We start from the raw sequence: 461,373 nt of genomic DNA, 5'->3' as shown, positions 1-461,373 counted from the left end.
CTACACCTTTATAGTCTGAATCATATAAGCTGCGAGTTAATTTATATAAATCGACACCAACACGTACTCCATAACGATCAGTTTTTGCAGGAATGCTGTCTTTTTTAGCTTCCTGTGTAGCTGCTTTTTTAGGAGTAGTCTTTACTACAGGTTTTGTTTCAGTTTTGTTTGTTAGCGTAGTTTTGGTTGTAGGTGTTTCTTGGGCTTGAACCAAAAACAAAGACAACATAAGGCAAAAACTAAAAATATACTTTGATGTGTGTCTCATTTTCTAATTCAATATTAAACTTTTCTACATTAACAACCTGCATCCAAAATCCTTCTGCAATATCAGAATCAGTGCGAACAAATGGTATATTTCGATCTAATTCAAAAGTGGTTTTATAACCACATGCTCTTGAAACAAAAATATTTTGATGAGTATAATTAAATTTCAATCTATCTTCGTTTATCAAAGCCGTATTTGGATCATTGTAATTTAAAATAAAACGATACGTTGTGCTTTCGGCATTTGTTTTAAGCGGTATAGAAATAGTATTTCCATTAGTGATGTATTTGTCTGCCTCGATAAGAGCCTTTTCATTAAAGACAATACCTTCAGTCATCCCTTCGCCAATCACTTTTAGGTTTCTTACGGTTTTAGGAACTGTAGTATTATCACGGTCAAAAAAAGAAATTACCAATCGAGGTGTCGTAGGTGTATTAGCATCACAAATATCATCTTTCTCACATCCTGAAAAAGTGAAGGCAATTATGATTATTATAAAAAGTATTTTTTTCATTTATTGTTTGTGATTTATGCTTCACGCGTTTTTGTTAACTAGAACTTAGCGAAGTTCCAAAAGTACAACATTTTCTACGTGATGTGTCTGCGGGAACATATCTACTGGTCTTACGCGAGTTACTTTGTATTTTTCGTCCATTAATGCCAAATCACGTGCTTGTGTAGCCGAGTTACAGCTTACATAAACTACCTTTTCTGGAGCAATTTTCATAATTTGTTCAATTACATCTTTATGCATTCCGTCACGAGGTGGATCAGTAATAATAACATCTGGTTTACCATGTGTGGCAATAAAACTTTCGTTAAATACAACTTTCATGTCTCCAACAAAAAACTCACAATTGGTAATATTATTGCGTTCTGCATTTGCTTTAGCATCTAGAATTGCTTCTGGAACACTTTCTACACCAATTACTTTTTTAGCTTTTTTAGATACGAACTGTGCTATTGTTCCAGTCCCTGTGTAAAGGTCATAAACTGTTTCGTGACCAGAAAGACCTGCAAAATCACGAGTGATTTTGTATAACTCATATGCTTGATCAGAATTGGTTTGGTAAAAAGATTTTGCATTGATGCTAAATTTTAAACCTTCCATTTCTTCCAGAATGTAATTTCTACCTTTATATAGTTTTACATCCTGATCGTAAATTGTATCGTTAGCTTTTCCGTTTACAACATATTGTAGCGATGTTATTTCTGGAAATTTATCATAAAGATGATCTAAAAGTAATTCTCGGTTAGCCTTATCTTCTTCAAAAAACTGAATCAATACCATGATCTCTCCAGTTGAAGCAGTACGAATCATAAATGTTCTTAATAAACCAGAATGTTCTCTTGGATTAAAAAAAGCTAAGTTATGTTCATTAGCAAAAGCTCTGATTTCGTTTCTAATTGCATTTGATGGATCTTCTTGCAGATGACATTTATTAATGTCTAGAATTTTATCCCACATTTTAGGAATATGAAAACCTAATGCATTACGATTCCCTAAATCTTCGGTACTATCAATTTCTTTTTCGGTTAACCAACGGCTATTCGAAAATGAAAATTCCATTTTGTTTCTGTAAAAAAACTGTTTTTCTGAACCTAAAATATTTTCAAATTCTGGAAGTTCAATTTTTCCTATACGTTGTAAGTGATTTTTAACCTCATTTTGCTTGTAGTACAACTGTTGGCTGTACTTCATGTTTTGCCATTTACATCCTCCACAAACACCAAAATGCTCGCAAATTGGTTCTATGCGATGTTCTGATAATTCATGAAATTTCACGGCTTTTCCTTCATAATACGCTTTGCGTTTCTTAAAGGTTTGTACATCTACCACATCTCCCGGAACTACGTTCGGGATAAATATTACTTTTCCGTCGGGAGCTTTTGCTACCGATACGCCTTTTGCTCCAGCATCAAGGACTTGTATTTGATGAAAGACAACTTTGTCTGTATTTTTTCTTCCCATAGCGCAAAAATAAGGGTTTGTAAACTTTTATAAATTTAATTTCGGAAAAATTTTATCAATTTCTTTTATTTAACATTTATTTTGTGTTTAAAAGTTAACTTTGTTTTAATCTAGAACCCCAAATTCTATGGCTTATCAGGAACTTACACTATTTTTATGAAGTTGTATCACATCTTGTCGAAGATTAGTTTTTTGAAGAAAAGCTATGCGTTTAAATTTCTTTTTGTTGCTTTTATAGGCATTCATATTCCGTTAATCGGAATTTTGTTTTTTGTCCTTTATGGTAACAATACAATTTCGGCCAATTCTATTTTGATTTTTTCTTTAATCATGACCTTATTTGCAACTTTGGTTACATTGGTGGTAATAACTCAATTAATAAAACCAATTGTTGTTGCATCTAAAGCATTGGATAATTACAGAACAGCCCGAAAGTTATCAGTTTTGCCATCTCTATATGAGGATGAGGCAGGATTACTAATGCGTAATATTCAGGAATCTATTGATGAAGCGGAGAGTTTTATAAATGAAAAGCAAGATTTGATTTATATGATTTCTCATGATTTAAGAAATTTTGCAGGAAACCCTCAGGGACTAGCAAAGCTTATTATAGAAGAGAACCCGTCAGAATCGGTTAAAAATATGGCTGAATTAATTTGTGAATCGACAGATTTGCAGTTTCGATATATCGAAAATTTCATTAAATTATTAAAACAACAAGATGAAATTGCTAAATCGAGTTCGGTAATCAAAACAATTCAAATAGCGCCAATTCTTCCAGCTGTAAGAGAACAAGTATCACAGCTTTTGGCACAAAAAAATATTAAGTTGGTTTCGGATATTACAGTTGATGAAGCTGTACTTAAAATAGATGAAGGGTTGCTAATTCAGGTTCTTGTGAACTTGATTAGTAATGCCATAAAGTTTTCTTATTCTGGAAGCGAAATCTTATTGCGTATTTTTGAGGATAATGAGGAGTTGGTTTTTACTGTTTCGGATAATGGGACTGGTTTTGACCAGAGTCGAATCGAAGAGTTGTTTAAAAAATTTACGAAAATGAGTAAATTAGGAACTGCCAATGAAACTTCTACAGGAATTGGATTGTATTTATGTAAAAAGATAATCGATAAGAATGGAGGTAAACTAAGTGCAATGAGCCTTGGGAGAAATAAAGGAGCGACTTTTACAATTGTCTTTTCTTATAATGATTCTGAGAAACTTAGTTTTTAAGGTTCAAAGGTTCTGAGTAACAAAGGTTCAAAGTTTTTTTGTGTCAAGTCCAGAGTCTTTGCAATTTTGTATCTTTTTTTAAGGTTCTAAGAAAACAAAGTTGCAAAGATTTTTTTGTAGCAAGCTTTTAAAACCTTAGTACCTCAGAACCTTTGCAACTTTGAACCTTTTCTGTCAATCAAATAAATCTGAAGATAGATAACGATCACCACGATCACAGATTACAGCAACAATTACCCCAGATTCTAGTTGGTTAGCAATTTTTAGAGCTACAGCTACAGAGCCTCCGCTACTCATTCCTGCAAAGACACCTTCTTCTAGCGCTAATCTTTTTGTCATATCGCGTGCTTCTTGTTCGCTTACATCTACAATAGTATCTACTTTTTTAGCATCAAATATTTTTGGTAAATATTCTATTGGCCATTTTCTTATTCCTGGAATTTGAGAACCATCGCTTGGTTGTGCTCCAATAATTTGAATATTGGCATTCTTCTCTTTAAGATAAGTTGATGTGCCAATAATAGTTCCAGTGGTTCCCATTGCCGAAACAAAATGAGTTACTTTTCCATCGGTATCATTCCAGATTTCTGGACCAGTGGTTTTGTAATGTGCTTTCCAGTTATCATCGTTTGCAAACTGATTTAGCATAATATAACCACCTTCGGCAACTTTTCTTTCGGCATAATCTCTTGAGCCGATTATTCCTTCGCTAGCAGGCGTTAAAATAACTGTAGCGCCATAAGCACGCATAGTTTGTACGCGTTCTTTGGTAGAATCCTCAGGAAGTATCAATTCGATATCAATACCCATTAATTGTGCGATCATTGCAAGTGCAATTCCGGTATTACCACTTGTAGGTTCAATAAGTTTATCGCCTTTTTTAATATCGCCTCTCTCCATAGCTGAAAAGATCATATTATATGCTGCTCTATCTTTTACACTGCCGCCAGGATTATTTCCTTCAAGCTTTAATAAAAGTTTGACGTTTTTATTTTTGACTAAATTCACTGTTTCCATCAAGGGAGTATTTCCTATCAGGTTTACTAATGTATGAGTGTTCATAATTATCTTTTTTCTTTTACTTTAACTTCGGTTGTGGTGGTATTGGTTACGATAGATTTTTCTGGGATAGATTTAGTAATCCACGCATTTCCGCCAATAATACTGTCTTTGCCAATAGTGGTTTCTCCTCCTAATATTGTAGCATTAGCATAAATGCAAACATTTTCTTCGACAGTAGGGTGTCTTTTTGCATTTTTCATTTCTTTGGCTATGCTTAATGCTCCTAAAGTTACACCTTGGTATATTTTCACATGTTTTTTTATAATCGTCGTTTCACCTATTACAATTCCTGTTGCGTGATCGATAAAAAACGGAGAAGCAATTGTTGCACCTGCATGAATATCAGTTCCGGTAATTCGATGAGCATATTCACTCATTAATCTTGAAAACAGTAATAAGTCCAGTTTATATAATTCGTGACTTAATCTATATATTGCAATAGCATAAAAACCGGGATAAGCCAAGTATACTTCTTCGATGCTATTTGATGCAGGATCATTCTCTAAAATATATGTTGCGTCTTGAATTAATTTTTCCAAAACAGTAGGTAGTTTTTCTAGAAACTGTTCCCAAATCGATTCACAGGAATTTTCTGATTTTTTGCAAGCTATTATCGCAATTTCTTTAAAGCATTTTTCAAGTTCATTGATGCTTTTGTCTAAAGGAGCATTAGAGTCGAATAAAGTATAAAATAGCTTCTCTGTAAAATCTTCCGTCTTAGTTTTGATTCCGTAGTTTATAGTAGTGTGGCTCTTTAAAGCATTTATATTTTGGATAATCATATTTTTTGTCACAATTGTAAAATTGAATTGTTAGTTTGAAATGTTAAAAGTAATGTGTTTTTTGTAAATAGAGGTAGTAATTGGTTAAAGAAATTTATCCATTAACATTCTGTTTGCAATAATTAAAAAATTTTAAGCAGCGCTAAAGTTGTTAGTATAAAGCGAATTAAAAGAGTAAATTAGCTTATAAAATTATTAAAATGAAAACAAACGGAATGTTTAAAAGTACACTTTCACATATTTCTTATCCTGAGAGTGAAAAAGTATCAGGAAAATCCATTCAGAGCCCAATTTTCGCATTAATTGTTGCTGCTTATCCGTTATTTACCCGAGAAGGATATATTTCGATACATGAATTAAATGTATTTCGAGAAAAATATATTTCGAATTATTTATCTGAAGAGATTGGAGTACTTTCTAATCTTGAAAAGAATGTAATTGGATCTTTAACGGATGAAAAACTTTTAGTAAGTGCTGTTGAAGATGATATGGGGCCAAGAAGTTTTGGTCAAAAAATAGCAGACAAAGTTGCTGATTTTGGAGGAAGTTGGACTTTCATTATTCTGTTTGTAGTTTTTATAATGTTATGGATTTCCATTAATATTTATATTTTGACAAATAAAGGTTTTGATCCCTATCCGTTTATTTTACTTAATTTGATTTTGTCATGTGTTGCCGCTTTGCAAGCTCCAGTAATTATGATGAGCCAAAATCGTCAGGAGGAAAAAGATCGTGACAGGGCTAAAAAGGATTATATGATTAACCTAAAATCAGAATTAGAAATAAGAATGATGCATGAAAAATTAGACCATTTAATTTTGCATCAACAACAAGAATTAATCGAAATTCAGAAAGTACAAATTGAAATGATTAATGATATTTTGAATCAGATAAAAAAATAATTATTCTGATTTGTGAAGAATTAATTATAGTGTTTGTACGCATAACCTAATATCATTATCACGCTATTTGTGATGCCAAAAATCCAAAGAGGTTTTTTGTAATTTCGACTTTTATCAAAAAAATATAAAGTAATAATTATTAAGAATAATAGGCTTGTATAAAGCGCTGGATACATCTCAAAAGCTGCTTTAAAATTACTTTTAAAAAGTAGGAATAAAGCGCGCTGGAAACCGCATCCTAAACACTCTATCCCAAAGAGTGTTTTGCTTAAGCATGGCAACATATATTTTTCTAGATTCAAGAGATTTGGTTTTTACAATTTTACAAAAAATATTCGAATGCGTTTCAAGAATAATTAGATCGTATTTTAAAGTTGATTACTTTTGGATTCTGATAACGTATTAAAATGAAAAAACTAAGAATCCCAATAATGATAATTGCAATTTTAATTGCATTATATGAACAGTCATCTGCGGATAAAAATATTTATATTACAATTATTGCGATTGTAATTTTTATGATAGGGATGATGCAGTTAAGTGCAAAAACGCCAAGTAAAAATCAAGATAAAGAAGAGGAAGATGTTGAATAAAGGAGACAAGGTTTCGGTTCTGGACGAAGCTATAAATGGAGTAGTGTTATCGACTAAAAATAACGAGGTGACTATAGAAACTGAGGATGGATTTATGATGACATTTTTTGTCAACGAGTTAATTAAGATTCATGATTCCAGTAACTTAATGAATTCTATTAAAAGAATTGATATAAGTGAGGTTTCAAAAGAGAAAGAAGAGCCAAAAGCAAGGAGTTTTGTGAAAGAACGCAAGGATAAACGCGAAATTCCTGCCCCAGAATTTGATTTGCATATCGAAAAATTAGTGCCAAATAAACGCGGAATGTCTAACTATGATATTTTGACTTTGCAGACAGAAACGGCAAAGCGACACATTGAATTTGCAATTAGAAATCGTATTCCTAAAATTGTTTTTATTCATGGTGTTGGCGAAGGGATTTTAAAAGCCGAACTTGATTTTTTGTTAGGACGTTATGACGGAATCAATTTTCAGGACGCCAATTATCAAAAATATGGCTTAGGAGCAACTGAAGTTTATTTTGTACAAAATGCTAAATAAAGTATATTTTAAGGCATAAAATAAATTAGTATTAAGCATAAAAAAACGTCTGTTTTTAAAGAGAATTTCAGTTTGAAACTCAATTTAAAAACAGACGTTTTTGTAAGAAAATATTTTTGCTAAGTATGGGTGACAACATTCGAAAAAGGGATTTTTTGAATGTTGTTTTTTTTTTGTTTTATTTACTGGTTGTTATTTCGCCTAAGACAAAAGCATCACCTAGTTTGAACACATTGGTTCCTTTCTGTAAAGAAACTTTTTTAAGTGTTATTGTATGTAAAAAACCTGTGCTTCCTATACCTGTAGTCTTAACTTCTATAATACCACTTTGTTCAGCAATACCATTTATACCTGCCCAAATTTGAGTTACTGAAGGACTAGTTGGAGGGATGGCTTTACAGAAATAATCTTTTGTTAAAACACCTCCTTTATAAGTACGATATATTACTTTGTTTGTTGTGTCATTGATTAATCCAGTTCTAGGAGCATCAGGAGGAGTAACTTCGTTTACTATTAAACTAGGATCAATATTATCGATAGTAATTGATTCACTAGATCCAGCATTATAGTTGTATACTTGTTTTAACTCAGTGCATTGTCCTGCGTTTGACGCAAGAAAAGGTTGTGCTAAAGTAGCAGGTGTAACAGTAGTATTATAATCTCCGAATGAAAATGTTTGATAAGTTTGAGGCCCACTAGGTTTATCAAATGTAATATTATTGAAAACGATGTTATAGTTGTATCCTGTTATACGAGTACTATTATTGGTTTCATTGGTTACTATAATAGGAGATGTGAGAACTCTAATTAACCCTGAAGTTGCTATCCATTCTTCAATTACATTAGGAGTTGCGGGCGGGATAACAGCGCAAATATTATTTTCCTCAATTTTACCATTATAGGCGCGATAAATAACACGATGATCGGTAAGGTTGATGTCGTAAAATTTTGGTACTATATTTGGCTCTCCTCCAAAAATGGTTTTAGGTACGTAGAGTAATAATGATTCCTTCTCTTTTAGTTTAAAAAGTAGAGAGCTTAGAACTGTATCATCAGTAGGACAATTTAATGTTTTAGTATCTTCAAAATTAATGAGATCAACCGATAAATCTCCATCGTCACAACCGTTTAATAGAAAGGCAAATAATAGTATGCTTGCAATTTTTTTCATTATGTTTTTATTTGGGTCAAAAATAGTGAAAAAATTGATAATTGATATTTAAGAATAGACAATTGATATTTCATAACTTTGCCACAATGAAAAAAGTATACCTCGATAACGCCTCTACAACTGCCATACGTCCAGAAGTCATTCAGGAAATGACAAAAGTAATGACAGAAGATTATGGAAATGCATCATCGCCACACAGTTCTGGACGTAATGCTAAGACAATTTTAGAACTTTCAAGAAAAAGTATAGCTAAACAATTTAATTGTTCGGCACAAGAGATTATTTTTACCTCTGGTGGTACCGAAGCTAATAATTGGATACTTCGTTCGGCTGTAAAGGATTTAAAAGTTGAACGTATTATTACTACCAAAATCGAGCATCATGCCGTTTTGCATACTGTTTTGGTATTAGAATCAGAATATAATATTCAGGTTGATTATGTAAATATTAATTCTGATGGTTCTATAGATTTAACTCATTTGTCAAATTTACTTTCAGATGAGAAAAAAACATTGGTGAGTTTAATGCACGTTAATAACGAAACTGGGACTGTTTTAGACCTAGAAAGAGTAAGTGTTATATGTAAGCAATACGATGTGCTATTTCATTCGGATACGGTGCAATCTGTAGGTAAGGCAAAAATTGATTTACAAAGTAATTTGCTAGATTTTATTGTTGCAAGCGCTCATAAATTTCATGGACCAAAAGGAATTGGTTTTGCTTTTGTTCGAAAAAATTCGGGATTACAACCATTACTTTTTGGTGGAGAGCAAGAAAAAGGCTTGCGAGCAGGAACTGAAGCTGTACATCAGATTGCAGGTATGGCTAAAGCTTTGACACTTTCATATGAAAACTTAGAGGTTGAAAAAGAATATATTTTAGATTTAAAAACCTATTTAATTGCTCAATTAGAGAAAGAGTTGCCAGGTTTTAGAATTAACGGAACAAAAGATGATTTCTATACAATCCTGAATGTAATATTGTCTTTTTCGGCAGATAAAACATCGATGTTGTTGTTTAATCTGGATATGAAAGGAATTGCTGTTTCTAGAGGAAGTGCTTGTCAGTCTGGAAGTATTAGACCATCACATGTTTTAAAAGAAATGCTTTCGGAAGCTGATTTAAAACTTCCAAATTTGCGAATCTCTTTAAGTCATTATAATACCAAGGAAGATATCGATTGGTTAATAGAAAGTTTGAAACTAATTGATAATTAACAATTGTTAATTATCAATTAGTTCTAAATTACTTACGGATTACTTTTACTTGAGAATCACTTGTAAGTTTTATAATTGTAGATGGTTTTCCTGCTACTTTATCGTGATATAGGTTTACTACATAATCAACTCCCTTAATGATTTCAGGATTAATGTCTTTGAAAGCAATTGGAGTAGGTTGTCCAGAAATATTAGCTGAAGTTGATACTAGAGGCTTTTTCATTCGCTCTAAAAGCTTAAAACAAAAAGGCTCTTTTACTATTCTAATCCCTAGAGAATTATCTGGAGCAATAATATTTGGAGCTACATTTCGGGGTTTGTCTAAGATAATCGTTGTTGGTTTTTCAGACAAATCCATAATTTGCCAAGCTACTTCAGGAATATCTTTAAATACATTATACATCATTTTTTCGCCATTCATTAGGCAAATCATGCTTTGAGTTTCGGCTCTTTGTTTTAGTTTATATATTTTAGCAACAGCTTCAGGATTTGTTGCGTCACAGCCAATTCCCCAAACAGTATCGGTTGGGTAAAGTATAATTCCGCCATTTTTAATGACTTCGTATGCGTTGAGAATTTCGGTGTTTATGTCTTGACTCATAAAGTTTGGATATTAAATGAGAGATAAATTTTCATGATAGCAGCGTATAACTGATACTATGATATTTCTTTGTTTATAATTTGAACAATTTTTTCTAAATCTTCAGGAGTAAGTCCTACGTAAAGTGGTAAACAAACTATTCTTGATGCAATAGATTCAGATATTGGCATTGCATCGCCTTTTGTGTAATCAATGGTGTTTAGCGATGGGTAAAAATAACGTCTAGGAACTATATTTTCTTTTTGTAATTCTTCCTGAACTCTCAATAATGTTGTTTCAGAATCAAAAAGTAAAGGATAATAACTATGGTTCCATTCTGTGTTTTCTCTAATTTTTATGCTTTTTAAGTTGCTGAAATTTAGATTTTCATTATAAAAATCAGTTACTTTTTTTCTTTCGGTAATAATGTGTTCCATATATGGGAAAATCGCTAATCCCATAGCCGATTGTAATTCAGAAATTTTAGCATTAATCCCAAGGCCATGAAAAGCAAGAGGTCCATTATGACCAAAATTATGACTGTAAAATAATTGATGATGTATTTCTTTGTCATTACAGAACATCGCTCCACCTTCTCCTGTGTGAAATAATTTTGTTGCATGAAAACTACAAGTGCTTACATCTCCAAAATTAAAGAGAGATTGGTTGTTGTATTTAACGCCAAAACAATGTGCAGCATCATAAATAACCTTAAGGTTATGTTTTTTTGCAATAGATTCTATAGCAGTTACGTGACATGGATTTCCGAAGACATGAGTGGCTAATATTGCCGTAGTTCTTGGAGTTATTGCGGCTTCGATTTTGGTTTCATCTATAGTTAGATACTCAGGATGAATGTCTACAAAAACAGGTTTGCAATTTTCCCACACAATTGCAGCCGAAGTGGCAACATATGAAAAAGGAGTTGTTATTATTTCGCCTCCTTTGCCAAATAATTTTAATGCAATTTGTATCGGGATTGTACCGTTATTAGTAATTGTTAGGTTAGAAACACTAAGATAATCTTTAAGTTTTTGTTCTAATTCTAATGTCAGTTCACCACGGTTTGTGAGCCAAGCTTTATCCCACGCACGTTTTATATAAGAATTGTATTCTTCTTGTGGAGGTAAAAAAGTTTTGGTTACAGGAATCATTTAATTATGGATTTAGTGAGTTTAATTAACCGTTAAGGGTAAACTATTGTTATATTTGCGGGGTAAAAATAGGAAAAGAAACCTAATTTATTAGTATAAGTCAATATTATAAAAGAAGAAGAAATATTCTTAATGTCAGACTTGTTTGAAGAACAATATTTTAAGAGTAGTTTTTTTTGTTTTTTATATGATATTACCAGCTTTGTAATTTAGAGTAATACGAAAAAATGATATGTTGAGATTCATAAAATAGACTATAATTGCATTTAATTATTAAATGTGAATTTTTGGATATTATTTTAAAATCAATATCCTAATGCGAAAAATGTTATTTGAACATTTCTTTAATTTAGGGAGATTAATTAGTTGATTGATTTTTAAAAGAGGTATTGTGTGTTCTGACTATATTTAAAAGTGTCAAGAATATGTTTTGTAGATTTTAGGATAAAATAAACTCTATAAATGATATCATTTAGCGATTGTTTTTACGAAAGTATTGGTTTCTTCATAAAAAAAATAATTTTAAGCTTGATAGAAATAAGTAAATAAATAAATGATTTTTTTAATAGATATATTGATTAGGTCAATTACATTTTAGATAATAATTTTATGAAAAATCAACATGGTATTATTTCAAATTGGATAATGCAAGGGAATGAGCCATTAGTAAGTATTATATGTACGACTTTTAATCAAGAAAATTTTATCAGGGAGACCTTGGAAGGGTTTTTAATTCAAGAAACTAAATTCTCTTTTGAGATAATTGTGCATGATGACGCTTCTACAGATGATACGGTAAATATTGTAAAAGAATTTGTAGATAAATATCCTTTAATTATTAAACCAATTTATCAGAAAGAAAATCAATATTCTAAAAAGGAAATTAATATTTGGAGTGATTTTACTTTTCCAATGGCGCAAGGAAAATATATTGCTTTGTGTGAAGGAGATGATTATTGGATAGATGTATTGAAATTACAGAAACAAGTTGATTTTTTAGAAAGCAATGATGATTATGTAATAACATGGACTGATTTTTTTACTAAAAAAGGAACGGAATTAGTTCCAAATGATTTTAAGGATACTTTGCCTTCAGTTTATACTATTGATTTTGATAATCTTTTTGTTCCTTATTGTACTTATACTTTAACTTGTCTTTTTAGAAAATCAGCGGTTGATCCACTTGATTATAAAAAGTTTACTTACGGAAAGGATAATACACTTTATTCTTTGGCATTATGTCACGGAAAAGGTGCTTATATGAATTTTAAAAGTGCCGTTTATAGATGGCATCCAGGAGGAATATATTCTTTAAAATCTGCTTTCTTTCAGCGATATTCATCATATCTCAATCTAAAAGAAATATACGAATGTATTCCAGAAGCCAGAACAAAGAATGTGGCAAAAATTATGAATTCATTATTGAAATATTCAGCACAGGAAGCTTTGAAATTAGTTAAAGATAAAAATCAAGATAAAACAGAACCTAAAAAAGCAATCAAAGCATTTTTAGCGAATGCTGGTTTTTTAACTAAAATGAAATTTCTTTGGCGTTATATTAAAGCCTAATTATTTCTTCAGGTTAATTATAGATTTAAATAAAAGAACAATTTTGTCCAGCCCATTTATTTTCTGGAAAAGTTTATTCTCATTTTTTCTTAAATGATTATAATAGGAAATATTATAGTTGCTAGCATTACGAATTGTACGTATTAATGTCTTGTTTATGTGTTCTTCAAGTTGAGGATGATCAAAGTTTTTTAGTTTTTCATTTTGTGAAAGTAAAAATTTAGAAGCATTTATAACTTCAATTACTTCGTCAGTAACGAGTCCTCTTTTTACAGAAAGTGCATTTATGTAAAAATCTATTTTAGGATCAGCAGGATTTATACCAAATTCTGTCATTTGGTTTGCTTTTACCCTTTTTATAGATTTATTTACATTGTCAATTTTTGTCTTGCTAATGTTATTATTATGCTGTCTATAATTTAATAAAGATTCTTGGATATTGTGAAACTTAGTTTTAGGTAACAACCTACTCCATAAATCATAATCTTCAACAGGGACATAATCATTATTAAATTCTAAATTATTTAAAGCTTCTTTTTTCAGCATAACTGTTGGGTTTCCGATACCGCAACTATGTAAAAATGAAATTTTTATGTGGTCATGATCTTCACCATGTCTGATAACTTTATTTTGCTTTGATCCAAAAAAAGTAAACCACGTTCCGCATACTCCAATCTCGGGATTGTTTTTTAGAACTTCTACTTGTTTCTCAAAGCGATTTGGTAAAGCAATATCATCGGCATCCATAAGGGCAATAAAATCTCCTTTTGCAATCTGCATTCCTTCATTTCTAAGGTTTGCAGGGCCAACGTTTATTTTTTTGTCAATTATAATAATTCTTGAATCTTTCTGCTGGCATTGTTTAATTACTTCTAAACTATTATCGGTAGATTTATCATTCAGGATTAGTAATTCAAAGTCAGTATATGTTTGGTTCAGAATGCTTTCTATGCTTTCTTTTAAAAAAGGCTCTGCATTATATACGGGCATTATAACAGAGATTTTTGGAGTGTGCATGATATTTGTTATTAACAGAAAAACGCAAATATATAATATTACTTTTTCAATTGAGGTTAGCTCTAAAAATAATTTTAATTAATATTAGTACATTTGTACCTTTAAATATAGATAAATGAAAAAAATTCAAGTTGGCTTTTTGGTTTCTTATGATTATAGTTATCTTAAAACTGCTCTTCCTCAAGTATATAAAGAATCAGATTCAATTTTTTTAGCAATTGATAAAGAAAGAAAAACTTGGAAAGGGGAGTCTTTTATTATAGAAGACGAATTTTTTCAATGGATTAAAGCAGTAGACGTAGATTCGAAAATTCAGATTATAGAAGAGAATTTTTATTGCCCAGAACTAAACAGTATGGAATGTGAAGTTCGTGAACGTAAAATATTATCTGAAAAAATGGGTATTGGTAATTGGTTAATCCAATTAGATTGTGATGAGTATTTTTTAAAATTTAAAGAATTTGTTGCTTTTTTAAGAACTAAAGATCATTTTCTTGACAACCCTGAGAAAAATCAAGTTCAAATATCTCCTTATCTGATAAATCTTTATAAGAGAGTTGATAGTGGTATGTTGTATGTTGAAAAAACATCAAAAGTTATTGTAGCTACAAACTATCCGAGTTATAAGATTGGAAGAAGAACACGTAAGAGGGTAATTTATTATAAAGGATTGGTTCTTCACGAATGTGTATCGCGCTCAAAGGAAGAATTAGAGATGAAGTTCAGCAATTGGGGGCACGACTTTGAGATTAATAAAAAGGCGCTTATAGAAAAATGGGAAAGTGTAAATGAGAATAATTACAAAACTATATTCGATTTTTATTATTTAGAGCCAGAAAGATGGAAAAGACTAGAATTTGTTAAAGGAACTACGTTTGAAGAAATAAAAGAGAATCTGGATCTTGAAAAGATAATGCCTACCTCTTTTTTTATATGGAAAAAAAACTTTGGACAATGGTTTAAAGATTTCTTTGTATAATCGTACTATGTATAAAATTTAAAAAGTAGCAGCAAGTTTTTATTCAAGACTTGCTGTTTCTTTATACTTTATTTATGAAAACAGGATATTAATTTGAAGTGTTAACTTCTATGCGTATTTTTGTTTTTTTATAAAAATCTACTAAATGAATTTCAAAATAAATCCAGTTTTTGCTAACGAAACGACATCAATACTTGATAAAATTAAAGCATTTAATAGCTCAGGTACCCTTTTAGGGAATGGTCAGCGTAATGTTATTAAATTATTCGATTTAAATGATAAGGTAGTCAATATAAAGTCATTTAAAATCCCCAATTTAATAAATAAAATTGCTTACAATTACTTTCGAAAATCGAAAGCAAGGCGTTCTTTTGAGTATGCTACAATTTTATTAGAAAAAGGTATTGGAACTCCGTTACCAATTGCTTATTTAGAGAATTATAATTGGTTAGGACTTAGGGATAGTTATTATGCAAGTGAGCATTTAATAACCGAGCTTACTTTTAGAGAACTTGTAGAGATTCCGGATTATCCAGATCATGAAAATATACTAAGACAATTTACCAGATTTAGTTTTGGTTTACATGAAATAGGAATTGAGTTTTTAGATCATTCCCCAGGTAATACATTAATCAAAAAAAATGCAGATGGTAATTATAGTTTTTTCTTGGTAGATTTAAATAGAATGGAATTTCATAATTCTATGAGTTTTGAGATGCGAATGAAGAATTTATGTAGATTGACACCTGTTAAGGAAATGGTTGCTGTAATGAGTAATGAATATGCTAAGCAATATGGTGAATCTGAGCAAAAGATATTCGATACTTTATGGAAGTATACTTCAGACTTTCAAGAGCATTTTTATAGAAAAAAACGTTTAAAAAAGAAACTTAAATTCTGGAAGAAATAATTAATACAATTTATTTCGCTTATACTTCATAAAATTAATATTGGAAAACATTATCGATATTACTTTTTTTTTCTTAATCAAAATCGATTTTTACTAGACAAATAAGCTTTTTCTAAAAATAATTTACAAACTATTTTTAGAGAGACATAATTGTAACAAAAGATTAAGGATTGAGTAATCAAAAAAGTTATATTTTTGTGTTTCATATATTAAATTTTAAAATGAAAATTAGTGGATTGATTATTACTTTCAATGAAGAAAAAAATATAGGAAGATGTATTGATGCTTTATTTAGAATTTGCGATGAAGTAATTGTTGTAGATTCTTTTAGTAAAGATAAAACAGCTTCTATTGCAAAAGAAAAAGGAGCAATTGTTATTGAACAATCTTTTTTAGGAGATGGACCACAGCGTACATATGGTTTACCATATTGCAAGAATGATTGGGTTCTTAATCTTGATGCAGATGAATTTTTGGATAAAGACGCTGAAGACTTTATTTTAAAAGAAAAATATTTAGAAGGCGGTTATGATGCTTTTAGTTTTAGAGTAAAAAACTTTTTAGGAGATAAACTTATAGATTTCTCAGGTTGGTATCCAGATTATAAAGTTCGTTTTTTTAATAAAAAATCAGCCCATCCTTCTAACTCGATTGTGCATCAAAGCATAGTAACTCAAAGCGAGAAAAAAGTACCAGTGCATATTCTACATTATGGTTGGGAATCATTAGAGCAAATTATTTCAAAGAAAAACCAATATTCTACTTGGCATGCACAACAACTTTTTGACCAAGGAGTAAGAATTTGTTTTTTCAAACCTGTCCTTAACGGAACTGTCGCTTTTGTTCGCTGTTATTTTTTTAAGAAAGGTATTTTTAACGGAATAGACGGATTATCAATTGCAATGATTCAGAGTTTTTTTTCTTATATGAAATATGCTAAACTTTTAAAGCTTCAAAAACGAAAAATATAAAATTCATCAGATTTTTAAAGATTTCGTGTCATGAAAAAATCAATCTGACTCTTAAATAATTCAGGGTTTAAATCTTGATACAATATAGCCGAATTGTTTTTAATTTCCTTGTGAGGTAAGCTTTCATTAATTAATTCAGGTTTAAAGTCATTTAAATGTACCGAAATATTTTGCAATCCATCTTCGAAGGTTGCCCAGTCATTTTTCTTTACATAAGGTGAAAATATTGTAAAAGAAGGTTTGTTTAGTGCTTTTGCCATATTAATTGCTCCACCATCGTTTCCTATAATTATATCGCATTGATTCATTATACCAATGAATGATCTTAGATTACTTCCTAATAAATCAAAATGTATCTTCTCTTGTGTGCTTTTAGAGCAGAAATTAAATACTTTTTGAGCATCTTCAATTTGATTTGGAAAATAATTAAAAAGTATCGTTACGTCTTTATTTTCTGCAACATAGTCTACGACTTTCGCCATATATTCTAGAGGATACGTTTTTGATTTCTCACTTCCCAAAAGACTTATCATTACAATTTTGCGGTCCTTGCTTACTTTATGTTTGTTTAATAACGCAATTGCTTCTTGGTCCTCTTCTTTACTTACATGTAATTTCGGAAAAGGGTCTATTAAAGTATTGTCAATATTAAGAGGTTTAAGCAATAAAAGCCTATTGTCTATTGCAAATCCATATTTCGTTTCGTCATTATTGTCAAATCGTTTCATATTGTGATTATAAAACAAAGAAGAATACCATTTGTGGTATGATATTTTATAATCGGCACCAGAGAAAATAGTTATTAAATTAGTCTCTAATTTGCCATATACATCGATTAATATATCATACTTATTAGATCTCATTTTAAAAATAAATTTAAACAATGATAAGTATGATTTTCTTGTTTTTTCTTCTAATACAATTACAGAATCAATATTTGGATTACCTATTAAAACATCTGTGCAATTAGAATAACACATAAAATCGATGGTTGATTCTGGGTATTTCTTTTTTAGATTGTTACAAAGAATTGTACTAATAAGTACATCACCAATTCTTTTCTGTTGTATAACTAATATTTTCATTATTGAGGACAAGTTTAATAAAAAACTGTATTGTGTTTTTGTTGGATTCTAGATGTCAAAAATAGCTATTTAAAAGCTATTATTCCATTTTATTGTGAGTTAACCAAAGAATCAAATAGCGTTTTAATACTGCAAATGAGTTTATGTAAGCAAGAATGTAACCTTCTTTACCATCAAGAAATCCTAATCGAATAAAATATTGATTTATAAAACAAAAAAAAGGTTTCATTAAAAAATGATAGAAATTTGGTTTTACTTTTTTATCATACAATTCTTGAGCTTCTTTTTTACTTAATAGACTTAGCTGATAATTGTATTCATCGAAACTCTTATAAGCATAAGAGTCTATTCTATTTTTTAATATATTAGATTTTCCAAATAATGTAATAGATGGATTACTTTCTTCATTACCAGAATAAGAGTGTCTTTTTTTATCAAAAAGAAAAACTCTTTTTCGGTTATTAAATTCTCCATGCTTTATTTTCTTTTTAAAGAAAAACAGGGTTTGTTTAATGTAATAAAGAGCATTGCTTTTTGGATTGGAAATTTTGGTCAAAATTTCATCCTTAAGTTCGAGAGAAATATATTCGTTTATGTCCAACAACAAGATCCAATCATTTTGCGCCTGATTAATAGCTAGATTGTGTTGTAGTGTTTTATCAGCAGTAGTTTGTTCAATAATTGTTGCGCCAAGCTCTTTTGCAATAGCAACTGTTTTGTCTGTACTATTGTTGTCTATAATGATAATTTCATGAGCAAACGACACATTCTCAATAAGTTTCTTGATGTTGTTTTCTTCATTAAAACAAAATGCCAAAATACTAATTTTGGGAACTATTACATTTTGAGGCATAAAATCAATTTTGTGCAATATTAATAATTTTAGATTTATAACTTTGTAAAAAATCAAACAAAATGTCAAGACTCCCAATTTTAATGTATCATAATATTTGTCAATCTGAAAATGAAAGTAATAAGTTGACTATTTCAGTGCAAAAACTGGAGCAACAACTTCAGTATCTGAAAGATAATAATTATGAAACATTTCATTTTGCAGAATTAGAAAAAATGAAATCTATTCCTAAAAAGAGTATTGTTCTTACTTTTGATGATGTAACTGAAAATCAGCTTGTTTTTGCAGCACCGTTATTAGAAAAATTTAACTTAAAAGCTAGTTTTTTTATTCCTTTTTCATACATAGGAAAGACAGATTTATGGAATGGTAAGTCTGAATCCTTGGGAGAAAAAATAATGACAATTGAACAATTAAAGGGGTTAAACAATAAAATAGAATTAGGCTATCATTCCTATGAGCATAAAAAATATAGTTTATTATCAGCCTCAGAAATAGAAAATGATTTTCTAAAATGCGAGGAGCTGATTAAAAACACTGATTTAAGAGTATATCCGGCTTTGGCTTATCCATATGGGAATTATCCTAAAAAGGGTGATGAAAATGAGCAATTTAAACAAATAGTCGCTAAGAATAAAATAAAGTTTGGTTTAAAAATAGGGAATCGTCCAAATAATTTTCCTTTTAAAGATAACTACGAAATCAAACGAATAGACATTAAAGGTCAGGATAGCTTGATGACTTTTAGGTTAAAAATAAAATTCGGGAAATTAAAGCTATTCTAAATCTTTTTCGATTAGCATCATTTTTGCATATCTGGAGAATACTCCATAGGCATCTATGGCAGCTGCAGCAAGACCAGGAACTCCATCTAGGTAGACTCTTTTTACGATATATGTATGAAAAAATCGGTAAAATGGCTTAAAAAAGAGTAGGAACAGTGTTACTTTCTTTCCCTTATTGGCACACATCTTTGCTTGAAACCAAGCGTATTTGTCTTTTTTACCTATAAAGTGAAATAATCCTTTGTAGGTGTAGTGTACCATATAATTTTTTAATACACCAGGTTTTGATTTTATGATTAATTTTTCATGTACTTCATTTTCAAAAACTAACTTTTCATTTTTCATTAAACGAACAACTTTGTCGGTATAATGAAATAAAAAGCGATTCATGAAAAAATGAGGAAACCAGATTTTATAGGTATCAAATTCATCCCATTCGATGCTTTTTAAAATTTCAGCTTGAAGTTTATCTGTAACCCTTTCGTCTGCATCTAGAAACAATATCCAGTCACCAGTTGCAAAACTTATTGCATGGTTTCTCTGATTACAGTAATTGTCAAATTTTCTAGAAAAAAGTTTAACGCCTAAATCTGTAGCAATTTTTTGCGTAGCATCAGTACTATTAGAGTCTAAAACAATAATCTCATCAGCAAATGAAACAGATTTTATTGCATCGGCAATATAAAACTCTTCATTATAAGTAAGTATGATAACGGATAGTTTTTTCATTTCTTTACTTAACATACTTACTTATAATTATGGAGTTTAATAAAATAATATTATACTGCAACATCGTACTCCCGAAGTGCATTATTTAATGACGTTTTTAAATCTGTAGATGGTTTACGAGTACCAATAATTAAGGCACATGGAACTTGAAATTCTCCAGCAGCAAATTTTTTGGTATAACTTCCAGGAATAACTACTGAGCGAGCAGGAACATATCCTTTCATTTCTACAGGAGTTTCTCCAGTTACATCGATAATTTTTGTAGAAGCAGTTAAGCATACGTTTGCTCCTAAAACAGCTTCTTTCCCAACGTGTACACCTTCTACAACAATACAACGAGAACCTACAAATGCTCCGTCTTCTATAATTACTGGCGCTGCTTGTAAAGGTTCTAATACTCCACCAATACCTACACCACCGCTTAAGTGTACATTTTTACCAATTTGAGCACAGCTTCCTACAGTTGCCCATGTGTCTACCATAGTTCCTTCGTCTACATATGCACCAATATTTACATAACTAGGCATTAAGATAACTCCGCTAGAAATATAAGCTCCATAACGTGCTACAGCATTAGGTACTACACGGATTCCTTTTTCGGCATATCCTTTTTTTAGCAACATTTTGTCATGATACTCAAAAATACCAGATTCTAAAGTTTCCATTTTTTGAATAGGGAAATACATTACAACTGCTTTTTTTACCCATTCGTTTACTTGCCAAGCATCACCAACTGGTTCTGCAACACGTAATTTTCCTGTATCCAAAAGTTCAATAACTTCTCTGATAGCATCAGTTGTTGTAGTTTCTTGTAACAAAGCTCTGTTTTCCCAAGCTTGTTCTATAATAGTTTGTAAAGGATTCATAGTACTAAAGATTTTAGGCAAATATAATTCGATTTTTTTTTAAAACAACCCTCATTTCTTTATAGTAACATTTTTATAAAAAAATATTATTTTTTTATTGTTGTATAGGATTAAGTCTTTTTATTTTAAATAATTTTTCCTACATAAAATATTTTTTATCTTATTCCCTGATAAATATCAATTTTTAACTTTTCTTATAAAATTACTTTTGTAAGACAATTTAACAACAACATAAGGTGATTTTAAATTGTTTGAATTCAATAATTTAATTAGTATATTAACAATGAATCAAGAAAACGAGTCGTTTCACAGACCTACACCAATTGATAAAGAAGTTTCTTGGGATAAAACCCAAGTTATCATGAGTAAAACAAACCCATTTGGAATTATCGAATACGCCAATGAAATTTTTGTTGATGTTTGCGGATATGAAGATTATGAATTAATGGGGCAACCACACAGTATCATAAGACATCCTGATATGCCACGAGTGATATTTAAAGTATTATGGGAAAATCTTAAAAAGGGAAATAACTTTCATGCTGTTGTTAAAAATCTAGCTAAATCTGGAAGATATTATTGGGTTGTTACCGATTTTGAAATTGCAAAAGATTCAAATGGAGCAATAGTAAATTATTTTGGACGTAGACGTTCTGTGCCACAAGAAGTAATCGCGATGCATATTGAACCTTTGTACAAAAAGTTGCTTCAAATAGAATCTGCTAGTGGAATGGAATTTAGTGAGAAATATTTGATTGGATTTCTAGAAGAGAAAAAACGAACTTATGTTGAGTATATTAAAGAATTAATGTACGAGCATGAAAAAGCACAGTCTGCAAATCAACAAGTGGAGACTCATGTTGAGGAAGAGGAAGAAAGAGGTTTCTTTAGTCGTTTTTTTGGTAGATAGGATGTAAACTGGGCAATTAAAAGCCTTAAGTTTTAAAATAAATGGGGTTTAACTTTTTAATTAAGGTTAGACCCTTTTCTTGCGAATATAGGTTGGTAGTTATTGACTTTATTTCCTGATTCTAGATAGTTTTATGTGTGAATATTGATATGGTTATCTAGATCAGACTGTGCAGAATTATAATTAAACAAAAAAAGGAAAGAGATTTTAAAACCTCTTTCCTTTTTCGTATTATTAAATTGCTTTAGCTTTTTTAAATTAGTTAAATCGCTAATTTATTATTGACTACTCTTTCATTGAAAGATTGTATGTATGCTTTTAAGAATTTTTCAGACTCTTCAACTTTAGCTTTATCCTTTAACATCAAATTGTTTTTTAATAAAGGGTCTTTTTTCCAGTTATATAATCCAATTGTTTTATTATTTGCAAAAGCAAGATAATAATCATCTTTGATGTAATGATATGTTCCTTGGAGGTAATAAACCACATAGTTTTCTTTAGATTTATAACTTTTACCAAAACTAACCATGTCAGTTTTTATATTTAAGTAATCTAGAATACTAGGCATGATGTCAATTTGCTGAAAGTTTTTCTCGTTAACACCTGTTAATTCAGGATTAGATGGATCGAAAAACAAAATCGGAATGTGGAATTTTCCAATATTAGTCTTGTCAATGTCTTTATCTCCTCCAGACGAAGTATGGTCAGAAGAAATAACAAATAGTGTGTTTTTGTACCATCCTTGTTTTTTTGCTGTGTCAAAAAATCTTCGCAATGCAAAATCAGTGTATGCTATGCTTTCTTGAATTTCTGTAGTTCCCTTAGGGAATTTTCCTTTATATTTTTCTGGAATAGTATATGGGCTATGAGAAGAAATAGTAAATAACGAACTAAAGAAAGGTTGTTTAAACGAAGTTAATTTAGCAGCGTAAAATTGTAGAAAATCTTCATCAAAAATCCCCCATTTACCATCAAAAGATTCTTCTCCTGTATATTGGTCTTTTCCAAAATATTGGTCAAATCCTGCTACTTGAGCATATTGGTCAAAGTTCTGACTACCATTAAAGGCGCCATGAAAAAATGAAGTAGTATAGCCTTCTTTCTTGAAAATTTTAGGAAGACCATTTATTTTATTTAAAGAGTAACTAGATGTTATAAAAGAGTTATTCATTAAACTAGGAATACTTGAGAGAATAGATGGAACAGCATCAATTGAAACTTTTCCGTTTGCAAACCCATTCTTAAAATAGTATGATTTTGTTATTAGAGAATCTAAGAAAGGAGTTTGTCCTCGTCCAATGTTTTCATTACCGAAACTTTCCAAAATTAAAATGACTACATTCTTTTTAATAGTTGGTTCGCTTGATTTTAAAGAAATGACAGGGTTGTAAATTGAAACTAACTCTTTTTCATTAAAATAATTTACTTTCTCAATATCTTCTTTTTTAACAGCAGATTTTAAGATGCAAAAAGGAGTATTTAAGACTAATGCAGAATTATTTAATGCTCCATATTCTGCAGCATCTACAATTTTAATTGGTTTTTTTCGGAACCCACCACGTCCCATAAGTAAAATTATAACTATCGAAAGAACAAAATATGTGTATTGTTTATAGTAGTCTTTTTTAGTTGATTTTTCGTGTATTAAATGTGTTTTTAAATTCGGAATCAATTTCCAAAATATAATACTAACGATAAGAAATAGTACAAAGATGTACCAGAATTCTTTTAAGAAAGAAGGAATTAAACCTAAGGCTTCGTGTTCCATTCCTTTGGCAGTAATCATCCCAAAAGTACTTCTTCTACCAGTAAAACGATAGTAAATAATGTCTATGAAGTTGGTAGCAATAAAGATAAGGTTAACAGCATAAAAGGAAACTTTTAGGATGCTTTGATATCTTGGTTTGTATTTGAAATTTCCTGGAATCAAATGCGCTAATAAGAAAACAATATTTATATAAGCTATAGCTGCAAAATCAAAAAGAAGACCTCCTAAAAAAGTTTGAAATGTAAAAGGTTCGAATAATTTTGAGTTCATAAGATAGAATAGAACTCTAGAGAATTGATAAATTATGACAATTAAAAAGAATCTTTTTAGAAATAAAATAATGCTATTTTTATAATTATTCATTTGGTATTTAGTGAATTTGGGTATTTGTTTTTGAGTAATTTTCTATAATATGTGGGAAATTTGAAGCAAAAGAACTATTTTTTTTTCAAATTACGATTACTTGGTCAATCTAATTTTATAACAATATAACTCTGATTTAAAATATTTTAAACTTTAATTTTTTGTAATTATTTGGTTTTTAAATTGTTAATTGATTTATGTGTACTATTAAGTGTTGTGAATAAATATCTATAATACGTTAATTCTTTCTTTTGTTCGATGATAATTATCATGAATTAGGGATGTAATTAGGCCTACTTTTGAATTGAAATTATATGCAAGAATATTTTAAAGAGCAAAGTTCTATTTATGGATTGTTTAAAATCTGTGAATTAGTATAAATAGATGGTTAGTAGGTTTTTAAATTAATTTTTTTGATATCGTTTTAATTTTTTTTTGGAAAAAAGTTTAATTAATCCGTTCTGGAATATAGAACGGATTAATTTTTTTAAGGCACAAGGTTTTTACTTTATGTATCTTTGTTCCATTAATATTTAATAAGATGCCAAGAATTCTCGCTATAGATTACGGACAAAAAAGAACAGGAATTGCTGTTACTGATGAACTGCAAATTATTGCCTCGGGTTTAACTACAATTCCATCTAATACAACTATCGATTTTTTAAAAGATTATTTTGCTAAAGAAAAGGTGGAAGCGGTCTTAATAGGTGAGCCAAAACAAATGAATGGAGAGCCATCACAAAGTGCTTCAATTATAAAAGGTTTTGTAACTCATTTTTCGAATATTTTTCCGGATATGAAAGTGGTTCGGGTTGATGAAAGATTTACTTCTAAAATGGCATTTCAAACAATGATAGACAGTGGACTTAGCAAAAAACAACGTCAAAATAAAGGTTTGATCGATGAAATCTCAGCAACGATAATGCTTCAGGACTATTTGTCTCGTAAAATGTTTTAAAATATCAAAGGATTTAGCTCGCAAACGTTTTAGAAAACTATAACTTTTAAGGTGAAATTTATAGTTTTTTTTTGCAATTTTATGAAGTACCTTTGCACTTTAAAATTTTCTTGCTATGTCCGACAAAACCATACGTTCAAATACCGAAGTAGTACTTATTGGTGCTGGAATTATGAGTGCAACTCTTGGGTTAATCTTAAAAGAATTACAGCCAGATTTAAAAATTGAAATTTACGAAAGATTAGATGTTGCTGCAGCCGAAAGCTCTGATGCTTGGAATAACGCAGGAACAGGGCACTCAGCCTTTTGTGAATTAAATTATACACCAGAAAAAAATGGTAGTATAGATCCTAAAAAAGCAATTAGTATTGCTGAATCCTTTGAAGTTTCTCGTCAGTTTTGGTCTTACTTAGTACAGCAAAACAAAATTACATCTCCTGATAATTTTATAAAAAGTGTTCCTCACATGAGTTTTGTTTGGGGAGAAAAAAATGTGGATTATCTTAAGAAAAGATTTGAAGCACTACAAAAAAATCCAATCTTTAAAGAGATGGTTTTTAGTACTGATTTTGCTCAATTAAAAGAATGGATGCCATTGGTAATGGAAGGAAGAGATGCTACAGATAAGTTTGCAGCAACTTCTATGGCAATAGGAACCGATGTGAATTTTGGAGAATTAACACGAAGCATGTTTAACTATCTAGGAAAATTAGATGGTGTAACAATACATTTTAATCACGAAGTAAAAAAATTAAAGCAGCGTGAAGATAAATCGTGGAGAATTAAAATCACAGATTTAGCAACCGGACAAACTAGAAAAGTATATACTAAATTTGTTTTTATTGGTGCCGGAGGAGGTTCATTGCCTTTGTTAGAAAAAGCAAATGTTGCCGAAGGAAAAGGATTTGGAGGTTTTCCTGTGAGCGGACAATGGTTAAAATGTACTAATCCAGAAGTTATTCTTCAGCATCAAGCCAAAGTTTACGGAAAAGCTAGTGTTGGTGCACCACCAATGTCAGTTCCTCATATTGATACACGAATGATAAATGGAGAAAGAGCATTGCTTTTTGGACCATTTGCTGGTTTTTCGACTCGATTTTTAAAGAACGGATCTTATATGGATTTGCCTTTATCTATAAAAACAGACAATATAATGCCAATGTTGGCAGCTGGTTATCATAATATCCCACTTACTAAATACTTAATTGAGCAAGTAAGACAATCACCAAAAGATAGAATGAATGCTTTACGCGAATACTTGCCAAATGCAAAATCTAAAGATTGGAAATTAGAGCGAGCAGGACAACGTGTTCAGGTTATTAAAAAAGATGAAAAAGAAGGTGGAATTCTTGAATTTGGTACTGAGGTAATTAATACAGATGATGGTACATTGGCTGTTTTATTAGGAGCTTCACCAGGAGCTTCAACTGCAGTTTCTATCATGGTTGGATTAATAGGAAAATGTTTTAAGGATAAAATTAAAACACCAGAATGGGATGAAAAGCTTAAAGCAATGATTCCTTCTTATGGTCAGACTTTAAATGATAAACCAGAATTGTTATCTGAAATTAGAAAAAATACCGCTGCAACTTTAAAGTTAGATAACTAAGTAGAGCATACATAATAAGAATAAATACAAAATCCAGATTAATTTAATCTGGATTTTGTGCTATAAACTCTTTTGTAATCGTTACTATTTTTTCAGACAAATCAGTCATCCATATTAATTGTTCGATTACCAATTGGGCTTCCTGCATTTTGGTTTCTCTTGCGCTATCATCGAGTTCGTTATCATTTTCTAATCGACTGAAATTTTTTCTTTTTAATTCCTCAAAATGAAAAGTCAATTGTTCTTTATTAATGTCTTTGTTTTTATATTCAGCTGTGCTTTCATGTCTTAAGATAGCAATAGAATAATTTAAGTTATAAACAACAACGCCAATTACAAAATTAAAAGACTCAGATGCCGATGTCGTTTTGTGAGATTGTATATATGTGCCTAATGATGCCGCAGACGAAAGTAAGGAATGATTTAGTACAGCAAGCTTGTTTATTTGCGGAAGCTGTTTTTGCTTTGATTTAGGTTCTTGTACCATTCTCTGGAAAGATGTCATAAGATTTCCTATTTCTATAAAAGCATTTTTTCTTGCCAAACGATACGATGTAGGCAATGTTCCTTTTTTATTATAATATTCGGCAATTTCTCTTAAATAGTTTCTGTTGGCCTCAATAGATTTTTCTAAAAATGATGCAGCATTTAAGAACTCCCAAGCAGGCCATAAATAATAATTTGCCAAAAAGGCTAAGGTAGCCCCTACAAGTGAATCCAGAATTCTAAACTGAATTACCTCAAGAATATTAGGTGTTAATATTCCGTACACAAAAACCACGTACATGGTAACAAGTGTAGTGCTTATTTTGTAATTGCTTTGCGTAAAAGAAATACCGATAAGCATACAGACAATAGCAAATATGCTTATTGCTACATGATTATGTACCAGAGAGACAATCCCAAAGGCTATTAATCCGCCTAAAATAGTACCAAAAACACGATTATAAGAACGTTCTTTGGTTAAACCATAACCAGGACGCATAATTACTACGATTGTCAATAAAATCCAGTATACGTTTTGAAACGGAAGTAGCTTGCCAATTATAAAACCTGCCATAATAGTTATGGTAAGTCGCAGCGAATGCCTGAAAAATGTTGACGAAAAACTGAAATTTTCAATTAATGTACGTATCGGATAATATTGCGGAGTCAGGAATTTTTCAAGTTCTTTATCCTTGTCTTTAAAATCAAAAGATTTAATAGCTAATGAAAAAGCCATTTCTACGATTTTTATTTTTTCGACTTGCTTTTGAGCATATTTCAGCATATTAGTAAGCATCCAAACCCCTTCAGAAGCTTCTATTTTTCCTAAATTATTTTGATACGCATCAATAGCAGATTGTAATCCGTCAAGTTCCTTTTTTAAATCATTTATCGAGATATATTTAGAGGCTTTATGAACACTTTTAGATAGTTTTTTTAAAGTCGATGCAAGTTTATAAGCAAGGTTTTGATAAGAACGCAGAACTTCAGGATGATCACTAAATTTTTTGTGTAATTTATCATGGTCAAATGATGTCGATAAAGCCAATTCCTGTATTTCGACCAACGTTATAAAAACAATAAGCATTTTTCGGTTTTGGCTAGAGTCGCCAGAAGTAGCTCTGTTACCAATAAGTACTTGTCGTAAATTCTCGTGAATTTGGTTTAACTCAACCTGAAGATGCAACTGTTTTTCGATAATCTTTTTTCTATCAGCTTCAGGATTCCATAAATCACCCCTAAGTTTTAAGTATTTTGCAGTTAATCGAATTCCGTCGGCAGTTTGTAATTCTATATAACGATACGGTTTTATATAATGAAAGATAAGTGAAACTATTAAATAGAATAATCCACCAGCAAAAATATAGCTAGAATGTAATACAGCTTCCCAGCCTTCGTGTAAATGAGCAAATGATAAAGAGATCGAAAGTAGGGCAGAGAATGATGCCATAGTCGCTCTTTGTCCATAAACAGAAATCATAGAGGACAAGAAAAGTAATATTCCTAGAAACGGATAAAATAGCCAAGGATAAGGATAAACAAGATTAACTAGTAGGTTAACGCCAGAAACAATAAGAGCAGTAACTACAATTCCTTTTATTTTGTGTTTAAGATTACTCGGGATATCACTCGGATAAGTATAAAAAGCACCGAGAGCAATCGTAAAACCAATTTCAAAATAACCTAAAAAGTTAAAAAACAATACAGGAACTACTGATGCAATTGTAACTTTTGAAGCATTGGTAAAAGAAGTACTGTCTGTGAATTTAACGATGCGATCTAACATAGAAATAGGTTTACTAGCAAAGATAAGAATTGTAAGAGTTATTTAGTAATAATAGTGAGTTTGATTTAAATAGAAATCAAAAAGTAGATAATCTGGTTAATAGAATTATTCATTGACTATTTTTTACTATTTTTGCCAACCTAATTCAGAATAATGAAATTCTGGATTAATAGTCGTTAATACATAATACAACAAGAATGATTTTACCAATTATAGGATATGGTGATCCTGTTTTAAGAAAAGTTGGGGAGGCAGTATCGCCAGAACATCCAAATTTGAAAGAAACAATAGCTAACATGTACGAAACAATGTACAATGCTTATGGAGTGGGTCTTGCTGCGCCACAAGTTGGTTTGGCCTTGCGTTTATTTGTAATTGACACAACTCCTTTTAGTGATGATGAGGATTTACCAGCAGATGAACAAAAAGAATTAAAAGGATTTAAGAGAACTTTTATCAATGCCAAAATCTTAAAAGAAGATGGCGAAGAATGGAGTTTTAACGAAGGTTGCCTGAGTATTCCAGATGTTCGTGAGGATGTTTACAGACACGAAAGAATTACAATTGAATATTGTGAAGAAGATTTTGTCGTAAAAACCGAAGTATTTGATGGGTTAATTGCCAGAGTAATTCAGCATGAATATGATCACATTGAAGGAATTTTGTTTACAGATAAAATTTCATCATTAAAAAAACGTTTAATTCAAAAGAAATTAAAAAATATCACCGAAGGCAAAACTTTTCAAGAATACAGAATGAAATTTGCTGCTGCTAAAAAAGGAAGATAGTTTTTGAAGATCTTTAGATAAAAAATAAAATAACCGAATTCTTAATACTAATTATAATAAACATGAATTTAGAAAAAATATTAGCTATTTCTGGGAAACCAGGTTTATACGCATTAAAAGTACAAACGCGTACAGGATTTGTAGCTGAATCATTAATTGATGGAAAAAAAATCACTGTTAGCTTAAAGAGTAATGTAAGTTTATTGTCAGAAATTTCAATTTATACTTATGAAGGAGAAAAACCTTTGTCTGAAGTAATGCAATTAATTGCAGTAAAAGAAAACAAAGGACCAGCTATTTCTCATAAAGAAGATAATGCTACTTTAGGAGCTTATTTTAAAGAAATTTTACCTCAATACGACGAAGAGAGAGTTTATCCTTCGGATATTAAAAAAGTATTGAACTGGTACAATATGCTTCAGGCAAAAGGATTAGTTACAGATTTAGCACCTGCACCTGCAGCAGCTAAAGAAGAAACTCCAGTTCTTGAGGAAACAAAAAAAGCACCAGCAAAAAAAACTAAAGCAGCTGCTGAAAAAAAATAGTTTCATTTAATTGAACGATATTTAATCCTGTTGAGATGATTTCTTGACAGGATTTTTTACTTTTACATGAATTCGTTACCAACTTAAAATTACTTCAAAAATGAGTAAAGAACTGCAATTACAAGCCTTCGAGAGATTATTAAATATAATGGATGATTTGCGTGAAAAATGCCCTTGGGACATGAAGCAGACTCTACAAAGTTTACGCCATCTTACTATTGAAGAAACATATGAACTAGGTGATGCAATTCTGGATAATGACTTGAATGAAGTAAAAAAAGAATTAGGAGATTTGTTGTTGCACATTGTTTTTTATGCCAAAATAGGTAGCGAAACAAATGATTTTGATATGGCAGATGTGTGTAATGAAATTTGCGAAAAACTCATTCATCGTCATCCTCATATTTATAGCGATACAGTTGTAAAAGATGAAGAAGAAGTAAAACAAAACTGGGAAAAACTAAAACTAAAAGAAGGTAAAAAATCTGTTTTAGAAGGTGTTCCAAGGAGTTTACCAGCATTGGTAAAGGCAAGTAGAATACAAGATAAAGTAAAAGGAGTAGGTTTTGATTGGGAAGAACCGCACCAAGTTTGGGATAAAGTACAAGAAGAATTACAGGAGCTACAAGTAGAAGTAGAGGCTGGAAATCAAGATAAAATTGAAGCTGAGTTCGGAGATGTATTATTCTCTATGATTAATTATGCCCGATTTTTAAATGTAAATCCCGAAGATGCACTAGAACGCACCAATAAAAAATTTATAAAACGTTTTCAATACCTTGAAAGCAAAGCAGGAGAATTAGGAAAGCCATTAATGGACATGACTTTGGCAGAAATGGATGTTTTTTGGAACGAAGCAAAGAAGCTTTAGTTATTCGGCCATTTTCTTTAAGGCACTAATATTTTTAAGGACAATTTTCTTTCCAACTAATTCAATAACTTTTAGTTTATTAAAGTCAGATAATAGTCTGATGCAGCTTTCTGTAGCAGTACCAATCATACTTGCTAGTTCATCTCTGGAAAGTTGAATTTGTAACGTGTTGTCTTTGTTCTCGCCAAATGTGTCATGTAAGTATAATAACGTTTCGGCTAAACGAGATTTAACGGTTTTTTGGGCTAATGAAACAGTATGATTGTCTGATTCTTTTAAATCATCACAAATTGTTTTCATCACATTCATAGAAAACTGATTGTTTTGATTAAAGAAATTGATGATTTCTGTTTTAGGAATAAAACATACTTCCATGTCATCTAAGGCTTTAGCACTTAAATTAGCAGGTTCATTACTAATCATAGAGCGTTGTCCTAAAAGTTCTCCAGATTTTACAAGCTTTACAATTTGATCTTTACCATTGGCACTTAGCTTAGAAAGTTTACCTACACCATCTTTTACACAGAAAACACCATTAGTAACTTCGCCTTCTTCAAAAATAGAATCACCTTTCTTAATAGTATAAGTAGTTTTACTATTAGCTAATTTTATAACTTCATCTTTGTTTAAAGCTTTTAACGAAGTAAGTTGTCTTACGATACATTGGTCACATTTATTCATAGCAAAGTTATTTGTTTGCAAAATTAGGTATAATTATGTTTTTTTTATCTTATTTTTTATAATAATAACAGAAATATGATTTCTATAAGTTTATTCCCAATTTATTTTATTAAATTTAAAAATGTAATTTAGAGGCTATGATAATTGTCATGTTTTTTAACTAGGCTGTTTGTGACCTTTGCAAAAGCATAAAATGGTTAAATTATGAGTGTACAAAATTGTTTTCATTGCGGTTTGATTATTCCAAAAAATGAAGTAATTGTTTTTGATGAAAAAGAATTTTGTTGCAGCGGATGTAAGACAGTTTATGAGATTTTTAGTCTTAATGACCTAACTTGTTATTATGATTTCGAAAAATCTCCAGGAGCAACACCACAAGATATTCAGGGCAAATATGATTTTCTGGATAATGAAAGTATTCAGGTAAAGTTATTAGAATTCCAAGAGGATACAACAGCTATTGTCTCGCTAAATATTCCACATATTCATTGTAGTTCTTGTATTTGGATTTTAGAAAATTTAAATCGTCTAAAACCAGGAATTAGTACTTCTCAGGTTAATTTCCCTGAAAAGAAAGTTAGAATTACTTATAATCCAGAAAAAATTAGCCTTAAAGATATTGCTTATACCTTAAGTTCAATAGGATATGAGCCATATATAAGTTTAGAAAACTATGAAGCTGGAAAAAATAATGTAGACAGAAGTTTGACATATAAATTAGGTGTCGCTTTTTTCTGTTTTGGAAACATTATGTTACTTTCTTTCCCAGAATATTTTGAAGTAAAAGAGTTTTGGCTAGATAATTACAAACCCTTTTTTCGTTGGTTGATATTAATTCTGGCAATGCCAAGCTTTTTGTATTCGGCAAGTGGCTATTATGTTTCGGCTTATAAAAGTATCAAAAGTAAAATGCTGAATATCGATATTCCTATCGCTTTAGGAATTATTGTTATGTTTATTCGAAGCACTTTTGATATCATCATGGATTACGGAGGAGGTTTTTTTGATAGCTTAACAGGATTGATTTTCTTTATGTTGTTAGGGAAAATGTTTCAGATTAAAACCTATAGTTTTTTAAGCTTCGAAAGAGATTTTAAGTCTTATTTTCCTATTGCAGTAACCCGAATAAATCCTAATACTAAAGAAGAAAGTATTCCTATTTATGATATTGATAAAGGGGATCGATTATTAATTAGAAATCAAGAATTAATTCCTGTAGATGGAATCTTGATAAGTGACAAAGCCGAAATTGATTATAGTTTTGTAACTGGTGAAGCTGTTCCTATTACCAAAAAATCTGGTGATAAGGTTTTTGCTGGAGGAAAGCAAATAGGTAAAGTAATAGAGATGGAAGTATTGCATACTGTTTCTCAGAGTTACTTGACACAATTGTGGGGAAATGATATTTTCCAGAAAGATGTTCAGCAAAAACACAAGACGATAACCGATACTATAAGTCGTTATTTTACTCCAATTTTATTATTAATTGCTTTTGCAGGTTTTGGTTATTGGATATTTATAGACGCTAATACAGCTTTTAATGTTTTTACAGCGGTACTTATTGTAGCATGTCCATGTGCACTGGCATTGACGGCACCATTTACATTTGGTAATATCTTAAGGATTTTAGGAAAACAGAAATTTTATTTAAAAAATGCTTTAGTTATTGAACAGCTTGCTAAAGTCGATACATTGGTTTTTGATAAAACTGGAACTATTACAACTAATAAAAAATCGAATATTACATACGAAGGAGAAAAACTTTCTGATGTAAACCTTGTAATGCTTAAAAATGTACTTCGAGCTTCAAATCACCCTTTGAGTCGAATGTTATATGAGTTTCTGCCTGAATCAAGCCGAATAAAATTGGATGATTTTAAAGAAATAACAGGAAAAGGAATCTTGGCGGAAATCGAAAATCATCAATTTCAGATTGGATCATTTTCTTTTGTTGCAAATCAAGAAGAAAACTCAATTCAGCAAACATCACTTCATATTAAAATAGATGGAGTTTATTACGGTAAATATATTTTTAATAACCAATATCGAGAAGGGTTAGGGGACTTATTTAAAGAACTAAGTCTTAATTATAAAATCAAAGTATTATCGGGTGATAATGATGGGGAGCGAGAAACTTTAGAAAGTCTTTTACCTAAAGGAACAGAGCTTGTTTTTAATCAAAAACCGGAACAAAAACTAAACTTTATTAAAGAACTGCAAGACCAGGGGCATAATGTAATGATGGTTGGTGATGGGTTAAACGATGCGGGAGCATTAGCGCAAAGTAATGTAGGAATATCTATTTCTGAGAATGTGAATGTTTTTTCTCCTGCTTGTGATGCAATTCTGGACGCAACCGAATTCCAGCGTTTAAATTATTTTTTAAAACTCTCCAAGAACTCTATTAAAATCATCAAGATGAGTTTTGTTTTGTCGCTACTTTATAATGTTGTAGGACTTTCTTTCGCTATTACAGGTAACTTATTGCCTTTGGTGGCAGCTATTATAATGCCTTTGAGTACTATTACAATAGTGAGTTTTGTAACATTAGCCTCTAACTATTTTAGTAAGAGTAGTTTAAAATGATTATAAATAATTTAAAGGTTATTTTTTCATAAATTTAACATAACTAGCTAAGGTATGATAAATGTCATATTTTAAAAGAATGTATAAAAGTAATTTTGTTTAACAAATTTCATATGTTATGAGCGTAATTTACTTATTAATCTCAGTTAGTATCATCATTGCCATTGGTTTTTTTATAGCATTCGTAATAGCTGTAAAATCAGGACAGTATGATGATGATTACACTCCTTCCGTTCGAATGCTTTTTGATGATGAAATCAAAAAAACTCCCAATAATAAAATAAAAACAACCACAGAAAAACAAATCTAGATTATGGAAATGCAACAATTTTATTACGACAACAAAATTGTAAAGAAATTCATTTATGCTACCATTCTTTTTGGTGTAGTAGGGATGCTGGTCGGTCTTACATTGGCCGTTATGTACCTCTTTCCTAATATTACCGACGGAATCTCATGGTTAAGCTATGGACGATTAAGACCTTTACACACCAACGCAGTTATTTTTGCCTTTGTAGGGAACGCGTTTTTTGCAGGAATGTATTATTCTTTGCAGCGACTCTTAAAAGCCAGAATGTTCAGTGACTTTTTAAGTAATGTACATTTTTGGGGATGGCAATTAATTATTGTAGCGGCAGCAATTTCATTGCCTTTAGGTTATACATCATCTAAAGAATATGCCGAATTAGAATGGCCAATAGATATTGCTATTACTTTAATTTGGGTTGTAATGGGTATCAACATGATTGGTACAATTTTACGTCGTAGAGAGCGCCATTTATATGTTGCAATTTGGTTCTATCTAGCCACGTTTGTTACTGTTGCAGTATTACATATTTTTAATAATATAGAGATACCAGTTTCTGCAATGAAAAGTTATTCTGTTTACGCAGGAGTTCAGGATGCTTTGGTACAGTGGTGGTATGGTCATAATGCAGTTGCATTCTTCTTAACAACTCCGTTCTTAGGTTTAATGTATTACTTTGTACCTAAAATAGCTAACCGTCCAGTGTATTCTTATAGACTATCGATTATACATTTCTGGTCATTAATTTTTATATACATCTGGGCTGGTCCTCACCACTTATTATATTCAGCGTTACCAAACTGGGCGCAAAATTTAGGAGTTGCTTTCTCTATTATGTTGCTTGCTCCATCTTGGGGAGGTATGATAAACGGACTTTTAACACTTAGAGGTGCATGGGACAAAGTTCGTGAAGAACCAGTTTTAAAATTCTTTGTTGTTGCAATTACAGGTTATGGTATGGCAACTTTTGAAGGACCAATGCTTTCTTTTAAAAACGTAAATGCTATAGCGCATTATACAGACTGGATTATTGCTCACGTACATGTTGGAGCATTAGCATGGAATGGATTTATGACCTTTGGTATGATTTATTGGTTAATACCAAGAATGACAAAAAGTACTTTATTTTCTAAAAAATTGGCAAACTTCCATTTTTGGATTGGTACGTTAGGAATTATATTATATACATTACCGATGTACGTTGCTGGTTTTCAACAAGCGTCGATGTGGAAACAGTTTAATCCAGATGGTACTTTAACTTACGGAAACTTCCTGGAAACAGTTACAGCGATTATGCCATTATATTGGATGAGAGCTATTGGAGGTACTTTATATCTTGTAGGGATGTTTGTATTGGTTTACAATATAATTCAAACAATACGTGTAGGTAACCCAATTGAAGATGAATTGGCAGAAGCACCAGCATTAGAAAGAATTAGCAGTAGTAGAGTTCGTGGAGAAAAATTCCACTCATGGTTAGAAAGAAAACCTATCCAGTTAACAATTTTGGCTACAATTGCTATTTTAATTGGAGGAATTATTCAAATTGTACCTACGATTATGGTAAAATCAAATATTCCGACTATTACAAGTGTAAAACCATATTCACCGTTAGAATTAGAAGGTCGTGATATATACATTCGTGAAGGATGTGTTGGGTGTCACTCACAATCAGTACGTCCGTTCAGAAGTGAAGTAGAACGTTATGGACCACAATCTAAAGCAGGAGAGTTTGTATATGATCATCCATTCTTATGGGGGTCTAAACGTACAGGACCAGATTTATTAAGAGTAGGTGGTAAGTATAATGATAACTGGCACTTTAATCACTTCTGGAATCCACAAAGTATATCGGCAGGTTCAATCATGCCAGGATACAAATGGTTGTTTGATAATAAGCCAATGGATATTTCATTGACACAGAAGAAAATGGAAGTAATGGTTCAACTAGGAGTTCCGTATTCTGCTGAAGAAGTAGCAAATGCACAAAAATTATTAAGAGCACAAGCTTTAAAAATCGAAAAGAATTTAGAAAACGATCCAGACTATGTTGCTAGTTATGCAGATAGTAAGAAAAAAGCTGAGGCAAAAGGAGAGAAATTCATTCCGATGAATGAAAGAGAAATCGTAGCGCTTATTGCTTACATGCAAAGATTAGGAACTGATATCAAAGTAAAAGAGACTTCAAAATAGAGAAATTATGTTTGAACAAGTAAAACACAACTTAGAAACTATTGCGGGTGTGCAAATCTTCCCAATACTTTCCTTACTAATATTTTTTATCTTTTTTGTTTGCCTGGGAATTTGGGTGTTTTCATACAAGAAAGAAAAGATCGAAGAAATGAGTCATATACCATTAGACGAAAATTAAATTGTAGAATTAAAAATAATATATAAAATGAAAAAATTAATTCCAGTATATGTACGATTACCACTAATTTTCTTCATCGTTTTTGGTGCAATGGAATATTTTATAGACTCAGGTGATAGGCCGGCATTTATAAAATACCCAATGGTTTCTGTCTTCTTGTTTGTATTTCTTTTCCTTTTAATAGCAATAGAAATTACTGTAAGTGCAATAGATAGCATAACATATAGTTTGCTAACAGATGAACAAAAGGCTAAGCTTGAAATTGATAGTAATTTGAGTTTAAAAGAAAGAGCCTGGTATAAAAATTTGATGCAAAAATTAACAAAGACAGAACCGATGGAAACGGAAGGAACTTTGTTATTGAATCACGATTATGATGGTATCAAAGAGTTAGATAATAACTTACCGCCATGGTGGATTTATTTATTCTACATTACTATTGTTTTTGCCGTAGTTTATATGGCACGTTACGAGTTGTTTGGTGCAGATAACCAAGAAATGGAGTTGCAAAAGGAAATGGCTCAAGCTAAGATAGATGTTGATGAGTATCTTAAAACTGCTCCGGATTTAATGGATGAGAAAACGGTTACCTTGCTAACAGATGCTGCTGATATTGCTGCAGGAAAAGAAATATTCACAACCAATTGTGCTGCTTGTCACAGAGCTGATGGAGGAGGGCAAATTGGACCAAACTTAACCGATGATCATTGGATCTTAGGGGGAGGAATAAAAGAAATTTTCCATACAGTAACTAATGGAGGTCGTGACGGAAAAGGGATGATAGCATGGAAAGGAACGTTAAAGCCGAAAGAGATACAAAAAGTATCGAGTTACATCTTATCATTAAAAGGTAGTAATCCTAAAGATCCGAAAGAACCAGAAGGAGATATTTGGATAGATAAAGATGCACCCAAAACAGACGCAGCAGTAGTTGCAACACAAACAGACACTACACAAGTTAAAAAATAATACAATGTCAAATTTACCAGACGAAGCTTTTAGAGATACCATTGGAACGATTGATGAAGGAGGTAACAGAAAATTTATTTTTCCTAAAAAACCGTCTGGTAAGTTTTACGAATACAGGAAATGGGTTAGTTATGTTTTACTAGCTATTTTAGTTGCAAATCCATTTATAAAAGTAAATGGAAATCAATTTATGATGTTCAATATATTAGAACGTCGTTTTAATATATTTGGATTCCCTTTTTGGCCTCAGGATTTTTACCTTTTTGTAATTTCGATGCTGGTAGGTATCGTATTTATACTATTGTTCACGGTCGTATTCGGTCGTATTTTCTGCGGATGGATTTGCCCACAAACTATTTTTCTAGAACTCGTTTTCCGTCGAATCGAATATTGGATTGATGGAGATAGAGGAGCTCAAACCAGATTAGCAAAACAAGAGTGGAATGGAGAGAAAATTAGAAAACGCTTAACAAAATGGTTCATCTTTTTTGTAATTTCTTTTTTAATAGCCAATGTTTTCTTAGCTTATTTGGTAGGAAGTGATCAATTATTTTTAATGATTGAGGAAGGACCAATTAAACAGTCCAGTAACTTTATTGCATTATTGATATTTACAGCAGTTTTCTATTTTGTATTTGTATGGTTTCGTGAGCAAGTATGTATTATAGCTTGTCCATACGGAAGATTACAAGGTGTACTTTTGGATAATAAATCCATCAATGTTGCTTATGATTTTGTACGAGGAGAAAAAGAATTAGGTAGAGCTAAATATAATAAACAAGAAGATAGAGCGGTAACAGGAAAAGGAGATTGTATCGACTGTAAGCAATGTGTGCATGTTTGCCCAATGGGAATCGATATAAGAAACGGAACTCAATTAGAATGTACTAATTGTACGGCTTGTATTGATGAGTGTGATACTATAATGGAAAATGTTGGTTTACCAAAAGGACTTATTCGATATGCATCTGAAGATGAAATAGAGAAAAAAGAACCTTTTAAGTTTACTGCAAGAATGAAAGGTTATACGGCCGTATTGATTATCTTGCTTGGAATTTTTGTTGGAATGCTATTTTTAAGAAATGATGTTCAAGCTATAGTTTTACGTTTACCAGGACAACTTTTTCAACATAAAGGAGATAAGATAAGTAATATTTATACGTACAAAATAGTCAATAAAACAATGAATGATTTTACAGACATTCATTTTGGTTTAATTGATCAAAAGGGAACTATAAAAAACGTTGGAAATCAAAAATTTAAAGTTCCAAAACAAGGAATATCACAAGGAACTCTCTTTATAGAAATTGATAAAGCACTTTTAGAGGGCGACAAAACCAAGGTTCAAATTGGAGTTTATAATGGAGATAAGTTAATCGAAACAACATCAACAAACTTTTTAGGACCGCGAAGTTTTAATTAAAAAAAACAATATTATGAAAATTAACTGGGGAACAGCAATTGTAATTGCATTCGGATTGTTTATGACTTTCATTTTATACTTTGTTTTTAAAGTACAATCAGATAGTAAATATGATAATGATTTGGTTGTAGAAGAGTATTATAAGCATGATTCACATTTTGGAGAAGAAATGGAGCGTGTTCAAAATGCGCATGATTTAAAACAAAAACCAACAATTATTACGATGAAAGATGGGGTTAAAATTGTTTTTCCAAATACTTTTGAAAGTAAAAATATTAAAGGGGAAGTATTAATGTACCGCCCATCAAATAAAAAACTAGATTTTAATACAGCAATAGCCTTAACAAATTCTGAATTATTGATTCCTCAAAAGAAATTGATAAAAGGACGTTGGGATGTTAATATGGAATGGCAATATAATGGTAAACAGTATTTAACCAAAGAAGTTGTTTATATTAACTAAAAAGATTTTTGCATAATTATCTAAATATAGAAAACAATGCTCTATTCTGCTTTTATATTCGGTTTAATCAGTAGTTTTCATTGTATTGGTATGTGTGGTCCTATTGCCATGATGTTACCAGTAGATAAGCATAATCAAGCAAAAAAAGCACTACAGGTTACAGTTTACCACTTAGGAAGATTAACTGCATATGGAACGATAGGATTAGTTTTTGGATTATTAGGAAAAGGTTTTTTCCTGGCAGGAATCCAGCAAAAACTATCTATTCTTATTGGTGTGATTATGATAATAGTGGTTTTAACACCCGAAAACGTGTTTGCAAGATATAATTTTTCAAAACCTGTTTACAGACTTATCTCAAGAATAAAGTCGAACCTAGGAAAACATTTTAGAAACAAAAGTTACAAGTCTCTTTTTATTATAGGAATGCTCAATGGTTTTTTACCATGCGGAATGGTATATGTGGCTTTATTTGGTGCGATTGCAATGCAAAGTGCCGAGTTTGGTGTTCTATATATGGTTTTGTTTGGACTAGGAACAGTTCCTTTAATGACCAGTGTAGTATATTTTAATTCCTTTTTAACGCAATCTACTCGAAATAAATTTCAAAAAGTAATTCCTTATGTTGCTATTTTTATTGGGGTATTGTTTATTTTGAGAGGATTAGGATTGGGGATTCCATATCTTTCTCCATCTAATATGAGCTTATTTATACAAGAAACTCCTAATTGTCATTAGGAGTTTTTTTTATTAAATAGTCATTGAGAATAAACTTGTTTCAGGAGCTTTTCTTTTTAAATGTAAATCAAAAGCCATACAGATATTGCGTACAAAAGGTTTACCAGCTTCGGTAACCTTTATTGTTTCATTTGTAATAGTAAGTAATCCATCATTCTCCATTTCTTTTAACTGAATTAGAATTTCAGGTATTTCTTTAAAGTAATTACTTTCTTCGCTCCATGTTGTTTCAAAATTGCACATCAAGTTTAAGATGTGTTTTCTAATAATAAGATCCTCTTCGGTTAGTATATGGCCTTTTACAACAGGAAGTTTGTCCCATTCTAATAATTGATAGTAGTCTTCTATGCTTTTTACATTTTGAGCAAAACTATACCAGCTATCGCTTATAGATGAAACTCCCAAGCCAATCATTAATTGCGTTTTAGATGCACTATATCCCATAAAATTACGATGTAATTTACCGTCTTTAAAAGCAGTATATAAATGGTCAGATTTTAGGGCAAAATGATCCATACCAATTTCATGATATTCGTTTTTATATAATAATTGTTTTCCAATTTCATATAATTTTCTTTTTTCGGCATCTTTAGGAACGTTTTCATCACTAAATCCTCTTTGTCCGTTACCTTTAATCCAAGGAACATGGGCATAGCTATAAAAAGCAAGACGGTCTGGTTGTAATGAATTTGTTTTTTCTATTGTGTCAATTATGTCTTCAACTTTCTGAAAAGGTAAACCAAAAATTAAATCATGACTTATTGAGGTATAACCAATTTCTTTAGCCCAAAAAGTTACTTTGGCTACATTATGAAAAGACTGCTCGCGATGAATTGCTTTTTGTACTTTTTGAGAATAGTCCTGAACACCATAGCTAACTCTTCGGAAACCTAAATTATAAAGCTTTTGTAAATGCTCATAAGTTGTATTGTTAGGATGACCTTCAAAGCTAAATTCGTGTTCTTTGGCTTTATCAGCATAAGAAAAAATACCGTTTATTAAATCTTCAAGATTCTTAGGGGAGAAGAAAGTAGGTGTTCCGCCCCCCAGATGAATCTCTTTTATTATTGGTCTTTCGTTAAGAAGTTTGCAGTATATACTCCATTCTTTAATTACTGCTTCTATATATGGATTCTCTACATCATGATTTTTTGTAATTCGCTTATTGCAACCGCAAAAAGTACACATGCTTTCGCAAAAAGGCAAATGAATATATAGACTAATTCCGTCTTTTTGATTACTTTCGGCAAATGATCTCTGTAGAGATTCAATCCAAAGTTGATAAGTAAAATCATTTTCATTCCAATATGGAACCGTTGGATAGCTAGTGTATCTTGGTCCTGGAACATTATATTTTTGTATCAACGAATTTTTCATAGCACATTATTTAAGCGAAATCAAAATTAATTAGAATACAAAGAGATTAAAATGATAATTATCATAATGTAATCCAAAAAAAAGAGGCTCATGACGAACCTCTTTAGTGAATTAAGAACTAACTAGAAATACAATCTTGGATGATTTGCACCCATTTTTTACCTAATTGTTGATCTTCATGCAAGCAAACTTGCCTTATTTGATCGTCTTCAATGTTGTAAAATGGAATTACAATTTTTTGTCCTGATATCTTGTCTTGAAACTCAAAATCAACTTTTACGATAGTATCGTCTACTTCGGTAGTAGGAACTAATCGACAAGATTTTACATGATTTAAATCTATAAATGAAGCTTCTTCTTTTCCTTTATTAAAGTTCATTACTAAAAAGCCTTTGTTTTTTTTATCTATAGTTAGAATTCTTTTGTTTTGTGATTCTGTTAAATCAAACTCAAAAGCTCCATTTAGGCTATGCTTTTCTTTTATTGCTTTGATTTTTGCTTTGTTTAGCGAATTAGAACGTAAAGAAAAATAAAGAGGTAATAGTGTGATTATGGCAAGTGCGATGCCTATTATAGTTACAGATGTATCCATTATTGTTTGTATTTAAGATTTAATTATATAACATGAAATAATAAACCGAATGCAGATTGCAAACCGGTTTTAGTAGAAGAAACTAATCTTCTATAGCTAGAATCATGTGATTAAATCACCAGAAATAATGGAAAGGGTAGAGCAATATTGAAATCTTTTTGCTCTGATTTAAAGTTTGATTTGCAAAATTGGATATACTTCTTTGAATTTTGCAATCTGGGATTACAATTAAAAAAGTATCAAACCATTTGTTAAGAGTAGGACTCGGATAGTTTGTTTTTACATCGGCTACAACATGAAATCCTGCTTGAGGTTGTATAAAAGCTGAAGTATGGATGCTATCGTGAGTAAAGTTTGAATCTGTTTTTTGAGGTTGAATTACATCAATAGCAACTTTGTCTGCATTATAAGCAGATAAAAAGAGCATTAAAAGCCCAACAAATACGATGGTCTTACGAATCCAATTCATGCTGCAAACTTAATTCATAAAAGGCAATTTATATGCCCTTTTAAGAAAAAAAATGAATAACATAAGACAAATGTTGTTGTTTTAATGTGTTATTGTTGCATTTTAAAATAATAATCGGCAGAATGTTTTCCACTGCCGTAAAAAAAGAAAAATAAACAAACTATAAAGACACAAATTGCTAATAGTAAATTTTGAGAATGCATTTCGCCCATAAAATTTACTAAAATTGCTCCTAATAAGATTGGTAATTGTGCACCAATTGCCCATCGGGTAAGCAATCCAAAAACAATCATGATACCTCCAATCATGTGTGCTGGTGCTATGTAATGTAAAAGGAACATTCCGCCACCAAATTTATCAATTGGAGATATTAAATCATGTAAGTATTGGATGTTTGTTACGAAGAAAACACCTTTCATAAATAAAAATACACCCAAAGCAATACGTAATAAATCTACAGGTAAATAAGTGTGCGCATTTGCCCATTTATTTAAATTTTTTACATTTTCCATGATATTATGTTATTTAAAATAATAGTACTAAGTTACTAATTTTTAACGACATAGTTATTTCTTGGACTATAAAATTGATTTGGGTAATTTTATCTTTTCTAAGGATTTAGGTATGTTTATACCTGAATAACGCCTAGATTAAATGGTTTTAAAATAGGAGCGTGGTTCGCTGCTTCAATCCCCATAGAAATCCATGTTCGGGTATCTAGAGGGTCGATAATAGCATCTGTCCATAATCGGGAAGCTGCATAATATGGAGAAACTTGTTCATCGTAACGCGCTTTTATTTTTGCAAATAATTCAGCTTCTTTGGCTTCGTCTACAATTTCTCCTTTTGATTTTAAAGAAGAAGCTTCGATTTGTGCCAATACTTTTGCTGCTTGAGTTCCGCCCATTACTGCCAGTTCCGCACTTGGCCATGCAAATATTAGTCTTGGATCGTAGGCTTTACCACACATAGCATAGTTTCCTGCACCATATGAATTACCAACGATAACGGTAAATTTTGGTACTACCGAATTACTTACGGCATTTACCATTTTGGCACCATCTTTTATAATTCCTCCATGTTCAGATTTAGATCCTACCATGAAACCAGTAACATCTTGTACAAAAACTAGTGGAATTTTTTTCTGATTACAATTAGCAATAAAACGAGTTGCTTTATCTGCGCTATCTGAGTAAATAACTCCACCAAATTGCATTTCGCCTTTGGCTGTTTTTACTACTTTTCTTTGATTGGCTACAATTCCTACTGCCCAACCATCTATTCGGGCATAACCTGTAATTAATGATTGACCATAACCTTCTTTATAGGCTTCAAATTCCGAATTATCAACCATACGCTTGATGATTTCCATCATATCGTATTGCTCATTTCGGGCTTTTGGTAAAATACCATAAATTTCTTTTGGATCTAAAGTTGGTTTTTCTGCTTTAATGCGGTTGTAACCTGCTTTATCATAATCACCAATTTTATCTACAATATTTTTTATTTTATCTAATGCGTCTTTATCATCTTTGGCTTTATAATCCGTAACACCCGAAATTTCGCAATGTGTTGTTGCACCTCCTAAAGTTTCGTTGTCTATAGTTTCTCCAATAGCTGCTTTTACCAAATAGCTTCCTGCAAGAAATATGCTTCCAGTTTTATCTACAATCAATGCTTCATCGCTCATGATTGGCAAATAAGCTCCACCAGCTACACAACTACCCATTACAGCAGCGATTTGAGTTATACCCATGCTACTCATTATGGCATTGTTCCTAAAAATACGTCCGAAATGTTCTTTGTCTGGAAAGATTTCATCTTGCAACGGCAAATAAACTCCAGCACTATCTACAAGATATATGATAGGTAATCTGTTTTCCATTGCTATTTCTTGTGCGCGTAGATTTTTTTTGGCAGTAATAGGAAACCAGGCACCAGCTTTTACAGTAGCATCATTGGCAACAACTACACATTGTTTTCCTCGTACATAACCTATTTTTACAACAACACCGCCAGAAGGGCAACCGCCATGTTCAGCATACATTCCTTCTCCAACAAAACCTCCAATTTCTATATTTTTTGAATTTTCATCAAGTAAATAATTAATTCGCTCTCTTGCTGTCATTTTACCTTCGGCATGAAGTTTTTCGATGCGTTTTTCGCCACCACCTAATTTTACTTTGGCAAATTTTTGTTTTAGTTCAGAAAGTAAGAGTTTATTGTGATCTTCGTTTTTATTGAAGTTTAAATCCATAATAATATAGTTTTTTAACAAAATAGTGTGTGCTAATTTACGAAATCGATCGAAATAAACAGTATAATTAATTTGTTTTAAAAAATGTAACTGTAAAGTGTTCATAAACAGTTATAAACAAAAAAAAACAGAAGCGAACTTCTGTTTTTCTTATATATGAGGAATATTGTTTTATTTTTTAGAATCGCAAACTAATCGTTTTAAGATTGCCCATTGTTTTAAAGCATCACGAGCTTCTACAGCAGGATATCCTAACATAGTTTTACCAGCAGGGATATCTCCGGTAACTCCAGATCCTGCACCAACAATAGCGCCATCTCCAATAGTTGTATGGTCTTTTATCGAAGCACTACCACCAATGATAACTCCGTTTCCTAGTGTTACAGATCCGGCTAAACCACTATTTCCAGCCATGATACAAAACTTACCTAGTTTACTATTATGACCAATTTGAACTAAATTATCAATTTTACAGCCATCTCCAAGAACTGTAGAACTAAATTTACCACGGTCAACACATGAATTTGCTCCAATCTCAACTCCGTTTCCTATAATTACATTTCCGATTTGCGGAATTTTAACTAATCCTTTTTCACTACATGGACGAAATCCGAAACCGTCGGCTCCAATAGTTGCATTAGGATGTATGATACAGTCATTACCAATATGACAACGCTCACGAATTACTGTTCCTGACCAAATAATAGTATTTTTTCCGATAGTAGATTCATCAAGAATAGTCACATTTGGGTAAATAGTTACATTGTCTGCTAGTTTTACTTTTGGGCCTATATAGCATCCTGCACCAATACGAACGCCTTCGCCAATAATTGCAGACTCATCTACAACTGCTCTAACATGGATGTTATTATGGAATATAGGTGTAGGTGGGGCAAAAAGAGCTAAGATTTGAGACATTGCCAAATCTGCGTTCTTTACTTTTATAAATGCACGGTTTTCTCCTGGTTCTATTGAAATATCTTCATTAACAACAGCTACACTTGCTTTGGAGTCTTGCCAGTGTTTTTCGTATTTTTTATTTCCAATGAACGAAATTTCGGTATTGGTGGCTTTGTCTAATTGTTCAGTTGCGGTAATGTTCTGTGAAGTATTACCATAAATAACACCATTAATTACTTCATTCAGCTCTTGGATAGAATAGGATTTCATTTATTGTTATATAGTTTTAGGGGGTTAGCGGTATTTTTTGCCAAATAAAATCAATTAGTATTTAATTACCTAATTATATTTTGATGTATTTTAATAAAAAGATATAATAACAATTCTATTATTATAAAAACGTTATTAAATCTATTAAATTGTTAACAGTTTTTTGATTTGCTAACTTTAATAGTTATTTTTTGTTTATCTAGCGATTAGTACTGATATATGGGAAATGGTAGATAAATAAGAGCACAAATAATATAAGATTTTAATGTAAAAATATAAGAGTAACGGCTTTTTAAGCAGTATTTTTATGATAAAATTTAACCAAACATTCATGAAATTATTTTCTAATAAAAACATACTTTTTTTCCTATTATTTAATTCCTTATTTGCTTATTCTCAGGTTAAAGACTTATTTAGTAAGCCTAATAAACTTCATACAATATCTGAGAGATGGGAGTTAACTCCTGAGTCATCTAACGGAACATTTTTGATAACACCATATAAGTCTATTTATATTTTGCCTGCTAATTGGTATAGTTCGCCAAATGAGCAACCATACTCAGGAAATGGTAAGCCCGAATATGTTGCACCACCAGGAACGAACTATAATAATATTGAAACCAAATTTCAGCTTAGTTTTAAAACAAAAATATTTCACAATCTGCTTTTTGGAAAAGGCGATTTATGGGTTGGATATACGCAAGCATCGCAATGGCAGATTTATAACGAGAGTTTGTCAAGGCCATTTAGAGAAATTAATTATGAGCCAGAAGTTATTTTTAATTACCCACTTAACTTTAATATTTTAGGGTTTAATATGCGAATGGCTGGTGTTGCATTTAATCATGAATCAAATGGTAAAGGTTTGCCTTTTTCCAGAAGTTGGAACAGGATTATATTTCATTTAGGATTTGACCGTGATAATTGGAGTGTTTATGTGAGGCCTTGGCTAAGGCTTCGTTCAGAAAAAGATGATAACCCGGATATTGCTCAATATATAGGTCGTGGAGATATAAATATTATTTATACTAACAATAAGAGTATCTTTACTTTTACAGGAAGTAATAATTTAAATTTTGATAGAAATAGGGGGAATGCGGCATTCTCGTGGTCATATCCAATTGCTGGAAATTTAAAAGGATTTCTTTTGGTTTCGCATGGATATGGAGAAACTCTAATTGATTATAATAATTTGCAAACTACAGTAGGCGTTGGTGTTTCTTTAGTTGGGCCACTATAGTAAAATAAAAACCCAGCAAAAAAATGCTGGGTTAACTATTTGTTTGAGATTAAGATTCTTCTTCTTTTTGTCCCATCATCATTAAGAATGCTTTAAGGAAAGGGTCGATTTCACCATTCATTACACCATCGACATCGCTGGTTTCATAACCTGTACGAACATCTTTGACTAATTTATAAGGTTGCATCACATAGTTTCTAATTTGTGATCCCCATTCTATCTTCATTTTTCCAGCTTCGATATCGGCACGTTGTGCTTGCTGTTTCTTTAATTCGATTTCGTATAACTGAGATCGTAACATTTGCATGGCACGTTGTCTGTTGTCTTGTTGAGATCTTGTTTCAGAACATTGAATTTGAATTCCTGTTGGTTTGTGGACCAATTGTACTTTGGTTTCAACCTTATTTACGTTTTGCCCTCCTGCGCCACTAGAACGAGAAGTTGTAATTTCAATATCGGCAGGATTAATATCAATTTCGATACTATCATCGACAAGCGGATAAACATAAACGGATGCAAATGAGGTATGGCGCTTAGCATTACTATCAAAAGGGGAAATTCGAACTAAACGATGTACACCGTTTTCTCCTTTTAAATAACCAAAAGAATAATCTCCTTCAAACTCTAGAGTAACGGTTTTGATACCTGCAACCTCACCAGCCTGAAAGTTAAGTTCTTTTATTTTGTAGCCATAACTTTCGCCCCACATCATATACATACGCATAAGCATTCCTGCCCAATCGCAACTTTCGGTTCCTCCGGCGCCAGCAGTAATTTGTACTACGGCACTTAAGCTATCACCTTCGTCTGAAAGCATGTTTTTAAACTCGATATTTTCGATATGTAATTGCGCAGCTTTATAATGCTCGTCTAATTCTTCAGCCGAAAGACCTCCTTCTCTGTAAAAATCATAGGCAATTTGCAACTCATCAGTAAGTTCGATGGCTTTGTTATAATCTTCGATCCATTTTTTCTTGTTTCTTAGATTTTTTACAATAATCTCGGCTTCTTTTGCATTGTTCCAGAAATCAGGTGCAAAAGTCTTTTCTTCTTCGTTGGCGATTTCAATTAATTTGGCATCAACGTCAAAGATACCTCCTCAACGCACCAAGGCGCTCCACAATACCTTTTATTTGTTCGGTAGTTGTCATAAATTAATAGTAGTTTTATATTTTATAAATAGTACGCTAATTCGGTTTTATGTTACTTATAGATTAGATTTTACAGAAAAGTGTTTTAAAAAAAAACTATTAGTAAATACGTAATTATGCTGGACAAAAATAAGATATAGTTTTTAGAATATGGAAATAAATTTCATTGGAGAAAAAAGAATACTAAAAGTTTATATTATAGCGTAATAGCACAAATAATAATGGAAAATATAACTTACGTGAATATGTTTTTTAAAATTAGTTAGCCGATTTTAAAATTTATTTAAAACTATTAATGTGTGTTTATATGTTTTTTATAAATAATACGTTAATTTGGTTCTGATGTTATTTACAAGTTAAATTTTACTAAAACTTGCTTAAAATAACTATTAGTAATACGTAATTTTGTTGTGTAAAATTAAGATACAGTTTTTAGAATATGGAAATAAATTTAATTAGCGATACCATTACCAAACCTAGTATTGAAATGTTGCAATACATGTTCAATGCTAAAGTAGGAGATGATGTTTACAAGCAAGACCCGACGGTTATTGAACTTGAAGCTGGAGTAGCAGAAATGTTCGGTATGGAAGCAGGGTTATTTTTTCCATCTGGAACCATGGCAAATCAAACCGCAATAAAATTACATACACAACCAGGAGAGCAATTAATTGCCGATAAATATGCACACGTTTTTCATTATGAAGGAGGAGGAGCTTCGTTTAATAGCGGTGTTTCTTGTTGTTTATTAGATGGACATCGTGGTATGATTACTGCCGAGCAGGTTGCAGCAGCAATTAATGACCCTGAGTTTTATCATAGTCCATTAACAAGTTTAGTATGTGTAGAGAATACTACTAATAAAGGTGGAGGGGCATGTTATGAACTTGAAGATTTAAGGAAGATAAAACAAGTTTGTGATGCTAATAATTTGAAATTCCACTTAGATGGAGCCAGAATTTGGAATGCTTTAGTTGCAAAAAGACAAGATCCGAAAGAATTTGGAAAAATATTCGATACCATTTCGGTTTGTTTCTCAAAAGGATTGGGTGCTCCAATTGGTTCTATGTTATTAGGAACTAAAGCCGATATAAAAAGAGCATTAAGAATCCGAAAAATGTTGGGAGGAGGAATGCGTCAGGTTGGTTATTTGGCGGCAGCTGCAATTTTTTCCTTAGAAAATAACTTAGAAAGATTAGCAGAAGATCATAGAAGAGCCAAAGAAATCGAAGCGGTTTTGTTAACAAAACATTGGGTTGCTTCAGTAGAACCTGTAGAGACGAATATTTTAATTTTCTCATTGCAGCCGAACTTCAGTGATCAGCTTTTGATAGAAAAATTAAAACAAAAAAATATTTCGATAAGTTCAATGGGTAACGGAAAACTTAGGATTGTAACACATCTTGATTATAGACAAGTAATGCATACATATGTTTTAGAAACGCTTCAGAAGTTTTAGAAAAAAAAGGTTTAAGAAAGGTACAGAGAAACAAAGGTTCAGAGGTTCAAAGTTTACTAATTAGTGTAAATATTTGAGTCTTTGAGCTTTTTTTATTTATTTAAAAGATTATCTATTTTGCAATAGCATAAATTTTTAAAAGTCTTATTAAATAACAAAGGTTCAAAGTTTACTTATGTCGTAAAACCTTTGAACCTTTGTTTCTTTTCTTTAACCTCTGAGTCTTTGTACCTTTTTTATTTAAAAAGGTCATCCATTCCAGGAATCATTGGCATATCCATTTTTGCGACAGCATCAAGCTCGGTTTGGTTAACATCTGTAGCTTTTTCTATTGCTTTATTTAATGTTACAATCAGGTAATCTTCTAATTGCTCTTTATCTTCTAATAAAGAATCAGCAATTGTAATTGATTTTATTTTTCGGTTAGCTGTCAAAGTAACTTTTAATAATCCATCAGCACTTTGTTCATCTATTAAAACCGTATCTAATCGTTTCTTTGTATCTTCAATTTTTTGTTGGGTTTCTTTAAGTTTTCCCATCATTCCCATTAAATCCATTTTCGGTTGTTTTTAAATTATGGAACGAAATTACTAATTCAAATTTAAATTCAAGTGTTAATTAGATAAAAAAGCATTTAGTTACCCGTTCGTTTATGTTATTTTTGTACTTTCATTTTAAAATTAAAATCCAAAAAATGCCAAATAAAATTGCTGCCCCCATAGCTAAAGAAATTCCTAAGTCATTAAAGAAACATAAAGAAGTTAGAATTGATAATTATTTTTGGCTGAATGATAGAGAAAATCCTGAAGTTATTGACTATCTAAATCAAGAGAATGCTTACTACGAAAGTATGACAGCGCATACTAAAGATCTACAGAAAGCATTATATGAGGAGATGAAAGCCAGGATTAAGGAAGATGATGAGTCGGTTCCTTATTTTTATAATGGATATTTTTATATTACTCGTTTTGAAACGGGCAAAGATTACCCAATTTATTCTCGTAAAAAAGGAAGTTTAACTGCCGATGAAGAAATCTTATTTAATTGTAATGAGTTATCGGTAGGACATAATTACTTTAAATTAGGTGGATTGAGTATAAGTCCTGATAATAAATTTGTGTCTTTTGCACAAGATTTAGTCGGAAGAAGAATCTATACCATTCAGATAAAAAATTTAGAAACTGGCGAAATTCTTTCGGATAAAATCGAAAATGCAACAGGAAGTTCAGTTTGGGCAAATGATAACAAGACTATGTTTTATACAAAACAAGATGAGGTTACATTGCGTGCTGATAAAGTTTTTAAGCATAAATTAAATACAGATTCTATAAATGATGTTTTGGTTTTTGAAGAAACTGATGATACTTTTAATGTTTCTGTAGGTAAAGAGAAATCCCGTAAATATATTGTAATTAGTTCAGGAAGTACACTTACTACCGAATATAGAACACTAAATTCTGATAATCCAGATGGAGAGTTTGTTGTTTTTCAGTCTCGTGTTCGTGGTTTAGAATACAGTATTTCGCATTTTGAAGACCATTTTTATATTCTGACCAATAAAGACAAGGCGACGAACTTTAAGTTGATGAAAACGCCTGAAAATGCTACTGGAAAGAAAAACTGGAAAGATCTTATTCCGCATAGAGAAGATGTTTTATTAGAAGACATTGAAATTTTCAAAAATTATTTAGTTGTAGAGGAGCGTTCGAATGGGTTAAACCACATCCGAATCATGCCTTGGAATGGGGAACCAGATTATTATTTGCCTTTTGGCAGTGAGACCTATAGTGCTTATACCACAACAAATATCGATTTTGACACGGATATTTTACGTTATGGTTACCAATCGTTAGCAACACCATCTTCGGTTATCGATTTTAATATGAAAACGAAAACCAAAGAAATCCTAAAAGAACAACAAGTTCTAGGAGGGAAGTTTGATAAGGATAACTATATCGAAGAACGTATTTGGGCAACAGCTACAGATGGAGTAAAAGTGCCAATTTCTATGGTTTACCGTAAAGGATTGGAGAAAAACGGTAAAAACCCGTTATTACTTTATGCATACGGATCATACGGAATTACAATGGATACTTATTTTTCTTCAACACGATTATCATTACTAGATAGAGGTTTTGTTTTTGCAATAGCACATATTCGTGGAGGAGAAGATTTAGGAAGACAATGGTATGAAGATGGGAAATTATTGAAAAAGAAGAATACTTTTACAGATTTTATAGATTGCTCTAAACACGTAATTGAGCAAAAATATACTTCACCAGAACATTTATATGCCGAAGGAGGCTCTGCTGGCGGGCTTTTAATGGGTGTTATTGTAAATTGGGCACCCGAATTATATAACGGTGTAATTGCTCAAGTACCATTTGTAGATGTCATGACCACAATGTTAGATAGTAGTATTCCGTTAACTACTGGAGAGTATGATGAGTGGGGAAATCCCAATACAAAGAAATATTATGACTATATGTTGTCTTATTCACCATATGATAACATAAGTGCTCAAAAATACCCTAATATGTACATTTCTACTGGTTTACATGATTCTCAGGTACAATATTGGGAACCTGCTAAATGGGTAGCTAAATTAAGAAATAAAAAAACTAATGATAATTTATTATTCCTTCATACAAACATGGATGCGGGTCATGGCGGTGCTTCCGGGCGTTTTGAAGCCCTAAAGGAACTTGCCAAAGAGTTTAGTTTTTTATTAGATTTAGAGAAAATTAAAAGGTAATTAGAATTTTTTTGTTAAATTTGCAACCTGTCGAGGTTAATTTAAAAATACCCTTGATTAACTATTTTTTTATGAAAGAAGAAATAACTGCTTACAACAACGTTTTAGAATTAATAGGCAATACACCGCTTATTAAACTAAATAAAATCACTGAAGAGTTAGAAGGCAATTTCTACGCAAAGGTAGAAGCTTTTAATCCGGGACATTCCTCAAAAGATAGAATCGCATTATATATTATTGAAGAGGCCGAAAAGAAAGGAATTTTATCTCCAGGAGATACAATTATAGAAACGACTTCGGGCAATACAGGTTTTAGCTTAGCAATGGTAAGCATTATAAAAGGATATAATTGCATTCTGGCTGTTAGCTCAAAATCATCCAAAGACAAAATCGATATGTTACGAAGTCTAGGAGCCAAAGTATACGTTTGCCCAGCGCACGTTTCTGCAGATGATGAGCGTTCTTATTATAATGTTGCCAAGAGACTACATGAAGAGACCAAAGGTTCGGTTTATATTAATCAATATTTTAATCAATTAAATGTTGATGCGCATTATAACACTACAGGACCCGAAATTTGGGAACAAACCAAAGGTCAGATTACACACCTTGTAGCCTGTAGCGGAACTGGAGGAACAATCTCGGGAACTGCAAAATACTTAAAGGAACAAAACCCAAACATTCGAATTCTAGGAGTTGATGCTTTTGGATCGGTATTAAAGAAATACCACGAAACAAGAGAATTCGATAACAAAGAAATTTATCCATACCGCATAGAAGGTTTAGGTAAAAATCTTATCCCATCGGCTACAGACTTTGATATCATCGATAAATTTATAAAAGTTACTGATGAAGAAAGTGCTCACTCAGCCAGAGAAATTACCCGAAAAGAAGGTTTATTTGTAGGATATACATCTGGAGCGGTAATGCAAGCGATTAAACAATATGCAGAAGAAGGTGAGTTTACTAAAGATAGCAATATAATAGCAATATTCCCTGATCACGGATCACGTTACATGAGTAAAGTATTTAGCGATGATTGGATGAACGAACAAGGTTTCTTTGACAGTGTCAATGAAGAAGAAGTTCAAAAAATTGAATTTGTAAAGTAGATAAAATATTATTTTATATATAGAAAAGCCTCAGATACTTCTGAGGCTTTTTTTGTTTTTAGGATATCGTTAATTGATTAGAGTATATATAACATGCATTTTTTTGATGCATTTTTGTTTAAGAGTTGATTACTTATTTTTTAAAAGAGAATTTACCAAATGATCAGCTTGTCTGGTTGTTTCAGGAAGCCTATAATCAGGTGTTAATTTTAATACCCAATCTATAGCCGTTTCAAGAGAGATTTTATGTCCTATTGATATATACATAGGATTTGTGTTATCCTGTGTTCGGAGTGCTTTACCAACCAAGACATTATTGTAAATTAGTTCTTGAGTATCTCCTCTTTTTTGTCCTAATAAAGTTTTATCATAGCTACCAACCAATCTTTTCTTAGCACATCCGATTGTTGGTATATTTAATTCTATTCCTAGATGTGTTGCCATACCAACTCCTTTTGGATGAGCAATACCTTGTGCGTCACAAACTATTAGATCTGGCTTGATTGTAAGTTTTTTAAAAGCTTCAATTAGAGGAGGGATTTCTCTAAAAGAAAATAAACCTGGAATATAAGGGAAAGTAATTTCCATTTCATGAAAAGCCTGCTCAATTACTTCACGAGTCTGTGCATTTAAAACGACTATGGCACCAATCATTTTATCTGAGCCATCATTGTATGCAACATCTACTCCAGCAATATATTTAATTATCTCTGGTAATTGATCTTGTTTAATTACTTTATCACGCAGATTATTCTGTAAATCGTAATATTGCTTAAACTCCTGTTGTTCTTCAAATAATTTATTCTTCATAATTTATTTAATAAGGTAGATCTACTCGACAACCTACTAATGTAGTATTCAAAAAATCAACAAAATAAAATGTATATGGAGCATAACATTCTACATAATCAGAATGGAATAGTTGGTAACACAATGAATAATTAAAGCCAATTTTATTATAAAGCGTATTAAAAGATCTCCCCGGTTCTTTATAATATATTGTGTTAAACTCAAATCTAAATTTATCTAAATGATTAGAATATTCTGAATCAATTATTTGATTAAATGGAATCAATATTTTTTTTGCAATAACATCTAATTGATCACTTAAATTTTCTTCTAGAAATGATAAAAATTCTGGAATTTGAGTTTCATTAAATTGCTTGTTTACAAATTCTTTTAATTGTATTTCTATTCGAAATTTAAATAAATAATTTTTACTTTTTAAAGTAATTAATTCTTTACTTATCCAAGAATCTTCACTAGTATGATAAAAAAACTCAAAATCCTTATTATTAAATGTAACTGTCATATTATAATTTATTTACCTTCTAAAACTTTTACACCAAAAGAAATATGAAAACAGCATGGACATCTTTGCATTACATTATCTCCATTACTTCTTATAAACATGTCAAACTCAGATAATGATTGCTCAGTAGCTTTGTTCCCTAGTTTATATAAAGCAGTACTTAAAGCTCTTATTTCTCCATGAAAACCAGCACGTCCTGCTCTTGTAAGTTTGTCTAATTTATCAATATCTAAAAGTCTATTTGCAAGTTCTGGATTTGTAACATTGCCTGTTAAACCAATAACACTATTTCTAATAAAATTCATATACTTTATTCGATCTCTCAATAATGGATGACATCCAGTTGAAAGAAATAAATCTTCTTCTGATTTTTCTGATTTTTTGAAATTATATCCTAACAAAACTTCACCTCCAAAACTTTGATGTGTTACTCCAACAACTACTTGTTCTTGGTTTGATGGAGGATTGGCTTCCATTACTTTTTTAACTAAATTTCCTAGGTATCCCGACGGATGTTTATCAGCAACATTTTTACAAGATTGAAATTGACCTTCATCTGTAATATACTTTCTGCCTTTGAATTCAATATTGAATCTTTTCCACAAATCTAGGGAACTTAATTCAAAGTTTTTAATTACTTCTTGGCTGGCATATACAAAATCTTCTAAAAAGGTTTTTTGAATATTTTTATCATATGTCAAGAGCTTATTTACGATAGTAAGGGAAATTCCCTTAGAGCATATATTTTTTACTCCTGTAGAATTGTTAGTATTGTTTGCAAGTAATGTTAGCCTTTTACATAATTCAGAGTCTAAAGTATTTATTTCAGGACAATAATCACATTTCGGGTTTTGTTCAGAGCTGCTATTTTTGGTTGATTGATAAAAATGAGGTGTTGCTCCAGTTAAATTAAAAACATTATAGATGACCTGATTGTTTATTTGCGTTGCTATAATAAAACTATCATTATTAATATTTGCTAACGCCATTTTACCTTCTTGGGCAATAGCATCTGGAGCATTTTTGATGCTTATAAATGCCGCATTGTTTAAATCTTCAGCTAGCTGTGGGGTTTTATTAGATATTTGTAAAAGTACTTCAGCAGTCGAAATTTCAGCTTTAGTAGCATTAATAGTTAATTCTATCGTATTGCTTACTTTATTTATAGCTGCAACATCTGTAGTAGCAATTTGTATTGCCATTGCGCTATAAATAGTAGTTTTCTTTACGAAATTTTTAAAAGGACTAACAAGATTGTCAAAATTATTAAAAATTTTAATTGAGTTCAGAAGTTTAGCATCTGCTGTTCCACCTGCTACAACAGTTTTTATCTCATTAAGACCATTTAGAACTGCTCCAGGTTTAATAGCATTTGAAGTATTAATAATTCCTTCAAAGTTTTTAAAATTATTTATAAAACCAACTGTAGATAAAGCTCTATAGGAATTAAAAGCAATATTGCTAACTCCTGCACCTGCATCTAGCACACTATAAGCTATATATGTATTATCCCAAGCTTTGTAGATACTACTGTTAGGGTCTAATCTTCCATTTTTTATTTCTGCTTGCATATAATTGTCGACTAGTCCTACCGCAACCCCAGCTGTTGAAATACTTGCTGCTACAGCAACTAGGGATCCACCACCTGAAAAAGGAGCTGCAAGTGTACCTGATACGATCATTACGGAGTTACTAAGTTGTCTTAGATTCTCTGCTGCAAAATTTTCTTTTAAAACTCCCTGATAAGCAAGAGCTACTATTGCGGGTACTACATATTCTTGACCGACTTTTAAATCAAATTTGTTTGGTGTTCCTGCTATAATTGTAATCGGCTCAAAAGGATTATAATCTTCCTTGTATTCAATTACTCCATCTCTTTTGGGACTAGGAGATCCAGCAGCACTTATGTAGGTTCTTAGATCAATTAAGTTGTATTTATTATAGAAGCCAATTCGGCCATTATTTACATCTAATGAAGTTGAAATAATTTTAGATTCAGTATCCTTCCCACTATTTATATTTATTTTATAATCACCTATTCCTAAAAGAAATGGTTGCTGACCAGGATAATAATTTGTTGATGTATTATAGCTAAATTGTTTTTTAGTAGGATCTATTTTTAAGGAATCATAATTTTCCATACTCCACTTTCCTAAACTTAAAAATATTTCTGCTACCTGATTATAATTTACATCATTGCCGAATCCTTTAATAGTCTTTCCTTGATCATATAATTTAGTAACCCATTTATAATTATCATTTTTAATTTGTTGAACCAACATTTTTTGTTGATCTTTTGGAGTGGTTAAAATTACATCTTTAATAAAAAAATGATCTCCAGTTGATAATGTACTGTAACTTATTTCCCAATCGGCATCATCTGTTACTGTATAATATCGGTTTAAAATTTTATTTCTTAGATCGAAGGGTAGTTTCTCAAGAACACAAGTTGAGATGTTGTTTTTAAAAATTAATTCGAGTGCTTTAAAATCTTTTGTTTGATCATCAATAGCTTTAGTTATATTATCTATGTTTACTTTTACTACAGCATCATCAATTCCCGAACAATTTATTGGGACATTATTTTCTTTGGACCAACTAGGGTTTTGATTTTTCTCACCACTAGATAAATTATTTGTAAATGAGTAACATTTTATTGTTGAGGCTTTTGATTTATTGGCATCAATAAAGGTTAATAGTGCTTTTTCGGATTTATAATCATTGCCTATTTCAGATTTTTTGGTAATTAGTAATCCAGCAGGACAATCTGTTAAATTGTAAAACAAATTAATAATTGCTTTATCATTTGTTGTACTGATACCAGTAATAGGTTCTGAATTTGTTATAACATCGAATTTACTATTAGTTTGATTCCAACTATAACTCTCAGTGTTTTTATAATTTTTATTTGGGGCATCCCATAAATAATATTTCTTTTTTGTAATTGTAGCTTTATCAGTACTCTGTTCATAAACAATAAAACCTGGTAATGTTCCAGGTGGTACTGTTATTCCTCCACTATGAATAGTGTTACTTTGAGTAATTGAAACGATATCATAATTTGGAGTCATGACATAATTTGAAAATTCCCCAGCTTCATCCCCTTGAAACAAATACAGTTGTAATCCTGGTGCATGAAGAACCTGCCAGTCGTTATGGCTAAACTCTGTACCAGTACCATAATCCATTAATAAATTGGTAGGAGAGGTAGTCTTGTATTCTGTAAATGGGTGTTGTAATCCAAAAACTCCATGACCTAATTCGTGTGCCATGGTTTTTACGGTACTACCTTTGTCTTCTTCTTTATCAGTAGCTTTACTAAATACGAATCCAAATTGACGTTTTAATGGCATAAAACCGGCTAAACCTTTAGATGAAGGAATATTGGTAACTAAGACATAGTACGAATCCTTTTCGTAGGTTATTTGTGTTTTTATGTAAGCTATTATGGCTTGTTGTTCTGCGGTATATTGTGCTAGCCAACCACTATCTCCACATTCAATAGTGTTTTTAGGGTAGTAACTAGTTGGTAAGTTTACATTTTGAGTTGCTACATTAAACTTAATTCCCGCTTTGTTGTATATGGCGTTAAGGTCGCTTTCGACATTAGTAATAGGAGCATTATTTATGCTTATTACTTTTAGATTAATGCTTTTTTGCGTTAAATGCCACATATCCATTGTTCCGGCAATGTCATATTTACCTACAACTGCTTTCGGGTCTTTTGGATCTTTTGGTGCAGCTGGTTTTACAGTTGCAATTATGCTCTCTTTTGCAAAATCTAAAGTACGTTTTAATCCAAGACTAGCTACATTATCAGACCAGGTTGGTTTTATTTCGGTACCATTTTGGGTTTTAAAAACGATATCATCTTTGGTTTTTCCGTTTTTGAAAGTAGCAGTTGCAATTACTACATCTGTACTATTTGGACTGTCGGAAATAGCCTTGTAATTTACGTTATATGGGTTTCCATTTTTTTGCGGAATTGTTACGTAGGTTTTGCTTAAGCTTCCGTTATCTGTTGTTGGAGCAACATCAAAAGCATAGAATCCATCACCTTTAGAAAAGACAACTGTAACATCCTCAGATGAAATTTGTGTTACATCTCCACCAGAGCCCATTCCGTTTGTATTCTTGGAGGTAGGGATTCCTCCTGGAGCTAGTTTCCCTGTTTGAGCAATATCTCCTGTCGGAGCATCTGCAGGTACAGCAAATTGTTTTCCGTCTTTGTCTGTAATTACAATATCATTAACAGTTTTTTCAATTATTGCTGTTACTCCATCAGGACTTGTAATAGTAATGCTGCCATCAGGATTTTTTGTTACTTTATCGATAACAAATTGTACATCATGTTGTACAACATTACCTGCGTCTCCAAATACGTCATTTACTAATGGATCTAAATCGCCTACACCTTTCCATGTAGGATCATAACTAGCAATAATCTCTCCTGAAATTAATTTGAAATCGGTGTTAACACCAATATTATTAAAAGTAATTCGGATACGGGAGAATTTACCAATATCTATTTTTTCGCCACCCAAAGCATCGGCGGCATCAATTAATTTTCTGAATTTTTCCAGAAATGGTAATGTTACATAACCATCTCCGGTGAATGTACCGTTACTACCGGATGAGTGTAAAACTACTATAGGAAAATCTCCTGCTGTTACAACATCATTAGGGAAAAGATTAGGTAAAGGATTTTTATTAACTAAATCATTTGGATCTGGTTTAATTCCACAACCTGCAAAAGCAATTTCATCACTAGCCATAGTGGTGAATTCTTTAATCGTACTGTGGGTATATTTGCCTAAATCGCAAGATGCGCCTACAGTATATTCGTAGGTAGTATTTGGTTTTAAATTGGCTATGGTTGCATATTCTCTCGGGCTAACTAATTTATACCATTCGGAGTTGGCATTCTTTTCACGGTAATTTACCTGATAATCATAATTATCAATATTTCCGCTCCAGCTAATTTTTGCCTGATCCTGACTTACTGCTGTTGTTGTTATAGCAAGTGGAGCTGTACAAAATACTTCGTAGGTAAAGGAGTAGATTTCGCTATATCCATTGTTTTTAAAAACACCTACTTCTTCGGCATTAGCCAATGCTTTTGCTTTTATTCTCCAGGCATATCTTTTACCGGGAATTAGTTGAGGTTCGGATAGACTATATTGTAATGTTGTAGCTCTTGTAGTGGTTGTATAAAGAGGAGGGGAGTAGGCAAAGGCATTTTGTACCGGAGTATATTTATCCCAAATTTCTACTAAAGCAAACTCATATTCTACATTACTGACATTGATTTGTCGTGGTGTCCAGCTAAAAATGATATTTTGTATGTTCTGCTGCATGATCGAAGCATTGTTCAATGGCAGGTTTAAGAACGGAGGATCATTTTGGAAAATGATTGTAGTAACACTTGTTTTGCGTGATAATTTTTTGCCGGTAGCAAAATCATATACTTCTACCGAAAAGGTGTAAATACCTTCGGGAAGTGCTTGTGCATATTGATTTGGATTAATTCCTTGTATGTTCTGAAACTGAAAATAAGGAGCTAAATCAACATTGGTAAGTTGTAAAGGGAATCCTCCCTCAAGGTAAAGCGCTCTGGCTCCAACTACAAAATCATTGGTAAGAAAAGAAACTCCATTACCCTGAAAATAGCATTTAAGTCTTACCTGACGATTAGAAATACTTAAGTCATTAAGTATTAATTGTACTTTTATCGGACTATTTATAGTTGTTGCATCAGCATAATTATTTAAATATATTGGTGATGGTTGCGTAAGTTGTGTACTTATCGTAACAGGATATGTTTGTGCTACACCAGTAAACGCCAAAAGCAAGAAGCCAAGGGTTAAGAATAGTTGTAATTTTAGTTTTTTTAGCATTTTGGGTAATTTATTTATAACTATTATACTTTTAGATTTTAGTCTTTTTAATATTTTAATTCAATTTCATCATTGGCAGCTTTTTTGACTGCTAATTGATGGTAAAATGGAATTATTTTTTCTTCTAAACCTTCGATAATTTCAATGTCTGGTTTTTTATTTGCTATCATATCAAAAATTGTATCAACTTCTTGTTTACTGAAATCTGCTATTTTTTCGTTTGTTTGTAATTGAGTTGCAGGTATTTTGGCAAGGTTTGAAAACTCACGAAGCATCCATCTGTGATTTACAAGTTGCTGCTGGTTTTTGTTACTTCTTTCTACAAGTTTTAAGTAAGCATTGTAGCTTATTTTATCTGTAATCTCATTACTATTTACTCCATGCATTTTATGGTTGTTTACTTTACCTATTGCATCTGTGTATGATCTTTCGATGTTTTCATCTTTTCGAATCATTTCCTGATAGAGTTTTTTGCAAACATCCGATAATAAAGAATTGTACTTATTAATAGTTTCTTTATCGAATGTATATTGATCTAAATAATCTAATACTTTCTCCTTGAATTCTGCATCATCCAACGTCATTCTGGCAACAGTTAATAAATGATCCAGATTGGTTGTTTCAGAAACTGGTACAGGATTAAGTTGAAGTTGTAATTCTTCTAATTGTTTTACAATCTCAGCTTTGGTTCCATCTAAAGTAATGTTCTTGAACTTGATTTTCAGAACATTGTCATGAACCAGATTATCTTTATTATCGATTTTGTCTTCTTTTTTTATAGTACGAAGTTTTATTTTATCAAAAGAATAAGAATAGCTAAAAGTTGCCGTTATATCATTATTTTTTGTAGTCTTGGAATTGCTAAAAAGTGTAATTGCATTTAAACCGAAATTATGTTTTTCCATATAAATGTAAGTACCGTTAAGACGTACATTAAAAATATCATTTTGTTTATCTCCATTATTATAACTTGTATTATAACTAGTAGAAAAGGATGTATTTACTTTTCTTTCAAAAAAGAGTTTTGTTACGCCAATAGTAGGGCCGATGATTAAGTTTTTGCCTGTATCCATTTTTCCAACAGTACTATTTAATGAAGCTGTTAGGTTAAGTGATCTTTCGGGATAGCCTAGTATATATGAAAGCCCTGAATTATAGAATGTAGTTGCACCACCCGCAATAGTTTTACCTTCTTGTTGGTTTAATGCATCTTGAAGACTAAAATTAGCATTGATAGCCTGTTTTATTTTTTTATCGCTTTTAAGTAGATAATTAATAGTAATTGCAGCATTTTGATTGACTTGTCTGAAATTTAAAGTGTCCAGGTATTGATATTCAGAGGTTTGATTGATATAATCAAATTGATTGCGACTGTTGGTATAAGATTGAAAATTAGAATAATTAAAATTAAAATTCAATTTCTCATTTGCTCTAAAATCTGCAGTTATGGCAGAAACTAAACGTTTCATTTGGCTTTGTTTCTGTTTATCCAGATTGTCTTTTTGGAGACCTAAATTTAAGTTTAAACTTAGTTTATCTTTATACAACGTTTGGGATGCATTTATTGTAATGTTTTCTAAATCATTATTAAAATAATAACCACCAAATGTTCTGTAATTAGGATCTATACGCTCGTATCCTAATCCTAACGTTCCTTTTCCTGCAGGATATACTAATTGACCTTTAAAGGCCTTATAGCTTGTCGTGGTGGCATTTGAGTTTAAGAAGAGTGCTGAAACACTTCTTGCCTTAGTACTTGATGTTACTCTGGAATCTTCGGTGATGCTGCTATTTGCAAATTCAGTAACAATTTGTAATTTCTTAAAAAGCTTAAAAGAAGTCTCAAAACTTATTGCTGCATTTTCTTGTGGGGTTACACCTAGTTCAAACGGAATTGGAATCGATAAAGAACTCATTTGGTCTTTGGCTCTAAAAAATGTAAGCCCAAGGTTTACTTTTTCCAGTTGGTATTGTGTTTTAAAACCATAACCATATCTTTTGTAGGTAGGTACTAATTCGGTATTGATGACATCATATTCGCTACTTCGAACTAATCGTCCATACATGGCACTAACTTTAAATTTGCCTTGAGGTGTTAAGTCGATTCCGAAACCTGTAAACTGATGTCCGCTTAAAGTGTAAGGTGAGAAATTCATGCTTACATCACCAATATGTGCCGTAATCCATTTATAAGAAGGATGTATACTTAATCGGTTCATTAATACGGGTTTGTTATAACCAAATTTCTGACTTGTATAAGAAAATGAAAATGGCAAATTGTATAGGTTCGCGATATTTATATTTATATTTCCGTTAAGGAAATAAGTAAAGGGATCTCGTGAAGCATTACCAGAATATAGGACTGCATTTGCAGATGCTCCTCCGGTAACATTTACTAATTTGGATTTGGCTACCTCTTCGACATTGAAGTTTTGGGAATATCCCAATATACTTGTAAGTAGTATGATGAAAAATAATATTCTTTTTAAACTCATTATTATGTTTGCTAAGAAAATAAATAGGGAAGGGTTATTTCTCTATTTGTTTCTGACTATATGATTCAAATTTTCGTTTTTGGAAGCTATCTTTTATTGTATAATTATTTTTCTTAACTTATTTCCTTGTTGAGATTCAAATAAGACGAAATATATTCCAGAAGGTAGTCCGCTTAGGCTAAAATTGAAAGAGTAAGCATCTTTCCCGTTTTCAGATTTAGAATCAATTACCATATTATTACTTAGATTATATACTTTGACGTGTCCAGTCATTATTTTGTCCAAAGTCACATCTACAGTAAAAATTCCGTTTGATGGATTTGGATAAATCTTCATATCAAATTTCTTTTGCAGATCGGTTGTGTCGGGATCTTTATATTCTCCTTCTATTACCAATACTTTCTTGGTTTGAAAAGCGGTACAATCTCCTTTTTGGGTAACCATTGTAATTTCGTATTCACCAGCTTTGGAGAAACTCATTTCGGCATAGTCTTTATCTTTCGATTTTACTGTTGCGTCGGCAGGTAATATCCATTCAATACTATCGGCTTCTGGGTTACTGATATCTACAATAATGAATTTTTCGTTTACAAAAACTTGTGATGAGATGGCAAATTCTGCACTAATCGCTGTTTGTTGGGCAGATATTTTGATAGTATCTGTTGCTTCACAGCCTAGCTTATTTGTAACAACGACTGTGTAGTTTGCAGGTTGAGATACCGTAATCATTGGTTTGTTACTTGTAAAACCTTTATCAGATGTCCATGCATAGGTTGCTTTATCATCATCGATAGTTGCATTAATAGTCAAGCTCTGATCGAAACATAATGTTACATCTTCTCCTAGATTTATAATATCTTTTGGAGGATTTACGATTGTGTAGGTATGATCTATGATACAGCCTTTACTATCGGTTACAGTAATAGTATAATTACCAGCTGAGACATTACTTAAGACATTCGATTTTTCGCCTGTGTTCCATAAATAATAATAAGGTGCTTTTCCTCCAGAGGCTGTTACTGTAATTGTAGCATCTCCACCAGCATAACATGTTGGGATCTTTATTACTTCGGCTGCTGCCAAATGAATAGGAGCAACAATATTTATATTTTTAATGATTGTACAACCATTATTATCTGTAACTAATAATGAATAATTTCCAGGAGGAGTATTTACTAAATCAGGAGTTCTTACTCCAGTATTCCATAAATAGGAGTAAGGTGCTGTGCCTCCAGATGCTGCCGAAGTAATTGTCCAGTCATTTCCATCACCACAACGAGTATATTGGGATGAAAGAGAATTATCTAAAGCGCTAGGTTCTGTAATTGTGATGTTTTCACTTTGAATCGATTTACCAAAATAATCTGTTGCGATAACGTAATATGTTCCAACTTTGGCATTTATTAATGTTTCGGCTTCGCTAATAACCAGGTTTGGATTGGTTACATCGTACCATTTATAATAATAATCAGGTAATCCTCCAGAAGTAATTGCCTTTATGCTTGCTGTTGCATCGCCATGACATTTTACAATGTTAATTTGAGCCAATTTGATAAACAAAGGATCAACTTTATCTAAGTCTCTTTTTTCAATTAAACAACCATTTGCATCGGTTATGGTAATAAAATATTGACCTACATAGATATTGTAAATACTATTAGATTCTTTGTTGTCATCGGTATAAATCAAAGTATCATTTTTATCATACCATTTAAAATTATAATTTGGAGTTCCGCCAACTACTGTAACTTTAATACTTGCATCATCTACACCAAAAGCCGATGGAGGAGTTTTAACTACTATTATTCCCATAGCCTTAGGCTCTGTAATGATAATTTCCTGTTTTGTTTCGCATAGATTGGCATCGGTTACAGTAACATTATATGTTGAAGCTATAAGGTTGTCCAATGTATTTTTGTTTGCGTTATTTCCTGTACTCCATACAATTTTATAAGGCCCTGTACCTCCAGTAATAGCAATTGTAATTGCGGCATCACTACCACCATTACATGAAACATTTTTTTGAGTATAATTAATTTTTAAAAGATCAGGTTGAATTACTGTTACTGGAGTTGAGGTGAAACTATTCCCAAAACCATCTGAAACTTCTAAAATATAATCACCCGCAAGCAATGTTTCTGAAGGATTGGTTGTAGAAGCAACAACAGCTGGAGTTAATTTATTATACCATTTGTAGATATAATTTTTATCTGCATCTGGAACACCAATTGGTGCACCTCCTGTGATAGTAGCTTTTAAAATAGCTTGTTTGTTCTCAAAACATTTTATGGCTTGAGTTTGAGAAATATTTGTGATTAATAATTCATCTGGCTGATAAATGGTATAGGTTGCTTCGGTTGTACATAGATTTTTATCCGTAACAACTACAGTGTAGGTTCCTTCTCCAATTCCGTTTAGTAAAGCATTCTTTTTACCTGCCATTACTGTTTTACCAGCACCTTGATACCATTGATAAGTATATGGAGCTGTTCCATCGGCTGCTACGATATCGATACTACCATTTTTTAAACTGTAGCCACTAGCTTCTATTTTATTGTAAGAAGCTATAATTAATGGTTTTAAAGGTTGTGTGATTTTAACCGCAACTGGTGTTGTCGAATAAGAACATCCATTATCATCTGTAATAGTAAAAGAATAATCACCAAAAGGAATTCCTGTTCTATCTTTTGTAGTTACGCCATCGTTCCAGGTGACATGGTAATCTCCTGTTCCTCCCTGAATAGTCAGGGTAATAGTTGCATCGCTACCATTAAAACAGCTTACATTCGTTTTAACAAAAGTGCATGTTATAGCAGGTCTCTCTATTAATTCTGCAATTATGAGTTCTCTCGAAATATTTACATTGTCGGTTACTACAACTTTATAGAAGCCTGCGTATAAATTTTGCGCTCTATTTGTTATTTCGCCAGCAAGTTCTGTATAATTAATATCGGTTGCATTTTGCTTGTAATACCATTTGTAACTGTATTGTGGTTTTCCACCGCTTACAAGCACTTCTATGCTACCTGTATTTGCTCCATTACAGGTTACATCAATTTTATTTACAAAAGCTATAGCCAACGCCTTTAGAGTTACTGTTTCGCTGCTAGAGGTACAGTTGTTACCATCTCTAACTGTAACATCGTAAACACCATCTCCTAAACCTGTAATTACATTAGTTGTATATTCTGTACTAGTATCATTTTTCTTTAAGATATAAGTGTACTTTTTTGTACCTCCATCTGCATTAATAGTTATTACTCCATCATTTGCAGTAACTATAGTTGGCTGTGTTTGCGTGATGCTTGTTATAGCTACTTGGGCATTCTGGGAGATTGTGATATTAGCTGGACTATTGTAGGTACAATTATTAGCATCTGTAATGATATAAGAATATGTTCCAGCGATTAATTTAGTTGCATCTATTGTTTTAGCAGGATTCTTAATGTCTGTGTAAACAACTGTGTAACCCGCTGTTCCTCCTTTAATATCCAGTGTAATAGTTCCATTATTACCACCATAACAACTTACATCTGTATAAGAGTGAGTTGCTTCAAGTGGATTTAAAGGTTGTGTAATATTATAATCGGTATAAATTTCTTTAAATTTATCCTTTAGTTTAATTCTATATTTACCTGCGACAAGACCAGTAAGGCTAGAATTTGTTTGTAAGGGAATTACTGTTTCTACACCCTCAACAATATTAAACCAACTATAAGTATATGGTGTTGTACCACCTACAGCCTCAATGGTTAGAGCTCCTGTTTTTTCTCCAAAACATTTAATATCAACTTGTTTAACAAGATTAATAGCTAATGCTTTTAGTGTAAATCGTTCTGAAGTTGTAGTACAACCATTGCCATCTTTTACATAAATATCATAGATCCCATCCCCTAAACCAGTAATTATGTTTGTAGAGTATGTAGTAGTGGTACCATTAACTTTAGTTACAATATAAGTATAACCATTTTCTCCACCAATTGCGTTTATAGTGATTTCTCCATCATTACTTGTTGATGTTGAAGGTTGTTTTTGAGAAGCCGTATTGGTTGATAGTTTTACCGTTGGTTCTTTTATGGTTACTAATGTAGAATACTTAGAAAAGATACAACCTTGAGAATCTGTAATCTTATAATAGTAATCACCAGCTTTTAACCCAGTTCTTTTTGATCCTGTAGCATTATTATCTTCCCAGACTACATTATATGGACCAGTTCCTCCAGAAATATTTAAGTCAATTTCTCCAGTTAATTCATTTTTACAGAGTACATGTTTTATTATGGATGTTGTTGGGTTAACTGTAAGAATATCTCTTTGGCTAACTTTTTGAGAAATAACAAATTTATTTACAGGCTTAGCATTATCATATACAGTAAGCGTATAGAGACCAGCTTTTCCTGTTACAACATTCCCTGTGGAAGATGTTGATGTACCATCTTCGTATGCAATATCCCAGGAGTAAGTGTAAATTGCATTTGTATTAGGAAAGCCTCCACTTGGATTAGCCGTTAATGTAGTAGTTCCTCCATTACAAACAATGTCGATATTCCCTGATATAGTAGCTACAAGTTCTTTATCTGGTTCACCAATTCTAAAATCTTTATATACCGTACATTTGCCATTTTCTGTGATAGCAACAATATAGTAACCGGCATATAAATTATTAAAACTGGTAACATCCGTTACAAATGCTTTATTATCTTTTGTCCATGAATAGGTATAAGGACCATTTCCATTTGTGATACCTCCGGCAGGAGGATTTAAGATAATCGTTCCGTTGTTTAATCCTTTGGCTGTTGCATCTGTAGAAGATCCTGTAATTAAAATTGCTTTAGGATTGTCAATAGGAACTGTTCTAGCACCTCCACTCAGTTCGCCAACACCAGTTTTTTGTTGTGAATAACCCAATAAACTAACAAAGAATAATAGTAGTAGGTAGTATTTTTTCATAATTATAGTAGAATAATTTGAGGTGTATTTTTTAGATTTTTTCAATGCAACCTTTTGTATCGGTAACCATGATATTATATGTCTTTGCTCCTAGGCCCGTGATGAAATATTTACCATTTTGTAGTGTAGGGGCGGGAGTAATTTCAACTCCATCTTTATAAAAATAATAAGGAGAGGTACCACTAAGTACTTTTATTTCGATTACGCCATCGCTACCTCCCTTGCAAGAAGGTTCTGTGTAATTGGTTATTTCAAACTGCATTTTAGTAGGATTGGTATAGGTAAAATTAAAATTCTGCGGAGATTGTAAAGATCCAGCAGGACTCTCATTTCTATTTGCTTGGTATTCTATTCGATAAGTTTCTTTCTCTTCAAGTATTCCTGGACTTAAAAAAGTATATTTATAAAAACCTGTTTCAGCATCTTTAGTTAGAGATTTTAAAGGTTCAACAAGTTGGAAATGAGGAGAATTTTTTAAAGGGTTAATATTAATAATGTAAAATGGATATAAAGTTTCATTATACTTTAAATCCCTGTCAAAGAAAACTTCAATTTTTTTAATATAATCGTTATTGCATTCTGGGGGCGAGTATGTTACGTTTTTTAGTATAGGTGCACAAGCTGAGTATTTAATAGCCAAAGGAGTTGTAAATGGTCTATCTTGTCCATAGCCTAATCTGAAATAAATTAATTTATCTAAATAATTGATATGATTGATACCATTGGCGCTTAAGATTTCCTCGATTGAGAATTTAGCTATAGCGTTATTATTTTTAGAGGCAAGAACATCTGTCCAACTTACATTATCTAGAGAATATTGCCAATGGTAAGCTTCATCGGGAAATTTCCCAGTACCATTAGTCGGATATCCAGATAAGCCCAGTTGAAATCCAGCACATATCTCATTTGAATTCGCAGTATCTAAGTTTTGTATGGTTACATTTGGTTTAAATAATGTTATGCTGACTCCACCGTTACAAGCTCCAAATCCAAGGTAATCGCCTTGAATCATTTTCACATTGGTGCTCGACTTGGAGTTGGTTGAAGTACAATTTGGGGATGAATCCAAAGGTCTACAATTACTGCCAGATGATAATTTAAATGTGGTAAAATTTGCAACATTAGGATATATTTTAATATCATCAACGTCCATGCTATTTCCCCCATCACTAAATGAATCTATTGTAGATGAATCCCCTTTTAAATCCCATCTAAATCCAGCTGCATGACATCCAGCGCTTGATGCATCATATGATACTTTTATAGTATAGGTTTGCCCATAACTTTTAAAAGATAAAATAATTAAAAATAGAAAGTAAAGTTTTTTCATAAGCCTAGTTATTTTAAGTTTTTTCAATACAACCTTTTGCATCGGTAACCATAATATTATATTCTTTTGCTTCTAATCCAGTGATATAATATTTCCCATTTTGTAATGTAGGAGCGGGAGAAATTTCGACTCCATCTTTATAAAAATGATAAGGTTCCGCACCACTCAGTACTTTTATTTCTATTATACCATCACTACCTCCGTGGCAAGAAGGTTTTATGTAATCGGTTATTTCAAACTTCATTTTGGCTGGATCGGTATAGAGAAAATCACTAGGTGTTATCATTAGTCCTTTTGGAGTTGGTCCCATAAAAGCTAAATATTTTACTGTATACTTAGCTCCACTCTCTAATCCTACAACATTATTATATGTAAATTGTGATGGATTTCCAATGTCAAAAGAAATAATAGATGGGATTTGATTTGGTGTTAGTTGTCCATCTATTTTAGTAATTTGGAATTCGGTTAGTCTTTCATTTTGATATAAACCTCTATCAAAAGTCACTATTACATTTACTGGTTCTCCATTGCATGTTGCTCCAGATGGAGTAATACTTGTTATTATTGGAGCACAAGGGGAATATTTTATTTTTAATGAATTACTAAAAGCTCTGTTTTGGCTGTATCCTAACCTAAAATAAAGGTCTTTATTGTAGTATTTTTCATGATCCTTTCCTAAGAGTTCGTAAATAGTAGATCTTAAGAGTTTGTTATTGTTATAACTTGTAGGTACATCAATCCAGGTAAGTTGATTATCTAATGAATATTGCCAATGATAGACTTCGTTAGGAAAACCAGAAGTATTACTTGGTACTAACTCGGTTGGAAAGGCTGCTAATTCCAGTTGAGTTCCAGCACATATTTCGTTTGGGCTGGTATTGTCTTGATTTTTAATAGTTGCATTAGCTACAAAACCATCAATTGCAAATCTTTGGTAGTATTTACAATCCCATACGGTAGTAGCTCCGGCTTTAATTAATTCAGGAAGGGTAAAAGTTTGTTGTTTTATTTTGGCATCACAACTTGTTGATGAAGTACAATCATATGCTATGATTTCAAAATTAAACATGGTTGGATTTGCTTTTAAAGTATATTGGCGACTATAGAAATTTTCAGGATATAGCGAATTATTTTCCTGTTTTGTTATATTTTCTATGGGAACAGTAGGAGTAAGAATCTGTAATTTCCATCCATGCCATCCATCAGTACATCCAGTAAGTTGCTTAGTATATGAATAATAAAATGTATAGGTTTGTCCGTATCCTTTTGATGCGGTAATAATAAAAAGTAAAATAAATAATTTTTTCATGCTCTTAAAACTTTACAGTATAAAAAACCATTTTAGACATTCTTCCGTCTTTAAATTGTGCTCTTATTCCGTATTTGTATGTGGTATTTATTGTAAGTGTAGGATCAGATAATTTTCGTGATTCTCCTTTTAGGATTTGTATCAATTGTAGCGGTTCTTGATTTGTAGCTTTGTAAATTTCAAAACTATCAACATCACTTTCTTTATAATCCCAAGATAAATCTATGCTTTTTGTAGCTGTATTTGCTTGAGCATAAAATCCTTTTACAGCTGGTTTAACGGTATATTTTGGTATAAATAATGCAATTTCTGGTGTAGGGTTTGATACTAGGCCACTTTCATCTTTAGCGAAAATGGCATATCTGTAAGTTGAGCCCTCGTTTGTTTTTTTATCTTGAAAGGATTCTAGTTTTGTTACATCGTTTAAAATCAGTTCCCATTTTTCTTGTTCATTTTCTTTACGATATAATTGGTGAGAAGCCACATCTTCACTTTGGCTATTAACCCATTCTAGAAAAACGGCGCCATCTTTTATTTCATATTTAGTAAATACAGGTGAGGTAGGAGGGATTACGTCTGGTTTTTTAATAATTAATGTTTCCGAAAATGGGGACATATTATAATGATAATCAACAGCAATTACTCTATAATATACTTTGCTGTTCAAACTCTTGATAATCACTTTATCTTCGTAAGTATTAGGCTCACTTGGGCTCACTGTTAACTGACTAAATTCTTCCTCAGCAGTATTACCTCTATAAATACGATACCCCATTAGATCTTTTTCTTTATTAGGAGCCCATGTGATTTTAACGATACCCAGACTATCAATTACACCTTTTAAGCCAATAGGTTTAGATGGTGGAATTGAATCTACAGGTTGTACTAGCATAGGAAATGAAGTTCTGCTATTTCCTTGTTTTCCAATTGCTGTAATAGTGAAATAATTTGTAGATAAAAGTTTATTATAGGTTACTGAACGGTTTTTTGCAGGGATGTTTTTTAATACTGTAGTATATTTTTCATCATCTTTATCCGAACGATTTAGTTCAAACCCTGAAATCTCTTCATTTCCTTCTTCTGGGAACTCCCAAGACAGAGTAACTGTAGTATCATCTTTGAAGTCTTTAACAGTAAGATGAGGTACAAATTTTAATAGAGATTTACCTTTTCCAGTAATAATTTCAGAATATGGACCTAATTCTCCAAACGAGGATATTCCTTGAATTCTGTAGCTGTATGGTTTATTATTGGCAATAGAATCTACATAAAAAATGCGATTATTATTTGTGTTCTCTTGATTTAAACTTGTGTATGGCTTATCTGTAATTCTTTCATAAGTTTTTTTATCTGTAGAACGTTCCACATAATAACTACCGTATGCATGAGATAGGATTTTAAAGTTCCAACTTAACATTGTACTGTTATCACTAAAGTGCGCAGTAAAATCCATTGGTTTTGGTAGAGATTCATATTCTTTTAGCCCTACAAAAATACCTCCATAATCAATGCTCATTTCAGTTTCGGGTATGTTTGATGATATTCTGTATGCGTATTTTTCGTTTTCTTTGGCTGTTTTGTCTTCAAATCCTAAACCAGCTTTTTTTGCAATCTCAAAATCTTTATCGGCAGTGAATAATGCAAACGTAAATCTTTGTTCTGTTTCTTCGGCAAGATTAATGATGTTCTCCATTTTATCGGTTCCAGAAACTGCAAAATCTTCTCCATAGATAGCCTGAGCAATAATCGCTGCATTATCATTATCCTGAATTAACTTTTCCCAGTTTTCTAGTGGTTCTGGTTTCATAATTTGAGATAAAACCACTCTTTCAGGGTTAGATAATGTTTTGTTATCTCTTGTAACAGTATATCTTTCTATTAGGTATCCATAAGTGTTTAGTTTTTTCCAAGCAATAGGATTTGTCACCGCCCAACGTAATAAAATCCTGTCTTTTTGTACTCTTGCTATAACTTGAATTCCAGGTTTTTTTTCAATCGATGCTATTTCTTCTTTTTTATTTTGAGCAAAAACATTACTAATTATTATAAAAAAAAGTATAATTAAAATTTTAAACTTCATGCTAATTTGATTTATTGAATGTAAAAATTGAACTAGAGCCTAATTGCCCTCCTGGTAGTGTATAATTCAATTTAATGTTATATGAACCTTGTTTTATGTACGGGAATTTACCGTTAATGATATAGTCGTATTTGTTAATCATTGCTTGATTTCTGGTATTTACAAAGTAGTTGACTATTTTATAACGTACATCTAGAAAATCATTTTTATAATAAAATGGTTGATTATATCGGAAAGGCAAATATTCTTTCAGCATAAAACTATTAGGATTATTTATGATGTAATCCTGATACCATGCCAAGGTTTCAACTCCTTTAGTAGGAGGGATTCCCAATATTTTGGTATCTCTATCGAAAGTTATGATTCCTTCTAACGGATATCCTTTATAGACCAAAGGATAGATTTCGTTTTTGTAATAACTATCATCTAGTATTGCTTCAACGTTTATCAATGGCACATTTAGTGTTTTTTCATTACCAATTATTTCTATTTCATCAAATGGTTCTGTTGAATTATTAAGAGATTGTAATGCATGGATATCTGAATAAATGATTTCTACCAATGTTTGTTTAGGCTTTTTTGCTGCCATTTTTTCTTGGAAAGTATTGTATTGGCTTGTATTAAAATTATATTGTAAAAGTTCAATACCTTGCCCACCTGTAATAGTTTCTGTTAATTTATTGCTTTTAACTTCTAAGCTAGAATCTGATCCTAAATCCTGTTTATCAAAACTTTCGGTCATATTTCCATTTGCATCTGTTTTTGTTTCTAGTGTCATTAATGAAACATTATATTGTTTTGATGTTTGTAAAGAGGGTAAATCGACGACAACTTTTTTAAGAGAACTGTTGTAACTTATAGATCCAGATCCAAGAGCTATTTTATTTCCTGTTTTATAAAATGCTTTTTGCGATTGACCAGTTTTTAAATCAAATAAATAGGGTTGACCTTGTTTTAAGACAACATAAGCTTGCTTCGTTTCATTTTGGTACACATATTTCTGATCAATTACAGGATAACAATACGCTATATTATTTACAGGGATATTATTTGGAGCAACACCAGTTGTAAAATTTCTTGTTTCGGTCTCGGTTGCTATTTGCCCATTTTCATATATCGTTTTCCAAGTTCCATTTACATTTTCTTGGAAACTTACTTTTGCTGTTATACTTAAACTCGAATTTTGTGGTAATATATCAAAAGCAGTAAATGTTAATAAATCTTTGGTTTTATTCCAAGCTAATTCCCCTACAATAGGAACACCATCTTTTTTAACGGTACATTCTTCAAGTTTTAACATGTAAGTTTTTACTCCTCCATCATCTTCAATAGTAAAGTTTTTATCTATAGGCATATTAAATCCGACTTGAGGAATGGTAAAAACATCTACATCTTTTGTTCCTTCGGCAGGAGTTATGTCTGCGATTGTCTTAAGACCTCCTAATGGACTATCTGTAATGAATTCACATTGCTTACCAAATTCTAATTTAAATCGGAAGCTACCTTTTACCGCTCCACCTAATAAATTAAAATAACCTCCTAAATATCCTCTTATCCATACAGGATTAGGTAATTTTGCTTGTAAAAGAACAGCTCCACCACCTTTTATGATTGATATTTTCTTTCTAATCATGAATAATTTAATCTTCAAACCTAGTTCGCCCTGCAAATAAGCATAGGATTGTCCATTGGCATACCAACCATTTATACCAATTTGCCCTGAACCTTTACATGCAGCTTCGCCATAATCTTTTACCATTATATCGAATCCAAATCCTGCTTGAAAATTTGCATAGAATATAAGGAAGGTTAGGTCACCAGTTTTTAGACTAAAATCTGACCCAAAGGCAAAACCTTTTCCTGACGAAATGCTATTTTCGTCTCGCATATAATCTAATTTTGCAACTTCCAACCCTAAAATTTGTGCTACTATAGCAGGTGGTGGTGGACTTGCAGGAATGTCGTCTCCTAACATGAAGTAACCTCCAGCTTCTACTTCTATAGGTCCAATTGCTAGTTTTATTCCTAAACGATCAGTAGGAGTCCCCATGCGTATATACCATTTGTCTGGTCCAAAATGTAATACTGCCCAACCAGCCCTATTACCCGAAGCACGACCTTTTATAAAACCTCCAGGCGTATCTATATATAAATCGAATGTACCATGCAAGGTCTTTGCTCTAAAGTCATATTCTATGGCTGCAAATGCATTGATACCCATAGATTGTTTTACCGTATTAGGATATAGCTGTTCAGCAGCTTTAGATAAGTTTGAGGTTTTTAGAGCCTCTAATGCAACTTTAGATAATAATGATTCGTTTTCGGCAACGGCTTTTAAAGCACCTGTTAACTCTTCTGCTCCAGGTATTTCAAAAGGTTGCATTACGTGACCTTCTCCATAAATACTAATTCTATTTATACCAGAGTTACTATTAAAAGCAATTTCAAAACCAGCACCACCCCAAAAAGCATCGGCGGTTGCAGTTCCTGCAAATTTTATCATCGCTTTAACTCCAAGACTAGAATCGATATCTGGAACATAATTAGAACCCGATGCTACAAATGAAGAACTAAAGCCGTCCTTTCTCATCTTATAATAGGCGCCTCCACCAAAACCTTTGAAAGTGATTGCTCCTGCAGGTATATTAAGGTTATCTACCATAGCGTCTACATACCAATATCTAAATGTAGTAGAACCAAAAATAGCATTTGCCTCTACAGCTATTCCGCCAGTAAAATCAGCTCCTACCATTCCTTTAAAGCCATTGCCATAAACAGGGTCGTTATCCATTATGGTAATACTTCCTTTAAATTTCACTCCTCCTAAATCGGCAGAAACCTTAATCTCTTCAAATTTTAAATGATCAAATTTCCATTTTTGAATGCCTTCATTTTTTGCAAATTTTCCAACAACATAAAATTTTGTTTGTCCTTTAAATTGATCTTTCATCAAGTTAACGGCCAAATCTATTTTTAAACTCGCCGATTCGTCATCTGCAATTAAGGCAATTTCATTTATTGTTATAGGGAAATTACTAACTTTTGCATCATCTTCAGCAGCATTCTTATACCCAAAATAATCTGCTTTTATATAAGGAACTACAGTTTGTAATTGTAAATTCTGAAATGTAACTCCTTTAAAATTTACTGTTTCTTTTGTATCGTTTTCAGACTCGGGAGTGTTACTTCCTTTTATAGCTAAGCTTCCATAAAGAACAGCTTTGGGCAGGAAAACACCTTCTTTTACTTTTAGTTCTACATACGAGTTTTTTTCTATTTTTGCATTTGCCTTAAATAATTGAAAACAAATATCACTTTTTACTTCTGCTTTTAAAAGATATTCATTATCTATAGGATTAATGATTGCTTTATAGCCAAGTTCGCTCCTTACACCTGGCTTGCATTGCTTGGATGGGTCAGTAACTGGTAAAACGATGTCTCCATCAAACGAGGCATATGTTAATGAATTTGCTCTAAACCCTAATTCAATATGATTAACGGAAAATTGCCAGCCTGAAGCACTTCCTTTACCTAAATCCAAAACATTTTCGGCAGAGAAATTCCCCGAAACACCCATTCGGTCAATTAATAAATCAGTAGCTTTAAAAACAATTCGCTGATTTGTTTCTTTATTCTTAAACTGTGCAGGTAAAACTACTTTTAAGGATTTTACATATAAACCCCTCCATAAATTTTCATTACCAGGAACTAGATAGTCTTTTTCATAATCCTTTGGCCAAACTACATCACTAGAATTTCGAATATCACTAAAATCGATTACCGCTTTGTTTAATTCAAAGGAGGTACCTTTATAACTAGTCAACTGAAAACTTGGTAAAGAGATTTCTACCAAAATATCATTCCAGTTAGATACTATTGTTTTAAATTTTGCTTCCACTCTTTGTGGAGATGCTATAACATTGTAATTAGCATCAACAGGTTCTAGCAATGTTCTCGAGAAAACTACATCCGCAGTTATTCCTAATTCTTTAAATCCATTACAATCTATAGTTACGTATGTTTTATTCTCGACTTGCCCAGTGGCCATAGTCATGCCACCTTTTAAAATCAATAATAAATTCTCACCATTAATTTTTATTGGAACATCACCAAGTAAAACCAAATTAGTATCACCTACTAATCCCCCTTTATGAGAGAGTTTAATGTTATTAGCTCCAAAAAAGAGCTCTTTAGGATTACCAGATGCATCATGCTGAGGGAGGATTATTTTTACAAATGCAGTTAACTCAGTATATTCGGGAGTGAATTTTGCATTACTAACGCCTAAAATATATTGTATACCACCAATTGTCTTTTTAATACCCAAAGGTAGCATTGACAAACTTTTAGGTTCTAATAGATCAGTTAAATTACTGTTTTTATCAATTTCTTTAAAAACTCCAATTGCCTTATTCAAATCCTCATTAGTTGGATCAGCAATTGGATAGTTTTCTTTTATAAAAGTATTGGTAAATTCACTTTGTGAAGCTGGAGAAAAAAGAGATAAAGTGTTTGTTTCTTTTTTGGAAAGTATATTTATAATCGGATTGTTCTTTTTTAGATTACTAATCGTATCTCGATTTGTATTTGAAAAACAATTAATACTTATGATAAATAAAACGAAACTTAATAAGAAAGAGGATAACCTAGGAGTAGTTTTTTTCAATGTTTTGTAGGTTTGATTTGGTATTAGGCATTAAATTAACGAATTAACTTAGCTTATTGTAGTGATTTAATGGCGGCCAAATATAAATAATTTTTAATAGGAAAAAAATGGTTTACAAAAAGTTATAATAACTTTCTTAACCGTTAAATTATATGGCAATGGAATTGTTTTATAGGTTGTTGATTTTACATTGTTTATTTTGATAAATACTCGAAAGCAAATTAGTTTTATTTGTTTCGGAGTATTATAAATTAGGTTTAGCAAAATGTATTCTTCAATACTTTGTTTTAAATTATTAGATTTTTTCTTGTGTATAAGAATAGCACGAAAGTAGCAGACTTTTGATGGATGCACAATACCCAGTTTTAGTGATATTCTAATAAAAATGAGGTAAAGAAATAGTATTAAAAATTGTAATAATATTTCTTCTTTAAAACAAAAAAACTCCAGATTTCTCTGGAGTTTAGTATATAGTATAAAAGTAAAAATTACTCTTCTTTCATCGTATGATATACGTTCATAACGTCATCATCTTCTTCGATCTTTTCGATAAGTTTTTCTACATCAGCAATTTGAACTTCAGTAAGTTCTTTCGTTATTTGTGGGATACGTTCAAAACCAGAAGACAAGATTTCAAGACCTCTATTTTCTAGTTCTTTTTGGATAGTTCCAAAACTTCCAAAAGGAGCATAGATTAAAATTCCGTCTTCATCTTCAAAAACCTCTTCAGCACCAAAATCGATTAATTCTAGTTCTAATTCCTCAGGATCAAGATTACCTTTAGGGATTCGGAAATTACAAGTATGGTCAAACATAAATTCAACCGAACCTTGTGTTCCCATAGTTCCGTTACATTTGTTAAAGTAACTACGAATATTGGCTACAGTACGATTATTGTTATCAGATGCAGTTTCTATTAATATTGCAATTCCGTGAGGAGCATAACCTTCAAATAAAATTTCTTTATAGTTGGCAGTATCTTTATTGCTGGCATTTTTTATAGCGCGCTCAACGTTGTCTTTAGGCATGTTGGCTGCTTTGGCATTTTGTATAACCGCTCTTAGTCTAGAGTTGGCATCCGGATTAGGACCACCTTCTTTAACGGCCATTACGATATCTTTACCAATACGGGTAAATGTTTTGGCCATTGCCGACCAACGTTTCATTTTTCTACCTTTTCTAAATTCAAACGCTCTTCCCATTGCTAATTTTTTATTTTGAGTTGCAAAAATACAGTTATTAGTTATTTTACAAAAACAAACACTATGTTTTTTTTGGTGAAATGTAAACTGGTGGCAGTAAAATGTAAATTGAGAATATATACTACATTGGAAGTAGTCAATAATCTCAGTATTCAGTTTTAAACTGGTATCAAATACTGAGACTAAACACTGCCACTGAATACTGTAAACGGAGACCGAATACTAATTAGCTGCATTAAAATCATTAATAATATTTACAGCCTCATTTAAGTACGGATTAGTTTTAAGATTATTAATTTGATATTGATTCATGACTTTTTCGGTAGGATAAATACCTAGCAGAAATTGGTTAACGGTCGAGTTATAAATCTCAAGTGGACTATTCTTGCTATTAAAAGCGTTTATTTCTTCCCACAAAATACTTCTTGATTTTTTCTGATTAAAAACAGCATCCAAAGTCATCGGAATTTCAGTTTGAGGGATATTAATAAGCTGGTCTATTTTTTGATTTATCTGGATAATGTTATTAAAATAATCACTTGCAGCAACCCTAATACTACTATCATCTGCTAAGCTATTTATAAGACTTCTTTTTACATAAGGTCTAAATTTTAAAACAGGAACAATACTATCGTTTTTAATTGCCGTGGGGAAATTTTTCTCCTTCTGGATAATGTTTTCGTAAAACTCAGGAAGAACCACATCGGGAGTTATACCTATATATTGATGACTCTTTCCTGTTATTCTGTAAAATTTATTGATAGTTATTTTCAGGAAGTCGGTGTTTTTTTTCTCATCCAGAGATTGTATAGTTTGCATTGTAGCTTTTCCTAGCGTAGTACTACCCAATAATAAAGCCCGGTTGTAATCCTGCATAATTGCAGCAAAGAACTCACTAGCCGAAGCCGTGTTGCCATTTACCAATACCACAACAATACCTTTATAAAGCATACCTTTATAAGGATCATTTATAACCGATTGCTCCTTTTTATTATCAACCACAATCGAGATAGGGCCGCTATCTATAAACATTCCGGCTAGTTTTATGGCTTCTTCCATAGAGCCACCACCATTATCTATTAAATCGATAACCAGACCTTTAATATTATCTTTTTGTAGTTTAATAATTTCTTTAGCAGTATCATCTGCACAACCTTTTCCGCTATTTCCTTCTAAATCGGCATAAAAACTAGGGATTTTTATATAACCAATTTTACTTTCTTTACCAATTATAAAGCTAAAAACAGAGTTCTCCTCATCCTTCATAATTTGTTTCTCTATGCTCACTTCAAAACTTTTTCCAGAATTCCTTTTAAGAGTAAGAATGATAGTTTTATTCAGCTCAGATAATATCATGGTCGAAATAGATTCAAGTGTGGCACACGAAACCTTTAAAGTTTCTTTTTGGTTAGAGATAGAGATAATTTGATCTCCCTTTTTTATCTGACCAGTTTTAAAAGCAGGACCATTAGGGTCTAATTCATCTACAATAATCTCATTTTTTTCATTCAAATTCACATTTAAACCCAGAGATAAATGCTCTTTGGATAAAGAAGCTACAAAACTAGATTTTGAATCATCGCTAAAATAGGCAGTATGAGGATCAAAATACGTACAGAAATAGTTATATAGTTTTTCTTGAGGATTTTTTCCCGTTTGCAAAAGCGTATTAATTCGGCATATTTCGTTATCAAGAACAGTTTTTTTATGAATCGGTTCAAGAGAAGCGAAATTCGTTTTAAGCGAGTCCAGATTAGAACTTACTTCAGAGATTTCATCCAGAATTTCGTAGCGCATTTTTTTACGCCAAACCTTCTCGATTTCAGTTTCCTTCATATATACAGGAAAAGATTTTTTGTAAAACCGAATCGTATCTTTCGCAGAATAATCAATAGGCAGAGTCAGGATTTTTTCTAAGGCAGCTTTGTTTCTTATAAGACCATTACGATATTTAGTAACAATATCATTCAGGAAACTACAATCTTTATTCAAAATAAGATTGTCAATATTCAAGCGGTATTTTTTGGCAAGCGCCTCGTATTCCGATTTCAGGAATATATTTCGGGAAGGGTCAAGGTCATCGATAAAGTTATCAAAAACAAAAACCGATAGACTATCATCTACCGGTTTTGGCTGAATATGCTCGCTTTGAATAAGCGCATTTATTTTAGTTAATATTTCACATGTAGAGTCACTATTTTGACCAAACAGAGAGAAACCAACAAGCAGAAATACTAATGAAAATTTTTTCATAAATCGGGTATCAACATTTAAACTAAAATTACGCTAATTTTTTTTATAAAAAGAGTATAATCTCACTAAAATATTGATGCCAGAAAGTATTATTTCTTATAGAAAGGTAATTTTACCACTTTCGCAGGAACATCATTTTTTCTAATTCTAATAAAGATATCGCTATCTACAGCACTGTTTGAGATAGTTACGTATCCTAACCCAATACCAATACCCATAGATGGAGACATAGTTCCAGATGTTACCACCCCGATTACATTTCCTGAACCATCAACAATTTCATAATCTTGTCTAGGTACAGCACGTTCCTGCATCTCAAAACCAACAAGTTTTTTAGTAACACCAGCTTCTTTTTGTTTTTTCAGGTTCTCAGAGTTCGTAAAATCTTTAGTAAACTTTGTAATCCAACCCAATCCAGCTTCAAGAGGCGAAGTAGTATCGTTAATATCATTTCCGTATAAACAGAAACCCATTTCTAGACGTAACGTATCACGAGCTGCCAGTCCTATTGGTTTAATACCAAAAGCAGCACCAGCTTCAAATACTTTATTCCAGATAAGTTCAACCTCATCATTTTTGCAATAAATCTCAAAACCACCAGAACCAGTATAACCAGTAGCCGAAATAATTACATTATCGATTCCTGCAAAAGTACCAATCTCAAAATGGTAATAAGGAATAGCCGATAAATCAACCGAAGTCAAACTTTGCATAGCCTCAACAGCTTTAGGCCCTTGTATTGCTAACAAAGAATAATCATCCGATAGGTTTTTCATATCCACACCCAAATCATTGTGCGAAGAAATCCAATTCCAGTCCTTATCAATATTCGAAGCATTTACAACAAGTAAATACTCTTCATCTTTCATTTTATAAATAATCAAATCATCTACAATTCCGCCATCATTATTAGGTAAGCAAGAATATTGAGCTCTACCAATAGTAAGCGTTGATGCATCATTCGAAGTTACTTTCTGAATCAAAGCCAAAGCATTTGGACCAGATAATAAAAATTCTCCCATATGCGAAACGTCAAAAACGCCCACACTAGTACGAACCGTCTCGTGTTCAGCATTTACACCCTCGTATAAAATAGGCATATTATAACCAGCAAAAGGTAGCATTTTCGCTCCCAAACCCTCATGTATGTGCGTTAGCGCAGTATTTTTCATTGTGTGTGTTTATAAAAGTTAATCGCAAATTTATTCAAAAAATGTTGTAAACAAGTACTCAAAATTATAAAAATCGCAAAAATTAGTAGCTGTTTCCTGCTATTCGCTATATCTTTATGTCCGCCGCGGCGGAACATAAAGGATGCCGCTATTATCAGGGCTAGAGCTTATCAGGTAATATTAATGATTTTTGAATCATGGTTTTTTGTAATTTTAATAAAAATACCCATTTCATGAAAATACCCATTCTCATAACCCAAGCCGAGATTCAACAGATTTACAAGCCTATAAATCCCAAAACACACAAAGGAATACAAGGACATGCAGCAATAATTTCAGGAAGTTATGGCAAGATAGGAGCAGCCGTTTTAGCATCCAAAGCCTGTATAAAATCAGGCTGCGGACTCGTAACGACACACATTCCAAAATGTGGCTACGAAATCCTCCAATCTACAATTCCCGAAGTTATGGTGGTAACCACAACACATGAAAAATACATATCCGAAATCATATTCGATATAAAACCACAAGCCATAGGAATAGGCCCAGGAATAGGGCAGGAGCCCAACACACAAAAAGCATTTTTTGAGTTTTTAAAAACAAATAAAACTCCACTAGTTATCGATGCCGATGCACTAAATATCCTATCACAGAATAAAGCATGGTATGATTTGCTACAACCAGATACCATACTAACACCACATCCGAAAGAATTAGAACGCTTAATAGGAAATTGGACTTCAGACAGCGAAAAATTTGAAAAAACCATAGAATTCTCCAAACTATATAAAGTAATCATAGTCATAAAAGGTGCTCCAACACATATAGTAAATGGCGAATCGATTTATCAAAATACCACAGGAAATGCAGCATTGGCAACCGCAGGAAGCGGAGATGTCCTAACCGGAATAATCACAAGTTTACTGGCGCAAGGATATTTACCAATTCAAGCTGCTCAATTAGGAGTTTACATACATGGTTTAACCGCCGATATTGCCTTACCCGAAACAGGATATCAGTCATTTATAGCATCCGATATTATTGCAAATCTTGGGAAAGCATTTTTGACATTAGATTAGTAAGATTTTTAGACTTCTTAGAGGCAAGACTTAAAGAATCAAGATTTTAAGATTTATTGTATGTTACTCAGTTTGTCCTTCTGAGCGTCCCGAAACTTCGGGAGAAGAACCACAATATAATTCCGAAAAGATAAACACACGCAATGCAAAGACGCATCGCAGTGCGTCTCCCGTGATATATTCCACAAACTATGCCTTAAAACCAAACCAGAGAAAAATCCGCTGAATCTGCCAAATCTGCGTGAAATAAAATTAGCGCAACGGTATCGCATCTTTACGGATTCATATTGTGGGAGACGCTGCGGTGCGTCTCTACAGCCATGACGTGAAAAATGTTGACTCAGCATGATAAATCGATAAAAAATCCGCTGAATCCGCGTGAAACAAAATTAGCGCAATGGCCATCTTTACAGAATACATTGCGGGAGACGCACTACGGTGTGCCTCTACAGCCATGACGTGATTAACTTCAGATGTAATCTAAAAATCTAACTAATCTAAGAAGACTAACAAATCTAAATTAGTAAGTTTGTATTCCAGTAAAAGCTGACTATGAAAAACAAACTAGATCTAAGAACGGTAAACGTAACGCGATATATAAGTCCGTTGCGCGAAGGCGGTTCGTTACCCGCTTTAGCCGAAGCAGATGACGATTTTAAATACGTCCTAAAATTTAAAGGAGCAGGACATGGTGTAAAAGCCCTAATTGCCGAATTAATAGGAGGCGAAATTGCCAATGTCTTAAAACTTCAAATCCCCGAATTAGTATTTGCTAATCTCGACGAAGCTTTTGGCAGAAGCGAAGGCGATGAAGAAATTCAGGATTTACTACAAGGAAGTCAAGGACTTAATTTGGCTTTACATTTTTTATCGGGAGCAATTACTTTCGACCCAGTTGTAACAGTAGTTGATCCTAAACTAGCGTCGCAAATTGTATGGTTAGATGCTTTTATTACCAATGTCGATCGTACGTTTAGGAATACCAATATGCTTATATGGCATAAAGAACTATGGTTAATAGATCACGGAGCATGTTTGTATTTTCATCATTCATGGAACAATTGGGAACAACATGCAAAAAGTCCTTTTGCATTAATAAAAGACCATGTATTGTTACCACAGGCATCACTTATAAAAGAAGTCGATTCAGAATATAAAGCAGTTTTAACTCCCGAATTATTACAGGAAATTGTAGCGCTTATTCCAGACGAATGGCTCAATTGGGAAGATACCGATGAAACGCCTGAAGCATTGCGAAATGTATATTTGCAATTTTTGCAAACACGATTAAACCATTCTGAAATTTTTGTAAAAGAAGCCGAAAATGCAAGATAATCACTTATATGAATATGCCGTAATTCGTGTTGTGCCAAGAGTAGAACGTGAAGAATTCCTAAATATAGGTATCATATTATTTTGTAAAAGAGCCAAATTTATAAAAGTATTGTATCATATAAATGATACGAGAATTCAAGCACTTTCAGCCGATTTTGATATCGAACAATTACATTGCAATTTAACCTCGCTAGAAAAAATAGCCAATGGAGCCAAAGACGGCGGACCAATTGGACAAATGGAAATACCGGAACGTTTTCGTTGGTTAACGGCGATTCGTAGTTCGGCAATTCAAACCTCACGACCGCATCCGGGTTTATGTCAGGATTTAGATAAAACGATTCAAAGATTGTTTGAGGAGTTAGTTCTCTAAATTTAAGGGACAAAGGTGCAGAGGTTCAAAGTGACAAAGGTTCAAAGTGACAAAGGTTCAAAGGTACAGAGGTTGAAAAGGTACAGAGGTTGAAAAGGTACAGAGGTTGAAAAAGTAAATAAACCTATAGCTTTTTCTTTGCGACTTAGCGTCTTCACGAGAAAAACTTTTGCGTTCTTTGTGTAAACCTTTGCGAACTTTGCGGTTAAATCCTTAGTTTATATAAAAAAAAGAAACATATAAGTCATATAAGAAAATCTAAATGCTCTTACATAACTTATATGGTTTAAAAAATAATTCAGTTTTTAATTAAAAAGAACCACAAGTATTACCTGTAAATGTAGCACCAGCTCCAGCAGTAACATCAGCTTTAACCGCAGATGCAGCAAGAGTCACAATAGAATATGGTGGCGTAAAAGCAGTATTACTTCCTGCAGTATTTCCAGTTGTACTTGTAAAAATATTTCCAACAGCAGTTACAGCTGTATAGCCAGTCATTAAGTCAATAGGAGTTTTTACACCTTCGAATACGTTGTTTTCTACACGAATATTAGCTTCGAAACCTGCTGCAACACATTTATTGCTAACCGTACTATTAAAGTAGCTATTTATGATATGCACTTGACCAAAACGAACTCTTGGCATTCTTTCCTTACATCCTGGAGCCCACCAACAACGAGCAAAAGTAATTTTCAGATTTCCACGGTCAGCCGTAGCACCATCGCTAGAACCAATTAAGTTAGAGTATCTATGATCGTCAGATCCTCCAGAACCACCAGCTTTAGGAGGTTTTAAGTACCCAAATTTTGTGTAAGAAACAGTAACGTAATTCGACTTGTTTTTTATATCAAGATTACCATCTACACCATCTCTAAACTCACAATGATCTACCCAAACATTTCGGCAGTCATCTATAATAGCATTATCCCAACCATCAGTATCATAAGCACCGGGACCTTCAAAAATTAAATTTCTGATAATAATATTGGTACATCTTTTAATATTAATAATACCAGAATTTGCCTGAGTTTGATCTGTAGAGACCAATTTAGCTCCGCTAGCGCCATAAATTGTTTTGCCAGATTGATCCTGAAATGATAACCTTGTTGTAATTGTAATAGTACCAGTAATCTTTACCACTTTTACAGCACTGTTTTCAATAGCGGCTTTTAGTTGTGCGTAGGTAGTTACAACAGTTTCTGCTGCGCTTCCGCCTCCTGTAGTTCCTCCGTTTTGAGATGCCCATCCAGGAACCTCAGCACAATTACCCACTTTGGCAGTCAGATTTTGACTTGTTGATAAAGTTGTACTTGCATTGCTGTCACCATTTTGTGTAGCAGTAATTTCTTCGTTGTTGCAACTTGCAAAGCCGAAAATCAGAGTTAATAATAACGCTGATAATGTAGATTTAATCTTCATAATAGATATTTTGGGGTTAATTAATACGCCAAAAGTCTTTATAAAATATTTTAAAAAAATTGAACTAGTTCTATCTTTTTTATTAATTTAGTAATCGATTACATTTATTTTTTATTATCTATAAATATATTGTAAATTAAATAGTTATAATGTTTTTGCTAAAAATGAAAAATAACCATATGTATAAACTATTAAGGGATAATATTGAGCGCAAAATTGCCCTTACAGATACTGAATGGGATATAATTATAGAAAAAACAGAATTTATTAAACTGAAGAAAAACGAGTTTCTACAAATTCAGGATTCTAATAGTGTATATGAAGGTTTTATTTTAAAAGGAGCATTTAAAATCTATATCCTAAACGAAAGCGGAAGTGAAAGTGTTCTCTTTTTTGCTTTCGAAAATGACTGGATGTGTGATATTGAAAGTTTCTATCACCAGAAACCAACCAAATACAATATTAAGGCAATAGAAGACAGCGAAATATTGGTAATTAATAAATCGAATAAAACATTATTATTTAAAGAAGTGCCAAAGCTAATTCAGTTTCATATAGCAATGGTAGAAAGAGCCAATATCCTTATACAAAACAGACTTCTTGATGTTTTAAACAAAACATCCAAACAACGATATCTTGAATTTATAAAGACTCATCCAGACAAAACACAGAAAATAAATAACAAAAATTTATCCTCATACCTTGGAGTTTCACATGAGTTTTTATCGAAGATTAAGAGAAATGTTTAGGTTTTTGAGAGGTTCAGAGGCTTTTTTTAGGGTTCAAAGTGGCAAAGGCTCTAAGGTTCGAACGGCATAATGTTAATGATTCTCAAAGCTTTTTTTTCTTTGCGACTTAGCGTCTTAGCGAGATAACATCTTAGCGAACTTCGCGGTTAAATTTTAAAATCTAATATTCCAAAGAGACATTCATTTGAAAAGGCAAGCATTATATGTTCCTTTTTTTGATTTTCAATGACTAATAAATGTTTAGTTCTTTTTTTAGGTTCAAAGTGGCAAAGGCTCTAAGGTTCTAAGGTTTTTTCTTTGCGCCTTTGCAAGATATTATCTTAGCGAACTTAGCGTAAATCTTAGCGGACTTTGCGGTTAAATTTTATGCATAATTAAAGGATTAACTGTGGATTAAAAATCCAATATTCCAAAGAGGCATTCATCAGAAAAATGAAGCATTATATGTTCCTTTTCTTGATTTTCAATGACTAATAAATCATAAGGATTTAGATTATATGGCTTCTCATTAATTTTAATAATTGTTGTATGTAAAGAATATAAAATTATTATTTGGGCATTACAATTCTGGTTGCTATTCGTTATTTTTAGTTTGTGATGGGGAATTTTTTCAGAAACCATCCAATTAAAATCAATACCTTTTGTATAAGAAGTTACTTCATCATCCGAATTAAATTCCATGATTTCATATTTCTCATATACTTTTTTTTCTTTGTTTATCTCAATCTGCAAGCCGTTATCAAGCATAACTAAGTATCGGTAATAACCCTTAAATTTGGTAAACTCCGAAGGCTCTTTTTCTATTGTGGCACTGCTTATCCTGAATATAAAATCCCTATCGGTATAGTTTGCTGTTTTCGGATATATCAGATATTCATATGTCAATCCACCACTCCAAATAGAGGCTGTACAATCTTTTTTAGGCAAAAGGTGTATGTTCATTATTTATTTTTAATAAGAAATCATTATTTTTTTTAGGTTCAAAGGTTTTCTGTAGAGACGCACCGCAGTGCGTCTAAAGGTTCAAAGGTTCAAAGGTTTAAAGGTTTGAAAGGCACAAAGTTACTGATAACCAAAGCTTTTTTTCTTTGCGACTTAGTGTGTTAGCGAGATAACGCTAATATCTTAGCTAACTTCGCGTATCTCTTTGCGACCTTTGCGGTTAATTTTTTCGGGTGACTTATAAACTTTGTGGTTAAACAATTAAACCTTTTTCTCTAATAGAACAAACTCCAAAGGTTCTTCAGCAACAGTAACATGAACATCACTTTCAGGGAAAGGTTCTCTTACGCCCGTATCTACATAACCATTACGTTTGTACCAAGCAACGAGCTCTTCTCTAACAGATATCACTGTCATTATGATTTTAGGTAAACCTAATTCTTTAGCGTGAATTTCGGCCCGATGTAATAGTTTTTTACCAATACCGCTATTTTGTAACTCAGGCGAAACCGTAAGCATTCCTAAATAGAGTTTATCCTCTTTTTCTACTAACAAAACACAACCAATAATCAGGTCATTCTCAGTAAATTTTAAGATAGTATTTTTCGAATCTAGGATAGTTTCACTTAATTCTTCCTCAGTAGTTCTTTTTCCTTCTAATAAATTAGCCTCGGTAGTCCATCCTTTTTTAGATGATTCTCCGCGATAAGCAGAGTTTATTAATGTATTTAATGCTGGAATATCTTGTAATGTTGCTTTTGTAATCATGAGGTTTTTATTCTTGAGATTGGTTTTCAAAGATAAAAAAAAGCTACAAAATTATAGTTGTAGCTTTTAGTTTAATCTTATGGAAATCGGTTATAAATTCAAACAGTTATTGAAATTACTCGTAAGTGTATAGCGTTTTCATAACTAAAGGACGATCAGGCTGCGATGCTCGAGTTGTCGTTTGTTTAGACTCTTTTAAGTATCCATTTGAGTCATACACATATTCATAATCATATCTCAATTCATATTCTGTCACACCTTCAGATACCGCCTTAACTTTCCAATCTAATATATGCATCCAATTATAAATGTAACATCTAAAGATAGGTTCACTAGAATATATACCAGCCTTCGCGTAATCTATGGTAAGTTCGTATGTAATCTCAGTAATTTTATCTTTAACAACATATTCAATTCCATTAGGAGTTTCTTTAGCTGTAGAGTAATTTTTTTCAGTCAAGAGGATATTAACAAATACTTTATTATCAACATAGTTGTATAGATAAGTAGCGGTTTTAGGATTGGTAACAGTTTCGTATGTATAATTACCATCAGGTTCTTGATGTTCAATCTCCTGCTCATAAGTTCCTGTTTCAACTTCTTTTGCAAGACGCCCGATTTCGTCGTAATAGATGTCCATTATTCCTCCATCGTTGCCAGTTGTTTTTGTGATATATCCACCACTATTAATTTCAACAGGATTATTACCATGATAGGCTTTTGTAACTTTATCTGCAGCATCAAACTCATATTTAGAAATTATTCCAATGAATTTGTCTTTGATGTATCTGTCTATTGAATACAATCGACCTTTTGAGTCATATAAATATCTGTTTTCTTTCAACTCATTTTGAACCTCATTCCCAAGTTGATCTTTGGTAACTCTAAAAATTAATTCTTTGACGATACGCTGTTTTGTTGCGGTTGATTTTCCAGTAACTTTTCCAGTAAGGGATTTAGGAACCAATTGTATTGCGGGTTTAAATACTTCTTGATTGGGTAATCTTGGATCTGGTGTTTGGGCAGTTTGAGGTGGAGTAACTATACTACTTTCGTCCTTAGAGCAATTAATAAATAACATTGGTAAAGCGATAAGTAGTATTCCTAAAGTAGTTTTCTTCATTTTTAATATTGGGTTAGTTAATTATAAGTGGTTTCTAAAATAGATAATTTAAGAGAAAAGACAGGTTATTATTATTTTATCTAAGTGAATAAGCTGCTATGGTTTTTTTGAAGAGGGAAGGGACATAGACTATTTTTTTTCCATTGTCGAGCCCTATATCCGCCGAGTAATATTCTTCTTTTCTGGTATCCGAAAGAATTTCTTTTGAGCCATCTTTATTTACATAATAAATAACTCCAGTCCAGCAACTCACAACAAACTCTCCTTTTGCTATTTGCTCAATTCCATCTGTATTTTCATCCATACCGTCTGTCAAAAGGTGCTTGTTCTTTTTATTATCCATTTTGTATAATGAGCCATTGTCTAAAAAATACAAATCATTATCGATGAATTTTAGACCATTTGGTTTGTTTAAGTTTTCTAAATAAACAGTTGCTATATCATTTTCTAATTTGAAAATTTTACCAACTTTTGGATCAGACACATAAACAACTCCTTTTTTATCAACAGTTACATCGTTTAATATTTTGGAATCATTAACGGTTATTTTTTTTAGTATTTTTTGTTGTTTTATATCAATAATTACAATTTCTGTAAGGTCGGCTACAAATAATTTATCTTTGAATTTTGCCATTCCTTTTGGAGCATTTAAGCCTGATATCCAATTTAAATTAATGATTTTACCATCGGTAGTTAATTTTCCTATACTTCCTTTTCCGTCACGTTCAGCTGGTGAACCATCCATTAAAGAGGTATATAATACCCGATCTGTTTTATCATAAAATACCGATTCTGGAATTGGTAAAATACTATCTGTTACCCAAATTCTTTTTAAAGAATGTTGAGCAATACTTGAAAAACTTATTATAAATAGCAATAAAACATAAAAAGCATTTTTTTTCATTTTGATTGGTTTTTGGTTCGTTTTTAGCAATGCTGGTCAATTCGATAAATTAAATAGCTATCGAAACTTCATATAATCTAAATGTTTTTATATTGATAATATCTCACAGTTATTGAATTCTTATGCCTGATTAATTCAGTAACCCACTATTCAACACAATCTTCCTAATTTCAGCTTCAAAATAATAAGCGATATCAAAATTATCAAAGGTTTGATTTTCTAGAACAATGATGCTAGTTTTAGTTTCAGGATAATATAAATTTACCGATGTAAAACCTTGTTCAGGTACAATTCCGGTATGACCAAATTCTTTAATTTTAGCTTCATCGTTTACACGAATGCCATAGCCATATCCAATTTCTTTATCGCCAAAAACAGGATGTTGGTTTGTAATGCTATAAGTGGTCATTCGGGCGTAGGTAGCTTCTTTTAAAAGTTTACCATTATGCAGAAAATCATTCCAAATAGCCAGATCTTTAACTGTGCTAACAAGCCCTGCAGCAGGAACTCGATCTTTAGGAATAATAATACCCTGGATTACTTTGGTTGTATTGTCTTTAAGATATTGACGACCGTTTACAACTTCATCTTGGTTATCTGAGTTAGGAAAAAAACTATCATTCATTTTGTTCACTTTGAACAATTCGTTTACGACAGTTTCATAGGTTTTATTAGTTACCCTTTCGATAATCTGTCCTAGCAAAATATAATTTAAATCGGTATATTTAAATTCAGTTCCAACAGCAAAGGCGGTTGGTTTTTCTAAATCTACAATTCCTGAGGTATGATTTAGTAAATTCTCTACAGTAACAGTACTAGTCCAGGGCTGTTTTAGGTTTGGTAAATATTTTTTTATAGGAGTATTTAAAACAATCTTTCCTTTTTCAACTTCCTGAAGAATTAAAACAGCTGTTATTTGCTTACTATTTGACAAAATAACAAAATGGTCATCTAGTTTTAGAGGTGTTTTTTTTGTAAAATCAGAATAGCCGTAAGCTTTAGAGTATTTGATTTTTCCGTTTTGAGAGATTAGTATAGTCCCATTAAACGGACGTACTGAAGTTGTTTGAATCAAACTATCAATTCTGGTTGTGTAATTGTCTTTGGTTTGAGCAAAAAAACTTTGTTTAAAAGCGAAAAGTAATAATAGAATTAGGAAAAACGTAGGTTTGATTTTCATGAAATTAGAATAGTTTTTTTTGGTTTATAGTTAAAAAAAGCAAAACAAAAATACTATTATATTTGTTAAAATTTTATTTGATAAGGAATAAAATTATCTTAGGTTTTACTTCGTGTTTCATCTGATTTTGGTTTGAGGACTCCGATACAAATCAATTTTTTAATTAATATTTTTCTTTACTTCTTTGTAGATTTAACTAGCGTAGATAATTTTTTAATTGTAAGATTAATGTCTTAATATTGTCACAAAAATTTAAGACTTAATATAATCAATTACCTATTTTATGAAATTTCCAAAACTACTATTTTTTTTACCTCTAATGAGTGTGGTAATAACATCATGCTCCTCTGATGATTCTAAATCTGATCCAGTTGTAGCACCACCAGTTATTGATTTAGCAAATCAAAAACTGATTTCTTTTTCTTATCCTTATGATCCGTATATCGGAATTAGACGTGATGACGAATCCTATGAATATGATAACACAAATAAAATTGTTAAAGTAAAAGAAGGTGGATATGTTTATGGAATTACTTATGTGAGCCCAGATTTAATTGAGGTTAATCAATTAGAAGATAATCTTACTGGTTTTAAAATAATTTCTAAAAGATCAATTCATTTAAAAGCTGGAAGTGTTGAATCAATAATAAATAACGAAATTTTTGTATCTGAAACTAATAGTGAAATTTCTAGTGTTAGTTCAGATTCAACAGTTTTTACATATAAAAATCAATACATTTCTAAAGTTGAATCATATAGAAAAAGCAAATATTATCCTACTTATAGATTAGGTCAACAAGTGGATTTTGAAGAACAGAATGGAAATATTACCAAAGCCGTAATCAAATCAGTTCTGGCAGGAACTAGCTATACGATTAATTATACTTATGATTCTGATGCTTATGTAAAAGGTAGTGATTATACGTATGAAACTCCACTGCTTTATAGCTACTATACGCTTTTTTCTGTACTACATAACAAATTTGGAAAAAAGAGCACTAATAATATTGTAAAAATAGATCATGAGTATACTGATTCAAAGCCATCTCCGAGGTCCTTTAAAACAATGACTCTGAGAAGAATTTTGGATAGTGAAAAAAGATTAAAAGAAATTGTAGTATCAGGAACTACTTTTGATGATCTTAAGAATTATGTAGGTTTAGATTTTAAAGATGCTAAAGGTACTTTTACTTATAAATAATTGTAGAAAATAGATTGTTTTCCTAAAAGAAAACCACAAATTGTACTAGTCATTTTTAGTGTAATTTGTGGTTTTTTTTTAGGTTTTATAATCAGAAGTGTATTACCCTAAAAATGATTTCAATTCCTCATAAGTAGCAATCTTTACACTTACTTTTTCCTCATTAATAACACTCTCAATTTGAGTAGGAATAGGAAGTGTAATCCCCAAAGCAGGTTCAACAACATCAAGAAATTTAATAGGATGAGCAGTTTCTAAGAAAATCCCAATTGCATTGTCATGCTTTTGTAATTCTTTTTTCAAACCAAGGTAGCCAACTGCACCGTGTGGTTCAGCAATATAACCGTTAGCTTTATAAATCTGTTTCATTGCTTCCAGTGTTTCTTCATCAGTATAACTATAAGAAGAAAAGTCTTTTTCGAACGCTTTTAAATCATTTTGGTACATTTCCTGAATACGGATAAAGTTACTTGGATTCCCAACATCCATTGCATTTGAGATAGTAGCTTTAGATGGTTTTGGATCGTAATTTCCGTTTTCTAAGAACCTTGGTACAGTATCGTTTACGTTTGTAGAGGCCACAAAATGTTCAATTGGTAAACCTAATTTCTTAGCTATTATTCCGGCGCAAATATTTCCGAAATTTCCGCTTGGGCAAGAGAAAATTAACGGTTTGTTTTGTTTTTTTAACGCTTTATAAGCAAAAAAGAAATAGAACATTTGCGGTAACCAACGCGCAATATTGATAGAATTTGCTGAGGTAAGGTTTTTATGTTTTAGAGTTTCATCTAGAAAGGCTTTTTTTACCATATCCTGACAATCATCAAAAACACCATCTACTTCTAGAGCTTTGATATTTTGTCCTAAAGTTGTCAGTTGCTTTTCCTGAATATCGCTTACTTTTCCTGATGGATATAAAATCACAACTTCTACACCCGCAACACCAAGAAATCCGCTTGCAACTGCTCCACCAGTATCACCTGATGTAGCCACAAGAACCGTGTTTTTACTTTCTGCTTTATCTTTGTTAAAATAGGCCAGACAGCGTGACATAAATCGCGCTCCAACATCTTTAAAAGCCATTGTAGGTCCGTGAAATAATTCAAGCGAATAAATTCCTTTTTCTACCTCAACAACTGGGAAATCAAAGCATAACGTTTCGGCAATAATTTCTTTTAAAGTCTGCTCAGGAATTTCATCTCCAACAAATTGTTTGATGGCTTCAAAAGCAATTTCTTCGTTACTCAGATTTTCGATTGCATCAAAAAAAGAAGAATTTAATGGTGTGATAGTTTCTGGAAAATATAATCCTTTATCACTTGCTAATCCTTGTATTACAGCTTCCTGAAAAGAAACCTTTGGGGTATTATGGTTTAAACTATAGTATTTCATTTTTTTATTGCTTTGCGCAGTAAGCTTTAGGCTAAAGGCTTTAAGCTTTTTTGCTAAATGTTTAATTATTTTTATGCTTCAAACGGTAGGCTTAAAGCTAAATTACGCGTACTCCATCGGGATTAATTTTCGAAACGTGAATTTCATATGGTAAATTCATCTCTTCGTAAACATCACTCATGGCTTTGGCTATTTTCTCGGCAGTTTCTTTTCCTCTGCTTAAAGCAAAAATAGAAGGACCCGAACCTGAGATTCCTGAGCCCAACGCACCATTTTCAAGAGCCGTTTGTTTGATTAAATCAAAACCAGGAATCAAGACACTTCGTAAAGGTTCTACAATTTCGTCATGAAGAGATCTTCCAATTAAATCGTAATCTTTAGTATATAAACCCGCGATTAAACCACCTACATTTCCCCATTGCATAATGGCACTTTTTAGGGAAACATTTTGTTTTAATACCGAACGTGCATCAGATGTTTTTAATTCGATTTGAGGATGAACCACTGTAGCGTATAATTCTTCTGGACTATCTATTTTTATAATATCCAGCGGATTGTAACTTCTAACCAAAGTGAATCCTCCCAAAAGGGCAGGAGCAACATTATCAGCATGAGCATTTCCGCTAGCTAATTTTTCGCCTTGCATCGCAAATTGTACCAATTCTTTTCTAGAAAAAGGACGACCTAATAACTCGTTTATACCAAATACAGCACCAGCAGAACTTGCGGCACTACTGCCGATTCCGCTTCCAGCTTTGATGTTTTTATAAATTTCAATTTCAAATCCGATAGTTATCGGATCAAAATCTCTTCGATATGCTTCAAGCATTGCTAATGCTGCAACTCCTGCTACATTTTTTTCTGTTTCTAAAGGTAAATCAGCACCAACAATTTTTGTGATACGAACACCTTTCTGATCTGATTTACGAACAATCATTTCATCGCCCGCAGTCTCTAAACATAGTCCGAGAACATCAAATCCACACGAGAGATTGGCAATTGTTGCCGGACAAAATAGTTTTATTTCTTTCATTTTTTTTTAAGTTTCTGAGGTTCTAAGTCGCTAAGTTTCTAAGCTTTTACTTTGCGTATAGGTCTCTTTATATCTTTTATTTAAAGTCTAAGAAGTAAATTTCTAATATTTTTCACTTAGTATCTCAGTCACTTAACAACTTAGAACCTTTTAAAAAACTCAGAACCTTAGCGTCTTAGTATCTTAGCATCTTAAAATTAATTATTTCCTATTCTAATTACATCTGCAAAAATTCCCGAAGCTGTAACTGCAGCACCAGCACCAGCACCTTTTATAAGTAGCGGCTGATCTACATAACGATCGGTGTAAAATAATACAATATTATCTTTTCCTTCCAGATTATAGAACGGATGGTCTTTTGGGATAAATTGCAATCCTACGCTTGCTTTTCCGTTTTCGAATTGAGCTACATATTTTAACCTTGAATCTTTACTTAAAGCTTCATCATAAATAGATTCAAAATGTGCTGAATGTTTCTTTAATGATTCAAAGAAAGCTTCATTTGTAGTTGTAGCAAGAGATTCTGCAGGCATGAAAGATTCATTTGCAATAGCATCGATATCCATTTCATAACCACTTTCTCTAATTAAGATTAAAATTTTTCTGGCAACATCAATTCCGCTTAAGTCAATTTTAGGGTCAGGCTCAGTAAATCCTTGTACTCCGGCTTCTTTTACTACATCGAGGAACGAATTGTCTTTATCAAAATTATTAAAGATAAAATTCAAACTTCCAGATAAAACAGCCTGAATTTTATGTACTTTATCACCCGATGCAATTAAGTTTTTTACTGTATCTATAATTGGTAATCCTGCGCCAACATTGGTTTCGAATAAAAACGGAGCGTTAAACTGGCGTGATAAATTTTTTAGTTTTTTATAATTAGCATATTCAGATGAACAAGCAATTTTATTACAAGTTACTACTGCAATACTTTGTTTTAAGAACTCTTCGTAAGTTTCAGAAACAGTTGCATTTGCTGTGATATCAACAAAAATACTATTACGTAAATTCAGTTCTTTTGCACGTTCTATAAAAGTATCTTTATTGGCAGTTTTTCCATTTTCAAGAGCTGATTGCCATTCTTTAAGTGAAATGCCATCTTCGTCGAAAATCATTTTTCTCGAATTGGATAAAGCAATAACACGAACATTTATCTTTAGGTTTTCTTTCAAGAACTTTCTTTGGTTGTGAATTTGCTCAATGAATTTTTCTCCCACGTTTCCAACTCCCATTACAAATAAGTTGAGTTGTTTAGTATTCTCTTCAAAAAAGTTTTCGTGCAAAGTATTCAATGCCTTTTTTACATCACGCTCATTAATTACAACCGAGATATTTCTTTCGGATGCACCTTGTGCGATAGCGCGAATATTCACGTTATTTTTACCCAGAGTGCTAAACATTCTTCCGCTTAAACCTTGGTGGTTTTTCATGTTTTCACCAACCAATGCAATGATGCAAAGGTTTTTCTCAACAATACAAGGATCCACTTTATTTTGAGTAATTTCTACTTCAAAAGCACCATTAATTGCTTGTTCAGCATTTTCGGCATCGGCATTTAAAATACCGATACAAATAGAATGTTCAGATGATGCCTGAGTAATAAAAATGACATTGATACTTTCGTTAGACAAAACTTCAAAAAGACGTTTTGAAGAACCCGAAACACCAATCATACCTGAACCTTCAAGCGTTATTAGCGAAATGTTATCGATATGACTAATTCCTTTTACAATGGTATCTTTTGATGAAACCTGATTCGATATATAAGTTCCTTCCGATTCTGGTTCAAAAGTATTCTTGATTACAATAGGAATGTTTTTTCTTAAAACGGGTTGGATTGTAGGCGGATATAACACCTTGGCACCAAAATGCGATAATTCCATCGCTTCCTGATAAGAAATAGTTGCAATAGGGTGTGCTTGTTTTACAATTTTAGGATTGGCAGTGTACATTCCATTTACGTCAGTCCATATTTCCAGTCCTTTAGCATTCAGTGCGCCTGCCAGAATTGCAGCAGTATAATCAGACCCGCCACGACCTAATGTTGTAATGATTCCATCTAGTGACGAAGCTATAAAACCAGGCATGATAACAACTTGAGATTCATTTGTAGAAAAGTAATCACGAATTAATTGATTTGTAACTTCAAAGTTTACAGCGGCTTTTCCAAAATGGTTATTGGTTTTTATAAGTTCGCGGCTGTCTTTGTAACCGCTATTTTTATTAGTTTGTTTTAAAGCTTCGGCAATAATATAAGACGAAAGCAATTCTCCAAAACTTAAGATAGTATCAGATGTTCTATTGGATAATTCTCCTAATAAGAAACATCCGTCAAGTAAAGTTTCAAGATGGTTTATAATTCTTTTTACGTGGCTTAATAAGCTACTTTGTTCGCTAACAGGAATTAGAGCTTTTAACGTATCTAAATGCTTTTTCTCTATTTCTGCAACTATATCTTTAAAACTTTCGTCATTAGAAGCTGCTTTTGTAGCAGCAGCCTGAAGTAAATCGGTTACTTTACTTAAAGCTGAAACAACAACTACTAATTGATCTTGTTCTGATTTTTGGTTTACAATTTCTAAAACTCTTTTTATATTTTCGGCATTGGCGACCGAAGTTCCACCAAATTTTAATATTCTCATTTTGTGTTTTTTATTTTATAAATACAAGTGTTTATACGTATTCAATGCTTTTCTTCTTTCAAGAAAAAAAGTATGGATAACCGGATTATATGTAAAAATGTATACCCCTAAGGGGTAGTAGTAATTGTAGAAGTTGTTGTAGCAGTAATTGCAACCCAGTTTTGAGTTGTTATCGAAGAGTGATATTTTATACTTTTATCTTTCATTTTTGATTTTTCAAATGTACAGGTTTTTCTAAAGAGCAAAAAATCAAATTGAGTTTTTGCGAATATTTTAATAATCAGGAGGGTAAAATTGCAATACTGACTATTTGTTAAAATTTAAAGCTTCAAAATAGGGTATTCATATATTTATCTCAGATTAAGAGGGGTGTTTTCTTTTGTCTGAGCAACAATATGAGTTTAAATCGCTTACAAATCGAACTTCAATAGTTAAATACAGATATGTAGTATAATTTCATTTTTTAATATTTGCTGTCTTATTATTTGGCTTTATACTTCTGAAAATAGACGTATTTAATTTCAAGGAAAATTATTATCAATTGTTTTAATTTTAACATGTTTAATCTTATTATATGTGTTTGTTTTGACTATTTTAGCCTAAATAATTTAAAAAAAAGAAAAATGAAGAAAAAAATTACTCTGTTATTTATATCTTTTTTCATACTTGCATCTTGTAGTAATGATGAAGATAGTTCGATCATTCCAGTTGCTCCAGTAGCTCCTACTGCTATTCATGCAGTATTAAATGAAGGTAGTGTAGATATTACCTGGACTGGTGTAGAAGGTGCTGGTATTACATATAATGTTTACAGAAACGCAGTAAAAATTAATACAGCTTCGCTTAAGGAAGCAAAATTTACTGATGTTCTTAAAAATACAGGTTCTTTTGTATATACTGTTACGGCTAATTTAGATGGTGCGGAGAGTACAAAAGGAGTGGTTTCTGAAAAAGTAATATTAGAACTTCCTAAAACAAAAACTATGCAATCAATTGATATATATTATGACACGAAATATGAATATGCATATACTTATGACACATCTAATATTACTAAATTAGTGAGTCAAACTAGTAAAGTAACGGATGTAGATTTAACAACAAAAAAGGTAACTGTAACGAATACAGTAATTAAGTTTACCTATACCGGAAATTTAATTACAAAAATAAGCTACTATAGTGTTGATGATATTCCTAGGTCCTTTGTTGAGTATGTGTATAATGCGCAAAAGAAAATGATAGGTAGGATAGTAAAAAGATCGGATGGAAGTATTAATTATACTGTTACTTATAAATACAATGAGGATGGAACAATTACTGAAACAAATGACGCACGTGATTCGGGTGTAGGGATATATACTTTTGGAAAAGGGAATTTGGTAAAATATAGTATTACAACTCCAATGCGTGAAGATGAATATCTTGCGGTAAGTAATTATGTATTTGATACAAAGAATGAACCTACTTTAAATATTTTAGGAATTAATTTTTTTGTAAATAATAGTAAAAATAATGAGATTAGCTCCTCAACTGTTATTACTCTTAATGGAGAACTTTCGAGTACGAAATCGTCTAAAAGTGATAATACGTATAATGAAAATGGTTATGTTTTAACAACAATGAAAACTCTTAAGGTATCTTCTGGTGAAACATTACAAACTGAAAAAACAGTTATTACTTATTATTAATTTATGAAGTTTTTTAGCTTACCTAAAATTATAACAAAAGCAACCCATTTAGAGTTGCTTTTGTTGTTTTGGCACGTTCCTTTATTTACTATTAAGATTAAATAATCCTAAATAAACATTACTTTTTAATATTTGGCATTATAAACGGTCAAATTATAGTGGTTTATATTTTTGAGAATTGATATAATTTTATAATTAATCCTAAAAAAAAGATTATTATTCATTTAATTATGTGTTTAACATGTAGAACCTTTGGTTATTTTAGCTATTTTCGCCGAAATAATTATAAAAATAAAAATGAAGAAAAAAATTACTCTGTTATTTATATCTTTTTTCATACTTGCATCTTGTAGTAGTGATGAAGATAGTTCAGCTACTCCAGTAGCTCCTATGGCTCCTGTGACTATAAAAGCAGCATTAAATGGGGGTGGAGTAGATGTAAGCTGGTCTGTTGTGGGAGGTACTGGTATTACGTACAATGTTTACAGAAACGATAATCCTGTAAAAATTAATGCCGCCCCACTTACAGAAACAAAATTTAAAGATGTACTTACATCTACTGGTTCTTTTACATATACTGTTACTGCTAATTCAGGAGGTATGGAAAGTGCAAAAGGAATAGTTTCTGAAAAAGTAATATTAGAACTTCCTAAAACAAGAACTGTAGAATCAATTAGTACTAGAGAAAACACAAAATCTGAATATACGTATACTTATGATGCGACCAATATTACTAAAATAATAAGTCAAACGATCAAAAGTACTACGACTAGATTAAGTGATCAAACCGTAACTGTATATGATGTAATAGCAAAGTATACGTATAACGATGATTTAATCACAAAAGTGACCTACTATAATGTTGATAATACTGTTAAGTCATCTTATGAATATGTATATAATACAAAAAGAGATTTGACATCTATGATAAGAAAGGGATTTGATGGAACTATTGATTATACAATTAATTATGCTTACGGTACGGATGGTTTAATCACCGAGACGAGCGATTACCCTGATTGGGGCACCTGGGTTTATACTTATGAAAAAGGTAATATGATTAAATATGTTCATTCAACTTCATACGTTGATATGACTAACTATGTTGAAACATCAGATTTTGTTTATGACACAAAAAATATGTCTACAAAAAATATTTTAGGATTTAATACTACTCTTATAGGTGTTAATAGTGCTAATAATGAAGCTAGCTCTTCGGTTATTGTAACTGAAGATGGAAATGTAGTCAATACCAGATTATCGAGAAGTGAATATACCTATAATGAAAATGGTTATGTTTTAACAAAAATGAGATTTCATGGAAAACCTTCACCAACAGTGCTAAATGAAAAAACAGCTATAACTTATTATTAGTTTAAGAAGTTTTCAATTACTTAAAATTATAACAAAAGCAACTCTAAATGGGTTGCTTTTGTTATTTAGGCTCGTTCCTCTATAAACATTGCTTTTTAATATTTGGCATTATAAATGGTCAAATTACTAGGGGGTATATTTCAGGAGATAGATACATTTAGTTTTAAGGAAAAATATTATTAATGATTTATGTTTTTAATATGTGAAATATTTGATTGTTTGCGTTGTTTTTAACTATTTTAGCCGAAATAATTAAAAAAAAATACAAAAATGAAGAGAAAAATTACTCTGTTATTTATATCTTTTTTCATACTTGCATCTTGTAGTAGTGATGAAGATAGTTCAGCTACTCCAGTAGCTCCAGTGACTCCTCTGACTATAAAAGCAGCATTAAATGGGAGTGGAGTAGATGTAAGCTGGTCTGTTGTGGGAGGTACTGGTATTACGTACAATGTTTACAGAAACGATAATCCTGTAAAAATTAATGCCGCCCCACTTACAGAAGCAAAATTTAAAGATGTACTTACATCTACTGGTTCTTTTACATATACTGTTACTGCTAATTCAGGAGGTATGGAAAGTGCAAAAGGGGTAGTTTCTGAAAAAGTAATATTAGAACTTCCTAAAACAAGAACTGTAGAATCAATTAGTAATGTAGATAATACAAAAACGGAATATACATTTACTTATGATGCGACCAATATTACAAAATTAGTTAGTATAACGATTAAATGGACTATGATAAAATTAAGTGATCAAACAGTAACTGAAGGAAATAGTACAATTATGTACACTTATAATGGAGATTTAATTACTAAAGTAAATAACTATAAAGCTGCTACACCTTCTACAGAATATGTATATAATGAAAGGAATAAAGAAACAGCTATGATACGTACAAAATCAGATGGAAGTATCGATTATACAGTGAATTTTGCACATAATGATGATGGTACAATTACTGAGACGAGTGATTTACCTGATTGGGGTACTTGGGTTTATGCTTATGAAAAAAGAAATACAGTAAAATATACTTATTCAGCTTTGAAATATGGTTCTACTAATTATGTTGAAACATGTAATTCTATTTTTGATACAAAGAATTCTTATTCAAAAAACATTCTAGGATTTAATAACCTTATTACAGAAGGGGGAGGAGTTAATAATCAAATTAGCTCATCAATTATTGGAACCAATGATGGGAGGGTAGTTACTACCAGATCATATAAAAGTGAATATACTTATAATGAAAATGGATATATTTTAACAAAAATGAAATACATTATGACACTTTCAGCACCAGTACTAACTGAAAAAACAGTTATTACTTACTATTAATTTAAGAGATTTTTAAAGTTTATATAAATTACAATAAAAGCAACTTATTTAGAGTTGCTTTTGTCGTTTTTAGTACTGCTTTTTGTCTTTCTAATTTTTTATTTGAGAAGAAGTATTAAATAATCCTCAATAAACATTGCTTTTTAATATTGATTTGCTGAATTTTGACATTCAAATACAATATAAAATGAGCAACATTCATTATATCAGTACGGAGCTACTGAATTTAGAGCAATTACAAGAGATAATCGTAGAGCAAAAAACATTAGAACTATCTGATGAAGCTAAAATCAATGTTCAAAAATGCAGAGATTATTTAGATAAAAAAATGGCTTCACATTCTGAGCCTATTTATGGTATCAATACAGGATTTGGATCACTTTGTAATGTGAAGATATCTAATGAAAATTTATCTAAACTTCAAGAAAACCTTGTAAAATCTCATGCTTGTGGAACAGGCGAGGAGGTGCCACAAGAAATTGTAAAATTAATGTTATTGCTTAAGATACAATCATTAAGCTACGGACATTCGGCTATACAATTACAAACATTAGAACGCTTAGTTTCTTTCTACAACAATGATATTTTACCAGTTGTTTATACGCAAGGATCACTTGGAGCATCTGGAGATTTAGCTCCATTAGCACATTTATCATTGCCGTTGTTAGGTGAAGGTGAAGTATATTTTGAAGGGAAGAAGGTACACTCAAGTGAAGTTTTAAAACACTTTAACTGGGAGCCAATAGTATTAAAATCTAAAGAAGGATTAGCATTATTAAACGGTACACAGTTTATGAGTGCTTACGGAGCTCATATTTTAATGAAAGCTTATAAGTTCTCTTATCTAGCCGATTTAATTGGAACAATTTCTTTGGAAGGTTTCGACGGAAGAATCGAACCGTTTCATGAATTGATTCATTTTATCCGCCCTCATAAAGGACAAATTGTTACCGCACAACGTGTCAAGGAATTTTTAGAAGGAAGCGAAATCATATCTCAGGTAAAAACGCATGTTCAGGATCCATATTCGTTCCGTTGTATTCCGCAAGTTCATGGAGCTTCAAAAGATGCGATTGATTATGTGAGAAAGGTTTTTAAAACAGAGATAAATTCGGTTACTGACAATCCTAACATATTTGTAGAAAGCGATGAGATTATTTCTGGAGGAAATTTCCACGGGCAACCTTTGGCTTTGGCTTTAGATTTTATGGCAATTGCCTTGGCAGAATTAGGAAGTATTTCTGAAAGAAGAACGTATCAATTAATTTCGGGATTACGTAATCTTCCTGCATTTTTGGTAGATAATCCAGGATTAAATTCAGGATTAATGATTCCGCAATATACAGCAGCAAGTATTGCTAGTCAGAACAAGCAATTAGCAACACCATCTAGTGTAGATAGTATAGTTTCTAGCAACGGACAAGAGGATCACGTGAGCATGGGTGCAAATGGTGCTACAAAAGCATTGCGTGTTATGGACAATTTGGAGCGTATTCTTGCTATTGAATTATTAAATGCTTCGCAAGCAATTGCTTATAGAAATCCGTTGAAATCAAGCGACTTTATCGAGATGTTTTTAAGCAGCTATCGCGAAGTTGTACCGTTGGTTACTGAGGATAGAATCCTACATTATGATATCGAAAAGACAATTTCATTTTTGAATAGTTTCCAAATTGAAAATGATTTGTTAACAATGGCTTAACATAGCGAAAGAATAATGAAGTAATTTTGCAGTATTAAAAATATAAAAATGTCAATAAACAGTATTTTCCAATTTTTAGTGCCGAAAGACAAGAAATTCTTTCCACTTTTTGAAGAAGCATCAAGCAATTTAATTGAGTTAGCTTCTAACTTACACGAAGCAGTAAATCTTCCTTTGAAAGAAAGAGAAGTACTTTTTCAAAAGATTGATGAATTGGAACAAAAAGGCGAGGATATTACTCGTCAGACAAATCTAGAATTAAGCAGAAACTTCATTACTCCATTTGATAGAGAAGATATTCATACTTTGATTACTTCTATTGATAACGTAGCCGATTATTTACATGGTGCTGCAAGCAGAATGAAGTTGTATCAGGTTGATAAGATTACAAAATCTATCAGAAAAATGACTGAAATCAATCTTGAAGCATGTCAGAATATTGATAGTGCAGTAAAAGAATTGAGAAATTTAAAGAATTTCAAAGTCATTAAAGATGCGTGTGCCAGAATTAATAAACTGGAAAACAAGTCGGATAATGTTTATAACAAAGCAGTTTTTGAAATTTTTGAAAACGAAACAGACGCTAAAAATATTATTAAATATAAAGAAGTGTTATCTGTTTTAGAATCTGCAACAGATAAATGTAAGAGTGTTGCAAACATACTAGAATCTATTTCTGTAAAACATTCTTAAATTCAATTTATTTCAATTCTGAAGTTATAATTTTATGACGCTACTTATAATTATTATAGTATTAGCTTTAATCTTTGATTACATCAATGGTTTTCATGATGCGGCAAATGCTATAGCTACAGTTGTTGCTACAAAGGTATTAACGCCTTTTCAAGCCGTTCTTTGGGCAGCATTTTTTAACTTTTTGGCTTATTGGGTTTTCGGTTTTGGTGTAGCAGATACTGTTGCTAAAACGGCAAACACCATGGAAATCAATCTAGTTGTGATTTTGGCAGGGGTTATCGCTGCTATTTGTTGGAACTTATTAACTTGGTGGTTAGGAATTCCTTCAAGTTCATCTCATACCTTAATTGGAGGTTTTGCTGGTGCTGCAATTGCTCATGCAATCGCTGTACATGGTTTCTCTGGTTATGTAGGAGAAGATGGTACTACACAATATTGGTATCAAATTGTAAGCTGGTACAAAGCAGGAAAAGACGGAGGGATGCCCTCGGGAGTTCTCGTCATAGTTGCTTTTATCGTTTTAGCACCGTTGTTAGGAGCATTGGCTTCTTATTTAATTTCTATTTGGTTATTGAACTCTTCTAAAAAAAGTATTTTACCAAAGTTATTCACGATTGCTTTAATGATTTTTACAGCTGTTTTTATCTATTACCAAATGATTCCTTATGAAACAATCATAAAGGATGGAGGAAAACCTCGTTTTGCGTCTTCAGAATTTTGGAGCGTTGTATTAGAGGCACATAATATAAAATGGTTTTTGGTAGGATTTATTATCTATTCAATTTCAGCATTTGCTTTGATATTTAGTAGTTTAAATCTTCATCAGGCAGATGGAGCACTGAAAAAAATGCAATTACTATCTTCGGCTGCTTTTAGTTTAGGTCACGGTGGTAACGATTCTCAAAAAGTAATGGGTATTATTGCAGCAGCAGTTGCGGTTTATATTCATACAAATCCAGGTGTACATATGGATGCTTGGTTAGATGTGGTACTTCCGTCAGATGATGGAGCATTCAAGATGCCATCTTGGATTCCTTTAGCTTGTTACTCTGCAATTGCAGCAGGAACATTAAGTGGTGGTTGGAAAATTGTAAAAACAATGGGTTCTAAAATCACTAAAGTAACTTCATTTGAAGGTGTAGCTGCAGAAACTGCAGGAGCATTAACATTATACTTTACAGAGCATTTTAAAGTACCAGTAAGTACAACACATACTATTACAGGATCAATCATCGGGGTTGGATTAACAAAACGTGTATCTGCCGTTCGTTGGGGTGTAACAGTAAGTTTATTATGGGCTTGGGTATTAACGATTCCTGTTTCGGCACTTTTAGCTGCGATAGTGTATTATATACTTAGTATTTTTATATAATAGAAAAAAAGTATTTGTGAAATGTGAGATTCAAAATCGCATTTTAAACCTATAAAAAAAAGCTAGTTTCTTTATTGAGACTAGCTTTTTTGTTTGTTGAATGTATTTTACTGCCTAAATTTTATTTTCTATTATTTAATATGTTGATTTAAAAAGATTAATCTTTCTGAAGCTTTAATAATGTAAAAGACAATTTAATGGTTATTGTCTTGTTTTTTAAAAACTAGTTTTTTTTTAGAAGTTTTCATTCGTGTTAATTGCAAGGATGGCATAAATTAAGGTAAAAATGGCATTTACGCCAAATCTGAAGTTTATACCTTTGAATTATGGAAAAAAAACTGATAGTTATTGTTGCAATACCCGATATGCTTATTCTGGATCTTGCAGGTCCTATGGATGCATTTCGCCTTGCAAAACATCTGATTGAAGAACAGGATAGGCAAATTAAATCTTTTAATTATGATGTTGTAATTGCATCACCTACGGACGAATTATATTTAGGTAATTTTAATGGTTTAAACTTTAGTTGTGATAAGAAAGTTGTTGACATTGTTGAGCCAATTGATACCCTTATTATTAGTGGATTTTCCTTTAAAACTCCACCACAGGATTATCTGATTTTTCAGGAATGGTTACAGAAAAATGCATACAAAATCCGTCGTGTTTGTTCCGTTTGTGTGGGAGCATTTTTATTAGCAGGATCAGGATTGCTGAATGGTAAACATGCAACTACACACTGGATGTATTGCGACTTACTAAAAAAGAAGTATCCCTTAATTCAGGTAGAATCGAAACCTATTTATATACAACAAAATTCAATATATACAGCTGCGGGTGCATCAACTGGTATTGATTTGTGTTTGGCTTTAATTGAAGAAGATTGTGGAAAGGAAATAAGTCTTTCTATAGCAAAAATATTAGTTATGTATTTACAAAGACATGGTAATCAGAGTCAGTATAGTAACTTTCTCTTACAGCCTGTGGTAGATAGTATGATTATTAAAAAACTTCATTTCTGGATATTAGAAAATTTAAATAAGCCGATAACTGTTCAAAATTTGGCTGAAAAAGCAGCTATGAGTCTGCGTAATTTTAATAGAGTCTTTACTGCCGAAACGGGAATTACTCCTGCTAAATACGTAGAAAAAGTACGATTAGAAACGGCGAAAAAATATTTAGAAGAAACAGATCATGAACTAAAAAATATAGCGCATCTAGTAGGATTTGTATCAATAGATACTATGAGAGGAGTATTTATGAAACATTATCAGATTTCTCCCGCTGTTTATCGTATACAGTTTCAGAAATCAGACTTTAATCTGCTATTATAAAACCGTAGCGTTAAAAATGTAGAATAATAATTAAAATTAAAATCATTTAAAATGGAATCAAAAAAATTTCCACAATTCAACGAAAAAAAAACAATAAAAGTTGCGTTTCTAGTATTTGATCAAGTTGAAGCACTTGATCTGAATGGTCCTATAGATGTATTTGCCAAAGCTAATTTTTTTGGTAACAGATTTGAGCTCTATAGTGTTTCCCCAAATGAAAATTTGGTGTATTCTGAAGGTAATATCCTTCAAATCAAAGCTACTTATAATTTTTCTAATGCTCCACAGGCAGACATTATAGTGATTCCCGGAGCAGAACCATCTTTAGCAAAGCAGATTGGGGATAGTAATATTGAGATTGCCGAATGGATTAAAAGTCAACATAAGGCGGCTGCATTGATATTCTCAGTTTGTACAGGCTCCGTGATTCTTGCTGCAACTGGAATATTGGATAATAAAAAAGCAACTACTCATTTTGGAGCAATGCAGTATTTAAAGATGCATGAAAGTATTGAGATTGTTGAAAATGTACGATATGTCTTAGATGATGAAGTACTCACCACTGCAGGAATCACTTCGGGTTTAGACGGAACATTATATGTAATTGAAGAAATATTGGGTAAGGAAATTGCTGATAATGTTTCGAAAATACTGGTTTACAATCGCGATGCGGTTTATGAATAATTAAATTTAAATTTATTAAATGAAAGCTACAGGAGTAAAAAATCTTGTAGCTTTTTTGTTTGTTGAAATAATTTGTGCAAAAACTAAAATAGAGTACATTTATTCTATTCTAAAAATTGAACGAAGGAATAAAGATTAAAATGGAAGAATCGAATAGTAAGTTCATAGCTGAACAAATAGAAAGGATTAAAAGTAAGTTAGTTGAAGCTAAACAGATAGATAAAGACTTAAAAGTATTTGGCGCTTCGAGCCATAAATATGCTTTGGGAGAAGTTGTAAGTAAAGAAGATATATTAAAATTTGAAACCGAATACAATGTAGAGCTTCCTAATTGTTATAAAGCATTTTTAATGAATATTGGTAATGGGGGAGAATCATTCTCGTCTTCGGCTGCAGGCCCTTTTTACGGAATATACCCACTAGGAAAGAATGTAAATGACTTAATCTATGAAAACACTAAGGAGTATTTAAAAGGAGATTGTATTCTGTATCCTAAAATGTCAGATGAGTATTGGGACGATTTAATCGAAAAAATAGAAGAAGATGCCATTTCAGATGACGATTATGAAAAGGAACTAGGCAAGATATATGGCGGAATATTGCCTATTGGTGAGCAAGGTTGTTCTTGTTATCATGCAATTGTTTTAAATGGAGAATTTAAAGGAAGAGTTGTAAATATTAATAGTGAAAGATATAATCCTCAGTTTACTTTCGAATTAAATTTCCTGGATTGGTATGAAAGATGGCTTGACGAAGTAATTTCGGGTGATTTAATGCAGGATAATGCAGGATGGTTTGGGTATAGAATAGGAGGTTCTTTACAAGATATTCTAAAAATGTACTTTTTGACTAATGATGATGAGGTGAAGAGCGATTGTTTGACAGGAATTTTAATCAAGCAAAAGCTAGATGCTGAGACATTAGATATAATCGAAGAAGAATATAAAATAAGCAAGGGCGAAAATCAAAAAGAGCTACTTCAGATACTCGCAAAATTTGATTATGAACGTGCGTATCCTTATTTAGTTGATTTTACTGATGTGAGCTTATTGCATGTTTTTCAATTTGTATTTTGGTATGCAAAAGATAAAAGTTCAGATTGGCTAGGAGTAATTGAGGCGAATATGGAAATGATAAAAGACGACGAAACTTTTAGTTTTTGTGCGTATTTATTAAAAGAAATGAATATCGATTATAGCTATCTTATAGTTCCTTTTACTGAAAGTGATAATGAGAGTATAAAAGTTACTACATATTATATGCTTGGACAATTAAGCAATAAAGAAAATTATATTGATGCTTTTATTGTTGGGTTAAATGATGAATCAAACAGGGTTGTTCATACGGCTTTGCAAGCTTTAAATGTTGTAGAAGACAAGAAACTTTTAAAGCATTATAAAAGTATCGCAGAAAGATTTCCTGTAGAGCAAGATTATATTTTGGTAAATCTAAACCACAGACTTAAGCCGTTCGGGCTATCCAATATTACAATTAAAGATTTGGTTCTAGACACTTAAAGTAATTTTAATTCTATAAAAAAGAGGATAATTTTCAATGAAATTATCCTCTTTTTTATGATTCATGTTTCCCTGCAAAGTCTTTTTTTGACCTTGTAGGTGTTTAAATGATTATTTCTATTTTAAACTTCAACTTTAAATCCTAAATCAACATCATATGCCGATTGTCCTCCCTGAACACCCCAACTTTCTTTCTGACTATCTCTAACAACAATTAAAACATGGTCTTTTGGGATGCCTAATTCAGATAAGTTTTTAGTCATTTCACTGAATAGGTTTCTTTTCGCATCAATAGAACGTCCCGAAAAGGCATCAACACTTATTAAAGTGTATAATTCAGGTTGAGTTTTAGTTGGTGAAACTGCAAATCTATGTGGCGGATGAACTAAAAGTCTGACGGTTTTATCTTCAGGTGGGATCTGGAAAGCTGTTACCATTGCAGAATGAACTGCATCGATAATTCTAGTACCTTCTTCTTCGTTATAGTCTTTTCTAACTTCTATTAAAATTGCCGGCATAATATTTTTGTGTTTGAGCTACTTGGTTTTAGTTGTTTTGACTGATGTTGATCCTTTTGACTTTATGACTTTTAAACTTTCGACTTACTTTTAACTACTTCTGAAAGTTTTTGTGATTGTGTTTTCGCTTGTATATTGTCTGCTTTAAATGATTTGTACTTTTTGAGATAATGCTTATTGTACCATCTATTTCTAGCATGGCTAATTTTACCTCTTTATAGTGTTCTACACCATGTTCCCGCATAGCTTCTTCAATTTCATCCGAAGATATATTTAATTTACTTAGCGATTTAAAATCGATATGTCCATTATGAATAAGAACTTCAGGTTTTTCTAGCAAAAGATTATGTAGTCCTTTGTATTTGTAGGTAAGTTTTTTTAGAATATAATTAATGATAAATAATACGGCTGCTGCGGCAATTCCTCCTAAAAGGCTTGTGTCGCTACCAACCATTGCGTTCTGGACAGCATTACTAATTAATAATATCAGGATTACATCGGCAGTATTGAGCTGAGATAATTCCTTTTTTCCAAAAACACGTAATGCGATTACCATAAAAAAGTAAACCGAAGCACTGCGGATGACAATATCGAGATATGGATTCATTTTTTTAGTATTCGGTTTTTTAGTAACAGTGTTTAGTAACAGTATTCAGTTGCAGTAACTGAGACTGTAAACTGCAACTGTTTACTAAAAATTTATCTAAGTTTAAAATTCTTTTCGATAGCTTTTATCATTTCACTGGCAACATCTTTATTAGTAGCTCCTTCAATTCCTTCTAAACCAGGAGAAGAGTTTACTTCTAGTAATAAAGGTCCTTTTGATGAACGTATAATATCTACACCAGCAACTTTTAAATCCATTGCTTTGGCAGCTTTTATAGCGATTCTTTTTTCTTCGCTAGTTATTTTTAATATCGATGCGGTTCCGCCTAAGTGAATATTTGCTCTAAATTCACCAGGCATAGCTTCACGCTGAATTGCAGCAACAACTTTTCCGTCGATTACAAAACAGCGTATATCTTTACCGTTTGCTTCTTTAATGAACTCTTGTACCAGAATATTAGCATTTAGGCTTTTAAAGGCATTTATAACACTTTCTGCAGCTTTTTTTGTTTCAGCTAATACAACACCTTTACCTTGAGTTCCTTCTAATAGTTTTACGATTAAAGGAGAGCCTCCAACCATTTTTATCAAATCGTCGGTATCTAAAGGAGAATTTGCAAAACCAGTTGTCGGAATATCAATTCCGCTATGCAATAATAATTGTAAAGAATATAGTTTATCGCGTGATTGGGTTATTGCTGAAGCAGAGTTTAAGCAAAAAACCTTCATGGCTTCAAACTGGCGTGTTAATGCACAGCCATAAAAAGTTATGCTTGGGCGAATACGCGGAATAATAGCATCAAATTCATTTAGAATTTTTCCGCCACGATAATGAATTTCGGGTGTTTTGGCATCGAGTTTCATGTAGCATTCTTTGATGTTCAAAAACTGCATATCATGACCTCGCATTTCGCCAGCTTCCATGATTCTTTTGTTGCTATATAATTCAGGATTACTGGCTAAAAGACCAATTCGTAAACCAGAACTTGCTTTTTCAGAATTTTGATATAATTCTTTTAGTGTATCAGATGACGGTTGCCCTAAAAGATATTTTTCCTCAGGATCAACAAGTACTCTGCCACTCATTGCTTCTCGACCTAAAAGCATTCTGAAACCCATCGAATCTCGATTGGTCAAAGTCATTTCTATAGGCCATTTGGTATCACCAATTTTTAGGCTGGTTTGTATAACATAGCGTTGCTCTCTAAAACCGCTAGAGCTTTTTACAACCCTTTTGTCTACTAGGGGAGCTTCGCAATGTATTATGGTTTTTGTATTGTTTTGTATCGGATTAATATCAAATTTAACCCAATTTGCATCATTTTTTATAAAAGGAGCTATGTTAATGGCATGCATCGCCGAGGTTTTTGCACCCGAATCTACACGTGCTTTAATTGTAGGGATTCCCAATTCAGGAAATGAGCACCATTCTTCGCTACCTAAGATGACTTTATTTTGAAGCATAATTTGATTTGTTTTACTTAATCAAAAGTAAATATTTGTTTTTAATAATTGACCGATTTCATATAAAGAATAAGCCCATTATGTTATAAAAAACGTAACGGGCTTATGATTTGTTATAAAAAATAAATTATATTATTGATTTGTTGGTTCTTCTGCTTTATGAACATCAACAGTAAGTTCTTGTGATTCTTCATTTAAATCAATTAAGATTTCATCGCCTGAAGTAATTTTAGAAGTAATTATTTCTTCTGCCAATATATCTTCAACGTATTTCTGAATCGCTCTTTTTAATGGTCTTGCTCCAAATTGCTTATCGAAACCTTTATCTGCGATGAAAGCTTTGGCTTTATCAGTAAGATTTAATTTGTAACCTAACTCTTCTACACGTAAGTATAGTTTTTTAAGTTCAATTTCGATAATCAAATCAATATCGCTTTTCTCTAAGCTATTGAATACAATAACATCATCAATTCTGTTCAAGAATTCTGGTGCAAATGTTTTCTTCAATGCATTTTCGATAATGCTTTTAGAATTATCATCGGCTTGAGCAATTTTTGCAGCAGTTCCAAATCCTACTCCTTGACCAAAATCTTTTAATTGTCTTGCTCCAACATTAGAAGTCATGATAATTATAGTGTTTTTAAAGTCAATTTTTCGACCTAAACTATCTGTTAAATATCCATCGTCTAGAACTTGAAGCATCATGTTAAATACATCTGGATGTGCTTTTTCAATCTCATCTAAAAGTACCACACAATACGGTTTTCTACGAACTTTTTCGGTTAATTGTCCGCCTTCTTCGTAGCCAACATATCCCGGAGGCGCTCCAACTAAACGAGAAATAGCAAATTTCTCCATGTATTCGCTCATATCGATACGTACTAAAGCATCTTCAGAATCGAATAATTCTTTTGCCAGAACCTTTGCTAGTTGTGTTTTACCAACACCAGTTTGTCCTAAGAAAATGAATGATCCAATAGGTCTGTTTGGGTCTTTAAGACCGGCTCTGTTACGTTGTATAGAACGAGCAATTTTTAAAACAGCTTCGTTTTGACCAATTACTTTGTCTTGAATTAATTCAGGAAGTTTAGCTAATTTGTTGCTTTCTGTTTGTGCAATTCTGTTTACAGGAATTCCTGTCATCATAGATACTACATCGGCAACATTATCTTCGGTTACAAGAATTCTATTATTTTTAGAGTCTTCTTCCCATTGTTCCTGAGCTATAGCTAGTTCTTTTTCGATGCGTTTTTCGTCATCGCGAAGTTTAGCAGCTTCCTCGTATTTTTGTTTTTTAACAACTACGTTTTTCAGTTCACGTACTTCTTCTAGTTGGCGTTCTAAATCCAGAATTTGTTTTGGAACATCAATATTAGTAATATGTACACGAGATCCAGCCTCGTCAAGAGCATCAATTGCTTTGTCTGGTAAGAAACGTTCCGACATGTATCGGTTTGTTAATTTCACACAAGCTTCTATTGCTTCTGGAGTATATGTTACGTTGTGGTGATCTTCGTATTTGTCTTTAATATTATTTAAAATCTCAATTGTTTCTGCAACAGAAGTTGGTTCTACAATTACTTTCTGGAAACGTCTTTCTAAAGCACCGTCTTTTTCTATATATTGTCTGTATTCATCAAGAGTAGTTGCTCCAATACATTGGATTTCTCCTCTTGACAAGGCAGGTTTAAACATATTCGAAGCGTCTAGAGATCCAGTTGCACCTCCAGCACCAACGATAGTATGAATTTCGTCGATAAAAAGGATGATATCATCATTTTTCTCTAACTCGTTCATTACAGCTTTCATTCGTTCTTCAAACTGACCACGATATTTGGTTCCTGCTACAAGGCTTGCTAAGTCTAGGGTAACTACACGTTTGTGAAATAAGATACGGGATACTTTTTTCTGAACAATACGCAAGGCTAGTCCTTCGGCAATAGCAGATTTTCCTACTCCAGGTTCACCGATTAATAAAGGGTTGTTCTTTTTTCTACGGCTTAAAATTTGCGAAACGCGTTCAATTTCTTTCTCACGCCCTACAACAGGATCTAGTTTTCCTTCTTCTGCCATTTCTGTTAAATCTCTCCCAAAATTATCTAGAACAGGTGTTTTTGATTTTTTGTTGGACTTATTGGCTGGATTATTAAAACTTCCTTCTTTAAGACTGTCATCTTGTCCTGAATCATCATTATATGATTCGTTTCTTGGCAAGTTTTCTAAAAATTCTTCTTCGCTTGGAGTCATATTTAAGTATTGTTCTTTAGCTATATCATAATCTATTTTTAGCTTATTCAATAGCTTGGTTGTTGGATCGTTTTCGTTTCGTAAGATGCATAAAAGCAAGTGTGCCGTACTAATAGATGAACTCTGGAATACTTTGGCTTCTAGAAATGTAGTCTTTAGCGCTCTCTCAGCTTGACGTGTGAGGTGCAGGTTTTTTTTCTCTACATTGACTTCGGCACTAAGATTGGCAGGGCTCAGTATTTCGACCTTCCTACGTAAATGCTCTAAATCGACTGCTAGGTTATTTAATATATGAATGGCTTTTCCGTTTCCATCCCTTAAAATGCCTAGCATCAAATGTTCAGTACCAATAAAGTCGTGACCCAATCTTAAGGCTTCTTCTTTACTGTAGGTAATAACATCTTTTACTCTTGGTGAAAAATTATCATCCATAATATATAATTAGTATTGTAAATTTAGTGAATTAGTGTATGAAAAACAAAAACCATACCCATTAGAAACTCATGTCAGCTAAGGGACGAAAAAAATAATAATAAAAGAGTTAAATAAGATTTAAATTATTAACTAAAATGTAAAATAAAGTTGTTAATAAATCATTGAAATAAGTAGGGGAAAATACCCTCAAAAATTTCAAAAAGGCGTATATTGGCACGTTTTGAAACTAATATAATTTTTTAATATAACAACTTATGTCTGAAGGAGAAAAGTTAATTCCTATTAACATAGAGGATGAAATGAAATCAGCTTACATCGATTATTCGATGTCAGTAATCGTATCAAGAGCACTTCCAGATGTTAGAGATGGCTTGAAACCAGTGCATCGAAGAGTTCTTTACGGAATGTATGACTTAGGAGTAACATCAAAATCTGCCCACAAAAAATCTGCGAGAATCGTAGGGGAGGTTTTAGGTAAGTATCACCCACACGGAGATACTTCAGTATATGATGCCATGGTGCGTATGGCTCAAGAATGGAGTTTACGTTATTTATTAGTGGATGGCCAAGGTAACTTTGGTTCTGTAGATGGAGATAGCCCGGCAGCAATGCGTTATACGGAGGCTAGAATGCGTAAGATTTCAGAAGAAATAATGGCTGATATCGAAAAAGAAACAGTTGATTTTCAATTGAACTTTGATGATACTTTATATGAGCCTAAAGTAATGCCTACCAGAGTCCCTACCTTATTGGTTAACGGAGCAACAGGTATTGCAGTTGGTATGGCTACAAATATGCCACCACACAACTTAACAGAAGTTATCAATGGTACATTAGCGTATCTTGACAATAACGATATTGAAATTGACGAATTAATTACTCATATTAAAGCTCCCGATTTTCCAACAGGAGGTATAATATATGGTTACGAAGGCGTTCGTGAAGCATTTAAAACAGGTAGAGGACGTATTGTAATGCGTGCCAAAGTAGGTTTTGAAGAGGTAGATGGTAGAGAATGTATCATCGTTACCGAAATTCCATACCAAGTTAATAAAGCAGAAATGATTAAACGTACTGCTGATTTGGTAAATGATAAAAAAATCGATGGAATTGCAAATATCCGTGATGAATCAGATAGAAACGGTATGCGTATCGTTTATATCCTAAAACGTGATGCAACTCCTAATGTAGTTTTAAATACATTATATAAATATACGTCATTACAATCTTCTTTTAGTGTAAATAATATTGCACTGGTAAAAGGTCGCCCACAAATGTTGAATCTAAAAGATATGATTCACTATTTTATTGAGCACCGTCATGATGTTGTAGTTCGTAGAACAAGATTTGAATTACGTAAAGCAGAAGAAAGAGCTCATATCTTAGAAGGTTTAATTATTGCATCTGATAATATTGATGAAGTAATTGCTTTAATAAGAGGTTCGAAAAACACCGAAGAAGCTCGTGAGAAATTAATCGAAAGATTTAAATTATCAGATATTCAGGCACGTGCAATCGTAGAGATGCGTTTACGTCAATTAACAGGTCTGGAACAAGACAAGTTAAGAGATGAGTATAATGAATTGATGAAATTAATCGATCATTTGAAAGCATTATTAGCAGATGTAGACTTAAGAACTAATTTGATTAAAGAAGAACTTATCGAAATCCGTGATAAATACGGAGATGCGCGTCGTTCATTAATTGAATATTCTGGTGGCGATGTAAGTATCGAAGATTTAATTGCCGATGAGAATGTTGTAATTACAATTTCGCATGCAGGTTATATCAAGCGTACAAACTTAACAGAATACAAGACACAAAATAGAGGAGGAGTTGGACAAAAAAGTGCAGGAACAAGAGATCAGGATTTCCTTGAGCATATGTTCGTAGCGACCAACCACCAATATATGATGTTCTTTACCCAAAAAGGAAAATGTTTCTGGATGCGTGTTTATGAAATTCCAGAAGGAAGCAAAACGGCAAAAGGTAGAGCAATCCAAAACTTAGTAAACATTGAGAGCGATGATAAAGTAAAAGCTTTCATTTGTACACAAGACTTAAAAGATAAAGATTATATCAATAGTCATAATCTTGTAATGGTAACTAAAAAAGGACAGGTTAAGAAAACTTCTTTAGAGAAATATTCTAAACCTAGAGTAAATGGTGTTGCTGCAATTACAATTAAAGATGGTGATGAATTACTTGAAGCTAAATTAACTAACGGAGAAAGCCAAATTATCTTAGCTGTTAAGTCAGGTAAATTGGTTCGTTTTGAGGAAACCAAAACGCGTCCGATGGGAAGAACGGCTTCTGGAGTTCGTGGAATTACCTTAAAAGATGATACTGATGAAGTAATTGGTATGGTTACTGTTGATAAAGACAACGTTAACGATTCACAAATCCTTGTTGTAACTGAAAACGGATACGGTAAACGTACTAAATTAGTTGATGATGATGGAGAAGATGTTTACAGAATTACTAACCGTGGAGGAAAAGGAGTGAAAACTCTTAATATTACCGAAAAAACAGGTAAACTTATCTCTATTAACGCAGTTACAGATGCTGATGATTTAATGATTATCAATAAATCTGGATTAACAATTAGAATGGCTATTGAAGATTTACGTGTAATGGGTCGTGCAACGCAAGGTGTTCGATTAATTAACCTTAAAGGTAAAGATTCTATTGCAGCTGTTACTAAAGTTATGAAAGATGATGTTGCAGAAGTTATTGTTGACGAAGATGGTAATGTTATCGAAAGTGTTATCGAAAGAGTAAAACCAGATTTAGAAGTTCTTGAAGACGATGGAGTTGTTGAAGACGATGAAGACGACGAAGATGATGTTGAGGACGAAGACGGAGATGATTCAGAAGAAGAGGAAGAGTCTGAAGAATAAATAATAAGAACCCAACAAACAATTTAAATAAATCAAAAATTAGAATTATGAAAAGTAAATATGTAATACTAGCGTCAGCATTATTGATATCGGTAGCTACTTTTGCTCAAAAAGATCAAATTAAAGACGCTGAAAAAGCATTGAAAAATGGCGATTCTAAATCGGCTATTACTATTCTGGATGCAGCAGATTACCTAATTGTAAATGCAAAAGATACTGAGCAAGCTCAATATTATTTCGTAAAAGGAAATGCTTATTTAGACATGGCAAAAAAAGGAGTAGAAGAAAGTAAATACCTTCTACTTGCTGCAGATGCATATAAAACATTAATTGATACTGAAAAAACATCAGGAAAAGTTAAGTATTCAACTCAGGCTGCTGCTTCAATTACTGATATCAAAGGAAGATTGATTAATGGAGCTATAGCAGATTCAAAAGCTAATAAAAATGCTGATGGTGCAAAAAAAATATATGATGCTTATTTGTTAGACAAAAAGGATACTATTAATTTGTATTATGCTGCTTCTACTTATGTAAATGCAGGAGACTATACAGCTGCTTTACCTTTGTATGAAGAATTAAAAAAACTGAACTATTCAGGAAAAGGAACAGCTTACTTAGCAACAAACAAAGCTTCAGGAGAAGAAAATGCATTTAATACTGCAAGTGAAAGAGATCTTGCTGTTAAGATTGGAACTCATGAAAAACCAAGAGTAGAAGTTTCTCCTTCTAAAAGAGGTGAGATTTATAAAAACATCACTCTTATTTTAGTTCAAAGTGGTAAAATTGAAGAAGCTAAAAAAGCAGTAGCTGAAGCTAGAGCTGCAAATCCAGAAGATTCTTCATTAATCTTGACTGAGGCAAATTTATACTTAGAAACTAAGGACTTTGAGACTTATAAAAAATTAATCGGTGAGGTTTTGAAAAACAATCCAAACGATCCTGATTTACTTTTTAATTTAGGTGTACTTAGCGGAAATGCTAAAAATGCTGCTGATGCTGAGAAATATTACACTAAAGTAATCGAAATCAAGCCTGATTATACTAATGCTTATATTAACCTGGCTGCATTAAAATTAGAGGACGAAAAGCCTATAATTGATGAAATGAACAAGCTTGGAACATCTGCAAAAGATATGAAACGTTATGATGAATTGAAGGCTAAAAGAAATAATCTTTTTAAAAGCACAATTCCTTATCTTAAAAAAGCTTCTGAGTTAGATCCTAAAAATGAGGATATTTCTAAAACACTTTTAAACGTTTACAGCGCACTTGAAATGACAGCTGAATACAAAGCATTGAAAGCAAAAATGTAAAATTATTTTGCAAGCATAAAAAAACCGAGATTTATATCTCGGTTTTTTTATGCTTTGTAAAGATGTACCGCAGTGCATCTTCTTTCTCTATTAATTTTTAAGAACTGAGATAATAATTGCAATGTGAGTTAATCAGACATTCATTGCATTTTGGTTTTGGACGACAAATTTCTCTTCCTAAAAATGATATTGCCATTCCTATTTCTCCCCAAATATCCTTTGGTAAAATCTGCATTAATTCTTTCTCTACTTTATTACCATCTTTAGATTCATTTGTTAATCCAATTCTTGGAGCAACACGTATAACGTGTAAATCAGCAATAATTCCTTCTGCAGGTTTTTTCGATTCTCTCAAAATTACATTTGCAGATTTTCGACCAATACCTTTTAAAGCAACCAGATCCTTCATTGTCATCGGGATGTTTTCATCTTTTTTAAGAGTATTTGCAATTTCTATTAACCATTCCGCTTTCGTTCTGTAGTTTCTAACTTTACTAATGTCAGCAAAAAGTTCTTCCAGATTTGTTGCAGCAAGACTTTGCATATTTGGATATTTAGCAAAGAATGTAGGCGCAATGGAGTTAATATTTGCATCAGAATCTTGTGCAGACAATATGACCATTACAAGCAGCTGATACGTGTTTTTATAATCCAAAGGATGTTTTCTTCCCTTATATTTAGCAAGAAGAGGCTCTAGATTTTCTTTCCAATTTGGCGAATCTCCAAATAAATCCATGACTATTTGTCTTTAAAATCTATCGATAAGGAATTTACACAATAGCGTTGTCCAGTTTCAGTCGGGCCATCGTTAAATACATGTCCCAAGTGACTTCCGCAATTGGCACATAAAATTTCAGTTCTTTTCATACCATGACTCACATCCGAGATATATTCTACTTTACCTGGAATCGATTCGTCAAATGAAGGCCATCCACAATGCGCATCAAATTTTGAGTTGCTCTCAAACAAAGGTTCATTACAAGCACCACAACAATAAACACCTTTTTCGAAATGAAGATTGTATTCTCCAGTATGTGGGCGTTCAGTTCCTTTTTGGCGAAGTACTTGATAACGGTCATTGCCAAGTTGTTCTCTCCATTCTTGTTCTGTTTTTTCGATTGGATATTTCATGTGTTTTATTTTAATTTATTTTTATCAAAAAGTAAGACTAACAAAATTAGTTACTTATGTTCGATAAATTGTACGGTTTTATTAATAACATTAGTATTGCCTAATATTTTTCGATGACCTAATCCTTCAGTTAATATTAGTGTACCATTTTGTAAATGTTCATTAATATGAATTCCAGCTTTTACGGCAACTTCAGGGTCATCTTTATCATGAATAACCAAGACAGGAATAGTTACAGCTGCAGCGGCTATATATGCCGAAAAATCATTCATTTTTATGTTGTGCTTTTCTTCAAAATAATCACGTAAACGAATGCCTATTTCTGGTTTTAATTCTAGTTTAGCAACAAAGTCATCAACAATATCCTGAACAATATCACCGCTACCAATAAGTACTGCTCGATTAATCTTTAGTCCCTGCTTAATAGCGTTTAATACAGACATACCACCTAATGAATGCCCGACTGCAGCTTCAAAAGGACCATATTGTTTTTCAATCTCTAAAATAGAGGCAATAAAATCTACCATATGAGTAGTTTTTCCAGGAGATTTTCCGTGAGCAGGAGCGTCAAAACTTATGGTTTCATAACCATGCTTAAGTAGTTCATCGGCAATCTTAAATAATTGCGTTCCGCGGCCCGACCAACCATGAACCAATAGAATCTTTTTTTGGCTTTGGCCAAACTTATAGACAACAACTTCTTTATTAATCGCAGGAACTTTTATTGTATTCTGGATGCTTTTATGATCCATTTCTAGTTCTCTTTTCGGAACTTTATGTTTTATTGGAGTTATAAAAAGTTTTATCGCATAGGAAGTAACCCACTTAAGTGAAATGAAATTAAGGAGTTTGCCTGTAAATATTATAAATTGAGGAACTTTTAATGATTCTGTAGGGCTAGGCTTTTTTTTAGACATTATAATACGTTTTAAGGAGCTTTTGTTGTAATCAAATTTTAAAAATATAAAAGTAACACAATTAATAAAATCTATTGATAAGTTATAATTTAATAAATGTGCGATGCATAGGATAATAATCTAATTATGATATTTTTTAAACGAATTGTATAAAAAATGAATTTAGAATAATCGTATTTTTGTATGTCATTAAATGTAAAAGTCATGAGAAATAAATTATTGTTGGGAATATTCACTATAGCTTCAGTGTATTCATGTGCAGTAAATCCTGTTACAGGAAAAAAGAGTCTTAATTTTGTTTCTAATAGTGAGTTATTTCCATCTTCGTTTCAGCAGTATAATACTTTTATTAAAGAAAATAAAGTAATTACAGGAACTGCCGATGCTAAGCGAGTTGAAGTTGTTGGGATGAAAATTAAAGCAGCGGCTGAAAAGTATCTAACTTACTTAGGACAATCTCAATATCTTAAAGATTATCGCTGGGAATATAAATTGGTAGATAATAAAGAGGTGAATGCCTGGTGTATGCCAGGAGGTAAAATTGTAGTTTATTCTGGTATTTTACCAGTAACTAAAGATGATGCTGGTTTAGCAACAGTTCTAGGACATGAGGTTTCGCATGCTTTGGCTAATCACGGTGCACAACGTATGAGTGCAGCTCAATTACAACAATTAGGTGCCGTAGGAGTTGCTGCGGTAACAGGTAGTCAGAGTGCTGACAAGCAAGAAATGTGGCAAAAATATTATGGAATTGGCTCACAAGTAGGAGTGATGCTCCCATTTAGCCGAAATAATGAAAGTGAAGCTGATAAGATAGGGTTAACGCTTATGGCAATTGCAGGATATAACGTAGATGAATCTATAGCTTTTTGGAAAAGAATGTCTGCTCAATCTTCGGGACAAACGCCAGAATTTCTTAGTACACACCCATCTGATGCTACTAGAATTGCTAATTTAAATGCGTTAATTCCAGAAGCAAAAGCTACAGCGCTTAAAGTTGGTATTATTAAGTAAAAAGAATTTATAGGTTTTGAAATATATAATTAAAAACCTTGGAATAAATTAAAACAAAAAAGATTGACCTTTTGCAGTCAATCTTTTTTTTGTTTAATAATTTGTCTGTGTATTATTTTGTAACAGTCATTTGTGGGTATACGCTATTTGTTGCTGGGTTAATAACTCCAGTAGCTAGGTAACCATTAGCATCTTTAATAGTAATATTTTTGATATTACTTGTTTTTGCTACACTAAGAATATTGATTTTTCTGAATGGAATACAAAGATTGAATTTAAAACTATTTGCTGTGATGTCCTTTGCAGCAACCGTTACTTTTTTGGCAGTTTCTAATACAGTTCCTGTATCTGAATATACATCATAAGTAATTTCTAAGTTACCAGAAGAAAGTACTTTACCAGTAATTGGGTATTTGTAATCTAAAGTAACATCAAAACCATAAGAATAAAGTCCACTACAAGGTAATGCAGAAGTTTTAACTGATCTGAAATTAGATACGGTCATGGTTTTTTTGTATTCTCCAACATTCCATAATACTTTGTTTTCTTTAAATAATTCTGTAGTATAAACAGTTAATCCTAAAGCTCCAAAAGAGAAAGTTCCTGAAGAATAGAAATTTCCTGTAGAAGCAAAAGCAGATGGTTGAGTTAAACTTCCGTTTCCAATAGTAAAGCTGTTTATTCCGAATACAATATTTCCTTTTACATCTAAAATATTAGAATCTAATAATTGAATTTTAGGTTTGATTGATATTTTCATATCCGTACTAACTTCTCCTGCTAAATCACCTTCAGTAATTTTTGAATTTGTGATAGTATTTTCATAGATAAAATGACTCTTTTTTCCAGGAATACCATTATAATAAGCAAATCCTATTTTGAATATTCCATTTGAATTAATGGCAAAATGAGAACTTTTTGATAAGTTAGCTTCAACTTCCATTGGGAAAGCAATTTCATCAATACTTATTTTTGCAGGAATATCTCCTAAAAGATCTCCAGCAGGAATAGTAACATCTATTTGTACTTTTTTAAGTAGGTCTAAAAGATTTGCAGGAACATTATCGATTAGGTTATAAGAGTATTTTTTATTTACAGCTCCAGCAAAGTTATAATATGGGTTGATAGCGCTGTTAATTTGATAATACACTTCAATTTCGTTAGGAAGTAATTTAGACTTTCCAAATCCTATTTTCATGCTAAGAACTGAATTTACAGAAGTATTTGGACTCATAGAGAAACCATCAGCCTTATATTCAGTGATGTTATTGAAAATGTCATAAGTAAAACTGTTGTCATAATTACCTCTTGCAGTAAGCAATGAAGTGTTTTTAGATCTTAAAGCTTTTTCATTTTCTTGTACATCCATCGATAGTTCAATAGAACCACCTTGGAATAAATCTCCTATATGAGCATCAGCTGTTTTCAGTGAGTAGCTATTATTGTTCTTAGTAACACTAGCTATTGTTCTGAAATATACTTTTCCTTCATCAGATGTTAAGTAAATTAAGTTTCCAGCAATAAGTTTTTCAACTACATCAGAAGTTGAAGTTTCAATTTCGAAATTACCACTTTTCATTTCTGCCTCTGAGCTAGTAATTATAGCATTTTCAGAAGAAATTTTTGTTAAATCTGGGTTTACAGTTAAGTTTTGGAGTTTATAAGTTACCCCATCTGCAGATCCAGATGCATTGATTACTCTGGTAGGATCAGTAACGGTTGCGGAAAGGTCTTTGCTCAAATCATTATCATTGGAACATGATGTAAGCGACATAAAACCAGCAATAAATAAGTAGAAGATTTTTTTCATGATTTATTTTTTTTAAATTCGAAACAAAATTACCCAGACATAAATCTTAAAATTACCTCAAAAGATTATTAAAATGTTTAAATAAGACTATATTTTGCCTTTGAATTAAGACGTATTTTGTTTTAAGAAAACATAACTATTTTTTAAGCTTTTTATCGAGTTGTAAAATGATGTGGTTGAGAAGGATAAATTTTTATTAACAACAGATTATTTAATGTATGTTTTTTCAGAAATCTATTTAATTACAAATAATAAATAGATAAATTCGCAGCCTATTAACGAAACTATTTTTATGAAAAACTTACCAAAAGGTGATAAGAAATTATTAAATGCGTGGGCATTTTATGATTGGGCAAACTCGGTTTATACTCTGACTATAGCATCGGCAGTATTTCCAATATTTTACGAAGCTTTGTTTGCAGAACGTGATCATTATATTCATGTTTTTGGGATGAATCTTAAAAATTCTGCTTTAATTAGTTTTATAACTGCGATGGCCTTTTTGGTTGTTTCTTTTATTTCCCCGTTATTATCAGGAATTGCTGATTATGTGGGAGACAAAAAAACATTTATGAAGTTCTTTTGCTATATGGGAGCCTTATCTTGTATGGGATTATATTGGTTTAACCTTGAGAATATATACGTAGGATTAGCATTTTATTTTCTGGGATTACTAGGATATTGGGGAAGTTTAGTTTTTTACAATTCGTATTTGCCAGATATAGCTTTTGTAGAGCAGCAGGATAAGATTAGTGCCAAAGGATATTCGTTAGGATATATTGGAAGCGTTATTTTATTAGTTCTCAATTTAGCTATGATAATGAAACCTAAGCTCTTTGGAATTACAGGAACAGATGGCGAGGCAGCTATGAAAGCCATGCGTTATTCGTTTTTAATGGTAGGAGTTTGGTGGATATTATTTAGTCAGTATACTTATTATTATTTACCAAAAGGAAGTAAAGACAAAGGAGAAAAATTAACTAGATCTGTAATTTTTAATGGCTTTAAAGAATTAAAAAAAGTCTGGGCATTATTGAAACAAAATATTCCTTTACGAAGATATTTGGGCGGATTTTTCGTTTCAAGTATGGCAGTTCAAACCGTTATGCTTGTTGCTACTTATTTTGGAGCTCAGGAAATTGAATGGTCGTCTAAAGAAGAAAGTACTGTTGGTTTAATCATTTGCATTCTGTTGATACAATTAGTGGCTGTTATTGGTGCTGTACTAACTTCGAGAGCTTCTGCAAAATTTGGAAATATCCCAACCTTAATTGTAATTAATATTATTTGGGCAATTTTTTGTGCACTTGCTTTTTTCATCACATTACCAATACATTTTTATGTGATGGCTACGGTTGCTGGATTTGTAATGGGAGGAATTCAAGCGCTGTCACGTTCTACGTATTCCAAGTTATTGCCAGAAACAGAAGATACTGCTTCATTTTTTAGTTTTTATGACGTGGCTGAAAAAGTCGGAATTGTTATCGGAATGTGTGTTTACGGTATAATTGATCAAATAACAGGAAGTCCGCGTGCTGCCATTGTAATTTTAGGAGTCTTTTTTGTAGGAGCTATTTTTCTATTAAGAAGAATACCTAAAAATGACATGGTAAATAAGTAAAATATAATTATAAGATAATTACTTCGCCACTATTAATATGTTGTGGCGAAGTAAAAATTATTTGTTTACAATTTCTTTTAACATCTCTTGAGCTAATTTATTAGTCGAATCTACTTCTAAGGCTTTTTTATAGAAAACTGTTGCCATTTTTTTGTTTTTACTTTTTAAATAACATTCACCAATTAAAGTATAGGTATTTGAATTTCTATTTAAATTAGAAAGGTCTATAGTAGTAGCACTTATCGTAAATATTTTGATAGCATCATCATATTTATCTCTTCTCATAAGGTATTTTCCAGTATTAACTAAATCTGAAACTTCATTCGAGAAATCGTATTTATCTTTTTCTTTTGATTTAATATGATTGTAAAATGCAATACCTGAATCGTAATTATCAAGTAATTTACCTCTAATATCTAAATAAATAGATTTTTTGGGTACAGAGAAAGGTTTGTTATCCAGGATATTAATGATTGATTCTGCAATTTCAGGAAGTTTAAAATTTTGATTATTAGTTATCATTGTTATAGTTAAATTATCTTTATTTCTATAAAAAATAAATGATTCATAATTATTTCCTGATCCTTGATGAGAATGTTCCAGAACCTTACCTTTTTTAATAACTACATTTCCTAAGTTAGATTCAGAGTTTATATCAAATTTTTGCGAAAGTATATGTAAAGAATTTTGATTTATTAATTTTCCATCATGCAGACCTTTAACCCAATAAAATAAATCACTAATGGTAAAATACATTTCGCCACCACCATGAATAAAGGTTGTTTCTTTATAATCATTATCAAATGAACCTGCCATGTTTAAAGAAAGTATGGAGTCTTTAGGGATTTCTCCACCTTCAATATCTAGTGGTTCAAAAAGATTTTCTTTTATAAAATCAGGATAAGAAAGGGATGTGATTTTCTTTATGATTTCCTGCTGAAGAAATATATTGGCATTGCTATAAATATATCCTTTGCCGGGAGTAAATTCTAGTTTTTTAATTTTATTTAATTCCGAAATATACTCAGCTTCGGTATTTTTTGATATTTTGGGTAAACCGCTGGTGTATTGTAAAAGATGTTGTATTTGAATTTCATTTGCCCATTCTGGTAAATAGGTTAAGTAATCAGAAACCTTATCTTCCAGTTTTAGCTTTCCTTTTTCTTTTAATAGTAGTATTGCAACACCATTAAATTCTTTACTAATAGAGCCAATAGACATAGAGGATTCGTAGCAGAGTCTTTTGCTCTTAGTGTAATCGGTATATCCTAATTGTGACACATAAATGATTTTACCTTCTTTAGCAACGATTATATTCCCATTGAATATCCCTGTTTCATTTGCTGATCTCATTAAAGAATCTAAATTTCTTTGCTTGTTTGGTTGTCCAATAATCATAGAACAACTTAAAAAAACAATGAGAAAAAGTAATTTTTGTTTCATGATTTCTATTTTTTTGATTAATAGCTAAAAAGAAGACGTTTGAAACACTAATTAATCTTTATAGCTAATGATTTATTTGTTCATTCTGTTTTCGATTTTAGGAAGCATTTGTTTGGTATTATCATTTTATAGTTTTCAAAAACTGCAACACTCAGTCCTTTATGATGGTACTTAGTCATTAAGGATGCTGTGCTAGCTTTTAGGCTATCTAGGGCGATGATTTTATTTGCTGGTTTTCACGTATATTCTCTTTTTTGCCCAAAAGATAGGGCACAAGAAAGCACCAGAAGGAAAATATAAATTATCCGTCTCATTTTATCGAGTTTTAAAGGGGGGGGTTAGGGATTATATCCCTTCGGCTTTATTTGCCAGAGTTTTTTAAATCGGTCAATAAACCTAGAGATGCAGCTTCAAGGTAAGTGCCTGAATTGTTATCGCTTTGATTCATAATAATTATAAAACCTAAATTATATTCAGGATATATTTTTAGCATATTTTGCGTGCCATTAGAGCCACCATCTTTGGCATAACTAAGCTTTTTGTTGCTATCTTCCTGAATTTCCCAAAAATAGCCCATATCACCATTTACATAGATTCTTCGATGCGATTCTATTACAACCTTATTGGTCGTATCCAATTCAAATTTTATGAATTTGATTAAATCACTCATCGTTGATTTTAGCATTTTTGAAGCTCCCCAAAGATTGCTTGATAAATTTGTCATTAACAATCCACTTCCGTTATAACCATTTGCAAGAACATCATTAGGAGCTAATTTTACCTTTGTGTTTTTCATTCCTGCTTTGTCAAAAATCACCTGACGCAATAGGTCTTCATAATTTTTTTTGTAAATATTTTCCAAAATATGTGCACATAATTCGGGACCTAAAGCTCCGTATTTAAACGCTGCGCTTGAGCCTGGTAAAGTATCAACTTTTACTTTTCTTAAAGCGTTAAAAAAATCAGTTTTGGTGTAAGATTTATCTAGCCTGTTTTTATGAACAAGAAAGCTATCAGGACTAAATTTTTGTCTTATTTCTTTGGTATCAGGAAAAGGAGTTAGAATTCCGCTTCGGTGTGTAATTAGATTTTTTATTTTGATAGGAGTTCCTTTAAATTCTAAATTTGGAAATCCTTCATTGAGATACTTTCGAATATCATCGTCTAATTTTAATTTTCCATCTAAAACTGCATTTGCAACAAGAGTTCCTGTAAATACTTTAGTAGTAGACGCTATTTCAAATAGTGTTTCGTTTGTGGCTTTATTCCCTTTTCCTTTATCTATTTCGCCATAATGTCTGGTATACGTTTTACCGTCTTTTATTACACCAATAGAAACCGAATAGGTTTTTGAATCCTTTAGTAATGCATTTGCATTTTTATCTATAGATGCGAAAATTTCTTTTTCGCTAAGAGTATTTATTTTTTGCTGACTTGAGCATGAAAAACCAATGCTTAATAAAAAAGCAATAATTATATTTTTCATAGTTAGTTTTTTGTTTAATAATTATTGCTTCTTTATGATCTTTATTTTTTAGGCTTTCGAGATACTTCCTGAGCCGCTTACTTTGGTATCTTTTGTTTTAGGATCTCCTTTATATTGAATATCACCTGAACCCGAAACTCTGGCTTTTAGGTTTTCGCTACAAAAAACTTTGCTGTCACCAGATCCAGAAATGGTAATATCTACATTTTTAGCTTTTAATGCATCTGAATCGATATCGCCAGAACCAGACAATTTTGTTGTGAAATTTCCAGTATTTCCTTTTAAAACAACATCTCCGGAACCACTTACAGCAAGGTTAAATGAAGTTGCATCAACATCTAGATCTAAATTTCCTGAGCCTGATAACGCTGCCGAAAAAGAATCAGATTTTATTGTACTCTTAGATCTTACATCTCCAGATCCTGAAAGTGTAAGACTAGATATTTTTTCGAAAGGAATAGTTAGTTGGATATTTTTTCCCATGCTCGAACTAATGTTTTTGTTTTTTTCGGTGTAAATTTTAAGGGCATTGCCTTCAACTTCAACTTTAATATACTGTTGTAAATTTTCTTCGGCTTTAACTATAATTGCACCTTCTTTTCCTGCAACTAAATCGACATCAAACGATCCCATTACTTTAATGTCATCATAAGAGCCAGTTGAGCGAGTATTGGTTACAACTTTTCCATTTCCTTTTATGCGTTCTTTAGACCATTGTGCATTGGCAACTGTACTTAAAAAGAATACGCTACAAACTAATAATTGAATTGATTTTTTCATTTTTTGATTGATTTTTAATGATTTATTGTTTTTTAACTAATGATATACTTCCATAACTTGAGATAAGAACGACTTTGTTTTGTCCTTTTTTCTTGTAAAATCCGTCGATTTTTTTTGCATTACTCTTTTCTTCACTGTTAGAAATCTGAAGAGAAGAATCGGTTTTTATGCCAGAATACCTTGCCGAAATATCAAAGTCGAAAGCATAGTTGCTATCATATCCCAGTGATATATCCGAATATCCAGAGGTAACATTTATATTATTGGCTTTTTCGTTTATGATTCCTACAGCCAGATTACCATAATTAAGATCTATGCTTAATGTATTTAAAATTTCACCAATATTAACAGTCAGATAATTTCCTGCTCCTGCAATAGAACCCATTTTCTGAAATTTAAATGTTCCGTAATTACAATCGTACCTAATATTCTGACCATCCCCCATAACAATATCAGTATAATTGGTGTCAAGATTAATTCTTCCAGCACTATTAATTTTAAGTCCTGAATATCTAGCTTCTAGATTTCCGTTTTTAATATATTGTATGCTAGAGTTTTGACAATATTCTATATGAATTGTATTTGCATTCCCATTTAATCTGCCCAGGTTTACTTTCCCATATTTACAAGAGATATCTGTAGTTGATGCTAAATCTCCTGTAGTGATATTTCCGTATTTATTATTAAGCTTTACAGTTCCATTTTTTGGGATTTTTAAGGTGTAATTAATCTCAAAACTATTATTACTCCCTTTGCTTTTGTATGTTGAGTTTCCTATGCTTGTGCTGGCAGTAAGCATTGATTTTAATGCTGTGATATTTACATTGATACTGTTTAATTTTTCGTTTACCCAGTTTTCATTGTTTCCAGATACTTTTATAATTACTTCAATATCGATTTTATCTTCATCCCAGGTTGTAACCGTGATATTTCCGTATTTACTGTCGATATCTATTCCGGCATCAGAGTTAACGATATAGGTTTTTTTGATAACTTTTTGCTTTGTCGAATAACCATCGTCATTTGCAAATCCTAAAAAGGGAATTATCAGTAATAAGATAAGGAAGTTATAGTGTTTTTTCATGAGTGCTGTTTTTAAATTTTTCATTTTCGTCAATACGGGTTAATACATTTTGCAAGAATGAAATACGGGTTTGTAAATTGCTAATCATAGCGTAAATAATCTGTTTGTTTTCGCCATTTTTTTGTAGTTCGGTAATGATTTTTGCATAATCATTATCCATAACTTTCATTTGTTTAAGCGCATCGCTAATTATTTGCTCGTTTTCGGGCGATTTCTTGTCATGAAGTTTTTCAAGTTCATTGGCAATTAGAGCTCCAAAAATCGAATCAGTTCTTTTGGTTTCCTGTGAGGCAAATTTTAATTCTTTTGGTTTTTGATTTACATTAAAAAACACAGAAATCCCTAGCATAAGTACTATCGAAGCTGCGATAGCATATGTAATTGTATAATTCTTTTTCGGTTTTGTTTTCTTTAATTTATTTAAAAAATCTGCTTCATGTTGGGGTTCCATCTCCTGAATATCCCACTGATTTTCAAATTTTTCAAATAATTGGTCTAGTTTGTCATTTTCCTTTTTCATATATCCAAATTTTTATTTTTTAGAGGTGATATATAGTATCGCCTTTTTGATAATTAGTTCTTTGTTCCCACAAAATTGTTTAAGTGGCGATTTCATATCTCCTCTAATTTTTTTCTTAAACTGTTTTTAGCTCTGTTTAATGTGGTCCGGCAGTTGGCATAGCTAATAGTAAGTATTTCACTTATTTCTTCTTGATCGTACCCTTCAATATAAAATAAGGTCAAAACCATTCGATAGTTATCCTTTAAACTTAAAATAGCTTCCATGACTTGTTTTACTTTCAGAGAATCCAGATCTAGATTTTCAGAAAAGAAACTATCATTTTCCTCTATTTTGTATAAAGTCTTACTAAGATCTTCTATTTGAAACTTATTGTTTTTTTTGTAAAAATCAATACTGTAATTAATTACGATTTTCTTGAGCCAGGCTCCAAAAGCGACTTCTTGTTTATAGTCATCAATTTTGGTGAATGCTTTAAGAAAAGCTTCTTGCATAACATCTTGAGCATAGTGTTCGTCTTTTACAATACGATACGCAACATTATACATGGCTTTACAGTATCTGTTGTATACTTCAAATTGTGCTTTTTGATTCTTTTGTTTGCACAATGTTATTAATTCTTCGATATTTTGGTTAGTTATATTCAAGTAGCGTCTAATGGTTTTTATTAATGACGGTGGTTTTTTTGGTTTGTTACACTTTTGATAAAATTAAATGTAAATTTTTTATAAAAGTTTTTTTGAGGCTTTAATTTAAAGCGAAACTTTCTATATTGCCGATTCTTAAAAATCAAAGTCGTTGTTTGCATTTGTTTGGCACAATGATTGTCTATTTTTATAGTTATGCAAATAAATTAAGCTCCTGTGGCGTTTTTATTTGAGATTAAGCAAGTTTATTCGATAATTTGCGATTTGAATTTATTTTTTTAATGACAAAACGACTTATATTATACTATGTCAAATCATAAAATACTTACTATTGACAATCTGTCACTTCAAGAATTTGATTCTGAAGCCGAATTAATACCGTTATTGACTCCTGAAGATGAGGAAGAAATGAATAACGAAGAATTACCTTTTTCGTTACCAATTTTACCTTTACGCAACACTGTTTTATTTCCAGGAGTTGTTATTCCTATTTCTGCAGGTAGAGATAAATCTATAAAACTTATAAATGATGCAAATGCGGGTGATAAAATCATCGGAGTTGTATCTCAGATAAATGAAGAAGACGAAGATCCATCCAAAGATGATATTCATAAGGTAGGAACAGTTGCGAGAATTCTTCGTGTTTTGAAAATGCCTGATGGAAACATCACGGTTATTTTACAAGGAAAAAAACGTTTTGAAATTGCTGAGGTAATTTCTGAAGAACCTTATATTACTGCAAATGTAAAAGAGGTTGAAGAAACGCGTCCAGATAAAAACGATACAGAGTTTAATGCTATTGTTGATTCTATAAAAGAATTAGCAATCCAGATTATTAAAGAAAGCCCAAGTATCCCTTCTGAAGCTACATTTGCAATTAAAAATATTGAAAGCCAATCGTTTTTAATCAATTTTGTTTCATCGAATATGAATTTATCGGTGAAAGAAAAACAAGGATTACTTTCGATAAATGGCTTAAAAGATCGTGCGCTTGAAACGTTACGTTACATGAATGTTGAGTTGCAAAAATTAGAACTGAAAAACGATATACAATCAAAGGTTCGTTTTGATTTAGATCAGCAACAACGCGAATATTTCTTACATCAGCAAATGAAAACCATTCAGGAAGAATTGGGTGGTGTTTCGCAAGAGGAAGAAATGGACGAGATGAGTCTGAAAGCCAAAGAAAAGATTTGGGATGAGAAAACGCAAAAACATTTCGAGAAAGAATTGTCTAAAATGCGAAGAATGAATCCGCAATCGCCAGATTTTGGTATCCAAAGAAACTACTTAGAGTTATTTCTAGAATTACCTTGGGGAACATTTTCTAAAGATAATTTTGACTTAAAACATGCTCAAAAAGTATTAGATAGAGATCATTTTGGTTTAGAAGAAGTAAAGAAAAGAATGATTGAGCATTTGGCAGTTTTAAAATTGCGAAATGACATGAAATCACCAATTATATGTTTAACAGGACCTCCGGGAGTTGGTAAAACATCGATAGGAAGATCTGTTGCCGAAGCTTTAGGTAGAGAATATGTACGTATTTCGCTTGGTGGATTACGTGACGAAGCCGAAATACGTGGACACAGAAAAACATATATTGGAGCAATGCCAGGTAGAATAATCCAGAGTTTGAAAAAAGCTGGAACTTCTAATCCAGTTTTTGTTTTAGACGAAATCGATAAATTATCAAATAGTAATAGCGGTGATCCATCATCAGCTTTACTAGAAGTTTTAGATCCAGAACAAAACAATGCTTTTTATGATAACTTCCTTGAAATGGGATATGATTTATCTAAAGTAATGTTTATTGCAACTTCTAATAATATGTCGGCTATTCAACCTGCGTTGAAAGACAGAATGGAAGTTATCAAAATGTCTGGATATACAATTGAGGAAAAAGTAGAAATTGCACGTAAGCACTTGTTCCCAAAACAACTTTTGGCTCATGGTTTAACTGCAAAAGATTTGACTATTGGTAAAAAACAATTAGAAAAAATCGTTGAAGGATATACCAGAGAATCAGGTGTTCGTAATCTTGAAAATAAAATGGCTCAAGTAATCCGTAATGCTGCTAAATCGGTAGCGATGGAGGAGGAGTACAATAAAAAAGTAACCGACGAAGATATCGTTAAGATATTAGGTGTACCAAGATTAGAGCGTGATAAATATGAAAGCAATGATGTTGCTGGTGTAGTAACAGGACTAGCTTGGACAAGCGTTGGTGGTGATATTCTTTTTATAGAATCATTGATCTCCGAAGGAAAAGGTTCTTTGAGTATTACAGGGAATTTAGGAACTGTAATGAAAGAATCGGCTACAATTGCATTAGAATATATTAAGGCAAATGCTAAGAAGCTAGGATTGAATCCAGAATTGTTCCAGAAATATAATATTCATATTCACGTACCAGAAGGAGCAACTCCTAAAGATGGTCCGAGTGCAGGTATTGCAATGTTAACTTCATTAGTGTCATTATTAACGCAAACTAAAGTGAAGAAAAACACTGCAATGACTGGAGAAATTACTTTGCGTGGAAAAGTATTGCCAGTAGGCGGAATCAAAGAAAAAATATTGGCTGCCAAAAGAGCTAACATTAAAGAGATTATTTTATGTCATGAAAACAAAAGTGATATTGATGAAATAAAACCAGAATATTTAGAAGGTTTAACTTTTCATTATGTGAAAGAAATGAGTGAAGTTTTAGCTCTTGCTTTAACAGATCAGAAAGTTAAAAATGCTAAAGATTTGAAATAAAAGACAATTCAAAATCTGAAATAAAATTCCAGATTCTAAACGATATAATAAAAAGTTTAGGGTTTGGAATTTTTTATTTGATACATAGAAGATTTAAGTAAATTTTCACCATTAAGTAATTAAGAAAAGTTAAGTATTCGGGACGAGAAGAAATCCGTGTTTATCCGTATTTTCGCTTTAGCGAATCCGTTTAATCCGTGTGTCATTTGCGCTGAATTTTCACCATTAAGTAATTAAGAAAAGTTAAGTATTCGGGACGAGAAGAAATCCGTGTTTGTCTGTGTTTTCGCTTTAGCGAATCCGTTTAATCCGTGTACCATTTGCGCTGAATTTTCACCATTAAGTAATTAAGAAAAGTTAAGTATTCGGGACGAGAAGAAATCCGTGTTTGTCCGTGTTTTCGCTTTAGCGAATCTGTGTTATCCGCGTGCCATTTTCGCTAAATTTTTTACCGTTGAGTAATTAATTAAGAAAAGTTAAGTAAGCCCCAAACTTGTCTTTCCTGTAAAAATGAATATTGTGTTTAATCTGCGTTACTTTGGCAAAGAGTTAAACCAGATAGAAGCTGCAATACATAATAAATTTAGGTTTTGGAATTTTTATTTTAAATTGAAATCGACAATTTGTAATTTGTCACATTATAATTTTATCTTCGCAGCTGCGTTTTAGTAAAAGGTAAAAGCAATATATAAAGCATGCTAAAAAAACTGGGATTCTTTTATTTATTTACTTTTTGTACTGTTTCCTACGGGCAAATAGGAGGTAAGTATACCTATCAGTTTTTAAATCTAATGCCTTCGCCTAGACAAGCCGCTTTAGGAGGTAAAGTAATCACCATTTATGACGACGATGTAAACCAGGTATTGTTTAATCCTGCGACTTTAAATCAGGATATGAGTAATCGTCTGGCATTAAATTATGGAAGTTATTATGGCGAAGTAACTTATGGTAGCGGTTCTTACGCATATACATATGATCAGCATTTGCAAACTTTTCAGGCAGGCGTAAGTTATGTCAATTACGGAAATTTTGACGGATATGATGAGAATGGTCAAGCAACTTCGGATTTTACAGGAAGTGAAGCTGCACTATCTTTTGGGTACGCCTATAATATTCCATATACAGACATTCATATTGGGGCAAATGCCAAGCTGATTTCTTCAACTCTCGAGAGTTATCATTCTTTTGGTGGAGCTCTGGATTTAGGAATGATTTATATCGACGAAAAAAATGATATAAACTGGGCTTTAGTCATCAGGAATATAGGAACTCAATTTAGTACCTATTCAGGAATTCACGAGAAATTGCCTTTGGAGGTAATTGCAGGGGTTTCGCAAGAATTAGAAAATGTGCCTATTCGATGGCATCTTACATTAGAGAATTTACAGCAATGGAATCTTGCTTTCTCTAATCCAGCACGAGCAGAAACCGGTATTGACGGAACTACAACCGAAGAAAATGTATCGTTTTTTAATAATGCATTACGCCACATGATTTTTGGGGTTGAACTTTTCCCTAAAAGAGCGTTTAATTTGCGACTGGGATACAATTTTAGGAGAGGCGAAGAATTGCGAATTCTAGAGCAGCGTAATTTCTCTGGAATGTCTCTAGGTTTCGGACTAAAATTAAATAAATTGAAATTTAATTATTCCTATTCTAGATATAGTTTAGGAGCAAACACAAATCTTTTTGGGTTAACAATTAATTTTCAGGACTAAAAATAAAAATAATTAGAATTACTATCTTTAAACATTAAAATCGATATTTTGAAAAAAATAACAATAGCTATCGACGGATTTTCGTCAACGGGAAAAAGTACTTTGGCAAAACAATTAGCAAAAGAGTTGGAATATGTATATGTAGATACTGGTGCAATGTACCGTGCAGTAGCGCTTTATGCTATGAAAAACGGATATATAAATGCAGATTCTTTTGATAAAGAAAAGCTTGTTGCTAGTTTACCTTCTATACAATTGGTTTTTCAATTTAATGCCGATTTGGGTTTTGGAGAAATGTTTTTGAATGGAGAAAATGTAGAAAAAGAGATTAGAACAATCGAGGTTTCTAGTTTTGTGAGTAAGGTTGCCGAAGTTTCTCAGGTGCGTTCTAAACTTGTAGAGCAGCAACAAGAAATGGGAAAAAATAAAGGTATCGTTATGGATGGCAGGGATATAGGAACTGTAGTTTTTCCAGATGCCGAACTTAAAGTATTTATGACAGCAAGCGCAAGTACACGTGCACAAAGACGTTTTGACGAATTGCAACAAAAAGGAGATGATGTATCTTATGAAGAAGTCTTGAAAAACGTTGAAGAACGTGATTATATCGATACACACCGTGAAGATTCGCCATTGGTAATTGCCGATGATGCTGTAGAGATAGATAATTCCTACCTAAATAAAGAAGAACAATTTGCAGCCGTTATGGAATTAGTGAATGATGTTGTAAAAACAGCTTAATTCTTTGCAGATTTCATTTTAAATAGTAGTTTTACCGCCTAATTTTATTTTAAAGACAATTCATCATATGGGAATTAAAAACAGATTGATTATAATGAGCTTTCTTCAGTTTTTTGTTTGGGGAGCGTGGCTTATTACAATCGGAAATTATTGGTTTGGAACAAAAAATTGGGAAGGAACTCAATTTGGTCTAGTTTTCGGAACCATGGGAATTGCTTCTTTATTTATGCCAACCCTTACAGGAATTATTGCTGACAGATGGGTAAACGCCGAAAAATTATATGGTGGTTTACATATAGCATATGCTTTAGTTTTGTTTGGAATAGCGCAAGTTACAACTCCAGATCTTTTTATATATGTTATGCTTGCTGCAATGTGCTGCTATATGCCTACAATTGCATTGAGTAACTCCATCTCATATACTTCGCTTAAATTAAATAATAAAAATATTGTAAAAGATTTTCCACCCATTCGTGTATGGGGAACAATAGGTTTTATTGTTGCAATGTGGATTACCAATCTTAGCGGAAATAAATCAACAGAATATCAATTTTATATTGCCGGAATTGCGGCATTGATATTAGGGGTATATTCGTTTACCTTACCTAAGTGTAAGCCACAACGTTTAACGAAAGAAAATGCTACATTAACAGAAACATTAGGATTAGAAGCGTTTAAGTTATTTGCTAATTATAAAATGGCTTTATTCTTCGTGTTCTCTATGTTTTTAGGAGGAGCTTTGCAACTTACAAATGCTTACGGAGATGTTTTCCTTGATGAATTTAAGCATTTTCCTAAATATGCCGATTCATTTGTAATCCAGTATTCTACAATTATCATGTCGATTTCTCAGGTTTCTGAAACCTTGTTTATCCTGGCAATTCCATTTTTCTTAAAGCGTTTTGGTATTAAACAAGTAATGCTTATTAGTATGCTAGCTTGGGTATTACGTTTCGGATTATTTGCTTTTGGAGATCCTGTAAACGGTTTATGGATGATTATTATGTCATGTGTGGTTTACGGAATGGCGTTTGACTTCTTTAATATCTCAGGTTCATTATTTGTAGAAAGTAATACGGATTCTAAGATACGTTCTTCGGCACAGGGATTATTTATGATGATGACTAATGGTGTTGGGGCAATTCTAGGAAGTTTAACTTCGGGATGGGCAATAGATAGATTCTTTACAAAATCATTTAAAAACTCATCTGAATTAGCTGGATTTCTGCAAACAGATGCTGCAAATCCTAAGATGTTAGAATTTGTAAAAAGCCATGGAAATACAGTTTCTTCTGATGGTATTTTTGGTAGTGAAATTTTAATGAAAGACTGGCATAACATCTGGTTGTCATTTGCAGCTTATGCCTTGGTTATTGCGATTGCTTTTGCTATTTTATTTAAGCATAAACATGATCCAAAAGAATTTGAAAATATGAGTCATTAAGTACTTATTGATATATTTTAAAATCCCGTTTTCTAGTTATAGAAAACGGGATTTTTGTTTATTTGTGTTATTCAAAATTATATATTTCACCCCAACGACGCAATCAGGTTTTCTACTTGCTTTTTTTGTTCAGCATATTTTTGTTGCAATTCTGAGCCTTCGCCCATTCGGTTGTAATATTCTAAGCCTTTGTTGGCGAAGAATTTTTTATGGAAGTTGGAGATTTCGGGTAGGTTCGGAAACAGAATATGAAAATTCATTTCGTAATAAGCCTGCCATTCTCGTTCGTTTTTGTCTAAGACATAGGGTTTTGTTGTCTTTTGGTTTACATGAACCATTTCGTGAGCAATAAGAATAAGCATTAATTCTAGAGGAAACTCGAAAGTGTTTTCTGGAATTCGGATAATTTGTGGTTTTCCAAAATCACCTTCGGTAGTCATTAGGATAAAACTAGGTTCTGCTTTTTCTCTAAATTCAAATCCTTTTAAGTTAGAATTCTTGAGGTTATATTTTTTTAAAAGCCAATAAACAGCATTGATAACTTGTCCCTTTTTATGGAAAGTATCAATTTTTAGTTTTATTTCTTCGAGTGTTAATGTCATGAGATAAAAATAAGAATTTTAAACTTTTATAGTGTTATTTAGAGTTTTAATTAAAACTTATTGTATAAATTCGCTTGATCAGTTTGGAGAATGAAGAAATATAAAAAAAAATATTTATGAGAGATTTGAAATTGTTTTTTCTAATTTTTTCGTTGCTCACTTTTGGTAGTATTTATGCTCATAAGGATAGAGGCGAGTATCCAAAAAGTATTAAATTTATTTTTATTGATAAAGAGGTTTTAGTATTGAGTTATGATGATTCAAGATTAAAAAATATTTGCGATGAAATAATTTCAGGAAAAAGGAAATTGACAGAAGTGTACGTGACGTATAAAACCGGTGAAGTAATAAGTGCAAAAATTAATGATAAAAATTGGACTTCAATTAGTATATTGTATAAAAATAAAAGAGTATTTGTTGACAAAAATATCTTAGAAAAAATTAAAGAAATTCATTTTTCAACACTGACTTTGTCTTGGTCATCAGATTACGATAAGGCTTTCTCATCATCTTATTTTACAATAAGTTTTGATATGGGATCTGAACTTTTTTATGATGAGTTTCCTAATGTACAATTGTTTTTTAATAAGCAAGTATTTTCAAAAGCTCAAGTTTGGAAACAAATTAGTAAAGATGGTAAACAGGGGAGTAATTTGTAACCTTAAATTTACCGCGAAGGAGTAAGTATATCTTCGAAAACTTTTTCTAACATTTCAATTTAATAACCCGACAGATTTAAAAAATCTGTCGGGTTTCGTTTTAGCGTTAGTAAAAAGTTCTTAAAAACTACAAAACCTCTAATCTAGCCCCGATAGAACGGATATCCTTTTTTTGTCCGACGCGGCGGACGGAAAAAGATAGGAGTGAAAGCGGGACTTTAGGCCTTGAAAACCCTTAAATTTGATGCTTCTGAACAATTGGCTGATAATCATTTGGAATTGTTTTGCTATTACAAATAAATGTATTAATTTTGCAGACCTTTTGGCAGAGAAGAGTTTCCATTAGGTATCAACTATTTATGTAAAACAACTTCTGTTTTTTCTATCGCTTTATGAAACTCAAGAAAAGCAGAATACAAATTTTTATCAGCATGTCTGAACAATTAAAATCACAAGAAGAGTTTTTAGCAAATTTTAACTGGCATAACTTCGAAGAAGGTATCGATGCAGTAGATGAGAAAAACTTACAAGAATTCGAAGACTTAGTATCAAAAACTTTCATCGCTACAGATCAAGAAGAAGTAGTAGAAGGTGTAGTTGTTAGAATTACAGATAGAGACGTTATCGTTGATATCAACGCAAAATCGGAAGGTGTTATTTCTTTAAACGAATTCCGTTACAACCCAAACTTAAAAGTTGGTGATAAAGTAGAAGTATTAATCGACATCCGTGAGGATAAAACAGGTCAATTAGTATTATCTCACAGAAAAGCTCGTACTATTAAATCATGGGATAGAGTTATTGCTGCAAACGAAACAGGTGAAATCGTTAATGGTTTTGTAAAATGCAGAACTAAAGGTGGTATGATCGTTGACGTTTTCGGTATTGAAGCTTTCTTACCTGGATCTCAAATTGACGTTAAGCCAATTAGAGACTACGATGTATATGTAAACAAAATGATGGAATTCAAAGTGGTAAAAATTAACCACGAATTCAAAAACGTTGTTGTATCTCATAAAGCGCTTATCGAAGCTGATATCGAAGTACAGAAAAAAGAAATCATCGGTCAATTACAAAAAGGACAAGTATTAGAAGGTGTTGTTAAAAACATTACTTCTTATGGTGTGTTCATTGACTTAGGTGGTGTTGACGGATTAATTCACATTACTGACCTTTCTTGGAGTAGAATCAACCACCCAAGTGAAGTTCTTGAATTAGACCAAAAATTAAACGTTGTAATCCTTGATTTCGATGATGAGAAAACAAGAATTCAATTAGGATTGAAACAATTAAACGCTCACCCATGGGATGCTTTAGATGCTAATTTAACTATTGGTGATAAAGTAAAAGGTAAAGTAGTTGTAATCGCTGATTACGGTGCATTTATCGAAGTTGCTGAAGGTGTTGAAGGTTTAATCCACGTTTCTGAAATGTCATGGTCTACTCATTTACGTTCTGCACAAGATTTCGTAAAAGTTGGAGATGTTGTTGAAGCTGTTATCTTAACTTTAGATAGAGATGACCGTAAAATGTCATTAGGTATCAAACAATTGACTCAAGATCCATGGACTGATATTACTTCTAAATACCCAGTAGGTTCTAAACATACAGGTATCGTTAGAAACTTTACAAACTTTGGTATTTTCGTAGAATTAGAAGAAGGAATTGATGGATTAATCTACATTTCTGACCTTTCTTGGACTAAGAAAATCAAACACCCATCTGAATTTGTAAATGTTGGTGAGAAACTTGATGTAGTTGTATTAGAATTAGATGTTGAAGGACGTAAATTATCTTTAGGTCATAAACAAACTACTGCTAATCCTTGGGATCAATACGAAGATTCTTTCGCTGTAGGAACTATCCACAATGGTGAAATTTCTGAAATCGTTGATAAAGGAGCTACTGTAGAATTCGGAGATGATATCGTTGCTTTCATTCCTACTCGTCACCTTGAAAAAGAAGACGGAAAGAAATTGAAAAAAGGTGATACTGCTGATTTCAAAGTAATCGAATTTAACAAAGAATTCAAAAGAGTAGTTGCTTCTCACACTGCTATCTTCCGTGAAGAAGAAGAGAAAAACGTGAAAGCTGCAACTGAAAATACTTCATCTAACTCATCATCTACAAATGCACCAGCTGCAACTTTAGGAGATAACAATGATGTATTAGCTGCATTGAAAGCTAAAATGGAAAAAACTGAGAAAAAATAATTCTTAAGTTTATCTAAATATAGAAAGTCCCACAGCAATGTGGGACTTTTTTTTGTGCTTTATATTTTTGTTTCAGGTTTTAAGTTTTTCTTTGTTTCAAGTTTTAGATTGTCACGCTGAGCGTCCCGAGGCTTCGAAAGAAGCGCATTTCTATTGAAAATTAATACTGTCAGTTTAAACGAAGTCGAGAGCATTAAATAATTGGAATTTGGAGTTTTTAAATTCGGAGTTTGAATTTTCAGGAGCTATTTCCTGCTATCCACTATATCTTTTTATTTTTAAAGAAAAAATAAAAAGGATGTCGTTACTATCAGGGCTATAAGAATCATTTTCATTAGAATATCATTACTTAAATAATAACGTGGACTATAACGTAAGATTCTTGGTTTTTAAGTGGCGATGTGGTTTATTTAGTTTATTTTAACAAAAAAAGTTGTGTTATTGTCTTAAAAAGTTATTTTTGTTCAAAAATAACTATATGAAGAAAATCTACTTTTTAATTCTGGTTTTATGCTTTTTTAATGGATTGAGTGCACAGGTTGTGAGTATTCCTGATGCAGTTTTAAAAAATATTTTGATTTCTACAAATTGTGTCGACACAGATAATGATGGTATAGCCGATAGTGATGTTGATACAAATAATAATAATGAGATTGATTATGATGAAGCTAGTGTAGTTAATAATTTATATTTGGATGGAAATATTAGCTCTTTAGAAGGTTTTAATTCTAATATTTTTTCAGGATTGAAAAACTTAAGTATTAAAAATACTTCTTTAACTAAAATAAGTCTTTCCTATTTTGGTTCGTTAAAGATCTTAAAAATAAATAATAATTCACAATTAAAATCTTTGCTTTTAACTTATCTGACTTCTTTATCAACTCTTGATTGTTCTAATAATCAATTGAATTTTATAAAAAGAGATAATACCAATAATATCGCTAACGTTAATTGTAGTTATAATAATTTGACTACACTATATTTTTCAGATATAAACGCATTAACTAATTTAAACTGCTCAAATAATAACATTTCAACTTTATTTTTAAATCGTCTATATAACGTTTTTAGTTCTCTAGAGTTTAATAATAATTTAAATTTAAACTCTATTTGTGCATATCAAAGTGATATTTCATTAATTCAAAATAAATTAGCAGAATATGGAATTGCTAATGTTGCAGTAGTAAATTCTTGTGCTTTACCTCCATGTGTGGAAGGAACCATATGTTTTGATGATGAAAATTTTAAAAATTCTATTTTAAATAATACAACTATTGATTTAAATTTTGATGGTGAAATTCAATTTTCTGAAGCATTACAAGTAACTACAATGAGTATAGCTCAAAATGTTAAGTCAATTAATACAATTAAGTATTTTACCAACTTAAAAAGTTTAACTATTGATAACACTCAAATTGGAGGAACAATAGATTTAACCAGTTTGGTTAATTTAGAAGATTTGACTGTACAATGGAACAGTATTTTTTCAACATTAAAAATTGATGATTTAACTAACTTAAAGACTTTAAATATTAATAATAATCATAATTTGGTCGGCTTGTATGCAAATGGACTTACAAATCTTAGCAATGTTAGATGTAATATTAATCAATACTTGTCTGTTTTTCAAATGAAAAACGCCCCTAGTTTATTAACTATTGATTGCTCAAACAATGCTATTACATCTTTAGATTTATTAAACGGTACAAACATAAAATCCATTAAATGCAGTAATAATAATATAACTTATTTAAACACTGGTTCTACAACAAATTTAATTGATTTAAATTTTTCCGGAAATAAAATTACCTCTTTTGTTTTTTTACCATTTGTAAATTTGCAAACGCTTAATTTTTCTGCAAATCCAATATCAATTTTTGATTTAACAGGGTTAAATAAGTTACAAAAGCTAGATTGTCAAAGTGGAAAGTTTTCAAAAATAGATGTTTCCTATTTACCTAATCTAAAAGAATTAAATTGTGGATATAATAATATTTTAACTGATATTTTTATTAAAAATAATAATCCTAATCAGGATTTGATAAAATTAGACATAAGTGGAAATTTAAATCTTAAACATATTTGTGCAGATATTATAGATTTTAATGTTATTCAAAAAAGCATAGATTTAAGTGGTTTAAATAATGTCTTATTAGATTCTAGTTGTAGCTGCGTAGGTGCTTGCAGTGATGCAATTATTAATTTTACAGATCCAATTTTTAAAGCAAAATTATTATCTGCAACTAATCAAAATTATGTGGCAAGGAATTTATATGGTTCTTATTTTAAAATTGATGCTAATAATGATAAAGAAATACAATTAAGCGAAGCGTTTAATGTTTATTCTTTGACTTTAAATGAAAGTAATATTTCTTCTTTACTTGGAATTGAATATTTTGTAAATCTTGGAGTATTAGATTGTTATATTAATAAAATTAAATTGCTTAATGTCAGCAATTTGTCAAAATTAACTTCCATTCAATGTCAGATTAATGGCTTAACTTCATTAAATATAAGTGGGTTAACAAAAATTCAACGACTTATTTGTTCTACAAATAGTTTAACATCTTTGGATCTTAGCAATTTAACCGAATTAACGCATCTTGACTGTTCAGCAAACCAATTGTCATCATTAATGATAAAAAATGGAATAGATGAAGACCGACTTTATTTTACTCAAAATCCCAATTTAAAATACATTTGTGCTGACGAATCTCAAATTCCAGCTATACAATCACAACTATTATCAGCAAATATGAAGGATTGTAATGTTAATTCGTATTGTACATTTAAACCAGGAGGTAAGTTTTATGCAATTAAAGGAAATAATAGATTAGATTTAGATAATAATGGATGTGATAATGGAGATATTAAATTTCAAAATATGAAAGTTAATATTGCAAATGAAGTTATAACAAACAGTTCCGCATCTGATGAAAATGGCGATTACAATTATTATGTTAAATCGGGGTCTTATAATGTTACTCCAATACTAGAAAACCCAGCGTATTTTAACGTTTATCCAACAACTACTAAAGTTACTTTTCCAACAGAATCCAGTCCATTTACTCAAGATTTTTGTATTACTGCAAACGGTGTTCATCCAGATTTAGAAGTTGTTTTATTACCATTAGAACCCGCAAGACCAGGTTTTAATGCTGTATATAAAATTGTCTATAAAAATAAAGGAAATACTATACAATCTGGTTCGGTAAGTTTAAATTTTGAGGATGCTGTTTTAGATTTCGTTATTGCAAAACCTACACCGGTGACTCATTCCTTTAATAATTTATCTTGGAATTTTGTTAATTTATTGCCATTTGAAACTCGCGAAATTAAATTCACGCTAAATGTAAATTCTCCAATAGAAAAACCAGCATTAAATATTGGTGATATATTAAAATTTAAAACAACAATAGCAGGTGCTGTAACAGACGAAACTCCAATTGATAATATATTTGCTTTTAATCAAACAGTTGTAGGATCGTTCGATCCAAATGATAAAACCTGCTTGGAAGGAACAGTTATTACACCAAGTCTAATAGGTGAGTATGTACATTATATGATTCGTTTTGAAAATACAGGAACCTATGCTGCGCAAAACATCGTTGTAAAAGATATGATTGATTTATCTAAATTTGATATTTCAACTTTAATTACAACGAGTTCAAGTCATTCTTTTGAAACAAAAATTACTGAAGGAAATAAAGTAGAATTCATTTTTGAGAATATCAATCTTCCTTTTGATGACGCTAATAATGATGGTTATGTTGCTTTCAAAATTAAAACAAAACCAACATTAGTAGTTGGGGATACATTTACAAACGAGGCAAATATTTATTTCGATTATAACTTTCCAATTTTAACCAATAAAGCAACTTCTACATTTCAAACAACATTAGGGACTGAGGATTTTGAGTTTTTAAATTATTTTACAGTATTTCCTAATCCTGCAAATGAGGTTTTAAATATAACTAATGCAAAGGATATCGAAATACAATCGATTGCTGTTTATGATGTTTTAGGGCAATTGGTTATTGCTATTCCAAATGCAAAATCAGTTTCTATAATAGATGTTTCGAATCTTAGAACAGGTAATTACTTTATAAAAATAAAATCGGATAAAGGAAATTCAAGTACTAAGTTTATTAAAAAATAATTCTTAGTTTTCCAGAATATAGAAAGTCCCACAGCAATGTGGGACTTTTTTTTATGCTTAATTTTTATCGCTCTGATAAAGTCGTAGAGTTTGAAAGTTTGTCTATATAGTAACGCGTGGATGATATGGATTTGCAAAAGCAAAGTCGTAGAGTATAACGGATTTTGGTTTATTCGCAAACTTGTCTTTCTGAGGAACGAAGAATCACTACAAGAATCACCGTTTGCTATATTAAGTTTTAGTTGACTGCCAACAATTCTGATTCCTCAGGTGTAAAATCATTTACAATTGCATAAGTTTCAATTTTAGCAATTGCCATTTCGTCCAAAATGTCCACTAAATTCTTATAATTGGATTTTTTACTTGGTTTTATAATTACAATTGGACCAATTTTAGGTTTTCCAATTGCTGCTGAATATTCCAAAATAGTTTTATTTCTATTAAAAAGTTCTTGACGGATTCCGTTCTTTCCATAATTTAGTTCTTTTGGACCAGTTATCGGAGTAAATAAAAGACCGGAATAACTAATAATTTTGTCATTATCATCCAGTAAAATGGTTATAATACGGCTCATATCTGCACCACAGCTGATAACGTGATGTTCTTCTTCATCGAAATCTTTCTCAGGTAAGCTTAAACTCATGATTTTCGGTTTGCCCAATTCAGTTGTAACCATAAAAAATACAATTAATAAAAAAGAAACACTTACCATGGCAGTTAAATCTACACGTGCTTTTAGTTTTTTGCTTCTTACTTTCTTATCTTTTTTGTAGATTTCCATAACTGATAGATTAAAATGAATGTATTATAAAATAAGTGAGATTGATTTATTTGTGTTCTTTATCTAGCTGCTAATAATTTTGATTCCTCAGGTGTAAATTCATTTTGAATAGCATAGGTTTCTATACCAGCAATTTTCATTTCATCAAGAATATTAACTAAGTTACCGTAGTTAGATTTATTACCAGGTTTTATAACTATAATAGCCCCATTTTTAGGTTTACCTATGCTGGCAGAATATTGGAGAATAGTTCTGTTTCTATTTGATATTTCTTTTCGGATGCCATTTTTACCATACTTAATTTCTTTAGGAGCTTCAATTGGATATGATAATAAACCTGAATAGGTGACTATTTTATCATTATCTCCTAATAATATTGTATAAAAGCGATTACTATCATAACATGCTATAGGTCCACAACCTTGCTCTTTATCAGGTAGACCAAAATCAAAATTTTTCGGTTTACCCAATTCGGTAGTAACCATAAAAAATACAATCAATAAAAAAGAAACACTTACCATGGCAGTTAAATCTACACGTGCTTTTAGTTTTTTGCTTCTTACTTTCTTGTCTTTTTTGTAGATTTCCATGATTGTGAGGTTTTAAATGATTTAAAAGTAAATCTGAGTTAGTTTAGGTATTTGTGTTATTTGGTTATCATAAATATAATAATTTTTGAATATGATTGAGAAATAAGTTGATTTGTTTTTTTATGTATTGCTATTTCAAAACAAGATATAAATATAAAAGTCCCACATTCCTGTGGGACTTTTATATTTAATTTTTATCACATTGAGCAGAGTGAAGAGTTAGAGAACTTATCTAAAATAGTAACGCGGATTAAACGGATTTGCTAAAGCAAAAACGCTGATAGAACGGATTTTTTTAAACAATGAAATAAAATCCGTTTTAATCTGTGTCTTCGCCTAAGCGAATCCGTTTAATCCGCGTACCTTTTTCAAGACAAACCAAGCCTTTGAACCTTTGTTACTTAGAATTTAAGAATCTTAGATTCTCTTTTTTTAAAGTAAATTCACCGTTAAAGTAATATTCGTTTTCAATAACTTTGATATCGGACAAATTTCTTTGGCTTTTAAAGCAGTTTTAGAAAACTCATCTTCGGTGATATTTGGAACTTTTCCCTTTAGATCCAAATTAATCTGAGTTATTGTGCCGTCTTCAAACGTAACAGTGGCTTCTGTATGCAAATCTTCGGGAACATAACCAGCTTCTGATAATAAGAAGCTTAATTGCATTGTAAAGCAGCCAGAATGAGCTGCAGCAATCAATTCTTCGGGATTGGTACCTACACCGTTTTCAAAACGAGTCTTGAATGATAGTTGTGCATTATCTAGAGTGGTACTTTGTGTACTAATAGTTCCTTTTCCTTCCATTCCGGTACCTTTCCAGTTGGCATGTGCTTTTCTAGTAAATTTCATCTTTTTTGAATTTAATGGGTTTATTAATAATTATGACAACTCAATTAATTGAATTTTATGTATTGTTTTGAATTTCAAATGATTGTATTCTCAAATATAATCAAATTTTGGTTGTAGAGACGCACAGCAGTGCGTCTTTTAGATGTTGTTAAGAAAAAAAACACGGTGAAGACGCATTACAGAGATACATTGCGAAGACACACTGCGGATCGTCTCTATTATTTCACAATCATTTTTTTGACAATTCCATCAGATGTTTTTACAAAATAAATCCCTGTAGAGAATTGTGATGTATTGATGGTTTGTGCATTTTTGGTAGTTAAAACATTTTTACCGTTTACATCAAATACCTGAACATCGGCAGTTCTGTTAAAATACACAATTCCTTTTTGCGACGGATTTGGGAATAGTGCAAAAGTAGGAGTGCTGTCCGAAATAAAATCGGGAGCTGATAAGCTTTTGGCATTAACTTCAAAGATGGTGATTGTACCACTTATTTCATTAGCTACAAGAATATATCCTTTTCCGGTAGGGCTATTTTCGGGAGCGATATAAGTAATACCTTCTGGCCCGTGATCTCCTGCATATGCCGATGTGCTTCGGCTATTTTTGTATTCTACAAATTTTGCATTATTAGGGTCGGTCACATTATATACCATAACTCCACCAACACGTTCTAATGATATGAAAGCAAAAGTTTCGCTTCCGATTTTTGCAGTTGTTATACCTTCAGGCTCCGGACCTTTGGCACGGCTTCTTGTTTTGGCAGTATTACTTTCGTGATCAGCATTAAAGAGTAATGGTAAATTTGAAGCTGTGTACATTTCGAAGTCGTCTCCGCTATCAAAAACAATTTGTTTGGTAGTTGTATTAAAAATAGAAAAAGAACGTGTTCCTACGCAATTGATTTCCTCAAATTCTGCATCACCATCTAAATTTCCATTTAGATTTGTTGTTCTAAAACGACCCAAATTATACGTTTGTTTTAAAACAGCTGCATTAGGAAAAATAGTTGCATCTAGATTGGTTGCTCCTACAGTTGTTCTTTCTACAAAACCAGTATATTCTTTTTCGTCACCTTCATTTGCTGTAACCAAATATGTATTTGCTCCAACAGTATAATTTGCAACTCCATCAGGAAGATAAAAGGCTTTTATAGGCCAATTGGCAATTAATACTTCGCCGTTGTTATCCGATACATCAAATCCATTTCCAGGAATGCTGATATCTTTTGTTCCTAATGCCCAGATATCGGTTATCGTATTATTGGTTAAATCAATCTCAGCAATAGCATTGTTTTCTTGGAAAGTTACCCATGCCTTTTTAGAGTCAGAATTTATAGTAACGTATTCTGGTTCTAAATCCTGAGATAGAGTACTCGTTAATTTCAGTTTTCGAACGCCTGACGCAATTAAAGTAGCTTCTTGAGCATTATAAGCTGTAAATAGTAATGTAGTAACATTTGATTGATTTAAAGCGGTAATTCCGCCAGAAATATCAATTATACTTACAGAACCTTCTGGATCTACAGTATAATCAAGATTTGGTTGTCCTTCATTGGCGGTCATAACCTTTTTTCCATCTGGTGAAAATGTAATCATATCGGGTAAAGCACCTACGATTACTTGTTTTTGAAACACACCATCGGTATCAAAAAATACTACTGAACCATTAAGGGCTTCATTTGTATTTGGAGAAGCAACAGCTACAATTCCGTTTTTTACCGCAACACTTGTTACGCCGCCATAAACATTCATATCTATAGATTTTATCACTTTTGGGGCTGTAGGGTCACTAAAGTTTATTACATCCAGGAATCCTGCAACTGCACTTGTAGTAAATAAGCGTTGAGAAGTTTTATCATGAACTACAATCTCGCAGGTACTCGTGTTACTTCCTGATGGATCAAAACTGCCTATATAATTTAGTTCGATTTCTTTATTAGGAACAGGAGCTAAACGATCATTATCTTTAATGTAAATTGTTGCTGTTGGTGTTCCTGTAATTGTATAACCAACAGGATTTTCTAAACTCAGTACAAAATATTCAGCTTGTTGTTCTTCTAAATTATCATCGATAATAGGAATTGTAATAGTTTGCGTTAAAGCGCTTGAATTGGTAAGATGCAAGGTTTGTGTACTTAAGGTAAAATCATTAGCATCAGCAGTACTAAAAGGCGCTCCTTTTACAACCAAATCGACAGAACCAGTTATCGGACTTCCTAAATTGATTACAAAATTCAGGTTTCCTGCATTTTCGTTTACAGTAACAAAGTTAGAAGCAAATGAAATAGTTGGACTAGCGGTTGTAAATAATGATGATTGTGTTGTAGTAATTGCATTGTTACTTAAATCTTCGATAGCATTTGGTAATAATGCCAGATAATAGGTTTGGTTATTTGCCAATGCTTGTGCTGGTACAATTGTAATTACCTTATCATTTACTGTTGCGGTAAATGGAATTAGGGTTCCAGTTGCATTATTTAAACGTAATTCTAGCAAAGATGCTACATTAGCGTTGTCTATAGTATTATCATTGATTAAACGGATACTTTCGTTAAAAGTAATCGTAGGATTAATTGTAGTGCTAATAGCTGTACTTGCGTTTGCAGGCAAAATAGTTGCGACAGGAGCGTTTGTATCTCCTCCACCATTAGGAGTTCCTTCGGTTGTGAAATTATCAAAACGATTATTTCCGCCAGTTCCGCCAGGACCTTGAACAAATTCGACCTTTAATTTAAAATTCGAATTGTTGTTTGCGCCTGTAATTGCTGTAAAATCTAAAGTAGCCAAACCTGGATCACCGTTATTTGGGGTGACTGGAATAAAGGAGATATATGTATTTCCGTCAAGAGAGTAGAACCAATTTTGTGTTCCTGCTCCTTGTGCAGAGCGGCGTGTAGTAAATTTTACAATTATATCTTTATAGCCTGTGGTTGGTAAAGCAAATACTAGTGCGCCACCTATAGGATTACTAAAGCGGAGGTGAGTTCCTGAAACTTCACTATTACGTGAGTTTAGATTTAAGAGATCAAAATTTTGTCCAGTTCCTCCATTAAATTCTATAAAACTAGTTCCTCCTGCAATGGCAGTTATAGTAGTTCCAGAAACCAGAGCAACACTTGGAGTTGTTATAGTTGCTACAGATGCAGGATTATTAAATGACCAGTAATTAATTAATGTTTGACTCCAGGAGTAAGAAGAGGTTAGGAGTAAGAAAAAATAAAGTAACCTTTTTGTGTAATGTTTTTTCATAGTTTGTAGTTTAGTAATAGACTACAAACATCACTTAAAACTGTTATAATAAGATTAATATAAAAACAAGGAATGATTAAATCAAAGACCTGAACGTTTACTAAAGGTTATTATTTGTGATTGTTATTCAGGTAATTATAAATTGATTAAATAAAAAAATGGTTTGAAAGTTTTACACTCTCAAACCATTTTATATGATATAACAGAAGTATTAAAGTGCAGTTACAATTGCAACAAAATCATCTGCTTTTAATGCAGCTCCACCAATAAGACCACCGTCTACATCTGGTTTAGAGAAAATTTCTTTTGCATTGTCAGGTTTTACACTTCCTCCGTATAAAATAGAAACTTCTTCAGCAATCTCTTTTCCAAAAGCTTTACGAACAGTTTCTCTAATAAATTCATGCATTTCTTGTGCTTGTTCTGGCGAAGCAGTTTCTCCAGTTCCGATAGCCCAAACTGGTTCGTAAGCAAGGATAACATTAGCCCAAGATTCTTTTTCTATTTGAAACAAACCATCAGTTAATTGGTTTTCAACCACATTAAAATGATTTCCTGTCTGACGGTCTTTTAATTCTTCTCCAAAACAGAAGATAACTGTTAACTCATGTTTTAATGCAGTATCTACTTTGTTAGCAATTAGAGCATCAGTTTCTTTAAAAATAGCTCTACGCTCAGAGTGTCCAAGAATAACGTAGTTTACACCAACGCTTTTAAGCATGTCTGCAGAAACTTCACCTGTAAAGGCACCGCTTTCAGCTTGGTGTACATTTTGTGCAGCAACCTCAATAGTTGTAAACTCTAAATGTGCAACTGCAGAAGCTAAGTTTACAAAAGTAGGAGCTACAATTACTTGAGCCTCACTTACAGTTGGTAATTTAGCAATTAATTCGTTTAATAAATCTTCAGTTTGCTCTGCGTTTTTATGCATTTTCCAGTTTCCTGCAACAATTTTCTTTCTCATCTCGGTTTGTTTTATTTTTTTATTTTTTGAAATTCTATACTTTTATTTTAAGCTTTGTAAAGTTTGATTGATTTTTTCAAAATCCTTTTCGATTGCACGATACAAAACAATTTTACCTTTTTTGTCCACAATGATATATCTCGGAATCCAATCTAAATCAATTGCTTTTCCAAAAACACCTTTCATACCATCATTCATCATAAAATGATCGCCTTTTATTTCGTGTTTTTCAATTCCAGCTTTCCATTTATCAGCAGTTTTATCTGCCGAAAGGAATAAGTAAGATACATCTGGATTGTTTGCTTGTAATTCTTTTACTTGTGGCATTGCTTTTACACAATCTCCACACCATGAAGCCCAAACTTCGATAACCAAAGTTTTTCCTTTATACTTTTTTAAGATGTCTTTAAAAGCAACCTGACTATTATCAGTCGCTAATAATTTTTCTGATAGCGCTTCTTTAGAAAAAGCAGTTTTTTGCGCATTTGTACAAGAAAACGTAACAAAAGCAATAAGCGATAGAACTATTTGTTTCATGGTTAATTATTTTTTACCAAAGTTAAACAAACAAATCGAAACAGAAATAGAGATTAACAAAATTTGAAGGCGTCCTTATTTTGTCACAAATTGAGAAGTTTTGGTTACAAAAAGGAAAATGAAATCGTAATAGTTACACCACAAAACGAGTTTTTGGAGTGTTTTTTATTCAAGAGATTTCATGAAGAGGGAAAAAAAGCTGTTTTTTTATTTAGTTAGATGATTTTTAAAAGTCAAAAAACGTCTGGGTAAGCTATAAAAAATGTCCAATAAATTCTCAGTCAGAATTATATTGAATATTATATTTTATTTTAATTCGTAATTGCCATTTGCCCATTTTTTACAAGGCACAATCCAATCATTTAAAGCTTTATATAAAAAGCCATGTTTCAAACCTGTATTCAATTCAATTTCCTTGAAATGATTGATCTTTAATTTTGAAGTTTCTTTTCGTTTTATGGCTGAAACTCCGTAGATATCTGATTTCTCATAGATTGTCAAGATATTTCCACAATAATTTATAACTGGAATATTTTGAATATCAGCTTCTGTAAAACAGCCGATAAATACAAAATTAACATTGGGATTTGCTAAATAAGTAGAAACGTATTGTGCAAGATACCCTCCCTTAGAAGTTCCTATTACTGTTATTTTATTTGGTTTAACACCTTTTTTAATTAAGCTTTTAATTTGCTTTACAACTTTTTTAGCATATCCATCAAAATCGGTATTCTTATTTCTTAGTTCACTAAAAACGATGAAGTTGTCATCTTTAAATGATTTAATGATTTCATTGTATTCTGCTCTTCCATATTCAGGATGTACAGCATTCAAATCATTTTCTTCAAGAAACTTATTATGTAAAAAAAAGATATAGGCTTGGGTTGTATCTTGTGCTTTGGCTTGACCAAAACTTAAAGAACTCAAAAGCATAAAAAATAAAATTAACAACAGATTATGTATTTTGCTCATTATGTTTTCGTTTTTTAAGTAAGAATGTTATTGACTTTGGTATTAAAAAATATAATAAGTGGTGTAAATATAAGCATGACTAATCAGCATAAAATTTACACCACTTATTATGGTTATTCTCTTTATTTTATAATTTCAAATCTTTAATGTCGTTATAATGTACTTTTTGAGTAATAGTTCCATCATTTAAGATTACGATACTAGGATTTGCTCTTTCGATTGTTTTCAGCGTTATAGCATCACAAAAGTAAAAATCGACATTTAGTTTATATTGTTTTTTTGCAGCAGCAATTTCATCTTGTCCCGAAGCTGTCATTGCAATTACTTTATATCCTTTTGCTTTAGCTTCTTGATTTAGTTTTTCTAATTTTTCCATTCCAGATGGCTCAGAACGAGTTAAATCATAAGTAACAAAAATCATAAGTTTAGGCTCTTTTAGTAATTGATCTTTATGGTCTTCACCATCTTTTTCCATGCTAAAATCATGAATTGGTGGTACGTAACCTTCAGTGATTACTTTGTCTTTTCTGTCAACAAAAGTAGCTCCCTCTGGAATTGCCATTAAATCTTTCTCAGTAAATTCTTTGTTCACACCATTTACGTTGTAAATAAAAATCATTTCTACAACAGATTGTGGTGCTCCTTCTGGGATTTCCATTCCTTTCTCGATGTTTGAACCTACTTTGTAAGGACGGAAATCTTTTATTGGTAAATGGTTCAATACCCAAACTCCCATAAAAATGCATAAAAATATAGTTACGTATGCAACAATATTTTGAACGCTATTACTAAATAAAGGTTTAATCAATTCTTTATTAATGAACAAAATCAAGATGAAGAATAATAAAACAATATCTTTTGTAAATGATTGCCAAGGTGTTAAATGTAAAGCATCACCAAAACAACCACAGTCTTTTACTACATCAAAATAAGCCGAATAAAAAGTAAGGAATGTAAAAAGTATAATCAGGATTAATAAACTCCAAATTGTAGCTTTAGATTTGTATCCAATAAGCAACATTACACCTAAAACGACTTCTAAGATTACTAAGAATAAAGCCAAAGCCAAAGTTATTGGCTCTAAAAAAGGCATATTAAATACAGGTTCGCTAAAATATTCTGCCAGTTTATATGAGAATCCTACAGGGTCGTTTAGTTTTATTAATCCGGAAATAATAAATAATACTCCAACAAAAAGTCTAGAGAATTGGGTAATTATATTTTTCATAAAAAGTTTTTTTTATTTACAAATTGCAATTTATTTTTTTGTATCCAAAGGGTTTAATATCAGTGCAAAAACAGCATAATTGATCATATCCTGATAATTAGCATCGATACCTTCGGATACTAAAGTTTTTCCTTTATTATCTTCGATTTGCTTAACGCGAAGTAGTTTTTGAAGAATGATATCGGTTAAAGAACTCACACGCATATCACGCCAAGCTTCACCGTAATCATGATTTTTGGCAAGCATTAGTTCTTTGGTAAGTTTTATTTTGGCATCGTATAATTCGGTAGCTTTTTCTACGTCTAAATCAGGCTGATCGACAACACCTAATTCTAATTGAATCAATGCCATTATGGAATAGTTGATGATTCCGATGAATTCTCCTTTTTCATCTTCGTCAACTTTACGAATTTCATTTTCTTGTAAACTTCTAATTCGTTGTGCTTTTATAAAAATTTGGTCGGTTAATGAAGGCAATCTTAATATGCGCCATGCACTACCATAGTCTTTCATTTTATTGATAAAAAGCGAACGACAAATCGCAATTACATTATCGTATTCTTGAGAAGTATTCTTCATTATTGATGTATATTTGTCTAAATTTCTTCAAAAATAGGGATAAATTTTTGAAAGAGTTTAAAGTTTCAGGTTTAAAGTTTTAAGTTGTTGAAATAGTTAATCTTGATTTCTAGGCCTCAAACTTTAAACCTGAAATAAAGAAAACATTAAACAAAATACAAAATGACAATTAACTGCAAAGGGCAACTTATTGATTTGTCAGTTCCTAAAGTAATGGGAATTTTAAATGTAACGCCAAACTCTTTTTTTGATGGTGGAAAATATGATAGCGACGAAGCTATAATAACTCAAGTAGGAAAAATGATTGCCGATGGAGCAACGTTTATAGATCTTGGAGCTTATTCGAGTAAACCAAGTGCCGAATTTGTTTCGGGAGAAGAAGAACTAAACCGAATTGTTCCAGTTGTAAAGCTGATTTTGCAGCATTTTCCAGATGCATTACTTTCCATAGATACTTTTAGAAGTGAAGTTGCACAAGCTTGTATAGAAAATGGAGCGGCAATTATAAATGATATTTCGGGTGGCAATCTAGACGAAAAAATGTTTGAGGTTATAGCCAAATATAATGTTCCGTATATCCTGATGCACATGCGAGGTACGCCACAAACGATGCAAACCTTAACTGATTATGATGATATTGTAAAAGAGATGCTTTTTTATTTCTCCAAAAAAGTAGCACAAGCCAGAAGTTTAGGTATAAACGATATCATATTAGATCCTGGTTTTGGCTTTGCTAAAACACTAGATCAAAATTATGAAGTTCTACAAAAAATGGAGTTATTCAATATCTTAGAGTTACCTGTTTTAGCTGGATTTTCGAGAAAATCTATGATATACAAATATTTAAATACAAACCAGCAAGAAGCGTTGAACGGAACAACAGTTTTGAACACGATTTCTTTAACAAAAGGAGCTAAAATTTTACGTGTTCATGATGTGAAGGAAGCAATGGAATGTGTGAGTTTGTTTAATAAAATGGCAGTTTAGCGAATAAATTTAATTCAACACTAGCGAAAGGAACGCGGATTAAACGGATTCGCTAATGCGAAAACACTGATTAAACGGATTTTTTCTTGTCCCGACATTACGGGATCTGCATTCCCTTATAGACAATACTGAAAGTCATACAGACAAAATAAATCTGTGGCAAAAAAATAAATAAAAATATAGAATTTAAAATATGAAACACCTTAGTCTTATTCTCGTTTTACTTCTTTTCTCTTGTGGAAAAAAAGAGGATGTTCTGTTACCAAAATCGAATGTGTCTGTAGTGAAAGATGTGCAAGACCATTCGCCTATTTATATCTTTTTTAGAGTAAACGGAAAAGATACTTTGGCGGAAGTAAATAGAAAAAACAGTATTATTTCGACCAATTGGTTGTTTAATATAGACAAGCGTTTGCCTTTACGATTAGTTATTCCAGAAGTTGCAAAATTGCAAGAAAAGAAACGAGCTGACAAAGCACATGAAAACAAAAAAGCCGAAAATTATTATTCGTACGCAGATAGCATCGGAAAGAATTTAGCTTTTGTACCTTTTACGGAAGTGTATTATAAACTCGAAAAACCAAAACAAGAAGGATTAATCATCTTTTTTGAAAAGAATAATAAAATGGTTAGGGTGAATAACGAAACAATTAAAAGAGAAGAATTACTCAATTATATTACGAGTCTTGATTTTGCGGTTAAACCAAAAATGCAATTTTGCTTTGATAAGAATATGAGTTATGAAAGTTATATTCAGGATAAAGTTTTAATTAATAAGTTGCAATCATTTGCAATGGTTATAGATGAATTTATCTATTAAAAACGAATAAATCTAGCTGTACGAAGTCTTCAGGTTTTGTACTGGCAAAGAGAATTAAAAAGGAAAACCTTGCAGGTATGCAAGGTTTTTTTTTATGTCTTATTTTATTATAAATAAAATTGTAAGTAGTTTATTTAGTGTTTGTTAATTGGTAATTTTGCAAGAATTTAGATAGATTCTATATTCACAATGGTAGCATGGTTTTTTTTGTGCTAGAAATAGAATTTACAAAGAAAAAGAGAAAATCAGGAGTGTGAAGTCTGGTTTAATGGTTGGTTTACTATTGATAAAATTCAGTATTATGGTAATGAAAAAAATAATGATTGCAGTTAGCATTCTTTATATATTTAGTTTTAGTATAGATGGAAATGCACAGTCTTCTGTTGTAGATTCATTAGAAAGTGTGACTATAAAATATTTGGATAAATATAGTAATAATATTAATAGGCAAACATATGTGGTAGTTAGATTTTGCTCTTTGTTTGGTAAGTATATAATATACATTGAACCCAGGCATGATAAATTGTGTAGAGACAGTGATGGTATTTACAAAATACAAAACATAGATGGATTTAAGAATGTCTATTTTTTTAATGATTTTATGAATTCTATTAAAATAGATGAAGAAAATAATCATTTTTTTCTAAATGATGAAGAATGTGAAGAAGCTAAAGGAACAATGTACCTCACAAATTTAATAATGTTATTGGTTGACAATAAATTTTCTATAGAAAAAGAAGTTAAAGGAATTAGTTATAGTGCTTTAAAAGAAGATTTATTATGTCCAACAGCACCTGGGTCTATACAAAGAGCTCGTATAATAAAAAAATATGGACATCTGTAAGTGTCAATCTTATGGCTTGGATGTGCACGCTATTAGCGTATAAAATCTCCTTGCTGATAAAAAACGATAAAGAATGAAAAAGAATGCAAAAAGAGGTTAATGCTTTTATAGATAAACATCCTGAGTTTATCTATTTAATAATTGGAGTAATTGGATTTGTAATAATCGGAATTATCGATGATAGTTTAGATACTATGTTTATACTATTTTTAAGTGTTTTAGTGCTCGGTACCTTAGTAGGATTAATATCTTTTTTGATAAAAATATTTTTAAAATAGGATAATTTATATCGTTGTATAAGGTCTCCCGATTTGATACCGACTAAGAAAATAGAAAGTAAAACAGCGTATTATTAATAAGAGTAAAATATGATATTCATAAAACTGTTGTATTCAATATTATTTATTGTATTTACCTATATTTTATATTTAAAATACAATTATAAGGTAGAGATTAAGTACAAGTATATAATTGTGCTATTAATTTTTAGTATTGCACTATTTGTAATTAATAGTATATACGATGGATTATCGATTAAGTTATTACTTTTATTGTTCTTGTTTTCTTTTGCTCAAGTAATAATGCATTTTATGAAGAGGATGATAAGTATTAAAAATTCAAGTAATATTTTAAATGAAAATTTGCAGCTTAATAAAAACTACCTAGATTTTAAGGATTTTATTTTTGATAAGATTTTTATAATACTGATTTTGGGTTATCAATTATTACTCATTTGGTTTCCAGCAATTTTTAATAGAATGATTAGCGAATAAGTTGATATGGAATTATCATTAATATATAAAATACAATTAGTAAAAAACTAGAAATGATGAAAGAAAAGATCTATATTTTGGAGCATGTTTATACTGAAGATGAAATAGACGAGATAAAATTTATAGGAGTATTTTCTTCTAAAGCAAATGTTCAACTAGTAATATTAGAATTGAAGGACAAACCTGGATTTAAATAGGATCCTGTAGAATGTTTTATTATAAGTGAAGATATTTTAGATAATTATGGATGGAAAGAAGGGTTTGGATGGTAATAAATAAAATATAGTAATAAATGGAAAATAGTAAGTATTTATACAGTTTTATAATGCAATATGATGGGGGAACTTATATTGCTCAGGTTTATGCAACTAATGAACATGAAGCAATGCGTGTATGGTTAAATGAATTAGATGTTAAGCCTATAGACAGTTTCACGGAAAAAGATAAAAAAAGATTAATTATGGAGGATTTTGTTGATGAAAATCCTATTCTGATTTCAGGTTGTAAAAACATTTGGAATATCGGATTAAGAATAAGAAAAAATAAAATGTTAGCCATGATTAATATAGTAAAAACTATAGAATGAACGAGATTAAAGGATAGGGGTAATTCGTTTATAATAACGAGAAATTAGATAACCCAATGTCTCGGATATACCGCCCGATTGCGCGGAAATTTTTTCCGTGTCCACAAAGAGAATCTATAAAGAATAAAAAAAGAAAAACCTCACTGTGTGCAGTCAGTTTCAGGAAACAAACTGTACATAGTTTCTCGGCCTTGTACTAATATAAAATAGTGCAGGAATTTGAGAAACAATGACAACGGTATATAATATAATAACAGCTTTTAATTTAATTTAATTGAAAAAGCAAAATTCAAAATAAATAAAATGAAGAAAGTGATAATTGTGAGTGTGATATTGCTGTTTGTAAGTTGTAATGATAAAATAGCTGGTACTTTAGGTAGAGGATCCGCATATGAGTTTAAATGTAGTGAAGAAAAATTAAATATATGCTTAGATAATTTTCAGGAAAGTTCTAAGTATTTAGCAGTACCGGAAAAATGGAAGCAGTATGATAATTGGGAACAAATAGGTTATGGATTTCTTAATGGTAAGATTTTTTATTTCGAAGGTAATTCTGGATCACCAGAAGAAATGTACTACGTTACTGTATTAGGATCTGATCCTAAATTAAAAAACATCGCTAGTACTTCTATAAGATCAGTTTTTAGAATGGTCGGAGAAACACCGCGTTGGTTATATTTTGAAGATTTAAGCAAATCAGAGGCAAATGAAGTTGAAAATAGATTTCAAAAAATGATTTTAAATGAAATGATAAAAAACGATTGTGATTGTAGTGATTATGTTATAAGCAATAGGTAATAGCCTAACTCTTCGAAGATTTCCTCATCGTTTGAGCATATGCAATGATAGCGCGATAATTCCAGCTGCCGAAGTTTCACGACTTCGTACCCACAAAAAGAATCTATAAGAAAAATTACGTGAGATGATATTTCTTTATCTATAGTATTTTATGAATTTATGAAAACAATTTTTAAAACAGTATTAATCGTTATTGGAATTCTGCTTTTAGCTACAATTTCTTATTTGATTTTTGTATATTTTTTTACGAAAGAATCTAAACCAATTGAAGTGTATACTTTTCCTATATCATATAATGAATTAGAAAGAAGAATACAGAAAGGAATGATAAAAAATTCCAATCTTAATATTAGCATTTCGGATAGCACTTATACAACTAGATATATAACTTTAGGGGAGGATTGTGATAGCTATTTTTTTATAACTAATTTAGATGAAAATAAATCTAATGAATATAAAGAAGCTTGGATTGAACTTCAAGCTGTAGTAGATTCTAATTTTAAAATGATTGATATTTTTTATAAAAATAAAAATGAATATCCAGATAAGATTAAAGTATTTGAAGAAGATTTTATTAATAAATTAAAAAAGTAGATAATACTGCTGTATAAAGTTCCTGATGTTTTGGATATGTAGTAAAGAATAGAAAAAATAAAACCCCGCAATGCGAGGTTTTTTTATGTTTTTAACGAAGAAATCTATTGATGATGATAAGGTTCATTTCTTAAAATTGTAAACCCGCGATACAATTGTTCGATAAAAAATAAACGTACCATTTGGTGTGAGAATGTCATTAGCGAAAGCGAAATTTTGGCTTGTGCTTTGCTGTAAACCGTATCTGAGAATCCATAAGGTCCACCAATTACAAAAACCAAGGTCTTGATACCTGAGTTCATTTTTTTCTGTAATTCTTCTGAGAAACCAACGCTTGAGAAGTTTTTACCATTTTCGTCTAATAAAATTAACTGATCGGTTGGCGTTAGTTTTGCCAGAATCAATTCGCCTTCTTTTTCTTTTTGCTGACTCTCCGATAAGTTTTTTACATTCTTAATATCTGGAATAATCTCCAAGTCAAATTTGATATAAAAAGACAAACGCTTGGTATAATCGTCAATTAAAGTTTGAAGCGATTTATTGTCGGTTTTGCCAATGGCGATAAGTTTGATGTTCATTCTCAGGAATTATATTTTGTTTTGAGTTTTAAGTTTTTGCCACAGATTAAAAAGATTAGACCGATTTTATCCCGACGCTTCGGGATTGCGAGCTTTGCGTAAATCTTTGTGAACTTTGCGGTTAAAAGCTAATTATATTTTATTCTCAAAAACCACTTCAAAATGCTCTACAATAGGAAACGGCTCGTAATAATGATGTAATAATTTCTTCCATTCCAGATATGCTACCGATTCTCTAAAACGAATTGTGTGGTCTTCGAGATTGCGCCAATCGACCAATAAAAGATATTTATTGGGCTGTTCCATGCATTTTTTAAGACTGTGCCCTAAATAACCTTCTATAGAACTTATATATTGACTTGCTTTAGCAAAATCATTTTCGAAATCCTTTTCTTGGTCTTTTTTTACAAATAAAACTGCTGCTTCTTGAATCATATTTTATTTCTCTGAAAATTTGGCTTCAAAAGTTTTAAATCTTGTATCAAGGTCTTTTAGTAATTGCTTTTTTACGGCATTATCCTGAATGAAACTGTAATTGATACTATTGTAAACATATTGCTTAATAGTTGCATAAGAAACATCCTGATATCTGCTGGCTAATAAAACATATTGCTCAGTCATATTTGTTCTTAAAATCCCTGCATCATCGGTACTAATTACAATTGGCACATTAAATTCTTTGTATAATGTAAAAGGATGACGTGCATTTTTAACTTTCAGGATAAACTCATTACTTACTAAGTTAATCTCAATCGGAATATTATTCTTTGCCATATAACGCAATAAGTCATACGAGTTTTCTTCGTAAGCGATATCTACACCATGACCAATTCTATTAGCTCCGGCAGTATGAATAGCTGAAGTAATATGCCATGTTAATTCTTCTGGTTGTACAAGTCCTAATGTAAGTTCACCAGCATGAAGTGTATATTTTACATCTGGAAAACGAGAATGGCAGTATTTAAACATTACCATGTGTAACCAATAATCTTTCATAGACGTTTCGCCATGTTCTGGAGAAACGATATTTACACCCGCTACAAGCTTGCTTTTGTCAGCAGAGATAAAGGCAATCATAAGATTTTTGAACAAATCTACAGGCTCCATAAAGCGCAACACAAAGTTTTGATAGCGCATTGTGAAGTTTGCATCATCAATTTTAAGGTCTTTATGTAATTTGGCTATAAAATTAGTATTGAAATCCTCAGCGTATTTTACAGCATTTTTATCTTGTAATGATTTATAAAGTACATCTAGAGATTTGAAAATTGCTTTTTCGTCTTTTTGAGCAGCAGCTAGTCTTAGTTTTGTATTAAAGTCGGCTAAATCATCCACATTCATATCACAAGGAATTGTGTTTAATTGTGTTTCGATATAGCTTACATTTTCTTTAATTGCTCTGTTTTTAAGCTCAAGCATACCTTCGGCAAAATGTCCGTCGATAGTTGGAGAAAATTTCTCGAAAGAGTCAAAGAATAAATCATCAGAAGGAACAGCAACACCATTGTAGTCTTTTGCAGACCAGGTTTGCATGATTTGTTGCTTGTAATATTCTAGTTTTCCACTGTTTCTAAGGGAAGAAAAAGTCTCCCAGTTTCCTTTTGCAGGTTTTGCTTTTAGAACTTGCATGGTTTCTAAATTCAAATAGAAATCTTCTGCGATAGCTCTTTCTAATAAAGGTTCGGCATAGATTGAGCCTGAAAAATGATGATGTAAATCACCGCCTTTTGGCATTTGAGAAAAGAAAGCAGTTAGTGCCGCTTCGTTATTTCTGATTTTATCTAAATAAGTTGCTGTTGATTGTGAAAAGCAGAGTTGTGCTATGAAAAAACTAAAAACTGTAATTATCCTCGTCATATAGTAAGTTTAAATTACATGCAAATGTAATTGATTAGGAGGACATTTGAAAATTAAGATGAAAATTGGTTAGTGAAACATTGTTCGAATCAATTTATTTTATAATAATATAATAAAAAAAGACGCACTGCGGTGCGTCTCTACAGTGCGTCTTTACTTTAAAACCTTTGTCCCTTAGTTCCTCAGAACCTTTGAGCCTTTTAGTGAAACAATACGTCTTTTATATCGTCTGTTTTATCAAATACGCTTTTCGCAAAAGGGCAAAGCGGAATGATTTTTAGATTGTTTTCGCGAGCATATGTTACTGCTGCCATAACTAGTTTTTTCCCAACACCTTTACCGTTAAAATCGGGATTTACTTCGGTGTGGTCAATTATAAATTTAGTATCTCCAGCCCAAGTATAGGTCATTCTTCCACCTTCTTTTCCGTCTTCTACTGCTTTATAATATCCTTTTCTTCCTTCGTTGATTTGTTCTATTTCCATGATATTTAGTCTAAAGTTGTTTGTATTTGTATCGTGTTTGTTAGCGTTTTGTGAATTGGACAACTATTGGCAATTTTTAAAAGCCTTTCCTTTTGAGTTTCCTCTACATTTCCTGTTATCTCTATCTTGCGGTTTAATAAGGAAACGTTTTGTTCTGAGTTTCGCTCAAAATCTACCGAAATATTAATTTCTGTAACATCCCATTGTTTACGGTCAATATACATACGTAATGTGATCAATGTGCAAGATGCCAATGCAGAAGCCAATAACTCGGAAGGGGAGAAGCCTAGATTTTTCCCCCCCATTTCTTGTGGCTCATCAGCAATAACAATATTACCGCTTGCCGATTTTATTTCCGTTCGATATTTTCTTGTGTCAATACTTGCTGTTATCGTATTCATAAATTTATCGTATTTGAGGTTTTGGTAAAGGGACAAAATCGGTTTCACCAGGGACTTTTGGAAAAGTTTGTGCTTCCCAGTCTTGTTTTGCTTTTTCCAATATTTCTTTGTCTGATGAAACAAAATTCCAAAAAATGAAATGTTCTTCTGGAAATGGAGTTCCTCCAAATATATAAACGGTTGTATTGGCAGCGATTTCAAATTCGCATAAGGTACTGTCGTTTGCAATCAGGATTTGTTTTGGGTCGTATGTATGTCCATCAGCTTTTATACTTCCGTCAAGAATATATAATCCGCTTTCTCCAAATAAATCTTTTCCGATGTTTATTTTTTGAGCCGACGTGCTTTTGATCTCAATAAAATATAACGGACTATACACGGGAACTGGTGATTTTTTTCCGAAAGCTTCTCCTGCAATTAGCTTATAAGAAACTCCATCTTTTTCCCAACTCGGAATATCACTGGCTTCTACATGCACAAAATTAGGTTCCATTTGTTCCAATTCTTTTGGTAACGCTACCCAAATTTGTAATCCATGAAGCGTTTTTTTAGATTCACGCAAGTATTGTGGTGTTCTTTCAGAATGCACAATTCCTTTTCCTGCTGTCATCCAGTTTACTGCTCCGGGTTTGATTTCTATTTCGGATCCTAAACTGTCTTTGTGCATGATACTTCCCTCAAATAAAAAGGTAAGGGTAGATAATCCGATGTGAGGATGTGGCGGAACATCTAAATTTTCTTGTTCGCTTAAATGAACCGGTCCCATATGGTCAATAAACACAAATGGTCCAACGGCTCTTTTTTGCCGAAAGGGCAATAATCTTCCTACCATAAAATTACCAATACTGGCAGCGCGTTCTTCAATAATTAGATTTACGTTTGACATATTATATTTTTTAAATTAATCTTCCAGAGTTCCAAATTTACCATTATTGTAATCATTTACAGCCTGAACTAATTCTTCCTGCGTGTTCATTACAAAAGGTCCGTGAGTAGCAATTGGTTCTTTAATTGGTTCTCCGCTTAAAATCAATACGATACTATTTTCTTGTGCTTCGATATGAAAATCTTCGCCTTCATTTTCGAATAAAACCAAATGATTTGTCGGTACGTTTGTAATATCGTTTACTGTAATACTACCTTCTATAACCAATAATGCAGTGTTGTAAGTTGCTGGGAAATTAAAAGCTGCTTTTCCGCCTTTAAGTAATCTTGCATTAAGTAAGTGCAAAGGAGTAAAGGTAGATGCAGTTCCTTTTACATCTTTATATTCTCCAGCAATTACTTCGATATGACCACCATTTTCAGGAAGTTCATATTTATTAATTTGGTCATTAGTGATTCCTTGGTATTTAGGTTTCGACATTTTGTCTTTAGCAGGTAAGTTTACCCAAAGTTGTACCATTTGGAAATCGCCTCCAGTTTTACTGAAGTTTTCTTCATGATATTCTTTGTGCAAAACTCCCGATGCTGCAGTCATCCATTGTACATCGCCTTCGCCAATTACTCCGCCGCCTCCGCTACTATCATGATGGGCTACTTTGCCTTTATAAGCAATAGTTACGGTCTCAAAACCACGATGTGGATGTACACCAACACCTTTTGGAGTATTTGTAGGCGGGAAATAAAATTTTGAATTATAATCTAGCATGATAAAAGGGCTCATGCGTTTCATGCTTAATTGTGGTACACTTGGAATAAAATTGTGCACTCTAAATCCATCACCAACATAATGTGGTTGTCTTGGAGCTACTACTATTTCTATATTTTTAGTTTTCATAATGTATTTGTTTTATTGTTATACAAAGTTACTCTCATTATGAAAAATGTAACTTAATGTAGATTAAGAAGTGAGTTAGTATAAAAGTAAGGAATATTATTTAATTTTTTTTAGTTGTTGGTTGAGGGTTATCAGTTGTTGGTTTTTAAAATGATGAGTTTTAGAAAATAGGAGGTTTTGAATTGATTATAAATGATTTGGCTTTAGCCAAAATAATAAAGCTTTTTTAGGCAATTGTTACTAAAATTTTCACGCAAAGCCGCAAAGTCGCAAAGGAAAGGTGTGTAATCTTGGCGTTTTTGCGAAAACTTTATTTGGAAGAGTATTAAAACGACATTAACCTATAAAAAAGAAATCAATTCAAAAATGAGAATAAAAAAAGGACGTTCATACAAAATCGTACAAACGCCCTTTATTAAATAGTATAATACTTTGAATTTAATTGTTTTTAACACATAGAGACATAGGCTTCACTAAAATGAAAGAGAATTAAAGAAAATCACAATTTCTTCACATAGCCTTATGCGGTTTATTTAGAGTGAAACGTCTTTTTTACAGTTTGCATATTATATGCTATGTTTCTATTGTGTTAAATAAGATTTTATGGATTATTTAGCAATACCTAAAATTTCATTTTCTGAATCCTTACGGCATTTAATATTGCTAATAAAGCAACTCCAACATCTGCAAATACTGCTTCCCACATGGTTGCCAAACCTCCTGCACCAAGTATTAGCACAACAGCTTTTACAACAAATGCCAAAGTGATATTTTGCCAAACAATCTGCTTTGTTTTTTTACCAATGTTTATAGCAGTATAAATTTTTGTTGGTTGGTCGTTTTGGATAACGATATCTGCAGTTTCAATTGTAGCATCACTTCCTAAACCACCCATTGCAATACCTGCATGAGCAAGAGCAACAACTGGTGCATCATTTACGCCATCGCCAACAAATGCAATTTTCAGTTTTTTGTCTTTTAAGGCTGTTACTTTCTCTACTTTGTTTTCAGGCAATAAATCTCCGTAGGCTTCATCGATATTTAGTTCTTTTGCTACAGCATTAACAACAGCAGTTTTGTCGCCCGAAAGCATAACTGTTTTTACATTTATACTATGTAAGCTTTGAATCGCTTGTTTGGCATCTTCTTTAATTTCATCGGCGATTAAAAAGTAACCTGCATATTTCTGGTTAATGGCAATTACGATTATAGTAAACGGTGTATTGTCTATCTCGGAATCACAACTTATGTTGAATTTCTTTAATAGTTTAGCATTACCTGCCAAGATTTCGTTTCCATCAACTTTTCCTTTTAAACCATGACCTGCAATTTCTTCTACATCAGTAACCGAAACACCTTTTTCAGTACCTTTTGCATATTCTATTATGGCAGTTCCTACAGGATGCGTTGATTTGGTTTCGAGTGCTGCGGTATATTTTACTAAATCTGCTTCTGGAATATCTATTGCAACTACTTTCTGAACTTTAAAAACTCCTTTGGTCAATGTTCCTGTTTTGTCCATTACAACAACTTGAATAGCTGCCATGATATCAAGGAAACTAGAACCTTTAAACAAGATTCCGTTTTTACTTGCTGCTCCAATTCCGCCAAAATAACCTAGCGGAATAGAAATAACCAAGGCACAAGGACAGGAAATAACCAAGAATACCAATGCTCGGTACAACCAATCGCGGAAGATATATTCATCTACAAAGAAGTAAGGTAATAAACAGATTGCAATTGCAGAATACACTACAAATGGTGTATATACTTTGGCAAATTTCCTAATGAACAATTCAGTTGGCGCTTTCTTAGCGGTTGCATCCTGAACCATTTCCAGAATCTTGGATAATTTACTATCGGTATATAATGCTGTAACGCGTACTTCGGCTACTGAGTTTAGATTTATCATTCCTGCCAAAACACTTTCGCCTTTGCTCTTGGTGTCAGGTTTACTTTCGCCTGTTAAAGCCGCTGTATTAAACGAAGCATTATCAGAGAGTAATTCTCCATCTAAACCTAGTTTTTCTCCATGTTTAAGTTGAATAATAGCCCCAATTTGAACACTTTCGGCTTTAATTATTTTTGGCTGATTATTTTCCAGAATAGTAACCTCATCAGGACGTTGGTCGAGTAATGATTTAATATTTGCTTTTGCTCTGGTAACTGCCAGTGTCTGGAAAGTTTCGCCAATAGCATAAAACAACATTACCGCAACTCCTTCGGGATATTCGCCAATGGCAAAAGCTCCAATAGTAGCAATACTCATGAGTAAAAATTCTGAAAAGAAAGAACCTTTTCTAGCACTTTCTAATGCTTCTTTAACGACTGGAAAACCTACCGGTAAATAGGCAATTACATACCAAACGATTCGTATCCATCCTGTAAACCAGTTTTGTGGCAAATAATTATCAAAAACAATAGCAATAATTAATAAAGCAAAGCTAATTATTGCTGGAGCAAACATCTGGAAAACGGTTTGGTCTCCTCCTGAATGGTCGTGCCCGTCGTGGTCATCATGAGTTTCTTGCTCATCATGGGAACAACATCCTGAATTCGTTTTTTTTGAAGATTTTTTATCGGGGACTTTACAATCTACTTGCTTATTATTCTCGTCGGGTTTATGTTGATGGTTCATATTTATTTCTTTTTAAATCCACAAAATTGAAAATTCTGTGTTGTGTTAAATGGTGTAATATGATCTTCTGTAAAACATTTTATTGTTTCAAAACTTTCCTGAAAAGTATCTTTCATATTCTTTTCAGAATATTGCTTTATTTCTAATCCGCTGCATTTTAATGGTCCGTTTTCTGAAAATGTGCCTAATAAAAAATGACCATTAGGATTGACTGCATTACTGATAATGGAGACATATTTATTGATACTTTCGTCATTAGTTAGAAAATGGAAAACGGCTCTGTCATGCCAAAAATCGAATTTTACATCAGGGATAAATTCTGTAATATCCGAGACAATCCAATGTACGGAATTAGCTTTTTCGCCTAAGCGTGTTTTTGTTTTTTCTAGTGCAGCAGCAGAAATATCCAATATCCAAATGTTTAGAAAACCTTTGTCTAATAAAGCATCGACCAGATTACTATCACCACCGCCAACATCAATGATATTGGCAGTTTTTGATAGTTTTATGTTTTCTATATAATCTATTGCAGTTTTAGGATATTCTTGTGTCCAGCTTACTTCATTTGGAGTTTTGGTCGTGAATACATTTTCCCAATGTTGCTTATTATTCATATAAAAATTAATGTGTGTGCTCTCCACCGCCTTTTTGGGCTGCTAATAAGTAGAAAGCACCCTGTGTAACAATTTGACTATTCTCAGGGATTGAAGTTACAAATTTTATTTCGGTATATCCCATATCGGTTGTACCAGGAATAACTTCTATTGCTTTAAAGTGTATTTCTTCATGCTCCTCTTTGTGTTCTGCTTCAGATTCTTGTTTTGCTCCTTTTTCAGGATGAGGATGTGAATCTTCTTTTATGTAGATAAAAAATTTGTCCCCATTTTTTACCACAGCTGCTTTTGGTAAAGATGGAACTGTGGCACTGTTTAAATTGATATTAGCAGAAACATACATTCCTGATATTAATCCTTTGGCATCATCTGGGTTTATTTTGGCGTGAACCGCAACAGTTTTACTTTCGTTAGAAAACGATTTATTGATACCAAATATTTTTCCTTTTATCGATTTATTAGATTGATTGGTAAGAATAAAATCGACTTCCTGACCAATTGAAATTGAGCCTAAATCTTTTTCATATACATTTAAATCTAAGTGCATCTGGCTATTATCAACAACTTCAAACAACGGGATTCCTGTATCTGCAAATGCGCCTTTGGCAATGCTTATTTTTCCCACATAACCACTTATTGGTGATGTAATAGGTATTAATGCGCTGTTACTGCTTGTGCTTACATTCAATGCTTGCAATCTGTTTTTTGCAGCTTGTGCTCTTGCTTTTTCTACGGCTAGTTTTGCTTTTACTTCCTGAAATATTTTTCGGGGATTTACATTTTCATCAGCCAATGTTTTCTGACGATTGTATTCTAATTGTAAATACTCGATATTGGCTGTAGCCGATTTATAATCTTCTAACATTCCAACAACTTCAAGATTTTGGATGGTTGCCAAAACCTTTCCTTTATTTACAAAAGTACCTTCCAGAACAAAGATATCTTTAACTGTTCCACCAAGTAATGTAGCTATTTGAGCCGAATTTTGAGGAGGAACTGTTGTGTATCCATTGGCTTTAATAATGGTGTTGAGGTTGCGATTTTCGACTTTACCAAATTGAATCCCAACTGTCTTAAATTGCGCTTCGGTTAGTGATACTTCTGTTTGTTCCTTTTCTTCTTCATGTGCTTCTTCTGTTTTCTTTTCGTTGCAAGATGTTAAAGCCAGCATTAAAAAAGCAATTGGAAGTAGAGTAGAAGTTCGGAGTATTGTGTTCTTTATATTTTTCATTGTATGGAATATTAGTTATTGGAAATTGTTGGAAATTGTAATCGAATGGCACTTTGATTGTATGTATTCAAAGTCTCAGCATATTGTTTTTTGATATCAATTGCTTGATTTAAAAAACTGATATACGTCCAATAACTCATATCTCCGTTAGCATAACTTTTTTGTGCTGTTGTAATAATTTGTTCTGCATAGTGCAAACCTTCTGTTTGGTAATAATGCAACCCTTTTTCCTGTTTTTCAAATTCATTTTGTAGTTCCTGCATTTGTAATTCCAGCGAAAATTGATTTTTCTCTAATTCCAGTTGTGATTGCGCAATACTTATCGAAGCTGCTTTGGCTTTAGCCGTATTTACACCTCCAAACAACGGAATTTGTAAACCAGCCGTAAATCCTTGAAACATAGATTTAGTATCGATGGTTTGAGCAAAATAACCTAAACCTAATTTTGGTGTACGTTGTGCTTTAAACGTATTAGCTTCTTTTTGGAAAACCGAAATTTGTTGCTGATAATAATCATTCATCAAACCTTCTACTTTCGATTTATTAGATTCCGTAAGAGAAGCAAATTGAAGCGGTGTAGTACTATCAGGGACAATGTTTTCTTTTGTTCGAACAAAAAACTGTAATTGCTTCTGATAAATAGCCAAATCGTATTCTAATTGTGCTTTTTGTGTCTCAATTTCTTTAGATTTAGCCTTTGCGCTAATAACTTCTATATTGCCACTTTCGCCTGTTTTAAAACGAAGTTCTGCATTTTTTAGGAACAAAGCATACACATTGAATAATTCGGTATTTAGTTTTTGAACAGAAACACCGTATAGATATTGATAATAGGCTAGCGTTACGGCTTTTTCGATTTCATATTCGGATAAAGCTTTTTGTTTTTCGGCTAGTTTTACCAGTTCTTCCTGTAATTGTCGATTGGCTTTGGTGATTTTTCCGATAGGGAAATATTGCTGTACCGAAACATTATTATCATATGAAGCGCTATTAAATTGCCCTCCCTGATATTCTACTTGCAAAGGGTCGGGCTGAAACGCTGTCTTTTTAAGCACCGTTTGTTTTTCTATCTCTTTATCAGCAATTTTCAAGTTAATACTATTCGTTTTTGCCATTTCGATTGCTTTATCCAAACCAATAGGTTGGTTGTTTTGTGCAAAAGAAAAGCTGCTAATAAGTAATAAAAGCACTGTTACTATAGGTTTTATCATCGTTGTTTTTCTTTTAATTTTCGTTTCGAATAATAAGTATAGTATCGGCAAAACAATAAGTGTAAGTAATGTAGCCGAGAATAAACCGCCTATTACAACAGTTGCAAGAGGTTTTTGTACTTCGGCACCGCCACTAGTAGATAATGCCATTGGTAAGAAACCTAAAGAGGCTACGGCTGCGGTCATTAAAACAGGACGTAATCTTGTTTTGGTTCCAATTAATACACGTTGTAAAGGATCTGTAATACCTTCGGCTTTAAGCTGGTTAAAGTAGGATATTAGTACAATTCCGTTTAAAACTGCAATTCCAAATAAAGCAATAAAACCAATTCCTGCCGAAATACTAAACGGCATTCCACGCATCCACAATGCGAATACACCTCCAATTGCCGAAAGCGGAATTGCGGTAAATATCAAAGCGGCTTGTTTGGTGCTTTTAAAAGTGAAATAAAGTAATACCAAAATTAAACACAAAGCGATTGGTAAAGCAATAGAAAGACGCTTATTGGCTTCGATTAAGTTTTCAAATTGTCCTCCGTAAGTAACATAATATCCTGCAGGAAGTTTGAAATTGTTATCCAGTTTTTGCTGAATTTCTTCTACAACACTTTTCACATCACGTCCGCGAACATTTAGTCCGATAGTTATTCTACGTTTACCGTCTTCACGAATTACCTGTACTGGACCTTGCTCATAATCGACAGTTGCAACTTGCGAAAGCGGCACTTGCTGACCATTTGGTAACGGAATAAATAAATTACTCACATCGTTAATGTCGTTACGATTGTCCTTGTTCATACGAACTACGATATCAAATCGTCTGTTTTCTTCATAGATTTTACCTGCAGCTTCTCCTGCAAACGAAGAACGAAGAATTTTGTTTAAATCCTCGATATTCAAACCATACAAAGCGATTTTATCATAATCGTATTTGATGGTTATCTGAGGCAATCCACTTACTTTATCGGCTTTAAGGTCACCAATACCTTCAATTTTATTGATTTTTGAAATTAATTCATTGGCTTTTCTTTCCAAAACATCCAGATTGTCTCCAAAAATTTTAATAGCAATATCACTTCGGCTACCTGTCATTAATTCGTTAAAACGCATTTGAATAGGCTGAGAAACTTCGATATTGGCTCCAGGAATTTTTTCCATTTCCTCTTTCATCATATGTGCAAGGTCTTGCCAATTATCTGCGCTCGTCCATTCTTTTTTGTCTTTTAGCACAATAATCAAATCTCCACTTTCTATAGGCATAGGGTCGGTTGGGATTTCGCCACTTCCTATTTTGGTTACAATGGTTTTAATCTCTGGGAATTTTGCTTTAAGCATTTTCTCATATTGCGTTGTTGTTTTTATCATTTGCGATAAAGAACTTCCTGTCATGATCGTAGCATTAATGGCCAAATCTCCTTCTTCGATAGTAGGAATAAATTCTCCTCCCATGTTTTGAAACGTTACAAGAGCAAGAACAAATAATGTAACGGCAATACCCAAAACAGCTTTCTTAAAACGCAATGCTTTATCTAAGAATGGTGCATATATTTTTTCGAACCAAGCCATCATTCTGTCACTAAAGTTTGGTTTATGCTCAGTGTTTTTAGATAAAAACATAGCACTCATCATCGGGACATAAGTAAGCGATAATATAAATGCACCAATAACGGCAAAACCAACTGTCATTGCCATTGGTTTAAACATTTTTCCTTCGGTTCCAACCAAAGCTAATATTGGGAGATAAACAATCAGGATGATGATTTCTCCAAAAGCAGCACTATTTCTGATTTTTGAAGCCGAAGCATATACTTCTTCGTCCATTTCAGATTGGGTTAATTCTTTTTTCTTCTTGAGTTTTTGCAAATGATGCATCGTGGCTTCGACAATAATTACAGCACCATCGACAATAATTCCAAAGTCAATTGCTCCAAGACTCATTAAGTTTCCGCTTACGCCAAAGGCATTCATTAAGATTACAGCAAAAAGCATGGCTAGCGGAATCACAGAAGCTACAATTAGTCCGGCACGAAGGTTTCCTAAGAATAATATCAGTACAAAAATTACAATTAAAGCTCCTTCCAGTAAGTTCTTAGAAACAGTTCCTATTGCATTATCTACCAGTTTGCTTCGGTCAATAAATGCTTCGGCAACAACACCTTCGGGTAGCATCTTGTTTACCTCAATCATTTTTTCTTTTACACGCTCTACAACTGCTTTAGAGTTTTCCCCTTTTAGCATTAGCGTTAAACCACCTACAATTTCGCCTTTACCATCTTTGGTTGTAGCACCAAAACGAATGGCATTTCCTAATTGTACAGTGGCTACATCACGAACCAAAATAGGAGTAGCATTTCTGTTTTTAATAACAATGTTTCCTATATCTTTTATTCCAGATGCCATACCAACACCACGAATAAAATAAGCGAATTCATCTTTTTCGATATAAGCACCACCAGTATTTTGGTTGTTTTTTTCGAGTGCATCAAAAATTTCGGTAATCGTAACTCCGGCACTATTTAAGCGGTTTGGGTCAACAGCAATTTCGTATTGTTTTACGCTACCTCCCCAAGTACTTACTTCGGCAACCCCTTTTACACCTTGTAATTGTGGTACGATAATCCAATCCTGAATCGTTCTTAAACTCGTAGCATTGTATTTATCTTCGTAGCCTTTTTTGGCATAAACATCGTATTGATAAATTTCGCCAAGACCTGTTGTAATTGGAGCCAATTCTGGCGTTCCTGCATATTTAGGAATGTTTTCTTCGGCTTGTTTTAATCTCTGGAATACTTGTTCACGTGCCCAATAAGTATCGGCATTTTCTTCAAAAACAACTGTAACAACCGATAATCCGAAACGAGAAATACTTCTAAGTTCAATTACTTTCGGAATTGTTTTTAGAGATTGTTCTATCGGATAGGTTATTAATTGTTCTACTTCCTGACTTGCAAGAGTAGGAGCGGTAGTAATAATTTGCACCTGATTATTTGTAATATCAGGAAGCGCATCGAGCGGTAAATTTTTAAGTGAAAAACTTCCCCAGGCTATAAGAACCAAGGTTAGTAATAGTATAATGAATTTATTCTTTATACTAAATTGTATAATCTTATCTAACATTTTCAGGATATAATGAATGAGAAATCAGGACGAGAAATCGCCTGTTTTTTTGTGGTACACCACAACACATTTACCCGTATCCCGAAGCGTCGGGGCGGGCTACATTATACTATTTGGGGCGGTTGCCAAATACTTCCGTAGAAATTGGAAGCAAGAATTGAATGGTAAGATGATAAAGGCTTTTTAATAAGAGCTGTCTCTTCGTTAAAAATCCATGTAATAGCAGGAGCTGCAGTTAAAACTTGAGCTGCGCAACAATTACAACTACAGAAAGGAGCACAAAGGTCCAATCCTTTTGTGTGAGATTGATGACCATTATCTTTACTTACTATTTCGCTTGTATGCGATTTAGTTTCGCTTTCCAGCGTATCTGCACAAGGCAAGCACGATAGCACGATTAAATAAACTGATAATATGATGTTAATCCATTTCACGGCAGTAAAATTAATGATAAAAGTCTAATGTTTTAAAAAATATTTATGTTTTTTAGCAGAATAATAACATAGTTTTAGTGTAAAACCTTGAGATATAAGTAAGGTCTTGTTCAGGAAATACCTATTTTTTTATCTAAATTTTAAAAAAAATGAACCATATAAGTTATATAAGCTCATTTAAGAAAAACTTATATTTCCTTATATCACTTATATGGTTTAAAATTGTAACTGCTTGATTTTTCACGTTAGTATTAAATCAATTCGAAATCCAGTAATTCGCTTTCAGTACCATTAATTATTATCGATAATTGATGTTTTCCTAAATGGAATACACGTGTTGTGATTATCTTAAAAGATTGGTTTCTTTTAATCTTAACCAATTGATTTGGCTGATAAATACGCTCACTAATTTTGAATACTTTTTTAGCCAGATGCCCTTTTGATTTCTGATAATAAACGGCATATTCTAATCGAATAGTTTTACTCTCAGAGTTAGCATTATTCAATGAAAATTGAAATTCTAGGTATTCGCCAATTTTTACTTTTGGAGTACCAATTTCAAATTCAGATAATAGGATATTAGTGCTCTCTAAGCCATAATGTTTCAGGATATCTACATTACCTTGTTTTAGTAAAGTGCGAGAACCATGTTTGATAATAGCATCGGTTTCGGGGCTTATATTTTGCCATTTGGCAGCAATATCAAGTACAATTTCGGGATTGTCTTTTACAATGTCGTTGAGGTTGTTGGCAACGCTTCGACGAACATATTCGGACGAGTCAGTTTTTAAATTTTCTAATATTGGTAAAATTGGCGTAGGGTCTTTCTTTAAGGCAGGAATTGCCATTGCCCAAGGTAATCGAGAACGAGAACCTTCGCTTGCCAAGCGTCTTACATGGTGATTTTCATGCAAAGACCATTTTATCATTTCATCAATCATATCCTGATGGTATTTAATAATAAATGGGCGAACGGCAAACTCGCAACTTATAAATTGTGTAATCATTACAAATGCTTTTGCGCTTGTTTTAAAATCATCAATACCGTATTTCTCTATATAATCTGCAAAAAAGATAAAAGCCAGATTACCATCAGTAAATTTGTTTTTCTTTAAATTCTCGATAATATTCTCAATTGTTAAAACTGCTTTTCCAAAGTCTTTAGGCATAAATTCGTGCAAGACAATTGTAGTATGCTGCATGCGATCTTTCCATTCTTTATTGACAAAATCAGCATCAAAAATCAAATTCATAAAGTGTTGTTTGTCAAACTCAGGAATGACTTTAGCTACACAATCAGTAAAATTTTCGTAAAAAGCAATCGAGTAAATATCTTTAATTAATCCCATTTGATAGTAAATTGAAGTTCAAAGATATCTAATGTTTACAATAGATAATGTACCAAAAGGAAAAATATTTAAAGCATTAAGGCATTAAGTTTCATAAAGCGTAAAGCCTAATTTTCTTAATGTCTTAATGGTAAATAAGACAAAAAATAACCATTAAGACATTAAGTTTTTATAAAGCGTAATGCTTAATTTTCCTTAATCTCTTAATGGTAAAAGAATACAAAAATAAACCATTAAGACATTAAGTTTTTATAAGCATAAAGCTTAATTTGCTTAATATCTTAATGGTAAAAAAGACAAAAATTAACCATTAAGATATTAAGTTTCATAAAGTGTAAAGCTTAATCTTTCTTAATCTCTTAATGGTAAAAGAAGATAAAAATTAACCATTAAGGCATTAAATTTCATAAAGCGTAAAGCTTAATTTTCCTTAATACCTTAATGGTGAAAAAAATATTATTTAGGTAAATAAGATAAATCTTTAGCAATGTCTAAATAAAATTTATTTAGCCAAGTACTAGTTGATTGTAAATAATCAGGAGCCACAACACTTAAGTGATCTTGCCCTTTAATAGTAGGATGCACATCCCAAACACCTTTTGGCGCCAACTTTCTGTTAAGAGGATCCATTAATACATAATCATGCCCAATAGGATATTGACTTGAAACTACACTTACTAGTCCATCATTAGGTCTCCAATTTAAGAAACCAAGAGGTAAGCTTGCTGTGGTTCGGCCTATATTAGCTGCTTCAAGTTTAAATAAAAGACTCATAGTAGAGGCTGGCGACCAAGTTCCGTTAGTTTGCTCAACCATGTCATTAAATGTATACGATGCATAATAAACATTTGGCGAACTCTTAACCCATTCGTTTTGTACCTGCATTGCTTTTACACTCAAGTCATACATACAATTATCTTGCGAATTCCAAAAACGAGCCGATGATGGAGCGCCAGAAGATGTTTTGTCAAATATCCTGTCAAAATATGCCTTTACAGTTTCATTTTTTTGGCGTTGTAATCCCCATTGACCAAGGTCAAAATTGTAAAATGTATTTTGCTCTAGTCCAATTCCTCCTATAGCGCCCATTCCAAGTACCATTTTCATAAGATCCTCTCTAAAATAACCAGAATCTACAGTTAAAGCACCATTTTGTACACCAGCAATTGAGGTAAGACTTGCTACCCAATTTTTTTTGTTTCCTTTAAATAAGTCCGAAGTCGGAGCTTCTTGACCACTAGGAACATAAGCTTTTTCTGCAGCATCTCCATTTTCTAACAGCTGAATTAAAAATCTTGGAGACGCACCTCCTAAACTATGACCAACAATGTGTACTTTATTAGTAGCACTCCATTGTTTGTAAAATCCAGGATAAGTATCGCCATAACGGTTATGTCCATGTTTTAGAGCATGCGCAGCACCATAATCTACTCTTCCGCCTACGATATTATAGTAAAGCTCAACAGCACGATCCCAATTACTAGATATCGGCCCTACCGATGCCGTAAAAGTTTTATATCCGTAAAGGTTTAAAAAGGTTTGAGTATCTCCAAGTCCGCCCCAATAACGATAACCAAGCATTTCATCGCGTCCCCAGCCGCACATTCCGTGAACCAGTATGATAGGATAATTATTTTGTCGTTTGTTAGGATAAGCATCGAGACTGTTTGTCGTTACTTGTTTTGCAGTAAGAGATTTAGTGGTTGCGGTTGTAGCTGCCGAAGTCAAATCTTCTTTTTCACACGAAGTAATAATTGTTATGCAGAAGAGTAAGAGAATAATTTTTTTCATAAATAAGAATTTAATTTTTTTTTAAAAATTGAGTGTCATAAATTAGGATGAGTACTTTAAAAATGCACCAGTAAAACTTTTTTGTACTAATAAATCAACTTTATTTAGTCTTTTAATAGTAAGATTATATTTACATTGCGAATTTGTTTAAAAACGAAAAGACTATCTACTACTAAAAGTTTTTAAAAAAGTATTTTAAGACATTTTTTATTTCTGAAGTTCAGAGAATCAGAGGATTCAGTGTTGTGAAACTCAAGGAGATTATTCCGAAATTTCGGGACTGAGATTGTATATTTTCGCTAAAGACTTTTTCCGTCAGATATTAATAAAAGTTGTGTTTTAAATTTTCAAATCGTCTAAATTTTCAAATCCACAAAATATATCCTACTTTAGCATTCTATTAAAATTCATACAAAATGATTAACGAAGTACAATTTCAGAACGAGTTACAATTGCTTATTTTTAATGCAATTCGCGAAGATGTAGGCACAGGAGATTATAGTTCTTTGGCTTGTATTCCTGCAGATGCACAAGGAAAAGCCAAATTATTGGTAAAAGAAGATGGAATAATTGCAGGAGTTGCTTTTGCTAAAATGATTTTTAATTATGTTGACCCAAGTTTAAAAGTCGAGACATTCATCGAAGACGGAACTCCAGTTAAATATGGAGATATCGTACTGCATGTTACTGGTAGTTCACAATCTATTTTAAAATCGGAGCGAGTTGTGCTTAACTCGATGCAGCGTATGTCGGCAATAGCTACTAAAACAAACCAATATGTACAGCTTTTAAAAGGTACAAATGCTAAGATATTAGACACCCGTAAAACGACACCAAATTTTCGTGTTGCCGAGAAATGGGCAGTAAAAATAGGAGGTGGCGAAAATCATCGATTTGCACTTTATGATATGGTAATGCTTAAGGATAATCATATCGATTTTGCTGGCGGTATAACTTTGGCTATAGCCAAAACCCAAGCCTATCTTAAAGAAAATAACCTTGATTTAAAGATAATTGTCGAAGCCAGAAGTCTTGATGAAATTAGAGAAATTCTACAAAGTGATGGTGTTTTTCGTATTTTAATAGATAATTTTAATTATGAAGATACTAAAAAAGCGGTTGAATTAATCGGTGATAAATGCCAAACAGAATCTTCAGGTAACATTAACGAAAAAACAATTCGTGAATATGCTTTATGTGGAGTCGATTATATTTCTTCGGGCGCATTAACGCATTCAGTTTATAATATGGATTTGAGTTTAAAAGCATTTTAGTTTAAGTTTTAATTATGACTTACGACTTGTGAGTTAGAATTGTAATCTAAACTCAAAAATCTAAAATTTAAAAAGTATGTCTGTAGAAATAGAAGAGCGACTTGATAAAGTTCCTGTAGTACGCTATCTGGTTCGTCTCTTAAAGAATATAAAACTGCCATGGCTCGAAGGATTTTCATTGTATGATTTACTCGAATTATATACTATTGGAATTATCGAAGGAGCATTTTCATACCATGCAAGTGCTGTTTCTTTTAGTTTTTTTATGGCATTATTCCCCTTTGCGCTGTTTATACTTAACTTAATTCCGTTTATTCCGATTGATGGATTTCAACAAGATTTTTTGCAGTTTGTACAGCAAGGAGTTCCGCCAAATACGTATGATGCAATTAGCAAAATTATTAGCGATATTTTAAATAATAGTCATTCAGGTTTATTATCATCGGGTTTTTTACTTTCCATTTTTTTAATGGGAAATGGTATTAACGGGATCCTTAGTGGTTTCGAATCATCAAAACATGTCTTTGATAAACGCGGTTTTTTTCGTCAATATTTAGTAGCCTTAGCAATATCGCTTGTCATGACAATTATATTGTTTGTAACCGTTGCTACAATTGTTGTTTTTGAGGTATTTATCCAAAAAACAACAATTCAGGATGTTCTAAGCGACAGGATTCCTCTTATTATCATGGGGCGTTACTTATTTGTAATCTTAATGATTTTGATAACATCTTCTATATTATTGCGTTATGGTACCAAGCAGTATAATAAAGTGCCGTTTATAAGTATTGGTTCCGTATTTACAACAATCCTAATTGTTATATCTTCATACTTTTTTGGGATTTGGGTTATAAAATTCTCAAAATACAATGAACTTTATGGCTCAATTGGTACATTATTAATTCTAATGTTTTACATTTGGATAAACTGTATGATTTTGCTTTTGGGTTTCGAACTAAATGCCACAATCAGAAAATTAAGACAAAAAAATAATAATAACATTTAGAAGCTATTCCTGCTTTCCGCTATATCTTTATCCCTAAAAGAATCGGGATAAAGGATGTCGCTATAATCAGGGCTAAAAAACAAACATCATGAAAAACTGGATCTTAACAATGGGCTTATTATTTGTAGTAATAGGCAACGTACAAAGTCAAACTGTAATCGGAAAATGGAAAACTATTGATGATCAAACAGGAGAAGCAAAATCGATTGTAGAAGTGTATGAACAATCAGGTAAAATTTATGGTAAAGTAGTTGAGATTCTTCGTGAAGATCACAAAAAAGATGTGTGTACTTCGTGCTCGGGAGCGCTCAAAAACAAGCCTATCTTAGGAATGGTAATCATAAATGGTTTAAAGAAAGATGGTGATGAGTACAACGGAGGAACAATTTTAGATCCAACAAACGGTAAAGTGTACAAATGTTATATTACATTAGACTCTGCAAATAAATTGAAATTACGCGGATTTATTGGATTTTCTCTTTTAGGAAAAACACAATATTGGGTAAGAGTTAAATAAACTTAATTGAGTTATAAAAAAAATGCGAAATAAATTAATGATATTATTTTTGCTCATAGGATTCACAAAATCTTTTGGACAAACAGAAAATAATAAATTACAAATAAGTCATCTTACAGGTGACTTTTATGTTTATAAAACTTTTCACGATTACAAAGGAACCCTGATTTCTGCCAACTCCATGTATCTGCTTACAGATAAAGGCGTTGTGTTATTTGATGCCCCTTGGGACGAAGCACAATTTCAGCCATTGCTAGATAGCATAAAAGCCAGGCATCATAAAGATGTTGTTATGCATATTGCAACACATTCGCACGAGGATAGAGCAGGAGGCTTGGGATTTTATAAACAAAAAGGTATAAAAACATATACTATAAAACTAACCGATCAGATTCTTGAAAAAGAAGGTAAAAAAAGGGCTGAGTTTATAATACCAAACGATACTACATTTACAGTTGGTCAGCACCGTTTCGAGGTTTTTTATCCAGGTAAAGGACATGCGCCAGACAATGTTGTAGTTTGGTTTAATAAAGAAAAAATACTGTACGGAGGATGTTTTGTAAAAAGTACCGATGCAACAGATTTAGGTTACTTAGGAGATTCTGATGTAAAAGAATGGGAGCAATCTATTAAAAAAGTTCAGGCAAAATTCAAAAAACCAGTATATATCATCACAGGACATGATGATTGGAAAGATCTCCAATCTCTTAACCATACCTTAAAAATGGTAAAAGAATATAATGCAGCAAAAGCTTCTGGGAATTCAGATAAAAAGTAAATTTGCTTTAAAATTAAAAACTAAATAATAGTATTTCAAATACTATTATTTTAAAACATACATATCTTTAAAATGCATTTTGTAGAAGTCATTTTACCACTTTCATTAGCCAAAACGTTTACGTACCGTATTTCCGAAGCAGAGTTTAATTTTATTCAGAAAGGGATGCGTGTTGCTGTGCCTTTTGGTAAAAGCAAAATGTACACTGCATTAGTTCTGGATATACATCAGGATGAACCAACGCTGTATGAAGCCAAAGAAATTCATCAAATTCTGGATGAAAAACCAATCGCTACCGAAATTCAAATAGCGCATTGGCTCTGGATTGCTTCCTATTATATGTGTGCTATTGGCGATGTATATCGTGGTGCATTCCCAAGCGGATTATTGCTAGAGAGTGAAACAGTAATTTCGCATAAAGCAGATGTTTTTATAGATCAAACTGTTTTAACAGACGAAGAGTATTTGGTTTACGAAGCATTGCAACAACAGAGTTCGCTTAAGGTTCAGGATATTGTTGCGATTTTAAATAAAAAGAATATTTTTCCTATTCTTCAAAAATTAATAGATAAAGATATTGTTGTACTTCAGCAGGAGATACAAGAAAGTTACAAGCCAAAATTGGTTCGTTATGTTAAGTTACATAGCAAATACGATTCCAATCAAGGGTTAAGTGAGTTGCTAGACGTGCTTAAAAATGCTGCCAAACAAAAAGAAATTGTTATGGCATATTTTCAGTTAAGTGCAGCCGAAAAGAAACCAATAACAGTTAAGAGATTGGTTGAGGCTTCGCAATCATCATCGGCAGTTGTAAAAGCCTTAATTGAAAAAGAAATCTTCGAAGAGTATTTTTTACAACAAGACCGAATTAATTTTATAGGAAAAAGTACCGAAAAAGAACTACAACTAAGTTCGGTTCAGCAAACAGCTTTCGAAGATATCAAAACTAGTTTTATCGAAAAAGAAGTTTGTTTACTTCATGGAGTAACTTCCAGTGGTAAGACCGAAATTTATATAAAACTTATAGAAGAGTATTTAGCAACAGGAAGACAGGTTTTATATTTGTTGCCCGAAATTGCACTTACTACACAATTAGTAAGTAGATTACGAATTCATTTTGGGAATAAAGTAGCTGTTTTTCATTCTAAATATAGCAATAACGAGCGTGTTGAGGTTTGGAATCAGACTTTAGGAAATGCTGAAAATGCGCAAATAGTAATAGGAGCAAGGTCGGCTTTGTTCTTGCCATTTGCTGATTTGGGATTATTGATTGTTGATGAAGAGCATGAACAAACTTTTAAACAAGTAGATCCTGCACCACGTTATCATGCGCGTGATGCGGCAATTGTTCTGGCAAACTTTCATAAAGCAAAAGTTCTTTTGGGCTCGGCTACGCCAAGTTTAGAAACTTATTTTAATGCACAATCACAAAAATTCGGGCTAGTAACTGTTACAGAGCGTTATAATAATGTTCGGATGCCGGATATAGCCTTGGTCGATTTAAAAGATAAGTATTTTAGAAAACGTATGACGGGACATTTTAGCGATGTTTTAACCGAAGCAATTTCTGAAGCGATAAGTTTAGGCGAGCAAGTTATATTGTTTCAAAACAGACGTGGATATTCACCTATTATAGAATGTATTACTTGTGGGCATGTTCCGCAATGCCAGCAATGCGATGTAAGTCTTACTTATCATAAACATAAAAACCAATTGCGATGCCATTATTGTGGTTATAGCATGGCAAAACCAACAAATTGCCATAGTTGTTCTAGTATTGATTTAACGACCAAAGGTTTTGGTACAGAGCAAATAGAGCAGGAGTTGATTGCGCTTTTCCCAAATGCCAAAACAGGCAGGATGGATCAGGATACAACGCGAGGCAAGTTTGGGTTTGAGAAAATTATCGATAGTTTTAAAAATCGAGAAATAGATATTTTGGTAGGAACACAAATGCTTGCCAAAGGATTAGATTTTGATAATGTAAGTTTGGTAGGGATAATGAATGCCGATAATATGTTGTTTCATCCCGATTTTCGTGCTTTCGAAAGAAGTTTTCAAATGATGATGCAAGTTTCAGGACGTGCAGGACGCTCAGAGAAACAAGGTAAGGTTGTAATCCAGACCTATAACCCAAATCATAATACAATTCAGCAGGTAACTAATAATGATTATGCCGGGATGTACAAAGAGCAATTGTATGACAGGCAAATTTATAAATACCCTCCTTATTTCCGACTGGTTAAATTAACGCTTAAACACCGTGATTTTGATAAGCTAAAAGAAGGTTCTATATGGTTGTATCAGGTTTTGAGTCAGAATTTGAATATGCCAGTTTTAGGTCCGGAAGAACCTGTTATTAGCAGAATAAGAAATGAGTATATACGAACGATTCTAATTAAGATTCCGCAGAATGTGCCGTTGGGAGGTACAAAAAAAACTATTCAGAAAATACTGAATAGTTTTGAGGCTGTTGCGCAATATAGAGCGATAAAAGTGATAACAAATGTCGACTTTTATTAAACGTTTTAGTGTGTTATAGATAAAGCACGAACGAGGTCTTCTTTTTTGTTTCGACTTAACGGAATTTTTGTGATTCCGATTTCGGCAAATTTGCTATTAAAACGTTCTACTTTGTCGATATTGATGATATACGATTTATGTACTCGAATAAATTTTTCTTTTGATAAATCATTTTCAAAAGACTTCATTGTCGAAAGTACAAGATTACTATCATCTTCTGTAACAACTCTTACATAATCTCCAAAAGCTTCAATCCACTTAATTTTTGCAGTGAAAATTTTAAGTTTTTTTAGATTACTTTTGATAAAAATATGTTCTCCTTCATCTTCTTTTACATCTGTACGTAAGGCATATAGGTCTAGTGCTCTTTTTACGGAAGCATTAAAACGATCTATTGCTATTGGTTTTTGTAGATAATCGGTGGCGTCATAATCAAACGCCTTTAAAGCATATTCTGCTTTAGACGTAATGAAGATAATTTGAGGTTTTGTTTTTAGACCATCTAAAAAATCAAAACCATTTATAACGGGCATTTCGATATCTAAAAATATCAAATCAATATTATTTAAAGAGATACAACTTCTAGCTTCAATCGCATTAGAAAAATCTCCTATTAAGTGTAAATTCGGATGATTATTGACTAATTTTGAGATAATAGTTCTTTGGATAGAACTATCGTCTACTACAACACAATTTAGTTTCATAACATTTAAATTTAGGGAATGTAATAGTAAATATAGATTTATTTTTAATAAAAAACTAGATTTAGAGCTTATTTTTTGTCATACGTCGAATAAAAGCAAAAAAGTGTTGGATATATAAAATAAATGGTTACTTTTGCACCCAATTTTAACAAATAAATATTGTATTTATGAATCATTATGAAACTGTTTTCATTTTAAATCCCGTTTTATCTGAGGTTCAGGTGAAGGAAACAGTAACGAAATTTGAAGAATTTCTTACTAGTAGAGGAGCTGAAATGGTATCAAAAGAGGATTGGGGTCTGAAAAAAATGGCTTACGAAATCCAAAACAAAAAAAGTGGTTTTTATCACTTATTTGAGTTCAAAGTAGCAGGAGAAGTTCTTATTGCTTTTGAAACTGAATTTAGACGTGACGAGAGAGTTATGCGTTTCTTAACTGTAAGTTTAGATAAACACGCTATTTCTTGGGCTGAGAGAAGAAGAACAAAATTAAAATCTACAAAAGCTTAATTATTATGTCTACAATAGAGCAATCAGCAAAAGGAAAAAAAGACGGAGATATCAGATATTTAACGCCTTTAAACATAGAAACTAACAAAACTAAAAAGTATTGTCGTTTCAAAAAATCTGGAATCAAATATATCGATTATAAAGATGCAGATTTCTTATTGAAATTCGTTAATGAGCAAGGAAAAATTCTTCCTCGTCGTTTAACAGGAACTTCATTAAAATACCAAAGAAAAGTGTCTGTAGCTGTTAAGAGAGCACGTCACTTAGCTTTAATGCCATACGTGGCCGATTTATTAAAATAATATTAAACAACAGTTGTTGGTTTCCGGTAAGATGGAACCTAACTTCTCAAATATAAGGACAACAACATGGAACTTATTTTAAAACAAGACGTACAGAATCTAGGATTTAAAGATGATGTAGTATCTGTAAAAGCTGGTTACGGTCGTAACTTTTTAATTCCTCAAGGTTTTGCTAATTTAGCAACTCCTTCTGCAAAAAAAGTATTGGCTGAAAACCTAAAACAAAGAGCACACAAAGAGGCTAAAATTGTTGATGACGCTAAGAAAATAGCTGAAGCATTGAAAGCACTTGAAATTAAAATTTTCGCAAAAGCTGGTGGAGAGAAACTTTTTGGTTCTATCACTAACATAGATATTGCTGAAGCTTTAGAAAAAGCTGGTAACTCTATCGAAAGAAAATTTATTACTAGCGGTATCGTAAAACGTACTGGTAAATATGCTGCAAGCATTAGATTACACAGAGATGTTGTAGTTGAATTACCTTACGAAATTGTTGCTGAAAAGTAATAGTTTTAATTTATAATATGAAATCCCGATGTAAATCGGGATTTTTTTGTTTAAAAGAGATAATAATTAATTAGACTTAAAGTTATTTGCACAAAGCATCTTGCTTAAAGCTTATAGCGTAAGGCATAAAGCCTAAAAAAAATGAAATACGCAAGATTAACAAAAGAACAATTTGATGAATTACATGCCGAATTTGCTAACTTTTTAGGAACGCAAGCAATTGATAAGGCAGAGTGGGATTCGATCAAAATAAACAAGCCTGAGGTAGCTGAGCAAGAGCTAGATGTATTCTCTGATTTAATTTGGGAAGGCGTTCTCTCAAGAGCCGAATTTTTAGAGCATTTTTCTAAGAACCATATTTTCTTATTTCAATGTTTTGATACACATGTGCAATCAATAGTTTTGAAATCCTTAGTTCCAGAAACTGATTTCCTGACTAAAGAAGGTTTACAATGGCTTAGTGAGAATATGTTTACTGAAACTATCGAAATGAAAGTTGGTAAAAAAGTTTTTACCGATGATCGTAATACTTCAATTTTTGAATTGATTCAACAAGGGGCATTCTTGAGCGATGGTCAGTTGTTTAAGCAAATAAATACGATTATCGAATCGTAATCGATTTGATTGATTACCATTAAATAAATCTGGATTGAATTAAATTCTAATCAGTATATTCTTTACTGCCCAGATTTCCTTAATATCTTCAGAGTCGATAGTAGTGTTTTTAAAGAAAGCATTATCATTGCTTAAAGTAAAGTTTTTTTCTAAAGGGCTATCATTACTTATTCGATTAATGATTAGTCCTTTAGTTTTACTTATTATTACTACAATCGCATTTTCTTCTATTGTATTTATATCTGCAATTTCACAAACTACAAATGAATTTGCGTTTATAATAGGTTTCATATTATTACCAACTACTTCAAAAGCTCTTGAAATTTTGCTTTGGATAAACGGAAAATGATATTTGGGTAAAGTGTTTAATAAATCTTCATTTCCAAGACAATATTCAAACTGAATCTCTCTTTTAATTAAAGGGGTATTGTTTAATATTATATTGTTAGTTTTTTCGTTGTGGCTTTTTTCTGAAAGTATTTTATTTAAGTCAATTTCATGAACATTGCAAATTGAGATTATTGCACTAAAATCCAAAGTATCTCTTTTCTTCCATGTAGAGATAGTGTTTGGTTTGATATTCAATAATTTAGATAACTCAATGTCAGTGTTTATATGTAAAGCTTTTTTTAATCGTTTTAAGATTAAATTCGCATTTAGTGATTTTTTTACTTGCATATTCGAAAAAAGATTTTTACATTTATGAAATATTAATCATTAAACGATTGTTAATTAATCTTAAGACTGTTAAAGAAATAGTCAAAAAACGTTAATTACTCTCATCTTTTAAGTTAATATCTTAAAATTTGAATTATTGCCCAAAATCGCACAACACCGAAAGTCAGATATAAATCTGATTAAGTATAGATAGGTTATATATTTATATAGAATCGGGGAATTCTAATGAAATGGAGAGCAATATATAAAAAAAAATGATTATTTATTATTATTCTAATTTGTTTTCTGTAATAAAATAATATAATACCACATAATAGCATGAAGGCTTTTTAAAAAAAGCTCTTTAAATAAATAAATTTTTTGTACGATTTTTTGTCAATTATTATTTAACCTGGATGCTTATGGAATTTATAATTACTTTTTTCAGAAGAAATGAATTCTTCTTTTCTTTATTTTTTACTTCATTAGCATTCAATTCAAAATTAAATGTCATATCTAATTTTGTTGGTATAGCTAGAAAGCAATTTTCCCTTTTAAATATTTTTATAAAACAACTGATTTTTTGTATCCCAAAATTAAACAATCAGTATGTTCAATATAGGCGTGATTATCGATGTTGTCTATTCGATAATAATACGTAGGTAGTATTATTAATTTGAGTCTTCAGTCCCCAGAAGCGTAAATCGACTACTCAAGTATTAGTAATTAAATCTATTTATAAAATCAATAGATCTTAGTTTTTCGCATTTCTTGTAGAACTCAGTTTCTTTAAGATTATCATGTGAATTCTTTCTTGTACTTAAAATCGTCGAGTTAAAATTTCTGTTTTTTATTTTTATGGATGACCATATGGAGCATCGCATACAGGCTTTTAGTGCCTTATGGTAGCCAAAAAATGACAAAAGTAGAATCCCTAATAAATACATTAATCTCTTAAAAACATTTTTATGAAATTAAAATCTACTTTAAATGACTCTTGTAAACGTCTTTCTTTTTTTAGCATTCATTTGACTTTTAAATTTTGTCGAATTAAGGAATCATACGCTTCTTCGCGAATTGAGTTTGCAACAAATTCTGAGTAATTTTTTATAGACCTTAAAATTTAGATGTTTTTAACAGCATTAGAATGTGTTTCTGATGATTTGTTATTATGGCTTTTGTTTTAATAATCTCTGCGTAAATGCATAAGAGAGATTGTTGATAGAGTTGCCTATTTATCATATTGGAATTTATTTATCACTTTATTAATCTCTCAGGAATATGAAAACATTTTTCTTAACAATAAAAAAGGGGGCATTTCTACAAAATTATTTGTGGTTGTTTTTGATATTAATTCCCTTTTCGAACTCATTTTCACAGACTTTTTGTAAGCCGACCTCACAGACCAATAGTACAGGTGGATTATTGTGCGTTGGTATGAGTGTAACGACTCCCAATGATGCATTTGATGGAAGTATGGCTACTTATGCTTCGTTAACAAATGCTGTTGGTTTACTCTGTTTTGCACAAGAGACATTAAGTTTTAGTCAGACAGCAAAAGCGGGAGACCAAATTGTTTTTTATTTAGGTACAGGAAACGGATTGTTGGATGTTGGTTTATTATCTAATGTCTCTGTTCAGGCTAAAAATGGAGCGGCTGATGTTGGCTCGCAGGTAGCCTTAAATAGTCCATTATTAAACCTTCAGCTGTTACCTGGTAATGCAATAGCAACTGTAACATATACATTGCCTGGTGATGCAAATGGTGTAAGAATTGAAACTGGAGGCCTATTAAGCTTATTAGTAAATTTAAGAGTATATGAGGTGCGTTTGCAGTTTGCACCGCCAACTATTACAGGAGGCCAATCACAATCAGTATGTTACGGGCAATCAGCAGCTCTTTCTGCTACGCCTAGTGCTGGAACAACATTGGCTTGGTATAGTTCAGCAACTTCTACTACTGCACTTTCTAATACTAATACATATACAACACCAGCTTTAACAGCTACGACTACTTATTATGTAAGCGTTTCAAGAGGTGTAGGTTGCGAAAGCGATCAGCGAATACCTGTAACAGTAAATGTTCTAAATCCTCTATTGCCTGCTATAGATAGTAGCGGTACTGCAATTTGTTCTTCTACAGCTACACAGGCGACTACATTATCGGTGATAAGTCCCGTACCGGGAACAACTTATTCCTGGTTTAGTACTCCAACTGGAGGTGTTGCTATAACTACAGGTACTACATATACACCTACAGTATCAGCGGGTGTGACTAATTTTTATGTTGAGGCTTCGATAGGAGCTTGTAAGACAGCAACAAGAACTCCGGTTAGTGTTACTTTAACTCCAATTCCTGCTGTGGCAACGGTATTAACACCAAGTGTCTCAATATTAACGGGACAAAATGCAACCTTAAGCGCTTCGACATCAGAGTCTGGCGTTGTTTTGGATTGGTACGATGTACCTACAGGAGGAACTTTATTATTGGCTAGTTCTAATACTTTTACTACTCCAATACTAACTGCTACCAAAACATATTATGTTGAGTCGCGTAATGTTGCTGGAGGATGTGTAAGTGCTACCAGAGTACCGATCGTTGTAAATGTTTCAACTAGTTCGTTGGGAGGATGTTTGGATGCTAATAGCCAACAGACAGCTCAAAACGGACTTTGCTTATTATGTTCTTCAAGTAATCCTAACAATTCGGTTGATGGTAGCAGCAGTACAGCAGCTACATTATCAGTGCCTGTTGGTTTAGTTACTGGTTGGATTCAACAAACACTTCAGTTTAATAACTCAGGTCAGGCCGGAGATGTTATTACAGTTGATTTAGAAATTCCAACTGGACTTTTAGATATAAGCGCCTTAAGTTATATTTCATTAGCTACCTATAATGGTGCTACCTATAATAATGATAGGGTAGCTGTAAACAGTTCTCTTTTAAATATTCAATTATTAACGGGTAATCGTTTTAAAGCAAGTCTTACAGCAGGTTCAGCCTTTGATCGTGTTGAGATTAGGTTAGGAGGTTTAGCAACATTACTAACAAATCTTAATATTTATGGGGCTTCATATAAATTTAAAGCAAGAACTATAACTGGAAATACGACAATTTGTAGCGGACAAACAACAACGTTAATGTCTAGTGCAGCTTTAGGTGAAACGATTAAGTGGTATGATGCTTTAACTGGAGGTACTTTATTGAGTAGCACAGCTGCTTATACAACATTACCTTTAACCGTGAATACTACCTATTATGTAGAAGTTACTCGTAATGGTTGTTTAAATAGCGAAAGATTTCCTGTTACTGTAACAGTTAATAATCCTGTTGCTCCAACAACGGTTGTGGCTACACCTTTAAATGTATGTAGTGGAGAATCCACAATAATAACAGTTGATTCCCCAGTTGCAGGTACAACTTATAAGTGGTATGATGAATCCGCGGGTGGAAATTTGGTATTTACAGGTACGACTTATACGACACCAGGTTTAACTGCTTCTGTAACTTATCATGTTGAAGCAGTTATTGGAAGTTGTTCAAGTCCTACACGTACTCCGGTACATGTAAATGTTAATCCAATACCAGCAGTACCAACTGTAGGATCATCAACAGTATTTATTCAATCTGGACAGAATGTTACTTTGCAGGTTACGAATCCTGTTACAGATGTAGCTTACGATTGGTATGATGCTCCAATTAATGGAAACTTACTATCATCTGGCACAACCTCATATACACCATCTCCTGCTTTAATAGTAAATAAGAGCTTTTATATTGCAGCGAGAAATACAACTACAGCTTGTACAAATAGCACAAGGGCTGTTATTAATGTTGTTATAAGTAATTCAATCAATTCTTGTTTATTAGCTAATTCACAAGTAACTTCAAAAGGAGGAACAACAGGATGCTTATTATGTGATTCAACAAATAATGGAGCTTCTGTGGATGGAAATAATGCAACTGCAGCCAACCTTTCAATTCCTGTTGGTTTACTAGGGGATTATATTCAGCAAATGTTGAGTTTCCCTACAACAGGGCAAACAGGTGATATTATAGATGTTGAATTAGGAATTCCTGTGGGACTTCTTGATATCAGTGCTCTTTCGAATATTACTTTGCAAAGTTTTAACTCAGGTGTTCCTAATAGTGATCAAGTTGCTATTAGTTCGCTTTTAAATGTTCAACTATTAGGAGGAAACCGCTTTAGAGCGAGTTTTACAGCAGCAGGTCCATTTACAAGCGTTCAGATTCAATTAAGCGGATTAGCTACTCTATTAACGAGCTTAGATATTTATGAGGCTTCTTACAGATATCCAAATGCTTCGATAACAGGAGCATCATCTCCAATTTGTGCAGGACAAACTACTACATTAACAGCTACGGCTACGGGTACACAAACATTTACTTGGTATGATGTAGCAACTGGTGGGACTGCTTTAGCAACTAATACAAACACTTATACAACGGGATCATTACCAGGAACTAAAACATTTTATTTAGAAGCTAGTCGTGGAGTTACACCGTGTTTGAATACTAATCGTCAGGCTATTACAGTAACAGTGTTGCCTATTCCTACAGAAAGTGATATTACGATAACAACTCCTTTAACCGCTACTTGTGCGGGAGGTGCTGTTTTATCTCCAACATCTACATTTGCGGGAGCAACATTTAAATATTATACAGATCAAAGTAAAACTCAGGAAATTATAACAGGGACTACTATTGTTGCCCAACCTGGAGTTACCTTCTCCAAAGATGCTTCAACAGGTGCTCTTACAATTAGTGGACTTAATGCTACTGATGCACCTTATAAATATTATGTTTCGGTACTTAATGGAGGTATTTGCGAAAATATTGACGGAGCTTTAAAAGAAGTTGTAGTAAATTTTCCAGCAGGCTCAGCTTTAACAGTTACAGCAACTTTGGCGGGTTGTGCTAAAGTAAATTTAAAAGATGCTATCACAAATTTTGATACATCAGGAAATACAACATATACTTTCTTTGATTCATCAAACAATCCAATCACAGAAGTTGCCGCAGGGAATATTACAGTAAGTGGTGATTATTGGATTCAGGCACAAACAACCGGTGTTGATTGTCCATCTGTCAAACAAAAAGTAACGGTTACAATTAATCAGTTACCTACTTTAACAGCAGTAACAAGTTCGGTAGTTGTGAATTTAGGTGATTCTGTACCTTTATCCGCAACTTCAAATGGAACTGTTACCTGGTATGATCCATCAGGGAATGCTATACCATCAAATAATACAGGCGCACTTAATACTGTTGGTGTTTTTACTTATACGGTAATTGCGAGTAATGGAACCTGTACTAATAGTCAGACTATTACAATTACTGTTATAGACCCAGCTAGTTGTGATCCATTATTAGAGAGAGAATATGCTACAACTCAACAGTGGGGAACTATTGTTACAGGAACTGTTACAAATGAAGCTAGTGCTGTAGATGGTAATCCACAAACCTATTCTACAATAACAACTGGTTTAGGACTTTTAGGTATTGGAACAACATGGCAAAATCTACAATGGCCAGGAACAATAACACAAGGTACTCCTGTAACAATTAAGTTAGGTTCAGATTATAGCGCTGTTGCACTGGGACAAAGTGTTACTGTGGTAGGAACTAAACGTGATGGACTTGGAAACCCAATTGATATTGGAACTTTACAATCTATATCGGGATCATTACTAAATTTATTATCAGGTCAAAATTCATTCGAATATACATTTGTTCCATCCGATGCTACAGGGCCTAAAGCTTATGACGGTATTCGAGTACAAATGGGGTCAATTTTAGGTGTAGCACAAAATATTAATGTGTATGATGCTTATTATGATAAGCCAGTTACTCAGATAACTTGTGGACAAGGAGATATTGAAGATGTTTTCTTTGGTGTAAAAGACTTAGGAGTAGGCGCATTAACAGCTACAGTAGGGGTGACAGACCCATGGAATATTGCCGATGGTGATGTTGCCACTTATGCTACAATGTTTAGTGGAGCAGGAGTACTTGCTGCTGCTCAGCTTACAGCAACTTTTAGAACACCATCGATGGTTGGAGATAGCCTTAGAATAACAATTTCTAAACCTGGAACGATTTTAAATCTCAATTTGCTTACAGGATTTAATATTCAGCTTTATTTAGGAAATACTGCTGTTGGTGCACCGATTCAAAACGATAGTAATTTATTGTCTTTAAGACTACTTTCGGGAGGTACAATAGCAATGACCGTTGTTGCACCTCAAACTCAACCATATGATAGAGTTACAATATCTTTAGGAGGTGTAGCAAGTGTGTTAGACCAACTTAGAGTACATAATATTGACCGTGTAACAAATACTAAAGTCCTTGGGGGAGACATTAATAATATGGTCACGGTCTGTCCTGGTAGCAATATAACATTAGAAGTGCCCCCTGCCAATTGTTCGACTTATAAATGGTATGACTCCCCAACTGGAGGAAATTTCCTTGCCGATGGTCAGACATATACGATTCCAGCTACGTTAGCAGCAGGTACTTATAAATATTATATCCAACCAATTCGTTATGGCTGTGCAGCTCTTGCGAGAGGAGAAGTGACTGTAGTTGTTAGAGCTACAACTCCTGCAGCAGCAATAGCAAGTGTAACAATTAATGGGGGAAATAACACTATTATTTGTGCTGAAGATGGAAAAGTAACATTGAATGCAACTTTAGCTGTTACACCAGTACTTACAAATCCAATATACTATTGGTATAGTTTTGATGGTACAACAAGTCAGTTGGTTCCTGGGGAAACAACTTCTGAATTAAAGTTAACAGGATTAGCTCCTGGAACTTATACTTATTATGTTGGAGTAAGTTCAGATGAGTTTTGTGAAACAGTTTCAGGTGATAGAAAACAAGTTACGTTCACAATATTGCCAACATCTTTACCAACAGATATTGCAGTAAACAATGCTTCTATTTGTAATGATACTGATGCTGTATTAACACCAACAAGTACTTTGGGAAGCCCAGTCTTCTTTTGGTATTTTGATGCGAATAAAACACAGCCTATTACTGATGGATTAGTGGTTGATAATGTCACTTATGCAGTTAGTAATGTGGGAGTTTTAACAATCTCAGGGTTAACAAAACTTATGAGCCCTTTTTCTTATTATGTTGCAGTAACAAGTGATTTTACATGTCAAAATAAAAATGGAGAGCTTCAAGTTACAACCGTAACTGTGATCGACCCAGCTACACCAACTACTACTGATGATACTCAAGATTTCTGTCTGGTAAATACGCCAACAGTAGCAAATCTTCAGACAAATGAGACTAGCGTAATTTGGTACAACGTTGCAACTGGAGGAGCGGCTTTAGCTCCGACAACAGCTTTAGCAAACGGTGCTTATTACGGAGCAATCTTAGACCCAATAACAGGATGTGAGAGTTCAGTTCGATTACTGGTAACAGTAACCGTAACAGATCCTGCTACACCAACTACTACCGACGCTACTCAAGACTTCTGTTTGGTAAATGCACCAACAGTAGCAAGTCTTCAGGTAAATGAAACTGGCGTAGTTTGGTACAGCACTGCTACAGGCGGAGTGGCTTTAGCGCCAACGACAGCATTAGCAAGCGGAACATATTATGGAGCAATTCTAGACCCAGTAACTAATTGTGAGAGTTCAGTTCGTTTACTGGTAACAGTAACGGTTACTGATCCAGCTACACCAACTACTACCGACGCTACTCAAGACTTCTGTTTGGTAAATGCACCAACAGTTGCAAGTCTTCAGGTAAATGAAACTGGCGTAGTTTGGTACAGCACTGCTACAGGCGGAGTGGCTTTAGCGCCAACGACAGCATTAGCAAGCGGAACATATTATGGAGCAATTCTAGACCCAGTAACTAATTGTGAGAGTTCAGTTCGTTTACTGGTAACAGTAACGGTTACTGATCCAGCTACACCAACTACTACCGACGCTACTCAAGACTTCTGTTTGGTAAATGCACCAACAGTTGCAAGTCTTCAGGTAAATGAAACTGGCGTAGTTTGGTACAACACCGCTACAGGTGGAGTGGCTTTAGCACCAACAACAGCTTTAGCTAGCGGAACTTATTACGGAGCAATCTTAGACCCAGTAACTAATTGTGAGAGTTCAGTTCGTTTACTAGTAACAGTAACAGTTACTGATCCTGCAACGCCAACCACTACTGACGCTACTCAAGACTTCTGTTTGGTAAATGCACCAACAGTTGCAAGTCTTCAGGTAAATGAAACTGGCGTAGTTTGGTACAGCACCGCTACAGGCGGAGTGGCTTTAGCGCCAACAACAGCTTTAGCTAATGGAACATATTATGGAGCAATCCTTGATCCGGTAACTAATTGTGAGAGTTCAGTTCGTTTACTGGTAACGGTAACCATAACAGATCCTGTAACACCAAGTACTACTGATACTACTCAAGACTTCTGTTTGGTAAATGCACCAACAGTAGCAAGTCTTCAGGTAAATGAAACTGGCGTAGTTTGGTATAATGTTGCCACTGGAGGAACAGCTTTAGCACCAACAACAGCTTTAGCTAGTGGAACTTATTATGGAGCAATCTTAGACCCAATAACTAATTGTGAGAGTTCAGTTCGTTTACTGGTAACAGTAACAGTAACTGATCCAGCTACACCAACTACTACCGATGCTACTCAAGACTTCTGTTTGGTAAATGCACCAACAGTTGCAAGTCTTCAGGTAAATGAAACTGGCGTAGTTTGGTACAGCACCGCTACAGGCGGAGTGGCTTTAGCGCCAACAACAGCTTTAGCTAATGGAACATATTATGGAGCGATCCTTGATCCAGTAACTAATTGTGAGAGTTCAGTTCGTTTACTAGTAACCGTAACAGTTACTGATCCAGCTACACCAACTACTACCGATACAACCCAAGACTTCTGTTTGGTAAATGCACCAACAGTAGCAAGTCTTCAGGTAAATGAAACTGGCGTAGTTTGGTACAGCACCGCTACAGGCGGTGTGGCTTTAGCGCCAACAACAGCCTTAGCAAATGGAACATATTATGGAGCGATCCTTGATCCAGTAACTAATTGTGAGAGTTCAGTTCGTTTACTGGTAACAGTAACAATAACTGATCCAGCTACACCAACTACTACTGATGCTACTCAAGACTTCTGTTTGGTAAATGCTCCAACAGTAGCAAGTCTTCAGGTAAATGAAACTGGCGTAGTTTGGTACAATGTTGCCACTGGAGGAACAGCTTTAGCGCCAACAACAGCATTAGCTAGTGGAACTTATTATGGAGCAATTCAAGACCCAGTAACTAATTGTGAGAGTTCAGTTCGTTTACTAGTAACAGTAACAGTTACTGATCCAGCTACACCAACTACTACCGATGCTAGTCAAGACTTCTGTTTGGTAAATGCTCCAACGCTAGCAAGTCTTCAGGTAAATGAAACTGGCGTAGTTTGGTACAGCACCGCTACAGGCGGAGTGGCTTTAGCACCAACAACAGCTTTAGCAAATGGAACATATTATGGAGCGATCCTTGATCCAGTAACTAATTGTGAGAGTTCAGTTCGTTTACTGGTAACGGTAACGGTAACAGATCCTGCAACGCCAACTACTACCGACGATACTCAAGACTTCTGTTTGGTAAATGCGCCGACAGTAGCAAGTCTTCAGGTAAATGAAACTGGCGTAGTTTGGTACAGCACCGCTACAGGCGGAGTGGCTTTAGCGCCAACAACAGCTTTAGCTAGCGGAACTTATTATGGAGCAATCTTAGATCCAGTAACTAATTGTGAGAGTTCAGTTCGTTTACTAGTAACAGTAACAGTAGCAGATCCTGCAACGCCAACTACTACCGATACAACCCAAGACTTCTGTTTGGTAAATGCGCCAACAGTAGCTAGCCTTCAGGTAAATGAAACTGGCGTAGTTTGGTACAGCACTGCTACAGGCGGAATTGCTTTAGCACCAACAACAGCTTTATCAAGCGGAACTTATTATGGAGCAATCCTTGATCCGGTAACTAATTGTGAGAGTTCAGTTCGTTTACTGGTGACAGTTACAGTAACTGCTCCAGCTACACCAACTACTACCGATACAACTCAAGACTTCTGTTTGATAAATGCACCAACAGTAGCAAGTATTCAGGTAAATGAAACTGGCGTAGTTTGGTACAGCACAGCTACAGGTGGAGTGGCTTTAGCGTCAACAACAGCTTTAGCTAATGGAACATATTACGGAGCGATCCTTGATCCGGTAACTAATTGTGAGAGTTCAGTTCGTTTACTGGTAACAGTAACGGTAACTAATCCAGCTACACCAACTACTACTGATGCGACTCAAGACTTCTGTTTTGCAAATGCACCAACAGTAGCAAGTCTTCAGGTAAATGAGGCCAATGTAGTTTGGTATACCACAGCTACAAGCGGAATCGCTTTAACACGAACAACGGTCTTAGCTAGCGGAACCTATTATGGAGTCATCCATGATCCGACAACTAATTGTGAGAGTTCAGTTCGTTTATTAGTAACAGTAACAGTTACCGATCCTGCAACGCCAACTACAAATAACGCAACTCAAAGTTTCTGTTTGACAAATGCGCCAACAGTGGCAAGTCTTCAGGTAAATGAAACTGGCGTAGTCTGGTACAATGTTGCAACAGGAGGAACTCCATTAGCACCAGGAACATTACTAGTTGCAGGTACTTATTATGGAGCTCTGAAAGATGCGACTACAGGTTGTGAAAGTAGTTTGAGATTAAGTGTACAGGTCAACTTTACAGGTAATGATCCGGTTACAATAACTCCAAGCAAAGCAGTTCCTTGCGTTTTTGATGAGATTACGTATACAACTGCAAGCGGAATGTCAAATTATAATTGGACAATTACTGGAGGTGGTACTATTACAGCTGGAGGTCTAGCTACCGATAATTTTGTAACAGTTTCGTGGCCAGCAATAGGACCAGCAAGTGTAAGTGTTTCTTATTCTAATCAATGTAATGAGACAAATAGTAAATTACTAACCCTTGCAGTTGCAACTTGTTCAGATATAACAATGAGCAAAACGGTAGATAATCCAACTCCTAACATTAATGATAAAGTTACTTTTACTGTAACAGTAAATAATGTAGGATCAGGAGACTTTATAGATACAATAGTTAGTGAAATTTTGCCAACAGGATATGATTTTATAAGCGCACAAACTACTACTGGAACATATAGTAATATAACTGGAGCATGGAATATTCCAGTATTAAATGCTAATGAAAGCGCAGTACTTACTGTAGTGGTTCAAGTATTACCAACAGGAAATTACCTAAATGTAGCCACGGTTGTTATTTCAAATCCAATAGATTCTGATACAACAAATAATCACGGTGAAGCTTCTGTAACTCCTGTATGTTTAGTGGTTTATAATGAATTTACTCCTAATAATGATGGTGCAAATGATGTTTTCAAAATAGATTGTATTGAAAATTATCCAAACAATAGTTTAAATGTTTATAACAGATACGGATCATTAGTTTATAAACAAGACCATTATAATAACGATTGGGACGGAATAGCAAATGTTTCGGGAGCAATTAACAAAGGAGATAAATTACCAGCGGGAACATATTATTATGTTCTGGATATTGGTGCAGATGGAGTAGTTAAAACAGGTTGGTTATCTATTATTAGATAACCCCCTGTTAACATAAATCATCAAATTAAATTAACTGACTAAATAGTTATAGTATGAAACTAAGTGTAAAATTTATAGAGTCCTATTTTTTAATATTTTGCGGGTTTGTATCGTTCTTTGCTAATGCGCAACAAGATCCTGAATATACACAGTATATGTACAACACAATGGTTATTAATCCAGCTTATGCGGGTTCTACAGGATACTTGGAGGCAGTATTATTACATCGATCACAATGGGTTGGTATAGATGGTGCGCCACAAACACAATCACTTTCTGTACAAGCACCATTAAGAAATGAAAAAATAGGTTTGGGACTAAGTGTTGTCAATGATAAACTAGGACCATCAAATGAGCTGTATCTAGATGGTAATTTTTCATATTCCATACCATTAGGGTATGAAAAAAGATTAGCATTTGGGTTAAAAGCAGGAATGCGAATGATGAACATAGACTGGTCAAAAGGCCGATACTATGATGGTAATGATGCATTGTTAAATACTAATATAAATAATGTTATTAAACCTTCAATAGGTGCTGGGGTATATTACTACACCGACAGGTGGTATGCAGGAGCATCCGTACCTAGCTTTATAAGAAGTGATTATTATAATGATATACAAGAATCGATAGATTATGATAGATTGCATTATTATTTTATGGGAGGATATGTATTTGATTTGAGTCCAAGTTTAAAATTTAAACCTGCATTTTTAGCCAAACTGGTAAGTGGAGCACCAATGTCTGTAGATGTTTCTGCCAATTTTATGCTTCAGGAAAAAGTAGTGCTAGGAGTATCCTACCGCTTTGATGATTCGGTTAGTGCATTGGCAGGATTTCAAATTTCGCCAAGTTTTTACATCGGATACTCATATGATTATACCGTAACCAATTTGAATAAATACAACGATGGTTCCCATGAATTCATATTGCGTTATCAATTTCATAAAGATCCAAGTAAAATTAAATCTCCAAGATTCTTTTAAAAACCTGACCTATGAAAAAATTCTATATACTTAGTTTGCTATTTAGCTTTGTATCAATTTTGGCGCAAACAAACTTAAAAAAAGCCGACGCTTTATTTAAAAATTACTCCTATACAGATGCTGCAAAAGCATACGAAGAGTGTTTGCAAAAAATAGATAAACCATCGGTTCAAACTTTAAAGAATGCAGCCGACTCGTATTATTTTATTTCCGATAATCGAAATGCTTTAAAATGGTATCAAAAGCTATATGAAGTTCAAGGTGATAACCTATCCGATATTTATTATCTAAGATACATTCAATCCATGAAAGGAGTTATGGATTATGATAATGCAGATAAAGTAACCAAAGAATACTTAAATAAAAAAGGAGATCAAAAAGAGATAGACAGATATATCTATCAAAAGAAATTATTAGATAGTTTATCAAAAGCAAAATCACTTTATACTTTAAAAAATATTGCTATTAATACCGATAAATCCGATTTTGGAGCAACTTTTTATGGAGATAAAGTAGTATTTACATCGGCAAGAGATACAGGTAATTTTGATAAAAAATTATACAATTGGAACAAACAACCATTCTTGAATTTATATGTAGCCGAAAGAAGTGCGATTGATGGGAGTTTATTCAATGAAGTACTTTTTATACCTAATGTAATGTCCAAGTATCATGAGGCAACAGTAACCTTTAGCCCAGATTGGAAAACCATGTATTACACAACCAATATTCTTAAAAAGAATAAATTAGTGATAGATGAATCCAGAACCAATAACTTCCAGATTATAAAAGGAACAATAGAAGATAACAAATTGGTTAAAACCGAAAAAGTATTTTTTGATAGTGATAAATACTCAGTAGGGCATCCATATTTAAGTGATGATGGCAAAATGTTATTCTTTGCTTCGGATATGCCAGGAGGTTATGGAGAAACCGATTTGTACGTTGTAAAGATAGCCGATGATGGTACAATGAGTTCACCACAAAATTTAGGACCAACAATTAATACACTTGGTAATGATGTTTTTCCTTCATATAGAAATGGAGTACTTTATTTTTCATCAGATGGACATTATGGTTTAGGCGATTTAGATGTATATGAAAGTAAACTATCGGGAGAATTAAATTTTTCTGCTCCTAGAAATTTAGGTGCACCAATAAATAGTAATAAAGATGATTTTTCATTTGTAATAGATCCCAAAGAAAATTACGGTTATGTATCATCAAATCGTGCACAAGGAAAAGGAGATGATGATATTTATTATTTTACCAAAGGAAAACCTATCTGTAATCAACTCGTTTCTGGTCAGGCAATAAATACCAAAACCAAGAAAGGTTTAAGCGATACATTTATTATAGCATATGATGTTTATGATGCCGTTATTACCGAAACCAAAACCGATGCAGATGGAAATTATAAATTAGAAGTTCCGTGTAATAAACGAATAAAAATGACGGCCAATAAGCCAAATTTTAGCGGAGACGAAAAATTTATAGAAACTACAAAAGATAACAATGCCGAGATAAAAGACGTTAATTTCTATCTTAGTAATTATGATGATTTAGTAGTTAAAAAAGATGGGGTAGAAAAAGTAGATATCAATCCTATTTTCTTCGATTATGATAAATCAAATATCAATCCTCAAGCCGCAGCCGAATTGGATAAAGTTGTATTTGTGATGCAAAAATTCCCTAAGATTAAAATTAAAATCGAGTCACATACAGATTCCAGAGGTAAAGACGCTTATAATATGAAGCTTTCGGATGCCAGAGCAAAATCTACTCAAACTTACATTCTTTCTAAAGGTATTGAACCTTTCAGAATTGCTAGTGCAATAGGTTATGGAGAAAGCCGATTGGTGAATAAATGTAGTAATGGTGTAAAATGTACTGAACAAGAGCATCTTGCTAACAGACGTTCCGATTTTATTGTAATAGAAAAATAATGTTCAAAAAACTTTGTGAAAACCATTCTTAAAAGAGTGGTTTTTTTGTTTTTAATTATACTTTTGAATGTCTATTTTAGACAAACTTTTTTAGGATAATAAAAGACAATCGAATTATAATAAAATATGAATATTCAGGATTCCATACAAGCTTTAAGAGATGAACTAAACGTGCATAATTACAATTATTATGTACTTGATAATGCTACAATATCAGATTATGAATTTGATTTGAAATTAAAGCAACTTCAGGAGTTAGAAGATCAGCATCCAGAATTTTTTGATGAAAATTCACCAACTCAACGAGTAGGAGGAACAGTAACCAAAAACTTCCAGACAGTAGCTCATGAATATCGTATGTATTCATTAGATAATTCATATTCAAAAGAAGATTTGGTCGATTGGGAAACCAGAGTTCAAAAAGTATTAGGAAACGTTGATTTACAATATACTTGCGAATTAAAATACGATGGAGCTTCGATAAGTATTACTTACGAAAACGGAAAATTAAAACGTGCAGTTACTCGAGGAGATGGATTTCAGGGAGATGATGTAACCAATAATATCAAAACTATAAAATCGATTCCGTTACAATTAAAAGGAAATTATCCACCTGTTTTTGCAATTCGTGGCGAAATAATTTTACCATTTGCAGGATTCGAAAAAATGAATCAGGATTTAATCGAAATAGGAGAAACACCTTATTCAAACCCAAGAAATACAGCTTCAGGAAGTTTAAAGTTACAAGATAGCGCTGAGGTTGCCAAAAGACCATTAGAGTGCTTACTTTATTTTGTAACCGGTAATAATTTACCTTTCTCCTCACAGTATGAAGGGCTAGAACTAGCAAGAAAATGGGGATTTAAAGTACCTGTAGAAGCTAAACTGGCTAACAATTTACAAGAAGTATTTGACTTTATAGATTATTGGGATGTACATCGTCATGAGCTACCTTATGAAACCGATGGAGTAGTAATAAAAGTAAATAGTATTCAGCACCAGGAAGAGTTAGGTTATACATCTAAATCGCCTCGTTGGGCAATTGCATATAAATTTAAATCAGAGCAGGTTTCGACCAAATTAAACTCGATTTCGTACCAAGTAGGAAGAACAGGGGCAATTACGCCAGTAGCAAATCTAGAGCCAGTACAATTGGCAGGAACAATTGTAAAACGAGCTTCTTTGCATAATGCCGATCAAATAGAAAAATTAGACATTAGAATAAACGATACCGTTTTTGTAGAAAAAGGAGGGGAAATCATTCCGAAAATCATCGCAGTCGATTTAACACAGCGTCCAGCAGATGCAGAACCTACAAAATACATTACGCATTGTCCAGAATGTAATACAGAGTTAGTTAGATCAGAAGGAGAAGCAAATCATTATTGCCCTAATTTTTACGGATGTCCACCGCAGATTATAGGTAGAATCCAGCATTATATTTCAAGAAAAGCAATGGATATTGAAGGACTTGGAGGAGAAACCGTAGCGTTACTTTTTAATAATGGATTAGTTCATAATTACGCCGATTTATATGAGTTAACCGTAGAGCAGATTTTACCTTTAGATAGAATGGCTCAAAAATCGGCAGAAAACCTAGTAAAAGGAGTAGAGAATTCTAAAAAAATCCCATTCGAGAGTGTTTTGTTTGCACTCGGAATCCGATTTGTAGGAGAAACAGTAGCCAAAAAATTGGCTAAACATTACAAAAATATTGACGCATTGAGCCAAGCCACTTTAATGGATTTAGTTCTGGTAGATGAAATAGGAGAGCGTATTGCAAAAAGCGTAATAGAATTTTTTGAGAACGATGAAAATAAGAGAATCATTGAACGCTTAAAAAGTTACGGAGTACAATTTGAGATTGTCGAAAAAATCAATCCAAATGCAACTACCAAATTTGAAGGAAAAACTTTTGTAGTTTCGGGTGTTTTCTCTAAATTTTCAAGAGATGATATTAAAAAAACTATCGAAGATAATGGAGGTAAAGTAGGAAGTTCAATTTCTGCCAAAACTGATTTTGTTGTTGCCGGTGAAAATATGGGGCCAGCTAAATTAGAAAAAGCTAATAAATTGAATATCCCTATAATTTCAGAAGATGATTTTATAACCAAATTAAATGAAAGCTAACACCCCGTCATTAATTCTTTACTTCTTAGCATTAATATTAACAATTATCTTTGATTTCTTAGAGCAAGATTTTATTGGTATGTATGCAAAGGCAATAGTAGTGCCTTCAATATTTATATATTATCTTATTACAACCAATTATAAGATAAGTATAATTCAGGGATTTATTTTTGCGCTTTGTTTTATTGGAGAAGTATTTAATTTAATGGAGGTAGAAGCCTCAGAGTTGGGTTCACTCTTCTCTTTCTTATTAGTCTATTTGTTATTGTTAAGACTAATAATAGAAGATTATCGAAAAATAAAATTAAGAAAAAACGACTATTTGCCAGTAGCAATAGTCGTTTTATTTATTATATACCTTTTAGTATCTGTTCTTGGGTTACAATACGAGAAAGTAGGTCAGAACCATTTTATTTATACCATATACGGTATCATATTGAGTGTGTTGGGCTGTGTCTCATTTATTAGTTATATAACCAAAGGTACGTATCTCACCCTTTTAGTAACGTTGATGACAACTTGCTTTATCTTCTCAGACATCTTTTTTATTTTTAACCAATCCTTTGATCATTCAGTAGTATTGGCGCTAATAAGAGATACGACCCAAATGTTGTCCTATTATTTTATGGTAAAATATTTTATCCAAAAAAGAATCGAAAATATTCGGGTTAGACAATAATAGATTTTCCTTGAGCCGATTTTGTTTTATCATTATTAAGATAAAAGTCAATTCTTCCTAAATTAATCCCGTAACATCCTACCTGATTAACTAAGACATCTTCACCAGCTTTATTTTTTACAACAGTAGGCTTATCAAGAAAAGTATGCGTGTGTCCACCAATAATCAAATCGATATCCTGAGTTAGTTCAGCTAGTTTTAAATCACAGATTTTAGCAGCATCATCACGATATTTATAACCCAAATGTGATAAACAAATTACTAAATCACATTTTTGTTCTTTTTTAAGAATTCGAACCATATCAGTAGCCGTTTCTACAGGATCATTGTAAACAGTTTCCTTATACATCAATTTATCTACCAAGCCATCAAGCTGAATCCCTAAACCAAAAACACCTATTTTAATACCATCTTTATTAAAAATCTTGTACGGTTTTACAAGACCGTCCATTACAGTATTTTTAAAATCATAGTTAGAAGAGATAAACTCAAATTTAGCATGAGGCATTTGTGCATATAATCCATCTAAACCATTATCAAAATCATGATTACCAATTGTAGACGCATCATATTTCATCATGCTCATTAGTTTAAACTCCAGTTCACCACCATAATAATTAAAGTAAGGAGTTCCCTGAAAAATATCTCCGGCATCCAATAAAAGAACGTTTGGATTTTCTTTACGAATTACATCAATCAAAGCAGCACGTCTAGATACACCACCCATGTTTGCATTACGAGGATCATCAGCAGGAAAAGGGTCAATATGACTGTGAACATCATTGGTATGTAATATAGTTATGTGTTTTACATTTGATGATGTAAAACTGCTCATAGATAAACCCAAACTCAATAATGCTGTACTAGCAGCGGTTTTTTCAATAAAATCTCTTCTTTTCATTTTAATTTATTTTGCGGTAAAACGCTTGAACCCAAAGCTCTTAAATATTTTTTTAATTGTTTATCTTATTCTTGTGTTACTCGGACATCATTAGGAACCGGAATTGTATCAACAGATTTAAAATAATCAATAAGAATGTCTCGTAGTTTGTAATTTAAATCATATTTCTGAACACTCTTTTTAAAGAAGTTCATATTGTCACCACCATTTGCTAAGTAATCATTTGTAGCAACATAATAAATTTTGTCTTTTTCGACAGGTTTACCCTGAACTAAAACATTCGTAGCAGTATTATTCTTAGTTATAGTAAAAGTCATCCCAGAAAGAGGATGAGGTTTTTTTTCACCAATAAAATAGGTAACCATTTCCAGAATCTGTTCTCCTTTTAGAGCCATAACAACTAGACTGTTTTCAAAAGGCATAATTTCAAATGCATTTCTGGCAGTAACATTCCCTTTAGGAAGAATTGCTCGAATCCCACCATGATTAAGAAAACAAATATCAAGATCTTTTTTCTCTCTGGCTTTAAAAACTAAATTCCCTCTTTGCAGGCATACATCAGCCATTAAGTTACCAATAGTTGTTTGCCATTTACCAGTACTTTTGTCCAGTGTTTGAGGACAATAAGCAAGCACACTATCTAAATCTTTATTAATGTGCTCTCTGTAAGGCTTAATAAAATTCTCAATCTCGGGAGTTTGATTTTGAGTACTTGTAATAGGAATTAGTTTACCTTCAATTTTTGAAACTTGATAAGTTTGTTTGCTACAAGAAACTCCAAAAAAAAGTGTTAAGAATATAACAAAAAGTTTTAAAAATCCGTTATACTTTTTTAGTTTTACCATCTTAAATGCGACTTAAATAATTAATTTTGTAATCTAGTAAAAGTACTATGTTTTTAAATTATACAAAGGTTTTTTTTGTAAAAAAATCGTTAAAGAAAAATCTTAATAATGTAAAAAACGGTGCATTTACTAATGATATACAAAAGGTTGGTTTACTTATAGATGAAAGTCATTTTTCAGAAAAAGAAGCTTTACTAGCCGAATTGGTATCAAAAGGAATTGAGAAAAAGAACATCAAAATTATTGTTTATAAAGACAAATTCAATAAAAAAGAGACGTATTCTTGTCCAACTTTTGGGATTGATCATCTTAATTGGAATGGAAAGATTGCCGAAGGATTTTTAAAAGACTTTGTAAACGAAAAATTCGATTTATTAATAAGTTATTATGATATCGAAAAAGTAATGCTGATGCTTGTAACACAAAATTCGAATGCCAGGTTCAAAGTTGGTTTTGCATCAATTGATAAAAGATTAAATCGATTGATGATTGATACCAACATTCGGGAATATAAAATTTTCGTGAATGAATTATTTAAATATTTAAAAAACATTAAACCAAATACAATCTAATATGCAATCATTAATAGGAACAGGCGTTGCACTAGTAACTCCTTTTAAAGAAGATTTTTCAATTGATACAGAAGCATTACAAAGAATAGTTAATTTTTCTGTAGATGGAGGAGTTGAATATCTTGTAGTTATGGGCACAACTGCAGAAAACGCAACATTAACTCAAGACGAAAAGGAACTTGTTATCACTACAGTTATTAATGCAAATAAAGGAAGATTACCTTTAGTATTAGGAGTAGGAGGAAATAATACAATGCAAATTGTTGAAGAATTAAAAACTAGAGATTTTTCAGCTTTTGAAGCTATATTGTCAGTGTCACCTTATTATAACAGACCTACCCAAGAAGGAATTTATCAGCATTTTAAAGCTATTGCCGAGGCTTCACCGATACCAGTAATATTATATAATGTTCCAGGAAGAACATCTAGCAATATGTTGCCATCAACAGTTATACGTTTAGCAAATGATTTTGCAAATGTAGTTGCAATAAAAGAAGCTGCAGGAGATTTGGTACAAGCAATGCAATTGCTTAAAAATAAACCAAGTGATTTTCTCGTTATATCGGGAGATGATATGATTGCTTTGCCAATAATTTTGGCAGGAGGTTCAGGTGTTATATCAGTTATTGGACAAGGTTTTCCAAAAGAATTTTCAGAAATGATTCGTTTAGGATTGAATAGAAAAGTAAATGAAGCATTTAAAACACAATACTTTTTATCAGATTGTATTGATATGATTTTTGAGCAAGGGAATCCAGCAGGAATAAAACAAGTGTTTAAATCACTTGGTATTGCTGAGAATGTCGTAAGATTACCGCTTGTTGCAGCCGATGAATCACTTGCAAATCGCATTGATGAATTTGTTAAAAAAAGCATTAAATAAAAATAAAAAACGAGGTATTTTATTATACCAAAAAATATTTTGTAGTAGCTAAATTAATAACTAAATTTGCCACCGAAACTTCGGTGTGGTTTTACTTGGATATAAACATCCTGGGAATCATAATAAAAGTAAAAAAATGAAAAAAATAATATCTGTATTGTTTGTAGTTGTTCTTTTTTGTTCTTGTAGTGATTATCAAAAAGCACTAAAAAATGATGATGTAGCAGCAAAATTTGAAATTGCAACAAAAATGTACGATGCCGGAAAGTATACTAAAGCAATTCGTTTGTTTGAGCAACTTGCAGCATCATATAGAGGAAAGCCTCAGGCAGAGAAATTGTTTTATATGTTTTCTCAATCCTATTATAAAACAAAACAGTATTATTTAGCTGGATATCAATTCGAGAGTTTTGTTTCTGGATATCCAAGAAGTGAAAAAGTAGAAGAAGCAGCTTATTTAGGAGCAAAAAGTTATTCGATGTTGTCACCAGTATATAGTTTGGATCAAACAGATACTAATAAAGCGATCGATAAGTTACAGGCTTTTATAGATAATTATCCAAATTCACAATATATAGTAGAGGCAAATGCAAGTCTTAAAGCATTAACTACTAAATTGGAGAAAAAAGCATATGAAAATGCAAAAGGATATAATACTATCTCAGATTTTAAATCGGCGATAGTAGCATTTGATAATTTTGTTGGAGAGTATCCTGGAACAGAATTCAAAGAAGATGCATTGTATTATAAATTTGATTCAGCATATCAGTTAGCAATTAACAGTATTTCAGCAAAAATGGAAGACCGTTTAAAAGTGGCTAAAACTGCATATTCTAATTTAATGAAATATAAAAGTGATACTCATTACAAAGTGAAAGCTGATGAGATGAATGAGAGAGTTGAAAAAGAGTTACAAAATTTTACTAAATAAAATAAAGTCATGGATTTAAAAAAGACGAATGCTCCAGTAAATACAATTACCTACAATAAAACGGTTATTGAAGAGCCTACAGGTAATGTGTATGAGGCAATAACTATTATGGCTAAAAGAGCAAATCAAATTAATTCTGAAATCAAAAAGGAATTGACTGAAAAGTTAGAAGAATTTGCTACCTATAATGACAGTCTTGAAGAAGTTTTCGAAAACAAAGAACAAATCGAAGTTTCTAAATTTTACGAAAAATTGCCTAAACCACACGCTTTAGCAGTTCAAGAGTGGTTAGACGGTAAAACATACCACAGAAATTCAAATAAATAATATAGTACCATGTCAGTTTTAAACGGTAAGAAAATTTTACTAGGAGTTTCTGGTGGAATTGCAGCCTATAAAACAGCATCATTAGTACGACTTTTTATAAAAGCAGGTGCCGAGATTCAAGTAATCATGACACCTGCTTCTAAGGATTTTGTAACGCCACTTACGTTATCAACCTTATCAAAAAATCCAGTACATTCTTCTTTCTTTAATCAAGAAGATGAAAATGAAAAATGGAACAATCATGTCGAATTAGGACTTTGGGCCGATTTGATGATTATTGCTCCAGCTACAGCAAATACAATGTCAAAAATGGCAAACGGTACTTGCGATAATCTATTGATAGCAGCTTATTTATCGGCAAAATGTCCAATTTACTTTGCGCCAGCAATGGATTTGGATATGTATAAACATCCCTCAACGTTAGCGAGTTTTTCGTTATTAAAACAGTTTGGAAATACTATTATTCCTGCTGAAAGCGGAGAGTTGGCTAGTGGTTTGTCTGGAGAAGGTCGTATGGCAGAACCAGAAAATATAATTGCATTTTTAGAAGCTGATTTAGAAAGTAAATTACCTCTTAAAGGGAAAAAGTTTTTAATCACAGCAGGTCCAACATACGAAGCAATAGATCCAGTACGTTTTGTAGGAAACCATTCCTCAGGAAAAATGGGGTTTGATATTGCATCAGAAGCAGCAAACTTAGGAGCCTCGGTTATTCTTGTTGCAGGACCTACAAATTGTAAAGTTACAAACACATCAGTAAAAGTAATTTCGGTAACATCAGCACAAGAAATGTATGATGCATGTCATGAATATTTCTCAGATGTAGATGTTGCAATTGCAGCAGCAGCAGTTGCGGATTATAGACCGAAAATAGTTGCATCGCAAAAAATAAAGAAAGCTTCAGAAGATTTTACAATTGAGCTGGAAAAAACAAAAGATATCTTATTGTCATTAGGGGAAATAAAGAAAAAACAATTTTTGATTGGATTCGCTTTAGAAACTGAAAATGAAATTGAGAATGCAAAGCTGAAAATTCAGAAAAAAAACTTAGATTTGATAGTTCTAAATTCGTTACAGGATAAAGGAGCAGGTTTTGGTGGGGGAACTAACAAAGTAACCTTTATTGATAGGGCTTTTGCCATCGAACCAATGGAATTAAAATCCAAAGAAGCAGTTGCAATTGATATTTTAAATAAGGTGATAAAGCATTTTCATGAATAAAATACTTACTTTTTTGTTGTTTTTAACTTTTGGCCTTACGCAGGCGCAACAGTTAAATTGTACGGTAACCGTAAACTCACAAATGCTTCCTAATGCCAATCAGCAAGTTTTTAAAACATTGCAGACAGCATTGAGCGAATTTGTAAACAATACAGATTGGACAGGGAGTTTGCTAAAGCAAAATGAAAAAATAAACTGTTCGATGTATATTACGATTACGTCAAATAACTCAGATCAGTTTTCGGGTACAATACAAATACAATCATCTCGATTAATTTATAATTCTACTTACTCATCTCCAGTATTCAATTTTAATGATAAGGATTTAAGTTTTAGATATACAGAATTTGAAAATTTATTGTATAATCCAAATGTTTTCGAATCAAATCTTGTTTCTATAATGACTTTTTATAGCTACATGATTTTAGGAATGGATGCTGATACTTTTATGCCAGCATTAGGGAATCCTTTTTTCGAGACTGCTCAAAGTATTGCCAATGTAGCTCAACAAGGAGGATATAAAGGCTGGAGTCAGGCTGATGGAGTACAAAATCGTTATTTCTTAATTAACGATATGCTTTCGCCAACATATAATGACTTGAGACAATGTGTTTATGGGTATCATACAGGTTTAGATGTAATGAATCAGGATTTAAAGCTAGCCAAAGAAAAAATTAAAACTTCGTTATCGCTTATAGGGAAACTAAATGCAACGAAACCAAATGCTTTTTTAACGCGTGTCTTTTTTGATGCTAAATCAGATGAAATTGTATCTATATTTACAGGAGGACCAAGTGTTCCTATAGCAGATTTAGTAGAGAATTTAAATAGAGTTTCGCCAATGAACTCTGCTAAATGGTCGCAGATTAAATTTTAAGCATTCTTATTAAGATTGCTTATTTCCAAAACTTATATTACAAAAAAGAGATATGATTACTTCATTGTCAATAAAAAATTATGCACTGATTGAAAAATTATCAATTGATTTTTCAAAAGGCTTTTCTATAATTACTGGTGAAACAGGAGCGGGAAAGTCGATAATATTGGGTGCATTAGGCTTAGTTTTAGGTAAAAGAGCCGATTTGACTTCATTGAAAAATAAAGAAGAAAAGTGTGTAATCGAAGCGCATTTTAAAATTTCTAAATATAATCTGGAAGCTTTTTTTGAAGCTAATGATTTAGATTATGAAGAAGATACTATAATAAGACGCGAAATCTTGCCTTCGGGAAAATCACGTGCTTTTATAAATGATAGTCCTGTAAATCTTCAGGAATTGCAAGAGTTGAGTTTGTATTTAATAGATATTCATTCACAACAGCAAACCCAGGAACTTTCAGAAGAAAGCGTACAATTTCAGATTATTGATGCAATTGCTGATAATTTTGGTGTTATTGCAGATTATCAAAATGTTTTAAAGAAATATAAGTCAGATAAAACAAAGCTGAATTCCCTTCTTAAAAAACAAAGTGAATCGGCTAAAGAGCAAGAATACAATACCTTTCTTTTAAATGAATTAGTTGCTGCGCAATTAAAATCAGGACAACAAGAAGAGCTGGAAGAAGAATTTGAAAAACTTAACAATGTTGAGATTATCAAAGAATCATTAGATAAATCTTTGGCTATAGCCAATGAAGAACAATTTGGAGTAATCCAGAATCTTAATGAAATAAAAGCTTCTTTACATAAAATTGCTACTTTCTCAACGGAATATGGAGCTTTGTTTGAAAGGATAACAAGTCTGGCAATAGAGTTTGATGACGTTTCGGGTGAATTACAAAAAGCATCAGAGAAATTATTGAATGATCCGGCTCAGCTTGATTTCATCAGTCAGAAATTGCAGGTTATTTATAATCTACAAAAAAAGCATCAAGTTGCTTCGGTTGATGATTTAATCGAAATTCAAACTAAACTAGAAAATTCAGTTCTGGAATTAGGTAATATCGAAGATGAGATAGCAAAACTAACCACTTCGATTGAGCAAAAAACAATGGAGTTGGACGCTTTTGCAAATAAAATTCATGAAAACAGAATTGCAGCAATACCATTATTATCAGATAAATTAATAACAATATTAGAAACATTAGGAATGCCAAATGTTCGTTTTAAAATTGATATTAATTATGGAGAAACATATTTCCCGAACGGAAAAGATGAACTTCATTTTTTATTTTCTGCCAATAAAGGAACCGATTTTGGGTTACTTAAAAAAGTTGCTTCAGGAGGGGAAATGTCACGTATAATGCTTGCAGTAAAAGCAATTTTGGCACAATACTCTAAATTGCCAACATTGATTTTTGATGAAATCGATACAGGAGTTTCAGGAGAAATTGCTGTTAGAATGGGAGAGATAATGAAAGAGATGAGTCAGCAAATGCAAATCTTTGCAATAACTCATTTACCGCAGATAGCAGCCAAGGGAGAGTCTCATTTTAAAGTGTTTAAGTCAACAGTAGATGATGATACACAATCAGAGTTAAAGCTTCTGTCACAAGAAGAACGAGTAATGGAAATTGCTCAAATGTTGTCAGGTTCAGTCGTTTCAGATTCGGCTTTAAATCATGCTAAAGCCTTGCTTAACTAAAAAAATGGATTATATTTGTCAATCAAAATAAACGGTCTTGCCAAGTAAAAAACGGTAGTTAAATACCATCATTTTATAAAATAAAAATAAAAAACAGTTCCAAAATTATGATTATAGAACCAAGAATGAGAGGATTCATTTGTTTGACATCACACCCAAAAGGATGCGAGCAAAATGTAAAAAATCAAATAGAATATATAAAATCTAAAGGACCAATTGAAGGTGCTAAAAAAGTATTAGTAATTGGAGCATCAACAGGTTTTGGATTGGCTTCTAGAATTACAAGTGCATTTGGATCTAATGCCGCTACAATTGGAGTGTTTTTTGAAAAACCACCAGTTGAAGGAAAAACAGCTTCTCCAGGATGGTATAACTCAGCAGCTTTTGAAGCAGAAGCTCACAAAGCAGGATTATATGCAAAAAGTATCAATGGTGATGCTTTTTCTAACGAAGTAAAACAACAAACATTAGACTTGATTAAAGCTGACTTAGGTCAGATTGATTTAGTTATTTATAGCTTAGCTTCTCCAGTTCGTTTGCACCCTGTTACAGGAGTATTGCATCGTTCAGTTTTAAAACCAATCGGAAGTACGTTTACTAATAAAACAGTTGATTTTCATACAGGAAATGTAACAGAGGTTTCTATCGAGCCATGTACAGAAGAAGAGATTGCTAACACTGTTGCAGTAATGGGCGGTGAAGATTGGTCAATGTGGATGGATGCATTGAAAAAAGAAAACCTATTAGCTCCAGGAGCTACAACAGTTGCTTATTCTTATATTGGGCCATCTTTAACAGAGGCAGTTTACCGTAAAGGAACTATCGGTCGTGCTAAAGATGATTTAGAAGCTACAGCATTTGCTATTACAGATAGTTTAAAAGATTTAGACGGAAAAGCATACGTTTCAGTAAATAAAGCATTAGTTACACAAGCAAGTTCAGCAATTCCAGTTATTCCTTTATATATCTCATTATTGTACAAAATTATGAAAGCCGAAGGTCTTCATGAAGGATGTATCGAGCAAATTCAGCGTTTGTTCCAAGACAGATTATATACAGGAAAACCAATTCCTACAGACGAAAAAGGAAGAATCCGTATCGACGATTGGGAAATGCGTGAAGATGTTCAGGAAAAAGTAGCTAAGTTATGGTTGGAAGCAACTACAGAAACATTGCCGGCAATTGGTGATTTGGCTGGATACAGAAATGACTTTTTAAACTTATTCGGATTTGAATTTGAAGGAGTAGATTACAAAGCAGACACAAACGAAGTAGTTGGGATAGAAAGTATCAAATAATCCAACTGAATTTATATAATTATTTAAAACCATCAACCCAAAGTTGGTGGTTTTTTTATGGATATAACTTACCTTTGTTAAAATTTTACAGTTAAAACAAATACTACCTTAATACCGCATACCTAATTATGGTGTTTTCTTTAATTATACCAGTGTATAATCGTCCTGACGAAGTTGATGAGCTATTAGAAAGCTTATTATTATCTGAATATAAAGAGCCTTTTGAAATCGTACTTGTAGAAGATGGTTCAACATTGCCATGCGATGACATAGTTCAGAAATATCAAGGAAAATTAAATATTTCCTATTATTTTAAAGAAAATTCAGGACCTGGAGATTCCAGAAATTTTGGAATGCGTAAAGCATTAGGAGATTACTTTATCATTTTTGATTCAGATTGTATTATCCCGCCGGATTATTTATCAGAAGTTGATAAAGCACTAAGAGAAGATTATGTAGATTGTTTTGGTGGTCCGGATAAAGCATTGGCTAGTTTTTCGAATATTCAGAAAGCAATTAATTTTGCCATGACATCTTTCCTTACAACAGGAGGGATAAGAGGAGGCTCAGAGAAAATAGGCAAGTTCCAGCCGCGTAGCTTTAATATGGGATTATCTAGAAAAGGATTTGAAGTATCAAAAGGATTTGGAAACATTCACCCTGGCGAAGACCCAGATCTATCAATACGTTTATGGAATTTAGGTTTTGAAACCAGACTTTTCTCTAAAGCTTATGTATATCATAAACGAAGAATCGATTGGGATAAATTTTCGATTCAGGTAAATAAATTTGGAAAAGCCAGACCAATACTAAATAGTTGGTATCCCCAATATAATAAACTTACTTTTTTCTTTCCAACTTGTTTTATTTTGGGACTTGTTTTGGCGGTTATTATATTGCTGTTTTTCAATATTGATATATTATTACAGTTGTATTTTGTTTATTTTGTCATAATTTTTATAGTATCGACAATTCAAAATAAGAGTTTAAAAATTGGATTTTTATCAGTTATTGCAGTTTGGAAGCAATTTTATGGTTATGGAATTGGGTTTTTAGAATCATTTATTAAGATAATAATCTTAAAGAAAAAACCACAAGAAGCATTTCCGGGATTATTTTTTAAGATTTAATATGACAAAAGTAATAGGCTTAACAGGAGGTATTGGTAGTGGAAAAACTACCATAGCAGGGTATTTTAATGAAATGGGAATTCCTGTTTATATTGCCGATGATGAGGCTAAAAAAGTAATGCAATCCGATGAAATAATTGCCGCTATTCGTGAAACTTTTGGTGCTGAAATTTTTGATAATAATACATTAAATAGAGCCAAATTGGCTGATATTGTTTTTAATAATGCAGATAAATTAGCATTACTCAATGCAATTGTACATCCTGCTGTAAAAACGGATTTTGAGAATTGGTTACTAAAGCATAAAAAAGAGCCCTATATAATTTACGAAGCAGCAATTTTGTTTGAAAGCGGACGTTATAAAGAATGTGACATTATAATTACGGTTACCGCACCCCAGGAAACCAGAATTGAGAGGGTAATGAATCGCGATAAAACTACTCGCGAACATGTTTTAAAAAGGATGAATATGCAATGGAACGATGAACAGCGTTTTGCTAATAGTAATTATATTATTCATAATTTGAATCTTAAAATTGCTAAGCAAGAAGTTGTTAAAATTCTTAAAATTTTAGATATTAAACAAAATCACTCTTAAATGTTAATATTTGGTTAATGTATTATTTAGTATATTGTTAAAATATTAATTTTGTTTCGATGAATAAATTGTTTTTTAGAATTCTTGTTTTATTGATGAGCTTATCCTTAATAGGGATAATTCTTGTTCAGGTATATTGGTTTACTTCTTCGTTTAAAAATAATGACGAACAGTTTAAGTTTCATGTTAAACAAGTTATTGGAAATGTAGCCGATAAGCTACAACAGCAAGAAGCCTATAGTTTTTATGATAAATACAATCATTATAAAGATAGTACAGGTAAAGTACCACAAAAAAATGATTTGTTAGAATTTTATTACGTTCAAAAAAATCCTAGAACAAATAAAACAATTGTATATTCAAATAGTATTATATCAGAAGATTATAATATAAATGGCTCGTTCTTTGATAAGAAATTTAGTAGCGAAAGGTTTAAGAATTTTAATTCTAAGCGTACAACCGAAGTTTATAATAATAACAGTATAGATAATTCGTTGCAACAAAGCATAATACCAGATGTAAAGATTGAGAAATCAGGAAATCTGGATGTTTTAGATAATGCGCAATTTGAGATATTCTTTAAAGACATTGCTTCGGCAATGCCAATTAACGAAAGAATCACCAAAGAGAAGCTACAAAAGCTTCTGAAAAAAGAATTAGAAGAGTACGGTGTAAAAACAAAATTCGAGTTTGGAATTTATAGTAGTGGTATCGCTACCAAAATTAAATCGGATGGGTTTAAATATGATAAAGAATCAACCTACTCGATACCAATTTTTGCAGATAATGAAGGGAATAACAAATATGAGTTATCGGTAACATTTCCTCACAAGAAGAAATTTTTACTATCAGAGTTAGTAAGTATAACCATATTGTCAATCATATTTACACTTATTATTATAATTGCATATACAAGTGCATTGAATCAGTTAATACGTCAGAAACATATATCTGAAATTAAAACTGATTTTATAAATAATATGACGCATGAGTTTAAAACTCCAATTGCAACAATAAATCTGGCTTTGGATGCCATTAAAAATCCTAAAATAATCGAAGATAAAGAGAAGGTCTTTAGGTACCTTCAGATGATACGGGACGAGAATAAACGAATGCACGCTCAGGTTGAGAATGTATTACGAATCTCTAAATTAGAGAAAAGTGAATTGGATATCAACAAAGAACCGACCGAAATCCATGGGATTATCGATGATGCAATTGAGCATGTAAGTTTGATTCTTGAGGATAGACAAGGTACTATTACAAATCATTACGATGCAGCCAGAGCGACAGCATTAATTAATGAAGTACATTTTACCAACGTCTTAGTTAATATCTTAGAGAATGCTATAAAGTATTCGCCAGGTATTCCTAAAATAGAAATTTTTACGGAGAACATTAAAGATATGATTCTTATAAAAGTAAAAGATAATGGGTTAGGAATGAGTAAAGTGGCTCAAAAAAGAGTTTTTGAGAAATTTTACAGAGAACACACGGGAGATTTACATAATGTTAAAGGCCACGGATTGGGCTTATCATATGTAAAAAGGATAGTAGAAGACCATAATGGTCAAGTTTACGTAGAAAGTGAAAAAGGGAAAGGTAGTACCTTTATAATAAAAATACCACTAATAAATTAAAATATGGAAAATATCAATAAAAGAATTCTTTTAGTAGAAGATGACCTTAATTTTGGTGCAGTTCTTAAAGACTATTTAATGCTAAATGACTTTGAAGTTACATTGGCAAAAAACGGAATGGAAGGCTTCGAGAAATTCAAGAAAGACGTATACGACTTATGTATTCTTGATGTCATGATGCCATATAAGGACGGATATACATTAGCAAAAGAAATCAGAGAGAAAAATAGCGAAGTGCCTATTATCTTTTTAACAGCAAAATCTATGAAAGAGGATGTGTTAAAAGGGTACAAAGCAGGAGCAGATGATTATTTGAACAAGCCATTTGATTCAGAAGTATTATTAATGAAAATCAAAGCGATTATTCAAAGAAAATCTTCTGATACTAAAGCTGAGCAAGTTCAGTTTGAGTTTAACATTGGTAAATTTCATTTAAATTCAAAACTTAGATTTTTAACTTTTGAAAATGAAGAGCCAATAAAGTTATCTCCAAAAGAAAACGAATTATTGAAAATGTTAATCCTTCATGAAAATGATTTAATGCCAAGAGAATTAGCATTAACAAAAATCTGGAGAGATGATAATTACTTTACTTCAAGAAGTATGGACGTTTATATCGCCAAACTTAGAAAGTATCTTAAACCAGACGAAGATGTTGAAATTCTTAACATCCACGGTGAAGGTTTTAGACTAGTTGTTAAAAACAAAGTAACTGCATAAATTAAAAAGCTTCGAGAAATCGGAGCTTTTTTTTGTAACTATTTCCCGCTTTCCGTTACAAGATTTTTTATAAAAAAGGCATTTCCTATGATTAAAAACGAGCTTCCGCTGGTCGCTGTTTTTATTCAGGAAATGTTTTTTTTTTATTTCAAAATGCTTTTCACTACAATCAGGGTTAAGAGATGTTTATTTAAAATAGAATATGAAGATTTTAATTGATAATCCTGCAAGGTTTTTTAACCTTGCAGAATATTAAAAATGTTAGTTCTGAAAACCTTATTTCTTCCAGTTAAGTTGTAATGCGAAGCAAGATTTATCGCCTTTTGTAATACTAAAAGTTGAGTTGCCTTCAGTTTCACTTTCGTGTATTACAACAGCATCATTTAAGGATAATTCTTTTAGGAAATTCATTTCGAAACTTTCTATTTCCTGATTCAGAATATGTTTTGGGTCAACGTGATCTAAACACCATTCTAAGTATTTTACATTATTGGCATGGTTTACAATATCTAAATCGGATAGATAAACAGTTTTTTCAAAAACTGATTCTTTTTCTGGATTGATATTAATTTTAGAGAAACCTTCTTTTGTGGCTCTGTTATCTGGATATAACTCAAAATGGTCATAAGGAAGTGCTAATCCTTCAGGGCGACGTGCTTTTGTATTAAAAACTGCCCAGAATGTCTCGCTGCCAATTATTTTTTTGCCGTTTACATACATTTCTAATGCACGAACAGAACGGGAATTTTCCAGACTGTTAATCCATGTTTTTACCGTTACTACATCTTGCCATTTTGGTAATGCAGTAACTTCTACACGCATGCGGCTTAAAACCCAAGCTTGATCGAATTCCTGCATATCTATAAAACTAATTCCTCCAACTTCTGAGTGGGCTGCGGCTGTTAGTTGTAAAAGATTGCACATATCGGTATATTTTAAATATCCATTTGGCGTGCATTGTGTAAAATTGATTTCCCAGTCTTTGCTTAATACAGATGTGAAATTTGGAGAGATTGGCATGAGTCCTTTATCTTATTTTTTTATACTTTCTTCGATGAAGTTTATTATCTCATTTTTTGGAGTGAGATAATCAAACCATTTTGTATTTTCATTGCGTTTAAACCAAGTTAACTGACGTTTTGCAAAGCGTCGGGTGTTTTTCTTGATTTCTTCGATTGCAAAGGGCAACGTGAATTCTTCATCAAAATAACTAAATAATTCCCGATATCCGACCGTTTGTAGTGCATTTAACGCTTTGTTAGGATAAAGGCTTTGTGCTTCTTCTAGTAAACCTTGGTTAAGCATTATGTCAACACGTTGGTTTATTCGGTCGTAAATTACAGCTCTGTCAGCTTCTAAACCAATTAAGACAGGAGTGAAGTTTCGATTATTCTTTTTCTGATTTAAAAACGATGAATATGGCTTTCCTGTTCCTAAACAAACTCCGACAAAGCGCATCATTCGTTGCGGATTTTGTAATGTCTGTGGATTTTCGATAGTCAGTTTATCGTAATAAGCAGTATCTAATTTTTTTAATTGCTCTTGTAAATACAAAATTCCGTTTTGTTCATATTCTAGTGCTACTTTTTCGCGAATTGTTGTATCGATTTCAGGAAATTCATCAAATCCTTTTAATACAGCATCTACATATAATCCTGAGCCACCTACAAGAATAACATAATCATTGTGTTGGAACAGTTCTTCTAATTTGGTTATAGCTTCTTTTTCGTAATCGCCTACGGTATAGTTTTCGAAAATAGATATGTTCTGGATAAAATGATGTTTAGCGGCCTGTAGTTCGTCTTGATTGGGTACGGCTGTACCAATTGTCATTTCTTTGAAAAACTGACGGCTATCGCACGATATTATCTCGCACTTAAAATGTTGTGCCAAAGCAATACTTAAGGCAGTTTTACCTATAGCTGTTGGTCCGACGATGGTGATTAAGTATTTCATATTTTTTAGCCCAGATGGAAACGTAAACCCCGGACTTAGATTTGTTTATTTTTTTTGGTATAAAAGAGCGACTTTATGAAGCTCCTTTTATGCCTTAAAAAAATTACGAATGTAAGGAGGAGTTGTAGTACACAGCTGGAAATGGCTTCATAAATTAATTATCGGGTAATGTTTCGCCACATTCATAGCAATATTTTGCATTATCAAAATGAACTTGGGAATTACATTTTAGACATTTCTTTTTTGTACTGATAGAGTTGCTTTTCAGGCTGCTTTTGGCAAATTCGGCTGTAACGATTCCGGTAGGAACCGCAATGATTCCGTAACCCATAATCATAACCAATGAGGCTAAAAATTGTCCTATTGGCGATGCTGGCGAGATATCACCATAGCCTACGGTTGTTAGGGTAACGATTGCCCAGTAAATACCCATTGGGATGCTGGTAAAGCCGCTTTCTTTGCCTTCGACTACGTACATTAATGAGCCAATAATTACTGCACTAATAACTACAAAATAGATGAATACAAGGATTTTTTCTTTACTGGCTTCCATTGCTTCGCGAAGCTGTATGGATTGTTGTGAGATTTGGGGGATATGTAAAATCTTAAACAATCGGAAGAAACGTAGCACTCTCACAATTGTTAAAACATTTGTAGCAGGAAAAAATATAGATAAATACATGGGTAATATCGCCATTAAATCGATGATTCCATAAAAGCTAAAAACATATTTTATGGGTTTTTGTATCGAAATAATACGTAAAATGAATTCTATGGTAAAAAATACGGTGATTATCCATTCACAAATAAGAAGCTGTGTATGGTATTTTTGATTGATTCCTTCTACGGTATCCATCATAACCAATAATACGCTTAGTAAAATAAGTCCTAGAAGTACCAAATCGAACAAGCGCCCTAAAACGGTATTTGTACCATAAAGGATGATTTGGGTTTTTTGCCTAAAAAGGTCGTATTTTGATTTTATTCTTGACATATCTGCGAAGATACTGAAAGTTAATATGTATTAAAAATGAATTACTTTTAATGATTTGCTTTTTCTCATGTAATTCTGAATTATGCTTTTGGCATCACGATTGTTTTGCATCGGAATTATGATGTTTTTCAGGATTTCGATGTTGGTAATCTGATAGTTTAAATCGTAAAAAGCATAGCCTTTATAAACACCATTTTCTATTAATACTGCGCTGCGCTCGTTTACAGTTCGCCCACGGTCTACTAAAATCATGTTTTTGTTTTCGAAACTATAATCGGTAATAAAATTTTGAACTCTTGCATTATATTTTTCGGGAGTGATTTCTCCGATACAGGCACCGTCGCATTCTTTTATTTTATATTGAAAACATTCTTTCTTAGTGAGATATAAACCAGTCAGTTTTTGGCACAATTTGTATTTATCGGTGATGAAAAACAAAGCGTTTTTTCCTTCTTGTAAACTTCCGTAAGAGGTAATTTCTTTTTTGCGTCCGTCGGTTTTCTGAAGTTTTAAGTTTAGATAACCGTTTTTGTCTTTTTCGGCGTATAATGAAAGCGGGAAAATAGTTTTTTTCTGCGAACGATTGTATTTGGGTTTATTGACTTTTATTTCTTCACTTTCTTTTAAAAGCGCAATAAGTTCGCTTCCTGTTTCATCATAAGTTACTGTAAATACTTCGGCTTGGATTTTTTTACTTTTGGTATTCGTTCCTGTAAAATGCTGATTGATGCGTTTTTTTATGTTTCGACTTTTGCCAATGTATATTAAATTTCCGCTTTCGTTATGAATGTAGTATACACCTGTTTTTGTAGGTGCTTGCGCTACAATATCTAATAATTTTGGTGCAATTCCTTTTTCGACTTCGAGTTTTATGAAGTCCTTTATAATTGTTTTTTCGGTATCTTTTTCAAGAAGCATTTTGAACAACTTTACTGTTGCCATTGCATCACCATTGGCACGATGTCTGTCGGCCATTGGAATTCCTAGTGCGCGAACTAGTTTTCCTAAGCTATAAGAAGGTTGTTCTGGAATTAATTTTTTGGCAAGTTCGACTGTACAAAGCGTTTTGGCTTCGAAATCATATCCTAAACGGCGAAATTCGGTGCGTAAGATTCTGTAATCAAAAGAGGCGTTATGTGCTACGATAACACAATCGGAAGTGATTTCTATAATTCGTTTAGCAACTTCAAAAAACTTTGGTGCTGAACGTAACATTGCATTACTAATACCTGTAAGTTTTACAACAAATGGCTGAATGGGAATTTCCGGGTTCACCAGACTAATGAATTGATCGACTACTTCATGACCATCAAATTTATAGATGGCAATTTCGGTAATTCCTTCTTCATTAAACTGTCCTCCAGTTGTTTCTATGTCTAGTATTGCGTACATTATCAATGTCAATTTCAAAAATCAATTTCAATTTCAAAGTCAATAATAATCCTTAAAATTACTATTGTCGTTGTGATTGTTATTGACTGTTTTTATTTATTATCATTTTTGATGAAATTGCAATAAGTTGTTCTACTTCAATTAGAAGTTTATTTCTTTTATCGTTATCACCTTCTTTAATATAATTCAGAATTTTTAATGAGTTTCTTGATTCTTTTAACTCTTTTGCTACTAATGAAACTTTAAAAATAAAATCTTTATCAGTAATTGTACCTTGGGCTTCTCCAAAATTTAAGGAAGCACTTCCGGATGATCTGATTAATTGATTTTTATAGTATTCATTTTCAAATAATCTCTCCAATTGCCTTGTAAAGAAAATACATTCTCCTGCAAAACGAACTAACCTATCTTCAAAATTGAATATTTTTTCCATTAAGTATTGATTTTTGCAATTGATATTGATTTTTGAAATTTATCTGCCTCCAAATATACTACTTCCAATTCGAACCATGGTACTACCACATTCTATGGCAAGTTGGTAATCTCCGGACATTCCCATCGAAACAGTATTCAGTTTACAGTTTACAGGTTTTGTAGCTTGTAAAGAGTCAAAAATAGACTTTAAATGTGTGAATTCTTTTTTTATTTGGTTTTGATTTTCTGTAAAAGTTGCCATTCCCATTAAACCCAAAATTTGAATGTTTTTCATATTATGAAAATCTTCTGAGGCTAGGAGTGATGTGAGTTCTTTTTCGTCAAGACCAAATTTAGTTTCTTCTTCGGCAATATGCATTTGAAGCAGGCAATCTATAACTCGGTTGTTTTTTAACGCTTGTTTATTGATTTCCTGCAATAATTTTAAACTATCAACACCATGAATCAAGCTTACAAACGGAGCCATAAATTTGACTTTATTCGTTTGTACGTGTCCAATCATGTGCCATTGGATGTCTTTTGGCATTTCTTCCCATTTGTCTGTCATTTCCTGGATTTTATTTTCTCCAAAAATACGTTGACCAGCTTCGTAGGCTTCCATTAAATCGGTAACAGGTTTGGTTTTAGAAACCGCAACTAATGTTACATGTTCGGGTAGAGAAGCTTTTATGGTACTTAGATTTACTTTAATAGACATTGTCTTTTTGTTTTTTATGAAATGATAAATTGCTTTGATATTTTCTCTGCTTTTTTACTTTCACTATAATCATAGAATCCTTCACCAGATTTCACTCCTAATTTCCCAGCTCTAACCATATTTACCAATAAAGGACATGGTGCGTATTTTGGGTTTTTGAAACCGTCGTACATTACATTTAAGATTGCTAAACATACGTCAAGACCAATAAAATCGGCTAGTTGCAATGGTCCCATTGGGTGTCCCATTCCTAGTTTCATTACTGTGTCTATTTCGTAAACGCCAGCCACTTTGTTATATAACGTTTCGATTGCTTCGTTTAGCATAGGCATTAAAATTCTATTTGCCACAAAACCTGGATAATCGTTTACTTCAACTGGAGTTTTACCTAGTTTTACAGATAATTCCATGATGATTTTGGTAACTTCATCGCTAGTATTATAACCGCGAATAATTTCTACCAATTTCATAATTGGTACAGGATTCATAAAGTGCATCCCGATAACACGCTCTGGATGAGTTACAACAGCTCCGATTTGTGTTATAGAAATAGATGAAGTATTGGTCGCTAAAATTGTATTATGCGAACAGGCTTCGTTTAATTGCTTAAAAATATTCAGTTTTAGATCGATGTTTTCTGTTGCAGCTTCTACAACTAAATCAACACCTACAACACCATCTTTAATATCGGTATAAGTAATAATATTAGTTATAGTTTTAGCTTTTTCTTCTTCAGTAATACTTCCTTTTGCAAGCATTCTGTCTAAATTAGCGGCAATAGTTGCCATTCCTTTATCCAACGATTTTTCGGAAACATCAATTAGTTTTACTACAAAACCACTTTGTGCAAACGTATGAGCGATTCCGTTACCCATTGTTCCTGCACCGATTACAGCAATTGTTTTCATATTATTTAAGTACTATATTTTATAATTTTAGCCATAAACTCACAAATTAATTCGTGAATTTATGGCTAACTTTTTTTAAGATTATTTTATTTGTTAAAACAGTCAATAATTTGGTAAGCTACTCTTAAAGCATCTGTTGCTTGTTCTAGAGTTACCACAGGAGCTGTATTTGTATTGATTGCATTTGCAAAAGATTCTAATTCATCAAGAATTGCGTTGTTTTGCTCTACATCTGGATTTGTAAAATAGATTTGTTTTTTTACACCTTCGGCATTTTGCAAAATCATATCAAAATCACCTGGAACTTCAGGAGCATCTTTCATACGAACAACTTCACACTTCTTTTCTAAAAAGTCAACCGAAATATAAGCATCTCTTTGGAAAAAACGTGTTTTACGCATGTTTTTCATCGAAATTCTACTTGCTGTTAAGTTGGCAACACAACCGTTTTCAAATTCAATTCGGGCATTGGCAATATCTGGAGTGTCGCTAATAACTGAAACTCCACTAGCATTGATACTTTTTACTTTAGATTTTACGACGCTTAAAATGGCATCGATATCATGAATCATTAAATCTAAAACTACAGGAACATCTGTACCACGAGGATTAAATTCGGCTAAACGATGTGTTTCTATAAACATCGGATTTTCAATCATGTTTTTTGTCGCTATGAATGCTGGATTAAAGCGTTCTACATGTCCTACTTGACCTTTTACGTTATATTCTTTTGCTAAAGCGATAATTTCTTCAGCTTCTTCAACAGTATTCGAAATAGGTTTTTCGATAAAGATATGTTTTCCTGATTTTATGGCAACTTTAGCACATTTATAATGGGATAATGTTGGGGTTACAATATCAATTACATCTACAGCGTGTATTAACTTGGCAATTGTATTGAAATTTTTATAACCGAATTCTTTGGAAATTTTCTCGGCGTTTTCTTGATTTTGGTCATAAAAACCAACTAATTCATATTTATCAGATTGTTGTAATAAACGTAAATGTATTTTACCTAAGTGACCAGCACCTAAAACTCCTACTTTTAACATGAGAATGTATTTTTAACAAAAATATAATTTATTTGTTGAAAGTGAAAGTGAATGCTTTAAAGTTTTAGTAATTTAATATTTAAGAATCAATATTTGAATTACTATTTACTTTCTTATTTTTACCAAAAATTAAATAATAAACATTGAAAGACACTGCCAAACATCAAGGACTTCGGAATCAATTAGTAAGCACTTTACAACAAAAGGGAATTACCGATAAAGCTGTTTTGGAAGCGATAAAAAAAATTCCAAGACACCTTTTTTTGAACTCTAGCTTTGAAGATTATGCTTATCAGGACAAGGCTTTCCCGATTGGTGCGGGGCAAACTATTTCTCAACCTTACACTGTTGCGTTTCAATCGCAGCTGTTAGAAGTTAAAAAAGACCATAAAGTATTAGAAATTGGTACTGGGTCAGGGTATCAAACTGCAGTATTATATATGTTGGGAGCAAAGGTATTTAGTGTCGAAAGACAAAATGAACTGTTTAAAACAACATCTGTTTTATTTCCTAAATTAGGAATTCGTCCGAAACACCTTTCTTTTGGAGATGGTTATAAAGGATTACCTACTTATGCACCATTTGATAGTATAATTGTAACTGCCGGAGCGCCATTTATTCCGCAACCATTAATGGCACAATTAAAAATAGGAGGAAGGTTAGTAATTCCGCTAGGAGAAGACGTTCAGATTATGACGTTGTTAATTCGTAAAAACGAAACACAATTTGAAAAACATGAGTTTGGAGAATTTAGATTCGTTCCTTTATTAGAAGATAAAAATTAAATATTTTTTGGTGTGTAAGCCATAAAAAAAGAATTTTACCATTAAGAAATTAAGTTTCTTTAAACTTCAGATTTCTTAATGGTTTTTTTAGCCACAGATTTTTCAGATTAAAATGATTTCTCGATTAAGTATCTTAGTTTTATTTTAGATTAAACTTAATTTTTCTTAATTTCTTAATGGTAAAAAAAAAACATTTTTAAATGTTTATGCTCTAATAATGTAATTATTGAGAAACCAATTGGATGGCGCGTTGTAAATTTTCCTTTTCTACTTGTGCAACATAGTTTATAAAAATAGATTCATCATTTTGATTTTGACTTTTCTCAAGAATGCTCAGATATTCGTTTTTATGTTCTGTATCTCCTTGTATTGTTGCAAAGACATAGCCATTTTGTATTAATATCCAATTCATTAATAAATGAGCTATTTGTGTGTTTCCACTTTCGAATGGGGTAATTTTTATAATTCTTAAGTGTACCTCAGAAGCTAATAATATTGGATGTAAGCTGTTTTTGTTGGTCTCAAACCAGCTAAAAAAGGAAGCCATCTCGCGAACAATCAAGGCATCATTTTTATATTTCCCAGCATGGTCGGGTTTGATCCCTCTTGAAATCAAGTTGTGGATATTGAGTAATTCTTTTTCGTTAACAGGGCTATTTTTTTGAGTCAAATCTTTAATATAAGAAATAGTTTCATGGTGGTTTACGGCCTCTAAGTGCTCGCGCATTGTTTTACCCGCAATTGTTAATCCCTCATTAATTACTGCTTTGGTTTCTTGTAATGTTAATGTGTTTTCGTTTAAACGATTACTCTCATATGTAAATTCCAGTTCTAGAATTTTAGAAATTCGGTGTAGTTCAAATTGTTGGAACGATTGAACTTTGGTTTTTAAAGTTTCAATTTCATCCAAAACGTTCTGTAGCGTTGATAATATTACTGAAGCGACTACTTTTTTGTTATTTTGAATTTCGATTTCTGCAAGATGCAGAGCTTTAAGTGCAAATTCTTCTTGACCGATTTCGTGTATTATTTTTTCTTTTAGCCAAAGAATTAATAAGTTTTCAAAATCAATTTCAAGTAATGAGGCAAGTTTAACGATTTGTTCTCTTGTGGGTTTTCGGGTACCACTTTCAAATTTACTTATTAAAGCTTGGTCAATTTCTAATAACTGCGCTACTTCTCGGGTTTTAAACCCTTTTTTCTCTCTGGCATTTTTAAGAATCGTTTTCATTTTAAAAAGCAGGTTTTGATTGTCAAGACAAGTTTAGTCATTATTTTTTAAATAAAAATAGCATCAAATTAATTCGATGCTATTTTAGAAGAAATTATTTTTTAGGAAGCGTTCCGTCTTTTTTCATTTCGTTTACTACAGTTCTCATGATATCATCTACTGTTGCACCTATATCTGTTATATCTGATGATTGTGTGGTGCCTGTCCAGATTAATTTATTGTGTTTTAAAGAGAAAACGTTGGTTTCTACAATATAAAATGTGTTTTCTACATAATAGCCTGGAGAATAGAAATCAGTAGCGTACATGCCGTACCAACCACCAAAAGCACCTCCATATAAACCATTATAACCACCGTAATAAATACTAGTATCAATTCCTGGTACATAATCAGTTTGTTTTTCTTTGCTTACCAAGCGCATGGTAACTACACCATCAAAATTTTCGTCGTTTAATATTTTTAGTTTCTGATCATTTGTTAAGTCATTATTAATTTGATTTAAGAATTGATAAGAAGTATGGAAGATAGGGCTGCTGGCAGCAATTCTGTTCTCCGTAATTCTTCGTGTTTCTTCATCTTTGACTAAAGCTACGACTAATACTTTTTTGAAATTTTCTGAACTAATTGTTATTTTGGGATCTCTCCAACTACTAACAATTGTAGAACTAGTACCGCAACCACAAAGTAAGATGACGGTTAATACAACAAATATTCTTTTCATAAACTTGAAATTTAGAATTTATTGTAGTAAAAATAAGTATAAAAATCGAGAAATAACTCTTATTAAAAGAGGATTAAAAATTAGAAAGCTTTTTTAATTCTATCTAAATCACGTTTGGTATCTTGTTCTTTTAAAGATTCGCGTTTGTCGTAGTTTTTCTTTCCTTTACAAAGACCGATTTGCAGTTTTGCTAATCCTTTTTCATTAGTAAATAGTTTCAAAGGGATGATTGTTAGTCCTTTTGCTTGTACATTTTTCTGAAGACTCTTCAATTCTTTTTTATTCAAAAGCAATTTTCTTTCGCTTCTTGACTTATGATTGAATTGATTTCCAAAAGCGTATTCTTCTATATAAGTGTTTATGGCAAAAAGTTCATTACCACTAAATTCACAAAAACTCTCGGTAATATTTGCTTTACCAAGACGTATTGATTTGATTTCGGTTCCCGCTAAAACAATTCCAGCAGTATAGGTATCTATTATTTCGTAATCGAAACGGGCTCTCTTATTGAGTATATTGACAGTTTTTAACATAGGATTGCAAATGTAGAATAAAAAAGAAAAACTTTAATGAAATCAAAGATAATTAAAGATTTTTTTAAACCTATGATTTTAATCATTCTTCAGGAAAAACCTTACGCTTAAGTTTGTTAAATAATTTATAACAAAAACTTAAAAACATGAAAAAAATTTTAACATTAGTTAGTATTGTGTTAGTAGGCTTAACGGTAAAAGCTCAGGAAGCAAATCAAGGTCTAAAAGGTGCATGGTTTGTAACATCGCAATTTGGTTACCAACAAACTAAAACAGACGATGTAAAAAGCACAAATTTATTAGTAATGCCAGTTGTAGGTAAATTTATTACGCCATCTGTAGCTGTTGGAGCAGGGCTTGGATATATTAATATAAAAGCAGATTCAGATAAAGGAACTGCTGCAAATTCTAATTTAATAGTTATTCAGCCTTTAGCTAGAAAATATTGGAATGTTGCTGGTTCTTTATATTTCTTCGGACAATTGGCAGCACCAATAATCACTGGAAAAGAAAAGGAAAGTGAATTAAAAGTAAATCAATTTGGACTGTCTTTATCTGGTGGATTTGATTTCTTCGTGACAAAATATTTCTCAGTTGAGTTCTCTTATGATTTAGCTAATTTTACATCTACGACTTTAGATCCTAAAGATGGTTCTAAAACTACTGTAACTAATTTTGGATTAGCACATGTGGCTAATGTTGATTCTTATTATAATGGGGCATTAGGAGGAAGTAATCCAAATTTAACTTCTCCACTTTCTTTCGGATTTAAATTCATATTCTAATATTTAGGAGATTATTTAAATTTCAATTTAGTAATTTTGTAAAAAAGAAAGACCGTACTTTTCATAGTACGGTCTTTTTATTATTTATTTAAAAAATATTAAATGCAAAATCAAGATAAAAATCCTCTACACGGAATTACTCTTCAAACAATACTAGAAAAACTAGTAGAGTATTATGGATTTGACACTTTGGGAGAATTAATTCCGATTAAATGTTTTTCTTCAAATCCTAGTATTAAATCTAGTTTGACTTTTTTAAGAAAAACGGATTGGGCTAGAAAAAAGGTAGAAGATTTATATATAAAATCGATTCCTAAATTTTCAAATTAATTTAATTTATACGAAATCATTACACCACCACCGTAAGGTAACCATTCTCCACTTTTGTTGTAATCATGGGCTTTTTCATAACGACCAGGTGTACCGTCATTATAAAGGCCTTTATAAAAACCTTGGTGCCATCCTCCGCTAACAAAAAAATCTAGCATGAATTTATCATTTAGTTTCTTTTGATATCCTAGCGTAGCTCCTAATCTATAGCCAAAACCATCTTCGTAATTGTTACTATCCCAGTAGTTCCATTTTTGAATTTGATATATATCACCTCCAATATGACCACCAAGGTATAAGCCATTGAATTTCTCATTAAAATGGTAACGAACTTCCGGAGTAAAGGTGACAAATTTCATTGGGCTTTTTCCATCAAATGATTCCCAAAAAGAAGCCATTAAATCAACATTCAGTGTTAATTTTTTACCAATGCTTGTTTCTACGGCAATATCTGGAATTAATACTACTGCAGTAAGAGCATTTGCTTTAATGTAAGTTTGACTTTGGGATTGAATTGAAAATAGTAGAACGATTAGGGCAAATAAATTTTTCATAAAATCTAGTAATTACTAGCAATAAGTTAGTTTGGGTTGCTAGTTTTGGGTGCAAATATAACGGAATGAAATATGTTGTATTGTTATAAAGTTAAAATTTAACAAGAATCAATAAAAAAAGATATTGCTATGAATTACTTTTTGTTTAATAACGAATAAATTACGCTATCTAAAAAAATGCCTTCATAATATTCGACTTCTTTAAAATGCCCTTCTTTTACAAAACCAATTTTTTGTAATACTCTTTCTGATGCAAAATTATCAGGGTCAATGGCTGCTTCGATTGAGTGTAGTTTCATTTCATTAAAACCATAATCAATTACTGTTTTTACTGCTTCAGGAATAATTCCTTTTCCGTGAAGTTCAGGTAATAGCATATAGCCAATTTCGGCACGATAATGTTCTGGTTTTATTCTATAATAGCCAATGATTCCAACTACTTTGGAATCGCCTTTTAGTGTTATTCCCCAATTGATTCCTTCGTTAGTTTCAATTGTACTATCAATTTGAGCTATATGTTCCAATGCCTGTTCAGTAGTTTTTGTGAGTGGCCTTGGAATGTATTTCATAGTTTCAGGATTAGAACGAAGTGCTATAATTTCGTTTGCATCCTCATTGGTTACTCTTCTAATAATTAAGCGTTCCGTTTCGAGTACTGGAAATGGAGAAAAATTAAATGTTAACATAATATATCAAGATAAGATTATAGAATTTCGATACTAAATTTAGAGTTAAATGTTTGATTTGCATCTAAAGTTACTATTCCTTCTTTTTCGAAAAGATTTCCTGTGTTGTCAGGAGTATCAGAATAACCAAACCAAGGTTCGATACAAATAAAGGGAGCATTTTCTTTTGTCCAAATACCTAAACTAGGAAAATCTGCAAAATCTACTTTTATATATGGTTTGTTGTTTTCTAAAATGGTTAGCGAGTTTGACTCTAATGATTTAAAAACTAAAGCATCATTTTCAAATAGTTGATAATTTAGCTCAATTTGATTTTCTTTCGTTTCTAATTGTTTTGTTTTATTAGATATCAAATCATTTTCGAGCAAAGAATATTTTAGAGGCTCTTTTTTTTCAAATTCTAAAGCATAATTTTCAAAATTCCTAGGTAGCGCAATTGCTGGATGTGCACCAATAGAGAATGGCATTTTAGAATCATTTTTGTTAAATATTTTATATTGGATGTCTAATTGAGAATCTATTAAAGTATAAATTATTTGTAATTCAAATTCAAGCGGATATACTTTCAACGATTCAGCATTAGATTGAATCGAAAAAATGGCGCTTTCGTCAGTTTTAGAAACTAGATTAAATTCCATATCTCTTGCAAATCCGTGACGTGGCAAGTGATAAGATATATCATTAACGGTGTAAGTATTGTTTTTTAAAGTACCAACAATTGGGAATAAAACAGGGGAGTGTTTACCCCAAAAATCTGGGTTTCCTTCCCAAATGAATTCTTTATTATCGTTGTTTTTTAATGAAAATAATTCGGCTCCGGCATGTTTAATAGAAGCAGTAAGTTTTGAATTTGAAATAATTGTAGTCAAAATTTAGTTTTTGAATGGTTTAAGAATGAGTTGTAAATATATTTATAAATTTAATTTATAGGTAAAAAAGCTGATGAAATATTTTTTGATAAAATTGTATTAACCGGTAGGATTTAATTCATAAATAGCTTTTTTTTTCATTAATTTGCTAGATAAACAGCAACAAAAATGAAAAAACACTCTTTAAGAGCCTTGTTAACGATGGCTTTATTGTTTGGAATTTCGGCCACCTGGGCACAACAAGTTCCTACTGCGACAACTAATCCTATTTCTAAATATGATTATTATGATGCATTCTCTCCATTATTTTATTCTAAAAACGGAACAACAACCCGTTCTGCAAGTGGTCAGCCTGGTCCAGAGTACTGGCAAAACAGAGCAGATTATAAGATAACTGCTAAGTTAAATGGGGTTACTAATGAAATTATTGGTACAGACGAGATTACATATACCAACAATAGCCCTGATAAAATGTCATTTGTTTGGCTTAATTTGGATCAAAATCTATTCAAAGAAGATTCACGAGGAAATGCTGTAGTGCCATTAACAGGAAGTCGTAACGGTGCTCAAGGACAGGTTTTTGATGGTGGAAATAAAATTAAATCGGTAAAAGTTACTATACTTGGTAAGAAAAAATCGGTTGAAGTTGATGCCAAATATGTTGTTACCGATACAAGAATGCAAATTTTTCTTCCAGAAGAGTTAGCCTCAAAAGGAAGCAGCGTTAAAATTAAAATTGATTTTTCTTATATAGCTCCTAATGAAGGATCTGATAGAACAGGAGTTCTTGAAACTAAAAACGGTAAAATATTTACAATAGCACAATGGTATCCGCGTATGTGTGTGTATGATGACGTAAGAGGCTGGAATACACATCCGTATTTAGGTGCTTCGGAATTTTACTTGGAATATGGTAATTTTGATGTAAAGTTGACAGTTCCTGCGAATCATTTTGTAGTTGCCTCAGGAGAATTATTAAATGCTCCAGAAGTGTATACTGCAGAACAACAAAAACGATTTAAAGATGCTGCACTAAGCGATAAAACGGTTATGATTCGTTCAGCCGAAGAAGTTGCAGCTGCAAAAGCTAATGGAAATGGAGAAAAAACATGGCATTATCAAATAAAAAATGCACGTGATTTCTCTTGGGCATCTTCGGCTGCTTTTATTTTAGATGGTGCTAAGATTAATTTACCTAGCGGGAAAAAATCATTGGCTCTTTCTGCATATCCAGTTGAAAGTGAAGGAAATGCTGCTTGGGGACGTTCGACAGAATATACTAAAGGTGCAATTGAAAATTACTCAAATAAATGGTTTGAATATCCTTATCCAGTTGCAACAAACGTAGCAGGGAATGAGGGAGGTATGGAATATCCAGGAATTGTATTTTGTAGTTGGGAATCAAAAGGAGAAGATTTATGGGGTGTTACAGATCATGAGTTTGGACACATCTGGTTTCCTATGATTGTAGGTTCAAACGAAAGATTATTTGGTTGGATGGACGAAGGATTTAATACATTTATTAATTCATTGAGTTCTGCCGAATTTAATAAAGGTGAATATAAAGATGCACCTAAGGATTTGCATAAAATGGCTGAGGCATTTACAAATCCTAAGTTAGAAACTATTATGAGTTCTCCAGATAATATGAAAGAGGCAAATATTGGGATGTTATGTTATTTTAAACCAAGTTCAGGTTTGGTAATTTTAAGAGAACAAGTATTAGGAAAAGAGCGTTTTGACACAGCTTTCCGTACTTATATAGATCGTTGGGCTTATAAGCACCCTACACCAGATGATTTCTTTAGAACAATGGAAAACGTTGCAGGAGAAGATTTAAGCTGGTTCTGGAGAGGTTGGTATGTTAACAACTGGCGTTTTGACCAAGGTATTAACTCAATTAAATATGTGAAAAATGACCCTGCAAAAGGAGTGATTATTACTATTGAGAACTTTGAAAAAATGGTAATGCCTGTTGTAATTGATGTGAAAACTAAAAGCGGAAAAGTTTCCAGAGTGAAATTACCAGTTGAAATCTGGCAAAGAAACGTAGAATGGTCTTTCAAGTTTGACTCAACAGAAGAAATCGAAAGTGTTACTATAGATCCTGATCACGTTTTTCCTGATAGTAATGAGGCAAACAACGTATGGACGGCCGGAAGTGGTAAATTAGAAAAAGATGTTGTTTTAGACCCTTATTTAGGGACTTATTCTAGTAAAAAAACACCTTTAAAAATCACTTTTACCGAAAAAAATAGTGCTTTAACTGTAGAGCTTCCTAATTATCCTAAATTTCCAGTTCAGCCTGTTGCGAATGCGGCAGATACTTTTGAATCGGTGAGAGCTGGATTAAGATTTGCATTTACTAAAACTGGATTAAACATGACAATTTTAGAAAATTCGCAAGTATTAGAATTTACGAAAGAATAATTTGAATTGATAAATATTCAATAAAATTAACCCGTTGAGTACAATTAATTTAACACATAGAAACATAGGTCTTGCACACAAAAAAAGGCGTTTCACTTATTTTAAATGCACATAGCTAGCTATGTGAAAGAAATATATTTCTTTTTGTACTCTTTTTTACACATAAAATCTATGTTTCTATGTGTTAAATAATTTTTTCACGCCCCGAGCGAATAGATACAGTAATTGAAACCATCAGGTTAAAATTATAATTTTTAGGCTTTTTTAAAGAGCAATAAAGATATAAATAATTAAAATCGGCTATTTGAGTTTAACTCAGATAGCCGATTTTTTATTAAAAGTTTAATTTTTAGTTGATTTTTTAAGTGTAGAAATGAGATAAATTGATAAAAGCAACATAATATTAAAAAAATGTTACAAATTATCAATAATGTATTGTAATTAAAAAAAAGATGTAAATTTGCACCAATGAATAAAATGAGTTTACATATAATTTCTATCTCACGGACAAACTTGCCTGTTACTTCTCCCGAAGTACGGATGCTATCTCTATAGCATTCACAAGAGTTTTTCGTCGTATGTATTTATATTCATTTTTTTGTTTTGAAATTACCTAAGTTGTCCTTTGGACAAACACATCCTACAAGTACATTTTATTTAAAATTATCTCAATGTCATCTTTTTGATATTAAGGGTTTTATGTATTTTTTATTTAATTTTGCTGAAGCAACTCTTGGGTTTCAGAAGAAAAATCATGTCTTATTTTTTAACCCTAACTTCAACTATTGAAATGAAGATCTCTATTGTTGTAACACAAGAAGAACATTATAAATATGCGCAAGAAATATGCGATACTATAGAGTCGTCTGCCTTATTGAGAGGTACCGGAATTGCCAAAAGAACTCCTGAATATATCCAGAAAAAAATGGAGAACAGGGATGCATTGATTGCTTTGGTAGATGGTAAATTTGCAGGTTTTTGCTATATCGAAAGTTGGCAACATGGCAAATTTGTGGCTCATTCTGGTTTGATAGTACATCCAGATTACAGAAATTTAGGTTTAGCCAAAAAAATTAAATCTAAGGTTTTTGATTACTCATTAGAAAAATTTCCAGATGCAAAAATATTTGGAATCACAACTGGTTTGGCAGTAATGAAAATTAATTCAGATTTAGGATACAAACCAGTTCCTTTTTCAGAACTTACAAGTGATCCAAGCTTTTGGGCAGGTTGCAAAACTTGTACAAATTATGAAATATTAAAAAGTAAAGAAAATAAAATGTGCTTATGTACAGGAATGTTGTATGATCCAAAAGAAAAACAAAAAGATCCGCCAAAACATCCTTTTAACGTAAAAGTACTCAATAGATTAAAATCAATTAAACAAGCCCTTTTCTTAAAAAAATAAAATTATGAAAAAAGTTGTATTAGCTTATAGCGGAGGATTAGATACTTCGTATTGCCTTAAATATTTAAAAAATGAAAAAGGATATGAAGTCCACACTGTACTTATTAATACAGGAGGTTTCGATGAAGAAGAATTAAATGCTATTGAAGAAAGAGCTTACGAATTAGGAAGTGCACAACATGCAAATCTTACCATCGTAGATAAGTATTATGATAAAGCTATAAAATATTTGATTTTCGGAAACGTATTAAAAAATAATACTTATCCATTATCTGTAAGTGCCGAGCGTGTTTTTCAAGCTATTGAAGCAATAAAATATGCTAAGAAAGTAGGAGCAGAGGCAATTGCACACGGAAGTACAGGAGCAGGAAATGACCAAATTAGATTTGATTTAATTTTCCAGACAATTGCTCCAGAGATTGAAATAATTACTCCAATTAGAGATTTAAAATTGTCAAGACAAGAAGAAGTAGATTATTTGTCTAAAAATGGCGTACATTATTCTTGGGAAAAAGCACAATATTCTATCAATAAAGGACTTTGGGGAACAAGTGTAGGAGGAAAAGAAACTTTAACTTCTGGTACACCATTACCTAGTGAAGCATATCCTTCGCAATTGCAAAAAGAAGGTGAAGAAAAAGTGACTTTACATTTTGAACAAGGAGAATTAGTTGGAATAAATGGTAAAACAGATAAACCATCAAATAATATTGTAGCGCTAGAGAAATTAGCAAATGCATATGCAATTGGTAGAGATATTCACGTAGGTGATACTATTATAGGTATTAAAGGAAGAGTAGGATTTGAAGCTGCTGCTCCGTTAATTATCATCAAAGCACACCATTTATTAGAGAAACATACACTTGGTAAATGGCAACAATATTGGAAAGAGCAATTAGGGAACTGGTACGGAATGTTATTTCACGAAGGTCAGTTTTTGGATCCAGTAATGCGTAACATCGAAACGTTTTTGCAAGACACGCAAAAAACGGTTAATGGAGTTGTAACTGTTTCGCTTAAACCATATCATTTTTCGCTTGACGGAATCGAATCAGATAATGATTTAATGAATACAGGATTTGGTCAATACGGAGAAATGAATAATGCATGGACATCAGACGATGCTAAAGGGTTTATTAAGATTTTAGGAAATGCTCAAAATATATTTTCATCTGTAAATCACTTAGACTATGATTAATGTTGGTATAATTGGCGGTTCAGGCTATACAGCTGGGGAGTTGATAAGAATATTGATGTATCACCCAAATGTAAACATCGATTTTGTATACAGTACAACCAATGCTGGAAAGCCACTTCATGTAGCGCACCACGATTTATTGGGAGATATCGAAATGGATTTTACAGATGCTCTTAATCCAGATGTAAATGTGTTGTTTTTGTGTTTAGGCCACGGAAGATCGATTTCGTTTCTTAAAGAAAATAAATTTGCGGGTCATACTAAAATTATTGATTTAGGAAATGATTTTAGATTAAACAAAGACGCTAATTTTGATGGAAAAGAATTCATTTACGGCTTACCAGAACTGAATAAAACCGCTATCAAAAAAGCACAATTCATTGCTAATCCAGGTTGTTTCGCAACAGCAATTCAACTAGCATTATTACCATTGGCAAAGAATGAGCTTTTAAATAACGATGTACATATTAATGCAACAACAGGGAGTACAGGAGCTGGAGTAAATCCTTCAGAAACGACACATTTTAGTTGGAGATTAAGTAATATGTCACATTACAAAGCATTTGATCATCAGCATTTGGGAGAGATAAACCAAAGTATAAATCAATTGCAGGCAGATTATTCAAACGAATTGTTGTTTATTCCGAACAGAGGAGATTTTGCAAGAGGAATTTTTGCAACTTTATATACAACTGTCGAAGAAAGTTTAGATGAAATCGTAACGAAATACGAAGATTTTTATAAAAACGAACCGTTTGTAACCGTAACGACAACCAACATCAATATGAAACAGGTGGTACAAACGAACAAATGTATAATAAGCTTAACTAAAAGTGGAAACCGGATATTGATTACTTCAATAATCGATAACCTAACCAAAGGAGCTGCTGGACAAGCAATTCAAAACATGAATTTAATGTTTGGATTACCAGAAACGACAGGTTTACATTTGAAACCAAGCGGATTTTAAAGAAATTGAAAGATTAAAAAATTATTTCAAAGCTTAATCTTTTTAATTAATTCATCTCGCAGAATCTTTAAATTATTCAATTTTTAAATCTTTAAATAATAAAAAAATGAACTTATTTAACGTATACCCACTTTATGACATAACACCTGTAAAAGCATTAGATTGTACTATTACAGATAATAACGGAGTAGAGTATTTAGATTTATATAGTGGACATGGGGTAATTTCTATTGGACACACACAACCAGATTATGTAGCAAAACTTAAAAATCAATTAGATAATTTAGGTTTTTATTCCAATGCAATTCAGAATCCTTTGCAGGTAGAATTAGCTGAGAAATTAGGGAAACTTTCTGGATTAGAAGATTATGAACTGTTTTTATGTAGTTCAGGAGCAGAGGCGAATGAAAATGCTTTGAAACTAGCTTCATTCCATAACGGAAAATCAAGAGTTGTTGCTTTTGATAATTCTTTTCACGGAAGAACTTCGGCAGCCGTTGCAGTTACAGACAATAAAAAAATTGTAGCTCCAATAAATGCACAACAAGTAGTTACTTTTTTGCCTCTTAATAATATCGAATTAGTAGAAGCAGAACTGGCAAAGGGAGATGTTTCGAGTGTAATTATTGAAGGAATTCAAGGAGTAGGAGGTTTAGACGAAGGAACAACTGAGTTTTTTCAGGCTTTAGAAAAAGCTTGTAAAAAATACGGAGCAGTTTTAATCTTAGACGAAGTACAATCAGGTTATGGAAGAAGCGGAAAGTTTTTTGCGTACCAACATCACAATATAAAAGCCGATATTATTTCGGTTGCAAAAGGAATGGGGAATGGATTTCCAGTTGGAGCTATTTTGATTTCGCCAGAATTTGAAGCTAGTTTCGGATTATTAGGAACTACTTTTGGAGGAAGCCATTTGTCTTGTGCAGCAGGAATTGCGGTTCTGGATGTAATCGAAAAATTGAAATTACAGGATAATGTAAACGAAGTTTCGGCTTACTTTTTTGAGCAAATCAAGCAAGTTCCTCAAATCATAAAAGTAAAAGGAAAAGGATTAATGCTCGGAGTAGAATTCGATTTTGAAATTGGTCCGCTTCGTAAAAAATTAATTACCGAAAAGCACATTTTTACAGGAAGTGCCAACAACAAAAATCTATTGAGAATTTTGCCGCCATTAACTGTGAAGAAATCTGATATTGATACCTTTATCGTTGCATTAAAAGAAAGTTTAGAAGAGCTTCAATATTAAATGAAAGCATTAAAAAATATTTGGGGTGTTATATTGGTAATTAGTGTTTTACTACCAATGTTGCTTTTTCTGAATCCATTTGCTTGGGGAATGAGAAGGGCTCCTGATTATGTTCCTTCTGTAGGACTTGAAAAAGTTTTGGGAAGAATGCAAAATGAAATCAATGAGCAAGAAGACATAGAAATTGATACTTATAATAATGAAGTTGATCTATGGTATTTGAGAGATTGTGAGAATCTAAAGCTAGATTCTTTAGATAATTTTAAAATTGAACTTTCAGAAATCAAAAGTGATTCTTTCATTAAAGAAAAAATTAATAAATACGCACCTTTGATTGAGAAAGAAATAGGCTGTAAATGTTATGATTCTTTAATATTCACCTATAAATTGAAAGAAGAAAAAGTTCAGCTAAATGAAGAAAATGCTTTAGCTAAAAAATATAATTTAGTAAAGGAAAGTGAGCAAAAAAAAATAGTTTATGGATTTAAAATTAAAAGACATGAACAATAATTTTTTGATTTCACATTTGTTTCTCAAATATCAGTCATTAGCATATTTGATTATCATTTTTTGGGCGATTTTAATTAGTAGCTTTCAAAGTTTGTTTGTTATTTGGAAACATATAGAAATGATAAACCTAATTCTTTTTGTTGTATGTTTTTTAATTGGATTATCTTCTGTTATAATATTGATAATGCAGATTTCAAGGATTTATTTTTCCTCGGATAATAGTATAAAAAGGAGAGTATGGATAGTAGTAAATATTTCACTTTATTACGGAGTTTTATACGCAGATTTATATCTCTCAACACAAACTAGATTTTAGAAAACAACCAAAAATAACCAACTACAAAAATTATGAACCACCATTTATCAATTGAAAAGCGAAATTTGGTTTTACTCTCGATGGCAAAGCTTGTTGAAGAAGAAAGAAACCAAATTATTCTGACGAATCAAGCTGATTTAGCCGCTTACAATGGCGAAGATTTAGCAATGGAAGAACGTTTAAAAGTAGATAGCGCCAAGATTGACGAAATGATTCTGTCATTGAATCAATTAGCTTCTCAGGAAGACCCAGTTGGCGTGGAAAGGTTTCATTTTGTACACGATAACGGAATTAAAGTCAGTAATAAAACAGCAGCTTTTGGTACGATATTGATTATTTACGAATCAAGACCCGATGTAACTATCGAAGCTGGTGGAATTGCCTTTAAATCAGGAAATAAAATTTTGCTTAAAGGCGGAAAAGAAGCGCTAAAATCCAATTTAAAGATTGTGAGTTTATGGCATCAGGCTTTAGCAGCGCATAATGTTTCGACAGAATGGGTGGAATATCTAAATTTTACTCGACAAGAAACTCAAACTTTTTTAGAAAAACCAACACAAAAAGTAGATTTAATTGTACCACGTGGAGGTGAAAAATTAATAGAGTTTGTAAAAGCACATGCTAGTTGCCCTGTAATAGTAAGCGGACGAGGAAATAATTTTGTTTACGTTCATAAAGAAGCAAATACCGATATTGCTTTGAAAGTGATTCTGAATGCAAAAACATCTAAAATCTCGGCTTGCAACGCTGTAGATAAAGTTTTGGTAGATTCACGATTGCCAAATTTTGAAGGTTTTCTAGCCATTTTAATAGAAGAACTAGATGAATCGAAAGTTGAGATTATTGTAGATAAAACATTAGAATCTTTTACGAACACAAGTGTTCTAAAAGATGAAGATATTTGGTACGAAGAGTTTCTTGATTATAAAATCGTATTAGGAACAATCGATTCAGAACAAGATGCTATTGCAAAAATAAATAAGTATTGTGGCGGACATTCGGCTGCGATTATTACAAGAAATAATGATGTTGCCCAAGAATTTATGGAATCAATAGATGCAGCGGCAGTTTATCATAATGCATCAACTCGATTTACCGATGGAGGACAACTGGGCTTAGGCGGAGAATTAGCCATAAGCACAGATAAATTACATCAGCGGGGACCAATCGGATTGCAACATCTGGTTACCAATAAGTGGTATATTTACGGAGAAGGGCAAATACGATAATTAGACTTCTTAGATTGTTAGACTATCTTAGATTATTAGATAGTTAGATTTCTTAGAATTTAAGTCCCGAGGCTTCGGGATAGATTAATGATTCTCGATTGTTGGAATTTAGAATTTAAAATTTGGAATTTAACTATAGATATAGCTTTGCGAACTTAGCGTTTGTAAACACAAACAGAATATAAAACCTTGCGCCGTTTGCGGTAAAAACGTTTACAATATAAAAACTTAGTCCCGAGGCTTCGGGATAGTAACTCAGAACCTTAGCCACTTAAAAAAAATGACTAAAAAAAGGATTTTATTAAAAATAGGAAGCAATACACTAACCAAAGAAACCAATCATATTTCGAGAGGAAAGATTGAAGATATTGGAATGCAAATTGCTGCTTTAAATGACAAATACGAATTTGTAATCGTAAGTTCCGGAGCTATTGCAGCAGCGAAACAATTTGTGAAACTAGAGAGCAAAGGCAAAGAGATTATTGTAAAACAAGCTTTGGCATCGATCGGACAACCACATTTAATGCGGATTTTCCATGAGAACTTCAGTGATTTGGGATTATTAACTTCGCAATGTCTGCTATCCTATTCAGATTTCGAAAAAGAACAATCCAAAATCAATATTGTAAATACAATTAATGTTTTGGTCGAGAATAATTACATTCCGATTATCAATGAAAATGATACCGTTGCAACCGACGAAATTCAGTTTGGAGATAACGATAAATTAGCAGCATTAACGGCAGTTTTATTAAATGTAGATATCTTGATAATTGCCACAAATACAAGCGGAATTTACACAAAAGAATCTATACATAATGAAGTGCCAGAAACGATAACTTTAGTAAATGATCTGCGGCTTTTAGAAAAAGAAATAGGAGAATCTAAATCGTCACACGGAACAGGAGGAATGCAATCAAAAATTGAAGCAGCAGCAATCGCCAAAGCAGCAAATATCGAAACCTGGATTGTAAACGGATTAGAAGATAATTTTATTCTAAAAGCATTAAAGGATGAAATTCCTTTTACCAAGATTGTGTGATGGAACGCAGATGAAACAGATTTGCTAAAGCAAAACGCGGATTAAAACGGATTTTAAAAAAACACAACAATAAATAAAGAAAACATAAACTATATTTTTAATTCAAATTATGATGATTATCAAAAGAAGAACGCGGATGATGCGGATTTGCTAAGGCAAAGACACAGATAAAAACAGATACTATTCTTAAAAAATGTTGATTTGGTTAATTGGTCATTCGGTTAAACAATTAGACAAAAAACGATTAAACAATATATTATGAACTATATTTCAATTCAAGATATCAACTCATTATCAAAATGGGTAAAAGGTGCGTTAAAAATCAAGAAAAAACCACTAAAAAACCAACACCTGGGTAAGAACAAAACCTTAGGAATGTTATTTTTCAACCCGAGTTTAAGAACGCGTTTAAGTACTCAAAAAGCCGCTATAAATTTAGGGATGAACGTAATGGTAATGAACTTTACCAATGAAGGCTGGACGCTAGAGTTTGAGGATGGAGCGATTATGAACTCAGGAGCTTCAGAACATATCAAAGAAGCTGCCGAAGTAGTTTCTCAATACTGCGATATTATTGCTATTAGAGCCTTTGCAGGATTATTAGATAAAGAAAAAGACTATGCAGAAACTGTTATCTCGGGATTCTTAAAATACGCTACAGTTCCAATCGTAAATATGGAAAGTGCTGTTCGTCACCCGATGCAATCTTTGGCAGATGCTATTACAATGGAAGAGTTTAAGACTAAGCACAAGCCAAAAGTAGTACTTTCTTGGGCGCCACATCCTAAGGCTTTGCCACAAGCAGTTGCTAACTCATTTGTAGAAATGATGCAAATGAAAAAAAATGTAGACTTTGTAATTACACATCCCGAAGGATACGAACTAAGTCCAGAAATTACTAAGGATTCTAAAATAGAATACGATCAGGACAAAGCATTTGAAAATGCCGATTTTGTGTATGTAAAAAACTGGAGTAATTTTAATGATTACGGAAAAGTAACTAATTCAGATCCAAATTGGACAGTTACTGCCGAAAAAATGGCATTAACCAACAACGGAAAATTCATGCATTGCCTTCCTGTTCGTCGTAATGTAATTGTAAGTGATGAAGTTTTAGATGGCGAAAATTCAATTGTAATCGAGCAAGCCAATAACAGAACATACGCAGCACAATTGGTGTTACAGAAGATTCTTAAAAAGTTATAAATAAAGGTACAAAGGTGTAAAGGGATAGAGTTTTTTTTAAATAAAAGTTTAAATGAGTAAAATAGAAGAGATTATTTTAATAAATTCTAAGCTTTCAACTTGGAATTTGATATATAAGTATTTTGATATAAAGTGGAAAATAAGATTAATTTTGGTTTCAATATCTAGTTTGATATTTTGTATGTTAGGTTTATATTTTCTTCATATGAATATCTTTTTTACTATTTTTTGCTTTATTGTAGGAATTATTTTGGCAATATATTTTTTAAACTTTTCAAATGAAAAGGAAAAAATAATAATACAACAAAAATATGTTTATGTTCATTTAGAATTTGAAAAGTTTAGTTATAAAGCTATTCGAGAAATTCAAGAAGAAGAATTTAAAAAATCACTTAATAATGAAAAAATCTTTAATAAAGAAAATCTTTTATTTTTAATTGAATGTATTAAGAGGGAAATTGAGAATAAAAATTTCAAATATTCATTTTTAGTTAATTCTGTTATTATTTTAACAGGTATATATTTTGGGGCTTTTCTAGGAGGCTTTGTGAATTTTGCTAAAGAACTAAAAGATTATCTTGAATTTTATAAAGTAATTGGAGTGCTAATTTTTTTAATGTTAGTACCTATTATTTTATGCATTGAAATGACCTTTCTAAGAGATTTGATAGAGACTAGAAGAATAAAAAGAAATAGATTAGTAAGAATTTTAGAGAATATATACTTAGAAAAATACGCATCATAGTTTTTTTTAAGTTCAATCTATCACAACCTTTGAACCTTTGTCCCTAAGAACCTCTGAACCCATAAAAATATGCAAGTATCATTAATAAAAATTGGCGGTAATATAATCGATAATCCATCAGAATTGGAGAAATTCTTAACTGATTTCTCTAAGATAGAAGGACATAAAGTATTGATTCACGGAGGTGGAAAATCGGCTACAAAAATGGCTGAAAGTATTGGTTTAGTTCCGCAAATGATAGATGGTCGTCGTATAACCGATGCAGCAATGCTGGATGTTGTCGTGATGATTTATGCAGGACAAATCAATAAGAATATTGTAGCACAATTGCAGGCAAAAAACAATAATGCAATTGGATTTTCGGGAGCCGATGGAAATTTAATCCAATCGACAAAAAGAAACCATCCAACAATCGATTATGGATTTGTAGGCGATGTAAAACAAGTAAATACAAGTTTATTGGCTACATTGCTAGAAAACAATATTGTACCAGTTTTTTGCGCCATTACGCACGATAAAAACGGACAATTGCTAAATACAAATGCCGATACAATTGCAAGCGAGTTAGCGATTGCATTATCCGAAAATTTTGATGTTACGCTTACCTATTGTTTTGAAAAACAAGGTGTTTTGTCAGATTCAGAAGACGATGATTCGGTTATTACTGAAATAAACGCCGAATTTTACGAAAAACTAAAAGCCGAAAAAGTAATTCATTCCGGAATGATTCCAAAACTAGACAATTGTTTTAATAGTCTGTCTAAGGGAGTTCAGACCATAAAAATTGGACATCATAGTATGTTGCAAAATTCCAATATATTGCATACAACTATTAAATTATAAAAGAAAAAAGTTGCTAAGTTTCTAAGAAACCAAGACTTTTGTAATCTTAGAACCTCAGCCCCGAAGCTTCGGGATAGACTTCAGTACCTATCAAAAAATGAAAAATATAGAAACGCTTACTCAAGAAGCAATAGCATTATTAAAAAGTTTGATCGAAACCCCATCTTTTTCAAGTGAAGAAGATCAAACGGCACTTTTAATCGAAAATTGGTTCAATCAAAACGAGATTCCTTTTAAAAGAGAGAACAATAATGTGTGGGCTTTCAATAAATATTTCGACAAAAATAAACCAACACTATTACTGAATTCGCACCACGATACAGTAAAACCGAATCAAGCATATACCAACGATCCGTTTAAAGCAATTGTAAAAGACGGCAAATTATTCGGTTTAGGAAGCAACGACGCAGGAGGATGTTTGGTTTCGTTATTGGCGACGTTTGTACATTTTTACAATAATGAAAACTTACCTTATAATCTGGTAATAGTAGCTTCGGCAGAAGAAGAAAGCAGCGGAAAAAACGGATTAAACAGCGTTTTGCAACATTTGCCAGAGTTGGATTGTGCTATTGTAGGAGAACCTACATTGATGCAATTAGCAGTAGCCGAAAAAGGATTATTAGTTCTTGATGTAAAAGTAAAAGGAACAGCAAGCCACGCTGCACACCAAAACGACGATAACTCATTATACAACGCTATTCCCGTAATGGAATGGTTTAGGAATTATAAATTCGATAAAATATCCGATGTTTTAGGACCAGTAAAAATGACCGTTACCCAGATAAACGCAGGAAAACAACATAATGTAGTGCCGTCAGAATGCGATTTGGTGGTCGATATTCGCGTAACCGACCGTTATTCCAACACCGAAATTCTGGAAGTTGTAAAAGCTAATGTAAAAGCCGAAGTAACGCCACGGTCTATGCATCTTAACGCTTCGTCTATTCCAATTGCACACGCTTTAGTACAAGCCGGAATCGCTTTAGGAAGAACAACTTACGGCTCGCCAACACTTTCCGATCAATCGGTTTTAAGTTGCCAGTCATTAAAGCTAGGACCAGGAGAAACGTTACGCTCACACTCGGCAGACGAATTTATTTTTATCAACGAAATCGAAGAAGGAATCGAATTGTATATTAAAATACTAACCGATTTCTTTAAATTATAATAGTTATTTTTTTCTCATCCTGAGCGGAGTCGAAGGATAAGGAGCTATTTTCCGCTATTCGTTACAATCTTTTATGCCGAACCCCGGCACAAAAGGATTTTCACTGTTATCGGGGCTAAGGCATTTAGGAAATAAAGAAACATAGTAATAAAATTAAACTTTGTGAATCTTTGAGTTTTTCTTTGAGAAACTCTGTGAAACAAAACAACATACAGCTTATGAAACTTTGGGAAAAAGGAATTGCAACAGACAAACAAATCGAACATTTCACTGTTGGAAACGATAGAGAACTAGATTTGGTTCTGGCAAAATACGATGCATTAGGTTCAATAGCTCATGCAAAAATGCTGGGACAAATCGGACTTTTAACAGCCGATGAAACCAATTCGTTAGTAGATGCATTAAACGAAATTATTGTCGATGCCGAAAAAGGAAATTTCGTAATCGAAGATAGTTTTGAAGACGTACATTCCAAAATCGAATATTTACTAACAGTAAAACTAGGCGATGCAGGAAAGAAAATCCATACAGCACGTTCACGTAACGACCAAGTTTTAGTCGATGTGCATTTATACCTAAAAGATGAAGTAAAAGCATTAAAAGAACAAGTAAAAAGTCTTTTTGATTTGTTAATGGAATCTGCTGAGAAACATCAAAATGTATTATTGCCAGGATATACACATTTGCAAATAGCAATGCCATCATCATTCGGGATGTGGTTCTCAGCCTATGCCGAGAGTCTTATCGATGATATTACGATGCTAAATGCAGCTGCCAAAATTGTAGATCAAAACCCACTAGGTTCTGCTGCAGGATACGGAAGCTCATTTCCTATAAACAGAACATTTACAACGCAAGAACTAGGTTTCGAAACCTTAAAATATAATGCCGTAGCAGCTCAAATGAGCCGTGGTAAGGCAGAGAAAACTGTTGCTTTTGCAATGAGTAGTGTAGCTGCAACATTATCTAAATTTGCAATGGACGTTTGTTTGTATATGAGTCAGAACTTTGATTTTATCAGTTTGCCATCACACCTTACAACAGGTTCAAGCATAATGCCACATAAAAAGAATCCAGATGTATTTGAATTAATTCGTGGTAAATGCAATAAAATCCAAGCATTACCATACGAAATCACATTAATAACAAATAATTTACCAAGCGGATATCACAGAGATTTACAACTTTTAAAAGAAGGATTGTTTCCAGCAATCCAAAACCTTAAAGCTTGTTTAGATATTGCGATTTTCTCTATAAAAGACATCACCGTAAAAGACCGTATTCTAGACGATAAAAAATACGATTACCTATTTACCGTAGATACACTAAATGAAATGGTTGTAGCAGGAATGCCGTTTAGAGATGCCTACAAAGAAGTTGCAGAGCAGCTAGAAAACGGCACATTTAAGTCGCCTAAAGAAACAAAACATACACACGAAGGAAGCATCAATAATTTATGTTTAGATGCCATAAAAGATAAGATGAAAAGTTCTTATTAATTCAGGAAAATGCGCTATGATATCATAGCGTTTTTTTTTGGTTAAAACCTTTTTTATTGAAAACAGAAAATTCATACTAAATACATATATTTGATACATAGTTATCTTAAAGTAATAGTATGACACAATTTGATGAACAGGCAACTCAAAAACTTTTTGAGAACAACTTAATTACCGAAGAACAATTTATACAGGTAAAAGCCTATCGTAGTTTAGGGATTTTTTCGCTGCATAACGAATTAAAGTTGTTCTTGTATCTGTCGGTTTTGTTATTTACAACAGGAATCGGAATCTTAATTTATCAAAACATCGATACAATAGGGCATGTAGCTATTTTATCTTTATTATTAATCGTAACGGTAATTTGTTTTTACTTTTGCTTTAAAAAATCAAAAGGATTTCAAAAAGAAGATTCTAGTTTTGAGAACCCCGTTTTACAATATTTAGTCCTTACAGCAACAATCCTCAGTTGTATTTTTGTAGGTTATATTCAGTTTCAATATCAGCTATTTGGTACCCATTATGGTTTAGCAACATTAGTACCTACAATTATAAGTTTCTTTTGTGCGTATTATTTTGATAACAAAAGTGCCCTAACAATTGCAGTAACAGGACTAGCTGCTTATATAGGACTTTCAGTAAGTCCGCAAACATTACTAAGCAATGATTTTTATACTACAGATACCTTAAGTTATTCAGCAATTATATTAGGAGGATTATTAGTCCTTTGGACAATTTATAGCGCAAAGATTAGCTTAAAAACGCACTTCAATTTTATCTATCTTACCTATGCATTACATCTAATAAGTATTGCTGCAATCAATAATTTATTTCAAGATTATTGGCCGATTTTTGTAATTGTTTTAGGCGCTTCTACCTATTATTTTTATAATGTAAGTTATCAAATCCCTGCAATTTCATTATTTGTATTCACAATAATATACGGATACATTGGTGTAAATATCGTAGGTTTTAAAATATTAGATTTTATAAATGCTTACGAATTTTACGGATTGTTATTATTTGCAACACCTTTATATTTAGTAGCTTCGATTATATTATTTATCAAATTAATTAAAAACTTCAATAAACAAAAAGCAAATGATAGTATACAATAAGGATTTATTGAAGAATATTTTCTTGGTCAATGAGGCTGAGAAATTACAAAAAGCTAATTTTATTACTAAAGAGCAATTAGATACAGTTTCTAAAGAATTACCAGTTCTTAAAAGTCAGGATAATATATTAATACGTATTGGGTTCTTTTTGTTAGGAGCATTTTTATATTCATCTATTTGTGGGTTATTATCTATTTTTGGACTTACTTATAATGATGATTATTTAGTGGTCTTACTTTATGTATATGCAATAATAGGATTTGCAGGAACTGAATTTTTAGCAAAGCAAAAATATTATGGATATGGCTTAGATGATGCCTTTGTACTAGGAGCACAATTAACTTTGGCGGCAGCAGTTATAATGTCTTTTGTAATGAGTATATCTCGAGTTACAGACCTAGATGTGCTATCTTGTATGATTACAGTAACCGTAGTTTCTTTACTATTATATCTGCGTTATATACATTTATCTTCAGCATTAATTTTTTGTTTAGCACTAACCACAACATTAGGATTTTTTGTCTTTAAGTATATCGAGCTGGGGAGTCTTTTCTTACCGTTTGTATTAATGATTTATGCAATCGGAATGTATTTTGTTAGTAAAAAACTTCTTAAGGATTTAGCAGAACCTTTTTATTACAACGGCATACTTTTGATGAAAAATTTTAGTTTAATTGTTTTGTATTTTTCAGGGAATTATATGGTTGTAAGAGAGTTTTCGGCTTTTTTATCAGGGATGTATTATGAGTTAAGTCCAGATGTTCCTTTTTCGTTATTCTTTTGGACTTTCACGTTTATAGTTCCGGTTCTTTATTTGTTTTTTGGATTACGCAATAAAGACAGAATCTTACTTTGGATAGGTTTTTTAGCCTTTTGTTTTTCAATTTTTACTTTTAGAACCTATCATCATGTTTTGCCAGTAGAAGTTGCCTTGACTTTTGGAGGTTTATTGCTTTTTGCCTTTACTTATTTTGTGATAAGAAAGATAAGGGACAATGAAAAAGGAATAACATTTAAACCAGATCGTATCGATAGCTCAAATTCATTACTAAATGCCGAAGCCTTGATTATAGCTTCTACTTTTAATTTAAAACCGGAAATGAAACCAGAAGAATCACCAATGGAGTTTGGAGGAGGAGATTTTAGTGGAGGAGGCTCAGGAGGGAGTTTTTAATTAAAAAAAAACAGATTAAAACATTTCTGTTAACAGGAATGTTTTAATCAATATAAGATTCATATTCTTGTATTTTTATTAGCAAACGATTTTCTAAATATTGATTTGCTCCTTTTAATTTTTCTAAAATTGTTTCAGCTTCTTCCTTATATTTTCTTTTTTTAGGACTATCCCAGCTTTTAGGAGGTTTTTGTAAGTTTGTTATTCTATCTGCTAATTTCACAGCCCAAACTTCTTTTCTTTGGGGTAAAATTCGGTTCAAACTATCAAGCATTCTTTCTTCTTTTGGTAAATCACCATTCTTAGTGAGGGCAGAAACACCTTCAGCTATTTCAATTCCAAATTCAAGTTCTAATTCATCAAATGTTGTAGCTGTATCTTCTAAAGTATCATGCAATAACGCAATTTGAATAGCAAAATTTATGTCAAATTCCTTTGTGTTATTTGAAGCAATTAAAATTTCCATGGCCACATTGCTTAAATGGACAACATAAGGTAGTTGAGAATCAGGAATGAGTTGATTGTTTTCTAAATGTTTAAGGGTAGCAAAAATTATTGTTTTTTGATAAATTGATTGGATATCCATTTAGTTTTATTGAAAATTAAACTTTCTCTTTCAATACTTCAGCATCAATATCGCTATGAGAAGCATTATATATTGACTTTCCGTCTTTGATAAGTAATAATTGTGGAGATTGGTGAACAACGTTAAAACGAGAAGCTATTTCGTTCGAAACATCACGATACGCTATTAAATCAAGAAAATAAGCATTAACTTTATTGTCCAAATCGAACTCTTTTTCAAATTGTTTTAGTGCCATTCGGCTAATACTACATCTTGTACTATGTTTGAATATAAGAATTTGCTTATCTTTAGATGCCGTTTCGATTTCGTCTAATTGCTCCAAACTTGTTAAGGGAATCCAGTTTATTTTGGTTTCTGATGATTTATTTTGATCAGAATCTCCGAATAGTGATGATAAAAAACTCATATTTTGTCGTTATTTATGACTTTTTGTCGTTTAAAAATGATAAAAATCAAATTTTAAGCGTCATTTTGTCTGTTTTATTGTTGTGGAATATAATTTGAGAAATAATAAACAAAGTTACTTATTAAAATAGAATCATAAATCATAAATCAAATAAAGATGAACATAAATAAATTTACAATCAAATCGCAAGAAGCAATTCAGCTCTCTCAGCAATTGGCCCAAAAAAATGGTCAACAGCAAATAGAGAATGAACATATCTTCAAGGCTATTTTTGAAGTTGATGAAAATGTGGCGCCATTTATTTTGAAAAAACTCAATGTAAATGTGCCTTTATTTCTTCAAATTCTAGATAGCACCATACAAAGCTTCCCAAAAGTTTCGGGAGGAGATGTAATGCTTTCCAGAGATGCGAATAAAGCATTGAACGAAGCGGAAATTATTGCACAAAAAATGAACGATGAATATGTTTCAATCGAACATTTAATGCTTGCAATTTTTGATTCAAAAAGTAAAGTTGCTCAAATCTTAAAAGATCAAGGAGTAACAGGTAAAGGCTTAAAAGCTGCTATTGAAGAATTACGTAAAGGAGAACGTGTAACTTCAGCATCTGCCGAAGAAACATATAATTCTTTGAACAAATATGCTAAAAACTTAAATGAATTAGCACGTACAGGAAAATTAGACCCTGTTATCGGACGAGATGAAGAAATTAGACGTGTATTACAAATTTTAACACGTCGAACTAAAAATAACCCAATGTTAATTGGTGAGCCTGGAGTTGGTAAAACTGCAATTGCCGAAGGTTTAGCACGAAGAATCGTTAATGGTGACGTGCCAGAAAACTTAAAGGATAAAATTGTGTTTTCGCTAGATATGGGAGCATTAATTGCTGGGGCAAAATATAAAGGGGAATTCGAAGAACGATTAAAATCGGTAGTAAAAGAAGTTACTGCAGCCGAAGGTGATATCGTCTTGTTTATAGATGAGATTCATACACTTGTAGGAGCGGGTGGAGGTGAAGGTGCAATGGATGCGGCTAATATCCTAAAACCAGCATTGGCTCGTGGAGAATTAAGAGCGATTGGTGCAACAACTTTGGATGAATACCAAAAATATTTTGAAAAAGATAAAGCGCTTGAACGTCGTTTCCAAAAAATTATAATCGAAGAGCCGGATACCGAAAGTGCGATTTCAATTTTACGTGGAATCAAAGAAAAGTATGAAACACATCATAAAGTTCAGATAAAAGACGAAGCAATTATTGCTGCTGTTGAGCTTTCTCAACGTTATATTACCAATCGTTTCTTACCAGATAAAGCGATTGACTTAATGGACGAAGCTGCGTCTAAATTGCGTATGGAAATCAATTCAAAACCTGAGGAATTAGATGTTTTGGATAGAAAAATAATGCAGTTAGAAATTGAGATTGAGGCTATAAAACGTGAGAAAGAAGAAAGCAAGCTTAAAGCTTTACGCATGGAATTGGCTAACTTGAAAGAAGAACGTAATGAAATCTACGCTAAATGGAAATCTGAAAAAGATGTAGTAGATGGAATTCAGGCTGTAAAATTAGAGCTTGAAAACTTTAAACATGAAGCAGATCGTGCAGAACGTGATGGTGATTACGGAAAAGTAGCTGAGATTCGTTATGGTAAAATTAAGGAAGCTCAAGAAAGACTGGATGTTTTATTGAAACAAATGCATGAATACCAATCTGGAAATTCTATGATAAAAGAAGAAGTTACCAGAGAAGATATTGCCGAAGTTGTGGCAAAATGGACTGGTATTCCAGTAATGAAAATGCTTCAAACAGAAAGAGAAAAACTATTGCATCTTGAAGATGAGTTGCACAGACGTGTAGTAGGTCAGGAAGAAGCAATTGAAGCAGTAAGTGATGCTGTAAGAAGAAGCAGAGCTGGTTTACAAGACATGAAAAAACCTGTGGGTACATTCCTGTTCTTAGGAACTACCGGGGTTGGTAAAACAGAGCTTGCAAAAGCTTTGGCAGAGTATCTTTTTGATGATGAAAATGCCATGACCAGAATTGATATGAGTGAGTATCAAGAACGTCATAGTGTGAGTAGATTAGTAGGTGCACCTCCAGGATACGTAGGATATGATGAAGGAGGGCAATTAACTGAAGCTGTACGTAGAAAACCGTATTCAGTAATTTTGTTAGATGAGATTGAGAAAGCGCACCCAGATACATTTAATATTTTATTACAAGTATTAGATGAAGGACGATTGACTGATAACAAAGGGCGTTTGGCCGATTTTAAAAATACGATTATCATCATGACTTCGAATATGGGAAGCCAGATTATACAAGAAAAATTTGAAAACCTAAAAGGTGGAATCGAAGCTGCCACAGAGGCTGCAAAAGTCGAAGTGCTTGCTTTATTAAAACAAACAGTACGTCCGGAATTTATAAACCGTATTGATGAGATTGTGTTGTTCCCGCCTTTAACAGTAGACAATATTAAACAAATTGTTGGTTTACAATTAAAAAGCGTTACCAAAATGTTGGCTTTGCAAGGAATTACAATGGATGCAACTCCAGAAGCAGTTGCTTATTTATCAGATAAAGGATTTGATCCGCAATTTGGTGCAAGACCAGTAAAACGAGTTATACAAAGAGATGTTTTAAATCAATTGTCAAAAGAAATTTTGGCAGGAAAGATTACAACAGATAGTATTATTTTATTAGATGCTTTTGATGGTAAATTGGTTTTTAGAAACCAAACACCAGAACTGGCTAATTAATATTTAATTTTTAGTAGTTTGAAAGCACCAGTCGAAAGACTGGTGCTTTTTTTGTAAAAACTGACAATCAGTAAATAATGAAACTTTTTTTTAAATTATTATAAAAAAAAATCTAATTAAGTTCTCACCTTTACGTAGGCTGAGTTAAACTAGAATTAACACGATATAAAAACTTAAAAATAAATATTATGAACAACATATTTAGAGGGTTAATAGCAGGTTATGGAGCCAAAAAGCTAGGTAGCGGGTGTTTTGGTACTATTTTCGTTTTTGTAATCATCTGGCTGCTTTTAGGGCAATGTAGTTAAAGAAAGTCAGATTGAAAATATTTGATTAAATCAGAAGAAAGAGATTTAAACAAAAAGTATTAGATTCGCACAAAATAACAAAATGTGTCAATTATTTTTTTGTGCCCTACACAAAGAGATAGCGCAATTTTTAAAACAAAGATATGGCATCAGGTTTTTTCGTTCTATTAGATGATATTGCAGCAATTATGGATGATGTTGCGGTAATGAGTAAAGTTGCAGTAAAAAAAACAGCAGGTATATTAGGAGATGATTTGGCGGTTAATGCCGAAAAAGCTTCAGGATTTGTTTCTTCAAGAGAATTACCTGTATTATGGGCGATTGGTAAAGGTTCGTTTATTAATAAACTTATCATTTTGCCAATAGCATTTTTATTAAGTGCCTTTTTTCCAGTAGCAATTATTGTAATCTTAGTACTTGGTGGGGCTTTTTTAGCTTATGAAGGAGCCGAAAAAATATTTGAATTTTTCTTTCCGCATAAACACGCAAAAATTGAGGTTACAGCACAAACTTTTTCAGAAGAAGAAATTTTAGCTGCCGAAAAAGAAAAAATAAAATCAGCAATAGTAACCGATTTTATATTATCTGTCGAGATAGTAATTATAGCATTAGGAACTGTAATAGAAAAACCTATTCTAACGCAAATTATGGTTGTTTCGATAATTGCAGTAGTAGCAACAATTGGAGTGTATGGTATTGTTGCGCTTATTGTAAGAATGGACGAATTAGGTTTAAAACTTATTCAGCTTAGTAAAAAAGAACGTAGTATATCAAAAACTATAGGGAATTTTTTAGTGCAGGCACTTCCAAAAGTGATTCAGAGTTTATCAGTAATTGGTACAATCGCTTTAATTCTGGTAGCAGGAGGTATATTTGTACATAATATTGATTTTTTCCATCATTTAGTTCCACAATTACCTTCTATCGTAAAAGAGTTTACTATCGGACTTGTAATCGGTTTTGTGGTTTTAGCGATTGTAACTCTAATTAAAAAAATACTTCCTAAAAAAGAAGTAGCAGAATAAATAAAAAAAGCAATTATTAAGGAACATCAGTCTAACGGCTGGTGTTTTTTTATGCCAAAAATGAAAATTTTAAAATTATTAATTTGTTGATTTTTAAGTATTTGTTGTTTTGTTTGGTTTTTTTAACATTTTTATGAAGCAACCATAGTAATCTATTTGCATCTATGTTATAATTAACAACAATAATTATTTATATGAAAAATTTTAAATTAAAAACAGTTTTAGTCGTATTATTCTTGTCAACAGCATTTATTGCATGCAGCAATGATGATGATAAAGAGGAAGAAAAACCACCAACTCCTGAGTTTGTAATAAAAGGTGCTTTGGCAACAGAAGTAAAAGGTCCTACAACTGGAAAATTAAATGAGGAACTTAGTTATGATGTAACTTATATAGTAGATAATACTTGTGGAGAATTCAGTAAAATTTCTGATGTAACAATTGGTAAAGACAAAGGATTACAAGTTGAGGTTAAATATCCAACAGGAGTTTGTACTACACAAGTTCCGGATCCTAAAAAAACGATCTATAAATTTAAATCGGCTACTGCTGGAACTTTTGAAATAAAATTCAAAAAATCAGAGACAGAATTCGTGATACAGAAAGTTGTTATTGAATAGTTTATTCAATAAAAGTAAATAGCTGTTAAAAGCGTAATGCTTTATATAGCTAATTTAAAAACCGTTTTATTTTTATTTCTTTTATCAAAAAACATTGAAAAGAAATATTTATAAAACGGTTTTCTGTTACTATCTAGAAAATTAACTATTTTTGCAGTCTAAAAATTTTAAGTCATGCCGAATAAGAAATATAAAATTGCTGTTATTCAATTGAACCTTAATGATGTTGCCGAAAACAACTTGAAAAAGTGTATCAGTTGGGTAAAAGACGCTGCAAATAAAGGTGCCGAAGTTATATTATTGCCAGAATTATATAGCAGTCATTATTTTTGCCAAAGTGAAGATGTTGATAATTTTGCTTTAGCAGAACCATTATATAGTACTTCATTTATTGCATTTAGTGCTTTAGCCAAAGAATTAGGTGTAGTTATAATTGTTCCTTTCTTCGAAAAAAGAATGGCAGGAATATACCACAACAGTGCTTATATTATCGATACAGACGGATCTGAAGCTGGATTATACCGTAAAATGCATATTCCAGATGATCCACATTTTTACGAAAAATTCTATTTTACACCTGGGGATTTAGGTTTTCAAGCTATTGAAACAAAAAAAGGAAAAATAGGAACATTAATTTGTTGGGATCAATGGTATCCGGAAGCTGCTCGTATTACAGCTTTAAAAGGTGCTGAAGTATTATTTTACCCAACAGCAATTGGATGGCATCCAAAAGAGAAAGAGCAATATGGTGAAAACCAATATGGAGCTTGGATGAACGTGATGAAAGGACATGCTGTTGCAAATGGTGTATTTGTTGCTGCTGCTAATAGAATTGGTTTAGAACAATATATAGATGGTACAGATGGAATTCAGTTTTGGGGAGCTTCATTCATTGCAGGTCCACAAGGTGAAATTTTAGCGCAAGCGTCACATGATAAAGAAGAAATTCTTATTGCTGAAGTTGATTTAGATTTACAAGAAAATGTACGTCAGAACTGGCCATTTTTTAGAGACAGAAGAATAGATGCTTTTGGAGATATTACTAAAAGAGCAATCGACTAATTGAGTTGATTTATATAAAAGCAAAAAGGACAAAATTTACATTTTGTCCTTTTTTTTGTTTCTAAAAGTAAAATTAAATTTATTTTACCTGGAAAGTAACTCTTCTTACGATTTGACGAGCTTCTTTAGAATTTTTATTCACAGAAGTATCTTCACCGTTAGCAATAACATTTAATCTAGATCCATCGATTCCAGCATTTAAAGCTACTTTTTTCACAGCTTCAGCTCTTTTTCTAGATAGCTCAGTGTTATAGCTAGAGCTTCCAATTTCGTCAGCATAACCTACGATATCAGCACTTTTTGATGGATTGTTTTTTAAGTATTTAACTAAAAAGTCAACACCAGATAAAGACGCATTTGTTGGTTTTGATGAGTTAAAGTCAAAATAAACGTTTACATATCCTCCGTTAATTAACTCCTCAACAGTATTGTTTGTAGCGGTAGTATTTTTTTGCCCGTAGGTTTTATCTAAGTAACTTTCTAATTCATCTGGAACACCATTTTGATTGTTGTCAATAGATTGTCCTTTGGTATTTACGGCAACTCCAGCAATAGAATTTGGTTCTAAGTCATATAAATCGGCTACACCATCTTTATCGCTATCGATAAGACCTGTTTCGATAAGACCAACTCTTTCTTCTAATTTGTTGTACTTGTCGTTGTCTTCAGAATACCAATCGGCATGTTTTTCGTTTTTACCTAAGTAGAAAGTTAAACCTACAGAAGCATTTAATAATACGCCGTCAAAGCTACCACTTGTTGTTGGGCCCATCCCGTCGAAATTGTAATTTTGTCTTCCATTAACGATTCCGGTAAGATCTCCAGTTAAAGCAATTCTATTACTAAGTCTAACTTGTCCTGTAAGACCAAGAATTCCGTGACCTGTGTAATCTTTTCCGTCAAAACCTGTGTCAGAACTTAATTGAGAAACTCCGAATCCACCATGTGCTAACAGACCAAAAGTATTAGTCCAGGTTTCAAAGTTTAAAGCTCTACCAAGGTTTATAACTCCTTGCAAGCTTGTTCTTAATTGTCTGCCTTCAAAGTCGGGAGTATCATCACGTTCTTTAAACTGATCATATCCAAAATCGAATTTCAAACCAAACTTTGGATTAAACATGTATCTTACCCCTAAATCTGCATGAAATGGGCTAAGTGTAGCAGTCGAATACCCTTCGGTCATTGTTCTGGTTGGTTTGTTTATACCACCATTTAATTCGATAGACCATTTATTATACGGATTTTTTTCAACTGAAGGTTGGGCAGAAGTTGTTGCCATGTTTTGGGCACCTGCTGCCACGGATAGTAATAAAAGCGATACGGAAGCTAATTTCTTTTTCATGATATCATTTGTTTAATTTGATTTTTGTGAGCTCTATTTTTTAAACTCAACATAAAATTAGAGTAATGATTTTAAAAGAGTGTTCTATCGGTATTATATAATTCCCATGTTTTAGGGCTTTGGCTAGAGTAAGATTGCTTTATTAGTATTGTATTTTTAATTATTTTAGAGAATATATATATTATAAGGAGAGGAAAAAATGAATATTGCACAATGATAAAAGTTACGAATGATTATCTTTGCTTTTTTTAATTTAGAACCTTTTTATGACAACGAATAATAGAAGATTTCCTGCTGAATGGGAAAAACAACAAGGTATTGTATTGTGTTTTCCTCATAATGGTAAAGATTGGCCAGGGAAATACGAGGCAGTTCAATGGGCTTTTGTAGAGTTTATAAAAAAAGTAGCTACTTATGAAGCTGTTTTCTTGGTAGTTGCCGATGAAGTTTTAAAAGCTAAAGTGAATGATATGCTCGAAAGAGCACGTGTAGATTTAAACAATGTTACTTATATTGTTCATAAGACTAACAGAAGTTGGATGCGTGATTCTGGACCAATTGTGGTTAAAAATGGAGATAAAAGAGAAGCATTAAACTTTAATTTTAATGGTTGGGCTAAATATAAAAATTATCAATTAGATAAATTTGTTCCAGCTAAAGTTGCTGATGTTTTAGATATTCCGCTTACACAAGTAATGTATAAAGGGAAACCAGTTATTGTAGAAGGTGGTGCGATTGATAGTAACGGAAGAGGTACCTTATTAACATCAGAAGAATGTTTGATGCACCCAAGTATCCAAGTTCGAAACCCAAATTTTACCAAAGAAGATTACGAAGCTGTTTTTAAAGAATATCTTGGAATAACCAATGTTATTTGGTTAGGAGATGGAATAGAAGGGGATGATACACATGGGCATATTGATGATTTGTGTCGTTTTGTAAACGAAGATACAATTGTTACGATTGTAGAAACCGATAAAAATGATGCAAACTACGAACCTTTGCAGGATAACTTAAAAAGGTTGCAAAATGCAAAGCTAGAGAACGGAAAATCTCCAATAATTGTTGCTTTGCCAATGCCTAAGCGAATAGACTTTGAAGATTTAAGATTGCCAGCAAGTTATGCTAATTTCTTAATTCTGAATAATTGCGTTTTAGTTCCTACTTTTAATGATAGTAATGATCGCGTAGCACTTAATATCCTCTCGGAATGTTTCCCTGATAGAGAAGTAATCGGAATTAATTGTGTTGATTTTATTTGGGGATTCGGAACATTACATTGTTTAAGTCAGCAAATACCAATATAAATTCTGAAAAGTTTATGCCACAGATTAAAAGGGTTTAAAAAAAAATCGTTTAATTCTATCTAACTCTTTGCGAAAGTAACGCGGATTATGCGGATTCGCTAAGGCGAAAACACGGATTAAAACGGATTTTATTTTTGATTGTTTTTAAATCAGTTTTAATCCGCGACTTTACTTTTGTAAATCCGTATCATCCGTGTCCTTTTATAGACAATTTAAGTTAGTAACTCTTTATCAAAGACCTAAAAATACTTTCTTGACTCGAGACTGAAAGTCGAACAGACGAAGTAAATTTGTAGCAAAAGCCTTCTTTTTTGTTTTGGGAAAAAAGTATAAAAAAAACGCATTGAAAATTTTCAATGCGTTTTTTTATTATTCTGAATCAAGATCTCTTCATTGTCTCACGAAAGGAGCAAGTAATTGGCTTGAAACTTCTCCAAAACCAATACGAACTTCATTGCTCTCGCAATATCCTCTCATAATTACAGTATCGTTATCCTCGATAAATTTACGTTCGCTACCATCATTTAACTTTAAAGGATTTTTTCCTCCCCAAGTTAGTTCCAGCATAGATCCACAACTGTCTGGAGTAGGTCCGGATATTGTTCCAGAACCCATCATGTCGCCAGAATTAACACGACAACCATTAGAGGTATGATGTGCTAATTGTTGACTCATCGACCAGTACATATATTTAAAATTCGATCTGGAAACTACAGTTTCTTCTTTATCTAATGGTTTAATAGAAACTTCTAAATTGATATCAAAAGCTTTCTTTCCTTTAGTTTGTAAGTAAGGAAGCGGAGATGGGTCTTGTTTAGGTCCTTTGGTTCTAAATGGTTCTAAAGCATCCATGGTAACAATCCAAGGAGAAATAGAAGAAGCAAAGTTCTTAGCCAAGAAAGGTCCTAAAGGTACATACTCCCATTTTTGGATATCGCGTGCACTCCAGTCATTCAATAAAACCATTCCGAAAATATATTCTTCGGCTTCATAAGCAGGAATAGGTTCTCCCATTATGTTAGCATCAGTTGTAATAAATGCTGTTTCTAGTTCAAAATCAATAGATCTTGATGGACCAAAAACAGGAGAGTTCTCTCCATTAGGAAGTGTTTGTCCCATTGGTCTGTGTACAGGAATTCCAGAAGGAATAATGGTCGAACTTCTTCCGTGGTATCCTACAGGAATGTGTAACCAGTTTGGGAACAAAGCATTTTCCGGATCACGGAACAATTTACCTACATTGGTAGCATGCTCTCTGCTTGAGTAAAAATCGGTATAATCACCAATTAAAACAGGTAATTGCATTTCGACATCATCAATTTTAAAAATGACTATATCTCTATCTTTTGTAGAATCTCTTAATTGTGAATTGTTGATGTCAAATATATCGGCAATACGGTTTCTAACCAATCTCCAAGTTTTTTTTCCATCAGAAATGAAATCGTTTAGAGTGTCTTGCATAAACATATCATCAGTTAAATCAATTCCTGAGAAATAGCTTAATTGTTGCAAAGCACCTAAATCTATGGCGTAGTCGCCAATTCTTGTTCCAACCGTTACTATATTTTCTTTGGTAAGAAAAACACCGAAGGGAATGTTTTGAATAGGAAAGTCACTATTCTCTGGTACATCTAACCATGATTTTCGTTTAGTATCGTTGGCAGTTATCGGCATGTGCATGTTAATTATTTGTTGAAAAATTCTATGTCAAATATATCATAATCTAACAGTTTGACAAACGTTTTTTTGTATTTTTGCATCAAATTAACGAAAAACTAAAAAATGCAACGCGACGAACAAATTTTTGATCTTATTCTTGAAGAACAAGACAGACAAATTCACGGATTAGAACTAATCGCTTCAGAAAATTTTGTAAGTGATGAGGTAATGGAAGCAGCTGGTTCTGTTTTAACAAATAAATATGCAGAAGGTTATCCAGGCAAAAGATACTACGGAGGTTGTGAAGTAGTTGACGTTATTGAGCAAATTGCTATCGATAGAGCTAAAGAGTTATTTGGAGCTACTTACGCAAACGTACAACCACATTCAGGATCACAAGCAAATACTGCTGTTTATCATGCATGTTTAAAGCCAGGAGATAAAATTTTAGGATTTGACTTATCTCACGGTGGTCACTTAACTCACGGGTCTCCAGTAAACTTTTCGGGACGTTTATATACTCCGGTTTTTTATGGTGTAGATAAAGAGACAGGACGTTTAGATTATGATAAAATTCAAGAAATTGCTACTAAAGAGCAACCAAAATTAATCATCGCAGGAGCTTCGGCTTATTCTCGTGATATGGATTTTGAGCGTTTTAGAGTAATTGCAGATAGCGTAGGAGCAATCTTATTTGCAGATATCTCACATCCAGCAGGGCTTATCGCTAAAGGATTAATGAATGACCCAATTCCTCATTGTCATATCGTTTCTACTACAACACATAAAACATTACGTGGACCACGTGGAGGTTTAATCTTGATGGGTAAAGATTTTGAAAACCCACTAGGATTAACAAATCCAAAAGGAGAAATCAGAATGATGTCTGCATTATTAGACTTAGCTGTATTCCCTGGTAACCAAGGAGGTCCTTTAATGCATATTATTGCTGCAAAAGCGGTTGCTTTTGGAGAAGCATTACAAGATGAGTTCTTTACTTATGCAATGCAATTAAAAAAGAATGCAAATGCTATGGCAGAAGCGTTCGTAAAAAGAGGATACGATATTATTTCTGGAGGAACTGACAATCACATGATGTTAATTGACCTTAGAAATAAAGGAATTTCAGGTAAAGAAGCTGAAAATGCATTGGTAAAAGCTGAAATTACTGTAAATAAAAATATGGTTCCATTTGATGATAAATCACCATTTGTAACTTCAGGAATTCGTGTAGGAACAGCAGCAATCACAACTCGTGGTTTAGTTGAAGACGACATGGAAACTATCGTTGCATTAATCGATAGAGTATTAACAAATCACACAAGTGAAGAAGTTATCGAAGAGGTTGCTAACGAAGTAAATGAAATGATGAGCGAAAGAGCAATTTTCGTTTATTAAGAATATTTTATTTAAAAAGATTAAGGTTTAAAGTTTAAGGTTTTGTTGATATCGAAAGCTATCACAAAAGTTTTAAACTTTAAACTTTTTTACTTCCAGCCCTAACTTTAAATACTTTTTTAAACATTAAACAAAAAGAAAAATGGGTGTATTAAGATTACAGTTACCAACTGACCCAAGATGGGTAAATATCGTAGAGAAAAATATTGAAGAGATATTAACGGATCATGCTTGGTGCGAACAAAAAGCTGCAACAAACGCTATCACGATAATTACGAATAACTCAGAGCATCAAGATTTAGTTAAGGATTTATTGGCTCTAGCCAAAGAAGAAATTGACCATTTTGAGCAAGTACATAATATCATCATCAAAAGAGGATTAAAACTTGGTCGTGAGCGCAAAGACGATTATGTAAATGAATTGTATTTATATATGAAGAAAAGCGGTGACGGAAGTCGTGTTTCTAGCTTAGTCGAAAGATTACTATTCTCGGCGATGATTGAGGCAAGAAGCTGCGAACGTTTTAAGGTACTTTCGGAAAACATCAATGACGAAGAATTATCTGTTTTTTATAGAGATTTGATGGAAAGTGAAGCAGGGCATTATACCACTTTTATTACTTATGCCAGAAAATACGGAGTTGGGATTGATGTAGAGAAACGTTGGAGAGAATGGCTTGCCTACGAAGAATCAATAATTACCAATTACGGAAAAGGAGAGACGATTCACGGGTAAGATTAGTATTAAGTCACAGTATTAAGTCACAGTATTCAGTCTCAGTGTTCAGTTTCAGTTTCAGTTTCAGTAACAGTGTTTAGTGTCATCCTGTGCGGAGTCGAAGGACATTCCAATTATCCATATAGTCTAAAAATCTAAGAAATCTAACAATCTAAGAAGTCTAACAATCTAAGTCAGTCTAATAATCTAAGAAGTCTAAAAAAATGATTACACTTAAAACAGCATCAGCAACAGATATACCTACAATAAGAGAAATTGCATTTAAAACCTGGCCTAATACTTATGGCGAAATCCTATCTCAAGAACAACTTGATTATATGCTGGACAAATTTTATGAGCCAGCCCTTTTAGAAGAAAGCATTCGTAACGGACATATTTTTACTATGGCTTACGAGGATGATTTTTGCCTTGGTTATGCTGGATATCAACATAATTATCAAGACAAGAATGCTACACGCTTAAATAAACTGTATTTGCTTCCAGAAGCACAAGGGAAAGGTATGGGGAAAATATTAATTGATGTTGTTGTGGCTGCAGCCAAAGAAAAAGAAGCAGATATCGTTACTCTGAATGTAAATAGATTTAATAAAGCAGCTTCTTTTTATAAAAAAATGGGATTCGAAATTGTAGCCGAAGCTGATATTGAGCTAGATCACGGGTATTTAATGGAAGACTTTATTATGGAAATGAAAGTAAAGTAATAACCTACTTTATTCAATTCTTAAATAAATTAGAATTTTACTTTAGTAATGCCAAAATTGGTAATGTAGCCATGTTTTAAAAAACTTTTTTGTAATATTACTATATAAATCATTTATTGAATGAGAAAAATAAAATACAAAAAAGGCCGAAAACTACAACCCTATTCTTTAGAATATACAGGTCGGCATAAAGACACTCAGTCGGAAATGCAACTTTTTGTTTACGATGATTTAGAAATCACCGAATATGAGAATTTCAATATATTAGCTTTAAATGCGTGTATCGATTACACTAAAAATAATTGGCTAAATATTCATGGTTTAAATAATATAGATCTTATTAAGACTATTGGAGAATATTTTAAAGTAGACGGCTTTATGCTTGCTGATATTCTCAATACTACAAAAAGGACTAAACTACAAGAACAACAAGAAATACTCTTTTTTAATATAAAATCTCTTTTACCTTCTGAAGATTCGGATAATATTAGTGTAGAGCAGATTAGTTTTATAATCAAAGACGGTATTTTAATCTCTTTTCAGGAAAAACGAAGTGATTTCTTTACACACATTCGCGAACGTATTAGGCAACATGCAGGAATTGTACGAACCAAAAAAGTAGATTACTTGCTTTATTTATTATTAGATGCTGTGATGGAAAATTTTTATATCACACTCGAAGATGAAGAAAATAAAGTAGAAGAATTGATTAATATTACTAAAGGAGATACTAATCCTGCTATTCTTGAGGAAATAGAAAAACACCGCGATAATTTCAATTTTTTAAAACGCTCTATTATACCACTTAGAGATTCTTTGTATGATATAAAAAGTATAAAAGACGACAATACATTTAATGGAATCGAAAAGGAAAATTTTAGTTTTTTTGCACGTTTACATCAAAAAAGCTTAGAACTTTTAGAGCAAATAGAGTCGGATATGAGTTCATTAGAAAGTGCTTCTAATTTCTATTTTTCGGCGCAAAGCCGTAAAATGAATGAAATTATGAAGACATTGACCATAATTTCGGCAATATTTATACCACTTACTTTTATAGTTGGAGTGTATGGAATGAACTTTGAAAATATACCAGAACTTAAATATCAATATGGATATTATTCTGTTATGATTGGAATGTTTTTATTGGTAATTGCGTTAATAATTTATTTTAAAAAAAGAAGGTGGTTTTAGGGTTAATAGCTGATAGTGAATTAACTGTCGTTCCTTAGTTGGCCTGTAATTACGGATAAAATTAATAGAGGACAATATTGTCCTTGATATGACAAATGTCAGTTGTAGTAAGGGGCAATTTCTCTAATTTTGTTTCTTTTTAATTGAAAGGATTTATAAGATGAATGCCGATTTAATTAAAACTATTTTTAATAAATAAAATATAGGATCTAGACTATTTTTAGATGTTTTTTAAACAATAAAATTATGAGTAAAGCAGTATATATAGCAACAAGCGAGCAGAATAGTGGTAAGTCGATTATTACTTTAGGGTTAATGAGTATGTTGATGGGGAAAACTGCCAAAGTGGGCTATTTTAGACCCATTGTTGAGGATTTTATCGACGGAGAATTGGATAATCATATCGAAACTGTGATTACACATTTTAATCTAGACATTAAATTTGAAGATGCATTTGCTATCACAAAAAGTAAATTAATCAAGAAGAAGAATAAAGGCAAAATAGGAGAAGTATTAGACTTAATAATTGAAAAATACAAACGTCTCGAAGAGCGTTTTGATTTTGTATTAGTCGAAGGAACTAGCTTTACAGGAGAAGGAACAGTAATAGAACTGGATACAAATGTATTAATTGCTAAAAATTTAGGAATTCCAACTATTATCCTTGGTTCAGGAATTGGTAAAACATTAGATGAATTGGTAGATAACCTTTCTCTGGTATATAATTCTTTTAAAATAAAAGAGGTAGAAGTTCTAGCGGTAATTGCAAATAAAGTTCAAATTGAGAATGTTGAATTGGTAACTTCAGGATTGAAAAAAAGCCTTCCAGAAAGTGTTTTGGTTAATGCTATCCCGGTTATTTCGAGCTTGAATAATCCAACAGTTCAGGAAATTGTAAATGAACTAGATGCTAAGGTTTTATTTGGAGCTGCACATTTAAATAATCAAACGGGACATTTTAGTGTAGGAGCGATGCAATTGCATAATTATCTAATGCATTTAAAAGAAAATAGTTTAGTTATTACTCCTGGTGATCGTGCCGATATTATATTAGGTGCTTTACAGGCTAATGAATCGGCCAATTATCCTACGATATCGGGGATCGTACTTACAGGAAATATTATTCCCGAAGAGAGTATTTTGAAGTTAATAGAAGGACTTTCGCCTATTGTTCCTATTATTTCAGTAGAAGGTGGAACGTATAATATTACGAACCAAATTGGTGCTGTTAAATCGAAAATTTATGCAAATAATGAGCATAAAATAGAAACTTCAATTAATACATTTGAAAAATATGTTGATTTAGATAGTTTATCTGAGAAACTAATCACTTTTGTGGCAGAAGGAATGACACCAAAAATGTTCCAGTATAACTTGGTAACCAGAGCCAAAAAACATCGTAAACATATTATTTTGCCAGAGGGAAGCGATGAGCGTATTATTATTGCTGCATCGAGATTATTAGCGATGGATGTTGTTGATATTTCGATAATTGGAGATAAAAAACAAATAGAAAGTAAGGTGGCTGAATTAGGAATTACTTTTGACTTTTTGAAAATTAAAATTATAAATCCAATAGAATCTCCATTTTATGAAGACTACGCAAATACCTATTATGAGCTTAGGAAAAATAAGAATGTGACCATTACTATGGCAAGAGATTTAATGGAGGATGTTTCTTATTTTGGAACGATGATGGTTTATAAAGGACATGCTGACGGAATGGTTTCTGGTGCTGCACATACAACCCAACATACAATATTACCCGCTTTACAGTTTATTAAAACCAAACCAAACTCATCTGTAGTTTCATCGGTGTTTTTTATGTGTTTAGAAGACCGTGTTTCGGTGTTTGGAGATTGTGCTATAAATCCTAACCCAACGGCAGAACAATTGGCAGAAATCGCCATTTCATCAGCAGATTCTAGCGCAGCTTTTGGGATAGAACCAAAAATAGCCATGTTATCTTATTCTTCCGGTACTTCTGGTAAAGGAGATGAGGTTGAGAAAGTAAGAGCTGCTACTGAAATTGTTAAACAAAAACGTCCTGATTTAAAAATTGAAGGGCCAATTCAATATGATGCTGCCGTAGATAGAAGCGTTGGTAAAAGTAAAATGCCAGATTCTGAAGTTGCAGGACAAGCAAGCGTACTTATTTTCCCTGATTTAAATACAGGAAACAATACCTATAAAGCAGTACAGCGAGAAACAGGAGCACTGGCAATTGGGCCAATGTTGCAAGGATTAAATAAGCCTGTAAATGATTTAAGCCGAGGTTGTACCGTAGATGATATTATAAATACAGTTGTTATTACAGCAATTCAGGCGCAAGGATTGTAATTAATTAAAAATATGTAAAAAAAAAACTAAGCTTATAAAAAAAAAGGAACTTAGAAACTTAGTGCCTTAGCACCTAAAAAAATAACAATGAAAATATTAATTTTAAATTCAGGAAGCTCTTCTATAAAATATCAATTAATGAAAATGCCAGCAAATGAAGTGATTTGTTCTGGTATGATTGACAGAATTGGTTTAGAAAGTTCGAATGTAACATATAAAACAAAAGATGTTTCTTTTGAAGAAATTTTGCCAATTGCAACACATAAAATAGGATTACAAAAGGTAGCCAGCTTACTTTTAAATAAAGAAACAGGCGTTATAAAAAGTACTTCAGAGATTAATGCTGTAGGACATCGTGTGGTTCATGGCGGAAGTGAATTTACCAAAACAGTTAAGATTGATGAAAAAATAAAAGCCAAAATCAAGCAACTTTTTGAATTAGCACCATTACACAATCCTGCAAATCTTGAAGGAATAAATGTTGCCGAAGAAATTTTTGATACAGCGGAACAAATTGCAGTTTTTGATACTGCTTTTCATCAAACAATACCAGTTGTAGCCCACAAATACGCTATTCCTGACAAGCTTTTGACAGAGAATAAAATACGTATGTATGGTTTTCATGGAACAAGTCATAAATATGTTTCGGAGAATGCTATTAAATACTTGAAGAAACATACTGATACAAAAGGTAAAAATATCATTACAATACATTTAGGTAACGGTTGTAGTATGACAGCGGTTAAAGATGGTAAGAGTATTGACCATACAATGGGATTTGCACCTGCTAATGGTTTAATAATGGGAACACGTGCTGGTGATGTTGATCATTCGATAATTTTCTATATGAAAAATACCTTAAATTATTCATTAGAAGAGATTAATACAATACTCCAAAAACAAAGCGGAATGCTTGGTCTTACAGGTTTTAGCGACTTAAGAGATATTGAGGCTCAAGCAGAAAAAGGTAATAAAGAATGCCAATTGGCATTGGCAATGAATGCTTATCGAATAAAAAAATATATAGGTTCTTATACAGCTGTTTTAAATGGTTTAGATGCTATTGTTTTTACTGCAGGAATAGGGGAGAATTCATCTTATATGCGAAAATTAGTTTGTACCGATATGGAGTTTTTTGGAATTGAATTAGATAATGAGAAAAATGAAATTCGTTCTAAATCTAATCGCGAAATCAATACAGAAGCGTCTAGAACCAAAATTTTAGTAATCCCTACAGATGAAGAATTTGAAATTGCAAATCAAGTTCATCATTTGCTTAAAAACTAGATATAACACATTATTTTATAAAAAAAGCTTCTCATCGAGAGGCTTTTTTTATATGAAAATTTGAATAAATGTGATTATATTTGATGATAAATACCAATATTTTGAAATCAAATCTTCTTAAATCACTTTTCCTTATTTTTATAGCGTTACAGGTTCATGCTCAAGAGTTACTCCCTTTTGTAGAAAACTATAATAAATCTAATTACGAAGGTGATAATCAGATATGGAGTGTTGCACAAGGAAATGATAATGCAATGTATTTTGCAAACAATCATTATTTGGTGCGTTATAATGGAGTAGTTTGGGAAAAATATACCTTGCCAAACAAGACCATCATTCGCTCGATTATGGTCGAAGGAGATAAGATTTATTCAGGTTCCTATAAAGAGTTTGGTTATTGGTATAGAGAAGATGGAAAAATGAAGTATGTTTCTATCTCTAAAAATAGGGGAGTATTTGATGAAAATGAAAATGAAGAAGTATGGAAGATTTTTAAATTTAATGATGTAATATACTTTCAATCATTTAATCAAGTTTTTGCTTATGATGGAAAAAAAATCAAGAAAACTAAACTACCGTTTTTAATATCCTATTGCTTTATTATCAATAATCAGTTGCTTGTAGCTTCTGTAGAACATGGTGTTTATGTTCTAAAAGGAGATAAATTAAGTCCAGTAAAAGGGTGGAATTCCTTAAAAAATAATGTTATTCATGCGATCGAAAAGTATAAGAATAAGACATACATTTTTACACATAAAAACGGAATTTTTGTAGAAGATAAGGGAACTTTAATTGCCTGGAATAATCCATTAAATGGAATCCTAAAAAGTGCCAATATAAATGTTGCCCGATTTTTAAAAAATAACAAACTTATAATTGGAACTGCCGGAGACGGGATTTATATGTTTGACTTTAATGATAATTCTTTTAAAAACATCAATAGAAAAAATGTATTGATGAACAATTCTATCTTAAGTATAGGGCTGGATAAAGAAAATGATTTATGGTTGGGACTCGATAACGGAATAGCGCATATTGAAGTTACTTCGCCAGTATCTATTTTTTATGATAATTCGGGAGTTTTAGGATCAGTATATTCAGTTGTAAACATCGAGAAGGGATATTTAATGGCATCTAACCACGGTGTTTTTAAATATGTAGATAAAAAGCTCTCATTGATTCCTAATAGTCAAGGTCAGGCTTGGAATATAAGTAAAATAGGTTCTAAATACTTTATTGGTCATAACGAAGGAACATTCTTGTATGAAAATGGACAGTTTTCTAAATTAAATACAACAAATGGTGGTTGGAATTTGACTAAGAGTAGTATTGGTAATTCTTATTTTCAAGCAACATACAGCGGAGTTGTTGTGTATAAAGACATTAATAACTTAGATGAAAAAGTTATCTTAAACGGATTAAAGAAACCTATAAAATATGTAGCTCAAAATAAAAAAAATGAAGTTTGGGCAGCTGATAATTATAGAGGTTTGTATAGAATTTTATATAATGACGATTACGAGACAAAAAAGGTAGAAAACGTTACGCAACACAGTAAAATTAAAAATGATTTTGGTGTAAAAATATTTGAGTTTAGAAAGGAAATACTCTTCTTAATAAATAAAACGTGGTACACTTATAATTCGATAGCGAATCAATTAGAGAAAAACGAACTTTTTAATTCGAATTTTAGTAATATTTCTGATGTAGCTGCTATTGACGAAAGTCATTTTATATTGCTACAAGACGGGTTTTTGTATCACATTTATGCAAATGGCAATAAATTTATCTGGAACAGTATTCAAGAGAAATATTATAAGGGTAAAATAATTAATGATAATCTGAATATTTTTAAAAATAACAATAACTATTTATTAAATCTGGATGATGGTTTTATTTCTTTTCAATTAAAAGACATCAATAAAGAAAAACTAAATTTAGAGGTTGAGGCGTTTAATAACGAAAACTTGATAGAGAATAATTCGAGTATAAATTATAATACCGAATTAAAAATAAATGTAATCTCAGGAATATTTGGGGCATCAAAACCAAATTTGTCTTATAAAATTAATGGAGAAAATAAATTTATTCCCATAAAAGACGGTTTAATTGTTTTGAACAATTTAAATAGCGGTTCTCACGATGTCGAAATATTTAATCATGATGGTTTAAGTTATAGTAAGATTGCAAATTTTGAATTTGTAGTTGCAAAACCATGGTATCTTTCTGCTTGGATGCTTTTGTTGTATTTGTCTATTATAGGTGTTGTTTTGTATATCTATTATAAATGGAATAACATACGCTACTTACAAAAACTTGAATTAAGAGAAGAAGAGCTAAGACATCAAAAGAAAATTCTGGAAATGGAATTGAAAGCCGAGAATGATTTAAATAGTCAGGAGTACCAAAAACATATTCTTGAACTAGAGTTACAAACTAAATCATCAGAGGTAGCAGGTAAATCACTTTCTATTGCCAAGCAAAGCGAAATGATTGAAAAGATACAAGGCATTCTAGATTCTGAAGCAGATTTTAATAAACTCAAAAGCGAGATAAAGAAAGCGATTAAAATAAATGCTGTTAATAAACACGAGTGGGAAACTTTTGAAAATAACCTGAATCAGATACACAACGAGTTTATCACAACACTTTCTCAAAAATATCCTAACCTGACTTCAAAGGATATTAAGCTTTGCATTTACCTAAAAATGAATCTTTCCTCAAAAGAGATTGCACCTCTAATGAACATCTCATTTAGAGGAGTAGAACTACATCGTTATCGATTAAGGAAGAAATTGAACCTTGTACAGGACGAAAACCTTTCTAATTTTCTATTAAATATATAAAAACACCCTGTTTTTTTAGGGATAATATATTATTTAACTTTAAATTTTATCATATAACAATACATCATTACTACATCAACATGATGTGTAATGGTGTTTTTGTGTTTTTGTAATTTATTAAAAACCATTAACTTAACGTGTTTTTTTGCTGTTTTGATGTAGTCATGTAGTATTTCTATTTAACGCACTATAACGTTGTAATTATCTAAGTTTGACAAACTAACTTTAACAATTTATTAATATATGAGAAATCTTATTTTTAGCTTATTAGCGCTCATTCTACTTCCAGCATATATGTCTGGTCAAGTAATTAAAGGTAAGGTTTTGGATTCACAGGGTATGGCAATTCCAGGAACAATGGTCGTTGCCACAGAATCTAGAACTTCAACAGACACAGATTTTGATGGTAATTTTGAAATTAAAGCCAAAGTAGGCGAGACATTAAAAATTAGCATGGTTGGTTTTGAAGCTTCGACTATTAAAGCAACTTCAACTCCTATGAGTATTGTTTTAAAAGAATCTCAAGATACCGCTTTAAAAGAAGTTGTAGTTATTGGATACGGAACAAGAAAGAAAATAGATAATACTTCGGCTATTACTTCTATAAAAGCAGAGGAAATTACGAAAACAAAAGTTTTGAATGCTTCACAGGCAATACAAGGTAAAGCAGCAGGGGTTCAGGTTATTTCGTCTGATTTACCAGGAAGTACACCTTCTGTTGTTATTAGAGGTTTAGGTACTGCATTGGGAGGAAGATCTCCATTATATATTGTTGATGGTATGCCTACTGATAATATCAATAATATCAATACAAACGATATTACTTCTTACGAAATATTAAAGGATGCATCTTCTTTGGCTATTTATGGTACAAGAGCAGCAAATGGGGTAATAATTATTACCACTAAAAAAGGAAAAGGTGATAAAGTTTCTGTAGAAATTGAAAGTTTTGCAGGAATGAGAACACCTCTTAAAAAAGTAAAAATGGCAAATAGTGCTCAATATGCGGCATATTCGAATGTTGCTTTAGGGACTAATAAATTTGCAACGGATCAACCTGTAAACACAGATTGGTTTGATGAAATTACAAGAACAGGATCTTATACTCAAAATAATATTTCTATTTCTGGTGCTTCAGAGAATGTGAAGTACTTTTTTAGTGCAGGTAACTATCAGGAAAAAGCAATTTTAAATGGTTTAGATTATAGTCGTACTAACTTTAGAAATAATAATGAATATAAAATTTCTAAGAAAGTAACATTAAATCAAAATTTTAGTTTTACTTCAGCTAATTCATCACCAAAACCCTTAAGTGCTTTTACAAATGCATATAAACAAGCACCACTTATTCCAGTTTATTTTTCTAATGGTAAATATGGTGTTCCTTTTGTTGATGGTAATGGTATTGCAAGTCCAACAGGTAACTCAATTAATAATGTTGGAAATCCTGTAGCTCAATTAGATTTTTATAATGAGCAACAAAGAAGCATTACTTTACAAGGAGGATTAAAATTAGATTATAATATCATTAAAGGATTAAAATTCACGTCGCAATTTAACGGAGAATATTATTCTTGGAAGCAGTATAACTATGAGGATACTAAAAACATCTGGTTAGCAGCTAATCCAACTCGTCTTGAATCTCAGTATTTATCTACATCAAATATCAATTTATTAACAAGAGGTAGAGAACAATATTTTAACTGGAACTTATCTAACTATTTAACCTATAATAAAGTTTTTGGAAATATCCATGATGTAGAGCTTACAGCAGGTATTGAAACATCTGTAAAAGGGCCTAGAGAGAAATTAACTATCGCTAGAAAAAACGTAAGTCCTGATTCTAATTATTGGTCTTTAAATGATTCAAAAGAAGGACATGGAGTTGATTATGTTGGTACTGTGACCAGTTTATATGATGTGACATTTAATGAAAGCAAACTAGCTTCTTATTTTGGTAGGTTTCAATATAAATTAATGGATAGATATTTGTTAACGGGAACAATTAGACGTGATGGATCTTCAAATTTTGCTAAAGATTATCGTTGGGGAACTTTTCCATCGGTAGGTTTAGGTTGGATTATGACGAAAGAAAACTTCTTGAAGGATATAAAAGGAGTGGATTTGATAAAATTAAGAGGAAGTTGGGGTAAATTAGGTAATCAAAACGTACCATTAAATAACCAAGCGTATGCTTCTGGACTTAATAGTTATTTAGGAGGCTCAATATTAAATGAGGGTACTAGCATCACTTCACAAATTGACCCTAGTTTGACATGGGAAATAACAGAAGAACTTTCTGCTGGTCTTGATTTTGAATTATTAGGAAGCAGATTAAAAGGAACGTTTGATGTTTATGACAAAACGACTAACAATGTTATTTTAAATGTAAAACCATTTCCAACTTCAGGTATTACTGTAGCATCACCTTCTCACGTTGGTGAAGTTTCAAATAAAGGATATGAAATTTCTTTACGTTGGGATGATAAAATTACTGATAATTTAAGTTATTGGGTTGGAGGTAATTTCTCTCATAATCAAAATAAACTTACAGGTTTAAAGGACGTATCGTTATCACAAGTAATTGGAGGTAATTTAGGTAATGGTATTGATACTAAATTATTGTATAATAATTCCGTTGGTCAGCCATTAGGGAGTTTTTATCTCTATGAGTATGCAGGTATAGACCCAGCAAATGGAGATATGTTGTACTATACAGCTAGTGGTCAAAAAGTAACTCAAGATGCTTTATCTGCTACTAATGATAAAAAATATTCAGGTTCAATTTTACCAACTTCAAATTATGGTGTTTCATTAGGCGTTGTTTACAAAAACTTCGATTTATCAGTTGATGGATATGGTACTGGAGGAGCAAAAGTATACAATGGTAAAAAGGCACAACATTTTGGAGGTGAAAATATAGAAGCTTCTGCTACAAAAGATTATTGGAGTCCAACTAACAAAACGTCTTTAAATCCTAGACCATTTAACACAACTCCTGTAGCTTCTACTTATTATATGGAGTCTGGAGATTTCTTTAGAATCAATAATATAACTTTTGGTTACAAACTACCTCTTAAAGAAGATCAGTTTATTAGTTCTTGTAGATTATATGTAAATGCAATTAATCCATTCATCACTCAAAAATTCTCTGGTTTTTCTCCAGAATTAAATGGTGATGGAGATCCTTATAAGCTTCAAGGTATTGAGTTGGATGCTTATCCTTCACTAAGATCTTTTGTTTTTGGTGCTAATTTAAAATTTTAATATTATGAAAAAAATATATATATCAATGTTTGTGTTGTCAGCATTTTTCTTTTCTGGATGTGCAGATGATTACTTAGATGTTAAGCAAACTGAAACTGTTTCTACAGATGATATCGAATTGTTTAATAATGACAACGGAGCAAAAACATTTGTAACTGCAATTTATAGCAAGTTTTTAGATTGGGATATGAGCTCGTTTGGCTGGATTGGATTGGCTAGTATAACATCTGATGATGCAGATAAAGGTTCTACACCAAGTGATGTAGGTACTGATAAAGATGTTTTGGATGCATTAACTTATAATTCATCAAATCCGTCTGCAGAAAGTACGTTCAATGCTAATTATGATGGTATAAACAGATGTAATCAAGCTCTGGCTATTCTTCCTAAACTTGATAAAGCGGATCCAGCTTTGAGAGAGAGATTAATGGGAGAAGCAAAATTTTTGAGAGCTTTCATGTATTTTACTTTGGTTAAATGTTATGGAGGAGTTCCTATTGTAGATCATTTGGCTAGTATTCCATTATCTGCAGAAGATAAAGCAATGCAGTTAACTCGTAAGACTGCTGTAGAGGTTTATGCTTTTATTGAAAAAGATTTGAATGATGCAATAGCTGTATTACCAAACAAATCGGCATATTCTTCGAATGAAAAAGCTAGAGCGTCAAAAGGAGCAGCTTATGCCTTATTAGCAAAAGTAAATCTGTACCAAAAAAATTGGCAAAAAGTAGTAGATAATTGTAATCTGGTTACAGGTTATATTATTGTTCCGGATTATGCTAAAATGTTTAGATTAGAAGGAGAGAATGATGCCGAATCTATTTTTGAAATAAATGGTGTAGGTTCTGTGCCTGTAAGAGGAATTACAGGATATTCTAATACACAAGGTGTACGAGATTCATTCGGTTGGGGCTTTAATCAGCCTTCTAAAAGTTTATTAAATGCTTATGAATTGGGTGATGTAAGAAAAGATGCAACTATCATTTTTAGAGGCACAACTTTATATGATGGGAGAGAAATTCCGCAGATATATAAATTGAATGACAAAGGTGAAAAAGTGGTAGATACTACTCTTAATCCAAGATACAACTTTAAAGCATATTCTTCTGCTTATACAGATGCTTGGGAAACAGATGCTAATATTAAGTATTTGAGATATGGTGAAGTTTTATTGATGAAGGCTGAGGCACTTAATGAGTTGGGGCAGACTTCGGAAGCTATTCCTTTGTTGAACCAAATCAGACGTAGAGCTGGACTGGGTGATTCTCCTGCAGTAGGTCAAGATGATGTTAGAAAAGCAATTTGGAAAGAAAGAAGAGTTGAATTAGCTTTTGAGTTTGATAGATTTTTTGATCTAGTTAGAACTGGACAAGCTAAGGATGCTTTTGCTGCAGATAAAAATAAAGATTTCCCTAAGGGGAAAGTATTTACTGTAGGGAAAAATGAATTATTTCCTATACCAGATTCATTTATTAGAATAGCTGAAGGGATGTCAGAACAAAATCCTGGTTACTAAAATACCAAATAATCACTTCCTCCAGAGTATGGAGGAAGTGATATTTATTAATTGCATAAATTTTTATAATGATTAGAATTTCAGTTTTATTGATGGCTTTTGTTTTTTTAGGTTGTGGATCAAAAATGGACAAATCTAAAGAGAATACTGTAGCTCCCACAGTTGTAAAACTATCGGATGAAGAGCTTATGGATGTAGTGCAAAAACAAACTTTTAAGTATTTCTGGGACTATGCTGAACCAAACTCGGGATTGGCGAGAGAGCGCTATCATCCTGATGGGGTTTATCCCGAAAATGATGCTAATGTTGTTACGACCGGAGGTTCTGGTTTTGGGTTAATGGCAATTGTGTCTGGAATGTCAAGAGGTCACATTACAAAAAAAGAAGGTACAGAGAGACTTAATAAAATAGCTGATTTCTTGGCTAAAGCCGACCGTTTTCACGGAGCTTGGTCACATTGGATTGATGGAAATACAGGAAAAGTAAAACCATTTGGAACTAAAGATAATGGAGGAGATTTAGTAGAAACTTCATTTTTAGTTAGCGGAATGATTACGGTTCGTGAATACTTAAAAAACGGTTCGAGCGCTGAAAAAGCAGTCGCCGAAAAATACGATGCACTTTGGAAAGGGGTAGACTGGAAATGGTACACAAATAACAAGAATTTTTTGTATTGGCATTGGTCGCCTACTTACGATTGGCAAATGAATTTTCCTTTAGAAGGATATAACGAATGTTTAATTACTTACATATTGGCGGCAGCTTCGCCAACACACCCAATTACGCCGAAAGAATACCACGAAGGTTGGGCAAGAAATGGGGGAATAGTTACGGATAAAACCAAATATAATATTCCCCTAATTCTAAAACACAATGGAGCTGAAGAGTTTGGAGGTCCTTTATTTTGGGCACATTATTCGTATGTTGGACTTGATCCAAACCAATTAACTGATAAATATGCAAACTATTGGGATCTTAATGTAAATCACGTAAAGATCGATTATGAGTATTGTGTAGAAAATCCTAAGAAATTTAAAGGATACGGTTCTGATTATTGGGGATTAACTGCATCTTATTCTAGAAACCCAGACGGAACGACAGGTTACAACGCACATATGCCTAGTAATGATGTAGGAGTTATTGCACCAACAGCAGCAATTAGCTCAATTGTTTATACACCAAAAGAGTCTATTGCAGTGATGCGTAATTTATACGAAAATCATAAAAAAGATACTTGGGGAGTAGCAGGATTTTATGATGCTAGTAGTCTACAATATGGTTGGACTGCTCAACGCTATTTGGCGATAGACCAAGGTCCAGAAGTGGTTATGTTAGAGAACTATCGTTCTGGTTTATTATGGGAATTATTTATGAATGCTCCAGAGGTTAAACAAGGATTGATAGGATTAGGTTTTCACTCAGGTAAATACGGATTCTAGAAAACAGTTTTAATATGAAGTATAAATTAGCAGTAGTAGCTCTATTATTTTCGTTCATTTCTTTTGCTCAAACAACTGTAAATGGGAAGATCAAAACCGAAATCATTCAAAAACATGAACTAGGGTACGCATTGCATATTCCAGCGGATATAAAAGAGAAGAAACCATTGCTAATTTTTCTTCATGGTTCAGGCGAAAAAGGAACCGATATTGAGAAAGTAAAAATTCACGGTCCATTTAAGTATTTAAAAGATCACAAACTCGATGCTTATGTTCTTGCTCCACAATGTCCAGAAGGCGAAGAATGGGATGCAGAAGTTTTATACCGATTGATCTTAAAAATCCAGAAAGAAAACAATATAGATTCAGATAGAATTTATGTTACAGGATTAAGTTTAGGAGGTTGGGGAACATGGAATTTAGCTTTTGCACATCCGGATATGTTTGCAACAATAGTTCCTATTTCGGGGTTTGTAGATTTAATACAATTAGAACAAACCTGTAAAATTGCAAAAATACCAACACGAATTTTCCATGGATTAATGGATGATGTCGTGAATATAGATTATGCGATTACAATTTATAAAGAATTAAAAAAATGTAATAGCAATGTAGAGTTGACCATTTTTGATGATGCAGGTCATGATAGCTGGTCAAGAGTATATGACAACCAGGAAGTTTATGACTGGATGTTTAAACAAGTAAGAAATAAATAAAACCCATAGAATGAAAAACAAATTAGTAATACTCTTTTTAGGATGTGCTTTTTTGAGTTATGCTCAAAAAAAAGAAGCCAAAAAAACTGTAAAAATTAAGCCAAGATCAGAGTTCGTTTCAGAGTTGATGTCAAAAATGACAGTAGATGAAAAAATCGGACAGTTAAATTTACCAACTTCTGGAGATATAACAACTGGTCAGGCTAATAGTTCTAATGTTGCTAAAAATATTGAAGAAGGAAAAGTAGGTGGACTATTCAATATTAAATCAGTTCAAAAGATAAAAGAAGTACAAAAGATTGCAGTCGAAAAAAGCCGATTGAAAATCCCTTTGCTTTTTGGTATGGACGTTATTCATGGTTATGAAACTACATTCCCAATTCCACTAGGATTATCTTGTATTTGGGATATGAAAGCAATAGAAAGAAGTGCTCAAATTGCAGCACAAGAAGCTAGTGCAGATGGTATTAACTGGACATTCTCACCAATGGTAGATATCTCTCGTGATCCACGTTGGGGTAGAGTTTCTGAAGGTTCAGGAGAAGATCCGTATTTAGGTAGTGAAATTGCAAAAGCAATGGTTAATGGATACCAACAACATGATCTTTCAAAAAACAATACTATTTTATCATGTGTAAAACATTTTGCTTTATATGGTGCGCCAGAAGCAGGACGTGATTACAACACGGTAGATATGAGTAAAATAAGAATGTATAATGAATATTTCCCACCATACAAAGCTGCTATTGATGCAGGAGTAGGTTCGGTTATGGCATCTTTCAATGAAATTGACGGAATTCCAGCAACTGGAAATAAATGGTTAATGACCGATGTTTTAAGAAAAGAATGGGGTTTTAAAGGATTTGTAGTTACAGATTATACAGGAATTCCAGAAATGATCGATCACGGAATGGGTGATTTACAAACTGTATCAGCATTAGCATTAAATGCAGGTGTAGAGATGGATATGGTAGGAGAAGGATTCCTTACTACATTAAAAAAATCATTGGCAGAGAATAAAGTAAGCATAGAACAATTAGATAATGCTGTGCGTCTTATTCTTGAAGCAAAATACGATTTAGGATTGTTTGAAGATCCTTATAAATACTGTGATCCAAAAAGAGCTAAAACAGAAATTTTTACTGCAAGCCATAGAGCCGAAGCTAGAAAAATATCTTCACAATCATTGGTTTTATTAAAAAATGAAAATCAATTATTGCCTTTAAAAAAATCAGGAACAATTGCAGTAATTGGACCATTGGCTGATGCCAAAGAAAATATGCCAGGTACTTGGAGTGTTGCTACAAATATGAAAACTGCTATATCATTATTAGCAGGAATTAAAGATGTTGCAGGAAAATCAACAAACGTACTTTATGCAAAAGGAAGTAATCTTGATTATGATGCTGAATTTGAAGAGAAAGCAACAATGTTTGGAAAAACATTACACCGTGATAACAGAACTAAGGAAGAATTACTTGCAGAAGCTTTAAAAGTTGCTTCACAATCAGATGTAATTGTAGCTGCAATTGGAGAATCTGCAGAGATGAGCGGAGAAAGTAGTAGTAGAACTAACTTAGAAATTCCACAAGCACAAAAAGATTTATTACAAGCATTATTAAAAACAGGAAAACCTGTTGTTGTAGTTTTATTTGATGGTCGTCCGTTAGTAATAAAAGAAGAAAGCGAAACAGTTCCAGCTATCCTTAATGTTTGGTTTGCAGGAAGTGAAGCAGGACATGCAATTGCAGATGTTTTGTTTGGAGATGAGAATCCTTCAGGAAAATTAACATCTACATTCCCAAGAAGCGTAGGACAAGTGCCTATTTATTACAACCAAAAAAATACAGGAAGACCACTTGTAAACAAAGAAGGAAAATTTGAGAAATTCAGATCAAACTTTATTGATGAAAGAAATGAGCCTTTATACGCTTTTGGTTACGGATTAAGTTATACAACTTTTGACTATTCAAACTTGAAAATTTCATCTGATAAAATGAACTTCACAGGAAAACTAAATGTTACTGTTGATGTTACAAATACAGGAAATTATGACGGTAAAGAAGTAGTTCAATTATACATAAGAGATTTAGTAGGATCTGTTACAAGACCAGTAAGAGAACTTAAAGGTTTCCAAAAGATAGACCTTAAAAAAGGAGAAAAAAGAACTGTGAATTTTGAAATTACTGTTGAAGACTTGAAATTTTACAATTCAGACTTAAAATTTATTGCAGAGCCAGGACAATTCGACATATTTGTTGGAACTGACTCAAATGCAGAGAAGAAAGTTAGTTTTGAGTTAATCAAGTAATTGGTTGGTTTGATTGATTCGTGTTTGGCCCTTCGTTATTGGTTTCGAAGGGCCTTTTTTTTAACTTAAAATGGCGTAGTTTTTAAGTAAACTCGCTACCTATTAACTATTTTAAACCTTAAAAAATTATACAATGAATGCTAGTAAAATATTAAGCGCATTTTTTATGCTAACAATATTTGTTTTCACTTCTTGTAATGTTACAAAAAACGGAATTGTTGCACATCGAGGAGCTTGGAAAAAAAATAATTTACCAGAAAACTCTATAGCTGCACTTAGGCATGCTATCGATTTAAAAGCGGTAGGGTCAGAATTTGATGTAGTCATGACAGTCGATGATTCTCTTGTTATAAATCATGATCCTCATTATAACAAACTAATTGTTGAAGAAACAAAATATGCCGACTTAATAAAGTTTAAACTCTCTAATGGAGAAAAGCTACCAACCTTACGAGAGTATATTCTGGAAGGACAAAAAAATAATAAACACACAACTTTAGTTTGCGAAATAAAACCTTCGGGAGTAAGCAAGGAAAGAGGGAAGAAAATTGCCTTGAAAGTGGTGGAAACAGTAAAGAAGCTTAAAGCTGAAAAAATAACTACATATATCAGTTTTGATTACGAAATCCTGAAACAAATTAGAGAAGTAGATTCAAAAACTACATTGCAATATCTAGAAGGAAATAAATCTCCTAAAGAAGTAAAACTAGATAATATTACAGGTGTAGATTATCATTATTCAGTTTTTAAAAAACATCCGGATTGGATAAAAGAAGCAAAAGATAATAAGATAAGCCTAAATGTTTGGACTGTTAATGAAGTAGATGATATGGATTGGATTATTGAAAACAAATTTGACTACATCACAACCAACGAACCAGAATTATTAGCCGAAAGAATAAAGACTAAAAAATAGATTTTTTGAGAGAATAAGATTCAGCCAGATTATGTGTAAAATATAAAAGATATGATGAAAATTAACTATAAACTATATTCATTAGCAGCACTTTTGTTGCTTTTGGTAGGATGTAAAATTCATACATCAGAACCTAAAACAAACCTTATTGGAAAAACGGAATGGTTTGATCCAAATAAACCAGCATCAACATATTGTAATCCAGTAAATATTGGATACAATTACACGACCGAAAACCATAACGGAATCCCCGAATCACGCCGTTCGAGCGCAGATCCTGTGATTATTACCTATAAAAACGAATACTATCTTTTTGGTACGAATCAGGCAGGATTCTTTTGGAGTAAAGATATGTCCAATTGGGAATTTGTTTACGGTAGTTTTCAGAGACGTCCTGCCGATGATGATCAATGTGCGCCAGCAGCTTGGGTTGTAAATGACACCTTATTTTATGTAGGTTCAACCTGGAAAAAAGACCATCCTATTTGGAAAACAGCTAACCCAAAATCGGGTAGATGGACAAGACATGTTGATACTGCCATGTTACCAACTTGGGATCCGGCAATTTTTCAGGACGATGATAAAAAAGTGTATATATACTATGGTTCAAGTGGAAAATTACCACTTGTGGGTACCGAAGTAGATTATAAAACATGGTTGCCAGTAGGAAATCAGGCAGATTATGCCAAACTATATGCAGCAACCGAAGTAGAGGATATTCAGCATCCATATGGCGAAATAAAAGAAGTAGTAGGTTTAGATCCTGCAAATCATGGTTGGGAACGTTTTGGACCTAATAATGATATGGAACCTGCGCCGTGGGGGAATTTTATCGAGGGAGCTTGGATGACCAAACACAACGGAAAATATTATATGCAATACGGAGCGCCAGCTACTGAGTTTAAAGGTTATGCCAATGGAGTACATGTGGGAGATAATCCGTTAGGGCCATTTGTTTATCAAAAACACAATCCGATGTCATATAAACCAGGAGGTTTTGTAATAGGAGCAGGACACGGAAATACTTTTGCAGATAATTATGGGAATTATTGGAATACAGGAACATGTAAAATCTCCATAAAAGACCGTTTTGAGCGTCGTATTGATATGTTTCCGGCAGGATTTGACAAAGATGATGTAATGTACTCTATTACATCTTATGGTGATTTTCCGATAGTCTTACCGACCAAACAACGTGATCAAACCAAAGGAGCTTCTGCAGGTTGGATGTTATTATCATATAAAAAGCCAGTAACGGTTTCTTCTTCAGAAGAATGTATGGAAGTTCAAACACATAGAGTTGATAACGGAGGGAAAAAAGTATTTGAGAAATTTTGTTACGGAGCTAGTAATTTAACCGATGAAGATATTCAGACCTATTGGTCGGCAAAAACAAGTAATCCAGGCGAATGGTTACAGCTAGATTTAGGTAGAAAGATGCAAATAAATGCACTGCAAATAAATTATGCTGATCATAAAGCAACGCAATACAATAAGGCAATGGATATTTATTATCAGTATAAAATTTTTATGTCTGATGATGCTGTAAATTGGACTTTGGTTGTAGATAAGTCCCGAAATGACAAAGATGTACCACATGATTATGTCGAACTAACAAAACCAATCAAGGCACGTTATATAAAAATGGTAAACATTCATAACGCTTCAGGATTATTTGCAGTTTCAGATTTTAGAGTTTTTGGAAACGGATTGTTAGAAAAACCAAAACCAGTTTCTGAATTTAAAGTAGACAGAAGCGCTACAGATTCTCGTAATGCAATGATTTCATGGAAAAAACAATCAGATGCAATAGGATATACTATTTATTACGGAATTGCTCCTGATAAATTATACAACAGTATAATGGTTTATAATGAAAGTTCATATGATTTTAGAGGCTTAGATAAAGGAACAAAGTATTATTTTACTATTGAAGCTTTTAATGAAAATGGTATTGCAGAAAAAAATCAGATTATAGAAGTAAAATAATTTAGATTTAATCTTCAGAAAAGGTTCTGGAAAATTTCACGGAGTTGTAAAGAATTTTGTTCCTTTGTGAAACTGGTTTGAATAAAGTTAAAATCAGAATAATTAACCATACAAAATGCTATATAACCAATGAAAAAAACATCTTTATTAACTGTTTTTCTTTTAACAGGATTGGTGTCGTTTGCACAAACACCAGATGAACAAAATTTAAAATCAATTTACAAAGCAGCGCTAACCCAATCTAAATGTTATACTTGGTTAGAATATCTATCCAATGATATCGGAGGGCGACTATCTGGCACAAAAAATGCTGCGGATGCAGTACAATACACTAAAAATCAATTAGAGAGTATTGGACTAGACAGAGTATATCTTCAAGAAGTGATGGTGCCACATTGGGTTCGTGGAGAAAAAGAAACAGCTTATATTTTAGACAATAAAACAAAAACTGTAGTACCAATTACAGCTTTGGGAGGTTCTATAGCTACACCAAAAACTGGAATTACCGCAGAGGTAATCGAAGTAAAGGGAATTAAAGAGCTAAACGAACTAGGAGATAAAGTAAAAGGAAAAATTGTATTCTTTAACAGACCAATGGATCCTGAAAATGTAGAAACATTTAAATCATACGGAGGTTGTGTAGATCAAAGATATGCAGGAGCAAAAGAAGCTGCTAAATTTGGAGCAGTAGGAACAATTGTTCGTTCGATGAATTTAAGATTAGATGATTTTCCTCATACAGGGGCACAAAGTTATGGCGATTTACCAAAATCAGAATACATACCAACGGCTGCAATTAGTACAAATGGAGCAGAATTATTGAGTAAATCTTTAAAGAAAAACCCAACCTTAAAATTCTACTTTAAACAATCTTGTGAGCAACTACCAGATGTATTATCTCATAACGTAATCGGAGAAATAAAAGGAACAGAGCATCCAGAAAACATTATGATTGTAGGCGGACATCTTGATTCTTGGGATTTAGCCGATGGTTCTCATGACGATGGAGCAGGAGTAGTGCAAAGTATGGAAGTAGTTCGTATCCTTAAAAATTTAGGATACAAACCTAAAAACACAATTCGTGTAGTATTGTTTATGAACGAAGAAAACGGAGGTAAAGGTGGCGCTATGTACGAAGAGATGGCGCAAAAAAATAAAGAGAACCATATTTTTGCTTTAGAGAGTGATTCAGGAGGATTTAGTCCGAGAGGATTCTCTTTTGAGACAGACGATGAAAACTTTAAGAAAATCGAAAGCTACAAAGGTTTATTTGAGCCTTATTTAATACATAGTTTTGTAAAAGGACATAGTGGTTCAGATATTGGACATTTAACATCGGCTAAACCACTTGTAAAAGCAGGTTTAAAACCAGATTCACAACGTTATTTTGATTATCACCATGCAGCCAATGATAAATTTGATGCAATAAACAAAAGAGAACTAGAACTTGGAGCTGCGACAATGGCTTCATTAGTGTATCTAATTGATCAAAACGGAATCTTGACTAAATAGTCTCACTATTTATAAATAAAAGCAAAGCCACTTAATTATATAAGTGGCTTTTGTTTTTATATAGATTATATTATTTACCCCAATCTATTTTTCTTGAAAAGTACATTACAGCTGCAAGAATTAAAAATAAACCTACACTTCCCACCAATAATGCGTAATTCTCTAATTGGATAATAACATAAATAAAAGTGTATAATCCGGTGAGTGAAAACCCGATGAATATGGGGAATTTTTTATTCTTTAAAATCGAAAATGAATAAGCAGTAATAAGCGATATAACGGCTATTCCAGATAATATATACGCTTTGGTAAAATTACTATGTTCAGTTATCGAAATTAATAAAGTATAAAACATAATTAGAGCTAAGCCAATCATTGAATACTGGAAAATATGAATACTAATTTTACTCATATTTTGAATTAAAAAGAAAATCAAGAATGTAAGTCCGATAACAAGAAAACCATATTTAGAGGCACGCTCATTTTGTTGGTATTGATCTACAGGAATCACAAAGTCAACCCCAAAACTATACATACTTAAATCAGGCAGAATATCAAAAGCTTGTTGAGAGAATGCTCTGTTAATATGTAAAATTTTCCAATTTGCTGTAAAGCCAGTTTCACTTATCTTTTTGGTTTTATCATCAGGCAGGAAATTACCAGTAAAACTAGGAGAAGCCCAATTAGACTTCATTCCAACATTGGTAGTTTTCCCAATCGGGACAATCTTAATTTGTTTACTACCATTGTAAGTAATACCAAAGCTATAATCGGTTTTAGGAGACGATAGTATTTTTGTTAAATCGATGTAACCTGTTTCAAGAGCTTCTGTAGTATCTGATTTAGACGAATTATATACAGGTTCAAAAACATAGTTAGTAGTTCCTATTTTAATTTTAACTTCCTCTTTTATACTTTTTAAATTTGTAGTTTTAATTAATATAGTTGCTTTGTCCCATTGAATGGTTTCGGGAGCAATATTTTTGCTACTAAAATCAGGTTGAATATAATTACCGTTAAATTGCATATTCGTTGTAAATACAGCCGATTCGTAATTGTTTCTATTTAGTATTTTCGTGTCAATACTCGAATTGATATTTAGTTCTTGAGGGAAAAAATAGGCATATCTTGTAGATGCTACTTTTTGCTTTACCGTTTCTTTCGTTTTTTCGTTTATAGTTACTGTTTCCTGATAAGAAGTATACGGAATCTTTAATATCGGTCCATAGATATAGACACTTTCTCCCCATTTATCATTGATTTCAGATATAACATCGTTTTGTCTGTAAGAGCGTTCCGAGATTAAATTTTTTACATATTCCAGAGGAATTAATAAAAATAGAGTAAGCAAGCCTACCATAATCATTTTGGCAGTATTAGACTGAAAAATAGAGGACGGTTTTGGAGTTTCGTTTGTTTCCATTGTAAAGTTGTTTTAAGGTTTTTATAATAAATTAAGTTTGATAATGATTGTATAGTACAAAAGCGCAATAGGGATGTTTGATAATAGAATTAAAATCTTACGACCTATGTATTCCCTTTGACTTGGTATAGAAATGAAACTCTCCACTAAATGAAATAACATTATGGCATTAAGAAATAAAGCGGCAACGGTAAAAAGAAAGCCAACAATCAAGATATAAGAGTTGTCATCGACAAGTACAAACAGTGCAAAAAAGAGCGAACAAATTATAAGACTACCAATGGTGAGTTCAGTTGATGCTCTACATTCAAATTTTTCATGGTTAATTAAATCATCTTTCATCGTTTTAAATTTTAAAAGTTTTTTGAATGGATTGAATAGGAGTGAGTAACATTTTGGAGAAATCCAAATAATAAAAAGGCATTGCTTTTTTTCCTCTTTTATATTGTTCTAGAAAATAACCAAGTTGGGTAGGATAGAAGATAGTCCCTGATAGAATTACCATAAACAAATACAAACTCTTTTTGCTATTACCCAAAAGATAATATTGCATCCCGATTTCGTCTATAACAGTAATTCCGGTATTGGTCAATACATGAATGATGTCATGATCTTCTAATTTGGCTTGAATATCAAAATTGTTCCTATGAAGAAAGTCTCCCAAACCATATCCTAAACTTCCTTCGGGGAAGGCAAGTAATTCATCCTTGTTAATTTCCCAAGGCGCATTTTTCTTCATGTATTTCTGATATGGTTTTCGGGACCACTCGTACATTTTTTCTATTAATATATCCTTCATATTTTTTCGGTTAGTTTTTTTAAAAGTACTTTGTATTTCAAAGTTAATAGGTAAAAAAAAGGCTCACTTCTTCTGTATCAATTTTTCAAGAGCATCGATATGTGCAACAAATGCAAGTTTTCCGTCTTTGGTTGCCCTATAACTAGTGTTGGGTTTTTTACCTATAAATTGTTTTTGTATCTCGATATAGTTTTCTAGTTCTAATGCTTTAGCATGGCTCGCAAGATTACCATCCGTAACGCCCAAAAGCTCTTTCAGAGTACTAAAATCAGCCGATTCATTGACCATCAATACAGACATGATTCCAAGTCTAATTCGATGATCAAAGGCTTTATTTATATTTTGAATGATGCTTTTCAATTTTTAATAGGTATCAATTACGGTTTTTAATAATTTCGAATCCACAATGTTCGAAGGTGCAACAACATCTTCCTCAAGCGGGATATTATTACCATATCGTTCTTTTAATATTGCTTTAACTCTAGGATCTTCTAGGTTAAAGTCTTTTAATTTCTGTAACGGACATAACTCAATACCTGCTCCATTTTTATAAATCTTCCAAATTAATTCAGAACAATAAATTTTAGCATCCGACCAACTAAAATGAGCATCATAATCTCTATTAAGGAAATTACGACTATATATCTCCATTTTTTCAATAGTAGTAGGAGTTAACGCAGTTGTATCTTTTAACCTCTTTACAAGATAACTTTGATTTTTTCCATGCTCAATCCATTCGTCCAGAGGAGTTAGTTTTACTGGCTGTACAGCTTCAAAAACAAAACGTTTACCGTCTAAAATATAAACGATTCCGCAATGTGAGAATTTAGATTTTGTAGCAATTCTTACCGCTTCACACTGACTAGATTCTGAAGTTTGAAAAATTAAATCACCTGCCTGGATTTTGTCTAACAAATTAATCTTTAACTTTGGATTTTCAGCTGTTGGTTTCGAAAAAGGATTGTTCGGAAAAAACTGCTTTGTAATGTATAAAGCAAAGCAAAAGCTAATTATCAAGGTAACCCCTGCAAAAATATATTTAAAATTTTTCATGTTTTACTTTTTAGAGTTATGACAAATAAAGATTATTTCCTGTCGTATTTAAAGTACATAACGCTTCCGTATATAATATGGCAAACTCCAAAGCCTAATGCCCAGAATTCCAAAGCGTAACCAGAGAATTCAGTTGAAATTAATCCAAGGATAATTATGGTAATTCCTAGATAACGCACATCTCTCAAAGTATATTTACTTGCATTTACACAAGCTAATCCGTAAAATAGGAGAGTGACTGGACCGATTAAACCATAATAACCATTTCGGAGCAAAAGTAAGCCGAAAATACCACCAGTAACAAGCGGAATCAAAAAATTGATTAATACTCTTTTAGAAGTAGAATTCCATATTTTTTCTCCCTGCTTTTTGGCTTTGCTAACAGTTAATATCGCAGCAGTTATAACAGAAAATAATAGTACCAAAAAAGCAGTTAGTACAATTAACTTAAAAGTTTTACTTTCCAGAGTTACATAATAACTCGAATGGCTTTCAATAAGACCATTGGCGATGTGAGCGCCAATAAGAGCATATATTCCTGCCATAATTCCTGATAAGCCACTTAATGAAATAAACTGCGAAGATTTATTCATCATGTTTTTTATTTCAGTAATATCCTGTAAATATTTATCTTCCATATAAAGTACTTTGAATTACAAAGTAAATAATAAAAAAAATAGTCACCAAATAAAATGATGACTATTTTTTATGAATTTGTAAATTATATTCTGAAGATACCTCCGAAAGCAATAATTCTTTGGAAAAAGAAAAAGTCTTGAGAAGCACTATCATCGCTACTTTGTGTAGTTCTAATGTCTTGCATGTTTATATAACCACCTTTTAACTCACCTTGAATATAAAAGTGTTTAAAGAAAGTAATATTTAAACCAGCTTTAGCCGATAATCCATAACCTGAAACATGAAAATCATCGTGACGTTCTTTTCCTAGAAGGGTTGTATTTGTTTTAGGAAATAAAAGACCGACACCTAAACCTTCGGTTAAGTTAATTTGAACTTTATCTGTATTAGGAAGATTGAACAAAGACGAAATATCATCATGTCTTGAAACCTCTGTATTAACATAGTTCAAACCATCTGTGTGTTCGTACATTAAAAAAGGAGGAGGATTTTGAATAGTACCTTTATCAACACCACCTTCTTGAGCACCATACAAAGACATATCTACAGGTTTATTATCGTAAGGACCGTTGTAAAAAGATCCAGCTTGATCTGCAGGTAAATCAATATATCCATTAACATTAGCTGTCTGATTTTGATTCATTACATATTTCATGTGGTCTACGCCAATCGTTACACTATAATGGTCGCTAAAAAAATAACCCAAGCGTAAATTAGTTTGAGGAATGGTCATTCTTGCAGGATTAACATAATCCATGTGCCACCCTTTTGGTTTGTCATGAGCAGACATATCTTCTACTGTAAAGTTGTAACCTTTCCCTCTAAAGTTAACATCTGATTTGCTGTAACTTTCTCTGTTACCACCCCAGGAAACAAAGAACTTTCCTTTATTATGTGCGGTGTATTTTTCTTGTAACGGCATTTCTTCTTGTGCAAAGGTGTTTATTGAAAAACACAACAAGAAAAATAATATAAAATTAGTTTTCAAAGTATTAAGTATAAAAAATTAAAATTGATTAATAGTTTTTCTGATGGCAACTAGTTTGGTCATTAAATCTTCAAAATAGTCTAAATGTAACATGTTTGCACCATCACTTTTGGCGTTAGCCGGATCAAAATGAGTTTCGATAAAAATTCCATCAACACCTACAGCAATACCAGCTTTAGCAACAGTTTCGATCATATCAGGTCTTCCGCCAGTTACACCTACAGTTTGGTTAGGTTGCTGAAGCGAATGTGTTACGTCAAGAACCGTAGTAGCATATTGTTGCATTGTTGGGATTCCTCTATAATCTACAATCATGTCTTGGTAACCAAACATAGTACCACGATCAGTAACCATTACGTTTTGGTTGTTACAATCTAATACCTTCTGTACGGCATGTTTCATGCTTTCAGGGCTCATAAATTGTCCTTTTTTCAAGTTTACTACTTTTCCAGTATTGGCTGCAGCCACAACAAGATCAGTTTGACGTACTAAGAATGCAGGAATTTGTAAAACATCTACATATTGAGCGGCCATATCTGCATCCTCATTAGTATGAATATCAGTTACAGTAGGAACATGAAATGTTTCAGAAACTTTTCTTAAGATTTTTAATGCTTTTTCGTCACCGATTCCAGAGAAACTATCGATTCTAGAACGGTTAGCTTTTTTAAATGATCCCTTAAAAACATAAGGAATCTGAAGTTTGTCGGTAATACCGATTAATTTTTCAGCAATACGCATTGCCATTTCTTCACCTTCTATGGCGCAAGGCCCTGCAAGTAAAAAGAAGTTACCGCTATCTGTATGCTTAATTTGTGGAATATGTTGTATGTTCATAGTTTGTAATTTTTGAAAGTGCAAAGGTAGTTAGGATTTGCGATTTACAGATTAAGAATTAAGTTTTTTTTAAGAAGCCTCTTTGCACTATTGATGTACTATTTTTTGTTTATAATGCTTTTTCATGGATTTTCAGGAGCTTCCATTGGTCGCTCTTTAAATTCATGAAAACCAGCTTTCTTAAAAAATGATTTCCACTTTTATCGGGGCAATATTAAGACATTGAAATAAACTAATCAATGACATTTATCATATATAGCCTATCTGGTTCTTTATGTTTTTCTTTGGTGTATTTGGACGTCTAAAAGTTTTTGGTATTACTTGTTGCCAACAAGTAGTTTCTTCCTAAGTTTTATATAGAAAATCCCAAACAGAATTTGTGTAAGTAAAAAAAGAATATTTATAAGTGTTTAAATGCCAATTAGTATTTGAATTCTAGATATAAAAAAATCAAAATAAAGATAATGGAAACCGAGTAGGTGGTATATTTTAACTTTAGTAAGCAAAACCCCTGGAATGGTTAATAAAAGATGAAGTACGAATTTTTTGAAGTTTATTTCATCAGTAATTCTCGAAAGTTTCCAATAATAAAACGTTACCACAGATAAAACAATAAATTTAATCAATACTGAACCAACTCTCGCAAAATCGATAGCAATTAAACCCGAAAGCAACGAAGAGAAAAAATCAGAATTTGGATAGAAAATATAATGCGGAAATACCAATTACTGATAAAGCTATGAAAACTATGAAAGCAGTTTTTGTTTTAAATATAGTATCTTATTTAGCTTTTCTTTCTTTTAAAATTTTAATAAAAAACTGAAGAAGTATTAGAATACATAGGACTATAATAAAAAAGATAATAGACATTAAAACTCCAAAAAAGGGCATTCCACATCTTGTTGAATTCGGATGCTCATCAAAATATTTTGAAAGATTATAATTGGCGATGTAAATAGCAGCAATAGAAAATATTATTTGCGAGATAAAGCTTATTAGGCTTATTTTTCCAAATTTAAGTTTAGTAGAATTTTTGAAGAATATAGTTTTCGAACCAACTATTAATTGAAATAGTATTGGTAAAATAACCAAAATTAAACATGCTATCCCGAACATTACTATTAGTTTAAATTATGTTTGTTTGCTTTCAGATTGTTCTATAAAATCTTTCCTCTTTTAGTCTTGCTTCTACAAACAAGTCTTTCTTCTATTTCTTTAAAGTCAATCCAAGCGGAACCATTAAAACTCCTTTTTCGTAGATATTAAGATATAAATTGATTGTTTTTTTTTGTCCTTCCCATTTTAATTCATAAACATCAAGAAAACCAGCTCCCATATCGCTTCTTTTGCTAGGGAAAGGGCAGCAACTTTCAAGTTTAGTATAAGTTATCTTTTCGCCATTTGGTCCGGCTAGAGCGTTTAAAAAGCGTTGTTGGTTAATTACTTCATCTTTAGATGTTCTGTAAAATATATTTACAGGGTAATCTTTGTCATAACCATATTTCTTGTCTTTGCTATATTCAGTGATTATAAAAGTATTGTCTTTGCTTAAAGTTAAGTTTGGCGCATTATCGTCTACATTTTTTAAAGTAGATTTTGTACTCACACAAGATGTGGCTGTAATAAGTAAAATGATAAAAAGAGCTATTTTTTTCATGTTTTGACAGTTTTATGATGCAAATGTAAAAGGTTTTGATAAAATAAGCCATAGATTAAAAGTGATTAAAAGAAAATCTGCCAAATCTGCTAAATCTGCGTGCAAAAAATGCTTAAATCTGTTTAATCTGCGTAATCAGTACTTTATTTTGTTTTTATAGAATTCAGTTTTAAAATACCAATTACAATCAGATATTGTGCCATAAGATAAGTAAGCATTATAAAAAAGGAATTTTTATAAATAGGTTCATAAAATTTGTCCATTGCAAGGATACTATCCGAAAGCACAAAAATAATAGCACCAACAAGAATGTATGTGTTTGCAGGTTTTTTCCAAATTAAATATCCGCTAAAAGCGTACAAAAGCATGGTAGAAATAGTTAATGCATAAACAATAACAGGAAGTTGTAAATCGCCAAGTTTTGGTAATAAAACGGTAAGCATTGTTGCTAAATAAACTAAAATAAATCCCAAGCCAATAAAGAAAACACCTTTGTTTTTGGGAACATCTGGCTTGTTTTGTTTATTAAATAGTATAATATAAATGACATGAGATATTAAAAAAGCGACCAAACCTAATATAAAATAGATTTCGGCCTTATCGGCAAATAATAAAATTACATCGCCAATCCATGAGAATAATAAAGCGCCAAGAAGTATTTTTTTTGAAGGAAAGTCTTCAGAAAGATAAACAGCAAGCCATAAAATAGGGATGAGTAATCCCTTTAAGTACCAAGCAATATTTTCAAGATTATAAAGAAGAATTAAAAGATAAAAAAAACTAAAACCAATATAGAATTTTAAAAGAAAGGGGCTTTTCATAATTTGTTTTTAAGAGTTTACCAGAACTGGTTTTATGTTTTTAAAATCGACTTTTACAAAATAAATCGTGACTAGTAAAGAGATAATATGATACCCGATAACAACGATATTACCAAAGGGGAAAACAGAATTAAGCCCAAACCAATCTCCAAAATAAAGAATAATTGCAAGAACAGTTAGTAAACGTAGGCTTTCCCATAAAATAGTAAAACGGTTTTTATCCATTAGTTCAGTATAACTATAAATAGTTATGAAAATAAAAAAGCCATAATAAAAGATATTTGGGAAACCAATCTTGGCAATATTACTAAACAAGTAACTTACAAACAGTAATGTTATCATAACTTGAGTAATCGACCAAAAGATGAGTTTGTTAGAATTATCGGTTCCGTACTTGGAGTAATTATATACATCGGTGATTTTGTTGACAGGATATTTTTCTTCAAAATTTTCAGGACGCCAACCTGTTGGTTTAAACCAAATTGTGAATTTATCTTTCCAGTTTTCGGCACGCCAGGCATCACTAATCATTAATGCCAAATGCTGAAAATTTATTCGGATAGGATTCCATGTATTTGCGGGTCTTGTAATACCAAAAACAGGCGGAACTGTATCTAGTTCTTCTTGAAAAGTGCCAAAAAGTTTATCCCAGAATATAAAAATCTGCGAATGGTTTTTGTCCAGATATTCAGGGTTTATAGCATGGTGAACTCTGTGATGAGATGGCGTTACTAATATATGCTCCAAAACTCCCATTTTCTTGATATATTTAGTGTGATACCAAAACTGTAAAAACAAATGAAGAGGTAATGTTATAGCGATAACACTAGCAGGAATCCCAAGTAATGCAGCGGGAATAAGCAAGAATGTAAATAGATTTACAAAACTAGCAATAGGTTGTCTTAATGCGCAAGCCAGATTAAATTCTTCACTACTATGATGAATGGCATGTTTGTTCCAGAGAAAATTAATTTGATGTGATAAACGATGACTCCAGTAGCCATAAAAATCTATTACAAAAAATCCGATAAGATAGGTGAGGACAGTAGTTTCGATATGATAAATGGCGATTTTAGAAACCAGCCATTCATAAGAAATAAAGGTAATTGTAAGCCCGAGAACGTCCTTAACCGAATTTGTAATTCCAGAACTTATGCTAGAGACACTATCGATTAAAGGAACGTGGTCTTGTTTTATATATAAACCATAAGATTTCTCGATTATAATTAATAATAAAAAAATCGGCATTGCAATAATTAGTATTTTCCCGTACTCTTCCATAAAAAAAATAGTGTAATTTATTCAAATATAGAATAAATTACACTATTTTTTAAATTATAGGTAATTAAATTAAATAATCTCAGCGCTCAGTCCAGCTTCTAAAAGTTGGGTGCATTGTGGTTTTAATTTATCCATCGATCCCGTTTTTACAGTACATTTTCCGTTATAATGTACAATAAGGGAGCATTGTTCTGCTTGTTCAGGTGTATGATTACATACGCGAATTAAAGTTTCGATTACATGATCAAAAGTATTTACATCATCATTATACACAATAATTTCGTTGTTAAACGATATTGCTTCTTTTTCCCGAACTTTTTCTCTTACTTTTTCTTTAGTACTCATTTTTTCAGCTTTTTGTACTGTTGTAATTCCTTAAATTACAAATTTACATATTTTAAAGAAACCCAATTATTTCTTTGAAATTTTTTAACATATTCTAATCCTCTTTCAGTGCATGATGCATCGATGTAAGGGATGTCTTCTTCATAAAAACCACTTAATAATAAAGTCCCTTTTGGATTCAGACAATCAACATAACTTTGCATATCATTCAGTAATATGTTACGGTTGATATTAGCAATAATTAAATCATATTTTTTACCTGCTAATAAAGCTGCATCACCTTCGTAAACGGTGATATGCTTGCAATTATTGCGTTCAGCGTTTTCTATAGAGTTTAAATAACACCAGTTATCAATATCAATAGCATCGATTGGTTGCGCGCCTTTCATTTCGGCAAGAATAGCAAGAATAGCAGTTCCACAACCCATATCAAGCGTTTTCATTCCGTTAACATCCATTTCTAATAAATGCTGAATCATCATGTGAGTTGTTTCGTGATGACCAGTTCCAAAACTCATTTTTGGTTCAATTACAATATCAAACTCGGCATCAGTTTTTGGATGAAAAGGAGCACGTACATGGCAATTTCCATCAACATCGATAGGTTCGAAGTTTTTTTCCCATTCTTCGTTCCAGTTTACTTGCTCGATTTCTTCAAATGTATATTCAATTTTAAATTCATCCGATTGTAAAATATGAATATCTTCCAGGATAGCTTCGTCCCATAAATCCTTTTGAACAAATGCAGAAATCCCAGTTTCGGTTTCAGTAAAACTCTCAAATGCTTTCTCGCCTAATTCGGCAATTAGTATTTCTGATCCTAACTCTTTAGGCTCAATTGTAAAGTGATACCCGATATAAATGTTTGACATGTTTATTTTTTTTGCAAAGGTAGCAATCGAAACTTAAAATTGTTTAAAAAAAATAAAGAACCTTATTCTTTTATGCATTACTTTAGCTTTAAAATTGTAAGTATTATTAAAAAATGAAAAGCTTAATTATTATACTGTTGTTTGTGGTAATAAATAGCTCTGGATGCGATGAAAAGAAAGAAGTCGTTCGTTCTTTTTGTTATTGGAAAACAAGTGCTTATTTTGATAAAGAAGAAGATTCTATTTGTAAGAATTTAAATGTAAAACACATGTATGTTCGGTTTTTTGATGTGGATTGGAATCCATATACTAATGAACCTCTTCCTGTTGCAACGATAAGCCGAATAGATCTGAATGAAAGTAATCCAGAAATTACACCAAGTGTTTTTATTACTAATGAAGTTGTTTTGAAGGCAAATAAAGTACAATTAGATAGTTTAGCCAGAAGAATCCAGAAAAGGATAACAGAAATTGGACTCAATTATAATAAAGAAAAGGCATATAAAAGAGCCAGTACTATTGTATATTCAGATTATGGGAAGCAAAATGGGCAGATTAAAAAAGCATTAGATTTAGATTCCATAAAAGCAATTGAATTAGCTAAGTTAAAACCCAATTTTGAAGAGATTTTAATTGATTGTGATTGGACAGAAAAATCCAAGGACAATTATTTTTATTTATTGCAACAAGTTAAAAAAGAATTTAAAAGTTCTCAATTATCTGCAACCATAAGATTATGGCAATATAAATATTGTGAAAAAGCAGGAACTCCCCCTGTAGATCGTGGGTTATTAATGTGTTACAATTTATCAAGTCCTAATGATTATAAAACAAAGAACTCAATTGGTACAAGTGATGAATTGGAAAAATACATAACACATAGTGATTATGATCTGGATTTAGATATTGCATTACCTTTATATAGTTGGTCGGTTGTTTTTAGAGGAAATGAATTTAAAGGTATCGTTTCTGATTATGAAGAGTTTGTTAAAGATTCTACACGTTTTAAAAAAGTAGCAGACAATAAATATCAACTTCAAGATGATGTTTTGATAGGGCAGACGTATTTGCGAAATGGGGATGAGATAAGAATTGAAAAAATCTCAGATGAGGAGATAAATAAAATGATTTCGATTATAAAAAACAGAATACCATTTGATAATCATACAAAGGTTACTTTCTTTTCTTTTGATAAAAAATACATCCACGATTATGGCATCAAAAACATATCCGGGTATTATGCGCGTTTTCAGTAGTTTAGTTTTACTGTTTATTTTTCAGGCTTCGTTTGCTTGCGGATGGTATGAATCGGCAGAAACGAGTCGTTTAGCCTTGTTTAAATCAGAAAGAGAGGGGTTTTTAAAACTGCATTATTTTTGTTATTCAGCTAATAGTTATCATGAGGTTAGCCAGGTTTCTAATAAAGATCAGGAATTAAATTGTATTGAGTGGCAGAAAAAAATAGGAGCAAATGTTTCTACATCAGATATTTATACAATTTTATACGAAACAGATTCTGATAAATTCCAAGCAGCTTATCAAACCAATACATTAAAGCAAGTTTTTGCAAAGAATACTTTTATCGCAACTTTGTTGCGTTTTAAAAACAAACCCTTCTTAGACTATTTAGTATTAGCTAAAAAATTAGAATATAATAATGTTCCAAGTTCTAAATGGGAATCTTGGAGCGGAATAAACAGTTATCCCGAAAATGTAAACACTGTTGCAATAGGTGATTATAATAAAAAGATTTTGTCTGCCAAAGATCCTTTTTTAAAACAACGCTACGTATTTCTTATTCTTAGAGATCGTTTTTATAGCTCAGACAAAGCCGAAGTAATCCGTTTATACGATACTTATTTTGCTAACAATAATAATACGATTTTAGCACCTTGGGCATTGTATTATAAAGCTTTATGTATTGATGATTTTCCTCTTCAAAATTATTTACTGAGTAAAGTTTTTGCTTCTTGTGATGATAAATCATTTGCGGTAATGCAGCATTACAATTTTAAGCAAACTGCTGCTACACTAAGATTGGCAAAGAATGATGATGAACGAAACATGATTTTGATTATCGAAAGTTTGCGTAATCCTGCTCCAGACTTAAATACTATAAAACAAATCTATAAATTCGATCCTAATAGCATTTATTTTAGTTTTTTAGTTCAAAGAGAGATAAACAAACTCGAAGATTGGATTTTTACTCCCAAATATTCCGTTAATAAAATTCCGGCAGTAAGTTTTGATAAAATGAGTTGGTATGATAATTATGAAAAAGCCAAAGCAGATAATTTTAATAAAGACATTTTTTATCTAAGAGAGTTAAAACAGTTTTTAATTGATGTTCATGACGAAGTTTCAGGAGAGCAGAAAGATTTTATTGCGTCGGCAATTGCTCAACTGTGTTTTATAGATGATGAAATAGACTTGGGAAAAAAATATGTCAACATGATTTCTGTTAATGCTAATGTTTCAATCCAATTACAAAAAAATATTCAGTTGGCTCTTGTGGCATTAAAACAAGATAATTTACAAGATAAAAACACCCAAAATAATCTCTTTAAATATTTTAATGTAATAGAGGATTTGGTTGAAGAGGATGTTAGTTTACTTAAAAACTTGTATAGTTTGTATCGAATTGCAAGTGATGAATTTTCTAAACAAGGAGATAAAGCGATAGCAGGTTTATTATTTTTAAAATCTAATCTTAAAAAAGAAGCATCTGATTCCTGGTATTATTATGCACCATCTTTTTACGAATATACTGGCTACTTTGAGCGATATGCAACTCTAGAGGATATGGATAACCTGATTGAATTGTATCAAAAAGAGGATAAAACACCGTTTGAGAAATACATTTGTGCAGGAACTACGGCACCAGATGTAAATTTTTATAGAGATGTAAAAGGAACGATTGCTTTTAGGAAAAATAATTTAGCAATAGCCTATCAGGTTTTTGCTAGTATGCCCGCTAATTTCTGGCAGAAAAACTACGAGTATAAAAATAATCTTAATGAAGATCCATTTGTTCCGAAGGTGTTGCAAAAAGCTAAGGAAAGAAAGTTTAGTTATCGTTTTAATAAAGCTGAATTTGTAGCTAGATTAATTGAGTTAAAAAAAGAGAATACTGCCACAAGCAATTTACTATTAGCGCATGCTTATTTTAATGTTTCCTATTGGGGTAATTCTTGGATGATGCTTGCTTATGACTGGTCTTCTAGAATTGAAGAAACGGATTCTGATTATATATATGGAGGAAATAATTATGATTCTGAGATGATGTATCAAAATTCAAATTATTATCGATGTACACTGGCTAAAATGTATTATGAAAAGGCATTGAAATTATCTAAAGACAAAGAAGAGAAAGCATTGGTAAGTTTAATGATTTTCGAATGTAATTATTATGATTATTATCGAAATTCTGACATTTCACCTGGTAATCTTACAGCTTTTAAATCAGGAAAAGAAATTACCGATTTTTATTCTGTGTATAGTACAACAAAAACATTCAAGCAATATAATTGCCCACTTTTAAAAGCATTTATAAATTAGGATTTGGATATAAATTTAACCGCAAAGCACGCTAAGATTTACGCAAAGTTCGCAAAGAATACAAGGCTTTGCGAACTTTGCGTTTTTTCGACATTATGTAGAGAAACCTTAGCGCCCTTTGCGGTTAAATATTAAAATATAAAACAAAAAAAGAGCGATAAAATTAATTATCGCTCTTTTTATTTATAAACTTTTTAATAGATTTAGTGGTTGTCTAAATTTCTTAATTGGTGTAATTTTTCTTTCCAAACATCAAGACTTTCTTTGTGAAGCGCAATGTTTTTGCGAACTTCCAGAACTATTGAGTTTTCTTTCTTGGCATTTTTAGTATTGGTAAAGAACTGAATGTTATTTTCTAATTGGAAAATTTCATTTTGAACTTCTTCAATTTTACGCATTAAGAAAATTTTCTCATTGTCTAATTTTCTAGTATCATTACTTTCTGATAAATTATCAATTCTATTAGCAAATCGAATCATTTCTGTTTCTTTTTTGCTTAAGCTTAATTTTTCAAAAAGCGCATCTAGTATCTTATTGAATTTACCTTCGATATGACGTCTAGGAAATGGTACTTTTCCGAAGTTTTTCCATGTCTCGATGTGTAATTTTATAGCATCAAGATCTGTTTTGTGATCTCCAGTAAGTTGGAATTCACGAATAGTTTCTAAGTAAGCCTTTTTATTATCAAATGCGGCTACTTCATCACCATTTTCTTCGTTTTTGTGCTCTTTTAATTTATCAAAATAACTATTACAAGCATCTTTAAATTCTTTCCAGATTTTATCAGAGTATTTTCTAGGAACATGACCAATTTGTTTCCACTCTTCCTGAATTTTTTTCATTACAGGAGTAGTCGATTCATAATCGGTGCTTTCTTGTAATTCTTTGGCTTTGGCAACAAGAGCCATTTTTTTATTTAAATTGTCGTTTTGATCCTTCTTAATATCTTTATAAAATGAATTTTTAAAAGTATTAAAGTTTCTAACGGCAGTTTTAAATGCAGTCCAGGTAGCTTCGTTTACATCCGAAGGAACTTTTCCTGCTGCGAAGAATGCAGAGCGTAAGGCTTCTACTTTTTCTATTTGTAACAACCAAAGCGCGTGTGTATTTACCTTTTCGGTAGCAAGAACTTCGATTTGTGCAATAATATTTTTCTTAACTTCTAGATTTTCAAGTTCTGAACCTCTAATGTTCTCAAACAAAACTTCGCGTTTATCATGGATTTTTTTAGTTAATTCACTAAACTTATTCCATATCTCATCACGGTGTTCTTTAGAAACTGGACCGATATCTTCTTTCCAGATTCTATGTAAATCTTGTAATTCTCTAAACGCTTTGCTTACATCAGCTTCATTAACTAATTCTTCTACGCGAGCTACAATTTTTTGTTTTTGTTCAAGATTGTGTTTAAAATCTAAATCTCTGGCTTCACGATCTAAATGCAAATAATCATAAAAATTTTCTACATGAAAATGGTAGTTATTCCATACGTGATTGTACTTGTCTTTTGGGATAGAACCAGCATTTTTCCATCTTTCTCTTAATTCATTAAAATGTTTAAGAGTATCTTTTATGTTTTCTTGCGGATTAATAAGCTCTTTTAATTCCTCAACAATAGCCAGTCTATTTTCTAAATTTGATTTTAGATTGGTTTGTAGATTTTTAAAATGTGCATTTCGATGATTTCTGAATATATTGTAATATTCATCGAACTTCGTTTTTAATGGAGAATGATATTGAAATTCTTCATTTGGATCTTGATTCTCAGCATTAAATTCTTCTCTTTTTTCTTCGATAAGATGATTATACTGTAGTAAAAACGATTTCTTTATTTCTTCAATATGCTCTTTTACAGACATAACTTTGTCTGAAGAAACTAATTTTTTTAGTTCAGCAACAAGTTCGTCAAGCGAAAAAGTATTATAATCTTGCATCGGAAGGTCGTGACGCTCTTTTAGAGTTTCGTCTTCACTTTCTTCAGCATTAGAATTGGTTATTGCATCTAGTGCTGTCTGATTTTGAGTTTCAGCAACAGCTTCTGTATTCGATAATTCTTCCTCAGAAAGAGTTATTGTATTTTCAGATTCAGGCACAATGTTCTCTGCTTCATTTTCAATAATTTCAACCGAAGTTGTCTCACTGTTTTCAGCAGAATTTGCAGATCCATTTTCTAATTTTCCATCTGCATCTTGCAGGTTATCATTCTTTTCTTCTAACATCTTGTCAATGTATAAGGTTTTTACTTTAAATCTAGAGCGAAAGATAGTAAAGGTGTTCGGAACTACAAAATAAATCCCTTATTTATAGTGTGTTTATGTTTAAAATTCTTACTAATGGGTTGTTTTTGAGGAGATAAAAGAGATTGAGATTAGTGTAGAATATTTAAAATATTTTGAATTTTTTTGTCTAAAGTTGGTTTTAGAGCTATTTTATGTTCGAAAAACGTTTTGCAATTGTCTGATAAGTTTTGCCTCCATTTTTTAATTTTCTTTCTTGTGTTTCAAGATTTACCGTGAATAATCCAAATTTTTTGTCATATCCTAAACTCCATTCAAAATTATCGATTAGTGACCAGTAGTAATATCCTCTTACATCATAACCATCTTTTATAGCTTCGGATATGGCATATAATTCTCTTTCTATAAATAAACTTCTTCTGTTATCTTTGGCATCGGCAATACCTGTTTCGGTAATAATAATTGGTTTCCTAATGCGTGACATTCGTTTTATGGCTCTGTAAATTCCTTCGGGATAAACAGTATAATCCATGTCGGTCATTTCTTCGCCTGCTACTGGCGAAAACATTTTTTCGTGTTCTATAAATTTGAAAGTTGTAGCATAATGTGAATAGTAATTAAGCCCCATAAAGTCGATTGTATTGGAAGCATCTTTATCAATGTAATTTACATTGGCTTCAAACGGAACGCCAAAATGATATTTCCCAGTTTCAAAAAAGTTCAATGATGAATTGTTAAAATTATCATTGGCAACCAAAGCTCCAATCCAATCGAGTAAATTCCATCTGTTTTTAGGCTCAAAAAAGAAAATGTCTTTTACAATACCTATTTGAGATTCCTTGCCATTTGGTAAAGCTTTCAGCATTTTGTAAGCTTGAGTATGCGCAATTAGGATGTTTTTTAAAACTTGCCCGGCAATTTTAGAGTTCTTTTTGCCCGGAGGAAATATATCTGACATAAATGCCAAATTGGTGTACACATTAATTTCATTAAATGTTGTCCAAAAAGTAACCCGATTACTGTATCTATTAAAAACAGTTTTTACAAATAATAAAAAATAACTGTTATTTACTTCTTTTTCAAATCCTCCTTTATTCATAAACCAAAGCGGTTCTTCAAAATGGTGTAATGTGATGTTTGGGATGATTTTCTTGGCTAATAAGCCATCAATTACATCTGAATAATGCAGAATTGCTTTTTCGTCAAACTTGTCTTCTTCGGGGTTTATTTTGCTCCATGATAAGGAGAAACGATAGGAGTTAACGCCTAGTTCCTGCATGAGTTCGATATCTTTGAGGTATAAGTTCCAATGATCTGTGGCAAGTCCAGCTTTGTCACCATTATCGATGCGGGGTTTACCATCTTTATTTTTTTGATTTTCCCACCAAGACCAATTACTATTAGTATGTCCGCCTTCGACCTGATGAGCGGCTGTTGCAGTTCCCCAGTGAAAATCTTTAGGAAAGTTTAAATCATTTGTATTTTTCTTAGTCCAATCCCAACTTATAACGGGGTATTTTATAGAAAGATAAATAATTATAAGAAGATATAGTATTGCTATTACAACGAGTACTTTTAAAAATATATTCATACTTTATTTATCTGTTTAACAGAAACAAAGCTAGAGTATTAAGGTTAAGTGATTATTTTATGGTGTTATGTTAGTATTAAAAAACGGCAATTAATGGTTGTGTTGTTATGTTTCGCTATAGTCTGGAAAAAAAGAACGCGGATGACGCGGATTTACAAAAGTAAAAACGCGGATAAAAACGGATTCTACTTGTTATTCTTAAAATCCGTTTTTATCTGCGTCTTCGCCTAAGCGAATCCGTGTCATCCGCGTTCAAAATCAGCGTTCTATTATTCGTGAAATAGTCGTAAATAAAAAAGACCACAATCTTGCAATTGTAGTCTTTGATATTATTTCTGGAAGTATTTTACTTATTCCATATTTTCCAAGCTTTTTCGGCTTGAAAAATAAGCATATCGTATCCGTTTTTTATTACGGCTCCGTTTTCTTTTGCTTTTTTAAGAAATGTAGTTTCTTCAGGATTATAGATTAAATCGTAAGCGATGTGTTTTTTTGTAAAAAACTCGTACGGAATTGCTGGATAAGCTTCAATATTTGGGCTTGTACCAACAGGTGTACTATTGATTATAATTTGGTAATTATCAAAAGTTGTAGCGTTGATTAAATTATAATCGATAATGTTTTCTTTGGCTTCGCGAGAAACAAATGTGTATAAAATCCCTAATTCGTCTAATGCAAAAGCTACTCCTTTAGAAGCGCCACCTGTACCTAAAATCAATGCTTTTTTATGGTGTGGTTGCAATAAAGGTTTTAATGATTTTTTAAAACCATAATAATCGGTGTTGTATCCTTTTAATTTTCCATTTTTGGTAAATTTCACTGTATTTACAGCACCGATTAATGTGGCTTTTTTTGATAGTTTATCTAAAAAAGGTAGTATTTGTTCTTTGTAAGGAATCGTTACATTCAATCCTTTTAAATCGGGATTGTTTTTTATTAATGCTGTAAAAAAGTTAATTTCCGGAATATCAAAATTCTCATAACTACATCCTTTAAAATGTTCGTCGTTGAATTTTTCGGTAAAATAACCTTTTGAAAAAGAGTAACTAATATTTTTTCCTAATAAGCCAAAACGCCTTTTTAAAATATGAATCATTATTGTTTTTTATGTTTTGTAATATAATTTTGTACCGTTTTTTTAGTCCAAACCACTGGAAATAGGTCTTCGATTAAAATATAATTGTCAAAATTTAATCGTAATCCATTACTTAAGTGAAATTTGGCTTTAGTATTGTCTTGTATCATAAAATACAATCCTGCTAAACGGTATTCGATTTCATTTTCTTCTGGGAAATATTCAGTTGCTTGCAATAATGTTTGAATTGCGCTTTCGAATTCGCCCAAAAACTGAAGGATATCTGTCCAGAACAACCAGGTGTCTAGTGCATGATCACCAAATTCGACTGCTTTTCGGTAACCAAATTCTGCTTCTTCAAAAAAGTTCATTTGTTTGTTTATCATCGCATAGCGTTTCCAATACAAACGGTTTTGATTGTCGATTGCTAATGCTTTATTAACAAAGAACAATGCTTTCTGGAAGTTTTTTTGGCGTACATAAAAGTCGGTTATGGCAATCCATCCTTTGTCTAAAAGTGGATCTTCATGTACAGTTTTATTGTAATATTTTAGCGCTAAAGCTTTATTGCCTAGTTTCTCGTAACATTTTCCTATTCTTAATAATGCATACGATGTTGCATCATCTAGCTCGATGGTACGGTTGTAGCTTTCTATTGCTTCGGCATATTGTTTTAAACGTTCGTAAGCTTTGGCTCTTTCCATGAATGCACCAAGAAACTCATCGTCGATTAAAGTTGCATAATCAAACGCACGGATGGCACTTTCATATTCTTTTACGCCATAATGCAAGCGTCCTAGCTGATGCCAAGCGATTTCGCTATAAGGATTTTTGTTTATGTATTGGTTTAAATAGGTAATTGCTTCTTGATTTTGATCTAAAAACTCAAAACAATATACTACGTTGTATAAGGCCGATTGGTCTTCTAAATCTTCTTCCAGACATTTGATAAAGCTATCTTTTGCCATTTCAAGATTGTCCATAAAAAGATATTCCATACCGATTAAATTGTACACGTCGGCAAAATCATCTGTGTATTCTAAAGCAATTTTAAGTAATTCGACTGCTTTTTCGTGTTGATCTCTTTTAGAATAGATGTTTGCTTTCTGGATGTAAATTTCTTCGTTGTTAGGTTCGATTGCGTACAACTCGTTCAAAAGCTTTTCGGCTATTTCGAGTTTGTCGTCATACACCAGCATCTCTACTTGTACTAATTTTAAGCCTGTAGATTTAGGATGTTGATCTAGTGCTAGTTTTAAGGCCTTTTTTGCTAAATTAGCCTTGCCTATGTCCAGATAATGAAGGATAATCTCTTCAAATTCTTCTGAATCAAAAAAGAGTACTTTGTTAGTTTTTAACATAGACTCAAATTTGGATAGGGATAGGTTATAATCTTCTTCTTCGTTGCTTAATTGCATACTTTATTTTTTTGATATTAGCCTATTATAAATTTAGGCAACATGTTTTTGTTATGTAGGGAAGGAGGGAATTGTTGTGAACAATTTAATTAACAATATTTGCAGTACCTGCAATCAGTTTCTAGGTGAGTTTTTTATAAAACTGAAAGTATTTTAATTTTTAACTGCTTTGTAATCAACGATATTTTTTAGCCCAGATAAAAGCGGTATCCTTTTGTTTTTTTCTTTAAAAAACAAAAGATATAAGCGGATAGCTGGAAATAGCTCCTAATTATTCTTTTTGCTTCATTATTTCATCCATTACATTTAGGATGATGGCGCAACCTTCTCTTATTTCTTCTTCAGAAATTGTTAACGGAGGTGTAATACGTATGGCACATCCTTCAAACAGCAACCAGAATAAAATAAGCCCTTTGTCCTGACAGGTTAAAATAACTTCGTTTGTTATTTCGGCACTTTCTGTCATGGCGGCAAGCATTAATCCTCTTCCTCTAACTTCCTTAATCAAAGGATGTACCAAAAGTGATCTGATGAGTTTTTCTTTTTCTAATGTTTCGGACATTAGGTTTGTCTCAGTAATTTCTTTCAAAGTCGCCAAACAGGCTGACGCAATGACAGGGTGTCCTCCAAAAGTGGTTATGTGTCCGAGTTTTGGATTTTCGGTGAGCAGATCCATTTTTTCTGCAGATGCTGTAAATGCGCCTACTGGCATTCCGCCTCCCATACCTTTTCCCATAACTACAATATCGGGAACGACATCGTAATTCTGAAAGCCAAATATTTTTCCTGTTCGACCAAATCCTGGTTGAATCTCGTCGACTATCATCATGGCTCCAACCTCGTCGCAACGTTTGCGTACTTTTTGAAGAAAGTTATTATGTGGCTCTATAAATCCTGCTCCTCCTTGTATTGTTTCGAGTATTATTCCGGCAGTTTTTGTGGTGATTTTTTGTAAATCTTCTTCGTTGTTAAACGTAATGAAGTCTACATCTGGAATTAAGGGTCTAAAAGCTTGTTTGCGCTCTTCGAATCCCATAACACTCATTGATCCCATTGTATTACCATGATAAGCGTTGTGACATGATATTAACTGGCTACGTCCTGTTGTTCTTCGGGCTAGTTTTAGTGCGCCTTCAATTGCTTCGGTTCCTGAATTTACTAAATAGGTTTTATTTAATGATTCGGGAAGGTGGGAAGCCATTAGTTTGCAATACTCTACGGCTGGACTTTGCGAATATTCTCCGTAAACCATTACATGTGAATATTTGTCTAACTGATCTTTTATTGCTTGATTTACTCTTGGATGCTGGTGACCTAATGTACAGGCTGAAACACCTGCTACGAAGTCTAAATATTTTTTATTATTGGTGTCGTATATGTAGGATCCTATGGCGTGCGAAACTTCCATTCCTAACGGATATGGTGATGTTTGTGCTTGGTATTTTATAAAATCTGGATTCATTTCTTTTTAAGGTACTAAGGTTTAAAAAAGGTACTAAGGTTCAAAGGTTTCCTGTAGAGACGCACCGCAGTGCGTCTAAAGTTGCAGAGGTTTAAATTTTGGACTGAAAAACTATACGACTATAAACTAGAAATTGAGAGTATATACTATTTCTTGGTCTTAGTTGTCTTAGCAGGTTTTGCTGCTGGTTTTTTCTTGTCGTAATCGAGTGTTTCTTTCCTTACTTTCATAGGAACATTTTCCTTAGCATTTTCGTCTTTTCCTTCTTGGACTAATTTGTCGTTTTCGTCGTTTTCTTCTTTTGTGAAAATATCATCTTTAGACTTTATCTTTTCGTCTCCTCGCCAAACCATACCTCGAAGTTTTCTAGCATTTTCGGGTAATTCGGCTTCGGGGAATATATCTCCATCGACTTGATTGAAGAATGTAATGGTTTCGATAGCATTGTTTTCTAAAATAAGATTGATTTTGCTACTTACATTTTTATTGATTCCGATAAGTTCATTGGCATCATTCCGCATATAATAAATTACTTCGGTATTTTTTATGACATCAACATCGTGTAGTTTTCCGTCCCTAAATTTTCCGAATAAATTTAATCCCTTGACTTGATTATAGCCAGTTCCCAAGGTATCCTTAGAGATTATAAAGGTGTTATTGAGGACTTTGAGCGAGTCGAGTTTTTTGGTGTTATTATCGCCAATAAGATGCATAATATCACCTGTAATCTGACTTTCGCCGTTCCAGAGTATTGGGTTTCCTATTAGTTTTGTTAAGGCTGTTCTGCTATTAGAGTGTATCGAATCGCATTTTCCACTCATATCGGTTTTAAAAAAACGAACATTGTTAAAAGCACGAATGATTCGATCACCTTCTTTTCCTGTAATCATTAGCCTTTTTCCATGTATGTAAACGGAATCGTTATCGACAAAGTTTATTGCAACAGCTCTCTTAGTAACAAACATAGAATCTTTTTGTTTGTATATTTCGGCATAATGACCTTTTACTATTCCTCGATTTATTGAGTCTGTAATTTTTACATTTCTAGTTGCCGATGCAAAATCTTTATTTCGGTCATAGTATAAACTATCACCTTCTATTAGGCGGGTATCATAGCGAATGTAAGATTTCCGGAGAAAATGTGCCAGATTTTTTTTAGTATCATAAAAACCTTTTTCGGTATAGATATAATCGGTTTTACTGGTAATTGTAGATGGTCCAAACAGATAAGAATGTCCAGAATTACTGTAATAATCTAAGTGGTTTGATTTTATAACACATTTAGGATTGGTAACCGTAACTGCAGTTAGGAATACAAACTTTTTTTGTTCGGCATAATATCTTCCTGATTTACTTTCTAAAGTATTGTCTTTGTTGATAATAGTTCCTTTAGAATTATAGAATACTTCCTGAACGTTTCTGTCAAAGTTTATCGTGTCTGTTTGTAATGTTGCATCTGGAGAACTCATAACTGCATTTCCTGTTGCAAATGCTTTTTTAGAGTTTCCGCTATATTCTGCGTATTTACTATTTAAGAATAAGGTGTCACCTTGTACTATTTGTACATTTCCAAAAGCTTTTAGGTAATTTTCTCCTTGAAATAAATAAGCTTTATTACAAGTTAAAACCACACCATCGTGATTTACTTTTACGTTTCCGGTAAGTAAAATGGCGCCTGGCATTTCGATTTCATTTCTGTCGACAAAGTCAGAATGCTCGATGTTAATAATTTTTGGAGCTTGTGCCATTCCTAAATTAACACTTAAAATTAGCAAGCAGCTATATATGAAAAAGAGTGATTTCTTCAATTGATTAAATTTTTGTCAAATTTATGAAAAAGGAAACAACCTTAACAGATATTAGGATTTATTTATAACTGATATTATTTGATAGGGCTAAACTTTTTTTGCCATGAATTGCACGAATTTACTCGAATTGGGTTGATTTTGTTTAATTCTTTAGTTTGTTGGGGAAAAGAACGCGGATAAAACAGATTCGCCTAAGCGAAAACGCGGATAAAAACGGATTTTTTAATCTGTGGCAGAAAAAGTTTAACCGCAAAGGGCGAAAAGATTTACGCAAGGTTCGCAAAGATTTGAATCTATTTAATCATTTAATCTGTGGGGGAAAGGAACGCGGATAAAACTGATTCGCTCAAGCGAAAACGCGGATAAAAACGGATTTTAAAATCATTCTAATCTTTTTAATCTGTGGTAAAAAGATTTAAACGCAAAGAACGCAATGATTAACGCAATCCCGAAGCGTCGGCAGCAAAGTTTTGAATCTGTTTAATCATTTTAATCTGTGGCAAAAATTAATAGCAAAATAATTGTTTACGCAATCCCGAAGCGTCGGGAGTAAAGTTTCAATCCTTTGAACCTTTGTAGCTATGAACCTTTGCACCTTCAATAAAAAGTTTAAGTTATCAACAAATAGATTTACTAACACGTTGTAGTGTTAGTAGTGAAACCGTTTTTTTAGTTAAATTTTATTCTGCCATTTTATGTCTTAAAAAATAGATTAAATTTAAAAATTGGTTAATACATTTTGGTATTAAAAATTAATAAAAGCACACTATATAAACATGATAAAAGCACGTATTCTTATAGCAGGTATTACCGCAATGGTATTAGTTACTGCATGTAAAACAAAAGACATAAAATTAAATACGGACAAGAAGGAAGCAGTTTCAGGAAATAAAGTTGTTGTATATCAGGTTTTCACCCGTTTGTTCGGAAATACAAATACCACAAATAAACCTTGGGGAACTATTGAAGAGAATGGAGTAGGGAAGTTTAACGATTTTAGCGATAAAGCTCTTCATGAAATTAAAGATTTAGGTGTTACCTATATTTGGTATACTGGTGTTCCTCATCACGCTTTGGTTCGCGATTATACTGCATTCGGAATTTCTAACGATGATCCCGAAGTGATAAAAGGTAGAGCAGGATCGCCGTATGCCGTAAAAGATTATTATAATGTAAATCCCGATTTGGCAGTTAATCCAGCCAATCGCTTACAAGAATTTGAAGCTTTGATTGCACGTACGCATAAAGCGGGTTTAAAAGTAATTATAGATATTGTTCCGAATCATATTGCGAGAAAGTATGAAGGCAAAAACAATCCTGTAGGTATAAAAGATTTTGGTGCCAATGATGATGTAACGGTTGAATACAAGCGTAATAACAATTTTTATTATATACCAAATACTCCGTTTCAAATTCCTGATAATGATGTTCCGTTAAACGGAGAGAAAAATGCGCTTGTAGATGGGAAATTTGATGAAAATCCAGCTAAATGGACAGGAAATGGTTCGCGTAAAGCTAAACCTGATCAAAATGACTGGTATGAAACAGTAAAAGTAAACTACGGAATTCGTCCTGATGGTTCTAAAGATTTTCCTGAGCTTCCTGCTGATTTTGATAAAAAATCATACCAAGAGCATTATAATTTTTGGAATGATAAAGATGTTCCTGATTCTTGGAAGAAATTTAAATCAATCGCTTTGTATTGGACAGATAAAGGTGTTGATGGTTTCCGTTTTGATATGGCCGAAATGGTTCCGTACGAATTTTGGAGTTATATGAACTCAGCGATTAAGGTTAAGAACCCAAATGCTTTCTTATTAGCAGAGGTGTATAACCCTAAGGAATATCGTAATTATATTCACTTGGGTAAAATGGATTATTTATATGATAAAGTAGAAACTTATGATAAACTAAAAGATATAATAAGAGAGAAATCTTCGCCTGACGAGCTTTCAGGTATTCAGCTTAATATGTCAGATATTGAGCATAATATGTTGCATTTTCTAGATAATCATGACGAACAACGTTTAGCAAGTTCTGAGTTTGCTGGAACTCCAGAAAAAGGAAAACCTTTGATGGTAGTTTCTACAACAATAAGCACTTCGCCAACGATGGTTTATTTTGGTCAGGAAGTAGGAGAAGCTGGAAATGAAAATGCTGGATTTGGAAAACCTTCCAGAACTTCGATTTTTGATTATATTGGTGTACCAAATCATCAGCGATGGATGAACAATGGCAAATTTGATGGAGGACAGCTTACGCAATCTGAAAAGGATTTGAGAGATTTTTATAAGCGATTATTAAATTTCTCGATAAAGAGTTCTGCATTAATGGGTAGTTTTCAAGAAATTCAAACTGTAAATAGAAAGAATACTTCAGGATATGATGCTGGTATTTATTCTTATGTGCGTTGGTCAAATAATCAAAAACTAATTATTGTAGTTAATTTTTCTGCGGATAAAACCAGTGAATTTGAATTGAAAGTTCCTGTGGATGTTATTGCTAAATGGAATTTGAAAGATGGAGAATATACGCTTACGGATCAATTGTATTTAAAAGGTAAAACTAGTTTGGTTGTGAAAAATGGTGAAGGAAAAGCTAAAGTTAAATTAGCGCCATCGGAGTCGTTTATTTATGAAGTGAAGTAGATTAATATTTTTGTTAAAACCAAAAAAAAGCTGATACAAAATGTATCAGCTTTTTTTTTAGACTTTTCTAACCTTGGTTAGAGCAGTTTTATAATTTTCGTTTATCCTTTCCCAATTAATAATATTGAAAAAAGCATCGACATAACTATTTTTTCTGTTTTGGTAATCCAGATAATAAGCATGTTCCCATAAGTCCAGAGCTAGAATTGGAGTTCCAGAGATTAATGCGTTTTTCATTAAAGGATTATCTTGATTTTGGGTTGTTGTAATTTGTAATTTCCCAGCTTTATCTACAACTAGCCAAACCCATCCTGATCCGAATTGTTTTGTTGCTTCAGCTTTAAATAAATTTTTAAAATTATTATATGAGCCAAATTCTTTATTCATTGCACCAGCCAATGTATCTGTAGCTTGTTCAGCTTCTGGTTTTGGAGTCATACATTTCCAATAAAGGGAATGGTTGTAATATCCACCAGCATTATTACGAAGAATTGCATCATTTAAATCTAACTTGCCTAGAATTTGCTCAATCGTCATATTTACATAATCAGTATTAGCAATTGCTTTATTTAGGTTATTAGTATAAGTTAAATAATGTTTTGAGTAATGCGTCTCCAGAGTTAAGGATCTAATATTTGGAGCTAATGCGTTATATGCATACGGAAGTTTTTCTAGTAGAAAAGCTCCTGGATTTGCTTTAACTTCATCTGGGCTCCCAATTATTATTTTTTCATCCTTTGATGGTAGAGGAACTTCAACGACTTCAGTTAGTTTATTGTTATCATTACAAGAGAGAATCGTAAGTGAAATCAAGATAAAAAACGAAAATTGAATACTATATTTTTTCATAAAATATCTATTTTGTTATTAGTGAATTAATGATTTCTATATAATTTTCTTTGGCTTCGTCTACACTTAAATGACTAATTTGAATCCACGCATTTGTTTTAAAAGCGTTTCTCAAGTCAAAATTTTCAGATTGGCTATATTTTGCAGTACCAAAAGTTGCTTGTTTATAAAAAGCATACAGCCTCAATTGCACATCTTGTGGCAGTGAGGCTTGTGTCATTTTGGAAGCAATTTCAACAGCCTCTAAAAATCGTGTATCTAAATCTTTTTCAGTCATTACCCTTTTGTAGCAATAATGGTTTTACCCCCAATTGCTTTTTGGTCTAATACAACATTAATAGGTGTGCCCAAAGGTAAGAAAATATCTACTCTTGAACCAAATTTAATAAAACCTGCATCTGTTCCTTGTACAACTTGCATTCCTTCTTGTGCATAATTCACAATTCGGCGTGCTAATGCACCTGCAATTTGTCTATATAAAACTTCTCCGAAAGTTTTATTTTCGATTACAACAGTTGTTCTTTCGTTTTCTTCACTTGCTTTTGGATGCCATGCAACCAAAAATTTACCTGGGTGGTATTTGCTAAATTTTACAATTCCGTCTAATGCATAACGAGTAACGTGTACATTAATAGGCGACATGAAAATTGAAATTTGTAGGCGTTTGTCTTTAAAATATTCACCTTCGTAAACTTCTTCAATTACAACAACTTTACCATCAACAGGAGCAAGAATCTGATTGATATCTTTGATAACTGTTCTTTTTGGATTTCTAAAAAATTGCAATATTATAATTAACAATAATAAAGCACTAATCTGAATCAACAATTTAAGCCAATTGATATCAATAAAATGATCAGTTAATAAAAGTACAACACTAACGAATATAGTGCCTAATAAAATGGATTGGGTTCCTTCTTTATGAAACATAATTTAAAATTTGGTAAAATAAAAATACAATTGGTGCTACAAATATAACACTATCTAATCGATCTAGAACGCCTCCGTGTCCAGGCATTATTGTTCCGCTATCTTTAACTCCGGCTATTCTTTTAAATTTTGATTCAATTAAATCGCCGATAGTACCAAAAACACCAACGATTAAAGCGATGATTGTCCATATTAAAATAGACATATCACTAAAGTTAGCGTTAGGTTTGATATATAATTTTGAAATTAAATAACCTGCAAAACAGGCAAAAACAACTCCGCCAAGAAACCCTTCGATGGTTTTTTTTGGTGAAATACGTTCAAATAATTTATTTTTTCCAATAGATTTTCCTACCAAGTAGGCAAAGGTGTCATTCGTCCAGATAAGAATAAATAATCCAATAATGATTTTTGGATTATAATCTTTTATTCCAAACGAAATTTTAGTAATAAAAATAAAAGGCAATGTAATGTATCCTAATAAGTAAAGATATTTAGATGCTCGACTTATTGTTTGAGTATCATCAAATAAAAACACAATGCATTTTACCGATATCAATAAAGTAATTACTAATAAAGCAGTGTTTAATTGATCTACATTGATGGTGAATTTAATATCTTCTTTTAAAAATTTATTGATGTAATTTTCAGTTTCGCTTTTATAAAAACTTAGGAGTGATATGGTTGAGTAAAACACAGAAACAAATAAAATTGAAAATATTTTATTAATGTGAGCCAGATTACAAAATTCGTAAGTTGCAATAATTAGAAAAACACCGAAAAGTAAAATAAAACTTTCCGTTGAATATAGGATAGACGTTAGTAGTAATACTATATAAACGGCACCAGATAGAGCTCTCTTGAGGGTTTCATTCATCTTACAGGTCTTCTAAGAGCAATAAATACAAGTTCTTCGCTACACTTCCGTATTGCGTAAAGTCTTCTTCTTTTGCTTTTTCGAAATATTTTATAGTGGTAATATTGGTAGGGTAATCTCTTTCGTACTTACGTTTTATGGCACTAAGACCATCACTTTTAGCAGTAAGAATTTGACTTGTAGTTGCAAGAATAACAATATTTATAGGCAACTCATTAGGTTTGTTCTGTTTAATTTGTTTTGATGAAAACAATATAGAACCTTCTTCTGCAATTAGATTTTCACAACTAGCTAATAAGAATTTAGGATTAGTTGGTCTTTGGTAAATTAATTTATTCTCTTCTAGTAAATGAAATAAGGCGGGCTCATAACATGCGGCTTCGCTTTCAAACCAATCATTTTCTTCTAGGATATTTTCAAACTGTTCAGTTACTTCCTGAATATTTTCGCAGTATAAAAATTTACCTCCATTTTTTTTAAAATTGAAAATGAATTGTTCATCTATAGAAAGAGGATTCTCAGAAAGTGAATTGCTATATTCACTTTGATTCTCTTCATCAGATGCGTCATGGCTTGAACCAAATAATTTTTTAAAAAAGCTCATTATTGTTGAAATGCTTTACGTGTTAATTGAAAACGTTCAAAGATAAAAAAATCTTAATTCAAAAGTGGCTTTTGAATTAAGATTTTAAAAATAATTAAATTATTTGAATAGTATTACGAAACTACTTCTTCTAGGTTTTTATCAAAAGTACGTTTTCCGAAAATTGCTTCTAGGTCATCTTTAAAAATAACCTCTTTTTCAATTAAGATTTCAGCAAGTTGATTTAACTTATCTTTGTTGTCTTCTAATATTTTTATTGCTCTTTGGTATTGACCTTCAATTAATTCTGAAATTTCTCGGTCGATAACTTTTGCAGTTTCATCAGAATACGGTTTTGAAAAGTTATATTCGCTTTGTCCTGTTGAATCGTAATATGTAACATTTCCGATTTTGTCATTCAGTCCGTAAATCGTTACCATAGCACGAGCTTGACGTGTAACTTTTTCTAAATCGCTTAATGCACCAGTCGAAATTCTGTCAAAAGTTACTTTTTCAGCAGCTCTTCCACCCATAGTTGCACACATTTCGTCTAGCATTTGGTCTGTTCTTACGATTTGTCTCTCTTCTGGTAAGTACCATGCAGCTCCTAAACTTTGTCCACGAGGTACAATAGTTACCTTAATAAGTGGTGCAGCATGTTCCAGCATCCAGCTTACAGTTGCGTGTCCAGCTTCGTGAATTGCAATTGCTTTTTTCTCGTCTGGAGTGATAATTTTGTTTTTCTTTTCTAGACCACCTACAATTCTGTCTACAGCATCAAGGAAATCTTGTCTATCTACAGCAGTTTTGTTGTTTCTTGCAGCAATTAATGCAGCTTCGTTACATACGTTAGCAATATCTGCTCCAGAGAATCCGGGAGTTTGTTTTGCAAGGAAATCTAAATCAAGACCTTCTACTTTTTTCAAAGGAGCTAAGTGTACTTGAAAAATCTCTGCTCTTTCACGAATGTCTGGTAAGTCTACAAAAATCTGTCTGTCAAAACGACCAGCACGCATTAAAGCTTTGTCAAGAACATCGGCTCTATTTGTTGCAGCTAATACAATTACGTTAGAGTTTGTTCCAAAACCGTCCATTTCGGTAAGTAATTGGTTCAATGTGTTTTCTCTTTCGTCATTACCGCCAGACATATTGCTTTTTCCACGAGCTCTACCTACAGCATCAATTTCATCAATAAAAATGATAGCAGGAGATTTTTCTTTTGCTTGTTTAAACAAATCACGTACACGTGAAGCTCCAACACCTACAAACATTTCAACAAAATCAGAACCTGATAATGAAAAGAATGGTACTTGTGCTTCGCCAGCTACAGCTTTTGCTAATAATGTTTTACCAGTCCCAGGAGGCCCTACAAGTAAGGCACCTTTCGGTATCTTACCTCCTAAGTTGGTATATTTTTCTGGGTTTTTCAAGAATTCTACAATTTCTTGTATTTCTTCTTTAGCACCTTCTAAACCAGCTACATCTTTAAATGTAGTTTTGATATCAGTTTTCTCGTCAAAAAGTTTAGCTTTTGATTTTCCAATGTTGAAAATTTGTCCGCCACCGCCACCAGCGCCGCCTGACATTTTTCTCATAATGAAAATCCAAACACCAATAATAATGATAATAGGAAGTAAACTAATTAATATGTCACTCCAGTTATTTTTTTGAAGGAAATTAAAATCTTTCAGTTTGCCTTCGCTAACTGCTTTTTCTAATTTAGTTTGAAAAATTTGATCGTTACCAATTTCTAAAGTATAGTGAGGACCTTTGTTAGGTCTGTCAAAAATGTCTTTAGATACTTTTTTTTGCGCTGGATCCTTAAGTGCAGCAGCATTAAGATACACTTCAGCTTCAGCTTTATTGTATACAATTACTTTATCAATTTGTCCTTTTTCTAAAAAATCATTGAATTTAGAAGAGGTTAATTGGGCAGGCTCTTGTAAACTTGATCCTCCGGTTGCAAAACTGATAAATAAAAATATTAAAAGTATTGCGGTATAAATTAACCAAGGACTTATTTTAAATTTACTCGGGGTTGGATTATTATCTTTAGCCATTTGAAGAATGTTTCTTTAGTATTTGTTTTCGATTGTAGTTATTTTGGCATCTCCCCAAAGACTCTCGATATTATAATATTCTCGAATGTGTTTTTGAAATACGTGAACAACAATGTGCACATAATCCATAAGAACCCACTCTGCGTTATCGGTTCCTTCTATATGCCATGGTTTGTCTTTTAATTCTTTTGATACAGTTTTTTGTATTGAGCCTACGATGGCGTTAACTTGGGTATTCGAATTTCCGTTGCAAACGATAAAATAATCGCAAACTGCTGCGTCTATTTCCCTTAGGTCTAGGATACTAATATCATTTCCTTTTACTTCTTCGATTCCTTTGATTATGTTCGCTAACAGAACATCATTATTAACAGTCTTTTTCGCCATGAATTATTTTATATGAGTTTGTAAAGTTACCAATTTTTGTGATTATTTTTGAACCTTAACAAAATATTAAATTAAGTTATATAAATTATTTAGATGAAACTAATCAAACTCGATGCCATAGATTCAACAAATGAGTTCTTAAAATTATTAAGTAGCCAACAGGAGTCGGAGAATTTTACTGTTGTTACTGCCGAAAACCAAACAAAAGGGAAAGGACAAATGGGGGAGGTTTGGCGTTCTGATATAGGTAAGAATTTAATAATGAGTGTGTTGGTTAGGGATTTCTTGCTTGATAGTGAACAGTTTTTTAATTTAAATATTATCTTTTCATTATCAGTAATAAAAGCTTTAGAAGAATTAAATATTCCTGATTTAAGTATAAAATGGCCAAACGACATTATGTCATATAATAAAAAGATTGGTGGTATTTTGATAGAAAATACGCTCAAAAGTGATGGCACTATCGTGTCAGTAGTTGGCTTAGGCTTAAATGTAAATCAGACAAATTTCGAAAATCTGCCAAAAGCTTCTTCATTAGCAGTGATTTGTAACGCCCAATTTAACAAAGAAAATCTAGTTGTTTCGATTGTAGAGATAATGAAAGAGAATATTTTCCTTTGGAACAAACAATCTAGCTTCTTTTGGGGAGAATATTTTAATAAGTTATTTAGAAAAGGAGTTCCAATGCCCTTTAAAAATGTAAATAATAAAAATTTCATGGGAATTATTCAGGGAGTTTCTCCAATAGGAAAATTACAAGTTTTACTAGAAGATGACTCAGTTTCGGAATTTGAAATTAAAGAGATTAAGATGCTTTATTGAGGTTCTAAGGTTCTAAGTTGCAAAGGTTCAAAGGTTTTTCTGTAGAGGCGCACCGCAGTGCGTCTTTTTTGAGGTTCTAATCCCGAAGCTTCGGGACTAAGTCACAAAGGTTCTGAGGTTTTAAGGATTGTGTAAAACTTTGCAAAGACTTAAAATTTGGTCTTTTCTTGGTGTTTTGGTCGCTTTTGGAGTAAATATAATCGGCTTAATCTGCCGAATCTGCGAGAAACTATTTAAAATATCGCTTTAATTCTTTTTAATCTGTCGATAAAAGAGATGCAAAGGCTTTAAATAGTAAGGATTAACAAGGTTCGTAGTTGTAAAGGGGGAGTGAAACATAAAGAATAAAGAAGTAAAGAAACGAAAGTTCTTATTACAGTTTCAAACAAAAAGTCCGATTTAGCTTTGCTAAATCGGACTTTTGAATTTTATAATTATGAATTAACAATTATCCATTGTTAATTATAGTTTAGTCATATTATTGGCTAGAGTTTCGATAAATTTACCAATAGGTCCTTTAATCATCATTGCCATCATTGGGTTGAATTCTCCTTCAAAATCAAGCTTTACAGCGCTAGAAGTGTCTGAAACTGTTTCGATGTTAGATACCAATGTAAATGGTAATTTATCGCTTGCAGCACCCAAAACAATTTTGCTTGGAGCTGTTTTTTCTTTCATTTTTAATTTTATTTCCGGCATACCTTTTAATCCAAAAATAAAAGCATCTTCGCCAATTACTTCAAATTTAGCAATGTTATCTGGCATTAATTTTTCAAAATTTTTCACATCACTCAATAAATCAAATAATTCTTGAGCCGATTTCTGAACGGTAACTTTTGGACTTTCTAAGTTCATGTTTTATATTTTATTTAAATAATATCGTAAATTTTTGCAGCAAAGTACATAAGTTCTTTATGTTATTAAACTTTATAAAGTCCAGGTTTCAAAACTGTGTCGGAACTAAATTTCTAAAATCTAGAATTTAAAATTATTCTTCTTGTCTCCAAACCGAAGGATTTACGCTCCATTCCTGCAAGGTAACCAAATCTTCTTCAGGAATATATTTTTTAGCGACAGCAAGGTTTAATAAATTCGAATAGTTACTTAGTGTGTATAAGTCGATTTTTGCATCCTGAAAGTTTTTCTCGGCAACATCAAAGCCATAAGTAAATATAGCAGCCATACCCTTAATATTGGCTCCAGCATTACGTAAAGCCTCAACAGCAAGCAAACTACTATTTCCTGTGCTTATTAAATCTTCGACAACAACAACATTTTGTCCCTTTTGTAAAAAACCTTCAACTTGATTTTGTCTTCCGTGTTTTTTAGGTTCTGGTCTAACATATACAAATGGCAATCCTAAGCTTTCGGCAACAAGAATACCAATACCTATGGCTCCTGTAGCAACTCCAGCGATTACATCTGGCTTACCAAATTGTTTTTCAATGTTCTTAGCAAACTCATCTCTAACATAATTTCTGATGCTTGGAAATGAGAGAATTAGCCTGTTATCACAATAAATAGGTGATTTCCATCCTGAAGCCCATGTAAAAGGATTTCCTGGATTCAATTTAATTGCATTTATTTGCAAAAGCAATTCGGCTGTTTTTTCGGCAGTATCTTTATTAAAAATCATAGTACAAATGTATAAAGTTTTTGTGAACGACAAACCACTTTTTTTGACAAATGAAATCTCCAAAGAGACTAATTTTCAATTGTTCTTGTTAGAAAGTATTGACATAGAGCAAATTATAGTCAAAATGTTCCAAAATAAAATTCAAGCGGCGTATTTATATCATCCTGACGAAAAGGAAATTATGAAAACGTTAAAGTCAAAAATTCCTGTAAATAAAGCGGGAGGAGGACTAGTTTATAATAAAAAAGGAGAAGTGTTATTCATCTTCAGAAATGGAAAATGGGACTTACCAAAAGGCGGAATAGAAAAAGGAGAGGAGATCGAAGACACCGCCATGCGTGAGGTAGAAGAGGAAACAGGAGTTGGTAAATTAAGAATTACCAATAAATTACAAAAAACATATCACGTTTTTAAACGCAACGGAAAATACAAATTAAAAATAACGCATTGGTTCGAAATGCAATCCGATTTTAAAGGAACGCCACAAGGACAACAAGAAGAAGGAATCGAAAAAGTAGCCTGGTTAAGTCCCGTACAAATAAAAGAAGCACTTAAAAACTCCTACGAAAACATCAAATTACTATTCGAAGAAGAAAGTAAAATCGCTTAGAATAAACATTTGGGCGTGCCACCATATAAAGAAAGACCCAATGAGCCATAACGTTCATTGGGTCTTTTTTTATATGCTGTCGGGCTATACGCGCTACTTTGGTAGCTTGCTGCTATCCCTCACGCGGGATTTTCAAAACTAAATAATTTTAATTATATGTAGTCCCAAAATCAACATTTTCATTAGTAGTCTTAGCTTCTTTTATTTCAATATTTGAAAAGTTTAAAGATTTATCATAGCCTGTATATAATTCTATTTTTGATTTAAGATCAGGTGGAAATTTAGAAATTAAATCCACTGACTTATTTTTAATTTCTCTTTCAATTTTTTCATATTTAGCAATTTGCTTAGATAGGCCTTCATAATTATTTACATTTATTGAAAGGTTTTCGTATTCTTGTTGGAGTTTGTCTATTTCAGTTATTTCCTTTTTAAACTTTTTTATATCAAATGCAAATATAGATTTAATGCCTTCAGAATGAGTTAATATGTTGTTTAAATGATCTTGTGGGGCGTCAGTTGTATTTCCTGATTTGATTATAAGAAAATATTTTCCAGGTGGAATTTCTTCAATTTTATAATTTCCTGCAATATCGGTTGATGTTTCAAAATGTATATTTTTATCTGCAATAGAATAAAGGTTAATTTTTGAACTAGCATCCGGTTTATTACCGACATAATTGTTGTATTTCCAATATACGTTTCCAGTTAAAGTTCCTGGCTTTTTTGTACAAGAAGTTAATATGAAAACTAACATAATTGTAATTAATAATTTTTGTTTCATTTTGTTTTATTTACTTGATAATAATAAGGTTTTATTTAATTTTTCTCAAAAATAAAGCCTAAAAAAAAAGAAACATTACGGAAAACCATAACGATATTAGTAATCTTAAACTAAGTAAAACTTTGACAAAGTTCACCTCTGCTTTCCTTTGAATAAAATTAAAGTTTTTTATCTAATCCAAAGTAAAGGCGAAGTCTCCCGACTTCGTACCCACTCCAATGATCCGCAAAGAGAATGAAAAAAAATTGGAACAGAATCTAGTAAGGGGTACGAAGTCTCCCGACTTCGTACAGCAATTGTGAACACTTCGTGGAGCAGCATCAATAAAAATCACTATTTTTCATGTTAAATAAATGAAAATCAGTGTTATCGGGTTTTATGTTCTTCCCAAGATAGGATGTAAGATTTTTGGTCTTCAAAAATTTTGATATCGAACTTATATTTTCCGTGTGTAATAGTTTCAATACCTGTTCCGCAAAGAGCAAATTGAGTAGTATCAATTTGTTTATTTCTTATGATTCCGTTAGGGATTCCAAATGGTAATCCATCTTGAATGAGAATTTTTTTACAATCCTTAATTATCAGAGACTTTCCTTTTTCAATATTATAATATTTATTATTAATTTCTAGAGAGTCTATATTATGATTCGTTTTGTTGTAAAATTCTATTTGTAAGTTTTTTGAAAAAAGTAAGTAATAAATACAAAAAAATATAAATAAAACTATTGTGATTAAAAGTATTGAGTTTAGTTTTTTATTTTTAGTTATTTCTATCATTGTAATATTTAGACTTAGTAATTTTTTAAATGTTTAATATAATTATCAAGTAAGCTTTGAATTTGTATTGATGCTACAGGATTGGCAGAATGAACATTAAATTTTAAATTTAGTAAATCAAGTCCAGATTCATAAACTAACCATTTTGCAGCAGCATAACCATCTTCGGCAACATTATTGTTCTCATCTAATCCTAAATCATTATCAAAACTAATTAATTCTGGAAGTCCGTTTTCGATTATTACTTTTTTAAAATCATGAAAATTTCTAACTATTACAAAATCAGCATCAGTTAAGTTTTTGTAAACCATTTTTACATCTCTAATATCGTCAAGAAAAAGTTTGTACGGCATTTATTTAGTTTTTGTGAATTAATGTGCTATTTACCTTTGTCAAAGTTGAAAAACTTTGACAAAGATTTAAGAATAGCTTTGCGACCTTAGCGTTTTACAAGGTAATCAATATAAAAACCTTTGCTCCCGAAGCCTCGGGATTGCGGTTAAATTCACAATACACGATATACAGGATATTGCATATGCGCTTTTTCATAATAAGCAGAATGTTTGTAAACCCAATCCAGTTGTGCTTCGGGATCTTTGGGAAGTTTCGGATCGTTGAGTTTTGCTTGTTCCAAATCTGCTTTTAATTTTGGATTATCTTTCAGAAGTTTTGCTGCAGTATCTTCAAAAACATACTCCGAATACCCTTCTTTTTGTTGTAACATAGTATCGAAGAAATTCCAGCTAAAAAATGAATCAATGCCTTCGGGTTCTAATGTTTCTAATAAGTATTTAATTGCTTTTTGTTGGGTTGAGAATACATAATCGCCTTTGTAAAAAGGTACTTTTGTTATCTGAGAAGTTATTTTAGTATTTCGGTGTAAATAATGCCCTTCGTAGGCTGAATTTGTCGTTTTAAAATCGGCAATTCGGTAGCTCTCAACTTCTATAATTGTATCTTTTTTTAGTTGCGTATAAGTTACGCCATTACTTTTGAGTAAATCGATAACATTCCAAAATCCTTTAGGAATAATATACGCCGTAGGAACAATAATATCCTTAACCGATTTGAATTCTTTTATATAAGGAATGTCTTTTTTGTATGGTTTAGTTCTGTCATAAAATAATCTATTACCAGTTGTAACTTCGCTCTTTTTATGAGTTGCTTCATATCCTAAAAATGAAAAGGTTGTCATTTTTGTGCTATCAATTTCCCACTTAATGGTATAAGGTTTTTTAGGTGCATATTGCGCTTCGTTTTTTAAACGCATTTCCTTTATTTTTTTATAATTAGCATCTGTAAAATCAATTGTAGATGTCATGTATTCGTAAGTAGCTTTTACACGATCGGCATAGTTTTTAAGCATATGTGTTTCGACCACAAAACCGATTGTATTAAAAAGAGAAGTATAGCCAGTTGTGTAACGTGGACTATCCGAAAATTGTATAAAACCATTATCAGGAGTTTCTTCAAATGCATTGACATAAGGTGTTGTTTCCAGATTTTTTTTCTGTAAATCTTTTACCAATGCTGGCATCATTTCCTGATTTAGATAATCTCCTAAAACAGTTCCTAGTTTATTATGTTGTGTCATAATATAAGTCAGCTTATATTGATAATCAGACCCGTTGCTTACATGGTTATCGATAAACACATCTGGGTTTGTTTTATGGAAAATCTCCACAAAGCTTTTCGTGTTGCGAGTATCCGATTTAATTAAATCACGGTTTAAGTCATAGTTTCTTGCATTTCCGCGAAAGCCATATTCTTCTGGTCCATCCTGATTGGCTCTTGTTGTGGAGTTTCTGTTTAAAGCACCGCCAATATTATAAACAGGAATTGTTACTATTACGGTGTTTTTTGGTGCTTTTATCTTTCCTAAAGCCAAATCTCTAAACAGTTGCATAGTTGCGTCAATTCCGTCAGGTTCGCCAGCATGGATTCCATTATTAAGAAGTATTACAGCTTTATTCTTTTTGATTGCCTCAAAATTAAATTGCTTGTCAGAATTAAAAGTAATCATGTGTAGAGGATATCCACTATCTGTGAGTCCCATTTCTTCCATTTTGATAGTTGGAAAATCATGTGCAAGAAGCGTATAGTATTTTATGGTTTCTTGATAATTAGCCGATTGGTTTCCGTTTCCTTTTTCGAAATAAGTCTCGTATTTATTGTTTTTCTGAGCAAATGCTGTGAAGCTTAACAATAAAAAGCATAAAGTAAAAATTCTCATGGTTTGGTTTTTTAATAGAAATCAAATATAATTATTTTCTTTTAAGGCACTATCCCGAAGCTTCGGGACTAAGTTGCAAAGGTTCAAAGGTTGCTTGATTGTCTAATATTATGTGACGATTAACTATAAGGAATACAAAGTTTTGTTTTGACTATAGTAGAGATTAACCGCAAAAGAGGCACGGTTTTACGCAAAGAGCGTAAGGTAGATAAAAGTACCACGAAGCTTTGCGAACTTTGTGGTAAAATAACTTGGCGTTAAAATAAAACCATCATTTTGAAACTTATAATCATATAACTTTTCTCATAAATTATATAACTTTTTTTATTTTATAATTAAGACTTTCGTTATGTTTTAATTATAAAAACCCCAAAACTATGAGAAATATTAACCAAATTGCTATTGTTTCGAGTATGCTAATAAGCTTATTAAGCTGCTCTAGTGATAAAGATGTCGATGTAAAACCAGGTACAGTAACAAATCCTGTAGAAGGAAATGCTGCCAATACAACTTACAAACCAGCATTTGAAGGACAAACTCGAATTAGTGGTGTGCAAACCAATACCCCTTATGAGGGAGTTGTTATTGCTACAACATTAACAAGCCCATGGGGAATTACAAGTCTTCCTGATGGTAGATTATTAATCACCGAAAAAACAGGAACGATGCGTATCGCTACGACTACAGGAGTTGTAAGTAGTACAATTACAGGTATTCCTGCCGTTAATTCTGCCGGACAGGGTGGTTTATTAGGACTATGTATTGACCCTGAATTTGCAACTAATCGTATGATTTACTGGGTTTTTGCAGAAGCTACAACTGGTGGAAACAATACAGCAGTAGCCAAAGGGAAATTATCAGTTGATGAAAAAACAATCGAAGGCGCAACCGTTATTTACAGAGCTAAACCAGCCAATGCAAGTACACTTCATTATGGCGGACGTATTCTTTTTGATAAAACAGGTTTTCTTGTTGTAACTACCGGAGAAAGATCTGTGCTTGAAACCAGACCATTAGCACAATCAGTTGCAACAGGTTTGGGTAAAGTAGTTAGAATAACAAAAGAAGGGCAACCCGCAACTGGAAATCCCACTTTTACGCAAACTGGAGCTTTACCGGAATTATATAGTATTGGTCATAGAAATCCACAGGGTTTAGCACTTAATCCTGTTACTAACGAAATTTGGGTTGCTGAGCACGGACCACGTGGAGGAGATGAAATCAATCGTATAAAGGCAGGTGCAAATTATGGATGGCCAACCATTACATACGGAATAGAATACAGCGGTGAAAAAATTGGAGCAGGAATTCAGCAACAAGATGGTTTGGAGCAACCGGTTTACTATTGGGATCCAGTGGTTTCACCAAGCGGAATGACTTTCTATACAGGAAATCGTGTTCCAGAATGGCAAAATAATCTTTTCATAGGGGTTTTAAGCGGAATGCATATCGTACGTCTTGCCATAAAAGACAATAAAGTTGTTGGGGAAGAAAGACTTTTGGCTTCAGAAAACCAACGTTTTAGAGATGTCACTCAAGGAAAAGACGGAGCATTATACGCTATTACTGATGGAGGAAGACTTTATAAGATTGACAAAAAATAACAATTAATTTCTTTGTATATCCTATTTTTAGAATTCTAATATCCTGTGGGGATTAACCGTAAAGAGAGTAAAGATTTTCACAAAGTTCGCAAAGCTATATTCACATAGCTTTGCGAACTTTGCGTTTGTCAACACATTCAATATAAAAAAAATTGCGCTCTTTGTGGTTAAATAAACACACACACACACAGTATTAACTTGAAACCTGAAACAAATTACCCATTACAAATGTTTTGCTAGTTCTATAATTCCTTCTTCGATTTGTTGTTCGGTTAGGGAAGCGTAGCCAAGTCTAAAACCTGATATTGGTTTGTTAAAACTAAACTTTTCGGGAGTCATGATTTTTATTCCTTTTAAAAGGAGTTTATCTGCAATCTCAGAGATGTTTACGGGTGAATTCGGTACAATCCAAAACGCTAAACCGCCTTCGGGTTTTACGAATGTTGTTTTGTCTTTTAGGTATTTATTACAAATGGTTTCAAAGTAATCTCTTTTGGCTTTGTAAATGATTGTAGTTCTTTTGATATGTCTTTTTATTACGCCTTCATTTATAAGTTGTAAAACTGCTTCTTCCATAATATTATCGCCTTGCACATCGATTATTTTCCTGTGTTTGGCTACTTTTTCTATGGTTTCTGTATTGGTTACCAAGTATCCAATTCTTAATGCTGGCGCAACTATTTTACTTAATGTGCCAATGTAAATCGTGTTTTTGGCATTGCTATAACTCGAAATTGGCAGGATTGGTCTTTGTCCAAAATGGAATTCGTTATCATAATCATCTTCTATAATGGTAAAACCGTAAGTATTGGATAATTCTACGAGCTTTAATCTTCTTTTTAAACTCAGTGTTACTGTCGTTGGGAATTGATGGTGAGGTGTAACGTAAATAGCTTTAATATTCTCATATTTCTTTACGTATTCCTCAACCTCATCAACTACTAATCCGTCTTTATCAACAGATATTGGGAGTAATTGAGCTCCGGCATTTTCAAATGTTTCCCAAGCTGGTTTATATCCAGGATTTTCGACCATTATGTAATCTCCTTTGGTAAATAAACAATGGGAGGCAAGATACATTGCCATTTGGCTTCCTCGGGTAATGCATATTTCATCTGGAGTAATATTCATTCCTCTTTTAAAATTTAGCATTTGAACAATGGCTTTTCTAAATTCTAAATTTCCAAGTCCGTTGCTATAACCCATTATTTGCCAGCGCGATTTTCGATTAAAAATCTGTCTGTAAGCCCTTGCCAGTTCGTTCATAGGAGCAATTCGACTGTCGGGAATACCATCATCAAAAACTAAAAGTGGTTTTACTTCTTTAGTTGTAGATTCAGTTTTCCTTTTATGGTTTGTAGATTCAGAAATAATAGGTAAAACATCGGCAACAAAAGTTCCTTTTCTTTCCATTGTAATAAGCCAACCTTCGGCTATAAGTACATCTAGCGCTTCAATAACTGTATTTCTGTTCACTTTAAGTAGTCCCGCAAGTTGCCTGCTTCCTGGTAAAGCGTTTCCGCTATTAAGGATTCCTGTTTTAATGGCATCGATAATAGCATCGGCAATTTGTAGATAAATTGCTTTATCGGAATTGTTATTTATCTGAATCTCTAATTGCCAAGGTCTTAACATCTGGACTAGGTATTTGTGTTTAAACTGTGTTATATGGGTAGTCCAAAGTTACGGTAATTTTGTAACGCAATAATGCAAAAACAAATAAATTATATGATTATGGAAACTAAGAAACAATTTTCATCAAAAGACTTTCACGAAACATTTGCACGACCAACTTTTGTGATGCCAGAAAAATTAATACACAGAGATGTTGAACAAGCTGGAGTTCACAATCAATTTTCTACTGAAAGAAAGCATCCCGTTTTCTTTATTGATCTTCCAAGTAAAAACGTGAGTATGACTATTGGTGGATTATTACCAGACCAAATGACAAACAGACACAGACATACTTATGAAACAGTATTGTACGTAATTGAAGGGCACGGTTATACTGAAGTTGAAGATGTAAAAGTAGAGTGGAAGGCAGGCGATGCTGTCTATATACCGAGTTGGGCTTGGCACAGACATAAGAATTTAAGTAATGTGGTTTCGGCTAAATATATAGCTTGTGAAAATGCACCTCAGCTACAAAATTTAGGTGTTGCATTACGTGAAGAAGAAGGAAGAGATCTTTAATTTAAAAAAAAAGTAAATGAAAAACACATTGTTTAAAGGTATAATTGCCTATCCGATTACTCCGTTTGACAAAGACGAAAAAGTGGATATTGTATTGTACAAAAAATTATTAGAAAGATTGATCATTTCTGGTTCTCATGGCGTTGCTCCGTTAGGAAGTACAGGAGTTATGCCGTATTTGACTGATGAAGAAAAAGAAGCAATTACCGAAGCTACAATAGAACAAGTTAATGGTAGAGTTCCTGTTTTGGTAGGTGTATCAAATTTAACAACCGAAAAAACAATTTACCACGCGAAGTTTGCTGAAAAAGTAGGTGCAGATGCAGTTATGATTATTCCGATGAGTTATTGGAAACTTACTGATGATGAAATTGTACAACATTATGATGCTGTTGCTAAGCAAATTTCGATACCTATAATGGCGTATAATAATCCTGCAACGGGTGGAGTAGATATGTCGCCAGCATTGCTAAAGAGGCTTTTGGAGATTCCTAAGGTTACTATGATTAAGGAAAGTAGTGGAGATGTACAAAGAATGCATTATTTGAAAAGAGAACTTGGTGATGATGTTGCATTTTTTAATGGATCTAATCCGTTGGCATTGGCAGCATTTTCTGCAGGAGCAACAGGCTGGTGTACGGCTGCGCCAAATTTAATTCCTGAACTGAATGTTGATTTATACAATGCTATTCAGAAAAATGATTTGCAGGAAGCTCAAAAAGTGTTTTACAAACAATTAAATCTTTTAAAATTTATTGTAAACAAAGGTTTGCCAAGAACTATTAAAGCGGGTTTGAAAATTAAGGGAATTGATGGAGGTTTTTTAAGAAGTCCGTTGAAACCATTAACAGAAGATGAAATAGCAGAATTGGAGTTGATTTTTAAAGAATTAGAACAGTAGGGTATTGAGTCTTTTAAGTTTTTAACCGCAAGGAGCGCAAAGATTTTTGCAAAGTTTGCAAGGTTTATAAAACATGTAGCTTTGCGAACTTTGCGATTTTAATAAATCCGGCTTATTAAAAACTTTGCGTGCTTTGCGGTTAAATTTCATGTATTTCTGTTCTCATTTCAAGCCTGAAACTTTAAACAAACAGTATTTTGACTACTTTTGCAAAATGAATAAGAAACACCATTCGAATAATATACTTTTGAATTTAGGCATCGAAAGCCTAAACGAAATGCAAGAAGTTGCTCAGGACGCTATCCTGAATGATAATAATGTTTTACTACTTTCTCCAACCGGATCAGGAAAAACTCTAGCTTTTTTACTACCAGTTTTAGAATTATTACAACCCGAAATCCTTTCTGTACAATGTTTAATCCTTGTTCCTTCGAGAGAATTAGGATTGCAAATAGAACAGGTTTGGAAAAAAATGGGAACCGATTACAAAGTTAATATTTGTTACGGAGGTCATTCTATCGATACCGAGATTAAGAATCTAAGTAATCCGCCAGCAGTTTTAATAGGAACTCCGGGAAGAATTGCTGATCATATCGACAGAGGTACTTTCCGTTTAGATAAAGTTCAGACTTTAATCCTGGATGAATTTGATAAATCATTGCAATTGGGCTTCCATGAGCAAATGTCTTTTATCATTGGTAAATTACCAAAATTGAATAAACGTGTGTTGGTTTCGGCTACATCGGATATTGAAATTCCAAAATATACCAGAGTAATTAATCCAACGATTTTGGATTTTATACCTGAGGAGGAAGATAAATCGAATCTTTCGATGAAAATGGTGGTTTCTCCATCTAAGGATAAAATAGGAAGTTTATTTAATCTTATTTGTTCTTTAAAATCGCAATCGGCTATTATTTTCTGTAACCATCGTGATGCTGCTGAACGTATTAGTGATACGCTAAATGAAAAAGGGATTTACGCTACTTATTATCACGGCGGAATGGATCAGGATGAGCGTGAACGTGCTTTGATTCAGTTTAGAAACGGAAGTGTGAGTTATTTAATCACAACGGATCTTGCTGCTCGTGGTCTTGATATTCCTGAGATGAATCATGTTATTCATTATCATTTACCATCTAAAGAAGATGAGTTTACGCACCGTAACGGACGTACTGCTCGTATGCTTGCATCGGGAACGGCTTATATCCTGGTTCATGAAAGCGAAAAGAAACTGGATTATATTAATTATGATATGGATGTTTTAAAGGTCGACAACGCTACGACTTTGCCTAAACCTCCAGAATTTCAGACTATATATATTAGTGGTGGAAAGAAGAACAAACTTAATAAAATTGATATCGTAGGGTTCTTTTCTCAAAAAGGAAAACTAGAAAAAGGTGACTTGGGATTAATAGAGGTAAAAGATTTTATTTCGTTTGCAGCTGTAAAATTCAATAAAGTAAAAGATTTGCTTCAAAACATCAAAGAAGAGAAGATGAAAGGCAAAAAATTTAAAATAGAAGTAGCTAGAAAAGTAATTAAGAAGGAAGAGGAGTAATTTATTTATACACAATTAGTTACTGTGTTATTGTTTGTGGTGGCAAGTAATTATAAACAATAAATTATATTTAATGTCAATAAATTAACTGTCTAAGAAAGGAGTTAATTTTTTTTATTATTATGTTTGCCCCATAAAATAAATAAACCCCAAAGAATATTATGAAAAAAATTATTACTATTGCTGTTTTGTTTTTAAGTTTTGCATCTTTTGCTCAAATTAAAGTTATTGAAACTGTGCCAGTTGAGAAATTAGGTAAAGTGAATAATAATTATATCCAAAAAATTGGAGACGAATACACTGTATTTTATAACTGTATTCAAAGTGATGATGAAAACAATACTTTAAGAAAATTCACTTTCAAGAATATTGATAACGATTACCTAAATCTTTACAATATTATCGTAAACGGATTTACAGCAACTCCTTTGTATGATATCAAACTAGAATTACCTAACAATTATGTTTGGTTGCATTATACAGCAAGTGTTGATAAACCTACTGTTCAATTTATGGTTTCGAACAAAGAAGGTAATGCAAACAATGTTTCTGAGGCTTTAACAAAAGACCAAGTAAGTAAATTGTTTCAAAAATAATTAGATTATCTACTAAACAAAAGAGGCTATTCATATGAATAGCCTCTTTTGTTTAGTTTCAAATTTTAAAGAAAAGAATAAGTCTTTGTCCCTTTGCTTCTCTGAACCTTTGTAACTTAAAAATAAAAATTATATTTTCTTCACGTATTGTGTGATAATTACAATTTGCTGACCATCTACTTTTCCTTCGATGTATTCGGCATTTTCATGGTCTAAACGAATGTTACGCACAGCAGTTCCTTGTTTGGCTACCATACTAGATCCTTTTACTTTTAAATCTTTAATTAAAACTACAGAATCTCCGTGTTCTAAAATTACGCCATTACTATCGCGGTGGATGATTTTGTTTTCGTCTTCTTCACCTTCTCCAGTTGCTTGTGCCCATGCTAATGTATCTTCGTCTAGGTACATCATGTCTAGCAATTCTTGCGGCCATCCTGCAGCACGCATTCTACTCAACATTCTCCAGGCAACAACTTGTACGGCAACATTCTCGTTCCACATACTGTCGTTTAAACATCTCCAATGATTTAAATCTACGTTATCTGGATTTTCTATCTGATCTACACATGTGTTACAAGCCATTACGCTTTCATCAATTCCGCCTTTTTGAGTTGGTAAAACTTGATATACTTTTAGGTTTTCGGTTGCGCCACAAAGTTCACATTTAGATCCGCTACGTTTGTTTAATTCTCTTTCTATGCTCATTTTTTAATTGTTTATTTGAAAATGCGAATTTACTTATAATTTAGGAGGGGGACAAATTTATATTTTTGGTGGTTTTTTGCCACAGATTAAAAGGATTAAAAAGGATTTTTTCGTTTTGTCTTTTCGAGGAACGAAGCAATCTCATTTAGTATGTCCGTTCCAGTGATTTATCATTTTAGTGTGTTTGCTTCGTTCCTCGCAACGACTTACGCAAAATATTTACTTCTTAACCCTAACCGCATCGGGAACCAGCATTTCGTACTCTCCACCATTTCGTAATACATCACGAACGATGCTTGAACTTATGTATGATGTTCTTGCTGCTGTTAATAAAAATACAGTTTCGATTTTGGATAAACGTCTGTTGGTATGTGCGATTGCTTTTTCGAATTCAAAATCGGCTGGGTTGCGCAATCCTCTTAATATAAAATGTGCCTTTAATTTATGGCATAAATCTATTGTAAGCCCTTCGTAGGTTATTACGGTTACTTTGGGTTCATCTTTGAAAGTTTCTTCGATAAATCGCTTTCTTTCTTCGAGTGAAAACATGTATTTTTTTTCGGCATTTACACCAATCGCAATTACGATTTCATCAAATAATGAAATTCCTCGTTTGATGATATCTTCGTGTCCAAGTGTAATTGGATCAAATGATCCTGGGAATATGGCTTTTCTCATTTCTTTTTTAAGGTACTAAGGTTCTGAGTGACTGAGTTTTTTGAGTTTTAAAAACTAAGGTGCTAAAATCTTAGAATCTTAGCACCTTAGTTTCTTAGCATCTTTATGAAAGAGCTAACTCAATTGAATTTGTAAACAAATCTTCTAGTGAAATTCCTGCTGCTTTTGCTTGTTGTGGAATCAAACTTTCGGTTGTTAGGCCTGGGATTGTGTTCATTTCGAGCATATATGGTTCGTTGTCTACAATGATGAATTCGCTTCTTGAGAATCCTTTCATTTTTAAGACTTCATAAGCGCGTTTTGCAACTTCGCTTACTTTTTGAGTCATTTCGTCAGATATTCTTGCTGGTGTGATTTCTTGTGATTTTCCTTCATATTTTGCTTCGTAATCGAAGAAGTCATTGTCAGAAACAATTTCAGTAATAGGTAATACGATAATTTTTCCTTGGTAATTGATTACTCCAACAGAAACTTCGGTTCCGTCAAGGAAGCTTTCGATGATGATTTCGTTATCTTCTTTATAAGCAACTTCTATTGCAATAGGAAGTTCGGCAGCTGTTTTTACTTTTGAGATTCCGAAGCTTGAACCTGCTTTATTCGGTTTTACGAAACATGGCAAGCCTACTTTTTTTACAATTTCGTCGGTATTGATAATGTCTCCTTTGTTTAGGTAGTAAGAGATAGCAGTTTTTATTCCGTATGGTTTTAGAACTGAAAGTAAATCACGTTTGTTGAAGGTAAGTGCGGCTTGGTAATAATCGCATGAAGTTTGCGGTATGTGCAATAATTCAAAATAGGCTTGCATTAATCCGTCTTCGCCCGGAGTTCCGTGAATGGCATTGAACACGCAATCAAAAGTGATTTTTGTTCCATCTACGGTTACTGAAAAATCATTTTTATCTATCGGGAATTCGGTATCTTTTTCATCTACATAAACCCATTTTTCTTTAAAAATATGAATTCGGAAACCATTATATTTTGTTTTATCAAGGTATTGGTATACTACATTTCCGCTGATTAGTGATATTTGATATTCGCTAGAATATCCTCCCATGATGATGGCAATGTTTTTCATTTTAAATTTTAGTTTAAAGTTTTAAATATTTTAGTTTAAAGTTTTTCTGGTTTAAAGTTTTTCCCAGAGAACTTATTTTTTTAATTATGTTATTATGAAAACGTTTTGTGTTTCTAGCCCCGATAGCAGCGGTATCCTTTTTTCATGCTTTTTTTGCATGGAAAAAGATATAGCGTATAGCGGGAAACAGCTCCTAAATCTTAGGCTTGGCTCTGGGTGAGGAAATGTATGATTTACGGATCTAATAACACTCTTACACTCCGCTCAGGGCGACTATAAAGCTGCTTTCTTGTATTAAACAAAATTATCATTTTTTTTGGAACGAAATCTTTATCTTTGCCACAAATAAAAATAAATTTATGAGTTTACGTAAGTATCTAACTAGCCGAGTATTTTTTACGCAAATACTAATTGCTGTTGCAATTATTGCAGTTTTAGGTTATTTGTTTATGCATTGGTTAACATTTACAACTGATCACGGACATGAAATCGAAGTACCAGATTTAAGAAAATTGACCGAAGAGCAAGTGGAGGCAAAACTGGACGGACTGGATCTGGATTACGTACTTTTGGATAGTGTGGATTATAGAAGTGGATTCCCGAAATTTAGCGTTGTTGAGCAGGATCCTTTGCCAGGAACGAAGGTAAAAGTGGGTAGAAAGATTTATATTAAGATAAATGCATCTGGTTTTTCATCAGTTCGTATTCCGGATTTGATAGAGAAAACATATCGTGAGGCTATACCAACTTTGAAAGCTTTAGGGCTTGAAGAAGGTACAATTACGTATATTCCTAATCTTGGAAAAGATATGGTTTTGGAGATGCGTTTAAAAGGAAGAAACTTAAAAGTGGGAGATCGCGTACTGAAATCATCAAAAATTGATTTGGTTTTGGGCGATGGAAAAGCAAGTTATTTAGATGAAAGTCAACCGGCAGATTCTCTAGCAGTGCCAGGAGACGAAAAAACAGCAAATGAACAATAATAATACCGATAGTTTAGATTTAGAAGAAGAGTTATATGAGCATTTTAGATTTGAAGTTCCTAAGGGTCAAGCACCTTTAAGAATCGACAAATACTTAATGGGCTTAATACAGAATGCTACAAGAAATAAGATTCAGAATGCTGCAACAGAGGGTAATATCTTTGTAAACGACGTTATTGTAAAGTCGAATTACAAAGTAAAAGCGTTTGATGTTGTTACGGTGATGTTATCGCATCCTCCGTATGAAAATCATATTATTCCAGAAGATATTCCGTTGAACATTGTTTACGAAGATGACGCTTTATTGCTAATCAATAAAGAGCCAGGAATGGTTGTGCATCCGGGACATGGTAATTATACAGGAACACTTGTTCATGCTTTGGCACATCATTTTGATAATTTACCAATGAATAGTAGCGAGCGTCCGGGATTGGTTCATAGAATCGATAAGGATACTTCAGGACTTTTGGTTATTGCCAAGACAGAAGCTGCTATGACACATCTTGCCAAACAATTTGAAGCAAAAACTTCTGAAAGAGAATATATTGCTCTTGTTTGGGGAAATGTTGTTGAGGAGCAAGGAACTATTGAAGGAAATTTAGCAAGACACTTAAAAGACAGAATGCAAATGGCTGTTTTTGCTGATCCAGAAATAGGAAAACCTGCTGTAACGCATTATAAAGTTTTAGAACGGTTTGGTTATGTTACTTTGATTTCTTGCCAGCTTGAAACAGGTAGAACACACCAGATTCGTGCTCACATGAAACATATTGGTCATCCGCTTTTTAATGATGAACGTTATGGTGGTCACTTGATTTTAAAGGGAACTACGTTTACAAAATACAAACAGTTTATAGATAATTGTTTTAAAGCTTTGCCAAGACAAGCTTTGCACGCTAAAACATTAGGTTTTGTTCATCCTACAACGGGTGAAATGATGCGTTTTGATACTGAACTTCCGCAGGATTTTCTTGATTGTATCGATAAATGGCGCAATTATTCGAAATCGCATAATACTGACGAAGAAGAAAGTTAAAAATATAAAGCCCCAATTTGGGGCTTTTTTTATGCTTTATCTGGAATAAAATTTTGATTTTTTTTACCATTAAGAGATTAAGATTAATTAAGGTTTTACTTTTTTTGCTGTTAGATTGTCTATAAAAGAACGCGGATGATACGGATTCGCTAAGGCGAAAACACAGATTAAACGGATTTCCTCTCAAGCCTTTTTCTTAATCTCTTAATGTAAAAAACTTTATTGTAAGCCAGAATCTAGCTTTTCTTCTTTCACGACTTTGGGTTCTTCTTTTTTGGAAGTAATCATTACACCAAACATCATCAAGAAGGCACAGATTAAGATTACTTGAATAATAAGGGATTCGTTTACTAAACCGATTTGATTTTCGACAGTTATACCAATGAATAATAATATGGTTATTAGTCCGCGTGGTGCTACGAAAAGTAAGGGTAATAAGGGAACTTTAGATAGGTGTAATTGAATCGTTCTAATTATAAAAATAAGTATTACGATTCCAATTGCCCAAAAGATAGTGTCTGGGTTAAGTATTTCGGCTCTTCTGAGTGAATAGCCAAATAGCAGAAAAAATAATGCTCTTACTATAAAAGCACCTTCGGCAGTGAGTTCTTTAAATTTCTGTACCTCTTTTGCTAGTGACTCTGAGCGAAGGCGTTCACTCCATTTATAGTTTTTTAACTGATTAAAATTATTAATTGAGAGACCAAATATCAAGATGAAAAGTAGTGCTGGTAAATGGTGTTTTTTTGAAATTTCATAAATTAGAATCATTAATAAAATAATAGGTACAAACTTAATATGATGTTCAATTCTATTAAGGAGTAATGATAATAGCATGGTTGCTAAAAAGGAGATTACTATCATAATTAAAATCTGCAGAAAAAAGTAGCTAAAAGTTGAGAATCCAAAAGTGGTATTATAATATATGAAATTGAAAAATACTACGCCAAAGATATCCGATAAGCTACTCTCGTAAGTTACAAATTCTCGTTGGCTCAGGTTTAGATTTTGAACACTTGGAATTGCAATGGCACTACTAATTACGCAAAATGGTATTGCATTTATTAAACAGGCTTGAAGCGGGTATCCTCCATAATAATGGAATAAATAAGCCAGTACAAAGGCAAATGCTATAAAGGAAAGAAATGCACCTATTGCTGATTTTTTTATTAATGGCAACTTGGATTTGTCAAGTTCGAGTTCTAGTGCTCCCTCGAGTACAATTAATATAAGTCCTATGGTTCCTAAAATAGGGAGTAGATGTGTGAATTTAGGAAGCTCGATATCAAGGAATTTAGTTATTTGCCTTACTGTCCAGCCCAAAAGGAGTAATAATATTACGGATGGAATTCTTGTTTTCGATGAGGTTAAATCGAATAAGTAGGCGATAAGCAATAAGACACAAAATGTAATTATTATTGTCATTTTTGATTCTTTTTTAATTACTCTTAGCTATTGTTATTATACGGAACGGAAGGAAATATTGATGTAATTTACCAAATCTCGCTAATAAATCATAGATTTTGTTAAAGAAATAATGGCTTTTATCTCATTTGTAAAGTTGGATTTGTAACGATATACGCTGTAAAATAGTTACTTTTGTTGCGCTTATAAAAAAGTTATTTTGCTATTGTTGAAATATTAATAGTAGGAAAAAACTGTTTTTTATTAGTTCTCATCTTTTCAGATTTATATTTAAATAATGAAGCAATATTTTAACTTATTTGATTTTACACAAAAAGTAGATTATAAAACCGAAATTCTGGCAGGTTTTACGGTGGCTATGACTATGATTCCCGAATCGCTTTCGTTTGCCATTCTTGCTGGTTTTCCACCTTTGGTTGGTTTATATGCTGCATTTATCATGGGATTAATTACGGCTGTTTTTGGTGGTCGTCCAGGTATGGTTTCGGGTGGAGCAGGAGCAACAGTGATTGTATTGATTGCTTTAATGAAATCGCATGGTTTAGAATATGTTTTTGCAGCGGTGGCTTTGGCTGGTGTTTTGCAAATTCTGGTAGGTTTGTTTAAATGGGGTAAATTTATCCGATTAGTTCCTCAACCTGTAATGTTTGGTTTTGTAAATGGTTTGGCAATTGTAATTTTTATGTCGCAATTAAAGCAATTTAAAACGGTTGTTAATGGCGAGTTAGTTTGGTTATCGGGAAATCCTATGTTTATTATGTTAGGCTTGGTTGCTTTAACAATAGCAATAGTAATTTTGTTTCCTAAAATAACTAAAGCAATTCCGGCTTCGTTAGTAGCGATTATTGTTGTTTTTGGTTTGGTTCTTGGTTTAGGTATTCAGACAAAAACTGTTGCCGATATCGCCTCAATAAGTGGTGGTTTTCCTCCTTTTCATTTGCCTAATATTAATTGGAATCTCGAAACGCTGCAATTAATTTTTCCGTATTCTTTAATCATGGCTTCTGTAGGGTTAACGGAGGGGTTACTAACATTAAACTTGGTCGATGAACTTACAGGAACTAAAGGAAACGGAAATCGGGAATGTATTGCTCAGGGAAGTGCCAATATTGTAAATGGATTTTTCTTCGGGATGGGTGGTTGCCCAATGATTGCCCAAACGTTGGTAAATATCTCGGCTGGTTCCAGAGCTCGTTTATCGGGTATTATTGCATCACTAACCATTCTTGTTATTATCTTGTTTGGAGCACCAGTAATCGAGAAATTACCTATGGCAGCTTTGGTTGGCGTTATGTTTATGGTTGCAATAGGAACGTTTGAATGGGCTAGTTTCAGGATTATTAATAAAATGCCTAAACACGATATTTTTGTTGGAATTATCGTTGCGGTGATTACTGTTTTTATGCATAATCTGGCTTTGGCAGTTTTAATAGGCGTTATTATTTCGGCTTTGGTTTTTGCTTGGGAAAGTGCCAAACGTATTCGTGCCAGAAAATATATCGATGATAACGGAGTAAAGCATTACGAGATATTTGGACCGCTCTTTTTTGGTTCTACAATGGGGTTTATGGAGAAATTTGATGTTCAGGATGATCCAAAAGAAATAATAATCGATTTTAAAGAAAGTAAAATAGTAGATATGAGTGCCATTGATGCTGTAAATAAAATTACAGAACGGTATGCAAAAATCAATAAAACGGTTCGGTTATATCATTTAAGTGACGATTGCCGATTATTACTTAAAAATGCTAATATTATTGTGGATATTCTCGAAGATCCTACTTATAAAGTTACTGCTGATTAAGAATATTAAAAAGAGCCTGAAAATATTTTCAGGCTCTTTTTAATTATAGGGATTTTGATTTTATGTTTCCAATTGACCCAGTTTCTGATGGAATTAATTCGAATATAGATCTAGGTGTAAGACCTGGTTCTATGCGATGAGAAACATACAAGATTGTCATACTAGTTTCTTTGACCAAAAGGTTAACGAGTTCGATTACTAAAGCTACATTTTCATCATCCAGACCTTCTACAGGTTCGTCTAAAATTACTAAAGGCGGATGTTTTAATACGGCTCTAACGATTAATGCAACTCTTTGCTGCCCAATAGAAAGTTGTGTAAATGTTTTATTCTTTAAATGGCTCATTTTAATTACATCAAGCCATTGCGATACAATTTGTCTTTGTAAGGATGTTGGTTCCGTATATAATCCAATTGAATCAAAAAAACCAGATAGAATCATGTGTTCTAAACTGTGTTTTTTCTGAAATAAATCGGTCATAGAAGTCGAAAAATACCCAATTCTCTTTTTGATATCCCAAACGCTTTCTCCGCTGCCTTTCTTCTTTCCAAAAAGGAATAAATCTTGTCCGTAACCTTTTGGGTTATCACCAGAAATTAAGGATAGGATTGTACTTTTTCCAGAACCGTTAGGTCCGATAAGTTGCCAAAATTCATTCTTTTTAATTGTCCACGTAATAGCGTTAACGATTTTTCTTTCGTCGTAACTTACAGAAACGGCATTCATGTGTATCAATACTTCTTCATCGTAATCTGTAGGTTCTGTAGGTTTAGGAATAGAGACTTTTACTGAATTTGAACTATTTTCGGTAGTTTTTATTTCGTTTAAAACAAAAGAATTATCTGTAATCTGAGCTTTATTCTGTATAAAAGGAAACAAATCGGCAGCACGATTTACCAATTGAATAATTCGAACTGATTTCGCCAATTGTTCCAGAGAATTCGCCAATGTAATACGTGAGGCATGATCCAAATGATCTAGCGGATTATCAAAAATAATATAATCTGGATTTTGCTTTACGCAATAGTTTAAAAATTCTTTTTTACGTTCGCCAGAGGAGAATGTTCGTAGTTTTCTATTTGATTTTGCAGCAGCTTCAATCAGATCATATTGGTATTCTTTTTCTATAAATTTATCAATTGCAATGTCCGAAAATAGAATTCCGTTTAGGGAATTAAAAGCCGCTAATTCTCCTTCGGCATTTCCGTCAAGTACCGTTTCGATAAAAGCTTTTTTATTAACGGTATTGGATAAAAGGATGTCCCAATGTTCTATAGTGTTCATTCGCGCAATTTAAGAAATCTATTTTGTTTCGGCAGTAATCATTGGACGATTATTTCTTGACCATTCGCTCCAGGAACCAACATAAAGTTTAGGAATTGGTAACCCAGCATAATCTATTGCAAGTAGCGTATGACATGCTGTTACGCCCGAACCGCAATGTACAATTACATTTTCGGGTTTTGTGGTGCCTATTATATCTTGATATTTAGCTTTTAAAACTTCTGGAGATAAATAGGTGCCATCTTCATTTAAGTTGCTGGTAAAAGGAACATTTGTCGCTCCGGGAATATGTCCTGCAATTAAATCGATAGGTTCTGTTAAGCCATCAAAGCGGTCTTTATCCCGAACATCAATGATTATAGTATCTTGGTTCTTGCTTGCTTTGTCAATTTCGGTAATATCTGCTTGAGATAATTCCCAGTTAGAGATTGGATATAATGCTGCTTCCGCAAAAGTTTCAATTCCAGAACTTACAGGAAAACCTGCTTGTACAGCTGCTTGTAAACCACCATTTATAACCTGTACTTTTTTGTGTCCAATTGCTCTAAGCATCCACCAGAAACGTGCTGCAGCATTCGAACTATTTTTATCATCATATATAATTATATGACTTGATGGCGATATTCCGAGTTTTGATAACACTTCGGAAAATTTTGATAATGAAGGTAAAGGATGTCTGCCACCATTTGCAGCATCTGTAGGAACAGTTGCCAAATCGAGATTTAAATCAACATAGCGAGCATTTTGTAAATGAGATGCTGTATAATTTTCTTTGGCATTGATTCCTGCTCTGGCATCAACAATTACAATATCTGATTTTTGTAAAGCTATTAAATCTTCTGTATTTATGATGGGTGATACTTGTTCTGACATTTTTTTATGAATTAAAAATTAAAGTTTTCCTGTATTGCTTTTTAGCCACAATAACGTGTTTATAACCAGCTGACTTTGTGGTTCGTTTTCGAATGTGTACGAAAGTGTTTTATTGGTGTTATTCTCATAATCGATATCATTATGTCCCATATTAAAATAGACCATTTTATACTTCTTATTTGTCCAAACTACGGGATAATAACCACTATGCCATATCTCGCTTGGTTTTGGTCCAGTACCTAAAGGAAAACTAGTATCATCTATTGCTAAGAGTATATTGATATCAGGATTATCCCTAAGATCATTTTGCCATCTGTACCATTCGTTTGGCGATGATTTAAATGTTTGAGGAACATCTTTGGTTATAATAAATTTGCTTTCAAGTCGTAGTATTGCCGATGTAGGTTTCCATGTATTGCTTCCGTATTCGCCAGATCCTAAAAATTGATTGTGGTACCAATCCCAGTTTTGTGGGTATTGAGAATCGTTTAAAGCAAATGCAGCGAAGTGAAAACCAATCCAGGCGCCACCATTTTCCATATACTTTTTAAACGCTTCTCGTTGCTTGGTTTCTTCAGGTCGTGTATCTAAGAATATAACGACCTGATATTTTGCTAAGAACTTAGCATTTAGATTATCCCAATTATTGGTTGAATCATATTCAAAATTATATTTCTCTGCCATCTTAGGAAACCATTTATTGGCTTCATGCACAAAACTGATATGTGCTTGGTCATTTTTGGCAGTATAAAATGCAATTACCTTAAATTTTGAATTGCTTTTACTATTTTGAGAAAATCCTGAAAAAGCAGTTATAAAAAGTAATAACAACATACTTTTTTGGGCAATCGAATAGATTTTTTGACCAGAAAATTGCATTGAATAAATTTTGAATTGATGATTTTATTTAATTAATCAGGAATCTTTTCTATTAATATTTCATTTCCAGATTTATCGTAGTACGTACAAGTCATTTCGATAATATCTACTCTCCATTTAGCAATTCCACATTCTCCTGCTTGTTTGCAAAATGTTATATAATCTGTTTGTCCGTCTTGGTGTTGTAATAAGAATTCTAAAAAACGTTCTTTATTAACATTTGATGTTACTTTAATTTCATCGTATTTATCATCAGTGGCAACTCTATAATTGTTTACACCATAATATTCTACAGTACCATCATTTACATTGGTGTCATATCCTTTTACTCCTAAGATTATTAAATCTTGAATATAATTAGGAAAATCAGCTCCAGTTTTCACTTTTGAGTGTGCTTCTTTAATTTGCTCTATTGTAAACATATTAATTTGTATTGATGTTAGAATTATTTATTGTTTCAAAAATACGATTAATGGCAATACGTTTTCTTTTTATGAAAACAAAAAATTGCATAGCAGATGTGCAGAGATAATTGTTTTATAATTTATGGTTAAGTTGTTACTTTAAGAATATCTCCGTTTTGAGAATATGTAAGTATGTGTTTGATTGCTAATATTTTGTAAGATATAATTGTAAAAATATTGCATTTTGACGAATAATGATGCACTTCATAGGACTTCTTTTATTAACAAGAAAAATATATGTAAATTAGATATATAATGTTGTAAGCTAAAACTGGAATTATGAAAATAACTATACTTTTACTCTTATTTGTTATACCCACATTTGCTCAAGAAGTCAATACATTTGATTTTGCAGTTATAAACTCGACTTTAATATCGCCAAATATCGATCTTGATAAAGGACGAAGCGTTGTTGCGGGGAATAATAACGAATATTCAACCTATTTTCAATATGCTTTTGGAATGCGTTCGGATGATATCATTCTTGGAGCTGGAATTGATAAATCAGAAATTGACAGAACTTACATAGGCTATGTTGGTAAAATATTTGAGAATTTCAGAGCAACAATTGGTGTTGGTTACGTAGAATCGCGCAGTGGTTATGATGGAACATTTACTGGGCTTAATATTTCGTGGCATCCAAAAAATAATACTTTTATTGGTGGAAGTTTAGAAAATTTGCATTCTACAAGTGTTGATTATGAAACAGATGAAAGTTTGGATTATTATCAAAAAATGGCTCCAAAAGTATTTGCGAGCTACGAAATTGTTCCTAGAATAATAGTCTTCGGGCAATTGAGCAGTCGGGTTAATGATATTGCATTAAAATATCAGATTGACCGTTTTTCTCTTGGAGGATTTTACTCGGGTCATGGAGTTGAGGGCATTTTTGGAACTTTGAATATTGGGAGATTTGCTCTTTCTTGCAGTACAACTTTTGATAAAGTAAATTTAGGACTGAAGTTTCAGTAATAACTAGAGTTCTTTTTTTAGCGTAACAACTTGTTGTGGGAATGGAATTTCTATTTTATCGGCATCAAAACGATTTTTTATACTGTGTAATAAATCGCAATACATAACAAAACCATCGGTCGCATCTTTGGCCCAAGCCCAAACTTTTAAGTTTACGCTCGAATCGTTAAGCGCAACAACTCTTGCTACAACTAGTGGAGCATTATTTTTTTTGTTTGCAGCAGTTCGTGTATCTATAAAAAGAGGATGTTTAGCAACTTCATCTTTCATTATCGCTAAGGCTTTATCAATATCTGAGTCGTAACCTATTCCTATTTCGATTATTTTGCAGCATTTAGAATCATTCATATTTGTGTTTAGAATAATCTGATTGCTTATAACGGAGTTTGGAATAATAATACGGTTGTTTTCCATGTCTTTTAAAACCACTTGTCTTAAATTAATATCTTCGACTACACCGCTAAAATTATTGATTGTTATTTTATCGTTTATCTTGAAAGGTTTAAAAATCACCAGGAATATCCCGCTCATAATATTGCTTAAAGCTTGTTGCGAAGCAAGTCCTGCAATAACCGAAAGTACTCCTGCACCAGCGAGTAATGAATGTCCTATGAGTTTAAATTCTGGAATTTGTATTAATGCAAATGCAATCCCCAGAATATAAACTATAGTGATTACTAAATGTTTCAAGAATTTATATCCTGTACTATCAAAATCATTAACACCTAATCGGCGGCGAATAAAACGGATAAAAAGCTTATCGATAATAGTAGCCAATAGGATTGTTATAATCAGTATTATTACTATAGCAACAATTAATCTAAAGTCTTTTAAAAGGTTTATCATTGGTTGATTTTTTTACCATTAAGGTATTAAGTGTCATTAAGTAGTAAAAGCTTAATTTTCTTGATATCTTAAATGGTTAAAGTTTTATTGTATGTTTCTAATGGAAACACAAATTTAATTAAATTCAGAGAAATTGGAAGCTTTTAATTCGCTCCAATCTTCTTTAATAATGCTATAATAGACATCGTCTTTGCTTTTTCCGTCAGCATCGATATAATTATTTCGAAAAACACCTTCTTTTTTATGTTTGATAGCGTGTTTGGACGCGGATTATACGGATTCGCTAAAGCGAAGACGCGGATAAAAACGGATTTATTATTTTGATGCGTGTTAAAAGATGAATAAAACGGATTTTATTGTTTTGCTTTTCTGGTATTTTCGAAAATTTTTCTTTTAAATTCAGGTTTTTTTCCAAAATTTAAAAGTAATCCTACCTCGCAGTTTGTGCCTCTTAAATAATTTAGAACTTGATTTTCAAAATCTTTTACTAAACAATCAGCAGCTTTTAGTTCTAATATAATTAAATCTTCTACAATTAAGTCAGCATAATATTCTCCAACTTCTATTCCTTTGTAATAAACACTAATTTTCTTCTGAGCTTCAACTTTAAATCCTTTGTTTTTTAATTCTAAATACAAAGAATTTTGATAAACTTTCTCCAAAAAGCCATGTCCCAATTCATTATAAACTTCATAAAAAGTTTTAATTATAGAATCTGTTAACTGTTGATGCAGTAATTTCATGTTTTAATAAATTTGTTATTATTTGAATGAAATATAGTACAAATTTATTAATTGTAAGATTTGAAAATGAAATTTTTAAAAAGAGATTATGTTAGTTTTATATAACAATCATATTCATATAAAATCTGTTTTTATCCGCGTTTTTGCTTCAGCAAATCCGCATCATCCGCGTTACTTTTTTTAGGCAATCTTTATTCTTGTTCTTCGAAGTTATCGTAGTACGTGAAATCCTTGGTTATTAGTCCGTTTTCGATGGTAAAGATGGTACAAATTGGTAATTCGAAAGTCGAATCATCTTCAGCTGTTCCGCTAGAAACAAATTCTACGATTACGTGTTTTTCTCCTGATGGATATACTTGTATCACTTTATCTTTTAAGTCTGGAAAAATCTGGTTTAACTCGCTGTATTTTTTTTCTATTTCGGCACGAGTTTGTTTTACAATTCCAGGTCCTAAAGACGGGTCTTTAAACTCGGCGGTTGGAATATACATTTCGGACATTTTTTTCCAATCGTGATTGTTGAAATGGGTAAAATACTGTTTGACTAATTCGGTGTTTTTAGAATCCATATTTTGTGGGTTTTGGTTGTTACATGATATTAATGATACAATTGTTATTAGAACTATGATTACTTTTTTCATAATTATGTTTTTTTAAATTGTTATTATTTTACAAAGAACCTTATAATAATTCCACACAAAATATGGACTTACCTATGCGTATTGATGAGGTATTATTAGGGCGTTTAAAGCCCTACAAAGTCTTCGCTTTTCGGGAAGATACTCAATGCTTCTATTGCGATTGATGGAGTAGGAGAAGCTAGTTTTCTTAGTTTGGTGTCCATCCATGCACCATCGACAGTAATGGTTGCACAAAGTTTTCCTTCTTCATTGATAAATTCATGTATAATCGACCAGCGTGATCCATCAGGTTTCATCTTTGATGTTTTGGTATGGATGAATATTTTATCCGAAAGTTTTATTTCTTTTCTAAAAATACATTCTTCTCTAAAAAGCACAGGACCAAAGCTTTGTTGTTGCATTACTTTTAAAGTCAAGCCTAGTTGTTCTAAAATTTCGATACGGTGTTGTGCTCCAAAATCATAATAAGCACTATGGCGTAAGTGAAAATTAGGGTCTAGATCAGACCAACGGAAAGACAATTCTTTGCTAAATGAAACCATTTTAATTCTATTTTATAGTTATTTTCGATGTATTGCTAATAATCAATCGATTATTTGAAGAAATACAATTTTTTTGAGAATCGAAAATACGAATAAAAATTGAATAGCTATTGCTATGGTAGTTAAAGTATAATTAATGGAAAATGATTTTGTGATATTATTTTTATAGCTGTTTATTGCTAATACTAAACAGTTTTTTTGTCACAAATTGTACGAATTTCTACGAATTAATTTTATTAATGTAGTATTCTGTTTTTAGTAAAATTCGGTAGTAAATGGTTTGAAATCCTGTAATTTTGGCAATGGTCGTATTAGGATTTTCTTTTGGTTTTTGGTAGGTTTTTCATTGCTATCATCGTAACGCTCGCTTGTGCTTACTCGTATTCCGGTTGATAAATTAAAATCGACCATTCCCATTGTTCCTTGTCCATCTGAATATACTTCTGAAAAACCGATTAATTCGAAATTAGTATTCTGATAGCGAAATTTATGTTCGAAATTGCCTCTTGTTAGCTCGTTTTTAATAGTTAGGATTCCTTTTTCGATAGTGATATCATAAAAAGAATTCCCATTGTAATATCCGTTTTTGCCTTCTGGATATTGTGGGTCAATGGCTTTTATTGTTGAAACTATTAACTTAAAAGTACCGTTGGGTTGAGCAAAGAATATGCTTAGTTTATAAGGAGCTTTTGGGTTTATGGTATCTTGAGTAACTACAACCAAATCGGGTAAATTATCTTTGTTTAAATCTCCTTTTACTTTTTTTATTTGAACAACAAAGTTATCTTTTTGACTCCTTTTTTGAGCTATCAATGATGATGAAATGAAAATAAAAAGAAGTAATACTATTTTGTTCATAGTGTTTTTGTAGAATGGTTTTATTGTAATGACCTGTTGATTGAGATTAATTTAAACAAATAGAAACATAAATGTTTATCTATGTTTCTATTTGTAAATTTCATTTTTGCGAGTTATACTCAACGGTTTATAGTAAAAATGTTCTTGAATTATTTATGGTTCGTCACACTCTGAAGTTACTTTTATAAACAGTTTGGCAAATTCTTTTGCCATAGTACCATCATCATTTATCTTGAATGCTGCGGCATTAGCACAATTCCACCAGCCATAGGTCATTAATTCTATTTTAGCATTTAAAACTCTGTCTTTAGAATTGTATTTCTCCAGATGTCTTTTCATAAAATCTTCTGGACTACCATTATTCTTTTTTTGCTTTTCAGCCAAATTATTCCAGGTTTTCAGCATTAAAATGGAATCATTAGAAGTTAATGCTTTTGTATATTCTGTACAATTTTTAGAGAATCGGTTGTTAAGTAAGACTGAAGGATTGGAATAGGCCTCGATAGCTATTTTTGTTAGTTCGTATGTGTCCTTTAATTCATGTAACTTCTCCGCTTTTATTTTTTCCCAATACGGTGATGAAATCATTTTTTTGTTATAAAAAGCTTTTTTCTCGTTGTATTCTGCGGTTAAATCAGAAAGGCTTAGTTTATCGATTTCGGCTTGAGAACTCGGGCTTGAATTGGTACTTAAACTGCCGCCTGAATTAGAAAACCATAAATCGTAGGTGTTCTTTAATTCTTCTTCGGTGTATTTTTCTGAGTCATATGTTCCTGTATTGGCACATAGTTCGGTATCCCATTTAAAAACGGCAGTTTTACCGCTAGTGGTACTGTTTTCTGTAGTAGAGGTTGTGGTTTCTTGTTCTGTTTCTTCTGTTTCTTCTGTTTGTTTTTTTTGCTTATCGGAGCAAGATAATAAGAGTATTGAACTTAAGAATAATAATAGGGTTTGTTTCATTGGGTAATAATTAAATATAAAACTTGGCTTTTAATAATTCGAATTTAATACTATTTTTAATATCCTTTATCATTATAGATATTGAATTTTTCAAACGAAACTTCTCCAAAGTCTTTTACTGTTTTTAGTTTCTCATAATCAACAACTAAGGCTTCGGCATTTTTATCATTACCGTCATTAAGTTTGTAGTTTATATAATGGTCTTTGTACAGAAACCAATTGTTTTTGACTTTATTATATTTAAATGTAGTAACATTTTCCCAATGATGTCCTCCTGAAACGCCATGTTCTATAGAGAAATAACCATTTTTTATTGTTATTCCTGTAAATGGATCTCCAAAAAGTCCGCCGCAATCTATGCAATACACGGCATTATCATTTTGATACGCTAGTTTGTAAGTACCGTCTTTTTGACCTAACAAGATAAGTAATGGTCTTTTATCGGGTTTGTTTTCGGCATAGTTAGATGTAGATGCTTCGCTGGTTTTGCGTAAGACTAAGATAGCATCGGTATATGGGTCAAAATTAAGATTTCCTGATTCTATGCTTATAACACTATATTCTTTTGGCACAAAAGCTTTTAAATCTTGATCTAAACTATCAATGGAGTCATTAAATGTTTGATGCTTTTCTATCGAATCAGATTTAGTTTCTTCTTTTTGAATAGAGTCAGTGTTATTCTCTAACTTATCGATTGTTTTTTCTTTTGTGGCATGATTGCAAGAGAAAAGTAATATTGATGCTAGTAGGAGGTATGCGGTATTTTTCATTGTTTTATCAATTTCTATAATTCTAAGAAAAGTTTAAGAGGTTGTCTAAATTATGCCAGTCATGATAACAATTATTTTGGCAATATGTATTTCTTCTTTCGGTATCTGCGATTTTAAATACCGAAATTAATGTAATAAAAGTTTTTTTTATTTCATAATCTGGAAGTAATTCAATCTTATCCAAAGCAACTTTTAGGTTTTTATAAGTTTTTAAAAGCACAATAGCAGTTGCCGTTGGTTTTAAAGGTATTAATTGAATTGCTTTATTGAATGTTTCTTCGGTAGGATGAGATTGTATTAAACATTGACCTGTCCATCTAATAATTTTTTTTTGAGTTTGAGTTTCAAGATTGCCAAACCAATCCAAAATTTGCTCAAGATTGATTTTTTCTTGAGCAAACTTATTTATCATTAGGTCTCTTACTGTAAGCAATTTTATTATTTTAAGAATATTGTTTTATTTTTTCTTGATTTCTTGGGCTATTTTAAGAATGTCCCACCATTTTTTCTCAGAGCTTGGTTTTGGATTGTCTAAAATAGTTTCTCCGTTAAAGTCTAAAATGTATTCATTTGATTCGAAGTCGAATAAATGAATTTGATTATTTTCTATACTAAATTCTGTTTTTCCTTCTTGATTTACCCAGATATTTCTCCCTCCAAAACTCCATATTATCTCTCCGCTCTTGGTTATTCTTTTGATGTCGAGTTCTCCGTGGATAATAAAATCATCTTCGACTTTATGAATTGAAAAATTGGTTATAAAATCTATTTCTTTGCGCCATATTAAATCTAATGTTGGAATTTCAAGACAATATACTTTGTTGCAAACGCAAATCCAGATTTTGTCTTCTTCGATTACAAATGATTTTTCGGTTATTGCTGTTGCTCCACCGCTTTCGCAAATTATGGCACTTGCAATTTCATTATCGGATTCTTTAATAATAATTCCGCATTTACTTGTTGGGTAAAACCGATCTTCATTATTTTTTCCAGGAAAGAAAACTGTATCGTAAACTTTTAAATTATCAGCCGAGTTTATCGTGTAATTGATGTCGTTTATGACTTCGATTTGATAATTTTTATAGTTAAGTTTTACCATTTATTATTTTATTGCTAAGGTAGTTGTTTACAAATTTAAATGCTTTATCTAAATTAATTAAAATATATAAGCTGTCACAAAATTCTTAGACCTGATTATAGCGACATCCTTTTTCTGGCTTTTTTAGACAGGAAAAGATATAGCGTCCCGAAGTTTCGGGAGCAGGATTGGCTCCTGAAAATAATTATTCCTTTTTTGGATTAAGTTTTTTGACTATCCACGGTAATGTAAGTCCTTGCCCGATGAGAGTTAGTAATACTACGGCAACTGAGATGAATATTATTGCGCTTCGTTGGGGAAATGGACTTCCGTCTTCGAGTGTTTTGGGTAATCCCATGGCAATGGCTAGCGAAACAATACCGCGCATTCCAGACCAACTTATTATGAAGCTATTCTTGGAATCCAGAAGTGTGTGTTCACTAACTTTTCTTTTTTTCGTGTCATTTTTTTTGAATGCTTTCTGAAGCTTTATTTTCTGAAGAAATACCCTTGTCATTCGTATCAATAATGCTACAATTGTTATTATTACTGCATAACCAATATAAGGTAGTATAAGGCTGTTGTCGATATTTTTTAGGATATAAGGAAAATTGAGTCCGATTAGGATAAAGATTAATCCGTTTAGGAGGAAGATAATAATATCCCATAATCCTTTGGATTGGTTCTTTAAACTTTCGGGGAAAATCTTGTTGCTAAAACGTGCTATTGCTAGTCCTAATATTACTACGGCGATAACTCCTGAAACATGCAGGTGTTCGGCAACCAAATAGGTTACAAAAGGCATAAGGAGCATGAAGCTTATTGTGACTATTGGGTTTTTATGTACTCTCTGGAGCACAAACGCTAAAATTTTTCCCATTGTAAAACCTACCAGAAATCCGCCTCCTAATAATAGTATAAATTGTAATGTTGCTTCCCATATTACAAATGAATATCCTAATGCTGCTGCAACTGCAAAGCGATATGCTACTAATGCCGAAGCATCGTTAATAAGGCTTTCGCCTTCTAGGATTGTTATGGTTTTGTGCGATAGTCCTAATCCTTTGGTAATGCTCATGGCAGCAACAGCATCGGTTGCAGAGAGTATGGAGCCTAATACAAATGCTAGTGGCCATGTCATTCCTGGTATCATATAACGCGCTACTACAGCTATCCAAAACGTGGTAAGAAATACTAAGGGTATTGCTAGTGTGCCTATTGTACTAAGATTGGTCTTAAAATCTTTTGGGGAAATATTAAATGAGGCGTCGTATAATAATGGTGGCAGGAAGAGTAGGAAGATTATCTCGGGATTAATTTCTATCTCAGGAATTCCGGGAATAAATCCTATGGCAAGACCTACGATTACCAGTAAGATAGGGTAGGGCAATTTTATTTGTTCTGCAAGTACAGAAAGTCCTATTACTATTGCGAGTATAAATATGATGATGCTGTAATTTTCCATTTACGTAATTTTGAAAAATGCTAATGTAATATTGCTGTATTTGTTTTTTTTTGATTATTTTAACTTGTTGGAAAACATTCTATTAGTAAAGTGTTTCCATTCTTCCATTTTATCCATCCTGATTTTATTTCACTTCTTACGTCATCACATTCAGATGTGAAAATCTCAATCCAATCGCCTTTCATCGATTTAACCTGAAAACACTCTTCTCCTAAATATTTAATTGTTCCGGAATTTGTATTTGGCAATTTATAAATTTTGTCAGCTTTCGATTTTCTTGAAATTCTAAACATATCCTGAAGGTACTTTTCCCAATCTCTAAATTCGGTATTTTTACTTTTCTTAATCCAGAGTGATTTTCCAGACTCATTGTCTACAATTATCTTAAACCAGTCTTTTTCTTGTTTCTCGCAGCGGAAAACAAAGAAGTTATAATCTAACCATAGTATTTCTGGTTTTAACCATTTTTGTTGATTTTTGAGATCTTTAATGTTCCAGCTGTTGATCGTTTCATCATTAAAAAAACGAATTGTTTTTATAGGTTGTTTATCATTAATTGAAGAATAAAAGGGCAAAACTGTTTTGTCATTAAATTTAATAGCAATTAAACCAATTCCCAAATTGGTTTGTGCAAATGCCGAAATAGACAAAGTCAAAAAGAGTAAAGTTAGTTTTAGTTTCATTTTTTTATTTTGGGTTAATAGCTGTTTTCTAGCTTTCCTTACAATCTCCAACAGGAAGATTATCTGTAACTCTCAATTTTGACCTACTTGTTGGCAACAGTATTTTTAAAATCGAGTATAATCTTTTGTTTTTGTTAACTCTGACCATCTTGCAGATAAAAACTTAGCATAATTTGTTGGGCTTATTCCATAAGTTCCCAACGAATGTCCATCATTTATTTCGACTAATTTCATAGTGTCATTTTCATCTATACCAAAATCTAAAGCGTATGAAGCTGGAGCACTTTTAAAATCTTTAACAGCATTTTCAATTATAGACAAGTCGAGTTTAGAATCCCAAGCACCTTTATACTGTCTAATATCTAAAATTTGACCGTATCTTATAAAACATCTCCATTCAGTTTTAAAATTTACTATTTCAGAACACCAAATTTGCGTTGGATTGTCGTTGTCAACAATTCCAATAAAGTCTTTATAATCCTTAACGACTTTTCCTGCAAACTTTTTGGTGTCTTTTTTTGGTTTTATAAAAATATTCCAATTTTTTTCGTCTGCAAATATTTCTTCAATTGTAGAAACCCAAACCTTTCTGCCTAAATATTTTTCTAATTCTTGAGGATAATCTATTTCATTTGAAGGTCGTTCTATTCCAAATTTTTCCAATCGTTTTCTAACGTTTCCAATGCCTCCAACAACTAAACTTTCGGGGTTGTTGTCTGTGATGTCATCTATTAAAAAGTATTTTTCTGTTTCCCAACCTAAAGTTTGGAAGCCTTCGTTGGCAACATAAGCGTTTACATTGTAGTAGTTTCCGGATTTGTCTGTTTGAATGTATGCTTTCATTGAATGTTCTTATCTGTTACTATTTTGGAAAGTATTTTTAATCTAGAACAGCAGTTGTTCATCAATTCTATTTGTTTTGTTGCTGTTCCTGTGAATATAAGTAATTTAAAAATGGTGCTAATGTAGCTATTTCCTTAAAATTATTTAAATCCTGTAGGGTATTATGCTATTAGATTATGCTAATTTTTTTTTGATAATAAAGTTAAGATTAAGTTTAGTATCGGTTATGTTTTTTTATCGTGACCTTAAAATTCATTGTCTTTTGGATATTTATGTTTAAATTTATGTTTTTAATAACTTTTTGAAATATAGTATTTTATATAAGATTTGTAATTTTATATTTTTAGGGAAGTATTAAAGTAGGGTAGTTTAATAGTTGTTCTAGCCCTGATGGAAACGGCATCCTTTTTCTGGCTTCTTTAGACAGAAAAAGATATAGTGTACAGCAGGAATAGCTCCTGATAATGACATTGTATATTGGGTTGTGACGTAAATGTCAGTAGGGAAAAATGTCATGTTGTCATATAATATTTGGTGTGCCAGTATGGAAAACTGACAATTTATATGGTTTTTTTGTATTGGCACAAAGATTGACTTAAGCACCATGAGTTGTTAAAATAAGTATACATCAAAATTAAATATATAAAAAAATGGGTAAAATAATCGGAATTGATTTAGGGACTACGAACTCTTGTGTTTCTGTAATGGAAGGTAACGAAGCAGTTGTTATTCCTAACGCAGAAGGAAAAAGAACAACGCCATCTATCATCGCTTTTGTTGAAGGTGGAGAAATTAAAGTGGGTGATCCTGCAAAAAGACAAGCGGTAACGAATCCTACAAAAACGATTGCTTCTATTAAACGTTTTATGGGACACACTTTTGCTGAGACTACAAACGAAGCAAAAAGAGTATCTTACAAAGTAGTAAAAGGTGACAACAATACTCCACGTGTGGATATTGATGGTCGTTTATATACTGCTCAGGAATTGTCTGCAATGACTCTTCAAAAAATGAAAAAAACTGCTGAAGACTATTTAGGTCAAACTGTAACTGAAGCGGTTATTACTGTTCCTGCTTACTTTAATGATGCACAACGTCAAGCTACGAAAGAAGCTGGTGAAATTGCAGGTCTTAAAGTTATGCGTATCATCAATGAGCCTACAGCAGCAGCTTTGGCTTACGGATTAGACAAAAAAGGAACTGATCAAAAAATTGCTGTTTACGATTTAGGTGGAGGTACATTTGATATCTCTGTTCTTGAATTAGGAGACGGTGTATTTGAAGTATTATCTACAAACGGAGATACTCACTTAGGTGGAGATGATTTTGACCACGAAATTATTGACTGGTTAGCTGACGAATTTAAAGCTGAAGAAGGTATTGACTTACGTCTTGACCCAATGTCATTACAGCGTTTGAAAGAAGCTGCTGAGAAAGCAAAAATTGAATTGTCTTCTTCTTCTGAAACTGAAATCAACTTGCCATACGTAACTGCTACGGCTTCTGGACCAAAACACTTAGTGAAAAAATTGTCTAGAGCTCAGTTCGAAAAATTAACTGATTCATTAGTTAAACGTTCTATGGAGCCAGTTGCTAAAGCATTAAAAGATGCAGGTTTAACTACTGCTGATATTGACGAAGTTATTCTTGTAGGAGGTTCTACTCGTATGCCAAGAATCGCTGACGAAGTTGAAAAATTCTTTGGTAAAAAAGCATCTAAAGGTGTTAACCCTGATGAGGTTGTTGCAATTGGAGCAGCTATTCAAGGTGGAGTTTTATCTGGAGATGTAAAAGATGTATTGTTACTTGACGTTACACCTTTATCTTTAGGTATCGAAACTATGGGTGGTGTATTGACTAAATTAATTGAGTCTAATACTACTATTCCAACTAAAAAATCTCAAGTTTTCTCTACTGCTGCTGATTCTCAACCATCTGTTGAAATTCACGTATTGCAAGGTGAAAGAGCGATGGCTGCTGATAACAAAACTATCGGTCGTTTTCACTTAGATGGTATTCCACCAGCACCAAGAGGAGTTCCTCAAATCGAGGTTACTTTTGATATCGATGCTAATGGTATCATCAAAGTTTCTGCTACTGATAAAGGAACAGGAAAATCTCATGATATCCGTATCGAAGCTTCTTCTGGATTAACAGCTGAAGAAATCGAAAAAATGAAAAAAGATGCTGAAGCTAACGCTGACGCTGATAAAATAGCAAAAGAAAGAGCTGAGAAATTAAACGAAGCTGACAGCATGATTTTCCAAACTGAAACTCAATTAAAAGAGTTAGGAAGCAAATTAGCTGACGATCATAAAGTTGCTGTTGAGTACGCTTTAACTGAATTGAGAATGGCTCACCAATCTCAAGACATTCCAGCTATTCAAACTGCTCTTGACAACATTAATGCAGCTTGGAAAACAGCTACAGAAGCAATGTACGCTCAAGGAGAACAAGGTCAACAAGCTGCTCCACAACAAGAGCAAGCTCAAGGAGACAATGTTGAAGACGTTGAATTTGAAGAAGTCAAATAATTACTGATTAACATCAGTTAATAATAAGTATTAAGCCGCTGTAAACGAAACGTTTACAGCGGTTTTTCTTTTTTGTTCTTTTTCGTTTCAGCTGTTTTTTAATCGTTTTTTGCCATACATTTGTACCATATTTGTACCGGCACTTAAAAGGAGACGAAGTGGCACTTATGTCTACTTATGGTATCTTAATGAGGAGACAAAGATGATGAAAAGAATAAATAAACAATGTCTTAACTGCGGGGAGGAATTTCTGCCTAAAACTGTGGCTTCTGTTTACTGCTCACATTTATGCAGTAAAAAAGCATACAAACTCAAGATACGGTTCTGTCGCATCTGGGAATAACTTTTATCTTTAGAATTTTAAACCGATCAAAAGATGAATACTAAAGGTCATTGTTATCCAAAATATATAATTCTTCAGGCAGTATATTTCAAGCTAAGATTTACACTTAGTTACCGTGATGTTGAGGAAATAATGAAAATTAGAGGAGTGCTTGTGGATCATGCTACGATTCAGCGCTGGGTTTATAAGTTTACACCTTTGCTTGAGTCAGCGATGAAGAAGAGAAAAGGTAGCGTGGGAGGGAGCTGGAGATTAGATGAGACCTATATCAAAGTAAATGGTATTTGGTGTTATTTATATAGAGCAGTAGATAAATTAGGCAATACAGTAGACTTTCTTTTGACCAGAAAAAGACAGAGAATGAGTGCGCAGTCATTTCTAATTAAAGCAATTAGTGATAACTACAGGCCAAGAGTAATAAACATTGATAAAAGTGGTTCTAATACTGCCCCTATCAAAGTCTATAACAAGTGTTTATGCTCAAAGATTAAAATCCGGCAGTGTAAATATCTCAACAATATTGTAGAACAGAACCATCGATTTATAAAATGGCGAATACAAAACGGGTTAGGTTTTAAAAGTTTTGAATCGGCTAGGCGAACATTGAGTGGAATTGAAGTTGTGCATATGCTTAGAAAGAAACAGATGGTCAGTCTAGGGATAACTATGTTTAAATCATTCTGTAAACTGGCATGCTAAATTTTAAATCACTTAAATTCTTATATTTGATTCTGATAGATGCGACAGAACCTAATATAGACTATTTATATTAAATGTGAAATTGCTTATCTTTGCTCAAATGAGTAAAAATCTTTATATAATAGCAGGGTGTAATGGAGCAGGTAAAACAACCGCTTCATTTACAATACTTCCAGAAATATTAAATTGTAAGGAGTTTGTAAATGCAGATGAGATTGCGAAAGGTCTATCACCCTTTCAGCCAGAAAAAGTTGCTTTTGAAGCTGGCAGAATAATGTTACATAGGATAAATGAGCTATTATCTAACAATGAAGTATTTGCTTTTGAGACAACATTAGCCACAAAAAGTTATAAATCAAAAGTATTTCTGGCGCAGGAAAAAGGATATAAGGTTATACTTTTGTTTTTTTGGCTTCAAGATGTTAATCTGGCTATTGAACGAGTAAGAACCAGAGTCCAGGAAGGTGGTCATAATATTGAAAATGATGTTATCAGACGCCGATATGCCAATGGATTAATAAATTTATTTAAGATATATTTACCAATAGTTGATGAGGCAATGATATTTGATAACACTAATGCAAAGGCAGAATTAATAGCACAAAAAACATTAGGTAATACGATTGAAATTTTAAATAAAATTAAGTTCGATAAACTAAAAGAATAACGACAAATGGAAAATCACAAAACAACATCGACTCAGAAGAAAGTTCTAGAAGGAATGGATAAAGTTTACGAAAAGCTAATTGAATTTAAAAAGAAAGCAAACAGCGATTTAGTAGTAATGAAGGATGGTAAAATAGTCAGAATAAAACCTAATACATTGTAATTTTTTTTTGAAAATAAATTTTAAGCCCATTTCTATGGGCTTTTTTTATGCAGATATTTAAACAAAAGTAAAGATGAAATTTCTGACGGAGCCAGTAATGCGGTGCTTCATCTGCGATACTTTTATAATAAACGGTTCCATGTAAGGAATTTCTAATAAATATCAAGGATTTAAACCAATAGCCTAAACAAACGGTTCTGTCGCATCTGGGAATAACTTTTATCTTTAGAATTTTAAACCTATCAAAAAATGAATACTAAAGGGGATTGTTATCCAAAATACATAATCCTTTAGATAGTATATTTCAAATTAAGATTTACACTTAGGTATCGTGATGTTAAGAAGTAATGAAGATTAGAGGAGGCTTAACCATTCGAACCTTAACTTCTTATGTGCTGATTTTATTAGGTGACTTGCTTTTGAAAACAGCCTGTGCCACGATTCTGCCACAAAACTTAAAATGGTAGTTCTATTCTTTTCATCATTAGATGTTAATTCTGTTAGGGGACCCTTAATGAACAAATTGCAAACCATTTTCTACAGGATTTAAAGAAAATAGTCGGCTTTAAAATTAATATTGAAAGATGAATATTGAAAATTAGCATCATAAAAGTTTGCATGTTTAAGGAGTATTATTGGGATAATTATGTTTAAATAATACTGTTCTTCAGTAGTAGAGTTTTATACTGTCGCTATCTCAATAATATTTTAATGAAACACATGCGACAGAGCTGGGTATTTCACCTAAAAATTTACTAAATGAAATTTTCTAGCAATTTGTCAATGAAGCTTTCTTTCTTTATAATCTAAAACTTTTTTTTTCTTCTTACAAAAAGTAATAAATATATGATTGAAAATTAAAGACATAGAGTTTTTTTTGTAACTTGGTATGAATTAGATTTAATTTTAACAAACAGATACTTATGAAATTATTCAAAATTTTTTTAGTTGAAGATGATCCCTTTTTTGGAGAAACTTTAAAGTATCACCTTAAGTTAAATCCTGATTTTGAAGTTTTTTTATTTAAAACAGGAAAAGAATGTTTGGATAATTTATTTCAGAACCCCAATATTATTTGTTTGGATTTTGGATTGCCAGATATAACAGGTGATTTACTTCTTAAAAAAATTCAACAAACAAATAATCAAATTCCCATTATCATTATAAGTGGTCAGGAAGAAATTGAAGTAGCCGTTGATTTTTTAAAATCGGGTGCAAAAGATTACATTGTGAAAAGCAATCACACAAAAGAGTTGCTTTGGAATTCAATTATTAAAATCAGGGAAAATTTAAACCTTATAAATGAAGTAGAAGAACTAAAGGAAAAACTCGAGCAAAAGTTTAGTTTTGAAAATACTATAATAGGGCAAAGTGAAGGAATAAAAGTTGTTTTTAATAAAATAAATAAATCTTTAAGTACTAATATAAATGTTTCTATAACGGGAGAGACAGGAACTGGTAAAGAGATTGTTGCAAAGGCAATTCATTACAATTCTGAGAGAAAAAACAAACCCTTTGTAGCATTAAATATGGCTGCTATTCCAAAAGAATTGGTCGAAAGCGAGTTTTTTGGACATGAAAAAGGAGCCTTTACCGGGGCAGATCAAAAAACGATTGGGAAATTTGAGCAAGCCGATGGCGGAACTATTTTTCTTGACGAAATAGCTGAGCTAGATTTAAATCTTCAAAGTAAATTACTACGAGTGCTTCAAGAACGCGAAGTGACAAGACTTGGTGGAAAGGCAGTCATTAAGTTTAATGCCAGATTAATTATTGCGACTCATAAAGATTTAAAAGAGGAGGTTAAAAAAGGAGCATTTAGAGAAGATCTGTATTATAGAATTATCGGTTTGCCAATAGAATTACCACCTTTAAGAGAGAGAGGTAACGATATTTTACTTTTGTCAAAACATTTTATGGATTTGTTTGTTAAAGAAAATAAATTGAAAACGATTACTATTACCAAAGAAGCTAAAGAAAAACTCCTTAAACATAAATTTCCAGGAAATATAAGAGAACTTAAATCGATAATAGATCTTGCTTGCGTTATGTGTGAGAGCAATGAAATTTGTGTAGAAGATTTAACTTTTGACTCGATAAATGATACCGATTTTTTCTTGTCTGAAGATAAGACATTAAAAGAGTTTACTTCTGAAATTATACTGCATTACTTAAAAAAGAATAATGATGATGTATTAAAAACTGCCAAACAATTAGACATCGGAAAATCTACGATTTATAATTTAATTCAAGCAGGTCAAACTAAAAAAAAAGATTTAAATGAAAGTAGCCACAGTTTTATTTGAAAGCAATTCTTTTGTAAGAGAATTAAATAATGATAATTTGGATTTTACTGATTCCGACTTAGTTTTAGGTTTTGGATCAAGAGATTTAGTTTCTGATGATACAATTTTTAATCAGTTGAAAAATAAATTTCCATCTTCACAATTAATATTATGTTCTTCGGCTGGGGAGATTTATGATAATGAAGTTCTTGATGATACAATAGCTCTTACTGCAATTAAATTTTCTTCAACAGTAATTAAAACTTATGAAGTAGATATAACAGATTTTAAAAATAGTTTTGAAGCAGGTTCTTCCTTGATTGAGAAATTTGTTCAGGAGGATTTAAAATTAGTTCTGGTACTCTCTGATGGAGGAAAAGTAAATGGGAGTGAGTTGGTAAATGGTATGAATGCCGTAAAAAAGGAAAAAGTATTAATAGTGGGTGGTCTTGCTGGTGATGCTGCAAAATTTGAAAAGACTGTTGTAGGATTGAATGCCCGACCAACTCAAGGTAAAATTATTGCTATTGGTTTTTATGGCCAGAAGTTATTGGTATCTCATGGCTCTTTGGGTGGCTGGGAAAGTTTTGGATTAGAAAGGATAGTTACAAAATCGAAAAGCAATGTTCTATATGAAATTGATGGTAAAAACGTATTAGATCTTTATAAAAGTTATTTAGGAAAATATGCGGATGAATTACCAGGTTCGGCACTACTTTTTCCGCTATCTATTAAGATTGAAGAAGTAGACGAACCCATTGTTAGAACTATTTTATCGATAGATGAAACCAATCAAACCATGACTTTTGCAGGAGATGTTCCCGAGGGGAGTAAAGTGCGTTTTATGAAGGCAAACTTTGACAGACTAATTGATGCAGCAAGTGATGCTGCGTCTTCTTGCTTAGAAGTAAATAGTTTTAGCCCAAAACTGGCTCTCTTAATAAGTTGCGTAGGAAGAAAATTAATTCTTGGAACCCGTATTGATGAAGAAGTTGAAGCTGTTTCTGATATTTTTGGAGGCGATACTATTCTTTCAGGGTTTTATTCCTATGGAGAAATTTCGCCATTAAAACCTTTTGGAGAATGCATACTTCATAACCAAACAATGACTATTACTTGTATAAATGAAATAGAGTAGTTATGGATATTCATAAGCTTTTGCAAAGACAAATTAATAAAAATATAAGTGATGATCTTAAAAATCATCCGGATTTTCAGTCTTTTATAAAAACGGTCAACGACTCGTATCTATCATTTGAAAGAGATAAAGATTTAATGGATCATTCTTTTAAAGTAAGTGAAAATGAATACAATGAAGTAAATCAGAGTTTAAAGAAAGAATATGAATTAAAACAAAAGTCTATTTTAAAGTTATATGAAAGCCTAACAGAATTGGATGAAGGGTATCGATTAATAAATGAAAGTGAAAAAAATGATCTACTTTTTATTTCAAAATATTTAAGTGAACAAATAACTAAAAGAAAAGAGACTGAAAAGAAATTATTTGAGACTGCCCAATTTTTAAAAATATTATTAGAAAGCTTACAATCGGGGATCTTAGTTGTAGATCATAATGATACTATATTATTTGTTAATCAGTATTTATGCGATATGCGCAATATCAATGCTCTGCCAGAGGAAATGATAGGAAAAAAACCAGCGGAATATTTAAATGATGCCCAGTCATTATTTAAAGATAGTGAAGCCTATAGAAATAGGATTAATGAAATTTTATCCAATAAAGAAATTGTAACTGGTGAAATACTTGAAACAGTAGATAATCGTTTTTTTGAAAGAGACTACATACCAATTATGGTCAATAATGACTGTATTGGACACCTTTGGAAATCAACAGATGTAACCCAAAGAATTAAGAGTAAAAATTTACTAAAGCAAAGTGAAGAGCGTAATCGTATTATAATGAACTCCTCACTTAATGCTATAGTAACAATAGATGGTACTGGAAAAATAACTTTTTGGAACAATCAGGCCGAAATTATTTTTGGATGGAAAAAAGAAGAAGTTTTAGGTAAAACATTAAACGAAACCATAATTCCCAAACGTCATAAAGATAGTCATTCACAAGGGCTTAAGCATTATGAAGCAACAGGTAAGGGGCCTATTTTGAATAAACAAATAGAACTACCTGCAATAAATAATAGTGGACATGAATTTCCCGTAGAAATTTCTATTATACCTCTGGAGCAAAATGGAGAAGTATTTTTTTGCTCCTTTATGCAAGATATCTCAGAGCGAAAAAAAACAGAAACTAAACTAAAAGTTCAAGAAGAGAAATATCGCAACATTATTGCTAATATGAACTTAGGTCTCATAGAAGTTGATACTAATGAAATAATTCAATATGCCAATCAAAGTTTTGCTACTATCTCAGGATTTGAAGTTGAGGAACTTATTGGTTTGAATCCTTCAAAAACATTTGTCCTCGGTAAGAATATTGAAATGATGAATAGTAAAAATAAATTACGGGAAAAGGGTTTGTCAGATGTTTATCAAATGCCAGTAAAAAATAAAAGAGGAGAATTAAGATGGTGGGCCATCGGTGGAGCTCCCAATTATGATGATAAAGGTAAATTGGTTGGGTCAATAGGAATCCACTTAGATATTACCGAGCAAAAACAAATGGAGATTGAACTTGAAAAGCAAAAAATCAAAGCAGAACAAGCCTCTAAAGCAAAGGAAGCTTTTTTAGCCAATATGAGTCATGAAATAAGGACACCACTAAATGGTATAATTGGTTTTTTAAGAGAATTAGAGAGGCAACAATTAACTGATTTACAAAAAAAATACGTCGAGAATAGTACAGTAGCTTCAAAACATTTGTTATCGATTATAAATAATATATTGGATATTTCTAAAATAGAAGCAGGAGAGATGTCCCTTGAAGTAGAAGATTTTATTCTTGAGAATACAATTGCTAACGTCGTTAATGTACTCGAACCACTGGCAAAGAAAAAAGGACTAAAACTGATATCGCAGATTTCTAAAGATATTCATGGGGTCTTAAAAGGAGATATTTTAAGACTAGAGCAAGTATTATTTAATCTAATAGGAAACTCCTTGAAGTTTACTAATAAAGGTAAAATATATTTGAAATGCGAAGTATTAAAAGACACTAAAGCTTTTCAAAGACTACAGATTTCAGTTGTAGATACAGGAATAGGAATGGAACAAAGCTACGCTGAGAATATTTTTAATAAATTTTCGCAAGAAGACAAAGCAATTACCCGCAAATTTGGTGGTACAGGATTGGGTATGACCATTACTAAAGAACTAATCCTGCTTATGAAGGGCAAAATTAATGTACAAAGCGAAAAAGGTTTAGGAACTACCGTGAGCTTTATAATCGATTTAGAAAAGGGTAATATTAATAATATTAAAAAGATTCAAAATGAAATTAATGTAGACATTTCAGGCATAAATGTTTTATTAGTAGAGGATAATATTATTAATAGAATGGTTGCTATTAATTCATTAAACTATTTTAATTGTGTTGTTACCGAAGCAACCAATGGTATTGAGGCGATTGAAATTTTAAAAAATAAAAGTTTTGATATTATATTAATGGATGTGCAAATGCCCGAAATGGATGGTATTGAAACAACAGTAAAGATTAGAGAAGAATTACAATTGCAAACTCCTATTATAGCCCTTACGGCAAATGCTTTTAAAAGTGAGGTTGATAAGTGTAAAAATGCAGGCATGGATGATTATATCACTAAACCTTTTGAAGAGTTTGATTTAATAGAAACAATTTCAAGATTTACAAATAAACAATCAGATGCAACAAATAAACCTTGCAAAGAAAATAATGAAAAACTCTACAATTTAAAGTCATTAGATAGTATTAGTAGAGGCAACTCTGAGTTTATTACAAAAATGATAATGATTTTTATAGATCAAATAAAAGAAGTTATTCCAAACGCAGAAACAGCTCTTGCTTCGGGCGAATTTTTAGCAATGAGCAAACTTATACATAAGATTAAACCAAGTATTGAAGGGATGGGAATAACTAGTATTGCAGATAAAATCAAAACTTTGGAAAAGATCACTAAAGAAGGTAAAGACAAAGAAAAGATTAGCAACCTATTCTCTCAAATAAAAATGGCGTTGCTTACTGTGATAGAACAACTACAAGAAGAAATTTAAAGTTAATTTCTCTATTCCTTGGAATTATTTCCAAAAAATGGAAATAATTGCTTAAAAATAAAAACACAAACCCTTTGTTTTCAGTGTTTTGAAATTTTGGCTTGACTATAGCGTATATGTTATCAATATAAAAGTAGGATAACATGGAAACTAAAACTCAATTTAAATTCTTTATAGTAGATGATGATTTTTTTTGTGCCAATTTGTACAATCAATATCTCACCAACATGGACTATAATGACGTAACACTCTTTGCTAATGGCATTGATTGTATTGATAACCTGCATCTAAAACCGGATATTATTTTTTTAGACCATAATATGGAAGATATTACGGGATTTGAGGTATTGAAAAAAATTAAACGATACAATCCCAATATATACGTAGTTATGGTTTCGGGACAGGAAAATATCAAAACTGCGGTTGATGCGTTAAAATTTGGTGCTTTTGATTATGTAATAAAGGGTAACGATGTTAATGAAAAAATGATTGTGATTATTACTAAAATAATTGCTGTCAAAGAGCAATTAAAAAAAGTATACCCAGGTTTAATTAAACGTTTGTTATCTATTTTTTAATCAAACATACCATACCTACTATGAAAAGTTTACTTACATTTTTTTTAATAACGTTACTTTTTTGTTGCTGTAAAACTCAAAATTTACTAGTAAGTGATGCAAAAGTAAATGATAATGAATCTTTTTTAAGCGATCCCAATTATCAATATAAAATACGAAAAGACGATAAAATATCAATCTCAGTATGGGGAGAGGATAATTTAAGTGTAGGTTCAGTTTACGGAATTTACAATTCAAACGAGGTCTACGGAAAATGGTTAATGGTAGATACAAATGGTACTATCGAAATACCAAAAATAGGAGCAATGACCGTTCTTGATAAAACCGTTCCAGAGTTAAAAGAGATGATTAAAAGTGAGCTTAAAAAATGGTTAATCAATCCTATAGTAGATATTAAGGTACTCAACAAGGAGATTATCGTTTTAGGAGAGGTAAGAAACCCAAATACAGTTGCGATAGATAAGGATCATGTTAGTCTTTTGGAAATGATTAGTAAAACGGGGGGATTTGAATTTTATGCCAATTTAAAATCAATTAAAATTTTAAGGCAAGAAGGAGAAAACGTAAGAGTTACTAATATCGATCTTACTCTTGGCAATAATATTGCAAGTATCAATATACAATTGCATCCAGGCGATATTGTTATTGTTCCATCCAAAAAGAATAAAGAGTTTGATAAGCGCGTAGCCACTATAATTCCATTGACTACAACAATAAGCGCTGCTGCAATAATAATGGGAGTATTATAAATTAAAATCCTATGAACGAAAATGTACGAATACTAAAACCTCTTTTTAGAGGATTGCCAATTATAATCTTAGCAATGCTAATTTTGATACTTGCTGCAAAAAAGTACCTTAATTACGTAACTCCAATGTACGAGAGTACAGCCAAGTTAAAACTAGCTGATGTACAGGAGGGAGTTCCTAGTGCCAATCTTTTTAAAGATTTTGATGTTTTTGCTTCGGCAAATAAAATAGCTACTGAAATAGAAGTTCTAAAATCAAACCTGTTAATAGGAAAAGCAATTGATGAGCTACCATTTAATAAAGAAATATATCGAAAAGGTAATGTACGATCTGTAGAGTTATTTAGGAACTCTCCAATCGTAATAGATGGTACTTTTAACTCTGAAAAGGCACTAGATAAAAGATATGGTTTAGATATTATCTCAAATAAAGAATTTGTATTCTATTATCCGGATTCAGAAAATGGTATACCTGGTTACTTTGGAAAATCTCTTTCAATTAATGGAGGTATTCTTTTAATTCATCTTAATGACCCCTTTATAAAATCAAAGAAAGACTTAAAAATTATAGACTCTTATGAATTTGAGTTTTTAAGTAAACAAAAATTAATGGATAAGATTAATAAGAATCTTGATATCGTAGCTGTTGATAAAGATGTACCTGTTATACGCATAAATCTTAAAAGCAATGTACCTGAAAAGGCTGCCTTATTTGTAAATAAATTGGCAGAAGTTTATGTAAAAGATTATATCGAAAGTAAATTTAGAGCAGCAGACACCACTGTCGATTTTTTAAAAAAAGAGATCAACACTTCTAATAAGAATCTTTCTGCTTCAGAAAATAATATCCAAAATTTTAGGGACAAAGAGCATATTATCAATATACCTCAGGAAACCGAGACAGATTTAAGAAAAATTGCCCAGCTGAAAATAGAAAAAGTTAACTTAAAAATGAATCTTGATGCAATAAAGGATCTAAATAAGTATATCGCTAATGCAAAAGGAAATTACTTAGATTTAGCTCCAAATTTTGAGGCTTTTACTGACTTACTCTCTACAGAGATGATTAAAAATATGAAAAGTTTACAAGCTGAAAAAAAAGACCTGTTACTTACTTATACTCCTGAGAATGAAAAAGTAAAAGTAATAGATGCTAAATTAAAAGATTTGACAGATTATCAGATAGAAAGTATAAAAAATACAGAAAATAACTTACAAACAAAATATTCAGAACTTACAAACGAAATTAATGAATCTGAAAAAGTTTTTATAGGCCTTCCTGAAAAAGAAAAAAAATTAACGATTTTAAACAGAGATTTTAACTTATATGAAAAAAACTATAATTTTCTTAATGAAAAAAGAATTGATGCAGAAATAGCAAAATCAGCTAAAATTGCTTTTCATAAAGTTATTAGTCCTGCCGAAATTTCGACTACACCCGTTTCACCAATACGTTCTATAATAATTATAGTTGCTGCTATAATGGGAATGTTTGGATCTATAGTATTAATATATATCGTTCATTTTGCAAAAGCAAAAGTTAATGACGTATATACTATCGAAAAAAACAGTAGTATCCCGGTGGCAATTGCAACCCCATATATCAAAGTAAATGCCCAAATTGAGGATCATTTTTTAAAAGAGGCCTTGCAAATAGAGTTAAAAGGGCTCGTTCAGGAAAAAGGAATTATAACAATTAGTTCTTATGATAATACAAGAGCACATTTGTTTCATTCTAAAAATCTTATCAAGGCTTTCTGTTCTCAAGGACGAAAGGTGTTGGTTGTTGATACTACTGGGGAGTTTTTGAATCAAATAGATCACAATAGCTATATCAACTTTTCGGACTCTAAATATTTAAGCGCAATCCAATCTGTTTTTAAAAATGAAATTGAACAAAAAATGGCAAGCCATGAGTTATGTATTATTCACAACCAAGCTATAAATAAAGGACGACTTGCATTATTGTTTATGAGTATAGCATCTCAAAATTTTGTTGTCTTAGATAGTCGAAAAACTGCCGAAAAAACAATACTAGCCATTGAATTATTACAAGAAGAATATCATTTGCCTAATATGTGGTTTATCCTTAATAAATCAGGTTATAATCCCAGTATTTTTTCTTGTGTAAAAAAGGGGTATAGAAAATATTTAAATAAATAAGCTAAATGTACACACTAAGAACATTACTAGTCAAAGATTCTTTTTTAGTTCTCATAGATCAAGTAATTACTAGTGGTACAAATTTTTGTTTAACATTAGTAATAGCCCAAAAATTAGATATAAAAAGTTTTGGTTTATACTCTTCGGTTTTATTGATTGCATATCTTTTATTAAGTGTCAATAATGCCTTAATTATTCAGCCATTTCAAGTTACTATTGCAAAAACAGAAAATAAAGAGCAATATATTACCACCTTATTTTTCGGGATACTTTTTTTATTGATTCTCCCTTTACTAATAATAACGGGTATGTTTCATTTTCTTAAAGATAGAATTTTATTTCAAATAAGTCCAAGTGCTGTTATTTGTTTTACAATAGGGTTTTTGATTAATGATTTTTTTAGAAAATTACTTTTAGGAGTATCCAAAATAAAAAGAGTATTGGTTATGGATATGCTATTCTTAATTCTGGCTTTTTTATTTTTAGTACTAAAGAAATTAGACTTATCGGAGGTTTTATTAATCTTTGGAATCATTAATTTAATTTCAACAATCCCAGGGTTTTTATTTATGATAAAGAATTATCAAAAGCCTGTTTCCTGGAGGATATTTTTTGAAGCTCATTTAAAACAGGGTAAATGGCTATTAAGTGTAGCTGTATTACAATGGTGCTCTAGTAATTTTTTTATTCTTATTTCAGGGATTTATCTTGGTATTGAAGCATTGGGCGCTTTAAGATTGGTACAATCATTTTTTGGAATCATAAATATTGGTTTACAGACAATAGAAAATTATTTTCTTCCTAAAATAGCCATGATATATGATAAAAATAGCATCACTGCAAAAAAATATTTGTTAAGATTAACTATAGCAGGTGCCTTTGGATTTGGCATATTAACAATATTGTTTTTCATTTTTTCTGATCAAATTATAGTATTGGCAGGAGGCCTAAAGTATGAACATTATGGTTATGTAATAAAAATGGTAGCTGTTCTTTATTTCTTTATTTTTTTAGGTTATCCGATACGAATTATGATTAGGGTATTGATGCTTAATAAAGTTTTCTTTACAGGTTATTTACTTTCATTTTTTATCTCGCTGGCTAGTTTTCATTTTCTATTAAAATATTCGGGTCTGTATGGTGCTGTTACAGGATTAATTATAAATCAAATCATAATGATTTTGTATTGGCAATATCAGTTAAACAAAAAGCAATTTCAATTATGGAAATAATTCACTTAATTCTCGGAAAAGCAAACCCTCAAAGGATGAACGGAGTTAATAAAGTAGTTCATCAATTGGCAACAAAACAACATCTTTATGGTGAAAAAGTTGCTGTTTGGGGGATTACAGACAATCTTGAAATAAACTTTGACGAAAGGAGCTTTGAAACACGATTGTTTAAAAAAATGGATTTTCCTTTTTCCTTTTCAAAAGAACTTAAACGGGCAATAATTGATAAAAAGGACAATGCAATTTTTCATCTTCATGGAGGCTGGATTCCGGTATATTATTCGTTGACAAAATTATTTTTTAGATATAATATAAAATTTGTCCTTACTCCCCACGGAGCTTATAATGTTATTGCGATGAAAAAGAATACTATTTTGAAGAAGGTATATTTTTATTTTTTTGAAAAAAGAGTACTTCATATAGCTCAAAAAATTCATTGTATTGGTAAAAGTGAGGTACATGGTTTAAAAAGAATTTTTAATACTAATAAATTTATTTTGCTACCCTATGGCTTTGAAAATAACTTGCCAATAGCATTAAAGACAATTACCGATGAAAACATAATTTTTGGGTTTATAGGCAGATTAGATATTTACACCAAAGGCTTGGATACTTTAGTAAAAGCGTTTAAAAAGTTTCATGCTAAAGAGCCTTCTTCAATGTTATGGATCATTGGAGATAGTAAGGAAAGAAACACGCTGCAACGGCTTATTTCCAGATATTTATTAGATAGTAGCGTTATTCTTTACGGAAGCAAATTTGGTATGGAAAAAGATGCATTATTACAGAAAATGGATGTCTTTGTTCATCCCTCAAGAAATGAAGGGTTACCACTTTCGGTGATCGAAGCAGCTAGTTACGGAAAACCTTGCATCGTAACAGATGCAACTAATATTGGTTATGAAGTTGTAAAATACAATTCGGGCAAAACAATTTACAGTCAAAGTAGTAAAAAATTAGAAGGAGCTATGAGTGAAATTTTTGCAGACTATATAAATCATGATAAATTTATTGTGATGCAGCGCAATGCTATTAAAATGGTAAAAGAAAATTACAATTGGGATGTACTACTCTTACAATTCAATACAGATTTATATCAAATATGATGGAAAAGCAAATCATTAACCACGAGCCTTTTTTAAAAACAATAAATAATTATATGTTTATTGTTTTACTACTTATGATAGCCTGTTTTTTTACATGGAGTGAAAATGTAAATATTACAAGAGCTATAAAAGTTGTTGGGCGAATGGGACTTATGCTTTCTTCAATAGCTATATATTACAAAATAATTCAGTATGGTGCAGTACATACATTAAGTTATAAAAACATTTTTTCACCCTTATTTTACTTTGGTTATTTAGCATTGGGATTTTTATCCTTTATGTGGAGTACAAATCCAGGTTTTAGTGCTTTACAGTGGTTTATGACTTTTCAAAGCCTTGTTTTTGCCTTTTTTTTTATTAAAAGTATAAAAACATTAGATGCCTTTTTTGAAGGGCATACAATTCGGCTTTATCATCTTTTAGGCAATTCCGTATTTGTTTTACAAACCATATTTGTTGTGGGAATGTGGATCGATCCTGATACTTTTTTCAGGCTTACCAATGGAGGAGAAGAAGCCAGATTGGGAGGCGTAATGATGAATCCAAACGAGCTAGGAATGCTCGCAGGAGTGGGTGTTGCCTGCCTTATTTTTGATTTGTACAGAAAAAAAAGTAAAGTATGGACAATACTAAAAATACTTGTAATATTTTATGCTTTATTCATGACAGGCTCAAGATCTTCGTTAATAGGAGTACTTTTAATTATTTTTTTTCATATCAATCAAACTAAAAAGAAAGGATTAAAACTAGCTATAATAGCCGGAGTGCTCATGGTAGTTCCTTTTGCAATAAATCAAATTATCTTAAAAGGAGGTGATGAAAAGCGTCTGGAAGAAATACTAACCCTAACAGGGCGATTGCCCTTTTGGCAAGCATTAATAACCGAAGGTTTGCCCAGAGAACCATTATTAGGTTTTGGTTATATGAGGATCGATTATAAAGAGTTTTTTCAAAGTGTTCATACTTATCCGGGTAAGATGACGCATAATACTTTTATGCAGGTATTAATGAACTTAGGATTTGTTGGTCTATGCATAGCCATCTTTCAATTATTTTTTACTTTCCGGGCATTCATCTACGAGGATAAAGAAAATCGTCTGATGCTCATCGGAATCCTTATTCCTGTTTTAATAAATTCATTTACCGAGTTTGGAATTTTTGGCGAAAGCAATTATGGAATTTTATTTTATCAGATGATCATTTTTTCCGTTTGCTTTAAAACAAACAAGCATTTTACTTCAGAACAGAAAATTTATTTAAGGAAAAGAAGACCTGATCTTGTTACATAATTGATTTCCAAAAATATATATATATTCCAAAATATGGAAATTCCAAAATGATTCAAAATCTGTAACGTGTTGGTTTTAATGGTTTTACATTTTAGGCACGGTTTTCCAAATAGATTGATTAATAAACTTTCTTATTATGGAAAATATATTTAGTAAAATCGGATACACTATTTCTAATCAAAAAAATAGTGAACAGGATATCGTTCAGAATGTTCTATTTATCAAAAATCTAAACGGGAGTATCAGATGGATTTGGAACGCAGAGAACAGCAAACCTCTTTTCTTGAAGTTTTATAACGTTGGAGGCATTCGGGCTAAGACCTTTACTTTGGCAGTTAAACTAATTTTTGTCTTGAGAGTACAAAAGATAGTTTTCAATAAAAAGAAATACTATTTTAAAAAAGAAGAAAATTCATTTTTTGATTGCCAGGAAAATTGGGCATTATTTACAGGCACCATGGGTTCTAATAATAAAGCTATTTTATATGCCGATGCATCATTCTTTAAAATAGCAACTACTGTTAAGGCTAAGAGATTAATTAAATCAGAGCATAAAATCTTATCGAATATCACTTTTGATTTTTTTAAAATCCCCAAATCAAAACAAATTTCAGAAAATGTAGTTCAATTTTCAGATATAACTTGTGGAGGGACACGTACTAATAAAATTGAAATTGCACATCTGAAAGCATTAACAGAAATGAATTTTAGAGGACATAATTTAATACAAATTAAAGATTGGGAATTATTTAAAGATTTAAAATTTGATTTTATTATGACCAATGATAGCAGACTTCCTATAAACATGATGAGAAAAATCAGCATGCTTTTAAACGAAATATCTGAAGATGATTATATTAATGTCTCGCTTTCTCACGGCGATTTTACATCATGGAATATGTTTGAGAGTGAAGAAAAAATTTCATTGTATGATTGGGAGCTATTTGCTTTTGACAGATCTACAGGATTTGATTATTTCCACTTTATTATACAACAAGGAATTTTGATAGATAAAAAATCCTGGAAAGAGATTTATATCGATATAAAAGAGCAATGTAGAGGAGAATCTGCCAGCTTTTTATTTGATTATGATCTGGAGATACTTCATAAATATTTAAAATATTATCTTCTTATAAACTGTATTAACTACCTAAAAATATATGCAGCACAAGATAAATGGCATATACAAGTTGATTGGTTATTGCAAGTTTGGAATGATGCTTTAAATAGTTTTGTCATAAAAGCAAAAACCGCCAGAGAACTTATAATCATGGATATTTTTGATGCATTGCAAAATCAAAAATATGCAACAATTAAATTTCATGATGGTTACCCTGAGCAACTTAGTGTTAATTCGGATATTGATATCTTAATAAATAAAGATCTATCTGCGTCAATTTTAAAGCTGATTAAAAGCCATTCATTAGTTGCCAAAGTTTCTCAAAACAAAAAGTCATTTATGAATTCATTACAGTTAGTAATGATTGATGGGACGATTTTAGCTATTGATTTAATTTGGGAATTTAAAAGAAAAAATATCATTTTTTTGGATGCTAAGAAAGCTTTGAAACATGCTTATGTTAACAATTTTGGAGTAAAAAGTTTATCCTTCAAGGATACTCAAAAATACATAAGTGCCTTTTATATTCTGAACAATGTAGCAATTCCTAGAAAATATAAATTGTATATCAAAGAAGAGAAGCATCAAGTAGTAAAAAAGACTACTAATAATAGTTTACAAAGCATTACTTCTCCAAAAACAGATTTGTTAAAACAGCTTTGGGAAAAAAGAGAAAACAAAGGAATCTACTATTTTAGAAATTCATTCTACTATTTGTATGATACGGTTTTTAGAAGTTTCTCCAGAGGATATATAATAACTTTTAGTGGTGTTGATGGAGCTGGAAAATCTACTATAATCGAAAACGTAAAAATTATGATAGAAAAACAACTAAGAAAACCAGTAGTTGTTTTGCGCCATCGCCCTTCGGTATTGCCAATTATTAGTACTCTTTTTAGAGGAAAAAAGGCTCAGGGAAGTTTTGAAAACACGCTTCCTCATTCAGGAACTAATAAAAGTTTAGTATCATCTTTAATTCGGTTTATGTATTATTATGTTGATTATTTTCTTGGTCAGTTTATTATTTTTATCAAATATACTATCAGAGGATATGTTGTAATCTATGATCGTTACTATTTTGATTTTATAGAAGATAGTAAAAGAAGCAATCTTATTTTGTCAAAAAAAATAGCATTATTAGGCTATAAGTTGTTGCTCAAACCTAAATTCAATTTTTTTCTTTTTGCAGATTCAGGAACAATTCTTAGTCGAAAAAAAGAATTAGATGAGAACGTTATAAATGAACTAACTACAAACTATCAGAACCTTTTTAGTAAACTGGATAAAAGAGGTAACACAGCAGTTTACAAAACAATTGAAAACAAAGAAATTAATCAGACGCTACATATTGTTTTACAAACTTTAATTAATAGATAATATGAAAGCTCTTTTACAAAAACTAATACAATTTCGTAACCCTGCTTTTAAGTTTGATGAGAGTTTAGATTCATTAGCGTTATTACAATTTTTTTGGATACAAGGCATCGCTATTATAAGAGGTTTATTTGTTTTTATTTATTTCAAAAAGGCAAAAGGACTTATGCTTGGCAGAGCAGTTACTTTTTTTAATCCTTCAAAAATTCATTGGGGCAAGTTTTTACGATTAGGTAATCATGTAGCAATTTCGGCCTTGGGCAAAAATGGTATTTGGTTTGGAAATAATGTAAGCATAGGAGCTTTTAGCCGAATAATTATTTCGACTTCATTAAATAATTTAGGCGATAGGATTATAATAGGTAATAATGTAGGGATTGGAGAATTTGCTTATCTAGGAGGAGCTGGCGGTCTTGAAATTGGAGATGATTGTATAGTGGGGCAGTATTTAAGTTGTCATCCTGAGAATCATAATTATGAGCAGTATGATATTTTAATAAGACATCAGGGAGTAACCAGAAAAGGAATAAAAATAGGTAAAAATTGCTGGATTGGAAGCAAAGTAACCATTTTGGATGGTGTAGAAATAGGCGAAGGTTGTGTAATAGCTGCGGGAAGTGTAGTTACTAAATCGTTTCCTAAAGATTGTATCATTGGAGGGGTACCTTCTAAACTTTTAAAAACGAGATTATGAGCACTAAAATCATTTTGGCTAGTTGTTATGCCGTAAATCCATATAAAGGATCTGAAGACGGAATGGGATGGAATTTTATAAGACAGATTGCTCGTTTTAATAAAGTAATAGCAGTTACCAGAGAAAATAATAAAGAAGCAATTGAATCGTACATGCTGCAAAATCCTGATGCTATTTATAACAATGTAACTTTTATATATTTTGATCTTCCGTACTGGATGAGATTTTGGAAAAAAGGAAGTCGTGGTGCCATGCTGTATTATTATATGTGGCAAAAAGGAATCGTTAATCATATAAAAAGAAAGAAACTCAATTTTGATATTGTTCACAATGTTAACTTTCATAATGACTGGACGCCAAGTTTTTTATGGAAACTAGAAAAACCTATGGTTTGGGGACCTGTAGGGCATCATCCACTTATTCCAAGTGTTTATTTAAAACCCTATTCATTTAAATATATTATTAAAGATCGCCTTACCTGGCTTATAAAAAATTTATTTTGGAACTACTCTTCAGGTCTTAAAAAGACTATAAAAAATGCAAGTCATATATGGTGTATGAACACAGGTGTGGTAGAAAAACTTAATCTTAGTGGAAGCTCTTATTCGGTATTTCCATCAGTAGCTTCAGAAGATTTTAGCAAAGCCAATGCCATCATAAAAAATAGCTTTCATGTTATAAGTGCCGGACGCTTTGTACCTCTTAAAGGGTTTGACCTCACCATTCGTTCTTTTATTGCGTTTTTAAATTCTATTTCTCTGCCAGAACGTGCTAATTGTAAATTAACATTAGTTGGATCAGGTCCAGAAAAAGTTTTTTATGAAAAAATAATAGCAGAGAGTAATATGGAGGATAATGTTGAAATAATTGAATGGATAGAGCGCAAAGAACTGATGAAACTGTATGATAAAGCAACTGTTTTTATGTTTCCATCACATGAAGGGGCAGGAATGGTTGTGGCCGAAGCTTTATCGTATGGATTGCCTGTAATATGTCTTGATAATATTGGTCCGGGCCAATACATTACAGCAAAATGTGGTTTTGTAATTCCTCATTCAGATTATTCCTCAACGATTTTTAATCTGAAAGAAGCATTAAATAAATTGTATTTGAGTAATACATTACTTTTAGAAATGAGCACTAATGCCAGAAAACGCTATATAGAAAGATTTACATGGGAGAGTAGAGGAGAGCATTTAAATACAATTTATAATAATTTATAAGATGAGAGTTATTGCAATTCATTTATTAAACGATTACAGCGGAAGCCCTAAAGTACTTAAGCAGTTACTTGCAGGATGGGCAAAAAAAGGCGTCGACTTGCATTTATACACTTGCAGTGGGAGGGAAGGTTTTTTGTCTGGACTACCAGATGTAAAATACCATTTTTACTGGTATAAATTTATGAAGAATCCTTTACTGAGACTCCTTTTTCTTACAAGCAGCCAATTTTTGCTAGCCTTTAAACTGTTGTTTAGCTTAAAAAAGAATGATGTGGTGTATATAAATACCGTACTTCCTTTTGGAGCAGCCATTGCTGGAAAAATAAGAGGCAATAAAGTGATTTACCATGTGCATGAAACAAGTATGAAACCTCTGGTATTCAAGAAATTTCTTTTTGGAGTTTTAAATTTATTTGCTGATGAGGTTGTTTATGTTTCTAATTTTTTGGCCAATAAAGAACCCGTAAATATTAAAAAAAGAATCATATACAATGTTCTAGAAGAGGATTTTGTGAAATTGGCCTTGGCCAATAAAAACCAGGAAAAAGAAAAAAAGATTGTTTTAATGATCTGTTCATTAAAGGGGTATAAAGGAGTAAATGAATTTTTAGAATTAGCACAAACTAATCCAGGATATATTTTTAAATTGGTTGTGAATGCAACAATTATAGAAATTCAGCAATATTTTAATGCTATAAAACTTCCTGAAAATTTATTCATTTATCCCACACAAACCGATACACATTCCTTTTATAGCGAAGCAAGTGTTGTATTGAATTTATCAGATCCTAAACTTTGGGTCGAAACATTTGGTTTAACAATTCTTGAAGCCATGGCATACGGTCTTCCTACCATAGTTCCTCCTGTAGGTGGTGTTACAGAACTTGTTATAGAAGGTAAAAATGGCTATTTGATTGAAAGTAAAAGAATTGATAAAATATCTGATAATTTAAAAGAACTTCTTGAGAATAAAGTATTGTATAAATCGATGAGTAATAATGCTTTTGAAATGAGTAAGCTTTTTAGTTTGGAATATTTTGAAAAACAATCAGCTGAAATAATTTTCCAATAAATGAAAGGCAAATCCAAAATATGGAAGTTTTTAAAAGCGAGTAAATCGTAAATACTTGGTAATTAAGTAGATGTATTTAAAGCATGGTTTTGGCAAAGCATATTACAAATACAATAAGCTATGAAAAATAAAAGAATCGCCATTATTGGCACAGTAGGTTTACCAGCAAAATATGGGGGATTTGAAACCCTTGCAGATCATTTAGTAACTAACTTATCAGACAAGTATGATTTTACTGTTTATTGTTCTAAAAAGAAATATACAAAAGAAGAACAGCTAGTTTGGTATAAAGGAGCAAAATTGCACTATATTCCTTTAGAAGCAAATGGGATTCAAAGTATTCCTTATGATTCTCTTTCTATACTTCATGCCTTAATGAAAAATGATGTTTTATTGATTTTAGGTGTGGCAGGAGCCTGGCTTATTCCTTTTATTAGAGTATTTACCAATAAGAAAGTGATAATCTCTATAGATGGCATCGAGTGGAAAAGAGACAAATGGTCGTTAATGGCAAAACTATATTTATGGTGGTCAGAGATGATTGCTGTTAAATATTCGCATATCGACATTTCAGACAATGAATCTATACAAGATTATACAGCCATACGATATAAAACCTTAAGCCGTGTTATTGAGTATGGAGCTGACCATACAATGAAAGTTTCTCCAATAACAGATGATTTCGAAAAGTACCCTTTTCTAAAAACAAGCTATGCTGTAAAAGTTTGCAGAATAGAACCAGAGAACAATGTACACTTAGTATTAGAAGCATTTAAAATTAAAAAAGACATGGCTTTAGTTTTTGTTGGGAACTGGAACAATAGTGATTATGGGCAAAAATTAAAAGAAGAGTATAAAGACGTAACCAATATTCATTTATTTGACCCTATATACAATCAGCGGGAAATCGATTTGATAAGAGGAAACGCAACGTTATATATTCACGGACATTCTGCAGGAGGCACTAACCCTTCACTTGTAGAGGCAATGTATTTAAAGCTTCCTGTTCTTGCTTTTGAAGTTTCATATAATATTACAACTACAGAAGGTAAAGCAATCTATTTCTCATCTGTAGAAGATTTAGTTAAAGAATTGGGTACATTATCTCCCCTAAAATTAATAAGCCTAGCCAATGAAATGGTATTAATTGCTGAAAGAAGATATACTTGGAAAAACATTTCTAAGCTATATGAATTGTTAATAAAAGAAGCTCTTTCAATTAAAAGTAAAGTGGGGGTTACTTCTGAATTACAAAATCTGGATGCTTCTTTTCTGCAGGAACTTCAATTGTTACACATAAATAACAGTAATTTATTTTACGAAAACTAACCAATCATGAAAGCAATATTTGAAATTTTGTCGTACGGATTATTATCCTTGACTTTGACTCTTGTCTTTGTTCCAATAATTAGGAAAATTGCAATAAAAGTGAATCTTGTTGATAAGCCTAATTATAGAAAAGTTCATTTAAGCGCAGTGCCTTTGGTTGGTGGAATTTCAATAGGTTTAGCTGTATTAGTTACTGTTTTTACTTCAAGTTTCAGAGTTATTTTTCTTAAAGAATACTTCCCAATATTTGCGGCAGCAATGGTTTTGTTGATCGTTGGAGTTATTGATGATAAAAAAGATATAAAAGCAAAATACAAATTAATTATTCAGGTACTTTTAGCTCTCATAATTGCATTTTCAGGTACAAGAATAACATCATTATATGGGTTGTTTGGAGTTTATGAAATTGTAATTTGGCAACAATATATAGTTACAATTTTGACAATAACAGGTGTTGTCAATGCCTTTAATCTTATGGATGGAGTTGATGGTTTAATTGGAGGGCTATCTTTATTAGGATTTTCAATTTTATTTTTTGTGGCTATTTATTTTAAGGATTATAACTTGGTTTTTTCAAGCGCGTTATTTATCGGAGCCGTTTTAGGTTTCTTAAAATTTAACTTAGGCAAGAAAAAGATCTTTATGGGAGATTCAGGTTCCTTATTTATAGGTTTCATTTTAATTACAGAAGCAATAAAGCTTTTGCAAAAACAACAAATATATAAAGACCACAATTGTAGTTACACTATAATACTACTTATCCTGTTTTTCTCGATTCCAGTTTTAGATTCTTTGCGGGTTTATATGGGAAGAATTAAAAGAGGTAATTCCCCCTTTAGTGCAGATAAATCACATTTACATCATTTACTTCTAGGAACAGGACTTAATCATAAAAAGACGACACTCGTGGTTAGTGCTATTTTTGTATTCTTACTTTTTATTGCGTTGATGTTGCGATATTTTGTGTCAATTACTTTTATAATAGCTATTAGTATTATTGCATTTTCAACTATAATCAGAGTGCTTTTAATGATTAATAAACTTCATCTGTGGAGACTTAAATTAAAAAAACTGGAAAATAGATAAAACGTTGTTTTATATGCAAAGACTTTTCTTAATTCTATTATCCTTTTTTAATAAAGGTATTATATAAAATAGAAGTTGAATAAGTATACCAAATGAAAGATTATCTTATCACTGAGAATGCAGGATCTGTTTAATATCTGTTTTTCAAATGAACTATGGTTTGGTAACATTTAAATTCTAACTAGTTAAAAAAATAATCATGAAAATTCTCTTAACAGGCGCAACAGGTTATATAGGCAAGCGAATCTTGCCATTATTAATAAAGGAAGGTCATGAAGTTATTTGTTGTGTAAGAGATAAAAATAAATTTTATTATCCTGATAAATTTGAAAAAAATATAAGAGTTATTGAAGTTGATTTTCTAAATCCCGAAAGCCTAATAAATATTCCTTATGATATCGATGCAGCATACTATTTAATTCATTCTATGTCTGGTACAGCGACCAATTATAATGAATTAGAAAGTATTTCGGCAAATTATTTTATAGATAAAATAAATAAGACAAATGCGAGGCAGATAATATATTTAAGCGGTATTGTAAATGATAAGTCTTTATCTAAACATCTATCTTCAAGAAAAGCAGTTGAGGATATTTTAAAAACAGCAACAATTCCTACAACGACTTTAAGAGCGGGAATTATTGTAGGATCAGGAAGCGCCTCATTTGAAATAATACGTGATTTGGTAAGCAAGTTACCTGTCATGATTACTCCGAAATGGCTTAATACCAAATGCCAGCCAATAGCTATTACTGATGTTTTAGAATTTTTGAAAAAATCATTGTTAAATACCAAAACATATAATCAGAGTTTTGATATCGGAGGCCCGGATATATTAACTTATAAAGAGATGTTATTGCAATTTGCAAAGGCAAAAAATCTCACAAGATATATTTATACCATTCCGGTAATGACTCCAAAATTATCATCTTACTGGCTGTATTTTGTAACTTCGACCTCCTATAAATTGGCATCTGCTCTGGTTAGTAGTATGAAAGTAGAAGTCGTTTGCAATGATAGTAGAATTAATGCACTATTAGAAGTGTCTCCAATTACTTACGTGCAGGCATTAGAAAGTGCTTTAATGAAAATTAATGAAGAATGAATTGTTATGGGGTGATAGGAATTTTAAAAGTACTGTTTTTACAATTGAAAAAAGTATAAATAGAGAGGGATGTAATTTAAAACAAAACCAGGATCTAAATTACAGATCCTGGTTTTTATTTAATTATTTATACTTAATGTTTATACTAATAATATCAGATGTCATGTTAGTAGTTCTGGTATAATGACCATACCTAATCTCCAATGTATTCCAATGTTTAAGACCGAAAATTCCATTAGGAGGCGTGTATTTGATCCCCATCCCAAAGAAACTACTATCGAACTTTGATAAATCATAGTTGCTGGTGTAGTATTCATCTGCAGCTGTATGTTCGCCATAAGGTTTAAAATACTTCGTTCCTGTTTGCGTATAATATCTGTAAAATGGACTTAATGAAAATGCTTGAGTTAATTTTACAGGAACTTCAATATCGGCCGTATGTGCTTTTAAACTCCAATCGTCTGAATAGTATCTATAATAAGCTCTTATAATAATGTTGTCTCCTAAAAAATAACTAGCTCTAATTCCCAAAGGAATCTTTAATCTAGTATCAGGCATTTTTTCCTGATGTACAGAACCATCAGTGAAATACACTCGATGAAACGGCAGACTTAAATACCCATTTTGGCTAATTACATCGCCTACAAGCATAACTTGCAATCGTTGGTTTATAATCTGAGAGTAACTTAAAGTTCCTGCAAAAGTGTTTCGATTCGCAGTATCATAACCCTCACTACCGGGAACACGAAGTTCGATTGGCGCAATTAGTTTTAATTGATCAATAAAAGTTTGGAATTTGGCTGTAAATTCTCCATTTCTATCTTTGGTTTTTTGAGAGAAACTTATATTTCCTCCAAAAGATTGATAATCAAATTCAGTTGAAGACGAAACTCCAATACCAATAGTTCTTCCTTTTGCTTCATTTTCTCTAAGATAAGATAAAGAAGGATAAAAGCGGTTGTCTGATGATGAGGCCGATGAATTAGCGCTTAAATCAATCATATCTGAAGAGGCAGAAGTATAATGATCAATACCTGCTTCGATATCAAAAGTATGTTTGATTCCTGTTTCTCCGTATTTTACCAGTTTAACATCGATGGTATTGGCAATATCTGTAAGATGTTGATCGCCAATTCCTCCGGTAACAGCTGAGTTATCTCCGTTTTGGTTATAATAACTAGAAACTAAATTTACTTCTTCAACTTTTAGTTTCTTGCTTTTATAACTGGTAGAATCTGTAGGAATGTTTTGTGCTCTTAATTGAAATAGTCCCAATAAGGCAAATCCTGTAATAAAAATTCTTTTCATTTGTTGATAGTATGAAAATTAGTTACAACCGCAGCCACCGCCGCTTTTTCCAGCATTTGCTCCGGAAGCTCCTTCACGGTAGGATTGAAAACTGAGTTCTGTCTTTTCGATTTTTCTATTAGAAAGTACCATTTCAGAATCGTTTATTTTCCCTTTTTGGTATTCTTTTACCGAAGTACAAGAGGTGAGCAGAATGCCTGTAAAAGCAATGCTACATAATAGTACGAGCGCTTTTTGTTTTGGCTTTTTCATTTCAGGTTGATGTTTTTTGAAGTGTAAATTTTATTGTTGTCGTCGATGATAATACAATATAAATCGGGGATTTGATCTATTAAAAATAAACCTGCTTTAATCCCCATAACAGCAATTGGAGTTGCCATTGCATCTGCAAACTCGGCATTTGCAGCAATAATAGTGACACTTTTTATTCCAGTTACTGGTAATCCTGTTTTTGGGTCTATGGTATGCGAATATTTTTTACCGTTAATGGTTACGAACTTTTCATAGTTACCAGAAGTTGCTATTGCTTTATTAGAAATCTCCATATACGAAAATGCCGCAGTAGGAGAGTCGGGATTGGCAACTCCAATGGTCCATTTTTTGCCATTAGGTTGTAATCCCCATGCCGAGAGATCTCCGCTTGCATTAATGATTCCGCTTTGAATATTATGTTTTAAAAGCACTTGCTTGGCCATTTCAGCTGCATAGCCTTTTCCGATTCCACCAAAACCAATTCGCATTCCTTTTTTCTTTAAAAAGACAGTTGTATTTTTTTTGTCTAGAATAATATTTCTGTAATCTATAAGATGCACCATTTTTAATGCCGTGTCAGCATCTGGCAGTTTAGTCATTGATTTATCAAAATTCCAAAGACTTTTGTCGATACTTCCATAAGAAATATCAAATGCTCCTTGTGTAATTCTCGAAATACCAAGGCTTCTTTCAATTAGGTTAAAAACTTCCAGATCTACTTTTACAGGTTGAATTCCAGCATTATCATTAATCAGATTAGTTTGACTATCATTTTTATAAGTAGTCAAAAGTTTTTCAATCCGTTTGATTTCATCAATCGCCAGATTAATATTCTCGTTTCCAATCTTCTCATTTTCTGCAACAACAGTAATAGTAAAGTTGTTTCCCATGAGTTTTAGGGATTGTGAATATTTTTGATTTTTCAGGATGTTATTTTTTACTATCACAGATCGCTTTTATTTCGGCTGTCCACTCTTCGGGAGTCATTTCTGGTTTTCCATGCCAGGTTTTAATTACTTTGCCATCTGCATTCAGAAGAAGTGTTAAAGGGAAACTTCCTTCTTTGTTGTATATTTCGGCTAAATCCTCGTTTCGTTTTACTTGCTCTGGAGTTCCAATGTTTTTCTTCTTGCGGGGAAAATCAGCATTAACTAATACTAAATTTTCATTTGCCATGTCTGCGAATGACTGATTTTCCAAATAGTCTCTACGCGTTACAATACAAGGCCCGCACCAGTCTGAACCTGAGAAGTTCAATAAGATTAATTCGTGCTTTTCCTTTGCAATTTTTTTTGCATTATTAAAGTCGGATTCCCAATTTATAGGAAGTACTGTCAATAAAAGGAACATTGTAATTAGTTTCATTTTGCAGTTTTGTTTTTAGGTATTTAGGAAATAACGAATTGGGACTTTGTTTATTTTTTAGATTCGCTTAAGATTAGATTAAATTTAGGCAATATCTTGTTTGCTTCTTTTATATAGTTTTACAATTTCGTACCAAGCCACTGACACAAATCCTGTAGCAATTGCTATTACTAATTGATTGGTATTTAAAAAATCAAATTCAAAGAATAAGGTTAACGGTTTTATATAAAGGATTAACCCTAAAAGAATGATTGTAATTAAAATAATAAGTGGTACCATTGGATTTTTATATCTAATTGTTGTCAAGATTGAATAATAAAACGAGCGGTTAATTAAAGTAAGGAATATATTAGCAACTATTAGAACAGTAAAAACCATAGTTCTGGTTAATGCTTCATTATAATTATTAAAAGTACAATATTGATAAATAGATAGTGTTCCGATTGTAATAATTATTCCTTGCAAAAAGCTTGTAGATAATTCTTTCCAATTAAAAAAAGTTGTTGTAAAAGGTTTGGGTTTTTGAGACATTGTATTTTTTTCCATAGGTTCATTTTCATAAATTATGGAACATGTAGGGCCCATTATCAATTCAAGAAAAATGATATGTATTGGCGAAAAAATATTTGGATAGACCCACCCTAAAGCCAGGGGGATAAAGACTATTAATATTATAGGTATATGTATTGAAATTATGTATTGAATTGCTTTTTTTAAATTGGCATATATTTTTCGACCTACAGCCACAGCTTCTACCATTTTTGAAAGATCATCTTCTAGTAAAATTAGTGACGCGGCCTGCTTTGCAATTTCTGTACCTTTTTTACCCATCGCTATACCAATATGTGCGGCTTTTAGTGCAGGACCATCATTTACCCCATCTCCGGTCATAGCTACAATTTGGTTATTTTGTTTTAAAGCATTTATTATTTTTAGTTTAGCTTCTGGAAACATTCTCGTAAAAATGTTTATTTTCATTACATTGGTTTGTAATTCATTATCATTCATTTTCATCAATTCATCTCCAGAAATACTTTTATCACAATCTTTAAACCCTATTTGTTTTGCGATTGCTTGTGTGGTTGGAGTATTATCACCTGTTATTATCTTTACCGAAATTCCTGCGTTATAAAAATTTTCCAATACTTTTTGGATGTTTTTCTTTGGAGGGTCATAAAAGGCTACAATTCCTAAAAACTTAAATGGAAAATCTTGCTGATTAAGAGGGAAAGTATTTCCTGTAAAAGTTGATAAAGCTACTCCAAGGACTCTATATCCATCTGCAGATAAGGTATTTATAGCGTCATGAGTTTGTTTTTTTTCAATCTCTGAGAGCATAGCCACTTTCAAAATGGCCTCGGGTGCTCCTTTAGCAGCTATAATGCGTTTACCATCAATGGCTTCAAATATATGAGTCATCATAGGAGGTTTACCACCAAGTGGGTATTCATGAATGAGTTTATAATTTGAACGATCGTCTTTCTGGCAGGTCTCTTTATATGCCTTATGCAATGCAATTTCCATTGGGTCAAAAGGAATTGGTTCACTTGCCCACATAGCAGCAGTTAGTAATTCTTTTTCTTCTTCTGTATCAATATTTTCTAAGGTTATTATTTTTTGGCTTGACATTAAAAATAATTTAGCAAGCGTCATTTTATTCTCCGTAATCGTACCTGTTTTATCGACACAAATTATTGTTGCGCTACCTAATGTTTCAACAGTTTTCATTTGTTTTACAACAACCCCCATTTTCATTAATCTCCAAGCTCCTAAAGCCATAAAAGTTGTAAAAGCTACAGGGATTTCTTCAGGTAATATACTCATAGCCAGAGTTAATGATTGTAGCAGGCTATTTATTATATTTTGTGAATACAAGTAATTTATTATCCAAACTATAGCAAAAACAATTGTCCCGACTATAACCATTTTTTTTACAAAGTCACTTATTTGTATTTCCAAAGGGGTTTTCTCTTCTTTAATATGCTCTAAGCTAGTGCCTATTTTACCTAATTTTGTTTGATTCCCTATGGCAGTTACTGTTGCGATTGCCAAGCCTGTAGCTACAGTAGTTCCTAAATAAATATGGTTATCTTCTTTTGTCTTATCCTTAAATACAGATAATGATTCTCCAGTGAGGATAGATTCATTTACAGAAAAATCATTTGAATGTACTATAATGCCATCTGCTGCAACTGAAGTACCTTCTTCAACAATCAAACTATCTCCTACAACTATTTCTTCACTTTTTATTTCTTCTTCTTTTCCATTACGAATCACTTTACACTTTGGTTGTGCAAAATCTTTAAGCTTTTCTAATGCGTTTTTGCTTCTTGAGTATTGAAATAATGATATCGATACTTGAAAAATGATTGCTGCTACCAGAAAAAAGCCATCATTTGTTTTACCGCTTATAAAATAAATAAGTGCTGCAATTAGAAGTAAAATTATCATTGGTTCTTTTGCAATCCGTTTAATTGTACTTAACAAAGTATTCTCTTTTTTGTAATCTAGCTTATTTAGGCCATACTTTTCCCTGGAAAGAATTACTTCTTTATCTGTTAATCCATTTATATTAAAATTATTTACAGGCATATTTGAATTGCTTTTAGGGATGGTTTATTTATTATTTGCTTCGTTAGTACATTATATTTTGAAGTTAGATATACGTATCATTTAATTTTTAAGTAGTTTGAACTCCAAACAGATACCCTACTAAAGCAGACATCCCCATTGCAATGGTTCCCCAAATGCAAATTCGTGCAACGGCTTTTAAAGTATGTGATCCACCCGCTTTAGCAGCTAATACGCCTGAGAAAGCTAAAAAGAGTATTGAAAAAGCATATTGATAAAATACCATTTCTTTTATCGGCGCAAAAATGGCAACCAGAAGAGGTAATAAGCCTCCAATAATAAAAGATACTGCCGATGCAAAAGCAGCAATTAATGGATTAGCTTGTGTGATTTTATTTATTCCTAGTTCATCGCGCGCATGGGTTTCAAGCGCATTATGGGCTGTCAATTCGATAGCAACCTGTCTGGCTAATTTTTTATCTAATCCTCTTTGAATATAAATATCCGTTAATTCTTCCAGTTCTTCTTCAGGCTGGGTTTCAAGGGCTGTTTTTTCTTTTTTTAAATCAGCTGCTTCTACATCAGATTGGGAACTGACTGAAACATATTCGCCAGCAGCCATAGAAAGAGCACCAGCAACTAAACCTGCAATTGCAGCAAGGAAAATAGGCTCTCTGGTTGTACTCGCCGCCGCAACACCAATTGCCAAGCTGGTTGTGGATAAAATACCATCATTGGCACCAAGTACAGCTGCCCTTAGCCAGCCACTTCTGTTAATATGATGATTTTCAACATGCATAGTTCTAGTTTTTATTTTTGTTTAATCCAGTCTGGATCTTTAGTGGTTTTTTCAAAACCTCCAAAATTAGTCTTCAATAACTGTCTTATTTGTAATGCTGTTTTATTTCGGGTAGCGTTTTTCCATTCATTAAAATCATAAATATAAATTTGTTGAGCATTAGGATTAGTTGTAAATGCTATTCGAGATATTAAGAATTTATATTGTTTTATTTGCTGAGAAACATGACGATTAGGCACTACAATGAGTATTGTTTCCCAATCTAGATAATTCTTAGGAATATCCTCACGGTCTTTTAACCCTAAAAATTCAAGAAAAGCTACTATTTTTTGGTCATTAAGTTTGTGTATGTTTAAATCTACTACTTTTAAAAGGCTATGAAGCTTTGCTTCATCTAGGATGAGACTCATGATATAATATACTATTTTTTATATAAAATTACATTAACCAAGTATAATATAATGGTTTAGGGAGGATAGAATGATTCTAAATTTTATAGTTTTGTTTTTGTGTTTAAATAGTTGGTTATAAAGTGATTAAATTTATTTTGTCAGCAATAATCACGGCGGGGATTTATGAAGCCGCTGTGGATTATAACTGATTTCTGGAAACACATTGATGTTGTTGCTACCTAATTTCAGAGTGTCTAATTTCACCGCCAGTAGTACCTGTTTGTTGGGCAAAGTATAAAACTACAAGACAGTATGCAATTATAGCATACCCAATGTAATTTGCATATGATTTCTTTTTCCAATTGCTCCATAAAGCTAGTATTGAGGTTATACCCAATATATAAGATAATAGGGCAAAAACTTCTGCTTTTTCTTCATGTTCGTGAATTAAACTTTTAGAAATTCCGTCAATTTGTTTTACTACATCCTCAGCTTCCTCGCCTGTAGTTATAGCAGCAAATGTTGCTATAGCTCCCAGAATAAAAATACAATAAGCGGTTCTTTTTACAATTTCTGATTTTACAGTAAATCCACCAATGAGAACCAATAAGCCTACGATTGGTATAATAATCGGCAAGTGATTCAATACTAAATGATAATGCGCTCCGTTCATAATGTTTTGTTTTAAGTTATTAATTTTTATTTATTTTTCATCAATAGGGTATAAGCTCCATTGGTAATCAATTTTTTGTTTTTAAGTTTTTCAGGGTTTAGAATCTCCAAATAGCCATTTTCTTTGGCTCTAAATGAAAGAGCTATTGTAATAATTTGCACCTGATTATTGGTTATATCTGGAACAGCATCAACAATGGGTAGGTTAGTGGCTTCGTATGAGCCATAGCCAATTAGGGCAATTATAATAAGCCCTACGATGAGTTTATTCCTCACGGAAAACTCAATTATTTTAGTAAGCATAAGTTTGTTTTATTAATCGTCGTTATAAAAAATAAGGAATACCAAAGACACACGCCATTAGACGTGAAAGTTTTTAAGCCAATAAAAAACGATTAACAGTTTCTGGGTGGCTGCCAGATAGACGAAAGTGAAATAGAAGAATAGGAAAAAGAATATGTATATAAAATTTCTTTTTTATACTTAAAATTGACTTTTTGTATTGTTTTATATTCTTGTATTAGTGGATAAAAGACAACAGAGGATATATTAGTATGTGATTTAAAAGGTAATTTCATATCCTTATCATAATCAGCATCAAATACATGTTGCGCCTGGTAATGAATACGTAAAAAGTTCAAAATAGTCAAATTACTATTTTGCTGTTTGTGTTCCATATAATGTTCTACCAAGAGAGGTAGCTTTATTAATTCACCTAATTGAGTAATTGAGAGTAGGTAAACAGATAAAAATAATATGGATAAATATTTTTTCACAGTACAAATATACGTAATATTCGGATGTTTTTTTTAGTAACCAATTGTTTATAAGTGTTGTAAATAGTTAAAAGAGGTTCAATAGTTTTGTCTCATCAAGAGTCTAGTTTTCGTAGCGTATATAAATTTAGTTTATTTATTTAATTGTAAATCAGTAAACTAAAGAAATCGATACAATAGGTGATTTATTTAAAAGTTAAAGGGCAGTAGTGTTATCTATATAGAGCTTGGCATACATTTGATTTTCTATTCACTTTATAGTTGAGGATATAAAAAGACTTAGGTTTTAAAAAGTTTGAATCTGCAAAGAGAACTCTTATTAGAATTGAGGTTGCGCACATGTTGAAAAAAAACAAATAAGAAATCGAGAGAATAGTAGTTAAAAACAACTATAAGTAGCGTACAAACAACTATAAGTGTTTGTTTTTTTTTGATGCCGAAAAAGCATCCGAATATCTTTGCAATGTCGAATTAATAAAAAATAGTACTTATGCTAAATACTAAAATGATTGGCAATAAAATTGCCGAGGCTCGAAAAAGAATAAATATTTCTCAAGCTCAGCTTTCTCAGCGGCTATTCATAAGTTCTCAGGCGGTAGGAAAGTGGGAGCGTGGTGAATCAATGCCAGATATCACTACTTTTAGCCGTCTGGCAGAAATTCTGGGTGTCGATCTTAATTATTTTTCAGAGCATTCCCAATCTGAAACGACTGAAACAGTAATCGATGCGTCTATTGTTAAACAATCTGATGAATTGCAATCCTCATCTATTAAAGAGGAGAAAAAGATTAAGTGGGATTTGTCAGATGGTAACTGGATAGAAGCTGACTTTTCCGGATTGAAAAACCTGCATGAAAAATTCAGTTCCTCCAACATGCAGCGTTGCTTTTTCATTGGTTCAGATTTGTCTGGTCTTCTTCTAAAGAATAATAATGTTGATGGCTGTGATTTCTCAGATTCTGACATCAGCAATAGCCAGATTCAGAAATCCAATTTACACAAAAATTTATTTAAGGGATGCAGTCTGAAAGAGGCAGAATTTTCTACTAGTTATATTATGGGATGTAATTTCTCTGGAGCAAATCTTACCAGAGTGAATTTTCTAAAAAATAATCACGTTGATACTTGTGACTTTTCAGGTTCGGATATTAGCAGCAGTCACATTCAGGGCTCTAGCTTAGCCAATACTATTTTTAAAGACTGTTGCCTTAAAGAAACGGAGTTTTCAAGAAGTAGTGTCATGAGGTGTGATTTTTCTGATGCCAATTTTTCTGGACTGGCCTTTAAATCTGGAGCTTTTGGGAAGAATACAATTGTAAATGTTATTTGGAATCACACTTCTTTTACAGCAATGGAGATTGAAGATATAGTTTTCGAGGGTAGATTAGAAGACTGTTATTTTGAAAACTGTACCTTTAAAAGAGTAACATTCCAGAATGCTGTACTTACGAACACTTTCTTTAAAAATAATAATTTGAAACGGGTTAAGTTTGTAGACTGTCAAGCAGATCAAATGACCTATGAGTTTCTGAAAAGTGGAAGCGCGGATTTGACGGGTATCAAATTATTAACACCCTAAAGAAGATTTTTACAAAATAGCTTAATGAGAATTAACTATCAATATGAGTTTGGTGAAGAAAACCTGTAGCATCTTAATAAAAGGGAAAAAAAATGCTAAATCTTTCGATTTAGCATTTTTTTTAGAGCGTATTTTTCCTGAATCTTTTTGATTGTTTTTTTGTTTAACTAGTTTACCAACATTTGCCTCCTATCTGTATCAGAGGACATTTAATGGTTTGGTAAGATTTACTATTTAAGTGTGGGTGATAAAGCCTCATTTGTTATTGATAATTTTGGAAATTTCACCAAAGGTGTCGACAAAAGGGATTATGGGATCTAACTATATGATTTATCTTTTAGGAGTTCTAAATCTTTTAATCCATAACTAATAAAGGCTATTGCTTTCCAATTCAGAAGAAGCAAAATAATTTCTTTTAGATTATAGATTAAAGCCGAACTAGTAATAGTTCGGCTTTTTTTATGCGAAAAAATTATTCTAGAACTATTTTTTTAATTGTTTCATAATGTTTTTTTATTAGGAAAAATTAGATTTAATTTGCCGAAAACTAACAAATAAATATGAAAAAAATTTTAGGAACAGGATTAGTGATTTTATCATTATTCTTTGCAGGATGTAGTAGCGATAGTGGCGATGATACTAATGACGCAAACAATGCTAATAATGCAAACAATCAGGCTAGCTCAATTACTGCTACTATTAATGGTGCTGCCTGGACAGGTAAGGTTAATAGCGTAACATTAATTGGTGCAACAAGTACAAAAGAGCAACGTTTTGATATAAGTGCTCAGGATGCATCACAATTATTGTCTTTGACATTTTCTAGTGAATTAACGACTGATAATGGGATGCCTGTGCGTACTTATTCTTTTGATGAAGAAAGCGAAACAAGCGATGCATTATTTATAAATACGTATTTAATAGGGAATAGTACTTATACTGAGCATGCTCCTAAAATAGGGAAAATAACAGTTACCTCTATTGATAAAGAAAAGAAAACTATTTCGGGAACATTTAGTTTTACTGCTATAAAAGCTGGTTCGTTGCAAAATCAAATTGTAACTCCTGAAACGGTAGAAGTTAGCAAAGGTGTTTTTACAAATTTATCTTATAAGGTAATTACGATAGATTAATTATTCTAAATGCATAAAAAAACCGAGCCAGAAATGACTCGGTTTTTTTATGCTTTATACTTTTTAAAATTCAATGTATTCGTCTTCTGGTTTTCTTATAACTATTACACCTGTCATAATTAGAGTTTCATCTTTAGAAGCTGTAGTTCTTTTTAGATTAACTTCAATGTTAGGATTATTGGAAAGTTTGAGTTCTTTTTTTTCGAAAGTAATATAAGCTACTTGTAATATATCTCCTTTTTTTGCCTTTACAGAGAATTTACCATCAAAATCAGAACTTATTTGAATTTTGTTTATAGTTATGTTAGCTCCTGACAAGGGCAGTTTCTCTTCATCATAAATAGTTCCGGTATATGTAATTTCTTCTGATATTGTATCATTGAGCTGTTTTGTATCGGTTTGTTCTGTTTTTGTAGCTTCTTGTGCTTTTACACTTTGCTCTCCTAGTCCTAAGAAAGTAATTACAGATGCAGCAGCTATCGTCCAATAAGAGTTTTTCTCTTTTTGTGTTGTGATTTTTCGGTTAAGTTGCGTGCTATTAAAACGACCACATAAGATATTATTCTTAGTGTATGCCATAAGAATTTCTCTATCTGATGCTTTTGTAAAATCAATTACATTTTTCTGACAATTGTTACAAAATCTGCCTTTTTCGGTTGGTGTCATTTCTAGCCAGTTTTCGTGACAAGGCTCGGGAATTGTTATTTGGATATTATTTTTCATTTTAATTTGAATTAAATTTTCATCAGACAAATAATATTATGGAGTACATTTTTTGTGTGTGCCTAGCTTTTGTGAGTTTTATAAATGTATTTAATCATCTTCTGTTTTTGCTGTAACGACTTCTCCTATAAAATAATAATTTTTCATTATTGGTTTAATTTTAATATCATTTTCAAGTTTAAATTCGGTGGTTAAAAAATCTTCATGTTGAAATATTAAAACTGCTCCTTTTTTTGCCTTTATTGTAAACTCTCCGTCAAAATTAGTTTTGGTTTCAATTTTGGTTCGTTTTACTTTAACATTAGCATCTGTTATTGGGTTATTTTGAGAATCATATAAAGTTCCTGTATAGGTTATGAGGTCTTTTTTAGACTTAACCTTTATATTGTTTTTAAGTTGTTTGCGGTCTGTTTGTTCTGTTTTTGCCTTTTCTTGTGCTCTTATTATTTGATTTCCTAATCCTAAAAATGCAATTGCTGATGCTGCAGCAATCATCCAGATTGATTTTTTTTTCTTTAGGAATTATCATTTTTCTATTAAGTTGTGTACTATTAAAACGTCCACATAAGCTATTATTCTTGGTATATGATATAAGAATTTCTCTATCTGATGCTTTTGTAAAATCAATTACATTTTTCTGGCAATTGCTACAAAATCTACCTTTTTCGGTTGGTGTCATTTCTAGCCAGTTTTCGTGACAAGGTTTTGGAATTGATATTTTGATATTATTTTTCATTTTAATTCAAATTAAATTTTCATCAAACCCATAATGTTATGTAAGCACATTAGCTGTTTAAAGATGTAATAAACATGGCATGTACACTTCTTTTTGTTCCAGATTGCTTTTACGAGTTTAAAAATAGGAATTAATTGATTAAGGATTTGAATATTTTTTTAAATGATTAAAATTTTATAGAGGTTAATGTCAAATTATCTTGTCAAGATTAATAAGAACTTGACTCAGGTTATCTTAGGGTTATACTATTTTATCCGATGTTGTTTTTAGTGCATTCTTTTAGCTAAAACATTGGTTTCCATTATTTTTTATTCTTTTTATTTGTAGCAAATCAGACATAAATAGTCTTTCCTTTTTCTAACTTTAAAAACCATAATTATGTATTCAGAATTTTTAGTTTCAATACTTTTATTTGTTGTTTCAATGGTATTAATGCTTTTTCCACCAAAAAGAATTAATCGCTTTTATGGTTATCGAACTAAAAAATCGATGAAGAATATCGAGAATTGGAATTTTTCAAATCATTTTGCCTCTATTGCAATTTTTGTAATCTCAGTTGGTAATATTATAGGGTTTTGTGTTGCGTCTTTATTTGTAGATGGAGTAAATAAAATTGTTTTTGCTGTAATTTTATTAGCTGAATTGGGATTAGTTTTTCTTATTACTGAAAGAAAATTATCTGAATATGAAAAAATAAGTAAATAGGATGACATCTATTTTATTTTTTAAAAAAATGAAAGCACTATCATTGGTAGTGCTTTTTTGTATATCGGGATATTCACAAGAAGTTTTTACATATGAGAAAGAGATCAGTGAAATCGGAAAATATGACTCTACTGAGATTGAAATCGAACAAACCGAAGAAAAAATAAAACTTTATGGAACTTTAATTTGTCCTAAAACAGAATTTGATAAAGTAGTAATTATTATACCAGGTTCAGGTAAAGATTCCAGGAATAGTCATTATATTTTGGCAGAAGAGTTATTGAAGAATAATATTGCCGTTTTTAGATATGACGAAAGAGGTGTTGGGAAATCTGAGGGTAAATATAACATGGTTTCTTATTGTATATCTGACAAGATAAATGATGTTATTTATGCAATTGAACATATCAAAAGTTTACCATTCTTAAAAGATAAAAAAATTGGTGTAATTGCACATAGTGAAGGTGGCTTAGCAAGTATTGGAGCAATTGAAAAAGGAACAAATGTTGATTTTTTAGTGCAATGGGCCACACCAGTAGAAAAGCATGGAGCTTTCTTAAAATACCAAGTAAAAACTGGAGTAAATTTACAAGAGAGGAATCTTCAATATACAGATTTAGAAACTAAACTCGAGGTTATGGACTTGATCCATAAGATGGTAGAAGAAAATAAAAATGATGCCAACGATTTATTAAGAGAGAAAATTAAATTTGCTTTAAAAGAAAAAGGCTTTAAGAAAAAACAATTCGAATGGTATATTTCTTTTCCTACTCATTTGGATTTATTAAGAAAGAACTACGAAGACACGTATAGAGCCCTTAAAATACCTACACTTTATATAATTGGGAGCAATGATAAATTTGTAGATCCAGTATCAAATATCAATCTTTTAAAAAGCTTTGACAATGATAATATTGAGATAAAACTTTTTAATAACCTCAATCACTATTTGACTTATGGTGAAATAAAAGCAATGAATTTTCATTTATATGAAATAGATAATTTGGCGTTAGTAGAGATTATTACTTGGATTAAAAAGATTTAGTCATTTTTTTCTTAAAATAAAATAGGTGATTTTAAGTTGAATATTTGGTCTTTTATCCTTTAGAGAAAATAAAAAGCAAAGTAATAGTGTAAATAATTTTATAGCTTAAAAATTAAATTATAAAGGCAAATAATATTGTGATGACAGCATTTTTACATTCGTATTTTACCGTATTTATGAGAGAAATCTATTTTCGGGAACTAAAAAATACGGTTGAGGTCCAAAAAATGATTCTTCGGTAGTTTTAGAAAGAATCTAAACAAATAATTAAGGAACTTTACTTCTATAATTATTTAATTGATATATTATGACTTCACCACTTACTATTATTGCAGCTACAAATTTTTCCGATATAGCAAATAACGCTGTTGCTTATGCAGCGGGACTTGCAAAAGCCACAAGTGCCAAGCTTGTTTTGTTTAATTCCTTCTCTTTGGGGTTACATAGCTCTAATGCCCATATTACTGCGGAAGCTATGCAAAAGCAAATCGAGAAAGCTACCGAGAAACTAGAAATTTTCGGGAAAGAAATTGCAGATCTTTATGCTATCGAAGTAAGTTGTTTTTGCAAATATTCTTTCCTGGAGGATCAGCTTACATCGATAATTGACGATACTAATGCTGAGTTAGTTGTCATGGGAATGGCAGAGCGATCTTTTGAGCAGGAATTATTAGGAAATTCAACAACATCGGTAATAAAGAACTTAAATATACCAGTATTGGCAGTTCCTAAAAATGCTAGTTTCCAGAACATACAAAAAATACTCTACGCTTGTGATACTTTAAGTTTCTCTTCGATAAAAAGATTTAGTTGGTTAAAAGATATTGTAGGTAATCTTGGTGCCGAGCTAGAGTTTTTTAGTGTAGATGAAAAAATAGACAATCTTAAGCAGGAGCAGGGGGTACAGCTATTAAATTCTTCGCTTGAAGAAGAGTTTAAAGAAGTTAAATATATTTATAAAACGGTTAAGTCTAATGCTGTAATTAATGAGATCAAGAAAGAAATCAAGAATTATAATGCAGATATTTTAGTAATGGTACCACAAAGGTATGGTTTTTGGGATTCTTTGGTGCATAAAAGTAAAACCAGAATTATGGCAGCAGGTTTAGATATACCCCTATTATCTTTTCCTAATTTCTGATGATATTTTTATTTTATATAAAAGCAAAGAAATAACAATATAATCGATTAAAAATGAATGCAACAATTACGGCTATAGGTGGCTTTGTACCGACTTCTATCCTTAGTAATGAGATGATCTCTGAAACGGTTAATACAACTGTTGAATGGATTGAAAAAAGAACTGGAATAAAAGAACGAAGACTAGCTACTGGCAAAGATCAGGCAACATCAGACCTTGCTTGTGCTGCAATTGAGAATTTATTGCAAAACTATGATGTTGACCCAAAGGAAATAGATGGATTATTGCTGGCAACAACAACTCCAGACCATCTTTTAACTCCTACAGCAAGTAAAATATGCGAAATAAGCGGACTTACCAATGCATTTGGATTTGATCTTAACGCAGCTTGTAGCGGCTTTTTGTACGCGCTAGAAATGGCTACTACAATGATTGAAAGTGGTCGATATGAAAAAATTATTGTGGTTGGAGCTGATAAAATGAGCTCAATTGTAGATTACGAGGACCGCAATACCTGTATTCTTTTTGGTGATGGGGCTGGTGCAGTCCTTTTGGAGAAAACAGATTTAGAATATGGAATGATGAAAAGCATCTTGCGTACAGACGGAAGCGGCACATCAGCCTTATTAGTTCCTGGAGGTGGCTCTAAACTTCCTGCTACAGTGGGAACTATTGTAAACCGAGATCATTATATTAAGCAAGAAGGGGCTTTTGTCTTTAAAAAAGCTGTTGAATCCATGAGTAGTGTTTCTCAAGATGTTCTTGCTAGTAATGGGTTAAGTGTAGAAGATGTTGATTGGGTTGTGCCACATCAGGCTAATTTAAGAATCATTAACGCTGTAGGCGAAAGTTTAAATATTGGGACCGAAAAAGTTAAGGTGAATATTGATAAATATGGTAATACAACATCTGCAACGATTCCGTTATGTCTTTGGGATTTTGCAGCTGATTTTAAGGAAGGGCAAAATATATTAATTACCACCTTTGGAGCTGGTTTTTCGTGGGGAGCGACTTGTATAAAATGGGGAGTTATGCGAAAACAGAAACCTGTAAAGTCTTCAAAAAACGATAAAAAATCAGAATATGCTTTAACACATTAATAGAGATTTCAATTACTTTAATAATTTTCCTAACACAACAATTGTTCTTACTTATTAGCTTATGAATTCAAAAACACAAAATAAAACTAATGGTAAGAACTTTTTCTATAAATATTATAGGATTATTGTAATACCAGTTGTTTTTTTAGTGTACTTGTCTTCTTATTTTGTTTTAAATCCTTACAGAAGTTATGGACAAGATTCTTTATGGGATTTAGATTGGACTCTTGATATATTCTTGATTTTAGCGTATTGTGCAATCCTTACTGAATTAAGTCTTTTTGTAGGACGTACGCTAAATCATTGGATTAGTTGGGAACAAAAGCCTATTTTTAGGGCTTTTGTGCAATTTTTGTTTCTCATTATAGGTAACATTCTTTTAAATTATTTGTTTTCTTTTTTATGGCAATTTTTCTATCCCTGGACTCCATTAAAAGAAAGTGAACTTCTGATTATATGGCAGTCAAATTTGATGGCAGCTATATTGTCACTTTTCATAAGTTTTATTCATACTAGTATATTTTTGCTTAATCGATGGCGCGTCACTTTGGATGAGGCTGCGGAGCTCAAAATTAAGGCTTCTCAGCTGCAAGAAGCAGTAACCCGATCAGAGTTAGAATCTTTAAAATTACAGCTTGATCCCCATTTTACGTTTAATAATTTTAGTACTCTTACCGAATTAATTCACGAAGACCCGCTTTCGGCAGCTTCATTTTTAGAGAATATCACAAAGGTTTATCGCTATATGATTTCTAACCTTAATAAAGACACTATTACGGTAAGAGAAGAAATTGAATTTTTAAATGCTTATTTTTATCTTTTAAAAAAACGTCTTGGCGATAAGGTTGAATTGAAAATACAAGTGAATATAACTTGTCTAGATTTTCATTTACCACCTTTAACACTGCAATTACTGGTAGAAAATGCTGTAAAACATAACGTAGCTACGTTGTCTAATCCGCTTATAATTTCTATTTATTCAGATGTTGGAGATATTGTTGTTAGGAATAATTTGCAACCTACATCAGGTAAAAGTTTTGATTCTACAGGTGTAGGGAATAAAAATATTGAATTTAGATATAAAATATTATTTGATCGAATGCCTGTCTTTTCTGAGTCTAATGGTTTTTATTGTGTTCGTTTGCCTTTAATAAAATAGTATGAAAATTTTAATTGTAGAAGATGAAATTATCAATGCCAATCGTCTTAAAAGATTGTTGGAAGAATTGGAGCCAGATTGTAAAATTCTGGATATCATAGATACGGTTCAAGGTACGGTAACATGGTTAAATACCAATGCCATGCCCGATTTAATTACAATGGATATTCGTCTGGCAGATGGTATAAGTTTTTCTATTTTTGAAAAGGTAAAAATTACTTGTCCCATCATATTTACTACCGCTTATGATGAATATGCAGTGAGGGCTTTCAAGGTAAATAGTATCGACTACTTAATGAAACCGATTGAAAAGAATGAATTACAAGATGCTTTAACTAAATTTAAGTCTTTAGCAAAAGCAAAACATAATACCGAGGATATTGCAGATATTTTAAAAAAATTTGTTCATAAACCTTCCTTTAGATTACGTTTTTTAGTCACTTATCGAGATGGATATAAAAGCGTGGTTGTTACCGATATTGATTTTATATACTCAGAATTTAAAACGTCGCATCTTTTTCTTAAAAATGGCACTATTATAGCCATTCCCCAAACAATGGAAGAGCTTGAGGAAGAACTCGATCCAAATATCTTTTTCAGAGCCAACAGGCAATTTTTTATACGGGTAGAAAGTATAAAATCTATTTCGAATTACTTTAATGCCAAGCTTAAAATACTACTTTACGGAGATTCTGAGCGTGAGGTAATCATTAGCCGAGAAAAAGCTCCTTTTTTTAAGCAATGGATGGATCGCTAATGCACTTAAAATTAGGTATAACTTACTAGTTTTATAGATACTACTCTTTTTTATTGCGGTAACTATTTATCATTTATTCAATGATTATTTAGTCTGTCTGCATTACAAATCCAAAAAATAAATTCAATTTTATTTCCTCATTGTAAATCAAACTAATAGCTCAAAAACGGATTGTAAAGACAAATAGCATAAACATTGCCCACCGTTTCAACCGTTGGAACGCAATGTATTATCGCAATCTGTACTGCACGGTTGAAACTGTGGGCTTAGTTCTTTTTTCCTTTGGTAACCTACGTATTCGTTTCAGTATTGAAAAATTACGGTTGGGTAATCTTCTAATAATTTATGAGGGGTTTGGGGTGTTATTTTGTCGTCAAATTCGATGTATTCATTCAAAACGAAATAAAATGACAAAACAGTTTTTCCAAAATAATAAAACACTCAGCAAAATGGTAGTTTTATTGATTATCATTAGCTTTTCTTCGTGTGGAAAAGGTGGGGCAGAAGCTTTAGAAGCTCCAAAACCAGAAGTAGATTTTTTTCAGGCTAAATCTATGACAGGTGAAGTTGAAAAAAAATACCCAGGAATTATCGAAGGTTCAGTTAATGTAGATATAAAGCCTCAGGTTTCAGGATATCTTGAAGCAATTTATGTAAAAGAGGGAGAGTATGTAAACAAAGGACAATCACTTTTTAAAATTAAAGCAGATGTTTTTGTAGAGCAAGTTAATAATACTCGTGCTGCATATAAGAGTGCTTTGGCAAATCTTGCAAACGCTAAATTAGAGATTGAAAAAATTAAACCTCTTGTAGATGCTAAAGTATATTCGGATATGCAATTAAAAACTGCACAGGCCAATTATGAAGCAGCAGTAGCGCAAGCAGCTCAGGCAAAATCGGCTTTGGGATCTTCGCAACTTAATGCTGATTTCTCTTTGATTAAAGCACCGGTAAGCGGTTATATTAGCCGTATTCCTAATCGTGTAGGTAATTTGGTTACACCAACAGATGCTGTTCCATTAACTATTCTTTCTGAGATTAATACAGTATTTGTGTATTTCTCTTTGAGCGAATCTGATTATTTGTCTTTTTCAAAAGATTCACAATTAAACCAATCTGTAAGTTTGATTTTGGCAGACGATAGTTTGTATGAACATCAGGGAAAACTAGAAGTTGCCAGCGGTAATATTGATCGTACTACAGGAACTATTGCATTAAAAGCAATTTTTCCAAATCCAAAGAAACAATTACGATCAGGAGGTTCAGCAAGAGTTGTATTAAATAGTAGTTTGTCTTCGGTAATTAGTGTTCCAATGGCAAGTGTAAAAGATATTCAGGATAAATTTTTTGTTTATGTTTTAAGACAAGGCAACAAAGTAGCTATGGTTCCTATTGAAATTACTGGTAGTGCAGGTGCAAATTATTTTGTGAAATCTGGTGTAAAATCAGGAGACAAGATTGCATTAAATACTATCGATGCACTTTATGACAATATGGAAGTAGTTCCAAAAGTAGCTGCAAAAGCGCTAAGCAATAAATAAATTTCGGTTTTAATATAAAATAACATTTTCCATGTTAAAAAAAATAATAGACAGGCCTGTACTGGCTACAGTTATCTCCATTGTATTGGTGATATTAGGTGTCATAAGTCTTACAAGATTATCGGTAACAAGGTTTCCAGATATTGCACCACCAACAGTAATGGTAAGTGGTACTTATCCCGGTGGAAATAGTGAAACCGTTATTCGTTCTGTAGTAACACCACTAGAGGAACAAATAAACGGGGTTGAGAATATGCAGTATATAAAATCTACTGCGAGTAATGACGGATCTTTTTCTATCAGTGTAATTTTTAAACAAGGTGTCGATCCTGATCAGGCAGCGGTAAATGTGCAAAACAGAGTACAGCAAGCAACACCAAAATTGCCGCAAGAAGTTATCAGAATGGGGCTTACGACCTCTAAGCAGCAAAATAGTATGATTGTTATTTTTAATCTTTATACAGATGATAATAACAAATACGATGAGTTGTTTTTGCAAAATTATGCCAACATTAACTTGGTTCCGCAAATAAAGCGAGTTCCGGGAGTAGGTCAGGTTCAGATTTTTGGACAAAAAGATTACTCTATGCGAGTTTGGCTTGATCCACGCAAAATGGCAAATGCGGGCTTAGTACCGTCAGATATAAGTCAGGCTATTGCAGATCAAAGTTTAGAGTCGGCTCCGGGAAAATTAGGAGAAGAATCAAAGTCGGCTTTAGAGTATGTTATCAGATATAAAGGAAAGAAAAATAAGCCAGAGCAATATGAAAATATTGTAGTTAAAACAGATGGTAATAATATTTTAAGACTAAGAGATGTAGCGAGAGTAGAATTTGGTTCAATTTCTTATAGTGGAGACAATAAATCTAGCGGAAAAAACGCCGTTACAATGGCGATATTACAAACATCAGGTTCAAATGCAAACGACATTGAAATCGGGATTAATAAAGAAGTAGAACGTTTATCTAAATCTTTTCCTCCAGGTATTAAATACGTTAACGTAATGAGTACCAAAGAAAGACTTGACGAAGCAACAGGACAAGTAAAATCGACATTACTAGAAGCTTTTATTCTGGTTTTTATAGTAGTATTTATATTCTTGCAAGACATTCGCTCGACGATTATCCCAGCTATTGCAGTTCCGGTAGCAATTATAGGAACGTTTTTCTTCCTGCTCGTATTTGGATTCACCATAAATATTCTAACGCTTTTTGCTTTGGTTCTGGCGATTGGTATTGTGGTCGATGATGCCATTGTGGTGGTTGAGGCCGTGCATAGTAAGATGGAAGAAGATTCTGGGCTTTCTGCCAAAGAAGCTACTCATAGTGCCATGACAGAGATTACAGGAGCGGTTGTTTCGATAACACTGGTAATGTCGGCAGTATTTATCCCGATTGGATTCATGACAGGATCATCAGGGATTTTCTACACGCAGTTTGCTTATACACTTGCGATTGCAATTATCATTTCGGCAGTAAATGCACTTACGCTTACACCAGCATTATGTGCACTTTTGTTAAAGAACGACCATAATGGTAAACATGAAGGGAATGATCATAAATCAGGATTTAAAGAACGTTTTTTCGTAGGATTCAATACAGGGTTTAACAACTTAACGGGTAAATATATTAAAGGAGTTCGTTTTCTTATAGGCAGAAAATGGCTTGCAGGAGGATTAGTTGTTGGGATAAGTACTATTGCTATCGTAATGATGATGTCTACACCTAAAAGTTTTGTGCCAATGGAAGATGATGGCTTTATGCTTTACAGTTTATCGATGCCTCCAGGAACAGCATTAGATCGTACTACAGCAGTAGTTGAGAAGATTGAAAAAGAGCTTTCGACAGTAGAAGCTATTGATAATAATACCAGTATTACAGGTTTTAACATTCTTAGTAATAGTGCCAGTCCTGCGTATGGTTTAGGGTTTATAAAATTAAAGCCTAAAAAAGACAGAGGAGCGGTTAAGGATATTGATGAAGTATTAAATATGGTTACGGGCAAATTATCGGGTATAAAAGAAGGTTCGATTATGGTACTCAGAATGCCTCCTGTAGAAGGATTTGGAGTAACAAGTGGTGCCGAGATTGTGCTTCAGGACAGAACAGCGCGTGATCCAGCTACATTAAAAGCGATGACTGATAAAGTGATTGGGCAAATTATGCAACAACCAGGAGTACAATACGCCTATACTACATTTAGAGCAGATTATCCGCAGTTTGAACTAGAAGTAGATGAGGAGAAAGCCAGCCAAATGGGCGTTAACATACGTGAACTTTTAAATAATATCCAGACTTATTTTGCAGGAGATCAGTCGGCGGATTTTACAAGATTCGGAAAGTTTTACCGAGTTAATGTTAAGGCTGATGGGATTTTTAGAACAGACCAAGACGCGTTTAACGAAATATTTGTTAGAAATGCAAAAATGGAAATGGTACCAGTAAAATCTCTTGTTAAGCTTCATAAAGTTTATGGGCCAGAATCTGTAAACCGTTACAATCTTTACAACTCGGTTAATATTACTGCGGTAGCGTTACCAGGATTTAGTAATGGAGAAGTTATGGGCAATCTGGAAAAAGTTCTGGATAAACTCCCTTCTGATTATAGTTATGAGTGGACAGGATTAAGTCTTGAAGAAAAAGAGGGAGGAAATCAGACTATTGCCATATTTGGGTTATGTCTTCTATTTGTTTTCTTTTTATTAGCTGCACAGTACGAAAGTTATTTATTGCCTCTTGCAGTATTGCTTTCTATCCCAACAGGTATATTAGGAGCTTTTGCGGGAGTTAAAGCTGTAGGTCTTGATAACAACATTTATGTTCAGGTTGGTTTAATTATGTTGGTCGGGCTTTTGGCCAAAAATGCTATTCTTATTGTAGAATTTGCGCTTCAAAGACGTTATGCAGGTCTATCTATTACAGAAGCGGCTATCGAGGGAGCCAGATCGAGATTAAGACCTATTATCATGACATCTCTAGCTTTTATTGCGGGTATGATTCCTCTGATGTTTGCCACAGGAGGAACAGCAGTAGGAAATAGATCTATAAGTGTAAGTGCTGCTATAGGAATGTTTAGTGGCGTTGTTTTGGGAGTTTTTGTAATTCCGTTACTTTTTATACTATTTCAATATTTACAAGAAAAAGTATCGGGTAAGAAGATTGTAATTAAAAATATAAAAGAATAATAATGAGAGTACTATATAAAATTGGAATTTCTTTATTTGCGGGTGTTTTGCTAACATCCTGCGTAGTAGGGAAAAAATATTCTCGCACAGATTTAAATGTTCCCGAAAAATATCGTGAAGAAGTAACACTAACCGGAGATACTATTTTGCATCCTTGGAAGAATTACTATAAAGATCCATTGTTGGTTGATTTGATAGAGAAAGCCCTCGTTAAAAATAACGAGGTGCTTATCGCCATAAAAAGCATGGAGCAGCTAGACCTTAATTACAAACAAGCAAAATTAGGTCTATTACCAACGTTAGATTTTGATGCAAATGCGAGTCGCAGTTATCAGTCTAAAAACTCACTTAATGGTTCTTTGAGCGCACAGTTTACCAGTAAGGATTATATGGACGATTATAATGCCAATATTCAGCTGTCTTGGGAAGCAGATATATGGGGGAAAGTAACGATGCAGAAAAGAGAGGCTAAAGCCAATTATTTTGCTCAAAAAGAGAATCTTTCGGCTTTAAAAACCAGAATTATTGTTCAGGTTGCGCAATCGTATTATAATCTTTTAGGATTGGACGAACAACTTAAAATTGCACAGAAAAACATCGAATTAAGTGATAACACTTTAAAGATGATGAAGCTGCAATATAATTCGGGAGCAATTAGTTCCTTGGCACTTTATCAGACTGAAGCTCAGAAAAAAACAGCCGAATTATTAGTTCCTTTAGCGAAAGCAAATATTGCGGTTCAGGAAAATGCATTGCAAATTTTATGTGGAGAATATCCGGATAGCATATTACGATCTGGAAATCTGGAAGTAGCAGAATTTGATGTTGTTTTGCCTTCAGGGATTCCAGCATCACTTTTAAGTCGAAGACCAGATGTAAAAGCTGCCGAATATGCTGTTATGTCTGCTAATGCTAAAACAGGATTGGCAAAAGCTACCATGTATCCAACACTGAGTTTGAGACCTTCAATCGGAAAAAATTCATTTGAGTTTGATACTTGGTTTAATTTTCCAGGTTCAGTTACTAAAACTATTGCAGCTAATTTAGCTCAGCCAATATTTAGAAAACGTGCTTTAAGAACTGCTTATGAAGTTGCGGTTATAGAACAGGAAAAAGCAGTTATTCAGTTTAAGCAATCGTATATAACTGCTGTTGGAGAAGTAAATGATGCCATGTCTCAATTAAAATATGCCGATGAACGCATGGAACTTGCGACTGAAAAAGCAGTTTCTTTAGATAAAGCAACTTCTGATGCGACATTACTATATAAAAGTGGTATGGTAACTTACCTAGATGTTATTGTTGCCCAAAATGGTGCTTTACAAAATGACTTAGATGTTGTTACTATAAAGTTAGAAAAACTAAATGCTGCAATAAATTTATATCGTGCTTTGGGCGGCGGAGTGCAATAGATAGTTTTAAGTAAAAAAAGAATCCATCATCTCTATAAATTATTATAAAGATGATGGATTTTATTTTTCTTCCATTTTACAAGGGTTGCAGCGTGTTTTTGGTTTTATTTGTTCAAATTTTAGATATATTAAAAACCAAATTGAATGTTATGTCGTAAATGCTTTTATAACTAAAAAATTAAATCATGAAAACGAAAAGCATTTTAGCAGCAGCATTTTTTGCATTAGTATTTGGAGCAACTTCTTTCGCTCAAAAATCAGTTATGGTTGGTGGAGCAGCAATGTATCCAAACAAAAATATTATCGAGAATGCCGTAAACTCAAAAGACCACACCACATTAGTAGCAGCAGTAAAAGCAGCTGGTTTGGTAGAAACATTAGAAAGTAAAGGACCCTTCACTGTTTTTGCTCCAACAAACGAAGCATTTAATAAATTACCAAAAGGAACAGTTGAAACATTATTGAAACCAGAAAACATTAAAACGTTGCAAAATATTTTGACCTACCATGTTGTGGCTGGAAAAATGAATGCAGCCGATATTGCCAAAGCAATAAAAATGGGTGGAGGTAAAGCAACATTAAAAACTGTAAGTGGTGGGACACTAACAGCTTGGATGAAAGGAAAAGATTTGTATATAAGCGACGAAAGCGGTAATAAAGCTAAAGTAACCATCGCAGACGTAAACCAATCAAATGGTGTAATTCATGTAATTGATACGGTATTATTACCAAAAAAATAAAAGCACTGATTGTCCCAATAATCAAAAAAAGTCCTGTATGTTGTATAGGACTTTTTTGTATTTATTAGGAATGTATAGATTTAATCTAAAGCACGTTTTGTAACGTAATAACGGTAACCAATTATTGCCATTTGCCATTTTTTGGCTTTTGTAATATCAAGTCCTCGCTTGGTAAAACTGGGTAAAATCAATTTGTTTATCTGAGCTAGAATTTTATACATAAGAGTAGGATTTTTTTCAAAGATATAAAAAAAGACTTTGTAGTGTTACAAAGCCTTCTTTCATTGGATTCTCAAATATTATTTTACTAAAAGTTTATCTATTTTGGTTAGCATTTCTTTTGCATTTGCATTTTCTGGCGAAAGAGCCAAAGCTTTTTGATAAGTCTGTTTAGAAATCTCAAGTTGAGCATTATTAAAATAACTTTCGGCCAGGCTATCAAATGCATTTCCTGATTTAGGATTTTCTTTTGTATTTAATTCAAATACTTTTATAGCATCATTTATTCTTCCGTAATTCATTAAAGTATAGCCGACAACATTTAATCGGTATTCAAAATTCCATTCAGGATGATTCTTTTTCAAAGCAAGATAATTTTGCTCAGATTTAGCAATATCTAATTTCAAAAAATCTTGTGTTGTCTTTTCATCTGCTAATAAATAATCATCAATTAAGGTTTTATCTACAATTCCTGCCACATGATTAATTACTTGAGACTGTACATATAAATTATCATATTTATGTCCATTGGATAAAAAGATAATTGTCATATCGTTTTTAACGAACTTTCTAAAAGCAGTTTCATTACCTCCTGTAAAACCATATGAAAGAATTTTGTTTACAGGGTAAAAGTCCCATCCATATCCAAAGTTTTCATCACTTTTAGTGTATTTAAATGGCTCCCACATCGAATATTTTGTTTCCTTTTTCAAGAAAGTATTCTTATCCAGATTTTCATTCCAACGAATAAATTCTGGCAACGTTATATTTAAACCATTAGCAGAATGACCATCTGAACCACTGTTTAAAGTGTTTTTTACATACTTTTTGGTTTTACTATCATAGTTATATCTAAACGCACTATTAGTAAAGCTTTTGCCAAAGTCTGATGAAAAATAAACACCGGATTTTACTCCTGGAAATTGATTTTGTAAGATGTATTCTTCAAAAGGTAAACCAGTTATTTTTTCAATAATCTTAGCAAGAAAAAAATAATTGGTTTGATTGTAACTGTATTGTTCTCCTGTTGCAAATTCCATTGGTTTGGTTGATAATATTGCAATTTTTTTATCATAAGGTAAAGTGATCGGAATATCTTCGAACATTACAATATCTGGCAAACCAGAAGAATGAGACAATAAATTAGCAACTTTTATCCCTTGCCATTCTTTTGGGAGATTATCCAGATATTTTGATATTGGATCTTCCAGCGATAATTTTCCTTTTTCTATAAGTTGAAATATCCCAACATTTGTAATTAATTTTGTTGTAGAGAAAATCTTGAAAGCGGTGTTTTTATCTACTAGTTTATTATCCTCAAAAGAAGCTGTGCCATAGTATTTTTCATAGATAACTTTTCCGTCTTTAATAACAGCCAGTGCCACTCCGGGAATTTCATTTATTTCGATTACTTCATTAATGTAAGTATCGATTTTTTGCTTTATTTCCTTTTGATTGCTATCTGCTTTTTGACCAAAACAGATGCTAAAAACGAGTAGAAATATTGAAATTAAAAATGTTTCTTTCATAGTAACAATTAAGGGGTGATACATATATTATTATGATTTTTGATTAGAGATGGATGGCGTTTTTTATTTGGATTTATTTTCCTTTTCAAATTTTCGCATCTCCTTTTCATGGTTCTTCATCTCTTTTTCATATACTTTCATCTCTTGATCGAAATTCTTCATTTCCTGATTAAAGTTTTCCATTTCTTGATTAAACTTCACCATTTCCTTATCATAAATAGCTTGACGTTTTGCCATTACAGCTTCTACTTCTTTTTCGTAAGCAGACATATTTGGTTCAAAAGCATCCATCTTCTTCTGAAATTCTTCCATTGCTTTGTTGAATTTTTGCATTGCTTTTTCATCATTTACATCTTTTGGATGTACAGGAGGTTTTGGCATTTTAGACATGTCAATATTTGCAACAGGCATTGGTCCTTCAGGAAATTCTGGAGCATCAGGTGGTGTTGGAGGCGTAGGAGGTATAGGAAAATCTTCATCGTTATTATAACTTTCGGCTCCTTCTGAACTTTCACTTAGAGTTACAGGCTGATGAGTTTCTTTGCCAGTTTGCAAATTAATAGTTTCGGTACCATCTTCATTTTTTATTATAACAACACCAAAAGGTTTTATGGCTTCGTTACCGCTAGTTTGCATGATTTGCGATTTGCCATTCTTTCTTTTTATGTCAACTCTTATTCCAGTTAATTCATTATCAGAATTTCTTGTTACTTCTGTAAATGCAACAATTACTTCATGATTTGTTTTTAATTTCTGTACAATTTCATCTAATTCTTTATCAGTTGTATTCTTTTTAATTTTGTACACAAATACATCTTTCGGGTCAGATTTTGTATTTATAACAATATCTTCTTTTGCTTCTTTTTGTTCTTTTTCCTGGGCAATAACTTTAACTTGAAATAAGAATACAAATGCTCCTAATACGGGAAGAACTAAGGCATACTTCCAGTAATTTTTCTTTTTTGATTGATTTTTGTTTAACATGACGATTCGTTTTTTGATTAATGATTGATAAAAGTGATTGGTGATTGCAACACAATTTTCATGTGTTGTTATTTTTAAAAGCGTGTATTGATACGCTTTTTTGTCGGTAATTTTTTTCAAAGCTTCGGCATCGGCAATGAATTCTAAGTTTTGCATAATAGCTTTCTTGTACAACCAAACGATTGGGTTAAACCAAAATACGATACAAAATATCCTAGTTATCAATACGTCGGTAGTGTGATTTTGTTCGCTATGAATTTTTTCATGTTCCAGAATATTCTCCAATTCGCTCGTATTGTACAGTGATGAGTTGTACACGATATAATTGAAGAAAGAAAACGGAGCAATATTCTCAGAAACATCTACAAACTTAAAATCGGCTTGGTTTTGAATGATTTGTCCTTTAATAACCTTTTTAAGACTATAAAAGTCGAAGGCAAATTTTAATAATAATAAAGTGATGATTGAAACATATAATATAACGAGACACAGGTTTAAATGTGTGTCTAACCAACTCTGCTCTATAGGAACTGTTTTAATTGTGGTATTTATAGAAGAGGTAAAATTGGTACGAGTAGGAGCAACCCAAACTATTTTGGTGTAAACTACAAATGGCAATACAATCGATGTGATTAATCCCGATAATAAAAACCATCTATTGCTATTAAAGAAAGTTTCTTTTCGCAATAAAATGTAATACGCCAAATAAAACAAGGTGATTAGTCCGCTAGTTTTAAGAATATAGATAAAAATTGCCTCCATAAATTATTATTTTTTGTTTTCTATCATATCTAAGATTTCACGTAACTCATCGGCCGAAATTTTTTCTTCTTTGGCAAAAAAGGAAACCATATTCTTATACGAACTATTAAAATAATTATCAATTGCAGTACTCATAAAGCGCTTGCTATATTCTTTTAGAGTTACTACAGGATAGTATTGGTGTGTGTTTCCAAAAGGAGTATGTGCCACAAAACCTTTCTCTTCTAAGTTTCTTACAATGGTCGATAGGGTGTTGTAATGCGGTTGATCCTCGGTAATTTCTGCTTGGATTTCTTTTACAAAAGCTTTATTCAACTTCCATAAAATGTGCATTATCTCTTCTTCTTTGTTGGTTAACTTTTGCATGTTTTCTAATTTTAATTCAAACTTACAACTAATTTTATAGTTACACAACTATAAATGCAGTTATTTAACTATTTTTATAGTTAGTTATAAAATAGAGAGATGCAATTAGAAACGTATTTCAGGTTTAAAATATTGTTTTACAGTGATTTAATTTGTTTTGAGGAAAGGGTTTTGTGTTATTACAAAATGCTATTTTCTTTTTGTAATTCTTTTTGAATCCAAATACAACATGCGGTTGCAGCCAATCCGATAGTTCCCATTATAAACCAATTAGACTGATATCCTAATCGGGTAATGAATTCAAAACCTACTTTAGAACTAATAATATGTGCCAGACTAAAACTCATGGTGTATAAAGCCATGTATCGCCCTTCTTGACCGCGAGGGGCTCTGCTTAAAGCAAAAGCATTAGAGAAAGGAAAATTCAATATTTCGCCCACCGAAACCATAATCATTGCAAACACAAGTACTCCAGCCCAAACATTAATTAATAATAGATAGAAACTAGAGGCCATAAGTAATGTTCCGTAGGTAATTATTTTTATTTTCGGGAAAGCTTTACGTTCTAAATAACTTACTAATGGCATTTCTAATGAAAATATCATAAGTCCGTTTAAGGTCATTAATAGCCCCGTTTGTAATTCGCTTAAGCCAAATTTTTCATTGTGATATAAAGGTAAAGTGGTAAAAAGCTGGAAGAAAACCATTGCAGTAGCAAAACTCACAAATAAAAACACCCAGAATATCTTATCTCTAAATACCGATTTTGGTTCGCTTATTATATCATGGCTACTATCATAAACTGGTTTTTTCTTCTCTTTTACTAATAATGCAAAAATTGAAATCGAAAGAATACAAGAAGCTCCATCTACCCAAAATAATCCCTGATAACCAATTCCCATAATAATTAAACCTCCTAATGCAGGACCAGCAGCAAAACCAAGATTTACCGCAAGACGTACCAATGTTAAGGCACGGGTTCTATTTTCGGGTTTGGCATAAGCACTAAGGGAAACATACATTGCAGGGCGAAACATATCGGCAACAGTCATAATTGCAAACATACCCAAACACAATGACCAGAAAGTGGTTATGTATTGCAAAAAGAATAGGGCGACACCACTTGTAAATAAGCTAAATACCATTATTTTGTAAAAACCTATTTTATCGGATAGTTTACCACCAAGCCAGGAACCTAACATAGATCCTAAACCAAATGCTACCATAATCCAGCCCACTTCGTTATATGTAAACTGAAGGTCTTCTTTTAAATACTTGGATAAAAAAGGGAGAACCATAGTTCCTGCACGGTTAATAAACGTAACAAGTGTAAGTATCCAAATCTCTCTAGAAAATCCTCTAAAATTATTAATATAGCGTTGAAAGGCGGTGATTAGCATTATAAATGGGTTATATATGCAAAGTTATAAAACTTTGTAACTTACAGACTTTGTTGCTTTGTTACTTTTAAACTATTTTTGCTAAAATTTATACGATGAAAAACCTAATTCTATTTTTGACGCTTTTGGCTTTAAATTTTGGTATTGCCCAAGAAAAATTTGATCGTGCTGCTGCCGAAAATTTCCAAAAGACAATTAATGGAGAATATGCAGATGCAAAGACAAGCCCGTTATTGCCAGAAGATTTAAAAACATTCCAGACATTAGATTTTTATCCAATAAATGAAAAATATGCTGTTGTGGCTAAATTTGTGAAAGCCAAGAAAGAGAAACCTTTTGAGATGAAAACTTCTACAGCCAGAAAGCCAATGTATATAAAATACGGAACCGTATATTTTACCATTGATGGAGTAGACTTACAATTAAATGTATATCGCAACATCGACCTTTCTAAAAAAGAGGAATATAAAGATTATTTATTCCTACCATTCTCGGATTTAACTTCAGGGAAAGAAACTTATATAGGAGGAAGATATATTGATTTAAAAATACCAAAAGGAAATACAATCGTAATCGATTTTAATCAGGCATATAACCCATATTGCGCATATAACCATAAGTATTCTTGCCCGATTGTACCTTTAGAAAATGATTTGAACGTGGCGATTGAAGCAGGCGTTAAAAAGTTTCATGATTAATGCAATTTTTTAATTTCCATACACATAAATCGACAAATCATCCAGATGTTCTGGATTTAGTAAATCAATACCCTAATGAATTTGACGAAACTATTCCGTTTTATTCTATCGGGATTCATCCTTGGTATATTATAGAGGAAAGGATTGGAGCTGAATTGGAAATTATAGATAAAAAACTGGCTGCAGCAAATTGTCTTGCCGTTGGCGAATGTGGTTTGGATAAACGAACAGAAGTTTCGTTTGAATTACAGAAATCAGTTTTTGAAAAACAATTACTTCTAGCCGAAAAGCATCAAAAACCAGTCGTGATTCATTGCGTAGCAGCGTTTCAGGAAGTAATTGCTTTAAAGAAAAAACTAGGAATTACTGTTCCTATGATAATTCATGGGTTTTCTAAGAATCAGCAAGTAGCTAAGCAACTTTTGGATAACGGATTTTATATTTCTTTTGGAAAATATCTAATCAAGAACCCTGATTTGGAAGCGGTTTTTAAAAGTATTCCCAATAATCGATTTTTTTTAGAAACGGATACAATCGAAGAAACGATAGAAATAGTGTATGCTTTGGCAGCAAAATATAAAAACATAACAATTGAAGAATTACAGCAGCTAATATCAAGTAATTTTGCAACTGTTTTTAATAAACAAAAATTGGATTTTTAAACTTCAATAACATTAAACTTTAAACAAAAAATATATGGCAGAGTGGACGGAAAGAGCCGAATTATTATTTAAAAAAGAAGGATTAGATAATCTTAAAAATTCACACGTTCTTGTAGTAGGATTAGGAGGAGTAGGGTCTTTTGCAGCAGAGTTTTTGGCAAGAGCAGGTGTAGGAACAATGACAATTGTAGATGGAGATGTAGTTGATATTACAAATATAAACAGACAATTACCAGCATTACATTCGACAGTTGGGCAACCTAAAGTTACAATTGTTGGGGATCGTTTGATGGATATTAACCCAGAATTAAAATTAATACGTGTTCAGGAGTTTCTTTCGCCAGAGCGCGCTTTTGAGATAGTTACTGAGGAGTTTGATTATGTTTTGGATTGTATCGATAGTGTTACTCCAAAACTAAATTTGATTATTGCTGCCAAACGTAAACGTGTAAAAATCATTAGCAGCATGGGAGCAGGTGGAAAAATGGAAGCTGCAAAAGTGAAAGTAACAGATATTAGCAATACTGTAAATTGCTATTTTGCAAAAACTATCCGCAGAAGATTAAAAGAAGCCAAAATTGATAAACTGAAAGTAGTTTTTTCTTCAGAAATTCAGGATGAATCAAGTTTAAAAATGACGGACGGATCTAATTTTAAAAAATCATTTTATGGTACAAACAGTTATATGCCAGGATTATTTGGTTTATACGCAGCCGAAACCGTGATTCGTTATTTGCTCAAGAAGTAGTTTTGTTGTAAGATGATAGATGCAAGATGCAAGATTTATTGGAAGTATCCATTAGATTGTATAAACTCATTTATTCTTTTAAATCTCTGCGACGTAAAGAATAGTGAATAGTCTATATTATAGTAAATGCTCTAAATAAATAATATTTCCACAATATAAAAAAACTATGCGCCTTTGTTACTTAGTGCCTCAGAACCTTAGAAAAAAACCTTTGAACCTTTGCAACTTAGAACCTTAAAAAGAAAAAATGATAAAAACAGTAATTTTCGATATGGACGGTGTAATTGTAGATACAGAACCCGTACATTATTATGCCTATCACAAACAATTTGAAGAATTAAATATCGATGTAACTGATGAGGTTTATGCTTCGTTTACAGGGTTTTCAACTCGAAATACGTTTCAGAAACTAAAAGAGACTTTTGTGATAGAGCAAGAGGTGGAAGATTTGATTCAGAGAAAAAGAACTATTTTTAATGATGCTTTCGATACCAAAGAAGATTTATATTTATTGGAAGGAGTTGAGGATTTAATTAAAGATTTATATGCCAATGGGATGCAATTGATTCTGGCTTCATCGGCTTCTAAAGTTACTATTGAGCGTGTTTTTACTCGTTTTAATTTGTATCAATATTTTACAGACATTGTAAGTGGGGAAGATTTTCCTCAATCGAAGCCTAATCCGGCTATTTTTCTGCATGCAGCATCGTTGTCTAAAGCACCGAAAGAAAACTGTATTATTATCGAAGACAGTACAAATGGAGTAAAAGCTGCAAAAGGAGCAGGGATATATTGTGTGGGATATAATAGCGAGCATTCTAAAATGCAAGATTTATCTGATGCCGATATAATTATCAACCATTTTGATGAATTAAACTTTGAAAAAATAGTAAAAATTAAGTCTACCATTAGGTAATTATTAACAATTAAAACTAATTGAATTCGTAATTTTGAGGAAACAAAAAAACTATATATAAATGAAAAAAATACTTATTGCCCTAGCAATTGTTATTGCTCCATTTGTTGCCGAAGCACAAATGAAAACACCTCAATCGAGTCCTAAAGCTGTTGTAAACCAAATTGTTGGTCTGACAGATGTAGAAGTGGTTTACTCTAGACCTGGTGCTAGAGGTAGAGCAGTATTTGGTAATTTGGTGCCGTTTGGTAAATTATGGAGAACGGGTGCTAACGAAAATACAGTAATATCATTTAGTGATGATGTTGTAATTGACGGTAAAACATTGAAAAAAGGTAAATATGCTATTTATACTATTCCAAAAATTGAAAGCTGGGATGTTATTTTTTACTCAAAAACGGATAACTGGGGATTACCAGAAAACTGGAATGAAGCTGATGTAGCTTTAAAAACTACTGTAAAAGAAGAGGCTTTAAACAAAGCTGTTGAAACGTTTACTATCGGAATCAATAATTTAGATCCTAATTCTGGAACTATCGATATTGCATGGGAGAATTCTTCTGTATCAGTAAAATTTGAAGTTCCTACAGATAAAATTGCTTCAGAAAGTATCAAAAGAGTATTGGCTGGACCAACATCAAATGATTATTTTAACGCTGCACAATACTTTTTTCAAACTAAAGGAGGCGATATCGCTAAAGCAAGAGAATATGTTGACAAAGCATTAGAGTTAAGCGCTGATAAACCATTCTATTTTTACAGACTTAAATCATTAATCCAAGCGAAACAAGGAGACAAAAAAGGAGCTGTTGAAACTGCTAAAGTTTCACTTGCTGCTGCTGAAGCTGCTAAAAATCAGGATTACGTAAAAATGAATAAAGACAGTATTTCTGAGTGGAGTAAATAATAATTTATTCTATCTTAATTTAAAAATCCCATTTCGGAAATATTCGAAATGGGATTTTTGTTTTGAGTGGTTAGATGCCTTTATTTATATAAAAGTTCTTGAGGATATTCTTCTATTAAATCACGTAAAATGTAATCATAATAAGCCTTTGAGTATTTAGGATTTTTCGCTTTCATGCTATCTATTTCCTGTAATGTTTTATCTCTGCCATTAAGATATAGTTTCATGATAAAATATTGTGTATACAGTAAGGAATCGTTAGGAGTACTTGTAATTTTATTTTGTATTAAATCGATATTTTTATAAATATACTTTTTCGAAAGTTCCATATCTTTCTGATTGTTTAAAGACTTAATTAAATTACTGGTAATTTCTTTTTGATATTTATCGAGTATAGTATCCTCTTGTAATAATTTTTCTAATTCATCATATTTTTTCATGTACATTAATAGGGGTAAGACTAACTCTTTGTTGTCGTTGGTAATACCTTCTTCCTTATAAATTGTATTCTCATTTAATGATTTATAACTCTTTTCGAGAAACTTTTGATTCTTTGTTTTATAATATTCAGTTAAATACTGATTTGCTATTTTAAGCGAATTAGTATCGTTTAAATTATCTTTTTTATTGCACGATAATAGTATTACACAGCTTATTAAATAGATTAAATTTTTCATAGTTTATTTGTTAGTCTAAATAAATTTTTAGTCTATTTGATACTTACTTCTTTTTCTTTTTAGAATAAAAAAAAGTAATAAGGTGATAATTAAAGCGGTTAAAAATACATAAAATCTAAGATTGGTACTAGTTGTTCCTCCTTCATTATCCCATGGCGCACCTAATGTAATTGTAGTAAGAATCGCTTCTACAAGACCAATGAATATTCTACCAAATATCTCACTTATTCCTTCGCCACAATCTTTGCAAACAGAAAAGCCATAAATAAATCCCGTTAATGGAAACGAAAATATAATACCTACAATTACAGAAATAAAGAGTAGTTTTCTTTCTGATGTTGTCTTTTTTTCCATCGATTAATTATTTTTCGAGTTACTTAATGATTATGACCTATTAATGTATCGTGTTTGCTACGAAGTTAGGAGAGTTCATAGAGTAATCAAAATGTTTATTTAATTATATGACAAATAGGCTTCTATTTTCTCGTGTGTTTTTGATTTAAAACGCTTGAATTCGGCATAGTATTTACTTGTGCAACTTTCGTCGAGGAAGACATCCGATAGTGCTGATTTGTAATCTGTGCCTTTAACGAACTATACAAGAAAAAGATAAGTTATATTGTTTGCGAGTACAGAAAGAATTTCAGCGCTATTGTTGCGCACATCTGAGCCATGTAGTTATTCTTTATCTTGTCCTGTTGCTTTTAGATAATCTCTAAACTGTTGTTCCCAAATAGGACTTTCATAAGTGATCCCTCCATAAAGATAACTTCCGTCTTTTTCAGTATTAAGACCGAAATTTTTGGTGCATTTTTTATTTGTTATCATGTTACTATGACTTTTTCCTCGAATAAAATTATTCTTATTTTTATCTAATGATTTTAAAATTCTATCATAAAATTCTGGTACTTTCCTAAAGTCTCCAATATTTACTTCAAAATCATATGCCATAAGTATATTATCTTTAAATTTTAAATTAAACGCAATAGTTTTTTTTTCTTTAAGAAGGATGATATTTTCATTGAATGTTACAATATCAATTCCATAAACACTTTCTTCCTTGAATTTTCTTTTTAATGATTTACTGTCCTTTATAAATTGAGCATAATTTGACCCCAATGTGAAATCCCTTATACCTATTTCATTAAAGTATAACTGGCAACTGTCTTGTTTTACGTTTTGCGAAATTGCTGAATAATAGAATAAACTTAAAATGATAATAAAGGTTTTTAGCTTCATGATAAATTTATTCTTTGTATTGTCCTATTGCTTTCATATAATCTTTAAATTGTTGTTCCCAAATAGGACTTTCATATCCAATACCACCTGAAAGAGATTCGTTTTCATGGTTTGGGAAATCTGAATCTAGTTCGAAGAATTTTTTGCAAATGTTAGTTCTTTCTGTATTATAATAGTTCCCCTTCTTTATAAACTTATTTTTATTCTTTTCTAATAATATTACTATTTTGTCATAATAAGCAGGGGCTTTTCTAAAATTTCCGATCTTCATTTTAAATGTATAATCCATAAGTGTGTCATTATGAAATTTTAGATTATATTCTACAGTTTTCTTTTCTTTAAGAAGAACTATATTTTCGTGGAATGTTATAATATCAATTCCATATACGGTTTCTTTCTTGAATTTTATTTTCCTTTTTTTTACTATCATCAATAAATGATTTGAAAGTTGATCCAAGATTAAAATCTTTTATGCCTATTTCCGCAAAATATAACTGACAATCATCTTGTTTTGTATTTTGAGAGGCTATAGGTAGGTAAAAAAGAATTAAAAATACAATTAGCAGTTTTGATTTCATATGTAATAACTCAATTTTTCTTTTTCTTTATAGTTTTTAAATATTCTATTGCCTGTTGTTCCCATAGTTTTGGATCTGTATAACTAATTCCACCGTTTAAGCATTCTCTTGTTCTTATGGAATCATTAGGAACTAGCCAGAAAAGTTTTTTACAAGTTTTATTTGTTTCCATGTTATTGATTCTACCTATTTTTATAAAATTATTTTTATTCTTGCTCAATAAAAGTAAAATCCTTTCATAATAAGCCATCGATTCTCTATAGTCACCTGCATCTACAGTAAAATCATAACTGATTAAAATATCATCTTTAAATTTTAGATTGTATGCTACTGTTTTTTTTTCTTGAAGAATGATTGTTTTTTCATTGAATGTTACAACGTCGATTCCATAAGCATCTTCTTTCTTGAATTTTCTTTTTATAGATTTGCTTTCTTTTACAAATTGGGTGTAATTTGATCCCAATATAAAATCTCTTATCCCAATTTCTTTAAAGAATAATTGGCAACTATCTTTTTGTACGCTTTGAGAAATTGCTGAAAAACAGAAAAGACTTAAAACAATAATAAAGGTTTTTAGCTCCATGATAAGTTTATTCTTTGTCTTGTCTGGTTGCTTTCATATAATCTCTAAATTGTTGTTCCCAAATAGGACTTTCATAACTGATTCCTCCATAAATAGATTGACTTTCATTTTCACTTGAAATGAGATCAAAAAATTTTTTACACATTTTATTTTTTTTCATAAAAGAATATCCCCCTTTTTTCATGAAATCATTTTTATTTTTATTGTCATTAAGTAATTTTAAAACTTTTTCATAATAATCAGATGCTTTTCTGAAATTTCCAGCATTTACTTTAAAAGTATACGCCATGAGTACATTATCTTTAAATTTTAGATTGTATTCAACTATTTTTTTTTCTTTAATGAGTATTATGTTTTCATTGAATGTTATAATATCAATTCCATAAACATTTTCTTTCTTGAATTTTCTTTTTAATGATTTACTGTCCTTTATAAATTGAGCATAATTTGCCCCCAATGTAAAATCCCTTATACCTATTTCTTTAAAAAATAATTGACAGCTATCTTGTTTCACGTTTTGTGAAATTGTAGATAAATAGAATAAGTTTAAAATTATTATAATAACTATTTTTAATTTCATAGTTTATTGTTTTTGTTTGGCATATTGGTCATTAAGAAATATTGTTTTGACAATTCTTCCATTATAAGTTCTTCTTATTAACATTGCTTCTGTTAACCTTTCGGCTATAGGTGAATTAGCATTAATTGAGTTTAATTCTTTAATAGATTTTACTTGCCCAGAAAGATATGCAGCCATAGCTGTTGGGGTAAAATGATGCACATAATAATCCTCTAAAATTTGAAACTTCGGTGACATTGCTTTTATATAATACTCAGTCATCGTAACTCCTTTTTGTGTTTCGACCTCTTCGAGATGTTTGGCAATGTAGGCGTTAAATTCACTTATATCTTTCATGATTTGGTTTTTCATAATAGCTAGAATCAAGCCTGCAAAAGGGTTTCCGCCTGCAACCAGAGTTGGTAGGGCTGCGTCGAGCAATGGCATTGCATCGGGTTCACCTTTATCGAATGTACTACTTAAAAATGAAATAGCAGTTAAAAAATAGCCTGCATTTTCGCCTGCTGTGCTTGCATATTTAGACCACTTTATTAGTTTTTTGCTCCTAAAAGCTTCGACTTGATCTACTGTTTTGGTTGTAAAATACTTATTACCAAAATCTTTGGCTCTGTAAAAAGAGACTTTTTTATTATCTACCAAATCGGTTACAAATTTATTTGCCAGTTTTTGATAGGTTTTTCCATTCGACCCCATTAAATAACCTTGACCTAGTTTTTTGTAGGCTACAGCATACGAAAGGTAATTAAATTTATCCTTACCATTTTTGAGCATTGTTGCAATAAAAAACTTTACGAATAACTTCTTTCCTGATGTATTTTTTATTTCGGGAAAATCATCGCCAGGTTTTACATCGGCGATAAGGGTATCGTTTTCAAATAAATCGTCAACCTCTTCTTTTTCTATCTCTTTCTCGGGTGCTACATAATCATGATGGGTATTGCCTATCTTTCCGCCATCCCAATTATTTTGTTTGGCAGCGCTAGATATAAAGTTCCCATCCTGAACCTCTATGGTTGTAGTTCCTCGGCTTGTTTTGGTTATACTCCCGCCAACTATACGTATCCTTGACATAATTATGAACTTTTAGTTTTTTCGCCACTGTGCTGTTGTAATTCTTTAGGTGATTTTATGTTAATGTTCTCTTCAGAGCTATGCATGTTGTAATCTTTGTTTGTAATTTCTTGTCTTTCTTGTTCGGTATGTGAATTTAAATCTCCTTCGATATGTTCTGAGAAACTTCCTTTAATATTAAGGATACTATCTCCACCTACGATTGTGCTATGTAGCATTCCCACTGAGGTAGATTTATCGGCTCCAGCGCTCTCAGTAATATTCATTCCAGCTATACTACTAATACTCTCTGAAGCATTCAGATTGATGTTTTCGGCATTTAAATTTATTGTTTTTAATGCAGTAATATTTAGCGTATCTCCTGTACTGTCTATATGGAATTTGTTTCCTTTTTTATCGGCAAGCGTTATGTTTTTTAACACCTCAAATTCCAGATACTGTCCTGAACGATCTTTTATTACTTTAAAATCATTTTTCTCGGTTGCATATTCACTTTTTTCTTTACCGTTATAATAGGTGCCTGATATGTAAGGACAATCGACATTATTGCCTTCAAAGCTTACTTGTACTTCATCGCCAATTTCGGGTATAAAATAAAAACCCCGACCTGCTCCTGCATAAGGTTGTACCATACGCATCCATTCACTTTTTGTGCTTCCAGCTGCCCAATAAAAGTCTACTTTTATACGTCCTATTCCTTCGGGGTCGTTGTTATCTATTACTCTTGCTGGTTGGCTTTCGGCAGTAGCAAATACTTCGATATTGGTATAATGTGGTGCAGCTACATCGGCAGGAATGGCTATAAACTCACAGTTATAATTACCGTTTACTTCTGAGTGGTGTATTACTTCTATTGCAATAAGTTCGTGCTCTACAGTTTGATTCTGGATTGTAAATACTTGTCCTAATCCTATTGGCAAATAGGAGATTCCGCTATAAAAAACACTATTTGCATCTCTACCCGCTGTTTGTAGTTTTACTATTTCGGTAATTTCGGTTGCATCTTTTGCCTGATTAGTATAAGCGGCGATACTTAAATCGGGTTGTGCTACCGATGCTTGTCTGTCGCCAACGACTCTCGCAAAACTGTCGGCACTTCCTGCACTGGTTTTTGCTTCGGCACCTCTTAATGGTGTTGCATTGGTATAATTATATCCTGCAAATGAGGTTTTATGCGATACCAAATTGGTTTCAATACTAAAATTGTGTAAAGTTGCTCCATTGATTAGTCTTACTTTAGATGTTTTGGTTTGCCCAAATTGCATTCGCATTCCGTCAAAATAAAACCATTGTCCGTAACGTGCCGAGAGTCGTTTTAGGAACTCAAAACTGGTTTCGTTGTATTGTGGTTTGTATTCAAGGTATTTTGTGTACGTAGGTTCAATAGCATCTATTTGGTAAAACTCGCCAGCCGTTTCTTCTGAAAATATTTTTAAAGCTATTTCTTTTATACTACGATCAAGAAAGGTTCTTGATTTTTTCATATCGTCCAATAAAACCGTGTGACTTATACCCTCTACATATAAACCTACTGGGCTACCGTTTACATCAACAGATTTTAGCTTTGAAATTATTCCTTTAGACATTAATCTTGTTCCGTTGACGATGAAGGTAAAAATTACTTCTCTGCCTTTATATTTGCGAAGTGCAGCAGCTTGGTCAGCGGGTTTAATCACTGCTCTGCCTGTATATTGCCATACAAACGAAAAATGATGATGATCCATCATAGTTTGCGAAAGCTTTAAATCATAATAAACTACATTTTGGGTAAATTCATCAATTGTTATATGTACTTGTTCTGAAAATTTTGACATGATTTCTTAGTTTAATTATATGACAAATAGGCTTCTATTTTCTCGTGTGTTTTTGATTTAAAGCGCTTGAATTCGGCATAGTATTTACTTGTGCAACTTTCGTCCAGGAAAATCAGATAACTGAATTTCTTTTTTATTCCGTAATTGTTGTCTGTAAATTTTTCAAAATAGGTCGTTGCAATTGCTATAACTGCTTCTTTGGTAGTAAAATAATATTTTACACCATTTTTAAGCGTAAACTCATCTCCAACTACTGGATAGTGAACGGTTTGATTGATAATGAAAGATTTGGGAACTGTTACCCAATAGTTTTGGTCTTTATCTCTATAACTGTATATAGCATTATCTGATACTGTAAATAAAGTACCATTATCGGTATCGAGAATGCATTTGCGTTTAATATCTCGATTACTAGCAAAAACAGCTATTTCTGAAGTGTATTTTTGTGTCAGTAATTCGGTTACCTTTTTTTCTATTTGCATAATAATTACTTTAGGTACAGTTGATTGACTGTAAGGTTGAAGTAAAAATATGTTTAAGGCTGTTTGGTTGTAACCCAAATAAATTATAAGAATGATATAATAAGGTATTTTCTTAAAGCGAAAAATAGAAGTATGATTTTTAGGTTTTAGCCCTGATGGGAACGGCATCCTTTTATGGTAGGGTTTGCCATAAAAGATATAGTGTACAGCAGGAAATAGCTCCAAAAAAAAAATGCTGTAAAACTAAGTCTTACAGCATTTTTATACTAAATGTGATTTATGTTAAGCTACTATGGCTTTTTGTTTTCTAAAGATTGTAAGTTGCATTAGTAAGGAAAGGAATATGGTTAATATTGCTCCGATAAAGTTGAGCCATAAATAACCTAATTTTTCTTGCCCGCTTGGATAAATCCAGATTGAGTAATAAAAGATGATAAATATGGTTATCTGGCTAATTAGTGCACTATAAAAAACGGCTTTAGACTGTACATGTTTGATGTAAAAACCAACCAGGAATATACCTAAAACTGTTCCGTAAAATATGGATCCGATGATATTTACTAATTGTATTAAATTCTCAAATAAGGTTCCTACACAAGCAAAAAGTATGGCGATAATCCCCCAGAATAGAGTAAAAAACTTGGTTGCATACAGGTAATGCTTGTCTGATTTTTCGGTTTTAAGGTTACGTTTGTAAATGTCGATTGCTGTTGTCGATGCCAATGCATTTAGCCCTGAAGCGGTAGATGACATGGCTGCCGAAAGGATTACTGCCAATAACAACCCAATTAATCCTTTTGGTAAATAGTGCAGGATAAAGTGGAAGAATACATAATCTTTATCGTTGGTTTCGCTGTTACTGTCGGCTTTTATAATGATTTCTTTGGCTCGCTCGCGCAAATCTCTTTCTTTATTAGATAATGTAACCAGTTCTTTGCGTAGAATCGGATTGTCGTAATCCTGATTTAACTGATCGATGTATAATAAATTGATTACTTTTTTATCTTCAGAAAGTACGTTGAGTTTTTTCTCAAGCGCATGATATTCGTCTTTATACGCCGACTTCTCGATTATGACTTTGTTATTTGGATTAAAATTTAAAGGAACTGGATTGAACTGAAAGAATACAAATACCATTATTCCGGTTAACAAAATAAAGAATTGCATAGGAACTTTTAAAAGTCCGTTCATGATTAATCCCATCTGGCTTTCTTTAACCGATTTACCCGATAAGTACCGTCCTACTTGCGATTGGTCGGTTCCGAAATAGGCAAGGGCAAGGAAAAAACCTCCTGTGATTCCGCTCCAAAAAGTATATTTTTCTTCTGGGTTAAATGAGAAATCTACGATATTCATCTTATCATTTGCTCCAGCAATATGCATGGCATTGGTAAATGTCATATCGTTTGGCAGGTAATGTAATATCAGGAAGAAGGTAATAAACATTCCCGACATGATGACAAACATTTGCTGTTTTTGGGTTACGTTTACTGCTTTTGTACCGCCTGAGAAGGTGTAGATAATTACCAGTAATCCGATCATGACATTCATTAAAGTTAGATTCCAGCCTAAAAGTGCTGATAGGATAATTGCTGGTGCATATATGGTAAGTCCTGTTCCTAAACCTCGCTGAACTAAGAATAGTATTGCTGCAAGTGATCGGGTTTTTAAATCGAATCGTTTCTCTAAGAATTCATAGGCTGTAAATACTTTGAATTTGTGGTATAAAGGTATAAAGGTTACGCAAATGACTATCATAGCAATTGGTAATCCAAAATAGAATTGCACAAAACCCATTCCGTCATGATACGCTTGTCCCGGAGTTGATAAAAAGGTAATGGCGCTTGCTTGAGTTGCCATTACCGAAAGTCCTACGGTGTACCAAGGAGTTTCGTTATTGCCTAGAATAAAATCTTCGACATTTTTGCTTCCTTTGGTTTTCCAAGATCCGTAACCAACAATAAATAAAAGTGTAACTATGAGTACAATCCAATCAAATAGTTGCATATGTTATGAGTATAAGTGCATTATTAAATAAAAAATCAGAATATAGATGGCGTTGGCTACAAGCACATAGGTGTAGCTTTTTTTCCATGTTTTTATTTTTTTCGTTGCCATATTAAAGCTTTTAATTCTTAATTTCTTTATTTGGGATTTGTACTGGTTGTTTTAATGAGATCATATTTGATAATAATCGATAGGCTCCCGGAACTCCTTCGGGTAATTCTCTAAAGAAGCTTAAGCCGGTGTAAATATAATATCCTTTTCCGTATGGGGCGACTAATAATGCGCCCTTTTTAGCCGATTCTCCTTTGTCATGGGAAGATAGGATAGGAGTGAAGGCTTTGTCGTATTCACTTGGGTAATATAATCCTTGTTCTTGTTTCCAGCCTTCAAAATCTTTGGAAGTAATTTTATTAGGTGTACTTAGAACAGGATGATTTGGTGCCAGAAATGTAACTTCGGCATTTTCTTCGGTTACTCTATCTGAGGAAATTTTTAGAGGATATGGCGCAATAGTATCGGTTACAAGATCGCCTGCTGTATTGTATTGTACTATCATTGTTTTTCCGTTTTTGACAAAGTCAAATAATACAACTTGTTTATTAGCAAGTGCCTGAATGGTGTTGTAGGCACGGATTCCTGTTATTACGACATCAAAATTATCTAATCTTGTTGGTGTAATTTCTTCGGGTTTTAAGATGGTTACTTTATATCCCATTTGTGCCAGGCTATTAGGAACTTCATCGCCTGCACCCATAATATAGGCAATTGAATCTCCTGTTGTTTTTAGGTCAAATCGGATGCATTTGGCTTCTGCTGGGGCTAAAACCTGCTGTTTGGTGATATGACTATAATCGATGATGGTTTGGTCTTTATCGTAGCGTTTATTGCCTACAATCGCTACGCTTTTTACTGTTGCGTTTTCTGGGTTTACTGGTGGTGTTACTTCAAAATAAACAATTTGTTCTATTCCTTTTTTGGCTAGGGTAAACGGAATTTGTTTTGGAGAAATTATCCAGCTTTTAGGTAATTCTAATTGTAAATTACCACTTACACCATCTTTTCCTGCTTTTATTTTTACAGCAACTGTTTTGGTCTGAGTATCTTTAAATAGTAATACTTTTTCTAGAATTGTGGTTGTAACTTCGGGAACGATATCCAAGAAATCATACATTTCGCCTTTTACATCATCATTATATTTATAAACAACGGTACGCTCAAACGGAATTTCAACATTGATTATCTTAATATTAAAAATAACTTTTACATCACGAATAATATCTGGAACGCCTATGTTTTCCTGATTAGAAACGGTGTACATTCCTATAGTTGCTTTTTCGGCTAACCAATACGGTTGTGTGTAAGGAATTGTAGTTGGTAATTGAGTTTTTAAATTGATTTTTTGATCTTTATTATTAATTAAATCAATGTTTTGAGGTGTTGTTTTTTGGTCAGGCAATGTTGTTATGCTTACTAATTGCATAGGAACCGAAGTACGATTAATAGCTTCTAGTTTTAGGTTTACAGTGCTTCCTTGTGTTGTTTCTTGCTGTTGTGCAACTGCTTCCAGATATAAACCAGAACAGGCTGCTATTATTTTTTTGATTTCTTCAGATTTCAAGACTTTCCAATGATTTTCATTTAATGACTGAATCATTGTGTAGGCTTTTACTAAATCGGGTATGCTTGCCGATGGATTATTAAAATTGTATTGTGTCAGGATTGTATTTATTAATTCTCCAATAGGTTTTCCTCCCTTAATACGGTTCCAAGTAGTATCGATTCCGTCAAAAATATTAGATGGGTCTTTTGGAGTATCTCCGTTAATAAGTTCCAGATATTCGGTATCCTGACCACGGCTTCCAGTTGCGCCAAAACCTTGTGATTGATGACGACTGCGGCTTAAGGCTGCAATTTCCTGATTAGATTTTCCTATTCCGGGATAATAAACCCCAGTTTCTAATGTTGTAAATTTAGATTTGTTGGCTGCTTCAAATTTTTCCTGACTACCGTAAAACCACCAAGAAGTATTAAAGAATTGGCGCTTAGGTTGCCATGGCGTTACATATTTTAATTGTTCGGGATATATACTAGGATTATTGGCCAGATCAAAGCTCTCAACGCTTAACATCGCCGATGAGGTATGATGCCCATGTGTTGTACCGGGTGTACGATGATCAAAACGATTAATGATTACATCGGGCTGAAACTTACGAACGGTCCATATGATATCGGCAAGTACTTTTTGTTTATCCCAAAGAGTTAATGTTTCATCTGGTGTTTTTGAGTAACCAAAATCATTGGCACGTGAGAAAAACTGTTCGCCACCATCAACTTTTCTGGCTTCAATAAGTTCTTGTGTTCTAATTACTCCTAATAATTCTCTTAATTGTGGTCCTATTAAATTTTGACCACCATCGCCTCGGGTTAAAGATAAGTAGCCAGTTCTTGCGTTTACTTCATTAGATAAATAAGAAATTAATCTTGTGTTTTCATCATCTGGATGTGCAGCTATATAAAGTACCGAGCCCAAGAAATTTACTTTTTTTATTTGATTGTAAATTTCAACCGAATTTGGTTTTTGTGGTTTTTGGGCAAAAGCAGCTTGTAAGCTAATAAGAACTAAAAGGATAATCTTTAGAAGGAGTCGGTGCATCTGAGAATTATTTAATTTTTTAAGATTGTTTTCAAAAATAGTAATAATAGAAACTGGTAATTGTTAATGACATGTAAAGATGTTAAAGTATTTGTTAAAAAAAAAAGAGAGTGCCATATCCAGGCACTCTCTTTTAATTACGAAATGTTGTTTAGTGTCTTCCGTGTCCACGACCATGTCCTCTTCCGTGATCATCATCATCGTCATGGTCGTCATCACGGTCATGTCTGTCATGACGATTGTGTTTGTCTTTTTTGTAGTAATCATTACGATCTTTTTTATAATAACCGTATGTTCTTTGCGGTTTACCACGATACCCTTTGCAATATTGAACTCTATGTCTGTCAAAATAAGCATACGGAGTTCTACCGTGATAATCATTTAAAACTACTTTGTATCCTCCGTACAAATCATAATTTCTATATTGTCTTGGTAAACTGGTTGATCTAATCCATCTTCCTCCACCAAAATAAATAAACTGTGTGGCACGAACGTCATAATAAGCCTCAACGTCTGGTAAATAATAATATTCTGTTTCAGCATATCCAACTGGTCCCCATTGTGGCGGTGAGCCTATGTTTACGTTTATCGAAACTTGAGAATGCATGGTACTTGAAATAAATAGTAATATTCCGAAAGTAATTAATTTTAGTGTTTTCATTTTTTCTGGGGTTTTGGATTCTTAATTTCAATATTGAAATGTTTGACTATTTCGATATCTGATTTGTGAAATCCAAAAGTTGTGCCACAAAAAGTTTTTAAAATGATAAAAAAAGACAATATTTATTTATTTAAAAATAAAAACGCTGATATATAAAGTGTTAGGTTGGTTTTTATTTTTAGTTTTTTTCTGAAAAATAAAATAAAATGAGGGAATATTCTGTGCCTATCTATACTCGACTAATCTTGGTTTAGCTAATTCAAAATTTTGTAATCCAAAATCGGTGGTTTCAAATGTGTTTGTTTTAAAAACATTATCGCCTTCAAAAGGAATTGTTGGGTAGTAAGAAATAGATAACTGAAAGGAACTAAAAACTAAATAGTCATTACTTATTAGTAATCCCAGAGTTATTTTAGAATATACTTTATTTCTCATCATTGCATCGCCAGTACTTCCTAATACTGCAGCGGTATAATTAAAAAAGGGATTCACACGAAAACCTACTACTGCATGTGGCGCATAGGTTTGGGTTTGTAATGACAATACCATTTTGCTAGTGCCATATATTGGACTGTTAAAACCTTGCAGACCATTATTTCCATTAATATTAAGTTGGTCACCGACAGTATTTTCTCGATTAGCACCAATAACTAATGCAGGTTTTACAAACTGTCTTAGTTTCCAGTTTCCTATTTTTACTAGGTTTGTAAAATAATTGGCTTCAAAGGCAAATGCACTTTGGTATGTTTTAGATTGATGAAAGAAAGTCCCAAATTCAAAATCGGCACTAAAGAATCCCCATTTATGATAATCTCCAAATGATGCCTGAGCGCCTATATAAGGACGCCAAAATGTATTTTTATATTGATATCCGGCTGTTATCCCAAAGATTCTTCCTGTGGCGACATCTTCGGTAGCACCATTTCTAAATATATAATTGTCTTTAACAAACTCTCGGGTGTTGATTCCGATTCCGGTTAGCATTAATTTTTCGTCCGAATAAAAGCTAATAGGGTCGTATTGTGGCTCGGGAGATTCTATATAGTCTACATTTAAAATACGCCCTGAGATAATTAAGTTGGTTTTTCTTTCTTTTTCTTTAAAAATAGGAAATGCTTTTCCTAACCATGCATCTTGCGTATTGTATTTAAAATTCTGAAAAGAATATTTAAGATCAGGTCCTTGCAAGGAATCTCGTCTAAATTGCTGACCAATATACAATCCGCCTGCCCATCTTGTTAAAGGGGAGTAAAAAGGGCGCTCTATGGCAATGCTTTTATTGTAATTGTTATCTAAATCATTATTATACTTGGCCGTTACATTGATAAAGGTATTTTTTATATTAGGAACTGTATAGGTAAAATCATTGGCATTTTTTCCATCACTAAAACGGTTTGTAAATTTATATTCTAATTGCTGACCTGTCCCAAAGAAGTTTTTATCTTTTATTCCCACACCAACCTGATTACTAGAAATAGAAAACTTAGGTATGTAACTCCAGGAATCCAGAACTCGAATCGTAACATCTACCGAATCAGATTGTACGCTGGTTAATTGCTCTGAAATACTTACAGTATTAATATATTTTTGAGATCGGATGATACGCTCCGATTCCTGTACTTTGTAGGCATCGTAAGGCGTATTTTTTTTGAATAATAATAAATTACGTATTGCGAATTGTTTTGTTTTTAGATGAAGCCTATTTCCGGTTCTTTCTCCCCAATTTCTAGGTGTAACTGTCGAGTCACTCTCAGAATATCCAAAAGGATCTAGGGTTACAATGGTAATTTTGCGTATAATTTTTCCATCATAATTGGTAGTATCTACTTTTTGAATTATTTCCTGATTTTTTTTTGGACGTGTAGTTCTAAAAACAAACCGGTGAAAGAAATTAGTGAACTTATGTTTTTTGGTATATGATTTAAGCTTAGAATACATTTCGGTACTATCTTTTTTAGGCTCATTTACCTGCGAAAAAGAACTAGTATAGCAAAAACATACTAGGATGAGTAATAGGTATGTTTTATATTGAAATAGTTTTATTATCAAGTTAGGTAATTTTTATGAATTCATTTTAAATAGTATATAAAACGGCATTCTATTCTTTTAATTTTGTTTTCTTTATTTTCCAACTAAATTTTTTCGGCAAATCATTCCCTATTAAATATCCCCAAGGTTCTAAAGATTCTATCCTGTCAAAAATTATTTTAAGAATAGCCAGTAAAGGTATTGCCAGAAACATTCCTGATATGCCTGCAACTCCGCCACCGACAATTATCCCAATTATAGAGAATAGTGCATTTATTTCGACCTTGGTGTTTATAATCAATGGTACAAGTACGTTATTATCTATTAGCTGAACAATTATATTTACTATCAGAATTCCCAGAATTATAGAAATTTCGGGAGTTCCTGTAAGTGATGCTAAAACGGTTAATACGCCTGCAATAAAAATTCCTATGTACGGAATCATGTTTAAAATCCCTGTAATAAGACCTAATAGAACAAAATATTTTACCCCAATAATATAAAGACCTAAGCTTGTTAATACAGCCACTACAATCATTTCTATAATAAGACCTACAATATAATTGTTTATCGATACTTTTATCTGAGTTAATATCTCTTTTAGTTTAGTATGATGTTCTTTCTTAAACAATTTAGCCAAGAAAAGGGTAAAGTGTTTTTTATATAAAAGAAACAGGAATATAAAAATAGGTATTATGGTACAATCCAAAAGAACATCTGAAAGAGATCCTAATGCTGTTCCTAGTTTTTCTCCCCCATTTTTTACAGAATCAGAAGTAACGTTTTCAAGATATTTTTTTTGTTCTCCATTGCTGATATTAAAATTTGCTTTTATAAAATTTTGCAAATCATTAAAAACGGCAATTGCATTTTTCTTAATTATAGAGAAATCATTGGCGATATCACTAATCTGATACGAGATAAATGTGAGTATCCCTATTATTACAAGTACAAAAATAAGGACAGTTACTATAGATGCAAGAAAATGTGGGAAACGTAACTTTATGTGTAATATTGAAAATAAGGGTAGTAATAATACCGAAAATAAAAAGGCTAATAGTACTGATGTTATGATGTCCTTACCAATAACAAATATAAAACCAATACAAATTATACTTATTAAAACACACACAAGTTTTACATAAAAAGGCAATTTAATTGATTCCATAACTGATTTGTTGAGGTTAAAAAGCTTTTATTACCACTAATAAAAGCTAAGTTAAACAAATGTTATGCTTTATTCCTCTTTTTATGTTCTACATTTTTAAAGTTAGCTTATAAAATTCCCATAAAAGAGCTTAATCAAAAAACTCTTTATCTTCAAAATGAGCTGGTATAATTGAGATTCCTTTTTGCAGAAGCAAATTATTAGGATAGATTATTTTTTCTCCTTCTTTGGTTTTTAAACTTACGTGAAATGCATTTATATCTTCGATTTCGGCTTCGATAGGGAAATCTTTATCATGAATTTTTATTGAATCTCCTATTTTAAACGGAAAGGAAAAAAACAAAATAATTCCTGAAGTTATATTACTTAATATAGACCATTGTGCAAACATTGCCACACCAATAACGGTTGCTATAGAAGATACGGTAAGGAAAATATCATCGGTTTGAACACCCCAAACAACAAATAAACCGATTACAAATAAGATATTGGTTAGTAAATGGATGTACTTAATTATCAAATTGGTTCGATGCTCCAAGAAATGCTCTTTTTTAGCGTATCGTCGTACCAGTTGGGTAATAGTAACTCTTACCGCAGCCGTTATTACAATAAGGATTCCTGTTGCAAATATTTCTTTGGCGTAATCGGTAAAAAAAGCTGTCATAATTTTATATTTTAATCTAATGTACTTAAATATTCATAAACTCTGTGTGTAGGAAGTCCCATAACATTGGTGTAAGATCCTTCTACTTTTGCAACTCCTACAAAACCAATCCATTCCTGAATACCATATGCGCCAGCTTTATCGTATGGTTTGTAATTTTTGAGATAATATAAAATTGCTTCATCGCTCAATACTGTAAAGGTAACCTTTGTAGTTTCGTTTATAACAACCGATTTTTCATTGGTCCTAAAACAAACAGAAGTAATTACATCATGAGTTGTATTCGATAATGATTTTAATATATTAAATGCATCTTCTTCATCTTTTGGCTTACCCAAAGCTTTGTCATTATGCCAAACAATTGTATCACTTGTAATTAGGATTTCATTTGGTTTTAATTCACCGTCAAAAGCTGCTGCTTTAAGTTCAGCCAGATAATCGGTAATTTCGCTTCCTTTTAATTCTGGAGGAAAGATTTCTTCTACATCTTTTAATCTAATTTCGAAATCTAGATCCAGGTCTTTAAAAAATTGCTGACGTCTAGGTGAGCCCGAAGCCAGTATTAAAGTATATTTTTCTAATTTTTGCTTAAGCATTGTATTTAATATTAAGATTGATGATTAAAATAGACAGGATCCCGAAGAATAAAATCCATTTTAAAACTGCGCTCAAATGATGAAACTCTTTATTGGTTTTGGCAGTGATTATTTTTGCTATAAAGTAAAATAGTGGTGCCAGCACAAATACAAACGCATATAATGTAGCGATGTACAGATTATAAGCGACAAAATAATTATTGATATAAATTAGTAATAAAACGATTGGAATAAGTGCAAGCGCAAAAACTACTTTGGCAGTTCGGCTTGTGCCAATTGCAATAGGTAATGTCTTCATCCCTTGATTATAATCGCCATTTGCATCTTCGATGTCTTTTACAATCTCACGTATAAAATTAATTATAAAAGCAAATATGGCATAATCTAAAAGAATAGAGAACATACTCGCCATTTGTGCTCTATTGCCCACGTCTGTAGCAGGAAAAATATCAAAAACTCCGATTATTATAACACTAAAAGACAATACTAAGGCAACAACAACATTGCCCAAAATCATGATTTGTTTTAAAGTTGTAGAGTAAAAATAAAGACTGGCAGCAATTAGAATAAAAAGAGTCGCAAAACCGGGTCTCATAATTACATTAGATAAATAAAATCCAATTGCAACTCCTGTAATATTAAGCGCTACGTATATGTTATAAGCAGCAGTTTCGGAAATACTTTTGCCAACTACAACATCGCTTGGTTTGTTAATTAAGTCAGTTTCCTGATCAAAAATATTATTTATAACATATCCAGCTGCCGCAATTAAAATAGTGCTTAAAACCAATAAACCATACTGCCAATCGGCTAATGCCAACGGGATATTTTGCAATTTTAAGAAACCATAACGAAATAGTATTTGCATAAATGCAAGCATTAATAGGTTTTGGTAGCGAATGAGTTTGAGGTATTTCATTTGTTTTAAGGTGCTGAGGTTTATCTTAAAGACACAAAGGTTCTAAGTGGCAAAGCTTCAAAGGTTTTTTGTAGAGGCGCACCGCAGTGCGTCTTTATAAGAGATTCAAAGGTTACAATATTGTCTAAATCATGGGTGTTTAGATTATACACTACATAAATCACAATAATAGATTATATACTACATGGTTTTGTTACGAAGTCTATAATGTAAAACTCAATTCTTAATGTGTAATACAGGTACTGCAGATTGATACTGAACACTGTTACTGTATACTAGACTCTAATCGTGTTTCCCGTTAAAATGCTCCATCCATTTCCCTTGTACTTTCATAACTTGTTCTATTACATCGCGTGCAGAACCTTTTCCTCCTTTTACGTGTGAGATATAACGACAAATTGTTTTTATTTCTGGGCTAGCATCTTGCGGGCAAGTAGGTAATCCTACCAATTTCATTACGTGATAATCAGGAATATCATCACCCATGTATAATACGTGCTCAGGATTAATGTTATATAATTCAGTATATTCCTTAAACGTTTCAACTTTATCCGGAGTCCCTAAATGAATATCTTTAATTCCAAGATTGCGTAATCGTACGCGTACGCCTTCATTGCTTCCGCCAGAAATAATACATACGTTATACCCACTTTCTACAGCCGCTTTCATAGCATAACCATCACGAATATTCATCGTACGAAGAATTTCTCCTTCATTGGTTACAAAAACCGAACTATCAGTAAGTACTCCGTCAACATCAAAAATAAAAGTAGTGATGTCGTTCATTATTTCTTTATAACTTTTTGCCATTATTTTGTATAGATTTTGTTAGTAATGTATATATGTTTTTTTGATTTTCATCAGATAAATAACTCAAATGAGCTTTAATTGTTGTAGCATCTTTACGTTTTGCAGGTCCTGTTTGAGCATCAATAGGAGAAAGTGTATTGATTTTATTAGCTGTTTCGGCTATTAAAGGCTTAAGGATTTCGAAAGAAACGCTATGCTCCGTGCAAATTTCCTGCCCGATTTGGTATAGGTGATTGGTGAAATTATTTACAAAAACGGCAGCTACGTGCAATGCTTTTCGTTGTTCAGAATTGATAGGATATACTGCATTCGAAATGATCTTAGCAAGTTTTTCGAGTACTAAATAATCGGTTCTGTTTTCGGCTTCCAGACAAAGCGGAACCTCCTTAAAATTGACTTCTTTATTTTTTGTAAATGTTTGTAAAGGATAAAACACGCCACTTCGGTTTTTTATATTAATTGCTTGTAATGGAGCAGTTCCTGATGTATGAGCAACCAGTTTATTTTTAAAAGGTAATTGCTCCGAAATAGTAGAAATAGCATCATCAGAAACAGCAATAATATACAAATCGGCTTCTTTTAAAAGAGCCAAATCTGTTACAATTTTGCTAGAATCGAGTAGAGGAGATATCACTTTTTTTGTTCTGGAGTACACCTGAATAAGTTCAATCGCACTACTTTTTGCGAAAGCATTTATTAAATGTTGGGACACATTTCCCGAGCCAATTAGTGTTATTTTAATCATATTGCAAAATTAGCATTTTTTTTTAAAGGACTCCCGTTACAAAGTAAGTTCGTACAGAAAGTATTTTTAGTAAGAAAAATAGCTCTTTAATAGCTGTTAGAGTACTTTATTTTGGATATTATTAACAAATCCACGAATATCTGAATCAACATTTTTGAGTACTTTTGTGCCACTTTATAAAATGTAATTCCTCAATAATGGATAAAAAAATATTCTCCTTTTTGTTTTCTACACGATTAATGGCTGTCCTTTTTTTAACATTTGCAATTGCAATGGGAGTTGGGACTTTTATCGAAAGTAAATACAATACCGATACCGCTAGAATTTTTATTTACAATGCATGGTGGTTTGAGGTCATAATGGTCTTCTTCTTAATTAACTTCTTCGGAAACATAAAAAGATATCAATTACACAAAAAAGAAAAATGGGCTACCTTAATGGTGCATTTAGCTTTTATATTTATCCTTTTAGGAGCATTCATAACACGTTATATTAGTTACGAAGGAATGATGCCAATACGCGAAGGAGCGGCTGAAAACCAAATCTATTCGGATAAAACATTCATTACCATTTTTGCCGATGGTGAGTACAAAGGCGAGATGAAACGCCGTGTTTTCGAGAAAAGCTTACTATTATCTCCAGTTGCCGATAACGATTTTAGTATTTCGGGTAAATTCAACGAAACTCCATTTGAAGTTGAGTATAAGGATTTTATCATGGGAGCAAAAGAGGTTATAAAACCAGATCCTAGCGGAATCGTATATTTAAAACTTGTAGAAGCTGGTGAAGGCGGACGTGAAGAGCATTTTCTTAAAGACGGAGAAGTTCAAAACATACACAACGTTCTGTTTGCATTAAATAAACCTACAGACGGAGCTATTAATATTAATACAACAGGCGAAACCTATACGATACAAACCCCTTTTGAAGGAGATTTTATGCGTATGGCCGATAAACTTAAAGGAAAAGTAACTAAGGATAATGTACAGCCATTAATGATGCGTTCATTATACAGTATTGGCGATATCCGAATTGTTTTCCCAGATCCAGCCGTAAAAGGAGTTATTGCTTACGAATCTAATAATGATTATAAAGCCAAAACACATGAAGACGCATTAATTGTAAAATTAACAGCCGAAGGACAAGAAAAAGAAGTAACCTTATTAGGGTCTAAAGGTAAAATAGGAGACTTTAAAACAGTTAAAATCGGAAATATCGATTACACATTCTTCTACGGAAGTAAAGCTTATGTATTGCCTTTCAAGGTTAAACTGAATGATTTTATTGCTCAGAAATACCCAGGAACAGAGAAAAGTTATTCCTCTTTTGAAAGTAAAGTTACCGTTATAGATTCAAGTAAAACATTTGATGCTAGAATTTACATGAACCACGTATTAGATTACAGAGGATTCCGCTTCTTTCAATCTTCATTTGATCCAGACGAAAAAGGAACAGTATTATCTGTAAACCACGATTTCTGGGGAACTAATATCACCTATTTAGGTTATTTTATGTTATTCTTCGGGTTAATGGCAATCATGTTTACCAAACATTCTCGTTTTGCAGACTTAAAACGCAAACTAGAAGTGGTGAAAAATAAAAAAGCAAAACTAATTACTATTTTAGTATTAATGTTGAGCTTTAACGGATTTGCACAAGAGCAACATGATCACGACCATGACCACGATCATGCGGCACATAGTACAGACCCAAATCATGACCATGAGAAGGATCATAAACATGATCATGCACCACAAAGCACAGATCCAAACAATCATGCAAATCATGTAACAAGACCACCAAGTCAGAAACAACTTGATTCGTTAATAAATATCTATAAAGCGCCAAAAGAGCATGCTGCTAAATTTGGACGTTTAATTATTCAGGATGCAGGCGGAAGAATGAAGCCTATTAATACTTTCTCATCAGAATTATTGAGAAAAGTAAGTCATGACGATACGTATAACGGAATGAATTCAGACCAAGTATTTTTGTCAATGACACAATACGCACAGGTTTGGATAGAGATCCCGATTATATACATAAAATCAGGAAATGATAGTATTCGTAAAATTATAGGAATTGATAAAGATGCAGGATTTGCACCTTTTATTAAGTTTTTTGACGAAAAAGGAAACTATAAATTATCACCTTATTTAGATGCGGCTTATAAAGCAGCAAATCCGAATCAATTTGAAAAAGATTTTATCGAAACCGATAAAAAAGTAAACCTTATGGAATCGGCTTTAAGCGGAAGTATGCTTAAGATTTTCCCGATACCAAAAGATCCAAACAATAAATGGATTTCATACCTGGAGATTAGTAATGCTGGTTTAAAAGGAATGGACGAGACGTATGTAAAGCAAATACTACCAATGTATTTTGCTGCTTTAAACAACGCTTCGATAACCAAAGATTTTAAACAAGCCGATGAGTTACTAGAAAGTATTAATGGATTCCAGAAGAAATTTGGAAGCAAAGTACGACCAAGCGAAGAGAAAATTACATCAGAGTTATTGTATAATAAATACGATGTGTTTAAAAAGCTTCCGTATTGGTATATTACAGCTTCAATCCTGATGCTTATTTTTACAATTCTGAATATTTTCTTCGAGAAAAAATCATTAAGAATAACAGTTAATGTTTTCCATATAATTATTGGAGCCTTATTTGGGTTACATACACTAGGATTAATAGCACGTTGGTACATTTCGGGACACGCACCATGGAGTAATGCTTACGAGTCTATTATATATGTAGCTTGGGCAACAATGTTTTTCGGGTTGGCTTTTGATAGAAAATCTAAGCTTACCGTAGCATCATCTGCATTTGTTACAGCAATGATCCTAATGGCAGCATATATGAACTGGATTGACCCAGAAATAGCCAATTTACAGCCAGTTCTTAACTCATACTGGTTAATGATACACGTAGCAGTAATTGTTGCTAGTTACGGACCATTTGCATTAGGAATGATATTAGGATTTGTATCGTTGGTATTAATATTCTTTACCAATAAGAGCAATAAAGCCAAAATGGATTTAAACATCCAGGAAATTACATACATCAATGAGATGGCATTAACAATTGGATTGATTATGCTAACCATAGGAAACTTCCTTGGAGGACAATGGGCAAATGAAAGTTGGGGACGTTACTGGGGATGGGATCCAAAAGAAACTTGGGCATTAATTAGTATCATGATTTACGCATTTGTAATTCACGCTCGTTTTGTACCAGCCCTACGCGGAAAATGGATATTTAACCTAATGAGTATGTTTGCGTTTATCTCAATCTTATTTACGTATTACGGAGTAAACTTCCACTTAGTAGGATTACATTCATACGCAAGCGGAGAAGCACATTCACTAGACTGGATTTGGTATTCATTAGCAGCAATAACCTTAATAGGAGCTGTGACATACCCAAAATACCGCAAGTATTATAAAAAATAACAGATTATTAATTCACATAAAAAGGTTCAACTGCAAAGTTGAACCTTTTTTTATTTAGGATTTTTCTTAGTAACAGTACAGCTTTGCGAACTTTGCGTAAATCCTTGCGTTCATTGCGGTAAAAAAAACTCAGTGCTTTTATTAATAAAATTTAGAAGCTATTTCCTGCTGTCCACTATATCTTTTTATTTTTAAAGAAAAAATAAAAAGGATGCCGTTCCCATCAGGGCTAGGACACCCATTTTCATGATAAAGCAAGCAATATAAATCTGCTTAATCAGCCAAATCTGCGAGAGTCATTGAGAAAGAGACTTCAGCGATAGCTAACCGATGTAGTAATAGCTCTCCAAACTGTTTAGAGTTACTAGTGGAGACCCTTCCTTCGTCAGGGTGACAAGATAGAGAGATGCTGTGTTAAAACTAACTGCAAAGAGTGCAGGGATTTACGCAAAGTTCATAAAGAAACCTCACAAAGATTTATACACAAACTAAGCAACCTTAGAACCTTTGCAACTCAGAACCTTAGTACTTTTTAAAAAAAATCCGTTTAATCCGCGTCCAAAACCAGAGTAAGTTGCTCTGCAAGCTGTGTAGAGTTACTAGTGGAGACCCTTCCTTCGTCAGGGTGACAAGATTGAGAGATGCTGTGGTAAAACTAACTGCAAAGAGTGCAGGGATTTATGCAAAGTTCACAAAGAAACCTCACAAAGATTTATACACAAACTAAGCAACCTTTGAACCTTTGTAACTTAGAACCTCAGAACCTCAGAACCTTAAAAAAAGAACCTTTTCCTAAACCAAAAAGCAACATTAACCAAAGCAATCAAAGCAGGAACTTCGACTAATGGACCAATTACGCCAGCAAAAGCTTGTCCGCTATTGATTCCGAAAACGCCAATGGCAACAGCAATCGCAAGTTCAAAATTGTTTCCAGTAGCTGTAAATGCAATTGCAGTAGCTTTAGAATAATCGGCACCAAAATATTTTCCTGTAAAAAAGCTAAATACAAACATTATTACAAAATAAAGAACCAGCGGAATAGCGATTCGTATAACATCCATTGGGATTTGTACAATTAATTCTCCCTTTAGGCTAAACATTATTAATATGGTAAAAAGCAAAGCAATCAATGTAATAGGGGAAATTGCAGGCACATATTTATTCTCAAACCAGGTGATACCTTTTAGCTTAATAAGAATGTAACGACTACCAATGCCAAGTGCAAAAGGAATCCCTAAATAAATACCAACGCTTTCGGCAATTTGACCAATGGATATGTTTACATTAAAACCAGTATATCCAAAATATGGAGGTAAAACAGTAATAAAAAACCAAGCATAAACACTGTAAAGTAAAACCTGAAAAATACTGTTCAGCGCAATTAAACCAGCGGCATATTCACGGTTTCCATCAGCAAGATCATTCCACACAACAACCATTGCAATACATCGGGCTAAACCTATTAAGATTAAGCCAATCATATATTCAGGATAGCCATTTAAGAATAATAAAGCCAAACCAAACATTAAAAAAGGACCTACAACCCAGTTAAGAAAAAGAGAAGCACCCAATACACGAGTGTTTTTAAAAACTTCACCCATGAGTTCGTATTTCACTTTTGCTAGCGGAGGATACATCATAAGTATTAATCCAATTGCAAGCGGAATATTGGTAGTTCCGCTAGAGAATGAATTGATGAAATCTCCGCTAGACGGAACAAAATAACCAATAGAAACCCCAGTTGCCATAGCAATAAAAATCCAAATCGTTAAAAAACGATCAAGAAAACCTAACTTTTTTCTTTCGATAGTAGGGGCGCAAGTATTAGCAGACATATTATTTTTTTATTAGTGAGAAAACATAAAACATTTCGGTAGCAATTTGCAAACTGCGCTCCTGATATTTCTCAAGTTGTAAAGGTGTATTATCAAATGCTTTTGGGTCTTCATAAGTAATCGGAATTCGTTTCTCGGCACCAGCAATAAATGGGCAATCACCATCGGCTTGAGAGCACGTCATGATAGCTGCAAATTTGCTTACAGGATTAAAACTTGCATCAAATGATTTAGAAAATCCAATAATAGGATGTTCATTCGATGCAAATTTTATCGAATAAACAGGGTTTTCTCCCTCAGAAATAGCTTCGATTTTAAAACCAGATTTTTCTAATGTTTTTACTACCATTGGATACAAAGCTGTGGCTTCTGTTCCTCCCGAATAACTAGAAACGTTTTTTATGTCAAAATATGCCGCTGCAGCCTGCGCCCAAACTTGAGCCAGATGGCTTCTTCTTGAATTATGAGTACAAATAAAAACAAGCCTAATTTCTTGTAGCGTATTTACTCTATCTTGTATATAAACTATTAAAGGCAGCAAAGCATTCTTTCGTTCATTGGGAATAGATTTAAAATCAAAAGAACGAATTGTGTTTTCGATTTCAGGAAGTAGTATGTTCATATTTAGGAGATTATGAGATTAGCAACAACTACCGCCTGGAGTACAAGAACTAGATTGATTTGATATATCCGAAAGATGAACTTTTGGTTTTTCAGATGGAATTCCGCATTGATCCTGAGCAAGACAAGCTGTTTGTTTATTTAGTAAAACAAAATCTTTACCGTTAAAACCTAAATCATATTTCCCGATAGTAGTATCTTGATATTCTACTTCAATTTCAAAATCTTCGATCCCGATAGCTATCGGGACTAAAACCTTTTCCGAAAGCTCGATGATATGAACCAGTTTTTGAGGTTTTAATCTATGTTCGTAATCATTGGCGTCCCAAAGTTGAAAGTTAACAACCGTTTCCTTGCGAACAGTCCCGCCACAATCGATAAAATTCTTGGTTATTAAACCAACTTCAGTTACGTGAAAATATTCGGGTACAAAAGTCCCATTTGGAAGCTGAAAATTAATAGCTTCAACTGTTTTTAAGATGTTTTTAATTTCTGAAAGTTTCATAATTTTTATTTTTAATATTTAACAACATTCATTATTTCTTTTCTCCAAATGCGTTTCAACATGTTGGAAAAAAACTTTAATTTTTTCAAATCCCGATTCGTTAATGCAATAGCAAATAGCGTTTCCTTCGATATTACCTTTTATCAAACCTGCATTTTTAAGCTCTTTAAGATGCTGAGAAACCGTAGGCTGAGATAGAGGTAATTCGTTTACGATATCACCGCAAATACATGCATTTACTTTTAGTAAGTATTCTATAATGGCAATTCTTGCAGGGTGACCCAATGCTTTTGCTAGAATAGCAAGTTCGTTTTGGTTGTCTGTAAAGAAATCTGATTTAGTTGCTCCCATTGTTATATTTTTATATTGCAATATTACGATATAGATTTTAGAAAATAAATAAAATTAAGAAGAATTTATTATAATTGGTTTGTATTGATGTGTGTAGACTTAAAAAGGTGAGTATGAAAAACAGTATTCTTTAAATCGATTTTAGGCGATAATAGTAGTTATTCCGGGGAGAAATAAATTCTGAATTAAGTATTTTTGTTACAGATTTAAAAAAAGATCATTCATAGACTAAAAAATATATAGATATTATTAATTCAAAAAATATGATAAGAGAAATTGCCGAAAAATTATTAGGGCGTTCATTAACAAACAATGACGGATTTGATGTAGAAACAATTGAAAATGCAGAAACGAAACTAGGACAATCAATACCAGCAATACTGAAAGAGTTTTATATTACCGTAGGTAAATTGGATATTTTTATGTCTTCATTTCAGCGATTTCTAAAACCCGAAGATTTGTTTTATGAAGATGGAAAATTAGTTTTTCTAGAAGAAAACCAGAATGTATGTTATTGGGGAGTTAATATAGCAGATACTTTAGTTTATCAAACTCAAAATATAGATAATGCGGTATGGTATTCAGAAGAAATATTGCTTCCAGATTTTTTACAAATGATAATGTACGGACAATGTGCAGAAGGTGGCTATCCGTTTTCTGGTGCAATTTATGATATGGATCAAGATGAGTTATCAGAATTTATAGAAGAGATAACCGCTAAAGATTGGCAAAAAGTTGTAGATCATAATAACTGGATTATTTATGAAAATGACAGAAAGCTAATTTGGTATTTCACAGATGATAATGGAAACTTATCAGAAGATTATCCTTTATTTGTTTCAACTCTAACCAAAGAAGACTTGTTGAAGATGGAAGAAGAGTTCGGTTTTTCAGATTTAGATTAATTTTTTTTATAAGGTTCTGAGGTACTAAGAGACAAAGGTTCAAAGGTTGCATAGTTTGTGTAAAAAAATTAATCGAAAAGGGCACAAGGTTTTACGCAAAGTTCGCAAAGCTATTGTGATTATTTTATGTGCAAACTATGCAACCTTTGAACCTTTGCAACTCAAAACCTTAGCTCCTTTAAAAAACCTTTGAACCTTTGTCTCTTAGTACCTCAGAACCTTTATTTCTCAGAACCTCCAAAAAATCCTTTTGGAAACATAATTGCTAGTAAAACGCAAATCAGTAAAAAGTTATATTCCATTCCGTTTCTTCCGCCGCCTACAACAAACCATCCTTCTTTAAAGTGAACTAAAATAATCCCCATAATAAGAACTAAAATAGTAACGATTGCAGCAAAGTTGATGTATTTATTGATAAGCAAAAGTACAGCAGCTACAATGTGCGATAGTTTTATGGACCAGGCAAGAAATACACCAAAAGGAGCAAAACCAATTTGGTTTAAATAGAGATTCCCGAAATTATTAATGCCATTATCGAATATTCCGAAAACGCTGTGTGTAAGTAAGATAATCGCAACTGCAACTCTTAAGATTAATGTACTGTTCATAAATTGGGTTAGTATTGGTTAGTTTAGATTTTAAAAATAATAAAAAAACGCATATTAATTTGTTTTAATATGCGTTTTAAATTTTTATAATAAGTTGGTTTTTAAACCTTTCCTAAAGTATATAATTGATCCATTGTAGGACTTGGGCTTCCGCCTTCAGGTTCGAGTGTGATTCCAAAAGCTTCGGCATAACCAGTATTTTCTACCTTGAATATTTTTTGAATGTTAGAGTCAAATTCAGTCAACAAACCAATACTAGTAGGAGTAAGTACAGGACTTAATTTTAAAGCCCAAACCTGATATACTTTTCCTTTTGGAGGTTTTGGTAATCCAGCAGCATCAATATAAGTTACTTTAGTGTCTTTATTCCAATAGGCTTTGGCAAAAGATTGTGGCGCAACAGCTTGTCCGCCCAGTGTAACTCCTGTGTTTTTTATATCCCTTACAATCGATAAGTTTTTCTCAGTGATTTTGCTTTCTTGGTCTAAGAGCGCATATTCACTTTTTAATTTATCTTTTTCACTACCTACAACTTCTATTGCTTGTTTAGTTTGGGTAAGTTGCACATACTGATAAGCAAAACCTAATAAGAAGAGTACAGCTGCTGCCCAACCTACATATTGAGACCAAGTAGAAGCTGGTTTCATATCGACAACCTTGCCGTGTTTAAGTTCTAGTTTAGCTTTAATTTTTTCAAAATTAGCTACCGAATGAAAAGGAGAAAAACTTGAGGATAATGCCACTATTGCTTTTTCAATTGCAATAATCTCATCATTAATTTCGTCATGTTTTTTAGCCATTGCGGCTACTTCTATGCTTTCGGACTCAGTAAGTAATCCGTAAACATAAAGCTCTAAAATTCCTGATTCTATATATTCTTTTGTTTCCATTATAATTTCAAATAAATTCGTAAGTCGTTAATACAATTTCTGTTTTGCGTTTTTATAGTTCCCAAAGGCATCGCAAGCTCTTCTGAAGCTTCTTGTTGCGTATATCCTTTAAAGAATAATAAATCGATTATTGCAATACATTTAGGTTTTAGTTTTTTTACAAACTCATGAATACCAATAGTATCTATTTTATTGACGAGTTTGTTACTGTCGTCAAGTAGATGTACGAAATTATCTGAAGAAAGGTTTTTTTGACTGTTATTGAAATTTTTTGATCGGAGTTTATCAATGGATGTATTCCTGGCAATATTAAGGATCCAGGTATAAAATCGACCTTTACTTTCGTGGTAAGAATCGATGTTTTTCCAAATTTTAACAAATACTTCCTGAAGCACATCTTCGGCTTCTTCTCTATTTTTTATAAGAACATTAATTACTGCAAATAAACTTTTGGAATACATATCGTAGAGATGTGTAAAAGCTTTTTCGTCTTTCTTATAAATTAATACTAATAACTCTTCTTGACTCATATTCTATAGATTTTGGGTGAATAAACACATGAACTTTAGTTTATAAATGGGGAATATTGGTAAAGTTGGTATAAATATAATTCAAAAATTTAAAGAAATTGTAATTTATTTCTAACAAGAAAACTTCCTAAATGCATGAAAAATAAAATATTACCTTTTTTTTATTTTTTTAAAACCAAACTCAAACCAATCTCGTATATACAAAATAATGAAGGTCTGAATGGGGGATAATTTAGACTTAAATATTTGTTTTTAATCAGGGATAGGTTTCCATTCTAATGTATTTAGGATAGTAATGGTAAATATGGGGGATAATATTTTGCCATTTTCTACAGAGCAGACGAAGGAACGAATTCGGAAACCTTTTCCTAATTAAATTACATTCTACTTCAAAATTCCAATCACCAAAAGTTAGATTTAACCACAAAACGCTTAAAATTGAGTTATTAATGTCGTTTAAGGTTTTAAATTAAAGTTCGACTTGGCGATGAGTTATAAAAAGAATATTTTTGCCAAAAAAAATGTAAGAATAATCAATTCAAAATCTTACATGCAAAAATAATTCAGATTATAAAATTCCCCAATGAAAAAATATTTATTAATACTCCTGATGACCTTTGGGTTAAAAAGTTACAGTCAAATTTTAAAAGGTATTGTAGTTGATGTAAATGGAAACACTATTGAAAATGCTTATATTTTTAATACAAAATCCGAAAGTCACGCACATACTAACGAAATTGGAAATTTTAGTATCGAGAAATCTACCATTGGAGATGTTTTAAAGGTTAGCGCTTTGGGATATAAAAAGACAACTTACACAATAACTGACTCAGATATCATAATTGCGCTAGAAGACGATAGTTTTAAATTAGATGAAGTTGTAATTCAGCCTAAAGTACTAGCTATGAATGTGATTTCGAAGATAGATTTGGAGGTAACTCCAGTAAACTCTTCGCAAGAAATTTTACGTAAAGTGCCAGGATTATTTATTGGACAGCATGCTGGAGGAGGAAAAGCCGAGCAAATGTTTTTAAGAGGGTTTGATATAGATCACGGAACCGATATTGCAATTACGGTTGACGGAATGCCTGTAAATATGGTTTCGCATGCACACGGACAAGGATACTCAGACTTGCATTTTGTGATTCCCGAAACGGTAGATAAAATAGATTTTGGTAAAGGAGCATATTATGCCAATAAAGGAGATTTTGCAACAACAGGATATGTTGATTTTAAAACCAAAGACAAACTAGAAAACAGTAGTATTGGTGTAGAAGTAGGACAGTTTAATACCTTTAGAACTGTTGGTTTATTTGACTTACTAGGAAAACAAAAAAAGCAAAGCGCTTATATTGCTACCGAATATATTATAACCGATGGCCCTTTTGATTCTCCTCAAAACTTTAATAGAGTAAATTTATTAGGGAAATATTCGGCGATACTTGATGATAATAGTAAAATATCGATTTTAGCCTCACGTTTTTCGAGCAAATGGGATGCATCAGGGCAAATTCCGCAACGATTGGTAGATCAAGGGATAATTTCGAGATTTGGATCTGTAGATGATACAGAAGGAGGAAACACATCTAGAACAAACTTTAATGCTTCTATTCATAAAATAATTGACGAAAATACATTCTTAAAAGCCAATGCTTTTTATACCAATTATGAGTTTGAATTGTATTCGAATTTTACTTTTTTCTTAAATGACCCAGTAAATGGCGATCAGATTAAGCAAAAAGAAAATAGAAATATTTATGGAATGAATGCTGAATTGAACAAGAAGGTAAAAACAGATAAATTAGATTTAGGATTTCAATGGGGAGTTGGATTTCGTAGTGACGCTACAACCGATTCTGAACTTTCGCATACACTAAACAGAAGAACCGTTTTAGAACAAATTAAGTTAGGAGATATCGATGAGTCTAATCTTTTTACCTATTTAAATTCTGAGATAAACATTGGAAAACTGATTATAAACCCAGCTGTAAGAGTCGATTATTTTAAGTTTAATTATCAGGATAAATTAACGATAGATTACAAAACACAATCAGAGAATAAAGTGAGAGTTTCGCCTAAGCTTAATTTTATTTATACTCAAAACAATAATTTGCAATATTATCTTAAATCAGGAGTTGGTTTTCACTCTAACGATACTAGGGTAGTAGTGGCTAATAAAGGAACAGATATCTTACCTATTTCGATAGGAGCAGATTTAGGAACAATCTGGAAACCATTCCCTAATTTAATCGTAAACTCAGCTTTATGGTATTTATATCTACAACAAGAGTTTGTGTATGTAGGTGATGCAGGAATTGTAGAACCAAGTGGTAAAACCAGACGTATGGGAGCAGATTTAGGATTGCGTTACCAATTAAACCAATGGTTGTATTTTGATTTTGATGGAAATTATACCTATGCTCGTAGTATAGATGAACCTAAGGGAGAAAATTATATTCCGCTAGCACCAGATTTTACAACAACAGGAGGATTAAGTTTTCATAAATGGAATGGGTTTTCGGGAGGAATACGTTACCGTTACTTAAAAAATCGTCCTGCCAATGAGGATAATTCTATTGTTGCAGCAGGTTATTTTGTATGTGATATGAATGTGAATTATGATTATAAAAAATTCACTTTTGGAGTTTCAATCGATAATTTATTTAATACAGCATGGAATGAAACCCAGTTTGCAACAGAATCGAGATTAAAAAATGAGCCAGAAAGTGTCGAAGAAATACATTTTACGCCAGGAACACCCTTTTTTATGAAAGGAAGAATTATATACAAATTTTAATAAAATAATTTAATTTGTTTGTTAAAGAAGCCTAACGTTTATAGCGTTAGGCTTCTTTGGTTAATTAACCATTGTTCATCATAAAATAAAGTGAAGAACGAAATCAGGTAAATCAAATTTGATTAATTTTATAAAAAATTTAATTATGAAAAATATATTGTTTCTATTCTGTGGAGTTATGTTTTTATTTAGCTGTCAGAATCAAGCACAAACTAAAAAAAATAAAAACAGCAAAAGCGAAAACGTCATGGAAAAACAAACCATTTATCAGTTTAAAGTAGAAGACTTATCAGGAAATCCGTTTGATTTTGCTTCTTTAAAAGGGAAAAAGATAATGATTGTAAATACAGCTTCAAAATGTGGATTAACGCCACAATACAAGGATTTAGAAGCGATTTACAAAGAATATAAAGATAAAGGTTTTGTAATTGTTGGGTTTCCTGCAAATAACTTTGCATCACAAGAACCTGGTACAAATGAAGAAATTGGCGCTTTTTGCCAACAAAATTACGGCGTTACTTTTCCTATGATGGACAAAATCTCAGTAAAAGGAGATGATATGAACGAAGTATATAAGTTCTTAACTCAAAAATCTAAAAACGGAGTGCAAGATTCAGAAGTAGAGTGGAACTTTCAGAAATACCTAATCAACGAAAAAGGAGAATTAGTAAAAGTAATCTCTCCTAAAACATTGCCAACTGATCCAGAAATTATCAATTGGATTAAAAGCTAATTAGCGTTTAAAGAATAAATAAAAAGCGATTTTCATTATTGAGAATCGCTTTTTTTATGGGTAAAAGTCTATTTATTTAAGTGATTTAGATTCTTATTTTTAATCGCAAACAAAATAGAAAGTAAGGATAATGTGATGAGTATTAAACCAAAATTTTGAACTAATCCAGAAATAGCCAACCCAATTCCTATTAGAACATAATACATTAGCCCAAATAAAGCACCTGCAGTACCTGTAACATCTCTGTATTTAATTAGAGCCTGACTTAATATATTTGGAATTGCCAGACCATATGCTACGATAATTAGCATCATAGGTATTAAAAAGTATAAACTTTGTTGTAATAATAGAACTCCTAAACTTCCTAAAGATGCAATTATTGTCGCAATTAGAATTAGACGATCTGCAGAAATGTTATTATGAATTAGTTTTTTATTTATCATACTACCTATAAAAGAGCTTATCGCTAAGATAATCCCACTATATCCAAACTGAGTTGAATTGCATCCTAATTTTTCAAAGATAAATGGAGCAAGCGAATAATAGCTAAATAACATTATGTTAAAGGCACTAACCAAAAAGGTGTTTAACCAAATAGATTTATCATTAAGTAACTCAATCAGGGTTATTTTGAAGTTAAGCTTCTTTGCTGAATCATTTTTTGTTTCAGGAAGAAATTTAAAGGACATTAAGCTCAATATAAAAGCTAGTAGCAGGAGAATTGAAAAAACTCCAATATGTCCATATTTTTCAGCAGCTATTCCTCCAGTTATAAGCCCAATGACAGGACTAATGGAAAGAGCGATTCCCACTATCGAAAATACTTTCCCAAGTTCTTTTTTATCATAAATATCTCTGAGGATAGTTTGTGTTATTACAGAACCAACTGCTGCTCCAAAAGCCGATATTATTCTGGCAATTAGGATTATATTAAAATTGCTGGCTAATATGGCAAGAATTGACCCAATTGTGTAGATGATTAAACCAGAAAGCATAGACTTCCGCCTTCCAATTTTATCAGATAGGATCCCCCAAAATACAACACCAAGTGCAAAAGCGATGAAATATATTGATATGGTTTGGGAAGATTCTTTATTACTAACATCAAATTGCTCGACTATACTTGGTAGCGCAGGGCTATAAATTGTCTCTACAAATTGAGGAAACATTATTAAAACAATCAATATAGTTATAGTTGGTTTCTTTTTCATTGTGGTTCAATTGTAATTATTTTTTATTTTTAGCAAAAGTATCTTTATGATTTAGTATCTCATTAACGACATTAAGACTAAAAACATCAAAATAAGGACAAATGGCATTTATTTTAAAAGACAGTTATTTTAATCCTGATGATTTAGAGGCATCAGTTATTGGTATTGCATCAGATTTTACTAATCATGATTCGGGGTTGCATCAGCATGAAAAGGCACAATTTTTATATGCTCCAAGTGGTTGTATTACAGTTATTAGTGAAAACAAAAAAAGTATTTTGCCTCCCACTATGGGAGTATGGCTTCCTGCAAATTTTCCACATAGAGTCATTACCCGAAATGTTGTGGCTTATCGCTCTATATATTTTGATACCGTTTTGTTTCCGGAAATACCTGTAGGATTAACAATTTTGAATGTAAATAATTTATTAAAAGAGATAATAGAAAAAATCTCTTTTTGGGAATGGGATATGCCTTTTGATTTGCAAAAAAATGTATTATCGGTTTTTTGGGAAGAGTTTTATAGTGCAGCAAAAGAAAACCTAACATTAATAGTTCCTCAGGATTTAAGAATTAAACCATTTGTAGAACATTGGAATCTGGGAGAATCGCTACCACCTTTTTTAAAAAAATTAGCCATAGATGCTCTTGTAAGCGAAAAAACAATAGGTCGTATCTTTTTGAAAGAGACTGGCATGTCATATCAGGAATGGAGGCAACAATGGCGCCTTCAAAAAGCAATTGAATTACTGGCAGAAGGTAAAAATGTTGGCGAAACGGCTTATGCTCTCGAATTTTCAAGTGATAGCGCTTTTATCGAATTCTTCAAAAAATATTTAAGAGCAACACCAATGAAGTATTTTCAATAACCTTAATTTAATAATTTCGGGTGTCAACAAAGTTTATTCTTCATGAATAAGAGGTGTTGTATCAGATCATTACTTTAAGAGCTCTTGTTTTAAGGGCTCTTTTTTTATTGTAATACTTGTATGAATAATTTTTATATTTACGTAGTGCATTTAAAAAATGTCTTAATCTGATATTTTTTAAACATATTGAGCCGAAAATATTGTTTCATTTTGCAGTCTGGTTTTTTAGAAATAGAAGATAAATAACCAGATTAAGTAGTATTGACTCTATCATTGCCCCGCGATAGTTGATTAATAAAATACAATCCATTAGATTTTTCATTTAAATATGGAGGTTTTTTGAAATTAAATTAACGCAAAACCAACTTTGTTTTGTAAAAGGCTTAAGTAAAATATTCATGAAGAAAATCACACATCATTACGGGGTAGAGTTGGACTGGGTAGAGCCCCTGGCAAATCAACTTGAAGGAAAGGTTGATGGTAATTTTATTTTGGTACCAGATCATATTCATACAGGTTATAGGTATTTTTTAAGTTGTGACTTTGGAATCTCAGCACTTTATCTGGATGTTTTGTATCATTCAGACATTCATTACAGGCAAGAGAACAAAACAGATGATTTTATTGGTGTTTATTATAATCTTACCGAAGGAGAAGCTGTTTTTGTATCAAATGGTTTATCGAGTCCTATTGGCAGGTGGAATTATAATTTAGCTTTTGTAGACAGTAGCTTATATCATGATTACTTTGTTAAATCAGGTAGTCAGGTGCTTTCGCTTTGTATTTTTATAAAAAAAGAAGTGATAAAAGGGTATTTTAAAAACAACCCTTCTATTAAAGATCATGCGGATGATATTTTTAATCCAGAGCTTAATACGATAGTTAAATTAACAAGGATGACTAATGAAAGTTATAATCTTTTGATGAATTTAAAGGCTCAGAAGCCTGAGGATGGATCTTTTGAGCTACACTTAAGAGGTACGGTACAAAATCTTCTGGCAGAATATATAGAAAAAATGATTCTGGATGAGATTGTAGTCGACACTGTCAATGAGATTGATTTGGGGAGTATCATAAAATCACAAGCCTATTTAATCGAAAACTTAAATTACACGTTTCCAAGTATCAATTTCTTGGCACAAGAGGCAAATATGTCCGAATCAAAGTATAAAAGCCTATTCAAGAAGATTACAGGAATGACTCCTAATTCTTTTTTCTTAACCAATAAACTCTTAGAAGCCAAACGACTTTTACATGAAAAACAATTAACGATAGCTCAAGTTTCACATGAATTAAATTTTACCAACAATTCTTATTTTACTGCTAAGTTCAAGGAATTATTCGGAATGTCTCCAAAGGATTTTATTAAACAACTGCAATAATGATCGAAATTAGTCACACTTATACTTTAACATCAGTATGGCAAAAACAACTTGTAAAACAACTTATTGAGCAACTTGGAGCAGAGTTAATAGATGATAAATTCTTGCAGATGCCTAAAAAAGTTGGAGATGGAGGTTTTTACTATACCGAGGTTGTTCCTGGACTATCTGTTGTAATTTGGGATTTAATATTTAAAGAAACTATTCTTATAAGAAAACTTAAATCCGATGAGGCTTTATATATAATTCATTATGATTTTAGCGATGAGATGAATCTAATTCATATTCAGGGGATAAAACATAAAATAGGATATAAAGCAAATTTAGGTTTAGGAGTATTTGATAATGCTATCGATAAGGTTTTTCAACCTGTTGTGGGAGAAAGGGTTTTTGCGATGCGATTATTGGTTGCCAAAGATTTATTAAAATTTTCGGTTGTAAACGGAGCTATAAAAGATGTTAATAAGCGTAAAATAAAAAGCGGAAAAAATACACTTTTTTTTTATGATCATATAGATAGTGAAAGCAAGGTCATCATGCACGCTATTAAAAGTAAATCCTTTCTGGATCCTGCTTTTGAAATATATTTACGAGGAGTAGCGCTTAGATTACTGGCAACATTTATCGATCGGTATTCTAATCTTGCGCCTATGCTTCATCATATACCAGAAAGAGAGGCGGAAATTTTGAATACTACCAAAGATTATTTGTTGGATAATTTATATACAGGGTTTGTTGGAGTTGAATTTTTGGCTGATATGGCAGGAATGTCAGTTTCAAAATATATGTCTTTGTTTAAAAAAATGTTTATTAGTCCCCCGAATAATTTCTTTGTAAGAGAAAAAATGATTCTTGCCAGTGAACTTCTTAAAAGCGGTAAGTTTGATTCATTGCTGGATATTTCTCAAGAACTAAATTATACCAAGCTAAGTTATTTTACTTCAAAATATGCTCAGCAATTCGGAAGAAAGCCTTCTGAAGATTTTGTTAAAGCCTTTTATTAAATCTTTTTATTCGACTCTGTTTTACTACTTCTTTTTGTTTAATAAATAATTCGCATTTATTTGATATTTAGACGCTTGTTGTTTGTTGAATATTCAAAGTATGTCTTATTCTGTTACTTTTTAAACATATTGTGTCAAAAAGTTTGTGTCATTTTGCATTCTAAATTATTTAGTAATGGGAAATAAAAGAATAAGGCTAATACTAGTAGCACTATTGGTATATAGTGCTGCTTGGGCGCAGCAAGATTCGCAATACACACAATACATGTACAATACAACAAGTATAAATCCTGCTTATGCGGGTTCACGTGGCGTAATGAGTGTTTTTGGTTTGCATAGGAATCAGTGGGTTGGGTTAGATGGCGCTCCGCTTACCAATGTCATATCTTTTAATACGCCTATTAACAATAGTAATGTTGGTTTAGGAATATCGGTTATCAATGATCAAATAGGACCAATGACAGAGAATGATATTGCGGCCGATTTCTCTTATACAATTAATACTTCGGTTAACTATAAATTATCTTTTGGGTTAAAAGCTACGGCAGGTTTACTTAATGTCGATTACACCAAACTAAATATTTATGATCCTTTAGACCCCAATTTTCAAGATAATATCGATAATAAGTTTTCTCCAAATATTGGAGCAGGAGTTTATTTACACTCAGATAAATTTTATGTTGGATTATCGATTCCTAAAATATTAGAGAATAGTTATTTTGATAAAAGTGCTTATAGTTATGTTGCCAAAGAGCGCATAAACTATTATTTAATGGCAGGATATGTTTTTGATTTAGACTACAATTTAAAATTCAAACCCTCCTTATTGACAAAAATGGTTGATGGAGCTCCTTTACAAGTAGATATATCGGCTAATTTTTTATTCGATGATAAATTCACCGCCGGAGTTGCTTATCGCTGGAGTGCAGCTTTAAGTGCAATGGTAGGTTTTCAGGTATCTGATGGTTTGTTGATTGGCTATGCTTATGATGCCGAAACAACCAGGTTGGCAAATTACAACTCAGGTTCACATGAGATTTTTCTACGGTTTGAGCTTTTTAAAAATTATACCAGAATCGTTTCTCCTCGATTCTTTTAAGATCCAATTTATTACAAAATAGAACTTCATATGAAACTAAAATTACTATTTATATTTCTGTTCAGTATCAGTATTGCTTTTGCTCAAAAGAGAGAAGTTAAAACAGCAGATAAAGACTATGATCAATTTGCTTATATCGATGCTATAAAGGTTTATGAAAATATAGCCGGGAAAGGATATAAATCTACGGACTTATTTCAGAAACTAGGAAATGCATATTATTTCAATGGTGAATTGGCCAAAGCCGAAAAATGGTACACAGCACTTTTTGATTTAAAAGAAACAGTACCAACAGAGTATTACTATCGTTATGCACAAAGTTTAAAAGCGATTGGAGATTATAAAAAAGCTGATGCAATACTGGATCAATTCAGCCTGAAATCTGGTCAGGATAGCAGAGCTCAATTGTATAATAAGCAAAAGGACTATCTGGAAGAGATTAAGAAAAACTCAGGAAGATATATTGTAGAGAATGCAGGAATCAACTCGGAATATTCGGATTATGGAACTAGTTTTCTAGGTAATCAACTGGTTTTTACCTCGGCAAGAGATACAATGGGATTTGTAAAGCGCAGAGATAAATGGACAAATCAATCGTTTACCAATTTATATACTGCAATTATTGATGATAATGGACATCTAAGTACTCCGAAACGATTTTCGGAAATAATAACCACTCATGTAAACGAGTCAACTCCAGTATTTACCAAAGATGGGAAAACGATGTATTTTACCCGAAATAATTTCTTGGACGGGAAGAATCAAAAAAGCAAAGACAAAACAATTCTTTTAAAAATATATAAAGCAGTTTTAAAAGATAATAAATGGACAAATGTTGTCGAATTACCTTTTAACTCCAATGAATATAGTGTAGCACATCCTGCGCTTAGCCCAGATGAGAAAACACTTTACTTTGCTTCGAATATGCCCGAAACCAAAGGAGATTCGGATATATTTAAAGTATCGATTAATGCTGATGGAAGTTTTGGAACCCCAGAAAATTTAGGAGATAAAATTAATACTGAAGGAAAAGAAACATTCCCTTTTATTTCGGAGGCAAATGAATTGTATTTTGCTTCAAATGGGCATCCTGGATTAGGCGGACTGGATATTTTTGTATCACCATTAGAAAAAAACAATACCTACCAAAGAGTATTTAATATTGGGGCACCAGTAAATAGCAGTAATGATGATTTTGCTTTTTGGATTAATTCACAATCCAAACAGGGATTTTTCTCGACAAATAGAGAAGGCACTCTGGGTTATGATGATATCTTCAAACTAAAAGAGAAACTTCCCTTAACCTATAATTGTGACCAAGAACTTGTAGGTATTATTACCGATGATGTTGCAGGGATGCCTTTGGCTAATGTACAAGTACAATTATTCGACTCGAAATTTAATTTATTAAAAGAGGTTTATTCCAATGATAACGGAGCATATACTCATGAAGTTGTATGCGAAGAAAATTATTATGTACGTGTTTTACAGAAAGACTACGAAACAAAAGAAGTTAATGTTACGACTTCTCAAATTACAGGAAAAACACAACAAGATTTTGCTTTAAGTAAAAAAGTAAAAACAATTACTACTGGAGATGATTTAGCAAAAGTTTTTGGGATCTCTAATATTCATTTCGAATTGGATAAATCGAATATTAATCCAATTGCAGAGCATGATTTAGCCAAGATTATAGCTGTTATGAATGAATACCCAATGATGAAAGTTGATATTCGTTCTCATACAGACAGCCGCGCAAGTATAGCTTATAACCAAAAACTATCAGAAAAAAGAGCGCAGGCTACGATGAAATACATGATTAAAAATGGGATTGATAAAAGCCGACTAACGGCAAAAGGATATGGAGAATCACAATTGATAAATGGTTGTAATGATGGTGTATCGTGTACAGAAGAGCAACATCTAGCCAATAGGCGTAGTGAGTTTATTATAAATATGGGTAAATAAAAATTGCTTAGTTCCAGCGAGCTCAATTAAAAAATAAATTATGAAAAATATAAAATTACTAATACTGTTTTTTTGTTTTTTGCCATTGGCAGGAGCAGCCCAAGTACTTGATTTTACAACGGTGAGTACTCCGGCCTTTTGTGTAAACGATGGTTCGATTACAGTAACGGCGACTAATGCAGTTGGAAGAGTACAATATGAACTGGTAGATTATAAAGTAGCCCGATCAGTAATTGGTACCCCACAAGATGATCCTGTTTTTTTAAATTTGGCGCCGGGTACTTATACCGTAGGAGTATATGATGACAACAATGCATCGACTCCAATAACCAAAGAGGTTATTGTGCCAGATTATGGATCAGGAAGGACATTAACAATAAATAATATTTATTCTAACCGATTGGCTTATTGTGCTACGGATACAAATCCTGGGGCAAGATTAACAGTTGTTCCCAATGGAGGTGCTGTTCCTTATACAATAACAATATTAGATACTAATGATGTAATAGTAAGAGAAGAAATTTCATATAGTAGTTATAATTTTCAAGGTATGCCTGCTGGCACTTATAAAATAAGAGTAAAAGACAATTGCGGGACAATTGTAAACAGTAATAGTCCTTATGTTATTGCCCCAAATATTGTTTATAATTTTACTGTTACTACGCCTACATACTGGTATTGGGACAATAATGTTAAAGTTGCTCATAGTGGTGCAGGAACAATATGTGACCCTGTTACTGATGCTTATTATGATTTTAGTTATTCTGGCGGGATTCCTGTAATTACAGGTAATGATGTGTTTCCTATTTCGCAAGTACCAGGAATGACAAGAATGTATGCTGTAGAATATGATGGTGTAAAAACGCCTTATATGACTTATAATGAGCTTATAGCTTATAAGCAACCTTTGCCATTGGATATAAATGCGTGGAAATCTATGACTTTGTGGGTCTCTATTTGCGGAATAGAAAAATCGACTATTTATAACCTGCCATCTCGTAAAAATGAGTTTTTGCCTAAGCTTATCGCAAATGCGGGATTAACATTTTACTTAGCCGATGATAAAGCAAGTACGCTTTGTACCCCAACAGGTTTAGTCACATTATCAAGATTATCATTACTTTCGGGTTTTTGTGATCCACTTACTTTAACCATTACTGAAAAAAATGGAGTAGTACCTCCAAAACAATACACTATAACGGGAGCAAACCAAAATGATTTTGAGGCACAGTTAGCGATAGGAAATACTTATACTTTTAAACTTACAGATATTAATGGAAGTGAATTAAACAGACTTTCTTTTGTAAACGTAACAAGAGGGCAATGGATAAACATGAATTCAAGAACAGAAGTGTTTATAGATCCAGCTAATTTTCGTTACTATAATCAAGATGAATTACCGCTTGAATTGGCTAGTATGGCCGATTTTAAAAACTTTGGTAAGAGTCAGCTTGGTATTAAATTAGATTATTATATGCCAATGCCTTATACTATAGCAGTTACAGGGCCCAATGGCTTTTATCTAGAGAAAACGGTTAACACGATGAGCTATAGTGGTACATTGATTAGCGATAATCTGGAGGTGGGCAATTATTCTGTTCATATTACTTCGGCAACAGGATGTTATGACAGGACTTTTACAACAACGTTAGATAGAGTAATAGATAGTATTTCGGTTACTTCAACCATTACACCAGATCCTGTATCTTGTGATCGTTATATAAAAACATTTAATTATAAAATTAGTAATCAGGGATTATTAAGACCTTATCCCAGTACGAGTTTTGAATCCATGTTCAATGTTCCCCAAATAGGTTTTAAAGTAATTGATGGTCCAGCAGGTTATACTGAAACTAATGCAATAGTAAATAGTAGTTATAGTTGGCCAATGTCTTTCCGCGAAACTGTAACAGCAGCTTTTCGAGGTGATATTACAGGACTTTATAAAATAAATCTGGTCGATTATTATACTCCAGCAAATGTGTATGGAGGACCTTGGGAACTTGATGTAAAATCAGAATTTCCTGTGTTTGACATGAATGGATCAGGAGGAGTAATTTGTACTGGATCTACAACGGGAACACTAAGTGTTGTGGTAAAAAATGCAACATCGCCAATGTATTACTTAAAAAAGTCTACAGATACCGATTATCCTGTAGTAGGGCAAAGTTCCTCTGATTTTCCTAATCTTACCGCAGGTGATTATATGGTAAAAGTAGAAACGGCTTGTTATCCAACAGCATTGGAAGCTTCTTTTAAAATGGATTATGTTAGTAATTTAGGACATGTTATTACGGGAACCAATGTTTTATGTGATACAGATACATTGAATTTATCAGTTAAATCAATAGGGCCGATAACTAGGGCCGAATGGAGGCTGCCAGATGGAACTACTCAAACTTCTAATACTTTGGTTCTTGATAATCCTCAATCTGGAGAATATTCGGTGAGAGTTCTCACACGTTCCGGCTGTGTTGTGACAGATAAGATAGAGGTAAAAGTTAAGAGAAGAGCCACTGCAGCCGATATTACAGGACTTAGTCAGACAATTTGCGAAGGAATGGGGGCTGATATGCTTGTTTTATCCAGTGTTGCTAATCCAATATTTACTTGGTATAGTGATGCTGCCTTGACAGATGTAATTGCGACAGGCGAAAACTATGGTGCAATGCCAACCGTAACAACAACATATTATGTAACCGTACAAGGAGATAATGTTTGTGAAAATTTACCAGGCACAGCCAAAGAGATAGTTATAACAGTGAAACCGACACCAGCAATACCAACAGGAGATGCTACACAATCTTTTTGCGGAAGCGCTACGATAGCCAACATTGTAACTAATGAAACAGGCGTAATTTGGTACACTGTAGCAACAGGAGGTATTGCAATACCAAACAATACACTTTTAGTAACAGGAAGAACTTATTATGGCGAATTACAATCGGGTAGTTGTGCTAGTCTTTCACGATTAGCAGTAACAGTTACAATAAATCGATTAGCTGTTGCTGCCGATATTAGTATTCTTGACCAGACGATATGCCCGGGTATAGGTATTACATTGCCTCCTTACACAACAATAAGCAATCCTATTTTTACTTGGTATGATGATGAAGCGCTAACAAACCCAATAGGTACCTCGCCAATATGGTTAGAACCTCTTGTAACAACAACTTATTATATAACTGTAAAAGGAGATGGTGTTTGTGAAAATTTGCCGGGTACAGCTAAACCGTTTACAATTATTGTAAATCCACATCCTGACACACCTATTGGAGATACCAATCAATCCTTTTGTAAAGCAGCTACAGTTGCCGATTTAGTAGTATCGGGGATTAATGTGGAATGGTATGATAGTTCAGAGTTTGGTAGGTTTGTTACGCCGAATACTCCTTTGGTTAATGGAACAACTTATTACGCAGTTTCACATGTTTACCCACTTTGTGAAAGCGAAATTCGTCTTGCAGTAACGGCAACAATTTATCCTGCTTTGGTTGTAACGCCACCAGTTCCACAAATATCAGGCAACCAATGTATTTTTCCTGATATTAATTTTGATAGTAATGATCCCGGGACTTTATATGTTTGGAGCGTTGATGATTGGAGTATAGGTTTAGAAGATAATTGGATTTCAAGCCCTAATATACCCTCTTTTAAAGCAATTAATAGTGGAACAAAGCCAGTAACAGCAACAGTAACGGTCCATCCAATTGGAACTGTTTGCGGAACGGGGTCTTTTACATTTACCATTACTGTAAATCCAGATATAATCTTGATTAAACCAACTGATAAAGAGATTTGTACCAATAATATAGTTTCAGAAATTGTTTTTGATAGTAATATAGCAGGAACTACTTATAGTTGGACAAATGATAATCCTAGAATTGGTTTAGCTGTTGTTGGTACAGGAAATATACCTGCTTTTACAGCAATTAATACTAGTGATTCTACAGAAATTGCTACAATTACAGTAATGCCTACAGCTGCTGGCTGCACAGGTATTCCAGTTGTATTTACTATTAAGGTAAATCCTGAAGGAGTGATAGATAAAATAGAAAATCAGAAAATTTGTGTGGGAGAAACAACAGTATTAACTGCAAGTAGTTCTACTGTTATCAATCCAGTATTTACTTGGTATAGAGATACAGCTTTGACAGATGTTTTAGGCGTTGGAGCTAGTTTTACAACTCCTGTATTAACAACTAATAAAATTTATTATGTAACAGTTAAAGGTGATAACGCATGTGAAGCGAATGCAGGTATGGCAGTGATGGTAACTGTTAACGAAATACTACCTCCAACTGGAGATGTTACTCAGGAATTTTGTTTAGCATCTAACGCTGCAGTTTCAGATTTAGTTACTAATGAAAACAATGTCATTTGGTATGATGCTCCAATTGCAGGGAATATAATTCCGACAGGAACAGCATTAATAAATGGAACTATTTATTACGGATCCTTAACCGTTGGAACGTGTGAAAGTGCCACACGTTTAGCCGTAACGGCAATAATTAATGATGCAAGAACACCAACAGGAGATGCTACACAAGAATTCTGTTTAAATGAAAAAGCTACAGTTGGCGATTTGGTTATTAATGAAAGCAATGTTATTTGGTATGATGCTCCAATTGCAGGAAATATAATTTCGACTAAAAGAGCATTAAATCATGGAGTAATTTATTATGGTTCGTTAAGAGTTGGAGCTTGTGAAAACCTAGTACGTTTAGCTGTAACAGCAATTATTAAAACCGATTTACCAGGAGAAACTATCGGTTGGAATACTACAGCATGTATAGGCGATGAGGTAACCTACAGAACAACAGCAGCGATGTCCGATTATAATTGGATTGTTACAGGAGGTGTAATTAAGGCAGGAGGACAATTAAATGATGATTTCGTGACTGTTACATGGACAGCAGCAGGAAATGGTTCAATCGGAGTAGAGTTTATCAATGTTTCTAATTGTAACC

At 32.2% G+C, this 461,373-nt stretch carries 384 protein-coding genes and 2 pseudogenes (2 of these 386 only partly in view); 184 read left to right on the top strand and 202 right to left on the bottom strand.

Going from position 1 to position 461,373, the window contains the following annotated elements; translation table 11 throughout:
- The 3 genes in view from ACJ6WR_RS02880 to rlmD are tightly spaced (at most 45 nt apart) and all read right to left on the bottom strand, a layout consistent with a single transcriptional unit that may run on beyond the window.
- On the bottom strand, positions 1–268 hold the beginning of the coding sequence (locus ACJ6WR_RS02880; protein WP_039115144.1) for a DUF6048 family protein. 551 nt of this gene lie to the left of the window's left edge; the window shows 268 of its 819 coding nt (coding positions 1–268); the start codon lies at positions 266–268; the stop codon falls past the left edge of the window.
- A complete protein-coding gene (locus ACJ6WR_RS02875; RefSeq protein ID WP_039115142.1) occupies positions 240–782 on the bottom strand; it encodes a DUF6452 family protein in 543 nt (180 codons plus the stop codon). The genes ACJ6WR_RS02880 and ACJ6WR_RS02875 overlap by 29 nt, the downstream gene beginning before the upstream one ends.
- 45 nt (positions 783–827) lie before the next feature.
- Complete coding sequence (gene rlmD / locus ACJ6WR_RS02870) at positions 828–2,240, bottom strand: 23S rRNA (uracil(1939)-C(5))-methyltransferase RlmD (protein ID WP_039115140.1); 1,413 nt, start codon at positions 2,238–2,240, stop codon at positions 828–830.
- A gap of 192 nt (positions 2,241–2,432) precedes the next feature.
- On the opposite strand from rlmD, the gene ACJ6WR_RS02865 reads away from it, so the two are divergent.
- A complete protein-coding gene (locus ACJ6WR_RS02865; protein WP_409416996.1) occupies positions 2,433–3,470 on the top strand; it encodes a sensor histidine kinase in 1,038 nt (345 codons plus the stop codon).
- 174 nt (positions 3,471–3,644) lie between these two features.
- Here ACJ6WR_RS02865 and cysM read toward each other — a convergent pair whose 3' ends face one another.
- Positions 3,645–4,532: a cysteine synthase CysM gene (gene cysM, locus ACJ6WR_RS02860; RefSeq protein ID WP_039115137.1), complete on the bottom strand. Its 888-nt coding sequence runs from the start codon at positions 4,530–4,532 to the stop codon at positions 3,645–3,647.
- A 2-nt stretch (positions 4,533–4,534) separates the two neighbouring features.
- Entirely contained in the window at positions 4,535–5,326 is a 792-nt protein-coding gene (gene epsC, locus ACJ6WR_RS02855) for a serine O-acetyltransferase EpsC (protein ID WP_039115136.1), read from the bottom strand.
- Between the two features lie 188 nt (positions 5,327–5,514).
- On the opposite strand from epsC, the gene ACJ6WR_RS02850 reads away from it, so the two are divergent.
- On the top strand, positions 5,515–6,216 hold the full coding sequence (locus ACJ6WR_RS02850) for a DUF1003 domain-containing protein (RefSeq protein ID WP_039115134.1): 702 nt from the start codon (positions 5,515–5,517) through the stop codon (positions 6,214–6,216).
- Positions 6,217–6,236: 20 nt separating this feature from the next.
- On the opposite strand, the gene ACJ6WR_RS02845 is transcribed toward ACJ6WR_RS02850, so the two are convergent.
- The gene (locus ACJ6WR_RS02845; RefSeq protein WP_240474764.1) at positions 6,237–6,500 is read right to left on the bottom strand and encodes a DUF2752 domain-containing protein; all 264 of its coding nucleotides are present in this window, start codon (positions 6,498–6,500) and stop codon (positions 6,237–6,239) included.
- Positions 6,501–6,623: 123 nt separating this feature from the next.
- Between ACJ6WR_RS02845 and ACJ6WR_RS02840 the strand changes: the two genes are divergently transcribed.
- Positions 6,624–6,809: a hypothetical protein gene (locus ACJ6WR_RS02840; RefSeq protein ID WP_039115131.1), complete on the top strand. Its 186-nt coding sequence runs from the start codon at positions 6,624–6,626 to the stop codon at positions 6,807–6,809.
- The gene (locus ACJ6WR_RS02835; protein WP_039115128.1) at positions 6,799–7,350 is read left to right on the top strand and encodes a Smr/MutS family protein; all 552 of its coding nucleotides are present in this window, start codon (positions 6,799–6,801) and stop codon (positions 7,348–7,350) included. The genes ACJ6WR_RS02840 and ACJ6WR_RS02835 overlap by 11 nt, the downstream gene beginning before the upstream one ends.
- A 178-nt stretch (positions 7,351–7,528) precedes the next feature.
- Here ACJ6WR_RS02835 and ACJ6WR_RS02830 read toward each other — a convergent pair whose 3' ends face one another.
- A complete protein-coding gene (locus ACJ6WR_RS02830; RefSeq protein ID WP_039115126.1) occupies positions 7,529–8,521 on the bottom strand; it encodes a hypothetical protein in 993 nt (330 codons plus the stop codon).
- An 86-nt stretch (positions 8,522–8,607) separates the two neighbouring features.
- On the opposite strand from ACJ6WR_RS02830, the gene ACJ6WR_RS02825 reads away from it, so the two are divergent.
- A complete protein-coding gene (locus tag ACJ6WR_RS02825; RefSeq protein WP_409416995.1) occupies positions 8,608–9,738 on the top strand; it encodes a cysteine desulfurase family protein in 1,131 nt (376 codons plus the stop codon).
- Positions 9,739–9,766: 28 nt separating this feature from the next.
- Here ACJ6WR_RS02825 and ACJ6WR_RS02820 read toward each other — a convergent pair whose 3' ends face one another.
- Both ACJ6WR_RS02820 and ACJ6WR_RS02815 read right to left on the bottom strand, forming a co-directional pair.
- Complete coding sequence (locus ACJ6WR_RS02820) at positions 9,767–10,339, bottom strand: L-threonylcarbamoyladenylate synthase (RefSeq protein ID WP_039115124.1); 573 nt, start codon at positions 10,337–10,339, stop codon at positions 9,767–9,769.
- A gap of 56 nt (positions 10,340–10,395) precedes the next feature.
- On the bottom strand, positions 10,396–11,472 hold the full coding sequence (locus ACJ6WR_RS02815; RefSeq protein WP_409416994.1) for a DegT/DnrJ/EryC1/StrS family aminotransferase: 1,077 nt from the start codon (positions 11,470–11,472) through the stop codon (positions 10,396–10,398).
- 609 nt (positions 11,473–12,081) lie between these two features.
- Here ACJ6WR_RS02815 and ACJ6WR_RS02810 point away from each other — a divergent pair.
- Positions 12,082–13,041 carry a glycosyltransferase gene (locus ACJ6WR_RS02810; protein ID WP_409416993.1) on the top strand — a complete coding sequence of 320 codons (960 nt, stop codon included), beginning with the start codon at positions 12,082–12,084 and terminating at the stop codon, positions 13,039–13,041.
- On the opposite strand, the gene ACJ6WR_RS02805 is transcribed toward ACJ6WR_RS02810, so the two are convergent.
- The gene (locus ACJ6WR_RS02805) at positions 13,042–14,058 is read right to left on the bottom strand and encodes a glycosyltransferase family 2 protein (protein WP_409416992.1); all 1,017 of its coding nucleotides are present in this window, start codon (positions 14,056–14,058) and stop codon (positions 13,042–13,044) included. It abuts the gene before it with no gap.
- Between the two features lie 115 nt (positions 14,059–14,173).
- Between ACJ6WR_RS02805 and ACJ6WR_RS02800 the strand changes: the two genes are divergently transcribed.
- The 3 genes from ACJ6WR_RS02800 to ACJ6WR_RS02790 all read left to right on the top strand — a co-directional run bounded on the left by ACJ6WR_RS02800 (position 14,174) and on the right by ACJ6WR_RS02790 (position 16,918).
- On the top strand, positions 14,174–15,037 hold the full coding sequence (locus tag ACJ6WR_RS02800; protein ID WP_039115122.1) for a hypothetical protein: 864 nt from the start codon (positions 14,174–14,176) through the stop codon (positions 15,035–15,037).
- A 145-nt stretch (positions 15,038–15,182) separates the two neighbouring features.
- Positions 15,183–15,947 carry a Kdo domain containing protein gene (locus tag ACJ6WR_RS02795; RefSeq protein WP_409416991.1) on the top strand — a complete coding sequence of 255 codons (765 nt, stop codon included), beginning with the start codon at positions 15,183–15,185 and terminating at the stop codon, positions 15,945–15,947.
- A gap of 221 nt (positions 15,948–16,168) precedes the next feature.
- Positions 16,169–16,918, top strand: a complete 750-nt coding sequence (locus tag ACJ6WR_RS02790; protein ID WP_409416990.1) for a glycosyltransferase family 2 protein — start codon at positions 16,169–16,171, stop codon at positions 16,916–16,918.
- 14 nt (positions 16,919–16,932) lie between these two features.
- Here ACJ6WR_RS02790 and ACJ6WR_RS02785 read toward each other — a convergent pair whose 3' ends face one another.
- Together ACJ6WR_RS02785 and ACJ6WR_RS02780 are read right to left on the bottom strand one after the other, a co-directional pair.
- Positions 16,933–18,003, bottom strand: coding sequence for a glycosyltransferase family 9 protein (locus tag ACJ6WR_RS02785; RefSeq protein WP_409416989.1), 1,071 nt, complete (start codon positions 18,001–18,003; stop codon positions 16,933–16,935).
- A gap of 79 nt (positions 18,004–18,082) precedes the next feature.
- Complete coding sequence (locus ACJ6WR_RS02780) at positions 18,083–18,856, bottom strand: glycosyltransferase family 2 protein (RefSeq protein WP_086895944.1); 774 nt, start codon at positions 18,854–18,856, stop codon at positions 18,083–18,085.
- An 83-nt stretch (positions 18,857–18,939) separates the two neighbouring features.
- Here ACJ6WR_RS02780 and ACJ6WR_RS02775 point away from each other — a divergent pair, with 83 nt between their 5' ends.
- Positions 18,940–19,641 (top strand): polysaccharide deacetylase family protein, encoded by a 702-nt coding sequence (locus ACJ6WR_RS02775; RefSeq protein WP_242667521.1) that lies wholly within the window; start codon positions 18,940–18,942, stop codon positions 19,639–19,641.
- On the opposite strand, the gene ACJ6WR_RS02770 is transcribed toward ACJ6WR_RS02775, so the two are convergent.
- The gene (locus ACJ6WR_RS02770) at positions 19,633–20,370 is read right to left on the bottom strand and encodes a glycosyltransferase family 2 protein (protein ID WP_039115183.1); all 738 of its coding nucleotides are present in this window, start codon (positions 20,368–20,370) and stop codon (positions 19,633–19,635) included. The two genes, ACJ6WR_RS02775 and ACJ6WR_RS02770, sit on opposite strands and share 9 nt — an antisense overlap.
- A 50-nt stretch (positions 20,371–20,420) precedes the next feature.
- On the bottom strand, positions 20,421–21,236 hold the full coding sequence (locus ACJ6WR_RS02765) for a 2,3,4,5-tetrahydropyridine-2,6-dicarboxylate N-succinyltransferase (protein WP_086895942.1): 816 nt from the start codon (positions 21,234–21,236) through the stop codon (positions 20,421–20,423).
- A gap of 283 nt (positions 21,237–21,519) precedes the next feature.
- Between ACJ6WR_RS02765 and ACJ6WR_RS02760 the strand changes: the two genes are divergently transcribed.
- Complete coding sequence (locus ACJ6WR_RS02760; protein ID WP_409416988.1) at positions 21,520–22,146, top strand: PAS domain-containing protein; 627 nt, start codon at positions 21,520–21,522, stop codon at positions 22,144–22,146.
- Between the two features lie 262 nt (positions 22,147–22,408).
- Here ACJ6WR_RS02760 and ACJ6WR_RS02755 read toward each other — a convergent pair whose 3' ends face one another.
- The gene (locus ACJ6WR_RS02755; protein WP_409416987.1) at positions 22,409–24,184 is read right to left on the bottom strand and encodes an LTA synthase family protein; all 1,776 of its coding nucleotides are present in this window, start codon (positions 24,182–24,184) and stop codon (positions 22,409–22,411) included.
- Between the two features lie 634 nt (positions 24,185–24,818).
- Here ACJ6WR_RS02755 and ruvX point away from each other — a divergent pair.
- Positions 24,819–25,235 carry a Holliday junction resolvase RuvX gene (gene ruvX / locus ACJ6WR_RS02750; protein ID WP_039115109.1) on the top strand — a complete coding sequence of 139 codons (417 nt, stop codon included), beginning with the start codon at positions 24,819–24,821 and terminating at the stop codon, positions 25,233–25,235.
- 115 nt (positions 25,236–25,350) lie between these two features.
- Positions 25,351–26,844, top strand: coding sequence for a malate:quinone oxidoreductase (locus ACJ6WR_RS02745; RefSeq protein WP_039118791.1), 1,494 nt, complete (start codon positions 25,351–25,353; stop codon positions 26,842–26,844).
- 43 nt (positions 26,845–26,887) lie between these two features.
- Here ACJ6WR_RS02745 and ACJ6WR_RS02740 read toward each other — a convergent pair whose 3' ends face one another.
- A complete protein-coding gene (locus ACJ6WR_RS02740) occupies positions 26,888–29,116 on the bottom strand; it encodes an FUSC family membrane protein (RefSeq protein ID WP_039118790.1) in 2,229 nt (742 codons plus the stop codon).
- A 197-nt stretch (positions 29,117–29,313) separates the two neighbouring features.
- Here ACJ6WR_RS02740 and def point away from each other — a divergent pair, with 197 nt between their 5' ends.
- The 3 genes from def to mazG all read left to right on the top strand — a co-directional run bounded on the left by def (position 29,314) and on the right by mazG (position 31,320).
- Positions 29,314–29,904, top strand: a complete 591-nt coding sequence (gene def / locus ACJ6WR_RS02735) for a peptide deformylase (protein WP_035621249.1) — start codon at positions 29,314–29,316, stop codon at positions 29,902–29,904.
- A 62-nt stretch (positions 29,905–29,966) separates the two neighbouring features.
- Positions 29,967–30,449: a DUF5606 domain-containing protein gene (locus ACJ6WR_RS02730; protein WP_409416986.1), complete on the top strand. Its 483-nt coding sequence runs from the start codon at positions 29,967–29,969 to the stop codon at positions 30,447–30,449.
- 100 nt (positions 30,450–30,549) lie between these two features.
- Entirely contained in the window at positions 30,550–31,320 is a 771-nt protein-coding gene (gene mazG, locus ACJ6WR_RS02725; RefSeq protein ID WP_039115099.1) for a nucleoside triphosphate pyrophosphohydrolase, read from the top strand.
- Here mazG and ACJ6WR_RS02720 read toward each other — a convergent pair whose 3' ends face one another.
- A complete protein-coding gene (locus ACJ6WR_RS02720) occupies positions 31,321–32,001 on the bottom strand; it encodes a Crp/Fnr family transcriptional regulator (RefSeq protein ID WP_039115097.1) in 681 nt (226 codons plus the stop codon). It abuts the gene before it with no gap.
- Between the two features lie 204 nt (positions 32,002–32,205).
- On the opposite strand from ACJ6WR_RS02720, the gene ACJ6WR_RS02715 reads away from it, so the two are divergent.
- The 8 genes from ACJ6WR_RS02715 (at position 32,206) to ACJ6WR_RS02680 (ending at position 40,858) form a co-directional block, all read left to right on the top strand.
- Positions 32,206–34,587: a heavy metal translocating P-type ATPase gene (locus tag ACJ6WR_RS02715; RefSeq protein WP_409416985.1), complete on the top strand. Its 2,382-nt coding sequence runs from the start codon at positions 32,206–32,208 to the stop codon at positions 34,585–34,587.
- Positions 34,588–34,705: 118 nt separating this feature from the next.
- On the top strand, positions 34,706–34,897 hold the full coding sequence (ccoS, locus tag ACJ6WR_RS02710; RefSeq protein ID WP_039115094.1) for a cbb3-type cytochrome oxidase assembly protein CcoS: 192 nt from the start codon (positions 34,706–34,708) through the stop codon (positions 34,895–34,897).
- 3 nt (positions 34,898–34,900) lie between these two features.
- Positions 34,901–37,087 carry a cytochrome-c oxidase, cbb3-type subunit I gene (ccoN, locus tag ACJ6WR_RS02705; protein WP_409416984.1) on the top strand — a complete coding sequence of 729 codons (2,187 nt, stop codon included), beginning with the start codon at positions 34,901–34,903 and terminating at the stop codon, positions 37,085–37,087.
- Positions 37,088–37,094: 7 nt separating this feature from the next.
- Positions 37,095–37,265 carry a CcoQ/FixQ family Cbb3-type cytochrome c oxidase assembly chaperone gene (locus tag ACJ6WR_RS02700; RefSeq protein ID WP_082001838.1) on the top strand — a complete coding sequence of 57 codons (171 nt, stop codon included), beginning with the start codon at positions 37,095–37,097 and terminating at the stop codon, positions 37,263–37,265.
- A gap of 27 nt (positions 37,266–37,292) precedes the next feature.
- Positions 37,293–38,234: a cbb3-type cytochrome c oxidase N-terminal domain-containing protein gene (locus tag ACJ6WR_RS02695; RefSeq protein ID WP_086895257.1), complete on the top strand. Its 942-nt coding sequence runs from the start codon at positions 37,293–37,295 to the stop codon at positions 38,232–38,234.
- A gap of 4 nt (positions 38,235–38,238) precedes the next feature.
- Complete coding sequence (ccoG, locus tag ACJ6WR_RS02690; RefSeq protein WP_409416983.1) at positions 38,239–39,657, top strand: cytochrome c oxidase accessory protein CcoG; 1,419 nt, start codon at positions 38,239–38,241, stop codon at positions 39,655–39,657.
- 13 nt (positions 39,658–39,670) lie between these two features.
- Complete coding sequence (locus ACJ6WR_RS02685) at positions 39,671–40,120, top strand: FixH family protein (RefSeq protein WP_409416982.1); 450 nt, start codon at positions 39,671–39,673, stop codon at positions 40,118–40,120.
- Positions 40,121–40,156: 36 nt separating this feature from the next.
- Entirely contained in the window at positions 40,157–40,858 is a 702-nt protein-coding gene (locus ACJ6WR_RS02680; protein ID WP_039118780.1) for a sulfite exporter TauE/SafE family protein, read from the top strand.
- Between the two features lie 12 nt (positions 40,859–40,870).
- Here ACJ6WR_RS02680 and hemN read toward each other — a convergent pair whose 3' ends face one another.
- The 6 genes from hemN to lpxD all read right to left on the bottom strand — a co-directional run bounded on the left by hemN (position 40,871) and on the right by lpxD (position 46,723).
- The gene (gene hemN / locus ACJ6WR_RS02675; RefSeq protein ID WP_409416981.1) at positions 40,871–42,235 is read right to left on the bottom strand and encodes an oxygen-independent coproporphyrinogen III oxidase; all 1,365 of its coding nucleotides are present in this window, start codon (positions 42,233–42,235) and stop codon (positions 40,871–40,873) included.
- Positions 42,236–42,353: 118 nt separating this feature from the next.
- Complete coding sequence (locus tag ACJ6WR_RS02670; RefSeq protein ID WP_409416980.1) at positions 42,354–42,827, bottom strand: hypothetical protein; 474 nt, start codon at positions 42,825–42,827, stop codon at positions 42,354–42,356.
- Between the two features lie 115 nt (positions 42,828–42,942).
- On the bottom strand, positions 42,943–43,296 hold the full coding sequence (locus tag ACJ6WR_RS02665; protein ID WP_039115077.1) for a hypothetical protein: 354 nt from the start codon (positions 43,294–43,296) through the stop codon (positions 42,943–42,945).
- Between the two features lie 89 nt (positions 43,297–43,385).
- Complete coding sequence (locus ACJ6WR_RS02660) at positions 43,386–43,808, bottom strand: DoxX family protein (protein ID WP_035621274.1); 423 nt, start codon at positions 43,806–43,808, stop codon at positions 43,386–43,388.
- Positions 43,809–43,924: 116 nt separating this feature from the next.
- On the bottom strand, positions 43,925–45,553 hold the full coding sequence (locus ACJ6WR_RS02655; protein ID WP_039118778.1) for an acyl-CoA carboxylase subunit beta: 1,629 nt from the start codon (positions 45,551–45,553) through the stop codon (positions 43,925–43,927).
- Positions 45,554–45,724: 171 nt separating this feature from the next.
- Entirely contained in the window at positions 45,725–46,723 is a 999-nt protein-coding gene (lpxD, locus tag ACJ6WR_RS02650) for a UDP-3-O-(3-hydroxymyristoyl)glucosamine N-acyltransferase (RefSeq protein ID WP_039115069.1), read from the bottom strand.
- Positions 46,724–47,054: 331 nt separating this feature from the next.
- Between lpxD and ACJ6WR_RS02645 the strand changes: the two genes are divergently transcribed.
- On the top strand, positions 47,055–47,963 hold the full coding sequence (locus ACJ6WR_RS02645; protein ID WP_409416979.1) for a phospholipase A: 909 nt from the start codon (positions 47,055–47,057) through the stop codon (positions 47,961–47,963).
- A 49-nt stretch (positions 47,964–48,012) separates the two neighbouring features.
- Here the strand turns inward: ACJ6WR_RS02645 and prfB are convergent.
- A protein-coding gene (prfB, locus tag ACJ6WR_RS02640; protein ID WP_117590113.1) for a peptide chain release factor 2 occupies positions 48,013–49,114 on the bottom strand; the annotation gives its coding sequence in 2 pieces (ribosomal slippage) (positions 48,013–49,050 and positions 49,052–49,114; 1,101 coding nt in all).
- A 439-nt stretch (positions 49,115–49,553) separates the two neighbouring features.
- Between prfB and ACJ6WR_RS02635 the strand changes: the two genes are divergently transcribed.
- On the top strand, positions 49,554–50,573 hold the full coding sequence (locus tag ACJ6WR_RS02635) for a low specificity L-threonine aldolase (RefSeq protein WP_039115063.1): 1,020 nt from the start codon (positions 49,554–49,556) through the stop codon (positions 50,571–50,573).
- A gap of 236 nt (positions 50,574–50,809) precedes the next feature.
- Here the strand turns inward: ACJ6WR_RS02635 and ACJ6WR_RS02630 are convergent, their stop codons facing one another.
- Complete coding sequence (locus tag ACJ6WR_RS02630; RefSeq protein ID WP_039115062.1) at positions 50,810–51,130, bottom strand: YbaB/EbfC family nucleoid-associated protein; 321 nt, start codon at positions 51,128–51,130, stop codon at positions 50,810–50,812.
- Between the two features lie 137 nt (positions 51,131–51,267).
- Here ACJ6WR_RS02630 and ACJ6WR_RS02625 point away from each other — a divergent pair, with 137 nt between their 5' ends.
- Positions 51,268–53,328 carry a S9 family peptidase gene (locus ACJ6WR_RS02625; protein ID WP_409416978.1) on the top strand — a complete coding sequence of 687 codons (2,061 nt, stop codon included), beginning with the start codon at positions 51,268–51,270 and terminating at the stop codon, positions 53,326–53,328.
- 71 nt (positions 53,329–53,399) lie between these two features.
- The gene (locus ACJ6WR_RS02620) at positions 53,400–54,440 is read left to right on the top strand and encodes a PLP-dependent cysteine synthase family protein (RefSeq protein WP_039115060.1); all 1,041 of its coding nucleotides are present in this window, start codon (positions 53,400–53,402) and stop codon (positions 54,438–54,440) included.
- Between the two features lie 129 nt (positions 54,441–54,569).
- Here the strand turns inward: ACJ6WR_RS02620 and nfi are convergent, their stop codons facing one another.
- From nfi to gcvT, 12 genes are all read right to left on the bottom strand, one after another.
- Positions 54,570–55,250 carry a deoxyribonuclease V gene (gene nfi, locus ACJ6WR_RS02615; RefSeq protein ID WP_039115058.1) on the bottom strand — a complete coding sequence of 227 codons (681 nt, stop codon included), beginning with the start codon at positions 55,248–55,250 and terminating at the stop codon, positions 54,570–54,572.
- 7 nt (positions 55,251–55,257) lie between these two features.
- Positions 55,258–55,752, bottom strand: coding sequence for a hypothetical protein (locus ACJ6WR_RS02610; protein WP_039115056.1), 495 nt, complete (start codon positions 55,750–55,752; stop codon positions 55,258–55,260).
- Between the two features lie 8 nt (positions 55,753–55,760).
- Complete coding sequence (locus ACJ6WR_RS02605) at positions 55,761–61,649, bottom strand: fibronectin type III domain-containing protein (protein ID WP_409416977.1); 5,889 nt, start codon at positions 61,647–61,649, stop codon at positions 55,761–55,763.
- 47 nt (positions 61,650–61,696) lie between these two features.
- Positions 61,697–64,144, bottom strand: a complete 2,448-nt coding sequence (locus ACJ6WR_RS02600) for a hypothetical protein (RefSeq protein ID WP_409416976.1) — start codon at positions 64,142–64,144, stop codon at positions 61,697–61,699.
- Between the two features lie 93 nt (positions 64,145–64,237).
- On the bottom strand, positions 64,238–69,094 hold the full coding sequence (locus tag ACJ6WR_RS02595) for a T9SS type A sorting domain-containing protein (protein ID WP_409416975.1): 4,857 nt from the start codon (positions 69,092–69,094) through the stop codon (positions 64,238–64,240).
- A gap of 31 nt (positions 69,095–69,125) precedes the next feature.
- A complete protein-coding gene (locus ACJ6WR_RS02590) occupies positions 69,126–70,424 on the bottom strand; it encodes a hypothetical protein (RefSeq protein WP_131474501.1) in 1,299 nt (432 codons plus the stop codon).
- A gap of 13 nt (positions 70,425–70,437) precedes the next feature.
- Complete coding sequence (locus ACJ6WR_RS02585; RefSeq protein ID WP_039115050.1) at positions 70,438–71,733, bottom strand: hypothetical protein; 1,296 nt, start codon at positions 71,731–71,733, stop codon at positions 70,438–70,440.
- A 4-nt stretch (positions 71,734–71,737) separates the two neighbouring features.
- A complete protein-coding gene (locus tag ACJ6WR_RS02580) occupies positions 71,738–73,813 on the bottom strand; it encodes a fibronectin type III domain-containing protein (RefSeq protein WP_409416974.1) in 2,076 nt (691 codons plus the stop codon).
- Position 73,814: 1 nt separating this feature from the next.
- The gene (locus tag ACJ6WR_RS02575) at positions 73,815–78,479 is read right to left on the bottom strand and encodes a hypothetical protein (protein WP_409416973.1); all 4,665 of its coding nucleotides are present in this window, start codon (positions 78,477–78,479) and stop codon (positions 73,815–73,817) included.
- Between the two features lie 488 nt (positions 78,480–78,967).
- Positions 78,968–79,681 carry a YebC/PmpR family DNA-binding transcriptional regulator gene (locus ACJ6WR_RS02570; protein WP_409416972.1) on the bottom strand — a complete coding sequence of 238 codons (714 nt, stop codon included), beginning with the start codon at positions 79,679–79,681 and terminating at the stop codon, positions 78,968–78,970.
- 222 nt (positions 79,682–79,903) lie between these two features.
- The gene (locus ACJ6WR_RS02565) at positions 79,904–81,934 is read right to left on the bottom strand and encodes a S41 family peptidase (RefSeq protein WP_323489197.1); all 2,031 of its coding nucleotides are present in this window, start codon (positions 81,932–81,934) and stop codon (positions 79,904–79,906) included.
- An 89-nt stretch (positions 81,935–82,023) separates the two neighbouring features.
- On the bottom strand, positions 82,024–83,106 hold the full coding sequence (gene gcvT / locus ACJ6WR_RS02560; RefSeq protein WP_039119580.1) for a glycine cleavage system aminomethyltransferase GcvT: 1,083 nt from the start codon (positions 83,104–83,106) through the stop codon (positions 82,024–82,026).
- Between the two features lie 233 nt (positions 83,107–83,339).
- On the opposite strand from gcvT, the gene ACJ6WR_RS02555 reads away from it, so the two are divergent.
- The 3 genes from ACJ6WR_RS02555 (at position 83,340) to ACJ6WR_RS02545 (ending at position 85,893) form a co-directional block, all read left to right on the top strand.
- Positions 83,340–84,185 carry an NAD(P)H-hydrate dehydratase gene (locus ACJ6WR_RS02555; RefSeq protein WP_323489198.1) on the top strand — a complete coding sequence of 282 codons (846 nt, stop codon included), beginning with the start codon at positions 83,340–83,342 and terminating at the stop codon, positions 84,183–84,185.
- A 552-nt stretch (positions 84,186–84,737) separates the two neighbouring features.
- Positions 84,738–85,520 carry a HipA family kinase gene (locus tag ACJ6WR_RS02550; protein ID WP_039119584.1) on the top strand — a complete coding sequence of 261 codons (783 nt, stop codon included), beginning with the start codon at positions 84,738–84,740 and terminating at the stop codon, positions 85,518–85,520.
- On the top strand, positions 85,510–85,893 hold the full coding sequence (locus ACJ6WR_RS02545; protein WP_086896408.1) for a DUF3037 domain-containing protein: 384 nt from the start codon (positions 85,510–85,512) through the stop codon (positions 85,891–85,893). Before ACJ6WR_RS02550 ends, ACJ6WR_RS02545 begins: the two co-directional genes overlap by 11 nt.
- Positions 85,894–86,202: 309 nt before the next feature.
- Here ACJ6WR_RS02545 and ACJ6WR_RS02540 read toward each other — a convergent pair whose 3' ends face one another.
- Positions 86,203–87,312, bottom strand: coding sequence for a polysaccharide lyase family 1 protein (locus ACJ6WR_RS02540; protein WP_409416971.1), 1,110 nt, complete (start codon positions 87,310–87,312; stop codon positions 86,203–86,205).
- A gap of 164 nt (positions 87,313–87,476) precedes the next feature.
- On the opposite strand from ACJ6WR_RS02540, the gene ACJ6WR_RS02535 reads away from it, so the two are divergent.
- A complete protein-coding gene (locus tag ACJ6WR_RS02535) occupies positions 87,477–88,061 on the top strand; it encodes a Crp/Fnr family transcriptional regulator (protein ID WP_323489202.1) in 585 nt (194 codons plus the stop codon).
- Between the two features lie 393 nt (positions 88,062–88,454).
- Here ACJ6WR_RS02535 and ACJ6WR_RS02530 read toward each other — a convergent pair whose 3' ends face one another.
- The 5 genes from ACJ6WR_RS02530 to ACJ6WR_RS02510 all read right to left on the bottom strand — a co-directional run bounded on the left by ACJ6WR_RS02530 (position 88,455) and on the right by ACJ6WR_RS02510 (position 92,978).
- Positions 88,455–89,003: a HutD family protein gene (locus tag ACJ6WR_RS02530; protein WP_409416970.1), complete on the bottom strand. Its 549-nt coding sequence runs from the start codon at positions 89,001–89,003 to the stop codon at positions 88,455–88,457.
- A gap of 261 nt (positions 89,004–89,264) precedes the next feature.
- On the bottom strand, positions 89,265–89,771 hold the full coding sequence (locus ACJ6WR_RS02525; RefSeq protein WP_409416969.1) for a GNAT family N-acetyltransferase: 507 nt from the start codon (positions 89,769–89,771) through the stop codon (positions 89,265–89,267).
- Between the two features lie 115 nt (positions 89,772–89,886).
- Positions 89,887–90,894 carry a hypothetical protein gene (locus ACJ6WR_RS02520; protein ID WP_409416968.1) on the bottom strand — a complete coding sequence of 336 codons (1,008 nt, stop codon included), beginning with the start codon at positions 90,892–90,894 and terminating at the stop codon, positions 89,887–89,889.
- A gap of 76 nt (positions 90,895–90,970) precedes the next feature.
- A complete protein-coding gene (locus tag ACJ6WR_RS02515) occupies positions 90,971–91,798 on the bottom strand; it encodes a hypothetical protein (protein WP_409416967.1) in 828 nt (275 codons plus the stop codon).
- 130 nt (positions 91,799–91,928) lie between these two features.
- Complete coding sequence (locus tag ACJ6WR_RS02510; protein WP_409416966.1) at positions 91,929–92,978, bottom strand: serine hydrolase domain-containing protein; 1,050 nt, start codon at positions 92,976–92,978, stop codon at positions 91,929–91,931.
- Between the two features lie 283 nt (positions 92,979–93,261).
- Here ACJ6WR_RS02510 and ACJ6WR_RS02505 point away from each other — a divergent pair, with 283 nt between their 5' ends.
- Positions 93,262–94,179: a hypothetical protein gene (locus tag ACJ6WR_RS02505; RefSeq protein WP_409416965.1), complete on the top strand. Its 918-nt coding sequence runs from the start codon at positions 93,262–93,264 to the stop codon at positions 94,177–94,179.
- Positions 94,180–94,281: 102 nt separating this feature from the next.
- On the opposite strand, the gene thrC is transcribed toward ACJ6WR_RS02505, so the two are convergent.
- The 3 genes from thrC to thrA all read right to left on the bottom strand — a co-directional run bounded on the left by thrC (position 94,282) and on the right by thrA (position 99,249).
- Complete coding sequence (thrC, locus tag ACJ6WR_RS02500; protein WP_409416964.1) at positions 94,282–95,571, bottom strand: threonine synthase; 1,290 nt, start codon at positions 95,569–95,571, stop codon at positions 94,282–94,284.
- 97 nt (positions 95,572–95,668) lie between these two features.
- The gene (locus ACJ6WR_RS02495; RefSeq protein ID WP_409416963.1) at positions 95,669–96,604 is read right to left on the bottom strand and encodes a homoserine kinase; all 936 of its coding nucleotides are present in this window, start codon (positions 96,602–96,604) and stop codon (positions 95,669–95,671) included.
- A gap of 197 nt (positions 96,605–96,801) precedes the next feature.
- The gene (gene thrA / locus ACJ6WR_RS02490) at positions 96,802–99,249 is read right to left on the bottom strand and encodes a bifunctional aspartate kinase/homoserine dehydrogenase I (protein WP_409416962.1); all 2,448 of its coding nucleotides are present in this window, start codon (positions 99,247–99,249) and stop codon (positions 96,802–96,804) included.
- A 623-nt stretch (positions 99,250–99,872) separates the two neighbouring features.
- Here thrA and ACJ6WR_RS02485 point away from each other — a divergent pair.
- The 9 genes from ACJ6WR_RS02485 (at position 99,873) to ACJ6WR_RS02445 (ending at position 110,951) form a co-directional block, all read left to right on the top strand.
- Positions 99,873–100,937, top strand: coding sequence for a hypothetical protein (locus tag ACJ6WR_RS02485; protein WP_039116323.1), 1,065 nt, complete (start codon positions 99,873–99,875; stop codon positions 100,935–100,937).
- Positions 100,938–101,234: 297 nt separating this feature from the next.
- Complete coding sequence (locus ACJ6WR_RS02480) at positions 101,235–102,311, top strand: hypothetical protein (protein ID WP_409416961.1); 1,077 nt, start codon at positions 101,235–101,237, stop codon at positions 102,309–102,311.
- A gap of 270 nt (positions 102,312–102,581) precedes the next feature.
- On the top strand, positions 102,582–103,649 hold the full coding sequence (locus ACJ6WR_RS02475) for a hypothetical protein (protein ID WP_409416960.1): 1,068 nt from the start codon (positions 102,582–102,584) through the stop codon (positions 103,647–103,649).
- Positions 103,650–103,836: 187 nt separating this feature from the next.
- Complete coding sequence (hutH, locus tag ACJ6WR_RS02470; RefSeq protein ID WP_086894542.1) at positions 103,837–105,351, top strand: histidine ammonia-lyase; 1,515 nt, start codon at positions 103,837–103,839, stop codon at positions 105,349–105,351.
- A 48-nt stretch (positions 105,352–105,399) separates the two neighbouring features.
- The gene (locus ACJ6WR_RS02465; RefSeq protein WP_035627329.1) at positions 105,400–106,044 is read left to right on the top strand and encodes a DUF47 domain-containing protein; all 645 of its coding nucleotides are present in this window, start codon (positions 105,400–105,402) and stop codon (positions 106,042–106,044) included.
- Between the two features lie 34 nt (positions 106,045–106,078).
- Positions 106,079–107,419, top strand: a complete 1,341-nt coding sequence (locus tag ACJ6WR_RS02460; protein WP_039114616.1) for an inorganic phosphate transporter — start codon at positions 106,079–106,081, stop codon at positions 107,417–107,419.
- A gap of 326 nt (positions 107,420–107,745) precedes the next feature.
- Entirely contained in the window at positions 107,746–108,750 is a 1,005-nt protein-coding gene (locus ACJ6WR_RS02455) for a GlxA family transcriptional regulator (protein WP_409416959.1), read from the top strand.
- A gap of 51 nt (positions 108,751–108,801) precedes the next feature.
- On the top strand, positions 108,802–109,434 hold the full coding sequence (locus ACJ6WR_RS02450) for a DJ-1/PfpI family protein (RefSeq protein ID WP_409416958.1): 633 nt from the start codon (positions 108,802–108,804) through the stop codon (positions 109,432–109,434).
- Positions 109,435–109,550: 116 nt separating this feature from the next.
- Positions 109,551–110,951, top strand: coding sequence for an SMI1/KNR4 family protein (locus ACJ6WR_RS02445; RefSeq protein WP_409416957.1), 1,401 nt, complete (start codon positions 109,551–109,553; stop codon positions 110,949–110,951).
- 122 nt (positions 110,952–111,073) lie between these two features.
- On the opposite strand, the gene ACJ6WR_RS02440 is transcribed toward ACJ6WR_RS02445, so the two are convergent.
- From ACJ6WR_RS02440 to ACJ6WR_RS02425, 4 genes are all read right to left on the bottom strand, one after another.
- The gene (locus ACJ6WR_RS02440) at positions 111,074–111,469 is read right to left on the bottom strand and encodes a tautomerase family protein (RefSeq protein ID WP_409416956.1); all 396 of its coding nucleotides are present in this window, start codon (positions 111,467–111,469) and stop codon (positions 111,074–111,076) included.
- Between the two features lie 94 nt (positions 111,470–111,563).
- The gene (locus ACJ6WR_RS02435) at positions 111,564–112,076 is read right to left on the bottom strand and encodes a DUF421 domain-containing protein (RefSeq protein ID WP_039114609.1); all 513 of its coding nucleotides are present in this window, start codon (positions 112,074–112,076) and stop codon (positions 111,564–111,566) included.
- Positions 112,077–112,168: 92 nt separating this feature from the next.
- The gene (rimK, locus tag ACJ6WR_RS02430) at positions 112,169–113,539 is read right to left on the bottom strand and encodes a 30S ribosomal protein S6--L-glutamate ligase (protein WP_039114607.1); all 1,371 of its coding nucleotides are present in this window, start codon (positions 113,537–113,539) and stop codon (positions 112,169–112,171) included.
- A gap of 132 nt (positions 113,540–113,671) precedes the next feature.
- Complete coding sequence (locus ACJ6WR_RS02425) at positions 113,672–116,218, bottom strand: ATP-dependent Clp protease ATP-binding subunit (protein ID WP_039114606.1); 2,547 nt, start codon at positions 116,216–116,218, stop codon at positions 113,672–113,674.
- A 257-nt stretch (positions 116,219–116,475) separates the two neighbouring features.
- Between ACJ6WR_RS02425 and gyrA the strand changes: the two genes are divergently transcribed.
- Together gyrA and ACJ6WR_RS02415 are read left to right on the top strand one after the other, a co-directional pair.
- Positions 116,476–119,121 carry a DNA gyrase subunit A gene (gyrA, locus tag ACJ6WR_RS02420; RefSeq protein ID WP_039114604.1) on the top strand — a complete coding sequence of 882 codons (2,646 nt, stop codon included), beginning with the start codon at positions 116,476–116,478 and terminating at the stop codon, positions 119,119–119,121.
- Positions 119,122–119,168: 47 nt separating this feature from the next.
- Positions 119,169–120,437, top strand: coding sequence for a tetratricopeptide repeat protein (locus ACJ6WR_RS02415; RefSeq protein WP_039120423.1), 1,269 nt, complete (start codon positions 119,169–119,171; stop codon positions 120,435–120,437).
- A gap of 97 nt (positions 120,438–120,534) precedes the next feature.
- On the opposite strand, the gene nth is transcribed toward ACJ6WR_RS02415, so the two are convergent.
- Genes nth through ACJ6WR_RS02400 form a run of 3 tightly spaced genes read right to left on the bottom strand, consistent with a single transcriptional unit; the run spans position 120,535 to position 122,485 of the window.
- Complete coding sequence (gene nth / locus ACJ6WR_RS02410; protein WP_409416955.1) at positions 120,535–121,173, bottom strand: endonuclease III domain-containing protein; 639 nt, start codon at positions 121,171–121,173, stop codon at positions 120,535–120,537.
- Positions 121,174–121,175: 2 nt separating this feature from the next.
- On the bottom strand, positions 121,176–121,568 hold the full coding sequence (msrB, locus tag ACJ6WR_RS02405) for a peptide-methionine (R)-S-oxide reductase MsrB (protein ID WP_039120421.1): 393 nt from the start codon (positions 121,566–121,568) through the stop codon (positions 121,176–121,178).
- A gap of 50 nt (positions 121,569–121,618) precedes the next feature.
- Positions 121,619–122,485 carry an alpha/beta hydrolase gene (locus ACJ6WR_RS02400; RefSeq protein ID WP_409416954.1) on the bottom strand — a complete coding sequence of 289 codons (867 nt, stop codon included), beginning with the start codon at positions 122,483–122,485 and terminating at the stop codon, positions 121,619–121,621.
- A 204-nt stretch (positions 122,486–122,689) separates the two neighbouring features.
- On the opposite strand from ACJ6WR_RS02400, the gene ACJ6WR_RS02395 reads away from it, so the two are divergent.
- Positions 122,690–123,499 (top strand): M48 family metallopeptidase, encoded by an 810-nt coding sequence (locus ACJ6WR_RS02395; protein WP_039114596.1) that lies wholly within the window; start codon positions 122,690–122,692, stop codon positions 123,497–123,499.
- A 112-nt stretch (positions 123,500–123,611) separates the two neighbouring features.
- On the opposite strand, the gene ACJ6WR_RS02390 is transcribed toward ACJ6WR_RS02395, so the two are convergent.
- Positions 123,612–125,309, bottom strand: a complete 1,698-nt coding sequence (locus tag ACJ6WR_RS02390; RefSeq protein WP_409416953.1) for a hypothetical protein — start codon at positions 125,307–125,309, stop codon at positions 123,612–123,614.
- A gap of 292 nt (positions 125,310–125,601) precedes the next feature.
- Here ACJ6WR_RS02390 and ACJ6WR_RS02385 point away from each other — a divergent pair, with 292 nt between their 5' ends.
- Positions 125,602–126,930 carry an MFS transporter gene (locus ACJ6WR_RS02385; RefSeq protein ID WP_409416952.1) on the top strand — a complete coding sequence of 443 codons (1,329 nt, stop codon included), beginning with the start codon at positions 125,602–125,604 and terminating at the stop codon, positions 126,928–126,930.
- A gap of 57 nt (positions 126,931–126,987) precedes the next feature.
- Here ACJ6WR_RS02385 and ACJ6WR_RS02380 read toward each other — a convergent pair whose 3' ends face one another.
- From ACJ6WR_RS02380 to ACJ6WR_RS02355, 6 genes are all read right to left on the bottom strand, one after another.
- Positions 126,988–128,373, bottom strand: a complete 1,386-nt coding sequence (locus ACJ6WR_RS02380; RefSeq protein WP_409416951.1) for a serine hydrolase — start codon at positions 128,371–128,373, stop codon at positions 126,988–126,990.
- A gap of 361 nt (positions 128,374–128,734) precedes the next feature.
- Positions 128,735–129,859 (bottom strand): serine hydrolase domain-containing protein, encoded by a 1,125-nt coding sequence (locus ACJ6WR_RS02375; RefSeq protein ID WP_409416950.1) that lies wholly within the window; start codon positions 129,857–129,859, stop codon positions 128,735–128,737.
- 48 nt (positions 129,860–129,907) lie between these two features.
- Entirely contained in the window at positions 129,908–130,639 is a 732-nt protein-coding gene (locus ACJ6WR_RS02370) for a head GIN domain-containing protein (RefSeq protein ID WP_409416949.1), read from the bottom strand.
- Between the two features lie 22 nt (positions 130,640–130,661).
- On the bottom strand, positions 130,662–131,723 hold the full coding sequence (locus tag ACJ6WR_RS02365; RefSeq protein WP_409416948.1) for a hypothetical protein: 1,062 nt from the start codon (positions 131,721–131,723) through the stop codon (positions 130,662–130,664).
- The gene (locus tag ACJ6WR_RS02360; protein ID WP_086894533.1) at positions 131,707–132,243 is read right to left on the bottom strand and encodes an anti-sigma factor; all 537 of its coding nucleotides are present in this window, start codon (positions 132,241–132,243) and stop codon (positions 131,707–131,709) included. The genes ACJ6WR_RS02365 and ACJ6WR_RS02360 overlap by 17 nt, the downstream gene beginning before the upstream one ends.
- A 92-nt stretch (positions 132,244–132,335) precedes the next feature.
- Complete coding sequence (locus tag ACJ6WR_RS02355) at positions 132,336–132,890, bottom strand: RNA polymerase sigma factor (RefSeq protein ID WP_035627285.1); 555 nt, start codon at positions 132,888–132,890, stop codon at positions 132,336–132,338.
- A 306-nt stretch (positions 132,891–133,196) separates the two neighbouring features.
- On the opposite strand from ACJ6WR_RS02355, the gene lon reads away from it, so the two are divergent.
- The 4 genes from lon (at position 133,197) to ACJ6WR_RS02335 (ending at position 139,553) form a co-directional block, all read left to right on the top strand.
- Positions 133,197–135,650, top strand: a complete 2,454-nt coding sequence (gene lon / locus ACJ6WR_RS02350; protein WP_039114589.1) for an endopeptidase La — start codon at positions 133,197–133,199, stop codon at positions 135,648–135,650.
- A 695-nt stretch (positions 135,651–136,345) separates the two neighbouring features.
- On the top strand, positions 136,346–137,368 hold the full coding sequence (porQ, locus tag ACJ6WR_RS02345; RefSeq protein WP_086896360.1) for a type IX secretion system protein PorQ: 1,023 nt from the start codon (positions 136,346–136,348) through the stop codon (positions 137,366–137,368).
- Between the two features lie 48 nt (positions 137,369–137,416).
- The gene (gene cmk / locus ACJ6WR_RS02340; protein ID WP_086896361.1) at positions 137,417–138,109 is read left to right on the top strand and encodes a (d)CMP kinase; all 693 of its coding nucleotides are present in this window, start codon (positions 137,417–137,419) and stop codon (positions 138,107–138,109) included.
- A 67-nt stretch (positions 138,110–138,176) separates the two neighbouring features.
- Complete coding sequence (locus ACJ6WR_RS02335) at positions 138,177–139,553, top strand: nucleoside permease (RefSeq protein WP_409416947.1); 1,377 nt, start codon at positions 138,177–138,179, stop codon at positions 139,551–139,553.
- An 86-nt stretch (positions 139,554–139,639) separates the two neighbouring features.
- Here the strand turns inward: ACJ6WR_RS02335 and ACJ6WR_RS02330 are convergent, their stop codons facing one another.
- Positions 139,640–140,155, bottom strand: coding sequence for a hypothetical protein (locus ACJ6WR_RS02330; protein WP_409416946.1), 516 nt, complete (start codon positions 140,153–140,155; stop codon positions 139,640–139,642).
- 116 nt (positions 140,156–140,271) lie between these two features.
- Here ACJ6WR_RS02330 and ACJ6WR_RS02325 point away from each other — a divergent pair, with 116 nt between their 5' ends.
- The 3 genes from ACJ6WR_RS02325 to ACJ6WR_RS02315 all read left to right on the top strand — a co-directional run bounded on the left by ACJ6WR_RS02325 (position 140,272) and on the right by ACJ6WR_RS02315 (position 147,186).
- Positions 140,272–140,814 carry a hypothetical protein gene (locus ACJ6WR_RS02325; RefSeq protein WP_409416945.1) on the top strand — a complete coding sequence of 181 codons (543 nt, stop codon included), beginning with the start codon at positions 140,272–140,274 and terminating at the stop codon, positions 140,812–140,814.
- 431 nt (positions 140,815–141,245) lie between these two features.
- Positions 141,246–143,027 (top strand): 30S ribosomal protein S1, encoded by a 1,782-nt coding sequence (rpsA, locus tag ACJ6WR_RS02320; RefSeq protein WP_409416944.1) that lies wholly within the window; start codon positions 141,246–141,248, stop codon positions 143,025–143,027.
- A gap of 478 nt (positions 143,028–143,505) precedes the next feature.
- Positions 143,506–147,186 (top strand): T9SS type A sorting domain-containing protein, encoded by a 3,681-nt coding sequence (locus ACJ6WR_RS02315; protein WP_409416943.1) that lies wholly within the window; start codon positions 143,506–143,508, stop codon positions 147,184–147,186.
- 238 nt (positions 147,187–147,424) lie between these two features.
- On the opposite strand, the gene ACJ6WR_RS02310 is transcribed toward ACJ6WR_RS02315, so the two are convergent.
- From ACJ6WR_RS02310 to ACJ6WR_RS02270, 9 genes are all read right to left on the bottom strand, one after another.
- On the bottom strand, positions 147,425–147,967 hold the full coding sequence (locus tag ACJ6WR_RS02310; protein ID WP_409416942.1) for an ExbD/TolR family protein: 543 nt from the start codon (positions 147,965–147,967) through the stop codon (positions 147,425–147,427).
- Positions 147,968–148,026: 59 nt separating this feature from the next.
- Positions 148,027–148,557, bottom strand: a complete 531-nt coding sequence (locus ACJ6WR_RS02305) for an ExbD/TolR family protein (RefSeq protein WP_409416941.1) — start codon at positions 148,555–148,557, stop codon at positions 148,027–148,029.
- Between the two features lie 432 nt (positions 148,558–148,989).
- The gene (locus tag ACJ6WR_RS02300; RefSeq protein ID WP_264286085.1) at positions 148,990–149,406 is read right to left on the bottom strand and encodes an OsmC family protein; all 417 of its coding nucleotides are present in this window, start codon (positions 149,404–149,406) and stop codon (positions 148,990–148,992) included.
- A gap of 218 nt (positions 149,407–149,624) precedes the next feature.
- The gene (locus tag ACJ6WR_RS02295; RefSeq protein WP_409416940.1) at positions 149,625–152,660 is read right to left on the bottom strand and encodes a choice-of-anchor I family protein; all 3,036 of its coding nucleotides are present in this window, start codon (positions 152,658–152,660) and stop codon (positions 149,625–149,627) included.
- 211 nt (positions 152,661–152,871) lie between these two features.
- Entirely contained in the window at positions 152,872–153,624 is a 753-nt protein-coding gene (gene tpiA / locus ACJ6WR_RS02290; RefSeq protein WP_039117635.1) for a triose-phosphate isomerase, read from the bottom strand.
- Between the two features lie 42 nt (positions 153,625–153,666).
- Complete coding sequence (locus tag ACJ6WR_RS02285; protein ID WP_039117636.1) at positions 153,667–154,161, bottom strand: TlpA disulfide reductase family protein; 495 nt, start codon at positions 154,159–154,161, stop codon at positions 153,667–153,669.
- A gap of 306 nt (positions 154,162–154,467) precedes the next feature.
- Entirely contained in the window at positions 154,468–155,133 is a 666-nt protein-coding gene (locus ACJ6WR_RS02280) for an alpha/beta hydrolase (protein WP_409416939.1), read from the bottom strand.
- Positions 155,134–155,260: 127 nt separating this feature from the next.
- Positions 155,261–156,361, bottom strand: coding sequence for a BT_3928 family protein (locus ACJ6WR_RS02275; RefSeq protein ID WP_039114565.1), 1,101 nt, complete (start codon positions 156,359–156,361; stop codon positions 155,261–155,263).
- Between the two features lie 30 nt (positions 156,362–156,391).
- Positions 156,392–156,940, bottom strand: coding sequence for a DUF1599 domain-containing protein (locus ACJ6WR_RS02270; RefSeq protein WP_409416938.1), 549 nt, complete (start codon positions 156,938–156,940; stop codon positions 156,392–156,394).
- A 162-nt stretch (positions 156,941–157,102) separates the two neighbouring features.
- On the opposite strand from ACJ6WR_RS02270, the gene folP reads away from it, so the two are divergent.
- The 6 genes from folP (at position 157,103) to ACJ6WR_RS02240 (ending at position 162,342) form a co-directional block, all read left to right on the top strand.
- The gene (gene folP / locus ACJ6WR_RS02265) at positions 157,103–157,927 is read left to right on the top strand and encodes a dihydropteroate synthase (protein ID WP_323489230.1); all 825 of its coding nucleotides are present in this window, start codon (positions 157,103–157,105) and stop codon (positions 157,925–157,927) included.
- 193 nt (positions 157,928–158,120) lie between these two features.
- Positions 158,121–158,747, top strand: coding sequence for a hypothetical protein (locus ACJ6WR_RS02260; RefSeq protein WP_409416937.1), 627 nt, complete (start codon positions 158,121–158,123; stop codon positions 158,745–158,747).
- A gap of 307 nt (positions 158,748–159,054) precedes the next feature.
- Entirely contained in the window at positions 159,055–159,591 is a 537-nt protein-coding gene (locus tag ACJ6WR_RS02255; protein ID WP_409416936.1) for a hypothetical protein, read from the top strand.
- A 1,065-nt stretch (positions 159,592–160,656) separates the two neighbouring features.
- On the top strand, positions 160,657–160,950 hold the full coding sequence (locus ACJ6WR_RS02250; RefSeq protein WP_086894766.1) for a hypothetical protein: 294 nt from the start codon (positions 160,657–160,659) through the stop codon (positions 160,948–160,950).
- 303 nt (positions 160,951–161,253) lie between these two features.
- On the top strand, positions 161,254–161,748 hold the full coding sequence (locus tag ACJ6WR_RS02245) for a hypothetical protein (protein WP_409416935.1): 495 nt from the start codon (positions 161,254–161,256) through the stop codon (positions 161,746–161,748).
- Positions 161,749–161,907: 159 nt separating this feature from the next.
- Positions 161,908–162,342 carry a hypothetical protein gene (locus ACJ6WR_RS02240; protein WP_409416934.1) on the top strand — a complete coding sequence of 145 codons (435 nt, stop codon included), beginning with the start codon at positions 161,908–161,910 and terminating at the stop codon, positions 162,340–162,342.
- 104 nt (positions 162,343–162,446) lie between these two features.
- Here ACJ6WR_RS02240 and rlmH read toward each other — a convergent pair whose 3' ends face one another.
- The 14 genes from rlmH to ACJ6WR_RS02170 form a co-directional block, all read right to left on the bottom strand.
- Entirely contained in the window at positions 162,447–162,920 is a 474-nt protein-coding gene (gene rlmH, locus ACJ6WR_RS02235) for a 23S rRNA (pseudouridine(1915)-N(3))-methyltransferase RlmH (RefSeq protein ID WP_409416933.1), read from the bottom strand.
- Positions 162,921–163,052: 132 nt separating this feature from the next.
- Positions 163,053–163,355, bottom strand: coding sequence for an antibiotic biosynthesis monooxygenase (locus tag ACJ6WR_RS02230; protein ID WP_323489238.1), 303 nt, complete (start codon positions 163,353–163,355; stop codon positions 163,053–163,055).
- 3 nt (positions 163,356–163,358) lie between these two features.
- Entirely contained in the window at positions 163,359–164,777 is a 1,419-nt protein-coding gene (locus ACJ6WR_RS02225) for an adenosine deaminase (RefSeq protein WP_409416932.1), read from the bottom strand.
- Between the two features lie 200 nt (positions 164,778–164,977).
- The gene (locus tag ACJ6WR_RS02220) at positions 164,978–165,262 is read right to left on the bottom strand and encodes a GNAT family N-acetyltransferase (protein WP_035628749.1); all 285 of its coding nucleotides are present in this window, start codon (positions 165,260–165,262) and stop codon (positions 164,978–164,980) included.
- Positions 165,263–165,267: 5 nt separating this feature from the next.
- Positions 165,268–165,663, bottom strand: a complete 396-nt coding sequence (locus tag ACJ6WR_RS02215; RefSeq protein WP_323489240.1) for an OsmC family protein — start codon at positions 165,661–165,663, stop codon at positions 165,268–165,270.
- A 4-nt stretch (positions 165,664–165,667) separates the two neighbouring features.
- Positions 165,668–166,549 (bottom strand): pirin family protein, encoded by an 882-nt coding sequence (locus ACJ6WR_RS02210; RefSeq protein ID WP_323489241.1) that lies wholly within the window; start codon positions 166,547–166,549, stop codon positions 165,668–165,670.
- A 15-nt stretch (positions 166,550–166,564) separates the two neighbouring features.
- On the bottom strand, positions 166,565–167,443 hold the full coding sequence (locus ACJ6WR_RS02205) for a pirin family protein (RefSeq protein WP_039117646.1): 879 nt from the start codon (positions 167,441–167,443) through the stop codon (positions 166,565–166,567).
- A 622-nt stretch (positions 167,444–168,065) separates the two neighbouring features.
- On the bottom strand, positions 168,066–170,081 hold the full coding sequence (locus tag ACJ6WR_RS02200) for a heavy metal translocating P-type ATPase (protein WP_409416931.1): 2,016 nt from the start codon (positions 170,079–170,081) through the stop codon (positions 168,066–168,068).
- Positions 170,082–170,083: 2 nt separating this feature from the next.
- A complete protein-coding gene (locus tag ACJ6WR_RS02195; protein ID WP_409416930.1) occupies positions 170,084–170,695 on the bottom strand; it encodes a class I SAM-dependent methyltransferase in 612 nt (203 codons plus the stop codon).
- 7 nt (positions 170,696–170,702) lie between these two features.
- A complete protein-coding gene (locus tag ACJ6WR_RS02190) occupies positions 170,703–171,926 on the bottom strand; it encodes an efflux RND transporter periplasmic adaptor subunit (protein ID WP_086894759.1) in 1,224 nt (407 codons plus the stop codon).
- Between the two features lie 11 nt (positions 171,927–171,937).
- Entirely contained in the window at positions 171,938–176,254 is a 4,317-nt protein-coding gene (locus tag ACJ6WR_RS02185; protein WP_409416929.1) for a CusA/CzcA family heavy metal efflux RND transporter, read from the bottom strand.
- Between the two features lie 104 nt (positions 176,255–176,358).
- The gene (locus tag ACJ6WR_RS02180) at positions 176,359–176,688 is read right to left on the bottom strand and encodes a DUF6660 family protein (RefSeq protein ID WP_323489246.1); all 330 of its coding nucleotides are present in this window, start codon (positions 176,686–176,688) and stop codon (positions 176,359–176,361) included.
- A 251-nt stretch (positions 176,689–176,939) separates the two neighbouring features.
- Complete coding sequence (locus tag ACJ6WR_RS02175) at positions 176,940–178,037, bottom strand: DNA alkylation repair protein (protein ID WP_409416928.1); 1,098 nt, start codon at positions 178,035–178,037, stop codon at positions 176,940–176,942.
- 456 nt (positions 178,038–178,493) lie between these two features.
- Positions 178,494–179,828 carry an esterase/lipase family protein gene (locus ACJ6WR_RS02170; RefSeq protein WP_409416927.1) on the bottom strand — a complete coding sequence of 445 codons (1,335 nt, stop codon included), beginning with the start codon at positions 179,826–179,828 and terminating at the stop codon, positions 178,494–178,496.
- A gap of 416 nt (positions 179,829–180,244) precedes the next feature.
- Here ACJ6WR_RS02170 and nadC point away from each other — a divergent pair, with 416 nt between their 5' ends.
- The 5 genes from nadC (at position 180,245) to priA (ending at position 185,926) form a co-directional block, all read left to right on the top strand.
- On the top strand, positions 180,245–181,102 hold the full coding sequence (gene nadC / locus ACJ6WR_RS02165) for a carboxylating nicotinate-nucleotide diphosphorylase (protein WP_039114538.1): 858 nt from the start codon (positions 180,245–180,247) through the stop codon (positions 181,100–181,102).
- Between the two features lie 76 nt (positions 181,103–181,178).
- A complete protein-coding gene (locus ACJ6WR_RS02160; RefSeq protein WP_039114536.1) occupies positions 181,179–182,108 on the top strand; it encodes a YihY/virulence factor BrkB family protein in 930 nt (309 codons plus the stop codon).
- Between the two features lie 88 nt (positions 182,109–182,196).
- A complete protein-coding gene (locus ACJ6WR_RS02155) occupies positions 182,197–182,625 on the top strand; it encodes a DUF2147 domain-containing protein (protein WP_039114535.1) in 429 nt (142 codons plus the stop codon).
- Between the two features lie 22 nt (positions 182,626–182,647).
- Positions 182,648–183,403, top strand: coding sequence for a subclass B1 metallo-beta-lactamase (bla-B1-FLAV, locus tag ACJ6WR_RS02150; protein WP_323489248.1), 756 nt, complete (start codon positions 182,648–182,650; stop codon positions 183,401–183,403).
- A 72-nt stretch (positions 183,404–183,475) separates the two neighbouring features.
- On the top strand, positions 183,476–185,926 hold the full coding sequence (priA, locus tag ACJ6WR_RS02145) for a primosomal protein N' (RefSeq protein WP_409416926.1): 2,451 nt from the start codon (positions 183,476–183,478) through the stop codon (positions 185,924–185,926).
- A 5-nt stretch (positions 185,927–185,931) separates the two neighbouring features.
- Here the strand turns inward: priA and ACJ6WR_RS02140 are convergent, their stop codons facing one another.
- Positions 185,932–186,630, bottom strand: a complete 699-nt coding sequence (locus ACJ6WR_RS02140) for a LytR/AlgR family response regulator transcription factor (protein ID WP_035628734.1) — start codon at positions 186,628–186,630, stop codon at positions 185,932–185,934.
- 167 nt (positions 186,631–186,797) lie between these two features.
- Here ACJ6WR_RS02140 and rpsF point away from each other — a divergent pair, with 167 nt between their 5' ends.
- The 4 genes from rpsF (at position 186,798) to ACJ6WR_RS02120 (ending at position 188,563) form a co-directional block, all read left to right on the top strand.
- Complete coding sequence (gene rpsF / locus ACJ6WR_RS02135; RefSeq protein WP_035628733.1) at positions 186,798–187,139, top strand: 30S ribosomal protein S6; 342 nt, start codon at positions 186,798–186,800, stop codon at positions 187,137–187,139.
- Between the two features lie 5 nt (positions 187,140–187,144).
- Complete coding sequence (gene rpsR, locus ACJ6WR_RS02130) at positions 187,145–187,441, top strand: 30S ribosomal protein S18 (RefSeq protein WP_002987043.1); 297 nt, start codon at positions 187,145–187,147, stop codon at positions 187,439–187,441.
- Between the two features lie 66 nt (positions 187,442–187,507).
- Positions 187,508–187,948 carry a 50S ribosomal protein L9 gene (rplI, locus tag ACJ6WR_RS02125; protein WP_039117655.1) on the top strand — a complete coding sequence of 147 codons (441 nt, stop codon included), beginning with the start codon at positions 187,508–187,510 and terminating at the stop codon, positions 187,946–187,948.
- A gap of 141 nt (positions 187,949–188,089) precedes the next feature.
- A complete protein-coding gene (locus tag ACJ6WR_RS02120) occupies positions 188,090–188,563 on the top strand; it encodes a DUF6495 family protein (RefSeq protein ID WP_409416925.1) in 474 nt (157 codons plus the stop codon).
- Between the two features lie 39 nt (positions 188,564–188,602).
- On the opposite strand, the gene ACJ6WR_RS02115 is transcribed toward ACJ6WR_RS02120, so the two are convergent.
- The gene (locus tag ACJ6WR_RS02115; RefSeq protein WP_052259481.1) at positions 188,603–189,241 is read right to left on the bottom strand and encodes a helix-turn-helix domain-containing protein; all 639 of its coding nucleotides are present in this window, start codon (positions 189,239–189,241) and stop codon (positions 188,603–188,605) included.
- A gap of 1,260 nt (positions 189,242–190,501) precedes the next feature.
- Between ACJ6WR_RS02115 and ACJ6WR_RS02110 the strand changes: the two genes are divergently transcribed.
- The 5 genes from ACJ6WR_RS02110 (at position 190,502) to ACJ6WR_RS02090 (ending at position 206,658) form a co-directional block, all read left to right on the top strand.
- The gene (locus tag ACJ6WR_RS02110) at positions 190,502–200,917 is read left to right on the top strand and encodes a gliding motility-associated C-terminal domain-containing protein (protein ID WP_409416924.1); all 10,416 of its coding nucleotides are present in this window, start codon (positions 190,502–190,504) and stop codon (positions 200,915–200,917) included.
- A 53-nt stretch (positions 200,918–200,970) separates the two neighbouring features.
- Entirely contained in the window at positions 200,971–201,903 is a 933-nt protein-coding gene (locus tag ACJ6WR_RS02105) for a type IX secretion system membrane protein PorP/SprF (RefSeq protein WP_039113082.1), read from the top strand.
- An 11-nt stretch (positions 201,904–201,914) separates the two neighbouring features.
- On the top strand, positions 201,915–203,849 hold the full coding sequence (locus tag ACJ6WR_RS02100; RefSeq protein WP_409416923.1) for an OmpA family protein: 1,935 nt from the start codon (positions 201,915–201,917) through the stop codon (positions 203,847–203,849).
- 126 nt (positions 203,850–203,975) lie between these two features.
- Complete coding sequence (ligA, locus tag ACJ6WR_RS02095) at positions 203,976–205,979, top strand: NAD-dependent DNA ligase LigA (RefSeq protein ID WP_409416922.1); 2,004 nt, start codon at positions 203,976–203,978, stop codon at positions 205,977–205,979.
- Positions 205,969–206,658 carry a hypothetical protein gene (locus ACJ6WR_RS02090; RefSeq protein ID WP_409416921.1) on the top strand — a complete coding sequence of 230 codons (690 nt, stop codon included), beginning with the start codon at positions 205,969–205,971 and terminating at the stop codon, positions 206,656–206,658. Before ligA ends, ACJ6WR_RS02090 begins: the two co-directional genes overlap by 11 nt.
- On the opposite strand, the gene ACJ6WR_RS02085 is transcribed toward ACJ6WR_RS02090, so the two are convergent.
- Complete coding sequence (locus ACJ6WR_RS02085; RefSeq protein ID WP_039113078.1) at positions 206,648–207,559, bottom strand: bifunctional UDP-sugar hydrolase/5'-nucleotidase; 912 nt, start codon at positions 207,557–207,559, stop codon at positions 206,648–206,650. The two genes, ACJ6WR_RS02090 and ACJ6WR_RS02085, sit on opposite strands and share 11 nt — an antisense overlap.
- Positions 207,560–207,624: 65 nt before the next feature.
- Positions 207,625–208,404, bottom strand: coding sequence for a 5'-nucleotidase C-terminal domain-containing protein (locus ACJ6WR_RS02080; RefSeq protein ID WP_039113077.1), 780 nt, complete (start codon positions 208,402–208,404; stop codon positions 207,625–207,627).
- 47 nt (positions 208,405–208,451) lie between these two features.
- On the opposite strand from ACJ6WR_RS02080, the gene ACJ6WR_RS02075 reads away from it, so the two are divergent.
- The 12 genes from ACJ6WR_RS02075 (at position 208,452) to ACJ6WR_RS02020 (ending at position 220,306) form a co-directional block, all read left to right on the top strand.
- Complete coding sequence (locus ACJ6WR_RS02075) at positions 208,452–208,976, top strand: DUF6913 domain-containing protein (RefSeq protein WP_039120196.1); 525 nt, start codon at positions 208,452–208,454, stop codon at positions 208,974–208,976.
- Position 208,977: 1 nt separating this feature from the next.
- Positions 208,978–209,859 carry a 4-hydroxy-tetrahydrodipicolinate synthase gene (gene dapA / locus ACJ6WR_RS02070; protein WP_039113075.1) on the top strand — a complete coding sequence of 294 codons (882 nt, stop codon included), beginning with the start codon at positions 208,978–208,980 and terminating at the stop codon, positions 209,857–209,859.
- Positions 209,860–209,995: 136 nt separating this feature from the next.
- Positions 209,996–210,790: an outer membrane protein assembly factor BamD gene (locus ACJ6WR_RS02065; protein ID WP_039113093.1), complete on the top strand. Its 795-nt coding sequence runs from the start codon at positions 209,996–209,998 to the stop codon at positions 210,788–210,790.
- A gap of 9 nt (positions 210,791–210,799) precedes the next feature.
- A complete protein-coding gene (locus tag ACJ6WR_RS02060) occupies positions 210,800–211,117 on the top strand; it encodes a DNA-directed RNA polymerase subunit omega (RefSeq protein ID WP_012025451.1) in 318 nt (105 codons plus the stop codon).
- Between the two features lie 9 nt (positions 211,118–211,126).
- Complete coding sequence (gene coaBC, locus ACJ6WR_RS02055) at positions 211,127–212,338, top strand: bifunctional phosphopantothenoylcysteine decarboxylase/phosphopantothenate--cysteine ligase CoaBC (protein WP_409416920.1); 1,212 nt, start codon at positions 211,127–211,129, stop codon at positions 212,336–212,338.
- Positions 212,331–213,215 (top strand): DUF4835 family protein, encoded by an 885-nt coding sequence (locus tag ACJ6WR_RS02050; RefSeq protein WP_039113073.1) that lies wholly within the window; start codon positions 212,331–212,333, stop codon positions 213,213–213,215. The genes coaBC and ACJ6WR_RS02050 overlap by 8 nt, the downstream gene beginning before the upstream one ends.
- Positions 213,216–213,267: 52 nt before the next feature.
- Entirely contained in the window at positions 213,268–214,920 is a 1,653-nt protein-coding gene (gene recN, locus ACJ6WR_RS02045) for a DNA repair protein RecN (RefSeq protein WP_409416919.1), read from the top strand.
- Positions 214,921–215,027: 107 nt separating this feature from the next.
- Positions 215,028–216,218 (top strand): enoyl-ACP reductase FabV, encoded by a 1,191-nt coding sequence (gene fabV / locus ACJ6WR_RS02040; protein WP_039113071.1) that lies wholly within the window; start codon positions 215,028–215,030, stop codon positions 216,216–216,218.
- A gap of 128 nt (positions 216,219–216,346) precedes the next feature.
- Positions 216,347–217,348, top strand: a complete 1,002-nt coding sequence (locus ACJ6WR_RS02035; protein ID WP_409416918.1) for a glycosyltransferase — start codon at positions 216,347–216,349, stop codon at positions 217,346–217,348.
- Position 217,349: 1 nt separating this feature from the next.
- Positions 217,350–217,946 carry a dephospho-CoA kinase gene (gene coaE / locus ACJ6WR_RS02030; protein WP_323489261.1) on the top strand — a complete coding sequence of 199 codons (597 nt, stop codon included), beginning with the start codon at positions 217,350–217,352 and terminating at the stop codon, positions 217,944–217,946.
- 59 nt (positions 217,947–218,005) lie between these two features.
- Positions 218,006–219,586 carry a sensor histidine kinase KdpD gene (locus ACJ6WR_RS02025; protein ID WP_035620893.1) on the top strand — a complete coding sequence of 527 codons (1,581 nt, stop codon included), beginning with the start codon at positions 218,006–218,008 and terminating at the stop codon, positions 219,584–219,586.
- Positions 219,587–219,589: 3 nt separating this feature from the next.
- Positions 219,590–220,306, top strand: coding sequence for a response regulator transcription factor (locus ACJ6WR_RS02020; protein ID WP_035620894.1), 717 nt, complete (start codon positions 219,590–219,592; stop codon positions 220,304–220,306).
- A 276-nt stretch (positions 220,307–220,582) separates the two neighbouring features.
- Here ACJ6WR_RS02020 and ACJ6WR_RS02015 read toward each other — a convergent pair whose 3' ends face one another.
- The 8 genes from ACJ6WR_RS02015 to ACJ6WR_RS01980 form a co-directional block, all read right to left on the bottom strand.
- Positions 220,583–221,326: an acyl-[acyl-carrier-protein] thioesterase gene (locus ACJ6WR_RS02015; protein WP_409416917.1), complete on the bottom strand. Its 744-nt coding sequence runs from the start codon at positions 221,324–221,326 to the stop codon at positions 220,583–220,585.
- A gap of 12 nt (positions 221,327–221,338) precedes the next feature.
- Positions 221,339–222,262: a tRNA (adenosine(37)-N6)-dimethylallyltransferase MiaA gene (miaA, locus tag ACJ6WR_RS02010; RefSeq protein ID WP_409416916.1), complete on the bottom strand. Its 924-nt coding sequence runs from the start codon at positions 222,260–222,262 to the stop codon at positions 221,339–221,341.
- A gap of 154 nt (positions 222,263–222,416) precedes the next feature.
- Entirely contained in the window at positions 222,417–223,256 is an 840-nt protein-coding gene (locus ACJ6WR_RS02005) for an ion transporter (RefSeq protein WP_039120201.1), read from the bottom strand.
- 30 nt (positions 223,257–223,286) lie between these two features.
- Positions 223,287–224,648, bottom strand: coding sequence for an exonuclease domain-containing protein (locus ACJ6WR_RS02000; RefSeq protein ID WP_409416915.1), 1,362 nt, complete (start codon positions 224,646–224,648; stop codon positions 223,287–223,289).
- A 79-nt stretch (positions 224,649–224,727) separates the two neighbouring features.
- Complete coding sequence (locus ACJ6WR_RS01995; protein WP_039113064.1) at positions 224,728–225,081, bottom strand: four helix bundle protein; 354 nt, start codon at positions 225,079–225,081, stop codon at positions 224,728–224,730.
- Positions 225,082–225,120: 39 nt separating this feature from the next.
- Positions 225,121–225,780: a YggS family pyridoxal phosphate-dependent enzyme gene (locus ACJ6WR_RS01990; RefSeq protein ID WP_409416914.1), complete on the bottom strand. Its 660-nt coding sequence runs from the start codon at positions 225,778–225,780 to the stop codon at positions 225,121–225,123.
- 14 nt (positions 225,781–225,794) lie between these two features.
- On the bottom strand, positions 225,795–226,688 hold the full coding sequence (locus ACJ6WR_RS01985; protein WP_039113062.1) for a 3-hydroxyacyl-CoA dehydrogenase family protein: 894 nt from the start codon (positions 226,686–226,688) through the stop codon (positions 225,795–225,797).
- 86 nt (positions 226,689–226,774) lie between these two features.
- Positions 226,775–227,740 carry a Gfo/Idh/MocA family protein gene (locus tag ACJ6WR_RS01980; protein WP_039120207.1) on the bottom strand — a complete coding sequence of 322 codons (966 nt, stop codon included), beginning with the start codon at positions 227,738–227,740 and terminating at the stop codon, positions 226,775–226,777.
- Positions 227,741–227,883: 143 nt separating this feature from the next.
- Between ACJ6WR_RS01980 and ACJ6WR_RS01975 the strand changes: the two genes are divergently transcribed.
- Positions 227,884–228,525, top strand: a complete 642-nt coding sequence (locus tag ACJ6WR_RS01975; RefSeq protein WP_035620917.1) for a protein-L-isoaspartate(D-aspartate) O-methyltransferase — start codon at positions 227,884–227,886, stop codon at positions 228,523–228,525.
- 223 nt (positions 228,526–228,748) lie between these two features.
- Here the strand turns inward: ACJ6WR_RS01975 and ACJ6WR_RS01970 are convergent, their stop codons facing one another.
- The 3 genes from ACJ6WR_RS01970 to smpB all read right to left on the bottom strand — a co-directional run bounded on the left by ACJ6WR_RS01970 (position 228,749) and on the right by smpB (position 231,010).
- Complete coding sequence (locus tag ACJ6WR_RS01970) at positions 228,749–229,756, bottom strand: helix-turn-helix domain-containing protein (protein ID WP_409416913.1); 1,008 nt, start codon at positions 229,754–229,756, stop codon at positions 228,749–228,751.
- Positions 229,757–229,850: 94 nt separating this feature from the next.
- Entirely contained in the window at positions 229,851–230,477 is a 627-nt protein-coding gene (locus tag ACJ6WR_RS01965) for a hypothetical protein (RefSeq protein ID WP_039113059.1), read from the bottom strand.
- Between the two features lie 80 nt (positions 230,478–230,557).
- Positions 230,558–231,010, bottom strand: coding sequence for an SsrA-binding protein SmpB (gene smpB / locus ACJ6WR_RS01960; RefSeq protein ID WP_409416912.1), 453 nt, complete (start codon positions 231,008–231,010; stop codon positions 230,558–230,560).
- A gap of 146 nt (positions 231,011–231,156) precedes the next feature.
- On the opposite strand from smpB, the gene ACJ6WR_RS01955 reads away from it, so the two are divergent.
- The gene (locus ACJ6WR_RS01955) at positions 231,157–231,795 is read left to right on the top strand and encodes an outer membrane beta-barrel protein (protein ID WP_039113057.1); all 639 of its coding nucleotides are present in this window, start codon (positions 231,157–231,159) and stop codon (positions 231,793–231,795) included.
- A gap of 102 nt (positions 231,796–231,897) precedes the next feature.
- The gene (locus ACJ6WR_RS01950; protein ID WP_323489269.1) at positions 231,898–232,125 is read left to right on the top strand and encodes a VF530 family protein; all 228 of its coding nucleotides are present in this window, start codon (positions 231,898–231,900) and stop codon (positions 232,123–232,125) included.
- Here the strand turns inward: ACJ6WR_RS01950 and ACJ6WR_RS01945 are convergent.
- The 3 genes from ACJ6WR_RS01945 to ACJ6WR_RS01935 all read right to left on the bottom strand — a co-directional run bounded on the left by ACJ6WR_RS01945 (position 232,122) and on the right by ACJ6WR_RS01935 (position 234,234).
- A complete protein-coding gene (locus ACJ6WR_RS01945) occupies positions 232,122–232,679 on the bottom strand; it encodes a DUF3575 domain-containing protein (RefSeq protein ID WP_409416911.1) in 558 nt (185 codons plus the stop codon). The genes ACJ6WR_RS01950 and ACJ6WR_RS01945 overlap by 4 nt on opposite strands.
- 134 nt (positions 232,680–232,813) lie before the next feature.
- Positions 232,814–233,365 (bottom strand): GNAT family N-acetyltransferase, encoded by a 552-nt coding sequence (locus tag ACJ6WR_RS01940; protein WP_409416910.1) that lies wholly within the window; start codon positions 233,363–233,365, stop codon positions 232,814–232,816.
- 17 nt (positions 233,366–233,382) lie between these two features.
- Positions 233,383–234,234 carry an aldose 1-epimerase family protein gene (locus tag ACJ6WR_RS01935; RefSeq protein WP_409416909.1) on the bottom strand — a complete coding sequence of 284 codons (852 nt, stop codon included), beginning with the start codon at positions 234,232–234,234 and terminating at the stop codon, positions 233,383–233,385.
- Positions 234,235–234,402: 168 nt separating this feature from the next.
- Here ACJ6WR_RS01935 and ACJ6WR_RS01930 point away from each other — a divergent pair, with 168 nt between their 5' ends.
- From ACJ6WR_RS01930 to ACJ6WR_RS01860, 15 genes are all read left to right on the top strand, one after another.
- Entirely contained in the window at positions 234,403–236,664 is a 2,262-nt protein-coding gene (locus ACJ6WR_RS01930) for a M1 family metallopeptidase (RefSeq protein WP_323489273.1), read from the top strand.
- Positions 236,665–237,454: 790 nt separating this feature from the next.
- Positions 237,455–238,072 (top strand): GNAT family N-acetyltransferase, encoded by a 618-nt coding sequence (locus tag ACJ6WR_RS01925; RefSeq protein ID WP_039113092.1) that lies wholly within the window; start codon positions 237,455–237,457, stop codon positions 238,070–238,072.
- 4 nt (positions 238,073–238,076) lie between these two features.
- A complete protein-coding gene (locus ACJ6WR_RS01920; RefSeq protein WP_039113051.1) occupies positions 238,077–239,270 on the top strand; it encodes an argininosuccinate synthase in 1,194 nt (397 codons plus the stop codon).
- On the top strand, positions 239,263–240,240 hold the full coding sequence (gene argC / locus ACJ6WR_RS01915) for an N-acetyl-gamma-glutamyl-phosphate reductase (RefSeq protein ID WP_409416908.1): 978 nt from the start codon (positions 239,263–239,265) through the stop codon (positions 240,238–240,240). The genes ACJ6WR_RS01920 and argC overlap by 8 nt, the downstream gene beginning before the upstream one ends.
- A gap of 106 nt (positions 240,241–240,346) precedes the next feature.
- A complete protein-coding gene (locus ACJ6WR_RS01910) occupies positions 240,347–241,486 on the top strand; it encodes an aspartate aminotransferase family protein (RefSeq protein WP_409416907.1) in 1,140 nt (379 codons plus the stop codon).
- Positions 241,487–241,996: a hypothetical protein gene (locus ACJ6WR_RS01905; protein ID WP_409416906.1), complete on the top strand. Its 510-nt coding sequence runs from the start codon at positions 241,487–241,489 to the stop codon at positions 241,994–241,996.
- A 348-nt stretch (positions 241,997–242,344) separates the two neighbouring features.
- Positions 242,345–243,541, top strand: a complete 1,197-nt coding sequence (locus tag ACJ6WR_RS01900; RefSeq protein ID WP_409416905.1) for a glutamate-5-semialdehyde dehydrogenase — start codon at positions 242,345–242,347, stop codon at positions 243,539–243,541.
- Between the two features lie 280 nt (positions 243,542–243,821).
- A complete protein-coding gene (gene proB, locus ACJ6WR_RS01895) occupies positions 243,822–244,583 on the top strand; it encodes a glutamate 5-kinase (RefSeq protein WP_039113045.1) in 762 nt (253 codons plus the stop codon).
- Between the two features lie 258 nt (positions 244,584–244,841).
- Entirely contained in the window at positions 244,842–245,789 is a 948-nt protein-coding gene (locus ACJ6WR_RS01890) for an N-acetylornithine carbamoyltransferase (RefSeq protein ID WP_409416904.1), read from the top strand.
- A 52-nt stretch (positions 245,790–245,841) separates the two neighbouring features.
- On the top strand, positions 245,842–246,534 hold the full coding sequence (locus tag ACJ6WR_RS01885) for a hypothetical protein (protein WP_131450982.1): 693 nt from the start codon (positions 245,842–245,844) through the stop codon (positions 246,532–246,534).
- A 69-nt stretch (positions 246,535–246,603) separates the two neighbouring features.
- On the top strand, positions 246,604–247,377 hold the full coding sequence (gene argB, locus ACJ6WR_RS01880) for an acetylglutamate kinase (protein ID WP_409416903.1): 774 nt from the start codon (positions 246,604–246,606) through the stop codon (positions 247,375–247,377).
- Positions 247,378–247,474: 97 nt separating this feature from the next.
- On the top strand, positions 247,475–248,545 hold the full coding sequence (locus ACJ6WR_RS01875) for a M20 family metallo-hydrolase (RefSeq protein WP_409416902.1): 1,071 nt from the start codon (positions 247,475–247,477) through the stop codon (positions 248,543–248,545).
- A 218-nt stretch (positions 248,546–248,763) separates the two neighbouring features.
- Positions 248,764–250,044 carry an argininosuccinate lyase gene (gene argH, locus ACJ6WR_RS01870; protein ID WP_039120229.1) on the top strand — a complete coding sequence of 427 codons (1,281 nt, stop codon included), beginning with the start codon at positions 248,764–248,766 and terminating at the stop codon, positions 250,042–250,044.
- 119 nt (positions 250,045–250,163) lie between these two features.
- Positions 250,164–251,162, top strand: coding sequence for a DUF2157 domain-containing protein (locus tag ACJ6WR_RS01865; protein ID WP_086895708.1), 999 nt, complete (start codon positions 250,164–250,166; stop codon positions 251,160–251,162).
- Positions 251,146–252,336, top strand: coding sequence for a hypothetical protein (locus ACJ6WR_RS01860; RefSeq protein WP_409416901.1), 1,191 nt, complete (start codon positions 251,146–251,148; stop codon positions 252,334–252,336). The genes ACJ6WR_RS01865 and ACJ6WR_RS01860 overlap by 17 nt, the downstream gene beginning before the upstream one ends.
- Positions 252,337–252,379: 43 nt before the next feature.
- Here the strand turns inward: ACJ6WR_RS01860 and ACJ6WR_RS01855 are convergent, their stop codons facing one another.
- Complete coding sequence (locus ACJ6WR_RS01855; RefSeq protein WP_409416900.1) at positions 252,380–252,922, bottom strand: HD domain-containing protein; 543 nt, start codon at positions 252,920–252,922, stop codon at positions 252,380–252,382.
- A gap of 16 nt (positions 252,923–252,938) precedes the next feature.
- A complete protein-coding gene (ytxJ, locus tag ACJ6WR_RS01850) occupies positions 252,939–253,328 on the bottom strand; it encodes a bacillithiol system redox-active protein YtxJ (RefSeq protein WP_039118298.1) in 390 nt (129 codons plus the stop codon).
- A gap of 156 nt (positions 253,329–253,484) precedes the next feature.
- Between ytxJ and clpB the strand changes: the two genes are divergently transcribed.
- The 4 genes from clpB (at position 253,485) to ACJ6WR_RS01830 (ending at position 259,106) form a co-directional block, all read left to right on the top strand.
- A complete protein-coding gene (clpB, locus tag ACJ6WR_RS01845; RefSeq protein ID WP_409416899.1) occupies positions 253,485–256,091 on the top strand; it encodes an ATP-dependent chaperone ClpB in 2,607 nt (868 codons plus the stop codon).
- A 451-nt stretch (positions 256,092–256,542) separates the two neighbouring features.
- Positions 256,543–257,424 (top strand): DUF808 domain-containing protein, encoded by an 882-nt coding sequence (locus ACJ6WR_RS01840; protein ID WP_409416898.1) that lies wholly within the window; start codon positions 256,543–256,545, stop codon positions 257,422–257,424.
- Positions 257,425–257,618: 194 nt separating this feature from the next.
- Positions 257,619–258,044 carry a hypothetical protein gene (locus ACJ6WR_RS01835; RefSeq protein ID WP_039113034.1) on the top strand — a complete coding sequence of 142 codons (426 nt, stop codon included), beginning with the start codon at positions 257,619–257,621 and terminating at the stop codon, positions 258,042–258,044.
- Positions 258,045–258,218: 174 nt separating this feature from the next.
- Positions 258,219–259,106: a carbon-nitrogen hydrolase gene (locus ACJ6WR_RS01830; protein ID WP_035620980.1), complete on the top strand. Its 888-nt coding sequence runs from the start codon at positions 258,219–258,221 to the stop codon at positions 259,104–259,106.
- 79 nt (positions 259,107–259,185) lie between these two features.
- On the opposite strand, the gene ACJ6WR_RS01825 is transcribed toward ACJ6WR_RS01830, so the two are convergent.
- The gene (locus ACJ6WR_RS01825) at positions 259,186–260,448 is read right to left on the bottom strand and encodes an OmpA family protein (protein ID WP_039113031.1); all 1,263 of its coding nucleotides are present in this window, start codon (positions 260,446–260,448) and stop codon (positions 259,186–259,188) included.
- Between the two features lie 266 nt (positions 260,449–260,714).
- Here ACJ6WR_RS01825 and ACJ6WR_RS01820 point away from each other — a divergent pair, with 266 nt between their 5' ends.
- Positions 260,715–261,755 carry an agmatine/peptidylarginine deiminase gene (locus ACJ6WR_RS01820; RefSeq protein ID WP_409416897.1) on the top strand — a complete coding sequence of 347 codons (1,041 nt, stop codon included), beginning with the start codon at positions 260,715–260,717 and terminating at the stop codon, positions 261,753–261,755.
- Between the two features lie 390 nt (positions 261,756–262,145).
- Here the strand turns inward: ACJ6WR_RS01820 and fahA are convergent, their stop codons facing one another.
- Complete coding sequence (fahA, locus tag ACJ6WR_RS01815) at positions 262,146–263,429, bottom strand: fumarylacetoacetase (RefSeq protein ID WP_323489282.1); 1,284 nt, start codon at positions 263,427–263,429, stop codon at positions 262,146–262,148.
- Between the two features lie 108 nt (positions 263,430–263,537).
- Here fahA and glyA point away from each other — a divergent pair, with 108 nt between their 5' ends.
- The 15 genes from glyA (at position 263,538) to ACJ6WR_RS01740 (ending at position 287,582) form a co-directional block, all read left to right on the top strand.
- Positions 263,538–264,812: a serine hydroxymethyltransferase gene (glyA, locus tag ACJ6WR_RS01810; RefSeq protein ID WP_035620988.1), complete on the top strand. Its 1,275-nt coding sequence runs from the start codon at positions 263,538–263,540 to the stop codon at positions 264,810–264,812.
- A gap of 142 nt (positions 264,813–264,954) precedes the next feature.
- Positions 264,955–265,548, top strand: coding sequence for a tRNA-(ms[2]io[6]A)-hydroxylase (locus ACJ6WR_RS01805; RefSeq protein ID WP_039118306.1), 594 nt, complete (start codon positions 264,955–264,957; stop codon positions 265,546–265,548).
- Positions 265,549–265,754: 206 nt separating this feature from the next.
- Positions 265,755–266,252 carry a GNAT family N-acetyltransferase gene (locus ACJ6WR_RS01800; protein ID WP_039118307.1) on the top strand — a complete coding sequence of 166 codons (498 nt, stop codon included), beginning with the start codon at positions 265,755–265,757 and terminating at the stop codon, positions 266,250–266,252.
- Positions 266,253–266,372: 120 nt separating this feature from the next.
- Positions 266,373–267,443 (top strand): magnesium/cobalt transporter CorA, encoded by a 1,071-nt coding sequence (gene corA / locus ACJ6WR_RS01795; RefSeq protein ID WP_039118308.1) that lies wholly within the window; start codon positions 266,373–266,375, stop codon positions 267,441–267,443.
- 246 nt (positions 267,444–267,689) lie between these two features.
- Positions 267,690–269,783, top strand: a complete 2,094-nt coding sequence (gene pta, locus ACJ6WR_RS01790) for a phosphate acetyltransferase (protein ID WP_409416896.1) — start codon at positions 267,690–267,692, stop codon at positions 269,781–269,783.
- Positions 269,784–269,870: 87 nt separating this feature from the next.
- Positions 269,871–271,070: an acetate/propionate family kinase gene (locus tag ACJ6WR_RS01785; RefSeq protein WP_409416895.1), complete on the top strand. Its 1,200-nt coding sequence runs from the start codon at positions 269,871–269,873 to the stop codon at positions 271,068–271,070.
- Between the two features lie 101 nt (positions 271,071–271,171).
- The gene (locus ACJ6WR_RS01780; RefSeq protein WP_409416894.1) at positions 271,172–273,916 is read left to right on the top strand and encodes a histidine kinase; all 2,745 of its coding nucleotides are present in this window, start codon (positions 271,172–271,174) and stop codon (positions 273,914–273,916) included.
- 243 nt (positions 273,917–274,159) lie between these two features.
- A complete protein-coding gene (locus tag ACJ6WR_RS01775; protein WP_409416893.1) occupies positions 274,160–277,183 on the top strand; it encodes a SusC/RagA family TonB-linked outer membrane protein in 3,024 nt (1,007 codons plus the stop codon).
- Between the two features lie 4 nt (positions 277,184–277,187).
- The gene (locus ACJ6WR_RS01770; protein ID WP_409416892.1) at positions 277,188–278,699 is read left to right on the top strand and encodes a RagB/SusD family nutrient uptake outer membrane protein; all 1,512 of its coding nucleotides are present in this window, start codon (positions 277,188–277,190) and stop codon (positions 278,697–278,699) included.
- A gap of 68 nt (positions 278,700–278,767) precedes the next feature.
- Positions 278,768–280,138, top strand: coding sequence for a glucoamylase family protein (locus tag ACJ6WR_RS01765; protein WP_409416891.1), 1,371 nt, complete (start codon positions 278,768–278,770; stop codon positions 280,136–280,138).
- Between the two features lie 14 nt (positions 280,139–280,152).
- The gene (locus tag ACJ6WR_RS01760) at positions 280,153–280,854 is read left to right on the top strand and encodes a prolyl oligopeptidase family serine peptidase (protein ID WP_409416890.1); all 702 of its coding nucleotides are present in this window, start codon (positions 280,153–280,155) and stop codon (positions 280,852–280,854) included.
- 10 nt (positions 280,855–280,864) lie between these two features.
- A complete protein-coding gene (gene bglX / locus ACJ6WR_RS01755; protein WP_409416889.1) occupies positions 280,865–283,165 on the top strand; it encodes a beta-glucosidase BglX in 2,301 nt (766 codons plus the stop codon).
- A 133-nt stretch (positions 283,166–283,298) separates the two neighbouring features.
- Positions 283,299–284,081 (top strand): glycerophosphodiester phosphodiesterase family protein, encoded by a 783-nt coding sequence (locus ACJ6WR_RS01750; protein WP_409416888.1) that lies wholly within the window; start codon positions 283,299–283,301, stop codon positions 284,079–284,081.
- Between the two features lie 51 nt (positions 284,082–284,132).
- Positions 284,133–286,070 carry a discoidin domain-containing protein gene (locus ACJ6WR_RS01745; protein WP_409416887.1) on the top strand — a complete coding sequence of 646 codons (1,938 nt, stop codon included), beginning with the start codon at positions 284,133–284,135 and terminating at the stop codon, positions 286,068–286,070.
- Between the two features lie 129 nt (positions 286,071–286,199).
- Positions 286,200–287,582 carry a M20/M25/M40 family metallo-hydrolase gene (locus ACJ6WR_RS01740; protein ID WP_409416886.1) on the top strand — a complete coding sequence of 461 codons (1,383 nt, stop codon included), beginning with the start codon at positions 286,200–286,202 and terminating at the stop codon, positions 287,580–287,582.
- A 70-nt stretch (positions 287,583–287,652) separates the two neighbouring features.
- Here the strand turns inward: ACJ6WR_RS01740 and creD are convergent, their stop codons facing one another.
- The 13 genes from creD to prmA form a co-directional block, all read right to left on the bottom strand.
- Positions 287,653–289,005: a cell envelope integrity protein CreD gene (gene creD, locus ACJ6WR_RS01735; protein WP_409416885.1), complete on the bottom strand. Its 1,353-nt coding sequence runs from the start codon at positions 289,003–289,005 to the stop codon at positions 287,653–287,655.
- Positions 289,006–289,026: 21 nt separating this feature from the next.
- A complete protein-coding gene (locus ACJ6WR_RS01730; protein WP_409416884.1) occupies positions 289,027–289,347 on the bottom strand; it encodes a hypothetical protein in 321 nt (106 codons plus the stop codon).
- Positions 289,348–289,351: 4 nt separating this feature from the next.
- Positions 289,352–289,804 (bottom strand): hypothetical protein, encoded by a 453-nt coding sequence (locus ACJ6WR_RS01725; RefSeq protein ID WP_409416883.1) that lies wholly within the window; start codon positions 289,802–289,804, stop codon positions 289,352–289,354.
- A 63-nt stretch (positions 289,805–289,867) separates the two neighbouring features.
- Positions 289,868–290,164, bottom strand: a complete 297-nt coding sequence (locus tag ACJ6WR_RS01720; protein ID WP_039113012.1) for a transcriptional regulator — start codon at positions 290,162–290,164, stop codon at positions 289,868–289,870.
- 3 nt (positions 290,165–290,167) lie between these two features.
- The gene (locus ACJ6WR_RS01715; protein WP_039113011.1) at positions 290,168–290,857 is read right to left on the bottom strand and encodes a YiiX family permuted papain-like enzyme; all 690 of its coding nucleotides are present in this window, start codon (positions 290,855–290,857) and stop codon (positions 290,168–290,170) included.
- Between the two features lie 32 nt (positions 290,858–290,889).
- Positions 290,890–291,495 (bottom strand): hypothetical protein, encoded by a 606-nt coding sequence (locus ACJ6WR_RS01710; protein WP_039113010.1) that lies wholly within the window; start codon positions 291,493–291,495, stop codon positions 290,890–290,892.
- Positions 291,496–291,578: 83 nt separating this feature from the next.
- Entirely contained in the window at positions 291,579–292,418 is an 840-nt protein-coding gene (locus ACJ6WR_RS01705) for a hypothetical protein (RefSeq protein WP_409416882.1), read from the bottom strand.
- Positions 292,419–292,502: 84 nt separating this feature from the next.
- A complete protein-coding gene (gene kdsA, locus ACJ6WR_RS01700) occupies positions 292,503–293,321 on the bottom strand; it encodes a 3-deoxy-8-phosphooctulonate synthase (protein ID WP_039113008.1) in 819 nt (272 codons plus the stop codon).
- A 1,207-nt stretch (positions 293,322–294,528) separates the two neighbouring features.
- Positions 294,529–294,978 carry a 2-dehydro-3-deoxyphosphooctonate aldolase gene (locus ACJ6WR_RS01695; RefSeq protein ID WP_409416881.1) on the bottom strand — a complete coding sequence of 150 codons (450 nt, stop codon included), beginning with the start codon at positions 294,976–294,978 and terminating at the stop codon, positions 294,529–294,531.
- Between the two features lie 143 nt (positions 294,979–295,121).
- The gene (locus tag ACJ6WR_RS01690) at positions 295,122–295,799 is read right to left on the bottom strand and encodes a lysoplasmalogenase (RefSeq protein WP_409416880.1); all 678 of its coding nucleotides are present in this window, start codon (positions 295,797–295,799) and stop codon (positions 295,122–295,124) included.
- Positions 295,800–295,808: 9 nt separating this feature from the next.
- Positions 295,809–297,080: a sterol desaturase family protein gene (locus tag ACJ6WR_RS01685; RefSeq protein WP_409416879.1), complete on the bottom strand. Its 1,272-nt coding sequence runs from the start codon at positions 297,078–297,080 to the stop codon at positions 295,809–295,811.
- 69 nt (positions 297,081–297,149) lie between these two features.
- Positions 297,150–297,425, bottom strand: a complete 276-nt coding sequence (locus ACJ6WR_RS01680; protein ID WP_035625878.1) for an ATP-dependent Clp protease adaptor ClpS — start codon at positions 297,423–297,425, stop codon at positions 297,150–297,152.
- Between the two features lie 35 nt (positions 297,426–297,460).
- The gene (gene prmA / locus ACJ6WR_RS01675; protein WP_039113002.1) at positions 297,461–298,297 is read right to left on the bottom strand and encodes a 50S ribosomal protein L11 methyltransferase; all 837 of its coding nucleotides are present in this window, start codon (positions 298,295–298,297) and stop codon (positions 297,461–297,463) included.
- A gap of 113 nt (positions 298,298–298,410) precedes the next feature.
- Between prmA and ACJ6WR_RS01670 the strand changes: the two genes are divergently transcribed.
- On the top strand, positions 298,411–299,553 hold the full coding sequence (locus ACJ6WR_RS01670) for a hypothetical protein (protein WP_039118324.1): 1,143 nt from the start codon (positions 298,411–298,413) through the stop codon (positions 299,551–299,553).
- Entirely contained in the window at positions 299,510–301,855 is a 2,346-nt protein-coding gene (locus tag ACJ6WR_RS01665) for a hypothetical protein (protein ID WP_409416878.1), read from the top strand. Before ACJ6WR_RS01670 ends, ACJ6WR_RS01665 begins: the two co-directional genes overlap by 44 nt.
- Before the next feature lie 203 nt (positions 301,856–302,058).
- Here the strand turns inward: ACJ6WR_RS01665 and ACJ6WR_RS01660 are convergent, their stop codons facing one another.
- The 6 genes from ACJ6WR_RS01660 to ACJ6WR_RS01635 all read right to left on the bottom strand — a co-directional run bounded on the left by ACJ6WR_RS01660 (position 302,059) and on the right by ACJ6WR_RS01635 (position 311,386).
- The gene (locus ACJ6WR_RS01660; protein ID WP_039112999.1) at positions 302,059–304,074 is read right to left on the bottom strand and encodes a DUF349 domain-containing protein; all 2,016 of its coding nucleotides are present in this window, start codon (positions 304,072–304,074) and stop codon (positions 302,059–302,061) included.
- A 205-nt stretch (positions 304,075–304,279) separates the two neighbouring features.
- A complete protein-coding gene (locus ACJ6WR_RS01655; protein ID WP_409416877.1) occupies positions 304,280–305,683 on the bottom strand; it encodes a glycoside hydrolase family 1 protein in 1,404 nt (467 codons plus the stop codon).
- Between the two features lie 346 nt (positions 305,684–306,029).
- On the bottom strand, positions 306,030–306,779 hold the full coding sequence (locus ACJ6WR_RS01650) for a shikimate dehydrogenase (protein WP_086895932.1): 750 nt from the start codon (positions 306,777–306,779) through the stop codon (positions 306,030–306,032).
- Positions 306,779–308,176, bottom strand: coding sequence for a tetratricopeptide repeat protein (locus ACJ6WR_RS01645; RefSeq protein WP_039112997.1), 1,398 nt, complete (start codon positions 308,174–308,176; stop codon positions 306,779–306,781). Before ACJ6WR_RS01645 ends, ACJ6WR_RS01650 begins: the two co-directional genes overlap by 1 nt.
- A gap of 271 nt (positions 308,177–308,447) precedes the next feature.
- Complete coding sequence (locus ACJ6WR_RS01640; RefSeq protein WP_409416876.1) at positions 308,448–309,638, bottom strand: aspartate aminotransferase family protein; 1,191 nt, start codon at positions 309,636–309,638, stop codon at positions 308,448–308,450.
- A gap of 146 nt (positions 309,639–309,784) precedes the next feature.
- Positions 309,785–311,386, bottom strand: coding sequence for an OstA-like protein (locus ACJ6WR_RS01635; RefSeq protein ID WP_052250029.1), 1,602 nt, complete (start codon positions 311,384–311,386; stop codon positions 309,785–309,787).
- Positions 311,387–312,222: 836 nt separating this feature from the next.
- Between ACJ6WR_RS01635 and ACJ6WR_RS01630 the strand changes: the two genes are divergently transcribed.
- Positions 312,223–314,094, top strand: a complete 1,872-nt coding sequence (locus ACJ6WR_RS01630; protein WP_409416875.1) for an alpha-amylase family glycosyl hydrolase — start codon at positions 312,223–312,225, stop codon at positions 314,092–314,094.
- A gap of 57 nt (positions 314,095–314,151) precedes the next feature.
- Here ACJ6WR_RS01630 and ACJ6WR_RS01625 read toward each other — a convergent pair whose 3' ends face one another.
- From ACJ6WR_RS01625 to rsfS, 7 genes are all read right to left on the bottom strand, one after another.
- Positions 314,152–314,943: a superoxide dismutase gene (locus ACJ6WR_RS01625; protein ID WP_409416874.1), complete on the bottom strand. Its 792-nt coding sequence runs from the start codon at positions 314,941–314,943 to the stop codon at positions 314,152–314,154.
- A gap of 7 nt (positions 314,944–314,950) precedes the next feature.
- Positions 314,951–315,220 carry an acyl-CoA-binding protein gene (locus ACJ6WR_RS01620; protein ID WP_039112992.1) on the bottom strand — a complete coding sequence of 90 codons (270 nt, stop codon included), beginning with the start codon at positions 315,218–315,220 and terminating at the stop codon, positions 314,951–314,953.
- On the bottom strand, positions 315,220–315,873 hold the full coding sequence (locus ACJ6WR_RS01615; RefSeq protein WP_035622898.1) for a phosphatidylserine decarboxylase family protein: 654 nt from the start codon (positions 315,871–315,873) through the stop codon (positions 315,220–315,222). Before ACJ6WR_RS01615 ends, ACJ6WR_RS01620 begins: the two co-directional genes overlap by 1 nt.
- Complete coding sequence (locus tag ACJ6WR_RS01610) at positions 315,863–316,750, bottom strand: phosphatidate cytidylyltransferase (protein WP_039118333.1); 888 nt, start codon at positions 316,748–316,750, stop codon at positions 315,863–315,865. The genes ACJ6WR_RS01615 and ACJ6WR_RS01610 overlap by 11 nt, the downstream gene beginning before the upstream one ends.
- A 1-nt stretch (position 316,751) precedes the next feature.
- Positions 316,752–317,354: a lactate utilization protein B/C gene (locus ACJ6WR_RS01605; RefSeq protein ID WP_039112989.1), complete on the bottom strand. Its 603-nt coding sequence runs from the start codon at positions 317,352–317,354 to the stop codon at positions 316,752–316,754.
- A gap of 113 nt (positions 317,355–317,467) precedes the next feature.
- Positions 317,468–319,393 (bottom strand): ATP-dependent zinc metalloprotease FtsH, encoded by a 1,926-nt coding sequence (gene ftsH / locus ACJ6WR_RS01600; RefSeq protein WP_039112988.1) that lies wholly within the window; start codon positions 319,391–319,393, stop codon positions 317,468–317,470.
- 15 nt (positions 319,394–319,408) lie between these two features.
- Entirely contained in the window at positions 319,409–319,780 is a 372-nt protein-coding gene (gene rsfS, locus ACJ6WR_RS01595) for a ribosome silencing factor (RefSeq protein ID WP_039112987.1), read from the bottom strand.
- Positions 319,781–319,873: 93 nt separating this feature from the next.
- Between rsfS and ACJ6WR_RS01590 the strand changes: the two genes are divergently transcribed.
- The gene (locus ACJ6WR_RS01590) at positions 319,874–320,602 is read left to right on the top strand and encodes a biotin--[acetyl-CoA-carboxylase] ligase (RefSeq protein WP_409416873.1); all 729 of its coding nucleotides are present in this window, start codon (positions 319,874–319,876) and stop codon (positions 320,600–320,602) included.
- A 462-nt stretch (positions 320,603–321,064) separates the two neighbouring features.
- On the opposite strand, the gene ACJ6WR_RS01585 is transcribed toward ACJ6WR_RS01590, so the two are convergent.
- Together ACJ6WR_RS01585 and pyrE are read right to left on the bottom strand one after the other, a co-directional pair.
- Positions 321,065–321,457, bottom strand: coding sequence for an SRPBCC family protein (locus ACJ6WR_RS01585; protein ID WP_039112984.1), 393 nt, complete (start codon positions 321,455–321,457; stop codon positions 321,065–321,067).
- Between the two features lie 133 nt (positions 321,458–321,590).
- Positions 321,591–322,238, bottom strand: coding sequence for an orotate phosphoribosyltransferase (gene pyrE / locus ACJ6WR_RS01580; RefSeq protein WP_039112983.1), 648 nt, complete (start codon positions 322,236–322,238; stop codon positions 321,591–321,593).
- Positions 322,239–322,245: 7 nt separating this feature from the next.
- On the opposite strand from pyrE, the gene ACJ6WR_RS01575 reads away from it, so the two are divergent.
- Positions 322,246–322,848, top strand: a complete 603-nt coding sequence (locus tag ACJ6WR_RS01575; RefSeq protein ID WP_409416872.1) for an NUDIX hydrolase — start codon at positions 322,246–322,248, stop codon at positions 322,846–322,848.
- Between the two features lie 148 nt (positions 322,849–322,996).
- Here ACJ6WR_RS01575 and ACJ6WR_RS01570 read toward each other — a convergent pair whose 3' ends face one another.
- The 4 genes from ACJ6WR_RS01570 to ACJ6WR_RS01555 form a co-directional block, all read right to left on the bottom strand.
- On the bottom strand, positions 322,997–323,632 hold the full coding sequence (locus ACJ6WR_RS01570) for a hypothetical protein (RefSeq protein ID WP_409416871.1): 636 nt from the start codon (positions 323,630–323,632) through the stop codon (positions 322,997–322,999).
- A 366-nt stretch (positions 323,633–323,998) separates the two neighbouring features.
- Positions 323,999–324,409 carry a hypothetical protein gene (locus tag ACJ6WR_RS01565; protein ID WP_409416870.1) on the bottom strand — a complete coding sequence of 137 codons (411 nt, stop codon included), beginning with the start codon at positions 324,407–324,409 and terminating at the stop codon, positions 323,999–324,001.
- 14 nt (positions 324,410–324,423) lie between these two features.
- Entirely contained in the window at positions 324,424–324,762 is a 339-nt protein-coding gene (locus tag ACJ6WR_RS01560; RefSeq protein WP_039118341.1) for a cyclic-phosphate processing receiver domain-containing protein, read from the bottom strand.
- A gap of 152 nt (positions 324,763–324,914) precedes the next feature.
- Complete coding sequence (locus tag ACJ6WR_RS01555; RefSeq protein ID WP_409416869.1) at positions 324,915–326,642, bottom strand: M14 family metallopeptidase; 1,728 nt, start codon at positions 326,640–326,642, stop codon at positions 324,915–324,917.
- A gap of 377 nt (positions 326,643–327,019) precedes the next feature.
- Between ACJ6WR_RS01555 and ACJ6WR_RS01550 the strand changes: the two genes are divergently transcribed.
- Positions 327,020–328,246, top strand: a complete 1,227-nt coding sequence (locus ACJ6WR_RS01550) for a PQQ-dependent sugar dehydrogenase (protein WP_409416868.1) — start codon at positions 327,020–327,022, stop codon at positions 328,244–328,246.
- Between the two features lie 222 nt (positions 328,247–328,468).
- Here the strand turns inward: ACJ6WR_RS01550 and ACJ6WR_RS01545 are convergent, their stop codons facing one another.
- A complete protein-coding gene (locus tag ACJ6WR_RS01545) occupies positions 328,469–329,881 on the bottom strand; it encodes a PLP-dependent aminotransferase family protein (RefSeq protein ID WP_409416867.1) in 1,413 nt (470 codons plus the stop codon).
- A 93-nt stretch (positions 329,882–329,974) separates the two neighbouring features.
- Between ACJ6WR_RS01545 and ACJ6WR_RS01540 the strand changes: the two genes are divergently transcribed.
- From ACJ6WR_RS01540 to ACJ6WR_RS01525, 4 genes are all read left to right on the top strand, one after another.
- Positions 329,975–330,439: a cupin domain-containing protein gene (locus tag ACJ6WR_RS01540; protein WP_205625777.1), complete on the top strand. Its 465-nt coding sequence runs from the start codon at positions 329,975–329,977 to the stop codon at positions 330,437–330,439.
- Positions 330,440–330,455: 16 nt separating this feature from the next.
- Positions 330,456–331,340, top strand: coding sequence for a dihydrodipicolinate synthase family protein (locus tag ACJ6WR_RS01535; protein WP_409416866.1), 885 nt, complete (start codon positions 330,456–330,458; stop codon positions 331,338–331,340).
- A 214-nt stretch (positions 331,341–331,554) separates the two neighbouring features.
- A complete protein-coding gene (locus ACJ6WR_RS01530; protein WP_039113086.1) occupies positions 331,555–332,901 on the top strand; it encodes a DEAD/DEAH box helicase in 1,347 nt (448 codons plus the stop codon).
- Positions 332,902–333,062: 161 nt separating this feature from the next.
- Positions 333,063–333,497, top strand: a complete 435-nt coding sequence (locus ACJ6WR_RS01525) for a hypothetical protein (RefSeq protein WP_039112974.1) — start codon at positions 333,063–333,065, stop codon at positions 333,495–333,497.
- A 129-nt stretch (positions 333,498–333,626) separates the two neighbouring features.
- On the opposite strand, the gene ACJ6WR_RS01520 is transcribed toward ACJ6WR_RS01525, so the two are convergent.
- The 3 genes from ACJ6WR_RS01520 to ACJ6WR_RS01510 form a co-directional block, all read right to left on the bottom strand.
- Positions 333,627–334,205, bottom strand: a complete 579-nt coding sequence (locus ACJ6WR_RS01520; protein WP_409416865.1) for a PhnA domain-containing protein — start codon at positions 334,203–334,205, stop codon at positions 333,627–333,629.
- A gap of 219 nt (positions 334,206–334,424) precedes the next feature.
- Positions 334,425–334,883 (bottom strand): pantetheine-phosphate adenylyltransferase, encoded by a 459-nt coding sequence (gene coaD / locus ACJ6WR_RS01515; RefSeq protein WP_035622952.1) that lies wholly within the window; start codon positions 334,881–334,883, stop codon positions 334,425–334,427.
- A 103-nt stretch (positions 334,884–334,986) separates the two neighbouring features.
- Positions 334,987–335,958, bottom strand: a complete 972-nt coding sequence (locus ACJ6WR_RS01510) for a D-alanine--D-alanine ligase (protein WP_409416864.1) — start codon at positions 335,956–335,958, stop codon at positions 334,987–334,989.
- 359 nt (positions 335,959–336,317) lie between these two features.
- On the opposite strand from ACJ6WR_RS01510, the gene ACJ6WR_RS01505 reads away from it, so the two are divergent.
- Complete coding sequence (locus tag ACJ6WR_RS01505; RefSeq protein WP_039112971.1) at positions 336,318–336,941, top strand: PASTA domain-containing protein; 624 nt, start codon at positions 336,318–336,320, stop codon at positions 336,939–336,941.
- Positions 336,931–337,977: an RluA family pseudouridine synthase gene (locus tag ACJ6WR_RS01500; protein ID WP_039112970.1), complete on the top strand. Its 1,047-nt coding sequence runs from the start codon at positions 336,931–336,933 to the stop codon at positions 337,975–337,977. The genes ACJ6WR_RS01505 and ACJ6WR_RS01500 overlap by 11 nt, the downstream gene beginning before the upstream one ends.
- A gap of 219 nt (positions 337,978–338,196) precedes the next feature.
- On the opposite strand, the gene ACJ6WR_RS01495 is transcribed toward ACJ6WR_RS01500, so the two are convergent.
- The gene (locus tag ACJ6WR_RS01495; protein ID WP_409416863.1) at positions 338,197–339,402 is read right to left on the bottom strand and encodes a sodium:proton antiporter; all 1,206 of its coding nucleotides are present in this window, start codon (positions 339,400–339,402) and stop codon (positions 338,197–338,199) included.
- 277 nt (positions 339,403–339,679) lie between these two features.
- On the opposite strand from ACJ6WR_RS01495, the gene ACJ6WR_RS01490 reads away from it, so the two are divergent.
- Entirely contained in the window at positions 339,680–341,206 is a 1,527-nt protein-coding gene (locus tag ACJ6WR_RS01490) for a SulP family inorganic anion transporter (RefSeq protein ID WP_039112968.1), read from the top strand.
- 43 nt (positions 341,207–341,249) lie between these two features.
- On the opposite strand, the gene ACJ6WR_RS01485 is transcribed toward ACJ6WR_RS01490, so the two are convergent.
- The 4 genes from ACJ6WR_RS01485 to ACJ6WR_RS01470 are packed head-to-tail and all read right to left on the bottom strand — an operon-like array spanning position 341,250 to position 344,665.
- Positions 341,250–342,491 carry an ATP-binding cassette domain-containing protein gene (locus ACJ6WR_RS01485; RefSeq protein WP_409416862.1) on the bottom strand — a complete coding sequence of 414 codons (1,242 nt, stop codon included), beginning with the start codon at positions 342,489–342,491 and terminating at the stop codon, positions 341,250–341,252.
- 18 nt (positions 342,492–342,509) lie between these two features.
- A complete protein-coding gene (locus ACJ6WR_RS01480; protein WP_409416861.1) occupies positions 342,510–343,364 on the bottom strand; it encodes a sulfurtransferase in 855 nt (284 codons plus the stop codon).
- 18 nt (positions 343,365–343,382) lie between these two features.
- Entirely contained in the window at positions 343,383–344,243 is an 861-nt protein-coding gene (locus ACJ6WR_RS01475; protein WP_409416860.1) for a ThuA domain-containing protein, read from the bottom strand.
- 32 nt (positions 344,244–344,275) lie between these two features.
- Positions 344,276–344,665 carry a DUF1398 domain-containing protein gene (locus ACJ6WR_RS01470; protein WP_039112966.1) on the bottom strand — a complete coding sequence of 130 codons (390 nt, stop codon included), beginning with the start codon at positions 344,663–344,665 and terminating at the stop codon, positions 344,276–344,278.
- A gap of 321 nt (positions 344,666–344,986) precedes the next feature.
- On the opposite strand from ACJ6WR_RS01470, the gene ACJ6WR_RS01465 reads away from it, so the two are divergent.
- On the top strand, positions 344,987–345,679 hold the full coding sequence (locus tag ACJ6WR_RS01465; RefSeq protein WP_409416859.1) for a hypothetical protein: 693 nt from the start codon (positions 344,987–344,989) through the stop codon (positions 345,677–345,679).
- 3 nt (positions 345,680–345,682) lie between these two features.
- Here the strand turns inward: ACJ6WR_RS01465 and ACJ6WR_RS01460 are convergent, their stop codons facing one another.
- The 12 genes from ACJ6WR_RS01460 to ACJ6WR_RS01405 form a co-directional block, all read right to left on the bottom strand.
- Complete coding sequence (locus ACJ6WR_RS01460; protein ID WP_039112964.1) at positions 345,683–346,525, bottom strand: mechanosensitive ion channel family protein; 843 nt, start codon at positions 346,523–346,525, stop codon at positions 345,683–345,685.
- 353 nt (positions 346,526–346,878) lie between these two features.
- Positions 346,879–347,268, bottom strand: a complete 390-nt coding sequence (locus ACJ6WR_RS01455) for a GxxExxY protein (RefSeq protein ID WP_039112963.1) — start codon at positions 347,266–347,268, stop codon at positions 346,879–346,881.
- Positions 347,269–347,459: 191 nt separating this feature from the next.
- A complete protein-coding gene (locus tag ACJ6WR_RS01450) occupies positions 347,460–347,909 on the bottom strand; it encodes a nuclear transport factor 2 family protein (protein ID WP_409416858.1) in 450 nt (149 codons plus the stop codon).
- A 104-nt stretch (positions 347,910–348,013) separates the two neighbouring features.
- A complete protein-coding gene (locus ACJ6WR_RS01445) occupies positions 348,014–348,451 on the bottom strand; it encodes an acyl-CoA thioesterase (RefSeq protein ID WP_039112961.1) in 438 nt (145 codons plus the stop codon).
- A gap of 255 nt (positions 348,452–348,706) precedes the next feature.
- Entirely contained in the window at positions 348,707–349,309 is a 603-nt protein-coding gene (locus tag ACJ6WR_RS01440; RefSeq protein WP_409416857.1) for a hypothetical protein, read from the bottom strand.
- 153 nt (positions 349,310–349,462) lie between these two features.
- Positions 349,463–350,269: a hypothetical protein gene (locus tag ACJ6WR_RS01435; RefSeq protein WP_409416856.1), complete on the bottom strand. Its 807-nt coding sequence runs from the start codon at positions 350,267–350,269 to the stop codon at positions 349,463–349,465.
- Positions 350,270–350,325: 56 nt separating this feature from the next.
- Positions 350,326–351,039, bottom strand: a complete 714-nt coding sequence (locus ACJ6WR_RS01430) for a hypothetical protein (protein WP_409416855.1) — start codon at positions 351,037–351,039, stop codon at positions 350,326–350,328.
- Positions 351,040–351,061: 22 nt separating this feature from the next.
- The gene (locus tag ACJ6WR_RS01425; RefSeq protein ID WP_409416854.1) at positions 351,062–351,472 is read right to left on the bottom strand and encodes a DUF5958 family protein; all 411 of its coding nucleotides are present in this window, start codon (positions 351,470–351,472) and stop codon (positions 351,062–351,064) included.
- A 24-nt stretch (positions 351,473–351,496) separates the two neighbouring features.
- Entirely contained in the window at positions 351,497–352,138 is a 642-nt protein-coding gene (locus ACJ6WR_RS01420; RefSeq protein ID WP_409416853.1) for a hypothetical protein, read from the bottom strand.
- Positions 352,139–352,322: 184 nt separating this feature from the next.
- On the bottom strand, positions 352,323–353,582 hold the full coding sequence (locus tag ACJ6WR_RS01415; RefSeq protein ID WP_409416852.1) for a Na+/H+ antiporter: 1,260 nt from the start codon (positions 353,580–353,582) through the stop codon (positions 352,323–352,325).
- A 59-nt stretch (positions 353,583–353,641) separates the two neighbouring features.
- Positions 353,642–354,265, bottom strand: coding sequence for a hypothetical protein (locus ACJ6WR_RS01410; protein WP_409416851.1), 624 nt, complete (start codon positions 354,263–354,265; stop codon positions 353,642–353,644).
- A 105-nt stretch (positions 354,266–354,370) separates the two neighbouring features.
- Positions 354,371–355,108, bottom strand: a complete 738-nt coding sequence (locus tag ACJ6WR_RS01405; protein WP_409416850.1) for an ATP-grasp domain-containing protein — start codon at positions 355,106–355,108, stop codon at positions 354,371–354,373.
- A gap of 650 nt (positions 355,109–355,758) precedes the next feature.
- On the opposite strand from ACJ6WR_RS01405, the gene dnaK reads away from it, so the two are divergent.
- The 20 genes and pseudogenes from dnaK to ACJ6WR_RS01305 form a co-directional block, all read left to right on the top strand.
- The gene (gene dnaK / locus ACJ6WR_RS01400) at positions 355,759–357,642 is read left to right on the top strand and encodes a molecular chaperone DnaK (RefSeq protein WP_039112954.1); all 1,884 of its coding nucleotides are present in this window, start codon (positions 355,759–355,761) and stop codon (positions 357,640–357,642) included.
- A gap of 376 nt (positions 357,643–358,018) precedes the next feature.
- Positions 358,019–358,684 carry an IS6 family transposase gene (locus ACJ6WR_RS01395; protein ID WP_409416849.1) on the top strand — a complete coding sequence of 222 codons (666 nt, stop codon included), beginning with the start codon at positions 358,019–358,021 and terminating at the stop codon, positions 358,682–358,684.
- Positions 358,685–358,784: 100 nt separating this feature from the next.
- Entirely contained in the window at positions 358,785–359,351 is a 567-nt protein-coding gene (locus ACJ6WR_RS01390; protein WP_409416848.1) for a zeta toxin family protein, read from the top strand.
- Positions 359,352–359,357: 6 nt separating this feature from the next.
- Positions 359,358–359,513, top strand: coding sequence for a hypothetical protein (locus tag ACJ6WR_RS01385; RefSeq protein ID WP_165572326.1), 156 nt, complete (start codon positions 359,358–359,360; stop codon positions 359,511–359,513).
- 923 nt (positions 359,514–360,436) lie between these two features.
- Positions 360,437–361,819 carry a sigma-54-dependent transcriptional regulator gene (locus ACJ6WR_RS01380; RefSeq protein WP_039120347.1) on the top strand — a complete coding sequence of 461 codons (1,383 nt, stop codon included), beginning with the start codon at positions 360,437–360,439 and terminating at the stop codon, positions 361,817–361,819.
- On the top strand, positions 361,794–362,936 hold the full coding sequence (locus ACJ6WR_RS01375) for an FIST signal transduction protein (protein ID WP_039115298.1): 1,143 nt from the start codon (positions 361,794–361,796) through the stop codon (positions 362,934–362,936). Before ACJ6WR_RS01380 ends, ACJ6WR_RS01375 begins: the two co-directional genes overlap by 26 nt.
- Positions 362,937–362,938: 2 nt before the next feature.
- Positions 362,939–365,965 (top strand): PAS domain S-box protein, encoded by a 3,027-nt coding sequence (locus ACJ6WR_RS01370; protein WP_409416847.1) that lies wholly within the window; start codon positions 362,939–362,941, stop codon positions 365,963–365,965.
- Positions 365,966–366,108: 143 nt separating this feature from the next.
- Positions 366,109–366,543 (top strand): response regulator, encoded by a 435-nt coding sequence (locus ACJ6WR_RS01365; protein WP_039120348.1) that lies wholly within the window; start codon positions 366,109–366,111, stop codon positions 366,541–366,543.
- Positions 366,544–366,563: 20 nt separating this feature from the next.
- Complete coding sequence (locus tag ACJ6WR_RS01360; protein ID WP_039115303.1) at positions 366,564–367,292, top strand: polysaccharide biosynthesis/export family protein; 729 nt, start codon at positions 366,564–366,566, stop codon at positions 367,290–367,292.
- A gap of 11 nt (positions 367,293–367,303) precedes the next feature.
- Positions 367,304–369,454 (top strand): GumC family protein, encoded by a 2,151-nt coding sequence (locus ACJ6WR_RS01355; RefSeq protein WP_409416846.1) that lies wholly within the window; start codon positions 367,304–367,306, stop codon positions 369,452–369,454.
- A 5-nt stretch (positions 369,455–369,459) separates the two neighbouring features.
- Positions 369,460–370,686 carry a lipopolysaccharide biosynthesis protein gene (locus ACJ6WR_RS01350; RefSeq protein WP_039115308.1) on the top strand — a complete coding sequence of 409 codons (1,227 nt, stop codon included), beginning with the start codon at positions 369,460–369,462 and terminating at the stop codon, positions 370,684–370,686.
- On the top strand, positions 370,677–371,792 hold the full coding sequence (locus tag ACJ6WR_RS01345; RefSeq protein ID WP_409416845.1) for a glycosyltransferase family 4 protein: 1,116 nt from the start codon (positions 370,677–370,679) through the stop codon (positions 371,790–371,792). Before ACJ6WR_RS01350 ends, ACJ6WR_RS01345 begins: the two co-directional genes overlap by 10 nt.
- The gene (locus tag ACJ6WR_RS01340) at positions 371,789–373,081 is read left to right on the top strand and encodes an O-antigen ligase family protein (protein ID WP_409416844.1); all 1,293 of its coding nucleotides are present in this window, start codon (positions 371,789–371,791) and stop codon (positions 373,079–373,081) included. Before ACJ6WR_RS01345 ends, ACJ6WR_RS01340 begins: the two co-directional genes overlap by 4 nt.
- Positions 373,082–373,217: 136 nt before the next feature.
- Complete coding sequence (locus ACJ6WR_RS01335; RefSeq protein WP_409416843.1) at positions 373,218–375,578, top strand: hypothetical protein; 2,361 nt, start codon at positions 373,218–373,220, stop codon at positions 375,576–375,578.
- A 1-nt stretch (position 375,579) separates the two neighbouring features.
- Entirely contained in the window at positions 375,580–376,269 is a 690-nt protein-coding gene (locus ACJ6WR_RS01330) for a DapH/DapD/GlmU-related protein (RefSeq protein WP_039120404.1), read from the top strand.
- Entirely contained in the window at positions 376,266–377,492 is a 1,227-nt protein-coding gene (locus ACJ6WR_RS01325; RefSeq protein WP_039120402.1) for a glycosyltransferase family 4 protein, read from the top strand. Before ACJ6WR_RS01330 ends, ACJ6WR_RS01325 begins: the two co-directional genes overlap by 4 nt.
- Position 377,493: 1 nt before the next feature.
- Positions 377,494–378,564 (top strand): glycosyltransferase family 4 protein, encoded by a 1,071-nt coding sequence (locus tag ACJ6WR_RS01320; protein WP_039120401.1) that lies wholly within the window; start codon positions 377,494–377,496, stop codon positions 378,562–378,564.
- Positions 378,565–378,684: 120 nt separating this feature from the next.
- Entirely contained in the window at positions 378,685–379,893 is a 1,209-nt protein-coding gene (locus tag ACJ6WR_RS01315) for a DUF1972 domain-containing protein (RefSeq protein ID WP_039120400.1), read from the top strand.
- A 6-nt stretch (positions 379,894–379,899) separates the two neighbouring features.
- On the top strand, positions 379,900–380,979 hold the full coding sequence (locus ACJ6WR_RS01310; RefSeq protein WP_039120399.1) for a glycosyltransferase family 4 protein: 1,080 nt from the start codon (positions 379,900–379,902) through the stop codon (positions 380,977–380,979).
- Positions 380,980–381,178: 199 nt separating this feature from the next.
- Positions 381,179–382,081, top strand: a pseudogene (locus ACJ6WR_RS01305) (NAD(P)H-binding protein); the annotation flags it as partial.
- Between the two features lie 126 nt (positions 382,082–382,207).
- Here the strand turns inward: ACJ6WR_RS01305 and ACJ6WR_RS01300 are convergent.
- From ACJ6WR_RS01300 to ACJ6WR_RS01260, 9 genes and pseudogenes are all read right to left on the bottom strand, one after another.
- Complete coding sequence (locus ACJ6WR_RS01300; RefSeq protein WP_409416842.1) at positions 382,208–383,392, bottom strand: DUF3570 domain-containing protein; 1,185 nt, start codon at positions 383,390–383,392, stop codon at positions 382,208–382,210.
- 18 nt (positions 383,393–383,410) lie between these two features.
- Positions 383,411–383,644 (bottom strand): DUF4266 domain-containing protein, encoded by a 234-nt coding sequence (locus ACJ6WR_RS01295; protein ID WP_039115327.1) that lies wholly within the window; start codon positions 383,642–383,644, stop codon positions 383,411–383,413.
- On the bottom strand, positions 383,641–384,534 hold the full coding sequence (locus ACJ6WR_RS01290) for an FAD:protein FMN transferase (protein ID WP_052259525.1): 894 nt from the start codon (positions 384,532–384,534) through the stop codon (positions 383,641–383,643). Before ACJ6WR_RS01290 ends, ACJ6WR_RS01295 begins: the two co-directional genes overlap by 4 nt.
- Before the next feature lie 40 nt (positions 384,535–384,574).
- Complete coding sequence (locus ACJ6WR_RS01285; protein WP_039115328.1) at positions 384,575–385,009, bottom strand: thioredoxin family protein; 435 nt, start codon at positions 385,007–385,009, stop codon at positions 384,575–384,577.
- Between the two features lie 84 nt (positions 385,010–385,093).
- On the bottom strand, positions 385,094–387,601 hold the full coding sequence (locus ACJ6WR_RS01280) for a cation-translocating P-type ATPase (RefSeq protein WP_039115330.1): 2,508 nt from the start codon (positions 387,599–387,601) through the stop codon (positions 385,094–385,096).
- An 88-nt stretch (positions 387,602–387,689) separates the two neighbouring features.
- The gene (locus ACJ6WR_RS01275) at positions 387,690–388,379 is read right to left on the bottom strand and encodes a VIT family protein (RefSeq protein WP_409416841.1); all 690 of its coding nucleotides are present in this window, start codon (positions 388,377–388,379) and stop codon (positions 387,690–387,692) included.
- 11 nt (positions 388,380–388,390) lie between these two features.
- Entirely contained in the window at positions 388,391–388,789 is a 399-nt protein-coding gene (locus tag ACJ6WR_RS01270; RefSeq protein WP_039120396.1) for a hypothetical protein, read from the bottom strand.
- 217 nt (positions 388,790–389,006) lie between these two features.
- The gene (locus ACJ6WR_RS01265; RefSeq protein WP_409416840.1) at positions 389,007–389,444 is read right to left on the bottom strand and encodes a hypothetical protein; all 438 of its coding nucleotides are present in this window, start codon (positions 389,442–389,444) and stop codon (positions 389,007–389,009) included.
- Positions 389,445–389,563: 119 nt separating this feature from the next.
- Positions 389,564–389,746: pseudogene (locus ACJ6WR_RS01260) on the bottom strand (hypothetical protein); the annotation flags it as partial.
- Between the two features lie 963 nt (positions 389,747–390,709).
- Between ACJ6WR_RS01260 and ACJ6WR_RS01255 the strand changes: the two are divergent.
- Positions 390,710–391,798, top strand: a complete 1,089-nt coding sequence (locus ACJ6WR_RS01255; protein ID WP_086894061.1) for a pentapeptide repeat-containing protein — start codon at positions 390,710–390,712, stop codon at positions 391,796–391,798.
- Positions 391,799–392,358: 560 nt separating this feature from the next.
- On the top strand, positions 392,359–392,931 hold the full coding sequence (locus ACJ6WR_RS01250) for a DUF6252 family protein (protein WP_409416839.1): 573 nt from the start codon (positions 392,359–392,361) through the stop codon (positions 392,929–392,931).
- Positions 392,932–392,994: 63 nt separating this feature from the next.
- On the opposite strand, the gene ACJ6WR_RS01245 is transcribed toward ACJ6WR_RS01250, so the two are convergent.
- Complete coding sequence (locus tag ACJ6WR_RS01245; RefSeq protein WP_409416838.1) at positions 392,995–393,654, bottom strand: carboxypeptidase-like regulatory domain-containing protein; 660 nt, start codon at positions 393,652–393,654, stop codon at positions 392,995–392,997.
- Positions 393,655–393,744: 90 nt separating this feature from the next.
- Positions 393,745–394,149, bottom strand: coding sequence for a carboxypeptidase-like regulatory domain-containing protein (locus tag ACJ6WR_RS01240; protein WP_409416837.1), 405 nt, complete (start codon positions 394,147–394,149; stop codon positions 393,745–393,747).
- A 619-nt stretch (positions 394,150–394,768) separates the two neighbouring features.
- Here ACJ6WR_RS01240 and ACJ6WR_RS01235 point away from each other — a divergent pair.
- From ACJ6WR_RS01235 to ACJ6WR_RS01190, 10 genes are all read left to right on the top strand, one after another.
- Entirely contained in the window at positions 394,769–395,095 is a 327-nt protein-coding gene (locus tag ACJ6WR_RS01235) for an SdpI family protein (RefSeq protein ID WP_039115344.1), read from the top strand.
- Between the two features lie 28 nt (positions 395,096–395,123).
- A complete protein-coding gene (locus ACJ6WR_RS01230) occupies positions 395,124–396,140 on the top strand; it encodes an alpha/beta hydrolase (RefSeq protein WP_409416836.1) in 1,017 nt (338 codons plus the stop codon).
- A 307-nt stretch (positions 396,141–396,447) separates the two neighbouring features.
- Positions 396,448–397,281, top strand: coding sequence for a universal stress protein (locus ACJ6WR_RS01225; RefSeq protein ID WP_039115345.1), 834 nt, complete (start codon positions 396,448–396,450; stop codon positions 397,279–397,281).
- A 53-nt stretch (positions 397,282–397,334) separates the two neighbouring features.
- Positions 397,335–398,381, top strand: coding sequence for a 3-oxoacyl-ACP synthase III family protein (locus tag ACJ6WR_RS01220; protein WP_409416835.1), 1,047 nt, complete (start codon positions 397,335–397,337; stop codon positions 398,379–398,381).
- 61 nt (positions 398,382–398,442) lie between these two features.
- Positions 398,443–399,540 (top strand): sensor histidine kinase, encoded by a 1,098-nt coding sequence (locus tag ACJ6WR_RS01215; RefSeq protein WP_409416834.1) that lies wholly within the window; start codon positions 398,443–398,445, stop codon positions 399,538–399,540.
- A gap of 1 nt (position 399,541) precedes the next feature.
- Positions 399,542–400,297: a LytR/AlgR family response regulator transcription factor gene (locus ACJ6WR_RS01210; RefSeq protein ID WP_409416833.1), complete on the top strand. Its 756-nt coding sequence runs from the start codon at positions 399,542–399,544 to the stop codon at positions 400,295–400,297.
- A 407-nt stretch (positions 400,298–400,704) separates the two neighbouring features.
- Positions 400,705–401,838: an efflux RND transporter periplasmic adaptor subunit gene (locus tag ACJ6WR_RS01205; RefSeq protein WP_409416832.1), complete on the top strand. Its 1,134-nt coding sequence runs from the start codon at positions 400,705–400,707 to the stop codon at positions 401,836–401,838.
- A gap of 31 nt (positions 401,839–401,869) precedes the next feature.
- Entirely contained in the window at positions 401,870–405,022 is a 3,153-nt protein-coding gene (locus tag ACJ6WR_RS01200) for an efflux RND transporter permease subunit (RefSeq protein ID WP_086894067.1), read from the top strand.
- Positions 405,023–405,024: 2 nt separating this feature from the next.
- A complete protein-coding gene (locus tag ACJ6WR_RS01195) occupies positions 405,025–406,434 on the top strand; it encodes a TolC family protein (RefSeq protein WP_409416831.1) in 1,410 nt (469 codons plus the stop codon).
- A 185-nt stretch (positions 406,435–406,619) separates the two neighbouring features.
- Positions 406,620–407,174, top strand: coding sequence for a fasciclin domain-containing protein (locus ACJ6WR_RS01190; RefSeq protein ID WP_039115355.1), 555 nt, complete (start codon positions 406,620–406,622; stop codon positions 407,172–407,174).
- 80 nt (positions 407,175–407,254) lie between these two features.
- On the opposite strand, the gene ACJ6WR_RS01185 is transcribed toward ACJ6WR_RS01190, so the two are convergent.
- The 5 genes from ACJ6WR_RS01185 to ACJ6WR_RS01165 form a co-directional block, all read right to left on the bottom strand.
- The gene (locus ACJ6WR_RS01185) at positions 407,255–407,395 is read right to left on the bottom strand and encodes a hypothetical protein (RefSeq protein ID WP_039115357.1); all 141 of its coding nucleotides are present in this window, start codon (positions 407,393–407,395) and stop codon (positions 407,255–407,257) included.
- A gap of 78 nt (positions 407,396–407,473) precedes the next feature.
- Positions 407,474–408,922, bottom strand: coding sequence for a serine hydrolase (locus ACJ6WR_RS01180; RefSeq protein ID WP_409416830.1), 1,449 nt, complete (start codon positions 408,920–408,922; stop codon positions 407,474–407,476).
- Positions 408,923–408,985: 63 nt separating this feature from the next.
- Positions 408,986–410,668 carry a M56 family metallopeptidase gene (locus tag ACJ6WR_RS01175; protein WP_409416829.1) on the bottom strand — a complete coding sequence of 561 codons (1,683 nt, stop codon included), beginning with the start codon at positions 410,666–410,668 and terminating at the stop codon, positions 408,986–408,988.
- 6 nt (positions 410,669–410,674) lie between these two features.
- The gene (locus tag ACJ6WR_RS01170) at positions 410,675–411,034 is read right to left on the bottom strand and encodes a BlaI/MecI/CopY family transcriptional regulator (RefSeq protein ID WP_035621639.1); all 360 of its coding nucleotides are present in this window, start codon (positions 411,032–411,034) and stop codon (positions 410,675–410,677) included.
- 179 nt (positions 411,035–411,213) lie between these two features.
- A complete protein-coding gene (locus tag ACJ6WR_RS01165; RefSeq protein WP_039115361.1) occupies positions 411,214–412,434 on the bottom strand; it encodes an MFS transporter in 1,221 nt (406 codons plus the stop codon).
- Positions 412,435–412,529: 95 nt separating this feature from the next.
- Between ACJ6WR_RS01165 and ACJ6WR_RS01160 the strand changes: the two genes are divergently transcribed.
- From ACJ6WR_RS01160 to ACJ6WR_RS01140, 5 genes are all read left to right on the top strand, one after another.
- Entirely contained in the window at positions 412,530–413,132 is a 603-nt protein-coding gene (locus ACJ6WR_RS01160) for a DUF1684 domain-containing protein (RefSeq protein WP_323489366.1), read from the top strand.
- Positions 413,132–413,794, top strand: coding sequence for a TatD family hydrolase (locus ACJ6WR_RS01155; protein ID WP_409416828.1), 663 nt, complete (start codon positions 413,132–413,134; stop codon positions 413,792–413,794). Before ACJ6WR_RS01160 ends, ACJ6WR_RS01155 begins: the two co-directional genes overlap by 1 nt.
- 34 nt (positions 413,795–413,828) lie before the next feature.
- Complete coding sequence (locus tag ACJ6WR_RS01150; RefSeq protein WP_039115365.1) at positions 413,829–414,542, top strand: ThiF family adenylyltransferase; 714 nt, start codon at positions 413,829–413,831, stop codon at positions 414,540–414,542.
- A gap of 247 nt (positions 414,543–414,789) precedes the next feature.
- Positions 414,790–415,458: an HAD family hydrolase gene (locus ACJ6WR_RS01145; RefSeq protein WP_409416827.1), complete on the top strand. Its 669-nt coding sequence runs from the start codon at positions 414,790–414,792 to the stop codon at positions 415,456–415,458.
- 61 nt (positions 415,459–415,519) lie between these two features.
- A complete protein-coding gene (locus tag ACJ6WR_RS01140) occupies positions 415,520–416,365 on the top strand; it encodes a DUF2911 domain-containing protein (RefSeq protein ID WP_039115369.1) in 846 nt (281 codons plus the stop codon).
- A gap of 80 nt (positions 416,366–416,445) precedes the next feature.
- On the opposite strand, the gene ACJ6WR_RS01135 is transcribed toward ACJ6WR_RS01140, so the two are convergent.
- The 19 genes from ACJ6WR_RS01135 to ACJ6WR_RS01045 form a co-directional block, all read right to left on the bottom strand.
- On the bottom strand, positions 416,446–417,042 hold the full coding sequence (locus ACJ6WR_RS01135) for a hypothetical protein (protein ID WP_039118695.1): 597 nt from the start codon (positions 417,040–417,042) through the stop codon (positions 416,446–416,448).
- 27 nt (positions 417,043–417,069) lie between these two features.
- The gene (locus tag ACJ6WR_RS01130; protein WP_409416826.1) at positions 417,070–417,396 is read right to left on the bottom strand and encodes a hypothetical protein; all 327 of its coding nucleotides are present in this window, start codon (positions 417,394–417,396) and stop codon (positions 417,070–417,072) included.
- Positions 417,397–417,720: 324 nt separating this feature from the next.
- Positions 417,721–418,281, bottom strand: a complete 561-nt coding sequence (locus ACJ6WR_RS01125) for a hypothetical protein (RefSeq protein WP_409416825.1) — start codon at positions 418,279–418,281, stop codon at positions 417,721–417,723.
- A 7-nt stretch (positions 418,282–418,288) separates the two neighbouring features.
- Positions 418,289–418,711, bottom strand: a complete 423-nt coding sequence (locus ACJ6WR_RS01120) for a hypothetical protein (protein ID WP_409416824.1) — start codon at positions 418,709–418,711, stop codon at positions 418,289–418,291.
- A 158-nt stretch (positions 418,712–418,869) separates the two neighbouring features.
- Positions 418,870–419,442, bottom strand: a complete 573-nt coding sequence (locus ACJ6WR_RS01115; protein WP_409416823.1) for a hypothetical protein — start codon at positions 419,440–419,442, stop codon at positions 418,870–418,872.
- Between the two features lie 7 nt (positions 419,443–419,449).
- The gene (locus ACJ6WR_RS01110; RefSeq protein WP_409416822.1) at positions 419,450–420,022 is read right to left on the bottom strand and encodes a hypothetical protein; all 573 of its coding nucleotides are present in this window, start codon (positions 420,020–420,022) and stop codon (positions 419,450–419,452) included.
- 3 nt (positions 420,023–420,025) lie between these two features.
- Positions 420,026–421,093, bottom strand: coding sequence for a hypothetical protein (locus tag ACJ6WR_RS01105; RefSeq protein ID WP_409416821.1), 1,068 nt, complete (start codon positions 421,091–421,093; stop codon positions 420,026–420,028).
- A 2-nt stretch (positions 421,094–421,095) separates the two neighbouring features.
- Positions 421,096–422,907, bottom strand: coding sequence for a type VI secretion system Vgr family protein (locus ACJ6WR_RS01100; protein ID WP_409416820.1), 1,812 nt, complete (start codon positions 422,905–422,907; stop codon positions 421,096–421,098).
- Between the two features lie 11 nt (positions 422,908–422,918).
- A complete protein-coding gene (locus tag ACJ6WR_RS01095; RefSeq protein WP_409416819.1) occupies positions 422,919–423,389 on the bottom strand; it encodes a hypothetical protein in 471 nt (156 codons plus the stop codon).
- 282 nt (positions 423,390–423,671) lie between these two features.
- Positions 423,672–425,396 (bottom strand): sodium:solute symporter, encoded by a 1,725-nt coding sequence (locus ACJ6WR_RS01090; RefSeq protein ID WP_039114270.1) that lies wholly within the window; start codon positions 425,394–425,396, stop codon positions 423,672–423,674.
- Positions 425,397–425,517: 121 nt separating this feature from the next.
- The gene (locus ACJ6WR_RS01085; RefSeq protein ID WP_409416818.1) at positions 425,518–428,049 is read right to left on the bottom strand and encodes a PIG-L family deacetylase; all 2,532 of its coding nucleotides are present in this window, start codon (positions 428,047–428,049) and stop codon (positions 425,518–425,520) included.
- A gap of 151 nt (positions 428,050–428,200) precedes the next feature.
- Entirely contained in the window at positions 428,201–428,710 is a 510-nt protein-coding gene (locus ACJ6WR_RS01080; protein WP_039114268.1) for a hypothetical protein, read from the bottom strand.
- Positions 428,711–428,935: 225 nt separating this feature from the next.
- Entirely contained in the window at positions 428,936–430,759 is a 1,824-nt protein-coding gene (locus ACJ6WR_RS01075) for a hypothetical protein (protein ID WP_409416817.1), read from the bottom strand.
- A 49-nt stretch (positions 430,760–430,808) separates the two neighbouring features.
- On the bottom strand, positions 430,809–431,906 hold the full coding sequence (locus tag ACJ6WR_RS01070) for an AI-2E family transporter (RefSeq protein WP_409416816.1): 1,098 nt from the start codon (positions 431,904–431,906) through the stop codon (positions 430,809–430,811).
- A 130-nt stretch (positions 431,907–432,036) separates the two neighbouring features.
- Positions 432,037–432,570 (bottom strand): mechanosensitive ion channel domain-containing protein, encoded by a 534-nt coding sequence (locus ACJ6WR_RS01065; protein WP_409416815.1) that lies wholly within the window; start codon positions 432,568–432,570, stop codon positions 432,037–432,039.
- Between the two features lie 11 nt (positions 432,571–432,581).
- On the bottom strand, positions 432,582–433,166 hold the full coding sequence (locus ACJ6WR_RS01060) for a Maf-like protein (protein WP_409416814.1): 585 nt from the start codon (positions 433,164–433,166) through the stop codon (positions 432,582–432,584).
- Positions 433,159–434,085, bottom strand: coding sequence for a geranylgeranylglycerol-phosphate geranylgeranyltransferase (locus ACJ6WR_RS01055; RefSeq protein ID WP_409416813.1), 927 nt, complete (start codon positions 434,083–434,085; stop codon positions 433,159–433,161). The genes ACJ6WR_RS01060 and ACJ6WR_RS01055 overlap by 8 nt, the downstream gene beginning before the upstream one ends.
- Before the next feature lie 282 nt (positions 434,086–434,367).
- Positions 434,368–434,895, bottom strand: a complete 528-nt coding sequence (locus ACJ6WR_RS01050) for a KdsC family phosphatase (protein WP_039114264.1) — start codon at positions 434,893–434,895, stop codon at positions 434,368–434,370.
- Positions 434,879–435,640, bottom strand: a complete 762-nt coding sequence (locus tag ACJ6WR_RS01045) for a Rossmann-like and DUF2520 domain-containing protein (RefSeq protein WP_039120045.1) — start codon at positions 435,638–435,640, stop codon at positions 434,879–434,881. The genes ACJ6WR_RS01050 and ACJ6WR_RS01045 overlap by 17 nt, the downstream gene beginning before the upstream one ends.
- Before the next feature lie 197 nt (positions 435,641–435,837).
- Between ACJ6WR_RS01045 and ccsA the strand changes: the two genes are divergently transcribed.
- Positions 435,838–439,095, top strand: a complete 3,258-nt coding sequence (gene ccsA, locus ACJ6WR_RS01040) for a cytochrome c biogenesis protein CcsA (RefSeq protein ID WP_409416812.1) — start codon at positions 435,838–435,840, stop codon at positions 439,093–439,095.
- A 773-nt stretch (positions 439,096–439,868) separates the two neighbouring features.
- Here ccsA and arsB read toward each other — a convergent pair.
- Genes arsB through ACJ6WR_RS01020 form a run of 4 tightly spaced genes read right to left on the bottom strand, consistent with a single transcriptional unit; the run spans position 439,869 to position 442,407 of the window.
- Complete coding sequence (gene arsB / locus ACJ6WR_RS01035; RefSeq protein WP_409416811.1) at positions 439,869–440,930, bottom strand: ACR3 family arsenite efflux transporter; 1,062 nt, start codon at positions 440,928–440,930, stop codon at positions 439,869–439,871.
- 1 nt (position 440,931) lies between these two features.
- A complete protein-coding gene (locus ACJ6WR_RS01030) occupies positions 440,932–441,552 on the bottom strand; it encodes a protein-tyrosine-phosphatase (RefSeq protein WP_409416810.1) in 621 nt (206 codons plus the stop codon).
- Positions 441,553–441,570: 18 nt separating this feature from the next.
- Positions 441,571–442,056, bottom strand: coding sequence for a DUF6428 family protein (locus ACJ6WR_RS01025; protein WP_039120050.1), 486 nt, complete (start codon positions 442,054–442,056; stop codon positions 441,571–441,573).
- Positions 442,057–442,074: 18 nt separating this feature from the next.
- Positions 442,075–442,407 carry an ArsR/SmtB family transcription factor gene (locus ACJ6WR_RS01020; protein ID WP_039114258.1) on the bottom strand — a complete coding sequence of 111 codons (333 nt, stop codon included), beginning with the start codon at positions 442,405–442,407 and terminating at the stop codon, positions 442,075–442,077.
- A gap of 263 nt (positions 442,408–442,670) precedes the next feature.
- Between ACJ6WR_RS01020 and ACJ6WR_RS01015 the strand changes: the two genes are divergently transcribed.
- Positions 442,671–443,312: a hypothetical protein gene (locus tag ACJ6WR_RS01015; RefSeq protein WP_409416809.1), complete on the top strand. Its 642-nt coding sequence runs from the start codon at positions 442,671–442,673 to the stop codon at positions 443,310–443,312.
- A 221-nt stretch (positions 443,313–443,533) separates the two neighbouring features.
- Here the strand turns inward: ACJ6WR_RS01015 and ACJ6WR_RS01010 are convergent, their stop codons facing one another.
- The 3 genes from ACJ6WR_RS01010 to ACJ6WR_RS01000 all read right to left on the bottom strand — a co-directional run bounded on the left by ACJ6WR_RS01010 (position 443,534) and on the right by ACJ6WR_RS01000 (position 445,340).
- The gene (locus ACJ6WR_RS01010; protein WP_409416808.1) at positions 443,534–443,920 is read right to left on the bottom strand and encodes a DoxX family protein; all 387 of its coding nucleotides are present in this window, start codon (positions 443,918–443,920) and stop codon (positions 443,534–443,536) included.
- A gap of 101 nt (positions 443,921–444,021) precedes the next feature.
- Positions 444,022–444,810, bottom strand: a complete 789-nt coding sequence (locus ACJ6WR_RS01005; protein WP_409416807.1) for an anti-sigma factor domain-containing protein — start codon at positions 444,808–444,810, stop codon at positions 444,022–444,024.
- Positions 444,810–445,340, bottom strand: coding sequence for an RNA polymerase sigma factor (locus ACJ6WR_RS01000; RefSeq protein ID WP_039114254.1), 531 nt, complete (start codon positions 445,338–445,340; stop codon positions 444,810–444,812). Before ACJ6WR_RS01000 ends, ACJ6WR_RS01005 begins: the two co-directional genes overlap by 1 nt.
- A 583-nt stretch (positions 445,341–445,923) precedes the next feature.
- On the opposite strand from ACJ6WR_RS01000, the gene ACJ6WR_RS00995 reads away from it, so the two are divergent.
- Entirely contained in the window at positions 445,924–448,137 is a 2,214-nt protein-coding gene (locus ACJ6WR_RS00995; RefSeq protein WP_409416806.1) for a TonB-dependent receptor, read from the top strand.
- Positions 448,138–448,282: 145 nt separating this feature from the next.
- On the top strand, positions 448,283–448,870 hold the full coding sequence (locus ACJ6WR_RS00990; protein ID WP_039114252.1) for a glutathione peroxidase: 588 nt from the start codon (positions 448,283–448,285) through the stop codon (positions 448,868–448,870).
- 68 nt (positions 448,871–448,938) lie between these two features.
- Here ACJ6WR_RS00990 and ACJ6WR_RS00985 read toward each other — a convergent pair whose 3' ends face one another.
- On the bottom strand, positions 448,939–450,081 hold the full coding sequence (locus ACJ6WR_RS00985) for a multidrug effflux MFS transporter (protein ID WP_409416805.1): 1,143 nt from the start codon (positions 450,079–450,081) through the stop codon (positions 448,939–448,941).
- Between the two features lie 101 nt (positions 450,082–450,182).
- Here ACJ6WR_RS00985 and ACJ6WR_RS00980 point away from each other — a divergent pair, with 101 nt between their 5' ends.
- The 6 genes from ACJ6WR_RS00980 to ACJ6WR_RS00955 all read left to right on the top strand — a co-directional run.
- Positions 450,183–450,950, top strand: a complete 768-nt coding sequence (locus ACJ6WR_RS00980) for an AraC family transcriptional regulator (protein WP_409416804.1) — start codon at positions 450,183–450,185, stop codon at positions 450,948–450,950.
- 398 nt (positions 450,951–451,348) lie between these two features.
- Positions 451,349–452,332 carry a helix-turn-helix domain-containing protein gene (locus ACJ6WR_RS00975; protein WP_409416803.1) on the top strand — a complete coding sequence of 328 codons (984 nt, stop codon included), beginning with the start codon at positions 451,349–451,351 and terminating at the stop codon, positions 452,330–452,332.
- Positions 452,332–453,336 (top strand): hypothetical protein, encoded by a 1,005-nt coding sequence (locus tag ACJ6WR_RS00970; RefSeq protein WP_409416802.1) that lies wholly within the window; start codon positions 452,332–452,334, stop codon positions 453,334–453,336. The genes ACJ6WR_RS00975 and ACJ6WR_RS00970 overlap by 1 nt, the downstream gene beginning before the upstream one ends.
- A 175-nt stretch (positions 453,337–453,511) precedes the next feature.
- Entirely contained in the window at positions 453,512–454,435 is a 924-nt protein-coding gene (locus tag ACJ6WR_RS00965; protein WP_409416801.1) for a type IX secretion system membrane protein PorP/SprF, read from the top strand.
- A gap of 30 nt (positions 454,436–454,465) precedes the next feature.
- On the top strand, positions 454,466–456,403 hold the full coding sequence (locus ACJ6WR_RS00960) for an OmpA family protein (RefSeq protein WP_409416800.1): 1,938 nt from the start codon (positions 454,466–454,468) through the stop codon (positions 456,401–456,403).
- Positions 456,404–456,443: 40 nt separating this feature from the next.
- A protein-coding gene (locus tag ACJ6WR_RS00955) for a gliding motility-associated C-terminal domain-containing protein (RefSeq protein ID WP_409416799.1) crosses the window boundary here: on the top strand, positions 456,444–461,373 show its 5' portion. 698 nt of this gene lie beyond the right edge of the window; the window shows 4,930 of its 5,628 coding nt (coding positions 1–4,930); the start codon lies at positions 456,444–456,446; the stop codon falls past the right edge of the window.

It is taken from the genome of Flavobacterium sp. PS2, from assembly GCF_046250155.1.
Lineage (GTDB): Bacteria > Bacteroidota > Bacteroidia > Flavobacteriales > Flavobacteriaceae > Flavobacterium.
Note: the sequence above shows the minus strand (reverse complement) of the source record. Positions and strands in the feature narration are given on the sequence as shown.

Coding starts and splice junctions, on each gene's coding strand:
- ACJ6WR_RS02255 (WP_409416936.1), top strand. CDS start 159,055: ATGAAAAAAATAATGATTGCAGTTAGCATTCTTTATATATTTAGTTTT.
- ACJ6WR_RS02465 (WP_035627329.1), top strand. CDS start 105,400: ATGTCAATAAACAGTATTTTCCAATTTTTAGTGCCGAAAGACAAGAAA.
- ACJ6WR_RS02230 (WP_323489238.1), bottom strand. CDS start 163,355: ATGATTCAAGAAGCAGCAGTTTTATTTGTAAAAAAAGACCAAGAAAAG.
- ACJ6WR_RS01775 (WP_409416893.1), top strand. CDS start 274,160: ATGAGAAATCTTATTTTTAGCTTATTAGCGCTCATTCTACTTCCAGCA.
- ACJ6WR_RS01590 (WP_409416873.1), top strand. CDS start 319,874: ATGAAACTAATCAAACTCGATGCCATAGATTCAACAAATGAGTTCTTA.
- ACJ6WR_RS01480 (WP_409416861.1), bottom strand. CDS start 343,364: ATGTCAGAACAAGTATCACCCATCATAAATACAGAAGATTTAATAGCT.
- ACJ6WR_RS02485 (WP_039116323.1), top strand. CDS start 99,873: ATGAAGAAAAAAATTACTCTGTTATTTATATCTTTTTTCATACTTGCA.
- ACJ6WR_RS02755 (WP_409416987.1), bottom strand. CDS start 24,184: ATGAACTCAAAATTATTCGAACCTTTTACATTTCAAACTTTTTTAGGA.
- ACJ6WR_RS01125 (WP_409416825.1), bottom strand. CDS start 418,281: ATGAAGCTAAAAACCTTTATTATCATTTTAAGTTTATTCTATTATTCA.
- ACJ6WR_RS01085 (WP_409416818.1), bottom strand. CDS start 428,049: ATGCACCGACTCCTTCTAAAGATTATCCTTTTAGTTCTTATTAGCTTA.
- lon (WP_039114589.1), top strand. CDS start 133,197: ATGTCAAATCATAAAATACTTACTATTGACAATCTGTCACTTCAAGAA.
- ACJ6WR_RS02325 (WP_409416945.1), top strand. CDS start 140,272: ATGAGAGATTTGAAATTGTTTTTTCTAATTTTTTCGTTGCTCACTTTT.
- ccoG (WP_409416983.1), top strand. CDS start 38,239: ATGTCAAATTTACCAGACGAAGCTTTTAGAGATACCATTGGAACGATT.
- ACJ6WR_RS01980 (WP_039120207.1), bottom strand. CDS start 227,740: ATGTTAAAAGTAGGAGTTTTAGGTGCTGGTCACTTAGGTAAAATACAT.
- ACJ6WR_RS01325 (WP_039120402.1), top strand. CDS start 376,266: ATGAGCACTAAAATCATTTTGGCTAGTTGTTATGCCGTAAATCCATAT.
- folP (WP_323489230.1), top strand. CDS start 157,103: ATGACAATTAACTGCAAAGGGCAACTTATTGATTTGTCAGTTCCTAAA.
- ACJ6WR_RS02655 (WP_039118778.1), bottom strand. CDS start 45,553: ATGGATTTAAACTTCAATAAAAACGAAGATCACAATAAACTCTTACTT.
- ACJ6WR_RS02260 (WP_409416937.1), top strand. CDS start 158,121: ATGAAACACCTTAGTCTTATTCTCGTTTTACTTCTTTTCTCTTGTGGA.
- ACJ6WR_RS02540 (WP_409416971.1), bottom strand. CDS start 87,312: ATGAAGATTAAATCTACATTATCAGCGTTATTATTAACTCTGATTTTC.
- ACJ6WR_RS01115 (WP_409416823.1), bottom strand. CDS start 419,442: ATGGAGCTAAAAACCTTTATTATTGTTTTAAGTCTTTTCTGTTTTTCA.
- ACJ6WR_RS02760 (WP_409416988.1), top strand. CDS start 21,520: ATGAATCAAGAAAACGAGTCGTTTCACAGACCTACACCAATTGATAAA.
- ACJ6WR_RS01365 (WP_039120348.1), top strand. CDS start 366,109: ATGGAAACTAAAACTCAATTTAAATTCTTTATAGTAGATGATGATTTT.
- ACJ6WR_RS01535 (WP_409416866.1), top strand. CDS start 330,456: ATGAAAAACACATTGTTTAAAGGTATAATTGCCTATCCGATTACTCCG.
- ACJ6WR_RS02695 (WP_086895257.1), top strand. CDS start 37,293: ATGAAAAAATTAATTCCAGTATATGTACGATTACCACTAATTTTCTTC.
- ACJ6WR_RS01245 (WP_409416838.1), bottom strand. CDS start 393,654: ATGAAAAATAATATCCAAATAACAATTCCCGAGCCTTGTCACGAAAAC.
- ACJ6WR_RS02715 (WP_409416985.1), top strand. CDS start 32,206: ATGAGTGTACAAAATTGTTTTCATTGCGGTTTGATTATTCCAAAAAAT.
- ACJ6WR_RS01095 (WP_409416819.1), bottom strand. CDS start 423,389: ATGCAAATAGAAAAAAAGGTAACCGAATTACTGACACAAAAATACACT.
- pta (WP_409416896.1), top strand. CDS start 267,690: ATGAGTAAAGCAGTATATATAGCAACAAGCGAGCAGAATAGTGGTAAG.
- ACJ6WR_RS02740 (WP_039118790.1), bottom strand. CDS start 29,116: ATGTTAGATCGCATCGTTAAATTCACAGACAGTACTTCTTTTACCAAT.
- ACJ6WR_RS01180 (WP_409416830.1), bottom strand. CDS start 408,922: ATGAAAGAAACATTTTTAATTTCAATATTTCTACTCGTTTTTAGCATC.
- ACJ6WR_RS01195 (WP_409416831.1), top strand. CDS start 405,025: ATGAGAGTACTATATAAAATTGGAATTTCTTTATTTGCGGGTGTTTTG.
- ACJ6WR_RS01840 (WP_409416898.1), top strand. CDS start 256,543: ATGGCATCAGGTTTTTTCGTTCTATTAGATGATATTGCAGCAATTATG.
- ccoN (WP_409416984.1), top strand. CDS start 34,901: ATGGAAATGCAACAATTTTATTACGACAACAAAATTGTAAAGAAATTC.
- ACJ6WR_RS01450 (WP_409416858.1), bottom strand. CDS start 347,909: ATGAAAAAAGTAATCATAGTTCTAATAACAATTGTATCATTAATATCA.
- ACJ6WR_RS01455 (WP_039112963.1), bottom strand. CDS start 347,268: ATGAAATTACTGCATCAACAGTTAACAGATTCTATAATTAAAACTTTT.
- ACJ6WR_RS02850 (WP_039115134.1), top strand. CDS start 5,515: ATGAAAACAAACGGAATGTTTAAAAGTACACTTTCACATATTTCTTAT.
- ACJ6WR_RS01825 (WP_039113031.1), bottom strand. CDS start 260,448: ATGAAAAAGAAATTAGCTTCCGTATCGCTTTTATTACTATCCGTGGCA.
- ACJ6WR_RS01630 (WP_409416875.1), top strand. CDS start 312,223: ATGATAAAAGCACGTATTCTTATAGCAGGTATTACCGCAATGGTATTA.
- ACJ6WR_RS01855 (WP_409416900.1), bottom strand. CDS start 252,922: ATGGATATCCAATCAATTTATCAAAAAACAATAATTTTTGCTACCCTT.
- ACJ6WR_RS01685 (WP_409416879.1), bottom strand. CDS start 297,080: ATGGAAGAGTACGGGAAAATACTAATTATTGCAATGCCGATTTTTTTA.
- ACJ6WR_RS02280 (WP_409416939.1), bottom strand. CDS start 155,133: ATGAGCAAAATACATAATCTGTTGTTAATTTTATTTTTTATGCTTTTG.
- ACJ6WR_RS01420 (WP_409416853.1), bottom strand. CDS start 352,138: ATGGTAAAACTTAACTATAAAAATTATCAAATCGAAGTCATAAACGAC.
- ccoS (WP_039115094.1), top strand. CDS start 34,706: ATGAGCGTAATTTACTTATTAATCTCAGTTAGTATCATCATTGCCATT.
- ACJ6WR_RS02635 (WP_039115063.1), top strand. CDS start 49,554: ATGGAAATAAATTTAATTAGCGATACCATTACCAAACCTAGTATTGAA.
- ACJ6WR_RS01745 (WP_409416887.1), top strand. CDS start 284,133: ATGATGAAAATTAACTATAAACTATATTCATTAGCAGCACTTTTGTTG.
- ACJ6WR_RS01330 (WP_039120404.1), top strand. CDS start 375,580: ATGAAAGCTCTTTTACAAAAACTAATACAATTTCGTAACCCTGCTTTT.
- ACJ6WR_RS02835 (WP_039115128.1), top strand. CDS start 6,799: ATGTTGAATAAAGGAGACAAGGTTTCGGTTCTGGACGAAGCTATAAAT.
- fahA (WP_323489282.1), bottom strand. CDS start 263,429: ATGCCGATAACTGCCAACGATACTAAACGAAAATCATGGTTAGATGTA.
- ACJ6WR_RS01635 (WP_052250029.1), bottom strand. CDS start 311,386: ATGGCACAAGCTCCAAAAATTATTAACATCGAGCATTCTGACTTTGTC.
- ACJ6WR_RS01550 (WP_409416868.1), top strand. CDS start 327,020: ATGAGAAATATTAACCAAATTGCTATTGTTTCGAGTATGCTAATAAGC.
- ACJ6WR_RS01940 (WP_409416910.1), bottom strand. CDS start 233,365: ATGTTAACATTTAATTTTTCTCCATTTCCAGTACTCGAAACGGAACGC.
- ACJ6WR_RS02105 (WP_039113082.1), top strand. CDS start 200,971: ATGAAACTAAGTGTAAAATTTATAGAGTCCTATTTTTTAATATTTTGC.
- ACJ6WR_RS01985 (WP_039113062.1), bottom strand. CDS start 226,688: ATGAAAACAATTGCTGTAATCGGTGCAGGAACAATGGGTAACGGAATC.
- ACJ6WR_RS01175 (WP_409416829.1), bottom strand. CDS start 410,668: ATGGAGGCAATTTTTATCTATATTCTTAAAACTAGCGGACTAATCACC.
- ACJ6WR_RS01120 (WP_409416824.1), bottom strand. CDS start 418,711: ATGATAGTAAAAAAAAGGAAAATAAAATTCAAGAAAGAAACCGTATAT.
- ACJ6WR_RS02765 (WP_086895942.1), bottom strand. CDS start 21,236: ATGAATCCTTTACAAACTATTATAGAACAAGCTTGGGAAAACAGAGCT.
- ACJ6WR_RS01155 (WP_409416828.1), top strand. CDS start 413,132: ATGCAATTTTTTAATTTCCATACACATAAATCGACAAATCATCCAGAT.
- ACJ6WR_RS00990 (WP_039114252.1), top strand. CDS start 448,283: ATGAAAAATATATTGTTTCTATTCTGTGGAGTTATGTTTTTATTTAGC.
- ACJ6WR_RS01530 (WP_039113086.1), top strand. CDS start 331,555: ATGAATAAGAAACACCATTCGAATAATATACTTTTGAATTTAGGCATC.
- ACJ6WR_RS02015 (WP_409416917.1), bottom strand. CDS start 221,326: ATGCCAATCTCTCCAAATTTCACATCTGTATTAAGCAAAGACTGGGAA.
- ACJ6WR_RS02645 (WP_409416979.1), top strand. CDS start 47,055: ATGAAATTATTTTCTAATAAAAACATACTTTTTTTCCTATTATTTAAT.
- ACJ6WR_RS01170 (WP_035621639.1), bottom strand. CDS start 411,034: ATGCAAAAGTTAACCAACAAAGAAGAAGAGATAATGCACATTTTATGG.
- ACJ6WR_RS02220 (WP_035628749.1), bottom strand. CDS start 165,262: ATGGAAATAGAACAAATCAACGAAGGAAGAAAAGGATATTATAAAGCA.
- arsB (WP_409416811.1), bottom strand. CDS start 440,930: ATGTCTGCTAATACTTGCGCCCCTACTATCGAAAGAAAAAAGTTAGGT.
- ACJ6WR_RS02815 (WP_409416994.1), bottom strand. CDS start 11,472: ATGATTCCTGTAACCAAAACTTTTTTACCTCCACAAGAAGAATACAAT.
- ACJ6WR_RS02475 (WP_409416960.1), top strand. CDS start 102,582: ATGAAGAGAAAAATTACTCTGTTATTTATATCTTTTTTCATACTTGCA.
- ACJ6WR_RS01970 (WP_409416913.1), bottom strand. CDS start 229,756: ATGAAAACGATTCTTAAAAATGCCAGAGAGAAAAAAGGGTTTAAAACC.
- ACJ6WR_RS02685 (WP_409416982.1), top strand. CDS start 39,671: ATGAAAATTAACTGGGGAACAGCAATTGTAATTGCATTCGGATTGTTT.
- ACJ6WR_RS01200 (WP_086894067.1), top strand. CDS start 401,870: ATGTTAAAAAAAATAATAGACAGGCCTGTACTGGCTACAGTTATCTCC.
- ACJ6WR_RS01680 (WP_035625878.1), bottom strand. CDS start 297,425: ATGAGTACTAAAGAAAAAGTAAGAGAAAAAGTTCGGGAAAAAGAAGCA.
- ACJ6WR_RS01335 (WP_409416843.1), top strand. CDS start 373,218: ATGGAAAATATATTTAGTAAAATCGGATACACTATTTCTAATCAAAAA.
- ACJ6WR_RS01750 (WP_409416888.1), top strand. CDS start 283,299: ATGAATGCTAGTAAAATATTAAGCGCATTTTTTATGCTAACAATATTT.
- ACJ6WR_RS02665 (WP_039115077.1), bottom strand. CDS start 43,296: ATGAATTGGATTCGTAAGACCATCGTATTTGTTGGGCTTTTAATGCTC.
- ACJ6WR_RS02800 (WP_039115122.1), top strand. CDS start 14,174: ATGAAAAAAATTCAAGTTGGCTTTTTGGTTTCTTATGATTATAGTTAT.
- ACJ6WR_RS02875 (WP_039115142.1), bottom strand. CDS start 782: ATGAAAAAAATACTTTTTATAATAATCATAATTGCCTTCACTTTTTCA.
- ACJ6WR_RS01000 (WP_039114254.1), bottom strand. CDS start 445,340: ATGAGTCAAGAAGAGTTATTAGTATTAATTTATAAGAAAGACGAAAAA.
- pyrE (WP_039112983.1), bottom strand. CDS start 322,238: ATGATTTTTAATAAAGATACTGCCGAAAAAACAGCCGAATTGCTTTTG.
- ACJ6WR_RS02000 (WP_409416915.1), bottom strand. CDS start 224,648: ATGTACGCAATACTAGACATAGAAACAACTGGAGGACAGTTTAATGAA.
- ACJ6WR_RS01835 (WP_039113034.1), top strand. CDS start 257,619: ATGAAAAATTTTAAATTAAAAACAGTTTTAGTCGTATTATTCTTGTCA.
- recN (WP_409416919.1), top strand. CDS start 213,268: ATGATTACTTCATTGTCAATAAAAAATTATGCACTGATTGAAAAATTA.
- ACJ6WR_RS02670 (WP_409416980.1), bottom strand. CDS start 42,827: ATGGATACATCTGTAACTATAATAGGCATCGCACTTGCCATAATCACA.
- ACJ6WR_RS01715 (WP_039113011.1), bottom strand. CDS start 290,857: ATGAAAAATTTTAAATATATTTTTGCAGGGGTTACCTTGATAATTAGC.
- ACJ6WR_RS01540 (WP_205625777.1), top strand. CDS start 329,975: ATGATTATGGAAACTAAGAAACAATTTTCATCAAAAGACTTTCACGAA.
- ACJ6WR_RS02155 (WP_039114535.1), top strand. CDS start 182,197: ATGAAAAACTGGATCTTAACAATGGGCTTATTATTTGTAGTAATAGGC.
- ACJ6WR_RS02660 (WP_035621274.1), bottom strand. CDS start 43,808: ATGGAAAATGTAAAAAATTTAAATAAATGGGCAAATGCGCACACTTAT.
- ACJ6WR_RS01205 (WP_409416832.1), top strand. CDS start 400,705: ATGACAAAACAGTTTTTCCAAAATAATAAAACACTCAGCAAAATGGTA.
- ACJ6WR_RS02605 (WP_409416977.1), bottom strand. CDS start 61,649: ATGCTAAAAAAACTAAAATTACAACTATTCTTAACCCTTGGCTTCTTG.
- ACJ6WR_RS01045 (WP_039120045.1), bottom strand. CDS start 435,640: ATGATTAAAATAACACTAATTGGCTCGGGAAATGTGTCCCAACATTTA.
- ACJ6WR_RS02365 (WP_409416948.1), bottom strand. CDS start 131,723: ATGAAAAAACACTATAACTTCCTTATCTTATTACTGATAATTCCCTTT.
- gcvT (WP_039119580.1), bottom strand. CDS start 83,106: ATGAAAAATACTGCGCTAACGCACATACATGAGGGTTTGGGAGCGAAA.
- ACJ6WR_RS01460 (WP_039112964.1), bottom strand. CDS start 346,525: ATGATAAACCTTTTAAAAGACTTTAGATTAATTGTTGCTATAGTAATA.
- ACJ6WR_RS00980 (WP_409416804.1), top strand. CDS start 450,183: ATGGCATTTATTTTAAAAGACAGTTATTTTAATCCTGATGATTTAGAG.
- ACJ6WR_RS01005 (WP_409416807.1), bottom strand. CDS start 444,810: ATGGAAACAAAAGAATATATAGAATCAGGAATTTTAGAGCTTTATGTT.
- ACJ6WR_RS02620 (WP_039115060.1), top strand. CDS start 53,400: ATGAAAGAAGAAATAACTGCTTACAACAACGTTTTAGAATTAATAGGC.
- ACJ6WR_RS02205 (WP_039117646.1), bottom strand. CDS start 167,443: ATGAAAACTAAAAATATAGAAATAGTAGTAGCTCCAAGACAACCACAT.
- ACJ6WR_RS01740 (WP_409416886.1), top strand. CDS start 286,200: ATGAAAAAAACATCTTTATTAACTGTTTTTCTTTTAACAGGATTGGTG.
- ACJ6WR_RS02335 (WP_409416947.1), top strand. CDS start 138,177: ATGGGAATTAAAAACAGATTGATTATAATGAGCTTTCTTCAGTTTTTT.
- kdsA (WP_039113008.1), bottom strand. CDS start 293,321: ATGAACATACAACATATTCCACAAATTAAGCATACAGATAGCGGTAAC.
- ACJ6WR_RS01860 (WP_409416901.1), top strand. CDS start 251,146: ATGATAGTATACAATAAGGATTTATTGAAGAATATTTTCTTGGTCAAT.
- ACJ6WR_RS02825 (WP_409416995.1), top strand. CDS start 8,608: ATGAAAAAAGTATACCTCGATAACGCCTCTACAACTGCCATACGTCCA.
- rpsF (WP_035628733.1), top strand. CDS start 186,798: ATGAATCATTATGAAACTGTTTTCATTTTAAATCCCGTTTTATCTGAG.
- ACJ6WR_RS02590 (WP_131474501.1), bottom strand. CDS start 70,424: ATGAAAAAACTTTACTTTCTATTTTTAATTATTTTATCTTTTAAAAGT.
- ACJ6WR_RS02625 (WP_409416978.1), top strand. CDS start 51,268: ATGCCAAATAAAATTGCTGCCCCCATAGCTAAAGAAATTCCTAAGTCA.
- ACJ6WR_RS02400 (WP_409416954.1), bottom strand. CDS start 122,485: ATGTCTAAAAAAAAGCCTAGCCCTACAGAATCATTAAAAGTTCCTCAA.
- ACJ6WR_RS02515 (WP_409416967.1), bottom strand. CDS start 91,798: ATGAAAAAAAATGCTTTTTATGTTTTATTGCTATTTATAATAAGTTTT.
- ACJ6WR_RS01255 (WP_086894061.1), top strand. CDS start 390,710: ATGCTAAATACTAAAATGATTGGCAATAAAATTGCCGAGGCTCGAAAA.
- ACJ6WR_RS00970 (WP_409416802.1), top strand. CDS start 452,332: ATGATCGAAATTAGTCACACTTATACTTTAACATCAGTATGGCAAAAA.
- rpsA (WP_409416944.1), top strand. CDS start 141,246: ATGTCTGAACAATTAAAATCACAAGAAGAGTTTTTAGCAAATTTTAAC.
- ACJ6WR_RS01485 (WP_409416862.1), bottom strand. CDS start 342,491: ATGAACACTATAGAACATTGGGACATCCTTTTATCCAATACCGTTAAT.
- ACJ6WR_RS01865 (WP_086895708.1), top strand. CDS start 250,164: ATGACACAATTTGATGAACAGGCAACTCAAAAACTTTTTGAGAACAAC.
- ACJ6WR_RS01950 (WP_323489269.1), top strand. CDS start 231,898: ATGCAAAATCAAGATAAAAATCCTCTACACGGAATTACTCTTCAAACA.
- ACJ6WR_RS01010 (WP_409416808.1), bottom strand. CDS start 443,920: ATGAACAGTACATTAATCTTAAGAGTTGCAGTTGCGATTATCTTACTT.
- ACJ6WR_RS01285 (WP_039115328.1), bottom strand. CDS start 385,009: ATGAAACTAATTACAATGTTCCTTTTATTGACAGTACTTCCTATAAAT.
- ACJ6WR_RS01545 (WP_409416867.1), bottom strand. CDS start 329,881: ATGTTAAGACCTTGGCAATTAGAGATTCAGATAAATAACAATTCCGAT.
- creD (WP_409416885.1), bottom strand. CDS start 289,005: ATGGAAACAAACGAAACTCCAAAACCGTCCTCTATTTTTCAGTCTAAT.
- argC (WP_409416908.1), top strand. CDS start 239,263: ATGATTAATGTTGGTATAATTGGCGGTTCAGGCTATACAGCTGGGGAG.
- ACJ6WR_RS02610 (WP_039115056.1), bottom strand. CDS start 55,752: ATGACAGTTACATTTAATAATAAGGATTTTGAGTTTTTTTATCATACT.
- argH (WP_039120229.1), top strand. CDS start 248,764: ATGAAACTTTGGGAAAAAGGAATTGCAACAGACAAACAAATCGAACAT.
- ACJ6WR_RS02795 (WP_409416991.1), top strand. CDS start 15,183: ATGAATTTCAAAATAAATCCAGTTTTTGCTAACGAAACGACATCAATA.
- ACJ6WR_RS02380 (WP_409416951.1), bottom strand. CDS start 128,373: ATGAAACAAAAATTACTTTTTCTCATTGTTTTTTTAAGTTGTTCTATG.
- ACJ6WR_RS02495 (WP_409416963.1), bottom strand. CDS start 96,604: ATGAAAGAAATAAAACTATTTTGTCCGGCAACAATTGCCAATCTCTCG.
- ACJ6WR_RS01805 (WP_039118306.1), top strand. CDS start 264,955: ATGGGTGTATTAAGATTACAGTTACCAACTGACCCAAGATGGGTAAAT.
- ACJ6WR_RS01340 (WP_409416844.1), top strand. CDS start 371,789: ATGATGGAAAAGCAAATCATTAACCACGAGCCTTTTTTAAAAACAATA.
- ACJ6WR_RS02415 (WP_039120423.1), top strand. CDS start 119,169: ATGAAAAGTAAATATGTAATACTAGCGTCAGCATTATTGATATCGGTA.
- gyrA (WP_039114604.1), top strand. CDS start 116,476: ATGTCTGAAGGAGAAAAGTTAATTCCTATTAACATAGAGGATGAAATG.
- ACJ6WR_RS02530 (WP_409416970.1), bottom strand. CDS start 89,003: ATGAACATACACCTTTTGCCTAAAAAAGATTGTACAGCCTCTATTTGG.
- ACJ6WR_RS01385 (WP_165572326.1), top strand. CDS start 359,358: ATGGAAAATCACAAAACAACATCGACTCAGAAGAAAGTTCTAGAAGGA.
- ACJ6WR_RS01445 (WP_039112961.1), bottom strand. CDS start 348,451: ATGGTTTCATTTAGCAAAGAATTGTCTTTCCGTTGGTCTGATCTAGAC.
- ACJ6WR_RS01900 (WP_409416905.1), top strand. CDS start 242,345: ATGAACCACCATTTATCAATTGAAAAGCGAAATTTGGTTTTACTCTCG.
- ACJ6WR_RS02600 (WP_409416976.1), bottom strand. CDS start 64,144: ATGAGTTTAAAAAGAATATTATTTTTCATCATACTACTTACAAGTATA.
- ACJ6WR_RS02585 (WP_039115050.1), bottom strand. CDS start 71,733: ATGAAAAAATTATTTATTTTACTTTTTATTATTACCGCATCAAAAGGA.
- ACJ6WR_RS01510 (WP_409416864.1), bottom strand. CDS start 335,958: ATGAAAAACATTGCCATCATCATGGGAGGATATTCTAGCGAATATCAA.
- tpiA (WP_039117635.1), bottom strand. CDS start 153,624: ATGAGAAAGAAAATTGTTGCAGGAAACTGGAAAATGCATAAAAACGCA.
- ACJ6WR_RS01785 (WP_409416895.1), top strand. CDS start 269,871: ATGAAAATATTAATTTTAAATTCAGGAAGCTCTTCTATAAAATATCAA.
- ACJ6WR_RS02160 (WP_039114536.1), top strand. CDS start 181,179: ATGTCTGTAGAAATAGAAGAGCGACTTGATAAAGTTCCTGTAGTACGC.
- ACJ6WR_RS01435 (WP_409416856.1), bottom strand. CDS start 350,269: ATGAAACAAACCCTATTATTATTCTTAAGTTCAATACTCTTATTATCT.
- ACJ6WR_RS02330 (WP_409416946.1), bottom strand. CDS start 140,155: ATGACATTAACACTCGAAGAAATAAAACTAAAAATTGATACTTTCCAT.
- thrA (WP_409416962.1), bottom strand. CDS start 99,249: ATGAGAATATTAAAATTTGGTGGAACTTCGGTCGCCAATGCCGAAAAT.
- ACJ6WR_RS01990 (WP_409416914.1), bottom strand. CDS start 225,780: ATGTCTATTAAAGTAAATCTAAGTACCATAAAAGCTTCTCTACCCGAA.
- ACJ6WR_RS01470 (WP_039112966.1), bottom strand. CDS start 344,665: ATGTTTACAATAGAGCAAATTAAAGAAGCACACTCAAAAGTGAAAACT.
- ACJ6WR_RS02005 (WP_039120201.1), bottom strand. CDS start 223,256: ATGTCAAGAATAAAATCAAAATACGACCTTTTTAGGCAAAAAACCCAA.
- ACJ6WR_RS01360 (WP_039115303.1), top strand. CDS start 366,564: ATGAAAAGTTTACTTACATTTTTTTTAATAACGTTACTTTTTTGTTGC.
- ACJ6WR_RS01150 (WP_039115365.1), top strand. CDS start 413,829: ATGGCAGAGTGGACGGAAAGAGCCGAATTATTATTTAAAAAAGAAGGA.
- ACJ6WR_RS01390 (WP_409416848.1), top strand. CDS start 358,785: ATGAGTAAAAATCTTTATATAATAGCAGGGTGTAATGGAGCAGGTAAA.
- ligA (WP_409416922.1), top strand. CDS start 203,976: ATGAATATTCAGGATTCCATACAAGCTTTAAGAGATGAACTAAACGTG.
- ACJ6WR_RS01215 (WP_409416834.1), top strand. CDS start 398,443: ATGAATTCAAAAACACAAAATAAAACTAATGGTAAGAACTTTTTCTAT.
- ACJ6WR_RS01270 (WP_039120396.1), bottom strand. CDS start 388,789: ATGAGTCTCATCCTAGATGAAGCAAAGCTTCATAGCCTTTTAAAAGTA.
- ACJ6WR_RS02050 (WP_039113073.1), top strand. CDS start 212,331: ATGAATAAAATACTTACTTTTTTGTTGTTTTTAACTTTTGGCCTTACG.
- ACJ6WR_RS02510 (WP_409416966.1), bottom strand. CDS start 92,978: ATGAAAATCAAACCTACGTTTTTCCTAATTCTATTATTACTTTTCGCT.
- ACJ6WR_RS02375 (WP_409416950.1), bottom strand. CDS start 129,859: ATGAAAAATATAATTATTGCTTTTTTATTAAGCATTGGTTTTTCATGC.
- ACJ6WR_RS01350 (WP_039115308.1), top strand. CDS start 369,460: ATGTACACACTAAGAACATTACTAGTCAAAGATTCTTTTTTAGTTCTC.
- ACJ6WR_RS02285 (WP_039117636.1), bottom strand. CDS start 154,161: ATGAAACAAATAGTTCTATCGCTTATTGCTTTTGTTACGTTTTCTTGT.
- ACJ6WR_RS02020 (WP_035620894.1), top strand. CDS start 219,590: ATGGAAAATATCAATAAAAGAATTCTTTTAGTAGAAGATGACCTTAAT.
- ACJ6WR_RS02225 (WP_409416932.1), bottom strand. CDS start 164,777: ATGACGAGGATAATTACAGTTTTTAGTTTTTTCATAGCACAACTCTGC.
- ACJ6WR_RS01575 (WP_409416872.1), top strand. CDS start 322,246: ATGTATAAAGTTTTTGTGAACGACAAACCACTTTTTTTGACAAATGAA.
- ACJ6WR_RS02570 (WP_409416972.1), bottom strand. CDS start 79,681: ATGGGAAGAGCGTTTGAATTTAGAAAAGGTAGAAAAATGAAACGTTGG.
- ACJ6WR_RS02360 (WP_086894533.1), bottom strand. CDS start 132,243: ATGAAAAAGGAAAATGACAAACTAGACCAATTATTTGAAAAATTTGAA.
- ACJ6WR_RS02520 (WP_409416968.1), bottom strand. CDS start 90,894: ATGAAGAAAACTACTTTAGGAATACTACTTATCGCTTTACCAATGTTA.
- ACJ6WR_RS01555 (WP_409416869.1), bottom strand. CDS start 326,642: ATGAGAATTTTTACTTTATGCTTTTTATTGTTAAGCTTCACAGCATTT.
- ACJ6WR_RS01955 (WP_039113057.1), top strand. CDS start 231,157: ATGAAAAAAATTTTAACATTAGTTAGTATTGTGTTAGTAGGCTTAACG.
- ACJ6WR_RS01300 (WP_409416842.1), bottom strand. CDS start 383,392: ATGAAAAGAATTTTTATTACAGGATTTGCCTTATTGGGACTATTTCAA.
- ACJ6WR_RS01225 (WP_039115345.1), top strand. CDS start 396,448: ATGACTTCACCACTTACTATTATTGCAGCTACAAATTTTTCCGATATA.
- ACJ6WR_RS01945 (WP_409416911.1), bottom strand. CDS start 232,679: ATGAAAAATTTATTTGCCCTAATCGTTCTACTATTTTCAATTCAATCC.
- ACJ6WR_RS01295 (WP_039115327.1), bottom strand. CDS start 383,644: ATGAAAAAGCCAAAACAAAAAGCGCTCGTACTATTATGTAGCATTGCT.
- ACJ6WR_RS01620 (WP_039112992.1), bottom strand. CDS start 315,220: ATGACTGAAAAAGATTTAGATACACGATTTTTAGAGGCTGTTGAAATT.
- ACJ6WR_RS02435 (WP_039114609.1), bottom strand. CDS start 112,076: ATGAATCCATATCTCGATATTGTCATCCGCAGTGCTTCGGTTTACTTT.
- porQ (WP_086896360.1), top strand. CDS start 136,346: ATGCTAAAAAAACTGGGATTCTTTTATTTATTTACTTTTTGTACTGTT.
- ACJ6WR_RS01130 (WP_409416826.1), bottom strand. CDS start 417,396: ATGGAAAAAAAGACAACATCAGAAAGAAAACTACTCTTTATTTCTGTA.
- ACJ6WR_RS01415 (WP_409416852.1), bottom strand. CDS start 353,582: ATGGAAAATTACAGCATCATCATATTTATACTCGCAATAGTAATAGGA.
- ACJ6WR_RS02745 (WP_039118791.1), top strand. CDS start 25,351: ATGTCCGACAAAACCATACGTTCAAATACCGAAGTAGTACTTATTGGT.
- proB (WP_039113045.1), top strand. CDS start 243,822: ATGACTAAAAAAAGGATTTTATTAAAAATAGGAAGCAATACACTAACC.
- ACJ6WR_RS02275 (WP_039114565.1), bottom strand. CDS start 156,361: ATGAAAAATATAATTACCCAATTCTCTAGACTTTTTGTTGGAGTATTA.
- ACJ6WR_RS02195 (WP_409416930.1), bottom strand. CDS start 170,695: ATGAATAATAAGCAACATTGGGAAAATGTATTCACGACCAAAACTCCA.
- ACJ6WR_RS01930 (WP_323489273.1), top strand. CDS start 234,403: ATGAAAAAACACTCTTTAAGAGCCTTGTTAACGATGGCTTTATTGTTT.
- ACJ6WR_RS01070 (WP_409416816.1), bottom strand. CDS start 431,906: ATGGAATCAATTAAATTGCCTTTTTATGTAAAACTTGTGTGTGTTTTA.
- ACJ6WR_RS01080 (WP_039114268.1), bottom strand. CDS start 428,710: ATGAAAACACTAAAATTAATTACTTTCGGAATATTACTATTTATTTCA.
- ACJ6WR_RS01240 (WP_409416837.1), bottom strand. CDS start 394,149: ATGATTGCTGCAGCATCAGCAATTGCATTTTTAGGATTAGGAAATCAA.
- ACJ6WR_RS02240 (WP_409416934.1), top strand. CDS start 161,908: ATGAAAACAATTTTTAAAACAGTATTAATCGTTATTGGAATTCTGCTT.
- priA (WP_409416926.1), top strand. CDS start 183,476: ATGCATTTTGTAGAAGTCATTTTACCACTTTCATTAGCCAAAACGTTT.
- ACJ6WR_RS02580 (WP_409416974.1), bottom strand. CDS start 73,813: ATGAAGTTTAAAATTTTAATTATACTTTTTTTTATAATAATTAGTAAT.
- ACJ6WR_RS01660 (WP_039112999.1), bottom strand. CDS start 304,074: ATGTTAGAAGAAAAGAATGATAACCTGCAAGATGCAGATGGAAAATTA.
- ACJ6WR_RS02295 (WP_409416940.1), bottom strand. CDS start 152,660: ATGAAAAAACATTACACAAAAAGGTTACTTTATTTTTTCTTACTCCTA.
- ACJ6WR_RS01190 (WP_039115355.1), top strand. CDS start 406,620: ATGAAAACGAAAAGCATTTTAGCAGCAGCATTTTTTGCATTAGTATTT.
- nth (WP_409416955.1), bottom strand. CDS start 121,173: ATGGATTTATTTGGAGATTCGCCAAATTGGAAAGAAAATCTAGAGCCT.
- ACJ6WR_RS01060 (WP_409416814.1), bottom strand. CDS start 433,166: ATGCTTAAGCAAAAATTAGAAAAATATACTTTAATACTGGCTTCGGGC.
- ACJ6WR_RS00985 (WP_409416805.1), bottom strand. CDS start 450,081: ATGAAAAAGAAACCAACTATAACTATATTGATTGTTTTAATAATGTTT.
- ACJ6WR_RS02535 (WP_323489202.1), top strand. CDS start 87,477: ATGAAAAATAACCATATGTATAAACTATTAAGGGATAATATTGAGCGC.
- ACJ6WR_RS01650 (WP_086895932.1), bottom strand. CDS start 306,779: ATGATTCATATTTTAAAAAGGCGTTTTGGCTTATTAGGAAAAAATATT.
- ACJ6WR_RS02080 (WP_039113077.1), bottom strand. CDS start 208,404: ATGGTAAAACTAAAAAAGTATAACGGATTTTTAAAACTTTTTGTTATA.
- ACJ6WR_RS01290 (WP_052259525.1), bottom strand. CDS start 384,534: ATGGGAAACAACTTTACTATTACTGTTGTTGCAGAAAATGAGAAGATT.
- rpsR (WP_002987043.1), top strand. CDS start 187,145: ATGTCTACAATAGAGCAATCAGCAAAAGGAAAAAAAGACGGAGATATC.
- ACJ6WR_RS02555 (WP_323489198.1), top strand. CDS start 83,340: ATGAAAATACCCATTCTCATAACCCAAGCCGAGATTCAACAGATTTAC.
- ACJ6WR_RS02425 (WP_039114606.1), bottom strand. CDS start 116,218: ATGGATGATAATTTTTCACCAAGAGTAAAAGATGTTATTACCTACAGT.
- hemN (WP_409416981.1), bottom strand. CDS start 42,235: ATGAAAAATTCGTTGATACAAAAATATAATGTTCCAGGACCAAGATAC.
- ACJ6WR_RS01345 (WP_409416845.1), top strand. CDS start 370,677: ATGGAAATAATTCACTTAATTCTCGGAAAAGCAAACCCTCAAAGGATG.
- ACJ6WR_RS01185 (WP_039115357.1), bottom strand. CDS start 407,395: ATGTATAAAATTCTAGCTCAGATAAACAAATTGATTTTACCCAGTTTT.
- ACJ6WR_RS01885 (WP_131450982.1), top strand. CDS start 245,842: ATGAGTAAAATAGAAGAGATTATTTTAATAAATTCTAAGCTTTCAACT.
- cysM (WP_039115137.1), bottom strand. CDS start 4,532: ATGAACACTCATACATTAGTAAACCTGATAGGAAATACTCCCTTGATG.
- ACJ6WR_RS00995 (WP_409416806.1), top strand. CDS start 445,924: ATGAAAAAATATTTATTAATACTCCTGATGACCTTTGGGTTAAAAAGT.
- ACJ6WR_RS02120 (WP_409416925.1), top strand. CDS start 188,090: ATGAAATACGCAAGATTAACAAAAGAACAATTTGATGAATTACATGCC.
- ACJ6WR_RS02140 (WP_035628734.1), bottom strand. CDS start 186,630: ATGAAACTAAATTGTGTTGTAGTAGACGATAGTTCTATCCAAAGAACT.
- ACJ6WR_RS01965 (WP_039113059.1), bottom strand. CDS start 230,477: ATGAAAAGAATATTTGTTGTATTAACCGTCATCTTACTTTGTGGTTGC.
- ACJ6WR_RS01505 (WP_039112971.1), top strand. CDS start 336,318: ATGAGTTTACGTAAGTATCTAACTAGCCGAGTATTTTTTACGCAAATA.
- ACJ6WR_RS01905 (WP_409416906.1), top strand. CDS start 241,487: ATGAAAGCATTAAAAAATATTTGGGGTGTTATATTGGTAATTAGTGTT.
- ACJ6WR_RS02035 (WP_409416918.1), top strand. CDS start 216,347: ATGGTGTTTTCTTTAATTATACCAGTGTATAATCGTCCTGACGAAGTT.
- rimK (WP_039114607.1), bottom strand. CDS start 113,539: ATGCTTCAAAATAAAGTCATCTTAGGTAGCGAAGAATGGTGCTCATTT.
- ACJ6WR_RS02110 (WP_409416924.1), top strand. CDS start 190,502: ATGAAAACATTTTTCTTAACAATAAAAAAGGGGGCATTTCTACAAAAT.
- miaA (WP_409416916.1), bottom strand. CDS start 222,262: ATGAAATACTTAATCACCATCGTCGGACCAACAGCTATAGGTAAAACT.
- ACJ6WR_RS01440 (WP_409416857.1), bottom strand. CDS start 349,309: ATGAACAAAATAGTATTACTTCTTTTTATTTTCATTTCATCATCATTG.
- ACJ6WR_RS01090 (WP_039114270.1), bottom strand. CDS start 425,396: ATGCAACTATTTGATTGGATTGTACTCATAGTTACACTTTTATTTATT.
- ACJ6WR_RS01375 (WP_039115298.1), top strand. CDS start 361,794: ATGAAAGTAGCCACAGTTTTATTTGAAAGCAATTCTTTTGTAAGAGAA.
- ACJ6WR_RS01695 (WP_409416881.1), bottom strand. CDS start 294,978: ATGAAAAAAATAGCTCTTTTTATCATTTTACTTATTACAGCCACATCT.
- ACJ6WR_RS01020 (WP_039114258.1), bottom strand. CDS start 442,407: ATGGGAGCAACTAAATCAGATTTCTTTACAGACAACCAAAACGAACTT.
- ACJ6WR_RS02185 (WP_409416929.1), bottom strand. CDS start 176,254: ATGTTAGATAAGATTATACAATTTAGTATAAAGAATAAATTCATTATA.
- ACJ6WR_RS01105 (WP_409416821.1), bottom strand. CDS start 421,093: ATGTCAAGGATACGTATAGTTGGCGGGAGTATAACCAAAACAAGCCGA.
- ACJ6WR_RS02505 (WP_409416965.1), top strand. CDS start 93,262: ATGAAATTTCCAAAACTACTATTTTTTTTACCTCTAATGAGTGTGGTA.
- ACJ6WR_RS01655 (WP_409416877.1), bottom strand. CDS start 305,683: ATGAATATATTTTTAAAAGTACTCGTTGTAATAGCAATACTATATCTT.
- ACJ6WR_RS00965 (WP_409416801.1), top strand. CDS start 453,512: ATGGGAAATAAAAGAATAAGGCTAATACTAGTAGCACTATTGGTATAT.
- msrB (WP_039120421.1), bottom strand. CDS start 121,568: ATGAAATATCCAATCGAAAAAACAGAACAAGAATGGAGAGAACAACTT.
- ACJ6WR_RS02310 (WP_409416942.1), bottom strand. CDS start 147,967: ATGGAAATCTACAAAAAAGATAAGAAAGTAAGAAGCAAAAAACTAAAA.
- ACJ6WR_RS01705 (WP_409416882.1), bottom strand. CDS start 292,418: ATGCCGTTACAAGAAAAATACACCGCACATAATAAAGGAAAGTTCTTT.
- ACJ6WR_RS01910 (WP_409416907.1), top strand. CDS start 240,347: ATGAACTTATTTAACGTATACCCACTTTATGACATAACACCTGTAAAA.
- clpB (WP_409416899.1), top strand. CDS start 253,485: ATGAACATAAATAAATTTACAATCAAATCGCAAGAAGCAATTCAGCTC.
- ACJ6WR_RS01100 (WP_409416820.1), bottom strand. CDS start 422,907: ATGTCAAAATTTTCAGAACAAGTACATATAACAATTGATGAATTTACC.
- ACJ6WR_RS01315 (WP_039120400.1), top strand. CDS start 378,685: ATGAAAAATAAAAGAATCGCCATTATTGGCACAGTAGGTTTACCAGCA.
- ACJ6WR_RS02455 (WP_409416959.1), top strand. CDS start 107,746: ATGGAAAAAAAACTGATAGTTATTGTTGCAATACCCGATATGCTTATT.
- ACJ6WR_RS01500 (WP_039112970.1), top strand. CDS start 336,931: ATGAACAATAATAATACCGATAGTTTAGATTTAGAAGAAGAGTTATAT.
- ACJ6WR_RS02300 (WP_264286085.1), bottom strand. CDS start 149,406: ATGAAATTTACTAGAAAAGCACATGCCAACTGGAAAGGTACCGGAATG.
- rlmH (WP_409416933.1), bottom strand. CDS start 162,920: ATGAACATCAAACTTATCGCCATTGGCAAAACCGACAATAAATCGCTT.
- ACJ6WR_RS02090 (WP_409416921.1), top strand. CDS start 205,969: ATGAAAGCTAACACCCCGTCATTAATTCTTTACTTCTTAGCATTAATA.
- coaBC (WP_409416920.1), top strand. CDS start 211,127: ATGTCAGTTTTAAACGGTAAGAAAATTTTACTAGGAGTTTCTGGTGGA.
- ACJ6WR_RS01820 (WP_409416897.1), top strand. CDS start 260,715: ATGACAACGAATAATAGAAGATTTCCTGCTGAATGGGAAAAACAACAA.
- ACJ6WR_RS01235 (WP_039115344.1), top strand. CDS start 394,769: ATGTATTCAGAATTTTTAGTTTCAATACTTTTATTTGTTGTTTCAATG.
- ACJ6WR_RS01565 (WP_409416870.1), bottom strand. CDS start 324,409: ATGATAGAAATAACTAAAAATAAAAAACTAAACTCAATACTTTTAATC.
- ACJ6WR_RS01015 (WP_409416809.1), top strand. CDS start 442,671: ATGATAAGAGAAATTGCCGAAAAATTATTAGGGCGTTCATTAACAAAC.
- ACJ6WR_RS01770 (WP_409416892.1), top strand. CDS start 277,188: ATGAAAAAAATATATATATCAATGTTTGTGTTGTCAGCATTTTTCTTT.
- coaD (WP_035622952.1), bottom strand. CDS start 334,883: ATGAGAAAAGCCATATTCCCAGGATCATTTGATCCAATTACACTTGGA.
- mazG (WP_039115099.1), top strand. CDS start 30,550: ATGAGTAAAGAACTGCAATTACAAGCCTTCGAGAGATTATTAAATATA.
- ACJ6WR_RS02460 (WP_039114616.1), top strand. CDS start 106,079: ATGACGCTACTTATAATTATTATAGTATTAGCTTTAATCTTTGATTAC.
- ACJ6WR_RS01670 (WP_039118324.1), top strand. CDS start 298,411: ATGAAAAGCTTAATTATTATACTGTTGTTTGTGGTAATAAATAGCTCT.
- ACJ6WR_RS01160 (WP_323489366.1), top strand. CDS start 412,530: ATGAAAAACCTAATTCTATTTTTGACGCTTTTGGCTTTAAATTTTGGT.
- ACJ6WR_RS01725 (WP_409416883.1), bottom strand. CDS start 289,804: ATGAAGGATATATTAATAGAAAAAATGTACGAGTGGTCCCGAAAACCA.
- ACJ6WR_RS02840 (WP_039115131.1), top strand. CDS start 6,624: ATGAAAAAACTAAGAATCCCAATAATGATAATTGCAATTTTAATTGCA.
- ACJ6WR_RS02075 (WP_039120196.1), top strand. CDS start 208,452: ATGTTTTTAAATTATACAAAGGTTTTTTTTGTAAAAAAATCGTTAAAG.
- corA (WP_039118308.1), top strand. CDS start 266,373: ATGAGAAAAATAAAATACAAAAAAGGCCGAAAACTACAACCCTATTCT.
- ACJ6WR_RS01265 (WP_409416840.1), bottom strand. CDS start 389,444: ATGAACGGAGCGCATTATCATTTAGTATTGAATCACTTGCCGATTATT.
- ACJ6WR_RS01890 (WP_409416904.1), top strand. CDS start 244,842: ATGAACTATATTTCAATTCAAGATATCAACTCATTATCAAAATGGGTA.
- ACJ6WR_RS01665 (WP_409416878.1), top strand. CDS start 299,510: ATGGCATCAAAAACATATCCGGGTATTATGCGCGTTTTCAGTAGTTTA.
- ACJ6WR_RS01055 (WP_409416813.1), bottom strand. CDS start 434,085: ATGAAATACCTCAAACTCATTCGCTACCAAAACCTATTAATGCTTGCA.
- ACJ6WR_RS02480 (WP_409416961.1), top strand. CDS start 101,235: ATGAAGAAAAAAATTACTCTGTTATTTATATCTTTTTTCATACTTGCA.
- ACJ6WR_RS02680 (WP_039118780.1), top strand. CDS start 40,157: ATGCTCTATTCTGCTTTTATATTCGGTTTAATCAGTAGTTTTCATTGT.
- rlmD (WP_039115140.1), bottom strand. CDS start 2,240: ATGGGAAGAAAAAATACAGACAAAGTTGTCTTTCATCAAATACAAGTC.
- ACJ6WR_RS02370 (WP_409416949.1), bottom strand. CDS start 130,639: ATGAAAAAATCAATTCAATTATTAGTTTGTAGCGTATTCTTTTTAAGT.
- coaE (WP_323489261.1), top strand. CDS start 217,350: ATGACAAAAGTAATAGGCTTAACAGGAGGTATTGGTAGTGGAAAAACT.
- ACJ6WR_RS01025 (WP_039120050.1), bottom strand. CDS start 442,056: ATGAAACTTTCAGAAATTAAAAACATCTTAAAAACAGTTGAAGCTATT.
- ACJ6WR_RS01165 (WP_039115361.1), bottom strand. CDS start 412,434: ATGCTAATCACCGCCTTTCAACGCTATATTAATAATTTTAGAGGATTT.
- ACJ6WR_RS02525 (WP_409416969.1), bottom strand. CDS start 89,771: ATGATTACAAAAGCAACATTACAAGATATTCCAGCATTAAATACATTA.
- ACJ6WR_RS01920 (WP_039113051.1), top strand. CDS start 238,077: ATGAAAAAAGTTGTATTAGCTTATAGCGGAGGATTAGATACTTCGTAT.
- ACJ6WR_RS01710 (WP_039113010.1), bottom strand. CDS start 291,495: ATGGAAGATAAATATTTACAGGATATTACTGAAATAAAAAACATGATG.
- ACJ6WR_RS02085 (WP_039113078.1), bottom strand. CDS start 207,559: ATGAAAAGAAGAGATTTTATTGAAAAAACCGCTGCTAGTACAGCATTA.
- ACJ6WR_RS01220 (WP_409416835.1), top strand. CDS start 397,335: ATGAATGCAACAATTACGGCTATAGGTGGCTTTGTACCGACTTCTATC.
- ACJ6WR_RS02810 (WP_409416993.1), top strand. CDS start 12,082: ATGAAAAATCAACATGGTATTATTTCAAATTGGATAATGCAAGGGAAT.
- ACJ6WR_RS02210 (WP_323489241.1), bottom strand. CDS start 166,549: ATGTCAAACGTAAATCTAATTATTGAAGAACGCGCTGCCAGTATTGGT.
- ACJ6WR_RS02065 (WP_039113093.1), top strand. CDS start 209,996: ATGAAAAAAATAATATCTGTATTGTTTGTAGTTGTTCTTTTTTGTTCT.
- ACJ6WR_RS02700 (WP_082001838.1), top strand. CDS start 37,095: ATGTTTGAACAAGTAAAACACAACTTAGAAACTATTGCGGGTGTGCAA.
- ACJ6WR_RS01490 (WP_039112968.1), top strand. CDS start 339,680: ATGAAGCAATATTTTAACTTATTTGATTTTACACAAAAAGTAGATTAT.
- ACJ6WR_RS02820 (WP_039115124.1), bottom strand. CDS start 10,339: ATGAGTCAAGACATAAACACCGAAATTCTCAACGCATACGAAGTCATT.
- ACJ6WR_RS01610 (WP_039118333.1), bottom strand. CDS start 316,750: ATGAATGAAACCCTCAAGAGAGCTCTATCTGGTGCCGTTTATATAGTA.
- ACJ6WR_RS02830 (WP_039115126.1), bottom strand. CDS start 8,521: ATGAAAAAAATTGCAAGCATACTATTATTTGCCTTTCTATTAAACGGT.
- ACJ6WR_RS02720 (WP_039115097.1), bottom strand. CDS start 32,001: ATGAATAAATGTGACCAATGTATCGTAAGACAACTTACTTCGTTAAAA.
- ACJ6WR_RS02390 (WP_409416953.1), bottom strand. CDS start 125,309: ATGAAAAAAATCTTCTACTTATTTATTGCTGGTTTTATGTCGCTTACA.
- bla-B1-FLAV (WP_323489248.1), top strand. CDS start 182,648: ATGCGAAATAAATTAATGATATTATTTTTGCTCATAGGATTCACAAAA.
- ACJ6WR_RS02100 (WP_409416923.1), top strand. CDS start 201,915: ATGAAAAAATTCTATATACTTAGTTTGCTATTTAGCTTTGTATCAATT.
- ACJ6WR_RS02200 (WP_409416931.1), bottom strand. CDS start 170,081: ATGAACCATCAACATAAACCCGACGAGAATAATAAGCAAGTAGATTGT.
- lpxD (WP_039115069.1), bottom strand. CDS start 46,723: ATGAAATCCTATTCTATCCAAGAGCTGAATGAAGTAATTAATGGTGTT.
- ruvX (WP_039115109.1), top strand. CDS start 24,819: ATGCCAAGAATTCTCGCTATAGATTACGGACAAAAAAGAACAGGAATT.
- ACJ6WR_RS01625 (WP_409416874.1), bottom strand. CDS start 314,943: ATGAAAAAATATAGTATTCAATTTTCGTTTTTTATCTTGATTTCACTT.
- nadC (WP_039114538.1), top strand. CDS start 180,245: ATGATTAACGAAGTACAATTTCAGAACGAGTTACAATTGCTTATTTTT.
- ACJ6WR_RS01110 (WP_409416822.1), bottom strand. CDS start 420,022: ATGAAATTAAAAATAGTTATTATAATAATTTTAAACTTATTCTATTTA.
- ACJ6WR_RS01585 (WP_039112984.1), bottom strand. CDS start 321,457: ATGAACTTAGAAAGTCCAAAAGTTACCGTTCAGAAATCGGCTCAAGAA.
- ACJ6WR_RS01310 (WP_039120399.1), top strand. CDS start 379,900: ATGAAAGCAATATTTGAAATTTTGTCGTACGGATTATTATCCTTGACT.
- ACJ6WR_RS02025 (WP_035620893.1), top strand. CDS start 218,006: ATGAATAAATTGTTTTTTAGAATTCTTGTTTTATTGATGAGCTTATCC.
- ACJ6WR_RS02190 (WP_086894759.1), bottom strand. CDS start 171,926: ATGAAAAATATAAAGAACACAATACTCCGAACTTCTACTCTACTTCCA.
- ACJ6WR_RS01355 (WP_409416846.1), top strand. CDS start 367,304: ATGAACGAAAATGTACGAATACTAAAACCTCTTTTTAGAGGATTGCCA.
- ACJ6WR_RS01925 (WP_039113092.1), top strand. CDS start 237,455: ATGAAGATCTCTATTGTTGTAACACAAGAAGAACATTATAAATATGCG.
- ACJ6WR_RS01800 (WP_039118307.1), top strand. CDS start 265,755: ATGATTACACTTAAAACAGCATCAGCAACAGATATACCTACAATAAGA.
- smpB (WP_409416912.1), bottom strand. CDS start 231,010: ATGTTAAAAACTGTCAATATACTCAATAAGAGAGCCCGTTTCGATTAC.
- ACJ6WR_RS02170 (WP_409416927.1), bottom strand. CDS start 179,828: ATGAAAAAAATTATTCTCTTACTCTTCTGCATAACAATTATTACTTCG.
- ACJ6WR_RS01380 (WP_039120347.1), top strand. CDS start 360,437: ATGAAATTATTCAAAATTTTTTTAGTTGAAGATGATCCCTTTTTTGGA.
- ftsH (WP_039112988.1), bottom strand. CDS start 319,393: ATGGCTAAAGATAATAATCCAACCCCGAGTAAATTTAAAATAAGTCCT.
- ACJ6WR_RS01065 (WP_409416815.1), bottom strand. CDS start 432,570: ATGACAGCTTTTTTTACCGATTACGCCAAAGAAATATTTGCAACAGGA.
- ACJ6WR_RS01765 (WP_409416891.1), top strand. CDS start 278,768: ATGATTAGAATTTCAGTTTTATTGATGGCTTTTGTTTTTTTAGGTTGT.
- ACJ6WR_RS02385 (WP_409416952.1), top strand. CDS start 125,602: ATGAAAAACTTACCAAAAGGTGATAAGAAATTATTAAATGCGTGGGCA.
- ACJ6WR_RS02115 (WP_052259481.1), bottom strand. CDS start 189,241: ATGCAAGTAAAAAAATCACTAAATGCGAATTTAATCTTAAAACGATTA.
- ACJ6WR_RS02780 (WP_086895944.1), bottom strand. CDS start 18,856: ATGCCTCAAAATGTAATAGTTCCCAAAATTAGTATTTTGGCATTTTGT.
- thrC (WP_409416964.1), bottom strand. CDS start 95,571: ATGAAATACTATAGTTTAAACCATAATACCCCAAAGGTTTCTTTTCAG.
- ACJ6WR_RS01410 (WP_409416851.1), bottom strand. CDS start 354,265: ATGAAACTAAAACTAACTTTACTCTTTTTGACTTTGTCTATTTCGGCA.
- ACJ6WR_RS01560 (WP_039118341.1), bottom strand. CDS start 324,762: ATGCCGTACAAACTTTTTCTTGACGATATTAGAGATGTAAAAATGGTT.
- ytxJ (WP_039118298.1), bottom strand. CDS start 253,328: ATGAGTTTTTTATCATCACTATTCGGAGATTCTGATCAAAATAAATCA.
- ACJ6WR_RS02175 (WP_409416928.1), bottom strand. CDS start 178,037: ATGGGATTAATTAAAGATATTTACTCGATTGCTTTTTACGAAAATTTT.
- ACJ6WR_RS00975 (WP_409416803.1), top strand. CDS start 451,349: ATGAAGAAAATCACACATCATTACGGGGTAGAGTTGGACTGGGTAGAG.
- ACJ6WR_RS02215 (WP_323489240.1), bottom strand. CDS start 165,663: ATGAATACGATAACAGCAAGTATTGACACAAGAAAATATCGAACGGAA.
- ACJ6WR_RS01250 (WP_409416839.1), top strand. CDS start 392,359: ATGAAAAAAATTTTAGGAACAGGATTAGTGATTTTATCATTATTCTTT.
- argB (WP_409416903.1), top strand. CDS start 246,604: ATGCAAGTATCATTAATAAAAATTGGCGGTAATATAATCGATAATCCA.
- ACJ6WR_RS02440 (WP_409416956.1), bottom strand. CDS start 111,469: ATGCCGGCAATTTTAATAGAAGTTAGAAAAGACTATAACGAAGAAGAA.
- ACJ6WR_RS02395 (WP_039114596.1), top strand. CDS start 122,690: ATGAGAAATAAATTATTGTTGGGAATATTCACTATAGCTTCAGTGTAT.
- ccsA (WP_409416812.1), top strand. CDS start 435,838: ATGGATAAAAAAATATTCTCCTTTTTGTTTTCTACACGATTAATGGCT.
- ACJ6WR_RS01370 (WP_409416847.1), top strand. CDS start 362,939: ATGGATATTCATAAGCTTTTGCAAAGACAAATTAATAAAAATATAAGT.
- ACJ6WR_RS01615 (WP_035622898.1), bottom strand. CDS start 315,873: ATGTTTCATAAAGAAGGAACCCAATCCATTTTATTAGGCACTATATTC.
- ACJ6WR_RS02060 (WP_012025451.1), top strand. CDS start 210,800: ATGGATTTAAAAAAGACGAATGCTCCAGTAAATACAATTACCTACAAT.
- dnaK (WP_039112954.1), top strand. CDS start 355,759: ATGGGTAAAATAATCGGAATTGATTTAGGGACTACGAACTCTTGTGTT.
- ACJ6WR_RS01475 (WP_409416860.1), bottom strand. CDS start 344,243: ATGCAATTTTCTGGTCAAAAAATCTATTCGATTGCCCAAAAAAGTATG.
- ACJ6WR_RS01430 (WP_409416855.1), bottom strand. CDS start 351,039: ATGAAAAATACCGCATACCTCCTACTAGCATCAATATTACTTTTCTCT.
- ACJ6WR_RS01230 (WP_409416836.1), top strand. CDS start 395,124: ATGAAAGCACTATCATTGGTAGTGCTTTTTTGTATATCGGGATATTCA.
- bglX (WP_409416889.1), top strand. CDS start 280,865: ATGAAAAACAAATTAGTAATACTCTTTTTAGGATGTGCTTTTTTGAGT.
- prmA (WP_039113002.1), bottom strand. CDS start 298,297: ATGTCAAACATTTATATCGGGTATCACTTTACAATTGAGCCTAAAGAG.
- rsfS (WP_039112987.1), bottom strand. CDS start 319,780: ATGGCGAAAAAGACTGTTAATAATGATGTTCTGTTAGCGAACATAATC.
- ACJ6WR_RS02270 (WP_409416938.1), bottom strand. CDS start 156,940: ATGAAGAATACTTCTCAAGAATACGATAATGTAATTGCGATTTGTCGT.
- dapA (WP_039113075.1), top strand. CDS start 208,978: ATGCAATCATTAATAGGAACAGGCGTTGCACTAGTAACTCCTTTTAAA.
- ACJ6WR_RS01145 (WP_409416827.1), top strand. CDS start 414,790: ATGATAAAAACAGTAATTTTCGATATGGACGGTGTAATTGTAGATACA.
- ACJ6WR_RS02565 (WP_323489197.1), bottom strand. CDS start 81,934: ATGAAAAAATTTTCATTAGTATTTCTGCTTGTTGGTTTCTCTCTGTTT.
- ACJ6WR_RS01405 (WP_409416850.1), bottom strand. CDS start 355,108: ATGAAAGCATACATTCAAACAGACAAATCCGGAAACTACTACAATGTA.
- ACJ6WR_RS01210 (WP_409416833.1), top strand. CDS start 399,542: ATGAAAATTTTAATTGTAGAAGATGAAATTATCAATGCCAATCGTCTT.
- ACJ6WR_RS01760 (WP_409416890.1), top strand. CDS start 280,153: ATGAAGTATAAATTAGCAGTAGTAGCTCTATTATTTTCGTTCATTTCT.
- ACJ6WR_RS01570 (WP_409416871.1), bottom strand. CDS start 323,632: ATGAAACAAAAATTATTAATTACAATTATGTTAGTTTTCATATTAACT.
- ACJ6WR_RS01520 (WP_409416865.1), bottom strand. CDS start 334,205: ATGAGCATAGAAAGAGAATTAAACAAACGTAGCGGATCTAAATGTGAA.
- ACJ6WR_RS01995 (WP_039113064.1), bottom strand. CDS start 225,081: ATGGAAAAAATATTCAATTTTGAAGATAGGTTAGTTCGTTTTGCAGGA.
- ACJ6WR_RS01275 (WP_409416841.1), bottom strand. CDS start 388,379: ATGCATGTTGAAAATCATCATATTAACAGAAGTGGCTGGCTAAGGGCA.
- ACJ6WR_RS02770 (WP_039115183.1), bottom strand. CDS start 20,370: ATGAAAAAACTATCCGTTATCATACTTACTTATAATGAAGAGTTTTAT.
- nfi (WP_039115058.1), bottom strand. CDS start 55,250: ATGAAGAATAAATTATTTGAAGAACAACAGGAGTTTAAGCAATATTAC.
- rplI (WP_039117655.1), top strand. CDS start 187,508: ATGGAACTTATTTTAAAACAAGACGTACAGAATCTAGGATTTAAAGAT.
- ACJ6WR_RS01280 (WP_039115330.1), bottom strand. CDS start 387,601: ATGCCTGTAAATAATTTTAATATAAATGGATTAACAGATAAAGAAGTA.
- ACJ6WR_RS02305 (WP_409416941.1), bottom strand. CDS start 148,557: ATGGAAATCTACAAAAAAGACAAGAAAGTAAGAAGCAAAAAACTAAAA.
- ACJ6WR_RS01605 (WP_039112989.1), bottom strand. CDS start 317,354: ATGAGCTTTTTTAAAAAATTATTTGGTTCAAGCCATGACGCATCTGAT.
- ACJ6WR_RS02630 (WP_039115062.1), bottom strand. CDS start 51,130: ATGGATTTAATGGGAATGATGGGAAAACTTAAAGAAACCCAACAAAAA.
- ACJ6WR_RS01030 (WP_409416810.1), bottom strand. CDS start 441,552: ATGAACATACTACTTCCTGAAATCGAAAACACAATTCGTTCTTTTGAT.
- ACJ6WR_RS01050 (WP_039114264.1), bottom strand. CDS start 434,895: ATGGCAAAAAGTTATAAAGAAATAATGAACGACATCACTACTTTTATT.
- ACJ6WR_RS02245 (WP_409416935.1), top strand. CDS start 161,254: ATGAAGAAAGTGATAATTGTGAGTGTGATATTGCTGTTTGTAAGTTGT.
- ACJ6WR_RS01395 (WP_409416849.1), top strand. CDS start 358,019: ATGAATACTAAAGGTCATTGTTATCCAAAATATATAATTCTTCAGGCA.
- ACJ6WR_RS01140 (WP_039115369.1), top strand. CDS start 415,520: ATGAAAAAAATACTTATTGCCCTAGCAATTGTTATTGCTCCATTTGTT.
- ACJ6WR_RS02790 (WP_409416990.1), top strand. CDS start 16,169: ATGAAAATTAGTGGATTGATTATTACTTTCAATGAAGAAAAAAATATA.
- ACJ6WR_RS01830 (WP_035620980.1), top strand. CDS start 258,219: ATGCCGAATAAGAAATATAAAATTGCTGTTATTCAATTGAACCTTAAT.
- ACJ6WR_RS01690 (WP_409416880.1), bottom strand. CDS start 295,799: ATGAAAAGCCCCTTTCTTTTAAAATTCTATATTGGTTTTAGTTTTTTT.
- ACJ6WR_RS02315 (WP_409416943.1), top strand. CDS start 143,506: ATGAAGAAAATCTACTTTTTAATTCTGGTTTTATGCTTTTTTAATGGA.
- ACJ6WR_RS02805 (WP_409416992.1), bottom strand. CDS start 14,058: ATGCACACTCCAAAAATCTCTGTTATAATGCCCGTATATAATGCAGAG.
- ACJ6WR_RS02595 (WP_409416975.1), bottom strand. CDS start 69,094: ATGAAAAAATACTACCTACTACTATTATTCTTTGTTAGTTTATTGGGT.
- ACJ6WR_RS02730 (WP_409416986.1), top strand. CDS start 29,967: ATGAATTTAGAAAAAATATTAGCTATTTCTGGGAAACCAGGTTTATAC.
- ACJ6WR_RS01525 (WP_039112974.1), top strand. CDS start 333,063: ATGAAAAAAATTATTACTATTGCTGTTTTGTTTTTAAGTTTTGCATCT.
- ACJ6WR_RS02545 (WP_086896408.1), top strand. CDS start 85,510: ATGCAAGATAATCACTTATATGAATATGCCGTAATTCGTGTTGTGCCA.
- ACJ6WR_RS01495 (WP_409416863.1), bottom strand. CDS start 339,402: ATGACAATAATAATTACATTTTGTGTCTTATTGCTTATCGCCTACTTA.
- ACJ6WR_RS01875 (WP_409416902.1), top strand. CDS start 247,475: ATGAAAAATATAGAAACGCTTACTCAAGAAGCAATAGCATTATTAAAA.
- ACJ6WR_RS01640 (WP_409416876.1), bottom strand. CDS start 309,638: ATGAATCCAGATTTTATAAAATACCAAGCACAAACATCACCATATCCG.
- ACJ6WR_RS02550 (WP_039119584.1), top strand. CDS start 84,738: ATGAAAAACAAACTAGATCTAAGAACGGTAAACGTAACGCGATATATA.
- glyA (WP_035620988.1), top strand. CDS start 263,538: ATGCAACGCGACGAACAAATTTTTGATCTTATTCTTGAAGAACAAGAC.
- ACJ6WR_RS01135 (WP_039118695.1), bottom strand. CDS start 417,042: ATGAAAAATTTAATCTATTTAATAAGCTGTGTAATACTATTATCGTGC.
- ACJ6WR_RS02775 (WP_242667521.1), top strand. CDS start 18,940: ATGTATCATAATATTTGTCAATCTGAAAATGAAAGTAATAAGTTGACT.
- ACJ6WR_RS02785 (WP_409416989.1), bottom strand. CDS start 18,003: ATGAAAATATTAGTTATACAACAGAAAAGAATTGGTGATGTACTTATT.
- ACJ6WR_RS01320 (WP_039120401.1), top strand. CDS start 377,494: ATGAGAGTTATTGCAATTCATTTATTAAACGATTACAGCGGAAGCCCT.
- ACJ6WR_RS02250 (WP_086894766.1), top strand. CDS start 160,657: ATGGAAAATAGTAAGTATTTATACAGTTTTATAATGCAATATGATGGG.
- fabV (WP_039113071.1), top strand. CDS start 215,028: ATGATTATAGAACCAAGAATGAGAGGATTCATTTGTTTGACATCACAC.
- hutH (WP_086894542.1), top strand. CDS start 103,837: ATGAGCAACATTCATTATATCAGTACGGAGCTACTGAATTTAGAGCAA.
- ACJ6WR_RS02450 (WP_409416958.1), top strand. CDS start 108,802: ATGGAATCAAAAAAATTTCCACAATTCAACGAAAAAAAAACAATAAAA.
- ACJ6WR_RS02845 (WP_240474764.1), bottom strand. CDS start 6,500: ATGTTGCCATGCTTAAGCAAAACACTCTTTGGGATAGAGTGTTTAGGA.
- ACJ6WR_RS01645 (WP_039112997.1), bottom strand. CDS start 308,176: ATGCAATTAAGCAACGAAGAAGAAGATTATAACCTATCCCTATCCAAA.
- ACJ6WR_RS00960 (WP_409416800.1), top strand. CDS start 454,466: ATGAAACTAAAATTACTATTTATATTTCTGTTCAGTATCAGTATTGCT.
- ACJ6WR_RS01730 (WP_409416884.1), bottom strand. CDS start 289,347: ATGAAAGATGATTTAATTAACCATGAAAAATTTGAATGTAGAGCATCA.
- ACJ6WR_RS01465 (WP_409416859.1), top strand. CDS start 344,987: ATGAAAATAACTATACTTTTACTCTTATTTGTTATACCCACATTTGCT.
- def (WP_035621249.1), top strand. CDS start 29,314: ATGATTTTACCAATTATAGGATATGGTGATCCTGTTTTAAGAAAAGTT.